Origin of the sequence: Methylobacterium sp. E-045, assembly GCF_022829685.1 — a bacterium.
GTDB lineage: Bacteria > Pseudomonadota > Alphaproteobacteria > Rhizobiales > Beijerinckiaceae > Methylobacterium.
In genome coordinates this window covers 1-394,713 of record NZ_JAKSYE010000085.1, presented here as the reverse complement: position 1 = coordinate 394,713, position 394,713 = coordinate 1, and the positions used below count along the sequence as shown (strand labels likewise).

At 68.1% G+C, this 394,713-nt stretch carries 361 protein-coding genes, 4 tRNA genes, 1 other RNA gene, 2 pseudogenes and 1 riboswitch; of the genes and pseudogenes, 199 read left to right on the top strand and 169 right to left on the bottom strand.

The annotated features are described in order from the left end of the window. Nucleotides 1-180: 180 nt before the first annotated feature. From MKK51_RS15425 to MKK51_RS15410, 4 genes are all read right to left on the bottom strand, one after another. A complete protein-coding gene (locus tag MKK51_RS15425; RefSeq protein WP_243978609.1) occupies nt 181-903 on the bottom strand; it encodes a DUF4142 domain-containing protein in 723 nt (240 codons plus the stop codon). Nucleotides 904-1,187: 284 nt separating this feature from the next. Beyond that, complete coding sequence (gene polA / locus MKK51_RS15420) at nt 1,188-4,241, bottom strand: DNA polymerase I (protein ID WP_243978607.1); 3,054 nt, start codon at nt 4,239-4,241, stop codon at nt 1,188-1,190. Nucleotides 4,242-4,284: 43 nt separating this feature from the next. Continuing rightward, the gene (locus tag MKK51_RS15415) at nt 4,285-4,644 is read right to left on the bottom strand and encodes a DUF86 domain-containing protein (protein ID WP_243978605.1); all 360 of its coding nucleotides are present in this window, start codon (nt 4,642-4,644) and stop codon (nt 4,285-4,287) included. After that, nucleotides 4,625-4,963 carry a nucleotidyltransferase family protein gene (locus tag MKK51_RS15410; protein WP_243978604.1) on the bottom strand — a complete coding sequence of 113 codons (339 nt, stop codon included), beginning with the start codon at nt 4,961-4,963 and terminating at the stop codon, nt 4,625-4,627. Before MKK51_RS15410 ends, MKK51_RS15415 begins: the two co-directional genes overlap by 20 nt. Nucleotides 4,964-5,066: 103 nt before the next feature. On the opposite strand from MKK51_RS15410, the gene MKK51_RS15405 reads away from it, so the two are divergent. After that, nucleotides 5,067-6,257 (top strand): PQQ-dependent sugar dehydrogenase, encoded by a 1,191-nt coding sequence (locus tag MKK51_RS15405; protein ID WP_243978601.1) that lies wholly within the window; start codon nt 5,067-5,069, stop codon nt 6,255-6,257. Between the two features lie 28 nt (nt 6,258-6,285). On the opposite strand, the gene MKK51_RS15400 is transcribed toward MKK51_RS15405, so the two are convergent. Further along, complete coding sequence (locus tag MKK51_RS15400) at nt 6,286-7,440, bottom strand: YihY/virulence factor BrkB family protein (protein WP_243978599.1); 1,155 nt, start codon at nt 7,438-7,440, stop codon at nt 6,286-6,288. A 277-nt stretch (nt 7,441-7,717) separates the two neighbouring features. Between MKK51_RS15400 and ybaL the strand changes: the two genes are divergently transcribed. Continuing rightward, entirely contained in the window at nt 7,718-9,538 is a 1,821-nt protein-coding gene (gene ybaL / locus MKK51_RS15395; protein ID WP_243978597.1) for a YbaL family putative K(+) efflux transporter, read from the top strand. Between the two features lie 289 nt (nt 9,539-9,827). Here the strand turns inward: ybaL and MKK51_RS15390 are convergent, their stop codons facing one another. Together MKK51_RS15390 and MKK51_RS15385 are read right to left on the bottom strand one after the other, a co-directional pair. After that, nucleotides 9,828-10,277 carry a helix-turn-helix transcriptional regulator gene (locus tag MKK51_RS15390; protein WP_243978596.1) on the bottom strand — a complete coding sequence of 150 codons (450 nt, stop codon included), beginning with the start codon at nt 10,275-10,277 and terminating at the stop codon, nt 9,828-9,830. 17 nt (nt 10,278-10,294) lie between these two features. Then, nucleotides 10,295-10,606: a hypothetical protein gene (locus MKK51_RS15385; RefSeq protein ID WP_243978594.1), complete on the bottom strand. Its 312-nt coding sequence runs from the start codon at nt 10,604-10,606 to the stop codon at nt 10,295-10,297. Nucleotides 10,607-10,961: 355 nt separating this feature from the next. Here MKK51_RS15385 and MKK51_RS15380 point away from each other — a divergent pair, with 355 nt between their 5' ends. Next, the gene (locus MKK51_RS15380; protein ID WP_243978592.1) at nt 10,962-13,172 is read left to right on the top strand and encodes a TonB-dependent receptor; all 2,211 of its coding nucleotides are present in this window, start codon (nt 10,962-10,964) and stop codon (nt 13,170-13,172) included. A 2-nt stretch (nt 13,173-13,174) separates the two neighbouring features. Further along, on the top strand, nt 13,175-14,350 hold the full coding sequence (locus MKK51_RS15375; RefSeq protein ID WP_243978591.1) for a PepSY-associated TM helix domain-containing protein: 1,176 nt from the start codon (nt 13,175-13,177) through the stop codon (nt 14,348-14,350). A gap of 227 nt (nt 14,351-14,577) precedes the next feature. Here MKK51_RS15375 and MKK51_RS15370 read toward each other — a convergent pair whose 3' ends face one another. The 3 genes from MKK51_RS15370 to MKK51_RS15360 all read right to left on the bottom strand — a co-directional run bounded on the left by MKK51_RS15370 (nt 14,578) and on the right by MKK51_RS15360 (nt 18,167). Beyond that, nucleotides 14,578-15,987 carry a UdgX family uracil-DNA binding protein gene (locus MKK51_RS15370; RefSeq protein WP_243978582.1) on the bottom strand — a complete coding sequence of 470 codons (1,410 nt, stop codon included), beginning with the start codon at nt 15,985-15,987 and terminating at the stop codon, nt 14,578-14,580. 176 nt (nt 15,988-16,163) lie between these two features. Continuing rightward, a complete protein-coding gene (locus tag MKK51_RS15365) occupies nt 16,164-17,378 on the bottom strand; it encodes a putative DNA modification/repair radical SAM protein (protein ID WP_243978580.1) in 1,215 nt (404 codons plus the stop codon). A 135-nt stretch (nt 17,379-17,513) separates the two neighbouring features. Continuing rightward, complete coding sequence (locus MKK51_RS15360) at nt 17,514-18,167, bottom strand: RecX family transcriptional regulator (protein WP_243978579.1); 654 nt, start codon at nt 18,165-18,167, stop codon at nt 17,514-17,516. A gap of 89 nt (nt 18,168-18,256) precedes the next feature. Between MKK51_RS15360 and MKK51_RS15355 the strand changes: the two genes are divergently transcribed. Together MKK51_RS15355 and MKK51_RS15350 are read left to right on the top strand one after the other, a co-directional pair. After that, nucleotides 18,257-19,687: a TAXI family TRAP transporter solute-binding subunit gene (locus tag MKK51_RS15355; protein ID WP_243978570.1), complete on the top strand. Its 1,431-nt coding sequence runs from the start codon at nt 18,257-18,259 to the stop codon at nt 19,685-19,687. Between the two features lie 382 nt (nt 19,688-20,069). Further along, nucleotides 20,070-22,316 carry a calcium-binding protein gene (locus tag MKK51_RS15350; RefSeq protein ID WP_243978562.1) on the top strand — a complete coding sequence of 749 codons (2,247 nt, stop codon included), beginning with the start codon at nt 20,070-20,072 and terminating at the stop codon, nt 22,314-22,316. A gap of 189 nt (nt 22,317-22,505) precedes the next feature. Here MKK51_RS15350 and MKK51_RS15345 read toward each other — a convergent pair whose 3' ends face one another. Genes MKK51_RS15345 through MKK51_RS15330 form a run of 4 tightly spaced genes read right to left on the bottom strand, consistent with a single transcriptional unit; the run spans nt 22,506 to nt 25,473 of the window. Then, nucleotides 22,506-22,724: a SlyX family protein gene (locus MKK51_RS15345; protein ID WP_243978561.1), complete on the bottom strand. Its 219-nt coding sequence runs from the start codon at nt 22,722-22,724 to the stop codon at nt 22,506-22,508. Between the two features lie 13 nt (nt 22,725-22,737). Beyond that, a complete protein-coding gene (locus MKK51_RS15340) occupies nt 22,738-23,487 on the bottom strand; it encodes a rhodanese-related sulfurtransferase (protein WP_243978559.1) in 750 nt (249 codons plus the stop codon). Nucleotides 23,488-23,515: 28 nt separating this feature from the next. Beyond that, a complete protein-coding gene (locus MKK51_RS15335) occupies nt 23,516-24,496 on the bottom strand; it encodes an AprI/Inh family metalloprotease inhibitor (RefSeq protein WP_243978557.1) in 981 nt (326 codons plus the stop codon). Next, a complete protein-coding gene (locus MKK51_RS15330) occupies nt 24,493-25,473 on the bottom strand; it encodes a 2-hydroxyacid dehydrogenase (RefSeq protein ID WP_243978555.1) in 981 nt (326 codons plus the stop codon). The genes MKK51_RS15335 and MKK51_RS15330 overlap by 4 nt, the downstream gene beginning before the upstream one ends. Nucleotides 25,474-25,743: 270 nt before the next feature. On the opposite strand from MKK51_RS15330, the gene leuC reads away from it, so the two are divergent. Further along, a complete protein-coding gene (gene leuC, locus MKK51_RS15325) occupies nt 25,744-27,159 on the top strand; it encodes a 3-isopropylmalate dehydratase large subunit (RefSeq protein ID WP_243978553.1) in 1,416 nt (471 codons plus the stop codon). A 104-nt stretch (nt 27,160-27,263) separates the two neighbouring features. After that, nucleotides 27,264-27,348: transfer RNA gene (locus tag MKK51_RS15320), tRNA-Leu, on the top strand. A gap of 322 nt (nt 27,349-27,670) precedes the next feature. On the opposite strand, the gene MKK51_RS15315 is transcribed toward MKK51_RS15320, so the two are convergent. Beyond that, on the bottom strand, nt 27,671-28,117 hold the full coding sequence (locus tag MKK51_RS15315) for a hypothetical protein (RefSeq protein ID WP_243978552.1): 447 nt from the start codon (nt 28,115-28,117) through the stop codon (nt 27,671-27,673). Nucleotides 28,118-28,180: 63 nt separating this feature from the next. Here MKK51_RS15315 and MKK51_RS15310 point away from each other — a divergent pair, with 63 nt between their 5' ends. The 3 genes from MKK51_RS15310 to MKK51_RS15300 all read left to right on the top strand — a co-directional run bounded on the left by MKK51_RS15310 (nt 28,181) and on the right by MKK51_RS15300 (nt 31,550). Beyond that, entirely contained in the window at nt 28,181-29,248 is a 1,068-nt protein-coding gene (locus tag MKK51_RS15310; protein WP_243978550.1) for a spore photoproduct lyase family protein, read from the top strand. Nucleotides 29,249-29,583: 335 nt separating this feature from the next. Further along, nucleotides 29,584-30,642: a zinc ribbon domain-containing protein gene (locus MKK51_RS15305; RefSeq protein ID WP_243978548.1), complete on the top strand. Its 1,059-nt coding sequence runs from the start codon at nt 29,584-29,586 to the stop codon at nt 30,640-30,642. Between the two features lie 350 nt (nt 30,643-30,992). Then, a complete protein-coding gene (locus tag MKK51_RS15300; RefSeq protein ID WP_243978546.1) occupies nt 30,993-31,550 on the top strand; it encodes a TetR/AcrR family transcriptional regulator in 558 nt (185 codons plus the stop codon). A gap of 12 nt (nt 31,551-31,562) precedes the next feature. Here the strand turns inward: MKK51_RS15300 and MKK51_RS15295 are convergent, their stop codons facing one another. Next, complete coding sequence (locus tag MKK51_RS15295) at nt 31,563-32,726, bottom strand: dimethylmenaquinone methyltransferase (RefSeq protein ID WP_243978544.1); 1,164 nt, start codon at nt 32,724-32,726, stop codon at nt 31,563-31,565. Nucleotides 32,727-32,830: 104 nt separating this feature from the next. Continuing rightward, entirely contained in the window at nt 32,831-33,961 is a 1,131-nt protein-coding gene (locus MKK51_RS15290; protein ID WP_243978542.1) for a mechanosensitive ion channel family protein, read from the bottom strand. Between the two features lie 437 nt (nt 33,962-34,398). Between MKK51_RS15290 and MKK51_RS15285 the strand changes: the two genes are divergently transcribed. After that, nucleotides 34,399-34,689: a NepR family anti-sigma factor gene (locus MKK51_RS15285; protein WP_243978540.1), complete on the top strand. Its 291-nt coding sequence runs from the start codon at nt 34,399-34,401 to the stop codon at nt 34,687-34,689. Then, the gene (locus MKK51_RS15280) at nt 34,689-35,264 is read left to right on the top strand and encodes a sigma-70 family RNA polymerase sigma factor (protein ID WP_243978666.1); all 576 of its coding nucleotides are present in this window, start codon (nt 34,689-34,691) and stop codon (nt 35,262-35,264) included. The genes MKK51_RS15285 and MKK51_RS15280 overlap by 1 nt, the downstream gene beginning before the upstream one ends. 56 nt (nt 35,265-35,320) lie before the next feature. Here MKK51_RS15280 and MKK51_RS15275 read toward each other — a convergent pair whose 3' ends face one another. The 3 genes from MKK51_RS15275 to argH all read right to left on the bottom strand — a co-directional run bounded on the left by MKK51_RS15275 (nt 35,321) and on the right by argH (nt 38,021). Then, nucleotides 35,321-35,986, bottom strand: coding sequence for an invasion associated locus b family protein (locus MKK51_RS15275; RefSeq protein WP_243978538.1), 666 nt, complete (start codon nt 35,984-35,986; stop codon nt 35,321-35,323). Nucleotides 35,987-36,183: 197 nt separating this feature from the next. Beyond that, nucleotides 36,184-36,525 carry a hypothetical protein gene (locus MKK51_RS15270; protein ID WP_243978536.1) on the bottom strand — a complete coding sequence of 114 codons (342 nt, stop codon included), beginning with the start codon at nt 36,523-36,525 and terminating at the stop codon, nt 36,184-36,186. A 98-nt stretch (nt 36,526-36,623) separates the two neighbouring features. Beyond that, nucleotides 36,624-38,021: an argininosuccinate lyase gene (argH, locus tag MKK51_RS15265; protein ID WP_243978534.1), complete on the bottom strand. Its 1,398-nt coding sequence runs from the start codon at nt 38,019-38,021 to the stop codon at nt 36,624-36,626. Nucleotides 38,022-38,075: 54 nt separating this feature from the next. On the opposite strand from argH, the gene tlpA reads away from it, so the two are divergent. From tlpA to MKK51_RS15250, 3 genes are all read left to right on the top strand, one after another. Then, nucleotides 38,076-38,717 carry a thiol:disulfide interchange protein TlpA gene (tlpA, locus tag MKK51_RS15260; RefSeq protein WP_243978664.1) on the top strand — a complete coding sequence of 214 codons (642 nt, stop codon included), beginning with the start codon at nt 38,076-38,078 and terminating at the stop codon, nt 38,715-38,717. A gap of 43 nt (nt 38,718-38,760) precedes the next feature. Continuing rightward, nucleotides 38,761-39,927, top strand: coding sequence for a YncE family protein (locus MKK51_RS15255; protein WP_243978532.1), 1,167 nt, complete (start codon nt 38,761-38,763; stop codon nt 39,925-39,927). Nucleotides 39,928-40,174: 247 nt separating this feature from the next. Beyond that, nucleotides 40,175-40,408 (top strand): hypothetical protein, encoded by a 234-nt coding sequence (locus tag MKK51_RS15250; protein WP_243978523.1) that lies wholly within the window; start codon nt 40,175-40,177, stop codon nt 40,406-40,408. A gap of 10 nt (nt 40,409-40,418) precedes the next feature. On the opposite strand, the gene murJ is transcribed toward MKK51_RS15250, so the two are convergent. Both murJ and MKK51_RS15240 read right to left on the bottom strand, forming a co-directional pair. Continuing rightward, the gene (gene murJ / locus MKK51_RS15245; RefSeq protein ID WP_243978522.1) at nt 40,419-41,948 is read right to left on the bottom strand and encodes a murein biosynthesis integral membrane protein MurJ; all 1,530 of its coding nucleotides are present in this window, start codon (nt 41,946-41,948) and stop codon (nt 40,419-40,421) included. Nucleotides 41,949-42,164: 216 nt separating this feature from the next. Next, the gene (locus MKK51_RS15240) at nt 42,165-42,764 is read right to left on the bottom strand and encodes a superoxide dismutase (RefSeq protein ID WP_027171048.1); all 600 of its coding nucleotides are present in this window, start codon (nt 42,762-42,764) and stop codon (nt 42,165-42,167) included. A gap of 239 nt (nt 42,765-43,003) precedes the next feature. Here MKK51_RS15240 and MKK51_RS15235 point away from each other — a divergent pair, with 239 nt between their 5' ends. Beyond that, nucleotides 43,004-43,960 carry a hypothetical protein gene (locus MKK51_RS15235; protein WP_243978520.1) on the top strand — a complete coding sequence of 319 codons (957 nt, stop codon included), beginning with the start codon at nt 43,004-43,006 and terminating at the stop codon, nt 43,958-43,960. 7 nt (nt 43,961-43,967) lie between these two features. On the opposite strand, the gene MKK51_RS15230 is transcribed toward MKK51_RS15235, so the two are convergent. The 7 genes from MKK51_RS15230 to MKK51_RS15200 form a co-directional block, all read right to left on the bottom strand. After that, on the bottom strand, nt 43,968-45,698 hold the full coding sequence (locus tag MKK51_RS15230; RefSeq protein ID WP_243978518.1) for an HWE histidine kinase domain-containing protein: 1,731 nt from the start codon (nt 45,696-45,698) through the stop codon (nt 43,968-43,970). Between the two features lie 181 nt (nt 45,699-45,879). Then, nucleotides 45,880-46,617 (bottom strand): tRNA (guanosine(46)-N7)-methyltransferase TrmB, encoded by a 738-nt coding sequence (gene trmB / locus MKK51_RS15225; RefSeq protein ID WP_243978517.1) that lies wholly within the window; start codon nt 46,615-46,617, stop codon nt 45,880-45,882. 3 nt (nt 46,618-46,620) lie between these two features. Then, entirely contained in the window at nt 46,621-47,799 is a 1,179-nt protein-coding gene (gene metK / locus MKK51_RS15220; protein ID WP_243978515.1) for a methionine adenosyltransferase, read from the bottom strand. Between the two features lie 139 nt (nt 47,800-47,938). After that, nucleotides 47,939-48,361 carry a helix-turn-helix domain-containing protein gene (locus MKK51_RS15215; protein WP_243978513.1) on the bottom strand — a complete coding sequence of 141 codons (423 nt, stop codon included), beginning with the start codon at nt 48,359-48,361 and terminating at the stop codon, nt 47,939-47,941. Nucleotides 48,362-48,951: 590 nt separating this feature from the next. After that, nucleotides 48,952-50,136 carry a GNAT family N-acetyltransferase gene (locus tag MKK51_RS15210; RefSeq protein WP_243978511.1) on the bottom strand — a complete coding sequence of 395 codons (1,185 nt, stop codon included), beginning with the start codon at nt 50,134-50,136 and terminating at the stop codon, nt 48,952-48,954. A gap of 121 nt (nt 50,137-50,257) precedes the next feature. Then, entirely contained in the window at nt 50,258-51,544 is a 1,287-nt protein-coding gene (locus tag MKK51_RS15205; protein WP_243978509.1) for a hypothetical protein, read from the bottom strand. Nucleotides 51,545-51,550: 6 nt separating this feature from the next. Then, nucleotides 51,551-52,702 (bottom strand): glycosyltransferase, encoded by a 1,152-nt coding sequence (locus MKK51_RS15200; RefSeq protein ID WP_243978508.1) that lies wholly within the window; start codon nt 52,700-52,702, stop codon nt 51,551-51,553. A 167-nt stretch (nt 52,703-52,869) separates the two neighbouring features. On the opposite strand from MKK51_RS15200, the gene MKK51_RS15195 reads away from it, so the two are divergent. Together MKK51_RS15195 and MKK51_RS15190 are read left to right on the top strand one after the other, a co-directional pair. Then, nucleotides 52,870-54,099 (top strand): DUF1972 domain-containing protein, encoded by a 1,230-nt coding sequence (locus MKK51_RS15195; RefSeq protein WP_243978506.1) that lies wholly within the window; start codon nt 52,870-52,872, stop codon nt 54,097-54,099. Further along, nucleotides 54,096-55,349 carry a glycoside hydrolase family 5 protein gene (locus MKK51_RS15190; RefSeq protein ID WP_409565690.1) on the top strand — a complete coding sequence of 418 codons (1,254 nt, stop codon included), beginning with the start codon at nt 54,096-54,098 and terminating at the stop codon, nt 55,347-55,349. The genes MKK51_RS15195 and MKK51_RS15190 overlap by 4 nt, the downstream gene beginning before the upstream one ends. Here the strand turns inward: MKK51_RS15190 and MKK51_RS15185 are convergent. Together MKK51_RS15185 and MKK51_RS15180 are read right to left on the bottom strand one after the other, a co-directional pair. Next, the gene (locus tag MKK51_RS15185; protein WP_243978504.1) at nt 55,309-56,544 is read right to left on the bottom strand and encodes a VpsF family polysaccharide biosynthesis protein; all 1,236 of its coding nucleotides are present in this window, start codon (nt 56,542-56,544) and stop codon (nt 55,309-55,311) included. The genes MKK51_RS15190 and MKK51_RS15185 overlap by 41 nt on opposite strands. A 76-nt stretch (nt 56,545-56,620) precedes the next feature. Beyond that, nucleotides 56,621-58,732 carry a GumC family protein gene (locus tag MKK51_RS15180; RefSeq protein ID WP_243978503.1) on the bottom strand — a complete coding sequence of 704 codons (2,112 nt, stop codon included), beginning with the start codon at nt 58,730-58,732 and terminating at the stop codon, nt 56,621-56,623. A 308-nt stretch (nt 58,733-59,040) separates the two neighbouring features. Between MKK51_RS15180 and MKK51_RS15175 the strand changes: the two genes are divergently transcribed. Continuing rightward, nucleotides 59,041-60,585, top strand: a complete 1,545-nt coding sequence (locus tag MKK51_RS15175; protein ID WP_243978501.1) for a formyl transferase — start codon at nt 59,041-59,043, stop codon at nt 60,583-60,585. Here MKK51_RS15175 and MKK51_RS15170 read toward each other — a convergent pair. From MKK51_RS15170 to MKK51_RS15160, 3 genes are all read right to left on the bottom strand, one after another. Beyond that, on the bottom strand, nt 60,560-61,747 hold the full coding sequence (locus MKK51_RS15170; protein WP_243978499.1) for an FAD-dependent oxidoreductase: 1,188 nt from the start codon (nt 61,745-61,747) through the stop codon (nt 60,560-60,562). The genes MKK51_RS15175 and MKK51_RS15170 overlap by 26 nt on opposite strands. Nucleotides 61,748-61,973: 226 nt before the next feature. Beyond that, entirely contained in the window at nt 61,974-63,359 is a 1,386-nt protein-coding gene (locus MKK51_RS15165) for a sensor histidine kinase (RefSeq protein ID WP_243978498.1), read from the bottom strand. Next, complete coding sequence (locus tag MKK51_RS15160) at nt 63,356-64,024, bottom strand: response regulator transcription factor (RefSeq protein ID WP_243978495.1); 669 nt, start codon at nt 64,022-64,024, stop codon at nt 63,356-63,358. Before MKK51_RS15160 ends, MKK51_RS15165 begins: the two co-directional genes overlap by 4 nt. Nucleotides 64,025-64,190: 166 nt before the next feature. Between MKK51_RS15160 and MKK51_RS15155 the strand changes: the two genes are divergently transcribed. The 10 genes from MKK51_RS15155 (at nt 64,191) to MKK51_RS15115 (ending at nt 73,084) form a co-directional block, all read left to right on the top strand. Beyond that, on the top strand, nt 64,191-64,847 hold the full coding sequence (locus MKK51_RS15155; RefSeq protein ID WP_243978493.1) for a DNA-binding protein: 657 nt from the start codon (nt 64,191-64,193) through the stop codon (nt 64,845-64,847). Nucleotides 64,848-64,920: 73 nt separating this feature from the next. After that, on the top strand, nt 64,921-65,343 hold the full coding sequence (locus MKK51_RS15150) for a hypothetical protein (RefSeq protein ID WP_243978492.1): 423 nt from the start codon (nt 64,921-64,923) through the stop codon (nt 65,341-65,343). Nucleotides 65,344-65,652: 309 nt separating this feature from the next. After that, entirely contained in the window at nt 65,653-66,975 is a 1,323-nt protein-coding gene (locus MKK51_RS15145; RefSeq protein WP_243978490.1) for an MFS transporter, read from the top strand. A 102-nt stretch (nt 66,976-67,077) separates the two neighbouring features. Then, entirely contained in the window at nt 67,078-68,205 is a 1,128-nt protein-coding gene (locus MKK51_RS15140) for a metallophosphoesterase (protein ID WP_243978488.1), read from the top strand. A 43-nt stretch (nt 68,206-68,248) separates the two neighbouring features. Continuing rightward, the gene (locus MKK51_RS15135; RefSeq protein ID WP_243978478.1) at nt 68,249-69,517 is read left to right on the top strand and encodes an arsenic transporter; all 1,269 of its coding nucleotides are present in this window, start codon (nt 68,249-68,251) and stop codon (nt 69,515-69,517) included. A gap of 46 nt (nt 69,518-69,563) precedes the next feature. Further along, nucleotides 69,564-70,010, top strand: a complete 447-nt coding sequence (locus MKK51_RS27565; RefSeq protein ID WP_409565689.1) for a DMT family transporter — start codon at nt 69,564-69,566, stop codon at nt 70,008-70,010. A gap of 35 nt (nt 70,011-70,045) precedes the next feature. Then, nucleotides 70,046-70,492, top strand: coding sequence for a DMT family transporter (locus MKK51_RS27560; protein ID WP_409565688.1), 447 nt, complete (start codon nt 70,046-70,048; stop codon nt 70,490-70,492). Between the two features lie 309 nt (nt 70,493-70,801). Continuing rightward, nucleotides 70,802-71,032, top strand: a complete 231-nt coding sequence (locus tag MKK51_RS15125) for a hypothetical protein (protein WP_027171025.1) — start codon at nt 70,802-70,804, stop codon at nt 71,030-71,032. A 29-nt stretch (nt 71,033-71,061) separates the two neighbouring features. Further along, the gene (locus MKK51_RS15120) at nt 71,062-71,316 is read left to right on the top strand and encodes a BrnA antitoxin family protein (protein WP_243978476.1); all 255 of its coding nucleotides are present in this window, start codon (nt 71,062-71,064) and stop codon (nt 71,314-71,316) included. Nucleotides 71,317-72,022: 706 nt separating this feature from the next. Then, entirely contained in the window at nt 72,023-73,084 is a 1,062-nt protein-coding gene (locus MKK51_RS15115) for an HD-GYP domain-containing protein (RefSeq protein WP_243978474.1), read from the top strand. Nucleotides 73,085-73,097: 13 nt separating this feature from the next. Here MKK51_RS15115 and fabI read toward each other — a convergent pair whose 3' ends face one another. The 4 genes from fabI to fabA form a co-directional block, all read right to left on the bottom strand. Further along, entirely contained in the window at nt 73,098-73,925 is an 828-nt protein-coding gene (gene fabI / locus MKK51_RS15110; RefSeq protein WP_243978472.1) for an enoyl-ACP reductase FabI, read from the bottom strand. Nucleotides 73,926-74,077: 152 nt separating this feature from the next. Beyond that, nucleotides 74,078-74,200, bottom strand: a complete 123-nt coding sequence (locus tag MKK51_RS27220) for a hypothetical protein (RefSeq protein WP_279601140.1) — start codon at nt 74,198-74,200, stop codon at nt 74,078-74,080. A 109-nt stretch (nt 74,201-74,309) separates the two neighbouring features. Next, entirely contained in the window at nt 74,310-75,536 is a 1,227-nt protein-coding gene (gene fabB, locus MKK51_RS15105) for a beta-ketoacyl-ACP synthase I (protein ID WP_243978470.1), read from the bottom strand. A 95-nt stretch (nt 75,537-75,631) separates the two neighbouring features. Then, entirely contained in the window at nt 75,632-76,189 is a 558-nt protein-coding gene (gene fabA / locus MKK51_RS15100; RefSeq protein WP_227437780.1) for a 3-hydroxyacyl-[acyl-carrier-protein] dehydratase FabA, read from the bottom strand. 340 nt (nt 76,190-76,529) lie between these two features. Here fabA and irr point away from each other — a divergent pair, with 340 nt between their 5' ends. Then, complete coding sequence (gene irr, locus MKK51_RS15095) at nt 76,530-77,036, top strand: Fur family transcriptional regulator Irr (protein ID WP_018045381.1); 507 nt, start codon at nt 76,530-76,532, stop codon at nt 77,034-77,036. A gap of 203 nt (nt 77,037-77,239) precedes the next feature. Here irr and MKK51_RS15090 read toward each other — a convergent pair whose 3' ends face one another. After that, entirely contained in the window at nt 77,240-77,815 is a 576-nt protein-coding gene (locus tag MKK51_RS15090; RefSeq protein WP_243978468.1) for an SH3 domain-containing protein, read from the bottom strand. A 251-nt stretch (nt 77,816-78,066) separates the two neighbouring features. Between MKK51_RS15090 and MKK51_RS15085 the strand changes: the two genes are divergently transcribed. From MKK51_RS15085 to MKK51_RS15075, 3 genes are all read left to right on the top strand, one after another. Further along, entirely contained in the window at nt 78,067-79,071 is a 1,005-nt protein-coding gene (locus tag MKK51_RS15085; RefSeq protein ID WP_243978458.1) for a 2-hydroxyacid dehydrogenase, read from the top strand. A gap of 185 nt (nt 79,072-79,256) precedes the next feature. Further along, the gene (locus MKK51_RS15080; protein WP_243978456.1) at nt 79,257-80,297 is read left to right on the top strand and encodes a sensor histidine kinase; all 1,041 of its coding nucleotides are present in this window, start codon (nt 79,257-79,259) and stop codon (nt 80,295-80,297) included. A gap of 102 nt (nt 80,298-80,399) precedes the next feature. Continuing rightward, nucleotides 80,400-80,822, top strand: a complete 423-nt coding sequence (locus MKK51_RS15075; protein ID WP_243978455.1) for a SufE family protein — start codon at nt 80,400-80,402, stop codon at nt 80,820-80,822. A gap of 14 nt (nt 80,823-80,836) precedes the next feature. On the opposite strand, the gene MKK51_RS15070 is transcribed toward MKK51_RS15075, so the two are convergent. Next, nucleotides 80,837-81,643: a DUF6456 domain-containing protein gene (locus tag MKK51_RS15070; protein ID WP_243978453.1), complete on the bottom strand. Its 807-nt coding sequence runs from the start codon at nt 81,641-81,643 to the stop codon at nt 80,837-80,839. A gap of 198 nt (nt 81,644-81,841) precedes the next feature. Beyond that, a complete protein-coding gene (locus MKK51_RS15065; RefSeq protein WP_243978452.1) occupies nt 81,842-82,276 on the bottom strand; it encodes a MucR family transcriptional regulator in 435 nt (144 codons plus the stop codon). Between the two features lie 508 nt (nt 82,277-82,784). Between MKK51_RS15065 and MKK51_RS15060 the strand changes: the two genes are divergently transcribed. After that, a complete protein-coding gene (locus MKK51_RS15060; protein ID WP_243978450.1) occupies nt 82,785-84,953 on the top strand; it encodes a S9 family peptidase in 2,169 nt (722 codons plus the stop codon). Between the two features lie 77 nt (nt 84,954-85,030). Further along, entirely contained in the window at nt 85,031-85,735 is a 705-nt protein-coding gene (locus MKK51_RS15055) for a DUF4163 domain-containing protein (protein ID WP_243978448.1), read from the top strand. Between the two features lie 28 nt (nt 85,736-85,763). On the opposite strand, the gene MKK51_RS27390 is transcribed toward MKK51_RS15055, so the two are convergent. Together MKK51_RS27390 and MKK51_RS15045 are read right to left on the bottom strand one after the other, a co-directional pair. After that, nucleotides 85,764-89,363: an AsmA family protein gene (locus MKK51_RS27390; RefSeq protein WP_243978447.1), complete on the bottom strand. Its 3,600-nt coding sequence runs from the start codon at nt 89,361-89,363 to the stop codon at nt 85,764-85,766. A 185-nt stretch (nt 89,364-89,548) separates the two neighbouring features. Continuing rightward, entirely contained in the window at nt 89,549-89,800 is a 252-nt protein-coding gene (locus tag MKK51_RS15045; RefSeq protein ID WP_243978445.1) for a hypothetical protein, read from the bottom strand. A 141-nt stretch (nt 89,801-89,941) separates the two neighbouring features. Between MKK51_RS15045 and MKK51_RS15040 the strand changes: the two genes are divergently transcribed. From MKK51_RS15040 to MKK51_RS15030, 3 genes are all read left to right on the top strand, one after another. Beyond that, the gene (locus MKK51_RS15040) at nt 89,942-92,347 is read left to right on the top strand and encodes an ATP-dependent helicase (protein WP_243978443.1); all 2,406 of its coding nucleotides are present in this window, start codon (nt 89,942-89,944) and stop codon (nt 92,345-92,347) included. A gap of 469 nt (nt 92,348-92,816) precedes the next feature. After that, on the top strand, nt 92,817-93,533 hold the full coding sequence (locus MKK51_RS15035) for a PhoH family protein (protein WP_243978441.1): 717 nt from the start codon (nt 92,817-92,819) through the stop codon (nt 93,531-93,533). Nucleotides 93,534-93,664: 131 nt separating this feature from the next. Next, nucleotides 93,665-93,910 (top strand): hypothetical protein, encoded by a 246-nt coding sequence (locus MKK51_RS15030; RefSeq protein ID WP_243978439.1) that lies wholly within the window; start codon nt 93,665-93,667, stop codon nt 93,908-93,910. Between the two features lie 226 nt (nt 93,911-94,136). On the opposite strand, the gene MKK51_RS15025 is transcribed toward MKK51_RS15030, so the two are convergent. Beyond that, complete coding sequence (locus MKK51_RS15025) at nt 94,137-95,687, bottom strand: murein L,D-transpeptidase family protein (protein WP_243978660.1); 1,551 nt, start codon at nt 95,685-95,687, stop codon at nt 94,137-94,139. 392 nt (nt 95,688-96,079) lie between these two features. Then, a complete protein-coding gene (locus MKK51_RS15020; RefSeq protein WP_243978438.1) occupies nt 96,080-97,042 on the bottom strand; it encodes an acetyl-CoA carboxylase carboxyltransferase subunit alpha in 963 nt (320 codons plus the stop codon). Between the two features lie 282 nt (nt 97,043-97,324). Here MKK51_RS15020 and MKK51_RS15015 point away from each other — a divergent pair, with 282 nt between their 5' ends. Genes MKK51_RS15015 through MKK51_RS15005 form a run of 3 tightly spaced genes read left to right on the top strand, consistent with a single transcriptional unit; the run spans nt 97,325 to nt 100,036 of the window. Then, complete coding sequence (locus MKK51_RS15015; RefSeq protein WP_243978436.1) at nt 97,325-98,443, top strand: patatin-like phospholipase family protein; 1,119 nt, start codon at nt 97,325-97,327, stop codon at nt 98,441-98,443. A gap of 37 nt (nt 98,444-98,480) precedes the next feature. Beyond that, complete coding sequence (locus MKK51_RS15010) at nt 98,481-99,224, top strand: acetoacetate decarboxylase (RefSeq protein ID WP_243978434.1); 744 nt, start codon at nt 98,481-98,483, stop codon at nt 99,222-99,224. A gap of 26 nt (nt 99,225-99,250) precedes the next feature. Then, nucleotides 99,251-100,036, top strand: a complete 786-nt coding sequence (locus MKK51_RS15005) for a 3-hydroxybutyrate dehydrogenase (protein ID WP_243978432.1) — start codon at nt 99,251-99,253, stop codon at nt 100,034-100,036. A gap of 69 nt (nt 100,037-100,105) precedes the next feature. Here the strand turns inward: MKK51_RS15005 and MKK51_RS15000 are convergent, their stop codons facing one another. From MKK51_RS15000 to meaB, 3 genes are all read right to left on the bottom strand, one after another. After that, on the bottom strand, nt 100,106-100,450 hold the full coding sequence (locus tag MKK51_RS15000) for a CsbD family protein (RefSeq protein WP_243978423.1): 345 nt from the start codon (nt 100,448-100,450) through the stop codon (nt 100,106-100,108). 128 nt (nt 100,451-100,578) lie between these two features. After that, a complete protein-coding gene (locus MKK51_RS14995; protein ID WP_243978421.1) occupies nt 100,579-101,211 on the bottom strand; it encodes a peptidase C15 in 633 nt (210 codons plus the stop codon). After that, nucleotides 101,208-102,212, bottom strand: a complete 1,005-nt coding sequence (meaB, locus tag MKK51_RS14990; protein ID WP_056254637.1) for a methylmalonyl Co-A mutase-associated GTPase MeaB — start codon at nt 102,210-102,212, stop codon at nt 101,208-101,210. Before meaB ends, MKK51_RS14995 begins: the two co-directional genes overlap by 4 nt. 204 nt (nt 102,213-102,416) lie before the next feature. On the opposite strand from meaB, the gene MKK51_RS14985 reads away from it, so the two are divergent. The 3 genes from MKK51_RS14985 (at nt 102,417) to MKK51_RS14975 (ending at nt 104,580) form a co-directional block, all read left to right on the top strand. Next, complete coding sequence (locus tag MKK51_RS14985; protein WP_243978419.1) at nt 102,417-103,469, top strand: alpha/beta hydrolase; 1,053 nt, start codon at nt 102,417-102,419, stop codon at nt 103,467-103,469. Between the two features lie 147 nt (nt 103,470-103,616). Further along, nucleotides 103,617-103,979, top strand: coding sequence for a hypothetical protein (locus MKK51_RS14980; protein WP_018045358.1), 363 nt, complete (start codon nt 103,617-103,619; stop codon nt 103,977-103,979). 226 nt (nt 103,980-104,205) lie between these two features. After that, entirely contained in the window at nt 104,206-104,580 is a 375-nt protein-coding gene (locus MKK51_RS14975; protein ID WP_243978417.1) for a VOC family protein, read from the top strand. Between the two features lie 5 nt (nt 104,581-104,585). Here MKK51_RS14975 and MKK51_RS14970 read toward each other — a convergent pair whose 3' ends face one another. Continuing rightward, entirely contained in the window at nt 104,586-106,124 is a 1,539-nt protein-coding gene (locus MKK51_RS14970) for a L,D-transpeptidase family protein (protein WP_243978416.1), read from the bottom strand. 144 nt (nt 106,125-106,268) lie between these two features. Between MKK51_RS14970 and MKK51_RS14965 the strand changes: the two genes are divergently transcribed. The 4 genes from MKK51_RS14965 to MKK51_RS14950 all read left to right on the top strand — a co-directional run bounded on the left by MKK51_RS14965 (nt 106,269) and on the right by MKK51_RS14950 (nt 109,779). Next, the gene (locus MKK51_RS14965; protein ID WP_243978414.1) at nt 106,269-107,120 is read left to right on the top strand and encodes an SDR family NAD(P)-dependent oxidoreductase; all 852 of its coding nucleotides are present in this window, start codon (nt 106,269-106,271) and stop codon (nt 107,118-107,120) included. A 29-nt stretch (nt 107,121-107,149) separates the two neighbouring features. Continuing rightward, on the top strand, nt 107,150-107,293 hold the full coding sequence (locus MKK51_RS14960) for a hypothetical protein (protein ID WP_243978406.1): 144 nt from the start codon (nt 107,150-107,152) through the stop codon (nt 107,291-107,293). Between the two features lie 188 nt (nt 107,294-107,481). Then, nucleotides 107,482-108,960: a glucose-6-phosphate dehydrogenase gene (gene zwf / locus MKK51_RS14955; protein ID WP_243978404.1), complete on the top strand. Its 1,479-nt coding sequence runs from the start codon at nt 107,482-107,484 to the stop codon at nt 108,958-108,960. A 144-nt stretch (nt 108,961-109,104) separates the two neighbouring features. Then, nucleotides 109,105-109,779, top strand: coding sequence for a GntR family transcriptional regulator (locus MKK51_RS14950; RefSeq protein ID WP_243978402.1), 675 nt, complete (start codon nt 109,105-109,107; stop codon nt 109,777-109,779). Between the two features lie 269 nt (nt 109,780-110,048). On the opposite strand, the pseudogene MKK51_RS14945 reads toward MKK51_RS14950, so the two are convergent. Further along, nucleotides 110,049-110,093 (bottom strand): annotated as a pseudogene (locus MKK51_RS14945) (hypothetical protein); the annotation flags it as partial. 134 nt (nt 110,094-110,227) lie between these two features. Beyond that, complete coding sequence (locus MKK51_RS14940) at nt 110,228-110,884, bottom strand: GntR family transcriptional regulator (protein WP_243978401.1); 657 nt, start codon at nt 110,882-110,884, stop codon at nt 110,228-110,230. A gap of 164 nt (nt 110,885-111,048) precedes the next feature. Between MKK51_RS14940 and dctP the strand changes: the two genes are divergently transcribed. Genes dctP through MKK51_RS14925 form a run of 3 tightly spaced genes read left to right on the top strand, consistent with a single transcriptional unit; the run spans nt 111,049 to nt 114,058 of the window. Next, nucleotides 111,049-112,068, top strand: a complete 1,020-nt coding sequence (dctP, locus tag MKK51_RS14935) for a TRAP transporter substrate-binding protein DctP (protein WP_243978399.1) — start codon at nt 111,049-111,051, stop codon at nt 112,066-112,068. Then, nucleotides 112,065-112,709 carry a TRAP transporter small permease gene (locus MKK51_RS14930; protein WP_243978392.1) on the top strand — a complete coding sequence of 215 codons (645 nt, stop codon included), beginning with the start codon at nt 112,065-112,067 and terminating at the stop codon, nt 112,707-112,709. Before dctP ends, MKK51_RS14930 begins: the two co-directional genes overlap by 4 nt. Next, complete coding sequence (locus MKK51_RS14925) at nt 112,706-114,058, top strand: TRAP transporter large permease (RefSeq protein WP_243978390.1); 1,353 nt, start codon at nt 112,706-112,708, stop codon at nt 114,056-114,058. The genes MKK51_RS14930 and MKK51_RS14925 overlap by 4 nt, the downstream gene beginning before the upstream one ends. 197 nt (nt 114,059-114,255) lie before the next feature. On the opposite strand, the gene MKK51_RS14920 is transcribed toward MKK51_RS14925, so the two are convergent. Further along, complete coding sequence (locus tag MKK51_RS14920; RefSeq protein WP_243978388.1) at nt 114,256-114,852, bottom strand: TIGR00730 family Rossman fold protein; 597 nt, start codon at nt 114,850-114,852, stop codon at nt 114,256-114,258. A 214-nt stretch (nt 114,853-115,066) separates the two neighbouring features. On the opposite strand from MKK51_RS14920, the gene MKK51_RS14915 reads away from it, so the two are divergent. The 10 genes from MKK51_RS14915 (at nt 115,067) to MKK51_RS14870 (ending at nt 128,898) form a co-directional block, all read left to right on the top strand. Further along, nucleotides 115,067-116,758 (top strand): LysM peptidoglycan-binding domain-containing protein, encoded by a 1,692-nt coding sequence (locus MKK51_RS14915; protein WP_243978381.1) that lies wholly within the window; start codon nt 115,067-115,069, stop codon nt 116,756-116,758. Between the two features lie 116 nt (nt 116,759-116,874). After that, on the top strand, nt 116,875-118,842 hold the full coding sequence (locus MKK51_RS14910; protein ID WP_243978380.1) for an ABCB family ABC transporter ATP-binding protein/permease: 1,968 nt from the start codon (nt 116,875-116,877) through the stop codon (nt 118,840-118,842). 209 nt (nt 118,843-119,051) lie between these two features. Further along, nucleotides 119,052-119,306 (top strand): acyl carrier protein, encoded by a 255-nt coding sequence (locus MKK51_RS14905; RefSeq protein WP_243978378.1) that lies wholly within the window; start codon nt 119,052-119,054, stop codon nt 119,304-119,306. Beyond that, a complete protein-coding gene (locus MKK51_RS14900) occupies nt 119,303-120,466 on the top strand; it encodes an acyl-CoA dehydrogenase family protein (protein ID WP_243978377.1) in 1,164 nt (387 codons plus the stop codon). The genes MKK51_RS14905 and MKK51_RS14900 overlap by 4 nt, the downstream gene beginning before the upstream one ends. Continuing rightward, on the top strand, nt 120,466-121,401 hold the full coding sequence (locus tag MKK51_RS14895; protein ID WP_243978658.1) for an amino acid--[acyl-carrier-protein] ligase: 936 nt from the start codon (nt 120,466-120,468) through the stop codon (nt 121,399-121,401). Before MKK51_RS14900 ends, MKK51_RS14895 begins: the two co-directional genes overlap by 1 nt. A gap of 5 nt (nt 121,402-121,406) precedes the next feature. Next, on the top strand, nt 121,407-122,372 hold the full coding sequence (locus MKK51_RS14890; RefSeq protein ID WP_243978375.1) for a DUF1839 family protein: 966 nt from the start codon (nt 121,407-121,409) through the stop codon (nt 122,370-122,372). 11 nt (nt 122,373-122,383) lie between these two features. Next, nucleotides 122,384-124,855 carry a glycoside hydrolase family 2 protein gene (locus tag MKK51_RS14885; protein WP_243978374.1) on the top strand — a complete coding sequence of 824 codons (2,472 nt, stop codon included), beginning with the start codon at nt 122,384-122,386 and terminating at the stop codon, nt 124,853-124,855. After that, nucleotides 124,845-126,587: an alpha/beta fold hydrolase gene (locus MKK51_RS14880; protein ID WP_243978372.1), complete on the top strand. Its 1,743-nt coding sequence runs from the start codon at nt 124,845-124,847 to the stop codon at nt 126,585-126,587. Before MKK51_RS14885 ends, MKK51_RS14880 begins: the two co-directional genes overlap by 11 nt. 61 nt (nt 126,588-126,648) lie before the next feature. Then, nucleotides 126,649-127,569, top strand: coding sequence for an ADP-ribosylglycohydrolase family protein (locus MKK51_RS14875; protein ID WP_243978370.1), 921 nt, complete (start codon nt 126,649-126,651; stop codon nt 127,567-127,569). A gap of 153 nt (nt 127,570-127,722) precedes the next feature. Continuing rightward, on the top strand, nt 127,723-128,898 hold the full coding sequence (locus MKK51_RS14870; protein WP_243978369.1) for an MFS transporter: 1,176 nt from the start codon (nt 127,723-127,725) through the stop codon (nt 128,896-128,898). Between the two features lie 43 nt (nt 128,899-128,941). Here the strand turns inward: MKK51_RS14870 and MKK51_RS14865 are convergent, their stop codons facing one another. The 4 genes from MKK51_RS14865 to MKK51_RS14850 form a co-directional block, all read right to left on the bottom strand. Further along, nucleotides 128,942-129,262 (bottom strand): hypothetical protein, encoded by a 321-nt coding sequence (locus MKK51_RS14865; protein ID WP_243978367.1) that lies wholly within the window; start codon nt 129,260-129,262, stop codon nt 128,942-128,944. A gap of 66 nt (nt 129,263-129,328) precedes the next feature. Further along, entirely contained in the window at nt 129,329-130,102 is a 774-nt protein-coding gene (locus MKK51_RS14860; RefSeq protein ID WP_243978366.1) for an ABC transporter ATP-binding protein, read from the bottom strand. Continuing rightward, nucleotides 130,099-131,127, bottom strand: a complete 1,029-nt coding sequence (locus MKK51_RS14855) for a FecCD family ABC transporter permease (protein ID WP_243978364.1) — start codon at nt 131,125-131,127, stop codon at nt 130,099-130,101. The genes MKK51_RS14860 and MKK51_RS14855 overlap by 4 nt, the downstream gene beginning before the upstream one ends. Next, a complete protein-coding gene (locus tag MKK51_RS14850) occupies nt 131,124-132,221 on the bottom strand; it encodes an iron ABC transporter substrate-binding protein (protein WP_409565687.1) in 1,098 nt (365 codons plus the stop codon). Before MKK51_RS14850 ends, MKK51_RS14855 begins: the two co-directional genes overlap by 4 nt. Before the next feature lie 262 nt (nt 132,222-132,483). Between MKK51_RS14850 and MKK51_RS14845 the strand changes: the two genes are divergently transcribed. Together MKK51_RS14845 and MKK51_RS14840 are read left to right on the top strand one after the other, a co-directional pair. Next, nucleotides 132,484-133,800, top strand: coding sequence for a UDP-glucose dehydrogenase family protein (locus tag MKK51_RS14845; protein WP_243978363.1), 1,317 nt, complete (start codon nt 132,484-132,486; stop codon nt 133,798-133,800). 133 nt (nt 133,801-133,933) lie between these two features. Continuing rightward, nucleotides 133,934-134,839 (top strand): hypothetical protein, encoded by a 906-nt coding sequence (locus tag MKK51_RS14840; protein ID WP_243978361.1) that lies wholly within the window; start codon nt 133,934-133,936, stop codon nt 134,837-134,839. Nucleotides 134,840-134,909: 70 nt separating this feature from the next. On the opposite strand, the gene MKK51_RS14835 is transcribed toward MKK51_RS14840, so the two are convergent. After that, a complete protein-coding gene (locus tag MKK51_RS14835; protein WP_056161468.1) occupies nt 134,910-136,886 on the bottom strand; it encodes an acyl CoA:acetate/3-ketoacid CoA transferase in 1,977 nt (658 codons plus the stop codon). 509 nt (nt 136,887-137,395) lie between these two features. On the opposite strand from MKK51_RS14835, the gene MKK51_RS14830 reads away from it, so the two are divergent. Further along, complete coding sequence (locus tag MKK51_RS14830) at nt 137,396-138,316, top strand: bestrophin family protein (RefSeq protein WP_243978360.1); 921 nt, start codon at nt 137,396-137,398, stop codon at nt 138,314-138,316. A 22-nt stretch (nt 138,317-138,338) separates the two neighbouring features. Here the strand turns inward: MKK51_RS14830 and MKK51_RS14825 are convergent, their stop codons facing one another. After that, nucleotides 138,339-139,484 (bottom strand): type II asparaginase, encoded by a 1,146-nt coding sequence (locus MKK51_RS14825; protein WP_243978358.1) that lies wholly within the window; start codon nt 139,482-139,484, stop codon nt 138,339-138,341. Nucleotides 139,485-139,862: 378 nt separating this feature from the next. Between MKK51_RS14825 and MKK51_RS14820 the strand changes: the two genes are divergently transcribed. From MKK51_RS14820 to MKK51_RS14805, 4 genes are all read left to right on the top strand, one after another. Continuing rightward, nucleotides 139,863-140,330 carry a MarR family winged helix-turn-helix transcriptional regulator gene (locus tag MKK51_RS14820; RefSeq protein WP_243978655.1) on the top strand — a complete coding sequence of 156 codons (468 nt, stop codon included), beginning with the start codon at nt 139,863-139,865 and terminating at the stop codon, nt 140,328-140,330. A 409-nt stretch (nt 140,331-140,739) separates the two neighbouring features. Then, nucleotides 140,740-141,228, top strand: coding sequence for an NUDIX hydrolase (locus MKK51_RS14815; protein ID WP_243978357.1), 489 nt, complete (start codon nt 140,740-140,742; stop codon nt 141,226-141,228). 59 nt (nt 141,229-141,287) lie between these two features. Beyond that, a tRNA-Thr gene (locus tag MKK51_RS14810) sits at nt 141,288-141,362 on the top strand. A gap of 261 nt (nt 141,363-141,623) precedes the next feature. Then, nucleotides 141,624-142,313, top strand: a complete 690-nt coding sequence (locus MKK51_RS14805) for a hypothetical protein (RefSeq protein ID WP_243978355.1) — start codon at nt 141,624-141,626, stop codon at nt 142,311-142,313. A 175-nt stretch (nt 142,314-142,488) separates the two neighbouring features. Here MKK51_RS14805 and argB read toward each other — a convergent pair whose 3' ends face one another. After that, nucleotides 142,489-143,400 carry an acetylglutamate kinase gene (gene argB, locus MKK51_RS14800; protein ID WP_018045323.1) on the bottom strand — a complete coding sequence of 304 codons (912 nt, stop codon included), beginning with the start codon at nt 143,398-143,400 and terminating at the stop codon, nt 142,489-142,491. A gap of 228 nt (nt 143,401-143,628) precedes the next feature. On the opposite strand from argB, the gene MKK51_RS14795 reads away from it, so the two are divergent. Together MKK51_RS14795 and MKK51_RS14790 are read left to right on the top strand one after the other, a co-directional pair. Further along, nucleotides 143,629-143,889 carry a hypothetical protein gene (locus MKK51_RS14795; protein WP_243978353.1) on the top strand — a complete coding sequence of 87 codons (261 nt, stop codon included), beginning with the start codon at nt 143,629-143,631 and terminating at the stop codon, nt 143,887-143,889. Between the two features lie 195 nt (nt 143,890-144,084). Beyond that, nucleotides 144,085-144,360, top strand: coding sequence for a hypothetical protein (locus MKK51_RS14790; protein ID WP_243978351.1), 276 nt, complete (start codon nt 144,085-144,087; stop codon nt 144,358-144,360). 31 nt (nt 144,361-144,391) lie between these two features. Here the strand turns inward: MKK51_RS14790 and MKK51_RS14785 are convergent, their stop codons facing one another. Beyond that, the gene (locus tag MKK51_RS14785) at nt 144,392-145,183 is read right to left on the bottom strand and encodes an MOSC domain-containing protein (protein WP_243978349.1); all 792 of its coding nucleotides are present in this window, start codon (nt 145,181-145,183) and stop codon (nt 144,392-144,394) included. Nucleotides 145,184-145,385: 202 nt separating this feature from the next. Here MKK51_RS14785 and clpB point away from each other — a divergent pair, with 202 nt between their 5' ends. Beyond that, nucleotides 145,386-148,016 (top strand): ATP-dependent chaperone ClpB, encoded by a 2,631-nt coding sequence (gene clpB / locus MKK51_RS14780; protein ID WP_243978340.1) that lies wholly within the window; start codon nt 145,386-145,388, stop codon nt 148,014-148,016. A gap of 98 nt (nt 148,017-148,114) precedes the next feature. Here the strand turns inward: clpB and MKK51_RS14775 are convergent, their stop codons facing one another. Next, on the bottom strand, nt 148,115-148,471 hold the full coding sequence (locus MKK51_RS14775) for a hypothetical protein (RefSeq protein ID WP_243978339.1): 357 nt from the start codon (nt 148,469-148,471) through the stop codon (nt 148,115-148,117). 188 nt (nt 148,472-148,659) lie between these two features. On the opposite strand from MKK51_RS14775, the gene MKK51_RS14770 reads away from it, so the two are divergent. Then, the gene (locus MKK51_RS14770; protein WP_243978337.1) at nt 148,660-150,141 is read left to right on the top strand and encodes a short-chain fatty acid transporter; all 1,482 of its coding nucleotides are present in this window, start codon (nt 148,660-148,662) and stop codon (nt 150,139-150,141) included. 1,187 nt (nt 150,142-151,328) lie between these two features. Here MKK51_RS14770 and MKK51_RS14765 read toward each other — a convergent pair. The 5 genes from MKK51_RS14765 to rpmH form a co-directional block, all read right to left on the bottom strand. Beyond that, nucleotides 151,329-151,742 carry a DUF423 domain-containing protein gene (locus tag MKK51_RS14765; protein ID WP_243978335.1) on the bottom strand — a complete coding sequence of 138 codons (414 nt, stop codon included), beginning with the start codon at nt 151,740-151,742 and terminating at the stop codon, nt 151,329-151,331. Next, the gene (yihA, locus tag MKK51_RS14760) at nt 151,739-152,389 is read right to left on the bottom strand and encodes a ribosome biogenesis GTP-binding protein YihA/YsxC (protein ID WP_243978333.1); all 651 of its coding nucleotides are present in this window, start codon (nt 152,387-152,389) and stop codon (nt 151,739-151,741) included. Before yihA ends, MKK51_RS14765 begins: the two co-directional genes overlap by 4 nt. 190 nt (nt 152,390-152,579) lie before the next feature. Continuing rightward, nucleotides 152,580-154,424 (bottom strand): membrane protein insertase YidC, encoded by a 1,845-nt coding sequence (yidC, locus tag MKK51_RS14755; protein ID WP_243978325.1) that lies wholly within the window; start codon nt 154,422-154,424, stop codon nt 152,580-152,582. After that, entirely contained in the window at nt 154,417-155,061 is a 645-nt protein-coding gene (gene rnpA / locus MKK51_RS14750) for a ribonuclease P protein component (RefSeq protein WP_243978316.1), read from the bottom strand. Before rnpA ends, yidC begins: the two co-directional genes overlap by 8 nt. Before the next feature lie 52 nt (nt 155,062-155,113). Next, a complete protein-coding gene (rpmH, locus tag MKK51_RS14745) occupies nt 155,114-155,248 on the bottom strand; it encodes a 50S ribosomal protein L34 (RefSeq protein WP_018045311.1) in 135 nt (44 codons plus the stop codon). A gap of 537 nt (nt 155,249-155,785) precedes the next feature. On the opposite strand from rpmH, the gene MKK51_RS14740 reads away from it, so the two are divergent. Beyond that, a complete protein-coding gene (locus tag MKK51_RS14740; RefSeq protein ID WP_243978315.1) occupies nt 155,786-156,313 on the top strand; it encodes a DUF1465 family protein in 528 nt (175 codons plus the stop codon). 136 nt (nt 156,314-156,449) lie between these two features. Here the strand turns inward: MKK51_RS14740 and rpmE are convergent, their stop codons facing one another. After that, complete coding sequence (rpmE, locus tag MKK51_RS14735) at nt 156,450-156,704, bottom strand: 50S ribosomal protein L31 (protein WP_018045309.1); 255 nt, start codon at nt 156,702-156,704, stop codon at nt 156,450-156,452. 170 nt (nt 156,705-156,874) lie between these two features. On the opposite strand from rpmE, the gene MKK51_RS14730 reads away from it, so the two are divergent. Both MKK51_RS14730 and dnaE read left to right on the top strand, forming a co-directional pair. Then, nucleotides 156,875-158,722 carry an ABC transporter transmembrane domain-containing protein gene (locus tag MKK51_RS14730; RefSeq protein ID WP_243978313.1) on the top strand — a complete coding sequence of 616 codons (1,848 nt, stop codon included), beginning with the start codon at nt 156,875-156,877 and terminating at the stop codon, nt 158,720-158,722. 108 nt (nt 158,723-158,830) lie between these two features. Continuing rightward, the gene (dnaE, locus tag MKK51_RS14725; protein WP_243978311.1) at nt 158,831-162,337 is read left to right on the top strand and encodes a DNA polymerase III subunit alpha; all 3,507 of its coding nucleotides are present in this window, start codon (nt 158,831-158,833) and stop codon (nt 162,335-162,337) included. A gap of 45 nt (nt 162,338-162,382) precedes the next feature. Here the strand turns inward: dnaE and MKK51_RS14720 are convergent, their stop codons facing one another. After that, nucleotides 162,383-162,772 carry a winged helix-turn-helix transcriptional regulator gene (locus tag MKK51_RS14720; protein ID WP_243978309.1) on the bottom strand — a complete coding sequence of 130 codons (390 nt, stop codon included), beginning with the start codon at nt 162,770-162,772 and terminating at the stop codon, nt 162,383-162,385. A 108-nt stretch (nt 162,773-162,880) separates the two neighbouring features. Here MKK51_RS14720 and MKK51_RS14715 point away from each other — a divergent pair, with 108 nt between their 5' ends. The 3 genes from MKK51_RS14715 (at nt 162,881) to MKK51_RS14705 (ending at nt 164,653) form a co-directional block, all read left to right on the top strand. Continuing rightward, on the top strand, nt 162,881-163,651 hold the full coding sequence (locus MKK51_RS14715; RefSeq protein WP_243978308.1) for an SDR family oxidoreductase: 771 nt from the start codon (nt 162,881-162,883) through the stop codon (nt 163,649-163,651). Nucleotides 163,652-163,844: 193 nt separating this feature from the next. Next, on the top strand, nt 163,845-164,204 hold the full coding sequence (locus MKK51_RS14710) for a hypothetical protein (RefSeq protein ID WP_243978306.1): 360 nt from the start codon (nt 163,845-163,847) through the stop codon (nt 164,202-164,204). A 5-nt stretch (nt 164,205-164,209) separates the two neighbouring features. Beyond that, a complete protein-coding gene (locus MKK51_RS14705; RefSeq protein WP_243978304.1) occupies nt 164,210-164,653 on the top strand; it encodes an MEKHLA domain-containing protein in 444 nt (147 codons plus the stop codon). A 155-nt stretch (nt 164,654-164,808) separates the two neighbouring features. On the opposite strand, the gene putA is transcribed toward MKK51_RS14705, so the two are convergent. The 3 genes from putA to MKK51_RS14690 all read right to left on the bottom strand — a co-directional run bounded on the left by putA (nt 164,809) and on the right by MKK51_RS14690 (nt 169,932). Continuing rightward, the gene (gene putA, locus MKK51_RS14700; protein ID WP_243978302.1) at nt 164,809-168,573 is read right to left on the bottom strand and encodes a bifunctional proline dehydrogenase/L-glutamate gamma-semialdehyde dehydrogenase PutA; all 3,765 of its coding nucleotides are present in this window, start codon (nt 168,571-168,573) and stop codon (nt 164,809-164,811) included. Between the two features lie 164 nt (nt 168,574-168,737). After that, nucleotides 168,738-169,436: a gamma-glutamylcyclotransferase gene (locus MKK51_RS14695; RefSeq protein ID WP_243978300.1), complete on the bottom strand. Its 699-nt coding sequence runs from the start codon at nt 169,434-169,436 to the stop codon at nt 168,738-168,740. Nucleotides 169,437-169,494: 58 nt separating this feature from the next. After that, the gene (locus tag MKK51_RS14690; protein ID WP_243978283.1) at nt 169,495-169,932 is read right to left on the bottom strand and encodes a hypothetical protein; all 438 of its coding nucleotides are present in this window, start codon (nt 169,930-169,932) and stop codon (nt 169,495-169,497) included. A 143-nt stretch (nt 169,933-170,075) separates the two neighbouring features. On the opposite strand from MKK51_RS14690, the gene recO reads away from it, so the two are divergent. Together recO and parC are read left to right on the top strand one after the other, a co-directional pair. After that, nucleotides 170,076-170,816: a DNA repair protein RecO gene (recO, locus tag MKK51_RS14685; RefSeq protein WP_243978281.1), complete on the top strand. Its 741-nt coding sequence runs from the start codon at nt 170,076-170,078 to the stop codon at nt 170,814-170,816. A 53-nt stretch (nt 170,817-170,869) separates the two neighbouring features. Continuing rightward, nucleotides 170,870-173,122, top strand: coding sequence for a DNA topoisomerase IV subunit A (gene parC / locus MKK51_RS14680; RefSeq protein ID WP_243978279.1), 2,253 nt, complete (start codon nt 170,870-170,872; stop codon nt 173,120-173,122). A 262-nt stretch (nt 173,123-173,384) separates the two neighbouring features. On the opposite strand, the gene infA is transcribed toward parC, so the two are convergent. Together infA and MKK51_RS14670 are read right to left on the bottom strand one after the other, a co-directional pair. Next, entirely contained in the window at nt 173,385-173,657 is a 273-nt protein-coding gene (gene infA / locus MKK51_RS14675; RefSeq protein ID WP_018045296.1) for a translation initiation factor IF-1, read from the bottom strand. A gap of 434 nt (nt 173,658-174,091) precedes the next feature. Continuing rightward, a complete protein-coding gene (locus tag MKK51_RS14670) occupies nt 174,092-175,237 on the bottom strand; it encodes a branched-chain amino acid ABC transporter substrate-binding protein (RefSeq protein ID WP_243978277.1) in 1,146 nt (381 codons plus the stop codon). A gap of 266 nt (nt 175,238-175,503) precedes the next feature. Here MKK51_RS14670 and MKK51_RS14665 point away from each other — a divergent pair, with 266 nt between their 5' ends. The 4 genes from MKK51_RS14665 to MKK51_RS14650 are packed head-to-tail and all read left to right on the top strand — an operon-like array spanning nt 175,504 to nt 178,176. Continuing rightward, complete coding sequence (locus MKK51_RS14665) at nt 175,504-175,827, top strand: XdhC family protein (RefSeq protein WP_243978276.1); 324 nt, start codon at nt 175,504-175,506, stop codon at nt 175,825-175,827. A gap of 9 nt (nt 175,828-175,836) precedes the next feature. Continuing rightward, entirely contained in the window at nt 175,837-176,553 is a 717-nt protein-coding gene (locus MKK51_RS14660; RefSeq protein WP_243978274.1) for an XdhC family protein, read from the top strand. Next, complete coding sequence (locus tag MKK51_RS14655) at nt 176,550-177,590, top strand: molybdopterin-binding protein (protein ID WP_243978273.1); 1,041 nt, start codon at nt 176,550-176,552, stop codon at nt 177,588-177,590. The genes MKK51_RS14660 and MKK51_RS14655 overlap by 4 nt, the downstream gene beginning before the upstream one ends. Further along, the gene (locus MKK51_RS14650; RefSeq protein ID WP_243978271.1) at nt 177,583-178,176 is read left to right on the top strand and encodes an NTP transferase domain-containing protein; all 594 of its coding nucleotides are present in this window, start codon (nt 177,583-177,585) and stop codon (nt 178,174-178,176) included. Before MKK51_RS14655 ends, MKK51_RS14650 begins: the two co-directional genes overlap by 8 nt. Here MKK51_RS14650 and MKK51_RS14645 read toward each other — a convergent pair whose 3' ends face one another. Both MKK51_RS14645 and MKK51_RS14640 read right to left on the bottom strand, forming a co-directional pair. Further along, nucleotides 178,177-178,338 (bottom strand): DUF2256 domain-containing protein, encoded by a 162-nt coding sequence (locus MKK51_RS14645; protein ID WP_243978269.1) that lies wholly within the window; start codon nt 178,336-178,338, stop codon nt 178,177-178,179. Nucleotides 178,339-178,350: 12 nt separating this feature from the next. Next, nucleotides 178,351-179,217 carry a formyltransferase family protein gene (locus MKK51_RS14640; RefSeq protein ID WP_243978268.1) on the bottom strand — a complete coding sequence of 289 codons (867 nt, stop codon included), beginning with the start codon at nt 179,215-179,217 and terminating at the stop codon, nt 178,351-178,353. Between the two features lie 113 nt (nt 179,218-179,330). Here MKK51_RS14640 and MKK51_RS14635 point away from each other — a divergent pair, with 113 nt between their 5' ends. Together MKK51_RS14635 and MKK51_RS14630 are read left to right on the top strand one after the other, a co-directional pair. Continuing rightward, the gene (locus MKK51_RS14635; protein WP_243978266.1) at nt 179,331-180,065 is read left to right on the top strand and encodes an SDR family NAD(P)-dependent oxidoreductase; all 735 of its coding nucleotides are present in this window, start codon (nt 179,331-179,333) and stop codon (nt 180,063-180,065) included. Beyond that, nucleotides 180,062-181,612: a cryptochrome/photolyase family protein gene (locus tag MKK51_RS14630; protein WP_243978264.1), complete on the top strand. Its 1,551-nt coding sequence runs from the start codon at nt 180,062-180,064 to the stop codon at nt 181,610-181,612. The genes MKK51_RS14635 and MKK51_RS14630 overlap by 4 nt, the downstream gene beginning before the upstream one ends. A gap of 3 nt (nt 181,613-181,615) precedes the next feature. Here the strand turns inward: MKK51_RS14630 and bcsS are convergent, their stop codons facing one another. After that, a complete protein-coding gene (gene bcsS, locus MKK51_RS14625; protein WP_243978262.1) occupies nt 181,616-182,311 on the bottom strand; it encodes a cellulose biosynthesis protein BcsS in 696 nt (231 codons plus the stop codon). Between the two features lie 394 nt (nt 182,312-182,705). Here bcsS and MKK51_RS14620 point away from each other — a divergent pair, with 394 nt between their 5' ends. Beyond that, nucleotides 182,706-183,308: an exopolysaccharide biosynthesis protein gene (locus MKK51_RS14620; protein WP_279601139.1), complete on the top strand. Its 603-nt coding sequence runs from the start codon at nt 182,706-182,708 to the stop codon at nt 183,306-183,308. A 4-nt stretch (nt 183,309-183,312) separates the two neighbouring features. Here MKK51_RS14620 and MKK51_RS14615 read toward each other — a convergent pair whose 3' ends face one another. From MKK51_RS14615 to MKK51_RS27205, 3 genes are read right to left on the bottom strand one after another with little or no spacing between them, the layout of a single operon-like run. Then, nucleotides 183,313-184,137: a metal ABC transporter permease gene (locus MKK51_RS14615; protein WP_243978646.1), complete on the bottom strand. Its 825-nt coding sequence runs from the start codon at nt 184,135-184,137 to the stop codon at nt 183,313-183,315. Between the two features lie 38 nt (nt 184,138-184,175). Beyond that, entirely contained in the window at nt 184,176-185,054 is an 879-nt protein-coding gene (locus tag MKK51_RS14610; RefSeq protein ID WP_243978259.1) for a metal ABC transporter ATP-binding protein, read from the bottom strand. 2 nt (nt 185,055-185,056) lie between these two features. Next, nucleotides 185,057-185,188 (bottom strand): hypothetical protein, encoded by a 132-nt coding sequence (locus MKK51_RS27205; RefSeq protein WP_279601138.1) that lies wholly within the window; start codon nt 185,186-185,188, stop codon nt 185,057-185,059. A 133-nt stretch (nt 185,189-185,321) separates the two neighbouring features. Here MKK51_RS27205 and MKK51_RS14605 point away from each other — a divergent pair, with 133 nt between their 5' ends. Further along, nucleotides 185,322-185,816: a Fur family transcriptional regulator gene (locus tag MKK51_RS14605; protein ID WP_243978257.1), complete on the top strand. Its 495-nt coding sequence runs from the start codon at nt 185,322-185,324 to the stop codon at nt 185,814-185,816. Between the two features lie 19 nt (nt 185,817-185,835). Here MKK51_RS14605 and MKK51_RS14600 read toward each other — a convergent pair whose 3' ends face one another. After that, nucleotides 185,836-187,341 carry an exopolysaccharide biosynthesis polyprenyl glycosylphosphotransferase gene (locus MKK51_RS14600; protein WP_243978254.1) on the bottom strand — a complete coding sequence of 502 codons (1,506 nt, stop codon included), beginning with the start codon at nt 187,339-187,341 and terminating at the stop codon, nt 185,836-185,838. 202 nt (nt 187,342-187,543) lie between these two features. On the opposite strand from MKK51_RS14600, the gene MKK51_RS14595 reads away from it, so the two are divergent. Further along, a complete protein-coding gene (locus tag MKK51_RS14595; RefSeq protein WP_243978235.1) occupies nt 187,544-189,481 on the top strand; it encodes a hypothetical protein in 1,938 nt (645 codons plus the stop codon). Nucleotides 189,482-189,582: 101 nt separating this feature from the next. Here MKK51_RS14595 and MKK51_RS14590 read toward each other — a convergent pair whose 3' ends face one another. Next, nucleotides 189,583-189,942 carry an antibiotic biosynthesis monooxygenase family protein gene (locus MKK51_RS14590; protein ID WP_243978233.1) on the bottom strand — a complete coding sequence of 120 codons (360 nt, stop codon included), beginning with the start codon at nt 189,940-189,942 and terminating at the stop codon, nt 189,583-189,585. A 463-nt stretch (nt 189,943-190,405) separates the two neighbouring features. Here MKK51_RS14590 and MKK51_RS14585 point away from each other — a divergent pair, with 463 nt between their 5' ends. After that, nucleotides 190,406-190,804, top strand: a complete 399-nt coding sequence (locus MKK51_RS14585) for a helix-turn-helix domain-containing protein (RefSeq protein ID WP_243978231.1) — start codon at nt 190,406-190,408, stop codon at nt 190,802-190,804. Between the two features lie 11 nt (nt 190,805-190,815). Here MKK51_RS14585 and MKK51_RS14580 read toward each other — a convergent pair whose 3' ends face one another. From MKK51_RS14580 to cbiE, 4 genes are read right to left on the bottom strand one after another with little or no spacing between them, the layout of a single operon-like run. Continuing rightward, nucleotides 190,816-192,144, bottom strand: coding sequence for a cobyrinate a,c-diamide synthase (locus tag MKK51_RS14580; protein ID WP_243978229.1), 1,329 nt, complete (start codon nt 192,142-192,144; stop codon nt 190,816-190,818). Beyond that, nucleotides 192,141-192,923: a precorrin-4 C(11)-methyltransferase gene (cobM, locus tag MKK51_RS14575; protein WP_243978226.1), complete on the bottom strand. Its 783-nt coding sequence runs from the start codon at nt 192,921-192,923 to the stop codon at nt 192,141-192,143. The genes MKK51_RS14580 and cobM overlap by 4 nt, the downstream gene beginning before the upstream one ends. After that, the gene (locus MKK51_RS14570; protein WP_243978224.1) at nt 192,920-193,354 is read right to left on the bottom strand and encodes a cobalamin biosynthesis protein; all 435 of its coding nucleotides are present in this window, start codon (nt 193,352-193,354) and stop codon (nt 192,920-192,922) included. Before MKK51_RS14570 ends, cobM begins: the two co-directional genes overlap by 4 nt. Before the next feature lie 56 nt (nt 193,355-193,410). After that, complete coding sequence (gene cbiE, locus MKK51_RS14565) at nt 193,411-194,625, bottom strand: precorrin-6y C5,15-methyltransferase (decarboxylating) subunit CbiE (RefSeq protein WP_243978222.1); 1,215 nt, start codon at nt 194,623-194,625, stop codon at nt 193,411-193,413. 47 nt (nt 194,626-194,672) lie between these two features. Between cbiE and MKK51_RS14560 the strand changes: the two genes are divergently transcribed. After that, nucleotides 194,673-195,410 (top strand): cobalt-precorrin-6A reductase, encoded by a 738-nt coding sequence (locus MKK51_RS14560; RefSeq protein WP_243978212.1) that lies wholly within the window; start codon nt 194,673-194,675, stop codon nt 195,408-195,410. Between the two features lie 170 nt (nt 195,411-195,580). Here the strand turns inward: MKK51_RS14560 and cobJ are convergent, their stop codons facing one another. From cobJ to MKK51_RS14510, 10 genes are read right to left on the bottom strand one after another with little or no spacing between them, the layout of a single operon-like run. Beyond that, a complete protein-coding gene (cobJ, locus tag MKK51_RS14555) occupies nt 195,581-196,336 on the bottom strand; it encodes a precorrin-3B C(17)-methyltransferase (RefSeq protein ID WP_243978202.1) in 756 nt (251 codons plus the stop codon). After that, nucleotides 196,333-197,124, bottom strand: coding sequence for a precorrin-2 C(20)-methyltransferase (locus tag MKK51_RS14550; protein WP_279601137.1), 792 nt, complete (start codon nt 197,122-197,124; stop codon nt 196,333-196,335). Before MKK51_RS14550 ends, cobJ begins: the two co-directional genes overlap by 4 nt. Continuing rightward, nucleotides 197,124-197,756: a precorrin-8X methylmutase gene (locus MKK51_RS14545; protein WP_227435308.1), complete on the bottom strand. Its 633-nt coding sequence runs from the start codon at nt 197,754-197,756 to the stop codon at nt 197,124-197,126. The genes MKK51_RS14550 and MKK51_RS14545 overlap by 1 nt, the downstream gene beginning before the upstream one ends. Continuing rightward, on the bottom strand, nt 197,753-199,114 hold the full coding sequence (locus tag MKK51_RS14540) for a hypothetical protein (RefSeq protein WP_243978201.1): 1,362 nt from the start codon (nt 199,112-199,114) through the stop codon (nt 197,753-197,755). Before MKK51_RS14540 ends, MKK51_RS14545 begins: the two co-directional genes overlap by 4 nt. Further along, nucleotides 199,111-202,494, bottom strand: coding sequence for a cobaltochelatase subunit CobN (gene cobN, locus MKK51_RS14535; protein WP_243978199.1), 3,384 nt, complete (start codon nt 202,492-202,494; stop codon nt 199,111-199,113). The genes MKK51_RS14540 and cobN overlap by 4 nt, the downstream gene beginning before the upstream one ends. A gap of 13 nt (nt 202,495-202,507) precedes the next feature. Continuing rightward, on the bottom strand, nt 202,508-203,449 hold the full coding sequence (locus tag MKK51_RS14530) for a DUF4349 domain-containing protein (RefSeq protein ID WP_243978197.1): 942 nt from the start codon (nt 203,447-203,449) through the stop codon (nt 202,508-202,510). Further along, nucleotides 203,446-204,480 (bottom strand): cobalamin biosynthesis protein CobW, encoded by a 1,035-nt coding sequence (gene cobW, locus MKK51_RS14525; protein WP_243978195.1) that lies wholly within the window; start codon nt 204,478-204,480, stop codon nt 203,446-203,448. Before cobW ends, MKK51_RS14530 begins: the two co-directional genes overlap by 4 nt. Then, complete coding sequence (locus MKK51_RS14520; RefSeq protein ID WP_243978193.1) at nt 204,477-204,899, bottom strand: DUF1636 family protein; 423 nt, start codon at nt 204,897-204,899, stop codon at nt 204,477-204,479. The genes cobW and MKK51_RS14520 overlap by 4 nt, the downstream gene beginning before the upstream one ends. After that, on the bottom strand, nt 204,892-205,671 hold the full coding sequence (locus MKK51_RS14515) for a CbtA family protein (protein ID WP_243978191.1): 780 nt from the start codon (nt 205,669-205,671) through the stop codon (nt 204,892-204,894). The genes MKK51_RS14520 and MKK51_RS14515 overlap by 8 nt, the downstream gene beginning before the upstream one ends. Nucleotides 205,672-205,702: 31 nt before the next feature. Beyond that, nucleotides 205,703-205,879, bottom strand: a complete 177-nt coding sequence (locus MKK51_RS14510) for a CbtB-domain containing protein (protein ID WP_243978182.1) — start codon at nt 205,877-205,879, stop codon at nt 205,703-205,705. Nucleotides 205,880-205,932: 53 nt separating this feature from the next. Beyond that, nucleotides 205,933-206,127, bottom strand: a riboswitch (cobalamin riboswitch). Nucleotides 206,128-206,212: 85 nt separating this feature from the next. Here MKK51_RS14510 and cobU point away from each other — a divergent pair. From cobU to MKK51_RS14485, 5 genes are all read left to right on the top strand, one after another. Beyond that, nucleotides 206,213-206,746 carry a bifunctional adenosylcobinamide kinase/adenosylcobinamide-phosphate guanylyltransferase gene (cobU, locus tag MKK51_RS14505; RefSeq protein WP_243978174.1) on the top strand — a complete coding sequence of 178 codons (534 nt, stop codon included), beginning with the start codon at nt 206,213-206,215 and terminating at the stop codon, nt 206,744-206,746. Continuing rightward, the gene (gene cobO / locus MKK51_RS14500) at nt 206,743-207,363 is read left to right on the top strand and encodes a cob(I)yrinic acid a,c-diamide adenosyltransferase (RefSeq protein ID WP_279601136.1); all 621 of its coding nucleotides are present in this window, start codon (nt 206,743-206,745) and stop codon (nt 207,361-207,363) included. Before cobU ends, cobO begins: the two co-directional genes overlap by 4 nt. Before the next feature lie 38 nt (nt 207,364-207,401). Continuing rightward, nucleotides 207,402-208,070: a hypothetical protein gene (locus MKK51_RS14495; protein ID WP_243978166.1), complete on the top strand. Its 669-nt coding sequence runs from the start codon at nt 207,402-207,404 to the stop codon at nt 208,068-208,070. Between the two features lie 58 nt (nt 208,071-208,128). Further along, on the top strand, nt 208,129-209,589 hold the full coding sequence (locus MKK51_RS14490) for a cobyric acid synthase (protein ID WP_243978164.1): 1,461 nt from the start codon (nt 208,129-208,131) through the stop codon (nt 209,587-209,589). Between the two features lie 67 nt (nt 209,590-209,656). Next, on the top strand, nt 209,657-211,000 hold the full coding sequence (locus MKK51_RS14485; protein ID WP_243978162.1) for an MFS transporter: 1,344 nt from the start codon (nt 209,657-209,659) through the stop codon (nt 210,998-211,000). A 4-nt stretch (nt 211,001-211,004) separates the two neighbouring features. Here the strand turns inward: MKK51_RS14485 and MKK51_RS14480 are convergent, their stop codons facing one another. Both MKK51_RS14480 and cbiB read right to left on the bottom strand, forming a co-directional pair. Further along, nucleotides 211,005-212,072, bottom strand: coding sequence for a DUF3616 domain-containing protein (locus tag MKK51_RS14480; RefSeq protein WP_243978160.1), 1,068 nt, complete (start codon nt 212,070-212,072; stop codon nt 211,005-211,007). 34 nt (nt 212,073-212,106) lie between these two features. Continuing rightward, a complete protein-coding gene (cbiB, locus tag MKK51_RS14475; protein ID WP_243978158.1) occupies nt 212,107-213,108 on the bottom strand; it encodes an adenosylcobinamide-phosphate synthase CbiB in 1,002 nt (333 codons plus the stop codon). Nucleotides 213,109-213,152: 44 nt separating this feature from the next. Between cbiB and cobD the strand changes: the two genes are divergently transcribed. Next, nucleotides 213,153-214,172, top strand: a complete 1,020-nt coding sequence (gene cobD / locus MKK51_RS14470; RefSeq protein WP_243978141.1) for a threonine-phosphate decarboxylase CobD — start codon at nt 213,153-213,155, stop codon at nt 214,170-214,172. On the opposite strand, the gene MKK51_RS14465 is transcribed toward cobD, so the two are convergent. Further along, nucleotides 214,173-215,360 (bottom strand): MFS transporter, encoded by a 1,188-nt coding sequence (locus MKK51_RS14465; protein ID WP_243978140.1) that lies wholly within the window; start codon nt 215,358-215,360, stop codon nt 214,173-214,175. It lies immediately after the preceding gene. Nucleotides 215,361-215,746: 386 nt separating this feature from the next. On the opposite strand from MKK51_RS14465, the gene MKK51_RS14460 reads away from it, so the two are divergent. From MKK51_RS14460 to MKK51_RS14420, 9 genes are all read left to right on the top strand, one after another. Beyond that, nucleotides 215,747-215,941, top strand: coding sequence for a hypothetical protein (locus MKK51_RS14460; RefSeq protein ID WP_243978138.1), 195 nt, complete (start codon nt 215,747-215,749; stop codon nt 215,939-215,941). A 223-nt stretch (nt 215,942-216,164) separates the two neighbouring features. Then, nucleotides 216,165-217,571, top strand: coding sequence for a malonyl-CoA decarboxylase (locus MKK51_RS14455; protein WP_243978137.1), 1,407 nt, complete (start codon nt 216,165-216,167; stop codon nt 217,569-217,571). Nucleotides 217,572-217,625: 54 nt separating this feature from the next. Next, entirely contained in the window at nt 217,626-219,146 is a 1,521-nt protein-coding gene (locus tag MKK51_RS14450; protein ID WP_243978135.1) for a malonate--CoA ligase, read from the top strand. Between the two features lie 87 nt (nt 219,147-219,233). Then, nucleotides 219,234-220,388: a YihY/virulence factor BrkB family protein gene (locus MKK51_RS14445; RefSeq protein ID WP_243978133.1), complete on the top strand. Its 1,155-nt coding sequence runs from the start codon at nt 219,234-219,236 to the stop codon at nt 220,386-220,388. Nucleotides 220,389-220,452: 64 nt separating this feature from the next. Then, entirely contained in the window at nt 220,453-220,860 is a 408-nt protein-coding gene (gene msrB / locus MKK51_RS14440) for a peptide-methionine (R)-S-oxide reductase MsrB (RefSeq protein ID WP_243978131.1), read from the top strand. Nucleotides 220,861-221,153: 293 nt separating this feature from the next. Next, entirely contained in the window at nt 221,154-222,035 is an 882-nt protein-coding gene (locus MKK51_RS14435; protein WP_243978129.1) for a hypothetical protein, read from the top strand. A gap of 229 nt (nt 222,036-222,264) precedes the next feature. After that, nucleotides 222,265-223,656, top strand: a complete 1,392-nt coding sequence (locus MKK51_RS14430; RefSeq protein ID WP_243978127.1) for a dicarboxylate/amino acid:cation symporter — start codon at nt 222,265-222,267, stop codon at nt 223,654-223,656. Nucleotides 223,657-223,665: 9 nt separating this feature from the next. Continuing rightward, on the top strand, nt 223,666-224,586 hold the full coding sequence (locus MKK51_RS14425; RefSeq protein WP_243978125.1) for an ROK family protein: 921 nt from the start codon (nt 223,666-223,668) through the stop codon (nt 224,584-224,586). A 69-nt stretch (nt 224,587-224,655) separates the two neighbouring features. Beyond that, a complete protein-coding gene (locus MKK51_RS14420) occupies nt 224,656-225,933 on the top strand; it encodes an aminotransferase (protein WP_243978123.1) in 1,278 nt (425 codons plus the stop codon). Nucleotides 225,934-226,217: 284 nt separating this feature from the next. Here MKK51_RS14420 and MKK51_RS14415 read toward each other — a convergent pair whose 3' ends face one another. Then, nucleotides 226,218-226,742, bottom strand: coding sequence for a GcrA family cell cycle regulator (locus MKK51_RS14415; protein ID WP_409565685.1), 525 nt, complete (start codon nt 226,740-226,742; stop codon nt 226,218-226,220). Nucleotides 226,743-227,124: 382 nt separating this feature from the next. Here MKK51_RS14415 and MKK51_RS14410 point away from each other — a divergent pair, with 382 nt between their 5' ends. From MKK51_RS14410 to MKK51_RS14395, 4 genes are all read left to right on the top strand, one after another. Continuing rightward, nucleotides 227,125-228,204: an ABC transporter ATP-binding protein gene (locus tag MKK51_RS14410; protein ID WP_243978121.1), complete on the top strand. Its 1,080-nt coding sequence runs from the start codon at nt 227,125-227,127 to the stop codon at nt 228,202-228,204. A 125-nt stretch (nt 228,205-228,329) separates the two neighbouring features. Further along, the gene (locus MKK51_RS14405) at nt 228,330-229,358 is read left to right on the top strand and encodes an extracellular solute-binding protein (RefSeq protein WP_243978119.1); all 1,029 of its coding nucleotides are present in this window, start codon (nt 228,330-228,332) and stop codon (nt 229,356-229,358) included. Between the two features lie 11 nt (nt 229,359-229,369). Next, nucleotides 229,370-231,091 carry an ABC transporter permease gene (locus MKK51_RS14400; protein WP_243978117.1) on the top strand — a complete coding sequence of 574 codons (1,722 nt, stop codon included), beginning with the start codon at nt 229,370-229,372 and terminating at the stop codon, nt 231,089-231,091. A 175-nt stretch (nt 231,092-231,266) separates the two neighbouring features. After that, nucleotides 231,267-231,341 (top strand) — tRNA-Val (locus tag MKK51_RS14395). Between the two features lie 6 nt (nt 231,342-231,347). On the opposite strand, the gene gph is transcribed toward MKK51_RS14395, so the two are convergent. Continuing rightward, nucleotides 231,348-232,037 carry a phosphoglycolate phosphatase gene (gph, locus tag MKK51_RS14390; RefSeq protein WP_243978115.1) on the bottom strand — a complete coding sequence of 230 codons (690 nt, stop codon included), beginning with the start codon at nt 232,035-232,037 and terminating at the stop codon, nt 231,348-231,350. Between the two features lie 303 nt (nt 232,038-232,340). Between gph and MKK51_RS14385 the strand changes: the two genes are divergently transcribed. From MKK51_RS14385 to MKK51_RS14370, 4 genes are all read left to right on the top strand, one after another. Then, nucleotides 232,341-232,895, top strand: a complete 555-nt coding sequence (locus MKK51_RS14385) for a hypothetical protein (protein WP_243978108.1) — start codon at nt 232,341-232,343, stop codon at nt 232,893-232,895. A gap of 148 nt (nt 232,896-233,043) precedes the next feature. Then, nucleotides 233,044-233,754 carry a ribose-5-phosphate isomerase RpiA gene (rpiA, locus tag MKK51_RS14380; protein ID WP_243978106.1) on the top strand — a complete coding sequence of 237 codons (711 nt, stop codon included), beginning with the start codon at nt 233,044-233,046 and terminating at the stop codon, nt 233,752-233,754. A 56-nt stretch (nt 233,755-233,810) separates the two neighbouring features. Continuing rightward, nucleotides 233,811-234,404, top strand: coding sequence for a DUF2059 domain-containing protein (locus MKK51_RS14375; protein ID WP_243978104.1), 594 nt, complete (start codon nt 233,811-233,813; stop codon nt 234,402-234,404). 21 nt (nt 234,405-234,425) lie between these two features. Next, nucleotides 234,426-235,700 carry an O-antigen ligase family protein gene (locus MKK51_RS14370; protein ID WP_243978102.1) on the top strand — a complete coding sequence of 425 codons (1,275 nt, stop codon included), beginning with the start codon at nt 234,426-234,428 and terminating at the stop codon, nt 235,698-235,700. Here MKK51_RS14370 and MKK51_RS14365 read toward each other — a convergent pair. Together MKK51_RS14365 and MKK51_RS14360 are read right to left on the bottom strand one after the other, a co-directional pair. Then, nucleotides 235,649-237,022 (bottom strand): PleD family two-component system response regulator, encoded by a 1,374-nt coding sequence (locus MKK51_RS14365; protein WP_243978100.1) that lies wholly within the window; start codon nt 237,020-237,022, stop codon nt 235,649-235,651. The two genes, MKK51_RS14370 and MKK51_RS14365, sit on opposite strands and share 52 nt — an antisense overlap. Before the next feature lie 57 nt (nt 237,023-237,079). Further along, nucleotides 237,080-237,457, bottom strand: coding sequence for a response regulator (locus MKK51_RS14360; RefSeq protein ID WP_018045229.1), 378 nt, complete (start codon nt 237,455-237,457; stop codon nt 237,080-237,082). 76 nt (nt 237,458-237,533) lie between these two features. Here MKK51_RS14360 and MKK51_RS14355 point away from each other — a divergent pair, with 76 nt between their 5' ends. Next, nucleotides 237,534-237,839 carry a DUF3572 domain-containing protein gene (locus MKK51_RS14355; RefSeq protein WP_243978098.1) on the top strand — a complete coding sequence of 102 codons (306 nt, stop codon included), beginning with the start codon at nt 237,534-237,536 and terminating at the stop codon, nt 237,837-237,839. 97 nt (nt 237,840-237,936) lie between these two features. Here MKK51_RS14355 and MKK51_RS14350 read toward each other — a convergent pair whose 3' ends face one another. Then, nucleotides 237,937-238,797 (bottom strand): cell envelope integrity EipB family protein, encoded by an 861-nt coding sequence (locus MKK51_RS14350; RefSeq protein WP_243978091.1) that lies wholly within the window; start codon nt 238,795-238,797, stop codon nt 237,937-237,939. Between the two features lie 141 nt (nt 238,798-238,938). Next, nucleotides 238,939-239,682 carry an alpha/beta fold hydrolase gene (locus tag MKK51_RS14345; protein WP_243978089.1) on the bottom strand — a complete coding sequence of 248 codons (744 nt, stop codon included), beginning with the start codon at nt 239,680-239,682 and terminating at the stop codon, nt 238,939-238,941. A 112-nt stretch (nt 239,683-239,794) separates the two neighbouring features. Here MKK51_RS14345 and MKK51_RS14340 point away from each other — a divergent pair, with 112 nt between their 5' ends. Genes MKK51_RS14340 through MKK51_RS14330 form a run of 3 tightly spaced genes read left to right on the top strand, consistent with a single transcriptional unit; the run spans nt 239,795 to nt 243,612 of the window. After that, entirely contained in the window at nt 239,795-240,988 is a 1,194-nt protein-coding gene (locus MKK51_RS14340; RefSeq protein ID WP_243978087.1) for an MFS transporter, read from the top strand. Nucleotides 240,989-241,014: 26 nt separating this feature from the next. Then, complete coding sequence (locus MKK51_RS14335) at nt 241,015-243,201, top strand: primosomal protein N' (RefSeq protein ID WP_243978085.1); 2,187 nt, start codon at nt 241,015-241,017, stop codon at nt 243,199-243,201. Between the two features lie 51 nt (nt 243,202-243,252). Then, complete coding sequence (locus MKK51_RS14330; RefSeq protein WP_027171991.1) at nt 243,253-243,612, top strand: STAS/SEC14 domain-containing protein; 360 nt, start codon at nt 243,253-243,255, stop codon at nt 243,610-243,612. Nucleotides 243,613-243,615: 3 nt separating this feature from the next. Here the strand turns inward: MKK51_RS14330 and MKK51_RS14325 are convergent, their stop codons facing one another. The 7 genes from MKK51_RS14325 to MKK51_RS14295 form a co-directional block, all read right to left on the bottom strand. Beyond that, on the bottom strand, nt 243,616-244,008 hold the full coding sequence (locus tag MKK51_RS14325; protein ID WP_243978083.1) for a hypothetical protein: 393 nt from the start codon (nt 244,006-244,008) through the stop codon (nt 243,616-243,618). Between the two features lie 299 nt (nt 244,009-244,307). Then, nucleotides 244,308-245,306: an asparaginase gene (locus MKK51_RS14320; RefSeq protein WP_313898814.1), complete on the bottom strand. Its 999-nt coding sequence runs from the start codon at nt 245,304-245,306 to the stop codon at nt 244,308-244,310. A 10-nt stretch (nt 245,307-245,316) separates the two neighbouring features. Next, complete coding sequence (locus MKK51_RS14315; RefSeq protein WP_027171994.1) at nt 245,317-245,520, bottom strand: Trm112 family protein; 204 nt, start codon at nt 245,518-245,520, stop codon at nt 245,317-245,319. A gap of 25 nt (nt 245,521-245,545) precedes the next feature. Next, complete coding sequence (locus MKK51_RS14310; RefSeq protein ID WP_243978081.1) at nt 245,546-246,214, bottom strand: LON peptidase substrate-binding domain-containing protein; 669 nt, start codon at nt 246,212-246,214, stop codon at nt 245,546-245,548. Nucleotides 246,215-246,242: 28 nt separating this feature from the next. After that, the gene (locus tag MKK51_RS14305) at nt 246,243-247,172 is read right to left on the bottom strand and encodes a thioredoxin family protein (RefSeq protein WP_243978079.1); all 930 of its coding nucleotides are present in this window, start codon (nt 247,170-247,172) and stop codon (nt 246,243-246,245) included. Nucleotides 247,173-247,348: 176 nt separating this feature from the next. Continuing rightward, nucleotides 247,349-247,825, bottom strand: coding sequence for a hypothetical protein (locus tag MKK51_RS14300; RefSeq protein WP_243978077.1), 477 nt, complete (start codon nt 247,823-247,825; stop codon nt 247,349-247,351). 59 nt (nt 247,826-247,884) lie between these two features. Beyond that, complete coding sequence (locus tag MKK51_RS14295; RefSeq protein ID WP_243978076.1) at nt 247,885-248,862, bottom strand: glutathione S-transferase family protein; 978 nt, start codon at nt 248,860-248,862, stop codon at nt 247,885-247,887. A gap of 105 nt (nt 248,863-248,967) precedes the next feature. On the opposite strand from MKK51_RS14295, the gene MKK51_RS14290 reads away from it, so the two are divergent. The 4 genes from MKK51_RS14290 to MKK51_RS14275 all read left to right on the top strand — a co-directional run bounded on the left by MKK51_RS14290 (nt 248,968) and on the right by MKK51_RS14275 (nt 251,661). Beyond that, nucleotides 248,968-249,504, top strand: a complete 537-nt coding sequence (locus tag MKK51_RS14290) for a 2'-5' RNA ligase family protein (protein WP_243978074.1) — start codon at nt 248,968-248,970, stop codon at nt 249,502-249,504. 35 nt (nt 249,505-249,539) lie between these two features. Beyond that, entirely contained in the window at nt 249,540-250,298 is a 759-nt protein-coding gene (locus MKK51_RS14285; protein WP_243978073.1) for a phosphatase PAP2 family protein, read from the top strand. A 119-nt stretch (nt 250,299-250,417) separates the two neighbouring features. Further along, the gene (locus MKK51_RS14280) at nt 250,418-250,990 is read left to right on the top strand and encodes an RNA pyrophosphohydrolase (protein WP_243978065.1); all 573 of its coding nucleotides are present in this window, start codon (nt 250,418-250,420) and stop codon (nt 250,988-250,990) included. Continuing rightward, nucleotides 250,987-251,661: a DUF2939 domain-containing protein gene (locus MKK51_RS14275; RefSeq protein WP_313898813.1), complete on the top strand. Its 675-nt coding sequence runs from the start codon at nt 250,987-250,989 to the stop codon at nt 251,659-251,661. The genes MKK51_RS14280 and MKK51_RS14275 overlap by 4 nt, the downstream gene beginning before the upstream one ends. Nucleotides 251,662-251,787: 126 nt before the next feature. Here the strand turns inward: MKK51_RS14275 and MKK51_RS14270 are convergent, their stop codons facing one another. The 3 genes from MKK51_RS14270 to MKK51_RS14260 form a co-directional block, all read right to left on the bottom strand. Then, complete coding sequence (locus tag MKK51_RS14270) at nt 251,788-252,867, bottom strand: ROK family protein (RefSeq protein WP_243978063.1); 1,080 nt, start codon at nt 252,865-252,867, stop codon at nt 251,788-251,790. A 151-nt stretch (nt 252,868-253,018) separates the two neighbouring features. After that, entirely contained in the window at nt 253,019-253,402 is a 384-nt protein-coding gene (locus MKK51_RS14265) for a photosystem reaction center subunit H (protein ID WP_243978062.1), read from the bottom strand. A gap of 40 nt (nt 253,403-253,442) precedes the next feature. After that, the gene (locus tag MKK51_RS14260; RefSeq protein ID WP_243978060.1) at nt 253,443-253,871 is read right to left on the bottom strand and encodes a response regulator; all 429 of its coding nucleotides are present in this window, start codon (nt 253,869-253,871) and stop codon (nt 253,443-253,445) included. A 209-nt stretch (nt 253,872-254,080) separates the two neighbouring features. On the opposite strand from MKK51_RS14260, the gene MKK51_RS14255 reads away from it, so the two are divergent. From MKK51_RS14255 to MKK51_RS14235, 5 genes are all read left to right on the top strand, one after another. Then, nucleotides 254,081-254,752, top strand: coding sequence for a YoaK family protein (locus MKK51_RS14255; RefSeq protein ID WP_243978058.1), 672 nt, complete (start codon nt 254,081-254,083; stop codon nt 254,750-254,752). 14 nt (nt 254,753-254,766) lie between these two features. After that, entirely contained in the window at nt 254,767-255,774 is a 1,008-nt protein-coding gene (locus MKK51_RS14250; protein ID WP_243978057.1) for a WD40 repeat domain-containing protein, read from the top strand. A gap of 7 nt (nt 255,775-255,781) precedes the next feature. Then, complete coding sequence (locus tag MKK51_RS14245; RefSeq protein ID WP_243978055.1) at nt 255,782-256,048, top strand: hypothetical protein; 267 nt, start codon at nt 255,782-255,784, stop codon at nt 256,046-256,048. Between the two features lie 150 nt (nt 256,049-256,198). Continuing rightward, a complete protein-coding gene (locus MKK51_RS14240; protein ID WP_243978053.1) occupies nt 256,199-256,717 on the top strand; it encodes a DUF2937 family protein in 519 nt (172 codons plus the stop codon). A gap of 126 nt (nt 256,718-256,843) precedes the next feature. Continuing rightward, nucleotides 256,844-258,115 (top strand): peptide ABC transporter permease, encoded by a 1,272-nt coding sequence (locus MKK51_RS14235; protein ID WP_243978052.1) that lies wholly within the window; start codon nt 256,844-256,846, stop codon nt 258,113-258,115. Nucleotides 258,116-258,117: 2 nt separating this feature from the next. Here MKK51_RS14235 and MKK51_RS14230 read toward each other — a convergent pair whose 3' ends face one another. Both MKK51_RS14230 and MKK51_RS14225 read right to left on the bottom strand, forming a co-directional pair. Further along, nucleotides 258,118-258,537 carry a metallopeptidase family protein gene (locus MKK51_RS14230; RefSeq protein WP_243978050.1) on the bottom strand — a complete coding sequence of 140 codons (420 nt, stop codon included), beginning with the start codon at nt 258,535-258,537 and terminating at the stop codon, nt 258,118-258,120. Beyond that, nucleotides 258,534-259,262 (bottom strand): pyrimidine 5'-nucleotidase, encoded by a 729-nt coding sequence (locus MKK51_RS14225; protein WP_243978636.1) that lies wholly within the window; start codon nt 259,260-259,262, stop codon nt 258,534-258,536. The genes MKK51_RS14230 and MKK51_RS14225 overlap by 4 nt, the downstream gene beginning before the upstream one ends. 300 nt (nt 259,263-259,562) lie before the next feature. On the opposite strand from MKK51_RS14225, the gene MKK51_RS14220 reads away from it, so the two are divergent. Further along, nucleotides 259,563-263,405 carry an EAL domain-containing protein gene (locus tag MKK51_RS14220; RefSeq protein WP_243978048.1) on the top strand — a complete coding sequence of 1,281 codons (3,843 nt, stop codon included), beginning with the start codon at nt 259,563-259,565 and terminating at the stop codon, nt 263,403-263,405. A gap of 20 nt (nt 263,406-263,425) precedes the next feature. Here the strand turns inward: MKK51_RS14220 and MKK51_RS14215 are convergent, their stop codons facing one another. Next, complete coding sequence (locus MKK51_RS14215) at nt 263,426-263,866, bottom strand: response regulator (RefSeq protein ID WP_243978046.1); 441 nt, start codon at nt 263,864-263,866, stop codon at nt 263,426-263,428. Continuing rightward, complete coding sequence (locus tag MKK51_RS14210; RefSeq protein ID WP_243978044.1) at nt 263,863-264,987, bottom strand: histidine kinase dimerization/phosphoacceptor domain -containing protein; 1,125 nt, start codon at nt 264,985-264,987, stop codon at nt 263,863-263,865. The genes MKK51_RS14215 and MKK51_RS14210 overlap by 4 nt, the downstream gene beginning before the upstream one ends. Before the next feature lie 412 nt (nt 264,988-265,399). On the opposite strand from MKK51_RS14210, the gene MKK51_RS14205 reads away from it, so the two are divergent. The 3 genes from MKK51_RS14205 (at nt 265,400) to MKK51_RS14195 (ending at nt 270,041) form a co-directional block, all read left to right on the top strand. Next, nucleotides 265,400-266,599 carry a patatin-like phospholipase family protein gene (locus tag MKK51_RS14205; protein ID WP_243978042.1) on the top strand — a complete coding sequence of 400 codons (1,200 nt, stop codon included), beginning with the start codon at nt 265,400-265,402 and terminating at the stop codon, nt 266,597-266,599. A gap of 136 nt (nt 266,600-266,735) precedes the next feature. Next, nucleotides 266,736-268,361: an ABC-F family ATP-binding cassette domain-containing protein gene (locus MKK51_RS14200; protein WP_243978040.1), complete on the top strand. Its 1,626-nt coding sequence runs from the start codon at nt 266,736-266,738 to the stop codon at nt 268,359-268,361. Nucleotides 268,362-268,730: 369 nt separating this feature from the next. After that, the gene (locus tag MKK51_RS14195; protein ID WP_243978038.1) at nt 268,731-270,041 is read left to right on the top strand and encodes a glutamate racemase; all 1,311 of its coding nucleotides are present in this window, start codon (nt 268,731-268,733) and stop codon (nt 270,039-270,041) included. Here the strand turns inward: MKK51_RS14195 and MKK51_RS14190 are convergent. Next, nucleotides 269,987-270,115, bottom strand: coding sequence for a hypothetical protein (locus MKK51_RS14190; RefSeq protein WP_056254243.1), 129 nt, complete (start codon nt 270,113-270,115; stop codon nt 269,987-269,989). The two genes, MKK51_RS14195 and MKK51_RS14190, sit on opposite strands and share 55 nt — an antisense overlap. A gap of 152 nt (nt 270,116-270,267) precedes the next feature. Between MKK51_RS14190 and MKK51_RS14185 the strand changes: the two genes are divergently transcribed. Beyond that, on the top strand, nt 270,268-271,515 hold the full coding sequence (locus tag MKK51_RS14185) for a NupC/NupG family nucleoside CNT transporter (RefSeq protein ID WP_243978030.1): 1,248 nt from the start codon (nt 270,268-270,270) through the stop codon (nt 271,513-271,515). A 10-nt stretch (nt 271,516-271,525) separates the two neighbouring features. On the opposite strand, the gene minE is transcribed toward MKK51_RS14185, so the two are convergent. The 4 genes from minE to minC (MKK51_RS14165) form a co-directional block, all read right to left on the bottom strand. Further along, nucleotides 271,526-271,831 carry a cell division topological specificity factor MinE gene (gene minE, locus MKK51_RS14180; RefSeq protein WP_027172018.1) on the bottom strand — a complete coding sequence of 102 codons (306 nt, stop codon included), beginning with the start codon at nt 271,829-271,831 and terminating at the stop codon, nt 271,526-271,528. Next, nucleotides 271,828-272,643: a septum site-determining protein MinD gene (minD, locus tag MKK51_RS14175; RefSeq protein ID WP_243978021.1), complete on the bottom strand. Its 816-nt coding sequence runs from the start codon at nt 272,641-272,643 to the stop codon at nt 271,828-271,830. Before minD ends, minE begins: the two co-directional genes overlap by 4 nt. 12 nt (nt 272,644-272,655) lie before the next feature. Continuing rightward, nucleotides 272,656-273,354, bottom strand: a complete 699-nt coding sequence (minC, locus tag MKK51_RS14170) for a septum site-determining protein MinC (protein WP_243978019.1) — start codon at nt 273,352-273,354, stop codon at nt 272,656-272,658. 121 nt (nt 273,355-273,475) lie between these two features. Beyond that, nucleotides 273,476-274,168 carry a septum site-determining protein MinC gene (gene minC / locus MKK51_RS14165; protein ID WP_313898812.1) on the bottom strand — a complete coding sequence of 231 codons (693 nt, stop codon included), beginning with the start codon at nt 274,166-274,168 and terminating at the stop codon, nt 273,476-273,478. A gap of 184 nt (nt 274,169-274,352) precedes the next feature. On the opposite strand from minC (MKK51_RS14165), the gene MKK51_RS14160 reads away from it, so the two are divergent. From MKK51_RS14160 to MKK51_RS14140, 5 genes are all read left to right on the top strand, one after another. Next, nucleotides 274,353-275,369: an ArsR/SmtB family transcription factor gene (locus tag MKK51_RS14160; protein ID WP_243978017.1), complete on the top strand. Its 1,017-nt coding sequence runs from the start codon at nt 274,353-274,355 to the stop codon at nt 275,367-275,369. A gap of 64 nt (nt 275,370-275,433) precedes the next feature. Further along, the gene (gene metF / locus MKK51_RS14155; protein WP_243978015.1) at nt 275,434-276,357 is read left to right on the top strand and encodes a methylenetetrahydrofolate reductase [NAD(P)H]; all 924 of its coding nucleotides are present in this window, start codon (nt 275,434-275,436) and stop codon (nt 276,355-276,357) included. Between the two features lie 33 nt (nt 276,358-276,390). Next, nucleotides 276,391-276,642: a hypothetical protein gene (locus MKK51_RS14150; RefSeq protein ID WP_243978013.1), complete on the top strand. Its 252-nt coding sequence runs from the start codon at nt 276,391-276,393 to the stop codon at nt 276,640-276,642. Nucleotides 276,643-276,921: 279 nt separating this feature from the next. Next, complete coding sequence (gene metH / locus MKK51_RS14145) at nt 276,922-280,674, top strand: methionine synthase (protein ID WP_243978011.1); 3,753 nt, start codon at nt 276,922-276,924, stop codon at nt 280,672-280,674. Between the two features lie 169 nt (nt 280,675-280,843). Continuing rightward, the gene (locus tag MKK51_RS14140; RefSeq protein ID WP_243978010.1) at nt 280,844-281,278 is read left to right on the top strand and encodes a hypothetical protein; all 435 of its coding nucleotides are present in this window, start codon (nt 280,844-280,846) and stop codon (nt 281,276-281,278) included. 18 nt (nt 281,279-281,296) lie between these two features. On the opposite strand, the gene MKK51_RS14135 is transcribed toward MKK51_RS14140, so the two are convergent. After that, entirely contained in the window at nt 281,297-281,518 is a 222-nt protein-coding gene (locus MKK51_RS14135; RefSeq protein ID WP_227435411.1) for a hypothetical protein, read from the bottom strand. A 257-nt stretch (nt 281,519-281,775) separates the two neighbouring features. Here MKK51_RS14135 and fae point away from each other — a divergent pair, with 257 nt between their 5' ends. After that, the gene (gene fae / locus MKK51_RS14130; RefSeq protein WP_243978008.1) at nt 281,776-282,315 is read left to right on the top strand and encodes a formaldehyde-activating enzyme; all 540 of its coding nucleotides are present in this window, start codon (nt 281,776-281,778) and stop codon (nt 282,313-282,315) included. A 59-nt stretch (nt 282,316-282,374) separates the two neighbouring features. Here fae and MKK51_RS14125 read toward each other — a convergent pair whose 3' ends face one another. The 3 genes from MKK51_RS14125 to pepN all read right to left on the bottom strand — a co-directional run bounded on the left by MKK51_RS14125 (nt 282,375) and on the right by pepN (nt 288,057). Continuing rightward, a complete protein-coding gene (locus tag MKK51_RS14125) occupies nt 282,375-282,821 on the bottom strand; it encodes a hypothetical protein (protein ID WP_243978006.1) in 447 nt (148 codons plus the stop codon). Further along, entirely contained in the window at nt 282,818-285,223 is a 2,406-nt protein-coding gene (locus MKK51_RS14120; RefSeq protein WP_243978005.1) for a PAS domain-containing sensor histidine kinase, read from the bottom strand. The genes MKK51_RS14125 and MKK51_RS14120 overlap by 4 nt, the downstream gene beginning before the upstream one ends. Nucleotides 285,224-285,414: 191 nt before the next feature. Beyond that, nucleotides 285,415-288,057 (bottom strand): aminopeptidase N, encoded by a 2,643-nt coding sequence (gene pepN / locus MKK51_RS14115; protein ID WP_243978632.1) that lies wholly within the window; start codon nt 288,055-288,057, stop codon nt 285,415-285,417. A 167-nt stretch (nt 288,058-288,224) separates the two neighbouring features. On the opposite strand from pepN, the gene MKK51_RS14110 reads away from it, so the two are divergent. After that, nucleotides 288,225-288,665 (top strand): VOC family protein, encoded by a 441-nt coding sequence (locus tag MKK51_RS14110; RefSeq protein WP_018045183.1) that lies wholly within the window; start codon nt 288,225-288,227, stop codon nt 288,663-288,665. 48 nt (nt 288,666-288,713) lie between these two features. Here MKK51_RS14110 and MKK51_RS14105 read toward each other — a convergent pair whose 3' ends face one another. Beyond that, the gene (locus MKK51_RS14105) at nt 288,714-289,055 is read right to left on the bottom strand and encodes a hypothetical protein (RefSeq protein WP_243978003.1); all 342 of its coding nucleotides are present in this window, start codon (nt 289,053-289,055) and stop codon (nt 288,714-288,716) included. Between the two features lie 10 nt (nt 289,056-289,065). Between MKK51_RS14105 and rnpB the strand changes: the two genes are divergently transcribed. From rnpB to MKK51_RS14050, 11 genes are all read left to right on the top strand, one after another. Beyond that, nucleotides 289,066-289,459: RNase P RNA component class A (rnpB, locus tag MKK51_RS14100), an RNA gene on the top strand. Between the two features lie 429 nt (nt 289,460-289,888). Next, entirely contained in the window at nt 289,889-290,956 is a 1,068-nt protein-coding gene (rsmH, locus tag MKK51_RS14095) for a 16S rRNA (cytosine(1402)-N(4))-methyltransferase RsmH (protein WP_243978001.1), read from the top strand. Continuing rightward, nucleotides 290,953-291,429, top strand: coding sequence for a hypothetical protein (locus MKK51_RS14090; protein ID WP_243977999.1), 477 nt, complete (start codon nt 290,953-290,955; stop codon nt 291,427-291,429). Before rsmH ends, MKK51_RS14090 begins: the two co-directional genes overlap by 4 nt. Nucleotides 291,430-291,433: 4 nt before the next feature. Beyond that, a complete protein-coding gene (locus tag MKK51_RS14085) occupies nt 291,434-293,266 on the top strand; it encodes a peptidoglycan D,D-transpeptidase FtsI family protein (RefSeq protein ID WP_243977997.1) in 1,833 nt (610 codons plus the stop codon). After that, complete coding sequence (locus MKK51_RS14080; RefSeq protein WP_243977996.1) at nt 293,263-294,732, top strand: UDP-N-acetylmuramoyl-L-alanyl-D-glutamate--2,6-diaminopimelate ligase; 1,470 nt, start codon at nt 293,263-293,265, stop codon at nt 294,730-294,732. Before MKK51_RS14085 ends, MKK51_RS14080 begins: the two co-directional genes overlap by 4 nt. A 97-nt stretch (nt 294,733-294,829) precedes the next feature. Next, the gene (locus tag MKK51_RS14075; RefSeq protein ID WP_243977994.1) at nt 294,830-296,293 is read left to right on the top strand and encodes a UDP-N-acetylmuramoylalanyl-D-glutamyl-2,6-diaminopimelate--D-alanyl-D-alanine ligase; all 1,464 of its coding nucleotides are present in this window, start codon (nt 294,830-294,832) and stop codon (nt 296,291-296,293) included. Nucleotides 296,294-296,423: 130 nt separating this feature from the next. Further along, nucleotides 296,424-297,506, top strand: coding sequence for a phospho-N-acetylmuramoyl-pentapeptide-transferase (gene mraY / locus MKK51_RS14070; protein WP_227435421.1), 1,083 nt, complete (start codon nt 296,424-296,426; stop codon nt 297,504-297,506). A gap of 262 nt (nt 297,507-297,768) precedes the next feature. Further along, nucleotides 297,769-299,127, top strand: coding sequence for a UDP-N-acetylmuramoyl-L-alanine--D-glutamate ligase (gene murD, locus MKK51_RS14065; RefSeq protein WP_243977992.1), 1,359 nt, complete (start codon nt 297,769-297,771; stop codon nt 299,125-299,127). A 106-nt stretch (nt 299,128-299,233) separates the two neighbouring features. Beyond that, nucleotides 299,234-300,331 (top strand): acyltransferase family protein, encoded by a 1,098-nt coding sequence (locus MKK51_RS14060; protein WP_243977990.1) that lies wholly within the window; start codon nt 299,234-299,236, stop codon nt 300,329-300,331. A gap of 263 nt (nt 300,332-300,594) precedes the next feature. Then, nucleotides 300,595-301,722 carry an O-antigen ligase family protein gene (locus MKK51_RS14055; RefSeq protein ID WP_243977988.1) on the top strand — a complete coding sequence of 376 codons (1,128 nt, stop codon included), beginning with the start codon at nt 300,595-300,597 and terminating at the stop codon, nt 301,720-301,722. Nucleotides 301,723-301,905: 183 nt separating this feature from the next. Next, nucleotides 301,906-305,550, top strand: a complete 3,645-nt coding sequence (locus MKK51_RS14050; protein ID WP_243977986.1) for a PAS domain S-box protein — start codon at nt 301,906-301,908, stop codon at nt 305,548-305,550. Between the two features lie 71 nt (nt 305,551-305,621). Here the strand turns inward: MKK51_RS14050 and MKK51_RS14045 are convergent, their stop codons facing one another. The 3 genes from MKK51_RS14045 to maiA form a co-directional block, all read right to left on the bottom strand. Continuing rightward, entirely contained in the window at nt 305,622-305,945 is a 324-nt protein-coding gene (locus tag MKK51_RS14045; RefSeq protein WP_243977984.1) for a hypothetical protein, read from the bottom strand. 55 nt (nt 305,946-306,000) lie between these two features. Continuing rightward, nucleotides 306,001-307,332: an NAD(P)/FAD-dependent oxidoreductase gene (locus tag MKK51_RS14040; protein ID WP_243977982.1), complete on the bottom strand. Its 1,332-nt coding sequence runs from the start codon at nt 307,330-307,332 to the stop codon at nt 306,001-306,003. Nucleotides 307,333-307,446: 114 nt separating this feature from the next. Further along, on the bottom strand, nt 307,447-308,091 hold the full coding sequence (gene maiA / locus MKK51_RS14035) for a maleylacetoacetate isomerase (protein WP_243977980.1): 645 nt from the start codon (nt 308,089-308,091) through the stop codon (nt 307,447-307,449). A gap of 394 nt (nt 308,092-308,485) precedes the next feature. Between maiA and MKK51_RS14030 the strand changes: the two genes are divergently transcribed. From MKK51_RS14030 to coaA, 6 genes are all read left to right on the top strand, one after another. After that, nucleotides 308,486-308,920: an energy transducer TonB gene (locus tag MKK51_RS14030; protein ID WP_243977971.1), complete on the top strand. Its 435-nt coding sequence runs from the start codon at nt 308,486-308,488 to the stop codon at nt 308,918-308,920. 234 nt (nt 308,921-309,154) lie between these two features. Further along, entirely contained in the window at nt 309,155-310,177 is a 1,023-nt protein-coding gene (dgcN, locus tag MKK51_RS14025) for an N-acetyltransferase DgcN (RefSeq protein ID WP_243977969.1), read from the top strand. Beyond that, a complete protein-coding gene (gene dgcA / locus MKK51_RS14020) occupies nt 310,174-311,163 on the top strand; it encodes an N-acetyl-D-Glu racemase DgcA (RefSeq protein WP_243977968.1) in 990 nt (329 codons plus the stop codon). Before dgcN ends, dgcA begins: the two co-directional genes overlap by 4 nt. 156 nt (nt 311,164-311,319) lie before the next feature. Beyond that, the gene (gene hisF, locus MKK51_RS14015; protein WP_243978630.1) at nt 311,320-312,096 is read left to right on the top strand and encodes an imidazole glycerol phosphate synthase subunit HisF; all 777 of its coding nucleotides are present in this window, start codon (nt 311,320-311,322) and stop codon (nt 312,094-312,096) included. Between the two features lie 101 nt (nt 312,097-312,197). After that, nucleotides 312,198-312,521: a phosphoribosyl-ATP diphosphatase gene (locus tag MKK51_RS14010; protein ID WP_243977959.1), complete on the top strand. Its 324-nt coding sequence runs from the start codon at nt 312,198-312,200 to the stop codon at nt 312,519-312,521. A gap of 26 nt (nt 312,522-312,547) precedes the next feature. After that, nucleotides 312,548-313,543, top strand: coding sequence for a type I pantothenate kinase (coaA, locus tag MKK51_RS14005; protein ID WP_409565693.1), 996 nt, complete (start codon nt 312,548-312,550; stop codon nt 313,541-313,543). Between the two features lie 15 nt (nt 313,544-313,558). Here coaA and thpR read toward each other — a convergent pair whose 3' ends face one another. Together thpR and MKK51_RS13995 are read right to left on the bottom strand one after the other, a co-directional pair. Beyond that, nucleotides 313,559-314,101, bottom strand: a complete 543-nt coding sequence (gene thpR / locus MKK51_RS14000) for an RNA 2',3'-cyclic phosphodiesterase (protein WP_243977957.1) — start codon at nt 314,099-314,101, stop codon at nt 313,559-313,561. 4 nt (nt 314,102-314,105) lie between these two features. Then, entirely contained in the window at nt 314,106-314,774 is a 669-nt protein-coding gene (locus MKK51_RS13995; RefSeq protein WP_409565684.1) for an arylesterase, read from the bottom strand. Nucleotides 314,775-314,873: 99 nt separating this feature from the next. On the opposite strand from MKK51_RS13995, the gene MKK51_RS13990 reads away from it, so the two are divergent. The 4 genes from MKK51_RS13990 (at nt 314,874) to MKK51_RS13975 (ending at nt 319,865) form a co-directional block, all read left to right on the top strand. Continuing rightward, on the top strand, nt 314,874-315,569 hold the full coding sequence (locus MKK51_RS13990; RefSeq protein ID WP_243978617.1) for an ABC transporter ATP-binding protein: 696 nt from the start codon (nt 314,874-314,876) through the stop codon (nt 315,567-315,569). 303 nt (nt 315,570-315,872) lie between these two features. Continuing rightward, nucleotides 315,873-318,449, top strand: coding sequence for an ABC transporter permease (locus MKK51_RS13985; protein WP_243977955.1), 2,577 nt, complete (start codon nt 315,873-315,875; stop codon nt 318,447-318,449). 300 nt (nt 318,450-318,749) lie between these two features. Then, complete coding sequence (locus MKK51_RS13980) at nt 318,750-319,517, top strand: Bax inhibitor-1/YccA family protein (protein WP_243977953.1); 768 nt, start codon at nt 318,750-318,752, stop codon at nt 319,515-319,517. Nucleotides 319,518-319,607: 90 nt separating this feature from the next. After that, nucleotides 319,608-319,865: a hypothetical protein gene (locus MKK51_RS13975; RefSeq protein ID WP_243977952.1), complete on the top strand. Its 258-nt coding sequence runs from the start codon at nt 319,608-319,610 to the stop codon at nt 319,863-319,865. A 9-nt stretch (nt 319,866-319,874) separates the two neighbouring features. On the opposite strand, the gene MKK51_RS13970 is transcribed toward MKK51_RS13975, so the two are convergent. Next, nucleotides 319,875-320,249: a DUF2794 domain-containing protein gene (locus MKK51_RS13970; RefSeq protein ID WP_243977950.1), complete on the bottom strand. Its 375-nt coding sequence runs from the start codon at nt 320,247-320,249 to the stop codon at nt 319,875-319,877. 464 nt (nt 320,250-320,713) lie between these two features. On the opposite strand from MKK51_RS13970, the gene bluB reads away from it, so the two are divergent. Continuing rightward, nucleotides 320,714-321,370: a 5,6-dimethylbenzimidazole synthase gene (gene bluB / locus MKK51_RS13965; protein ID WP_243977948.1), complete on the top strand. Its 657-nt coding sequence runs from the start codon at nt 320,714-320,716 to the stop codon at nt 321,368-321,370. A gap of 187 nt (nt 321,371-321,557) precedes the next feature. Further along, on the top strand, nt 321,558-322,073 hold the full coding sequence (locus MKK51_RS13960; RefSeq protein ID WP_243977946.1) for a L,D-transpeptidase: 516 nt from the start codon (nt 321,558-321,560) through the stop codon (nt 322,071-322,073). A gap of 8 nt (nt 322,074-322,081) precedes the next feature. On the opposite strand, the gene MKK51_RS13955 is transcribed toward MKK51_RS13960, so the two are convergent. After that, the gene (locus tag MKK51_RS13955; protein WP_243977944.1) at nt 322,082-322,300 is read right to left on the bottom strand and encodes a DUF1674 domain-containing protein; all 219 of its coding nucleotides are present in this window, start codon (nt 322,298-322,300) and stop codon (nt 322,082-322,084) included. 86 nt (nt 322,301-322,386) lie between these two features. On the opposite strand from MKK51_RS13955, the gene MKK51_RS13950 reads away from it, so the two are divergent. Both MKK51_RS13950 and MKK51_RS13945 read left to right on the top strand, forming a co-directional pair. Then, entirely contained in the window at nt 322,387-323,784 is a 1,398-nt protein-coding gene (locus MKK51_RS13950) for an RsmB/NOP family class I SAM-dependent RNA methyltransferase (RefSeq protein WP_243977943.1), read from the top strand. 8 nt (nt 323,785-323,792) lie between these two features. Continuing rightward, entirely contained in the window at nt 323,793-324,935 is a 1,143-nt protein-coding gene (locus MKK51_RS13945; protein WP_243977942.1) for a hypothetical protein, read from the top strand. Between the two features lie 9 nt (nt 324,936-324,944). On the opposite strand, the gene MKK51_RS13940 is transcribed toward MKK51_RS13945, so the two are convergent. Next, complete coding sequence (locus MKK51_RS13940; RefSeq protein ID WP_243977940.1) at nt 324,945-325,499, bottom strand: hypothetical protein; 555 nt, start codon at nt 325,497-325,499, stop codon at nt 324,945-324,947. A 386-nt stretch (nt 325,500-325,885) separates the two neighbouring features. On the opposite strand from MKK51_RS13940, the gene MKK51_RS13935 reads away from it, so the two are divergent. The 3 genes from MKK51_RS13935 (at nt 325,886) to MKK51_RS13925 (ending at nt 330,771) form a co-directional block, all read left to right on the top strand. After that, nucleotides 325,886-327,670, top strand: a complete 1,785-nt coding sequence (locus MKK51_RS13935) for a heparinase II/III family protein (RefSeq protein ID WP_243977938.1) — start codon at nt 325,886-325,888, stop codon at nt 327,668-327,670. 74 nt (nt 327,671-327,744) lie between these two features. Next, complete coding sequence (gene purH / locus MKK51_RS13930) at nt 327,745-329,343, top strand: bifunctional phosphoribosylaminoimidazolecarboxamide formyltransferase/IMP cyclohydrolase (protein ID WP_243977936.1); 1,599 nt, start codon at nt 327,745-327,747, stop codon at nt 329,341-329,343. 57 nt (nt 329,344-329,400) lie between these two features. Then, nucleotides 329,401-330,771 carry a DUF2252 domain-containing protein gene (locus MKK51_RS13925; protein ID WP_243977934.1) on the top strand — a complete coding sequence of 457 codons (1,371 nt, stop codon included), beginning with the start codon at nt 329,401-329,403 and terminating at the stop codon, nt 330,769-330,771. 144 nt (nt 330,772-330,915) lie between these two features. Here MKK51_RS13925 and MKK51_RS13920 read toward each other — a convergent pair whose 3' ends face one another. The 7 genes from MKK51_RS13920 to MKK51_RS13890 form a co-directional block, all read right to left on the bottom strand. Next, nucleotides 330,916-332,655: an MFS transporter gene (locus MKK51_RS13920; protein WP_243977932.1), complete on the bottom strand. Its 1,740-nt coding sequence runs from the start codon at nt 332,653-332,655 to the stop codon at nt 330,916-330,918. Nucleotides 332,656-333,038: 383 nt separating this feature from the next. Next, nucleotides 333,039-334,733: a cation acetate symporter gene (locus MKK51_RS13915; protein WP_243977930.1), complete on the bottom strand. Its 1,695-nt coding sequence runs from the start codon at nt 334,731-334,733 to the stop codon at nt 333,039-333,041. Further along, the gene (locus MKK51_RS13910; RefSeq protein ID WP_243977928.1) at nt 334,730-335,038 is read right to left on the bottom strand and encodes a DUF485 domain-containing protein; all 309 of its coding nucleotides are present in this window, start codon (nt 335,036-335,038) and stop codon (nt 334,730-334,732) included. Before MKK51_RS13910 ends, MKK51_RS13915 begins: the two co-directional genes overlap by 4 nt. Before the next feature lie 245 nt (nt 335,039-335,283). Further along, entirely contained in the window at nt 335,284-337,233 is a 1,950-nt protein-coding gene (acs, locus tag MKK51_RS13905) for an acetate--CoA ligase (RefSeq protein WP_243977926.1), read from the bottom strand. A 169-nt stretch (nt 337,234-337,402) separates the two neighbouring features. Continuing rightward, nucleotides 337,403-337,663: a hypothetical protein gene (locus MKK51_RS13900; protein WP_243977916.1), complete on the bottom strand. Its 261-nt coding sequence runs from the start codon at nt 337,661-337,663 to the stop codon at nt 337,403-337,405. Nucleotides 337,664-337,777: 114 nt separating this feature from the next. Then, nucleotides 337,778-339,091 (bottom strand): ABC transporter substrate-binding protein, encoded by a 1,314-nt coding sequence (locus MKK51_RS13895; RefSeq protein ID WP_243977914.1) that lies wholly within the window; start codon nt 339,089-339,091, stop codon nt 337,778-337,780. Between the two features lie 111 nt (nt 339,092-339,202). Then, nucleotides 339,203-342,127 (bottom strand): ATP-binding protein, encoded by a 2,925-nt coding sequence (locus MKK51_RS13890; protein WP_243977912.1) that lies wholly within the window; start codon nt 342,125-342,127, stop codon nt 339,203-339,205. A 202-nt stretch (nt 342,128-342,329) separates the two neighbouring features. Here MKK51_RS13890 and MKK51_RS13885 point away from each other — a divergent pair, with 202 nt between their 5' ends. The 4 genes from MKK51_RS13885 to MKK51_RS13870 all read left to right on the top strand — a co-directional run bounded on the left by MKK51_RS13885 (nt 342,330) and on the right by MKK51_RS13870 (nt 344,214). Next, nucleotides 342,330-342,818, top strand: coding sequence for a phasin (locus tag MKK51_RS13885; protein WP_243977911.1), 489 nt, complete (start codon nt 342,330-342,332; stop codon nt 342,816-342,818). Nucleotides 342,819-343,087: 269 nt separating this feature from the next. Then, complete coding sequence (locus tag MKK51_RS13880; RefSeq protein WP_243977909.1) at nt 343,088-343,348, top strand: DUF2798 domain-containing protein; 261 nt, start codon at nt 343,088-343,090, stop codon at nt 343,346-343,348. 224 nt (nt 343,349-343,572) lie between these two features. After that, nucleotides 343,573-343,740 carry a hypothetical protein gene (locus MKK51_RS13875; RefSeq protein WP_243977907.1) on the top strand — a complete coding sequence of 56 codons (168 nt, stop codon included), beginning with the start codon at nt 343,573-343,575 and terminating at the stop codon, nt 343,738-343,740. A 141-nt stretch (nt 343,741-343,881) separates the two neighbouring features. Then, a complete protein-coding gene (locus MKK51_RS13870) occupies nt 343,882-344,214 on the top strand; it encodes a hypothetical protein (RefSeq protein ID WP_243977905.1) in 333 nt (110 codons plus the stop codon). A 70-nt stretch (nt 344,215-344,284) separates the two neighbouring features. Here MKK51_RS13870 and MKK51_RS13865 read toward each other — a convergent pair whose 3' ends face one another. The 6 genes from MKK51_RS13865 to MKK51_RS13840 form a co-directional block, all read right to left on the bottom strand. Beyond that, a complete protein-coding gene (locus tag MKK51_RS13865; protein WP_243977903.1) occupies nt 344,285-344,938 on the bottom strand; it encodes a L,D-transpeptidase in 654 nt (217 codons plus the stop codon). Between the two features lie 110 nt (nt 344,939-345,048). Further along, nucleotides 345,049-345,855 carry a transglutaminase-like domain-containing protein gene (locus MKK51_RS13860; protein WP_243977901.1) on the bottom strand — a complete coding sequence of 269 codons (807 nt, stop codon included), beginning with the start codon at nt 345,853-345,855 and terminating at the stop codon, nt 345,049-345,051. 72 nt (nt 345,856-345,927) lie between these two features. Further along, nucleotides 345,928-346,848 (bottom strand): transglutaminase family protein, encoded by a 921-nt coding sequence (locus MKK51_RS13855; protein WP_243977899.1) that lies wholly within the window; start codon nt 346,846-346,848, stop codon nt 345,928-345,930. Between the two features lie 222 nt (nt 346,849-347,070). Continuing rightward, complete coding sequence (locus MKK51_RS13850) at nt 347,071-347,682, bottom strand: response regulator (protein ID WP_243978616.1); 612 nt, start codon at nt 347,680-347,682, stop codon at nt 347,071-347,073. Between the two features lie 205 nt (nt 347,683-347,887). Further along, a complete protein-coding gene (locus tag MKK51_RS13845) occupies nt 347,888-349,033 on the bottom strand; it encodes a transglycosylase SLT domain-containing protein (protein ID WP_243977897.1) in 1,146 nt (381 codons plus the stop codon). A 338-nt stretch (nt 349,034-349,371) separates the two neighbouring features. Next, nucleotides 349,372-349,448: transfer RNA gene (locus MKK51_RS13840), tRNA-His, on the bottom strand. A 234-nt stretch (nt 349,449-349,682) separates the two neighbouring features. On the opposite strand from MKK51_RS13840, the gene MKK51_RS13835 reads away from it, so the two are divergent. Then, nucleotides 349,683-351,515: a chloride channel protein gene (locus tag MKK51_RS13835; RefSeq protein WP_243977895.1), complete on the top strand. Its 1,833-nt coding sequence runs from the start codon at nt 349,683-349,685 to the stop codon at nt 351,513-351,515. 82 nt (nt 351,516-351,597) lie between these two features. On the opposite strand, the gene MKK51_RS13830 is transcribed toward MKK51_RS13835, so the two are convergent. Then, nucleotides 351,598-352,959: an MFS family transporter gene (locus MKK51_RS13830; protein WP_243977893.1), complete on the bottom strand. Its 1,362-nt coding sequence runs from the start codon at nt 352,957-352,959 to the stop codon at nt 351,598-351,600. 458 nt (nt 352,960-353,417) lie between these two features. On the opposite strand from MKK51_RS13830, the gene MKK51_RS13825 reads away from it, so the two are divergent. Both MKK51_RS13825 and MKK51_RS27385 read left to right on the top strand, forming a co-directional pair. After that, entirely contained in the window at nt 353,418-354,071 is a 654-nt protein-coding gene (locus tag MKK51_RS13825) for a hypothetical protein (protein WP_313898811.1), read from the top strand. Further along, on the top strand, nt 354,053-354,265 hold the full coding sequence (locus MKK51_RS27385; RefSeq protein ID WP_313898810.1) for a DUF1236 domain-containing protein: 213 nt from the start codon (nt 354,053-354,055) through the stop codon (nt 354,263-354,265). The genes MKK51_RS13825 and MKK51_RS27385 overlap by 19 nt, the downstream gene beginning before the upstream one ends. Before the next feature lie 116 nt (nt 354,266-354,381). Here MKK51_RS27385 and MKK51_RS13820 read toward each other — a convergent pair whose 3' ends face one another. Beyond that, the gene (locus MKK51_RS13820; RefSeq protein ID WP_243977889.1) at nt 354,382-354,684 is read right to left on the bottom strand and encodes a hypothetical protein; all 303 of its coding nucleotides are present in this window, start codon (nt 354,682-354,684) and stop codon (nt 354,382-354,384) included. A gap of 204 nt (nt 354,685-354,888) precedes the next feature. Between MKK51_RS13820 and MKK51_RS13815 the strand changes: the two genes are divergently transcribed. The 3 genes and pseudogenes from MKK51_RS13815 (at nt 354,889) to MKK51_RS27195 (ending at nt 355,908) form a co-directional block, all read left to right on the top strand. Next, nucleotides 354,889-355,167, top strand: coding sequence for a hypothetical protein (locus MKK51_RS13815; RefSeq protein WP_243977888.1), 279 nt, complete (start codon nt 354,889-354,891; stop codon nt 355,165-355,167). Nucleotides 355,168-355,188: 21 nt separating this feature from the next. Further along, nucleotides 355,189-355,467: pseudogene (locus tag MKK51_RS27200) on the top strand (hypothetical protein); the annotation flags it as partial. 45 nt (nt 355,468-355,512) lie between these two features. Continuing rightward, nucleotides 355,513-355,908 (top strand): AraC family transcriptional regulator, encoded by a 396-nt coding sequence (locus tag MKK51_RS27195; protein WP_313898815.1) that lies wholly within the window; start codon nt 355,513-355,515, stop codon nt 355,906-355,908. Between the two features lie 94 nt (nt 355,909-356,002). Here MKK51_RS27195 and hrcA read toward each other — a convergent pair whose 3' ends face one another. After that, complete coding sequence (gene hrcA, locus MKK51_RS13805) at nt 356,003-357,100, bottom strand: heat-inducible transcriptional repressor HrcA (protein ID WP_243977884.1); 1,098 nt, start codon at nt 357,098-357,100, stop codon at nt 356,003-356,005. Between the two features lie 212 nt (nt 357,101-357,312). On the opposite strand from hrcA, the gene MKK51_RS13800 reads away from it, so the two are divergent. Next, complete coding sequence (locus MKK51_RS13800) at nt 357,313-358,242, top strand: glutaminase (protein ID WP_243978614.1); 930 nt, start codon at nt 357,313-357,315, stop codon at nt 358,240-358,242. A 29-nt stretch (nt 358,243-358,271) separates the two neighbouring features. On the opposite strand, the gene MKK51_RS13795 is transcribed toward MKK51_RS13800, so the two are convergent. Then, nucleotides 358,272-358,976, bottom strand: coding sequence for a helix-turn-helix transcriptional regulator (locus tag MKK51_RS13795; protein WP_243977882.1), 705 nt, complete (start codon nt 358,974-358,976; stop codon nt 358,272-358,274). A gap of 75 nt (nt 358,977-359,051) precedes the next feature. On the opposite strand from MKK51_RS13795, the gene MKK51_RS13790 reads away from it, so the two are divergent. Then, complete coding sequence (locus MKK51_RS13790; protein ID WP_243977881.1) at nt 359,052-359,654, top strand: glutathione S-transferase family protein; 603 nt, start codon at nt 359,052-359,054, stop codon at nt 359,652-359,654. Nucleotides 359,655-359,842: 188 nt separating this feature from the next. Here the strand turns inward: MKK51_RS13790 and MKK51_RS13785 are convergent, their stop codons facing one another. After that, entirely contained in the window at nt 359,843-360,883 is a 1,041-nt protein-coding gene (locus MKK51_RS13785) for a glutamine synthetase beta-grasp domain-containing protein (RefSeq protein WP_243977879.1), read from the bottom strand. 501 nt (nt 360,884-361,384) lie between these two features. Here MKK51_RS13785 and MKK51_RS13780 point away from each other — a divergent pair. The 4 genes from MKK51_RS13780 (at nt 361,385) to hemW (ending at nt 364,467) form a co-directional block, all read left to right on the top strand. Next, entirely contained in the window at nt 361,385-361,705 is a 321-nt protein-coding gene (locus tag MKK51_RS13780) for a hypothetical protein (RefSeq protein ID WP_243977872.1), read from the top strand. A gap of 122 nt (nt 361,706-361,827) precedes the next feature. Next, nucleotides 361,828-362,541, top strand: coding sequence for a ribonuclease PH (gene rph, locus MKK51_RS13775; RefSeq protein WP_243977868.1), 714 nt, complete (start codon nt 361,828-361,830; stop codon nt 362,539-362,541). Then, on the top strand, nt 362,538-363,173 hold the full coding sequence (rdgB, locus tag MKK51_RS13770) for an RdgB/HAM1 family non-canonical purine NTP pyrophosphatase (RefSeq protein WP_243977866.1): 636 nt from the start codon (nt 362,538-362,540) through the stop codon (nt 363,171-363,173). Before rph ends, rdgB begins: the two co-directional genes overlap by 4 nt. Before the next feature lie 115 nt (nt 363,174-363,288). Beyond that, nucleotides 363,289-364,467, top strand: coding sequence for a radical SAM family heme chaperone HemW (gene hemW / locus MKK51_RS13765; protein WP_243977864.1), 1,179 nt, complete (start codon nt 363,289-363,291; stop codon nt 364,465-364,467). A 139-nt stretch (nt 364,468-364,606) separates the two neighbouring features. On the opposite strand, the gene MKK51_RS13760 is transcribed toward hemW, so the two are convergent. Continuing rightward, on the bottom strand, nt 364,607-365,656 hold the full coding sequence (locus MKK51_RS13760; RefSeq protein ID WP_409565683.1) for a penicillin-binding protein activator: 1,050 nt from the start codon (nt 365,654-365,656) through the stop codon (nt 364,607-364,609). A gap of 331 nt (nt 365,657-365,987) precedes the next feature. On the opposite strand from MKK51_RS13760, the gene rsmI reads away from it, so the two are divergent. Next, nucleotides 365,988-366,950 (top strand): 16S rRNA (cytidine(1402)-2'-O)-methyltransferase, encoded by a 963-nt coding sequence (gene rsmI, locus MKK51_RS13755; protein WP_243977862.1) that lies wholly within the window; start codon nt 365,988-365,990, stop codon nt 366,948-366,950. Then, complete coding sequence (locus MKK51_RS13750) at nt 366,937-367,326, top strand: YraN family protein (protein ID WP_243977861.1); 390 nt, start codon at nt 366,937-366,939, stop codon at nt 367,324-367,326. The genes rsmI and MKK51_RS13750 overlap by 14 nt, the downstream gene beginning before the upstream one ends. A gap of 39 nt (nt 367,327-367,365) precedes the next feature. Here MKK51_RS13750 and MKK51_RS13745 read toward each other — a convergent pair whose 3' ends face one another. Beyond that, a complete protein-coding gene (locus MKK51_RS13745; RefSeq protein ID WP_027172092.1) occupies nt 367,366-367,755 on the bottom strand; it encodes a response regulator in 390 nt (129 codons plus the stop codon). 229 nt (nt 367,756-367,984) lie between these two features. On the opposite strand from MKK51_RS13745, the gene MKK51_RS13740 reads away from it, so the two are divergent. The 6 genes from MKK51_RS13740 to MKK51_RS13715 all read left to right on the top strand — a co-directional run bounded on the left by MKK51_RS13740 (nt 367,985) and on the right by MKK51_RS13715 (nt 371,924). Next, nucleotides 367,985-368,911 (top strand): glycine betaine ABC transporter substrate-binding protein, encoded by a 927-nt coding sequence (locus MKK51_RS13740; RefSeq protein WP_313898809.1) that lies wholly within the window; start codon nt 367,985-367,987, stop codon nt 368,909-368,911. A gap of 23 nt (nt 368,912-368,934) precedes the next feature. Next, nucleotides 368,935-370,092, top strand: a complete 1,158-nt coding sequence (locus MKK51_RS13735; protein WP_409565692.1) for an ABC transporter permease subunit — start codon at nt 368,935-368,937, stop codon at nt 370,090-370,092. Further along, nucleotides 370,089-370,829 (top strand): ABC transporter permease subunit, encoded by a 741-nt coding sequence (locus MKK51_RS13730; protein ID WP_279601133.1) that lies wholly within the window; start codon nt 370,089-370,091, stop codon nt 370,827-370,829. Before MKK51_RS13735 ends, MKK51_RS13730 begins: the two co-directional genes overlap by 4 nt. A gap of 208 nt (nt 370,830-371,037) precedes the next feature. After that, entirely contained in the window at nt 371,038-371,334 is a 297-nt protein-coding gene (locus tag MKK51_RS13725; RefSeq protein ID WP_243977856.1) for a hypothetical protein, read from the top strand. A 105-nt stretch (nt 371,335-371,439) separates the two neighbouring features. After that, a complete protein-coding gene (locus MKK51_RS13720; RefSeq protein ID WP_243977854.1) occupies nt 371,440-371,688 on the top strand; it encodes a type II toxin-antitoxin system ParD family antitoxin in 249 nt (82 codons plus the stop codon). After that, on the top strand, nt 371,685-371,924 hold the full coding sequence (locus MKK51_RS13715) for a type II toxin-antitoxin system RelE/ParE family toxin (protein WP_243977852.1): 240 nt from the start codon (nt 371,685-371,687) through the stop codon (nt 371,922-371,924). The genes MKK51_RS13720 and MKK51_RS13715 overlap by 4 nt, the downstream gene beginning before the upstream one ends. A gap of 658 nt (nt 371,925-372,582) precedes the next feature. Here MKK51_RS13715 and MKK51_RS13710 read toward each other — a convergent pair. Beyond that, entirely contained in the window at nt 372,583-373,704 is a 1,122-nt protein-coding gene (locus MKK51_RS13710; protein WP_243977851.1) for an aldo/keto reductase, read from the bottom strand. A 96-nt stretch (nt 373,705-373,800) separates the two neighbouring features. Here MKK51_RS13710 and MKK51_RS13705 point away from each other — a divergent pair, with 96 nt between their 5' ends. Then, nucleotides 373,801-374,700, top strand: a complete 900-nt coding sequence (locus MKK51_RS13705) for a LysR family transcriptional regulator (RefSeq protein WP_243977849.1) — start codon at nt 373,801-373,803, stop codon at nt 374,698-374,700. A 52-nt stretch (nt 374,701-374,752) separates the two neighbouring features. Here MKK51_RS13705 and MKK51_RS13700 read toward each other — a convergent pair whose 3' ends face one another. From MKK51_RS13700 to MKK51_RS13675, 6 genes are all read right to left on the bottom strand, one after another. Continuing rightward, a complete protein-coding gene (locus MKK51_RS13700) occupies nt 374,753-376,027 on the bottom strand; it encodes a L,D-transpeptidase (RefSeq protein WP_243977847.1) in 1,275 nt (424 codons plus the stop codon). A 77-nt stretch (nt 376,028-376,104) separates the two neighbouring features. After that, the gene (locus MKK51_RS13695) at nt 376,105-377,010 is read right to left on the bottom strand and encodes an extensin family protein (RefSeq protein ID WP_243977839.1); all 906 of its coding nucleotides are present in this window, start codon (nt 377,008-377,010) and stop codon (nt 376,105-376,107) included. A 263-nt stretch (nt 377,011-377,273) separates the two neighbouring features. Next, nucleotides 377,274-377,465: a hypothetical protein gene (locus MKK51_RS13690; protein WP_243977837.1), complete on the bottom strand. Its 192-nt coding sequence runs from the start codon at nt 377,463-377,465 to the stop codon at nt 377,274-377,276. A gap of 123 nt (nt 377,466-377,588) precedes the next feature. Continuing rightward, nucleotides 377,589-378,995, bottom strand: a complete 1,407-nt coding sequence (locus MKK51_RS13685) for an ATP-binding protein (RefSeq protein WP_243977836.1) — start codon at nt 378,993-378,995, stop codon at nt 377,589-377,591. Nucleotides 378,996-379,007: 12 nt separating this feature from the next. After that, nucleotides 379,008-379,733: a response regulator gene (locus MKK51_RS13680; protein WP_027172104.1), complete on the bottom strand. Its 726-nt coding sequence runs from the start codon at nt 379,731-379,733 to the stop codon at nt 379,008-379,010. 1 nt (nt 379,734) lies between these two features. Beyond that, complete coding sequence (locus tag MKK51_RS13675) at nt 379,735-380,280, bottom strand: MarR family winged helix-turn-helix transcriptional regulator (protein WP_409565691.1); 546 nt, start codon at nt 380,278-380,280, stop codon at nt 379,735-379,737. 271 nt (nt 380,281-380,551) lie between these two features. Here MKK51_RS13675 and MKK51_RS13670 point away from each other — a divergent pair, with 271 nt between their 5' ends. Next, the gene (locus tag MKK51_RS13670) at nt 380,552-381,439 is read left to right on the top strand and encodes a branched-chain amino acid aminotransferase (RefSeq protein ID WP_243977834.1); all 888 of its coding nucleotides are present in this window, start codon (nt 380,552-380,554) and stop codon (nt 381,437-381,439) included. A 175-nt stretch (nt 381,440-381,614) separates the two neighbouring features. On the opposite strand, the gene katG is transcribed toward MKK51_RS13670, so the two are convergent. Next, on the bottom strand, nt 381,615-383,936 hold the full coding sequence (katG, locus tag MKK51_RS13665) for a catalase/peroxidase HPI (RefSeq protein ID WP_243977832.1): 2,322 nt from the start codon (nt 383,934-383,936) through the stop codon (nt 381,615-381,617). Nucleotides 383,937-384,273: 337 nt separating this feature from the next. On the opposite strand from katG, the gene MKK51_RS13660 reads away from it, so the two are divergent. Together MKK51_RS13660 and MKK51_RS13655 are read left to right on the top strand one after the other, a co-directional pair. Beyond that, entirely contained in the window at nt 384,274-384,519 is a 246-nt protein-coding gene (locus MKK51_RS13660) for a DUF3072 domain-containing protein (RefSeq protein ID WP_056140406.1), read from the top strand. A 133-nt stretch (nt 384,520-384,652) separates the two neighbouring features. Continuing rightward, entirely contained in the window at nt 384,653-384,886 is a 234-nt protein-coding gene (locus tag MKK51_RS13655; RefSeq protein ID WP_243977830.1) for a Flp family type IVb pilin, read from the top strand. Nucleotides 384,887-384,901: 15 nt separating this feature from the next. Here the strand turns inward: MKK51_RS13655 and MKK51_RS13650 are convergent, their stop codons facing one another. The 5 genes from MKK51_RS13650 to MKK51_RS13630 all read right to left on the bottom strand — a co-directional run bounded on the left by MKK51_RS13650 (nt 384,902) and on the right by MKK51_RS13630 (nt 390,188). Then, a complete protein-coding gene (locus MKK51_RS13650; RefSeq protein ID WP_243977828.1) occupies nt 384,902-385,750 on the bottom strand; it encodes a DUF937 domain-containing protein in 849 nt (282 codons plus the stop codon). 118 nt (nt 385,751-385,868) lie between these two features. After that, nucleotides 385,869-387,323, bottom strand: coding sequence for an MATE family efflux transporter (locus MKK51_RS13645; protein ID WP_243977827.1), 1,455 nt, complete (start codon nt 387,321-387,323; stop codon nt 385,869-385,871). Next, nucleotides 387,316-389,208, bottom strand: a complete 1,893-nt coding sequence (locus MKK51_RS13640; protein ID WP_243978610.1) for a monovalent cation:proton antiporter-2 (CPA2) family protein — start codon at nt 389,206-389,208, stop codon at nt 387,316-387,318. Before MKK51_RS13640 ends, MKK51_RS13645 begins: the two co-directional genes overlap by 8 nt. A gap of 155 nt (nt 389,209-389,363) precedes the next feature. Continuing rightward, nucleotides 389,364-389,654: a DUF1127 domain-containing protein gene (locus MKK51_RS13635; protein ID WP_243977825.1), complete on the bottom strand. Its 291-nt coding sequence runs from the start codon at nt 389,652-389,654 to the stop codon at nt 389,364-389,366. 243 nt (nt 389,655-389,897) lie between these two features. After that, the gene (locus tag MKK51_RS13630; protein ID WP_243977823.1) at nt 389,898-390,188 is read right to left on the bottom strand and encodes a DUF1127 domain-containing protein; all 291 of its coding nucleotides are present in this window, start codon (nt 390,186-390,188) and stop codon (nt 389,898-389,900) included. Between the two features lie 119 nt (nt 390,189-390,307). Here MKK51_RS13630 and MKK51_RS13625 point away from each other — a divergent pair, with 119 nt between their 5' ends. From MKK51_RS13625 to MKK51_RS13615, 3 genes are all read left to right on the top strand, one after another. Beyond that, entirely contained in the window at nt 390,308-391,705 is a 1,398-nt protein-coding gene (locus MKK51_RS13625; protein WP_243977821.1) for a PLP-dependent aminotransferase family protein, read from the top strand. A gap of 92 nt (nt 391,706-391,797) precedes the next feature. Continuing rightward, nucleotides 391,798-393,024, top strand: a complete 1,227-nt coding sequence (locus MKK51_RS13620; protein ID WP_243977819.1) for an acyl-CoA dehydrogenase family protein — start codon at nt 391,798-391,800, stop codon at nt 393,022-393,024. Nucleotides 393,025-393,462: 438 nt separating this feature from the next. Continuing rightward, nucleotides 393,463-394,713 (top strand): DUF4347 domain-containing protein (locus MKK51_RS13615; protein ID WP_243977817.1); only part of this gene is annotated, 1,251 nt, incomplete at its 3' end.

Sequence of the window (394,713 nt, the reverse complement as noted above, 5' to 3'; positions counted from 1 at the left end):
TCAAGGGCACCCGCACCGAGATCGCTCTCTCCGTCCTCGCCTACAACCTGCTCCGCACCATCAACCTCAAGGCCAAGGCCGCCTGATACCAAAAGAGGCCCCGGTCAAACCGGAGCCTCCAATCAGTTCCCACACAGCCTGCCATCGGGGCGGCCCTTTCCAGACTTATGGGGCGATGGCTCAACCGCCGATGCGGTTGGCGAGAACGGCCGAGTGGCCATGCTGGTTGGCGATGTAGGGGAGCGCCTGGTTGGCGAACTCGCGGCCCTGGGCGCTGTCGCCGTTGCGCGAGTAGGATTCGTAGAGGCCGAGGGTGCGGGCGTCGGAACGGGCCTGCTGCTGCACGAAGGTGCGGTCGAAATCGCGGCCGGTGGGGGCGTTCTTGAGGCGGTCGATGCGGGCCTGACCCTCGGGTCCGATGGCGACACGGCGACCGGGCTCACCGGGGGTGTTGTCGATGATGCCGACGCCGCCGAGCACGCCGCCGACGATCTTCGACGCGATGGTGGCCGAGATCGTCACCGGGGCGAGGACGACGCCGACCGGGTTGTCGAGGCGGGTGTCGAAGGGCTGGCTGTCGGAGACGACGGTGCCGCCGGCGGTCAGCGAGGTGCCTTCCGGCAGCAGCGCCTTGGTGGTGGCCTCACGCTCGACCAGCACGTTCTTGGCATAGTTGCGGACGTTCGGGTTGCGCGAACGCTCCAGGGCGATGCGGCTCGACTCGATGCTCACGGCATCCGAACGCAGGGCGGCGGCGCGGAAGGAGGAGGTGTCGCGGGCCTCGGGGGCGTTGGCATCGAACTGGGGGGCGACGCGGATGCCGAGGGGCTCCTGGGCCAGGGCCGGGGTCGTGATCGCCGCGACGGTGAAGCCGAGGGCGGCGAGAAGCTTGGTGTTGATCATGGCGGAGGTTGTCCTCACACGCCTTTGCGGCGTTTGGTTGAACGAACGTTTCGTCCGGCATGAACGCTTCATTAACGGGGCTGTTCCCGCGCGGGGCGCATGACTGCGGTGCAGCGCAGCATGCATCACCCGTTTGTGACTGAGGTATCGACAGCCCTCAAACCCGCTTCCCTCATCCTCATGCGCCGCAAGGCGGCTGCGAAGGACGTCTCCAGGGATCCCAGTGCTTGCTGGAGGGCTCCGCTTCGCTTCGCCGCCTCAGGATGAGGTGAGGGAAGACGACGTCAATGCGCCTCTTCCCAGTTCCCGGCCGCCTGTGCCTCCACCACCAGCGGCACGCGCAACGTCAGCGCCGGAGCAGGTGCCTCGACCATGACCCGGCGGATCACCGGCAGGGCCTTCTCGACTTCGTCCTCGGGGGTCTCGAACACCAGTTCGTCGTGGACCTGCAGCAGCATCGTCACGTTGAGTTTTTCCGCCCGCAGCGCCTCTTCCATCCGGGTCATGGCCCGGCGGATGATGTCGGCGGCCGAGCCCTGGATCGGGGCGTTGATGGCCTGGCGTTCCACCGAGGCGCGCTCGTTCGGGTTGTTCGAGCGGATCTGCGGATAGTGGCAGACGCGGCCGAACAGGGTGGTGACGTAGCCCATGTCGCGGCAGAGCTTCTTGGTGTCGTCGATATAGGCGCGGATGCCGGGGAAGCGCTCGAAATACTGCTTGATGAAGGCGCTGGCCTCCTCGCGACCGATGCCGAGGCGGTCGGCGAGACCGAAGGCCGAGATGCCGTAGATGATGCCGAAATTGATGGTCTTGGCGCGGCGGCGCAGGTCTGCGGTCATGTCCTTCAACGGCACGCCGAACATCGCGCTGGCGGTGGCCGCGTGGATGTCGACGCCGTCCTCGAAGGCCTGGCGCAGCTGCGGGATGTCGGCGATGTGGGCAAGAATGCGCAGTTCGATCTGGCTGTAATCGGCCGAGATGAGCTTTCTGCCCTCCGGCGCCACGAAGGCACGGCGGATGCGTCGGCCCTCCTCGGTGCGGATCGGGATGTTCTGCAGGTTCGGCTCCGAGGAGGAGAGCCGGCCGGTGGTGGTGGCGGCGAGCGAGAACGAAGTGTGGACCCGGTCGGTCTCCCGGTCGGCATGCTGCTGGAGCGAATCCGTGTAGGTGGATTTCAGCTTGGCGAGCTGGCGCCATTCTAGAATCTTCTTCGGCAGTTCGTGGCCGGCCTGGGCCAGTTCCTCCAGCAAAGTGGCGGGCGTGGCCCATTGGCCGGACGGGGTCTTCTTGGCACCGGGCAGGCCCATCTTGCCGAACAGGATGTCGCCGATCTGCTTCGGCGAGGAGACCTGGAAGCGCTCGCCGGCATCCTCCTGGATCTCTTCCTCGAGCCGCACCAGGATCTGCGAGAAATCGCCGGACAGCCGGCTCAGCATGTTGCGGTCGACGCGGATTCCCGCCGCCTCCATCCGGGCGATCACCGGGATGAGGGGGCGCTCCAGGGTCTCGTAGACCGTCACCCGGCGCTCGGCGACGAGGCGCGGCTTCATCATCCGCCACAGGCGCAAGGTGACGTCCGCATCCTCGGCGGCGTAGGCGGTGGCCTCGTCGAGGGGCACCTTGTCGAAGGTGATCTTGGCCTTGCCGGTGCCGGCCACGTCCGAGAAACTGATCGGCTGGTGGCCGAGATGGCGGCGGGCGAGCTCGTCCATGCCATGCCCGCCCTTGCCGGCATCGAGCACGTAGGAGATCAGCATCGTGTCGTCGAAGGGGGCGATCTCGATGGCGACGTTCTGGCGCCGGAACACCAGCCAGTCGTACTTGATGTTCTGGCCGATCTTTAGGACGCCCGGATTTTCCAGCAGCGGCTTGAGGAGGTTCAGAGCCGCGTCGATCCCGATCTGCCCGGGAACCGGCTGGAAGGCGCTCGTCGCGGCCTTGGCGTCGCCGAACAGGTCGCCCTCCGCCAGACCCTTGACGGGCTCCTGATGGGCGAGGGGGATATAGGCGGCCCGCCCCGGCGCCACCGCCAGCGACACGCCCACGAGCTTGGCGTTATTGGCATCGAGGGAATCAGTCTCGGTATCCACCGCGACAATGCCGGCCTCGCGCGCTTCGGCGATCCAGGCTTCCAGCTGTTCGAGGCTGGTGATCGTCTCGTAGCCCGTGGTGTCGATGGGGTTGGTCGCCTCCGCCGCGCGCAGGGCGACGAGGGAGGAGGGCGTCGCCTCGGCGGGGCCGCGCGGCTTCGGACCGCCCTCCGGCAGGCCTAGATCGGCGAAGGGGTCGACCTCGCCGCCTGCCGCCGCTCCCTCCAAGGGCGGCGCATCGGCCCCGTCCGAGCCCGGCAGCAGGGCGGGGTCGGGCTTCACCGTCTCCGGGTCCACATGCAGCATCGAGGCGATGCGGCGGGTGAGGGTGTTGAACTCCATCGCCTTGAGAAAGCCGACGAGCTTCGAAGGGTCGGGCTCCGGCAGGCGCAGGTCGTCGAGGGCCACGGGGAGCGGCACGTCCTCCACGAGGGCAACCAATCGGCGCGAGAGCTTGGCCTGATCGATGCTGGCGAGCAGGGTCTCGCGGCGCTTGGGCTGCTTGATCTCGCCCGCCCGCTCCAGCAGCGCGTCGAGGCTGCCGTATTCCTTGATCAGCGCGGCGGCGGTCTTGAGGCCGATGCCGGGCACGCCGGGCACGTTGTCGGATGTGTCGCCGATGAGCGCCAGGGCGTCGCCGATCTGGTTCGGCTGCAGGCCTTCCCATTTGGCGATGATGGCGTCGAGGTCGAGGTTGCGCTCGGGGCGGTGGCCGGGCTTGCCCTTCACGCCGGATTCGAAATCGTAGAACCGCACCAGCGGCCCCACGAGCTGCATCAGATCCTTGTCGGAGGAGACGATGATGACGCCGGCGCCCCGGCTTTCCGCCTGGCGCGAATAGGTGGCGATGAGGTCGTCGGCCTCGTAGCGCTCCAACTCGATGGGCTGCAGGCCGAAGGCGCGCACGGCCTCGCGCATCAGCGGCATCTGGCGCTTGAGGTCGTCCGGCGCATCGGGGCGGTGGCCCTTGTAGTCGGGGAAGAGCTCCTTGCGGAACGAGCCCTCTGACTTGTCGAAAACGATGGCCAGATGCGTCGGCTTGATCCCCGCCGCCCCGTCCTGAACGAACTGGGCGATCTTGGTGCAGAACAGCCGCACCGCCCCCGTGGGCAGGCCATCGGAAGGCCGGGTGTTGTACTTCTGGTCCTGGTTGATCGACTGGAAGTAGGCCCGGAAGATGAAGGACGACCCGTCCACCAGGATGATCTGATCGCCGGGGCCGACGGGGGCGGAAGCGCTGGTCGTCATCTGGCGGCAATGTCTCGCGAAGGATGCTTGAGGTCGCCCGCTCTCACGGGGTCGGTGGCCTGCTCAGTTCGGCGCGGCAGGCCTCGATGATCTCGGTCAACTGGTCGTGGACGGTCTTCCAGACGATGTCCAGCGCCAGCCGATGATAGGCGTGCCGATAGAAGTTGCCGGCATCGGCGATGTCGCGCCAGGGTATTCGGGGATGCCGCGCCTTGGTCTCCGCCCTAAGGCGCCTGCTGGCTTCGGAGATGATCTCCAGGCAGCGGACGACGGCATAGTTCGTCCTCTGGTCAGCTTCGAAGGCCGCGAAGGTCATTCCGGCGGTGAAGTCGAGAGCGGCCTCGGCATTCCCGATGATGTCCTCGCAAGCCTCGCGCTCGCGCTCAGAAGGCAGGGATGGCATCCCGTTCCACCCGCGCCCGGACACGCTCCTTCAAGGTTCTGCGGTTCGCCACATCGACCGCCACCGGAAACAGGTCGTCGATGAAGCGGCAGAGCCCCACATAGCCGTAGACGTCGAGGCCCATATCCTCGTCGAGGTCGATGACGATGTCGACATCGCTGCCGGGATGGGTATCGTCGCGCGCGACGGAGCCGAACAGAGCGGCGTGCCGGACGCCGCGCCGCTGCAACTCTCCTTCATGGGCGCGAAGAATGTCGATGGCCGTCCGAGAATCCATCTTGATATGGTAGCGCAAGAGCATGGCTTGCTGAAGTGGCATTGGAGCGGTCGTTCGCTGATACGGGTGGAAGCGTCGCACGCGGGAACAGCCGATTCCGGGGGCGCGTTTCGCCTCGTCCTCCACAGCTTCGGATTCCCGCCGCATGATCCAGATCCGCCGCCCGGCGCATCTCGCACTGACCCTCGCCCTGTCCGCCGCCCCTTTCCCGGTCCTCGCCCAGGCGCTGCAGAACCCCGGCAACGCGACGATCGAGGCGCATGTCGTCAAGGCTGCCCCCCTGGAGGCGACGCCGGAGCGGATCGCAGCCCTGAAGCTGCCTCCGGGGTTCACGATCGAGGCTTTCGCCCGCAATCTCGGTGCGCCCCGCGTCATCGTCGTGGCACCGGACGGCGCACTCTATGTCAGCGACCGCGATGCCGGCACGGTCACCCGGATCGATGCGGCCGACGCGGCCAAGAGGCAGGTCGTTCTTAAGAAGCCTGACGTGCACGGCCTCGCCATCCATGACGGCACCCTGTTCTACGTGACCGTGAAGGAGATCTTCTCCGCGCCCATGAAACCCGACGGCAGCCTCGGCCCCGAGACCCGGCTCGTATCCGACCTGCCCGATGCGGGCCAGCACCCGAACCGCACCATCGGCTTCGGGCCGGACGGCTGGCTCTATGCCAGCCTCGGCTCCACCTGCAACGAGTGCGAGGAGCGCAACCCCGAGAACGCCACCATGGTGCGGATGAAGCCGGACGGGTCGGCCCGCGAGATCGTCGCTTCGGGCCTGCGCAACACCATCGGTTTTGCCTGGGAGCCCCAGACCAAGGCCCTCTACGGCTGGGACGACGGTGTCGATTGGCTCGGCGACGACGAGACGCCGGAAGAGCTCAACCGGATCGAGAAGGGCAAGAAATACGGCTGGCCTTACATCTTCGGCGCCGGGATCAAGAACCTCTATCGCGAAGTCCCAAAGAGCTCCCTGGAGCAGTGGGACAAGGACAGTGAACGGCCGGTACTCACCTGGACAGCGCACGCCTCCTCGATGCAATTCGTCTTCTACGACGGCGCGCAGTTCCCCGCCGAGTACAAGGGCGATGCATTCGTCACCATGCACGGATCGTGGAACCGCAAGCCGCCGAGCGGCTACGAGGTCCTGCGCGTACATTTCGAGAAGGGCCGGCCGACGTCGATCACCCCGTTCGTCTCGGGCTTCCTGACCGAGGGCGGCCCGAGCGGCTGGTCGCGTTTCGCCCGGCCCTTCGGCCTGGCGGTAGCCGGGGACGGAAGCCTGTATCTCGGCGACGACCAGCACGGGATCATCTACCGGATCAGCCACAAAGGCTGATCCGGCCGAGGGGAGACGTGGGCGCCGCTCAGCGCGCGGCGCCCACCGTGTCGGCCATGCGGGCGTCGCGGGTGCCGAGGGGCTGTTCGCGTCCCACCGTGGTGTCGATCTCGGTCTGGTGCTCCATCTCTGCATTGATCTCGGCGCCGAGGAGAACGATCGTGGTCGAGATCCAAATCCAGGTCATGAAGCCGACGACGGCGCCGAGGGAGCCGTAGGTCTCGTTGTACTTGCCGAAATTGGAAACGTACCAGGAGAAGCCCAGCGAGCCCGCGAGCCACAGCACGCCGGCGATGGCGCTGCCCCAGGTCACCCAGCGCCAGCGCGGCGCGTCCCGGCTCGGGCCGTAGCGGTAGAGCAGGGCGAGACCGGCCAGCACCGCCAGCAGCAGAACCGGCCAGCGCAGGAGCGAGATGTACCAGGCCTCCGCGCTGAGCCCCACGACGTTGATCACCGCCGGCACCACGACGATGCCCACCAGCGCCAGGACGATGAAGAGCAGGGCGCCCGCGGTGAAGGCGAGCGAGCGCAGGTTGAGCCAGAAGAAGTTCCGGGTCTCGCGCTCCTCGTAGACTATGTTGAGCGCCTGGAAGACCGCCTTCATCCCGCCATTGGCGCTCCAGATCGACAGGCCGAGGCCGGTGAAGAAGGTGAGGCCCAGGGTCGTGTCACCCTTCTCCGCGATACGCTTCACCTGCTCGCCGATGATGTCGAGAGCACCGGACGGGATCACGCCCTGGAGCGTCCGGAGGTGGTCGTTGATGGTCGCGACATCCGCCACCAGCCCGTAGCAGGAGACTAGCGCCGCGATGGCCGGGAAGATCGCCAGGAGGACGTAGAAGGTCACTCCCGCCGCCACCGAGACAAGGTTGTTCTCGCCGACGTCGTTGAAGACCCGCAGCCCGATATCCTTCCAGCCTTTCGCCGGGATCTCCGAGGGCGTGGCGGCCTGGCGTCCGCGCTCGGGCTCGGCCCTGGCCACATACTTGGCCTCCCGCCCCTCATGCGACGGCGAGGGTTCGCTGGTTCGGGGAACGTCGGACGACGTCGCGCGTGCCTCGGCGCCGCGGCGCGGCAGGATCAGGATTCCGAGGAGGGCCGTGACGAGCCCCGCCGTCCAGAGGGCGGAGGCCCTCGGTTCCGGCCCGGCACCACCCGCCGGAGGCTGAAGAGGCTGGGGCATGGGATGTCATCCTGAGGGAAATTGCACAATGAATGCACTATGCACCCTGACAACAGTCCGGCGTCTCCGGAGTTTCATCAGGCCCGTCTGGAACCATCGTCGCCGCCCCTGCGAGGAAACGCTCCCACCGAGGCGCATTCGCGCGCGCGAGGTGCCCGCAGGCACGGACTTTCCACGATCGTTCCGTTAAGCTTATGGCCCGGTGCTTGCCCTTGGTCGTCGTTCCTTTGGCCGCCGTTCCCCCGACGTTTCGACTCCATGAGGACACGACCGCACCGTGCCGCACGCGACAGAGCTGATCGCCATCATTGCTTTGGGCCTCGTGCTGGCCTTCGCCTGCGGGATGCTCGCGCAGCGCCTGCGGCTGCCGCCGCTCGTGGGCTATCTGCTCGCCGGGGTGCTGGTGGGGCCGTACACGCCCGGCTTCGTCGGCAACAGCCAGCTCGCGAGCCAGCTCGCCGAGATCGGCGTGATCCTGCTGATGTTCGGCGTCGGCCTGCATTTCTCGATCAAGGACCTGATGGCGGTACGCACCATCGCCCTGCCTGGCGCCATCGTGCAGATCGTGGCCGCCACCGCCATGGGCGGTTTGCTGGCGCATCTGTGGGGCTGGGGCATCGGCGCCGGCCTCGTCTTCGGCCTCGCTTTGTCGGTGGCGAGTACCGTGGTGCTGCTGCGGGCGCTGGAGGAGCGTCGCCTCCTCGACAGCGACAAGGGCCGCATCGCGGTGGGCTGGCTCATCGTCGAGGATCTCGCCATGGTCCTCGCCCTGGTCCTGCTCCCCGCCCTCGCGCCCTCCCTCGGGGGAGTCGGCGACGGCGCGGCCCATCATGTGGGCGACGGCAACATCTGGCTCACCCTGGCGCTGACGCTGGCCAAGGTCGCGGTGTTCGCCCTGGTGATGCTGGTGGGCGGGCGCCGCGTGGTGCCCTGGCTCCTCGATCAGGCGGCGCGCACCGGCTCGCGCGAGCTCTTCACCCTGGCGGTGCTCGCGCTGGCGCTCGGCATTGCCTTCGGTTCGGCCGAACTCTTCGGGGTCTCCTTCGCGCTGGGCGCCTTCTTCGCCGGCATGGTGCTCGCCGAATCCGACCTCAGCCATCAGGCGGCGGCCGATTCCCTGCCGTTGCAGGATGCATTCGCGGTTCTGTTCTTCGTCTCCGTGGGAATGCTGTTCGATCCCGGCATCCTCCTGCGCGAGCCGCTCTCGGTGCTCGCCGTCCTCGGGATCATCCTCTTCGGCAAGTCCATCGCGGCGGTGGCGATCGTCCTGGCCTTCAAGCATCCCATCGGCACGGCCCTCACCATCGCGGCGAGTCTGGCGCAGATCGGCGAGTTCTCGTTCATCCTGGTCAGCCTCGGGCTCTCCCTGAAGCTGCTCCCCACCGAGGGGCGCGATCTCATCCTCGGCGGTGCCATCCTCTCCATCACCCTCAACCCGCTGTTCTTCGTCCTCGCAGAACGGGCGACGCGCTTCTTCGCCGAGCGACCGGATCTCGCCGCCCGGTTCGAGCGGCGCGGCGCGGCGGCGATGGCTGTCACCGAGGACGCTAAACCCCATCGCGGCCACGCCATCGTCATCGGCTACGGTCGTGTCGGAAGCACCATCGCCAAGGCCTTCGCCACCTGGGACATGCCCTACCTCGTGATCGACCGCGACCGCCGCCGCGTCCTCGACCTGCGCAAGGACGGCGTCGAGGCGGTGTTCGGAGACGCCACGGCGCCGGGCATCCTCGAAGCGGCCGATATCGGCCAGGCGACGCTCATCGTGATCGCATCGCCCGAACCGCACACGGCGCGGCGCCTCGTCGAACTCGCCCGCGAAGCCAATCCGGGCATCGACACCCTCGTGCGGACCCACAATGACGGTGAACGGCGCTATTTCGAGGAGCAGCGCGTCGGCCTCGTCCTCATGGCCGAGCGCGAACTCGCCTACGGGATGACGCTCTACGCCCTGCGCAGCCTCGGGCTGAAGGAAGGCGAGGCGCGCATCTTCGTGGACAGCACCCGCGTGGAAAGCCGCTCGGCCCCCGTGGAGGCCGAGATCGACCAGGGCGCGCCGGAACTGCGCCCGCACAAGACGGATGTGGCGGAAGAGTAGGGGCGTGCGCAGTCCCGAGAGGAGGGTGTCGATCCCGTCCTGTCAGACACATCCCGCGGGCCCGCGTCGTCTCAATCCCGTCCGAACCCTGGGATCGAACGCCGATAACGTCTGCTCCCCTCACGTGAGCTTGGGGGGCTCACCCCGCAGGCGTTTGCAGCCCGGTCCCGACAGGACCACGACCGGAACGGACTCTCGTCAGAACGACGGCAAACAGGGAGCACGGGGATAAGGCCGACACCCGGAAACCGGTTCGCCGCCGAGGTTCCGACGATCTCGCTGTGTCGGCCTATCCGTTTGCTTGCTGCCTCCTCCATGCGAGGGGCGCCATCGCCTTGTAGCGCTTGAAGGCGGCCGAGAACTGGCTCGGATCGTCGTAGCCGACGAGAGCCGCGATCGAGGCGACGGGAAGGGGCGAACGTGCGAGGAGTTCGGCCGCCCGATCGAGGCGACGGCGGGTGATGAAGGCGTAGGGCGGCACGCCGACCGAGGCTTGGAAGCAACGGCTGAAATAACGCTCGCTCAACCCGGCGATGCGGGCGAGATCGGCCACGCGCAGGTCGTCGCCGAGACTGGCGTCGATGAACGCCGCGACATCGGACATCTGCCGCGCCGTGAGCCCATGCGCGGAGACCGGTTCGGGACGAGACGCGGCATGGGCGAGCCGGTGCACCACGATGGCCAGGGCGTGATCGAAGAACGCCGTGGCGAAACCGTGAAGCCCGGCTTCTTCCCACATGGCGGTCAACGTGGCCGTCAGCAGGGCATCGTCGTGGTAGGTCGAAGCCAGGGCCTCGAGGTCCAGTCGCCCCCCGGCAGTTCGGCGGCGAGCCGCTTCAGGCGTCGCTCCGATATCCCGAGGGCGAGCAGGCTCATGCGCGGCCCGAACCCTTCGCCGCCGTCATAGGGGGCCCCCAGGCCGACGCGTCCGGGCACGAACAGGCCGTCGAGTTTCTGGGTTCGGCTGTTCCGAAGCAAGCGACCGCCGCCACTCGTACAGAGATGAATCCAGAGAGTGTCCGTATTCTCGTAGGCGCCCTCGAAATCCTCGTAATCCGCACGGGTCATGATCGTATCGAGAGCGAGATCGGCTCGGACGATCTCGTGACTGGCCTCGATAATCCGTGGAGGAGGGGCTGTTGTCATGCCTTCGCTGCAGTTGAACGATTGGCTTGTAAATGCACAACCGAAAGTGGATCATCGACCCGCGACGGACAATCGCCCTTCCGAGCCCAAGTTTATAATTATTCAAATGATACTGTGTAATCCCGCAACAGAGCTGGCGTATCTTCACTTTCTCATCTTGAATGGCAGACTAGGCGTATTTTTCGCAGGAATTCAATACCGCGTCCCGCCCGCCGGTGAGTAATCAAGGCGCCGCGCCGGCAGAGCACGATTGCCGGCGATGGTGCGAGAGGCGACGATGCGGGACGATTTCGAAACACTTTTCCGTTCGGTCTTGAGGGGGGCCGCGCTCGGGACGCTCATCACGGTCGGCATCGGTCGTTCGGCTGCCGCCCAGGACGCTCCGCGGAGCGTGACCCTCGATCAGTTGAGCGTCGATGCCGTCGCGTCCCGCATCCCCAACGGGATCATCGGCGCCTCGCCGCCGCCCTATGCCGGCGGTCAGGTGGCCAGCGGTACGCGGGTCGGAATCCTCGGCACCAGCAGCGACTTCGATACGCCCTTCAACATCACCGGCTATACCGACACCCTCGTCCGGGACCAGCAGGCCCAGAGCCTCATCGACGTCGCCACGAACGATCCGTCCGTCCGCGCGGTCACGTCCAGCACGGGGGCCGCCGGCAACCAGTTCTACATCCGCGGCTTTCCGGTCTATGCCAGCGATATCGCGTTCGACGGGCTCTACGGCGTGGTCGATAGCCGCCGGCCGGCGATCTACAACGTGGAGCGGGTCGAGATCCTCAAGGGGCCGAGCGCCCTCATCAACGGGATCGCCCCCATCGGCGGCATCGGCGGCAGCATCAACCTCATCCCCAAACGCGCCTATGACGAGCCGCTGACCCGGATCACGCCGTTCTTCATCTCGCAGGGCCAGTTCGGTACGGCCGTGGATATCGGCCGACGCTTCGGAGAGGCGAAGGAATGGGGCGTGCGTGTCAACGGCGTCTATCGCAACGGTGAATCCGCCATCGACCGCGAAAGGGTCGAAGTGGGATTCGGCTCGATCGGCCTCGATTATCGGGGTGACCGCGTCCGCCTCTCCGCCGATTTCGGCTATCAGGTCGACGATTACCGGCGGAACCGGTCGTTCCTCACGGCGGCGCCCGGCATAGAGATCCCGAGAGCGCCCAATCTGACCCTCAACCAGAACCAGCCCTACGAATTCCAGCGGACCGAGACTAGGTTCGGCACCTTCCGCGCCGAGTATGACCTCACCCCCGACACCACGCTCTATGCCGGTTTCGGCGGCCACTCTACCCAGGAAAGCGCGCTCGCCAGCTTCCAGACCCTGGTGACGTCGCTGGGTGACGTCGCCGGCCCGTTCGCCCGGCAGCAATACGTCACCGAATCCTATTCGGCCGAGGCCGGCCTGCGCACCCGGTTCCAGACGGGCCCCGTCGCGCACCGGGCCACCGTTTCCGCCGTCGGTTTCTGGAGCACGACGAATTATCCGAAGGCGGTCCAGTTCCTGCCCGGCGGCGCCTCGAACATCTACAGCCCGCTCTCCTTTGCGGCTCCGGCCTATACCGACATCGACATCGGGAATGCCCGTGGCTCCATGCAGACCAACCGCAGCGTCGCCGTTGCCGACACCCTGTCGTCCCTGGACGAGCGGGTGCTCCTCACCGTGGGGGGGCGCTTCCAGCAGATCGGGGTCAAGGGCTACGACTTCTCTCCCGGCAGCCCGAGCTTCGGCGATGCCACGTCGAGTTACGACAAGGTCGCCTGGACGCCCGCGGTCGGCCTCGTCGTCAAGCCGCTGGAGCATCTCTCGCTCTACGGCAACTACATCGAGGGCCTGCTCTCGACCGACGCGGCTCCCGTCACGGCGAGCAACCCGAACCAGGCGCTCCCGCCGACCATCGCCGACCAGAAGGAGATCGGCGTGAAGTACGATTTCGGCGTCGTCGGTGTCAGCGCCGCCCTGTTCGAGATCAACCGGCCCAACGCCTTCCAAGACCCCACCACGCGCAACTACGCCCTCAACGGCCTGCAGCGGAACCGGGGGGTCGAGTTCAGTCTGTTCGGCGAACTCGCGCCGGGTGCGCGCCTCATCGGGGGCATCGCCTTCACCGATGGGCGCCTGGTCCGTACCGAGGGGGGCGCCTTCGACGGCAGGGTCGCACCCGGTGTCCCCGGCACCACGATCAGCCTCTACGGCGAATACGACCTGCCGCCCTGGCTGCCGCGTGGTCTGACACTGACCGGACGGGTCATCCACACCGCGTCCCAATACTATGATCAGGACAATCTGCAGCGCATCCCGGATTGGACGCGGTTCGATGCCGGACTCCGCTACACGTTCCTCGGCACGTGGGGCAAACCCGTGACTTTGCGGGCCACGGTGGAGAACGTGTCGGGCGAGAATTACTGGGCGTCCACCGGAAACGGCTTCCTGACCCTCGGAGCACCCCGGACCTACCTCGTCTCGGCCCAGCTGGACTTCTGACGATGGCGACGGGACAAGACGCGCCCCGCCTGCGGGCCTTCAGGCTCTGGTCGTTCGTCCATACCTGGGCGAGCCTCGTCAGCATGGTCTTCATGCTGATGTTGTGTCTGACGGGCCTACCGCTGATCTTCCATCACGAGCTCAATGCTGTCCTCGGCTACGAGCCCGAGGTGCCGGCGATGCCGGCCGGGACGGCCCACGTGTCGTTGGACGAGGTTGTCGCCTCGGCCCGGGCCTTGAAACCCGGGCTCGTGGTTCAGTACCTCGTCTTCGACCACGACGAGCCGGAGGTCGCCTTCGTCAATCTCGCCCGGGACGTGCGCTCGCCGCCGTCGGACATGACGATCCTGTCCTTGGATCGGCGCGACGCCGCCCTTCTGCGGGAGCCAAAGCCGAACGAAGGTCCCGTCGGCTTCCTGCTGCAATTGCATGTCGACATGTTCCTCGGCCTCGGCGGCAAGCTCTTCCTCGGCGCGATGGGCTTCCTGTTCGTGATGGCGATCGTCTCCGGCCTCGTCCTCTACGGTCCGTTCATGCGAAAGCTCGACTTCGGAACTGTCCGCCGCACCCGGACGCGGCGGATCCAATGGCTCGACTGGCATAACCTCGTCGGCGTCGCGACCGTGTGCTGGGCGCTGATCGTCGGGGGGACTGGGGTGGTGAACACCTGGGCCGACCTCATGCTGAAGCTCTGGCAATTCGGCCAGCTCGCCGAGATGACGGCCCCCTATCGCGACGCTCCGCGCCCCGTCCGCCTCGCCTCCGTTGCCGAGGCGGTGGCGACGGCCAAAGCCGCGGCACCGAACATGAGCCCGCGCTTCGTCGCCTATCCCGGCACCGTGGTGAGCAGCAATAACCACTACGCCGTGTTCATGGCCGGCGACACACCGCTGACCTCGCGGCTGCTCAAGCCCGCCCTCATCGATGCCGAGACCGGCGAGCTCACCGACATGCGGGCGATGCCCTGGTACATCCAGGCCCTGCTGGTTTCGCAACCCCTGCATTTCGGCGATTACGGCGGCCTCCCTCTGAAGATCGTCTGGGCGCTCCTCGATCTCGCGACCATCGTCGTGCTCGGCAGCGGGCTCTATCTCTGGATCGCTCGCAGGCGATCGAAGACGACGAGCGTCCGGGTGAAGACCGGTGCAGGACTGTCTCGTGCGAGAGCCGCGGAATGAAGACGCGGCCGCTCGTCCGGTCCCGGATCTGGGCCATTCCCGCGATCCTCGCCGCGCTGACTCTACTGAGCCTGGTGATCGCCCTGGTCGTCGATGGAGTCTGGGACAGTCTGGCCAGCGCCGTATTGTCCGGAATCCTGATTTATATGACCTACGCAGGATGTCGTCCTCGGACGAAATAGCATCACGACGGGTGCGGTTAAGCCCGGGACGTCGGCGGCGTTCTGCTAGGCTCCCAACTCCCGCGCGAGGTCGCCCACCCGTTTCAGGTCGGCCACGAAGGTCGCATAGGCCTCGTCTTTGGCCTCGTCGGGCAGGCGCAGGAGATAGGAGGGGTGCACGGTGATGAAACCCTCATAGGCCTTGCCGAAGGAGGCGGGGCCACGGGCGCGGGTGATGGGGATTGCCTTGCCCGTTAGAGCGAGGACGGCGGTGGCGCCCAGGGCCACGACGAGTTTGGGTGCCACGAAATCCAGCTCCCGGTCGAGCCACCAGCGGTAATGGCTCACCTCGCCGGCGGTGGGCTTCTGGTGGATGCGGCGCTTGCCGCGCTCCTCGAACTTGAAATGCTTGACCGCATTGGTGAGGTAGGCATCCCCCCGCACGATCCCCGCCTCCGCCATGGCGCGCGAGAGCAGCTGTCCCGCCGGCCCCACGAACGGTCGCCCCTGCCGGTCCTCCTGGTCGCCCGGCTGCTCGCCGACGAAGGCGATGGCGGCGTGGGCGGGGCCTTCGCCGAGGACGGCCTGGGTCGCGCCCGGCACCAGAGGCTCCGAGCGCCGGATGATGGCGTTGAGCGCCTCCAGGGAGACGGGATCCTGATCTGACATCGCGGCGACGGCCTTGGCTGGGTTTCGCTTCGTCGGCATCTGCGGTTCCCTCTCGATCATGGCGTCGGTGCGGGCGGACGCGGCGCGGACGAGGCCGGGAATCGCTGCGGTCTCGGGCATGTTCCGCCAGTACTTTTTCGGCATCTCCGCCCGCATGGCGGCGAGGTTGGTGCGGGCGGGGTTGAAGGTGCTCTCGTAGTAATCGCGCCAGCCGGCCTCGAACCCATCCGCCTCGGGGGCATCCTCGCGGCGTCCCGGCGGGCCGAAAGTCAGGGTATCGCCGTCCCAATGCGCCGAGCCGTCCGGCGTCAGGATCGACCAGTGCAAGGATCGGAAGCGCGCGACGAAGAACGTGCTCGCCGCCTCAAGGATATGATGGTCCGGCTCGAACCAGGCGACGAAGCGCTCGACGCCGTCGGTCTCGGTCCTTCGGAAACGCAGGAAGGCGTGCATCTTGTGCAGGTCGCGGGCGATGGCCTTGCGCATCCGGTCGAGACGATGGACCAGCGGGTCGCTTCCCACCTCCATCAGCCCGCGCTCGCCGTGGGTGACGCGCCAGATCAGGGTGTAGAGCAGGGCATAGCGCTCGGGGTCGCGGTGCTGGACGACCGTGCGGACCAGGTCGGCCACCGCGCGGGGCAGGCTCAGCGGAACCTCTGGTCCGGCCTCGCCGCCGGTGTCGCGGGCGAACAGGCCGGGGGCCTCGCCGATCGACCAGGCCACTGTATCGGGAGGAACCGAGGCAGCGGCGAGGCGACGGACCGCTGCGCGAAAGCCGTCGAGGTCGGCGCCGTCGCGGAGAACCATTGTTTCAAATGATCCACCTGACCTTTCCCCCTCCGCGGGGGAGGGGGATCGCGGAGCGACCGGGACAGGGGATGGCTCCTTCGAATAGGCAACTCCCCTCTCCCGAGCCTCCCTGCCGCGAGGACCACCTTCACCCGCACAAGGGGGAGGGAAGAGCGGCAAGTCATCCGGCACCGTCAGAACAGGCTCAGTTGGCGAGCCGGCTCGACGAGCTTGGCGCGCAGATCCAACCGGTCGGTGCCAGTCGGGCCGGGATGATAATCGGCGGCGATCAGGAAGGGACGGGCGCGCTTGAGGCCGGAGGTGAGACGGGCAATGTCGTCGAGACGCAGCCGCGTGTAGCGGCGTGCCCTCACGATCTTGTCCACGGCGCGGGCGCCGAGGCCCGGCACCCGCAGCAGCATCTCCCGGTCGGCGGCGTTCACATCCACGGGGAAGCGGCCCCTGTGCTTCAGGGCCCAGGCGAGCTTCGGGTCGATGTCGAGGGAAAACATGCCGTCCTCGGCGGCATCCGCCACGTCGTCGGCGGAGAAGTCGTAGTACCGGATCAGCCAATCGGCCTGGTAGAGCCGGTGCTCGCGCTGGAGCGGCGGGGATTTGAGCGGCAGGATGGCGGAGCCGTCGGGGATCGGGCTGAAGGCGGAATAATAGACCCGTTTCAAGTTGAACGAGCCGTAGAGATGGGCGCTTTTGCGGATCAGCGCCTCGTCGGTGGTGGTGTCCGCACCGACGATGACCTGCGTCGATTGACCGGCGGGCGAGAAGCGGCGCTTCTCCGCCTTGGCCTCGGTGATCCGCGCGCCAATCTGCTTCATCGCGTTCTGGATGACCGGGCCGTTCTTCTCCGGTGCCAGACGGTGCAGGCTGGCATCGGTAGGGAGTTCGAGGTTGATCGAGAGCCGGTCGGCATAGAGCCCCGCCTCCTCCACCAGCCACGGACTCGCCTCCGGGATCGATTTCAGGTGGATGTAACCGCGAAAGCCGTGGTCGCGCCGTAGGGACTTCGCCACCCGCGTCAGCAGTTCCATCGTGTGGTCGGGTGACTTGATGATGCCCGAGGAGAGGAACAGTCCCTCGATATAGTTGCGCTTGTAGAACTCCACCGTGAGGGTCACGACCTCCTCGACGCTGAACTTGGCGCGCTGCACGTTGGAAGAGCGGCGATTGACGCAATAGGCGCAGTCGAACAGGCAATAATTCGTCAGCAGGATCTTCAAGAGCGAGATGCAGCGCCCGTCCGGCGTGTAGGCGTGGCAGATGCCGGCACCGGTGGTCGAGCCGAGCTCCCCCTTGCCCGCCACGCGTTTGGGCGCCCCCGACGAAGAGCAGGACGCATCGTATTTCGCGGCATCGGCCAGGATGCGGAGCTTCTTGGCGAGGGTCTCGTCCATGACAGGGACATGCGCGTCGTTCGTGTTTCGTTCAAGTTTTTGTCATGAACGGTCGGAAATGTCGCAGCGTGCTTCCGCCTCTCCCCGCGCGCGGGGAGAGGCGGAAGCACGGCTCGGCTTACGGAGATACGTTCATCACCCGACGAAGCCGTCCTCCGTGGTTACGTCCTCATCGACGATCGTCTTCGCCAGTCCATACGAGAACCCGGCCCGGGCCATGGAGGCGAGATCCTTGTCGCGGTGAGCGGCGCGGAGGTCGGGGCGCCGGAACGGGCCGAGGCGGCGGCGCTTGGCATAGGCGCGGGCCGCGTCCTCCTCGGCATTCGTGCCCTCTTCCTCGCTCCGGTCGCGCTCGGTCTGCAGGGTCTCGGCGATGAGCGTCCGGTCGACGCCCTTGCCGGCGAGCTTGGCCGAGAGGCTGCGGGCGGAGGCCCCCCGTCGACGCAGGGTCGCCGCCCGGGCGGCGGTGAACCGGGCATCGTCCACGAGGCCGGAGGAACGGGCACGCTCCACGATGGCGGCGATGGTCTCGGCGAAGGCGGCGGGGTCTTCGTCCCGGAGCCGGCACCGTTTGGCGACCCGGCGCTCCAGGGTCTGGCGCAGCATCGCCACGGAGGCGCTGTAGCGCTCCAGATACTGCAGGGCGACGCGCTCCAGATACGCGGCGGTGATCGGCGGCGTGGGCTTCGCCTCGCGGGGCGCGGTCTTTGCTTCACGGGATCCGGCTTCACGAGAACCGGTTTCGCGGGAGGATACACGCGGACCCGCCGCAACGTTTCGAGCGCTCATCGGTTCATCACGCTTCGGACAGTTTTCAGGATCATGAGGCGCATCGTCTCCACCTTGAACCGGTTACCTGTCTTACCCCGAGAGGACGCATGCATGTCATGCCGGCATTCCTCCTGAAGCGCGAGTGGCTCCTTGTCGCGCTCGGCCTCGGCTTCGCCGTCCTTGCGGCCGCCGTGGTCTACCTGTCGCGCCCGACGGTGCTCACCGTGGCGGTCGGTCCGCGCGACGGGGCCGAGGCGCAGTTGCTCGAGACCTATGCCCAGGCCCTCAAACGGGCGCGGGAAGACGTCCGCCTCAATGTCCGGACCTATGACGACGTGCGAGACAGCGCCGCCGCGCTCCAGGCCGGGAGCGCCGATCTCGCCGTGGTCCGGCCCGACGTGTTCCTCCCCGACAATGGCCTGACCCTGGCGCTCCTGCACGAGGAGACGCTGCTCATCGCCACGCCCGAGGCGAGCGAGATCGAAAGCTTCCCCGATCTCGCGAAAAAGCGTCTCGGCATCGTCGAGCGGCACGCGGCCGACCGGCCCTTCGTCACGAACCTCCTCGGCTTCTACGATTTCACCGCCGTGCCGGCACCGGAGCCCGGCCAAGCCCTCGCCGCCGGTCATATCGCCCTGGTGCCGCTCAAGCCCGGTGAGGTGACCGCCGCGCTGCAGGCCGGTACCGTGGACGCCGTGGCCGTCATCGCGGCACCGACCTCAAAGGCGGCGATCTCCACGGTCCGGGCGGTGGAGATGGCCTCCCACGAGAAGAAGATCACCATCGTCTCCGTGCCCGATGGCGACGCCATCGTGCAGCGGATGCCGGAACTGCAATCGGCGACGATTCCCGCCGGCACGTTCGGCGGTCGCCCGAAGCGCCCCGAAGAGGACGTGAAGACGGTGGGCGCCTCCTACCGTCTGATGGCGCGGGGCGGGGTGAGCCGCTACTCCGTGGCTTCCGTCACCCAGCACCTGTTCGAATGGCGTTCGAGACTCGCGCCGAGCGCGCCCATCGCCAACCTGATGAAGGCGCCGGATTTCGAGACGTCGGTGGCCGCCACCAGCGCCCGCCTGCCCAACCATCCGGGCGCGGTGGATTATTTCGAGCGCGAGCAGCAGACCCTGTTCGAGCGCTACGAGGATTACGTCTACCTCCTCGCCTTCTTCGGCGGCACGATCGGCTCTGGGATCGCCTGGCTCGGCCAGCGCCTCGCCCGCCAGCGCCGCGAGCGTGTGGACGTGGTCCTCGACCGGCTGCTCGACATCCTCAGGGACATCCGATCGGCCACCACCAGGGAGCAGCTCGACGGCCTCGTGCGCGAGACCGACGATCTCGTCACCGACGTCGTCCAGCACGCGCGCGAGCGCAACGTCGACACCCGCGCGATGAACGCCCTGATCCTGGCCATCGACGCCGTGCACGGCGCCATCGCCGATGCCCGCCGCTCCCTCGTCACCGACCCCGAGCCCGAGCGCCGTCCCTTGCGGACGCGGTCCGCGCGCCTCCTCGGGCTGGATCGGCCGGCAGCGGAATAGGCGCGGCGTCCCCAATCTTCTCGTCGAGCCGTTGCGCTCGGCGAGGCGCGATCACGGCTGCAAAGGAGCCGATGATCGGCGCTCCGGTGAAGACCTGCGGGTCGAGTTTATGGGGCGGAGCGTATTCGACCCAGAAAGAACGCCACAACGAGCATTTCAGATGAGGTTCGTGAGCAATTCACGTTTTAATCCATCGGAATCGCAGAAAAAATTCGATCTTCTGGCAAAAATGAACTGTCACTATTAACAAAAGATAATATCAATGATCAATGAATATTATCATCGGGTTTCGAAACCATCGTAGTTAACTATCCGTAACAGCCCGACCGCAAGCCTGCGAGCCGAACGTGCATCTCAGGCAGCGAGTAAGGGAGACGACGCAATGGCTACGATCAATGGCGATAACGGCGATAATTTCCTGACCGGCACCGAGGACGAAGACATCATCAACGGCCGCGGAGGCAACGATACGATCGACTCGGTCGATCGCCCCGCAAACATATTCGCTGGATCCATCGACCCCAGGCGCGATGTCGTCAACGCGGGGTCGGGGGACGACACCGTCACGGGTGGCAAGCTCGATCGGCTGATCGGCGGCGAGGGCAATGATGCCCTGTCGGTGAACTTCAATTTCAATGGCCCGGTCGTAGGCTCGGGAACCCCCATCACCCTGACGCTGAATGAGAACGGCACGGGCAGGGCGTCCGATGGCACCGTCATCAAAAGCTTCGAGGCGGTGAACTTCAACCTGTCCGACACCGGCGACAATGTCGTCGATACCGGCAACGTCCGTGCGCAACTGACGGGTGGAAACGGAAACGACACGCTCACCACTGGGTCGGCCGACGATGTCGTCTATGGCGGCGGCGGCGACAACGTTCTGTCGACGGGCGGCGGCAACGACACGATCGGCGGCGGCTCCGGGATCGATACCGTCTTCGGCGGCGACGGAGACGACACCTTTGGCGTCAACGTCGCCACCGATGGCAGCGACCAGGTGAATCTCGGCGACGGCAACGACACCGTCCGGTTCGATCGCTTCGACGGCGGTGCCGGCAACGTTCGCCTGACCTTCACGTCGGCCGAGGTCGGCAACGGCAACACCAACGATGCCGGCAGTCTGACGAACCAGGATGGCGGGCTCGCCGTCCGCGTACAGGCGGAGGATGCGGACGGAAACCTGACCGGCCCCATCTCCCGCTATGACGATGAGGGCATCACCTTCGTTGCCGGAACGCAGGGCATCACCTTCGACGTGCGCGACCTCGTCTCAGGCACCCAGCGCGGCAATACGTTCGAGGGCGTCGTGCTCGGGACCGATGGAGACGACGCGCTGACGTTCTTCCCGCCTTTCCGCGCGGGACAGGACTTCTACTACAACGCGGGTCAGGGCAACGACACGATCACCGCCGGAACCGGCAACGACTTCCTTGTCGGCGGTGCCGGTAACGACACCATGATCGGCGGCCTCGGCAACGACAGCTACATCGTCGATTCCCTCGGCGACACGGTGGTGGAAGGGGCCGACGAAGGCACCGACACCGTTCTATCCTCCATCACCTACACCCTGCCCGATACCGTCGAGAACCTCGTGCTCACCGGCACCGGCACCATCGACGGAACCGGCAACGCGCTGGACAACAGCATCACCGGCAACAATGCCGACAACCGCCTCGCTGGCAGAGAAGGAAATGATCTCCTCACCGGTGGCGGTGGAAACGATCTCCTCATTGGCGGCGCCGGCGACGACGTGATGACTGGTGGTACCGGCGACGACATGTACGTCGTCGGTGCAGCAGGTGATCAGGTCATCGAAGGCGCGAACGAAGGCAACGATACCGTCCGATCGGCGGTGGATTACGCTCTTGGCGCCAACGTCGAGAACGTCGTCCTTCTCGGATCCGATGGTACCAACGCCACTGGCAACGAAGGCGACAACAGCCTCGTCGGCAATAGCGGTGACAACCGTCTCGACGGTGGGGCCGGGTCTGACCGCCTTAACTCAGGCGATGGAGACGATGTTCTCGTTGGTGGAATCGGCGCGGACGTCATGCGTGGCGGAACCGGGAACGACACTTACGGGGTCGACGATGCAGGTGATCAGGCCATCGAACAGGCGGGCCAAGGCTTCGATACCGTTCGGTCCAGCGTCAGCTACACGATGGAAACCAACATCGAGAAACTGGTGCTCTACGGTTCGGACGATCTGACCGCAAACGGGAATGTCGGTCGCAATCAGATCTACGGCAATGCCGGCGACAACACGATCTATGGCGACGACGGCCGTGATCTCCTCTTCGGCCGCGACGGTGCCGATACCTTCGTGTTCAAGGCCGTCACCGACAGCGACGTCGCGGTGTCCGGACGCGACATCATCAAGGACTTCGACGTCGCCGAGGGCGATCGCATCGATCTCAGCGGGATCGATGCGAATCTCGGACAGGCCGGAGACCAGGGCTTCCAGTTCGTCGGGACGGACGCCTTCTCGGGCCAGGCGGGCGAACTGCGCACGAAGTTCGGTGGCGGCAACACCCTCGTACAGGGTGACACCGATGGAGATGGAGCGGCGGACTTCGCCGTTCTCCTCCAGGGCCATCAGCCCCTGGACAACGGATCGTTCGTGGTCTGATCCGCTCGCAATCCAAGGGGGGCTGCTGTCGAGGCAGCCCCTTTTCATGTCAGAACGCCGCTGTCCGGCACGGGTGCCACCCTTCCTCCCGACGTGGTCGCTCGGGGCGGGGGCCCTGCGACGGCGCCCCGTCGCGAGGACCGCAAGGCCGACCTCTCCCTCGTTACCCCGATCGGGGCGGGGCAGTGTTCAATAATGCGGCGGTGGCGGTTCCGGGGCGCCGGTGCCGGTCCGCGCGCCGGCCTCCTCGACCTGCTCCACGAGCTTGGCGAGGTGGCGCGTCAGGGCATCGATCTGGCGCCATTGCGCGGTGATCGTCGCGTTGAGGTCGTCGAGAACCACGTCCTGTTCGGTCAGCCGCATCTCCAGGGCATCGATGCGGGCAGACAGCGTGTGGTCGTCGGTCATCAATGGTCCCGCTTCATCGCAGTGTCTCGGGGGCGTGGTCCGGCCGTTCCACGAGGCCGGGTCCCAGCGCGATGCGGTGGTCGAAGACGAAGCAGTCGCCGCGCCAGCGGCTCTCCGCCTCTGGGATCGTCTCGATGTAGCGCAGAATGCCGCCCTCGAGATGGTGGACGGTACCGAACCCCTTGGCGCGCATATAGGCCCCGGCCTTCTCGCAGCGGATGCCGCCGGTGCAGAACATCGCCACCGCCGGATGCTCGGCGGGATCGAGGCCGTCGACATAGGCCCGGAAATCCGAGAACCGCGACAGGTGCGGGTCAGTGGCGCCCTCGAACGTGCCGAGATTGACCTCGAAGGCGTTGCGGGTGTCGAGGAGGAGCAGGCCCGGCGTATCGAGCAGCGCGTTCCACGCCTCCGGCGGCACGGGAATCCCCGCCTCGCCCGCATCGGTGGCGCCGTCGTCGAAGGTCACGATCTCCCGCTTTACACGCACCTTGAGGTGGCCGAACGGCGCTGCATCCGCACTGGAGAGCTTCACATCGAGATCTGTCAGGCGTCCGCCGAAGAGCGGGCCGTCGCGCATCTCCGACAGAAGCGTGGCCATGCCGGCCGCGCTGCCCGCGATGGTGCCGTTGATCCCCTCCCGCGCCAGGAGGAGCGTGCCGAGGATGCCGAGTGCGGCGCAGCGCTCCTCTAGCGCGTCGCGCAGGTCTGCGGCGTCCGGCAGGGGAACGAAACGGTAGAGGGCGGCGACGGTGTAGAGCATGGGCGGCAGGGTCTATCAGGCGTGATCGTCAGGGGGAACCGCTGGGTGCCGCTGCCTCGATCCGGCGCAGGACGAAGGTGGTGCCCACCTCCGGTTCGCGCCGCCAGTGGTTCTCCCCCGCCGGCACCAGCCCCACCACATGGCCGCGTCGGGCCACTAGGGTGAGCCGGCCGGGAGCTCCCAGCCACGCGGCCGGATCGAAGGTCGTCAGCCCGCTGTCGCGGCAGCCGTCGAGGACGCGGACCGGGGCTGTCCCGCTACCCTCCGGCGGCTTCAGTTCCAAGCGGCAGACGTCCTGCTCGCGGTAGCGGTCGAGGGCGTAGGTGCCGGGCGTTGGCCGCTCGCCGGTTCCCGTCGTGGCGGGACCGGTCGTTCCGGCGTTCTGCGCACCCGCGGCGGTGGAATCGTTCCGTTCGAGCTTGAACCCGGTCCCGCCATCCGGGGCCGGCGCGGGAGGGGGCGACATCGCCACGATCTGGAGGGGGACGAGGCTGTAGACCTCGCCCCCCTCGGTCCGGGCCATGAGGCTGCGCCGATCGTCCCGGGCCTTGAAGATCAGGACCGGACGGACGTTCTTGTCCACGAGGCGGACGACGCCGTCCACGAACAGCCAGGCGGCGACCTCGTTCAGGATCGGTAGGGCCCGGCGGCACCCGGCGGGAAACGACAGGCGCCGCCCGCTCTCGAAGCTTTGCGAGGCGAGGGTCATGACGCAGCGCCGCGTGCTGCCGTCCCGCGACAGGTCCCAGGTGCCGGGAACGCCCTCGATGGTCGGCGGCAGGGTTTCCACGAAGCCAGGGGGAGGGCTCGCAGCGGCGGGCGTCTCGGAGAGGCCGGAGGCGGCGGGGGGCTCCGCCGGCGGTGGGGCGGGCGTCGCCTGGGGAGCGCCCTGGGCCATCCCTTGAGTCTTCTCCTGGGTCACCGACTGGGCGTGGGCGGGACCGGCCGCGGCCGCCATCGTCAACAGACCGGCGAGAAGGCCGGCGCGGGAGCGTGCGGTACAGATCATCGGCCCGCTCCGGTGCCGCGCCCGTTCGTCGGCGTTTCCGGAACCGGCGTCAGTGGTCCCTTGCCGGAGAACCACGAGAGCAGGTTGTCGACCACGAGCCGGCCCATGGCCTCGCGGGTATGGACGGAGCCAGAGCCCACATGCGGCAGCAGGACGACCCTCTCCAGGTCGAGAAAGGCCGCCGGCACATGGGGCTCGGCGGCGAAGACATCGAGCCCCGCCCCATGGATCGTGCCGGATCGCAGGGCCTCGATCAGCGCCGGCTCGTCGACGAGGCTGCCGCGGGCGACGTTGACGACGATCCCGTCCGGGCCGAGGGCCTCGAGGATCTCGGCATTGACGATCCCGTTCGTCTCCGGGCCGCCGGGCGCCACGATCATCAGGACGTCCACCGCCCGCGCCATCTCCAGCAGGGTCGGATGGAAGGCGTAGGCCACGTCCTCCTGCCGGCGGCGGCCGTGATAGGAGAGGGTGACGCCGAAGCCTTCGAGGCGGTGCGCGATGGCCCGTCCGATCCGGCCGAGGCCGAGGATGCCCACATGCCGCCCGCGCAGGGTTGCGGTGAGGGGGTAGGTCCGTGTCGGCCAATGCCCGGCGCGCAGGTAGCGGTCCGCCTGCGAGATCTCGCGCACCGTCGCCAGGAGCAGCCCGAGGGCGAGGTCGGCCACCTCGTCGGAGAGCACGTCGGGCGTGTTGGTGACGACGATGCCCCGCTCCGCCGCGGCCGCGACGTCGATGGTGTCGTAGCCGACGCCGAAACTCGCCACGATCTCGAGCCGGGGCAATTTCTCGATGAGGGCGCGGTCTACGGGGGCCTGTGCCCCGGTGGCCATGGCGCGGATGCGCGGTCCGATCTCGCGATAGAACGCGTCGGGATCAGGGGCGGTGTCGGCGCGGTGGAGGGTGAAGGCGGCGGCCAGCGCCTCCATCACGCTCGGCTGCATCGGCTTCAGGAGCAGAAGGTCGGCAGGCTGCATGTCGCGCTCGTCATCCGTCACCGGAACCGGCCATGAAAGGAGTGGCCTGAGAGGATACGGCTGTAATCCGAGGTCCGGGTACGGTCCAGCCGTCGCGGAGGGCGCGCATCGGACAAGGTCGCCATGCGGCGCGTGGGCGGCAGTCATGACCCCGATGCGCCGCGTGCACCGGCCTACTTCCAAGCGGGCCTTTCGAACACTACTAAAGAGGGCGAGAGTCACAGGCCCGCCCGTGATCCCATCAACGTCGAAAACCGAAACAGCCACGCCATGACTGCCCCGCGCACCCTCTACGACAAGATCTGGGACGACCACGTTGTCGATGTCGAACCGGACGGCACCAGCCTCCTCTACATCGACCGCCACCTCGTCCACGAGGTGACGAGCCCGCAGGCCTTCGAGGGGCTGCGCGTGGCCGGGCGGCGCGTGCGCCACCCGGAGAAGACCCTGGCGGTGGTCGACCACAACGTCCAGACCTCGGACCGCCGCTTTGGCATCGAGGATCCGGAGAGCCGCCTCCAGCTGGAGACGCTGGCCGAGAACGTGCGCGACTTCGGCATCGAGTTCTACGATGCCCTCGACCGCCGCCAGGGCATCGTCCACGTGATCGGCCCGGAACAGGGCTTCACCCTCCCGGGCCAGACCATCGTCTGCGGGGACAGCCACACCTCGACCCACGGCGCCTTCGGGGCACTGGCGCACGGCATCGGCACTTCGGAGGTGGAGCACGTGCTCGCCACGCAGACGCTGCTGCAGCGCAAGGCCAAGAACATGCGCGTCACCGTGGACGGCACCCTGCCGCCCGGCGTCACCGCCAAGGACATCATCCTCGCCATAATCGGCGAGATCGGCACCGCCGGCGGCACCGGCTACGTCATCGAATATGCCGGCGAGGCGATCCGCGCCCTCTCGATGGAGGGACGCATGACGATCTGCAACATGTCCATCGAGGGGGGCGCCCGCGCCGGCATGGTGGCGCCCGACGCCATCACCTATGCCTACGTGAAGGACCGCCCCAAAGCCCCCAAGGGCGAGACGTTCGAGCGGGCCCGCGCCTACTGGGACAGCCTCGCCACCGACGAGGGCGCCTTCTTCGACCGCGAGGTCCGCCTCGACGCCGCGAGCCTGCCGCCCCTCGTGAGCTGGGGCACCAGCCCCGAGGACGTGGTCTCGATCTCCGGTCTCGTGCCCGACCCGGCCGCCATCGCCGACGAGAACAAGCGCCAGTCCAAGGCCAAGGCCCTCGACTATATGGGCCTCACGCCGGGCACGAAGATCACCGACATCACCCTCGACCGGGTCTTCATCGGCTCCTGCACCAACGGTCGCATCGAAGACCTGCGCGCGGTGGCCAAGATGGTGGAAGGCCGCAAGGTCCACCCGTCGGTCTCGGCCATGGTGGTGCCGGGCTCCGGCGTGGTGAAGGCGCAGGCGGAAGCGGAAGGCATCGACCGCATCCTCAAGGAGGCGGGGTTCGACTGGCGCGAGCCGGGCTGCTCCATGTGCCTCGGCATGAATGCCGACCGCTTGAGCCCCAACGAGCGCTGCGCCTCCACCTCCAACCGCAACTTCGAGGGCCGCCAGGGCCATCGCGGGCGCACGCACCTCGTCTCCCCGGCCATGGCTGCCGCCGCCGCCGTGGCCGGCCGCTTCGTCGATATCCGCGAGTGGCGCGGCGAGGCCTGAACGCCGAGCTTGGGCGGAATCCACGAAACGGGCCGGAATCGCGATTGACGCGGCCGGCCCGCCCGCTTAAACGAACCTCCGCGTCGGCACACATCTGCCGGCCGGCCCAGGTGGCGGAATTGGTAGACGCGCTGGTTTCAGGTACCAGTCTTGCAAGAGGTGAAGGTTCGAGTCCTTTCCTGGGCACCAAGCGACTTTAAGTCGTTGCTCCGTTGATAGTATTGTATTTTCTGGGTTAGACCGGGACGCTTAGCCGGGTCATACTCCCAAATAATCCTCACCATGAAACGGCACGCTAACCGAGCGAATTCCGGCCACATCCAGTTCAAGCTTTGCGGTCCGGCCGATGTATCTCGTCGGGCTTGTGGGCGCACTGTCACGGCCTGCGCTGCCAGCTTCCATCTCGTTGGGTTCCCTGAGGTCTCGCTGAGGCGCGGGATGATCCCTCATCGCGGATGACGCATCGGGGTCATGACATCGAGCCACGGCCTCGATCCCGTCAGATCCGACGTCAACGGTCCTCGCTCAGCGTTATCAAGGCGAAAATCTTCTGGTCGAGCGCGATCAGTCTGTCGATGACGGCATAGGATGCCGATCCATGATGCATCATGTCCTGCGCGAGAGCGTGCTTCTCTCGTTTCAGATCATCGATGAGCATGTCGAAACTGACCATGCCGGGAATACGCGGCAACCAAGGCAATGGTTTCACCTCCTGCGACGGGAGCCGAACGCAAGAGCCTTGAGCGCATGATTCGGCGTCGCCACAAAGGGCCAAACGATAACTTCCTGTTAACGACGTGTCCGCGGTGCCACGCTCCGGCTGTATTCCGCCGACCGTTATCTCGGTTGTCGGCCGCACACTTTTCCGGTTAGCCGCGCGCGCCGCGATCCGTGCGGGCTCTCCCTCGCCTCCGCCGAAGCGCGACGACGCTGTCCACCACCCCGGCCGGAACGCCATCCTCTCCGGCGCTCGCCGCCCTATCTATCGGCCGAGGTGCAACGGCGCGCCGCTGGACACCGCATGGCCCTATCCCGCGACATCCTGGATATCCGCACGATCTACCACGAGCCTGCCGTCGTGAATTTCGCGCGCGGGCTCGCGATCCTGGACCGCTTTCCTCACGCCGAGCGGATCGAGGTCCCATCGCACTGGAACATCCCGAACCTGCACGGCAACGAAGGTTCTGCGGAGGATTGGTTGCGGATCAAACGTTCGACACTGGTGCTCGGTGTGAAGAAGGGCCTGACGATGCGGCCGAATGGGCGCAGCGCCCATTTCATCGCACCCTCGACCTCGAATGGCTGCGCGATGGCCTGCGCTTACTGTTACGTCCCCCGGCGCAAGGGCTTCGCCAACCCGATCTCCCTCTTCGTGAACATCGAGCAGGTCTGCGCCGCGATCGCCCGCCATGCCGCGCGCCAGGGAGCGCTACCCGAGCCGGATACGGTGGATGCGGAGCATTGGGTGTACGATCTCGGCGAGAATGGCGACCTCTCCGTAGACGCGACCTTGTCGGACAACGTGCGCGACATGATCGGGCTGTTCCGCACCCTCCCCAACGCCAAGGCCTCCTTCGCCACGAAGGCCGTGAACCGGGAACTGCTCACCTATGATCCGCAGGGCAAGACCCGTATCCGATTCTCGCTGATGCCGGAGCGGATTGCGAAGGTCGTGGATGTGCGCACAGCCCCAATGCACGAGCGCATCGCCGCCATCGACGAGTTCGTGGCGGCCGGTTTCGAAGTCCACGTGAATTTCTCGCCGGTCATCCTCTACGAAGGTTGGGAGGCCGATTGGCGCGGCCTGTTCACCGCCATCGACGATGGCATCGGCCCGGCGGCCAAGGCACAGCTCAAGGCCGAGATCATCCTGCTCACGCACAATGCGGATCTCCACGCGGTCAACCTGAACTGGCATCCCCGCGCGGAGGACCTGCTCTGGCGGCCCGATATCCAGGAGGGCAAACGATCGCAGGGGGGCGGCGACAACCTGCGCTATCGAACCGGCTGGAAGGGGCGATGGATCGCGCGCCTCAAGGATCATCTCGCCGAGCTGATGCCCTATTGCCAAGTTCGCTACGCCTTCTGAAGCGGGGCTTCTCTCCGGCGCGGTTCCATCCCGCCGCGCCGCGCCGCGCCGCGACCGTCGGGAGGAGCTGATGCTCACCATCCACGCGATCGCGGCTCCAGCCCGATAGGGTGAAAATTCGAGCTTACCCCAGCACGTCCGATCGTTCGTTCTCCCGGCCTCCTCGTCGTGGACCGGCGTCCCCCGAGCCGGTGGGCGATCCGTGACCATTCCCCGCTCGGACCTGTTCCTGCGGATCGAAGGCGACTACACCCGGCGCCGTCACGCCGAACGGCGAACCAACCCCGACTTCGCCGAGTCGGGGGAGGGTCGGGGCATTCGACAGGGGTCATCGCATGCGTTCCAGTCGCAGATTGTCCGAACGCTGGCTGACGCTTGGGCTTTGGCTCATCGCCTTCCTCTTCGCCTGGTTCCTCATCGGCCTCGGCTCCCTCGTCGTCGGCGACCTGCCGCAGGTGGAGCACCGCCAGACCCTCGAGCAGTTCCTCGACGGGCCAACGGACGAGGGGGCGGCCGAGTCGCTGAAGCGGATCCGCCGGGAGCAGGACGACAACCGACGCCGGACGGAGCAGGAGCAACTTGCCCTCGATGCCGCGCGCTCGGCCTCGGAGGCGGCGCGCGAGACCTTCGCCAACTGGCTGAGGACCCGCGACGCGACGCAGCGAGTCGACCAAGATCCTGACCTGATCGCCCGCACGCAGGGGCTCGATGCCCTGAAGGGGGCCGAGCGGGCCATCGAGGAGCGGCTGGAAGGGTTGGCCAAGGCCCGGCTCGATCTCTCCGAGCAGGAGGAGCCGCTCACGCGGGCGGAGAGCGAACGGCGCATAGCGGCCCAGGTGAAGCTCGACGCCGCCGAGCGGGAGCAGGAGCTGCGCGTCTTCGGATATCGCCTCGCCCTGACGCTGCCCCTCCTGGCGCTCGCCGGCTGGCTGCTGCTCAAGCGGCGGCGGAGCCGCAACTGGCCCTTTGTCTGGGGCTTCGCCTTCGCGGCGACCTTCGCGTTCTTCGTGGAGCTCGTCCCCTACCTGCCGAGCTACGGCGGCTACGTACAATACGGTGTCGGCGTCCTCGTGACCCTCATCGCCGGCCGCGCCGCGATCGGTGCCCTGCAATCCTACAACGAGCGCCAGAAGCTCGCGGAAACGCGCTCGACCGAGGAACGCCGGGGCGAGATCGCCACGGACCAGGCGCTGGAGCGCCTTGCCAAGAAATCCTGTCCGGGCTGCGAGCGGCCCATCGCCCTCGACGATCCGAGCCTGAACTTCTGTCCTCATTGCGGCCTCGGCGCCTTCGAACGCTGCCCCGCCTGCTACCACCGCAAAAGCACCTTCGAGCGCTTCTGCCGGGCGTGCGGAACACCCTCGGCCCAAGAGGTGCGCCCGGTTGCCACCTGACGGCGGGGGGCGGGCCCGCGGCCCGACAGCCGGGGGCGGAAGCCCGCGGGCGCCGGCGCCCTCGCGCCCGCGGGACGGGCCGAGGCGCGGCGGCCAAGAATTCCCAACCGTTCGAAATCCCTCGCCGCGCGCATCAGCGCCTCTCAGGATACCGGCATCGACCTGGTCATGTTGCCGTTCGAGGCCAAGACGCGGCGCTTCGCCGAGCGGATCCTGCCCCGGCTGCGCCGAGCCGGCGGGACGGAGAGTGAGACCCGGCCCTCATCGCCCGTCCCAGGGGATGTCACCATGTCCCTTTTGCATGAGGGTGAGCATCTATATATCGGAATATCACGCAGGAGGATCTCACGGTGCCGAAGGTCTCACAGGTGCAGGCCAAGCTGAACCGGCAGCGGGTCGTCGAGGTCGCCGCCGCCCTGTTCCGCGAGCGCGGCCTGCACGGCGTCGGCGTCGCCGATATCATGGCCTCGGCGGGTCTGACGCATGGCGGCTTCTACGGCCAGTTCGCCAGCAAGGAGGCGCTGGCGGTCGAGGCTTTCGACCTGGCCGCCAACCAGAACTGGCGTCCCGATGATCTCGACGGATGGATGGCCGGTTACCTGACCCTCGGTCATGTTCGAAATCCGGGGGCCGGCTGTCCTCTGGCGGCCATGGTCAACGACGTGTCGCGCGAAGCGCCCGGTTCTCCGCTGCGGGCCCGGTTCCTCCACGGCGCCCGTGATCTGATCGAGCGCATGACCGGCCTGCTTCCCACGGCCCTGGCGAAGCGGCGGCGGCAGCGGGCCCTGGCGAGCCTGTCGCTCATGATCGGAGCCGTCGCCCTGGCCCGCGCCCTCGACGACGATGAGCTCAGCGAGGAGGTGCTGGCGGCGGCCCGGAACGTCCTCACTACGGGCAAGGTCGGCTGACGGGGCGCGGGTTCAGCCTTTCCAGGCCTTGAGCGCCGCGAAGGGGCTCGATGCCGGATCGGGCTGCGGCGGGTTGAGCACCGGCTCGACCTGGGCCACGGCATCGGCCAGGGAGAAGGGCGATCCGGCATTGAGCTTGCCACCGGCCGCATCCTTGTGGCCGCCGCCCCGGAACTTGCGGGCACCGTCCAGAGCCGTCTCGTTGTTCGAGCGGAACGACAGCGAACCCGTGCGTTGGACATTCACCACGCGGGTCGCCCTGCCCCCCTCCATCACGAGGTCGGACACGCGCTGGAACATGCCCGAATCGAGGCCGAAGGACAGCAGCGTGCCATCCGAGAGCCGTTGGAACAGGGCATCCGAGCGGGCGAGCGCCCGGGCGATCCGCATGCGGGTGGTGAGGGTCGGGTCGTCCTGGGGTTCGTCGGCCAGGAGCGCATCCACGAGGCGACGCCGGGTCGCGGCGATCTCGGCCTCCACGCGAGCCGGTGATGCGCCTTCGCGCAACAGTCCGGAGACCGCCCGCAGCAACGCGCTGATGAAGCGGTCATGCCAAGGGTGGCCCACGGGGATCAGGGTCGCGACGTTGTCCCAGAAGATCTCGTCCAGGGCGAGACCGCCCCGGAAAGTCGGGCGCTCCTTCTTCCACAGGTCGAGGGCATCGACGGCGGCCACCAGGGTCTCGAGTTCCTCGGTCGTCTCGCCCTCCACCTCCCGCGAGGCGTAAAGCCCCCGATGCTCGTAGGCGAGGCGGGTGGCGCAGCGGTCCTCGTCGATGAGCACGACCACGTTCGGGTCGGGGAGTTCGACCTTGGTGAGACCGGGCTTCTCCGGCACGGGCGCGAGGGCGAGGCCCTGCTCGCGCAGCTGGTCGAGGGACGAGGCATGGTGGTCGAGCACGATCAGCCGGTGCCGCGCGGCCTCGTCGCGACGCAGGTTCATGGCCGTGAATCGGGTGATGAAGGTGACGGCGACGGCCTCCAGCCCGAGATCCGTCATGATCAGGCATTCGGGCGCCTGGGCGCGGGAGAACCGCTTCAATTCCGCATCGACCACCGGGCCGACATCGGCATAGCGCGGGATATGGACGATCCGCGACACGTCGAGGAAGGCACCCACGATGGTCGACGCGCCGTAGCCGTCGAGATCGTGATGGGTCAGCTGGGTGACGGTCAAGGTTCGTCCTCGTGGCTCGGGTCGTCTCCCCGCCTTATGGGGCAGACAGACGGTCTCGGCGAGCCATACCGCCCGGGATCGCGCGATAATTCCCCGCCCGCGGGTTAGGCCGCGCGGCGCGGCCTTTCCGGATCCTGCCGCGTGAGCGGGGCGGCCTCGGCCTGCATCCATTCCGCCCGCTGGCGTGGCAACGCCCCCGGATGCTCCGTCTGCAGGAAGAAGATCATCTTCTCCCGGACCTCGCAGCGCAGGTCCCAGGCCTGCGGCGCGTTGCGGGCGCTCACCAGCATCCTGATCTCGATGACGCTCTCCTTGGCGTCCGACACCTGGAGATTGACCACGTTGCGGTCCCAGAGGCGCGACTGGGCCGCGATCTCGGAAAGTTTCGCCCGCATCGCCTCCACCGGCGCCCGGTGGTCGACATAGAGGAAGACGCTGCCGATGAGCGAGGCGCCCTCGCGGGTCCAGTTCTGGAACGGCTTCTGGATGAAGTAGGTCAGCGGCAGGACGAGGCGGCGCCAGTCCCAGAGCCGGATGACCACATAGGTGGAGTTGATCTCCTCGACCCAGCCCCACTCGTTCTCCACGATCACCGCATCCTCGATCCGGATCGGCTGCGTGATCGCGATCTGGATGCCCGCCACGAGGTTCGAGAGGACGGGCTGCATCGCCAGGCCCAGGATCAGCCCCGCCGCTCCGGCCGAGGCGAGCAGACTGACACCGTATTGCCGGACCGGCTCGAAGGTCATCAACGCGATGGAGATGGTCAGCAGCGCCACGAGCGTCACCCCGGCGCGCTCCAGGATTCGCATCTGGGTGAAATGCTTGCGCGCGAGGAGGTTGTCCTCCGCGTCGAGCTTGAACCGGCGCAGGTAGATCACCGTCGCGATGTGCAGTGCGGTGGCGCAGCACCAGCCGGCCAGCGCCACGAACGCCACGATGAGGATCTGGTTGAGGACGATCCGCACCTCCCACGAGAGGGGAGCCGCCGACGAGGCCGCCGTGACGGAGACGATCAGCAGCGCGAGGCGGCTCGGCCCATGGGTGCGCGAGACGAGGGAGCGCCAGAACAGGCTTCGTCCCGCCACGGCGCGCTGCATGGCGCGGAATGCCACTCCGTGAAGCGGCAGGACCACGGCGCAACACCCGGCGACGAGGGCGAGGGTCTGCGCCCACCAGGGCAGCCACGTGAGCCAGCGGATCGCATCGCCTGCAAGCGACTGGATTATCGGCATCGGACCTCCTGTATCAGCGAGGCCAATGATCCCGCGACGGGGGTGTTCCGCATCGCACGGGCAGCCTTGTGCGACGCACAAAGGTGGGATGTCGAAGGCATATTTGGCGCTATCCGTTCACACTTCCGCTCGGTTTTGAGAGACGCGATCCAAGCTCCCCCGGGGTACGGCCGAGGCACTCAAGCCCCGGCGGTCGGATACGCGTCCGCGCTGCGCGCGCGGCATCGTTTCCGTTCAGCCTCCGTCCAGATTTGTAAATGTAGTGTGGATCAACAGCCCAGCTTGTCCTGAACGGGCATGTTGATATCGCGTCTTTCGACACATCGATCCACGAAGGAGACGCTGCTTTTACAAGCTTAAAGATTTATGAATACATTTTTCAGAACGCGTTAAAGCGCTCGTCACTAGGACCGACACCGACATAACGGTGGAGAGCCATGACGATCGACGCCAGCGATATCCACGGCCCTTTCGAAGAGCTGGATGCGGGAAAACGGGATGCCGTTTCCCACGCCGCCGGCGGCGAAGCGTCGTCTCTCGAAGTGGGAGCCGTGGCCCGCTCCGCGGCGGGCGGCGGGCGAGCCGGCATGGACACGGAATCCCGGCGCCGGATCGGACGAAACCTCCGCATCCTCTACGGGGACGTGCTGAATCTGCCGCTGCCCGACCGGTTCGAGGTCCTCCTCGCCGAACTGTCGGCCAAGCCTGCTCCGCGGGAGACTTCATGATGACCAGCCTCCTCCATCCCATCGGAACGCCCGCCGGCGCCGATTCTGAGATGCGCGATCTCCTGCTCGGCGCGATCCCGGCCCTCAGAGCGTTCGCCTATTCGCTGACCTACGATCTCGATCGCAGCGACGACCTCGTGCAGGATACGCTGGTGCGGGCCTGGACCAAGGCGGACAGCTTCGCCCGCGGCACGAACCTGACGGCGTGGCTGTTCACCATCCTGCGCAACCTGTTCTATTCGGAGCAGCGCAAGCGCAAGCGCGAAGTCGAGGATGCCGACGGCGCCCATGCCGCGCGGCTGACCAGCCTGCCCGAGCAGGAGATCCGGGTGGAGATGCGCGAGTTCCAGGCCGCCCTCGACCTCCTGCCGCTGAGCCAACGCGAGGCCCTCGTCCTCGTGGGCGCGCAGAGCTTCACCTACGAGGAGGCCGCCGAGATCTGTGGCGTCGCCGTGGGGACGATGAAGAGCCGTGTCAGCCGCGCCCGTGGCCGGCTGATCGAGACCCTGGGCATGAACGGCACCGAAGATATCGGGGCCGACGCGCTCACGCGGGCGGCGCTGGGCGGCCCCTGACGCCGCCGTGCCGGCTTCACCTGAAGGCGGCCGCTCCGTATCGCGGAGCGGTGCCCTTATTTGCACTCCTCGCGAGCGCGCTTCATCGCGTCGCCGAATCCCGCCAAGGCGTATTCGTCGCTGGTGGACGTGCCGCGCATGGACACCGTCTTGACCTGGACCTTGGCGAGTTTGGCCATCTCGCCGACGAGGCGGGCCTCCTCGGACGGGTTCTGCAGCCAAGCATTCTCGTCCTTCACCACAAGGCCGTATTGCGAACTGCCGAGGCTCAGGGTCGGATCGGTCGCGGCGGTGGCGTTGGCCTTTGCCTGGCTGGCGGCCGGTTTGGGCGGGAAGCCGAACATCACCGCGACCTCGTTCTGGACGTTGTCACCCTTTCGGATGGTCACGAACAGGTAGGCGGTATCGCGCTTGAGGGTTTTCGGCGAACGGGTCTGCGGCTGGGCGATGGCGTAGCAGGTGCGTGACTTGCCCTGGCCGTTGGCGAAGACGTTCCAGTCCCCGAAGATCGCCACCGGAGTTGCCTGCTGCATGCCCGGTGCGCTCACCGCCTTCTTTCTCTCCCGCCCGCGTCCCCGGGATTTTGCCGGAGCCTCGGTCTCGGCGGCCGCCTCCTGTTGCGCCATGGCCGGTGAGGGGCCGGTGAGATGGGCCGGGCCGAGGGTCGACAGGACAGCTGCCGTGGCGCTGACGACGAGAAGGCGGCGAAGAGGATGCAGCATCGTGTTCAGGTTCTCGAATACGAAAGAAAGGCCGCCGGCAGCGCGCGGCGGACCTGCGTCGTCAGCGGCGGATCGGCGGCGCTTGTCGTCGTGTCGACACATGCTGCCAAATTGTCCGGAATTGCGGCGGGATAGCATCCCGTCGGGCCGGATCGCGCATCGGGTCCGCGCGCATGAGCCCCGCATGCCGGGCCGGTTCAGGCCGGGTGCGCCTCCGGTCCAAAGGTCGATCCGCCGAGGATGGCACCCATTGCCACCTCCACCTGAGGCGGCTCGGCGATCGCCACGCCGACCGTCGACAGATCGGCGATGGAGGCCGCCACATGCGGTGCGGTGGCCGTCGCTTCCATGACGTCGCGGACCGGAAGGGCGCGGGGCTTCGGGTCGTTGTAGGGCGTGTTGTAGCATTTGCGGATCGATGACCAGAACGCCGCCCGGTCGGCCTCCGGCAGACGGGCGAGAACGGAATCGATCAGGGTGGTGGCATCCGCCGCGAGGGCGGCGGTCTCTTCGGGGTTCATCCAACTCTCGACGGGCATCGACATCTCCGGCGTGCTTGGTCCGAGTTCTAGGCAAGATCACATAGCTCGGCCGTGAACGCATCCGCTCCGGCCAAGCTTTTTTGTCGCCCTGTGAATCACGCCGCTCCGGAGGGCGTGTCGAGCAGCGCCAGCCAGCGCGTGGCCTGCGTCCGGACGTTGTCCGGCGCGGTGCCGCCGTAGCTGGTGCGGCTGGACACCGAGTTCTCCACGCCGAGCACCGCATAGACCGCATCGGTGATCCTCGGCTCCGCCTCCTGCATGTCGGAGAGGGACAGTTCCTCAAGCCCAACGCCCCTGGCGGAAGCGGCGCCGACGAGGCGACCGGTGACGTGGTGCGCCTCGCGGAACGGCAGGCCGAGTTCCCGCACCAGCCAATCGGCGAGGTCGGTGGCGGTGGCGTAGCCGGAGCCGGCGGCGCGGGCGAGCACGTCGGCGTTGGGCTCCAGATCGCGCACCATGCCGGTCATGGCGGCGAGACACAGGGAGAGCGCCTGGAGCGCGTCGAACGTGCCCTCCTTGTCCTCCTGCATGTCCTTCGAATAGGCCAGCGGCAGGCCCTTCATCACGATGAGCAGGCCGGTGAGCGCGCCGATGACGCGGCCGGACTTGGCGCGCACGAGCTCGGCCGCGTCCGGGTTGCGCTTCTGCGGCATGATCGACGAGCCGGTGGTGTAGCCGTCCGACAGGCGCACGAAGTTGAACTGCGCCGAGGTCCAGACCACCAGTTCCTCGGCGAAGCGCGAGAGGTGCACGGCGCAGATCGAGGCGGCGGAGAGCGATTCCAGCGCGAAGTCGCGGTCGGCCACCGAGTCGAGGGAGTTGGCGGTGGGCCGGTCGAAGCCGAGGGCTGCGGCCGTGGCGTGACGGTCGATGGGGAAGGAGGTGCCGGCCAGGGCCGCGGCCCCGAGCGGACACTCGTTAAGCCGCGCACGGGCATCGCGGAACCGCCCGCGGTCGCGGGCCAGCATCTCCACATAGGCGAGGCAATGGTGGCCGAAGGTGACGGGCTGGGCCGATTGCAGATGGGTGAAGCCCGGCATCACCGTGGCGGCGTGCGCCAACGCCTTCTCGGCCAGGGCCCGCTGCAGGCCGGCGGCCTGCTCGTCGAGGCTGTCGAGGGTGTCGCGCACCCACAGCTTCATGTCGGTGGCGACCTGGTCGTTGCGTGACCGCGCGGTGTGCAGGCGCCCGGCGGTGGGGCCGACGATCTCGGTGAGCCGGCTCTCCACGGACATGTGGATGTCCTCGAGTTCGCGCTTGAACACGAAGCCGCCGCCCTCGATTTCCGCGCGCACGGCCTTGAGACCGTCCTCGATCGCCGCCACATCGGCGGGTGGCAGGATGCCCGCCTTGCCCAGCATCGCCACATGCGCCAGCGAGCCGCGGATGTCCTGGGGTGCGAGGCGCTTGTCGAATCCGATGGAGGCGTTGATCTCCTCCATGATCTCGGCGGGGCCGCTCGCGAAGCGCCCGCCCCACATCCGGTTGCTCATGTCGACACTGTTCCTCTCGGCCGCCCCATCCACCCGTCGGGCGACGCAACGATGATGCCCGGAGCCAAGGCGACCCTGGCTGCGGGAGCCGTCGTCGCCGTCCTGATCGCGGGCGGTCTCGCCGTATACGGGACGCGTCCGACCGGCGGCAACAGCGAGACGGTGGCCGAGCCGTGCCGTGGCGCCGTGGAGACGATCGCGCGCATCGCCCCCCATGCCCGCGGCGAGGTGGCGGCCATGGAGGTCTCGAAGATTCCGCGCGCCGCGCCGGACCTGATGTTCAAGGGGCCGGACGGCACCGACCGGACCCTCGCCCAGTTCCAGGGCCGCCTCGCGCTGGTGAACCTGTGGGCGACATGGTGCGCTCCCTGCAAGGCCGAGATGCCGGCCCTCGACCGGCTCGAGCAGGCGCTGGGAGGGACGGAGTTCACCGTCGCCGCGATCAATGTCGATACGCGCAATCTCGAGAAGCCGCCGCAATGGCTGAAGGAGAACGGCATCACGAACCTCGCCTATTACGCCGATCCCGGAGGCCGAGTGCTGCCGGCGATGCAGAAGGCGACGGGGTCGCTGGGCCTGCCCACGACCATGCTGGTGGACGCCAAGGGCTGTATCCTCGGCGTGATGAAGGGACCGGCGGATTGGGGCAGCGAGGAGGCCAAGCGGCTGATACGCAGGGCGCTCGGACGCGACTGATCTGACCGCTTCACGACGCGACCACCTACCGGGAGGAAGAACGATGCGCCTGTTCGTAGGTCTTCTGGCGGGGCTGCTCGGCGTCGCGCCCGCCTGTGCCGCCGACGCACCGCCCTATCTCCTCGTCGGGCTCGATGGAAAGACCTTCTTCCTGCCCGAGGGCGGCCGGAACGGCCCCAATGGCCGCGACGCTGTGGCCATCGTCGATGTGAGCGACGAGGGCCGCCCCCGCCTCGCCCATGTCCTGCCCCTCGACAATTCCGTCTACGGGCCGCCCACCAACCTGCAGATCACCCCGGACGGGCGGCTCGGATTGGTGGCGAGTTCCGTGCTCATGCGGCCGGAGGGCGAGGCCTGGTACGCGCAGGCCGACGACCGGCTCCACGTGATCGACCTCCTCGCCGACCCGCCGCGTCTGGTGGAGACGATCCGCGTCGGACGCCAGCCCTCGGGTCTCGCCATCGCGCGGAGTGGGGATGTCGCCCTTGTCGCCAACCGCGAGGGCCGCAGTGTCACTGTCCTGTCGATCGCGGGAACGAGCGTGCGCGCCGTGTCCACCGTGGATGTGGGCGACGAGGCGGCGGCGGTGGCCATCGCCCCGGACGGGCGCCGCGCCTACGTCGCCAAGAACAAGGCCGCCAAAATCGGTGTCCTCGCCCTCGACGGCGCCAAAGCCAGCTACGATCCGGCCCTCGACCTTCCCGTCGGGCCCGGCGTCTACGGTCTGGAGGTCACGCCAGACGGGCGTTTGGCGCTGACCGCCAATACCGGCCCCGAGCCCAGCGACGGCCACGCCGACAGCGTCAGCGTGATCCGGGCCGATGCGCCGCGCCCGGTGGTGACCGATCATCTCGGCATCGGCGACACGCCCGAGACCCTGGCGATCTCGCCCGATGGCCGGCATGCGGCGGTGGCCGTGGTGCGCGGATCGAGCGCCCCGGCGAGCGGACCCGGCTACACCCCGACCGGGGCGGTGGCGTTGCTCACCATCGATCCGTCGGGGCTCGTCCATCGCACGGGAGAGGCCGAGGCGGGAGCGGTGACGCAGGGCATCGCCTTCAGTCCCACGGGCTCGCATGTCTATATTGGCAACTACGTGGACCGCACCATCGGCGTCTACCGCATCGAGGGAGACGCGGTGCGCGATACGGGGTTTCGGCTGAGCCTGCCCGGCCAGCCGGCCTCCATGCGGGGGCGGGCGGGTCGGTGAGACCGCCGCAGCCGGAGAAGCGCACCCGATCGGAGCCGCTCCATCGGGCGAAGGAACGATCTTAATCCCCGCATCGCCGGCAATTTTATTCTGGAACTTCCGCGACTTAACGCCGGTTTCGGGTTTGAACGCCGGGACGGCCCGCAAGCCGGACTCACAGACCGTGCGGGCGCGTCGGCGACACGATGCGGAGAGGATGATGCAGCGACGATTTATGGGTTTGGCCCGACCGGGAGTCGGCAGTCGGGTGCTCGCCGCCATTCTGGGGTTGTCGTTCCTGATCGGCCTGCCCGAGGCGCGGGCCGCCGTCACCGGAACGGGGGGCGGACCCGAAACCACCGTCACGGCGCCCCATACCTCTACCACGGGCCAGACCGTTCCGCCGGGTGCGGCCGGCGCCCCCATCGTCGATCCCCATGAACGGACCGAGCGGCAGAAGCAGCTGGACCGTGTCCTGAACGGGATCTGCCAGGGCTGTTGATCCAAGAGGATCAGGCTCGGCGCAGGCGCAGGCCGAAGACCCGCAGGGTTCCCAGCAACAGAGCGGCGTAGACGAGGGCACCAACGACACCGAGCAGCCCGAGCACCACGATCTCGCGAAGATGCGGCAGGGCCGGTACCGACCGTTCCACGATCGGGAGGCCGTAGACCGCCGTGGCGGCGAGGGCGGCACAGGCGACGACCACGCCGATGACGGTGACGCCGAGGCCCCGGCTCGGCGCCGTCCAGCCCCGGCGCCACGCGAGCCCCACGAGGAGCGCGAGGTTCAGCCATTGGCCGATGGCGGTGGCGAGTGCCAGGCCGGTCACGCCGTAGGGGCCGGTGAGCACGATCTTGAGCGCGACATTGAGGGCGATGGAGGCCAGGGAGGCGATGAGCGGCGTCATTGTGTCCTGGCGTGCGTAGAAGCTCGCTACCGCGCTGCGCACCAGGACCACGGCGGGCAGGGCGAGACCGTAGGCGGCGAGCACCGAGGCGGCGCGGGCGGCATCCTCGGCGCCGAAGGCCCCACGCTGGAACAGGGCCGTCATCATCAGGCCCGGCAGGGTGAGGAAGGCGATGGTGAAGGGGGCCGACAGGGCGAGCGAGAAGCCCGCCGCCCGGTTCTGCGCCGCATGCGCCCCCGTCACATCGCCCTTGGCGATCCGCCGGCTCATCTCCGGGAGCAGCACCGTTCCGGCCGCGATGGCGATGACGCCGAAGGGCAACTGGTACAGCCGGTCGGCGTAGTAGAGGGCCGAGACCGCGCCGGTGGGCAGGAAGCTCGCGATGATCGTGTCGGCGAAGGAGGCGATCTGGAACCCGGCCGCGCCGATCACCGCCGGGCCGAGTACCGTGAAGAACCGCGTCATCGCCGGATCACGCAGGATCGGTGCCCCCAGCGCCGGCGCGATGTCCGCGCGCCGGCAGGCAAGCCAGACGAGACCGAATTGCAGCACGCCCGAGATCGAGACGCCCCAGGCGGCGGCATAGGCGGCGTTCGGGAAGAACCCCGCCAGCGCCAGGGCCACCAGCATCGACAGGTTCAGGAGAACGGGTGCTCCAGCCGCCACGGCGAAGCGGCGGTGGGCATTGAGGATGCCCGACAGCAGCGTCACCAGGGTGATGAAGAGGAGGTAGGGGAAGGTGATCCGCGTCAGCGCGACGGCGAGATCGAAGCGGAGGGGATCGTCCGAAAAACCGGGCGCCAGGGCGCGCACCACCCATGGCATCGCCGACCAGGCGACGATCAGCAGCACGATCTGCGTCAGCAGCAGCAGCGTGAAGACGCGGGTGGCGAAGCGTCGGGCCGCGCCCGCTTCTCCGGTTTCGGAGAGTCCCGCATAGGCCGGGACGAAGGCGGTGTTGAACGCCCCCTCGCCGAAGATGGCACGGAAATGGTTCGGCAGCCGGAAGGCGACGACGAAGGCATCGGCCACCGGCCCCGCCCCGAGCACGGCCGCCATCACCACGTCGCGGGCAAAGCCGGTCACGCGGGACACCAGCGTCCAGCCGCCGACGGAGAGGATGCTGCGGATCATGAATGCTCGGAAGGGTGACGCGAAAACCCTCCCCCCTCAGCGGGGGAGGGACTCGTGCACGCTGGAAATGGGATGGGAAATGGCCGGGCCGCCTCTGTCGGGGCCGGCATCGACCGGCTCGGCGTATCAAAAGCCGGTTTTCCCGGTAACCTCAAGGACCCGCACACAACAACGCCGCGGGCCTGAAGACCCGCGGCGCGACAAGGAAACGGGACGTTACTTGGATGCTTCGCCGTAGAGCTTCTCGACGTATTCCCAGTTCACCAGGTTCTCGATGAACGCCTTGAGGTAGTCGGGGCGGCGGTTGCGGTAGTCGATGTAGTAGGAGTGCTCCCATACGTCGACGCCGAGGATCGGCTTGGCGCCGTGCACCAGCGGGTTCTCGCCGTTGGGGGTCTTCAGGATCGCGAGCTTGCCGTCCTTGACCGCGAGCCAGGCCCAGCCCGAGCCGAACTGGCCGACGCCCGCCTGAATGAAGTCCGCCTTGAACTTGTCGAAGCCGCCGAGATCCTCGTCGATCTTTGCGGCCAGGGCCGCCGGGGCCGCGCCGCCGCCATTGGGCTTCATCCAGTTCCAGAAATGGAGGTGGTTGAAGTGCTGGCCGGCATTGTTGAACAGCGGCTGGTTGGTGCCGTAGGACGCCGTGACGATCTCCTCGACGGTCTTGCCTTCGAGACCCGTGCCTTCGAGCAGCTTGTTGCCGGTATCGACATAGGCCTTGTGGTGCTTGTCGTGGTGGAACTCGAGGGTCTCCTTCGACATGTAGGGGCCGAGCGCGTCGTAGGCGTAGGGCAGTTCGGGCAGGGTGAAGGTCATCGGCAGGTCTCCCGGGTCTGATGGTGCAGTGGGGGTGAGGCTCGCTCCGAAGGATGCGAGGGGCTCACCGTCTGCTCTCCAACGCGTTCGTACCTAAGTCGGTCCTCCGCCGAGGGCAACGGGCGCCCGGCTTCGAACGGCGCGCGGGGAATTCCCTGCGGATCGATTTTGCAAAACCAGGGCCGGGCCTTACTGTGCGCGCCGCACTTCTGTTGTGCAGGCGTTGTTTAGAGAGTTCCATGATCCTCGCGCTGTTCGCGCTCGCCGTCGTCATGATCGTCGGCGGCATCGCCTCCGTCGTCCAGGGCTTTCCCTATGTCAGGCTGGAAAGTGGATGGACGATGACCATCGCGGGCGCCGCGACGGCTTCGTCCGGCGCGCTCCTCCTCGGGCTGGCCGTGGTGGCCACCTACCTGAAGCGCCTGGAGCGAGCCGTGCTGGAGCAGGGGGGCGGGCTCGGCGTCGATCCCTCGGCGTTCGAGGCCGGCGGCCGGATCGAGCCGCCGGGGCTCGGCGCGACCGATGTCGCGGAGGAGCCGGTGTCCCCTGGACGGCACCGCCCGAGCGCGGTCGGGCTCGCCGAACCGAGGCTCGCATCGCCGCCGCTTTTCGCCGACGATCCCGCGCCCGCCTTGCCGATCGGCAATGACCCGGCATCGCCGCTCCTGCCGGATCTCCTGCCCGAACCGCCTCCTCCCACCGTCGCGGACGCCCGGCAGAACCCGATCCGTGCGGTCGAGCCGGATGCCGAGGCCGCGCCGGCGCGCCGGATCAAGCCGAACAAGCCGCCTCGGGCGGTCAAGCCGACGGCCATGGTCGATACGGTCATTCCGGCACCGGAGCCCGCGCCTATTCTTGCGGACGCGCCTCCCGCGCCCGCCGCGGTGCCCCCATCGCCGCCTCGCGAGGCGGATCCGGAGGAACCCCTTGGCCTGCGATCGACGGTCGTCGACGAGCCGGAGCCCGCTCCCGCCCCGGCACAGCCGGAGGAGGCCGATCCCGCCGCGAGCACAGCCAAGGGCGGTCTCGCCGTGGTGGGCAAATACGCGTCGGGTGGCAACACCTACGTGATGTACTCGAACGGCTCCATCGAGGCGGATACGCCGCGCGGCCAGTTCACCTTCGACTCCCTCGACGAGCTCAAGGCCTTCGTCGAGGCAGGCGGTGAAGAGGGTGCCGCCCGCGGAGCGGCGTGAAGCCCCGTCAGGCCAGCGGGTTCAGCCCTTCGGTCCGGGCGGGAAGCGGCGCCCTCATCGTCAGGCGAAACCCTTCGGGGGGATAGCTCGCCGCGATGTCGGCGCGGACCTGCGCCGTGAGCACCCGCTGCAGCAGGCGTGAGCCGAAGCCCTGGCGGGTGGGCGGCCGCACGCGTGGCCCGCCGAATTCCGACCAGTCGAGATGCAGGGTTTTGCCGGCCGCATCCTCGGTGACACTCCAGACGATGGCAACCCGGCCCTCCTGCGTCGAGAGCGCACCGTGTTTCGCCGCGTTGGTGGTGAGTTCGTGGATCGCCATGCCGATGGGGACCGCGACTTCGGAAGCGAGGTCCACAGGCGGCCCGTCAAGGACGATTCGCCTCGCCCCCGGCGCGTCCGACGCACCGTCGCCATAGGGCCTGAGCTCGTTCTCGAGGAGGTTGCGCAGGGACGCGGTCTGCCAGGCATCCTCGGTGAGGACCGAATGGGTATGGGCGAGCGACATGATCCGCCCGACGAAGGCTTCGTAGAAGCTCTCGATGCTCGAGGCCGTGCGGGCGGTCGAGCCGACGATGGCCTGGACGGTCGCCAGGGTGTTCTTCACCCGGTGGTGTAACTCGCGGATCAGAAGCGCCTGCCGCTCCTCGGCGATCCTGCGTTCGGTCACGTCGGCGACGACGCCGATGAGCCTGCGGGGGAGACGATCGGGGGCATCGCTCTCGAAACGCCCGGCCATGTCGATGATGCGCCACGCGCCGTCACCCGAACGCTGGATACGGCCGCTGGCCTGCAAGGTGGAATCATCGCGCAAGGCCATCGAGATCGCCCGGCGGAACGCGGGGCGGTCGTCGGGATGGAGAACGGTGCCGAGGAACTCGCGCTTGCCGAGGGCCCCTTCTTCGGAACGACGCCCGAAGATCGCGAACATGCGCTCGTTCTCCCAGACGGCTTGGTCGTCGAGCATATGCCATTCGAAGATGCCGAGTTCGGCGAGCGACGTGGCGATGCGCAGGCGCTCCTCGCTCTCGCGCAGGGCGTCGCGGGCCCCCAGGCGCGTCGTCACGTCCTGGAGCACGCCCACCACGATCCCAGGCCGGTCGCCCGTGGCGGCGATCGCCTGACCCCTCGCGCTGATCCTGACCGCGACGCTGTCGCCCGCACGGCGCAGGCGTGTCTCGATGGCGAAGGGGGCACGATCGCGGATCGCCGCGCGGATCGTCGTCTTCACCTTCTCCGCTTCGGGGGCATCCATCAGGTCGGACAGCTGCGTCCAGGTCAGTGACGTCCCGGGAGGGACGCCGAGGATATGGGCCGCCCGGCGCGACACCCTGAGGAGGCCGTCCGCGAGGTCGAGGCGCCACTCCCCGAGCCCGGCGGCGGTGAGGGCCGAGCGGTTCTCCTCCGAGCGGACGATCTCGTCGGTATCGACCCGCTCCACCACCAGGGTGCGGAGGGCCTCGGTATCGGATGAGGGCGATGTCCGGATGCGGACGTCGAGGCGGCTCCCGTTCGCGGTGATCCAGCTCCGGATGCCGGCGGAGAGCAGGTCGGGACCGTCTCCGAGGATCGTCACGGCCCGGCCCGTGAGGCTTCCCGCCTCGTATCCGAGGAGGGTTGTCAGGTGCGGGTTGGCGTCGAGGATGCGATCCGTGCCGCCATCGAGGATGACGAGACCGATTCCGGCCTCGTCGAAGCTCCGCCGATAGGGGTCGGCCTGGGGACGCGCATCCCCCGGCATTGGCGATCCTCGGTCAGATCCGCTGCCCACTCCGCAACCTCACTCGGCGGCGCCCCTGCCTTGCATGGGGCATCATCGCTCGCTCCGGTAGCCCCGGATGCTCATTGCCCCGGCATCTGAGGTCGAAACGCCCTGCGCCGCAAGGGCTTACGACGAAATAGCTGTGCCGGAGCGCACCCGCTCAGCCGTGTCGGCGGAACTCCAGGTAGGTCGGGCCACGGCCGGCCGCGATCGCCTTGGCCTCGTAACGGGTGCCCGGCCATTCCGGGAAGGGCCGCGTCCAATCGGCCGCCGCTTCGGCGGTCCAGCTGAGGGCGTCGCACCGGGCCGCCCGCACTAGGGTCCAGCCGGCATAATCGTCGATGTCGCTGGCAAAGCGGAAGACGCCGCCGGGCTTCAGGACCCGTGCGATCTCGGCAAGCGTCTCGTCCGAGACGAACCGCCGCTTGCGCTGGCGGCGCTTGGGCCAGGGATCGGGGTAGAGCAGGTAGACGCGGGCGAGGCTCGCATCGGGAATGGCGGCGAGGAGCTGCGTGGCGTCCTCGTCCCAGATCCGGACATTGCCCAGGTCGCCGTCATCCACGGCCCGCAGCAGCTTGACGACACCGTTGACGAAAGGCTCCGCGCCGACGATGCCGACCTGCGGATGACGGGTGGCCTGGGCGGCGAGATGCTCGCCGCCGCCGAACCCGATCTCCAGCCAGACCTCGTCCACCGGATGCGGGAAAAGTGTGGGCAGGTCGAGCCGTACCCCCTCCGCCGGCAGCGCGACGCGCAGGCGCGGCAACAGCTCGGCCAGCCGCTGTTCCTGGCCGGCCCGCAGGCGCTTGCCCTTGCGCCGGCCATAGAAGGCGCGGTCGGCACCCTCGATGGCCGTCCCGCCCTCGTCGGGCGGGAGTTCATCCCGCCCGTTTTCCACGGGTCAGGACAGGGCCGACTTGAGCTTGTCGGCGAGGTCGGTGCGCTCCCACGAGAAGCCGCCGTCATCCTCGGGCTTGCGGCCGAAATGGCCGTAGGCAGAGGTGCGGGCGTAGATCGGCTTGTTGAGGCCGAGGGCGAGGCGGATGCCGCGGGGCGAGAGATCGAGGGCGTCCATCAGCACGGTCTCGAGCTTCGCCTCGTCGACGGTGCCAGTACCGTGCAGGTCCACGTAGATCGAGAGCGGCTTGGCGACGCCGATGGCGTAGGCGAGCTGGATCGTGGCGCGGGTGGCGAGACCCGCGGCCACGACGTTCTTGGCGAGGTAGCGCGCGGCGTAAGCCGCGGAGCGGTCGACCTTGGTCGGATCCTTGCCCGAGAAGGCACCACCGCCGTGCGGTGCCGCGCCGCCATAGGTGTCGACGATGATCTTGCGGCCGGTCAGGCCGGCATCCCCGTCCGGGCCGCCGATGACGAACTTGCCGGTGGGGTTGACGTGCCAGACGGTCTCCTCGCCGACCCAGCCCTGGGGCAGAGCCGCCAGGATGTAAGGCTCGACGATGGCGCGCACGTCAGCGGAATCGAGGGTTTCGTCGATGTGCTGGGTGGAGAGCACGATCTGGGTCACGCCGACCGGGCGGCCGTTCTCGTAGCGGACGGTGACCTGGCTCTTGGCATCGGGCCCAAGCTTGGCGGCATCGCCCTGCTTGCCCTTGCGGGCGTCCGCCAGATCCTTGAGGATCTTGTGGGCATAGTAGATCGGCGCCGGCATCAGCTCGGGCGTCTCGTCCGAGGCATAGCCGAACATGATGCCCTGGTCGCCGGCACCCTCGTCCTTGTTGCCGGACGAATCCACGCCCTGCGCGATATCGGCGGACTGGGCATGGAGGTGGATGGCGATGTCGTTGTTCTTCCAGTGGAAGCCCGACTGCTCGTAGCCGATGTCCTTCACCGCTTCACGGGTGAGGTGCTCCAGGTGCTCGAAGGTCACGGAATCTGGGCCGCGTACCTCGCCCGCGATGACGATGCGGTTGGTCGTGGCCAGGGTCTCGACCCCGAGGCGGGCTTCCGGCATCGCGCCGATATAGGCATCGACGATGGTGTCCGAGATCCGGTCGCAGACCTTGTCCGGATGGCCTTCGGAGACCGACTCGCTGGTGAACAGGTAGTTGGAACGCGGCATCTGAGGCCCCCCGGTTTCGGGTTCGCCTCAGCAGCGTTCGACCCGGTCTTCGGAACGGAGAGCTTCTGGCACTCCCTCCCCAGGCGGTCAAGACGACAAACCGAACGTATCCGCTAAAACGAACGGATCATACTTTAGATCAACCGTTCAGTTTCTCGTCTAGCGCATGGATGGCGGCGGCGAACTCGCGGCGGCTGGCGTCGGAGAAATGCTCCGTCACGTGCTTGGCGACGACATCGACGAGACCGCTCCACGAGGCCTGTCCTCCGTCCTGGGTCACGAAAGCCTGCTGGGGCGACTCGCTCAGTCCACGGCGAGGGGCGTCGTCGCTCCGGTCCATGCCATCGAAGAAATAATCGATCGGCATACCGGTCATGCGGCTTAAAATCTCGAGATGGATCGCGCTGATGCGGTTGATGCCCTTCTCGTACTTCTGGAGTTGTGCCGCAGACATGCCGAAGCTCTGGGCGACACGTTTCTGGGTGAGGGCCGATTTCTTCCTTTGCTCGGCGATGCGCATGCCGACATGGACATCGCGTGCATCGGTCTTTTGCCCAGCCATGTCAGATCCCGCCCAGTCTCATGAACTCTAACCGCGCATCTTGCCCTTGGGCAGATCCTCGACGCTCATGGTTCTCCTGGACGCTGTTTCTTCCACGTTCCCCTGTTCAACCCAACCCGAAAAAGATGGCACCGCCGCACTATTCCACGCCCTTGCCCGGCATACGGGGAACGGGGAAGGGGCGGGAATGGGATATGGTGGCGTCCCCGGCAGGTCTCGAACCTGCGACCCCAGGTTTCATCCCACTTCGGCTTCCGCCGCCGCCCCGTGTCGGGGCGTTCGTGGTCTGGACTATCCCTTCGCCATGGATCGGTGGGGAATGACCCTTCGCGATCTTTAGGCGCCGCCCGTCTAGTCTCTACACCTTCCCCGGATGGCTCCGGGGCTTGGCTCGGGATCGGCCGGGCCAGCGAGCATGCGGGCCGTGGGCGTTCCCCGAATTTGAGCGGATCCGCCGCGTGGTTTCCCCTCGCGACGCCCAATTGAAGTTTAGGAAACCTGTGCTCTGTCCAGCTGAGCTACGGAGACTCACCACGTTCTCCCCTAGCACCATCGGGCGGGCAGGCCAACCGCCGCTTCGTGCGGCTCCTTCAGGCCACCTTGCGCCGGAGCCACCGGCGCGCCTTCTGCGCGCGGGCGAACCATTCCGGATGGCTGCGCAGCCAGATCTTGGAGGCCTCGGCTCCCGCGATCGCGTGCTTGACCAGATGGCCGCGTAGGGTCACGACCTCGTAGAGTTCGCTCAGGTCACGGGTCTGGACACCGAAATCGGACTTGTAGGGCATCACGCCGACGGTGAAATCGAAATAGCCGAGCCCCTCGGCGCGTGCCCATCGCAGGGCTTCGGCGACGATGTGCAGACCCGGCGAGGTGTTGCGCCACGCCTCGCCCGCCATGGTCAGCAGGATGCCATGGAAGGTCCCGCCATGGACGAGGCCGTAGGCGCAGGCGATCCATTCCCCGTCCACCGCCAATCCGAACAGACGGACCGGTCCGCCGGCGAGGCCCCGATGGGCGCCTTCACGGTAGAACGCCTCCACATCGGAGCGTGAGAGCAGGTTGAATCGGCCGATCTCGGCAAAGCGCGAGCGGCGCTGCTCGACCAGCGCATCGAAGATCCGGTCGACTTCGTCGGTGCTTCGCGCCTCCACGAAGGTGACGGTGCCCGCACGGTCCAGCCGGCGGCGCAGCTTGGCCATGTCCTTCAGGGTGCTGGGACGGCACAGGCGCGCGAGCAGCGTCTCGGCATCGCCCTCGATGGCGACGCCCGAGGCCTGCATGTCCATCCGACGGCATCCGGGCAGGGTGGCGAACGGGTTGGGGCGGCCGTTCACGTCGTCGGGGATCCGGCTGATCTGGATCAGGTCGGCCCGGGGGAGCACAGTCCGGATCGCGGTCCAGGCAAGGGCCATCTCGTCGGCGGAGAGGTCGATGCCGGGGGCGAGAATAGGTGCCGCGTAATCGCAGACCCCGAGATCGAGCCAGGTGATCGCCCGGTAGCCGCGATGGCGCAGGCGCGCCAGGGGCACCAGCATGACCGCACGCCCGTTGGCATCGATCACTTCGACGATCACCGGATCCGCCTTGGAGGCGGTGCCCAGGCGCTCGACGATGGCCGTCGCCCAGTCGAGGCGCTGATAGGCGGTGGCCGTGCCTTCGGATTCGAGCCGGCTCCAGAGGCGGGCGACCGTCGCCATCGTCGTGTGGAGGCGGGCCTCGTACCCGCCGACGGAGACGGGACGCGTCGAAGCGGGAAAGTCTTGGATCACGCTCATGGCTGGAATGTCCTGGGTCGGGATGTCCTGGCTATCGCGGCGCCGGGAGGCCTACGCGCGTGTGCGGCGGACATGTGGGGATCGGGGCCGCGGCGGTGCTCGTCGTCGCAGGAGGAACGGGTCATCGACCGGCCCCCGCCTCGGCATCGCGGCCGGGCCGCATCAGAGGCATGGCGGCGCGCCAGGGCTTCAGCATCCAGAGGCAACCTGCCAGCACAACCACTTCGGAGATCAGCACGCCGAAAAGCGACCAGGCCGGCTGGGCGATCAAGAGCAGGCCGATCACGGCGATGGCGCCGAATCCCACACTGACGCCCGCAATCACCGAGAGGGGACGGAAGTCCTGCATCGTCTCCAACAGAATACGCATCGGCGCGTGGATGAGCGAGACCGTGACGATGGCCCAGGCCGCCACCGCGATCAGCATCATCGGCGCCGCCGCGAACTGGCCGGCGAACAACCTGTGTTCGATGAGTTCGAGCGCCGAAAGGAGGATGGCGCCGTAGGCGATGCAGCCGAGTCCGAGCAGCCCGGAGCAGATGAGGGCGAAGCGGCGGGCGAGGGTGAAGTCGCCCCGGGCGAGGTGCCCCGCCACCTCGGGCTGGACCATGTTGATGAGGGCGGATGCCGACAGCCGCAGGGGCGAGAACAGCACGAAGGTGGCGGCCATCGGCGCATAGGCGGCCGGTCCCGCGATGGCGGCCACGAGAAGGCCCTGTCCCTGGCCCTGGACGTTGGCGGTGGTGACGTTGACGAGAGACCACGACAGGGTCGGGATCATGGCCCCGTAGCGGCGTCGCATCGAGCGGCCGAGGCTGAGCCGAATGGGTTCCCGCAGCAGGGCGAGCGAGGCGACGATGCCGAGGCCGTTGGCGCAAGCCAGGGCGAACAGCGTCTCGTCGAGGCCGGGGGCACCCTGAAAATGGATCATTGCCACGGTGAAGGCGGTGCCCGAGAGGGCGAAGACCACGTCGCCCAGCCCCGAGATCGCCGGCCGGTGCTTGGCGAAGAGCGCGAGGCGCAGGTAGCTGCGCAGCGACCAGAGGCCGACGAAGAGGCTGCCGGCCAGGGCGTTGATGTCCGAGGTCGCCATCAGCGCCGCGCAGACCCCGGCCGCGATCGTCGCGGAGAGGACGACCGCCACCGTACCGAAGGTCACGTCGAACCCGCGCGCCGCGCGTCGTCCGGCGCGAGGCGGAATGGTGATGGTGGCCGGCACGCCGGCGAGCGAGCGGATGTAGGTGAGCGCCAGCCCGCCCACGAGGAAGAGGATGGCGAAGCGCCCGTAATCATGCGGACTCAGGCTTCGCGCCAGGACGATGTTGATCCCGAAATGGAAAGCGCTCTGGGTGACTTCGCCCCCCAGCATGAGGATGAAGCGGCGGACGAGGCGGCTCAGACCGTTCATGGCGATTCAGCCCGCCACGACGGCGCTGGCATCGGCGCCGGCGCGATCGCCGATGCGGGCACGGACCATCGCCACCAGCCCCTCCGCGGCGGCGGCCTCTCCGAACAGAGCCGCGTAACGGGCGCGGGCTGCGGCCGGGAAGGCGTGCCAGGAGGCCGGATCGGTGACGATCCGCTGCAGGGCGGAGGCGAGGCTGCGGGCATCGTCGGGCGCGACGACCCAGCCGCTCGACCCGTCCTCGACCACTTCCGTCAGGCCGCCGATGCGCGAGACGACGGGGGGGCGGCCATAGGCCATGGCCTCGATCGCCACCCGGCCGAGGGATTCCGGCAGGCGCGACGGCACCGTCACCACGTCCGCCCAGCGATAAAGATCGGACGGGTCGTCGACGAAGGGGGACAGGCGGATGACGGAGCCCAGTCCGGCATCGGCGATCTGCCGGCCGAGCGCCTCTTCGCGCGCCGCATCCTCGAAGGCGCTGCCGACGATGCGCACGTCGAGCCGCGCGCGCACTTCCGGCGGCAGGGAGCGGATCGCCTCGACCAGGATCTCCTGGCCCTTGATGCGGCTGATCCGGCCCAGCATCAGCAGGCGCAGGGGGCGGGCGCCGTCATAAGTCGAGGGCGGTGGCGCCTCCGGACCGGCGATTCCATTGTAGACCACCCGCATGGCGACCTTGGAGGTCAGCGAGAAGGCCGTCGCCGTGGCACGGGAGTTGAACACGATGTCGGCTCCGCTCCAGCGGATCAGCCCGCGCAGCAGCCTCAGGGTGGCCCCCTGCGGAATCTCGTGGACATGGACGATGGCGCGGCCGGGACAGAGGCGGGAGGCGAGAAGATAATCCGCCACCACGGAGGTGTTGATGTAGACGAGGTCGCTCGCGCGCAGCCGCTTCCAGGCGCGCAGCATCGCCACCGGCAGCGTCAGCAGGCCGAGGGTCGCGAGGCGCGGCAGGTCGCGCCGCCGGAGAATCCAGAGCGGCTCGAACACGATCCGCGAGGCAACTCCGTCGAGGGCGCCGACGATCGGGCCGGTCCGGGGCAGGACCACGTCGATGACCGCGCCGGGATAGGCCGCGCGAAAGATCCGCACGCTTTCAACGAAGCTGCGGTCGGAACCGTAGAGTTCGTATCCCTGGTGGACGCAGGTGATGCGCATGCCGATTCGACCTCGATCCCGATCTCAACTGCCCCAAGATGACATGCCGTCCTATTTTCATTCGTTACCGAGCAAGAACCTCACCCGGTGTAATCACGGAGCATGGTTGCCTGGAGATGTTTCTCGTGTCCCGTCTCGGGACCATTGGGGGCTACAAGGAGACTCGGATGTCGTCGCACAAGCCCTCTCTGCTGATCCTGGGAACTCGCGGCATTCCCGCAGCCCATGGCGGGTTCGAGACCTTCGCCGAGAAGCTCGCGCTTTTCCTCGTGGCTCGCGGCTGGCATGTGGGGGTCTATTGCCAGGACGAGGTCGAGGCGGTGACGGAGCGTTTCCGCTCGACGACCTGGAAGGGCGTCGAGCTCATCCATGTGGCCGTGTCCACCAGCGGACCGCGGGCGACCCTGGATTTCGACTGGCACTGCGTGCGCGACGCGGCCAAGCGGGGCGGCGTCAGCCTCGTGCTCGGGTATAACGGGGCGATCTTCCTGCCGTATCTGCGTCTCGCCGGGGCGAAGATCATCACCAACATGGACGGCATCGAGTGGAAGCGGCCGAAATGGTCGATGGCGGTGCGGGCCTGGTTCTGGACCAACGAGTGGATTGCCGCCTGGGCGTCCCACCGCCTCGTGGCGGACCACCCGGCCATCGCCGATCACGTCGCCACGCGCCGTCCGAGATCCGCCATCGCCACCATTCCCTATGGCGGCGACCCGATCTCGGCGGCGTCGACCGCCCCCATCGAGGTCCTCGGTCTGAAGCCGGGGCGATACATGACCTCGATCGCCCGGATAGAGCCCGACAACAACATCCTCACCATGGTCGATGCCTTCTCGCGCAAGGTGCGGGGCATGCGGCTCGTGGTCCTCGGCACGCTCTCCGAGAGCAATCCCTACCACCGCGCGGTGAGGGAGGCGGCCAGCGACGAGGTCCTGTTCCCCGGCGCCATCTACGAGACGGAGACGATCCGATCCCTGCGCTTCCATGCGCGGGCCTACCTGCACGGCCATACGGTCGGGGGGACCAATCCCTCCCTGGTGGAGGCCCTGTGGGCCGGCAACCCGGTGATCGCCCACGACAATCCGTTCAACCGCGGTACGGCGGGCGAGGAGCAGTTCTACTTCGCCGACGCGGATGCCTGCGAGCGGCACATCGAAACCCTGATCGGGGACGATGGCGCCGCGAGGAAGGCGGGCGTCGCCTCGCTGGTCCGTGCCGCCGACCGCTTCGAATGGTCGGAGATCCTGAAGCAATACGAGACGGAGGCGATGGCGCTCGGGGGCTTTGCGGCACCGGCGGGCCAGGAGGCGAAGCACCCCGCCACCTCGTCCGGCCATGTCCCCACAGCCCGTGCCTCGATGGCGATCGGAGGACGGGGCGGGGACCGCCCTTCGTGAGGGCGCCTCCCACGCGCAGGGCGATCCTGGCGGCCGCGGCGCTGACGGCGGGATTTGTGCCGACCGCCGCCGCCCCTGCGCCCCTCCGCCTGACGCGCGGCGTCAACACCTGGCCCTGGTTCTCCCTGACGCGGGAGTTTCCGGCGCCGCGCACGGATTACGGGGCGCCGCCGTTCCAGGAGGGCCGGCCCGTCCCGACGGGCCGCGACCTCGCGCGCCTGCGCGCCGCCGGGTTCGACTTCCTGCGCCTGCCCGTCGATCCCGGACCGTTCGCCGCCGCCGGGCCGGAGGAGCGCGAGCGCCTCATGGCCGAGCTCAAGGCGGCGGTGGAGGCGGCGTTGCGCGCGGACCTCGCGGTCCTGGTCAACGTGCAGGCCAATGGCGCGACGCATCACTGGAACCCGCAGAATTTCTACGGCGAGCCCGGCGCGCCGCTGTTTCCCGCTTATCGGCGCTTCGTCTCCGACCTCGCCCGCCTGCTGGAGGGAATCGCCCCCGAACGGCTGGCGCTGGAGCCCGTTAACGAGCCGCCGCAAGGATGCGGCGCGGCATCGTGGCTCACGATCCAGGACGACCTCCTCGGCGAGGCCCGCCGGGTCGCCCCACGCCTGACCCTCGTGGCCTGCGGCGCCTGCGGCAGCATGATCACGGGGCTCACCGCCCTGGACCCCGCGCCGCTGGCCCGTTTCGCCCCGCTCCTGTTCACCTTCCACTACTACGAGCCCTACCTGTTCAGCCACCAGGGGGCGCCCTGGATGCGGGAGCCGGTCTACCGCGCCCTCAACGCGGTGCCCTGGCCGGCCTCCGCCGGCAGTCTCAAGACGACGCTCGCCGCCGTCAGGGCCAGGATGGCCGGCGACGCCGCCCTGTCGGCCGAGGCCAAGCGTGAGGCCTATGCCCTGACGGAGGCCAAGCTCGCCGAGTATTTCGCCGCCCAGCCGGACAAGCGCTACCTTGCCCGCCACCTCGCCATGGTGGGCGAATGGGGACGCCGCCACGGCATCGCGCCGCAGCGGATCGTGCTCGGGGAGTTCGGTGCCCTGCGCAGCGATGCGCGCTACGTGGCATCCCGTGCGGAAGACCGGGCGCGCTACGTCCGCGACGTGCGGGAGGCGGCCGAAGCCGAGGGATTCCCCTGGGCGTTCTGGAACCTGTTCGACGGGATGGGGCTGATGGACGATGCCACCCGGCGCTTCGATCCGGCCATCGTCACCGCCCTCGGTCTGCGCGTCCCGGCGGACGGTCGCTGACGGCGTGGAATAGGCCCAGGAGCAGGATGGCGAACTTGGCGAGCAGCGTGGTCTTGGCGCCGATCCCCTCGAACGTGTTCACCAGGATGACGAAGGCGATGACGGGCAGGAACGTGCCGGGGCGGCAATGGCGGACCAATTCGATGATGTAGAGCGTCACTGCCACGGTGAGCAGGACCGTCATGAAGATGCCCTGGTAGACGAGGGTCCGGACGATGGGGTTCTCGATGCCCCATTCGAGCCCGCTCACGCGCCGTAACGAATCGACCAGGCTCATATCCGGACCGACCAGCAACTCGCGGAAGGGGATGCTGGCGACGAGGTCGAGCATCTCCACGCGGGCATTGGCACTCCCGCCATCGGCCATGAATCGGCTGAGCAGCGCGTCGAAGAACCCGCCGGCCGCGAGACCGCCGATGCCGAGGGGCACGAGGGTGAACAGGAAGATCCCGGCCGCCGCCGCCAGAAGCGGGATCCGGCCCGCGCTCAGCACCTTGTGCAGGGCGAAGAGACCGTAGCCGCCGCCGAAGATCAGCGTCACCACCATGGCCGAGCGCCCGCCGAAGGCGACGAGGGCGGCGAGTTGCAGCCCGATCATCGCGAGGCGCTGGGGAACCGTCATGCGCCCGCCGCCGCCGATGAGGCCGAGGACGTAGCAGGCCGTGAGGGTGGCATTGCCGAGGGGGTGTCCCTGTAGCGCGGCCGAGCGCGTATCGGTGGCGAAGACCTCACCGTCGAGCCGGTAGGGAAAGAACAGGGTCTTCGTCGCGAATTCCGTCAGGCCCAGCAGGGCGTTGACGAGCATCACCGCATGCACCGTCAGTTCGAGGCGCCGCCAGGTCAGCGCGTCGCGGTCGGCGAGCAGGACGACGAAGAGCCCCGGCAGCAGGAACGTGTCCAGTGCCCCCGCCATGCCCGGGCCGCTGCGCAGGACGATGTGCAGGAACAGCCCGATGCTGCACGCGGCGAGCAGCATCCCCGCCGGCCGCACCTGCACGGCATGAACGAGATAGCCCGCCGGGTTGCCGGACCTGATGGCGGCCCACCCGAACAGGACGATGACCAGATAGGTCGAGGGATGGATCTTCTGCGGCGCCGCCCCCGTGAGCCCGTCGTAATTGATGCCGACATTCCACAGCATGCCGCCCGATACGCCGAGGACCAGCACGGTGAGGGCGATCAGGCCGAACGGCATCGGGCTTCGGGAAGCCGCTCCGGCCTCCTTCCGCCCTCGGGCCGGGGAATGGACGGCGCTCCTCATGGACCGGCCGTCACGCAGCCGCCGCGTAGCGATCGACGAAAAGACTGCCCGAGACCGGGCGGCCCAGCACTTCCGAGACATCCAGGATATCGAGGAGGTCGCGCTGGCGCGTGGCCCCGTTCTTCGCGACGATCAGGAGCCTGTCACTGGCGGCGGCGAGGGGCCCGATCCGCAGGTTGCCGGTAAGGACGCCGCCATCGATCAGGATGAGGTCGAAGCTCGATTTGGCGGCTGCGAGGAACTGCTCGATATTGGCGCGGCTCAGGGTCTCGCGCGAGGCCTTGGCGATATCGCCGATGCCGATCCGCGCGGCACCGCTCTCCGAATCCGCCTTGGCCGCCGCCGCCATGCCGGCCTCGCCGCGCAGGACCTCGATGAGGCCCGGACCGGAGGCGTCCTGGTCCGGCGGCGCTTCGAGGTCCGCCTCCACGAGGAGCACGCGTTCGCCGCGCGCCGTCGCCACCGCCGCGAGCAGGTGGATCGTCGAACGCCGGTCCGCGCCATCTGAGGCCGCCGAGGTGACGAGCACGCTCAGTGCCTGGCCCGGCGGATGGATCTGCCCGCGCACGCTGGACAGGCGGTCGAGGGTCAGGCTCGCGGCGACGCTGGCCGGACGCTCGCTTCCCGCCTTGAACTCCGGATAGGTGGCGACCACGGAGGTGTGCGACAGCCGCTCCATCTGGCGTCGGGACAGGACGGTGGGGTCGAGATACTCGCGTACGAAGGCGAGGCCGGCCCCGAGGCCGAGGCCGCTGACGAGGCCGCCGACGAACAGCAGGAGCCGCAGGGGCCAGCTCCGCTCGGCGGGCGGCCGGGCCCAGCTGATGACGCGGGCATTGGTGGTGTCGATGCCCGTCTGTTCCTGGATTTCGCGCGAGCGGCTGAGGAAGTTGCTGTAGACGGCCCGGCTGGTATCCACCTCACGGTCGAGTTCGCGCAGGCGGACCGAGGCTTCGCCGGTGACGATGGAGCCCCGCTTCAGCTCGTCGAGGTTCGAGGTCAGCGCCTTCTCGTTGGCGGCGGCGCGCTGATAATCCGTCTCCGCCGAGCGGGCGATGCGGGCCAGCTCCACCTCGGTGAGACGTTTCACGTCCTGCATCTGGGTTCGCACCGCCTCGATATAGGGGTGGCGGTTGCCGAGCTGGGTGCGCAGATCCGCTTCCTTGCTCGCGAGTTCCGCATATTGGGTCCGCAGCCGCTCGATCACCGCGGACTGGATCGCCTCCGGGGCCGAATCCGGTCCGAAGGCGGTGCCGCGCGCGTCCTTGATCTGCTGCAGCCGGGTGCGCGCCTCCGCCGTGCGGGCGCGGGCAGCCACGATCCGGTTGTTGCTCTCCGCCAGCTGCTGTTCGCTGATGAGCTGGCCGCTCGCCGTGATCAATCCGTTCTCGGCCTTGAACTTCTCGACCTTGTTCTCGGCGACGTTGACGCGCTTGCGCAGTTCGTCGAGGCGCGATGCCAACTCGGCCGAGGCCCGCGAGGCGGCGTCCGCGCGGGCGGAGGTCTGGTCCTTGAGGTAGGCGGCGGCGATGGCGTTGACGATCCGGGCCGCCTTGTCCGGGTTGCCCGCGGTGACGACGACATCCACCACGAAGACCTTGTCGGCCCGCTTTACCGCGAGCTTGCGCCGCAGAGCGCGGACGGCCCGGGCCTCGGCGGCGGCATCGGTGGCGGGGACGGCACCTTCGCCCTGGAGGGTGCGCAGGGTCCAGCTGAGGAAGCCGGTGCCGACGCCCCCGAAATCCGGGTCATCGAGCAAGCCGGCATCGTGGGCGGCTCGGGTCAGGACGGAATCCGATTCGATCACGCGTGCCTGGCTCTCGACCTGGATCACGCCGCCATCCGGCGCCATGGCGACGGGATTGACGTCGTTGGTGACGATCTGCTTGTCGCGCGGGTCGATGAGGATCTGGGCGGTGGCCGCGTAGAGCGGCGGTGCGAGGAACCCGTAGGCCACCGCAATGACGGTGAAAAGCGCGGCGGTTCCGAGCACCCAGGCCCGGCGCACGGTGAGGATGCGCCAGAGATCGCCGATCTCGGCGCTCTTGTCGGGCTCGGAGGAGGGCGGCCGGTCGATGCTGGATCGACCGATCCAATCCGCCGCCGCGATGTGTCTGTCCATCTGTGCCATCGGATGCTCGGGCCGTGGCCGGGATACAGCCCGTCCTTCGGATCTACAGGCATGATCCGACTTTACTGACGATTCACCAACACCCGGGGATTTCCGCGATCTCGGCCTCGTTCGTGCAAAGCATGGTTAGCAGGAGTTTAAAATATGCCCCTGTCTGGCATTCGGGGCCGGCAGCGGTGAAGGGTTTCTCAATCGTGATGCTGTAACCGGACAATGTGGTGGGGACGTCCCGCGTCGGACCGATCCCAACAGCCGGCGGCTTTCGGCCTCGGCTCTCGACTGTCCGGGGACCGACGACAATGCGCCTGCGACTGAGGCTGGATGGACGCGCCCCCCGCCGCTGGCATCTCCGTCTTCTGGAACGGCTCGCAGCGCTCCCCGGGCTCGAAGTGGAGGTCGACCGCTCGCCGGGGCCGGGCGGCCTGCCGGACAATGCCGGGCTGCTGTTCCGCCTCGAATCCCTGCTGAACCGCCTGTCCCTCGACGGTCTGTCCGCCCCCCTCCCGGTGAGTGCATTCGCCGCTTATCCCGAACCCACGGCGGCCGCCTCCTGCATTCTCGACCTCTGCGGCGATGCGGAGGGCGGCCCGGACCTGTCGGTCTGGCGCCTCGGCTTCGACGGCGTGGCGGGCGAAGGCGCCCTTCTGGCCGCGCTGCTCGCCGGCCGCTCCCCCGTGGCGTCCCTCTCCGCGAATGGCAGGATCATCGCTTCCGGGCGCTTCGGCGCCGAGGATCGCGGGACCATGCTCACCGCGTTCGAGGATGGGCTGATCCGCAGCATGACGCTCATCGTTGGCGCGCTGTCGGGCGCCCGGCCGCTTCTCCGGGACAGCGTCCTCGTGTCGCGCGAGGCGCCCCCACTCACCGTGAAGACGGTCGGCACCCGCGCCGCGAAGATGGCGGCGCGGCTCGTCGTCCGGCGACTCTACTACCTCTGCTATCGCGCGCCGCATTGGCGGGTCGGTTGGCGCCGGTTGGCCGGCCCCGATCTCATTGACCTGCGCGCGCATCCCTCGACCGGCTGGCGCGACCTGGCGGATGACGGTCTCCGCTTCTACGCCGATCCGTTCGGGATCGAGCACAAGGGGCGCACCATCCTCTTCGTCGAGGATTTCCCGCACGCGACGGGCAAGGCGCTGATCTCGGCTGTGGCCTTCGATGCGAACGGCCCGGTCGGAACGCCGGTCCCGGTGCTGGAGGAATCCCATCACCTGTCCTACCCGTTCGTATTCGAGCGCGAGGGGGCGTTCTGGATGATCCCGGAGAGCTGCGCCAACGACACCGTCGACCTCTACCGCGCGACCGCCTTTCCCGGGGGCTGGGTCAAGGAAGCGACGCTGCTGCGAGGCGTCACCGCCAGCGATCCGACCCTGCTGGAGCGGGACGGCCGCTGGTGGATGTTCGCTACGGTCCGCGATCAGGCCGCCGATGTGGGTGGAGGAACGGTGCTCGGCTCTTACCACGACAGCCTGCATCTCTGGTCGGCACCCGACTTCCGAGGTCCCTGGACGCCGCATGCCCACAATCCGGTGCTCATCGACATCGCCTCGGCGCGGCCGGCGGGACGCGTCGTGGAGCGGGACGGCGCCCTGATCCGTCCGGTCCAGGATTGCCGACTGGGCTACGGCGAAGCGCTGGCGCTGGCGCGGATCGACCGTCTCGACGACGAGGGCTACGTCCAGACCGTCGAAACGATCCTGCGCTCGGGCCCGCTCTTTCCCGGCACCCGCCTTCACACCCTCAACCGCACCTCGGCCTTCGAGTTCATCGACGGCTCGGCCCGCTCCCCGCGCTGGCGCGGGGGGACGATAGCCCGGCTCAGACGGTCTTGGTTTCCCCGATGACCGGACGGCGCGGCCTGGCGATCGTCGTCCGCAGCCTATGGAGGGCATGCAGGCCGTAGCGGCCGATACGGTTGCGCAGGCGCCGCAGGGTCCACATGGCGCCGCGTCCGACGGTGATCTCGCGGGCATAGAGGCTGGCCCGGAGGCATTGCTGGTCCGAGGCCTGCTTGATCGGGTCGGCGTAGAATTCGGCGATCTTGTCCTTGCCCATCCCCGGGGTCGCGAACCAGCGCGGCAGATGCTCGGAACAGAGCCGGTCGACGTCCGTGAGCACCTTGCCGATCCCGGTCCCGGGGATCGGGCAGGGGGTCAGGAAGGCGTCTCCCAGGAGGACGACCCCGTCGCGTTCCGCATCGGCCGCATGGACGATGTCGATGGGCCGCATCTCCACCGGCCCCGTCACGGTGAGGTCCGGGCAGAGGCGGGCGAGGCCGGGCATGGCCTGCCTCATGAGCGCCTCGGGGGATTTGCGGAACTCCTTCACCCACGGATCGGAGGGCGCGCGGTAGACGAAGAGGTTGACCCGCATGGTCGAGCCGATGGGAAAGAGCGTGACATAGGCCACCGCGCTCTCCGTGCTCTCCCCGTAATAGGTCAGGGATTCGAAGCCGAAGGACGAGGGCGGGGCCGCCATGTCGAAGCCGAAGCACAGGGAGTGCTTCTCGCTGACCATGGTCCTGCCGATGCCGACCTTGCGCCGAAGCACGTCACCGAGGCCGGTGGCCAGAAGCACCAGCCGCGCTGTGCGCACGCTGCCATCGGCGAGGGTAACCCGTTGCCGTTCCGGGCCGGTCTCGATCTCCGCCACGCGTCCGACCACCAGGGGCGAGGAGGCGGGCAGAGCTCCGCGCAGGTCGTTGATGAGGGGGGTGTAGTGAACGCCGTATTCGCGCACGGCATGGCGGGAGAACAGATGGCCGAAGCGCGAGATGCAGACCTCGTCTACGGGCGTCGTCACGGCCCTCGCCAATTCGCCGAATCCGAGCTTTTCGAACAGGTCCATCTGCGGCACGCCGAGTTTTTCAGCCCGGAAGTCGGGGGGATAGACCGCGTGAGTGTCGATGATCGCGGTGTCGTAACCGGCCTTGGCGAGAGCGATGGTCGCGGTGGTCCCGGCGAGGCCGGCTCCGATGACGATGACGTCGTGGTCGATCTCAGACATCCAGAACCTCCCGCCCGAACCGGAATGGGCCGCCTGTCCTCTGCCCTATGCTCCCACCGTGCCATCCTGGTACGGGGTGGGGCAAATGCGGAGCGGGACGACTCTTCACAGCAGGCCATATGCCACCCGCTCGCTCCCCTTCAAGGTGCGCAGCCCATCTTGAAGAAACCGTGTGGGTGGAACTGCCATTTTGAGAGAGGTCGGTAAGTCGAGCTCGGCAATTCAGTCAGACTGGCAAGTCGAGCTGAGCGCGAAGACCATGGAAGCTGCCGCGGTCGAGACGAAGCGAGCCGCCATAGAGTTCGGCCAGTTCCGTGGTGATCGACAGGCCGAACCCATGGCCGGGCACGGTCTCGTCCAGGCGTTTGCCGCGCCCCAGAACGTCGGCAGCCGCATCCGCGTCGAGGCCCGGCCCGTCATCCTCCACAGTGACGATGACGCCCCGTTCGGTGAGGGCGGCGGCGATCCGGACCCGCGCCCGGCACCAGCGGCAGGCATTGTCGATGAGGTTGCCGAGCATCTCGTCCACATCTTGTCCGTCGCAGGCCACCGCGATGCCGTCCGGCACCTCCACGGTGAAGGCGATGCCCTTTTCGGCATAGAGCCGCGCGAAGGTAGCGCGCAGATCCGCCACGGGTGCCTCCAGCGCTGTCCTCTCGCGGGTGGCCCCGCCCAGGGCCGCCGTGCGGGCGCGGCGCAGATGGTGGCGGATCTGCCCGTCCATGCCCGAGACGAGGGTCGTCAGCCGGCCGTCCGGGTCGCGCTCCCCGTCCCGGAGGGCCATGGTCAGGGTCGCCAGGGGGGTCTTCAACCCGTGGGCTAGGTTGGCCACATGGGTGCGTGCCCGTTCGAGATTCGCCGCGTTCTGAGCCAGGAGCGCGTTCACCTCGCGCACGAGGGGGCGGATTTCCGCCGGCTGCTTCTCCGGCACCTGTGCGCGCTTGCCCGCGCGAACCTCGGCGAGGTCCCGGCGCAGGCGTTCCAATGGTCTGAGGCCGAGGCGGACCTGTACGACGAGGCCGGCGAGGAGGCAGAGGCCGAGCACGGCGAGGATCAGCGCCAGGGTGAGACCCGCCTCGCGGACGGGCCCGCGCAGGGCCGCCATGGGCGCGGAAGCGACGATCGTCGCCGGGCCTGCCCCCGCCGCGTCCGGCAGGGCGAGGATGCGCAGGATCACCGGGTTGCCCCAGGGGTCGACGGCGTCGGCAGGATGGGGACGGTCGCGGTGTCGCCCCCCGCCATCCCCGCGGTCGTCTTCGGGAACGGCGAGGTCGCGGCCTTCCAGGGAGCCGGAGCGGAGGATCGCGTCGCCCTGCCGGACTTGCCAGGACCAGCCCGACCGGTCGCGGTCGAAGGGCGGCCCGTCGAGGTTGCGCCCGAGGGCGAGACGGCCGTCGCCGCTCCGCTCGAGGCTGGAGGCGATGGCGACGATCTGGCTGTCGAGGCGGCTGTCGATCTGCCCTCGCACGAAGCGGTGCAGGATGAAACCGATGGCGACCCCCGCCACCACGAGGGCCACCGTAACGAGGACGATGGCGGCGAGGATCAGGCGCCGCTGCAGGGAGCCGCGATGCGGATGAGCCGGTCCATGGGGAGGTCGCGGCGGGGTCATGGCACCTCCCCCGCCACGAGCTGGTAGCCGTGGCCGCGCACCCCCTCGATCCGGGCCGGGGCGATCTTCCGGCGGAGGCGGGTGATGATGACCTCCACGGAGTTGGAATCCACCTCCGCGTCGCCGTCATAGACCCGCTCGATCAGCTGGCCACGGGGCACCACCCCGTCCTTGCGCAGGATCAGGCAGGAGAGCACCCGCCATTCGAGCCCGGTCAGCTTCAGCGGCAGGCCATCCCGCTCGAACGTGCCGAGCCCGGCATCGTAGGTCAGAGGCCCGCAGACGATCCGGTTGGCCCCGTGCGCCGAGGCGCGGCGCACCAGGGCGCGCAGGCGGATCACGAGTTCCTCCACCCGGAACGGCTTGACGAGATAATCGTCCGCCCCCGCCTTGAAGCCCGCGACCTTGTCGCTCCAGCCATCCCGCGCGGTGAGGATCAGCACCGGCATGGTCCGCCCTGCGGCTCGCCAGGCCTGGAGCACCGAGACGCCGTCGCGCTTGGGCAGCCCGAGATCGAGGACCACGGCGTCGTAGGTCTCCGTCTCGCCGAGATGCTGGCCGTCCTCTCCGTTGACCGCGTGGTCGAGGGCGAAGTTCTCGGTGCGCAGGGCCTTGGCGATCTCGGCAGCGAGCGCCGCATCGTCCTCCACCAGAAGGAGCTTCATCGGAATCCGGATCCTTGGGGTCGGAACGGCGACATAGGGGAACCCTGGCGCCTACGCGCCGCGCTTTAACCGGGGCTGAACCGCGCGGTTCAGATCGGGTTGGAGGGGCGAGCCTAGAACGGCGTCAACCCGAGAGGGGATCCGCTTTTCCAAGGACATCCCCACCATGACGACCGAGAAGACCATCGACGGAACCGCCACCGAGATGCCGCGCCCCGCCGCCCCGCGCCGCTCGCGCCGCGGCTGGATCGTCGGAGCCATCGCCGCCCCGCTCGCCTTCGGCGCGGTTGGCCTCTCCTTGGCGCAGAATTCCGGCGTGACCCTCACCCCCGTCGCGCCGGTCACCATCGCACAGCTCGCTCCTTCCGCCGCCATCGCCGCCAAGGGCGACGTCGCCGAGATCTTCGGCAACAAGTTCGTCCTGCAGGACGGGTCCGGCCGCGCCCTTGTCGAAACCGGCAAGCAGGGCGAGGACGGTAAACTCGTCACCAAGGGCGAAGCCGTGACGGTGCAGGGCCGTTTCGAGAACGGCTTCCTCCACGCCACCCTCCTGACGAGGGCCGATGGACAGACCGTGGTCCTCGGCCCGCCGCGTGGCCCGAAGCCCGGCGGCCTCGACTGGGCGAAGGACAAGGTCGGCCTCGGCCCCGCCATCGATGCGCCGGCCCTGACCGCGAAGGTCGAGGCGGCCGGCTATTCCGACATCCGCGTCACCGGTCGCGGACCGCGCCATCTCGATATGGCGGTCAAGGGTCAGGACGGGATCGAGCGCCTGCTCCATGTCGGATTCGATGGCGACATCCGCGAGAAGCGCAGCTTCTGACGATGACGATTCCCTCCCTCGGACCTCCGGGGGAGGGGATGACCGACTTTCTCAATCATCGGGACCAACAACAATGCCAAACACCGTGACCGCGACTGGAATCGTCTGGGCCATCTTCGGCCATCGCTTCGCGCTGGAGGGGGACGGCACGAGGCGGCTCGCCGATCTCGGTCCGAAAGCCACGACGGAAGAGATGCCCACGGTCGGAGATACCGTCACCGTCGAGGGCGCGATCACGCCCTGCGAGATTAAGGTGTCCCGCCTCACCCTCGCCGACGGTACGGTCCGTACCCTCGCGCGACCGGACGAGAAGAACCGCAAGGGCGATCCGGATACGGCCCTGCGCCTCGTCCGGGATGCCGGCTACCGTGTCGAAGGACCGCCGCTACGCAAGCCGAGGCATTTCGAGATTCGCGGTATTCGAGACGGAGTTACCTTCGAGATCCATGTCCATGACGACGGTATCATTCGTAAGGAAAAACGGCTCGCGGCCTAAGCAGTTTCGCATCGGCAAGCCGACGCTTTATTTCGCATAGGCTTTGAAGTGGCACAGGTTCGCACCGCAGAACCGGGGGCCACTTCTGCGAAACCTGTTTCGACGCCTGATATTCCACATGCGCTATACACTGACAGTCTGGCTTGCCGCGCCTGTGCTTCGACGCTCACGTAGAATTTAATCCCTGGCAAGGAACCTTTATTTCGGGCAGGGGTTTGCCGCTCCGATCGACGCGAAGCTTTGGCTTCCAGAGCCAGTGACACGCGCCGATCGGTCCCATCCATGAAAAGCTTACCAAGGATCGATCGGATGACGAGCGTCACCGCCGCCGGCCAGGATCGGAGCCGTGCCCCGTCGCAGCGCACGCTGCGCGGGCTCGACGCCCTCAACTTCTTCCTCGCCGACGTCCGTGACGGTCTCGGTCCCTACCTCGCCATCTATCTCATCGCCGTGCGCGGTCCCGACCAGGGCTGGAACGAGGCGACGACGGGGTTGATCATGACGATCGCCGGCGTTGCCGGACTGATCGCGCAGACGCCGGCCGGGGCGCTGATCGACCGGACCAACCACAAGCGCGCCATCGTGATCGCCGGGGCGCTGGCCGTCACGGCGAGCTGCCTGCTCCTTCCCTTTGTGACCAATTTCTACCTCGTGGCCGCGACACAGTCTGTTGCCGGCATCGCCGGGGCGGTGTTCCCGCCGGCCCTCGCCGCGATCACCCTCGGCGTGGTGGGGCCGAAGATGTTCTCGAAGCGGATCGGCCGCAACGAGGGCTTCAACCATGCGGGCAACGCTGTCTCGGCGGCCATCGCCGGCTCGACGGCCTATTTCTTCGGGCCCATCGTGGTGTTCTGGCTGATGGCCGTCCTCGCGGTGCTGAGCGTCGGGGCCATGCTGATGGTGCCGGCCAAGGACATCGACGACGACCTCGCCCGCGGCCTCGATGAGAAGGCGGGGGAGGGCGGCGAGCAGGCGTCCGGGATCAAGGCCCTGCTGCAGAACCGCACCCTGATGCTGTTCGCCCTACTGGCCGCGATCTTCCACCTTTCCAATGCCGCGATGCTGACCTCGGTGGGCCAGCTGTTGACCAAGCTGTCCGGCAAGGAGAGCGCGACCTCCCTCATCTCCGTCTGCATCGTGGCCGCGCAGTTCGTCATGGTGCCGGTGGCGGTCTTCGTCGGCGCCAAGGCCGACGCGATCGGGCGCAAGCCGATCTTCCTCGTGGCCTTTGGCGTGCTTGCCATCCGGGGTGTGCTCTACACCTTCTCGGACAACCCGTTCTACCTCGTCGCCGTCCAGCTCCTCGACGGGATCGGCGCCGGCATCTACGGCGCGCTCTTCCCCATCGTCGTCGCCGACCTCACCCGAGGGACCGGACGGTTCAACGTCTCGCAGGGAGCCGTCGCCACGACGCAGGGCTTCGGCGCGTCGTTCTCGGCGACGCTGGCCGGTCTCATCATCGTGTCGGCGGGCTACTCGACGGCGTTCCTGGTCCTGGCTGGGATCGCGGCGATGGGATTTGTCCTCTACCTCGTGGCCATGCCGGAGACCTACGGGTTCGAGCCGCCGACCACGGCCTCGAAGCCACCGAGCGCCAATGGGCCGGAGCCCATGGCCCCCGCCATCGCCTGACGCAGCCTCCGTTCAGCACCCTGAAACTTCCCGGTTCCTTCCAACGCCCCGCCGGCACCAGGCGGGGCTGCGCTGGAGACACGCCATGACCTTTGCCAAGCCATGACAAATGCCACCAGCGGACGGGACGACATCCTCGCCTTCGCCCATATCGGTGACCTGCACCTTACCGAGGGGCATCTCGAGAACGCCCGCGATTTCCTCGCCATCGTCGCGCAGCTCGGCGCGGTGGAGGGGCTCGATTTCGCGTATCTGCCCGGCGACAACGCCGAGAACGGCTGGCCCGAGCAATATGACCTCGTCCGCCAGGGACTGGCCGGCCTCCCGCTTCCCGTCCATGTCGTCACGGGAGATCACGACATGGAGAGCGGCAGTCTCGACGCCTTCCATGCCGGCCTCGGCGCACGGCGGCTTCCCTACGCCACCGATATCTCCGGCATCCGTTGCCTCTTCCTCGACATGTGCGGGCCGGGAGGCGGCGGTCCGGATTTCCGCCTGGGCAACGCGCAGCTCGCTTGGCTCGAAGGCGAGATCCAGTCGGCCGAACGCGACGGCCTCGACTGCGCGCTGTTCATGCACAGCTACCCCGCCGACCTGAAGGGTGACGGCGAGGCCGAGCGTGTCGGGCAACTCGTCTCGCGGTCGCGGGTGCGCCTCGTGGAGATGGGCCACACCCATTACAACGAGCTCGCCAATGACGGTCGCACCATCTTCGCCGCCACCCGCTCCACCGGGCAGGTCGAGGAAGGGCCGGTCGGCTATGCCGTCGCCGCCATCGATGGCGGCGTTGTCAGCTGGCGCTTCAAGGAGCTGGCCGAACCCTGGCCCTTCGTCCTCGTCACCGCCCCCGCCGACCGGCGCCTCGCCCATGACGACGGCCACCGGGTGGGCGACAGGGTGGAAGTCCGCGCGCTCGTCCTCGGCGCCTCGCCCGTCACCGCCTGCGAGGTAAGCGTCGATGGCGGCCCGTGGCAAGCGATGACCCGCGCCGAGGGCGACCGGCGCTACCGGGCCTCGATCCCCTGGGACGCGTCGGCGCGCCGTCTCACCGTGCGGGCCTCGGATGCGGCCGGGGGCACGGGACGGGATGTCGTCGAGCCGGCCACCGACCGATTCCGCCTGCCGGTCTCGAAGGGGATCGGCAGCGACGCGGATTCCATCGGCGCCTGGCCCGAGAAGGGCCTCCTCGGTACCCAGCTCGGCCCCAACCGAAACGGCCGGCACTGGTAGCCGTCGCTCCGTTTTTCCGCCCCTGACAGGAACTCGCCCGCCCATGTTCGCACTCCCCGTGACACCGCATCTGGCGACCTGGATCATCGCCGGACTGGCGACCCTCGGGGTCATCACCCGGCCCTTCTCCTGGCCGGAAGCGGTCTGGGCCGTGCTCGGTGCCGCGGCGCTGCTGGTGCTGGGCCTGATCTCGCCGGAAGCAGCCTGGGACGGCGTGCGGAAGGGGACGGATGTCTATCTGTTCCTCGTCGGCATGATGCTGCTCGCCGAGATCGCCAGGAAGGAGGGCCTGTTCGACTGGCTCGCCGGCATCGCCGTACGTCAGGCCAAGGGGTCGGCAACGCGCCTGTTCCTGCTGGTCTATCTCGTCGGCACCGTGGTCACGGTGCTCCTCTCCAACGATGCGTGCGCCGTGGTGCTAACGCCGGCGGTCTACGCCGCGGCCAAGGCGGCGGAGGCCGAGCCGCTGCCCTACCTCTTCATCTGCGCCTTCATCGCCAACGCGGCGAGCTTCGTGCTGCCGATCTCGAACCCGGCCAACCTCGTCGTCTACGCCGCGCACATGCCGCCGCTCACCGAATGGCTCGCGCGGTTCGCGCTGCCGTCGGTCCTCGCCATCGTCGCCACCTACATCGTCCTGCGCCTGACCCAGAACTCCGTCCTGCGGCAGCAATTGCTCGCCAGGGACGTCGCGGCGACGCCGCTCTCGGGCACCGGCAAGGTCGCCGGTCTCGGCATCGTCGCCACCGCCGGGGCCCTCATCGCCGCCTCGGCCTACGATCTCGAACTCGGCCTGCCGACCTTCATCGCGGGTCTGGCCACCACGCTTCTCGTCCTCGCGATCAAGCGCGGCGGTGCCGTCGAGGTCGTCAAGGACGTGTCCTGGGGCGTACTGCCCCTCGTGGCCGGGCTGTTCGTGCTGGTGGAGGCCCTGGAGAAGACCGGCGTCCTGACCATGCTCGCCGATCACCTCAAGCGGGCGGCTTTGGCCTCGCCCGATGCTGCGGCCTGGGGTGGCGGGACCCTGGTGGCGGTGCTCTCCAACCTCGTGAACAACCTGCCGGCCGGTCTGATCGCGGGGGCGGCCGTGCAGCAGGCCGACGTCTCCGAGAAGGTCGCAGGGGCGATCCTCATCGGCATCGATCTCGGTCCCAACCTTTCGGTGACCGGATCCCTCGCGACCATCCTGTGGCTCACCGCCATCCGCCGCGAAGGCGAGGATGTCGGTTTCTGGCGCTTCCTCAAGCTCGGCCTGCTGGTGATGCCGCCGGCCCTGATCCTGGCCCTGGCCGGCCTGCTCCTCCTGCCCTGATCGCCCTTCCTTCCGAACCCAACCGCCATTCCGAGGACGACCCGACATGAACGCGGCCCTGCTCTATCCCTTCATCCTGGTCGCCGGCGCGCTCCAGGCGGCGGGTAATTCCATGAACGCGCGTCTGCGCGTGGCCTTCGTCAACCCGTGGCTGGCGGCCTCCGTCTCGTTCTCGCTCATCGTCTTCGTCTTCGTCACGCTGTTCGTGGTGATGCCGACGCCGCTGCCCAGCCTGGAACAGCTCGGCGGCATGCCGTGGTGGGCGCCATTGGGCGGGCTCGCCGGAGCGGTTGCAGTGTTCGGCGGCCTCGCCTTCGTCGACAAGGTCGGGGCCGGGCCGTTCAACGGGCTGCTCATCACCGCCAACATCCTGACGTCACTGGCCATCGATCATTTCGGTTGGCTCGGGATGCAGGCGAACTCGCAGGGGCTGCTGCACCTCCTCGGCGGCGGCCTGATGGTGGCCGGCATCGTCCTCATCGCCCGGTTCTGAGGCCGGCCACCCGCATCGATAGAGATTTCACGCCCATGACCGGTCCCCTCTTCTATCCCTTCATCCTCGTCGCCGGCGCCCTGCAGGCGATCGGCGTCACCATGAATGCGGCGCTGCGCGGCGCGCTTGTCAATCCGTGGCTCGCGGCGGCGATCTCGTTCCTGCCCATCGTCTTCGTCTTCGTCGCGATGCTGGCGATCCGTCCGGTCCCGCTTCCGACCCGCAGCGATCTGGCGGCGATGCCATGGTGGGCGCCATTGGGCGGCATCGCCGGGGCGGTGGCGGTGTTCGGCGGCCTCCTTTTCGTCGACAAGGTGGGGGCGGGCGCTTTCAACGGGATGCTCATCACCGCCAACCTGCTGACGTCGCTGGCCATCGATCATTTCGGCTGGCTCGGGATGCCGGAGCACCGCGCCGGCCGGGCACGGATCGCGGGTGCGGGGCTGATGGTGGCCGGAATCATCCTCATCGCGGCGTTTTGACGGGGACATCCACCGGGATCTGCGCAGTCAACCACCGCGAGTCCTTGCCAGGGTTCGCTTTTTGGTCCCCGGACGTGCTATGTCCCGGCGATCCCGCCCGAAGCCCGGTCCCGTGCGAAGGGTGTGTGGATCACCCTTCCCTGCCGCCGATCGCGGATTGTCACGTCCGCCGGCACCCGTCTCGATCGTCGACATCGCAACGCCGCGCGAGCGGGCACGAGCGGGTCATCCGGCCCTGCCGCCTCCGCCAGGGCGAAGGATGCGGTCGATGCGTGGGCGGTGGGGCGAGGGGAGCTAGGAAGGACGACGATGAGCGACGAAACCGACGCCAGGACCCGGTCCGAGGAGCGCGCCGAGCGCGCCGAGCGGATGGCCAAGGAAGGTGCGCAGGCGATGGCGGAGCATCTGCAATCGGTGAAGGAAATCGACGAGCGCACCGTGAAACTGCGCGCCCTTCGCCTCGCCAAGGAAGCCGCCGATGCCGCCGAGAAGGCTGCCGCTCCCGCGCCGGCCCCCAAACGCAAACGCTCCGCGAGCTGAGCCGACACGCCTTACCAGGAAACCGACCCATGGCATTCGATCGGACCCGTCGCGCCAGCGACCCCCGCCAGGCAGCGGAAGCTGCCTTCAAGGCCGCCACCACCAAGGCGCCTGACGCTCCCAAGCCCGCCGAACGCGCCCCCGCCGCGCCGCTCAGCCCGCCCGGCGCCCGCGAGATGGTGTCCCTGCGCCTCGACCGCGCCGTGCTGGAGCATTTCCAGAAGGACGGCCCCGGCTGGCAGGACCGGATCAACGCCGCCCTGAAGGGCCTTGCCGGAATCTGATCCGACATCCACGCCATGGAAGCAGACGCGCGACCAGCCAAGGCCACGCTGCGCGCGGGTGACGCGCATGTCCGGGATCCAGCGCATTGGTACGCCCGGTCCGGTGAGTGACCTCGCCCAGCGGCCCGCAGCCAGTCAGTCGCAGCACCTGCGCGACGGTGCCGGCGGGCACTGGCTCCTTGCCCAGCGGGTCGGGTCTTATCGTGCGGAAGGCCATGGATGCCCCCCTCGCCGCAGTGCCGCTGCCAGCGCCAGACCGCCGGTCGGCTCACACCGGCTTACCGTGCAGACACCTCCTGCACCGTCAGGCCCTTGCCCGACAGCAGCACGCTCCACGCGCGCAGGACATGCTTCAACGGATGGGCGCGGTCGGTCGTCCGCGACCGCCATCAGCGGCGCTTTGGCGGCTTCATCGAGGAGCACACAGACAGTCCGAGCCATCCACCCGGGCTCGCACATCCCCGTGTACCGGCGAATCTTCCGTTCGCGCCAAAAAACTCGCTCAGGCCGACCAGGCGGACCGTGAAGTCAGAGAACTGAGGCGCGATCCCGAGCCTCAATTTCCGTTTATGAGCCTTGTGTCCGGCCTGCCGGCGATGGACCTTGCATCCATCGCGGTCTGGCTTCATTGCGTCCCGTCTTCCGGATCGTCCGGCAGCCGCCGCGGCTTTCGATGGTCGGGAGAGACCGTGCCCTGATGCCTGCCATGCCCGCATCCGTAGAGACGGCTTCGGCCCTGATCGCCATCGTCTGCGCCTCCGCGCCCGTCCATCTCGTCTTGAACTTGCGAAGTCTCGATTGTGCCATCCGCTTGGTCACCGGGGCGAAGGCTGCCGCGAGCGACGAGCTGTTCCACCCGGCCGATCTCGTCATCGTGATGCACGATCCTGATAGCGGGATCGATGGTCCGAGCGTGATCCGGGACCTGCGCAGTCACGATGGACATACCCGCACGGCGGTCCTTTTCCTCGGTGCCTCTGCCGCCTTGCGGCGGCCGGCGGTCGAGGCCGGCGCCACCGACGTGATGACTGGTCCCATCGATCCGCTGGATCTGCAGATCCGGGTCTGCAACCTTCTCGAACTTGCCCTGGCGCGTCAGGTCCTCCACCGGCAATCGGTCGCGATGAGCCGCGACGTGGACCGGGCCGGCGCGGAGGCCGCCTCGCGAGAGCGGGAGATCATCCGCCGCCTGATGCTCGCAGCCGAATTCCGTGACGATCAGGCGGGGGATCACCTCACGCGGGTCGCCGGCTGCGCCATCGCCATCGCCGAAGGTCTCGGCCTGTCGGAGGGGGACGCGAACGACATTGCCCTTGCTTCGACGATGCACGACATCGGCAAGATCAGCATCCCCGACAGCATCCTGATGAAGCCGGGGCCGCTCAGCGACAGCGAGCGCGACGAGATGAAACACCACGCGATCCGCGGCTATCGCATGCTCTACGACAGCCCCTCTCACCTGCTGCAGCTCGCCTCCGACATCGCCCTGACCCATCACGAGCGCTGGGATGGCGGCGGCTATCCGCAGGGATTGAGCACCACGCAGATCCCCCTCGCGGGGCGCATCGTCGCCGTCGCCGACGTGTTCGATGCCCTCATCTCGGAGCGGGTCTACAAGAAGGCCTGGACCCCCGAGGCCGCGCGCCGGCATCTCGAAGAGCATGCCGGCACGCATTTCGACCCGGATTGCGTGGCCGCCTTCGTGGCCCGCTGGGACGACATCCTCGGGCTGGTGGAGAGCAACCCGCCCGAATCCGCCACCGTCTGAACCGCCAGGAGGATCAGGCGTCGGCGACGCCGGCCTCGTCCTGTGCCTGGAGCACGTCGGGCCGGGGCATCGAGATGATGTTGTAGCCGGAATCGACGAAATGGACTTCGCCGGTAACACCGCCGGAGAGGTCCGAGAGCAGATAGACCGCCGAACCGCCGACCTCTTCCAGGGTCACCGTGCGCCGCAGGGGGGCGTGGGCGCGCTGGTGATTGAACATCAGGCGCGCATCGGCGATGCCGGCGCCTGCCAGGGTCCGCATCGGACCGGCCGAGAGGGCGTTCACGCGGATGCCCTCCGGGCCGAGATCGCCGGCGAGATAGCGCACGGAGGCTTCGAGCGCCGCCTTGGCGACGCCCATGACGTTGTAGTTCGGCATGATCCGGGTCGAGCCGCCATAGGTGAGCGTCAGCATCGAACCACCGCGGCGCATGCGCTTGGCCGCACGCTGCGCGATCTCGGTGAAAGAGAAGCACGAGATGACCATGGTCCGCGAGAAGTTCTCACGGCTGGTCACGTCGACATAGCGCCCCTTGAGCTGCGCTTTGTCCGAAAAGCCGATGGCGTGGACGACGAAATCGATCCCGTCGGTGAAGCGCTCGTCGAGGGCAGCGAACAGAGCGTCCACGCTGGCGATGTCCTCCACGTCGCAGGGGATGACGATGTCGGACCCGAGGGAGGCGGCGAGCGGTTTGACGCGGCGGCCGAGGGCATCCCCCTGATATGTGAACGCGAGTTCCGCGCCATGCTCATGCAGGGACTTGGCGATACCCCAGGCGATGGAATGATCGTTGGCAACCCCCAGGATCAGGCCGCGCTTGCCTGCCATCAAACCCGTCATACGTGCCCTCACATCCATCGCGCCGAAATCTCAGACTATTCCGACTATCGCGAGGACGCTTAGCGCGTGCATCGACGGACTGTCCAATCCGGGCTCGAGTGGGAGGGCCAGCCGCCACCTCGGTGCGGCCATGCTTCAGGCGTGACGGGCGATCAGAAATAACCGCGTGTCTCGTCGAGAGCCGTATCGACGAGTGCCTGCTTGGCCCGGACGCAGGCCGTGGCCGCGACACCGAGACCGGCAAGGGTACCCAAGGAAATCAGGATCAGGACCATCTCGAACTTTCGGCTTCGCTCAGGAAACGCGACGTCGAATCCGCGGTTCCATGGACGAGGCCGGCGTCACGCCAGCATAGCCGAAGTCGATCCTGAGAAGCTTAGCCGTTCAGGCGTCGATATGCTTGAGGACGAGGGTGGAATTGGTTCCGCCGAAGCCGAAGGAATTCGACACGACGTGTCCGAGCTGGACGTTGTCGCGGCGCTGCCGGAGGATCGGCATGTCGGCGAAGGCCGGGTCGATCTCGTCGATATGCGCGCTCTCGCAGATGAAGCCGTTCTGCATCATCAGGAGGGAGTAGATCGCTTCATGCACGCCGGTCGCACCGAGGGAATGCCCCGTGAGCGACTTGGTGCCCGAAATCGGCGGGCACTCGTCGCCGCGCCCGAACACTTCGCGGATCGCCTCGATCTCCTTGAGGTCGCCTACCGGCGTCGCGGTGGCATGGGGGTTGATGTAGTCGATCCTGGCGCCTTTCAGCCCTTCCATCGCCTGCTTCATGCAACGCACGGCGCCTTCGCCGGACGGGGCCACCATGTCGTGGCCGTCCGAGGTGGCACCGTAGCCGGCGAGTTCGCCGTAAATCCGCGCGCCGCGCGCCTTGGCGTGCTCCAGTTCCTCGAGGACGAGGACGCCGGCACCGCCGGCGATGACGAACCCATCGCGGTTGACGTCATAGGCGCGGGAGGCGCGGGCGGGAGTGTCGTTGTAGCGCGAGGACATCGCCCCCATCGCATCGAACAGGACGGAGAGCGTCCAGTCCAGATCCTCGCAGCCTCCGGCGAAGATGATGTCCTGGCGTCCGCTCTGGATCACCTCGCCGGCATTGCCGATGCAATGGTTGGATGTCGCGCAGGCGGAGGAGATCGAATAGTTTACGCCCTTGATCTTGAAGAAGGTCGCCAGCGTTGCCGAGGCGGTGGAGCACATCGCCTTGGGGACGGCGAAGGGGCCGACGCGCTTGGGACCCTTATCGCGGGCGAGGTTGGCGGATTCGACGATCGCCTTCGTCGAGGGACCGCCGGACCCCATGATGATCCCGGTGCGGTCGTTGGAGACGTCTCCCGCTTCCAGGCCGGCATCGCGGATCGCCTGGTCCATGGCGATGTGGTTCCAGGCGGTCCCGCCGCCGTGGAAGCGCATGGCGCGCCGGTCGACGAGGCCCTCGGGGTCGACGCTCGGGCGTCCCTCGACCTGGCTGCGGAAACCGAGTTCGGCATAGGAGGCCGAGTGGCCGATGCCCGACTTGGCCTCGCGCAGGGAGGCAAGGACTTCCTGGGTGTTGTTGCCGATGGATGAGACGATGCCCATCCCGGTGATCACGACACGCCGCATGGAAACGCTCTTCTCTTTCGCCGCGGCGCCGTCGCACACGACGCGTGTCAGGTAGGATGATGCCGGGGCAATCTCAACCACCGGCGTAAGGAGGGCTAGCCTTGTGCCTGGAACAGGGCAACCCTCAGATCCTTGGCGTCATAGATCCTGGCACCGTCCGCTTCCAGCCAGCCGTCGGCGATGCCGAGGACCAGCTTGCCCTGGCGCACGCGCTTGATGTCGATGCCGTAGACGACCTTGCGCACGGTCGGCAGCACCTGATCGCTGAACTTCACCTCGCCGACGCCCAGAGCCCGGCCCCGACCCGGCGCGCCGAGCCAGCCGAGATGGAAGCCCACGAGTTGCCAGAGCGCGTCGAGGCCGAGGCAGCCGGGCATCACCGGATCGTTCTTGAAATGGCAGCCGAAGAACCAGAGGTCGGGTCGTACGTCGAATTCCGCCAGGACATGGCCCTTGCCGTAGGCGCCGCCCTCGGTCCCGATCGAGGTGATGCGGTCGAACATCAGCATCGGCGGTAGGGGAAGCTGCGCGTTGCCGGCACCGAACAGTTCGCCGCGGCCGCAGGCCAGCAACTCCTCATGGGAGTAGTGGGAGGCGCGGGGAGCGGTCTGGTCTGAACCGGCGGCGGCCGGCGATTCGGAATCGGAAGACATGATCGGTGTGTCGGTCCTTGGTGGAGGGCGCGTTCGAAACGCCGGACATCGCCCACGAACGTCGGAACGGTCGTGGCCATCGCGGGTCCACGACGTCGTCCGAGCTCGCGAGCGGCGCTTCGTTAACACACCGTCGGATCGGCACAAAACACCGCGTCTCGCGCCGAGCCGAATGACGCGATGCAGGGGGGCTGCACGGCACGTTAAATAGAATGACTTCAAACAAGCCGCATGTTCACAATGCCTAGCTACCCATCACCGACTTGGGTTGCGACGAGGGGGGAGGTTCGTATAGAGTTGTGTTGTATTCTGTTGGTTCCGTGAGATGTCAGTACCGCCGATGTCCAATCCGCTGCCGCTGCAGGCCATGCTGAACGCACGTGGCGCTTCCCTCGATATCGCTTCGGTCGCGGGGCGCCGGGGATGCCCCCTGTCCGACCTGCGCGACCGTCTGCGCCGCTCCGGTCTTCGCCCGACCCGCCAGCGTCTGTCGCTCGGCTGGCTGCTGTTCGGCCGTGGCGACCGCCATCTCACGGCGGAAATGCTCTATGACGAGGCCATGCGCGCCAAGGTGCCGGTCTCCCTGGCCACGGTCTATAATACCCTGCACCAGTTCACCGAGGCCGGGCTCCTGCGCCAGTTGGCCCTCGACGGGTCGAAAGCCTATTTCGACACCAACCCGAGCGAGCACCACCACTTCTTCCTCGAAGACGAGGGGCAGGTGCTAGATATGCCCGATTGCGGCATCACCGTCGACTCGCTTCCCGATGCCCCCGAGGGCATGGAAATCGCCGGCGTCGAGGTCATCGTCCGCCTGCGCCGTCGGCACGGTGCGCGCCAGTCCTGAGACGGGCTTTCGTTTCCCATGCCCTACGAAAAAGGCCCGGCTCTGCCGGGCCTTTTTCGTATGTCGCCGACCGGTGCGGCAGGTCTCATACCGGACGACGGTGAGGAGACCTCATCGTCGTCTCCCCCACACGACAGCGCGGCGGCGGGTGACCTCCGAACGCGCCGATCCCGGCCATCGGTCGGGGTCAGCGCCGCTCGGACTCAGTCGATCTTCTCGTTGGGATAGACGCCCCAGAGGCGGTCCTGGCGGATGTAGCCGTCCACGTCGCCGCCCTTCTGCGGCAGAGCGACGATGACCCGGCACCAGCTTCCGGTACAACTCTTCACGCTGCCGATGACGCCGGGCTGGAGCTTGGCCTCCACGGACGACCCTTCCTCCGCACGGGCATGGAGCGGGATCGCGGCGTCGCCGCCTCTCGCCGCCATGACGATGGAGGTGCGCCGGCCGGAGAGGAGAGAGTGCAGCACCCAGCCCTCGGTCCCTTCGGAATCGCGGATGCGCCGCCAAGTCTCGAACTCGGCGACGATCTCGATGGGCAGGCCTGCCCGCTGGAACACCCACAGCGTGCGGTGGTCCTTCGACGGCCCTTCGCGCAGATTCACACGATCGGTCTTGAGGCTCGCGTAGCGCGGCAGGGGAAGGCCCGTGGCCGGTCCGCGATTCGCGTCCGAGGCGCCTCCCGCCGCCGGGGCGGCCAGGACCGGGGAGAGCGGCGCCGTGAGCCAGGAGGCAACCGTCAGGCACGTGAAGAACAGAAGTCCAGGCAGGCGCGTCATCGGTCTTCCCAAAGGTTCGCGATCGTCATGGCGACGATCGCCGTCGTCGATCCTCGTCTAGCGCTCCCTCGCGCGCGGGGGCACGTTGTGTTCCGTGCCCTCTCTGGTAGAGAAGCCTTCGGAACCGGCAGCCGAGGCGTCGGGGCTATGGGACCTGTCTGGCCGATGCGTGGTTAATGCCGGGTCAAGCCTCGGCGCGAACCGCGCCTCACGGCAGCGGTCGGCCTGGCAGAAACGTTCGCGGAGGGTGCATGTCGTCGTTGAAGCGCAAGCCACTCGTTGTGGTCACGCGTCGCCTCCCCGAGGTGGTCGAGGCGCGCATGCGCGAACTGTTCGATATCCGCCTCAACTCCGACGATAAACCGATGGGCAGCGAGGCGCTGGCCGCCGCGTTGCGCGAGGCCGACGTGCTCGTTCCCACCGTTACCGACAAGATCGATTCCGGTCTCCTTGCCCAGGCCGGCCCGAACCTTCGCCTGATCGCGAATTTCGGCAATGGCGTCGACCACATCGACGTGGCCGGGGCGTTGGAGCGTGGCATCACCGTCACCAACACCCCCGGCGTCCTCACCGAGGACACCGCCGACATGACGATGGCGCTGATCCTCGCCGTGGCCCGCCGCGTGGCGGAAGGGGCGCGGATCATCCCCGACGACAATTGGGACGCGGGCTGGTCTCCCACCTGGATGCTCGGCCGCCGCATCACCGGCAAGCGCCTGGGCATCGTTGGCATGGGGCGGATCGGCCAGGCCCTGGCCCGCCGTGCCAAGGCGTTCGGCCTGCAGATCCATTATCACAACCGGCGCAGGGTGCCGGTGCAGATCGAGCGCGAGCTCGACGCGACCTATTGGGAATCCCTCGACCAGATGCTGGCGCGGGTGGACATCGTATCGGTGAACTGTCCGCACACGCCGGCGACCTATCACCTGCTCTCGGCCCGCCGCCTCAAGCTGCTCAAGCCCGAGGCGATCGTCGTGAACACCGCCCGCGGCGAGGTCATCGACGAGAACGCCCTCGCTCGCCTGATCGAGGCGGGCGAGATTTCGGCGGCCGGCCTCGACGTGTTCGAGCAGGAACCTGCCGTGAGTCCGCGTCTCGTCAAGCTCGCCCGGTCCGGCAAGGTCGTCCTCCTGCCGCATATGGGGTCGGCCACCCACGAGAGCCGGACGGATATGGGCGAGAAGGTCATCATCAACATCAAGACCTTCATGGACGGGCACCGTCCGCCGGACCGGATTCTGCCGAGCATGCTCTGAGGATCGTCAATCGGCCCGGCCGGCGGTCCGGCGCCGGGCATGGGGCCGGTTTGCACGGTGCTTGCAGGGCCCTTGATCTATGTGCACTGGCATACCGAGGCCGTAGGAACGGCGTCATGTCCGATACGTTGACCGGCGCCGACATGGATCATCGGTTGTCGCGTATCGGGTAGAGTGGGAGCAACATGGCCGCGGAGACACAGTCGACCGAGGCGAGCATCGGAGAGGCCGTACCGTGCGACGAGTTTCGTCGTTTCGCGGATTTCGTGCCCCTGATGATGTGGCGCTCCGATATCGAAGGGGCGGCGGTCCATCACAACGAGTGCTGGCTCGATTTCACCGGCCGACACCGGGACGAAGAGCTCGGCCACGGCTGGCGGCGGGGCCTGCATCCGGACGATTTCGACCGCCATGCCGCGCTGGTCGAAGAGGCCTTCGCCTCGCGCAGCCCCTATTCCATCGAGTTTCGCCTGCGCCGTCACGACGGCGCCTATCGCTGGCTCCTGAACAACGCCCGTCCCCTCACCGAGAACGGCACGTTTCAGGGCTATCTCGGATCGTGCTTCGACATCACCGACCGTAAGCGGGCCGAAGAGCATGCCGAGCACGCACTCGTGGAGAAGGAAGCCCTTCTCGCCGAGGTGTATCACCGGGTGCGCAACAACCTCCAGGTGATGGTGAGCCTGATTGGTCTCTACGGCCGCGCCGCGCCGCCGCCGTGCCGCGGGAGCTTCGAGGCGCTCGGCCAGCGCGTACGGGCCATCGCCCTGGTTCAGCAGCACCTGCACGAAGCGCCGCATATCGCTTCCATCGACCTGCGCGACTACCTTCACCGGCTCGCTTCCGGTCTCGGCCAGTTGCGGCGGGCGGGTCGTATCAGCGTGGCGGTGGGCGGCAGCGGCACGAGCCTCGTTGAGCCGCGTACCGCCAACGCCCTCGGCATGATCGTGGCCGAAGTCGTGGCCGAATGCCTCGATGCCACTGCCGATTCCGTCTCCTGCACGATCGCGATCACTATCGACGCCAAGGCCGGCGCCCCGGTGCGCCTCACCATCGTGTCCGGCGGCGATCAGCCGGGAGATCATGCCACGGACGTGCCCAATCTCGGTCCGAGGCTGGTGGCGGCCTATGCCGCCCAGGCCGAGATCGCCGTCCGCGGAACCGGCACGCAGGGCGACCCGATGGAACTGCAACTGCCCGAAGCCCTGGTGCATCCGTCGGAGTAGCGGGCCTTGGCGCTCGCCTGACGGAGAGCTCCTCCCTATATCGTGAGGGCGGGGCCGTGCCGCCGCTTCGCTCGACCGTCGACGAGAGTTCAGCCTGACACCATGCTTCCACCCATCGCAACGATCATCGACAATTTCGAAATCCTCGACGACGGGCCGGACCAGCTCGAGTATCTGATGGAACTGGGCCGTGCCCTGCCGCCGTTTCCGGACGAACTGCTCACCGAGCAGAACCGGGTCCATGGCTGCGAAAGCCAGGTCTGGGTCGATTCGAACGTCGATCATTCGCAGATTCCGCCCCGCCTGCATCTGCGAGGTACCAGCGATTCCTTCATCACCAAGGGGTTGATCGCCCTGGTGATGGCCCTGCACGACGGAAAGACGCCGGCGGAGATCGCGGAAGTCGACGTTTTCCAGGTCTTTAAGCAGATCGGCCTCGGTGCTCATCTGACCTCGAAGCGTTCCAACGGGGTCCGGGCTATGGCCGAACGCATCCATCGAGACGCCGCCCGTCTCGCGGCCTGAACAAGCTTCGTGCGTCAGGCCCCCTCGCGCCACAGGCGTAGACGTGACCGGCTCGGGCCCACCGCCTCCCGTTCCAGCCCGTAATGCTCCGCCAGCCGCGCCAGGGCGATGCGGATGACGACCTTGGCCGAGCGCGCCGGCCAGCGGCGCTCCGCCTCGATCGTCTCCAGGCCTTTCACGAAGCCGCACAGGTCGATCAGCAATCCTGACAGATCGCTCCCGACCGCTGTGAGGGCCGTGCGCACGCGCTGCCGGGCCGCCAGCATGGCATCCGACCCGGCCGAGGGGTCGCGGGGGCCACCGCCATCCACCTTGACCCCACTCCAGTCCGATCCCAGACGTGGCATCAGCGCCCCCATCGTCATGTCGCGGCGCAGCCGCTCGCCCGCCTCGAAACAGGCGGCGTCGATCAAGGGGGTTCCATCGCGGTCGCGGCGCCGTGCCATCCAGGCGAGGGGACTCTCGGAGGCGTCGCGGACCGGACGGCTCGCCTCGCCTCTGCCTTCGAGGTCGAGGTGCTGAGCGAGGTAGGGCGTGTCCCGCCCGGCTCGGTCCCGCCGCAACCTCGCCCGACCAGCGGCGCTGATGGTGAGCCGGGCGCGCCGTCCCGCCGCCTGCTCGGCGAGATCGCAGGAGAGGAGCGTCTGTCCGGCCTGTGTGCCATAGCGCCCGCTGCTCAGCGACACCCCATCGCCGCCGCTCCGCACGATGATCTCGCCTTCCGTCAGCGGATCGGGAAGCGCGTAGGCTCCCTCTTCGTCGAGGGCGATGAGGAGCCGAGCCGCATCACGGTCGAGTTCCGCCGGACCTCGCACCGACATGGAGCTCCGTCCAGTGCCGTGAATCGCCACATTTCGGAATTTGTTCATGATATGTTCCCTGACGCACACTTGCGACAACCGCCGCGGCAGCAGGGATATTAAAAGAAAATAGTCCTAAATCAAGTCGAAGTTGCCACGGTACCGAAAACGCGGGAGGGCCGGACGGCGAGACTTCGCGAGCGCCCGGCCCTGCTTCCCTTAAGCGGCCTCGTCGTAGGTTCCGTTGCGGGTCTGGCCGAGGCCGATGGCCTTTGCGAGGTCCGAACGCGCCTTGGCGTAGTTGGGGGCGACCATCGGATAGTCAGACGGGAGGCCCCACTTCGCGCGATACTGTTCCGGGCTCATGTCGTACTTCGCGCGCAGGTGGCGCTTTAGCGATTTGAACACGCGCCCGTCTTCGAGGCAGATGATGTGATCGGCTGTCACCGACTTCTTCACGGGAACGGCAGGCTGCTGCGGCGCGGATGCGACCTTGGCCTCGGCTTCGCCGTTCGCGACCTGCGTCAGCGAGGTGTGGACGCGGGTAATGAGCTGCGCGAGCTCGCCAACCGGCACGGGATTGTTGCTCACATAGGCCGAGACGATATCGACCGTCAGTTCCACGAAGTCGGCCGAATTCTCAATGTCGCTCATTGTCTAAACAGTTCCTTTTAGCACGAGGCCGGACACGGTCTGCTGAGTATGCAGGCGAGGGGCCAAGGGGAAGTTTGGCAATCCACGGCTGTAACTCTCGGCATCGCGGCTTCATCCAGTGGTGCTCTACGATGGTGGGCGAGGGTAATCGCCATGGTTCTCATTCTATGATATTCAAGTTGATCTCGCAAGACGGGCGGCAGTCATGCGGCTGTGCCGAATCAACGGTTGTGAACAATATTTCAATTTAACGTGAGTTCGCATCGTCGTACGGTAAGTCGATGAGCTGTCAACAGGGGCTGTCAGGGGATGGAAATCCAGTTGCACCCATGATGCAACATCACTTCGCGCACCGAGCGATCCGGCTCCGTGCGCAAAAGACTTTCGCTTCGACCTTGCCCATAGCCTCCGGCTGGGACACATGCAGGCATCGAAGGGGACCGGTAACCGGATCGGTCGCCGCTACGCTATTCAGCCGACGGTGGTTGGCAACCTTGCAGGTCTACCCATGGACGATCTTTTCCACCTGGAAAGCAAGCCGCCCGTCGCCGAGGTGCGTCCGCACACATTCACTGTGCACGGACGGGCAATTTCCGACAATTATTCTTGGTTGAAGGCCGAGAACTGGCGCGACGTGCTCAAGGACCCCACGGCGCTCCCGCCCGATATCCAGGCATATCTCGATGCCGAGAACGCGTATACGGAGGCGGCCCTCGGCGATCTTGGTTCTCTACGCAAGATCTTGGTCGCGGAAATGCGCGGTCGCATCCGCGAGGACGATAGCGGCGTGCCCGAGCCGGACGGTGCCTTCGCCTATTACACCCGTCATCGCGAGGGCGGGCAGCACCCCCTCGTCTGCCGGCGTCCGCGCACGGTCGTGGTCATCCCCGGTCAGGGGGCGGAGACGGCCGGGACGGGCGGTCCGGAAGAGGGCGAGGAGATCCTCCTCGACGGAGACGAGGAGGGCAAAGGGTTGCCCTTCTTCGAACTCGCCGCGGCGGTCCATGCGGACGACCATACCCGCCTCGCCTGGAGCGCGGATTCGAAGGGGTCCGAACTCCACACCATTCGCGTCCGCGACCTCGGCACGGGACAGGATCTCCCGGACCGCATCGAGGCCACCACCGGCGAGGTGGTCTGGTCCGCCGACGGGCTGTCGTTCCACTATGTGGCCGTTGACGAGAACCATCGTCCCGCCCGCGTCATGCATCACGTGGTGGGCACCGAGCAGGCCACCGATACGTTGCTCTACGAGGAGCGGGATTCCGGATTCTTCGTCCATATCGAGACGACTCAATCGCGCGATTACCTCGCCATCACGGCGAGCGACCACGAGACGTCCGAGGTTCATCTCCTTGACCGCAAGTCGCCGGATGCAACCCTGCTATGCGTTCAGCCGCGGGAGCCGCTGCTGATCTACTCCGTGGAGAATTGGGGAAATCACCTCTTCATCCTGACCAACGCGGATGGGGCCGAGGACTTCAAGATCGTCACCACCCGCATCGGCGCGTCGGGCCGCGCCCATTGGAACGACCTGATTCCGCACCGGCGCGGCGTGATGATCCGTCACCAGCACGTCATCGCCCAGCACCTTGTGCGCCTTGAGATCGAGAATGCGCGGCCCCGCATCGTCGTGCGAGACACACAGGGCAACGAGCATGTCGTGGCCTTCGCCGAGGAGGCCTATTCCCTCGGTCTCCAGCCGGGGCACGAGTTCGAGACGGCGGTGATCCGCTTCACCTATTCGTCGATGACCACGCCGGCCGAGACCTACGATTACGATTGCACGACCCGCGCGCGGCAGCTGCGCAAGCGCCAGACGATCCCGAGCGGGCACGATGCCTCCGCCTATGTGACGCGCCGGATCTTCGCCACGGCGCCGGATGGGGAGAGCGTGCCGATCTCGCTCCTCCACCGCCGCGACCTCGTCCTCGACGGCTCGGCCCCGCTGCTGCTCTATGGCTACGGGTCCTATGGCACGCTGATGCCGGCCGCGTTCCGCACCAACCTGCTGTCGCTGGTGGATCGCGGCTTCGTCTATGCCATCGCCCATGTGCGCGGCGGTACCGAGAAGGGCTGGCACTGGTACATGGACGGCAAGCGGGGCAAGAAGCCGAATACCTTTACGGACTTCGTCGCCTGCGGCCACGCTCTTGCGGAGGCCGGATACACCACGCCCGGCCGCATCGTCGCCCATGGCGGCTCGGCCGGCGGGATGCTGATGGGGGCGGTGGCCAACCTCGCGCCGGAGCTCTTCGCCGGGATCGTCGCCGACGTGCCTTTCGTCGACGTGCTCAACACCATGCTCGACGGCGACCTGCCGCTGACCCCGCCGGAATGGCCCGAATGGGGCAATCCGGGTGCGAGCGTCGAGGATTTCGAGACGATCCTGTCCTACTCGCCCTACGACAACGTCTCGGCGCAGAACTACCCGGCGATCCTTGCGCTGGGCGGCCTCACCGATCCGCGCGTGACCTATTGGGAGCCGGCGAAATGGGTGGCGCGCCTGCGCGCCACGATGACGGGCGGCGGCCCGATCCTGATGCGGATCAACATGGAAGCCGGCCATGGCGGGGCGGCCGGACGCTTCGACCGGCTGGAGGAAGTGGCCCTGATCTATGCCTTCGCCCTGCGGGCGGTGGGGCGGGCGGGGGTCGGCGATGGGGCGCAGCCGTGACGGCCTTCGCCCGAACCGCTGCAGTCGCCGCGTGTCTGCTGGCGACCCTTGCCCCGGGCGCGGCGGCGGACAGGGCGGTGTCCCTTGAGGTCCGTCCCGATCTCGCCAAGGATCTGTCGGCGATGCCGCGGATCGCCAACCCGGTCGACGACGCGGAGCGGCGCATCAACACCGCCGTCCATCGCCTGGACGGGGCCGTGCGCAAAGCCGCCGCCGAGTGTCTGGCCGAGGGAGGCAAACATGCCGATTACGGCCGGCATATCGAGGTGACCATGCGGGGGCCCCGCTTCCTCAGTTACACGATGACCGACAGTTCCTTCTGCGGCGGCGCGCATCCCAATACCGGGACCTCGGCGATCGTTTACGACCTCACCTCGGGCGCTCCCGTCGATTGGACCGCGCTGCTGCCACCCGCCCTCACCGGCAAGGTGGCGCTCCAGACCGAAATGGATGGTAGCAGGATGGTGTCCCTGTCCTCGAAGCGGCTCTTCGACCTCTACCTCAAGGCTTATCGCCCCAGGACCGGCCAGGCGAAGGTGGATGCCGAGGACGACGAGTGCCGCGAGGCGGTCTCGACTTCGATCGGCGACGGGCCGCCGGCGATGACCGTTTGGCTCGATGCGAAGGCGGGCGGCCTCGCGGTCCAGTTCGATCTCGCCCATGTCGTTCAGGCCTGCGCCGACGTGGTGATCGTTCCGGTGTCGACCCTCAAGGCCGAGGGTGCCAATCCGGTACTCACCGATGCGATCGCCGCCGCCCGAGCCTTGCGGCCGGCTCCCTGATCGTCCCCGGCCTCGAAACGGGCCGCAATCAGGGCTGGGGTGCGGGCGGCTCGACGGCCCGGCCCGGAACATCCAGGACCGGCAACCCGTCGGCGGCGCGGCGGGCGGCATCCTCCAGACTCGGCGCCAGGGCGCGGATGCGTGCCTGACGCGCGGCTTCCTCGGCGGCCGCCTTCTCCGCTGCAGCTTTCTCGGTCGCGGCTTTCTCCGCAGCGGCCTTCTCGGCCGCCGCCTTGATCGCGGCGGTGCGGGCCTTGTCCATCTCGATCCTGGCACGGCGCCGCTGGCGCTCCATCTGATCCGCCTCGAACAGCTCGATCTTGTCGAGTTCGCGCTGCAGGACCACGGCGGCGAGGCCGTTGGTCAGCGGGCCGGCATCGACGCTGCGCTCGGGTTTACCCAGCGGGCCGGAATAGCCGAGCTGCACCGACGGAACCCCTCCGGTCCAGCCCTTTGGGGCGCCGCTCCCGGTCAATGTCCCGCGGGCGTCGAACCGCCCGGTCGTCAGGTCGATGGCGAGGGTGCCGGACCAGCGTGGCCCGCCGAGATCGAAGGCGAGGGGGGCTGCGCGGAGCGACCCGCCGGTGAGGCTCGCCGGCGCCTTGACGGTCCCTTTCACCGCCATCGGCGCGGCGGCGAGTTCCTCGGCGACGAGGGCCTGAAGCCGTCCGTCCCGCAGCGGATCGTCTTCTGCCAGCGCTTTCGCCAGGGCGCGCTCGATCCCGCCCGGATCGCCGCCGGGCAGCACGAGGTCGGTGAGGGCGATGTCGCCGCTGCCGCCGAGATTGCTGGCCATGTTCGCCAGGCTCTGGCCCGAGGCGCCGAAGCGCAGGTTTGCACTGGCGCGGCCGGAGATCGGCCCCGGACCGACGAGATCGGCGATGGAGGCGTCGCTCAGGCTCCCGTCCCCGGTGATCGCTGCGGCTCCGCCCTGCCGGGACAGGGTGACGGTCCCCATGAGACGGCCCCCGGCGAGGCGGCCGCTGAAGTCCCGGATCGAGAGGACGCCGTTGTCGAGGCGTGCACCGAAGGCCGCGCCCTCGGCCGTGAAGCGACGGCCGAGATCGAGCGTGTCCACCCTCACGTCGAGGTCGATGGGGGGGCGCTCCGCCGGCGGAGGGCCGAACCGGGCGCCGTCGCCGGCCTCCTGCTTCTTCCCGTCAGGCGGAATCACCAGGGACGCGGCGAGCCAGGGCAGCGACAGCCGCCCCAGCGCCACGCTGCCGAAGATGTCGCCGGTGGGCGACCGGTTGACGTTGGCGAGGATCGTGGCTCCGGCGATCCGCCCGGCTACATCCGCATGGGCATCCCGTCCCGCCCGCGACAACCCGACTAGCAATTCCGCCGGCAGCGGCGAGGGCAGGGCGGAGGTACTGCCGGCGAGGAGAAGGAAGGGCGCGAGGTCGGGTGTCTTCACCCGGATCTCGCCGGCTTCCGGCGGGGCCTGGCCCGGACCGGGCACGACGGGCTTCACCGTCGAGAGGCTGAGGTCGGCGATGGTGCCGGAGATGTCGAGGCCGAGGGGCGGAGCCGCGCCATCGGCGCCGGCCCGCCCGCGTGTCCCGGCGATGCGCAGGGCGGCGGGCTTGCGCAGGGCGGCCATGTCCTCGCGCTCGAACCAGCGCCCGGCGAGCGGGGTCGTCAAGGCGAGGGAGAGGCTGTCGATACGGCCGTCCCGCGACAGCAGGTCGAGGTCGAGGCTGCCGCCCGCCGCGGTCCCGTCGGCGCTGGTGCGCAAGGTGTCGGCGTCCCCGGCCTCGCGCTCCAGGGTCACGGCGAGGTCGAGGGCGCCGGCACGGAGAAAGCCCGGGATCATCCGGGCTTCGGCGATCCAGGTCCGGTCGAGGAGGGCGACGAGGGGCGCGGCCACCGGTGCCCACATCCGGCCGGCGATGCGGCCGGACCCATCCGGGGCGATGCGGCCGGAGAGCTTGGCGTTGGCGCCGGCGACATCCGTGACGTCGAGGCTGCTGACATTGAGGCTCGCCCCGTCCGACTGGATGCTCGCGGCGATGGTCCCGTTGCCCGAACGGGCTCCGGCCGGCCCGTAGCGCACGTCCCGCGCCTGGATCGTCAGGCCGATATCGTGGTCGTGGAGGCCGGACAGGGCGTTGCCGAAGGAGGGCAGGGCGGCGATGTCGACGCCCTGCGCCGAGAGTTGCGCGTCGAAGCGGCCGCGCCCGCCCGGCTCCGCCTGGGTGTAGCGGGCGTTGCCGGTGATCCGCGCCTCTCCGAGGGAGAGGCGCAGGTTGCGCAGCGACAGCGACGGGCTCGCCGTCGACAGGTCGGCGGCTGCCTGGATCGGGCGCCCGTCCATCACCGCGACGGCCGGGCCGCCGAAGCCGAACTTGCGCAGGTAGCGCCCGAATCCGTCGGAGGCGGCGGCGTCGAGGGAGACATTGCCCGTGAAGCGGAGGGCCGGCTGTGTATCGACCTCGCCGGAGGCGGTGAGGGCGGCCGCGCCCGGTGCCGTCACCGAGAAGCGCCGGAGGGCGAGCCCTCTCGTCCGGTCGAACGTGCCGGACAGTCGCAGGTTCGTCCAATCGTCGAGGCCGAGGGCGACGCTCTCGATGCCGAGATCGAGATCGACCATCATCGGCAGCTCGGAGCCCGCCCGTGGCATCCCGCGCGCGAGGAGGGCCTGTCCTCCCGTGGAGAGCAGGAAGGAGTCGAGATCCAGGCGGCGGGTCTCCAGGGTCAGTGCCGCCCTCCAGGCACGCAGGTCGATCCGCCCGGTGCCGGCGAGGCGCATGGCCTGACCGCCGGGATCGATCTCGGCCTTCAAGTCGGAGAATCGCACGATGGGGCCGTGGGCTTTGAACGTCCCGCCCAGCGAGAACGGCAGGTAGGCGCCCGCCACCTGGACCGGCGGACCGACCACGACCCGTGCCGTCCCTTCCGCCTTCGGGATCATCGCGCGCAGGGCGTCGCCGTCGGCCTCCGGATCGCCCGGCACCGGGTCGAGGCGCAGGCGGGCATCGGCCTCGAAACGCGGATGGGTATCGCCGCCGCCCGAGATCTTCACCGCGACGCTGCCGTCCTCCGCCGGCTCGCCGGTGGCGACGCGGAAGGCGACCGCGCCGCTCATCCCCTCGATCCGCCAGGGCCCAAGGAGACGAGGTGCGGAAAGATGTACCGCGTCGGCCCGGACCTGATCGGTGCGGCCGCTCTGCGGCACGAGGGTCGTCAGGACGACCTGTCCGATCGTCAGATCCTCAATGGCGAGGTCCTGGGCGGCGAGGGTCCGGTAGAGGTCGGCGGGCAGGCGGATCGCGTCGTCGTCGCTGATCGGAAGCTTGATCTCGGCCCGGCCGATCCGCGTCTCGGTGAAGCGGATCTCTCCCGTCAGCAGCGGCGTCAGGCCGATCTCGGCCCGGACGGACTGGAGGTCGAGGGCCGGCTTGTCGGCCTGTCCGCCGATGCGGAGACGATCGACGCTCAAGTGCGGCGAGGGCAGGAGCCTGACGCCGATCCGGCCTTCGGTGCGTGCGTCGAGGCCGAGGGATCGCCCGATCGCCCGGTCCACCAGCGTACGGTAGCTCTCCCAGGCCACAAGGGGTGGGACCGCGAGGGCCGCGACGAGGATCAGGATGACGGCGCCCGCCAGCGCGGTCAGGATGTCTCGCACCGTCTTGGTTTCCGCCTCGCTCCGGCCCGGTTTCCGGGACTGCCATGGGGCGGGCACGTCGTCTCACCGGACGTGATGCCCGGTCGTGCCCCCACCCCATCCGGCATAGCACACCGATCCCGGCCGCGCGCCAGGGCCGAATCCCGCGGTCAACAGATGCCGTGCTTCACGTCCGGCCCGTTCGATCAGCGGCGGGGGGCGATGCCGGGGCCGACCGGGGCCGGACGGGTGACCTCGTTGCGCTGCATCTGCATGCGGATCTGATTGTTCTCGAACTGCTGCTGGTGCCGGACGCCGCGAATTTCGCTCTGCGTGGCCAGACGGTCGTTTGTCTCGTTCAGCGACCGCGTGCCGGGCGACTGGGCCATGGCCGGAGCCGAGGCGAGACCGGCGGCTAGGCCTGCGAGGGAGAGGACGGACAAAGAACGCGTGCGCATGGAGGACCCTTCTGTGATGACGGCCGGGATATGGTGAGACGACGCCCGAGATGAAACCGGAGTTCCGTTTCCGGGCGAGGCTGGATCGGCCCCGTCGTCCCGACCCTCGACGCCGTTCGCGTTTTGGTCCAGGGAGGCAGCATGAAACAGCATCCCGACGCAGCGGCGGCGTCCGTGCCGGCGCCGGCCTCCGGCGTGGCGGCCGAGGCCGCGCAGAGCTCCATCGCCGCCCGCGCCATGGCCTCCCTCAGGCCGCAGGGCTCACCCTATCTCGAAGGGCTGAACCCCGAGCAGCGCCGCGCCGTCGAGACGACGGAAGGGCCGGTCCTCGTCCTCGCGGGCGCGGGCACCGGCAAGACGCGGGTACTCACCACGCGAATCGCCCATCTTGTCTCGACGGGCAAGGCGCGGCCTTTCGACATCCTCTCGGTGACCTTCACCAACAAGGCCGCCCGTGAGATGAAGCACCGGATCGGTGCGCTCATCGGCCCGGCCGGCGAGGGGATGCCCTGGCTCGGCACGTTCCATTCCATCGGCACCAAGATCCTGCGCCGGCACGCCGAGATGGTGGGCCTGAAATCCGATTTCACGATCCTGGGGATGGACGACCAGCTTCGCCTGATGAAGCAGGTCATCGTCGACCAGAACATCGACGAGAAGCGCTGGCCGGCCCGCGCCCTGTCCTCGGCCATCGACGGGTGGAAGAACCGCGGTCTCCTGCCCGAACAGGTGCCTCCCGGTGAAGCGGGGGCCTTCGCCTTCGGCAAGGGCGGCGCCCTCTACACCGCCTATCAGGCCCGGCTGCTAACCCTGAACGCCGCCGATTTCGGCGATCTCCTGCTGCTCTGCCTGAAGCTGTGGCGCGAGAACCCGGACGTGCTGGCCAATTACCAGCAGCGTTTCCGCTACATCCTGGTGGACGAGTATCAGGACACCAACGTCGCCCAGTATCTCTGGCTGCGCCTGCTTGCGCAGGGCCACCGCAACGTCGCCTGCGTCGGCGACGACGACCAGTCGATCTACGGCTGGCGCGGCGCCGAGGTCGACAACATCCTGCGCTTCGAGCACGACTTTCCCGGCGCCACCGTAGTGCGCCTGGAGCGCAACTACCGCTCCACCGGCCATATCCTCGCCGCCGCCTCGGGGCTCATCGCGAGGAATGAGGGGCGCCTCGGCAAGACCCTGCGCACGGAGGACGTGGCCGGCGAGAAGGTGACGGTGTCCGGCGCCTGGGATTCGGAGGAAGAGGCGCGCCAGCTCGGCGAATCCATCGAGAGCCTGCAGGCCAAGCAGCATCCGCTCTCCGAGATCGCCGTGCTCGTGCGCATCTCGGCCCAGATGCGCGAGATCGAGGACCGGTTCGTCCAGCTCGGCCTGCCGTATCGCGTCATCGGCGGCCCGCGCTTCTACGAGCGCGCCGAGATCCGCGATGCCCTGGCCTATCTGCGCGTCACCATGAACCCCGCCGACGACCTCGCCTTCGAGCGCATCTTCAACACCCCGAAGCGCGGTCTGGGAGATGCCACCCTGCAGATCCTGCACGGTTATTCCCGTTCGCAGCGCGTACCGCTGCTCCAGGCGGCGCGCAGCCTGATCGAGACCGACGAGCTGAAGCCCCGCGCGCGTTCCGGTGTCCGCGCCCTGGTGGAGAGCTTTTCGCGATGGGCGCGGATGGTCGGTACTCAGCCCCATTCGGAGGTGGCCCAGACCGTCCTGGAGGAATCCGGCTACACCGAGATGTGGCAGAAGGACAAATCTGCCGACGCCGCCGGGCGCCTCGAGAACCTCAAAGAGTTCGTGCGCTCCATGGAGGAATTCCCCGACATGGCGGCCTTCCTCGAGCACGTCTCCCTGGTGATGGAGGCGAGCGAGCAGGAGGGGGCCGACCGCGTCTCCCTCATGACCCTGCACGCCGCCAAGGGGCTCGAGTTCGACACCGTGTTCCTGCCCGGCTGGGAGGACGGCCTGTTCCCGAACCAGAGGGCGCTCGACGAGAGCGGCCGGGCCGGGCTGGAGGAGGAGCGCCGCCTCGCCCATGTGGGCCTGACTCGAGCCCGCAAGCGCGCCAAACTGTCGTTTGCCGTCAACCGCCGCATCCACGGACTGTGGTCTTCGACGGTGCCGAGCCGCTTCATCGATGAATTGCCCGCCGACGCCGTCGACGTGGTCGACGCTCCCGCGCATTTCTCCGCCGGCGCCTCGCGCTTCGATCGCAACCCGGCGCCGTTCGGCTCATCCTATGGGACGCCGGGCTGGCAGCGGGCGCAGGCCAACACCGCGGGAAACCAGGGGTTCGGAGGCGGGGGCGGGCAAGGTTTCGGAAGGTCGTCCTCGCCCGGCCGGAGCAATGGCGGCCCGCGCCAGATCGAAGGCGAGCTCGTCGCGAAGTCGACGGGTGCGCCGTCTGCGTTTTCGGATGGTATGCGAGTCTTCCACACCAAGTTCGGCCCCGGGAGCGTGGCGGCCGTCGACGGCAACAAGCTGACGGTTGACTTCGATAAGGCCGGCCGCAAGATGGTTCTCGACAGCTTCATCCAGCCAGGGTGAAGCACCCCGCCGGACGCATGCGACACGTCGTGTGTTCCCGGCCGGTTTCGCCCCTCGCAAAGGGCCGTGGTCGAGATGGATGCTTCGTCGTTCCACCATCTCATCTGTCGAAAACTGAAACCCTCCCTCATCCGCGCGTTGCCGAAGCGGAATTCGGACACACGTCCAGGATTTCGTGCCGTCATGCCCCTGTCGCCACCGGAGCGGCATGGTGTGTGCGTGGGTGATTCGTGGCTTGCCGCACCGGGAGCCCGGCACCCATAGGCCAAGTCAAAAATAGGCCAAGTCACACATACGCCGAGTCGTCCACAGGTGGTGGAGCGAGACGTGGAACTGAAAGATCTGCCGCCGATTTAACTTGTTAACGATTATGAGGGATAGTTTAGCAAGTTTTATCGAGGGCAGGACGCGTAGGCAGGTCGAAGATCAGTTGAACCCTAGTTGGCAAGTCCAGTTGGAGTGTTGATCGATGAAAAGACGGCGCACACGACTTGAGCTGGTAGAAGACCGCCCGGTGCGGCTGCACCGCACCCGGTTCGACGACGAGCGTAATTTAGGCCCTATCCAACCTCTCACCGTCCGGCAGGCCGAATACCTGGATGCCCTTGCCGTCAGCAAACAGGTCATTGTCCTCGGACCGGCCGGCACCGGCAAGACCTACATCGCCGGAACCCGCGCCGCAGATCAACTCCGCCAGCGCCGCATCGCCAAGGTCATCATCACCCGTCCCAACGTGCCATCGGGTCGCTCGCTGGGCTTCTTTCCCGGCAGCCTGGAGGAAAAGATCGCGCCGTGGGTCGCGCCGCTGACCGAGACCATGAAGGAGCGGATGGGCGACGCCGCCTACGAGATCGCCATGAAGACCGGCGACATCGAGGTGGTCCCGTTCGAGGTGATGCGCGGACGCACCTTCAAGAACTGCCTCGTGATCCTCGACGAGGCGCAGAACACCACCACCGCCGAAATCAAGATGTTCCTGACCCGCATCGGAGATGATTGCCAGGTCATCATCAACGGAGACGTGTCCCAGACCGACCTGCGCGAGACGTCGGGCCTCCGGACCGTGATCCATCTCGTGAAAAGCCGCATGATGCAGGTCCCCATCGTCGAGTTCACCCTCGACGACATCGTTCGTTCGGGCATCTGCGCCGAATGGGTTCGGGCTTTCGAGGAAACGAAACTCTGACTCGAGTGTTATCAGCGGCGGGTCGAACCGGACCCGCCGCACGTTACGGCGTGCGGCAATCATCTCTCCAGCGCGAGCGGGGGAGATCAATCCGAGCGCCGCGCTCGGGTGAAAGAGAACGGAAACGCCCGATGAGAAAATTGATCTTCGCTCTCGCCATGGTCGGAAGCCTTGGAGCCGGCGCCCTCGCGACGAGCGCTTCGGCCGCTCCGGGCACCCCGATGGGCGTCACCTCCTCCGAGACCGTCACCCCCGTGCGGATGCACCGTGGCGAGCACCGGATGCATCACCGCATGCAGCGTCGTCACCACATGCGCATGCATCGGAACCACATGCGTCACCGGATGATGCATAACCGCCGCATGAACCGCATGTGATCGCAGCAGCGATCCGAACGACGAAAGGGCCCTCGCGGGCCCTTTTTTCTTGGTCCATCGCCTGGCTTGGTCCCGGATGGTCATCCGGGAGAGGGGCGCGGGCGTAAGGACCGGCAGGAGATTTCGACCCGCGCTTCCATTCCCCGGAGAAGTGGACCGTGAGCGGTACCCGATTCGGAGTCCGGCGAGTAAACGTCGCGAAGCGTCTATTCGGCCAAAGCAGAGCTCAAAGCTTCGGCGTCGCCTTCGCTGTGCCATCCTTCACCAAGCCGTCCTTCGCCGCGGCTTCCTTGGCGGGGACGGCCTTCACCGCTGGGGTCTTTCCGGCTTTCGCGGATTCGGCCGCGATCTTGGCCTTTTGTCCCACCGCGCCGGTCACCGTCGGCACCGCGATCGCATGGGCGGTATGGATGGCTTTGCCCGGCTTCGGTGCCGACTGGATCGTCTCCTGGGCAGCGGCTGCGGCCGGGATCGTTGCGGCGTCGGCTGACGGGGTCGCCGGGGTCGGCGAGGCCTTGCCGGTCAGGAGGCTGCCCAGGACCTTCGTGTAGGAGGGCGAATCCACGTCGGCATCAGCCACGAGCACGCGCGTCGGCGTCGCCGGCTTTAGCGGCTCGGGCGCCGCGTTCGTCTTGGTGACGACGCTGCCGGGCTTGGTCTTGTCGCCCCCTGCCTTGAGGGCTGCCGCGGCGGCCTTGGTCGGGATCGGAGCCTCGACGGCGGCCAGCAGGACCGGCCGTCCCTTGGCATCCACCTCGACCTCGCGCTCGCCGGCGGCCAGGCTCTCGGGCCGGCTCACCTCGCCGAGATGGTGGCGGGCATATTCCTTGGGGTCGTAGGGCGCCTCCGGCTCGTCGTTCTTCGTCAGGTTGGCGAAGGCCATCGTCGAGGCGGGTGCCTGCGGCCGGAAGACCGGATTTTGGCCGCCATCGTCATAGACGACTCTTGTCGCCGGTGTGCCCTTGGCGACGAGTTCGGCGATGTCGTGGTTGTCCTTCGCCCGCTTCTCGGCGACGAGCGTGTCCACCTTCGGCGAGCACGAGCCGGCGGCAACGTCCTGTCCGCCGAAGACGTAGCGCGTACCGCAGACGTTCACCCGCGGCTCTTCGCGCAGGGCCTCGAAGTAATCCGAGCCTTCCTTCAGGTTCTTCCAGAACGGCGCGTTGGGGTCGTTGCGATACTTGGCGAAGTTCGTCGCCGTCATCCGGAACGGATAGGACTGGAACTGGAAAGCGCGCTGCCCGCCGGCGAAGGAATCGCGCGCCAGGGCGTAGAGCTCACCCATGGACTCGTCGGTCATGGCGAAACAGCCCGACGACGAGCAGGTGCCGTGCACCATGATGTAGTTTCCGGTGCGCCCGTTGGCCCGGTCGTAGTTGTTCGGATAGCCGGTATCGAAGGAGAGATAATAGGACGAGTTCGGGTTCATCTGCCCCGGCGTCACCGTGTAGAACCCCTCGGGAGCCTGACGGTCGCCCTGTTTTGTCTTGGGGCCGAGCTGGCCCGACCAGCGGCAGATCGGGAAGGTCTTGAGGAGCGCATACTGGCCGTTCGTGCCGCGCTTCCACACCTCCATCTCCGCTTCCTTCTTATAGGCGCGGATCAGGATGGGGTCATTGGCGGCCATGCCCTTCTGGGCCATCAGCGCGAGGGTCTTGGCAGGAACCGGCGCAAGGGCGCGCAGCGGAACGCCACCGCCCATCGAGCCATCCTGGCAAGCGGTGAGGGAGAGAGCGAGCGCAACGACACCGGCAGCCGTAGCCAATCGTAGAGCCAGCGGGCGCAAAGCCATGGGGAACCCCGTCCTCATTCATGCGCTCGCGGGATCTCGCCCGTCGAACGCCACTCCCCAACCCAATAGCGTCATTAAACTTACCCGGTTGTTACCGCAAGAAGACGTAAATGGCCGGCGCGGCGAGATGTGGATTTCGGTGTCGTCCTCAGTATGGGCAACACATTGCCGCAAAGTGTCCGTCGGCCGTGACGTTCGCGGATGGAGGCCGGATGGCAATCGACTTGATTCCGCTGGTCTTTCCGCTCCCGGCACGGCGCGTGTGGAGGTATGGTGCTCGGAACGCCGAGCTCGGAAAGGCAGGCTGGGCGGGATTTAACAAAACCCTTACTGGTTCCTTCGTCCATATGCGCCAAAACGACGCACTAGGGAGCGGGCTACAGTTTGCGACCGATATCGAGGAACTTCGCCGCCCGGCGATCGCGGATTTCGTCGGGACTCAGGCCGTCGAACTCGGCGAGCGCCTTGGCCACGGCCTTGCCGGTGTTGGCGATCGCCGCGTCGCGGCCGCGATGGGCGCCGCCCGTGGCTTCCGGTATGATGGCGTCGATGATCCCGAGGCGCAGGAGATCCTGGGCCGTAATTTTCATGGCGGTGGCCGCATCCGCCGCCCGGCCCTGGTCGCGCCAGAGGATCGAGGCCGCGCCCTCGGGGGAGATGACGCCGTAGATCGCATGTTCGAGCATGAGGACGCGGTTGGCGGTGGCGAGCGCGATGGCGCCCCCCGAACCGCCTTCCCCGATGACCACGGCGACGTTGGGCACGCCGAGGCCGAGGCAGGTCTCGGTGGAGCGGGCGATGGCCTCGGCCTGGCCGCGTTCTTCTGCCTCGATGCCGGGAAAGGCACCGGCCGTATCGACGAAGGCGAGGACGGGAAGGCCGAAGCGGTCGGCCATCTCCATCAGCCGCACGGCCTTGCGGTAGCCTTCGGGTTTGGCCATTCCGAAATTGTGGCGCAGGCGGCTCTCGGTAGAGGAGCCCTTCTCCTGGCCGAGCACGCAGACGGCGCGGCCCTCGAAACGGCCGAAGCCGGCGACGATGGCCTGATCCTCACCGTAATGGCGGTCCCCGGCCAGGGGGGTGAACTCGGTGATCAGGCCGGCGCAATAGTCGATGAAGTGCGGGCGCTGCGGATGGCGTGCCACCTGCGTCTTCTGCCAGGGCGTCAGGGTGGCGTAGATGTCCGACAGGGCGGCGGCGGCCTTGCCTTCGAGACGGCCGACCTCCTCGCTGATGGAAACCGCCCCGTCGCGGGCCGCTAGGGTCCTCAGCTCCTCCAGCTTGGATTCGAGCTCGGCCACCGGCTTCTCGAAATCGAGATAGGAGCGCGTCACCGACATCGGTCAGAGATCCTTGTTCGTCGCCGTTCTGCACGCCGTGGGCCCGTGCCGGGCATGAAAGCGGCCGGAGGCGTCCGGGGCGGGCGGGAAAAGCCGCGGCTGGCCCGGCGGTGTTGGCGAAGGAACACCGCCTGTCAACCGTCCCGGCTTCCCGAGCCCGCCTTCGCAGTGCGGGACGATGGTCATCGGGGCGGCCTTGGGTCATGGTGCCGTCATCGTTCGACGTCCACCCTGCTCCACCGGTGAACGGCGTCGAGGGACGTCCCTGAGAGGTCCGCGCCCGTGACAGAGTTTTCCAGCGGCGAATCCCATGTCCTCGTGCTTCAGGGCGGCGGGGCCCTCGGTTCCTATCAGGCCGGCATCTACGAGACACTGGCCGCGGAGGCAATCGCGCCCGATTGGGTGGCGGGCATCTCCATCGGCGCCATCAATGCTGCCCTGATCGCCGGCAACCCGCCCGAGCGCCGCGTGGAGCGGTTGAAGGCGTTCTGGGAGCAGGTCTCGTCCGGCGTGATGGGTTCGCCGTGGTTTCCCGGAGAGCAGGCGCGGGCGGCCTTCAACGAGGCCAGCGCCAATTGGATCGCCACTGTGGGGGTGCCCGGCTTCTTCACGCCGCGCTTTCCTCCGGCCACCCTCTACCCGCCCGGCACGCCGGAAGCGCTGAGCTATTACGATACCGCCCCGCTGAAGGCGACGCTGGAGCGGCTCGTCGATTTCGACCTCGTCAACGAGGGCCGGACCCGGCTCAGCATCGGCGCGGTCAACGTGCGCACCGGCAACTTCGTCTATTTCGACAACCGCTGCGACCGCATCACGCCCGAGCACATCATGGCCTCGGGGGCGCTGCCGCCGGGCTTTCCGCCGGTGACCATCGACGGCGAGCAGTATTGGGACGGCGGCATCGTCTCGAACACGCCGCTGCAATACATCCTCGACGAGGAGCGCAGCCGCGACCTCGTCGTCTATCAGGTCGATCTCTTCGCCGCACGCGGGCCGATGCCCCGCACCCTCATCGAAGCGGCCGAGCGTGAGAAGGACATCCGCTTCTCGAGCCGCACCCGGCTCAATACCGACAAGAACCTCGAAGCCCGCAGGGCGAAAGCCGCCTTCCGGCGCCTCGCCGAGAAGCTGCCGCCGGAGCTGATGAGCGACGAGGACGTCACCTACCTGCGCCAGGTCACCCACGCCAACTTCACCACGGTGATGCAGCTGATCTACCGGCGGAAAGCCTATGAGGGGAACTCGAAGGATTACGAGTTTTCCCGCGCCACCATGCTCGAACACTGGGCGGCGGGTGCCGATGACCTGCGCCGCTCCCTGCGGGCGCCCGCGTGGCGGGATCGCGTGCAGGACGAGACCGGCGTCGCTGTGTTCGACCTGACGCGGGACGCCCGCGACTGACCCCGCACCGACCTTCTACCCGGGAGCCCAACACGCCATGACCCGCGACGAGATCCTGCACGTCCCCTCGATGCCAGCCTTCAGCCCGAGCTATCCGCGCGGGCCGTATCGCTTCCTCAGGCGCGAATACCTCATCATCACCTACGAGACGGATGCGGACGCCCTGCGCCGGGCGCTGCCCGAGCCCCTGGAGCCGCACCCCGAGAATCTCGTCTATTATGAATGGATGAAGATGCCGGATTCCTCCGGCTTCGGCGATTACGAGGAGAGCGGCTCGGGCGCCATCGCCTCCTATAACGGCGAGGCCTGCAACTTCTCGATCCAGATGTATCTCGACGACGAGCCGCCGATCACCGCCGGCCGCGAAATCTGGGGCTTCCCGAAGAAATGGGGCGTGCCGCGCCTCAAGGTCACGAAGGACACCCTCACCGGCACGCTCCATTACGACGAGGAGCGGGTGGCGATGGGCACCATGACCTACAAGCACACAAGCTTGGAGAACGAGCTCGACACCGTGAAGGCCGGCCTCGGCCGCCTCAACGTGAACCTCAAGCTTCTCCCAGACGTCACCGGCGCCCCGAAGGTGGCCCAGCTCGTGGGCTATCGCCTGGAGGACATCACCGTTCATGGCGCCTGGGACGGCGAGGCCCGCCTCGACCTGATCCCGCACGTGAATTGTCGTGTCGCCGACCTGCCGGTGAAGCGCATCGTCGGCGGGCGGCACATGATCGTGGACTTCACCTTGCCCTACGGGCAGGTGCTGCACGACTATCTCGCCTGAACGCGCCGACACGGACGGAGATTTCCATGAGCCTGACTTCCAAGACCGCCATCGTCACGGGGTCCACCAGCGGCATCGGCCTCGCCTATGCCCGCGCCTTCGCCAAGGAGGGCGCCAACGTCGTCATCAACGGCTTCGGCAAGCCGGAGGACATCGAGCGGGAGCGCAGCGGGATCGAGGCGGATTTCGGCGTGAAGGCGGCCTATTCCCCCGCCGACCTGACGAAGCCCGGCGAGATCGAGGGGCTGATCCGGCTGGGCGAGGAGACCTTCGGCTCCGTCGACGTCCTCGTGAACAACGCCGGCGTCCAGTACGTCTCGCCGATTGAGGATTTCCCGCCGGAGAAGTGGGAGCAGATCATCGCCCTCAACCTGTCCTCGGCCTTCTACACGATGCGCTACGCCATTCCCGGCATGAAGGCGCGCAAATGGGGCCGGATCATCAACACCGCCTCGGCGCATTCCCTTGTCGCCTCGCCGTTCAAGTCGGCCTACGTCTCGGCCAAGCACGGCATCGCCGGCCTCACCAAGACGGCGGCGCTGGAACTCGCCACCCACGGCATCACGGTGAACTGCATCTCGCCGGGCTATGTCTGGACGCCCCTGGTGGAGGCGCAGATCCCCGATACGATGAAGGCGCGGGGCATGACCAAGGAGCAGGTCATGAACGACGTGCTGCTGGCCGCCCAGCCCACCAAGGAATTCGTGACGGTGGAGCAGGTGGCGGCTTTGGCCGTGTTCCTGTGTTCCGACGGCGCCAGCCAGATCACCGGGGCCAACATTCCGATGGATGGCGGCTGGACGGCGCAGTAGCCGATACAGAAAGCCCTGCCTTGCCGGAGGGCGAGACAGGGCGATCGACAGGCGACGGGACGTGAAGGCTCAGCGGCGGCCGTGCAGCAGCAGGGCGAGGCCGTAGCCGACGGCGCCGGCGATCACGAGGGCGATGAGCGGGTTCTCCTCGACACGGCTCTCCACCGCGCGGGCGCCGTCGCGGACATAGGAGCCGCCGCGGTCATAGGCGTCGCCGGCATAATCCGAGACGTTGTCGGCGACGTCGCGCAGGGTGTCCTTGGCCTGGCCGTAGACTTCCTGAGCGCGCCCTTCGGCCTCGCGGTAGCGGCCTTCCGCCGAATTGCGCGACGATCCGACGGCATCGCCGATGGCGCTCTGTGCGCGGCCGCCGAGGTCCTTGGCCGCTCCGACGACTCGATCCGTATCAACCATTGGTCTGCTCCCTGAAAATCGAGGACGCGCGATCGGCGCTTCCAAGGCGGCGCCCGCATCCGATGGTCACAGAACGTGCGAAGTGGTCGAAGGGCACCATGGCGCGGCGTTTTTGTTGACGGCGCGGTTTACGCGGGGTTCCGGCGCCGGGCGGCCACGCGCATCAGGCGTCCCACGTGGGCCACCGCCCGCGGCAGCGTGGCGGAGGGATCGCGCCGTTTGAGAGCCGGCCCTGTCCTGGGCCGCCAGCCGGGCTTTGCCGGAGGGATGTGCAGAAACAGGACCGGGCAGTCTTCCGCCAGTGCGCGAAAGTAGCTGGCATTGCAGAGATAGCGCCCGGCATTCACGGACGGGATCGCGGCGATCCCGTGGTGCCGAAGGGCGACGAGGGCGCGGTACGCGATCGGCGCCCTGCGCAGCGCCGGCCCGTCCCGGTCGAGGCGGAGGGTCGCCGGCATCCGTCCCGATGCGTCCGGGAACAGCCGACTCGCCCGGTTGAGGGCGCGAGCCTCGACGCGGACGCGCTTCGCTCGGCCGGCGACGCCGATCATCAGCACGGCCGCCGGCCTCTCGGCGAGGGCCGGTTCCAGCAACTCGGGGATCGCCGCATATGCGGTGCGCAGGATCAGCGTGCGCACCGGAAACCCCGCGATGCCATGTCGGCCAAGATGTCCGACCTGCCGGGCGAGCGTTTCGCTCGGGTTGCGCGGCATGCCGGGAAAGGGGCCGAAACCGGTGACGAGGAGATGTCCCCGCGTCACAGCCCGATCAGCGTCGCGATGGCCTCCGCCCCGGCGGCGGGAGAGGATTCGCCCCGCGCCACGCCGGCCTCCGCCTCGGCCGTCTGCTTGCGCACCTCGGGCGAGCCGACGAGGCGCTGGTGCAGGCGCTCGTGGACGAGGGCCCACATCCACTTCACGTCCTGCGCCCGGCGTTTCTTGGCGATCTCGCCGGTGGCCGTGAGCTTGTTGCGGTGGTCGACCACCTTCTCCCACAGCGCGTCGAGGCGCTTGTTGTTCAGCCCGGAGATCGTGACGACGGGGGGCGTCCAGCTCGAACTCGGAGCGCTGAGGATATGGAGCGCGGCCCGGTATTCACCGGCCGCCGCATTGGCCCGGCGTTCGCCCTCGCCGTCGTCGGCCTTGTTGACCGCGATCATGTCGGCGAGTTCGAGGATGCCCTTCTTGATGCCCTGCAACTCGTCGCCGGCTCCGGGCAGCATCAGCACAAGGAAGAAATCGGTGAGGTCGGCCACCGCCGTCTCCGACTGGCCGACGCCCACCGTCTCCACCAGGATGACGTCGAATCCCGCGGCCTCGCAGAGGAGCATGGTCTCGCGGGTCTTGGCGGCCACGCCCCCAAGCGTTCCCGAGGAGGGGGAGGGGCGGATGAAGGCGTTGGGATCGAGCGCCAGCTGCGCCATCCGGGTCTTGTCGCCGAGGATCGAGCCGCCGGTGCGGCTGGAGGAGGGGTCCACCGCCAGCACGGCCACCTTGTGCCCGGCGGCGGTGAGGTTGGCGCCGAGATTGTCGATGGTGGTGGACTTGCCCACCCCCGGCACGCCGGTGATGCCGACTCGGATCGCGGTGCCGGTCTGCGGCAGCACCGCGTCGATGAGGTCGCGCGCCGCCGCCCGGTGATCGGCCCGTTTCGATTCGGCGAGGGTGATCGCCCGCGCCAGAGCCGCACGGTCGCCCGCGAGCAGCCGCTCGCGCAGGGAATCGAGATCGAGGGAAGGAGGAAGAGCCATGAGCCCCTTCATGCCGGGCCGGCCCGGTTTCGTCGAGGGGGCGCGTGTCGTTGCACCGGGGTCGCTGTACCCGCCGGGCCACGGACCGGGCTCTGCCCGCAATTCACATCGCCTCCCGCCACGCTCGCGCCCTGCCATGGTCACGATCGTCGCCGACAGGGTAGGACGAGAGAGCCGGGACCGAGCGCCGGGCCATCACGGGGCCGTCGACACGCCATGATTCGAAACCGCATACCGGGAGCGCCATCGCAGACCCGCCGCTCGCTGATCCGCGGCGCCGCCCTCCTGGGCGTCGCGGGCCTGACGCCGGGCCTCGCCGGCTGTGTCACCGACGGGCTCGTCACCGGGGGCACCGGTCCCGAGCGCCAATCGAACCTCGACGTCAGCCCGATCCTGCTGGTGGCGACCACGCGCAAGCCCGTGGGCAACCCGCCCAAGAGCCCGTATTTCAGCTCCGAGCGCGGTCGCGGCCTGAGCTTCGCCGAAGTGCGCCTCTCGGCCCCCGACCGCTCGCTCATCGGCAAGGTCTCCTCCGCGGTCGGCGGGGACTGGGCGGTGACGGCGGTGCCGCAGGTCGAGACCGGACCCGGCGCGGCCGCGGCCTTCACCCAGGCCGCCTTCGGGCGCGACGTGCTGATCTATGTCCACGGCTACCGCGAGAGCTTCGCTTCCGCAGCGGTCAGCGCGGCGATGCTCTCCGACGGCATCCGCTTCCGCGGCGCCTCGGCCCTGTTCACCTGGCCGTCCGCCGCCGCCACCTTCGATTACGGGTACGACCGCGAGAGCGCCCTGTGGTCGCGCGACGCGTTCGAGGATCTCCTCAAGGCGCTGGCGAGTTCGCCCTCCGGCGGACGCATCAACATCGTCGCCCATTCCATGGGGACGCTCCTGACCCTGGAGACCATCCGCATGCTGCGCGCCGAGGCCGGCGAGGCGGCGATGGCACGCATCGGCGCCATCGTGCTCGCTGCCCCCGACATCGACATCGACCTGTTCACCGGGGCGGTGGAGCGGATGGGGCCGGACGTGTCGAAGATCACCGTGATCTCTTCCACCAAGGATCGGGCGCTCGAACTTTCCGGCGCCATCGCCGGCGGTGTCGTGCGTGCGGGCGCCGCCGACCGCGAGCGTCTGGAGGCCCTCGGGGTCCGCGTCGCCGACGCCTCGGATTACGGCGGCGGCCTGATCAATCACGACCTGTTCCTGTCCAATCCGGAGGTCCAGGGTGTGGTCAAGCGCGCCATCGGCCGGGCGGCGGGCGGCGCCTGAGCGCGGCACCGCAAGAAGACTTGGCTTGCGGACGCGGCCTGAGGTCTTGGCCTCGGCCCCGTTCGCCCCTACACGGGCGGCTGTCGGGCTGACGATTCCCACGCCGACGCGGCCGCCTCCCGGCGCGCCCAGAATGAGGATTGTGCGATGTTCACACTCGATATCGATGGCGTGGCCATCGCGGTCATCAACGGGACCGAAGAGACGGCTCGCGACCTGTTCACCTGCGACGGCTTCAAGGAAGACATCCAGGCGATGAAGAGCGACGGCAAGGTGCTGTGGAACGGCACCTCCGAGCTCAAGATCCGCCCCGCCACCGAGGACGAGATCGAGATCTTCGAGGATGCCCTAGCCGAGGACGATTCAGAGGAGGACGCTCCGTTCGAGCCCGACATGCGCCACGCCAAGAGCGCCGAAGAGCCCGACGAGGACGAGGATGAAGACGGCGAGGACGACGCCGACATCGTGTTCCTCGTGGATATCGACGAGGATGCCGGCCTCGATTCGTAAGGCCTGATCCAGGAGGGGGCCTCCCTCTCAGGACCAACTGCCGCCGACTGCCTCGCCCGAACACGGGCGGGGCGCTGTATCGCGATTTGCCCCTGCCATCCGTTGACGTCGGCTCCCGTGAGATGTCCTTGATCCCGATGGGGCATGCGCCCGGACCGGGGCCAAGGTCTCGAACACGGCATGGACTCGATGCCGGCAAAGGGGCTCGGCACAGGGCGAGGACCGTATGACTTTCCGCTTCGAGCACCTCCATCTTCGCAGCCGGGACGCCGTGGCGGCCGCCGGTTTCTACGTGGAGACGTTCGGCGCCCGTGAGATCGCCCGCGAGGGTGCGCCATCCGTGACGCGCGTCGTCCTCGATCTGTCGGGGCTCACCCTCTTCATCGAGCACGCGCCCGATGCCGGTCCCGCCGCCAGGCCGCCGAACCGGGGCATCGAGCATATCGGCCTCGCCGTCGACGACATCGAGAGCACGGTGGCCGATCTGAAGCGGCGCGGTGTGGCCTTCGTCATCGACATCACCGACGTCCGTCCCGGGCTTCGCACCGCCTTCCTCGACGGACCGGACGGGGTCCGCATCGAGTTGCTGCAGCGCGGCTGATCCGGTCAGTTCGCGGCCGGTCGCGCCGCCTTCTGCGGGATCAGGCCGGGTGGCACCGGGGCGTTGCCCGGAGCCTTCGCCGGAGCGGCCGGCGCCGCCTTCTTCGGTGTGATGGAGCCCGTCATGACCGCGTCCCGCATCGGCACGGCCGGGGAATCGATGCCGTAGATGTCGTCGCGGAAATGGGCGCGGCCGTCGGGCGTCGCGTAGCCGGTGAGATAGACGAAGGTCACCGGGATCTGCTTGGGGAGCTTGATGTCGAGCCGCTCGTTGGTGGCGATGTTGGCCTCGATCTCCATCGGCCCCCAGGTCGAGCCGGGGCCATTGGGGCCGGGTGTGCCCTCGAGCAGCCAGCCCGCCAGTTCCTTTACCTGGGCCACCCGCACGCAGCCATGCGAGTGGAACCTGACCTCGCGGGCGAACAGCGATTTCGACGGCGTGTCGTGCATGTACACGGCCTGTTTGTTCGGCATGTCGATGCGGACCTGCCCCAGCGAATTGTCGAGGCCGGAATCCTGGCGCAGCGTGTAGGTCGCGGCCTTCTCGCCAGCCCAGTCGATCGTGGTCGGATCGACTTCCGTGCCGCCGGGACCGAGGATGCGGATGCGCTCGCGGGCGAGGTAGCCCGGGTCTTTCCGCATCTTGGGGATGATCTCCTTCTTGATGATGGAGACCGGCAGCGTCCAGGTCGGGTTGAGGTTCACGTCGGTGATGCGCGCCTCGATTCGCGGCGTCGCCTTGTCGGGTTTGCCGACCACGGCCACGTAGCGGCGCACCACGACGCCCCGCTCGACCGCCTCGACCGCGGCGGAGGGAATGTTCACCACCACGTAACGGTCGCCATAGGGAAAGTTCGAGCCGATCTGCCGTGCGGCGGACGCCGAGAGCTGGCGCTGGCGCGTGGCGGCCGGCACGTTGAGGGCGGTTACCGTCTGGCGGCCGACGAGGCCGGTCTCGGGCAGGCCGTGGCGAGCCTGAAACGCCTTGACCGCCGAGGCGAGGATGGGGTCGAGCACGTCGGAACTCGGCACGCCCGCCGGCAGATCGCCCGTGAGGACGAGGTGCTGGCGCAGGGCCGGAATGTTCGGGTCGCGGGCGCCCGGCTTGATGGTCAGGTCGGCGGGCAGGGTGCCCCAGCCGCCGGCATCGACGATGGCCTGGTAGCGCTCGGCCATGCGGAACGTGTCGAGGAAGGTCGAGGGGGCAAGCGTCGGGACCGGGTCGTCCGAGACCCGCGCCACGACGAGGGGGGGCAGTTCGCGGGATTTTCTCGGCGCCGCCGGTGCCGGCTCCGCGCCTTGTGCAAGAGGAGCGGATTGCGGGGCCGATTGCGGCGCGGCGTTCCCCGCCGCCGGTTCGGGCTTCGGGGCGGTGTCGGGTCTCGGGCCGGCCTCGGCCCTGGGAGCGGGCTTGGCGGCAGCCGGCACGGCCTCCGGTGAAGAAGGAGCCGGTTCGGCCCCAGCGCCGGTCAGGCACAGCATCAGCGCCAGCGGCGACAGGCCGGCACTCAGGATCGACGGGAACACGACGCAACGCGACGACACGGACAGCCCTCGTGAGCAGACAGGACCGGATCATGCGGGTGGGATGGTTACCAAGTTCCTCCCCCTCCATGCCGGGCGGCCCTGACAAAACGGGACACCCTGCCCTACCTCCCGGCCAACCCGAACCGTCGAAGAGGCCCTGCCATGATTCATCATCCCGCGATCCGGAAAGGCGGCACGGCCGTCGTGACGGGAGCCGCGAGCGGCATCGGCCTCGCCGCCGCCACGCGCTTTGCCGCCGAGGGCATGGCCGTCTGGCTCGCCGACCTGCCCGGCGACGCCCTCGACGCCGCCGGCGCCACTGTGGCGGCGGCGGCCCGAGGCGACGCGCCAGTTCGGGCCCTCCCCACGGATGTCGGCGACCGCGCGGCGATGGAAGCCCTGCGCGACGCCGTCTGCGCCGAGGGGGCGCCATCGGTCCTGATGCTCAATGCCGGGATCGAGTCCGGCGGACGCCTGTTCTCCGACGAGGCAACTTGGCGGCGCATCCTCGACACCAACCTGTGGGGCGTCGTGAACGGCATCCACGCCTTCGCGCCCGCGATGATCGACGCCGCCCGTCCCGGCGCCATCGTGGTCACGGGCTCGAAGCAGGGCATCACCACGCCGCCGGGCAACACGCCCTACAATGTCTCGAAGGCGGGGGTGAAGGCTGTGACGGAGGCCCTGGCCCACGACCTGCGCAACCGGGACGGCGCGTGCGTCACCGCTCACCTCCTCATTCCAGGCTTCGTCTATACGGGCCTCACCAAAGCGCGCGGTGTGGAAGAGAAGCCCGCGGGCGCCTGGACGCCGGAGGAGACCGTCGCCTTCATGCTGGAGCGGCTGGAGGCCGGCGACTTCTACATCCTCTGCCCGGACAACGAGACCACGCGGGCGCAGGACGAGCGCCGCATCGCCTGGGCGGCCGGCGACATCATCGAGAACCGTCCCGCCCTGTCGCGCTGGCACCCGGATTACGCGGTGGCATTCCGGGCGTTCGCTGCGGGGCGCTGACACGAGGGCTGTCTCACCAGGGGATGGCCATGCGTGAGATCCTGACGGCGACCACCTCGAATGCACTTCGATGGCAGCTTGCCGCGCTCGATGTCGAGGCGAAGCTCGTCCGCCAGGCCGAGGGGCGGAGCCACGCATGCGCGCCGCGCGACCTTCAGGGGCCTTGCCCCTGAACGCCCTACCCAAGGGACCGAGGTCCTTGGGGATCCCCGGATAAGCGCTCAAGGGGGCAGGCGCACGAGCGGCGCGGCGTGGCCGACCCGCCTTGGCGAGGTTCCTGCAGGGGTATAATCCCGACGGTGATGAATCGGTCGGCTCGGGTGCCGACGCCGTCGACCCTCAAGACTCCGGGAGCCGCCCTTTGGCCACCATCATCCCCGTCGCTTCCTTCGATTGCGTCGTGTTCGGCGCCACCGGCGACCTGACCACGCGCAAGCTGCTGCCGGCTCTGTATTACCGGTACAAGGACGGACAGATCCCCGGCACCAGCCGCATCATCGGCGCGTCCCGCTCCGAGATGAGCGTAGAGGCGTTCCGGGAGCGGGCGCGCGACGCCCTCAAGCGCTTCGTCCCGGCCCGCGATCTCGACGAGGACAAGCTCGCCGCCTTCCTCGACCATCTCGACTACGTGGCGGTGGACGGGGCGGGCGACGACGGCTGGGAGGATCTCGCCGCCAAACTCGCCGAGCGACCGGATCAGGTTCGGCCCTATTATCTCGCCACCTCGCCGGATCTCTACGGCTCGATCTGCCGCAACCTGTCCGCCCATGGTCTCATCGGCGAAAAGTCGCGGGTGGTGCTGGAAAAGCCCATCGGCAAGGATCTGAAATCGGCCCGCGCCATCAACGACGCCGTCGGCGAGGTCTTCCCCGAGGAGCAGATCTTCCGCATCGACCATTATCTCGGCAAGGAGACGGTGCAGAATCTGCTCGCCCTGCGCTTTGCCAACACCATCTTCGAGCGCCTGTGGACGGCGGACGTGATCGACCACGTCCAGATCACGGTGGGCGAGACGGTGGGCGTCGAGGGCCGGGCCGGCTATTACGACACGTCCGGCGCGCTCCGCGACATGGTGCAGAACCACCTGCTGCAGCTCCTCTGCCTGATGGCGATGGAGAGCCCGCTCACCCTCGACGCCAATTCCGTGCGCGACGAGAAGCTGAAAGTGCTGCGCGCCCTGAAGCCGATCACGCCGAACGACGTCCAGGCCGTCACCGTGCGCGGCCAGTACGCCGCCGGCGCCGTGGACGGCAAACCGGTGGAGGGCTACCGCGCCGATCTCGGCGGTGAGACGGCGAGCCGCACCGAGACCTTCGTCGCTCTCAAGCTCGAGGTGCAGTCGTGGCGCTGGGCTGGGGTGCCGTTCTACATCCGCACCGGTAAGCGCCTGCCCCAGAAGCTCTCGGAGATCGTGGTGCAGTTCCGCGCCTCTCCCTTCTCGATCTTCCCGGCCGAATCCTTCGGGCGCGAGCCCAACCGCCTCGTCATCCGGCTCCAGCCGGAGGAGGGGATCAAGCTCGAAGTGATGACCAAGGACCCCGGACCGGGCGGCATGCGCCTTCGACCGACCAACCTCGACATCTCCTTCGAGGAAACGTTCAAGCAGCGCTATCCCGATGCCTACGAGCGTCTGCTGATGGATGTGGTGCGCGGCAACGCGACCCTCTTCATGCGCCGCGACGAGGTGGAGGTGGCCTGGGCCTGGGCTGATTCGCTGCTCAAGGCCTGGGCGGACCGGCCCGAGCCGCCACGCTCCTATCCGGCCGGAAGCTGGGGCCCTACCGCCGCCATCGCCCTGATCGAGCGGGATGGACGGACCTGGCACGAGGAAATGCACTGATCCGCGGAGGGCGCGATCGCGGGGGTGAAGTTATTTGTACGACGCTTATCAAAACAACTAATAGGGTGCTCCCTCGACACGCCGATGCTCGACGCCTACACGTCTTGAGGGTATCGACCCTCTAACATCAAGACCTACGCCCCCATGGAAAAGCTCGACTCGGCGATCGGGATCAATCGTCGCTACCTCCATGACGAAGTCGTGGACCGGATGCGGGATCTGATTCAGTCGGGAGAGCTCGAACCGCGTGCGCGGGTCAACGAGAGCGAGCTCACCGAGCGGTTCGGCATCTCGCGCACGCCCCTGCGCGAGGCGATCAAGATCCTCGCCACGGAGGGGCTGCTGGAATTGCTGCCGAACCGGGGCGCACGGGTGGCCAGCCTGTCGCAGGCCGAGATCGAGGAGATGATCGAGGTCATCGCCGGACTCGAGGCGACGGCCGCCAATCTCGCGTGTCGCACGATCAGCGACGAGGAGATCGCCGCAATCGAGCGTGACCACCTCGCCATGGTGAAGGCCTGGAAGGATGGCGAGGAAGCCACGTATTTCCGGCTCAACCGCGCGATCCACGAGGCGATCATGGCGGCGAGCCGCAACTCGGTGCTGGGCACCGTCTATGCGAGCCTGTCCGGCCGCATCCAGCGTTCGCGCTATGCTGTCCACCAGACCACCGAGCAGTGGAGCCGAGCCGTTTCGGAACACGAGCGGATGATCGAGTTGCTCCACGCCCGCGACGGCGAGGCGCTGGCCACGCTCATGCGCGACCACATCCGCTCGAAGACGCCGGTCATCGCCGAGAATTTCGGCGCGGGGACGTGAAGGGTCGACCCGAAGACGGCACCCGGCCTTAGGACCCGGATTCTCGGTGAAGCGTCGACGGCCGTGTCCGCTGCAGGCCGTACGGATGGGTGCCAGGCATCGCCCCACTTCCGCGTCGAGATGCTCCGATTGCCGGGAGAGTCCGGAGGCGGAGGCCCGCACCTGCGATGCGGCGCGGCTTCGGTCTCCAGGGTACGTGTACGGACCGGATTGTCCCGGACCGTGTCCAGGGTCACGGCCATGGCGCCGATCTCGTCTTTCCGCCCCGTGCCGGGAATGGTGACGTCGGTATCGCCGGAGCCCGGCCGGCGCATGGCGGCCGTCACCCGCTCGATGGGACGCGACACCCCGGAGAACGCGAAGGCCATCATGAGAATGGCCTAGCGATGGTTAGGATTTGGCCCGGAAGCCTGTCTGCGATCTCCCCACGCTTGTCGCTTGGCCGATCTCACGCCGCGTCGCTGATGGAGCGCAGGCTGGCGACGAGGTCGGAAAATCTGTCCCCCTGGACGATGACGTGGGCGCGCAGGCGGTCCGACGCCGCGATCTCGTCGCCGGAGACGATGGCGGCGACGATGGCTTCGTGTTCGGCCAGGGATTGCCCCAGCCGGTGACGCGCCCTCAGCTGCATCCTCCGGAACGGGGTCAGGCGCCGGTGGAGAAGCCGCGCCTGCTCGCACAGGAAGTCGTTGCGGCAGGCGCGGTAGATCACCGTGTGGAAGGTGTAGTTCTCCTGATAGTAGGTCTCGGGATCCTCGTCGGCCGCCGCAGCCGCGCAGGCGGCGAGCGCCTGTTTCAGCGCTGTCTCGTCGGCCGGGATCAGCCGGCGGGCGGCGAGCCGACCGCATGACGCCTCGATCTCGGCCATCGTCTCGAACATCGCGATGAGCAGCTCCGGATCGGGGGCGCTGACGATGGCGCCCCGGCGCGGCTTGATCTCCACGAGGCCGGTCATGGCCAGTTGCAGCAGAGCCTCGCGGATCGGCGTTCGCGAGACACCGAATCGCTCCGCGAGTTCCGTCTCGTCGAGACGAGAGCCGATGGCCAGCCGACCATCCACGATCTCCGTCTCGATCGTCTGTCTGAGGCTGAGCGATCGGGTCATGGCGTTCCCGTCCCTGTGCGTTTTGAAATTCGTTGCCGTCCATTATTCAATATCGTTGACAAAATATACAAGACATAGTTCGTTGGTATATCGAAGAGGCGTTGCAGTATAAATGTTGCACCGCAAAACAGCGAGACCGCAAAGGTCCGCCCGGGAGAGACGCCATGACGTTGACACGCCGCGCCCTCGTCGCATCCGGCCTCGCCGCCCCCGCCATTTTATCGATGGGCCTGAAGGCCAAGGCAGCGACGACCCTGAAGATCTCGCATCAGTTCCCCGGCGGCACCATCGACGAGGGCGACTTTCGCGACCGCATGTGCCGCAAGTTCGCTGCTCTCCTGGCCGAGCGCTCGAAGGGGGAGCTGGAAGTGCAGGTCTATCCGGGCTCGTCGCTGATGAAGACGAACGCCCAGTTCGGTGCCATGCGGAAGGGCGCCCTCGATATGAGCCTCTACCCGAGCCCCTATGCTGGCGGCGAGGTGGCGGAAATGAACATCGGCCTGATGCCGGCCCTCGTGAGCTCCTACGAGCAGGCCGTCGCCTGGAAGAAGGCTCCGGTCGGCCGGAAGATCACCGAGATCCTCGATTCGAAGGGCATTCTCCTCGTCTCCTGGGTCTGGCAATCGGGCGGCGTCGCCAGCCGCGAGCGACCCCTCTACGCGCCCGCGGACGCCAAGGGCCTGAAGGTCCGCGGCGGATCCCGCGAGATGGACCTGATGATGAAGCAGGCCGGCGCGGCCACCCTGTCGATTCCCTCAAGCGAGTCCTACGCCGCGATGCAGACCGGCGCCTGCGATGCGGTCATCACCTCGTCCACCAGCCTGATCTCGTTCCGCCTGGAGGAATTGTCCAAATCACTGACGTCGGGGCGCGAGCGCTCCTACTGGTTCATGCTCGAGCCGATCATGATGTCGAAGATCGCGTTCGATCGCCTGCCGAAGGACCAGCAGGATCTCATCATGGCGATCGGCGCCGAACTCGAACCCTTCGGGCAGGCCGGCGCCAAGGCGGACGACACCAAGGTCGAGGAGATCTTCACCAAGGCCGGAGCGAAGGTTCAGAACCTCGACGAGAAGACCCTCGGCCAATGGCGCGACATTGCCCGTGAGACCGCCTGGAAGGACTTCGCCGGCAAGTCGGCGAGCTGCGCCGAACTCCTCAAGCTGGCGGAGCAGGTGTCGTGAGCCACGCCTTCGACGCGGCCTCGGCCGCTTCAGAGACCGCCACGATGGCGCCCGAGCCGCGGATCCCCGGGATCCTCGGGCATCTCGACCGGGGCATGAAGGCCATCAACCGGGTGATCATGCTGCTCGGCGGCATCGCCCTGGTCTGCGCCTGCCTCGTGCTCAGCTATAGCGTGCTCGTGCGCTACGCCCTGCACGAGCCGACCGACTGGCAGGACGAGATGGCGGTGTTCCTCATCGTGGGCGCCACGTTCTTCTCCGCTGCCGCCGTGCAGGCCAAGCGCGGGCACGTGGCGATCGAGGCCCTGAGCGGCCTGCTTTCGCCCCGCGTGAACCGGGCCCGCCTGCTGATGGCCGACATCATCAGCATCGTGTTCGTGACGTTCTTCGCCTGGAAGAGCTGGACCCTGCTGCACGAGGCCTGGATCGACGGCCAGGTCTCGCAATCCTCCTGGGGGCCGCCCCTGTGGATTCCCTACGCGCTCATGGCGGTGGGCATGACCTTCCTCGGCCTGCAGTTCCTGCTGCAGATCGTCGAGGCCCTGACCTACGGTCCGCGCGCTGCCGGCTGGGCCAATCCGAAGGTCGGCCTCGGCGCCGATCTCAACAAGACTCCTCTGAAGACGGGCAACCACCCATGAGCGTCGCGGCCATCGGCTTCCTCTATGCGGGCGCGACGCTCAGCGCGATGCTCGCCGGCATCCCCATCGCCTTCGCCCTGGGCTTCGTCGCCCTGGCCTTCATGTTCTTCTTCATGCCGGGCGCCTCCCTCGATACAGTGGCGCAGAACGTCTACGAGGAGATGGCCTCCATCACCCTGCTGTCGATCCCGCTCTTCATCCTGAAGGGCGCGGCCATCGGCCGGTCCAAGGCAGGCCAGGACCTCTACTCGGCCATGCATGCCTGGATGCACAGGATTCCGGGCGGCCTCGGCATCGCCAACGTCTTCGCCTGTGCGCTGTTCGCCGCCATGGCGGGATCCTCGCCCGCCACCTGCTCGGCCATCGGCTCGGCGGGCATTCCGGAGATGCGCAAGCGCGGCTACTCGCCGGGCTTTGCCGCCGGCATCATCGCGGCGGGCGGTACGTTGGGCATCCTGCTGCCGCCCTCGATCACCATGATCCTCTATGCGGTGGCCGCCGAGCAGTCGCTCGGGCGACTGTTCCTCGCCGGCATCGGGCCGGGGCTGCTGCTGGTCGGCCTGTTCGCCGCCTGGTCGGTCTACCGCTTCCGCTCGGAATATGCCGCCGCGAAGGACGCCTACGAGCGCCATGGCACCGCCTCGGCCATCCTTGCGGAAGACACCTACAGCATGCGTCAGCGCTTCTCGACGCTGCCCCGCGTGCTGCCCTTCGTGATCCTGCTCACCGGCGTGATGGTGGCGCTCTATGGCGGCTACGCCACGCCCTCCGAGACTGCGGGCCTCGGCGGCCTGCTGGCGCTTGGCCTCATCGCCGTCATCTACGGTGTCTGGCGACCCAGGGACGTGAACCCGATCCTTGCGGCGACCCTGCGGGAATCCACCATGCTGATGCTTATCATCGGCATGTCGCTCCTCTACGCCTACGTGATGAGCTACCTGCACATCTCGCAATCGGCGGCCGCCGCCATCGTGGCAATGCAGCTGTCGAAGTGGGTGCTGCTGGTGACGATCCTCGGCCTCGTGATCCTGCTCGGCTTCTTCCTGCCGCCGGTCTCGATCATCCTGATGACGGCGCCGATCATCCTGCCGCCCCTGAAGGCTGCCGGGTTCGACCTCGTCTGGTTCGGCGTGGTGATGACCATCACCATGGAGATGGGGCTCATCCACCCGCCGGTGGGCCTCAACATCTTCGTCATCAAGAACATCGCTCCCGACATCCCCTTGAAGGACATCATCTGGGGCACGTTGCCCTTCGTGATCCTGATGGCCGTCGCCATCCTGATCCTCTGCCTCGTTCCCGGCATCGCCATGTGGCTGCCGAACTGGCTGCTGCCCTCGACGCGGTGAGGGGAGAGGCACACAATCCCACCTCTCCCCGACCAGGGGGGAGGTGGAACCGCGATGACACGCTAGAGCATTTTCAAGCGAGGTGGATGCCGGCTCGCGTGAAGAAATTGCGACCACACAGCAGGTTAGAGCATTTTCCGTGATCCAGAGATTACGGAAAATGCTCTAAGGGGTGGCGCGGTGAGGACCTCGCGCCATCAGAGCCGCTCGGCCACAAAGGCCTCCGCCTCCGGCGAGGTCTCCGTCGATTCGGTGCGCAGGAGGTCGATGACCTCGGCGGAGTCCTTCGCCACGAGGTAGTTGAGTTCCAACCCCTCGCGGATGAAGCCCTGGTCGCGCATGTGCTCGAGGAGCGTCAGCAGCGGCGTCCAGAAATCCGAGATGGAGAGCAGCAGGATCGGCTTCTTGTGCTGGCCGAGCTGCGCCCAGGTGAGCTGCTCTACGAGTTCCTCCAGGGTGCCGATGCCGCCGGGCAAGGCGACGAAGGCATCGGACCGCTCGAACATCAGCCGCTTGCGGGTATGCATGTCGCCGACGACGATGGTCTCCTGAATGGCGTCCAGCATCCGCTCCCGCGATTTCAGGAAGTCGGGGATGATGCCGGTGACGTGGCCGCCGGCATCGAGCACCGCCTGCGCCACCGTGCCCATCAGCCCGACATTGCCGCCGCCATAGACGAGGCCGAGCCCGGCTTCCGCCAGGGCACGGCCAAGCGCCGCCGCGGCCTCGGCGAAGGCCGGATCGCCGCCGAAGCCCGAGCCGCAATAGACGCAGACGGTTTTCACCGGGGCCATGCCGAGGCTCCCCCGGTGAGGGGCAGGGAGGCGCCATCCCAGGGCCAAACTGCTGATGTCGTGAAAGATCCCGCCTGTTGGGGGGAAGCGCGATTTGGTGTTGAGGTCATGTCGGCTAGTATGTCGCCATCAATCGACGTTTTGTCGACAGCCAGAGTCGAAACCCGACGATGTTATCTGCCGCAAAGTCGAGGGTTTTGGGGGGTGGGGTGCCATGACGGCGCAGTGGCGGCGAGGCCTGATTCTCGCGGGTGGTGGCCTGCTGGCCGGGTTCGCCCTGGTCGTCGTGTTGTTCGGCGCAGGCGAAATGCTCAAGCGTGCACAGGGCGACAGGCAGCCCGTGGCCGCCGCGGCACTGCCCCAGCCGAAGGAGACCAGCACCCCCGAATCGCGGGCCGCGGAATCGCCCGCCGCTGCCGGCTCGCCGGTGACCCCGCCCGCGCGGCGCGAGGAGGGCGCTTCGACGACGCCGGGAAAGTCCTCGTCGGGAGGAAGGGGCGCCACCGGGCAGACGGGCAATCCGCCCGCCGCGCAGGATCAGGCGCAGGCTCCGACCTTCGACATCATCCGCGTCGAGCCGACGGGCGAGACCGTGATCGCCGGTCGCGGAACGCCCAATACCACGGTCGAGATGCTGCGCGACAACCACCCGATTGCCCGTGCGCTCATCGACCCGTCCGGCCAGTTTGCCATCGTCCCGCCTGCGCTCCCCGTCGGTAACAGCGAGATCACGCTGAGTTCCATCGGGCCTGACGGCCAGGGGCGGCAGGCGCGGGAGACCGTCATGGTGGTGGTCTCCGCCGACCGCACCACGAAGCCCCTCATCGCGCTGACGTCTCCCGACAAACCCACCGTCGTCCTGTCGCAGCCGGATCGTGCAGCGGATGCGGCTTCGGCCAAGGTGGCGGCGAACGCTCCGAAAGGCGCCGACCCGGCCTCGGCCGGCGCTGCGGGCCGGACCGCCGATCCCGTCAAGGACCGTGCCGGCAAAACCCTCGAGGGCAAATCCGAGAGTGCCAAGTTAGGCGCCGGCAGCTCCGAGGCGGCAAAGCCGGAGGGACTCGATGCGCGCAAGCCGGACACCGTGCCGGTCAAGGTCGTCAGCGTCGATGCGGAGGAGGGCGGGCGTCTCTTCGTGACCGGACAGGCACCGGCTGGCGCCACCGTCCGCCTCTACATCAACGACACTCTCATCGCCCCCGGGAGCGTCGGTACCGACGGGCGGGTCTCGTTCACGATCGGGCGCGGCGTCGCCCCAGGGGATTACCGGATCCGCATCGATCAGGTCGACCCCGTCTCGGGCAAGGTGAAGAACCGGTCCGAAGTCGGCTTCGCCATGCCGGTTGCGGCAAAGCCTGCTCTCGGCACCGGGCAGGAGGCGCCTTCCGGCGGCGTAGCGGCCCTGTCGACGCCGGCCCTCTCGGCCAAACCGTCGCCGAGCGCGGCGCTGGCGGGGAGGGTACATGCCAAGTCGGCCGTAGCCCAGACCGACGGGAGCCATCCAGCCGCTTCCGGGCGTCCGGTCCAGGGGGCGCCGCAGGATGCCTCCCCGAGCGCGCCTGCCTCTCCCATGACGGTGGGCCGGTCGCAGCCGGGGCCCACCACGGGCGAGGCCGGAGTGGCCGCGGCCAAGGTTCCGGCGGCCCAGGTTCCGGCGGCCCAGGTTCAGGCTGAGGCTCCGACCGAGTCCGTGTTCGTGCCGGAGATCAACACCGCCCGGATCACGCGCGGTGACAGCCTCTGGCAGATCAGCCGGCGCGTCTATGGAAAGGGCACCCGGTACACGGTGATCTTCGACGCCAACCAGCCGCAAATCCGCAATCCCGACCTGATCTATCCCGGCCAGATCTTCGTCGTTCCGTCAGAGAGCGCGTCCACCCTGCCAGAGGACAAGCGCCGCAGTTGAGGCGCGTCGGCCGGCGCCGCGCATCCTGCATCCCGGACCTGCGCCGCCGGGTGCCTGTCTGGAACGGTTCGAGGGACTATATCGGGGGCTGAATTGTTCACCCCGAGTCTGCCTGAATGAGCACCGATCCCACCCCCGTGGCGGGCGGCGGCACGACGCCGCCCGAACGCCCCGGCCTGTTCGCCACGTATCGGCGCCTGTGGCCCTATCTCTGGCCCCATACTCGGCCGGACCTGCAGCGGCGCGTCTTCCTCGCCTTCGGCCTCCTCCTCGTCGCGAAATTCGTGACGATGCTGACGCCCTTCACCTTCAAATGGGCGACGGACGCCCTCGTGGCGGCCGTGGGGGACAAGGACGGCCTCGGTGCCACGCTCCCCACGGGCCTGTTCGCCGCACCGATGCTGATGATCGGGCTCTACGGCCTGTCGCGCGTGATCATGGCCGTGCTGACCCAGGTACGCGACGGGCTCTTCGCCAAGGTGGCGATGCATGCGGTGCGCCGCCTCGCGCTCCAGACCTTCGAGCACATGCATCGGCTCTCCCTGCGCTTCCACCTCGAGCGCAAGACCGGCGGCCTCACCCGCGTACTGGAGCGCGGCCGCGGCGGCATCGAGGAACTCTCGCGCCTGATGGTGCTCACGCTGGTTCCCACCATCGTCGAGTTCCTCCTCGTCATCGGCGTCCTCGCCTATGAATTCGACTGGCTATACTCGTTCGTCGTCTTCGTCATGGTGTCGGCCTATCTCGCCTTTACCTGGAAGGCGACGCAGTGGCGCATCGAGATCCGCCGTCGGATGAACAATTCGGACACCGATGCCAACACCAAGGCGGTGGATTCGCTGCTCAACTTCGAGACGGTGAAGTATTTCGGCGCCGAGAGGCGCGAGGCGGAGCGTTACGATGGCTCCATGGCCAAATACGAGAAGGCCTCGACTCAGACCTACGTCTCGCTCGCCGTGCTCAATGCCGGTCAGGCTCTGATCTTTACCATCGGCATGACCGTCGTGATGTGGCTCGCGGCACGGGACATCATGGCCGGGCGCACGACGCTCGGTGGCTTCGTCCTCGTCAACACGATGCTGGTCCAGCTCTCCATGCCGCTCAACTTCATGGGCATGATCTACCGCGAGATCAAACAGGCGTTGATCGACATCGACGACATGTTCCAGATCCTGCACCGCAACCCCGAGATCGCCGACAGGCCGGGCGCGAAACCCCTCTCCGTCTCGGACGGCGTGGTCCGGTTCGAGGATGTCCGCTTCGCCTACGATCCGGCGCGGCCGATCCTGCGCGGCGTCAGCTTCGAGGTGCCGGCCGGGCGCACGATCGCCATCGTCGGCCCGTCGGGGGCGGGCAAGTCGACCCTTTCGCGGCTGCTGTTCCGGTTCTACGAGCCGCAATCAGGGCGCATCGTCATCGACGGCCAGGACATCGCCGGAGTCGAACAGGGGAGTCTCAGGGCCGCCATCGGCATGGTCCCTCAGGACACCGTGCTGTTCAACGACACGATCGGCTACAACATCCGCTATGGCCAATGGGATGCGAGCGACGGGGCGGTGCGTGAAGCGGCGCGCCTGGCGCAGATCGATCGCTTCGTCTCCGCCCTGCCGGAGGGCTACGACACACCCGTGGGCGAGCGCGGTCTGAAGCTCTCGGGCGGCGAGAAACAGCGCGTCGCCATCGCGCGCACGATCCTCAAGGGGCCGCCGATCCTGGTCCTCGACGAGGCCACCTCGGCGCTGGATTCCTTCACCGAGCGCGAGATCCAGGACGCCCTCGACAAGGTGAGCCGTGGCCGGACCACCCTCGTCATCGCCCACCGCCTGTCGACGGTGGTCAATGCCGACGAGATCATCGTCCTCGACCGGGGGGTGATCGTCGAGCGCGGCGACCATCAGACTTTGCTCGATCTCGGCGCCGTCTATGCCTCGCTCTGGAGCCGCCAGCGCGAGGCCGACGAGGCCCGCGAGATCCTCAAGCGGGCGGAGGAGAGGCGAGCCGACGAGGAGGTGTCGCTGTCCGTGGATCGTGCGGCTCCTCAATCGAGCAGGCCCGTCGTTCCGGAGCCGATGCCCGCCGAGTAGCGCGAACCCGGGGGGACTTGCCCCGCCGCATCATCGGGCGTCGTATCTCACGGTACGATGACTGTTTAGGATCGAAGGCGATGGACCGATCCATTTACCAATATTTTTCTTCGACTTGTGCCGCTCATTAACTACCTGGGCCGATTGGCCTTGACCGGCATGGTCGCTGCGATATTTTCGGGAAAATATTACGTAAAAGGCGCGGCAACATGGTGGTCCCCGACGATATCCGTGAAACGCTCAAGAGCGTTGCAGCCTTGTCCGAGACAACCGACAGTCTCGGTGAAGACGACAACCTCTTCGACAAAGGCTTGGACTCGTTCGGCTCGGTCCAGTTGATGCTGGCTCTCGAAGAGCGCTACAATATCGAGTTCCCCGACAACCTCCTCAATCGCCGCTCCTTCTCCACCATTCGCATCATCGTGGAGACGGTGAGCAAGCTGACCGTTTCGGCTGCGGCATGAACGCTGTCGCAGTCCGCGCCAAGCGGGTCGCTGCGGTCGCTGCCCTCCACGCCGACGATGTCGACCGTGAGGCCCGCTTCCCCGCCGAGGCCGTGGTGGCTCTCAAGACGGAACGCCTGCTCGGGATGCAGATCCCGCTGCAATTCGGCGGTGAGAGCGCCAGCCTGTCGCAGATCGCCGAGGTCTGTTTCACCCTGGCCCAGGCCTGTTCGGCGGCGGCGATGGTCTTCGCCATGCACCAGATCAAGGTCGCCAGCCTCGTGTCGCACGGCCTCGACAGCGGATGGCACTGTGGCCTAATGGAGAAGGTGACGCGCGAGCAGCTTCTCTTCGCCTCGGCCACCACCGAAGGCGGCATCGGTGGCGACCTGCGCAACAGCCTGTGCGCGGTGGAAACGGTGGGCGACGTGTTCCACTTCTCCAAGGATGCGACCGTCATCTCCTACGGCGCCCATGCCGATGTGATCCTCGCCACCGGCCGCCGGCATCCCGATGCGGCCTCGTCCGATCAGGTTCTCGTGGCTCTGTTGAAGGGGCAGATGTCCCTGGAGCGCACCAGCACCTGGGATACGCTGGGCATGCGCGGCACCTGCAGCGACGGGTTCAAGCTCGAGGCCCGTGACGTGCCGGTGGCGCAGATCCTGCCGAAACCCTTCGCCGAGATCGCGGCCCAATCCATGCTGGCCTCGTCGCACCTTCTCTGGAGCAGCGTCTGGTTCGGCATCGCCAGCCATGCCCTCGACCGGGCCAGGGCCTATGTTCAGGGCGAGGCCCGGCGTCGGCCGGGTCAGGTTCCCCCAGGAGCCCTGCGCCTGGCCGAGGCCGCCAACGAGCTGCAGGCCATGAAGGGCACCATCCTCGCCGCCCTCAGACGCTACGAAGCGGCGCAGGGCAATGCCGACGAACTCGGCTCGATCGGGTTCGCCGTCATGCTCAACAACGTCAAGACGACGATCTCCGACAAGGCGGTCGATATCGTCCAGCGCGCCCTGGGGATCGTCGGGCTCTCCGGCTACAAGAACGGCACGCCATTCAGCCTCGGCCGGCCCCTACGCGACGTGCTGTCGGCACCGCTGATGATCAACAACGACCGCATCCTCGCCAACACCGCCAATCTCCTGCTGGTGCAGAAGGGCGGGGCGCAGCTCCTGAGCGCATGATGGACCAGCTTCTCGCCCTCGAACCCACATCCGGGCCGCGCTCCCTGCTGGATCGCTTGTTCGACCAGGGGCTCCTCGTTCGCACCGGCGTGGATGGGCTCTACGGGCGCAGCGGCGACTTCGAGAGCGTGGTCGAGGCCGTGGACCGGATCGCGACACGGCTGGGCGCCGCCGACAGGGCGGAATCCCTGCGCTTTCCCCCCGGCATGAGCCGCCCCGCCTTCGAGCGCAGCGGCTACCTCAAGGGGTTTCCGAACCTCGCCGGCACCATCCACTGCTTCTGCGGCAACGATGCCGATCATGCCCGCCTGCTGGCCTGCATCGAGGCGGGCGCCGACTGGACCGGCGGCCAGGCCGCCAGCGAAATCGTGCTGACGCCCGCCGCCTGCTACCCGCTCTATCCTGTGGCCGCTGCGCGAGGCGCTCTGCCCGAACCCGGCCTGCTGTTCGACCTGCAATCCTACTGCTTCCGCCACGAGCCGTCGCTGGAACCGACGCGGATGCAGATGTTCCGCATGCGCGAATACGTGCGCATGGGCAGCCCCGATCAGGTTCTGGCCTTCCGCGAGCTCTGGCTGGAGCGCGGTACCGCGATGATGCGCGAACTCGGCCTGCCGATCGCGGTGGACCCGGCCAACGACCCGTTCTTCGGCCGCGCCGGCCGCATGCTCGCCAACAACCAGCGGGCGCAGGGGCTGAAATTCGAACTGAACGTGCCGGTCAACAGCGAGGACAAGCCCACCGCCTGCCTCAGCTTCAACTACCACCAGGACCATTTCGGCACGATCTGGGACATCCGGCAGGCCGACGGCGAGGTGGCGCACACCGCCTGCGTCGGGTTCGGGTTGGAGCGGATCACCCTGGCGCTGCTCCGACATCACGGGCTCGACATCAAAGCGTGGCCGGCCGCCGTGCGCGACCGGCTCTGGGGCTAGGGCCGGTGCCGGCCGCAGCCGCTCGCGAGGAAGCCTCGGGGATTCCGGCGCCTGCCTCCCATCCCCTGCACGGTTCCGATCGGGTCTGGCCGGAGACGAACTGTTACGTCGATCTCTGGATCGAGCTGCTGCACGGCCGGGGCCTCGTGCCGGAGGCGATGCTCGGCTTCACCCTGCGGCAGGATTTCGAGGGCGACCAGTTCACCTTTTTCAAGCCGCCCGCCGGGGATATCGAGCGGCTCTACGGCCTGTCGATCCAGGAACTCGCGATCTTCGAGAGCCTGGAGGCCCATGCCGTCGTCCAGGCGGCGCGCGGATGCCCGGTGTTGGTGGAAGTGGACGCGATCCACCTGCCCGACACGGCGGGGACCACCTATGGCCGCGAGCACGCCAAGACCACGATCGGGATCCTCGGCCTCGACACGGGCGAGCGCGAGCTCGACTATCTCCACAATGCCGGCCGCTTCCGACTTGGCGGAGCGGATTACGAGGGCATTTTCGGAGCCTCGACCCTGTTTCCCTATGCGGAGTTCGTGAAGGAGATCGGGCCGCCGCTTCCCGACGGCGACCTGCCGCGTGCCGCCCTCGACCTGCTGCGCCATCACCGGCGCTTCGCGCCGTGCGCCAATCCCGTCCTCGCCTTCCGGGACGCCCTGGCGGCGCGGGCGGAGGTGCTTGTGCAAAACCCCCTCAGCGTCTTCCACGGCTACGCCTTCAACACCACCCGCCAGCTCGGTGCCAATTTCGAGCTTCTCGGCAGTCATCTCGCCTGGCTCGCAAGTCATGGCGCGGCCGATCTGGCGGCCGGTGCCGAGGCGGCGCAGAGGCTCGCAGCGGAGGCCAAGGCCTTCCAGTTCCAGCTGGCGCGCGCCTTTGGCCGGCGCAGCGCCACGGGGCTGAGCCAACGCCTCGATGGGCCGGCGGGCACCTACGACGCGGTCTTCGCCGCCCTCGACCGCGCGCTGTCCTGAGGGGCATCGCGGTGGCACGTATCCTCGCCGTCGACGGCGTGCCGACCCTCCACGTCGAGGGACCGTGGCATTTGGCGGTGACGCCTCAGGGCGCCTGTGCGACACCCGACGACCTGCCGGGCGAGGGCTGGATTCCGGCCGACGTGCCCGGCACGGCGGCGGCTTCGTTGCGCGAGGCCGGGCTCTGGTCCGAGGCGGCGCCGACACCGCTCCACGACTCCGACATCTGGTATCGAGCCACCCTCTCCGGCACCGGCCGCGAGCGCCTGCGCTTCGAGGGGCTCGCGACCGTCGCCGAGATCTGGATCGACCGGGTACTTGCCGGGACCGGCCGCTCGATGTTCCTCGCCCGGGAGGTCGAGGCGGATCTGTCCGGCGAGACCGAGATCGCCCTCTGCTTCCGCTCGCTTTCGACCGAATTGGCGCGTCCGCACAAGCGGGGCCGCTGGCGACCGCTCCTGGCGACGCCGGGCTCCCTGCGCCATGCCCGCACCAGCCTGCTCGGCTTCATGCCGGGCTGGTGCCCGTCCATCGATAGCGTCGGCCCCTATCGGCCGGTGACGCGCAGAGCGCTTCGCGGCGACGCGGCGGATATCGCCTCCGCCGATCTGCGCACGGCCCTCGATGGCGGGACGGGACGGCTCACCGCGCGGATCGAACTCGACGCTGCGGCGGAGGGACCGGCATGTCTGATCTGCGACGGCCGCCGAACCACGTTGCAGCGGACCGCGCCGGACGTGTTCGAAGGCGAACTCCTGCTGCCGGGTATCGCTCCGTGGTGGCCCCATACCCATGGTGAGCCCAGACTCCACGCGGTGGGAGTTGTGGTCGCGGACAGGCACCTCGATCTCGGCCAGGTCGGCTTTCGCACCATCACCCTGACCCGCCCGTTCGAGGAGGGGCTGAGCCTCGCGATCAATGGCGTCCCGGTCTTCTGCCGTGGCGCCTGCTGGACGCCGCCCGACCTCGTTGGCCTGTCCGGCGACCGCGACAGCTATCGGCCCCTCCTCGAACTGGCGCGGGAGGCCGGCATGAACATGCTGCGCGTGCCGGGCATCACTCTCTATGAGGCGTCCGCCTTCCACGATCTTTGCGACGAACTCGGCATTCTGGTCTGGCAGGATCTCATGCTGGCCAATTTCGATTATCCGACCGACAATCCCGGATTTCAGTCCATGCTGGTCGAGGAGATCGCGCAGTTCCTCCACCGCACCCAGGCTTCGCCCTCGCTCTGCGTGCTGTCGGGCGGCAGCGAGGTCTGGCAGCAGGCGACGATGCTCGGCTTCCCGCGCGAAGTCTGGGCCGGGAGCTTCGTCGCCGAGGCGCTGCCCAACCTCGTCGCCGAGATCCGGCCCGATCTCGTCGTGGTGCCGAACTCGCCCTCGGGCGGCGATCTTCCCTTCTCCACCTCCGCCGGGGTGACCCACTATTACGGCGTCGGCGCCTATCGCCGGCCCTTCGACGACGCGCGCCGGGCCGAGGTCGGGTTCGCCTCCGAATGCCTCGCCTTCGCCAACGTGCCGGAGGCCGCCACCCTCGCCGAATGCGGCCTCACCGATCCGGCTTCGCCACGATGGGCGGCGGGCATCCCCCGCGACCGGGGGGCGGATTGGGATTTCGAAGGCGTGCGCGACCATTACGTGGGGCTGCTCTACGGTGTCGATCCGGCGCGCCTTCGCCGGGAGGATCCCGAGCGCTACCTCGCGCTCGGCCGCGCGGCGAGCGCCGCCTGCATGGAGGCTGTTTTCGCCGAATGGCGCCGGTCGCGCTCGCCCAATGCCGGCGGGCTCGTCTGGTTTTTTCGCGATCTCGCGCCGGGGCCAGGATGGGGCGTGGTCGACTGCCTCGGGCGTCCGAAATCCGTTTGGTACGCCCTCAAGCGCGCGTTCCGGCCGGTTCAGGTGACCCTGTCCGACGAGGGACTGAACGGGCTGCATGTCCATGTCCATAACGAGACGGCCCGGCGGCTCGACGCGACCCTCCGCCTCGCCTTCACTGATGCGGGCGGCCGCGTGGTCATCGGGGCCGAGCGGGTGATCGAGGTCGGTCCGCGAGACTCGGCGGCATGGTCGTCGGCCGAGCTCCTGGGGCGCTTCTTCGACGCGACCCATGCCTATCGGTTCGGTCCGCCGGCCCATAGCCTCGCCCATGCGAGCCTCACCGATACCGGCTCCGGTGCGGTGATCGCCGAGGCGTTCCACTATCCGCAGGGGCGGGATCCGGAGCCGCAGGACATCGGACTCTCGGCTGAACTCATGCGCGAGGGAACCGGGTGGGCGCTCCGCATCGCCACCGGGCGGCACGCCCTCGGCGTCCAAATCGAGACCAGTACCGGACGGCCATCGGACAATGGGTTCTCGCTGGCGCCCGGAGCGACGCGGATCGTGCCGCTCCTCGGAACCGCCGAGACGGGTGACGCGCCAGCGGGCCTTGTCGGCGCCCTCAACGGCATCGCAATCGCGAGGTTCGGTCGTGGCGATTGAGACCTCCCGCCCCGGCGGGTACGCCGCATCGACCCTGCCGCTGAGCCCCGTCGCCTTCGACGGCGTGTTCGGCTGGTTCAGCCCGGGGATCTCGCGCCGAGGTGTCGTCCTCTGCGGCACCCATGGCTACGAGCAGCTCTCGGCGCATCGCCCCTGGCGCGGCCTCGCCGGGGGGATCGCCGCCACGGGCTGCGCGACCCTGAGCATCGATTATCCCGGCACCGGCGATTCCGGCGACGCGGGCGCCGACAGTGTCGAGGGTTGGCTCCGGTCGGTGCGCCGGGCTATCCGCTACCTCCGGGAGGAAGCGGGGGTGGAAGAGATCGTCCTCGTCGGTCTGCGCCTCGGCGGCACCCTCGCGGCCCTCGCCGCCGAAGGCGAGCGGATCGATCGGCTCATCCTGCTGGCGCCCTTCGCGACCGGGCGCGCGTATCTTCGCGAGATGACGATGCAGGCGCGCACCATCGGGCGGATGCCGGACGGATCGCCGCTGCCGCAGGAGCCGGGCCAGCTCATTGTCGGCGGATTCCCTCTCGTCCCGGCCCTCACCGCCGAACTCGCGACTCTCGCGCTTCCCTCCGCGGAGCGCGCGCCCGCCCCCGACATCCTCCTCATCGGTGCAGAATCCGGCAGCCTCGGCCCGCGCTACACGGCCTTGGGCGCACGCGTGACGACGCGGCCTTTTCCGAGCCTCGCAGCGCTCGTGGCCAACCCGCTCTATGCCGAGGCACCGAAGGAGGCCTTCGCGGCGGCGATCGCCTTCGCCGCCGAAGGGGTGCGGCCCCGGCTTGGCTTGGCCGTCCACGGCCGCCCGCTCCCGCCCGATCCGATCCGGGGGGAGGGCTGGCGCGAGGAGCCCTCGCGGTTCGGCCCTTCATCTGCCGATCCCGGCCTGTTCGGCATCCTCTGCCGTCCCGGCGAGGTCGATGGCGCTCCGCCGATGGTGCTGTTCGTCAATGCGGGCACCAACGTGCATTCCGGCTGGGGCCGCCAGACCACCCGTCTCGCCCGTGAGCTCGCCCGCGATGGCGTCCTCTCCCTTCGCATGGACCTGCGCGGCATCGGCGACAGCCCGGATCGCGCGGACGGGACATCCCCGCTCTACACGCTCGCCGCGCTCGACGATGTCCGCGCCGCCCTCGACCATCTGCAGAGCGTCCGATCCGGGCCGATCGTCATCGTGGGCGCCTGCAGCGGCGCCTATCTCGCCTTCCAGGCCGTGTGCCGCGAGGAGAGGCTAAAGGGTGCGGTCCTGGTCAACCCCTATTGCTTCGACTGGAACCCCGCCGACGATGTCGACAGCGTCATCCGCAACGTGTTCCGGAATGCCTCGACCTATGCCGGTCTGCTGAAGCAGGGAGCCGCATGGCGACGCCTTGCGCGCGGGGAGATCCGCATCGGCGCCATCGCGCGGGCGATCAGCCGGGCCGCCATCGGGCGGGTGACGAGGCGGCTCGCCTTCCTGCTCCGGCCCCGCCCCGCCGGCGGAACGGTGGCGCAGCGTATCGCCGCCCTGCTCCGGCGCGGCGCCCATCTCGAACTCGTCTACAGCGAAGGCGATCGCGGCCTCGCCGCCCTGCACGAGGCGCTCGGCCGCTCCCCCGCGAGGATCGCCCGCTGCCTCGGCGGCCCGGTGACGATCGTCGAGGGAGCGGATCACGACCTCAGCCCGGTCGCTGCCCAGGCGCGGATGGCGGAGGCGCTGCGGCGACTGCTTGCGCGCGTGCACTGAAGCCCATATCGCCGCGCGCCTGCGCGCCGGGTATGAGTGCCGGAGCCGAAGGAGCCTCAGCGTGACCCTGCCCGATCCGACGCACTCCCCCGCTATCCGCGACCGCGCCCGTGGCGCTTTCCTCGGCCTTGCGATCGGCGACGCCCTCGGCACCACCCTGGAGTTCAGCCGCCGGGATACTCTCCCCCATCATACCGAGATGACCGGCGGCGGCCCGTTCGATCTCCAGCCCGGTCAATGGACCGACGATACCAGCATGGCTCTGGCGCTTGCCGAGAGCCTGCTTCAGGCAGGGCCTTTCGATCCCCACGACCTCGCCAGCCGTTTCGTCGCGTGGTGGCAGCAGGGCGCCTATTCCTGCACCGGCGCCTGTTTCGATATCGGCCTGACGACGCGGGACGCCCTGGCCCGGTTCGTCGAGACCGGCCGAGCCGAGTCCGGCTCCACCGATCCGGACACCGCCGGCAACGGCTCGCTGATGCGCCTCGCTCCTGTCGCCCTCGCCACCCTGCACGATCCCGGCGAGGCCGAACGGATCGCCGCGGCGCAGAGCCGGACCACGCACGGCGCGCAGGAGGCCGTCGAGGCCTGCGCCTATTTCATCCAGCTGCTCCGCCAAGCCATTCTCGGCGAGGCGGACATTCTGCGGCCACGCGCCGGGAGCGGCCCCGGCCGATCGGCCGTCGAGGCGATCGCCCGCGGCTCCTGGCGCGGCAAGACACGGGCCGGGATCCGGTCGTCCGGCTACGTCATCCACACGCTCGAGGCGGCCCTCTGGGCGGTCGGCAGCACCGAAACCTTCGAGGATGCACTGATCCTGGCCGTCAATCTGGGCGAGGACGCCGATACGGTCGGTGCCGTCACCGGCCAGCTCGCGGGCGCCCTCCATGGCGCTTCGGCGATTCCCGAACGCTGGCTTCGGCCCCTCGCCTGGCGCGATCGGATCGTCGATCTCGCCGATGCCCTGGTGGCGAAGGCCTGATCCCCGGCGCGGATCGGGGGTTGCCCGCTGCTTTCCCCGGGGCGCCGGGTGGACCAGCGCATCGCGCGTTGCCGTCGTGACCGGCTTATGAAAAACACCACTGCGGACGCTCGTGCGAGGGCCGACCGGATCGTCCCCGCTTCGAGGGTGTGAATGACCGCTGCGCCGACGGCCTTCTCGACCACGCGCCTGATCGTGATCCTGGCCGTGGCGGGCTTTGCCAGCACATTCGCCGGGCGCGCCATCGAGCCCCTCGTTGGCGTCCTCGCCCGCGACCTGCGCAGCGATCCGCATACGGTCGCCCTGCTGTCGACGGCCTTCGCGCTGCCCTATGCGCTGATCCAGCCGATCCTCGGGCCGGTGGGGGATTCCCTTGGCAAGGAGCGGGTCATCGCCGTCTGCCTCGGCATCCTCACCCTGGCGCTCGCCGGCTGCGCGCTCTCGGGGGATCTCACCGTGCTGTTCGGGCTGCGCATATTGGCGGGGGCGGCGGCGGGCGGCGTCATTCCCCTGGCCCTCGCCCTCATGGGCGACAGGATTCCGCTCGAGCGCCGTCAGGTCGCCATCGGCCGCTTCCTCGTCGCCGTCATCCTCGGGCAATTGTCCGGCTCGACCTTCGCCGGTCTGATCGAGGCCGATGTCGGTTGGAAGGGCGTCTTCGCCATCACGGCGGCCATCGCGGCGCTCGGCTGCGCGGCGGCGATCCTCGGCTTCGAATGGGCGGCCGGCGCGGCACCCAAGCGCTTCGCGCTCGGCGAGGCGGTGACGCGCTACCGCACCATCGTCGCCATTCCCCGTGCGCGGGTGCTGTTTGCCGCCGTGTTCATCGAGGCGATCGCGGTCTTCGGCATCTTCCCCCATCTCGCACCGCTCATCGAGGCGCGCGGGGAGGGCGGTCCCCGCGAAGCCGGACTTGCCCTGGCGGGCTTTGCCGCCGGGGGGCTTCTCTACTCGGCCTTCGTCGCCGTGCTCCTGCGTTTCCTCGGGATGCCGCGGATGCTGATCGGCGGAGGAGCGATCTGCGCCGGCGCCCTGCTCGTCATCGGCAGCGCGGCAAGCTGGCAGGTGGATGGTGCGGCCCTGGTGGCGTTGGGCCTCGGCTTCTACATGCTCCACAACACCTTTCAGGTGCAGGTGACCGAGGTGGCGCCGACGGCGCGCGCCTCCGCCGTCTCCCTCCACGCCTTCTCGTTCTTCTGCGGCCAGGCTTTGGGCGTCGCCATCCTCGGCGTCGCCCTCCAGGGCCTCGGCCAGTTCACCGCACTCGCCCTCTGCGCTCTGGTGATCCTGGGTGTCGGCACCGTCAGCGCGCGGTTGCTCTCGCGCTGACGGTCCGTCTTCCGATACCACGCCGGAATGGTCGGGTATCGGCTCACGTCGCTTCCAGCCCCGCATACCACTCGGCATAGGTCGTGTTCGCGACCATGCGGCGGTTCTGGTCGGGGGCTCCGTCCGTCCACCAGACGGGGCCGCGTTCGCCCAGCCCGTGCTTGGCGGCGTCGACCGCCGCGCGAGCTTGTTTCATGGCGGCCTCGTTTTCCCCGCGCTTGGCCTGCTTCACCGCGCGCCGGGCATCCATCAGCGCCTTGACGAGGTGCTCCCGCGCCTCGTCGCTCAGGTTCGGATCGGTGCGCCGCCACAGTCGTCCCCTGACGACGATGTAGCGGCCGTCGGGGGTCTCCAGCGCTGGCATCCTGTGTCAGTCCCATCCTTGACGCATGTCGGCACGGCAACGCGCGGGCGGGGCCGGCGTGCCGCCTCAGCGGGGCAGGATCGGCGTGCAGACGAAGCGCCCGCTGCCGGGCAGGAGCACGATAGCGACGTCGACGCCGTAGAGGAGGCGCAGGGTCTTCGGCGTGACCGCCTCCTCCGGCCTGCCCAGCGCCAGGAGACGGCCCTCATGCAGGAGCGCGACCGTATCGCAGAGGAAGGCGTGGTCGGGGTCGTGGGTCGAGAGCACGATGCCCATGCCCCGTTCCTTCAGACGCCGCACCTGGTCGAGGACGCGAGCCTGGTTGCCGAAATCGAGGCTCGCCGTCGGCTCGTCCATGACGAGGAAGCGCGGCTCCCCCGCCAGCGCCCGGGCAATGAGGACGAGCTGGCGCTCGCCTCCGCTGATCTCGGTGTAGCTCCGCTCGGAGAGATGCCGGATGCCCAGGGTGGCGAGGGCCTCGAGGGCGATCGCCTCGTCCGCCCTGCCGGGGGCGGCGAAGGCGCCGAGCCGGCTCGCCCGGCCCATCAGCACCACGTCCTGCACGCGGAAGGGGAAGAAGGCGGCATGGGCCTGGGGCACATAGGCGACGCTGCGCGCGAACCGCGCCCGCGACCACGTCGTCACATCCTCGCCGTCGAGGGTGATCCGCCCGGCCTTGGCCGGGAGCAGGCCGAGGAGGGTCTTGAACAGGGTGGTCTTGCCGCCGCCATTCGGCCCGAGCAGGCCCAGCACCTCCCCGGCGCTCACGCTGAAGCCGATGCCCGCGCCGACGGACTTGGCGCCGTAGCCGAAGGCGAGGTCGTGGACGGCCAGACTCACGCCCAGCCCCGCCTGGCGGTGGCCAGGAGCCAGAGGAAGAACGGCGCGCCAATGAGCGCGGTGAGGATGCCCAGCGGCACCTCGATCGGCGCCACGGTGCGGGCGACGAGATCCACCGCCAGGAGGTAGCCCGCCCCCATCAGGAGCGAGGCCGGCAGCAGGCGGCGGAAATCGGGCCCGACGATCAGCCGGGCTACATGCGGGATGATGAGGCCGATCCAGCCGATCACGCCGGTGACGGAGACGGCGGCGGCGGTCACCAGGGTGGCGGCGGCGATGAAGAGGGGGCGCAGCAGGCGCGTCTCGACGCCCAGCGCCCGCGCCTCCTCCTCGCCGAGACTCATCAGGTTCATCCGCCAGGCGAACAGGATGAGGGGCAGCAGGCCGAGCACCATCGCCGGGAGGATCGCCCCGACATCGCCGAGGGTGACGGAGGCGAGGCTGCCGAGGAGCCAGTAGGTGATGGCGGGCAGCTGGTTGTAGGGGTCGGCCAGCACCTTCAGCAGCGAGATCGCGGAGCCGAGCACCGCCCCGATGGCGACGCCGGCGAGCACGAGGGTCAGCACCGGATCGTGCCGCCGCACCGCGAGGCCCACCGCGTAGACCGCGCCGACGGCGAGCAATCCCCCCGCGAAGGCGAGGAGCTGGATCGCACCCACGGGGAGGGAGAGAAAGATGCCGAGCACTGCGCCGAGGCTCGCCCCCGCCGAGACCCCAAGAATGTCGGGCGAGACGAGGGGATTGCGGAACAGGCCCTGGTAGGTCGAGCCCGCCGCGGCGAGGGCCGCGCCGACGACGAGGCTCGCCGCCACCCGCGGCAGGCGCACCTGCAGCACCACGATCTGCGCGGTCGGATCGAGGGAGGACGTCGAGCCGACGAGCTTCGCCCAGAGGATGCGTGCCACGTCGACGACGGGCACGGCGTACTTGCCCGTCGCCAGGGAGACGAGGACGAGCAGCCCCAGCGCGAGGAGCGGAAGCCCTCCCCGCAGCGCGAGGCGGGCGGCGGTGGAGGAGGGTGTCACGGCCGGGCCGTCCCGGCATCCTTCAGCAGGGTGTCCAGCTGCGACGCGTCGAGGTCCACATGGTAGAAGCGCTTGTAGAAATCGCGCGCGATCGCATCGATCGGTTCCGGAAACAGGTCGGGATGGAGCAGGCCGGCGAGCCAGCGCAGGCCGAGCAGGCGGTTGATCCCCGGAGGCGAGTCGAACCAGCCGAAGGGCAGGCGCGGCGTTTGGTAGACCCGTCCGGCGCGCACGGCGCCGAGGGCGCTCCAGAGCGGATCGGTGGATATGCCCCGCCGGAAGGCGGGGTCGAGGGTGACGATGGCGTCGGGGTTCCAGGCCAGGACCTGTTCCGGAGACACCGTGGTGAGGCCGGCGGCGCCCCCGCCCTCGGCGACGTTACGGGCGCCGGCCCTGTCGAGGATCTCGGTCGTGATCGAGCCGGAGACCCCCGTTTCCAATCCGCGCGGCCCGCGGGCGTAATAGACGCGCGGCCGCCGGTCGGCGGGGAGCGAGGCGATCCGGCCCTTCACCTCGGCGATCATCCCCTCCGCATGGGCGGCGAGGTCCCCGGCCCGCTCCGGCGTGCCGATGAGTTCGCCGAGCTTGGCGTAGGTCTCGCCCGTCCGGTCGATGGCGCCGTCGAGGAGAATGTAGGGAATGCCCGTCTGCGCCTGCACCCGGTCGGCGAGGGAGACATAGGTTGGCGCCGTGCTGCCCACGTCGATGATGAGATCCGGCTTCAGGGTGAGCACGGCCTCCACATTGGCGGTGTTGCCCTTTCCGGTGAGGCGGCCATAGGCGGGCAGGCCGCGCGTCTCCGGCGTCAGGAACGCGGCCTCGTCGGGGGAGGGAGCCCGGACCCAGCCGATCATGGTCTCGGACGCCAGGGTGTAGAGCAGGACCGAGGCCGGCGGCCCGGCAGCGAGGACGCGCTTCGCGCGCTCGGGCACCTCCACCGTTCGCCCGGCCGCATCGACGAAGGGGCGGGCAAAAGCCGTCTCCCCCACGGCGGCGAGGCCCGCCAGGGTGATCGCGACCGCCACGAGCGCCTGCATGGCACGGGACGGGACGCGTTTCCGGGTGGCGGCCGGCGGGATGAGGCGAAGGATCATGGCCCGGATCGTATCACGGCGACGGGCGCGACGCTCCGTGACGCACACGCCCGAAATCGAGACCGCCGCCGCCTCTCGTTTGTCATCCGCAAGGGGCTGCTATACAGCCCCGGTCCACCGATCCGCCCGGCGGTGGTGGAGGCATCGGGGCCGGCCGACACGGCGATCCGCCATCGTCTTGATCCGTCATGGATCTGTCACCGCCGGCGGCGAGAGACGGTTGGTCGAGACGCCCCATCGAGGCGGCCGAGGAGAGAGCCTGATGAAGATCGCGATGATCGGCGCGGGGTATGTCGGCCTGGTCTCCGGTGCGTGCTTTGCCGATTTCGGCCACACGGTCTGTTGCGTCGACAACGATCCGGCCAAGATCGAAGCGCTCGAACAGGGACGTATCCCGATCTTCGAGCCGGGCCTCAATACCCTGGTCGCCGACAACGTCCGCCAGAACCGCCTGACCTTCGCCACCGACCTGAGGAGCGCGGTGGCCGCCGCCGATACGGTGTTCATCGCGGTGGGCACGCCATCCCGCCGGGGCGACGGCTTCGCCGATCTCTCCTACGTCTATGCGGCGGCCCGCGACATCGCCGCCGCGCTCACCGGCTACACCGTGGTGGTGACGAAATCGACGGTTCCCGTCGGCACCGGCGACGAGGTCGAGCGCATCATCCGCGAGGCCCGGCCCGACGCCGATTTCGCCGTGGTGTCGAACCCGGAATTCCTACGCGAAGGCGCGGCGATCGGCGATTTCAAGCGGCCGGACCGCATCGTCATCGGGGCCGACGACGCCCGCGCGGCGAGCGTCATGAACGAGGTCTACCGCCCGCTCTATCTCAATCAGGCGCCGATCCTCGTCACCGGCCGGCGCACGGCGGAGCTGACGAAATACGCCGCCAATGCGTTCCTCGCCACCAAGATCACCTTCATCAACGAGATCGCCGACCTCTGCGAGCAGGTCGGCGCCAACGTCCAGGAGGTCGCCCGCGGCATCGGCCTCGACAACCGCATCGGCTCGAAGTTCCTGCATGCGGGGCCGGGCTATGGCGGCTCGTGCTTCCCCAAGGATACCCTGGCGCTGGTGAAGACCGCACAGGATTGCGGCACGCCGATCCGGCTGGTGGAGGCGGTGGTCGCGGTCAACGACCAGCGCAAGCGGGCCATGGCGCGCAAGATCGTCTCCGCCTGCGGCGGCTCGGTGCGTGGCAAGACCATCGCGCTGCTGGGCCTCACCTTCAAGCCGAACACCGACGACATGCGCGACGCGCCGTCCCTGTCCATCGTCGCCGGCCTGCAGGATGCCGGCGCCCGCATCCGTGCCCATGACCCGGAGGGGATGGAGGGCGCCCGCGCGCTGATGCCGGACATCGCCTATGCCGACGACCCCTATACCTGCGCGGAAGGGGCCGACGCCCTCGTCATCGTCACCGAATGGAACGCCTTCCGCGCCCTCGACTGGGCGCTCCTTGCCGAGAGCATGGCGGCGCGGGTGGTGGTGGATCTGCGCAACGTCTACCGGGGCGAGGACGTGGTCCGCCACGGCTTCCACTATGTCGGTATCGGCGTGCCGACGCCGGAGCAGTAACGGCGCAGGTGCCAGGGGCTGGACAATGTTCGGTGCCGCCGCACCGATACAGCAGCCGGATCGAAGACAGGAGTTGCAACGTCCCCACACTCCGATTTCTGTCATGCCCGGAGCCGGATAAGCTTCCTCGCCCTTGGCGATTGGATTTAGGGCGATCCGTCCGTGTTTTCTATTTGAGGAAACGCAGGCTGCCCATTACAGTCCAGGCCTGCGATCGCCTTCGAGGCCCCTCGAACGGGCCGCAAGACGTCCTGTCGCAGGTTTCACGGGGGGGCATCAGACCATGGTTGCAGTAGTTGAATACGTCGCGTCGGATTCGCGGACGTTCGATCTCTACGAATTTTTCTACGAAGACCCGAAGGTCACGCTGACGTCACCAACCGGCTACAAAATCAGTTTCGGCGACAATCAGTATTCCATCGTCAAGGGCACTGGCTTTCTTTATAAATCGCCCGACTCTTTTCCCTATAGCGGCACCACAACCTACGCCGCGACCTACACCGACGGCAAGATTGCCGCGAAGCTCAGCGGCCTCAACATTACGACCGAGCAGGCCCGTGACTATATCGTCAGCGGCGATCCTGTGGCCGTGAACAAGGACATCTTCCGCGGCGCCGATTCCGTGGTGGGCTCCACGTTCAATGATTACATCGACGGCTTCGGCGGCAACGACACGATCACCGGCGGGCTCGGCCGTGACACGCTCAAGGGCGGGACCGGGGCCGACACCTTCGTCTTCAAGACCCTCGCCGACAGTACCGTCTCGAGCACGGGGCGCGACACCATCTTGGACTTCAAGCAGGACCAGCACGACAAGATCCACCTGAAGGCGATCGACGCGATCTCCGGTACGGCGACGAACGACGGCTTCCACTTCATCGGCGACGACGCTTTCGGCAAGCAGGCCGGCGAGTTGCGTGCCGTGGTCTCCGGCAGCAACACCATCGTCAGCGGCGATGTCGACGGAAACGGCAAGGCGGATTTCTCGATCCTGTTGAAGGGGATCGTCGCACTGCACGCCACGGATTTCGTGCTGTAGCGCTCGGGCTATCCCGGATTCAAGAACGCCGCGCCCGAATGAAGCGGGCGCGGCGTTCTGCCGAGATCGATCAGGCCGCCGCGTCGATGGCGGTGGACGCCCGGCGTACCTTCCGGTCCATGCCGTCGAGGAAGGCGTGGGCGTCCTCCTTGCGCTCGAAGACGTGCGGGGCGAGGCCGCGATTGTTGAGCGCCTCCTCCATCTTGAGGCGCAGGAAGGCGCTCGTCGCGTAGCGCGTGGTGGTGAGGTAGTAGTTCGCCGACAGGTATTGGATCATGCTCGCGTAATCGTCGTACAGGTTCTCGTTGATGCGGAACCCGTCATGGTTGACCACCGAGTTGACCCGCTGGCCGGCCTTCTTGCAGGCATCGACCAGGACCTTGCGCAGGTCGTCGATATCGCTCTTGATGCGGGCGTGCCAGCCTTCGAGGTTGAGGAAGAGGATGTTGCGCTCGGCGTCGTAGCTGACCCGTTCCGGCAGGTTGAGGTTGAGGAGGTCGGAGAGGAGCTCCATCGGCTCGTCGCGGAACAATCGGGCATCCATCTGCGCCGGGTGCTTGATGATCGGCGTGAAGCCCATATGGGGCAGGATATCGCGCTCGATATCGATGCCGGGTGCCACCTCGATGAGTTCGAGCCCTTCGTCGGTGAGCTGGAAGACGCACCGCTCGGTGACGTAGATCACCGGCTGCGAGCGCTTCTGTGCATAGGGGCCGCTGAAGGTGATCTGCTCTACCTGCGGCAGGAACTTCTGCGAGCGTCCCTCGGTGACGATCTTGAGCTTGCCGTCCTCGATCGTGGTCTCCAGGCCGCCCACCGTGAAGGTGCCGGCAAAGACCACGGAGCGCGCGTTCTGGCTGATATTGATGAAACCGCCGCAACCGTTGAGCTTGCCGCCGAACGCGCTGGTATTCACGTTTCCATGCTGGTCGCACTCGGCCATGCCGAGGCAGGTCATGTCGAGGCCGCCGCCATCGTAGAAATCGAACATCTGGTTCTGGTCGATGACGCAATCGGCATTCGTCGCCGCGCCGAAGCTCGACCCGGAGGCGAGCACGCCGCCCACCGCGCCGGCCTCCGTGGTGAGGGTGATGTAGGGCGTCACCTTCTCCTCGTTGGCCACGGCCGAGATGCCTTCAGGCGCGCCGACGCCGAGATTGACCACGCCGTTGGGCGGCAGTTCGAAGGCGGCGCGCCGGGCGATGATCTTGCGCGCGTCGAGCTTCATCTTCTTCATGCCGCTCACCGGCACGCGGATCTGGCCGGCGAGCGCCGCATCGTGCTGCACGCCGTAATTCATGCGGTGCATCTCGGGCTCGGCCAGGACCACGCAATCCACCAGGATGCCCGGAACGCGCACGTCCTTGGGCAGCAGGAAGCCGTCATCGACGATGCGCTCGACCTGCGCGATGACGATGCCGCCGTTGTTGCGCGCGGCCATGGCCTGGGCGAGACAATCCAGGGTCAGGGCCTCCTTCTCGAAGGAGATGTTGCCCGCCGGATCCGCCGAGGTGCCGCGGATGAAGGCGACGTCGATTTTGGTGGCGGTGTAGAACAGCCACTCCTCGCCATCGACCTCCACGAGCTTGACGATCTCGTCCGTCGTCACCTCGTTCACGCGGGCGCCGCCGTGGCGCGGATCGACATAGGTGTGCAGGCCGACTTTGGAGAACAGGCCGGGCTGGCCGGCGGCGCAGGCACGGTAGAGCTGCGAGATCACGCCCTGGGGCAGGTTGTAGCCGACGATCTTGTTGTCCTGGGCGGCCTTGGCCACCTTCGGCATACGCCCGAAATTGGCGGCGATGACGCGCTTCAAGAGGCCCTCGTGATGAAGCCGCCCGGTGCCGAGGCCTTTGCTGTCGCCGGCGCCGGCGGTCATGATCAGGGTGAGGCCGCGTGGGGCGCCCGTGTCGACGAAGCGCTTCTCCAGGGCGGCATGAAGCGCCTCCGGGATGCAGCTCTGCACGAACCCCGTGGTCGTGACGACGTCGTCATGCCGGATGAGGGCGATCGCCTCCTCGGCCGTGATCACCTTATTTTTCTTCATCGACCGGTCTATCCTCGGAGCGCCTCCCCCGTCCGGACCCTAACGCAAGTGATATCTTGCATAGTGTCCGGGGTGCGGAAGTCTTGTTTGGCGCACGCAGCGTAAAGATACGGTCCAGTTTTCGCAAGGGGCCGGTCTAGGTGTAATAGCACTGCGCATGTCTTGTTGCACTGCAGCAGATTTTTGGGTCGTCGCGCCGCGGTATCCGACCACTCCGGTGGTTTTTGAGGATTTTGCGCAATCGTTCGCTTCCGCTCAGGCCACATGAACACTTTTGCAGTGCGAGAACGTCGACAATATTCAACATTCTGAGTTCCACTGCTGCCGCCTGTCTTGCGTCGGTCCCCATCCCAGGTACTCCGTCTCCCTCGCGAGACCGGGCACGCCTCGCCACCGATCGATGGTGTTCACGCGAGGTTGCCTTGCCATCGAACGACCCGGTGACGCAGGCTCAACCGGCCGGTCCTTTCCGCGGCCGTCGACACCTTCAACGGAACCTTGAACCCTCCATGATCGTCCGTTCGCGTCCCAACCTGATGGCCGTGCTCTTCACGCTTCAGGGCTCGATCCTGCCGAGAGTGGCGCTGAAGGTGAGCTTCATCACCGCGGCCGCTTTCGGGGTCGTCGCGGTGGAACGGGCTTGGCCCCATCCCTTTCCGATGAGTGCCGGAATCGGCCCCTTCACCCTGGTCGGTTTGGCGCTCTCCATCTTCCTGAGCTTCCGCAACGGGGCCTGCTACGACCGCTGGTGGGAAGCGCGCAAAGCCTGGGGAACGCTGATCCTCGAAGCGAGGGCCTTCGCCCGGCTTCTGGGCGCGCTTCTGCCCGAGGAAAGGCACGGCGAACTGCGAAGCCGCGCGCTGAAGCGCGTCATGGCCTTCGCCCAGGCCCTTCGCGCGCAGATGCGGCGCGAGGACGAGATGGCAGCCGCCTCACCCTGGCTGGCCGAGACGGAGGCCGCGCCCCTTCGTGGCCGCCCCAGCGTGGCCGACGCCGTACTCGTGCACCTCACGGCCGATCTCGGCCGGACGCAACGGGCGGGTGCCCTCACCGACATTCAATTCGGCCTGCTGGAGCAGAAAATTGCGGCCCTCGGTCAGGTCCAGATCGTGTGCGAGCGTATCCAGGGTACCCCGCTGCCCTTCGCCTACACTCTGCTCCTGTACCGCACGGCCTGGATCTACTGTCTGCTCCTGCCCTTCGGGCTCGCGGGCACCCTGGGCTGGGTGACGCCGCTCGTGACGGCCCTCGTCGCCTATACCTTCTTCGGCCTCGATGCCCTGGGGGACGAGCTGGAGGATCCGTTCGGCACCGAGCCCAACGACCTTCCCCTCGATGCCCTCGTCCGCGTGGTGGAGGGGATCGTCCTCGACGCCCTGGGTGAGCCCGCGCCGCCGCCTCTCACGCCGGAGGGCTTCGTCCTGCGCTGAGGCGGCGGTCGGGGCGATCCGCTCAATACTCCCAGAAGATCCGCTGAAGCTCCTTGGTGTCCTGAGTCTTCGTCAGGGCTATGGCTGCGAGGATCTTGGCCTTTTGCGGGTTGAGATCGTGGGCGACGACCCAATCGTACTTGTCGTCGGGCTGTTCGGCATTGCGCAGGACGAAGCCGTCACCGACGCGGGAGGAGCGGATGATCTGTACGCCCTTGCCGCGGATGTCCTTCAGGGTGTCGACGAGGTAGCCGGCCACCGAGCCGTTGCCGGTGCCGGCATGGATGATCGCCTTCGCGCCGCCGGCCACGGCGGAGGTGTAGGGCTCGGGGTGCATGTTGCCCGAGCCATAGACGATGGCGACCTCCGGCAGGGCATCGATGGAGTCGATGTCGAACTCGGAGGTGGTGCCGTGGCGCTTCACCGGCGCACGGAACCAGTAGGTCTTGCCCTCCACCACCATGCCGAGGGGGCCCCACTGGCTGAAGAACGCGGACGGCTTGATGTTCACGCGCTTGGTGGTATCGCGCCCGGCCTGGATCTCGTCGTTCATGGTGAGGAGCACGCCCTTGCCGCGGGAATCCTTCGCGCCGGCCACCACCACGGCGTCGAGGAGGTTCAGGGCGCCGTCGGCCGAGATCGCGGTGGACGGGCGCATGGAGGCGACCATGACGATGGGCTTGTCGGTCTTCACCACGAGGTCGAGGAAATAGGCGGTCTCCTCCACCGTGTCGGTCCCGTGGGTGATGACCACGCCATCGACGTCGTCGCGCTTGACCAGGGCCGAGACCTGCTTGGCGAGCTGGATCCATTGCGCGTTGGTGAAGCTCTCCGAAGCGATCTGGAACGCCTGCTCGCCGCGCACCTCGGCGACCTGGGCGATGGCGGGTACGGCAGCGATGAGCTTGTCCACCGGCACCTTGGCCGCCTGGTAGGTGGCGCTGTTGGCGGCATCGGCGCCGGCGCCGGCGATGGTGCCGCCGGTGGCGACGATGACGACGCGGGGCTTGGCCGCCACCGCCGGCGCCGTGGCCTCACCCGGTTTGGCCGGAGCCGGGCCTTCAAGCGCCGAACCCGAGATCGGTGCGAGCGGCAGGCCGAGGCCGAAGGCCAGGGCGATGGCCATCGGAAGAGCGCGGGGGCGGGAGGCTGAGGGGGCGAGCTGCATCGTGGTATCCTGTCGCGGGCCTGATCCCCTCATTGTGGCCGCTCCCTCCGCCGAGGCACAGGCCAAAAAGGGGGCGGTCACAGGCTGTTCGCGTATCAATCCGCCCCGTTCGTCAGAGGGGCCGGCGGGCGCGGGCGGGTATCGACGCGAAACTCACGCGATCGTGCGGCATCCCGTCCCTGGCCGGCATGGGGCATGGACCCGGTCCTTGGTCCGGTAAATGCTTGCAATCGGAGCGAAATAACGAGACTTTCGGAGGGTGGGCACCCTTCGTTCGGCGCGCGTCCGATGTCCCGGGCGCGGAGCCGGGTGCGAGGAACCGATGTCGCCGCTCGTGCGTCGTGCCGGCCGGATCTGGGGATCGATCGCGTGGTGTATATGGTCGACGCTCCGGAGCAGCAGGTGAGTTCCACCACGGACCCGCTGCTGCTCGACAATCAGCTCTGCTACGCACTTTACGCCGCCGCTCACCGGATCACCCGGTCGTACCGCCCCATGCTGGAGCGGATGGGACTGACCTATCCGCAATATCTGGTTCTCCTCGTCCTGTGGGAGACCGATGGTGTGACGGTGTCGGATATCGGCCGCCGTCTGAGGCTCGATTCCGGCACGCTGACGCCGGTTCTGAAGCGGTTGGAGACGGCCGGTTTCCTGGTCCGCAACCGACGGCGCAGTGACGAGCGCGAGGTGGAGATCCAGTTGACCCAACAGGGGCGCGACCTTCGCGCCGAGGCCCGACTCGTGCGGGAATCCGTGATGTGCCAGCTCAACATGTCGGAGCCGGAGGTCCAGGCCATGCGCGCCGACCTCAATGCCCTGATCGAGAACCTCAGCGCCGCCGGCTGAACCCGTCCCTGCATGGCCGTACCGGGGATGACCCCGCCGATGCCGGTCGTGTTCGGGGTGTCACGCGCGCGTCGTAGGCACGGAGGGGCTCTGCGCCGGCGAGGTGCGACGCTGGTTTAGTTTGCCGGGTAAATTTCGCCTTGAGGGCGATCTTCATTTTCCGGTAAAGCCAATCCGTGTCCGACACGTCGAAGACCGTCTCGGCTGGTCTATCATTTCCATCCTCGCGTGCCCGTCCTCGCGTGACCGACAAGGGGCGTCCGATGATCTGCAGTTCGATGGTCCTCGTATCGATCGCACACGCGATGAAACCGCTCGTCTCGTTGCGGATGCCTAAGGGGCCCCGTCTCGAACCTCACTCTCGGCCTCGGCCCGTCGAACCCGGACGGCGGCGGGGCGTTCACCTGCCATGAGTTCAGTCCAGTTGGAGAGTGAGACGGAGCCTCGACGCCAGGTCGGTGCCCTGCCGTTCCGGCGCCTGCCGGATGGCGGGTTCAAGATCCTCCTGATCACGTCGCGCGAAAGCCGCCGGTGGGTGATCCCGAAGGGCTGGCCGATGAAGGGGCGCAAGCCCTTCGAGGCCGCTGCCCGGGAAGCCTATGAGGAGGCCGGTCTCCTGGGCGAGATCGGCAAGAGGCCGCTCGGATTCTACCTCTACGAGAAGCGCCTGAAGAGCCGCGACTTCGTCCTCTGCCAGGTCAAGGTGTTCCCCCTCGAGGTGCGCAAGCAGCTCAAGCACTGGCCGGAGCGGAACGAGCGCGAGGATCGCTGGTTCTCACCGTCCGACGCGGCGGAAGCGGTGGCCGAATCCGGTCTGGCCGGCATCATTCGAGCGGCCTGCAAGAGGGAGACCGGGCTGCTCGTTTCAAACGGATTGCTCAAAGGTGGCGAGAAGTGATTGCCAAGCCGCTTTTGATCCGCTAACTCCCCGCTCGTCCCGACACGTCGCGACGATCGGCTGCTGTAGCTCAGTGGTAGAGCACCTCATTGGTAATGAGGAGGTCGACAGTTCAATCCTGTCCAGCAGCACCATTTTCCCTGACCAGATCGTCGATTTATCTGATGGCGTCCCGGTGTCTGCGGGACATGTCCGTCGATCTGCTCGGACGAGGCTCGACATCCGGCAATCCTCCGCATTCTGAATGAACGGCATCGCAGTGAGGCGGATGTGGCGGCGGCGTCGCCTTGACCCTGTCGCGGCCGAGGCGATAGGGCTACGCCCCGTCGCGGAGGCAGACCTGCGAAGGCCCGCACGCTGGGCGCAGGAGACCTCGGCGGTGCCGGTTTTCCGACGTGGCGGCTCCGGACACGGAAGCGGCGGCGCGAACGGTCGAGGAAGCGATCTGCGGCACGGCGCCCCGGATCGATCGAGAGGGTTTCATCGTGAGCTTTGAGCCGGACCATAAGGCATTGGCGATTCCCGGCCCCGATGTTTCCGACGAGCGACCTTCGGCCGACTCGGAGTCCATCATCGCCGCCCTGGAGAAGGCGGCCATCGCAGCCTCCGAATCCCCGCCGTCCCGCAAGATGGTGGATATGGCCAAGCGTCTCGTCGTCGAACTGCGAACGGCCTGCCGGGGTAGACCGGATGCCAAGCCGATGATCCTCCGCGGCCGTGCCGCCTTCAAGCGGGTTCAGGATGCGTACCGGCCCGATGTGGCGGACGTGACCGAAGATGCGGTACCGACCGAGCGCCGCGCCGCAAAGGCCGAGGCGGCGCGTCGTCGCCTGGCCGAGCGCGAGGAGATGTTCGCCCAGAATGCCGAGCGCATGCGCAAGATCGTGGGGGCGCTGGAGGCCGCCTCGAAGACCGAGGATCCCGCCCGCTTCACGGTCCAGGCCGGTCTGTGCCACCAGATCTGGGACGAGATCGGTCCCGCGGGCCCGGGAGGGCCGGCTTTGATCAGGGCCTATCGCAAGGCGACGGCGGTGTTCTGGGCCAAGGCCGGCGTGCCGGCCCCCGGGCGGGCCGAAGAATCCTGACGTCTTCCGGTCCCGGCCGGTCCCGATGTGGCCGTGCCCCGGGAGGTGGACGATCCATCCCGGGGCTTGATGGCTCGAGCGCTCTCCGCCGAAGTGGATGCCGGTTCGGCGAAAAAGAGTGCGATAAAACAAAGATCTAGAGGTGTGCCCCGACCCAACGTGGTCGGGCGCAGCTCTAAGTCCTGCGGATCAGCGTGCCCGCGCCATGGTCGGTGAAGAGTTCCAGCAGCACCGCGTGGCTGACCTTGCCGTCGAGGATGACCACCGCCTCGACACCCTGCTCGAGCGCGTAGATGCAGGTCTCGATTTTCGGGATCATCCCGCCCGTGATGGTGCCGTCGGCGATGAGGCGGCGGCAATCCTCCAGGGTCAGGTCGGTGATCAGCTTCTTGTCCTTGTCCAGCACGCCCGGCACGTCGGTGAGGAGCAGCAGGCGCTTGGCCCGCAATGCACCGGCGATGGCTCCGGCGAAGGTGTCGGCATTGACGTTGTAGGTCTGCCCATCGGCGCCGAAGGCGACCGGGGCGAGAACCGGGATCAGCTCGGCCTTCAGCACCGCGTCGAGGACGCCGCGTTCAACGTGCTCTGGCTCGCCCACGAGGCCGAGATCGATCTCCTGTTCGGTCTGGCTCTCCGGGTCGAGCACGGTGCGCGTCGCCTTGCGGGCGCGGACCATGTTGCCGTCCTTGCCGCACAGGCCGATGGCGCGGCCGCCCTCGGCCGAGATCCAGCCGACGATCTGCTTGTTGATCGAGCCGGCGAGCACCATCTCGACCACCTCCACGGTGGCCTCGTCGGTGACGCGCAGGCCGCCGCGGAACTCGGATTCAATGCCGAGCCGGCCGAGCATGCGCCCGATCTGCGGGCCGCCGCCATGGACGACGATGGGTTTCAGGCCGGATTGCTCGAGGAGGACGATGTCCTCGGCGAAATCCTCCGCCGCCGCGCGGTCTCCCATGGCATGGCCGCCATACTTGATGACCACGATCTCCTGGTCGTAGCGCTGCATGTGCGGGAGCGCCTGGACCAGGACTTCAGCGCGCACATGCACGTTCGGGAGGGCGTCTTTTGCCAGAGATTCTTTCATCGTGAGGCACTGTCCTCGCTACGGCGCCGGATCGGTATGCGCGACGACGCGCTTCTAGCGCAGCGATGTCGCACTGCGAAGCGCCATAGCCGCCAAAGCTCGGAAAAATGGTCACGTCGTGAAGGACGAGTCAGTTGCGAGAGCGGCCGGATCGAGGGGGGCAAGCATAACCAAGCGTTAACCATGTCCTGTGATCCTTTGGGGGGATTGTACAGGATGCTTCCTCCGATGCTTGACGTGGATTCCACCGTCGCTCGTCCGACGCTTACCGGTCTTCAGGGACTCGCCGCGGCGCTCGCCCGAATCAGGAAGGACACCGCCTCTCCCGCAGAGGTCTGGCGCAGACTGACCGACAGCTACGTCGTCGATCTCGATGCCGTCGCCAGCATCCTGCCCCGCGCCGAGCCGGAGCCGGCCTGGCTCACGCCGAGCACCGGACACCGCCCGGCGTCCCGACTGCGAGTTGGAATTCCCTCCTTCGTCAGGTGAGTCAAAAAGACCGACCCCAGCCATGTGCGCCATGCGGGCCGGGGCAAGGTTCAGGCGGACGCCGGCTTGGCATCCGTCATGCTAGAGCAAGTCCAAAGAGAAACGACGGGGAACGCTCAGGCAACAATCACGCGGCCGCTCGACGCCTGAGCAACACCGCGGACCTTATTCGCCGAACCGAAAAAGGGGTCCGTCATGTCCGAATTGTTAGCCGTCGCCCTGGTTTGCTCCAGCATGATCGCGGCGCAGGATTGCTCCCGCATCACCGCCCTCGACGTCATCGTGTCGCCCGCACACACGCCGATGGAGTGCATGATCCACGGCCAGACCATGGCCGCCTCCACCTGGAGTGCCGACGGCGAGAAGCGCTACGTCAAGGTGACCTGCGAGCGGCGCCAAGCCGATTTTCGCGGCCTGCGCCGGGCGGGCTACGCTGCCGCCATCGTCCTCGTTCCGCGTCACGCGATCTGAGCGAGTCCGCCAGCGGGCATGCGACGGGGCCTCACGCCTCGACCCGGAGCGTTTCGCCCCGTTCGAGGCGGCCGCCATGGAGCACCTCCGCGTAGACCCCGCAATCGGTATGGCCGAGCCGCATGGAGAGCGTGCGGGGGATCGCGAGGTCACGGATGCCGGTCGCCGGATCGACATTCGTGGCCGCGCAGCGCTCCGTCCGCTTGGAGACCCGCAGCCGCACGCCGCCCCCCGTAGCAAGGACGCGCCCGACGAGGTCGAGTTCGGCGAAGGGAGCGAGGCCGCTGAGGTGAAGGTTCGCGCGGAAGCGCAACGGATCGACGGCCGCGCCCACCATGTCCTCGGTCGCTGCGACACTGGCGAGGTTGAGGAGCGAGACGAAGCCTCGCGCTGAATCGGTGAAGCGGAAACCGTCCGGTGCGTTGAGCAGCCTCGGCGGCCCGCGCAGGGCATCCGCGAATTCGGCCTGAAAGAACGCTTCCACCGCCGCGCGCCCCTCCGGGGTCGAGATATCGGCCTCGACGGCGATGCCGTCCCCCCTGCGGATCGTCAGCACCGATGTTTCCCCATCGTAGCGGGTGCCGAGCCGGGCCAGGGCCTCATTGCGCATGAGCATCAGGAACTTGATCTTGGGCTGATGCTTCGGCGCCGCCGGATCGAAGCCGGACGGTCCGTTCTCGATGGCGAACAGCCGGTCGCCCGGAAAATAACCGCCCGCTTCCAGTGTCGCGCCTTCCAGCCTCTCGGGGGAGAGCCCCTTCACGGGGTAGCGGTGGAGCGCTTCGAGGTGCAGCTCGGGGAGGCTCTTCGGGGTCGCGGTCATGCCGTCAGCCTCGCCCGAACTCATCGTCGCACGCAAGTCCGTGATCGGGGCTTGTGGTGCTCATTTGCAACACTACATCGTGAGCAATCGGCGACCATCGCGGTGCCGAGGCTTCCCGGACCATCCGGTCGGGGAGCGACGTCTCGACGGGGCCGTGCCGCTTGGCGGGCGGTGGATCGTCGGTACGGGGGAGAGGAAAGACATGAATTTCGAGATCTATACCGAACGCGCCCGCGGCTTCGTCCAGGCCGCGCAATCCCTGGCCCTTCGCGAAGGCCATCCGCAACTGCAGCCGGGTCACCTCCTGAAGGTGCTCCTCGACGACCCAGAGGGCCTCTGCGCCGGTCTCATCGACCGGGCGGGAGGACAGTCCCGCGTGGCCTTGGCTCAAGTCGAGCAATGGCTGGCCAAGCAGCCCAAAGTGTCCGGCAACTCGGCGCAGCCCCAGGCGACGCGCGAACTCGTGCGCCTGTTCGACACCGCCGAGAAGGCCGCCCAGAAGGCGGGCGATTCCTACGTCACCGTGGAGCGCCTGCTCCTCGCCCTCGCTGTCGAGAAGGACACCGAATCCGGCCGTGCCCTCGCCGCCGCCGGCGTGACGGCCGCGTCGCTGAACGCCGCCATCAACGCGCTCCGCAAGGGTCGCACCGCCGACAACGCGACGGCCGAGAACGCCTACGACGCCCTGAAGAAATATGCCCGCGACCTCACCGAGGCCGCCCGCGAGGGCAAGCTCGACCCGGTGATCGGCCGCGACGAGGAGATCCGCCGCACGATCCAGGTTCTGTCCCGGCGCACCAAGAACAACCCGGTGCTCATCGGCGAGCCGGGCGTGGGCAAGACCGCCATCGTCGAGGGCCTCGCCCTGCGCATCGTCGACGGCGACGTGCCCGAGAGCCTGAAGGACAAGAGCCTGCTCGCCCTCGACATGGGATCCCTCATCGCAGGAGCCAAATACCGCGGAGAATTCGAGGAGCGTCTGAAGGGGGTGTTGTCCGAGGTGACAGCGGCGGCCGGCGGCATCATCCTGTTCATCGACGAGATGCACACCCTCGTCGGCGCGGGCAAGGCGGACGGCGCCATGGACGCCTCGAACCTGCTCAAGCCCGCCCTGGCGCGTGGCGAACTGCACTGCGTCGGCGCGACCACGCTCGACGAGTACCGCAAGCACGTGGAGAAGGACGCGGCCCTGGCGCGGCGCTTCCAGCCCGTCTTCGTGTCCGAGCCCACCGTGGAGGATACGGTCTCGATCCTGCGCGGCATCAAGGAGAAGTACGAGCAGCACCACGGCGTGCGCATCCAGGACGCCGCCCTGGTGGCGGCCGCGACCCTGTCGAACCGGTACATCACCGACCGCTTCCTGCCGGACAAGGCGATCGACCTCATGGACGAGGCCGGATCCCGCCTTCGCATGCAGGTGGATTCGAAGCCGGAAGAGCTCGACAACATCGACCGTGAGGTTGTCCGCCTCAAGATCGAGGGCGAAGCGCTCAAGAAGGAGACCGATTCCGCCTCCCGCGACCGTCTCGTACGGCTGGAGAAGGAACTGGCCGATCTCGAAGAGCAATCGGCCGCGATCACGTCGCGTTGGAAGGCCGAGAAGGACAAGCTCGGCGCCGCTGCCGATCTCAAGAAGAAGCTCGATGAGGCGCGGACGGAACTCGCCAACGCCCAGCGCCAGGGCCAGTACCAGCGCGCAGGCGAGCTTGCCTACGGCGTGATCCCCGGCCTGGAGAAGCAGCTCGCCGAGATCGAGGCGGCGGCCGAATCCGCCGTCGCCCGTGACGGCATGGTGGAGGAGGCGGTGACGCCGGCCCATATCGCGGGCGTCGTCTCGCGCTGGACCGGCGTGCCCGTGGACAAGATGCTGGAGGGCGAGCGCGAGAAGCTCTTGGCCATGGAAGCGGAACTCGGGCGGCGTGTCGTCGGCCAGCGCGAAGCGGTGGAAGCGGTGGCCACCGCCGTGCGGCGCTCCCGCGCCGGTCTTCAGGATCCGAACCGGCCGATTGGCTCGTTCATGTTCCTCGGGCCGACGGGCGTCGGCAAGACCGAGCTGACGAAGGCGCTCGCCGGGTTCCTCTTCGACGACGACACCGCCCTCGTGCGGATCGACATGTCGGAATACATGGAGAAGCATTCGGTGGCCCGGCTCATCGGCGCGCCTCCGGGCTATGTCGGCTACGAGGAGGGCGGAGCGCTCACGGAAGCCGTGCGGCGGCGGCCGTATCAGGTCGTGCTGTTCGACGAGATCGAGAAGGCGCATCCGGACGTGTTCAACGTCCTGCTGCAGGTTCTCGACGACGGGCGGCTCACGGACGGACAGGGCCGGACGGTGGACTTCCGCAACACGCTCCTGATCATGACCTCGAACCTCGGGTCTGAATATCTCGTGGCGCAGACGGAAGGGCAGGAGACGGACGAGGTCCGCGACGAGGTGATGGGCGTGGTCCGCCATCACTTCCGGCCGGAATTCCTCAACCGGATCGACGAGATCATCCTGTTCCACCGTCTCCGGCGGTCGGAGATGGGGGCGATCGTCGATATCCAGCTCGAGCGGCTGCAGACCCTCCTCGACGAGCGCAAGATCGCCCTCGACGTGGAGCCCGAGGCCCGCGACTGGCTCGCCGACAAGGGCTACGACCCGGCCTACGGGGCGCGCCCCCTGAAGCGCGTGATCCAGAAGGCGGTGCAGGACCGGTTGGCCGAGCAGCTCCTCGCGGGGCGCATCCATGACGGCGAGGCCGTGCCGGTCCGGCTCGGCCCGTCCGGTCTGATGATCGGCGACGATCCCGGCGTGCCGGAGCGCCGTCCGGCAAGCGTCACGCTGAACTGACGCGCGTCCGTCTCACGGCCTCGGCGGGTTCGTCCCGCCGGGGCCGGCGATCGTCTGCGAAGAAACGACTGCCTTCGAGCCGCGGAGCGAGGCGCCGATCAGCGACCCGAGCCGCGTAGCGCCATCTTCACCCGCTGTTCGAGCAGGTTCCACCGCGCCGACAGCCCGCTCGCCACGCAGCCTCCGTAGGTCTGACCCACGAAGAAGCCCTGCGCAGCCTGGCTTCGGCAATCGAGCGCGGGTGGCACTGCCAGGACGATGAAGACGGCGCCGGCAATCGCCGCGAGACTGGCGAGGATGCCGAACAGCCAGGCTAGTGGCGAGACGTAAGCCTTCCTCCCACTGTCATCGCGGTCGGACCCCGGACCATCGGTGAAATCACGGGTCATCGCATCCGCATGGGGGCGGCGGTCGCGGATCATCTCCAGGGGGGATTTACTCGCCGGCTTCGTCACACGTCATCTTCCCGAAGGGTCGTCGATGCCATCTGAACGTGCAGAGTTGAAGGAAGATTGAAGGGGGCTCGTATTCGTCGCCTTTGCTTGGTGACAAGCCAAAATGCCGGGCTTGAGCGCGCCCCATGTTTGGGCAACATGCGGGGTATCGGCCTGGTGGACCAGGCCGCAGAGCGGCGGGATCTCAGATGTCGGCACCGAAACCAGACTCCCGCGAGCCGATACCGCTCAAGTCGGAGAACGGCCGTCCCGCACATGCGGGCGCCACCGACGGGACCCTGTCGCGGCTCGGCATCCGCTTCACCGTCTGGGCCGAGCGCTGGTTTCCCGACGCCTTCATCTTCGTCGCCATCGCGGTGGTGATCGTGGCGCTGGGTGCGCTGGCCAACGGCGCTCCCGCGATGACCGTGGCCAAGAGCTTCGGCGACGGGTTCTGGAGCCTGATCCCCTTCACCATGCAGATGGCCTTCGTCACCATCGGCGGCTACGTGGTGGCGACGGCGCCGCCGGTGCAGCGGCTGATCGACCGGCTCGCCCTTGTGCCGAAGACCGGGCGCGGCGCGGTGGGCTTCGTGGCGGCGGCGACGATGCTGTCGTCATTCCTGAGCTGGGGCCTCAGCCTGATCTTCGGCGGCCTCCTCGCCCGCGCTCTCGCCCGGCGCACCGAACTGCGCATGGATTACCGCGCCGCGGGGGCCGCCGCCTATCTCGGCCTCGGCGCCACCTGGGCCATGGGCCTCAGCTCATCCGCCGCGCAATTGCAGGCGAATCCCAAGAGCCTGCCGCCGAGCCTCCTGCCGATCACCGGCGTGATCCCGTTCAGCGAGACGATCTTCCTGTGGCAGTCGATGCTGATCGCCCTGATCCTCTTCGTGATCTCGATCATCATCGCCTATGTCTCCGCGCCCCAGCCCGCCACCGCCGTGACGGCCGACGATCTCGGCCTCGACGTCTCGCGCGACACGCCGGATCGGTCCCGGCCGCAGCAGCCCTCGGAATGGCTCGAACATTCGCCGATCCTGACCCTGCTCCTCGTCGTGATCGCCGGCGGCTGGCTTTACCAGGAGTTCGCACGTCAATCCTGGATCACCGCGATCTCCAACTTGAACACCTACAACCTGCTGTTCCTCAGCCTCGGATTGCTGCTGCATTGGCGGCCGAGGAACTTCCTCGCCTCCGTGGCCAAGGCGGTGCCGGCAACAGCCGGTGTGCTGATCCAGTTCCCGCTCTACGCGGCGATCAGCGCCATGCTCACCACCGCCAAGAACGCGGGAGGCACCTCGGTCTCGGACGTGATCACCCACGCTTTCGTGGCGCTGAACACCACGGGCAGCTTCCCGATCTCCATGGGCGTCTACTCGGCGGTGCTCGGCTTCTTCGTGCCCTCGGGGGGCGGCAAGTGGCTGCTGGAAGCGCCCTACGTCATGCAGGCGGCCAACGAGCTGCAGGTCCATCTCGGCTGGGCGGTGATGATCTACAACGCCGCCGAGGCGCTGCCGAACCTGATCAATCCGTTCTGGATGCTGCCCCTCCTCGGCATCCTCGGGTTGAAAGCCCGCGACATCGTGGGGTTCAGCTTCCTGCAGCTCATCATCCACCTGCCGGTCGTGCTGTTCCTGCTCTGGGCGCTGGCCTTCACGCTCACCTATCACCCGCCGGTGATGCCGTAGCGAAGTTCGTCGAGGACGGGTTTCAGGGGCGACCCTGCGGCGGGCGGCCATGACGATCACGCCGGCATCGGCGAGGCCACGGGCCTCGTCGGCGGCCGAGGCCACGAGCGAGAAGCTGACGGGCCGCAGCGGACCTCCGTCATGCCCGGTTTCGCCCTCGGACCAGAAGCTGACGGATACCGGCGTGAACGCATCCGCCACCCCGCTCGTCGTCAGGCCCTCGGCGCGGGCACGCGCATCGACGCGCTGCAGGAAGCCCTCGCTGCGCACGCCGAGATGTCTTGGCCAGGCGTCGGGCTCGGCCTGCCAGACCGTATGGATGAGGCAGTGTCGGCCGTTCCCATCCTGGCCCCAGGATGCGACGTAGCGCGGCGATAGCAACTCCACCGCCTTGTCGCGATCCGGTGCACGGCGCGGAATGGTGTCGATCGCCACGCGCGAAGCGGGCTGCGTCGCAAGCCCTCGGAACGGCGTGCGGCCATGGCGGATGTAGCCGAGGCAATCCTCGAAGATGATCCGCATGACCAGCGGCTCGTTCTCCTCGATCTGCATGGCGCGGACGGGAAAGGTCGCGAGGCAGGCGGCGACGAGAATCCCGGGTTTGAGCAAATGATTCTCCCTTCGGCACGTGGGGGGAGCGTACACCATCGTCCCGGCAGGCCGAGAGCCATCTGCCGGAAGGGCGGCCCGGGACCAGGGCGGCGGCGATGAGGGTGATCGGGATCTTAGGGGAGCGCGTCGTCCCCATCCGTTCGGATGCCCCGTCCCCGCGGCGGCGCACTCAATATGACCCACACCATCAGTTGCTGATCATGGGTCTTCGGGCTGGTGCACCGAGATTTGGCGTCCCTCTGACCGGCGATACGCCCTGCGGTGGGATGATTTCGTCCGTCCCCACGTCAGGCGAACACCTCACGGCGGAGGATGAGGTTTTCGCGGGACCGGTAACGATCGACTGACCGGCGGCGCGGGCCGCGATACCTTCGTGTTCGATCGCCTCACGGGCAAGGACGTCATCACCGACTTCAGCCCCGGATCAGGCTCGCCCGACGTCATCCGCCTGGAAAGGGATGTACTGGGCTCCTTCGCTGCCGTGGTCGATCACGCCGAGGACACAAGCGCCGGTGTCGTCATCCACGACGACACGGGCAGCGTCCGGCTCGCCGGTCTTACGTCCCGAAACCTGCTTAGGACCGGATGGCAGGGGTTTGCTGGTCGGGTGGTCCCTGTCGAGCCCCCGGCGGAACGACGGCCGCGAGCCCGGCCAGCAGCCACCCGGCCATCAGGACCATGCCGCCGGTCGGTGCGGCCATCGGGAAGAGCGGAATACCCCGCAGGGCGCGCAAGGACAGATCGCCGGAGAAGAGAGCGAGCCCGATCACCAGCGCGGCGGCGGCGATGCGCGTCGTGAGGCGGTGAGTGATCCCGGTGGCGGTGAGGGCCACGAGTGCGATGATGGCGGGGGCGTGGAACAGCAGGAACTGCGCCGCCGTCTTCAGGCTGTCGGCGCCCGGGATATGGGCCGCCGCCGCGCTCGCGGCGACGCCCAGCAGGCCGGCGAGAGCCCCGAGGGCGAGGAGGGCACGGTCGAGGCCCGTCATGCGCCGCGCTCGGACAGGAGGCGGGCGACGCTGGCCCGCAGTTCCGGCACGCCGCGATCGTCGCGGCTCGATGTGAGCAGGATCTCCGGGTAGGCCGCCGGTCGCTTGGCGATGGCGGACCGGATGCCGGCGATGCGCGCCTCGATCTCGGCCTTCTTCAGGGCATCGCCCTTGGTCAGGACGATCTGGTAGCTCACGGCGGCCTTGTCGAGCCCGTCGAGCACGTCGGTATCGATGCTCTTCAGTCCGTGGCGGGAATCGATCAGCATGAAGACGCGGGCGAGGTTGGCGCGGCCCTTGAGGTAATCGTGGATCAGGTCGGTCCAGGCCTCGACCTTAGTCTTCTCCACGGCGGCGTAGCCGTAGCCGGGCATGTCCACCAGGGTCAGGCGGCCGCCGATATCGAAGAAGTTGAGCTGCTGCGTCCGCCCCGGCGTGTGGGAGGTCCGCGCCAGGGTGTTGCGGCCCGTGAGCGCGTTGACGAGGCTCGACTTGCCGACATTGGAGCGGCCGGCGAAGGCGATCTCGACGCCTTTCATCGGCGGCAGGGCGGCGACGGTGGGGGCAGAGGACAGGAAGTCGGCCACCCCGGCAAACAGCAGGCGGCCGGATTCGAGGAGGGCCGCGTCGGCTTCGGGTTGGGACATGGTGCGGCTCCGGCGGCAGGCTCTGGTCGGGGCGTCCCACCTCATCACCTCGTCCTGAGGTGCCTTCGTGAAACGAAGGCCTCGAAGGAGGCCTCCGAGCCCTGTGCGGGGTCTGGAAACCTCCTTCGAGGCCGCTGTGCGGCACCTCAGGATGAGGGAATCGGCAGGAATTCGCCCGAGAACGGACGGCTCAGCTCTTGGCCGGCGCGTTCTTGCCGGCGGGCTTCTTCTTGAACATCCCGCCGAGGTTGTCCCACAACTCCACCTTCACGCCGTTGCGGCGCATGATGACGTATTGCTGGATCACCGAGAGGGTGTTGTTCCAGGCCCAGTAGATCACGAGGCCGGCCGGGAACGAGCCGAGCATGAAGGTGAACACGATGGGCATGAAGGTGAAGATCTGCGCCTGGACCGGGTCCGGCGGCGCGGGATTCATCTTCATCTGGATGAACATCGTGATGCCCATCACGATCGGCCAGATGCCGAGATGGATGAAGTCCGGTGCCGCGAAGGGCAGCAGGCCGAACAGGTTCAGGATATTGGTCGGATCGGGAGCGGCGAGATCCTGGATCCAGCCGAAGAACGGCGCGTGTCGCATCTCGATGGTGATGAACAGGACCTTGTAGAGCGCGAAGAAGACCGGGATCTGAATCAGGACCGGCCAGCAGCCAGCGACCGGGTTGATCTTCTCCTTCTTGTACAGCTCCATCATCGCCTGCTGCTGTTTCATCTTGTCGTCGCCGTAGCGCTCGCGGATCGAGGCCATCTCCGGCTGCACGGCCTTCATTTTGGCCATGGACTGGTACGACTTGTTGGCGATCGGCAGGAACAGCAGCTTGAGGCAGAAGGTCACCACCAGGATCGACACGCCGAAATTGCCGAACAGGTGGAAGAAGAAGTCCAGCGCCCGGAACATCGGCTTGGTGATGAAGTGGAACCAGCCCCAGTCGATCATCAGATCGAACTGCTTAATGCCGAGATCCTTCTGGTAGTTGTTGATCGTGTTGACTTCCTTGGCGCCGGCGAAGAGCTGCTGGGTCGCGGTCACGGTGGCCCCCGGCGCGACGTTGCGGCCGTCGCCGCGCACGCTGGCCTGGTAGACCTTGGTGGCGCCGTCGGTGCGCTCGGTGAAGCTGCCGGTATAGGGCGTGGCCTGGTCGGGGATGGTAGCCGCCGCCCAGTACTTGTCGGTGATGCCGACGAAGCCGCCGGTCACGTTCGCCCAGGCCTTGCCCTTGGTGGCGGCATTGCCGAGCACCGGCTCCTTGGCGACGTGGTCGTAGGTGTATTCCTGCAGGCCGTCGGCGCCGAGCACGCCGATCATGCCCTCGTGAAGGACATAATAGCCCTGCGTCGTCGGCTTGCCCCAGCGCGAGACGAGCCCATAGGGGTAGAGGGTGACGGCATTGGCGCCTTTGTTCTCGACCTCGTCGCGGACCGTGAACATGAACTTGTCGTCGACCGCGATGACGCGGCGGAACAGCAGACCGGCGCCGTTGTCGTATGACAGCGTCAGGGGCTTGGCCGGCGTCAGCACGGTCTCGTCGGCGGTCCACACCGTGTCACCGGTGGGAAGGGGGCCGGCATTCTGCCCGACCCAGCCGAACTCGGCATAGTACGGGTTGGCGCTGCCGGTGGGCGAGAGCAGCACAATGCGCGGACTCTTGTCGTCCACGGTCTCGTGGTAGCCCTTGAGCGAGACGTCGTCGACGCGACCGCCCTTTAGAGCGATCGAACCGGCGAGCGCCGGGGTGTCGATGGTGACGCGCGGCGAGCGGGCAAGCGCCGCCTCGCGGCTTTCCGCCGGCGTCTGCGCATTGGGCAGGGTGCCCGGCACGGGTGCCGACGGACCGCCTTCCGCCGGGCTCGCCGAGGGGGCGGCGGTGGGGTTGGCCGCCTGCTGCGCCGCCTTGCTCTGAAGTGCGGCCTGACGCTGCTCCTCCACGCGCGGGGCGGCGATGAAATAGTTCCAACCGAGCAGGACCGCCAGCGACAAGGCGATCGCGACGATCATGTTCGTCTTGTCATTACCCATCGAGAGATCCGTCGCGTGTGTTCGGAGGAGGGGAGGGAAGGCAAGCGTCGCCCGAGGCGGAGGGCATCGTCGCCGCCTCGTTTCGCGCGGGCGAATGCGCCGGCGTCAGGGCGGCTGATGCAAATGTGGAGGATGTGTTCCCGTCGGCGCCCGAGACGGGCTTGCCCGGATTTGGCTTGCCGGATCTGCGCCGTCCCCGCGAGGAAGGGCGTGATTCGCCACCCTTCGTACCGCCGGGCTTGACCACCGCGCCGACGGAGCGGCGCAGATCGGCGATCAGCGTCTCGAACGGGGCATGGAGGGCAGGGCGTCTCGCCACCAGGACGACGTCCGCCGATGCATCAGGAAGATCCACGGACGCCCGGGCCACCGCATCGCGCAGCCGCCGGCGAATCCGATTGCGCTCGGTGGCATGCCCGACACGCTTCGTGATCGTGAAGCCGATTCGCAGCCCTTCGATCGGCGCGATATCGGCGGCAGGTGCTCCGGACGCCGCGTCTCGCAGCCGTCCTTGGGCACTCATGAGCTCAGTATGAAACCGCCGCCCCCCCGCGGCAGCGAGGAAGTCCGGTCGCCGCTTGAGCCGTCCGATCGTCGACACTGCCGGTTCGATCCTGCGGCCTAGGGGCGAGGTCATGGTCTGAGCGAGGCTGGCCTCGGCGTTCCGTGCCGCCGAAGGCACGGATGCCTTAGGCCGAGAGCTTCTTGCGGCCGTGCGAGCGACGGGCTGCGATGACCTTGCGGCCGCCGGCCGTGGCCATGCGAGCACGGAAACCGTGGCGACGCTTACGCACGAGCTTGCTGGGCTGATAAGTTCTCTTCATGGCGCGATCTCCGATGGCCGAGGATCGATCCGGCTGGCTGCAGGAGCCCCACCGACATCTTCACTCGCCCTGAAATGTGTCTGCAAGCGCGAAGAGCGCCCACATGGGGCGCGGCGACGCGATGGCGCGGCTTATGACGGAGAGGGGGGGCGAAGTCAATTCTGGAGCGGGCAATTCCCTTCCCCCGCCGCCGCCCGAGCGCCGCGCGCGTTAGCCGAACATTAACCTTTTCAGCTTATGAAGAGATCATGTCCGGTTTTCCGGATGTGGGGCAGATTTCGATCTGCCGTTGTTTTGATGCCTCTGTCGACTTTCCAAAGCCGCCCCTCCGGGCGGCTTTTTTTTCGTCGCCACCGATGCGCGTGTCCGACACCGTGCGAGGCCGCCCGTCTGGCACCATGGCCGCCCGTTAACGTTAACTTCCGGTCAACGGCGCGGCGCGGCGCGTTCGGCGCTAGTGTTGCGCCTCTCGTCGCGAACGCAACGACCGTGTCCCAGGTCGGGACGAAACGGTCCGATAGCGACACAGGAGGCAGGATGAACGAGTTCGACGTCACCTTTCGCGACGAGCGCGACTGGGTCAGCTTCGGCGACACCTACGTGAACTCGGAAGCGTTCCGGGTGCTGTTCCGCGAGGGCATGACCATGGTCGAGGAGGCGGCCGCCTATCTCGATGGCGATGGACGCGAGGAATCCCGCCTTCTGTCGCGTGACAGTACCCTGTCTTATGCCAGCGAGAGCATGCGCCTGACCACGCGGCTGATGCAGATCGCCTCCTGGCTGCTCGTGCAGCGCGCCGTGTCGGAGGGCGAAATCACCCCCGCCCAGGCACTTCAGGAAAAGACCCGCGTCCGCCTCGCGACGCCGGAAGCCTTCCGCGCGGAGACCTTCGCGGCGCTCCCGGCCCGTCTCCAGGATCTCACCGTCCGCTCGCGCCGACTGCATGCCCGCATCCTGCATCTCGACGGACTCATCTCCGACGACCACCCGACCCCTGTGGTCCGCGAAAGCCCCGTCGCCGCCCAGCAGGGCCTGCTGCGCAGCGCCTTCGGCACGGCGCATTGAGGTCTGGCGCCTCGAAGCCCGGCAGGGGCTTCGAGGCCTCGAAACGCGAAAGGGCGGCGCTTCCTCAGCGCCGCCCTTTCGCGTTTCCAGAACCCGCCGCCGCGACCCAACGGTCACGGCGGTCAGGCCCGGGGGATCACTTCTTGCCGAAGGAGAGGGCGCCGAAGCGCGAGTTGAACCGCGAGACGCGGCCGCCGCGATCGAGCATCTTCTGCTCGCCACCGGTCCAGGCCGGGTGCGTATTCGGGTCGATGTCGAGGTTGAGGGTGTCGCCCTCCTTGCCGTAGGTCGACCGGGTCATGTAGTCGGACCCATCGGTCATCACGACCTTGATGAAGTGGTAGTCGGGATGCTCGGTTCCCTTGGCCTTGTCGGCCGCACTCTTTGCCATGACGAAATCCTTGAATAGCCACGCCGACCGGCCCGCCTGGCGGCCCGCGGCCTTAGATCACGCGCAATCGGATGAAGGCGGGCCTATACCCCACGTGCTTCCTCCGAACAAGCGTCCGGGCACGGGAGATCGCCCGGGCGCGTATTTTCTTGAGACGATGACGAGGCAAGATGGCTCGCGGGCGTAACAAAATTTCCGGCGGCGATGGCCGCGGCAAGGCACCCCTCGGGTCGCTGAAGCCGCTGATTCCCTTCGCGCTGGTCTATCGCGGCCGCATCCTCGCGGCGTTCCTGTCGCTGCTGGCGGCTTCCGGGGCGACCCTGGTGGTGCCCATCGCGCTCCGGCGGGTGATCGATCACGGCTTCTCGCCGGAGGGCCACAGCGTCATTGACGCCTACTTCATGGCGCTGATCGGCGTGGTGACGGTTCTCGCCCTGTCGAGTGCGGCCCGCTACTACACCGTGGTGACCCTCGGCGAGCGCGTGGTCGCGGATCTGCGCAGCGCGGTCTTCGCCCGCCTCACCATCCTCGACCCGGCCTTTTTCGACCGCTCGCAATCGGGCGAGATCGTCTCGCGGCTCACCGCCGACGCGACGCAGGTGAAGGCGGTCTTCGGCGTCTCGATCTCCATTCTCCTGCGCAATGCCTTTCTGTTCGTCGGTGCGGTGGCGATGATGGTCTTCACCAGTCCGAAGCTGTCGATCCTGGTGCTCGTGGCGATTCCCCTCATCGTGTTTCCGCTGATCCTGTCCGGGCGCGGCGTGCGGCGGCGGTCCCGCGCTGCGCAGGACCGACTCGCCGATGCCTCGGCCTATGCGGCCGAAGCCATCGGGGCGATTCGCACCATGCAGGCCTTCGGCATGGGACGCGCCACGGCCGAGCATTTCGGGCAGGCCTCCGAGAATGCCTACTCCGCCGCGCGCAATTCGGTGCAGGCCCGCGCCCTCCTCACCGGGGTGGCGATCTTCCTGATCTCGGCCAGCGTCGTCGGAGTGATGTGGTACGGCGCGCAAGGCGTGCTCGCCGGTACGATGACGGCCGGCCAGCTCTCGCAATTCGTGCTCTACGCGGTGTTCGGCGCCAGTGCGCTGGGCCAGCTCTCCGAGGTCTACGGCGAACTCGCGCAGGCCGCCGGCGCCGCCGAGCGCCTCGGCGAGATCCTGGCCGCCGAGCCCGCGATCCGCGCGCCCGCCGATCCGGTGCCGCTGCCTGTGCCGCCCCGCGGCGAGGTGGCGTTCGAGCAGGTGCGCCTCACCTATCCCACCCGGCTCGAGCACCCCTCCCTGGACGGGATCAGCTTCCAGGTGGCGCATGGCGAGCGCGTCGCCCTGGTCGGCCCCTCGGGTGCCGGCAAGACCACGGTGCTGCAGGCGCTTCTGCGCTTCTACGATCCGCAATCGGGGGTGGTCCGCGTCGACGGGGTCGACATCACCGCCGTCGATCCGGATTCCTTGCGCGAACGCATGTCCCTGGTCCCGCAGGACCCCACCGTGTTCTCCGGCTCGGTGATGGACAACATCCGCTACGGCCGGCCTCAGGCCAGCGAGGCCGAGATCCATCGCGCCGCCGAACTCGCCCATGCGGATGGATTCATCCGCGCCCTGCCGCAGGGCTACGCCACGCAGGTGGGCGAGCGGGGGGTGACCCTCTCCGGCGGTCAGCGCCAGCGCGTCGCCATTGCCCGCGCCATTCTCAAGGACGCGCCGATCCTGCTCCTCGACGAGGCGACCTCGGCCCTGGACGCCGAGAGCGAGCGCGCGGTGCAGACGGCGCTCGACACCCTCATGCGCGGGCGCACCACGCTGGTCATCGCCCACCGCCTGGCCACCATCCGCGCCGCCGACCGCATCCTCGTCCTCGACGGCGGCAGGATCGTCGAGACCGGAACGCATGAGAGCCTGCTGGCGCAGGGGGCGCTCTACGCGCAGCTCGCCGCGCTGCAATTCACCGATGCCCTCGACGAGACGGCGCGCGGCAAGGAGCCGAGGCCGAAGCGCCTCGCCCTGCCGGCGGAATAGGCGGCGGCAGGGGAGGGGGCGTTGCGCGAAAGGCCCTCTCCACAGGCAATTGCGCCGGACGTGTTATTGGTAATGGACCGTGAACCGCGACTCGGGATGGGTTGAGTCATGGCGCGCATCCTCAAAGATCCCGGTTTCGTCCACCTCCACGTCCACTCGTCCTTCTCGCTCCTCGAAGGAGCGCTGAAGGTCGCCGACATCGTCAAGGCCGCCGCTGCCGACCGGCAGCCGGCCCTGGCGCTTACCGACACCAACAACCTGTTCGGGGCGCTCGAATTTTCCGAGAAGGCCGCCGGTACGGGCATCCAGCCCATCGCCGGCATGCAGCTCTCGGTGGCCTTCGAGGCGCCGGACCCGATGGCGCGGCTGTCGCAGATCACCACCTCCAACGTCGTGGTTCTGGCCCAGAGCGAGGCCGGCTACGGCAACCTCCTGCGCCTGGCGAGCCGCGCCTATTTCGACGGCCCCCTGGGCGATGCGCCCCGGCTCACCGTCGACGCCCTGGCGGAGAACGCTGCCGGCCTCATCGCGCTCACCGGCGGCACCACCGGCCCCCTCGACACCGCCCTGCGCGGCGGACGTGTCGAACTCGCCGCCGCCCGCCTCGGCCAGCTGAAGAACGCGTTCGGCGAGGACCGGCTCTACGTGGAGATCCTGCGCCACGGCCTCGACGACGAGCGCATGGTGGAGCGTGAGCTGATCCGGCTCGCCGATTCCAACGGCCTCTCGATCGTCGCGACCAATGAGCCGTTCTTCGCCAAGCCTGACGATTACGACGCCCACGACGCGCTGCTGGCCATCGCCGAGGGGCGCCTCGTCTCGGACGAGCGCCGGCGCAAGCTGACCCCGCGCCACGGCTTCAAGACCCGGGCCGAGATGGCCAAGCTGTTCCACGACCTGCCCGACGCGCTCTCGGCCACCGTCGAGATTGCGATGCGCTGCGCCTATCGCGTGCGCACCCGCAAGCCGATCCTGCCGAATTTCGGCGTCGTCGCGGCCCTCGACGCGCTCCCCGTGGAGACGGTCTCTCCCGATGTCGCGGCGGAGATCGCCCTCGACGAGCCGTCCGAACTCCGCCGTCAGGCCGAGGCCGGCCTCGAACTGCGCCTGGCCCAGCACGGCCCCTGCGAGGGCATGACCAGCCAAGTCTATCGCGACCGTCTCGCCTTCGAGCTCGACGTCATCGTGAAGATGAAGTTCCCCGGCTACTTCCTGATCGTGTCGGACTTCATCAAATGGGCGAAGGACCACGACATCCCGGTGGGGCCGGGTCGTGGTTCGGGTGCCGGCTCCCTCGTCGCCTACGCCCTGCTCATCACCGATCTCGATCCGCTGCGGTTCGGCCTTCTGTTCGAGCGGTTCCTGAACCCTGAACGCGTCTCGATGCCGGATTTCGACATCGACTTCTGCGTCGACGGCCGCGAGCGCGTGATCCAGTACGTCCAGGAGCGCTATGGCCACGAGCAGGTGGCGCAGATCATCACCTTCGGTACGCTGCAGGCGCGCGGCGTGCTGCGCGACGTCGGCCGCGTCCTCGAGATGCCCTACGGGCAGGTCGACAAGCTGACGAAGCTGGTACCGCAGAACCCCGCCAACCCCGTCACCCTGGTCCAGGCCATCGAGGGCGAGCCGAAGCTCCAGGCGGCGATGGAGGAGGAACCCGTCGTCGCGCGCCTCATGCAGATCGCCAAGAAGCTCGAGGGCCTGCACCGCCACGCCTCGACCCACGCGGCGGGCGTCGTCATCGGCGACCGGCCCCTGGAACAACTCGTGCCGCTCTACCGCGACCCGAAGACCGGCATGCGGGTGACCCAGTTCAACATGAAATGGGTCGAGGCGGCGGGCCTCGTGAAGTTCGACTTCCTCGGCCTCAAGACCCTGACCATGCTGCGTTGCTGCACCGACCTCCTGGCGCAGCGCGGCATCATCGTCGATCTCGCCTCGCTGCCGCTGGACGATCCCAAGACCTATGCGCCGATGAAGCGCGGCGAGACGGTGGGCGTGTTCCAGGTGGAATCCGCCGGCATGCGCAAGGCGCTGGTGGAGATGCAGGCCGACCGGTTCGAGGACATCATCGCCCTGGTGGCGCTCTACCGCCCCGGCCCCATGGCGAACATCCCGGTCTATTGCGAGCGCAAGCTCGGCCGCGATGCCGGCAACGAGGCGAGCTGGTACCCGCACGAGAAACTGGAGCCGATCCTCAGGGAGACCTTCGGCATCATCGTCTACCAGGAGCAGGTGATGGAGGTGGCCAAGCTTCTGGCCGGCTACTCGCTGGGCGACGCCGACATGCTCCGCCGTGCCATGGGCAAGAAGATCAAGGCCGAGATGGACGCCCAGCGCGACCGGTTCGTGAAGGGCTCCGTCGCCGGTGGCCTCACCGAGGCGAAAGCCAACGAGATCTTCGACCTGCTCGCCAAGTTCGCCGATTACGGCTTCAACAAGTCGCACGCTGCCGCCTACGCCCTGCTGACCTACCAGACCGCCTATCTCAAGGCGAACTATCCGGTGGAGTTCCTGGCCGCCGCGATGCAGCTCGACATCGACGTCACCGACAAGCTCGCCGAGTTCCGCCAGGACGCCCAGCGCCTCGGCATTCCGGTGGACCCGCCCTCGATCAACACCTCGGGCGTCAATTTCGAGGTCCATGACGGCCGGATAGGCTACGCGCTCGCGGCGATCAAAGGCGTGGGGCGCGCCGCCGTGGAGGCGGTGGTGGAGGCGCGCGGCGAGACGCCGTTCAAGGACCTCGCCTGCCTCGCACGCCGGCTCAACCCGCGCCTCATCAACAAGCGCACCCTGGAGAATCTCGTCGCGGCCGGTGCCATGGACACGATCGAGCCGGATCGGGCCCGCGCCTCGGCCGCCATCGAACCGATGATGAAGATGGCGCAGGAAGGCGCTCCGTCCGTCGAGGGCATGACCGACATGTTCGGCGGCATCGCCGCTGCCGACGTCACGCTGCGTGTGCCGACCTACGAGGGGTGGCCGATGGCCGAGAAGCTGAAGAAGGAATACGAGGCCATCGGCTTCTTCCTGTCCGGCCATCCCCTCGACGAGTATGCCGGCCTGCTGGAGAAGCTCCGCGTCCAGAGCTGGGCCGAGTTCTGCCGCTCGGTCCGCGCCGGCACGTCCAGCGTCGGCAAGGTCGCCGCCTCCGTCCTCGACCGGTCGGAGCGCCGCACCAAGTCCGGCAACAAGCTCGGCATCGTCACCCTCTCCGACCAGACCGGACATTTCGAGGCGATCATCTTTCAGGAAGGCCTCGGACAGTACCGCGAGATCCTGGAGCCGGGCCGTCCCCTCGTGCTCCAGATCCAGGCCAATCTCGAAGGCGAGGACGTACGTGCGCGGATCGTCACCGCCGAGCCCCTCGACGAGGCGGTGGCCCGGTACCAGAAGGGCATGCGCGTCTACCTGCGGGACGAACGCCCCATCGGCAGCGTTCAGCAGCGCCTCCAGGTGAGCGGCGAGAGCGAGGTCTCGCTGATCCTCCTCCTCGACGGCGGCGACCGCGAGGTCGAGGTCAAGCTGCGCGGCAAGTACCAGGCGACGCCCCAGATCGCCGGGGCCCTGCGCGCCGTGCCGGGGGTGGTGCAGGTCGAGGTGAACTGAAGCCACCGGGCCTTCCGCATCGGGGGCGCGTGTCGGCCGAGAGGTTCAGCCTCTCGAGGCAAGGGGTCCGTCGAATGTCCCTCGTGCCTCCTCCACCGCCGCGAGGTTCTGCTCGGCCCAAATCCACACGCCGCAGAAGGCGGCACCGAGGCTCTGCCCGAGGGCCGTCAGCCGGTACTCGACCTTGGGCGGCACCACGGGATGGACGGTGCGGATCACCAATCCGTCCCGCTCCATGTGGCGGAGCGTCTGGGTCAGCATCTTCTGGCTGATCGTGCCGATGGATCGGCTGAGTTCGGTGAAGCGAAGCTCGCCCCTCTCCTCCAGGATTTCGAGGACCAGCATCGTCCATTTGTCGGCGACGCGGCCGATCAGGTCGTGGACCAGAGCCTCGACGCGCGGATCCACATCGGCGGGTGGGTGCGGGGCCGCCATGTGACGCTCTCCTTTTGGTAAGTACAAATCTGTTTGGTGCCTTCTACCCTTCGGAGAGTAAGCGCCGCATCTGTGCGGGACAACCACGAGGTCGAAGAGGGTAGTCCCATGAAGACGAGCGGAAACACCATTCTCATCACGGGCGGCGCATCGGGGATCGGCCGCGAACTGGCGGAGCGCCTCCAGGCCCGGGGCAATACGGTGATCATCGCCGGCCGCCGCCGCGACCGGCTCGACGCGGTGACGGACGCCAATCCCGGCATGGTCGGCTACGTGCTCGACGTGGAGGACACAGCAGGGATCGACGCCTTCGCGGCGACGGTGATCGCCGAGCATCCCGACCTGAACGTCCTCATCAACAACGCCGGGATCATGCTGTTCGAGGATCTCGGCCGGTCCCGCGATCTCGCGGATGCCGAGGCGATGGTCACCACCAACCTGCTGGGTCCGATCCGGCTCACCAACGCGCTGATCGACCATCTCGTGGCCCGTCCGGACGCGGCATTGATCAACGTGTCGTCGGGCCTCGCCTTCGTGCCGCTGGTCTCGACCCCGACCTATTCCGCGACGAAGGCGGCGATCCATTCCTACACGATCAGCCTTCGGGACGCCCTCAAGGGCAAGGTCGAGGTCATCGAACTCGTGCCGCCCGCCGTGCAGACCGAGCTCACGCCCGGCCAGTCGACGCGGGAGGGGTACCTCCCCCTCGGCGCGTTCATGGAGGAGGTGATGACGCTGCTGACGACGCAGCCGACGCCGCCGGAAATCCTGGTGGAACGCGTGGGATTCCTGCGCTTCGCCGAGGCCGAAAAGCGGTTCGACCGGACCTTCGCCACGGTGAACGATGTCGCCGGGAAGGCCCGCGCGGACCAGCACTGACGCTCCGCGGCGGATCACGCGAACCGGTCTTCCGTGCGCGAGAGGCGCGCCCGGAGGGCCGGCGGGAAACATCCACCGCGTAACCGCGTCTTAATAATACCTTCAGCATGATCGAGATCAGCCTGAACCAGGTGCTTGCTCGGCAGGACCCGGCATGACGCAAGCTGGCGTCGCTGTTCGGTGGCACGCTCCCATGACGAGAACTCTCTTGCGCCTCTCGGTCTTCGTCATCCTCGCGATCCTGGTCTTCGTGACGCTGTCGCCGATCGGGCTTCGGCCCGTCGTCGCGTCCGCGAATGTCGAGCGGATGAGCGCCTATGCCCTCTTCGGCTTCCTGCTGATCGTGGCCTATCCCAAGCGTTGGTATCTCGGGCTGATGGCCGGCATGGCGGTGGCCGGCATCCTCGAATTCGGTCAGGAGCTGTCGCCGACCCGGCATGCCCGCCTGTCCGATTTCCTCGTCAAGGCGGTCGCCGCCGCGTTCGGCAGTCTCGTCGCCACGCTCGTGCTGGCCGCCTATGCCCGGTTCGAGCGGCCCTCGGCCTCGCGCTGACACGGATGCCTGCCGTGGATGTCTCCAACGATCCGGCCTTTTACGCTCTCCTGACCGGGAGTTTCCGCCGTGCCGTCGGCCGGCCGCTGGTGCCGGAGCCGGGTCGCGACGCGGCCTGGCTCGATGCCGAGGCGCCTTTCGCGGTTCTCGCCCATGACGGAGGCGAGGATCCCCGCTTCATCTATGCGAACCTCACCGCCCTGCGCATCTTCGGCTACGAGAAGGCCGAGCTCATCGGATTGCCCTCCCGCTTCTCGGCCGAAGCTCCCGAACGAGCCGAGCGACAGCGCCTCCTCGACGCGGTCACCCGCGACGGGTTCGTCGCCAATTATGGCGGTATCCGCATCCGCAAGGACGGAACTCGCTTCCCGATCCGCGATGCCATCGTCTGGCAACTCGTGGACGAGGCCGGCCTGCTCCACGGGCAGGCCGCGACGTTTTCGGTTTGAGGGGGTTCGACGGACCTCGACGCGACGAAAGCACGACGATCCTGCTCATCCCCACGACCCTATCCTGAGGCGTTGCGAAGCAGCCGCGAAGGCGGGCACCGAAACCCGCTCCGCAAAGTGGACGTCTCCTTCGAGGCCTTCCGTACTCCGGCCCTTCAGGAGGAGGGGGTGGGTGGGATCGCGATACCATCGCCGTCCTCGCCGAGGGTCATGAGGGCGGCGTTGCCCCCCGCCGCGGCGGTGTTGGTGCTGACGCAGCGCTCGCGCAGGAGCCATTCCAGCGAGTAATCCTCGACGCCCTGCTCCAACGTATCCGGCGACACGGCGAGGACCGGTATGATGGTGCCGGGCAGCGCGGCGGCGTTCCCCGTCGCGGCGAGGATCGCATCCGCCTCGCCCTCCACCAGGATCGCTGCACAGCCCATGGTGTTCGCCTCGGCTGATAGGCGGATCTCGCGCCCCAGGGCTTCGGGAAGGATGTCGAGCGGAAGTCGCAGGGTGGCGGGCAGGTGAAGCCGGATCGTGTTGCCGGTGGCGAGGCACGCCGAGATCTGTGCGAACAGCCCGGTCTCGGTAGCCGGCAGGCACAGGACCGTGCCGCGCGGATGCAGGCTGTAGCGGTTGCTCTCGCCCACCGGGCCGGGCAGGGCGATGTCGAGGCCGAGGAGGCTCCGTTCGGCATAGACGTCGCAGCGCAACGCGTCCCTCTCCCTGTCGGCCGCCATCAGGGCGCCGCGCAGGGAAGCCAGAGCTTCGGGCATCGCGGCGGGGTGCCGGACGAGGCCGGTCTCCACGGGCGCCGAGGCCAGGAGGCGGCGGAGGTAGAGGGGGCCGCCGGCTTTCGGTCCGGTTCCCGACAGGCCCTCGCCGCCGAAGGGCTGCATGCCGACCACGGCGCCGATGAGGTTGCGGTTGACGTAGAGGTTGCCCGCACGGATCCGGTCCACGAGGCGCGAGACGGTGGCGTCGATCCGGCTGTGGACGCCGAAGGTCAGGCCATAGCCGGTCTCGTCGATGGCGGCGGCGAGTCCGTCGAGACCGTCGCGCTGGTAGCGCAGGATATGGAGGACCGGCCCGAACACCTCGCCGGAGAGGTCGTCCAGCCTGTCGATGGCGATGAGGGTCGGCGGGACGAAATGGCCCGCCGCGCAGGACGCGGGGAGCGGGAGCCGGTCGACGGCATGGCCGCGCTTCCGCATCCCCGCCACATGCGCCTCGATCCTCTGCCGGGCAGCCTCGCTGATGACCGGGCCGATATCGGTGGCGAGCCGGGCGGGATTGCCGATGGTGAGCTCGGCCATCGCCCCCTTCAGCATGGTGAGGATGCGCTCGGCGATCTCGTCCTGCAGGCAGAGCACGCGGAGCGCCGAGCAGCGCTGGCCAGCCGAATCGAAGGCCGACACCAGCACATCGGCCACCACCTGCTCCGGCAGGGCGGAAGAATCCACCACGAGGGCGTTCTGGCCGCCGGTTTCCGCCACGAACGGGATCGGTCGCCCCTGTGGGCCGAGGCGTCCGGCCAGTTCGGCCTGGATCCCCTTGGCGATGCCGGTCGAACCGGTGAACAGGATTCCGTCGATGCGCGGATCCGCCACGAGGCGGCCGCCGACCCGTCCGCCGCCCGGCAGGAGGCCGAGCACGCCCTCCGGAATCCCGGCCTCCCTCAGGATCCCCACCGCGAGCCCCGCCACCAGGGGCGTTTCGCCGGCGGGTTTGGCGAGGACGGCGTTGCCCGCCGCGAGGGCCGCCGCGACCTGTCCGATGAAGATGGCGAGGGGGAAGTTCCACGGGCTGATACAGGCGACCACGCCGAGGGGCGCATGGGTCGCGGCTTTGAGACCCGCCGCCTGCACCCCGTAATAACGCAAGAAATCCACCGCCTCGCGGATTTCGGCCGCGGCGTTGGCGAGGGACTTGCCCGCCTCCCGCACCAGCAGCCCGAGGAACGCGTCGCGCCGTGCCTCGATCAGATCGGCCGCGCCGGACAGGATCTCGGCCCGCCGCGACGGCGCCGTGGCCGCCCAGCCAGGAGCCGCCGAGCCCGCCCGCGCGATGGCGGCATCGACGCATCTTTCATCCGCCTCCACCACGTATCCGACGATATCGCCTCGGTCCGCCGGGTTGAGCACGGCCCGCTTGGTGCCTTCGGTCCCCTCCGACGGAACGGGTCCGCATAGGACGGGCGTCGCCGCGCCCTGCGACAGGGCATCGCCGAGGGAGGCGAGCACGTCCTCGTCGGCGAGATCGAGGCCGCGCGAATTGGGCCGGGTCCCGGCGAACAGGTCGCGCGGCAGGGGGATGCCCGGATGCCCCGATCCCGGCGGCATGACCCGGCGCGCCCGCTCCACCGGGTCGGCGACGAGGTCGTCCACCGGGACGGCGGGGTCGGCGATCCGGTTGACGAAGGAGGAATTCGCGCCGTTCTCCAGCAAGCGCCGCACGAGATAGGCGAGCAGGGTCTCGTGCGTGCCCACCGGGGCGTAGATCCGGCACGGACGGTCGATGACGGTGCCGCCCACCACCTCCTCGTAGAGCGTCTCGCCCATGCCGTGGAGGCACTGGAACTCGTAGTCGCCGGGCCGGAAGTCCGGCCCCGCCATGGCGACGATGTCGGCGAGCGTGCGGGCGTTGTGGGTGGCGAATTGCGGGAACACCGCGTCGCCGGCCATCAGCAGCCTGCGCGCGCAGGCGAGATACGACACGTCGGTATTCACCTTCCGGGTGAAGACCGGGAAACCGTCGAGGCCGTCGACCTGGGCGCGCTTGATCTCCGAATCCCAATACGCCCCCTTCACCAGGCGCACCATGAGACGGTGCCCGCTCCGCCGCGCCAGGTCGACGACCCAATCCACCACCGGGAGCGCGCGCTTCTGGTAGGCCTGGACGACGAAACCGAGCCCGTTCCAGCTGGCCAGACGCTCGTCCATCGCCAGCGTTTCGAGAAGATCGAGGGAGAGGTCGAGGCGGTCGGCCTCCTCGGCGTCGATGTTGAATCCGATGTCGTGCCGGCTCGCCGCGAGGGCGAGGTCCGCCAGTCGCGGCAGCAGTTCGCCCATCACCCGCTGGCGTTGGGCGCGGGCGTAACGCGGATGAAGGGCCGAGAGCTTGACCGAAATGCCCGGCCCGGCGAGCGGACCGCGGCCGCCCGATGCCGCGCCGATCGCCGCGATGGCACCGGCATAATCCTCGGCGTAACGGGCGGCATCCCCGGCATTCATCGCCGCCTCGCCGAGCATGTCGTAGGAGTAGGAGAAGCCCGACGCCTCCCTGCGCCGGCCGTTGCGCAGCGCCTCGGCGATGCTGCGGCCGGTGACGAACTGGCCGCCGAGCATCCGCATGGCAAGGTCGACGCCTTTTCGAATGGCGGGTTCCCCTGCGCGCCGCACCACGCGCGTCAGTGCCGCTGTGAGTCCGGACTCGTCCGGCGCCCCGACGACCCGCCCCGTCAGGACCAGGCCCCATGTCGCCGCGCCGGCGAAGAGGGAGGTGGGATGGCCGAGATGCGACCGCCAATCCCCATGCCCGATCTTGTCGCGGATCAAGGCATCCCGGCTCGCCGCGTCCGGAATGCGCAGAAGCGCTTCGGCGAGACACATCAGGGCGACACCCTCCGCGCTCGACAGGCTGAACTCGCGCATCAACTGCTCGACGGGCGCGCGCGAGGCCCTGGCGCGAAGGGTGGTGACGAGGTGCCTCGCCAGCTGCGTCGCGACCGCATTCTCAGCCGAGTTCCGGCGCGCGGCGGCCATCAGAGGGGCGAGGCACTCGGTTTCGGGGAGACGATGGGCGGACCGGATGGCGGCCCGAAGCGCTCCCCTCGGTGCCGAAGGCCCCGCGAATCCCGCGAAAGGCTCCCTCGGACCGGGGGTAAATTCGGGCGGGATCGGCGCTGCGGAGGGGAGGGAGGGTCCGTTGCTCATGGGTCGAGGCCCTCCCGCCGCTGCGCCGTGCGGCCGCCGGTGCCGGGCGGCGATCCTGCGGGGACGGAGGCTTCCGACGTCGCCCGCGCAAAGGCCTCGTTGCTCCCGGTGGTAGCGAGACTGTCGCTTGCCAAGCAAAAGCGATGCTGGACGTGGCGGTTCCGTCAGAGCGCTGCGTGGCGGGGGGGCGGCTCCAGCCGCGCGGCCACGAGGCGTTGCAGCCGCCAGAGATGGTCGTCGAGAATGCCGGCCTCGGCGCAGGCCTGCGCGGTGCGGTAGAGGTACTCCGCGCTGGGGCCGAGATGCCCCGCGCCCGTGGCGATCCGGTCGGCGATCTCCTCCTCGGTGAGGCGGCCGGTGTAGCGGTCGCTGGCGCGGTTGACGACGAAGGTCAGCGCGGTGACCGGGCCGGTGCTCGTCTCCACCGTGACCCAGCGACCCTCGTAACCGCTGCCGCGCATCTCGCGGCGCCAGACCGGCATCAGTGTCGCGGCCGGGTCGATGCCCTCCAGGCGGAACACGACGCCCCGGCAGATGCCGCCCCGGTCGAGGGCGAGCACGAGGCCCGGCCGGTCGCGGCTCCCGCGAAAGCGCCTCTGCAACAGGCAGAAGCGCCGGTGATAGCCCCTCACTGTCCCGATGCGCTGCTCGGCCACGGCGAATTCCGGCTGCCAGATCAGCGAGCCGTAGCCGAACACCCAGAGCCCGTCCCCCTGCCTCGGTCTGCCATGGAGCATCCGGTCGAGGCCGGGCGCGAGATCGAGATCGGTGAGGAGATGCAGGGCGCTCGCATCGTCGGCAACGGGGGTCGGATGGGCGCGGGCGATGAGATCGAGGGTGAGCGAGAGGGGGCGGTGCGGCATGGTCCGTATGGGAGCATCACCGGCCGGTCCGGGCAAGCCGTTCGAAGGATTGGCGTCCTCAGCCCTTCGCGTTCCCCATCGCCTCCAGCTCCTTGAACGGCTCCGTCCGGTGGCCCTCGCAGACTTCCTCGACATCTTCGAGGATACTGAGCCTACCGGCCTCCTCGCGGATGACGGCCTTGGCCTTCTCGCCCTTGAGGAAGCGGCGCCCCATCATCCGGGCGGACACGCAGTAGAGGGTGCGGCCGTCATCCTGGAACGGTCCGGCGATGCGGCTGTGCTCGAACCGGACCGGGATCACCGAGATCGACCCGAAGCCGCTCTGGCGCAGGGCGAGGGCGGCCACCCGCTCGCGCATGGTGAAGCTGGCGCCGGGCGCGGGCGCCGGATCGGGCCGCCCGCATCCGGTGAGCGCGAGGGCGGCGAGGCCCAGCCAGGCGCCAGTGGCGCGACGGGAGGTTGCGCGGTCCGTGCGGGCGCGCCGGGAGACGGGCATGGTGGTCGAATCTCGGACGAGGGGAACCTGAGTCATAGCGCCGAACACGCCCTGCGGGAATAGTTGGGTCGATGCAATCTATGTGCTCGCGTGGAACGATCGGCCCGTTTCCAACGCGTCCTCCGCGTTCTAAGGAAGTGGCCATGCAATGGACCGACGACGGCGTGGTGCTGGGGCTGCGCAGGCAGGGCGAGACCGGCGTCGTCCTCGAAGTGATGACCCTGGACCACGGCCGCCATCTCGGCCTCGTCCATGGCGGGCGCTCGCGGCGGATGCAGCCAGTGCTGCAGACCGGCAATCACGTCCGGCTTACATGGCGGGCGCGCCTCGACGAGAGCCTGGGCGCCTTCGCGGTGGAGCCCCTCGAATCCGCCGCCGCGCGGCTCATGGGCTCCGGCCTCGCCCTTTACGGCGTGACCCACATGGCCGCGCTCCTGCGCCTCCTGCCCGAGCGCGATCCCCACCCCGCCGTCTACGAGGCGGCCCGCATCCTCGTCGCCCATCTCGACGACCGGGTGATCGCACCGCTCCTGATGGTACGGTTCGAACTCGCGATCCTGTCCGAGCTCGGCTTCGGGCTCGATCTCAGCGCCTGCGCCGCCACGGGGGGCAACGATGCGCTGGTCTACGTCTCGCCGAGGACCGGGCGGGCCGTCAGCGCCTCGGCCGGGGAGCCCTTCCGGGACAGGCTGCTGGCGCTGCCGGGCTTCCTTCTCGACCGGGAGAGCGGCCGGACCGGCTTCATGCCCCCCGACGAGCGGGATGTAGCCAATGGGTTTACCTTGACGGGGTATTTCCTCGACCAGCACATCTGGGGGCCGCGCGCCATCGCCCCTCCGGCGGAGCGGGCGCGATTCGTTGCGTTGGGGACGCAGAGCGCCTAAGCCGCGTTCGTGTTATGTTCTGATTTGGGCCATGTCCGGCCCGGGAGTTCGTCATGGGCCAGCCCTTCGATCCGCCATCGGGATCCGACGGCATCGAGAGCGTCGAGCTGAAGTCGGCGCTGGAAGAGCGCTATCTCGCCTATGCGCTCTCCACCATCATGAACCGGGCCCTGCCCGACGCCCGCGACGGGCTCAAACCCGTCCATCGCCGCATCCTCTACGGCATGCGGCTGCTCCGGCTCGACCCGAACACCGCCTTCAAGAAATGCGCGAAGATCGTCGGCGACGTGATGGGTGATTTCCATCCCCATGGCGACCAGGCGATCTACGACGCCCTCGTGCGCCTCAGCCAGGACTTCGCCCAGCGCTATCCGTTGGTGGACGGGCAGGGCAATTTCGGCAACATCGACGGCGACGGCCCCGCCGCCTACCGCTACACCGAGGCGCGGCTGACGGAGGTCGCGCGCCTCCTGCTCGACGGGATCGACGAGGACACGGTCGATTTCCGGCCCTCCTACAATGGCGAGAAGGACGAGCCCATCGTCCTGCCGGCGGCCTTCCCGAACCTGCTCGCCAACGGATCCCAGGGCATCGCGGTGGGCATGGCCACCTCGATCCCGCCCCACAACGCCGCCGAACTCTGCGACGCGGCGCTCTATCTCATCGGCCATCGCGAGGCGACCTCGGCCCAGCTCCTCACCTTCGTGAAGGGGCCGGATTTCCCCACCGGAGGCATTCTCATCGACAGCGCCGAGTCGATCGCCGAGGCCTACCGCACCGGCCGCGGCAGCTTTCGCGTGAGGGCACGCTGGACGAAGGAGGATACGGGGCGCGGCACCTGGACCATCGTCGTCACCGAGATCCCCTACGGCATTCCCAAGGCCCGGCTCATCGAGAAGCTGGCGGAACTCCTGCAGGAGAAGAAGCTGCCGCTGCTGGCCGACGTGCGCGACGAATCGGCCGAGGACGTCCGCGTCGTACTGGAGCCGCGCTCGCGCAGCGTCGACCCGGTGATCCTGATGGAATCGGTGTTCCGGCTCACCGAGCTCGAAGCCCGCATCCCCCTCAATATGAACGTTCTGGTGGGCGGTCTCGTCCCGCGCGTGATCGGGTTGGCCGAGGCCCTGCGCGAATGGCTCGACCATCGCCGTGTCGTGCTCCAGCGCCGCTCGCGCCACCGCCTCGCGCAGATCGAGCGCCGCCTTGAAATCCTCTGCGGCCTGCTCATCGTCTATCTCGATCTCGACGAGGTGATCCGCATCATCCGCGAGGAAGACGAGCCGAAACCCTCCCTGATGAAGCGGTTCGAACTCACCGAAATCCAGGCCAACGCCATCCTCGATACCCGCCTGCGCTCCCTGCGCAAGCTGGAGGAGATGGAGCTGAAGCGCGAGCTCGACACGCTGACCAGGGAGAAGGACGGGCTGGAAGAGCTGCTCGGCTCCGAGAAGATGCAATGGTCGGACATTACCAAGCAGATCCGGGCGGTGAAGAAGGCTTTCGGTCCCGAGACGAAGCTCGGTGCCCGCCGCACCACCCTGGAGAACCCGCCCGATACCGCCGGGATCGACTTCACCTCCGCCATGGTGGAGCGCGAGCCGATCACCGTCATCGTCTCGGCCAAGGGCTGGATCCGCGCCCTCAAAGGGCATGTCGCCGATCTGTCGGGCGTGGCCTTCAAGGGCGACGACGCCCTCAAGATCTCCTTCCTCAGCGAGACCACCGCCAAGATCCTCGTGCTCGCTTCCAATGGCAAGGTGTTCACCCTCGAAGCGGCGAAGCTTCCGGGCGGGCGCGGCTTCGGCGACCCGATCCGGCTGATGGTGGATTTCGACGACGGCGCCGAGATCGTCGCCGCCCTGCCGTATCAGCCGGGCGGCAAGCTTCTGGTGGCGGGTTCGGACGGACGCGGCTTCCTCGCCCCCGCCGACGCGCTGGTGGCCAATACCCGAAAGGGCAAGGGCATCATGGGGCTCGACGAGCCGGCCCGGGCCATCTTGCTCGTGACCGCGAGCAGCGGTGACCATGTCGCGGTCTCCAGCGCCGACCGGCTGTTGCTGGTCTTCCCGCTCTCCGAACTGCCGGAACTGTCGCGCGGCAAGGGCGTGCGCCTCCAGCGCTGCCGCCAGAGCACGCTCACCGACGCCCATGTCTTCACCCTCGCCGAGGGTCTGCCCTGGCGCGACAGCGCCGGCCAGGAGCGGCTCGCCAACGCGGCCCTGCTGGAAAAGTGGATGGGCCACCGGGCCGAGGCCGGCACGCTGATGACCCGTAGCTTCCCGAAATTCGAGCGGTTCGGGAAGTAGACGCCCAACTCACCATCGCGGCTTGATCCGCGCTGGTGCTGCGACGATGTTGATGGGGTGGTCGCGTGAAGAAGGAGCCACCGGATGGCCGACGCCGCAAGCCCGCTGACGCCCGATCTCGAAGAGCAACCCGACCGCACTCACCGTGGCAGATCGCGCTGTCCGACATGGCTGCCGGAGCCGCGTTCTTCGGCGCTGGCGCTGCCTTCGTGAAGATCCTCAGTTCCTAGCGGACAGACACGATGTCCGTCAGCACTCTCGCTCAGCGGCGGCGGAACTGTCCGCGGATCGGCGGGCGCGGGCCGGAGGAGCGCTCGTCCTTGTGGCGGAACACGAGGCGGCCCTTCTCGAGATCGTAGGGGGACATCTCGACGGTGACGCGGTCGCCGGCCAGAGTCTTGATGCGGTTCTTCTTCATCTTGCCGGCCGTGTAGGCCACGATCTCGTGGCCCTGGTCGAGCTGCACGCGGTAGCGTGCGTCCGGCAGGATCTCGATCACGAGACCGTCGAACTGCATCAACTCTTCTTTCGCCATCCACACTCTCCAGCCGGAACGCCAGAACGGGGCATTCCGGGACACCAAAAACATAGCCGTTCGGCAAAACGCTGCGGGCGGCGGGTCCGATCCCATCGGATGCGCAACACCGGCGAGCGTCGGCATGACATAATGTTCGCGCGTCCCGTAAGCAAGCTTTTACCGCCGGGAACGCTATCCCGTCGATAGAAAATCACCTGCTGTCCTGATGCCCGAAAGTGTCGCCGGTGCCTCAACTGCCCGGTCCCGGCGGCTCATGCCGGACGACGATGAAGAGACCTCGTCGTCGTCCGCCCGCGCGACCGCGCGGCGGCGGGCGTGCGCCGAACGCACGGAGGACGACCATCGGTCGGGATCGGCACCGCTCGGTATCGAGTGCCCTCCGTGTCGCGTACGGTTCTCACGAGCCGGCGGCGATACGGGAGCCGCCCGTCTCAGGGCGTCACGGCGTTGCCGGCGTAATCGATGCGGCCGTCCGGCGTCTTCCTCCAGACCTGCAGCACGTAGCCGGGCGCCTTGGACTGCCCCTTGGCGTCGAACGCGATCTCGCCGATGGCGGTCCTGAGCGGTGCGCCGGCATGCAGGACGTCCGCGACCTTGCGGCCCTCGCTCGACTTCGCCTGCTCCACGGCCTGTCTGAGGATCTCCACCGCCGCATAGCCCTGCGCCGCGACCATGTCGGCCTCCGGCGTCCTCGGCCTGGCCGCCACGACCTTGGATTCGGGCAGCTTTCGCGGCTCCGGCAGGAGGGTCATCACCGTCCCCTCGGCGCCGGGGCCGGCCCCCGTGACGAAGTCCTTGTCCAGCAACCCGTCGCTGCCCACGAGGGGGATGGCGAGGCCCGCCTCGCGCAGGGAGCGGATGAGCTGTCCGGCTTCGGGCGCGAGGCCGCCGAAATAGATGACCTCGACCTGCGCACGTTTCAGGCGGGCGACGAGGGACGACAGGTCCTTGTCGCCGCGGTTGAGGCTCTCGAACGCCGTCTCCGCTTGCCCGTTCGCCTTGAGGATGCGGGCGACGTCGTCGACGAGGCCGCGCCCGAACGTGCTCTTGTCGTGAACGAAGCCGATCCGCCGCCCCCGGAAACGCCCGAGGAGATAGGCGGCCGCGATCGGCCCCTGCTCGGCGTCGCTGCCGCCGATACGGAAGACGTTCCAGGCCCCGCGCGTCGTCAAGGCGGGCCAGGCGATGCCGGGCGTCACCGCGACGATCCCCGCCTCCTCGTAGACCGGCAGGACCGACGCCGCCACGGTGGCGTTGAAGGGCCCGACAACGAGAGGAACCCGATCGGCGATGAACTTCCGCGCGACCGCGAGCCCCTGCTTGCCGTCGCCGGCATCGTCGGCCACCACGAGGGCGAGCTTGCGGCCCGATGAACCGGCCGCGCGGTTGAGATCCGCCACCGCCTGTTCGGCTCCCGCCCGGAGCCCCTGCCCGAACGTGGCATCCGGCCCAGTGAGAGGAAGCGAGAGGCCGATCCGGACCGGCGCCTGGGACGGGCTTTGAGCGACGGCGCCGGATGGGGCGACGGCCAGCGCGGCGAGGAGCGGTACGGCGACCGCGGGGAGGATACGTCTCATGTGCGAGGCCCGGATGGTCGGCGAGGAGCCGTTTCAGCCTTCATAGCGCGGTCCGACGGCCTTGGCGCGGCCGGAACGACGCGGGTCGTCGCCCCATACCGTGATCCCAGCGTGCCGCTTGGCACGCTTCGGGGACTGGGCAAGGCAGCCGGGAATGGCATGGGCCTCGCCAGCGCATTGCGCCGTGGGCACCGGAGCCTATCTCCCCGAGGCGGCGTTGCGTCAGTGCCGTCATGCCTGAATACGCGCAGCGCGCGGAGTGTCCCATGCTCTCCACCGAAACCGATATCCTGAACGCCGCCGAGGCGTGGCGCCGCGGCGGGCGTGGCGTGGCACTCGCCACCGTGGTCGAGACCTGGGGCTCCGCGCCCCGCCCGGTGGGTAGCCACCTCGTGGTCGACGAGGGCGGCAACTTCCTCGGTTCGGTCTCGGGGGGGTGCGTCGAGGGGGCCGTCATCACCGAGGCGCTGGACGCCATCGCCGACGGACGGCCACGGGTGATCGAGTTCGGCGTCGCCGACGAGACCGCCTGGCGGGTCGGCCTCTCCTGCGGCGGGCGCATCCGCGTCTTCGTCGAACGCATCGACTGAAGCGGCGCCATGAAGCTCGATTCCCTCCGGACCCTCAATGTCGAGCGTGCGGCGCGCCGCGCCGTGCTGCTCGTCACCGATCTCGATGACGGCAGCCAGCGCGTGGTCCGCGAAGCCGAGATTCACGCCGATCCCCTGGCCGATATCCTGGCGCGGCGCCTCGCCTCGGGGAGGAGCGGCCTCGTCGAGGCGGAGGGGCGGCAGTTCTTCCTCACCGTGCAGGTGCCGCCCGTGCGGCTCGTCCTGATCGGGGCGGTGCATATCAGTCAGGCGCTGTGTCCGATGGCGGCGGCGGTCGACCTGTCCGTGAGCGTCATCGACCCGCGGACGGCCTTCGCCACGCCCGAACGCTTTCCCGAAGTTCCCCTGGTGCCGCTGTGGCCCGACGAGGCCCTGGCCGGCCCCGTGCCGCCCCTCGACCGCTATTGCGCCGTCGCCGCCCTGACGCACGATCCGAAAATCGACGATCCCGCACTGATCGCGGCCTTGAAGGCCGACTGCTTCTATGTGGGCGCCCTCGGCTCGCGGAAGACCCATGCCGCGCGGGTCGAGCGCCTGTCCGAGGCCGGCCTCTCGCCTGAACGGATCGGGCGGATCGCAGCTCCGATCGGCCTCGATATCGGCGCCGTGAGCCCGGCCGAGATCGCCGTCGCCATCCTGGCGCAGATCGTCTCCACCCTGCGCGGCGGCGGTCCGCGCGCCGCCAAGGGCGGAGTTCCCGCGTGAAGTTCGGTTCGGTCGCGATCGCGCGGGCCGCGGGGCTCATCGCCGCCCATACCCTTCGGGCCGACGATGTGATCGTCCGCAAGGGGCGGCCGATCCGGGGCGAGGACGCGCGTCGTCTCGCCGAGGCCGGCCTCGACAGCGTGGTGGCGGTGACCCTGGAGACCGGTGATGTCGGCGAGGACGAGGCCGCCGCCCGTCTCGCCGGTCGTGTGGCGGGGGCGGGTCTCTCCACCGGTCCCGCCTTCACCGGCCGCTGCAACCTTCAGGCGGAGGTGGCGGGCCTTCTCATGGTCGACCGTTCCGTCATCGACGCGGTAAACGCCGTGGACGAGGCGATCACGCTCGCGACCCTGCCGCCTTTCCGCCCGGTGGTCCCCGGCGAGATGGTGGCAACGGTCAAGATCATTCCCTATGCCGTGTCCGGCGCCGGCCTCGACCGCGCCTGCGGGATCGCGACGCCGGCGCCCCTCACGGTCATGCCCTATCGCCGCTTCCGGGTCGGTGTCGTCTCCACCCTGCTGCCGGGGCTCAAGGAGGCCACCGTTGCCAAGACCCTGCGCAACCTCGAGCGCCGGCTCGGGCCGACCGGGGCGGAAATCGCCTCCGACCTTCGGGTGCCGCACGAGGCCGGTGCGGTGGCTAATGCCATCCGCGAGGCCGTCGACCGCGACGGATGCGATCTCGTCGTGGTGTTCGGCGCTTCCGCCATCGCCGACCGGCGCGACGTCATCCCCGCCGGCATCGAGGCGGCGGGCGGGGCGGTGGAGCATTTCGGCATGCCCGTCGATCCGGGCAACCTTCTGCTCGTCGGCCGTTTCAGCGAGGTCCCGGTCATCGGTGCGCCGGGCTGCGCGCGCTCGCCCGCCGAGAACGGGTTCGACTGGGTTCTCCACCGCCTCCTCGCCGGCCTCGTGGTGAGCCGCGCCGACATCGTCGGGCTCGGTGTCGGCGGTCTGCTCATGGAGATCGTGACCCGGCCCCAGCCCCGATCGGGCCAGGACAGCGCGCCTGGCGAGGGCGTGTCGGACGATGCCTGATCCCATCGGCATCGTCCTCCTCGCCGCCGGCCGTGGGACGCGTTTCGGCGAGGCCGCGAAGATGCTCGGGCTCCTCGATGGCAAGCCGCTCGTCCGCCACGCGGCCGAGTGCGCGGTCGCGGCGAATCTCGGGCCGGTGGCGGTGGTTCTCGGGGCGCATGGCGCTGCGGTCCGGCAGGCGCTCGCCGGCCTCGACCTGCGGATGGTCGACAATCCGGCCTATGCCGAGGGCATGTCCACCTCCCTGCGCTGCGGGCTCGACGCCTTGCCGGAGCCCACCGCAATCATCGTGATGCTCGGCGACATGCCGCGTATCCGCCCTGCCCACTTGGCCACCCTGGCCGCCTCTTTCGTGGCCGCCGACCCGGCGCCGGCCGCCATCGTGCCGGTCCATCGCGGCGCACGCGGAAACCCGGTCCTCCTGAATCGCGCGCTCCTCGCGCGCGATCTGACGTCGCTCGGCGGAGATCAGGGCGCCGGCCGTCTCCTCGCGGCGCGGACGGATGTCGTGGAACTCGAGATGGACGCGGCCGTCACTCTCGATATCGATACCCAGGCCGCCCTGATCGATGCCGCCCGCGCCTGATCAGGAGGCCTTGCCCGGCCGCTTCGCCTCGTTCCGGCACCGGTCGGAACAGTAGCGGACCTCGTCCCAGACCCGTTCCCATCTCTTGCGCCAGGCGAAGGGCTTGCCGCAGGCGGCGCAGACCTTGGTGGGCAGATCCGACTTCTTGCGCATGCGCGGCATGGGAGCCTCGTCCTATCGGCCAAGCTGCCCGGCATCCGCGACGGCGACCGGGCTCCAGCGGGTGATCTGGATGAAGCCGTCGCGGGCGGCGACGACCACGTGGCGGCGGTAGCGGTGCACGATCGTCCCCGGCGAGTGGCGGTGCGGCTCGCGCCAGCCTTCCGCCGCCGCGACGAAAACGCGGTTGTCGCCGAGGCGCGCGATGGTCTCGATGGTGCCGAAGGCTCGCATCCGCCGCAGGATCGCCTCCACATCGGAGCGGAAATCGAGGGTTCTGTCCGCATCCGTCACGCGGGGCCAATAGGAGCCCTCGCCCTGGGCCTGGGCCGCCCTCCAGCGCCCCGGCAGGTCGCGCGCGATCGGTCCCGAGGCCAGCCGCCGGGCGGCGATCTGGCATTTGGCGAGCAGGGTCTCGTGGGTCTCCTGCGGCGCCATGGCGAAGGTTTCCTGCGCGAGGATGTCGCCCGTATCGAATCCCTCCTCGGCCAGCACGTGCGCGGTCACGCCCCAGTCGGAGCGTGCGTCGGTGATCGCCTTGAACAGGGGGTAGGGGCCGCGTCCGACCGGCAGCGGCGAAGGGTGGAAGTTCAGGGCATAACCGGCCCGGTTGCGCCAGCCTCGGATGAGCCAGGGGTAACCCGCTACCACCAAGGCCCAGTCCGTCCCGTGGGCCTGCGCCAGGGCGTCGAGATCCGCGAGCTTGATCCGCGAGAGCTGCATCGGGATGCGGTGCCGGCGGCTCTGGGCCACGACGGTCTCGTTGTGGTCGTAGAGCCCGTCGCAGGGCCGGGTGAACAGCTTGATCGGCGTCCATCCGGATTCCACCAGCGCTTCGAACACGCCGCCGAGGAAATCGATGCCGGCGAAGGCAAACTTCATGAAGGTCCCCGGGCGTGGTGGCGAGGCGTGCGACTCTACGGATGGGCCCTCACAGGCTCCACGGCAGCATGATCCGCCTTACCTAACCGATCCGGCACGGAATGGGAGCGGTCATGAATCGGGTTGTGATCTACGGCGGAACCGGCGGCATCGGGATGGCCACGGCGCGGGCCCTGCGCAAGCGCGGGATCCCGCTGCATCTGGCGGCGCGCGATGCCGGCCGGCTCGAGGAGGCCGCCGCCGACCTCGGGGAAACCACCTTCACCGCAGGCGACGTCACGGATCCCGCCCATTTCGCGACGGTGACGCAGGAGGCTGGCGACACCTTGGCCGGGCTCGTCTATGCGGTCGGCACCATCAACCTGAAGCCGCTGGCGAAGCTGACCGCCGACGACGCGGTGACGGATTTCAAGCTCAACGCGCTTGGCGCTCTCCTGGCCCTCCAGGCCGCGGCGCCGGCGCTCAAGGCAGGGGCGGGCGAGGCAGGTGCAGGCGTCGTCCTGTTCTCCACCGTGGCGGTGGCGCAGGGGTTCGCGGCCCATGCCTCGGTCGCCATGGCCAAGGGTGCCGTGGAGGGGCTGGCCTTGTCCCTCGCTGCCGAACTCAGCCCTCAGATTCGGATCAACGTGGTCGCCCCCTCGCTGACGCGCACGCCGCTCGCCGCCGCCATCACCGGCAACGAGACGCTGGCCTCCGGAATCGCGTCCATGCACGCCCTGCAGCGGCTGGGCACGCCGGACGATATCGGTGCGCTCGCCGCCTTCCTCGTCTCGGCGGAAGCCGGCTGGATCACCGGGCAGATCATCGGTGCGGATGGTGGTCGCTCGACGCTACGGACCAAGGGGTGACGTCGCCGCGCATTCTCCGCTTCGTCCTCGGCGACCAGCTTCACCGGCGCGTCTCCTCCCTCACCGATCTCGACCCGCACTCCGACATCGTGCTCATGGTGGAGGTGCAGGAGGAGGCGACCTATGTCCGCCACCACAAGCAGAAGATCGCCTTTCTGCTCGCGGCCATGCGTCATTTCGCGGCCGATCTTGAGGCCGAGGGGGTCACCGTCGACTACGTCCGCCTCGACGCAGCCGGCAATACCGGCTCGTTCACCGGGGAACTCCGTCGGGCCGCCGCCCGACACCAGCCCGACAGGATCGTCGTCACCGAGCCCGGCGAGTGGCGCGTCTGGGCGATGATGCAGGGATGGCGCGACGACCTGCCTGTGCCCGTCGAGATCCGCGACGACAACCACTTCCTCTGTCCACGCGCGGATTTCGCCTGCTGGGCCGAGGGGCGGCACGCCTTACGGATGGAGACCTTCTACCGCGGCATGAGGAAGCGCACCGGTCTGCTGATGAAGGACGGCGAGCCGGTGGGCGGCCAGTGGAACTACGATCACGACAACCGCAAGAAGCTGCCGCGCGGGCACCGCTCCCCGGAACGCCCCGGCTTTGCGCACGATGCGATCACGTCCGAGGTCATCGCCCTCGTATCGAACCGCTTCGCCGACCATTTCGGGGATCTCGACGCATTCCGCTGGCCGGTGACCCGCACCGACGCCCTGAACGCCCTGAAGCATTTCCTGGACGAGTGCCTGCCGGGTTTCGGCGATTACCAGGACGCGATGAAGACGGGTGCACCCTTCCTCTACCATGCCCTCCTCTCCCCCGCGCTCAATGCGGGCCTGCTCACCGCGGAGGAGGTCTGCCGGGCGGCGGCCCGCGCCTATGACGAGGGGGCGGCCCCGCTCAACTGCGTCGAGGGTTTCATCCGCCAGATCCTCGGATGGCGCGAATACGTCCGGGGGCTCTATTGGGCCAGGATGCCGGCCTATGCCGAGACCAACGCCCTCGCCGCCACGCGCGACCTGCCGTGGTTCTACTGGTCTGGCGAGACGCGCATGAACTGCCTCGCGCAATGCGTCGCCGATACCCGCACCCATGCCTACGCCCATCACATCCAGCGGCTGATGGTGACGGGCAACTTCGCCCTGCTGGCCGGCCTCGAACCGGCGCAGGTGGAGGAATGGTATCTCGTCGTTTATGCCGATGCCTACGAATGGGTGGAACTGCCCAATGTCCATGGCATGGTCCTGTGGGCGGATGGCGGCGTGATGGGCTCGAAGCCGTATGCGGCCTCCGGTGCCTACATCAACCGGATGTCGGATTACTGCCGGGGCTGCGCCTATGATGTGGCGGCCAAGTCCGGCGAGGGCGCCTGTCCCTTCAACTACCTCTACTGGAACTTCCTCATCGAGAATGCGGAGCGCTTGGCCGGAAACCCAAGGCTGGCCATGCCTTACCGCACCCTCGACGGGCTGGGGTCAAAGCGGCGGGACGAGATCACGTCCGATGCCGCACGCTTTCTCGCCGGCCCGGAAATGCGCGCGACACCGCCGTGATTCTCACCAGGGTTGCCAGACACCGAGGGTGACGTAGGGGCTTCCCCCGCCGTCGGTCTCTGTCTGGTAGCCGAGGGATGCGCGGAAGCTCACGTCGCCGATACGAAAGTCGGTGGCGTGGACGCCGATCCCGAGCTTGGAATAGCCGGTCCCATCCACGTAGAGGGCAGCCTCCGGGCCGAGATAGGCACCGAACACGTCGTAACCCCAGGCAAGGCGGATCCAGGCGCTCTGGCGCGTGGAGCCGAGGATCGCGGTGGCGGTCAGGAGAGTTTTCTCAGTAGGCCGTGCCCACACTTCCCCGTGCAACCTGAGACCGTAGCGGACGGGCACGACCAGTGTGCCAAGGACGCTCTGCTCCACCTCGATGCTTGCTTCAGGCCCCGCAAAAGCGGCGACGACGCCCCATTCATCGAACCATTGGTATCCGGCGAGGACCGCTCCGAGGGCCGTCAGGCGGGTCTGGCTCGTGGAGATGCCCCGTATCGACGGGCCGCGCTCGACCCTCGCGCCGCCGCCGCCACTGGCCAGGATGGCGAAACCGTCCCGATCACGCCCGTCAAACGCGATCTTCGCGCCACCCGTGACGAAGGACGACGCTCCGGCATCGAGGCTGCCGAAGATCAATGCCGAGACGGAGCCCTCTTCCGCTCGCGCCGGGCCGAAGACGAGGCCAAAGCAGAGTGTGACACAGCACATAAGTGTCGGACGACCCGAAGGAAGTGATCCGATCGTCGATTTCGCCGGTCCTCCCACGTCCATTCATGCCCCGGCCTGCCGAAGAACGAGTGTACGGACTCATATGGGAAGTTGTACTGTCGAGTCGAGATGAGACTGTGGTTTGTGTGTAAAGACGGTCTGGTTGTATCGGTATAGGCCCGAAGTCTCGCCATGTACCGATATCGTGATACTTCAAGATGTAAGGGTCTAACCTGAAATGGGCGGTGGAGATGGCGCAGTGCCCGGCGTGGTCGAACGTTGTTCGCGACGGTGGACCCGCCATGCCGCATGGAGGTCCGCGCTGATTCGGTTGGCGTCGCGCGGTGACTAGGATAGAGCCCGCGGCAGGACCGTCGCCAAAGGCCGAGTTTTCTTGTCACCAGCTGCTCGAACGTCCGAAGTTCTCACGGTGCTCGCGGCACAGGAGACGGATCGCTTGACCATCGGCGACATCGTCGCGGTGCTCAAGGACCGTGCCTTCGCCCTGCTCATCGTCATCCTCGGCCTGCCGAACTGCCTGCCGATGCCGCCGCCGATACCGCTCGTCTGCGGCTTGCTGCTGTTGCTCGTCGCGGTCCAGATCACGGCGGGAATGTCGTCGCCGTGGCTGCCCCGCGCCCTCCTGCGCCGGTCCATCGCCCGCAGCGACGTGGAGCGGGCCGCCAAGCGCGCGGTGCCGCTGCTTCGCCGTCTGGAACGCTGGTCGCGTCCGCGCATGAGCCTGTTCGAGACCGGGATCGGCCTGCGGACGGTGGGGCTGATCCTCCTCACCCTGTCCCTGGCCCTCGTCGTGGCGGCGCCCCTGGTAGGACAGATCCCCCTCGGCCTCGCGATCTGCCTCGTCGGTCTCGGCCTCGTCGAGCGCGATGGTCTGCTCGTGGTCATGGGGCTCGGCGTCGGTGTCATCGGCGTGCTTCTGAACGCCGGCTTCATCTACGCCATCGTCTCGGGCCTCATGAGCCTGTTCAGAGTGTAGCCTCTCAGGCTTCGAGGTGGCGCGGCCTGAACAGGCGCCAGACGAGGCCGCCCCTCGGTCCGAACAGGAGCGAGACGACGTAGAGGCTTCCCGCCGCCAGCACGATCGCAGGCCCCGTGGGCAGGTCGGCGCGATACGAAGCGGTGAGTCCGGCAAAGCTCGACACCATTGCCACCACCATCGCCATGGGGATCAGTCCCGACAGATCTGCCGCCCAGAACCGCGCGGTGATCGCCGGCAGCAGCATCAGTCCCACCGCAAGCAGCGTCCCGAGGGCCTGGAAGCCTCCCACGAGGTTCATCACCACGAGGCCGAGGAAGGCGTAATGCACCGGCCCGCCGGCACGGCTCACCGTGCGCAGGAACAGCGGGTCGACACATTCCATCACGAGGGGGCGATAGAGCGCGGCGAGGGCGAACAGCGTCACCGTGGCGATTCCGCCGAGGAGCATCAGCGCCGGGTCGTCGAGGGCCAGCACCGTCCCGAACAGGATGTGCAGGAGATCGATCTGGGAGCCGCGCAGGGACACGAGCAGCACGCCGGCCGCCAGCGAGATCAGGTAGAAGGCGGCGAGACTCGCATCCTCCTTGATTGAGGTCGTGCGGGTGACGATGCCGGCGAGTAGCGCCACGAACAGTCCGGCGGCGAGCCCGCCGATGGTCATGGCCGGCAGCGACAGTCCGGCGACCAGGAAACCGATTGCGGCGCCGGGCAGGATCGCGTGGCTCATGGCGTCGCTCATCAGGCTCATGCGCCGGAGCATGAGGAAGACTCCCACCGGCGGGGCCGAGAGCGAGAGGGCGAAGCAGCCGGCCAGCGCCCGGCGCATGAAGCCGAACTCGATGAAGGGCCCGAACAGGAGATCGATCACGCGGCGTGTCCGTGGTCGTGACGATGGTCGTGGGTGTGACCATGGGCATGGTCATGACCGTGATCGTGCCGATCCCCTCCGTCGGAAGGGGGCGGTGCATGATGATGACCATCGCCGCGCCCGCAGATGGCGGCGTCCTCGTCCCAGGCCTCGGACAGGGCCTGGGCACGCGCGAGATTCTCCCGGGTCAGCACCGTCCCCGTGTCGCCCCAGGCCACCGGCTCGCGGGCCAGAAGCAGCGTCGTCGGGAAATGCGCCTTGACCTGATGCAGGTCGTGAAGGGCGGCGACGATGGTGCGGCCCTCCCCGTGCCAACCGCGGATCAGGGCGATCAGGTCGGCGGTGGTGCGTCCGTCGATCCCGGTGAACGGCTCGTCGAGGAGGATGATGCGGGCGTCCTGCACGATGAGGCGCGCGAACAGGGCGCGCTGGAACTGGCCGCCCGACAGGGTGCCGATCAGCCGGTCCTCGAAACCGAGGAGACCGACCGCGGAGAGAGCACGGACCAGCGTCCGGCGATCGGGGAGCGCGCTGCGCCAGAAGCCGAGGCGGCGCCAGCGGCCCATCGCCACGAGGTCGAGGACGCTCAGGGGAAAGCTGCGGTCGATCTCGCCGGCCTGGGGCAGGTAGGCGATGGTATCGGCGCCGCCGGGCCGGTCGATCCGGCCGTCGAGGCAACGGATCTCTCCGATGATCCCCTTCAGCAGCGTCGATTTGCCGGCGCCGTTGGGGCCGACGAGGGCCATGAGGGCTCCGGCGGGGATCGTCCCGTCGAGATGGTGAACGGCGGGATGTCGGTCGTAGCCGAGCGTCAATCCACGCAAGGCGATGGCGCCGGGCTGAACGGGGGCATCCCCGATGAGGGCATGTGTCATCGTTATCCCATGGCCCAGAGGATCGCCCCCCAGACCAGCCCGGACAGGATGGCGGCGATGATCAGCCGCGAGGCGGCGCCGGCCTGGAACAGGGAGCGACGGGGGGAGGGTTTGATCTGGGGAGGACGCGTCACAGCGGTTCGGGTACCAGGAAGGGGCGGATTTGTCCGAACGGGAGCGGCGAACTATCTCTGGTGCTGATACACTGTAACATCGCATCAGTTCAACGTGCCGGACCACATCGACCGGCGATCAGGGGAGGATGGCGTGCACGACCATAGTGCCGTCCACGATCACGGCGCCTGCTGTGGCAACGCCACGGATGCGCTCGCACGCGCGGAGCGTCTCTGCGCCGACCGCGATCTACAGTTCACGCGGCTGCGGCGGGACGTCCTCGAAGCGGTGGCAACCGAGTCCAAGCCGCTGGGCGCCTACGACATCGCGGAGCGGCTGAGCGGTCAGGGACGCCGGGTCGCCGCCGTCTCGGTCTACCGTGCCCTCGACTTCCTCACGGAGAACGGTCTCGTTCACCGCATTGCCAGCCGGAACGCGTTCGTTTCCTGCGGGCACCAGCATGGCGACGGAGTCGGCCTCGTCTTCCTGATCTGCCGTACATGCGGCAGCATCGACGAGACGACCTCGCCGGAGGTGGACGATCAGCTCGACAAAACCTTGGCGAAAGCCGGCTTCAAGCCGTCGAGCCGGATCCTCGAAGTGGAGGGTGAGTGCGGCGCCTGCCTCGGACACGAACCGAGCCCGTAGGCGAGTCGGTTCGCGAGGTTCAGCGCGCGTTGCGATAGGCCCGCCGCGAGGCGATGGTCTGGATCATGATCTGGAGGTCGAGCCAGACCGACCAGTTGTCGATGTAATGCAGGTCGTGGTTGACGCGCCGCTCCATGTCGAGATCGGTGAGGGTCTCGCCGCGCAGGCCGTTGACCTGAGCCCAGCCGGTGATGCCGGGCATCACGTTGTGGCGACGGGCATATTGCGCAATCCGCCGTTCGAAGCTGCGGTCATGGGCGAGGGCATGGGGCCGCGGACCCACCAGGGACATTTCCCCCAGAAGGACGTTGATGAGCTGGGGCAGCTCGTCGAGATTCGTCCGCCGCAGGATGGCGCCGATCCGGGTGATCCGCGAATCGTTGCGGGTCGCCTGCCGGAAGACGGCGTTCTGCTCGGTCTTCATGCTGCGGAACTTGAACACGCCGAAGGCCTGCTGGTTGAAGCCGTAGCGGCGCTGGCGGAAGAAGACCGGGCCCGGGCTGTCGAGCTTGATCAGCAGGGCAATGGACGCGAGGAGCGGCGCCAGCAGCACGAGCGCGATGGTGGACAGGACGACGTCGAGGCCGCGCTTCAGGGCGATTTCGCCAAAGGTGAGCGGCGGGCGGCCGATATTGATCCCCGACAACCGTCCCACCCGCGCGAGTTTGAGATCGGGAAAGCGGTCCATCACCGATCCGGGACGGAGGTGGAGTGCGGCCGGGACACGCAGGAACGCGTCGACGCAGCGCTCGATGTCGGCCGCATCCGTCCAGGGGACCAGGATGAAGACGTCGTCCGGCCGCAGGAATCGGACGACCGAGACCGCGAGGTCGAGGTCTTCCGACATCTGTGCCTGCCGCACCGACGCATCCTCCCGCGAATCCACGCGACGCAGGTAGCTGGTCCCGATGACCCGGAGATTCAGGGCCTGGGCATCGTTGTTGGCGTGGAAGCTGGCAATGTCCTCTTCGAAACCGACGAGGTGGATCCGACTGATCGATGGCGAGGCGGGGCTCGTCGTCCGCCGGACGAGGCCCAGAATGACGAGACGGGACAGGTACAGGGCCGGTAAGCCCGCGAGGAAGAAGCCGATCGCCACCGCGCGCGAGAAGTCGTTCGTGGTCTTGGTGGCGAAGCCGACGACGAGCACGATCCCCCATGCGGCGAGCCAGAGACTCGCCATGCGGCGGCGGTGAACGCCGCGGGTCAGCTGCGTCTCGATATTGTACTCCTCCCGGACGAGGTTGGTCAGGAGGACGAAGACGGCCACGAGGCCCGCCAGCTGGAAACTCCCGGTCATGCCCGTGGCGATCTGCTGGTCGAAGGCGAACTCGTAATAAATCGCCTCCACGAGGTAGGCGGTGACGATGATCGCAGCGAGGTCGGAGACGGCCAGAGCCGTGGACAGTCCGAAGCGGATCGCACCGCGCCACCGCCGCGGAAGGACGGCCGCCCAGGCGTCGCGTCGCGTGTCGCGCGCGGAGGGCAGGCTAGGGTAGATTTCGGGAAGACGTTGCTGGAACATCTGGGGCGCTGTGTACCGGAGTGAGACGTGGCCTGTGCCAGAATGGGACGTTGTCCCCCCTGGCCATCCTCATGCCTGTCCAAAGCGCAAACCTCGGACCCGCCGGTGCCGCCCAAATCTCTCCTCGATGCTGTCCGAAAGCTTGGCCGGCCACTATGGCGAAAGGCCTGGATTCGTTCCGTGACCTGCCGAGGGAGCTTTCATGCCGCGCGTGACGCTTTCAGGAACCCATCACCGGTACAACGCCGTTGCGGCCGTGGAAGACGGCGGCACATGGCGCATGGTCCTGCCATTTGCGGACGGATCGATCCGTGACGCGGCGCTCGTCGGCCCGGACCGCCTCGTCTGCCTGTCAGACGATGGAGAGATCTGTCTCATCGACTGGCGGCTCGACAGGGAGATCGCGCGGCAAGCGACCGGGACGGATCGCCTCCGTCGCATTTTCGTACCCGCCGATTGTGGATGGATCGTCCTGTACAACAACAAGCAGCCCCTCGACGATCAGCGTTATCTCCACCCCCTTCAGGTTCGACGTGCGACGGACCTCGCGATCATCGCTGAGGGAGACGGTCTGGAATGGACGGTTGGCCAGGACGGGGGGCGACTGGCGGGGGGCGGTGAGTTCTGTCCGCAACCCGGCGAGCCGACTGCCCTCACGATCCAGGGTGACCCGTTCCGGGATCCGTCCGGCCTATTGGCGTTCGTCGGGTTCGAATCCGGCCCGCCGGGATCGCGGTACGGTCTGTACCGGCTCGATCCTTCTGAGGGGACAGTGCGATGCGAGCCCATACCGGATGAGGCGAAGCCGTGGTGGTTCAGTCCGAGCGGCCGGTATGCCGTGACGCCCTCTTCCTCCGAGCCGATGGTCCATGACGGCTCCGTCGGCGCGCACTCGCCGCACCGGGACGCCGTCGCGGATGGACGGCGCCGTGTCGGACAGGCCCTCGAACTCTGGAGGACGACGCCCCTGGGCCTCGCTCGGACGATCGTGGCACGCATGACGCCCGAGCCCCCGCTGGTGATGCGGACTGTGGTTTGGGAGCCGAGCGAGACGGCGTTCTGGGTCCAGTATGGCCATTTCTGGGACAAGCGGGCCGAGTTTCAGCGGATCGGCCTGGACGGCTCGCTCTCGCCCGTCTTCGACTTCCAACGCTTCCACGGAACCAAGATTCTGGCGGATATCGCCGATGCGGCGCATGCCGAGCATGTGGAGATCCAGGCCTTTCCGGATGCCGTCCGCATCCAGCGAGACTGGTGCGCCAGCGACGTTCCGGTCCGATCGATCTCGCAGGACGAAGACGGGTTCCGGGCCTCGGTCTGGTCGGGCCCGAAAGAGGCCGCGGTCCGGCGCTTCATGGCGCGGTGGAACCGCCCCCACGTGGTGGTCGTCGAGGCGTTCTCACAGGCCGCTGTCGCCGAGGGTCTACGCCGTCTCACCCACGACATCCGCGAGCGATTGGCCGATCTGCTGCAGACCGACGTCCTGGAACTGTCCTTCGTGGTCGGCGGCCGGGCGATGACGGAAACGGCCTTCTTCGCACGCGTCTCCCGCGACCGTATCGCGGTCGTCCCGATGCTACGGGAACTCCTGACGACCTATCTCGACGTGCATCCGCGCGCCGTGGAAGCCAGGGGCTTGTATCGTCAGATCTGGGGACCGAAGGAAAGCCACGGCGCGCTCGCCGCGGCCATGCTGGCCCTGCTGCGCCTCGACCCGGACGCACACGACGTCTTTCGAGGCTATCTCGCCAGGCGGGATGGCGAGCATGAGACCTACACCACCAATGTGATGATGAAGACATACATCGCCGAGACCGGGTGGCGCGACCGAGCCATGATCGACTTCGGCGTCTATTTCGCGCTGATCCGGCACCGGGACGGTCTCATTAACTTGAATGGCGGTTTCCTAGAGGAATACGGCCTCCTCGATGCGGTCGAATCGATGATGAGCGCCGACGACTTCGCTGAGGCGATGCTGGGTGAACTCGACCGCTTCGTCGAGATCCCGGATATCGACTGCCGCTTTGGATGGAACGAACTGTATCTCGGCCTCAGGGCCGGCCTCCCCGACACGGCGTTCGGCCGGCGGGTGGTCGCTGCGCTCGCGGGGCGACGCGGCGACGTCATCGTGGCCGTTTGAGACTGCGCGAAACAGGGGACGGCCGGTATGCCGGCCTCGAAGCGTGGTGGCATCCCCGTCGGATGGTATGAACCGATGATGCCGCCGGATGGCGCGGGCGATCAGACCACCGCTTCGGAATGCCGCTCCGGCGACGAGTCGTCCTGTGTCTTGCTCAGGGTCTGAATCGGCTCAAAGCCCTCGAATTGCGGATGGCCGAGATAGAGTGGCTTCGTCGTCGGTGCGCGGCTATGCGCCTTGCGGAACTGCTCCGACCGGGTCCAGGCCTCGAACGCCGATTTGGAAGCCCAGACGGTATGCGACGCATACAGCACATGATCCTCGTAGGCCGGGCCGCGAAGCAGCTGAAATTCGACGAAGCCGTCCATCTCGCCGAGTTGACTGTCCCGCCCGAGCCAGACCTGTTCGAATTCTGTCGTTGCGTCAGGAACAACCTTGAAGCGATTCATAGCGATGAACATGGAGCACCTTCTTCGCAGGGCCGGGGGCGAGGGGCGGCCGGCCGTCCGCACGGCATTCTATGCCGCGACATACCGATTTGAAAATGATGGAAAACATATCATTATTCCGTATTGGAATGGAGCATTTACTGTCATAAATTGGGTGGAGATAAGCGCGATTCCGTTTCGTTATCGTCAGGCGGAATCGGGCTGTCCTTAGTTTGTGGCGGCAAGTTTACAGTCACTCTTGCCATCCTTGCCCGGTTTGTGGTCAAGCTGATTCCACCCACGTTGGATCCAGGGTTTCTCTCGTGATTCCTTGGCCGTTTCCAGAAATCCCTTCCCTCCACGGGCAGGCCGTCGAGACTGCGGCTTCACCGTCTTTTAACTTTCGAACGTACCAGATGCGGCATAATGATGATGACGCGTCGGTTGCGGAGATCAACACAACCGGCCACGACCGTATTGAGCACTGAAACGAGTGATGATGCCCAAGCAAACTACCGACGTCGACCGCCTGGTTGGGTTACGGATCACGGCCCTACGAAAGGCTCGTGGCCTCAGTCAGACTGCCCTCGGGACCGCCGTCGGAGTGACCTTCCAGCAAGTTCAGAAATACGAGAAGGGACAGAATCGGGTTGGCGCTGGCCGACTCCGTGAGATCTCCCGTCTCCTGGAAGTTCCGGTTTCGGCGTTCTTCGAGGAAGACGATGCGGGAGGGACACAATCCGAGGTGTTCGGCTTCCTGAGCGCGCATGGCGCGATCGAGTTGCTTCAGGCTTACGCTCTAATCGAAGACGACCAGCTTCGGCGTGACGTTCTCGCAATCGTACGGACCGCGGCGAAGATGGGAAAGCGCGCAGAAGCTTCCGCACCGGTCTGAACGGTTTTCAGTCATCCGATAAGGTGGAAGAAGCTTCCCGACACCCGGCCGCATCGGTGGCCGGCCATCCCCAGTGGAACGCCTTCCGCGTCCGTGACCATCGCGAGGGCGGCATTCTCGGCCGGAGACGGGGTCAACTCGCTGGCATAGTGGAACTCGTGCCCGACGAGGCGCGATCCGGCTCGCCCGAGGGGACCATCGCCGATGAGCCTTGCGACGCGGTAGCCGAGATGCAGGCGGCGTACCTTGTAGGAGGTCGCGACGGGGAGCAGGCCCGCCATTGCATGCGTGACGCCCGCCGCGTCTTCCAGCCCGAGTCCGAGAGTCATGTAGCCGCCGCACTCGCCATGGACGGGCTTGTGGTCGGCGAAGGTCCGGAGGCCGTTCAGGAACCGGTTGGCCGCCGCGAGTTTCCCGGCATGAAGCTCCGGATACCCGCCGGGCAGCCAGCAGGCGTCGCAGCTTTCCGGGGGCGCCTCGTCGGCGAGGGGAGAGAAGGCGACGAGTTCGGCGCCCGCTGCGCGCCAGCCCGCCTCCATATGCGGATAGAGAAACGAGAAGCCCTCATCCGAAGCGATGGCGATGCGCTGCCCCGGGGGAGGGGGCAGGACGGCATCCGATACGTCCGGCAGGCGGCCCGATGCGGCCGCGAGGATGGCGTCGAGGTCGAGGCCGGCTTCAGCGAGATCGGCGAGGCGGTCGAGTCTTGCGGCGAGATCGCCCGTCTCGCGAGCTTGGACCAAACCGAGATGACGCTCGGGTAAAGCGAGAGTCGCATCGCGCATGAGCACCCCGAGGACCGGAATGCCGATCCGCGCGAGGCCGGCCTCGACCAGACGCCGATGGCGGGCGCTGGCGACCTTGTTCAGGACGACGCCGGCGATGCGGATGCGCGGATCGTACCGCGCGCAGCCGAGTGCCACCGCAGCGGCCGATTGGGCGGCACCGGAGACATCCACGACGAGCAACACGGGCCAGCCGTAGCGCGCGGCGATGTCGGCATTGGCGCCGGTCCGGCCCTCGGTGGCGACAATGCCGTCGAACAAGCCCATGGAGCCCTCGGCGATCACGATGTCGGCATCGCGACCCGCCATCGCCGCCACCGAATCGAGCATGGCATCCGGCATGGCGAAACTGTCGAGGTTGACGCTGGGATAGCCCGTGGCAGCCTGATGAAAGGCCGGATCGATGTAATCCGGCCCGCATTTGGCGCCGCGCACGGCAAGGCCGCGCCGGGCGAGCGCCCGCATCAGCGCAAGCGTCACCGTGGTCTTGCCCGAACTCGACCGTGGAGCGGCGACGAGGAGGCCCGGCGGATGCGATGAGCGTGGCGTTGTCATGCCTCGGCTCCGGGGATCGGCCCACCCGTGGGACGGAAGCGCCGGTCGTAATCGGCGGAATAGAGCGCGCTTTCGCGGAACTCGCGGGCCGCGAGGGCCGGGCCGACGAGGATCAGTGCGGTGCGCTCGAGGCCGGCGGTGCGCACGGCCTCCGCGATGGTGGCGAGGGTACCGGTGATCACGCGCTCGTCCGGCCAAGTTGCGCGGAACACCACTGCGGCGGCGCAATCCGCCCCGTAGAACGGCACGAGCTCGGCCACCACGGTCTCGATGACGTGGATGGAGAGGTGCAGGGCCAGGGTCGCTCCGGTGGCGGCGAAGGCGGCGAGGGTCTCGTGCTCCGGCATGGCGCTGGCGCGGCCGGAGGTGCGGGTCAGGACCACCGACTGGGCGAGGCCCGGCACGGTGAGTTCGCGCCGGAGCAGGGCGGCGGCGGCGGCGAAGGCGGGCACGCCCGGCGTTACCGTGTAGGGAATGCCGATCCGGTCGAGCCGGCGGGTCTGTTCGGCCAGTGCGCTCCAGATCGAGAGGTCGCCCGAATGCAGCCGCGCCACGTCCTGCCCGGCCTCGTGCGCGGCGACGATCTCGGCCACGATCGCGTCGAGGTCGAGGGGCGCGGTATCGACGATGCGCGCATCGGCCGGGCACCAGGAGAGGATCTCGGGCGCCACCAGCGAGCCGGCATAGAGGCAGACCGGACAGCGCGCGATGAGATCGCGCCCGCGCACGGTGATGAGGTCGGCGGCCCCGGGGCCGGCGCCGATGAAATGAACGGTCATCCCGCCTGAGTGGCGAAATGCGCGGGAAGCGCAAGGGCGCATGTGACGGAACGGGAGGAGATCCGGGGGAGGAGCAGGGTCGCACCCTCGCCGGCGGCGGCCAGCGCCGCGGCCTCCGCCACCGAGCCCACCCCCCGGCTCGCCTCGATCCGCCCGGAGCGCGTTGGCACGCCGCAATCGACGGCGATCATCTCGGCGGGTGCCATTCCGATGGGGACGAGGCCGAACGCGGCGGCGGCCCCGACGATCGACGGCTCGGTCGCGCGGTCTTCGGCGGTGGCGATCGCGCCGAGCCGGTTCGGCGCATGACCGCTCTCGGCGAGCGCGCGGTGGACCAGGGCGACGATCTCGTCGGACGTGACCCCGTGCCGGAACCCGATCCCGGCAACGGGCGGCCGCGTGTCGGAACCGTCGCGATGCGGAGGCGCCATGTGCATTCCCTCGCCCTGCTTGCGGGGAGAGGGGAGGATAAGCCGCACCGCTGCCATTACGGCTTCGTCCAGACCCACTGCGTCACCGGCATTGCGGCGCGCCAGCCGTGGAGATGGCCGACCGGGTCTGCATGGGCGACCGACAGCCGTTTCAACTGTCCACCGAGACGGGCAAAGGCTCCGAGCAGAACCGCCTCGCCCTCCAGGGTGACGACGTTGGCGACCAGCCGGCCCCCCGGTCTCAGGGCGTCGATGGCGCGGTCGAGCACGCCGGTGGCCGAGACGCCGCCACCGATGAAGATTGCGTCGGGCGGTTCCAATCCGTCGAGGGCGGCGGGCGCCTCGCCTTCCACCACGCGCAGGTCGGGCACGCCGAGACGGGCAGCGTTGCGGGCGATCCGCGCCGCCCGCGCCGGGTTCGCCTCGATGGCAAGCGAACGCAGACTGGACCCGCGCAGCATCCACTCGATGGAGATGGAGCCGGCTCCCGCGCCGATGTCCCAGAGACGCTGGCCGGCGCGCGGCCGCAGGGCGGCGAGGGTCACGGCGCGGATATCGGCCTTGGTGAGCTGGCCGTCATTCTCGAACCAGGCATCGTCGAGGCCGGGGCTCAGGGAGACGACGCGCGCGTCCCCATCGGCGACGACCTCCACCGCCAGGGTGCTGAGCGGATCGATGCCGGTAAGGGCGAAGGCGTCGGCCCGTGCCTCGTGCCGCCCTTCGCGCGGGCCGCCCATGGCCTCCAGAACCACGAGGCGCGACGAGCCGAAACCGCGCTCCGTCAGCAAGGCGGCGACGGCCTCCGGCGTCGTCCCGTCCCATGTCAGGACGAGAAGGCGCGCGCCAGGCTGGAGATGCGGCACGATCCTCTCCAGGGCCCGACCGTGCAGGGTGAGGCAGGTGCTCTCGGCGAGCGGCCAGCCAAGGCGCGCCGCCGCGAGACTGAAGGCGGAGGGTTGCGGGAAGACCCGCATCTCCGAGGCCGGCAGCAGCCGCGCGATCTCGGCGCCGACGCCGTAATGGGATGGGTCGCCGGTGGCGAGGATGCAGGTCGACCGCCCACGCCGGGCGAGGAGGCCGGAATAGGCATCGGAGATCGGGCGCGGCCAGACCCGCGTCTCGGCCTTCAGCGGTGCGCCGAGGGCGAAATGGCGACTACCGCCATACACGACCTCCGCCGCGTCGAGCGCGGCGGCGGCGGCGGAGCTCAGGCCCGCGCGGCCGTCCTCGCCGATCCCGACGATGGTGAGCCAGGGGGCGGTGCTCGACATGGGCGCGGCGCTCATGGACAAGCCTGCCGGATAAGGAGACGGCGACGATGCGGGTATTGATCCTCGGCGGCACCAGCGAGGCGAGCACCCTGGTGAAGGGACTTGATCCGAGGATCGACGCCACCCTCTCGCTCGCCGGCCGCACCAGCGTACCGAAGCGCGAACCGGTCCCCACCCGCATCGGCGGCTTCGGCGGGCCCGAGGGCCTCGCCGCCTGGATCGCCGAGAATCGGATCGAGGTGGTGATCGATGCCACGCATCCGTTCGCGGCGCGGATCGGCCGCAACGCGGCGCTCGCCTGCGCGGGGACCGGTGTGGCGCTCCTCGCCATCCGCCGCCCGGCCTGGGAGCGGAGGCAGGGAGATCGCTGGACCGAGGTCGAGACCATGGCGGAGGCCGCCCTCGCCCTCGGCGAGACGCCCCGTCGGGTGTTCCTGACGATCGGCCGGCTTGAGGTCGGCGCCTTCGCGCATTCTCCGCAGCACGATTACGTGGTCCGCGCCATCGAGCCCATCGGCGATGCCCTGCCGGTGCCGCGCTTCACCGAGATCGCCGCGCGCGGCCCGTTCGACGAGGCCGCCGAGGCGGCCTTCCTCGCCGAGCGGCGAATCGAGATCCTGGTTACCAAGAATTCCGGCGGTCCCGCCACCTACGGCAAGATCGCCGCCGCCCGCGCCCTCGGTCTGCCGGTGGTGATCGTGCGCCCGCCCGATAAGCCCGACGTGGACAGTGTGCCGGATGCCGAGGGCGCGCTGGCGTGGCTGCAGGAGCGCCTTGACGGCTGAGCGGCCCTCGTCACGGATTTCCTTCCCTCCTCCGTGGGGGAAGGTGGCCCGCGAAGCGGTTCGGGAGAGGGGAGCGCCGGTTCCGGAGAGGTCGCCCCCTCTCCTGCCTGCTCCGCAGGCACCCTCCCCCGCAGGGGGGTGAGGGTTCGAGACGATCCGACCGTCCGCCCTCACGCCGGCACGCTGCGCGGTGTGTAGACGAAGGGCGTCGCATCACCGCGCGGGATCAGCCGGGTGCTCGACGCACAGATGATGACCATCGTTGCCATGTCGGCCTTGGTCTCACGTGCCTGCGCCAGGGTGAGCACGCGGATCGCTTCGTCCGGCCGCGTCACCGCGCGGGCGAAGATGACCGGCGTCTCGGGCGGGCGGTGCTCCGCCGCCAGACCGAGGGCCGCGCCGAGCTGCCAGGGTCGGGCCGAGGAGATCGGGTTGTACAGCGAGATCACGAAATCCGCTCGCAGGACGGCCTCCAGCCGGGCTGTGATGACCTCCCAGGGCTTCAAGTTGTCGGACAGGGACATCGCGCAGAAATCGCCCCCCAGCGGCGCGCCGAGGCGGGCGGCGGCCGCCAGCATCGCCGTGATACCGGGCTCGACGGTGATGGCGAGATGTCGCCATTCCGGCTCGCCGGTCTCCACCGCCTCGAAGATCGCCGCCGCCATGGCGAAGACCCCCGGATCGCCGCCGGACACCACGGCGACCCGTCGGCCGGAGGCGGCAAGCCGGAGGGCATGGCCGGCGCGATCGATCTCGACCCGGTTGTCGGTGGCGTGTTTCGTCAGCCCCGGACGGTCGGGAACGCGGGCGACGTAGGGAATGTAGCCGATGAGGTCCTGGGCCTGCGCCAGGGCCTCGCTCGCCGCCTGGGTGAGGAGACGCGGATCGCCCGGCCCGAGGCCGACGACCGTGACGGAGCCGGTCACGGGCGCCGTCCCTCTCCGGGCACCAGGACCATGGAGAAATAAGGGGCGTCGTCGTCCGGCTTGTCGGCCAGCGCGATCACCTTCTCGCCGGCCATCGTCCCGCGTTCGACATAGACGGCGCGGTCGAGAAGGCCGGTCTCGGCCAGGGCCTTGCGCACCTTCGGCAGGTGGCGGCCGAGCTTCATGATGACGGCGGCGTCGGTGATGCGCAGGCGCTCCACCAGGGCGTCATGGCCGAGTGTCGCCGGCAGGATGGTCAGTACGTCGTCGCCCCAGGTGATCGGGGTGCCGGCCCTGGTCCAGCAGCCGGACATGCCGGTGACGCCGGGCACCACTTCCACCGGGAAACGGTCCTTCAGGCGCCGCCACAGATGCATGAACGAGCCATAGAAGAACGGATCGCCCTCGGACAGGATCGCCACGTCGCGCCCGGCCCCGAGATGGTCGGCAATCCGCGTTGCCGCATCGTCGTAGAAGGAGGCCAGAGCGGAGACGTACTCGCCATGCTCGGGCGGAAGCTCGGTGGTGTAGGGGTAGACCAGCGGCATCTCGCGAACCGGGTCACGCATCACCGCGTCGGCGATGGTGCGGGAATTGCCCCGCCGGCCCTTCTTGCAGAAATGGACCAGCACCGGCGCCTCGGCGAGGACCTTCATGGCGCGGACGGTGAGATAATCCGGGTCGCCCGGCCCCATGCCGACGCCATAGAGCGTACCGGTGGTGACCGTGCGCGGGATCTCGCCGAAATCCGCCGGCTCTGCGGGGGGAAGCCGCTCGCTCGAATCCATCACTCGATCTCGTTGGCGAGGGCATTGATCGCGGATGCCGTCATGGCGCTGCCGCCACGCCGGCCGTGAACGACGATGAAGGGCACCCGGCCGTCGCGGGCGAGGGCCTCCTTCGATTCGGCGGCACCCACGAATCCCACCGGGATGCCGATGACCGCAGCCGGCGGGGCGACACCCTCATCCAACAGTTCGAGCAGACGGAACAGGGCGGTCGGCGCGTTGCCGACGGCGACGATGCTGCCGGGAAGATGCTCGCGCCACAGTTCCATGGCGGCGGCCGTGCGGGTGGTGCCCATTTCGGCGGCGAGGCCGGGCACGCGCGGATCGGTGAGGGTGCAGATCACCCTGTTGTCGGCAGGAAGACGCGAGCGAGTGACGCCGTCGGCGACCATGCGCACGTCGCACAGGATCGGCGCGCCGGCCTTCAGGGCGGCTTCGCCGCTGGCGGCGAAATCCTCGGAGGCCTCGACGTCCTTCGGCAGGTCGGTCATGCCGCAGGCATGGATCATCCGCACGACGACGCGTTCGGCGGTGCCGGAGAAGCGGGCGAGGTCGGCCTCGGCGCGGATCATGGCGAAGGAGCGGGCGTAGATCGCCTGTCCGTCGCGCAGATAGTCGAGGCGCGAACTCATGTGGGTGTCCTGAAAGCGTGGGCGAGAGTGTCGGGATAGGCCGGATCGGCCCTCCTTACCCGCTCCAGCGCCGCGTCGAAAGTGAGGAGCGTCGCCGGCAATGCATCGGGCCGGCCGCCGAGGACGACGCCATAGAGACCATCGCGCCCGACGAGGGTGAGCGACGCGGCGGCGGGATGGGCGCATCCCTTGGCGCATCCGGAGACATGGGCCGACATGCCCCGTGCCGCGAAGGCTTCGAAGGCGTCGGCCAGCCGCGCCGCGTCCACAAGCGTCGCCGTCGAGCCGGAGGCGCAGGCCGGCGCTCCCGGGCAGGCGGCAACGGCCCGCCTCGGATCGTGGGCTTCCGTCAGGAAGCCTGCCGCCGCGAGACTGGTTCGCACCGCCTCTGCCGCCGCCACGTCGGGGGCGACGAGGAGAAACCCCCGCGTGGGCGAGAGCCGTAGGGGCTCCCCGCCGAGGCACTCGGCCGCGTCGGCGAGGGATTCCAGGGCGTCCGCCGTGCAGCGGCCGAAGGGCGCGTCGACCAGGAGGGCGATGGACGTGTGGTCGCTCGGGCGTGGTGCGCCGCGGGGCTCTCCCTCTCGGAGAGGGGACCCGTGCTGCCTGCGCGTAGCGAGAAGACGTGAGTCGAGGGGAAGGAGGCCAGGGCGTGGGAGCGATGCGCCGGCCGGGGCTGTTGCGGGGCGCAGGCCCAGGCCGAGCACCAGCCCGCCCCTGTCCCCTGAGGATAGGTCCCGCATCCGGCGCTGCCCGCTCTCCGCGAGCCGGCGCAGGGCGGCGTCGAGGACAGTCCGCACGTCTTCGGCCGTGACGTGCCACCATGCCGCGTCGCCCGCCAGGTGCAACACCATGCCCTCCGCCGTGGCGACCACGTGACAATCGGGCTGCGCCGCGCCTAGGCAGGCGCCGGACTCCGCCGCCTCGACGGCGACCAGAGTCTTGGGCGGAAGCCATGGGATCGCCAGCCCGATCGCCTCGATTGCCCCGGCCAGGGATGGGATGTCGATGCGCGCCTCTTCGAGGCCGGCGAGCGGCGCGGTCAGGGTGAGCCGCTGCGGCCCGCCATCGCCACGCACGTCGCTGAGGGCTGCCCCGCTGAGGGCCTCCGCGAGGCCGCAGCGGGTCGCCTCGGTGACGCCCCTGACCTGCAGGTTCGCCCGGGCGGTGATGTCGATATGGCCGTTGCCGTGGCTGCGCGCGCCCTCCGCCACCGCCCGCGCCTGCGCAGGCGTGAGGATGCCGAGGGGCGGGTGCACGCGGGCGAGCAATCCATCGCCGGTCGGCATCGGCCGGGCCAGGCTCGGGCACCAGCCCCGGCGCGCGGGCTCCGGCGAGACGCGGCGCGGCGCGCTCATTCGGCGGCCTCCGGCATCAGCTCGTCGGCGGCCATGGCGTTGCGGCGGGTGGTCCAGAGGCCGCGCCGGCGCGCTTCGTCGAACCGTTCGAGGATGGCGCGGGCGGCATCGGGATTGGCCGCGCGCAAGGCATCGAACGTGTCGAGATCGGCGATCATCGCGCCGTAGAGACGGTCGAGATCGGCGTCGGAGATGGCGTTCGTGGCGGCGGCGAGGACGAAGACCGTGTCGATCCCCTGCGCCAGTTCCTGGACGCCGCGATAGCCATGGCGCAGCTGCGCCGCGATCCAGCGCGGGTTCGCGAGCTTGGCACGGATGAGGCGCGCCGCATCCTCGCGGGCGGTCCGCGCCTTGGGCTTCTCTGGGTCGGCGACGTCGAGGCTGTACAGCGCGGGCGCGCGGCCGCCGAGGGCGGCGGCGGCGGAGAACCCGCCCATGGCATCGGCCGCGGCGTCGCCGTCGAGGAGGTCGCGCTCGGCGACGTCGAAGGCGTGGACATAGGCGTCGGCCTGCGCGACGCGAGCGGCAAAGCCCGCATCGGCCCTGTCCTCGGTCCCGCCATAGGCATGCGAGGTGGCAACGAGATAGGCTTGGCCGAGATCGTCGCGGCTCTGCCAGGCTCCATCGAGGGCGAGTTCGCCGGCACCGGCGCCGTAGCGGCCGGGTGCCGCGCCGTAGACACGGTCGGGAGCCTCCCCCCGGCGTCGCGCGGCGGCGAGGGGATTCTCGTCGTCCTCCTCATCGCGCTCGGCGACGGCGGACGCCGCGCGGGCGAGGAGGGCGAGGGTCTCGGGAAAGGTGTCGCGGAACGCGCCCGAGACGCGCAGGGTAACGTCGATCCTCGGCCGGTCGAGGAGGGCGAGCGGCAGCACTTCGAATCCGGTGACACGAGTGGAGGCGTGGTCCCAGGTCGGGCGCACGCCCATGAGCGCGAGGGCATGGGCCACATCCTCGCCGCCGGTGCGCAGGGTCGGGGAGGCCCAGAGATCCATGACGATGCGGGCCGGATACTCGCCCTCGTCCTGCAGGTAGCGCCGCACCACCGCATCGGCGGCTTTCGCGCCGAGCAGGGTGGCGGCCCGCGTCGGCAGGCTGCGCGGATCCAGGGTGGTGAGGTTGCGCCCCGTGGGCATCACGTCGGTGCGGCCCCGCGAGGGCGAGCCGGCGGGGCCAGGGGGAACGAAGCGTCCGTCGAGGGCCGCAAGCAGCCCCTCGCGCTCGGCAGCCGCGCAGGCTTTCACAGGGTCCGGCGCATCGTCCGGTGCCGATCCGAACACATGGAGACCATCGCGGGTGGTCACCTCGCCGAGGTCGCACAGATGTGCGTCGAGGGCGGTGAGCGCGTCGGCCATGGGGGTGTCGGCGTCGATCCCGGCGCCGGAAAGCAGTCCGGCATCGGCCGCATCGTCGAGGATCGCGCGGGCGATGATCTCGGCCCGGCGGGGGTCGAGGACGCTGGCCGAGGAATACTCCTCCACGAGTTCGCGCAGCCGCGCGGCTTCCGGGGTCAAGCCGGCGCATTCGGTCTGGGGCGTCAGGTGGCCCAGCGCGATGCCGCCGAGCCGGCGCTTCACCGGGGCCGCCTCGCCGGGATCGTCGACGATGAACGGGTAGATCACGGGCAGATGCCCGATCGCCCGCGCCGGCCAGCAGTCCGGCGACAGGGCCACCGCCTTACCCGGCAGCCATTCGGTGGTGCCGTGGGTGCCGAGGTGGATCAGGGCGTCGAACCCCTCCCGCAATCCGAGATGGAAGGCGAGATAGGCGTGAGTCGGCGGCTCGTCGGGGTCGTGATACCCGGCCTTGCGGTCGGTCGCCCGGCCACGATCGGGCTGCAGGAAGACGGCGAGGCGCCCCCTCGTCCCATCACCGACCTCGGAACGAGGCCGTGGGGGGGAAGACGAGGCGGCCACGACCATCGCGAAGCGGAACGCCCCGTCGATGCAGACCGGGTCGGCCTCCGGCGCGCCCCAGCGTCGATGGAGCGTGTCGCGCTCGTCTGGCGACAGCGCCGCGAGCCAGCCGCGATAGGCCGCAAGCGGGACCACGAAGGTCGGCGCCTCCTTCGTCAGCGCGTGCATCAGAGCGTCCGGCTCGGGCAGCGAGCCCATTGAATAGCCGGCCTGCTGCAGCGTTTCCGCGATGGTTCCCGCGCTCGCCGGCGTGTCGAGTCCCACGGCGAAGCCGGCCCGGCCGCCTCGGGCGGGGTAGTCGGACAGGACCAGGGCGAGGCGGCGCATGGCGCGGGGCCGGTGTTTCAGCGCGATCCAGGCCGAGGCGCGGTCGGCAAGGGCCGCGATGCCGGCCGGGAAGGGCACGGCGCGACGCTCGCTGAACCCATCGAGCTCCGGTCCGTCCTCCTTGAACGAGATCGGAAAACCGGAAAGCCGTCCGTCGAATTCGGGCAACGCGACCTGCATGGCGAGATCGGCGGCATTCATGCCCCGTGCCGAGGCTTCCCATGCCTCCCGCGAAGCCCCGATCGTATAGGCCTGGAGGATGGGAGCGTCGGCTGCATCGAGGATGAAGCCGGCATCCTCGCGCGCCGAGAAGGCTGTCGCCGCGATGACGATGTCCGGGCTGCGCGCGGTGAGCGTCGCCCGCACGGCATCGAGGGCGGACGGGTCCTTGAGGCTCGCGAGTGCGAGGGTAACGGCTCCGATCCCGCGCTCGCCCAGGGCGGCGATGAGGTCGGCCACGGGGCGGGTGTCGCCGCCGAGCACGGCCGAGCGATAGACCAGGATGAGGGCGAGGGGGCGGTCCGGCCCGGCGGCGGCGAGGGCGATTTCGTGCGGAAGCGGTCCGCAGCCGGGGCACCAGGCAAAGCCGCGCGGCAGGGCGACCGGCGGCAGGGCTTCGACCGCATGCCCGATCTCGCGGGAGAGGCGCCGGATCATCCGGCGCAGGTTGTCGGATCCGCCGGCACGGCAATAGCCCTCCAGCGTCTCCGCCAGGTCGGGCGCCACCGTCGAGAAGGCGGTGAGTCGGGGATCGGGTTTGTCGCAGCCTGGAATCACGGCAAGCTTCACGCTGTTCGCGCGGGCCGCGGCGGCGGCGCGTTCGATGCCGTAGCGCCAATAATCGAGGCCGCCGAGACAGCGGATGACCACGAACTTCGAGCGCGCGATGACGCCGTCCACGTAGAGATCGACGGACATCGGATGGCGCAGTCGCGCCAGCTTGGCGAGGCGCAGCGTCGGGACGTCGCCTGCCGCCGGGTCCAGCGCCGCCGCTTCCCTCTCGGCCGCATGCGCGCCGGCCATACCGGAGAGGTCGGAATCGGTGAAGGACAGGAACACGATGTCGCCGGGCGCCTGGCCCAGATCGATGGCGGCCTCGCCTTCGTCGAGGGAGACCGTGTCGACGCGGATCAGATGCATGGGCGGCGTGCCGTCATGGCTGTGCCTTGAAGGGCGACCGCCCGGTTTCGGCGCTTCGGCCGCCGCGCCGGCGCCACAGCGCGCGAAGGAGGAGCAGGCCGACCAGCACCAGCGGAAGCCACGGCAGGCCGGCGACGACGAAGCGCAAGGCCGATCCGGCGCTCGTACCGAAGGTCTGGCCCGCCTGGTCCCATGCCTCCTCCACGGGGGCGAGGGGCCCGGCACGCGCTTCGTCGGAACGCAGGGCGACGGAGACGAGCTCCGTGTCGACGCGCTGGTTCAAGCCGCGCTGCTTGGCGTCGGCTTCCTCGATCTGGGATTGAACCTGCGCCAATTCCTGCGCGATGCGGATCAGATCCTCCACCCGAGGGTCCGGCCGTGCGGCGATCGCGTCGAGGCGGGTCCGATAGGCGGTGAGCTGGGCCAAGCGCCGGCCGCCGTCCTCGATGGCATCGGTGAGATCGTCGGCGCGCGTCGACTGGCTCCGGAGCACGACCTCGCCCGCCGCCTCGCCGGGGAGGGGAGCCGTGACGAAGGCCATGAAAGGCACGACGGAATCGTGAGGCAGCCGGACCTGGATCTGCGCCTGCGGGCGGCCCGAAGGCCTCTGGCCGTCGTCGATCGACGCGGCGACGAGGATGCACTTCAGGGCCGCCTCGTTCAGGCAGCGGTCGCGCGCGGCTTCGAAATGCGCGGTCACCCGCTGGGGCGGCAATCCGATGGTCAAGTCGTGGGTATAGGCGAGCTTCACGTCGCTCGTCTGAGCCAGCGGACGGGCGACCGGATTGAGGCGGGCCATCGCCCGCCTGTCAGAGGCTTGAAACTCCTGCTTGGGCGGGCGTGAATCCGAGCAGCCACCGAGCGCCGCGAGAGCCGCCAGGCCGGACGCGGCCACGAGGCGGCGGCACCCGCGCGCCGGGATCCGCCGGACCGTCCGGGCCGCCAACGCGCTCACCCCGCCAGGGCGGTCGCCACCGCCCCCTGGTCGAAGCCCTTGAGGCCGATCACCACGAGTCGGCCGTCGCGGTTCTCGCTCGCCCGCCAGGGGCGGTCGTAATGATGGGCGATCCGGGCGCCGACGCCCTGGACCACGAGGCGCATCGGCTTGCCGGTGACCTCGGCGAAGCCCTTGATCCGCAGGACGCCGCTGGTCTCGGCGGCGCGGGCGACGCGAGCGGCGAGATCCTCGGCGCTCGCCGCGGCCGGCACGGGGATCGCGACGGAGTCGAAATCGTCGTGATCGTGGTCCTCGCCCTCGCCGTGATGGGAAGGGCGGGCGTCGAGATCGTCCTCGGCGGCGGCGCCGAGGCCGAGGATCACGCGCGGGTCCAGGCGACCGTGCTCGGATTCGACCATCTTCACCGCGCGAGGCAACTGGCGCTCGACCTCGGCGCGGACCTTGGCCTTGCCGACTTCGTCGAGGAGGTCGGCCTTGTTCATCACGACGAGGTCGGCGCAGAGGAGTTGGTCCTCGAACACCTCTTCGAGCGGGTTGTCGTGGTCGACGCTGGCATCATCGGCGCGCTGGGCGGCGAGGGCCTCCGGATCGTCGGCGAAGAAGCCGGCCGCTACGGCGGGGCCGTCGATCACCGCGATCACCCCGTCCACCGTCACCCGCGATCGGATCGCCGGCCAATGGAAAGCCTGGACCAGAGGCTTGGGCAACGCGAGGCCCGAGGTCTCGATGAGGATGTGCTCGGGCGGGTCCGTCCGGTCGAGGAGCTTGTTGAGGGCGGGGACGAAATCGTCGGCCACGGTGCAGCAGATGCAGCCGTTGGCAAGCTCCACGATGTCCTCGTCCTGGCAGCCCTCGATGCCGCAGGCGGCGAGGAACGACCCGTCGAAGCCGATATCGCCGAACTCGTTGACGATGATGGCGAGCCGCCGGCCGCCGGCATTCTCCACGAGGTGGCGCACCAGGGTCGTCTTACCCGCACCGAGGAAGCCGGTGACGATGGTGCAGGGGATCTTCTCGACGATGCTCATTCGGCTGCATCCGAAATTCTGTCCGCGCTGGGCGGAGGAAATGGGGGAATGCGGGCGACGACGCCTTTGCGGAACGCTTCCGGCCGCGCCTTCCAGGGCACGAGACCGTCCGGGGTCTCCGCATACAGGCCGATGCCCGCGAGGATGGTCTTGGCGGACTCGATCGGGTCGAGGTCGCCGTAGACGTAGGTCCAGCGACCCTCCGACGCCACCGCGACGGTGCAGGGACGCTTGCAGACCGAGAGGCAGTCGACGCTCTCGACCGCGACGCCGGCGGTGCCGGCTTCCGCCACCGCATCGCGCAGCGCCGAGACCAGGCGGGCCCCGGCGCGGGGCTCGGAGGTGTCGCCGGCCAAGCGGCAGGTGGCGCATACGTAGAGTACGACCTGGTGAGCGGCCTGGATGTCCTCGTCAGGCATCGGACATCGCCGGGCTCTTGCGCCCGACGCTGTTCCAGGCCCAGCCGAAGGCGAGGCCGATCACCGCCCAGAACACGAAGGCGATGCCGAGCGAACGCGCCGCGAACTGCGCCGCATAGCCCGGCGGCAGGGCGGAGGCGGTGTGGCTCGTCTCCGGTGCCCCGGCAAGATGCGGTGCGACGAGGAGCACGATCCCTCCCGCGATGGCGATGGGGGAGCGGCGGATCGCGATGAGGTAGAGCCCCATGGCGGTGGCGGCCGCGGTCATGATCCACCAGAACTGGCGTTCGGCGAGCGGGGCCGCCTCCATGCCGGGCAATTCCGGCGGGAGACCCAGGGCCGGGGCGAGGGCGACCGCGAGGAAGCCCGCGATGGCGAAGCGCAGGCCCGTCTCCGGGTTAGGCTCCCTTCCGCAGGCGATGAGTACCGCGCCCAGCAGCAGGGCATAGCCGACGCCGCCGACGAGGGTGGCGAGGGCGGTGAAGACCATGCGCGGCAGGCCTGGGCCGGGTTGCCAGGCCGGAGCGACCTCGCCGCCTTCGACGCTGTCGCTCTTGCCTCCGTGGTCGTGGCTCGAATGGACGGGCACGATGAGGGAAGCCGGCGAGGCGCCGCGCGGCATCCACTGTGCCGCGGGTGCCGTGGCCTCGCCGCTCTCGTAACGCTCGGCCGCGATGATCAGCGGCGAGGTGAGGGCGAGCTGCAAGCCCGTGGCGACGACAGCCGCGAGGAAGCCGGCGACCAGGGCCGCCGACACGAGTCGGATAATCATGAGTCTTGGATCCTGCCTGAGCGCGAGGCGGTCAGTGGCAGGGGAAATTCTGGGCGTGCCGGAAGTCGTGAGCCGCGTTGTGCAGCGCCATTGCCGGGGCGAAGCCCACCATGAACACGAGGCCGAGGCCGAGGAAGGCGGCCATGAGCACGGCGCCGAGACGCTCGTTGCTGCGGGTGCCGGTGAGGACGAGCGTGTTGGTCGTCATGATATCAAGTCTCCAGCCGCCCCGCCGGCGGCGTTCGAGGATCGAGCGGGAGGACGATGTCCCCTTCGGAAGGCAGGTCTCCTGGCTCGCGGGTCGTCCGGTCCTGCCGCCTTCCCGGATTGCTCCAGTGGCCGATGGCAGGCCCGTCTCCGCTCACAGTTGCGGGGGCAGCCGCGGTTTCAGGTGCCAGCCCTCACCGCATTCCCTTTTCACCCCGTCGCCGGGGCACCGTCCGAACCTCGCTTCTACGCGCTCGCGGGAGCGCTGACAACGCGCTGCCGCAGCGTTTTACCGCCTTTGACGGGGCAGGGCGTTTTCGCGCTAAAGGGAGACATGCGGCAGCCTTCCCCACGCTTGACCCTGGTCCTCGGCGGCGCGCGCTCGGGCAAGAGCCTGCACGCGGAGCGCCTGATCGAATCCTGCCCGGCGCCCTGGCTCTACCTCGCTACAGCGCAGGCCTGGGACGACGAGATGCGCGAGCGCATCGCCCTCCACCGGACGCGCCGTTCGGCCGGATGGACCACGCGGGACGTCCCGATCGATCTCCCCGAGGCCGTCGCCGCCTCGGACGGGCCTGTCCTGGTCGATTGCCTCACCCTGTGGCTCACCAACCTGATCCTGTCCGAGGCCGATATCGAGGCCGCGACCGTCGCCCTGATCGAGGCCTGCGACCGTGTGCCGGGGCCGGTAGTGCTGGTGGGCAACGAGGTTGGGCTCGGTATCGTGCCGGACAACGCGCTCGCCCGCCGCTTCCGCGATTCGGCGGGTCGCCTGCACCAGCGCCTCGCCGCGCGGGCCGAGCATGTGGTCTTCATGGTGGCGGGACTGCCGATGATCGTGAAACCCCAATCCGGAGCAGCCGCATGAGCGACCCAGACATCAGCGATCCGGAGGCCGACCGGCACCGCGAGAAGATGGAGAGGCGCAAGGCCGTCCAGGACGCCGAGGTGGCGGGCAAGACGATCGAGAAGGGGCTTCTCATCGTCAATACCGGCCCCGGCAAGGGCAAGACCACGGCCGGTCTCGGCCTCGCCCTGCGGGCGCTCGGCCATGGCTGGCGGGTCGGCGTGGTCCAGTTCATCAAGGGCGCCTGGGACACGGGCGAGAAGCACGCGCTGAAGGCCTTCGGCGACCGGATCGAGTGGCATACGCTCGGCGAGGGCTTCACCTGGGAGACGCAGGACAAGGCCCGCGACATCGCCGCCGCCGAGCACGCCTGGGCCAAGGCCGAGGAACTGATGGCCGACCCGACCATCCGCCTCGTCCTCCTCGACGAGCTCAACATCGCCCTGCGCTACGATTACCTGCCCGTGGACGCCGTGGTGGCGGCCTTCCGCGCACGCCGGCCCGATCTCCACGTCATCGTCACCGGCCGCAACGCCAAGCCGGCCCTCATCGCGGCAGCCGACCTCGTCACGGAGATGGGCAGCGTGAAGCACCATTTCTCGGCCGGCGTGAAGGCGCAGGAGGGAATAGAGTTCTGATGCGGACTGCCCACTTTTCGTTCGGTCTTCTTGCCATAATGGCGACGGCAGCCTCCGCCCAACCCGTGACGTCCTGGCCGGACACCTATCTCGGCCGCGTCGAGGCGCTGGCGGTGATGGAGGGGCTGAACGCGCGGCTCCTGGCGAGCCGAAGCGCTACGGCGACGCTGGAGGGCTGGTGTTCCGAGCACGGCATGGCGGAGGTCCCGCGACTCACGGCGACGCTGCTGAGGGGGGTGGAGAAGCCAGCGTCCCAGGAGACACGCCAGCGGCTCCAAGCCGGGCCGGAGACGCCGCTGAAATATCGCCGGGTGCGGCTCGCCTGTGGCGACCACGTCCTCTCGGAAGCCGACAATTGGTACGTGCCCGAGCGGCTGACGCCGGAGATGAACCGCCTGCTCGAGACCACGGACACACCGTTCGGCAGGGCGGTCCAGGCGCTGGGCACCACCCGCCAGACCCTCGGGGCAGACCGTCTCTGGCAGCCCCTGCCGCCCGGTTGGGACCAGGCCCCTCCGGCCGCATCCGTTTGCGGCGATCTCGCGATTCCCGATCGCCTGTTCAGCCATCGCGCCGTCCTGTTCACGGCGGAGCGAGTGCCGTTCTCGGAGGTGGTGGAAACCTACGGCTCTGCCATCCTCGATTTTTATCGGGCTGCGCGGCCTGCCGACCCCGCCTGCGGCGCGGCCCCGCCGTCGCGGCCCTGACGCGACCGTGCTAGGGCTCGCCGATGTTCCATCGGCACACCCGGCGAGACCTGATCGCATGACCGCCCGTGCCATCATGATCCAGGGCACCGGCTCGGATGTCGGCAAGTCGCTGATCGTGGCCGGCCTGTGCCGCGCCTTCACGCGGCGCGGCTTCGCCGTGAGGCCGTTCAAGCCACAGAACATGTCGAACAACGCTGCCGTCACCGCCGATGGCGGCGAGATCGGCCGAGCCCAGGCGCTGCAGGCGCGGGCCTGCCGCGCGGCGCTTTCCATCCATATGAACCCGGTGCTGCTGAAGCCCCAGAGCGAGACCGGCTCGCAGGTGGTAGTCCAGGGCCGGATGGTCGGTACGGCGAAGGCCAGGGATTACCAGTCGTGGAAACCACGCCTCCTGGCATCCGTGCTGGAGAGTTTTTCGCACCTGAAGGCTCAGGCCGATCTTGTGATCGTGGAAGGCGCCGGCTCGGCTTCCGAGGTCAACCTGCGCCGGGGCGACATCGCCAATATGGGCTTCGCACGGGCCACCGACACGCCCGTGATCCTGCTCGGAGACATCGACCGGGGCGGCGTCATCGCCAGCCTCGTCGGCACCAGGGCTGTGATCGACGCCGCGGATGCGGCGATGATCGCCGGGTTCATCGTCAACCGCTTCCGGGGCGACCCGAGCCTGTTCGCTGACGGCATGGCCATCGTGACGCAGCATACCGGATGGCCGGCGCTCGGACTCGTGCCACATTTCCCCCTTGCCGCCCGATTGCCGGCCGAAGACATGCTCGGTCTTGCCGGCTCCGCTTCCTCCGCTCGAACGCGGATCCGGATCGCGGTGCCGGTCCTGCCGCGCATCGCCAATTTCGACGACCTCGACCCGTTGCGGGCGGAGCCGGAGGTGGAGGTCGTGCTGGTCCGGCCCGGCGAGGCGATTCCGGGCGACGCCGCCCTCGTCCTGTTGCCGGGCTCGAAGACCACGATCGACGATCTCGACGCCCTGCGCCGCGAGGGCTGGGACGTGGACATCCAGGCCCATATCCGTCGCGGCGGCCATGTGCTCGGCCTCTGCGGCGGCTATCAGATGCTCGGCCGCACCTTGAGCGATCCGCACGGGATCGAGGGCGAACCGCGCAGCGTGGCCGGGCTCGGCCTGCTCGACGTGGAGACGGTGATGACACCGCTGAAGCGGCTCGAAGCGGTAAGAGGCCGGACGCTCGCCGACGACCTGCCGTTCAACGGCTACGAGATGCATGTCGGCGACACGGCCGGTCCGGACACGGCGACGCCGCTACTCCGCTTCGCCGACGGTCGGGCGGATGGGGCGGTCTCGAGCGACGGGCGGGTCAGCGGCACTTACGTCCACGGCCTCTTCTCCGACGACCGGCAGCGGGCCGCCTGGCTCGCGCGCCTGGGTGCGGCCTCGGACGGCCATTCCTACGAGAGCGGTGTCGAGCGCGTCCTCGACGAACTGGCGCGACACATCGAGGCCCATGTCGATTGCGACCGCCTGCTGGCGCTGGCGCGATAGCGGTTTTGCGGCGTAGGCTCGGCCCGTCAGGCCCCCGTTCGAGGGGCGAGCCCCGAGGAAACCGTCGATGACGCCGCCGCCCCCGCAGGTCGATGCGCGCCTCGCGCACGAGACGGTCAGGACCGTGACCCTGCGGCTGATGCCGCTCCTCGGGCTGATGTACCTGATCGCCTATATCGACCGGCAGAACATCTCCTTCGCCAAGCTCCAGATGGTCGGCGACCTGTCCTTGAGCGAGACCGCCTATGGGCTCGGGGCGTCGTTGTTCTTCCTCGGCTATTTCCTGTTCGAGGTTCCCGCCAACGTCATCCTGGAGCGCGTCGGCGCGAAGCGCTGGTTCGCCCGGATCATGCTGACCTGGGGCGTGATCACGATCCTGCTCGGGTTCACCCAGAACACCGCGATGTTCTACATCCTGCGGTTCCTCCTCGGTGTGGCGGAAGCGGGGTTCTTCCCCGGCGTGCTGTTCGCCCTCACCCTGTGGTTCCCGCAATCGCACCGGGCTCGCATGATCGGCTGGTTCATGATCGCGAGCGCGCTGGCCAACGCGGTCGGCGCGGCCATCGGCGGTGCCCTCCTCGACCTCGACGGTCTCCTCGGCCTCAAGGGCTGGCAATGGGTCTTCGTGGCGACGGGCATTCCGGCGCTGATCCTCGCCGTCGTGGTCCTGCGCATCCTACCCGACGGGCCGGAACAGGCGCCGTGGCTGTCTCGCGAGGCGCGCGACTGGCTCGCCCGCACCCTCGCCTTCGAACGCGAGACCGGGGGGCAGGTGGAGCACGGCAACCCCTTCGCCGCGCTCCTCGACCGACGGGTCTGGATGCTGGCCTCGGTCTACATCGCCTTCCCGCTTGCGGCCTATGGTCTGAGCTATTGGCTTCCCACCGTGGTGCGCAGCTTCGAGGTGTCGAACACCGTCAACGGCTTCATCAACATCATCCCCTGGCTGATCACGGCCGTCGCCCTGTGGTGGGTGCCGCGCCGGGCGGCCCGCTCGGGTGATCAGGTCTGGCACGTGGTGGTGCCGGGCCTCGTCGCGGCTCTCGCCCTGGTGCTCAGCGTGGTGCTGCCGGGGGCGGTGCTCAAATTCGCCTGCCTCTGCGTGGCGGCAGCGGGGGTGTTCTCGGCCCAGCCGGTATTCTGGTCCCTGCCGGCCACCTTCCTGAAGGGGGCGAGCGCCGCCGCCGGCATCGCCGCCATCAACTCGGTGGGCAATCTCGGCGGCTTCATTTCGCAGAACGCCGTGCCCTTCATCCGCGACCGCACCGGCAGCGACCTCGTACCGATGTTCTTCCTCGCCGCCTGCCTCGCCTGCGGAGCGAGCCTGATGTTCGTGGTGCTGTCCGCCCTGCGCCGGGACGCGGCGCGCCGGAGCATTGCCGCACCCGCCACCGCGCCCCGCTCGGCCTGACCCGTCAGGGCAGCCTATATTCGAGCGGCCCGCCATCCTTGACGCTGTCGAACATGACGAGGATCCGCTTGTCGCCCAGAACCGCGACACCTTCCGCTTTCGCGCCCTTCTGCGCCCCGGTGAGACGTCCGATCGGCTCGAGTTTCGCGTTGACGGAGGCACCGGCCGCGAACAGGCTGTAGGGCACATCGGTCTGCCCCTGCGCCGGCCCGGTGAGGACGAGGAGACGCCCATCCGGCAGGATCGCAAGGTCACGGATGCCGGCACCAAGTCCGACGGAGAGGGGGATCACCTGTGGGGCCGCCTTGAGCGGCTCGTGACCCTGCGCGAACAAGGCTCCCACATCCGCCTCGACGACGAAGGTCTTGCCGTCATGGGACGGCGCGCGCAGCCCGGCGAACAGCCGCATCCCGTCGACGGCGACGCCCTCGATGTTCAGTCCGTTGGGCGTCGCGTCGCCGTCATCGGTCTGAAGATCCTGGGTGTAGTAGGCGCTGACGGTCTGTGCCAGTCCGAGGGCGTCACCGAGGCGGTACGTGGTCTCCACTGCTCCCGGTCCCACCGGTTCGCCGCTCGCATCGACCCGGATGCGCGCCAGCACGAAGGTGGAGAGCTTGAACTTCGCCTTGCCGCGCGAGCAGCCATGCGAGCCGACCACGTAGAAGTAGGGAGCGGCATAGGCGACGCCCTCGCCGTCGAGATCGTCGAACTTGCCCTCGCCGCCCGAGCAGCTGTTCTTCGAAGGCGGGGTGCCCAGCGTGTTCGGGTTCGGTCCCCCGCCGACGAGGTCGATGTCGGCGCCGGGCGTGATCGTGTGCCCGTCGATGGTGATGAACTGCGCGCCGGTATTCTCGTCGTTGACCACCAGACAGCGGCGCTTGCCCTCTCTCGGCGGCATGCAGGCGATGCCACTGATGTCCTTGGCGGCCTTGCCGTCTTTGCCGTTGAGGCCGGACGTCACCCTGTAGGGAGGATCGACGGGCACGAGGTCGTGCATTGCCCCTCCCGCCGCGAGGGCGGGCGCGGCGGCTCCGTGAAGGAGCAGGATCGCCAGAAGACCAGTCCGTATCATCGCAGCCCGCCTCTTAGAATGCCAGTATTCGAAATTATAGAAAAACAACCTTGAGTATAGAGGCGCCGAGCGCGACACATCCGAACAGAAGCGCGCAGGCGATGCGATACAGGACCAGCGCCCGCTCGACATCCTGGGCGCCCGCCTCGGCCCGGCCATCGCCCATCCAGGCATCGTCCACGATCTCGGCGCCGTACATGCGCGGCCCCGCCAGCCTCAGGCCGAGCGCGCCTGCCATCGCCGCCTCGGGCCAGCCGGCATTGGGTGAACGATGCCGGCCGGCGTCGCGCCGGACGGCGCGGAACGCGCCCGCCGCGGAAGCGCCGGGATGGAGGAGGCAAGCCGCTACGATCAACCCCGCCGAGAGCCGCGAGGCCGGAAGGTTGACGAGATCGTCGAGGCGCGCCGAAGCCCAGCCATAGGCTTCGTGCCGGGGCGTGCGGTGGCCGATCATGCTGTCGGCGGTGTTGATCGCCTTGTAGAGCGCGCCTCCCGGCAGGCCACCGATCCCGATCCAGAATGCCGGGGCGACGATGCCGTCGGAGAAGTTCTCGGACAGGCTCTCGATGGCGGCGCGGCAGATACCGGCCTCGTCGAGGCTCTCCGGGTTGCGCCCGACGATCATCGAGACCTCGCGTCTCCCGCCCGCCAGCCCCTCGGCACGCAGGCCCATAGCGACGCGGGCCACATGGTCGTGGAGGCTGCGCTGTGCCGGAAGGCTCGCGCAGGCGAGGCCGAGCAAGATCACGGCAGGCAGATGACCGGCCGCGGCGGCGAGCGCCGTCGCCGCCATCGATACCGCCCCGACGACCGACAGAACGCTGAGAAGGCCGACGATGCCGGCAGCGCGGCGCCTCGCCTCGCTGCCCGTATTGAGCGTCCGGTCGAGCCCGCCGATCACCCGGCCGATCCAGGTGACAGGATGGCCCACCGCCCTGTAGAGCCGGTCCGGATAGCCAGCCGCCGCCTCGATCGCGAGGGCGAGACCCAGCACCACGAGCGTATCCGGCGGATGGGCAAGGGCGGTCCAGGTCATCTGTTCGGGATTCGGTTTCGGTGCGGCAGGGTGATGGGAGCGCGATGAGCGGGACGGAGGAGGCGGGCGAGCGGAGTCGGACCATCGCCCATGGGGGCGATCTCGATGCCGCTCAGGTGCTGTTCCCGCATTCCGAGCAGCCCTGGATCGACCTTTCCACCGGGATCAATCCGGTCCCGTATCCTTGTCCGCCGATGGAAGCCAGCGCGTTCCGGCGGCTTCCCTCGCGTGCCGACCTCCACGCTCTGCTCGCAGCCGCCGCCCGCGCCTATGGCGTCGCCGATCCGGACCAGGTGGTGGCGGCTCCCGGCACGCAGATCCTCATCGAGACGCTCCCTCGTCTGAGGCCCCATTCGCGGGTGGCCGTCATCGGCCCGACCTATGCCGAGCACGAGGCGGCCTGGCTTCGGGGCGGCCATGCGGTGACGATGGTGGGCGATCCGGCACAGGCCGGGGAGGTGGACGTCGTCGTAGTGGTCAACCCGAACAATCCCGATGGCCGGACCTGGGAGGCCTCCGCGCTCCTCGACCTCGCGGGACGGCTCGCCCGGCGCGGAGGCTGGCTCGTCGTGGACGAGGCCTTCATCGACCTGGAATCGGTCGAATCCCTCGCGCCGCGCGTGGAGCGGGGTCTGATCGTGCTGCGTTCTTTCGGAAAGACCTATGGCCTCGCCGGAATCCGCCTCGGCTTCGCCCTCACCGAACCGGCGCTCGCCCGGCGGATCGCGCAGGCGCTGGGGCCTTGGGCGGTGCCGGGGCCGGCGCTCGCCCTTGGCCGCTCGGCCCTGGCCGATACGCCCTGGCTCCGTGAGGCGGCGCTTGCCCGCCACGCCGATGCGCTGCGCCTCGATCGGCTGCTGGCCTGCCGGGGAGGGCGCGTTGTCGGCGGCACCTGCCTGTTCCGCACGGCCGCGTTCGATGACGCGCCGGACCTGTTCCGCCGCCTCGGCGAGGCCGGGATCTATGTCCGCCGGTTCGAGGCCATCCCGCACTGGCTGCGCTTCGGCTTGCCGGCCGACAAGGGCGAATGGTGCCGCCTGTCCCGCGTCCTCAAACCCGTCTGATCAGGCGGACTTCGTCCGCGACCGGTCGAAGATCGCCACGAGGAGGCCCCCGCCCGAGAGCAGGGCGCCGACCGCACAGACGCCGGGCCACCCTGCCATCAGGAAAGCCTGCGAGCCGGCGAAGGCCCCGAGCGCCCCGAACACGAACATCACCGTGAACAGCACGGTGTTGACCCGGCCCCTGGCGCCGGGAACGAGGGCGTAGGCCCGGGTCTGGTTGGCGATGAGCGCGCCGTTGAGGCCGATATCGATGAGGAGGACGCCGATGGCCACCGCCACCAGCGAGACCTCGCCCCCGAGCCACAGCACGAGGAACGAGGCGAGGACGAGGGTGCCCCCCGTGACGACCACCGGCCGGGCGCCCTTCCGGTCGGTGTAGCGCCCCGAGAGGGGGGCGACGAAGGCGCCGCAGACCCCGATCACCCCGAACAGGCCGGCGCCGGCGGCGGTGAGATCAAAGGGCGGGGCCTCGACCAGAAGCGCCAGCGTCGCCCAGAACGCGTTGAAGCTCGCGAACAGCAGGCCCTGCGAAAGGCTGGCGTTGCGCAGGATCGGCTGCGTCTTCACGAGGTGCAGGATCGACAGCATCAGCGCGCGGTAGCGCAACGGCTTGGTCTGCCTCGTCTTCGGCAGGGTCGCGGCCGCCACGGCCGCGATGACCAGGGCCACGACAGAAGCGGCGAAGAACACCGCGCGCCAGCCGAAATGCGCGCCCACGAAGCCGCTCACCGTCCGGGCGAGGAGGATGCCGGCGAGCAGCCCCGTCATCACCTGCCCGACCATCCGGCCGCGGCTCTCGTCCGGCGCGAGTTCGGCGGCGAAGGGGACCGCCTGCTGTGCGGCCGAGGAGAGGAACCCGATGAGGAGGCAGGCGATCGTCAGGAAGGCGAGGCTCGGCGCCAGGGCTGCGCCGAGGAGCGCGACGCTCAGGCCGAGCAGTTGCCCCACGATGAGCGTCCGTCTCGGCCACGCATCTCCGAGGGGCACGAGGCCGAGAATGCCCAGGCCGTAGCCCACCAGACATGCGGTGGGAACGAGGAGCGCGGCGCGCTCGCCGAACTCGCTCACCAGAACCGCGAGGAGGGGCTGGTTATAATAGATGTTTGCGACGGCGCCGCCGGCGATCAGGGTCAGGCCGAAGCGCGCCCTGGCGGTGAAACCGTGGCCGGAACCGGTATCGGGTTGCATGGTCACGCTCGTACCGGAAGGGTGCCGCCCGTCGCGCCGAGCCGATGAAAAAGCAATGATCTGTTCCTCATCCGATGGGGCGGGTCCGTGGGCGGCGGAATGGACGCGCTTCCGGTTAGGGGCGGCGGCGTGCGGGAGCAACCCGCGGGCGCGCGAAATGGTCCCACGTCCGAGGGCGGGCCGTGTTCGGCCACAGCCTTCCATCGGATGCGGCGATCCCCATATACGAACCGTTATGGGATAAAGACTTGGCACGTCCTTGGCACGTCTCCGTGACGAAGTCCCACTTGGCAGGAGCCAAGTCGTTCTGCCACACTCTGGACTGTCGAGACGAGTCGGTCTTCAAGTCCCGGGGGCAACACCGCGTATCGACAACGGAGTTTGCAATGCCGAATTACCGAGTCAGCTTCGCCAAGCAAATTCTCGGCGTGCCGTTCACGGTTGGATGCGTCGAGATTTCACGGGCGCGTGACCCTGGCCGGGCTCAACGCGCGGCGGAACTTCGTTTCGCGCGCCAGCACGGTGTCGAGGACTGGCGCGAGCGGGCCGATCGTGTCGCCATCGAGGCCGCTCAAGGCTGATACATCAGGGTATCACTCCCGTCAGCGGATGCCGGACGTCGGGAAACACGGTTTCTATTCGTCGCCCCATTCACCTGTCCGGCATCGACTGCGGCATGGTCCCGCGGTCAAGGCCCTGGCCCTCGGTCGCACCGCGACATAGACTGCGACGCGCAGGCGTTGCGTTCCGCAGGATCGGCATCTCGCGGAACCTGCGGCAGGGTCAAGGAGCAGGCGGCGAGCCATGGCGGCGATCTCGTTTTTCGGCGACCTGCTTCAGACCATCAGCGACCGTGGTCGCGATCTCATCGGAATCGGCCGCGGCGACCTCGCCTCCAAAGCCAACGCCCAGGAACTCATCAAGCTCTGCGAGGATCTGATCTCCCGGCGCGGCGAGGCGTCGGGTGTAGCCCTCGCCCGCCTGATCCTGGAGCGCTACGCCAGCCTCGCGCGGGCCGAACGGCTCGTCTTCCTGCAGGGGATCGCCACCGTCTTCGGTGCCGATCACGAGGTGGTGGACGATGCCATCGCCGCCTACCGCCGGGATCCGACCCGCGCCGCCCTCGGCGTGCTGCACGAGGCGGCCGAGCCACGCAGTCAGGAGCTCATCCGCCGGCTCAACCTCGCCCGCAACGGCACCCTCGCTTTGGTGCGGATGCGGGAGGACCTCTTCGTCCTGCGCAAGGATCTACGCGGGAACGAGGCCGACCCCGACCTCATCGATGCCGTCGACAGCCTCGACAGCGATTTCGAACATCTGTTCGCGTCGTGGTTCAACCGGGGATTCCTGGTGCTGCGCCACATCGACTGGACCACCCCGGCCCATATCCTCGAGAAGATCATCCGCTACGAGGCGGTGCACGAGATCGCGGGCTGGGACGAACTGCGCCGACGCATCGAACCCACCGACCGGCGCTGCTTCGCCTTCTTCCATCCGGCCTTGCAGGACGAGCCGCTGATCTTCGTCGAGGTGGCGCTCACGGGCGGCATCGCGCCGGCCATCGCGCCGATCCTTGCGCATGGGCGCGAGCCCCTGCCCACCCGGGCCGCCACAACCGCGATTTTCTACTCGATCTCGAACTGCCAGAAGGGCCTTGCCGGCGTCACGTTCGGCAATTTCCTGATCAAGCAGGTGGTGGAGGATCTCGCCCGCGAGATCCCGAGCCTCAAGACCTTCGTCACGCTCTCGCCGGTGCCCGGCTTCTCCGCCTGGCTCGACCGTGAGCGCCGCTCCGATTCGCCCCAGGGGCTGACCCGTGACGATATCGAGGCTCTGCGGGCCATCGACGAGCCGGGCTGGCACGCCGACAAGGCCAAGTCCGATGCGGTGAAGAAAGCCATGATCCCGGCGGCGGCCGCCTATTTCCTGCGGGCCAAGAACGAGCGCGGCAAGCCCCTCGACCCCGTGGCCCGCTTCCATCTCGGCAACGGCGCGCGCCTGGAGCGACTGAATTTCCTGGGCGATGTCTCGCCCAAGGGGCTCGCCCAGTCGCGTGGGTTGATGGTCAATTACCTTTACGATCTCTCGGCCATCGAAAAGAATCACGAGACCTATGCCAATCTCGGCACCGTGGCGGCGTCGAGCACCGTGAGCCGCGAACTGAGGTCCAACCTGCCGCCGATTCGCGCCGTCGCCCTGGCAGAGGCTTGATTTCGGGGCGTCGTCCGGCCACGGCTGTCCGTTCGATCACGGTTGGACGACGTCATGCGTAACCATCTCTTCGACCTCATCCGGGCGAGCCTGCCTGCCGATCCCGCCGCCCGGACCTTCCTCGAGACCGGCGACGGCGCGCGGATCACCTATGCCGAGATGCTCGACCGCTCGGCCGCCTATGCCTCCGCCCTCACGGCCCTCGGGGTGAAGACGGGCGACCGCGTGGCCGTCCAGGTCGAGAAGAGCGCCGAGGTCGTGTTCCTCTATCTCGGCGCCGTTCGCGCCGGCGCCGTCTTCCTGCCGCTCAACACTGCCTACACGGCCCCCGAGATCGCGTATTTCCTATCGGATGCCGAGCCGACCCTGTTCGTCTGCGATCCCGCCCGGCACGCCGCGCTTGAGGCGGTCGCCGCCGAGGCGAAAGTGCCGGCTCTGCGCACCCTCGATGGGGCGGGGCGCGGCAGCATGGCGGAAGCGGCAGACGCAGCCTGCACCGACTTCGCCGATGTCGAGCGCGGCCCCGACGATCTCGCGGCGATCCTCTACACCTCCGGCACCACCGGGCGCTCCAAGGGCGCCATGCTCAGCCACGACAACCTCGCCTCCAACGCCCTGACGTTGGTGAAGGCCTGGCGTTTCACGGCCGACGACGTGCTGATCCACGCTTTGCCGGTGTTCCACACCCACGGGCTGTTCGTGGCCACCAACATCGTACTGCTCGCCGGCGCCACCGCGATCTTCCTGCCGAAATTCGACCCGAAGCAGGTGCTTCCGCTCCTGGCGCGGGCCACGGCGATGATGGGCGTGCCGACCTTCTATACCCGGCTTCTGAGGGAGCCCGGTCTGAACCCGGAGGCGGTGGCAGCGATCCGCCTGTTCGTCTCCGGCTCGGCGCCGCTCCTCGCTGAGACGCACCGGGAGTGGCAGGCCCGCACCGGCCACGCCATCCTCGAACGCTACGGCATGACCGAGACCAACATGAACACTTCGAACCCCTATGACGGCGAGCGCATCGCCGGCACGGTGGGCCTACCGCTTCCGGGCGTGTCGCTCAGGGTGGTCGATCCCGAGACCGGCCGGGCGCTGTCCGCCGATGCGGTGGGGATGATCGAGGTGAAGGGGCCGAACGTGTTCCAGGGCTATTGGCGCATGCCCGAGAAGACGGCGGCCGAGTTCAAGGCGGACGGCTTCTTCATCACCGGCGATCTCGGCAAGGTCGACGAGCGCGGCTACGTCCATATCGTCGGGCGCGGCAAGGACCTCATCATCACCGGCGGCTACAACGTCTACCCGAAGGAAGTGGAGAACGAGATCGACGTGCTGCCGGGCGTGATCGAATCCGCCGTGATCGGTCTCGCCCATCCCGATTTCGGCGAGGGCGTCACGGCCATCGTCGTCGCCCGCCCGGATGCGCCGGGGGAGCGGGAGATTCTGAGCATCCTCGAGGGGCGGCTCGCCCGATTCAAATGCCCCAAGCGCATCCTCTTCGCCGACGAGTTGCCGCGCAACGCCATGGGCAAGGTGCAGAAGAACCTCCTGCGCGAGGAACATGCCGGGCTCTATCGGGCCTGACGGCCGGGGCGACGGAACGCTTCGGCGGGACGGCGGTTTTCGTCATCGAACGGCCAAGCTCGCGCCGTCTCCCTTCCGGTTGCCGTCATGCCTTCGTCTCAGCGTCACCATCCCGAGCCCGGAGAATCGGGCTCTTCCCAGTCCCTGACCTGGACCCTTGCCATGGGGGCGGCCCTCCTCGCCCTGTCGCTGGCGCCCCGGTCGCGCCGCCGGCCGCAGGACGAAAGCGAACCCGCGCCGCGCCGCGACGAGGGCGCCCGCTCGCATAGCGGGCGCAGCGCCGAATGGGTGGCAGCGACGCAGGCCCATCGCGGCCGGACGGCGGGGAGCCCGACCGAGATCACCCGTGCCGGCTGGAAGGACATCGCCGTCCGCGTCTACCTGGAATTCAACAAGGACCGCGTGCTCGCGGTCGCCGCCGGGGTCACGTTCTTCACCCTGCTGTCGCTGTTCCCCGCCATCGCCGCCCTGGTCTCCTGCTACGGCCTCGTGGCCGATGTGGGCGCCATCAACGAGCACCTCTCCAGCATGCAGGGCGTGTTGCCCTCCAGCGCCATCGACATCATCGGCGAGCAGGTGAAGCGGATCGCCGCCAAGGATAACGGCACCCTGGGCCTGACCTTCTTCTCTAGCCTCGTCCTGTCGCTCTGGAGTGCCAATGCCGCCATGAAGGCGATGTTCGACGCCCTGAACGTGGTCTACGAGGAGGAGGAGAAGCGCTCCTTCGTGATGCTGAACCTGCGCTCCCTGACCTTCACCGTCGGGGCGCTCCTCTTCACCATCCTGGCGCTCACCAGCATCGTCGTGCTGCCGGTGATCTTCAACTTCTTCGGGTTCGGGCAGGGGGCAAGGCTCATCGCCCTCCTGCGCTGGCCGTTCCTGCTCGTCGTCCTCCTGGGCGGCCTCTCGCTGCTCTACCGCTACGGCCCGAGCCGCGAGCGGCCGCGCTGGCGCTGGGTCGGTACCGGAGGCGCCGTGGCGGGCCTGCTCTGGCTCGCCGCCTCCATCCTGTTCTCCTGGTACGTCGGCAGCTTCGGCAATTACAACGAGACCTACGGCTCGCTCGGTGCCGCCATCGGCTTCATGACCTGGATCTGGATCTCGACGACGATCGTGCTCCTCGGTGCCGAGATCAATGCCGAGATGGAGCATCAGACCGCACGCGACACCACGACCGGCCCGGAAAAGCCGATGGGCGAGCGTCAGGCGCGGATGGCCGACACGATCGGCGCGGCGGCGTGACAGGGTGCGGGACGGCCTCGGGAACCCTATTTCCTTGCAGATCCCGATGAACCGGAGGCCATCCATGAGCGAGATCCAGTCAAGCACCGTCCAGCGCAGCGAGGCCGAGTGGCGCGAGATCCTCACGCCGGACCAGTACCGGGTTCTGCGCGAGCACGGCACGGAGCGGGCGGGGACGAGCTGTCTCAACGCCGAGAAGCGTCCGGGCACGTTTCACTGCGCCGGCTGCGACGCGCCGCTGTTCGAGAACACCACGAAATTCGAATCCGGCACCGGCTGGCCGAGCTTCTTCGATCCCATCGACGGCGCGGTGGAGACGAAATCCGATCGGAGCCACTGGATGGTGAGAACTGAAGTGCATTGCGCCAGCTGCAAAGGTCATCTCGGCCATGTCTTCGATGATGGCCCGGCGCCGACGGGGCTGCGCTATTGCATGAACGGCATTTCACTGCGCTTCGAGCCAAATGTCTGAGCACATTGGTATGAAAGGATAAAAATTGGGGTCGGCCTTTCGAGGGCGGCCTTGATTTAGTCCTATTTTTTCTTAGTCGAGGGCGTGTCGTCTTCCGCTTTGCGCGCCATCGGCGGTGCGCGGTGGGAAAGTTTCCAAATTCGGACGGTCCGTGCCGGCCGGTTTCCACAGGCCGGGCGTTCCGTCGTAGCCGAAACAGGATATGGCTTCGAACGGCGCTCGACCTTGCGCCCATGGCGTGGCGCTCTCGAGGGACAGCCTGCCGTGATGAGCCGATCCGGGGGAGAGAGTACATGAGTGTCGTTCGTCGGTTCCTGGTCGCACCCTCACTCGTCCGCCTGATCCGGAAGGAACGGGGCGGCTCGAAGATCACCGAGGGCTATTTCGCTCCCCAGGCCGGACGTACGTCCTATGTGCGGGTCGACGGCCAGAACTGCCATCTCGTCCTCGTCACGACGGCTCCGGACGGAACGTCGAGCGAGGAGCGCACGGAGGTTCCCCGCGCCCATGGCGACGCGCTCCTCGATGTGTGCTCCGGCAAGGCGATCTATGATCGCGCGGTGCTCGCCCTCGGCAACGGCCGTGAGGCACTCGTTGACCGCTACGCGACACCGGGCGCCCTCGACCTGCTCAGCGTCCTGTTCGACGACCCCGCCCAGGCCGCAGCCTTCGTGCCTCCGGCCTGGTTCGGCGAGGACGTGTCCGAGAATCCTGCCTATGACCGCCATTCCGTGGCGATCCAGGGGGTACCGCAATCGGGTGAGGTTCCCCTGAACAACGCCGCCCTCGAAGCGATCCTCGATCTGCTCGAGCCGCGCTTCGGCTTCGGTCGCTTCAATGCCCCGCCGCCGAAGGCCACCGAGGACGAGGCGACCCTCCGGGCGAACCGCCGCGCCGCAACTCTGTCCGCCAAGGCCGCCGTGCCCGCTTCCGTCCCGGTGGAAGAGCCTACACCCCAGCCTGCCGTCGAAGAGCGCACTGAAGAGCCGGCGGCCGAGGAAGCGCCCGCCTCCGAGCCCCCGCTCCGCAGCGACGCCCGGATCGACGACGTGATCGAAAGCCTGTCCCAGGCTCTTGGAGCGTCCCAGCCGGCCCGCGCCAGCGGCCGCGACGACGATCCGGCCGCCGAGTTCGAGCGCTGGACCGTGCGTCCCCGCCGGACTCCCCAGACCTGAAGGAACAAAGCCGGAGATGGGCTTGGCTCATTTCCGGCAGGGTCAGTCCACGACAATCGCACACAGTAACGCGGTCTAGCCTTATCGCGTTACAGAAGCGGCCCATCCTCACGGTTTCGGCGGGAAACAAAGATTATCTCTCATGGCCTCGTTGAGGCGAGGGATTAAACTCGCTAGCGTCTCGCCAAGACAGACGAGCGTGCGCCCGAAGAGGCGCCTGTGAGGGAACATGGCTCAGACCACCGTCCATGCCGGAGGCAGCGCGCCGGCAGCACCGACACCTCACGAGCCTTGGTACAAGGTCCTCTACATCCAGGTGCTGATCGCCATCGCGCTCGGCATCCTGCTCGGATATCTGCACCCCGAATGGGGCAAGTCCGTCAAGTGGTTGGGCGACGCCTTCATTGCGCTGATCAAGATGATGATCGCACCGATCATCTTCTGTACCATCGTGCACGGTATAGCCTCGATCGGCGACCTGAAGAAGGTCGGTCGCGTCGGTCTGAAGGCGCTGGTCTATTTCGAGGTCGTCTCCACCATCGCATTGCTCATCGGTGTGCTTGTCGGTGAGGTTGTGAAGCCGGGTGCCGGTTTCAATGCCGATGTGAGCAAGCTCGACGGTAAATCGGTGGAGAAATACGCCAAGATCGCCGCCGACGATTCCGTCACCGGCCACATCATGGCGCTGATCCCGAAGAGCTTCTTCGACGCCTTCGCCACGGGCGACCTGCTTCAGGTCCTGCTGATCTCGATCCTCACCGGCGTCGTCGTGACCGGCATGGGCAAGCGCGGCGAAGCGATCACGCACGCGATCGACACGGCGGGCCAGATCTTCTTCCGCATCATCGGCCTCGTGGTGAAGCTTGCCCCCATCGGTGCCTTCGGCGCCATGGCCTTCACCATCGGCCAGTACGGCATCGGCAAGGTCATCGATCTCGCCTGGCTCGTCGGTACCTTCTACGTGACCGCCTTCCTGTTCGTGATCCTGGTTCTCGGCGCCATCGCCCGCGTGGCCGGTTTCTCGATCTTCAGGTTCCTGGCCTACATCAAGGACGAACTCCTCATCGTGCTCGGCACCTCCTCCTCCGAGACGGTGCTGCCGCACATGATGACGAAGATGCGCCGCCTCGGCGCCTCGGATTCCGTCGTAGGTCTCGTCATCCCCACGGGCTACTCGTTCAATCTCGATGGCACCAACATCTACATGACGCTGGCATCCCTGTTCCTGGCTCAGGCCGTGGGCGCGGACCTATCGTTCGGCCAGTACGCCACCATCATCCTCGTGGCGATGCTGACCTCGAAGGGGGCTTCCGGTGTCACGGGTGCCGGCTTCATCACCCTCGCCGCCACGCTCAGCGCCATCCCCAACAACCCGGTGCCGGTGGCCGCCATGACCCTGATCCTGGGTGTCGACAAGTTCATGTCGGAGTGCCGGGCGATCACCAACCTCATCGGCAACGGCGTCGCCACCGTGGTGGTCAGCCGCTGGGAGGGTGAACTCGATCAGGAGAAGCTGAACCAGGTCATGGCGCATCCCTTCTCCATCGGCACCGACATTTCGGACCATGCGCCGAACATGGACCAGGAGTCCGCTCCCCGTCCGGCCGTCGCCGCGCAGTAGAGCCGCGTCGTGGACCCGGCGCGGCTGCGCATCGGGATCGACCTCGGCGGCACCAAGATCGCCGGCATCGCCCTCGATGCCGGCGGAGCCGTGCGCGCAGAAGGGCGGATCCCGACCCCGCGGAACGATTACGCGGCCACCCTCGAGGCGATCGCGGCGCTCGTTCTGCGCCTGGAGCGCGATGCCGGCGGCGTCGGCAGCGTCGGCATCGGCATGCCGGGCGCGATCACGCCAGGCACCAGCCTCGTGAAAAACGCCAACTCGGTCTGGCTGAACGGCAGGCCCTTCGTCATCGATCTCGAGGCACGGCTCGGCCGCCCGGTCCGCGCCGAGAACGATGCCAATTGCCTCGCTGTTTCAGAGGCGGTGGACGGTGCGGGCGCCGGCGCAGGGGTCGTCTGGGCCATCATCCTCGGGACCGGCGTCGGCTCCGGCATCGCCATCGACGGGGTCGCCCTGTCGGGCGCCAACCGCATTGCCGGCGAATGGGGACACAACCCGCTTCCCGCACCTCGCGATGACGAACGGCCCGGTCCCGCCTGCTATTGCGGCCGGGATGGCTGTATCGAGACCTGGCTCTCCGGCCCCGGCCTCGCCGCAGACCATGCCCGGCGGACCGGGACGATCGCTCAGACCGGTGAATCCGTCATCGCCGCCGCGCGTACCGGCGATGCCGCCGCATGTGAAAGCATCGGCCGCTATCGGGAGCGTCTCGCGCGTGCAATGGCGGGCGTGATCAACATCCTCGACCCCGACGTGGTGGTCCTCGGCGGCGGATTGTCGACGGTGCCGGAGTTATCGGTCGATCTGGCAGGATCGATCCTTCCGCACGTCTTTTCCGGAGAATGCGGGACACCGATCCGGGTGAGCCGCCACGGCGACGCATCCGGCGTGCGGGGTGCAGCTTGGTTATGGGGCATCCCCGCCTGAACCTCTCCCCATCCTGCCCCGTTGCCGCTATGGACGGGGACAATCACACAACGACGTGAGCGTAATCCCATGACGAGTTTGGCTTCCCTCGATCCCGCCGCCCGCGACGCCCTTCATGCGAAGACGCGCGAGGCCTACGAGGCCTTCAAAAGCCGCGGTCTCAAGCTCGACATGACCCGCGGCAAGCCGGCGCCGGAGCAGCTCGACCTGTCGAGCGCGATGATGGCGCTGCCGGGCAACGGAGACCATTTCGCCGAGGCGGGTGACGATGCGCGCAACTATGGCGGCCTCCAGGGTCTGCCCGAGGCACGCGCCCTGTTCGCGCCGATGGTGCAGGCGCCGGCGGCCCAGATCGTCATCGGCGACAATTCGAGCCTTGCGCTGATGCACGATTGCATCGCCTGGGCTCTGCTGAAGGGCGTGCCCGGCTCGGTAAAGCCCTGGTCGAAGGAGGAGGAGCCGGTCTTCCTCTGTCCCGTCCCGGGCTACGACCGTCACTTCGCCATCTGCGAGGCCCTGGGCATCCGCATGCTACCCGTGCCCATGACCGGTCAGGGACCGGACATGGATGTCGTCGAGAAGCTGGCCGCGGATCCGGCCGTGAAGGGCACGTGGTGCGTGCCGAAATACGCCAACCCGAGCGGAGAAACCTATTCCGACGAGACCGTCCGGCGTCTCGCCGCCATGAAAACCGGCGCCCCGGATTTCCGGCTGTTCTGGGACAACGCCTATACCGTCCACCACCTCACCGCCACGCGCCACCCCCTCGCGGACATCCTCGCCCTCTGCGAGGAAGCCGGCCATCCCGACCGGCCTTTCATCTTCGCCTCGACCTCAAAGGTGACCCTGGCGGGAGCGGGCATCGCCGTGTTCGCCTCTTCGCCGGAGAACGTGCGCTGGTTCCTCGGCCGTTCCTTCTTCCGCACCATCGGGCCGGACAAGCTCAACCAGTTGCGCCACGTCCGCTTCCTGAAGGACATGGCCGGCATCGAGGCGCATATGGAGAAACAGCGCGCTCTCATTGCACCCAAATTCCAGGCCGTCCTCGACGCCCTGGAGGCCCGGCTCGGCGGAACCGGCGCGGCGACCTGGACGAAGCCCGAAGGCGGTTACTTCATCACCGTCGATACGGTGGATGGCGCGGCGCAGCGGACCGTGGCGCTGGCCAAGGAGGCCGGCATCGCCCTGACGCCAGCTGGTGCGACCTCCCCCTACGGACGCGACCCGCACGACCGCACATTGCGCCTCGCACCGACCTTCCCCTCGCTCTCGGACGTGAAGGCGGCGGCGGAGGGGATCGCGCTCTGCATCCTCCTCGCCGGACTCGAGACCCGATCGGCGGCCTGACCCGAGCCACCTTCCCGGTGCATCCCCTCGCCCCGCCAGGGCGGGGGGCTTTCCCTGAAAAGCGCGTCGTGGTGTCAGTCGATGGGGTCGAAAGCTTTCACGACCGCCCGATCTCTCTCGCTCGTCGCGGAGAGGGTGATGATGATCCTATCCTCCGCCACGCACTGCAGGACGGAGTCTACGCTCATCGGATCAAGTGGTGACGCGTGCTCGCCCGGCCTGCGACAGGGCGGGATCCGTCACCGCCCGAGGTGACCGTCGGCAAAGAGCCGTGTGCGATCGCCTCAGCGGAAACCGCCGACCCGGCGGTCGCGCTTGCGCTCGGCGGCGGGCTGATACGCGATCTCGGCGTGGTGGGTGCAATAGGGAAGACCGGTGATCGAACGGTCGCCGCAATAGTGGAACTCCGGCGAAGTCGGATCGCCGAGGGGCCAGCGACACATGGATTCGCGCAGATCCATGATGGTCACGCGCTTGGACACGGCCAGCGGCGTGCTCTGGGTGGCGACCACCGCATTGGTCTCGGGAAACAGCAGATTCGGCGCCGCGACGGGGTCGGCCGCGGCCGCCAGCTCCATGACGTTGTCGGTCTCGGCTTCGCGGATGGCGGGCTTCTTCCGGCCATTGCCGGGCGAATCCGCCGCCTTCACGCGGCCCGACAGACCCAGCCGGTGGACCTTGCCGATGACGGCGTTGCGGGTGACGCCACCGAGCTGCGCGGCGATCTGGCTCGCGCTCAGTCCCTCGTCCCAGAGACGCCGCAGCACGTCGACACGTTCGTCCGTCCAGCCCGCACCGGTATCCGTCATCGCCCCCTCCGACATCCGCTCGATTCCCCCGACCGACACTGGACGATCCCTGCGACACCGCGCATGGCCACTCCGCCCGCTGCCATACAGATGGTGGTCGCGCAGGGCACCCTTACGACGACGATAAGAACCGTACAGGACGCCTCGACACGGATGCAAGAGCGCCTGGGAGGAGGGGGGGACTTTCCACCGGCAAACCGTCGGGCCGGTTCGGATGCACCACGAAGGAGCCGGCACGGACGCGGTTCTGCGGTAAGCGCGACGGTGCGATCCTCGTCCGCTTCCCACCGCCCCTTCCACGGCCCCGTCCTCCCCTTGACCTGACGGAGGATCGGGCGAGAAGCGCGTGTTTCACCACGAGCCGAGAAGTGAGGAACAGGTCATGGCTGCGACCGATCCGACCGAGGGACGTTGCCCCGGCGAGGTGCCGCCGCGCCTCGAGACGCGTGGGCTCAGCGTCGATTTTGGCCACAAGCACGCCCTCGACGACGTCTCCCTCGCGGTTCGGGCGGGAGAAATCATCGCGCTTCTCGGTGATTCCGGTTGCGGCAAGAGCACCCTGTTGAGGGCGGTGGCAGGCCTCGAACAGCCGAGCGGCGGCCTCGTCCTTCTCGATGGACAGGCGATGAGTGCCCGGGTACCGCCGGAAGAGCGCGGCGTCGGCCTGATGTTTCAAGATTATGCCCTGTTCCCCCATCTCACCGTCATGCAGAACGTTCGCTTCGGTCTCCACCGGCTCCGCTCCGATGAGGCCGAGGCCGTCGCCAGGGCGCGACTGGAACAGGTCGGCCTCGCCGACCGGGCCGCGAGTTATCCCGGCTCGTTGTCGGGCGGTGAGAGCCAGCGCGTGGCGCTCGCCCGCGCCCTGGCGCCGGGGCCGCGCGTGATGCTTCTCGACGAGCCGTTTTCGAATCTCGACCGGCGCAATCGCGACCGGGTGCGGGCCGACACGGTCGAGGTCCTGCGCGCCACCGGGGCCACCGCGCTCCTGGTGACGCACGATCCGGAGGAGGCCTTGCTGGTGAGCGACCGCATCGTCCTGATGCGGGGCGGGCGCATCGTCCAGATCGGCACCGGCGCGGAATGCTATCGGCGCCCGCTTTCGCACTTCGCCGCGAATTTCTTCGGCGATCTCATTACCTTTCATTCCCGCTGCGCGAACGGCGCGGCAGCCACGCCGCTCGGGGCGGCTCCGGCGCCCGGGTTCGCGAACGGCGCGCCGGTCACCGCCTGCGTCAGGCCCGAGGCGATCGGCCTGTCGGGCCCCGAATCCGGGCATCCGGCGCGGGTGATCCGCCGCCGTTTCCTCGGCCCCGTGGCGGAGCTGACCCTGGCAGCGGAGGGACTTCCCGAACCGTTCCGCCTCACGGTCGCCGAAGAGACAGCCGCGGGGGAGGGCGATCGTGTCGGGCTAGTGCTGGCCAAAGGAGAGTGGTTGGTTTTTCCTGCCGGACTGGATTAACCGACCCTGTCTATCCGTGCTTGTCAGTATCCAGAAATACAGTTTTCAACGATAATAATCTGATGACATAGCTCTTGCTTTTCCCGTGAAGATGCGGCCCAGAACCCCTCGCGACGAGAAGAGGGATGGACGTCATGGTCGGTTGGGTCTCGAAATGTCTGGTCGGCGGTGCGACGACCTTTGCCTGGATCGCCGGAGCGACGGCCGCCGAGGTCAACATCTACACCACCCGCGAGCCCGGCCTGATCAAGCCCTTGCTCGATGCCTACACCGCCAAGAGCGGCGTCACCGTCAATACCGTCTTCGTCGAGAAGGGCCTCGCCGAGCGCGTGGCCTCCGAGGGCGAACGGTCGAAGGCGGACGTGCTGATGACCGTCGATATCGGCAATCTCATCGAGCTCGTCGATCGCGGCCTCGCCCAGGCGGTGCGTACGGAATCCCTGGAGGCCGCCGTTCCGGCACCCCTGCGCGATGCCGGCGGCTTCTGGTACGCCCTCTCCATGCGCGCCCGCGTCGCCTATGCCGACAAGGACCTCTCGGAGAAGGCCCTGACTTACGAGGATCTCGCCGACCCGAAATGGAAGGGCAAGCTCTGCCTGCGCGCGGGCCAGCACCCTTACAACACGGCGCTCATCGCCCATTACATCGTCAAGCATGGGCCGGAGAAGGCGAAGGCCTGGCTGACGGGGGTGAAGGCCAACCTCGCGCGCAAGCCGGCCGGCGGCGATCGCGACGTCGCCCGCGACATCCTGGCCGGAACCTGCGCCATCGGGCTCGGCAATTCGTACTATGTCGGGCTGATGCGCTCGGGCAAGGGAGGCCCGGACCAGCAGAAATGGGGCGACGGGATCAAGGTCGTGCTGCCGATATTCACCAGCGGCGGCACCCATGTGAACGTCTCCGGCGCCGTGGTCGCGAAGAGCGCACCGAACCGGGACGAAGCGGTCAAGCTTCTCGAATACCTCGTCTCCGACGAAGGCCAGGGCCTCTATGCGAAAGCCAATTTCGAGTATCCGGTGAAGGCGGGTGCGCCGATCGACCCCCAACTCACGGCGCTCGGCCCGCTGACCATCGATACCGTGCCCCTGGCCGAGATCGCCCGTAACCGCAAGGCGGCGAGCCTGCTGGTGGATACGGTGGGCTTCGACAACTGAAGCTCCGGCCGATGTCTGCCGTCGTCGAACTCGCCCGATCGCAGGCTGCGATCGGTTCCGATGCCGCTCCGAGGGCGGCGCAGCGCTTGCGCGCCTGGCCTGTCGCCTGGGCGGCGGGAGCCCTCGCCCTGGCGGCCCTGATCCTCAGCCCGGTGGCGTCCCTGGCGCTGACTGCGGCGGGCGGGTCGAGCGAGGTCTGGCCACATCTGCTGGAGCATGTCCTGCCCCAGGCGACGATCACCACGGCCCTGCTTCTGGGCGGTGTCGGCCTCGTCGTCGTCATGCTCGGGGTCGGCTCGGCCTGGCTCGTCTCGGCCTACGAGTTCCGCGGGCGCCGTCTCTTGGAAGTCGGGCTGCTGCTGCCACTGGCGGTGCCGACCTACATCGTCGCCTTCGCCTATCTCGATCTGCTTCACCCCATCGGCCCGATCCAGACCGCCCTGCGCGATGCTCTCGGCGTCGTGCGGCCGAAGGATCTGCTGCTGCCGGAGATCCGGTCCCTGCCGGGCTGCATCCTGCTCCTCGGCTTCGTGCTCTACCCGTATGTCTACCTGCCGACGCGGGCGCTGTTCCTGATGCAGGCGGGCACGCTCATCGAGGCGGCGCGCATCCTGGGGCGGTCGCCGACGGCGGTCTTCTTCCGTGTCGCCCTGCCGCTGGCGCGCCCCGCCATCGCCCTCGGCACCAGCCTCGCCCTGATGGAGACGCTCAACGACATCGGCGCCGCCGAATTTCTCGGCGTGCGCACGCTCACGGTGCAGGTCTATGCCACTTGGATCAACCGCTCCGACCTGCCCGGCGCGGCGCAGATCGCCCTGGTCATGCTGGCGATGGTGCTCCTGCTCCTGGCAACCGAGCGCTGGGGACGGCGCGGGCGCGGCTATGCCGGCACGGCCCGGCGCCAGCGCAGCATGGCCCGCCATCGCCTGTCCGCTGCTTCGGCCATGGCTGCCTTCTGTCTCGGCATCGTCCCCATCGCCATCGGCTTCCTGATCCCGGCGGCCTATCTCGTCCATTCCGCCATCGCCCGCATCACCAGGCTCGGATTTCCCCGGGGCGTCATCGCCGAGGCGGGCAACACCCTGCTCTATGCCGGCCTCGCCACCCTTCTCGCGGCTGCTTGCGGATTTCTCGTCGCCGCCGGTCCGCGGCTCGTCGCGCGACGTTTCGGGCAGGGACTAATCCGCATCGCCGCCCTCGGCTACGCGCTCCCCGGAGCGATCCTGGCGATTGGGCTCCTCGGTCCGCTGGCCCTCGCCGATGCCTCCCTGTCCCGCATCACTACGGCGCTCTTCGGCGTCGCCCCGGCGATCATCGGCGTCGGCGCGGGCGGCGCCCTCGTCATCGCCTATCTCGTGCGCTTCCTCGCGGTCGGCGTCGGGACCTGCGAGGCGGGCCTGGCGAAGGTGCCGGACTCCCTCGGGGAGGCGGGACGCATGCTCGGTCGGGGGGCCGCCGGCACGCTGATGCGGGTGCACCTGCCGATAACCTGGCCGGCTCTGCTCAGCGGCGCGCTCCTCGTCTTCGTCGACTGCGTCAAGGAACTGCCGGCAACCCTGCTCCTGCGCCCGCTCAACGTCGAGACCCTGGCGACCCATCTCTACGGGGAGGCCGTGCGCGGCACCTACGAGGACGGTGCGGTCGCCGCCCTGCTCATCGTCGTCGTCGGCCTGATCCCGGTGGCGCTGCTCCTGCGCCTCGGCTCGGCGGAGGGCGGTCCGAGGGGCGGTTAGTCTCCCGGGCCGTACCCTGTCGGACGAGGGGGGAGGACCGTCCGCCTCGTCGAAGACCGGGTCCGGTGGTGAGCCGCCGAAGCTCATCGGATGCCGCCCCGGCAAGTTGCCGAGGGGCGAGGCGACAGAGGCCCTTGACGGGCGCGTGGGCCTCGCCCTAGAAGGCCCTCGGTCCGGGTGCGTAGCTCAGCGGGAGAGCATTCGCTTCACACGCGAAGGGTCACAGGTTCGATCCCTGTCGCGCCCACCATTCCCCTCAGGCCACGGCGGAAGTCGGGACGAGGGCATCGACCGCCCCCACCAACTCGTCGAAATGCTGGATCACCCGCGTCGGGCCGAGCTGCTCTACCGGCAGGTCGGTATAGCCGAACGGCACCGCGATGACCGGAATCCCCGCCGCCTTCGCCGCATCGATGTCGGCGCGGGAATCGCCCACCATCACCGCACGCGTGACATCGCCCTTCGCCTGCTCGACGGTGAGGGTGATATGGGCCGGGTTGGGCTTGTAGACCGGAAACGTGTCGCGACCGCAGATGGCGGCGAAGCGGCCGGCGATGCCGAGTTCTTCGAGCAACTGCTTGGCATGGGCCTCGACCTTGTTGGTGCACACCGCCAAGAGGAAGCCGCGTGCGCTCAGCATGTTGAGGGCCGTCTCGACGCCGGGGAACAGGTAGGAATGCTCGCTCAGATGCCGGCCGTAATGGTCGAGGAAATCGACGAAGAGCGTCTGCAGGCGGGCGTCGTCGATGGGCTCGCCGGCGGCCTCGAAGCCGCGCTGGATCAGCGCCTTTGCTCCGGCGCCGATCATGTCGCGGGCCCGCTCGAGGGGAAGAGTCGGCAGTCCCTCGCGGGCGAGGATCGCGTTGAGGGTGCCGACGAGGTCGCCCGCGGTCTCGGCGAGGGTTCCGTCGAGGTCGAACACGACGATAGGCGGCAGGCTTGGCATGAGGACTCGCAAAATTGAGGGAATGGCGTGGGCTGATCCCGACTTGGATGACGGCATCACGGCGGGCCGGGCAGCGGAGGCCGGGTGCCGAGAAAAATCCGATGCGCGCGCAAAGGCTTATCGCACCAGTCGAGCTTTTCTCCGTGCCATGATGCTGTAGAATCCGGCCATGATGCGATCAAGGTCGCCGCGAGCGGGTCACGGTTGCGCCGCAAGGCCGCTATAGGGGAGCGGTCGCGAGATTCCCCCTGCACGATTTCCCCTGCAAGATTCCCCCGTCTGCATCAGGACATGAAGGCGACCATGCGTTCGACCCTGCCGACCGACCGTGCGTTCATATCCGCCGTTCCCGCCGCATCCGCCCGTCCGGGGGGATGGCACGGCAAGGCCACGGGATGCCGGGCCGGGATCGCGCTGGCCTTCCTCGCCTTGACGGCAGGAGGGGCCTCCGCTGCCTCCTTCGAATTCGTTCCCGCGCCGCAGATCGACCTCAACCGGGTCTACCGCGTCGACAAGGTCACGGGCGAAGTCACCTCCTGCCAGTACGGCCTGCGCGAGGGCGCGGTGGGCAGCGTCGGCCTCACCGTCTGCTACGGTTCCGGCGAGGGCGCCAGCGCCCAGGCTCCGTCCGAATACGGTCTCGTTGCGTCCCGCCACACCCGCGAGGCCGGGGTGTTCCGGGTGAACTACCGCACCGGCGAGATGAGCATCTGCTACGTCCAACTCCAGAAGGAGGCGGTGGTATGCACCGCCCAGGCGAACCCGGCCGCCAGCGGTCCCGAGGAAGCCGTGGCCACGGGGCAGGCGCCCGGCCGCGCGGGGCCGAGTGCCACGCCGCCCCAGAACACCCGCCCCTGAGGGCGATCGGTGCGGACGTTCGGCAACAGCCGCGTTGGACGGCGTTGCCAGCCGTGCTAGGGCCACCGGACTTTCAGCGGCCCAGCCCGTAGCCCGAGAGCCTGCCCATGCATCTCGCCCCCTCCCTCCCGATGAACGGGGCTTCCTCGTGAGCGGTCCCGACCTGCGTCGCGCCGCCGCCGCCCGTGCCCTCGATCTCGTCGAGGACGGGATGCGGCTCGGCATCGGGACCGGCAGCACCGCCAACGTGTTCGTGGAACTTCTCGGCGCGCGGGTGCGCGACGGACTCAAGGTGACGGGCGTTCCGACCTCGGAGGCGACGCGCATTGCCGCCGAGCGTGTCGGCATTCCCCTGGCCACTCTTGAAGATCTGCCCGAACTCGACCTGACCATCGACGGCGCCGACGAGATCGACGCACGGATGCGTCTGGTGAAGGGCGGCGGCGGCGCGCTCCTGCGCGAGAAAATCGTGGCCTTCGCCAGCCGCCGCATGGTGGTGATCGCCGACGCGGCGAAATCGGTGGCGACCCTCGGCGCGTTTCCGCTGCCGGTGGAGGTCAACCCGTTCGGCCTCGGCGCCACCCGCATCGCCGTCGGCCGGGCCATCGAGAGCGCCGGTTGCGCGGGCGATCTCATTCTCCGGTCCGGCCCTGGCGGCGCGCCCTTCGTGACCGATGGCGGCCACCTCATCCTCGACGCGCATCTGAAGGCCATCGCCGATCCGGAACGTCTGTCCGCCGCGCTCTGGGCGGTGCCCGGCGTGGTCGAGCACGGTCTGTTCCTCGGTCTCGCCACCGGCGCGATCCTGGCGGAGGCCCGTGACGGGCAGGCGCACGTCACCAGTATCGGCGCGATCTGACGCGCCTCCACCCTCCTTCGATGTCCTGATCGACACGCCTTTCCGGAGCGTTCGCCATGTCCCGCCGCCGCCTCTCCACCGTCCTGACCGGCTCCGTCCTCGCCGGAATTCTTTCGGTCTCGGCGCCGACCGCCGGCCAGGCCCAGGCGCAGAAGCCGGCCGCGCCGGGCAAGCCCGGCGCCAAGCCCGCCGCGCCAACTCCCTCCACGCCCGCGGCCCAGCAGCCGGCCTACACGCCGAACCATCTGGCCCTGGCGCGGGAGGTTACCCTCAGCTCCGGCATCGCCCGCTCGTTCGACTCGATTCTTCCGTCCTTCGGCCAGCAGATCAAGCAGGCGGCCATCACTCGCCCGGACCTGACCAAGGATCTCGATGAGGTTCTCACCTCCCTGGCGCCGGAGATGGAACTGCAGAAGCAGATGATGATCGAGACGGCGGCCAAGATCTATGCGAGCCGCCTGTCCGAAGCCGAGCTCACCGAGATCGTCGCCTTCTTCCATTCGGCGGCGGGCAAGCGCTACGTCGAGACCCAGCCGCAGGTGCTCGACGAGATCGTCCAGGCGATGCAGAACTGGACCCAAGGGGTGTCCGAATACATGATGGTCCGCGTGCGTGCCGAGATGGGCAAGCGCGGCCACGAACTTCAGTAGCCGCTCCACCCGACCTCTCCAATGTCAGGTCTCCCTCCTCGAGCGGAGACGGTCGCGCGCCTGCGCGTCGCCGGTGCCGTCACGCTCGCCGTCCTCCCCGTGGCTATGGCCCTCGCCAACCGGTCGAGCCCGACCGTCGTCGGCATCGCCGCTATGTTCTTCGTCGTCGCGGGGCTGATCGAGGATGCCCGCGGCACGATGCGGTTCGTCGTGAGGCCGCTTGTCACGCCGATCGGCCTCGCCGCCCTCGGATTTGTCGTCTGGTCGCTGGTGAGCATCGCCTGGAGCCCGGTGCAGGACCTATCCTGGCGCAACATCGAGGAATTCCTCCCGACGGTTGCGGGGGCCTATCTCCTCGCCCGCCTCGCGCCCGGCAATATGCCGGCCTTCACGCCCCGGCTCGCCGCCTGGTCCATCGCGCTTGCCGGCCTCTACATCGTCGTAGCCCTGGCCACCCATCTTCCCCTCCATCGGGCGATGGGCTCTCGGGTGGCGCTGTTCGTCTTCAACCGTCCCGCGCTGACGATCCTGCCCATCATGGGTCCTTTGGCCTATCTCCTTTACCGGCGCGGGCATGGGATCGCGGCGCTCCTCGTGCTCGTGGTCAGTACGGGGGCGATCCTGCGATCGATCAGCGGCGCCGCCGCCATGGGTCTCGCAGCCGGGGCCGTCATGTCCCTCGTCGCCGTCCTGACCCCGCGGCGGGTCGGACTCGCGATCGTGGGGGGCGTGCTGGCCCTCTCGCTCATCCTCGCGCCGGTGGAGGGGGATATCCTCCAGAAAGTCATGCCCGAGGCTGTTCACGACCGGCTGGTACAGAGCAGTTCGCGGGCGCGGGTCGCCATCGCCCGCAGCTTCGGCGCGGCCGTGGCCGTCGATCCCTGGAAAGGGGCCGGGTTCGGGACGTCGGCACGATTCATCGAGACGCCCGTCGCCGCACGGATCGAGCCGGGCCTGCGGCCGATGCTGGCGGTGGGCCATCCGCACAACATCTTCCTGCAGATCTGGGCCGAACTCGGTATCGTCGGCGCGATCCTGATCGGCGCTATCCTGATGATGATGGTGGGGCTCATCGGGCGCCTGCCGCGCGGGGAAGGCGTGGTCGCCCTCGGGCTCGTCGCCTCCTGCACGGCGGTGGCCTTCGTGGAGCACGGCGCCTGGCAGGGCTGGTGGATCGCGGCCGTCGGCGCAGCCATCGCCTGGACGCGCGAGGCCGCGATGGCCCCCGGCGCGCCTTGCCTTCTTCAGGCGGCTTCGGCCTCGACCCGGTTCCGGCCGGAGGATTTGGCGCGGTAGAGGGCGAGATCGGCACGCCTGAGCATGTCGGACGGTCCCTTGTCGTCGGTATGGCGGCACGCCACCCCGATGGACACGGTGACGTGAATCTCCCGTGTCTCCTGGTCGATCGGGAACGGGACGGCTTCGATGCGCTCCCGAATACGCTCCGCGATGACATGGGCCGCCTCCGGCTCAGAGTCGGGGAGGATGATGACAACCTCTTCGCCGCCATAGCGGGCGACGATGTCGACGACGCGGGTGTGAAGCCGGACGCGGCCGGCGAAGGCGCGGAGCACCTCGTCGCCCGCTTCGTGACCATAGGTGTCGTTGATCGACTTGAACCGGTCGATATCGAGCATCAGCATCGAGACGTTACGGTGGCGCAGGGCGGCGTCATCGAACAGCACGGCGAGATGGCCGTCGAGGTAGCGCCGGTTATGAAGCCCGGTGAGCCCGTCTGTGACCGCCATCTCCATCGAGGCCTGGACGGCGCCGCGCAGGGTGTCCGAGTAACGGCTGCGCCGCACCTGGGTGCGCACGCGGGCCACGAGTTCGTTCCGGTCCACCGGTCGCATGAGATAGTCGTGCACGCCGAATTCGAGTCCGCGGATCACCCGTGCCTTGTCGTTCTCCTCCGCGATCATCATCACCGGCATGGTGCGGGTACGGTCGAGGGACAGGACCTGGCTGCAGAGGCGCAGGCCGTCGAATCCCTGGAGGTCGAGGCTGACGAGAGTCAGTTCGAAATCCCCCTCGGTGGCGAGAATCATCGCGTCGTGCGGGTCCGCCACGACCGTGACCCGATGGTGCTGGTTCAAGGCCGCGGAAAGCCGCTCGGCCGAGTTCTTCCGGTCCTCCACCAGCAGGATCGACGCGTTCTGGCCGTCCCCGGCGGCGGCGAGGGCGAGGGGATCGCCGATCCCGAACTCCCGCGAGGCCCGCGCCCTGTCGCGCAGTTCATCGGTGACCGCCTTCAGCCGGACGAGGTTGCGCACCCGCGCGAACAGGGCGGTGTCGTCGATCGGCTTCGTCAGGAAGTCGTCGGCCCCTGCGTCGAGGCCCCGGAGCCGGTCCGACGGCTGATCGAGGGCCGTCACCATCACCACGGGGAGATGGGCGGTGGCTGGATTGCGCTTGAGCCGGCGGCACACCTCGAATCCGTCCATTCCGGGCATCATCACGTCGAGCAGGACGAGGTCGCACAGGCCCTTCTCGCAGATCGAGATGGCATCCGGCCCGTTCATGGCCGCCAGAACGTCGAAATACTCGAGGGACAGCTTTGTCTCGAGCAGCTTCACGTTCGGAAAGAGATCATCGACGATCAGGATGCGGGCCGACATCGTTCCTCGCGGATTCTGACGGGTTCGACGGATCGACCCTGTGGACGGTGGCCCTCATCAACGGGCTCCGTCGCCGAGGTAGAGGCGGACGGTGGCGAGAAACTTCGCCACGGAGATCGGTTTCGAGAGATACGCTTCGCAGCCGCCTTCGCGGATGCGTTCCTCGTCACCCTTCATGGCGAAGGCCGTGATGGCGATGACGGGGATATGCTTGAGGTCGTCGTCTTCCTTCAGCCATTTGGTGACTTCGAGGCCGGAGACCTCGGGAAGCTGGATGTCCATCAGGATCAGGTCGGGCCGGTGGGCGCGGGCGAGCTCGATCGCCTCGATCCCATTGGCGGTCTTGAGTGTCGCATAGCCGTGCCCTTCCAACAGATCGTTGAAGAGCTTCATGTTGAGTTCGTTGTCCTCGACGATGAGCACGGTCTTCGGCATGGCTCATTGTTCCCGGCAGGCTGGCGGCGCATTCTGGAAGGACCGGCGTCCCGCTTGATGAGAACCTAAGGGATACATGTTGACGAAACGCAAATCCGACCGTCCCGAAGACTCCGCCGAACTCCTCGCCATCTCGGTGCTCGGATGGCTCGCCGAGGACGGCGACAGACTCCTGCCCTTTATGGCCTCCTCCGGTTTGACACCCGACACAGTGCGGGAAAGCGCCACCGATCCGGCCTTCCTCGCGGCGGTCCTCGATCATCTCATGGGCGACGAGGCAGTGCTGATCGCCTGTGCGACGGCCCTCGACGTGAAGCCCGAACGGATCGCCGCCGCCTGGCGTCGGCTCGGTCCGCCCGATCCAGATGTCGAATTCGGATGAAAAGGAAGCGCCGGGGCGGTCAACGTGAGGGTGCGCCCCGCATCCTGCGAGGGTATTCAACCCGCCGTCCTTCACGGGTGCCGGACGGCGTGACGTGTCAGGGCTTGCACTCGGTCTCCGTCTTCGCCTCGACCTTGTGAAGCTCGAGGCGGCTGAGGTCGCCGGCGATGGTGAAGTCGCCGTAATTCAGACTGAGCCCGCCGCTGACACCATTCTCGTAGAGGAGGAAGGTGAGGACGTAGACGGGGGTGCGCTCGCCCTGTCCGGGGGTGAAATAGCTCAAGGTCACCGGCCAGCGCCGCATCGCCGCCATCTCGCCCTCCCGCAGGGGCTTGTCCCTGTCGGCGCCGCCATCCTTGGCCGTCTCTTCGGCCGTGATCGGTTTGCCGATCACGGCGAGCGTGTCGAAGATCTTGCGGCCGTCGTCCGACCCGTCGAACACCTTGGCCGACATCGTCGTCTCGCCGGCCTGTGCCGCTTCGATCATCCGGCGCATGTGGAGGGTCGGGAACAGCACGGGACCGGTCTCGGTGTATTGGTCGCGCTTGGGTTCCTTCAGCTTCACCTTCAGAGACTCGGGGCCGTTCTCTGCCGTTCCATCCACCGAGGTGGATCCGCTGCCGTTGAGCACGGTGTTGGTCTTGAAGCGGAAACTGTGGCCGTCCCCGCCCTCGAAGGTGGTGTTGCGCAGATCGGAGAGGCGCTTGCCGGTCTCGCCGCTATCGAGCTCCGTCACCTGCCGGGTCTGCATCGTGTAGCCCTTGCAGGCATCGCCGCTGAAATCGAGGACGATGCGTCCCCGCGCGCTCTCCACCGCCCGCGCGCCCCGACTTTCGGCCAGCGAGAGGTCGTACACCGCGCGGTGGCCGGCCAATCGCATCGGCGCGGCCTCGGCAAAGCCCGCGGAAGCGGCAAGGGCGCCGAATGCGATGGCGAGGGTGGAGCTTGGCAACCGCATGAGGTCTCCCGATGGACGCGCCAGTCGAAGCGAACGGCGTGCCGATGCGCCGTCACAGATAGGGGGCCTATGCCGGAGCGGCAACGGCAACCGCCGGCCTCCGGCCCTCTTTACGGTCCCGCCACAAGCGGTCGCGACGCCTCACCGGGCCGTTGCGGCACCCTGTGCCGACTCCTCGCCCGGTGTGTCTTGGAAGCGGCCGTGCCGGATGAAGCGCAGGGAGGCCGTGATCGCGGCGCGGTTCAGGAGAATCAGGTCGTGGGTGGTGTGAAGGGTGAGATGGTCGGTCATGCCGGAGACCCGCGTCCGCGCCACGCTCACGCGCCCGTCGTTGGGACGGGGCAGGATCAGGAAGGATTCGATCAGCCAGATCGAGCGGTCCGCCGCGATGACCCCCAAGGGAAAATCGACATCGCCGAGGAGCGCGGTGAGGGCCGGCGAGCGGTGGGTGGTGAGTTGCGCGCCCGCCGGCCCGAAGAACATCCGGTACGGCCTCATCCAATGGAGAAAGTCCGCGACTTCGCTGCCACCGTTTGGCGGTCCCAGCATCACCACGCGGCCGAGATTGGCGGGGCGATACCGGGTGATGATCCCCCGCGCCACGAGCCCGCCCATGGAATGGGTGACGAAATGCAGGCGGCGCAGCCCGGACGCGAACGCCGCTACCGCTGGCGCGGCGCCCTCGACGATCGTCTGCAGCGTGGCCTTTCGCCCGGGGTAGTCGAGGTTGAGGGTCTGGTACCCCTCGGCGCGAAATGCACGTTCCATCCGAGCGAGGGAGGCCGAGCGGCGCGCGATGCCGTGAAGCAGCACGATGCCCTCCGCACCGTCCGTCTTCCCCGCGTCCGCGCTCCCTGGGTGGAGGTCGAGTGGCAAAGCCGTCATCGGGTTGCTCCCCGCAGCGCATCGCCCGACATTCGCCGGGGCGGCGGTCGCAGGTAGTGCCGACGACCGCCACGAGGCAAGCGAGGAAACGCACGATGCCGGCCACACTCGCGTGAGCAACCGAACCGACGATCGTCGACGGCTGGCCGGCCATCTTACCCTGTTCGTCACGCTCTATGCCGGATACGGGGCGCTCTCGCCGTTCCTGCCGCTGTTCCTCGAACGGCGCGGGTTGCCCGCACACGAGATCGCCTGGCTCCTCGCCCTCGCGATCGTGGTGCGGATGGTGGCGGGACCGCTCGCCGGACGGATCGCCGACCGGCGGGGGATCGTCCGCCCGGTCCTGGCCGGCGCGGCCGCGCTCGCGGGGCTTGCCGCCTTCGGCCATCTCGCTGCTACGGGATTCGCCGACCTGCTCGTCGTCGGCCTCGCCTATGCCGTCCTCACCGCGCCCCTGGCGCCATTCAGTGACGCCCTCGCCCTGGCCGCCTCGCGGAACGGCGGACGCTTCGTATACGGCTGGGTGAGGGGCGACGGCTCGGCCGCTTTCATCCTCGCAACGAGCCTCGTCGGCTGGCTTGTACCGGGACTCGGGATCGAGGCCGCGATCCTTGTCGGGGGCAGCCTCTTCCTCGCTGCCGGTCTTGTGGCGAATGGACTTCCGGCGGACGGTGCACCGGAGGAGGCCGTGAGAACGGCGCCGCGGCGGGGCTTCTCGGACGTGCTGGCGAACCGGCGCTTCCGCCGCGTCGTCCTGGCGGCCTCCCTCGTCATGGGCGCGCATGCCATGCACGATGCCTTCGCGATGATCCTGTGGAGCCGGAATTCCATCCCGGCCGGGATTGCCGGGCTGCTGTGGTCGGAGGCGGTGGCGGCGGAGATCCTCGTCTTCCTCGTCGCCGGGCCGTGGATCCTGGCGCGACTGAATCCGGGCCGGGCCATCGGGCTGGCCGCCCTCGCCGGGGCATTGCGGTGGGGGATCGGTGCCGAGACCGTGGCGCTCCCGGCGCTGATCGTGAGCCAGTGCCTGCATGGGCTCACCTTCGCGCTCCTCCACCTCGCCTGCCTGAAGGAGATCGGCCGCTGCGTGCCGCCGGATCTCACCGCCACCGCGCTGACCCTCTACGGTCCCCTCGGCCTCGGCCTGTCTTCGGCCCTGTTCACCCTCGCCTCGGGCCCGCTCTTCGCCGCTTACGGGGCGTCGGCGTTCTGGGTCATGAGTTGCGTCAGCCTCGCCGCCTTGCCGATGGCGATCGGTCTGGCGCGCGGCGATCGTTCGCGATCCGGCGAGAGAGTACGTACATAGAACATGGTTCCCAAGCAGAAGAGCCCATGCCCAGCGTCGCCGACATCCTGATCCCCCTCGCGCTCGACAACGCCTACAGCTACGCCGTGCCCGCCGGGGTGATCCTGGCGCCCGGCGACGTGGTGCAGGTACCGCTCGGGCCGCGCGAGACTGTGGGGGTGGTCTGGCAGGTATCGGAGAGCCCCGGCGGCTCGAACCTGAGGCCGATCACCGGCCGGATCGAGGCGCCCCCTCTCTCGGAGCCGTTGCGCGAACTCGTCGACTGGCTCGCCCGCTACACCCTGGCCCCGAAGGGCTCGGCTTTGGCCATGGCCCTGCGCCTGCCCGACGAGGCGGCCCGCGGCGAGACGTCCCGCATCGGCGTGCGGGAAACGGGCAAGCCCCCCGCCCGTCCGACGCCGGCACGGATGAAGGTCCTCGCCGTGGCCGGGGATGGGGCGATGCGCGGCAAGAGCGCGCTCGCCAGGGAGGCCGGCGTCTCGCTCAGCGTGGTCGATGGCCTGATCGATGACGGCGCTCTGGAGGCGGTGGCACTGGCGCCGGAGCCGGTGGCGCTGCCGCCCGACCCGGACCACGAGCGCGTGCCTCTGTCGGAGGCACAAGACCAGGCCGCCCGCGACCTCATCGGCCTCGCCTATCCCGTCTTCGAGGATGGGGCCGGGGGGAAAGCGCCGACGATCCTCCTCGAAGGCGTCACCGGCTCGGGAAAGACGGAGGTCTATTTCGAGGCCGTGGCCGAAGCCGTCCGGCGCGGGCACCAGGCGCTCATCCTGATGCCGGAGATCGCGCTCACGGCGCAGTTTCTCGACCGGTTCGCCGAGCGCTTCGGCGTCCGCCCGGCGACCTGGCATTCGGGTATCGGATCGAGGCGGCGCGAGCGCCTGCGCGCCGGGGTGGCGGCGGGCGAAGTCGCGGTGGTGGTCGGCGCCCGCTCGGCGCTGTTCCTGCCGTTCAGCGATCTCGGCCTCGTCGTCGTCGACGAGGAACACGAGGCCGCCTACAAGCAGGAGGATGGGGTCCATTACCACGCGCGCGACATGGCGGTGGTGCGCGGCCGTCTCGAGAATTGCCCGGTGGTCCTCGCCTCGGCGACCCCGTCCATCGAGACCAAGGTCAATGCCGAGAAGGGGCGCTACGCCCATATCGTGCTGCCCGAGCGGTTCGGCGGACGGCGGCTGCCGGACATCCACGCCATCGACATGCGCCTCGACAAGCCGGAGAAGGGCCGCTTCCTCGCCCCGCTCCTGGTCAACGCCGTGCGCGCCACCATCGAGGCCGGCGATCAGGCGCTGCTGTTCCTCAACCGTCGTGGCTATGCGCCGCTGACCCTGTGCCGGGCCTGCGGCCACCGCTACCAGTGCCGCAACTGCTCGACCTGGCTGGTGGAGCATCGCTTCCGCCGGGCGCTGGTCTGCCACCAATGCGGCTATGCCGAGCGCCGGCCCGACGCCTGCACTGAATGCGGCACCTTCAACAACCTCACCCCCTGCGGGCCGGGGGTGGAGCGCATCGCCGAGGAAGTGACGGAGCTGTTTCCCGACAAGCGCGTGATCGTGCTCTCCTCCGACTTTCCCGGCGGGGCCGAGCGTCTGCGGGCCGAACTGCAGAGTGTCGCCGACGGGGAATGCGACATCGTCATCGGCACCCAGCTCGTCGCCAAGGGCCACAACTTCCCGCATCTGACCCTGGTCGGCGTGCTCGACGCCGATATCGGCCTGACCTCCGGCGATCCCCGCGCCGCCGAACGCACCTTCCAGCTCCTCCAGCAGGTGACGGGCCGTGCCGGGCGCGGCGACAAGCCGGGCCGGGCCCTGGTCCAGACCTACCAGCCCGATCATCCGGTGATCGCAGCCCTGCTCTCCGGCGATGCAACCCGGTTCTACGAGGAGGAAATCGCCTCGCGAGAGGCCGCCGGCCTGCCCCCGTTCGGGCGGCTCGCCGCCCTCATCGTCTCGGCCAACGAGCGCGAGGTGGCGGAGGCGCATGGGCAGGCCCTGGCGCGCGCCGCCGAACCGCCGCAGGGCGTCATGGTGCTGGGGCCGGCCGAGGCACCCCTCGCGCTGATCCGTGGGCGCTACCGGTTCAGGCTGCTTGTGAAGACCGAGCGGGCCGTCGATCTCCAGGCCTACCTGCGCGATTGGCTTGGGCGCGGTCCGAAGGTTCGCGGCAACGTGAAGGTCGCCATCGACGTGGACCCTCAGAGTTTCCTATAAGTCTGGCTCGACGTTCGCTTGGGTAGCGTTCGACCCGACCAGGAGTGCTGCATGCTGACCTACACCAAGACACCGGACTCGAACGTCGCCGAGATCGTCGTCGACGGCCAGATCACCGATCAGGATATGAACACCGTCATCACCGCCATGCAGGCCGATCTCGACAAGGGCGGCAAGCTCAAGCTGCTGGAGGACGTGCGCGAGTTCAAGGGCATGGAGCCGGCCGCGTTCTTCAAGGACGTTCGCTTCGGCCTCGCCATGATGAAGGGCGTCAGTCACGTTGCCCTGGTCACGGATGCGTCCTGGCTGCGGATGGTTGCCGACACGTTCGGCAAGGTCTCGCCGGCCCAGATCAAGACCTTCGACCGCGCCCATATCGACGAGGCCCGGAGCTGGCTCGCCGCGGCTTGAAAACTAGTACGCCTGGGCGGTGCGCGTCGCCTGACGCCGCGCCGTCCAGCGGCCCGAGCACAGGGACGACACCTTCCAGGTGCCGCTGCCGGAATTCGACAGGAGGCGGCCCGAGACCGCACCCGTGGCGGTGCCGTTTGATACACTAAGGCCCAGGGTGCCGTCCGCGCCCACTCGGCCCGTGAGGCTTGCGCTCGGCCCGGAGGCGAGGCGGACCTGCCCCTCCTGCACCGAGACCGAGTAGCTGTAGCGGCTGTCGCAGACCATGCCGCTCTCGGTCACGAGGTCCACCGACCACGCCCCGTTGAATGTGCCGGCGTCGCGCGCGGCAGCCGGCAGCATGACGGCCGAGGACAGGCTGGCTCCGAGAAGAAGCAGAGCGGCGGAGTTGGACATGCATCATCCTTCGGTAAAAACGCCCGGTTCGATCCGGCCCATGACGGCCCGACTTTATCCCGAGAAGACGTTCAATGAAGAGTGATCACAGGATACATGTCGAGGCGGCAGGATTGTGACGAGAGCCAAATTCGAAGATCAGGATAATAAACGAGCGGATCTGAACCTGTGATGACTGGCAGGGGTGAGGCGGTTAAACTTGGCTGTTGCCGGGAAGTGGATAATCTGCGCACGGCGCTACGCTCGCGCTTCGGCGCAAAGGCCGGAACGTCAGCCGTCGCATCGTTCCGCGCGTCTTCTCAGCGGTCGTAGAACGCCTGCAACGCCGCGCGCTCGCGGGTGATCGGCAGGGCGAGCAGCGCCAGAACCCGTGCCTTGTCCGGCGACAGATCGTCGGCGAAGACCGCCCCGGCCTCGCGCAGAGTCTGGCCGCCGCCCTTGAAGCCGTAGACGGGCAGCGCGCGGCCATCGGCCAGCTGGCTCGCCACGATCACCACCACGCCCTGCGCGGCGACCTCGACCACCGCATCGTGGAGGGCATCGTTGACGTTGCCGAAGCCGTAGGCAGCGAGCACCACGGCGTCGGCACCGCTCTCCACGGCGTGGCGAAGTTGGGAGCCGTCGGCACCGGCCACCATCGGCACCACGTCGATACGGGGCAATGCCTCCGGAAGCGGCAAAGTCTGGCGCCGCAGGGATTTCCGCGAGAAGACCACGCGGTCCTCGTCCACGGTGCCGAGGAACCCAATGGTGCCGGAATTGAAGGTCTCGACGTTGTTGGTATGGGTCTTCCGCACTTCACGGGCGGCGTTGATGTTGTGGTTGAGGGTCACCGTCACGCCCATGTCGCGGGCCCCCGGTGCCAGGATCTGCCGCACGGCGTTGAGCAGGTTGCGGCCGCCGTCGCCGTCCGGATCGGAGGCGTTGCGCTGCGCACCGATCACCACCACCGGCTTGTCGCCGATGAGGGTCAGGTCGAGAAAGTAAGCGGTCTGGTCGAGGGTGTCGGTGCCGTGGAGGACCACCGAGCCGGCGATGTCGTCCCGCGTCAGCAGGCCCTCCACCGTGCGGGTCAGGGCGGGCCAGAGGGCCGGACCCATATAGGCGCTCGGCAGGTTGGCGAACTCCACCACCTCGATGGTCGCGAGCCCGGCGAGGCCCGGCACCGCCGCCACCAGGTCGGCCCCCGACAAAGCCGGAACGGGGGCGCCGGTCTCGGGGTCGTTCTTCATGGCGATGGTGCCGCCCGTGGCGACGATGGCCACGCGCGGCAGGGCGGTGTTCTTGGATCGGGTCACGAATGCCGGCTCAGTCGAGGGGCCGCGCCTCTTCGGGCAGCATGATCGGAATACCGTCCCGGATCGGGTAGGCGAGCTTGGCCGAACGGCTGACGAGTTCCTGGCGCACGGAATCGTATTCCAGAGTCTGCTTGGTCAGGGGACAGACCAGGAGCTCGAGGAGCTTCGGGTCGACCCGCGTGGCTTCCACGGCGGTGGGGATCTCGTCGGTCATCGTACTCTGTCCTTGCGTCGCGGATTCACTGCAGGGTCGGCTCGGACCCCGATCCGCGCACCAACTCCATCTCAGTCACCGCAATCAAGACCTCGGCGCGGGTCTTGAGGTCGGCCGCCTCCAGCATCGCCTGTTTTTCGCGCGAGCCGAACGGGCTCATCATGCAGAGGGCGTTGACTAGGGCCTCGTTCGGCGCCTCGTCGATGCCGGCCCAATCGACCTTGAGGTCGTTCACTTCGACGAAGTCCTTCAGCGCCTTCAGGACGCCCTCGCGATCCACCGCCTCCTCGCCGGCTCGCGGCTCGAAGTCGCTGAGGAAGTCGCCATAGGAGACCTGGCAGCGCCGGTAACGGGTGGTGGTGGCAAGCTCGCTCTCCACACGGAACCGACTGATCCCAGTGAGCGATATGAGGTAGCGCCCGTCGCCGGTCTCGGCGAACTGTGTGATCCGGCCGATGCAGCCGACCCGGAAGAGCTTGGGCGTCATCGGCGACGATCCGCTCTCCACGTCGGGCTGAATCATGCCGATGACGCGGTCGGTCCGCAGGGCATCATCCACCATGGCGAGGTAGCGCGGCTCGAAAATGTTGAGGGGCATCTGCCCACGGGGCAGGAGCAGCGCGCCGGGCAGGGGGAAGACGGGGATGACGCCGGGGCAGTCGCCCGGTCCCTTGTAGCCCGCATGGGTGCTCATCGCGTCTCTCCGCCCCGGCGTTGATGCGTCATGCGAAGACCAGCGTCGACAGTCGCCGCCGGCCCCGGATCGAAGCCTTGTCCATGAGGCCCCAGGCCTCGAAAAACGTGAGAAGCTGCTTGCGGGCTGCCCCGTCGTTCCAGGTCTTGTCCCGCCGCTCAATCTCGATCAGCTCATCCACCGCCTCGTCGCGCTTGCCGAGACCGTTGAGACCGAGGGCGAAGTCGAACCGGGCTTGAAAATCGGCAGGATCGGCGGCAATGCGCTTCTGGAACACGCCGAGATCGCCGAGGGACGCCGCCTGCTCCGCGAGCTCCACCGCCGCGCGGATTCCAGCCAGGGCCGGGTCGCCGGTCTTTTCGGGGGGCGCCATGTCCAGGATCTGGCGGGCATTGGCGACCTCGCCGGAATCGAGCTGGATCTTGGCAAGAGCGGCCAAGGCCACGAGGTTTCCGGGCTCTTCGCTGAGCACTGCGGCATAGAGTTCGGAGGCTCCGGCGAGATCACCTTCGCCGAGAGCCACCTCCGCCTCGATCATCATCGCCTCCACCGGCGTCGGGCCGGCGGGACCGGCGAGCCGGGCGATGAATTCCTTGATCTCGCTTTCCGGCAGGGCGCCGACGAACCCGTCCACGGGACGGCCCTTGTCGATGGCAATGACGGCGGGAATGGATTGCAGTCCGAGTTGCTGGCTGATCTGCGACCAGATCGCCGGATTCTCGTCGATGTTCACTTTGGCGAGGATGACGGCGCCCTTCGCGGCGGTCACAGCCTTCTCCAGCAGGGGAGTCAGCTGCTTGCAGGGGCCGCACCACGTCGCCCAGAAATCCACCAGCACCGGCTGTTGCAGGGAGGCGGTGATGACCTCGTCGCGGAACGTCGCGGTGGTGACGTCCTTGATGAGATTCGCGGGACCGCCAGCGGGACTCACCCCGGGGGTGGAAACGTCGTTCAGCATGCCGTCCTCAACTCTCGCACTCGGATCGACGGCACGGGTGCCGCCGGTGGCCGATCAGATTCGTCGTTGCCCTAGATGGGCGCCCCGGCTCAACCGGACCAGAGCGGTACTCGGGCTATTCGCACCATCCCGGCATGCACGCATCGGCTTCTCGGCCGTCGCACTGAAGCACCGCCTCAGGGTTTTGGCGCGCCGGGGGGCGCCTTCGCGTCCGTGACGAAGCGGGCTTCGTAGCGTCCCTTGGCGGAGGTCGCCTCGCAGGTGATCGCCGTCTTGCCCTCCTGCGGATTGCTGAAGCTGCAGGATCCGACGGCCGCGAGCGGTCCGCGAACCACGCCCTCGTCGGTCTTCTCGCCGGGAACGACGAGATTGATCGGCTGGAGCGCGTCGGTTTCCTCCGTCCGCTCCTGCTGGGCCCCGCTGCCGCTGAAGCTAAGGGAGCGGCCGTCCCAGGCGGAGAAGTCGAAACTCGTCCGGTTGCGGGCCACGGTGTTCATCATCGTGTCCTTGCAATTCTGGGTAATGTCCAATCCCGCCACGATCAGCTTTTCGCAGGTGCCTTCGAGCTTGATCGCGGTTTGGGCGCCCGCAGGACTCCCCGCGGCGACGAGTAGGGCGAGGACGGGCAGGACGGTGGTGAATCGTGTCTTCATGGCGCTGATGTATGTCCGTCGTCGCGTCTGTCGAGGGCAATGTCGCGAAGGTCGCGGCGTTATGGTCCGAAGCGTAATGCCCTGTCGTTGGGCGCGTCGAGATCGAGCTCGGGACCTTTGGGCACGATCCCCGTCGGATTCACGGTCGGATGGCTTCCATAATAGTGCTGCTTGATGTGACTGAGGTTCACCGTGGCGGCGATGCCGGGCAAGGCATAGAGGTCGCGCAGGTAATGCGACAGGTTCGGATAGTCGGCGATCCGGCGCAGGTTGCACTTGAAGTGCCCGACATAGACCGGATCGAACCGCACCAGGGTGGTGAACAGGCGGATGTCGGCCTCTGTCAGCGCCACGCCGCACAGGTACCGGCCCCTGCCCAGCCGCTCGTCGAGGGAATCGAGTTCGGCGAACAGGGCGTCGAAGGCTTCCTCGTACGCGTCCTGCGTCGTCGCGAAGCCGGCCTTGTAGACCCCGTTGTTGACGGCATCGTAGACGCGCGTGTTCACCGCATCGATCTCGCCGCGCAAGGCTTCCGGACAGAGGTCGGGGCCGGTGCCGCCGAACGCGTCGTTCAGCATGCGAATGATCTCGGACGATTCGTTCGAGACGATGGTCCGGCGCTGCTTGTCCCATAGGACGGGGACGGTGACGCGGCCGGTGAAGTCCGGCACCGCCTTGAGATAGACCTCGTAGAGGCGGTTCGTGCCGTTCACCGAGTCGGGCGTGGCGCCCGGTGAATCGCCGAAGATCCAGCCTTCCGATCCCATATGCGGATCGACCACCGAGACCGTGATCGCCTCCTCCAGCCCCTTCAGGGCACGCACGATGAGGGTGCGATGCGCCCAGGGGCAGGAGAGCGAGACGTAGAGGTGATAGCGGCCGGCCTGCCCCGGAAATCCGCCCTCGCCGGACGGGCCGGGACCGCCGTCGGCGGTGACCCAGTTGCGGAACTTGGCGTCCGTTCGCTTGAAGCGACCGCCGGTCTCCTTGGTGTCGTACCAGGCATCCTGCCAGGCGCCGTCGACCAGCAATCCCATCTTTCGTCTCCCGGCAGTCTCTCCGATAGCGAGATGAGCCATGAACGGCCTGTCGGAAAGAGCAAAATGGCGGGAACAGGTCTGCTTCCGTACGGTTTGCCGGCGATGAGCACTTTGCCCGATGCACCCACGGCCGATCCTCTGATCCTCACCCTGGAGATGGACCCGGAGACCTTCGCGCATTTCGATGGGCTGAGACGGCGGCATTTCCCACAAAAGCTCAACGTCATTCCGGCCCACGCCACCCTGTTCCACCATCTGCCGGGCCTGGAAGAGGAGGGCATCGCCGCGACCCTCTCCGAACTCACGGCGGAGCGGGAGCCGGCGGAGGTCGCCGTCACCGACCTTCGCTTCATGGGGCGCGGCGTCGCCTTCGCCCTCGCCTCCGACGCCCTGTCCCGGCTTCGCGACGAGATCGCCCGGCGCTATGCGGAGGCCCTGACGGCGCAGGACCGGCAGGGATGGCGGCCTCACGTCACCGTTCAGAACAAGGTCGCGCCGGATGTCGCCCGCACCCTGCATCACACGCTGGAGCGCGATTTCGAGCCGTTCCGATTCACCTCACCGGGGCTGATCCTCTGGCGCTACCTCGGTGGCCCGTGGCAACAGCGGGGACGCTTCGCCTTCGGGCGGCATCGATGAGCGAGGGACGACGAACCAATGACGAAGACCGCAGCATGAAGGCGCCGCCCCCAACCTATCTCCAGCATCCGCTGTTCAGCCAGGCCACGGCCCTGTGGCTGCGTCTGCGCCTCAACGAGGTCGGCCCCCTCGTGGCTTTGTTGAGCGTGAGCTTCCTCGGCTACGCCTTCTTCTTCCTCGCCGACGAGGTGGGGGAAGGGTCTACCGAGGCGCTCGACCGCAAGATCCTGCTCGCCCTGCGCAACCCCACCGACCTGTCGGACCCGATCGGGCCTCGCTGGCTCGAGGAGACGATGCGCGACATCACGGGCCTCGGCAGCGTCTTCACCATCACCTTCGTCACCTTGAGCGCCGTCGCCTACCTTGCGCTCACCCGGCGGCATCGCATCGCCGCCTTCGTGTTGGGCGCCATCGGCGGGGGATTGCTAATCTCGACGGTGCTGAAGATGTTCTACCACCGGCCGCGGCCGGATCTCGTCCCCCACGGCATGGACGTGTTCACCGCGAGCTTCCCCAGCGGGCACGCGATGATGTCGGCCATCGCCTACCTGACCCTGGCGACGCTGCTGGCCCGCGTGGATCAGAATCGTTCGGTGAAGGTTTTGATCCTCCTGCTCGGAGTTGGAACGACGCTCCTCGTGGGGGCGAGCCGGATCTATCTCGGCGTACATTGGCCGAGCGACGTGCTGGCCGGCTGGTGCATCGGCGCGGCCTGGGCCTCCCTGTGCTGGTTCGTGGCGCTGATCCTTCAGCGCAGGGGCGAGGTCGAGTCCCCCGATCCTCCGCCGGGCTGAGTCGGCACCGGGGTTTTGCCGGCGAAGGAGGCCGGTCGGCGGCGCAAAAGGGGGCACATCGATGCGATTGCCTCATGAACTGCCCCTCGCCGCATTGCGGGCCATCGCCGCCCTGACCTATGGTCCCGCCGATGAAGCTCACTGGTCCCGAACCCGACCTGCCGTATCGGCCCTGCGTCGGAATCATGTTGATTGCCCCCCGGGGGCACGTCTTCATCGGTCGTCGCCGTCAGGAGGCCGGGCCGGAGCACGTGAAGGGCGACCGCGCCTGGCAAATGCCGCAGGGCGGGATCGATGAGGGCGAGGCTCCTCTCGCGGCGGCTCTGCGTGAACTGCACGAGGAGACCAACGTCTCGGCCGGCTCGGTCGTGCTCCTCGGGGAGACGCCCGGCTGGCTCGCCTACGACCTGCCGCCCGCCGTGCTGAAACAGGCCTGGAAGGGTCGCTATCGCGGACAGACTCAAAAGTGGTTCGCCTTCGGTCTCGTCGGGGACGAGGCTGAGATCGACGTGCTTTCACCCGGAGGCGGACTGCACAAATCCGAGTTCGATTCCTGGTGTTGGGAGCCCATGGACGGGTTGGCCGACCTCATCGTGCCGTTCAAGCGGCCGGTCTACGAGGCCGTGATCGCGCAGTTCGCGGGCTTGGCCGCGTGGAGTGAGCAGGCGCAGAGGGCTACCTCGTCGCAATGATGCGATTGTGGTGGATCCCGATTTCCCTGTTTCTGACGTGGTTCGTCTTTACGCTGACCCCGTTCTGGATGCTCTATGACCTCGCTTCTGCGGTGCAGGCGAGGGACGTCGGCTACGTCGAGCGACACGTCAACTTCCGCATCCTGCGCCAATCCATGATCCGGCAGATCTCGACCGCCGCCTCTCAGCCGAGAGGTGAGCCTGGTGCCGAGGTCGAACTCTCGCGGGATCGGCAGAGGCTGATCGAAGCCGCTGCTGCCCTGGCCGAACCCTTGACCGAATCCCTGGTTACGGCACAGTCGGTCATCGATCTCCTCGATGACGGCATTCCGCAATCCTTGGATATCGGCCCCCTCAGCGGCGATGGCACCGGTTCGGACTCCGAGCGCAAGATTGGTGTCCCTGCCGGATTGAGGATCGACACGATCTCCCGGCTGATCCCGTACTACCTCTCCTCGGAGATGCGGGGATTTCGCACCATCGTCATCGCCGTGCCTCCCGAAGCGTCCCGGTCGCAGCGGTTCCGCCTTCGCCTCCGCCTGCGGGGATGGTCGTGGCGGCTGGTGGAGATCGAGCTGCCGAACGACCTGCGCAACCGTATCGCCAGCAAGGTCGCCCGGGCGCACAGCCGTCCAGAACAGGAAGCCGCACCGACGCCCGCCCTGCGCTGAGCGGTCTTGCGCCGGACGACGCGCGACGCCTGAAGGCCGGAGGAAGCGAAAGCATCAGGCTCGCCGGTTCTCGGGCGATGCGCCAAGCCGTGGACACCGCGCATTGAGGGCCGCGCGGTGCGCTCATCAATGCATATTGTCGGGGAGCCGGCGGTTGGTGAAGCGGGCATTGCCGAGGCCGGTGCCGATGGTGAGCACGCCCCACCGCGCGACGCCCTTCATGTCCGACATGGCCGAGAGGCCCTGCACCACGGCGTCGTTGTGCATCAGCACCACGGTGTCGTGATCCCCAATGGTGGGTATGGCCTCCACGAGCCGTTCTGCGAGGTTGAAGCGGCTGCTCTCCCAATTGCCGGGCAGGTTCTGGCCGCCGCGTTCGATGGTCCCGTCGGCGGCGATGACGCCGGGGCAGCCGATGCCGATGAAGGGCGCGAGTTTCAGGCGCGAGCGTTCCGCTCGCGAGATCAGGTCGTTCAGCATCGCGATCAGGCGGTCGACCGCCTCGTCGCGGCTCGGGGCCGGATCCTCGTCGCGGTGGCGCCATAGCTCCGAACGCCAGATCTCGGCGCGCGAGAGGTCAGAGGCCTTCTTCAGGTTCGTGGTGACGACCCCCGCCCGGATGTTGCTGCCCCCGATATCGACGGCGAGAAGGCTTTCGTAGCCGGAGAAGATCCAGGAGGGTGCGAGGTGGACGGCTCCGATCAAACCGGCCTCGTCCGGATGATGGCGGATGGGTTCGAGGTTCAGGGCGAGCCCGCCAGCACGGAGGATCACGCTGGCCCGGTCGATGGCGAGCCGTCCGGCGAGGCTGTCGCTGAAACCGCCGCCGACGACGATGCTCTGCGTATCACGCCACCCCTTCTGGCGCAGGAAGCGCCGCACGACGGTCGCGAGTTCCTGGGCGAATTCCTCGATCGCGCCGAAGACCACGCCGGCGGCGAGTGGGGGGCCGTCGATCAGGAGATCGTCGAGGCGTCGCTTGCTGAAATCGTGGCTCGCCTTCGCGCCCAGGGGATCGGGGCCGAGCTTGCGCAGCTTTTCGCGCCAATCCTCCACGAGATCGCGGAAGGCTTTCTTCGATACGCGGTCGCCGACGAAGCCCTCGCCATTCTTCAGTTCGATGTTGTAATCGTCGAGGATGACCGAGGGCAGGTCGCTCGGCGCGTGGGAGAGGCTCGATCCGCGCGTTGCCGTATCCGTGCCCATGCTCGATCGATCCTTTCAGACTGAGGGAAATTGCGGCCGTCGTGGTCCGGCCGCACTGACCCGCCGAGAGGATTCGGCATGGCCAGCGGTGCAAGCGTCCTTGTCGTGCGAGTGTTCCCTCGACGACGCGTTCCACATCTCGCGGGGTGGGTTACTTCGACTTGGCGGGAACGGCGTCGCCGGGGGACGCCTTCGGCTGGCGGGCCTCCATCAGGTCCTCCGCCTTCTCCTCGTCGGTGTCGCCGCTCTGCTCGATCGCCTTCTCGGGATTGGTGGCCAGTGCTTTGATGATCGCGACGAGGCGATCGCATTCGCCCTCGTACTTGTACGTCTCCAGGATGATCGCGGCGTCGCGCAGGGTGCGCAGGTCGCGCACCGCTTGCTTGTTGGCGGTCTCGCGAAGCTCGGACTTGCCGGCGATCGCCTCTTCGAGCTTCGCGCCCTTCACGTCGCACGCAGCCCTGGCGTTTCCTGTCGTGTAGGCGCTGAGCGTCGTGGCGAAGAGGACGAGAGCGGTGGCGAGCAGGGTGCGCATGGGGGAAGGGGCTCCGGAAGGGATGGGGGCGCGGTTGCGCTCAGGCGTAGTGGGAGAAACGGCGGAGGAGGCCGTTGGCGAGGGCGGTGATCTGGCTCGGGCGGTAGGGCTTCGGCACGAAGATTGATTCCGTCACCGCATCCGCCTGCGAGAGACTCCCGCGTCCGCCCGACGTGTAGATCACCGGGAGGTTCGGACGCAGGCGCCGCGCCTGGCGGGCGAGGGAAAGGCCATTGGTATTGCGGGCCAAATCGATATCGGTGAAGAGCAGGTCGACGCGTTCCCGCGCCAGGATATCCTCGGCCTCCTCGGCGTCGGCGGCGCTGAGGACGCGGTAGCCTTCGTCGATGAGGGCTTCGACGGCCAGTTCGCACACCATGGCTTCATCCTCCACCACCAGGACGGTTTCGGATCCGCGGACGGAGCCGAAGTTCGGCAGCGCAAAGGCAGCGTAAGCGACAGGGATCATGACGCAACTCCAACTCACCCGGCCTGGAATGACCATCCCGACGCCGGATCGTCACACCAACGGGGCTTACGGCTTCGATGTTCGATCCTGTTCATTCGAATTGCGCGGACTTGGTAAGCAATGCCTTAACCCTACCGGGCCGGTACCGGTCGTCCCGGGACGAACCACAGCGTCGAGGCATCGCGCGTTGCCATGAGCCGGTCCCTGTCATGAGCCGCAACTGGCATCTCGGCTTCGGCCTCATCCTCACGGCCCTCGCGGGCTACGTGGACGCTCTCGGGTTCATCCGGCTCGGCGGCCTGTACACCTCGTTCATGAGCGGCAACACGACCCAGCTCGCCGTGGCGCTAGGGCACCACACGCCGCTTCTGGCGATCCTGCCGGGCCTCCTGATCGCGGCCTTCATGCTCGGCGCCCTGTGCGGCGGCGGCCTTTCGGCCCTCACCCCGGCCCGGTGGAGCACTCCGGTGCTCCTCGGCTTCGAGACCGTCCTGATATCCGGCGCCTATCTCACGGCGGTGGAAGATCCGAGCCCCGGCCACGCCTCGCTGCTTCTCGCCCTTGCCATGGGCGCGCAGAACGCCGCTCTCGCCCATGTCCAGGGGTTCCGGGCCGGCACCACCTTCGTGACGGGAGCCCTGTTCAGCACCGGCCAGAAGCTCGCTTCGGCCCTGGCGGGGCGCGGACCCCGCTTCGGCTGGGTGGGCGATGGCGTCGTCTGGCTCGCGCTGCTGTGCGGTTCCCTGCTTGGGGCGGTCGCCTATGGCCGCTTCGCGTTGTATGCCCTCGCCATTCCCGCCGGCATCGCCGGTTGTCTCACCTTGGTCGCGACGGTCATGACGGTGCTGAAATCGGCGCCGGATGCCGCCTCTGCGTCCTGAGAGGTTCCTAGCCGATGAGCGCCAGCGCTCCCTCACTCGTCGATCACGTCGTTCCACTGGAGGCCGGTGCGCATGTCTCCGGGGCCGTCTGGCTGAAGGACGTCCTGGCCCTGGCACTGGGCGACGGTGCCGTGATGCTGGTCGGTCCCCATGCGACCCGGCGCGTGGAGGCTCACCCGGATGCCGGCATCCTGGTGGCGTCGGGCGACGGGCGGCGGATCGTGACGGGCGGCGACGACGGACGCATCGTGGCCGTCGCGGCCGACGGCGACATGACCGAGGTGGCCGCCGCCAAGGGTGGAGCCTGGATCGATGCCCTGGCCCTCCATTCCGATGGTGCCATCGCCTATGCCGCCGGCCGCAACGTCGTCGCCCGCGATGCCAAGGGCCGGGAGAAAATCTTCGCGGCGCCGTCCACGGCGCGGGGGCTTGCCTTCGCGCCCAAGGGCTACCGCCTCGCCGTGGCGCATTACAATGGCGCCACCCTCTGGTACCCGAATCTCGAGACCGCCCCCGATTTCGTCGAGTGGAAGGGCTCGCATCTCGACGTGACCTGGTCGCCGGACGGCCGCTTCGTCGTGACGACGATGCAGGAGAATTCCCTCCACGGCTGGCGCCTGCAGCCCGACCGCGGCCACATGCGGATGTCGGGCTATCCCGGCAAGGTCCGCTCGGTGAGCTGGTCGGGGGACGGCAACTGGCTCGCCACCAGCGGCGCGGAAGCCGCCATCATCTGGCCGTTCGATTCGAAGGAAGGCCCCACCGGCAAGGCGCCGCGCGAATGCGGCATCCGCCCGGCCCGCGTCACGCGGGTGGCGTTCCACCCCAAGGCCCTGGTCCTCGCCATCGGCTACGAGGACGGCTGCATCCTGCTCGTGCGCTTCGCCGATGCCTCGGAACTGCTGGTCCGGCCCGCCACCAAGAGCGGAGCGATCTCGGCCCTGGCCTGGGACGGGCGCGGCGGCCGGCTCGCCTTCGGCTGTGCCGGCGGCATGGCCGGCATCCTGACCCTGCCGGGTTGAGGCGGCGATGGCTCTTTTCGGCCTCGGACGCCGGCGCGAACCGGCCGACGACAGCGCCCGACGCCGGGTCGACGAGTGGATCCGCGCCCTCGTCGCGCCCGAGACCGTGGTGAAGGTCAACGAGATCCTGTGCCCGGACCCCTCCTGTCCTGGCCTGGAGACGGTCATCCTCGTCATGAGGCCGGGGCGGAAGACGCAGGCCGCGAAGGTGGCCAAACCCTTGGCCGAGGTGACGCGGGCGGAGGTGCAAGCCGCTTTGGCGGACCTCCCCTGACCGTTCGGGAACCGCCACGAGGCCGCCCTTCCGTGCGCCATCGGACCGTTCTTGAACCGCCATGGAGCGGCCCCTTCCTGCGCAATCCGGCCGCTCGGGAACCGCCACGCGGCTCGGCCTTTTGTCTGACGACGTGTTGAGGGGTGAAACGTGCTGCGTGTGATCCGGACCCTCGGTCTCGCCCTCGGCCTCCTCGGCGGCATCGTCGCCGCGCAGGGGCCCGAATTCGCGCAGCAATATACGCAGCGGCTCGGAGGCACCCTCGACGAGTTGCGGCGCTCCATCGCCGCCCTCGACGCGGACGCCGCCGCGAGCGGGACCAATCGTCAGGGGGCCGTCGACCGCCTGCGCGGCAACGGCGACGCCCTTGTGGCGCGACGCGGCGAAGCGGCCCGCGCCGATATCGAGCGCTTGCAGCGTCTCGACGCGCAGAAGCAGGCTCTCGCCGAGGCGGGCGGTCCGATGGGCCGTTTCGCGGCGCTGCTGCGCGATCCCGACATGGCGCTGGCCCGCGCGACCTACCAGGATTACGTGCCCGCGGTTCCGGCGAGCGCCGACGGGATCATCGCCGGATTTCTCGGGTTCCTGGCCACCTGGGCCGGCTGGCGCGTGCTGACGGATGTCGGCCGGCGGCTGGTTCCGGGCCGGCGACAACCGAAGACCGCCTGAATGCACGCGGCGGAGGAAGCACGGGTGTTGCACGACATCTACAGCGCGCACCGGCTCCCTGCACTACGACTCGACCGGTAGCGCACGGGCGACCTCGTGGCGCCGTCGAACGGCTGCAATCGCACCATGGCCCGCGCGCCCACCTCTCGACCCTCCATCGATCCGGCCCTCGACGCGGCGGCCCTGCTCCGGCGGGTGGGCTTCTTCGGCCTGTTCGTCCTGCTTCCCGTGGCCGCGCAGGTGGCCCGTCGCGCCACCGTGATCCTGGCCCCCATCGCCATCGCGCTGATCGTCATCGCCAGCGCCATCGACGGCAAGCAGCGGCCGCTCCGGGTGACGGCCGGCCGTATGCTGACGTCCACGGCGTTCCTGGCGGGGGGGCTCGTCGTCCTCTGGTCGGCCCTGTCCCTGGTCTGGACGCCGTTCCTCGGACCGGCGACGGAGCGCCTGCTGAACCTCACGGCCACCATCCTGATGACCCTGGCCGCCTATCTCGCCCTGCCGGACCGGATGCGTTCGGCCAACCTCTACCTGCTGCCGCTGGGCGTCATCGCCGCGTCCATCGTCTCCATCGTGTTCGGGCTGTTCGGCGACACGCTCCTGCGCAACATGCCCGAAGACCAGAGTTCGGTGGATCGCGGCTTGACGGTCCTCGCCCTGCTGGTCTGGCCCTCCGTGGCGTGGCTGCGCTCGCGCGGGCGTGACCTGGAGGCCCTCGGCACGGCGATCCTCGTGGCGCTGGCCCTCTCGATCTCGTCCAACGTGACCCAGATCCTGGCGCTGGCCGTCGGCGCGGTGGCCTTCGCCCTCACGACCTATCGCCCCCTCGTGGGCGTGCGCGCGGTGGCCCTGGTCTGCGGCGGCCTGCTGGTGAGCGCGCCGTTCCTGCCGTTCATCGCCCGGCCCATCGGCATCGTCGCCTTCGGTCCGACGGCGCCCGGCGTCCTCACCGTCAAGGCGTGGCAGAAGGTGGTGACCACCGAGCCGGTCCGGCTCGTGACCGGACACGGGTTCGAGACCGCCTCGCGCGGCCGGTTCGTGAACCTGCTGCCGAGCAACGCCCCGACCACGATGCTGTTCGAACTCTGGTACGAACTCGGTATCGTCGGCGCCTTCGCCGCCGCCTTCGCCCTCCACGCGGCGATCCGGCATAGCGGCCGCTCGGCCACCGCCGCCACGCCCGGCGCGATCGCACCCGGAGCGATGGCGGCCTTCGCCAGCGCCTTCACCATCGCCTGTATCGGCGTCGGCCTGACGGTGATCTGGTGGGTGACGACGCTGACCATCACGGTGCTCGTCTTCATCGCCGTGGAGCGCGGGCAGTTCCGCACCCGTCGCCCGAAGGCCAGCCTCCTCAGGCCGCGGGCCGCGAGCCCCCGCCCCGCCAACGACGACTGACGTCAGTCGTCCGCCGCCGCCTCGATGGCGGCCATGTCGTCGTCGGACAGGCCCATATGGTGGCCGATCTCGTGGACGAGGACATGGGTGACGAGATGGCCGAGGGTCTCCTCATGCTCCGCCCAGTAATCGAGCAGCGGCCTGCGGTAGAGCCAGACCCGGTTGTGCAGCTGCCCGGTCACCGCCTCGCCGCCCTGCGCGAGGCCGATGCCCCGGAACAGTCCGAGCAGGTCGAACTCGCTCTCGCAGTCCATCTCGCGGAGCGTGTCGTCGTCGGGAAAATCCTCCACGTGGACGGTCACGCCCTCGCACAGGGCGAGGAATTCCGGCGGCAGGCGGGCGAGGGCGTCGCGCGCCAGAATCTCCACGTCGTCGAGGGACGGCGCCTGGAGATCGGACCAGTTCCGGACGGGGGCTTTCATCCGAGGACGGGCAGGACCCGCTCGCAGAGGAACGCGGCGAGATCGTTGGTGATGTGGTCGATGTGCGGCTCCTTCACCGCTTCCTGCTCGAAAGCCTCGCGGAACGGATCGATGGTGCGGGGCACGACCAGAACCGTCGCCATCCCGATCTCGTGGGGCACGACGAGGTTGCGGGCGATGTCCTCGAACAGGGCCGAGCGGTGGGGGTCGACGCGGTGCCGGTCGAGGAAGCGCTCGTAGGTGGAGCGTTCGGGCTTGGGGACGAAGTCGGCGGCGGCGATGTCGAACACGTCCTCGAAATGGTCGAGGATGCCGAGCTTGGCGGCGACCTTCTCCGCATGGCGCCGGGAGCCGTTGGTGAGGATCAGCTTGCGGCCGGGCAACTGCTCGATGGCGTCGCCCAGAGCCGCGTCGAGGCGGATCGTCGAATGGTCGATGTCGTGGGCGAAATCGAGGAAGTGGTAGGGGTCGACGTTCTCCTCCACCATCAGCGCCTTCAGGGTGGTGCCGTAGCGATGGTAGAAATGCTTCTGCAGCGCCCGCGCTGAGATCCCGTCAAGCCCGTAGAGCTGCATGACATAGAGGGTGATTCGCTCGTCGACCTGCGGCCAGACGAGGGCGTCGCTGGGGTAGAGCGTGTTGTCGAGATCGAACACCCAGGTGTCGACCCTCGAGAAGCCACGGGAGCCCGAGCTGGAGAGATGGCTTTCGCCGGGAAGGAACAAGGCGGCTGAACGGGGTTCGAGGCGGCGGGAACGGTGCATCACCGGATGTGATCGCCCAGGGTTACGATGAAATTGCGCCCTGCGAAAGGAAGCTCGGCCGTGCGACCCCTCCCGGCGACGAAACGGCGGGCTCGGGTTCCGTTCCGCATCGGCCGGATGATGGCGGCGGTTCGAGGGAAGAGGTAGGACTCTCGCAAGGTTGATCCGTGTAGCGTGAACCGCGAAGCGTCCGTCACACAGCGTCGAACGACGCTATCGGCAGGGCGGATAGCGTCGGGCTACTTTCCTGGATGGTGCGACGTGCAAGATCGAGGACACGATCGAGGCGACGAAGAGCTGAAGATTGCCGTCGGGTCAGGTTCGACGCCATCGAGCGATGGTGATCCGGAGCTCCATCTCGATGCCGTATGCCGCACCGCCTCAGCCCTGTTCCGCGTTCCCATCGTCCTCGTCCCCCTCGCCGAGGGCGACGATCCCGCACGGAAGGCGGGATCGGGCGCCGGGGGAGCGACATCGGGCCGGCACGATGCGTTCGTCGCACACACCATCGCGGGCGACTCCGACGGGCCGGTGGTGATTCGCGATCTCCTCGCCGATCCGAGATATGCCGACCATCCCCTGGTGACGGGTGCGCTCCGCGCCCGGTTCTACGCGGGTGTGCCCCTCGCGTTCCGTCCCGGAACCAGGATCGGCATGCTGTGCCTGATCGACATTGTCCCGCGACCCGATTTCACGGACGAACACCTGGTCCAGCTCGAGGATCTCGCCCTCATCGTCACCGGGCACCTGCGCCTCCACGAAGCCAATGCCGAGCGCGAGGCGGAACTGCGCGAGCGCCTGCGCGTCGCGACCGTCCTCGCCCGCCGCGAAGCCCACCTCGAAGCGGCCTTGGCGTCTCAGCGCATGGCCGAGGAGATCGCGGGTTTCGGACATTGGCGCATCGACGTCGCCGCAGCCTGCGTCGAATGGTCGGCGGGGATGGCGCGGATCCATGGCCGCGCGCCCGCGGATCCCGCGCGCCTTCCCCTCGACGAGCATCTGGCCTTCTACCATCCCCAGGACCGGGAGCGTGTCCGCTGGCATCTCGACGACGTCGCGACGGGGTCGGGGGCGTTCGCGCGCGACGATTACCAGCATCGCTCGCGCATCATCCGCCCCGACGGGGATTGCCGGGTGGTCGCCGAGCGCGGGATCGTCGAGCGTGATCCGGCCGGGGTCATCCGGGCCATCTCCGGAATCTGCCTCGACGTCACCGAACTGGCGCGTTCAGACCAGCACCTGCGCGAGACGACGGACCTCCTGCGCGTCACCCTGGAGAGCATCGACGAGGGCCTCGTCATGGTCGATCCGGACGACCGGGTCAGGGTCCATAACGAGCGCCTGACCCTGCTCCTCGACCTGCCCCAGGGAATGCTCCACGACGGTGTCCCCTTCGACGACCTCCGCCGCCACATCGCCGAACGGGACGGCTCGCTGCCGGCCACCCTGGACAGGCGGACCCGTGACGCGAAACGCGATCATGGCGAGGCGGGCGCCAGCGGCGAGCACCTGCAGCGGGACGGGACCCTCCTCGAACTCTGCGGCGTGCCCCTGGCCGACGGCAGTACCGTCTATACCTTCGCCGATATTACCGCCCGGCAGAAGGCCGAGCGCTCCCTTCGCGAGAGCGAGGCGTCCTACCGCCTGCTCGCGGATTTTCTTCCTCAGATGGTCTGGATCACGAACGCCCGCGGCGACACCACCTTCCGCAACCGTCATTGCGGGCGCTATTACGAATGGCCCCCCGTCTCCGTCACGGAGCGGCTCGACTCCTATCATCCGGACGATCGCAGCCGCGTCCTCGGCGATGTCCGCGACCGCCACGAGGCGTGGCAGGATTACGACTTCGAGATCCGTATCCGCCGCGCCGATGGCGTCTACCGCTGGCACAAGGTGAGCAAGCGCCCGATCCGCCTCCTCGACGGAGAGCCCGGATGGCTCGCGACGGCCTTGGATATCGACGACATCATCACCGCCAGGATCGCGCTGGAGCGCACCGGCGACCTGCTGCGCCTCGCCCAGGATGCGGCGGAGGCGGGGGTCTGGGAGTGGGACCTGGTCACCGGCCGGATCTGGCAGTCCCAGGAAAGCGCACGGATGCAGGGATTGCCCCTCGACGAGGCGGATCCGGCCGCCGGCCTCCTGATGACCATGGCGGAGTGGGAGCGCAACGTTCCGGCCGAGGACCTGGTGGGGGTGCGGGCGGAAGCGAACCGGGCCATCGCCACGCGCACCAACCACAAGGTGGAATTTCGCGTCCTGCACCCGTCCACCGGGGAATGTCGCTGGTTCCAGGGGTTCGGCCGCGCCGTCCTCGATCCACGGACGGGCGAGGTCTGCCGCTTCGTCGGCATGAACCTCGACATCACCGCCCGGAAGGAGAGCGAAGAGGCGGTCAGGGCGAGCGATGCACGCCTGCGTGTGAGCGAGGAGCGGCTGGCCCTGGCCCTCGACAGTGGACGGGACGGCTTGTGGGATGCCGACTTCCGGACCGGCGAGGTCTTGTTCTCCGACCGGGCCCAGAACATGCTCGGCTACGTGCCCGGCGAGTTCGGCACATCCTTCGCGTATGTCAGTTCCCTGATCCACCCGGACGACCTGGACGGTTGCCGGCAGGCCGCGATCGCACATTTCGAGGGGCGTCGGCCGGCTTTCGAGATCGAGATCCGGCTCCGCACCAAGGCGGAGGGCTACATCTGGCTCCACTCCCGCGGCAAGGTCGTCACGCGCGCCCCCGACGGCACCCCGATCCGCTTCGTCGGAACCTATATCGACATCACGGCCCGAAAGGAGGCCGACCAGCGGATCGCCCATCTCGCCTGCCACGATGCCCTCACCGGGCTGCCCAACCGGTCGGTCTTCCACGACCGCCTGGAACAGGCCCTCGGCTCCGTGCGGAACGGCGGCGGCGCGATGGCTCTGCTCTGCCTCGATCTCGACCGGTTCAAGGCGGTCAACGATACGTTCGGGCACTTGGCGGGCGACACCCTGTTGACGATCGTCGCCGAACGCCTGCGCGCGGTCCTGAGGCCGTGCGATGTCGTCTCCCGCCTCGGCGGCGACGAGTTCGGCATCATCCTCGTCGATCTCGGCCGGGTCGACGAGGCGGTCGAGGTCGCCCGCAGGGTGATCGACGCCATCGCACAGCCGGTCAAGCTGGACGGATACCTGGCCAATATCGGGATCAGCATCGGCATCGCCCATGCCCCGGCGGACGGGCTCGAGGCCGACCCCCTCCTGAGGCATGCCGATCTCGCTCTCTATCGGGCGAAGGCCGCCGGCCGGAACACCGTCCGGGTCTACGAAGCCAGCATGGACGCGGCGATCGAAGCGCGGATCCAGCTTGGATTCGAGCTGCGCGAGGCCATCCAGCGCGGTGACCTGACCCTGCATTACCAGCCCGTGGTCGACCTCGCGACCAACACCGTGAGCGGCGTCGAGGCGCTGATGCGCTGGCCCCATCCCAGCCGCGGGATGATCCCGCCCTCGACCGTCGTGGAGATCGCCGAGGAAACCGGCCTGATCGTCGAACTCGGGCATTGGGCTCTGCAGGAAGCCTGCCGCGAGGCCGCGTCCTGGACGCATTCCGCCCGGATCGCGGTGAATGTGTCGGCGATGCAGTTTCGCGAGCCGGGCCTCGAGGAATCCGTGATCGAGGCCCTGTCGGAGTCCGGCCTCGCGGCGGACAGGCTGGAGCTGGAGATCACCGAGAGCGTCCTCATCCAGGATACCGAGGCGGTGATCGCCTGCCTGCACCGCCTGCGCTACCTCGGCGTCCGCATCGCCCTCGACGATTTCGGGACGGGCTACTCCTCCTTGAGCTACCTGCGGCAGTTTCCCTTCGACAAGATCAAGATCGACCGCTCCTTCATCCGCGAGATCGCCGACGCCGACACCGCCGCCATCGTGCGTGCCATCGTCGGGCTCGGGGAGAGACGCGGAACGACCATCACGGCGGAGGGCGTGGAGACCCGGGCGCAGCTCGACCTCGTGCGGGCGGAAGGATGCAACGAGGTCCAGGGCTTCTTCTTCAGCAAGCCGGTGCCGGCGCGGGACCTGTCCGGCGTCGTCGCCCGGTTGTCGCGCGCCGAGAGGGCGGCCTGACGCGACGGGAGGGCCCGGATTCAGCCGCCGAGACTGTCGAGATAGCCGGGGGCGAGCCGCAGGCCGAAGGGCAGGTTCGAGACGGGCGGCGGCGTCCGGATGCATTCCTCGAGGTAGACCATCGTGTTGCCGATGATGGCCTCGGAGAAGGGCTTGGCGATCACCGCCACCGCGCCGGCGAAGTCGTCGTGGAAGCCGCTGGCATTCGCCGTGAGGAAGACCAGCATCATCGCGGGCTCGTCCGCCAGATCCTTCGCCACGTCGAGGCCCGAGGAGCCGCCCTTCAGCTGCAGGTCGATGAGGACGATGTCCGGCCGGGTCCTTCGGGCCACCGCGACGGCGTCCCTCGCGGACACGGCCGTGCCCACGACCTCGTGCCCCGCCTCTTCGATCAGGATCTCGAGCTGCATCACGATCAGGGCTTCGTCTTCGACGACGACGATCCGGAGAGGTTCGTTCACGTTTGCTCCCTGTGGCCCGTCTCACCCTGGGGCAGGCGAATCTCGATCCGCGTCCCGGGATTGGCCGGGTGCCAGGCGATATCGGCACTGAGCTGGCGCACGAGACTCTCGACCAGGCGCTTGCCGAAGGTCCGGCCGCCGGCGGCGACGGCCGGGGGCATGCCGATCCCGTCATCGGCGATGGTGATGCGGATCTCCCCGCCCTCGGGCCTGACCGAGACCGAGAGCCGGCCGCCCGCGTCACGGGGGAAGGCGTGCTTGAGGGCGTTGGTGAGCAACTCGTTCATCACCAGGGCTACCGGGGGCGCCTGTTCGACGGCGACCTCCACGGGGACGAGGTCGACATCGAGTTCGATCCCCTGCCGCCCGGAGCCGCGCACCAGATCGACGGCGAGTTCCTGCGCGAAGGCGGCGACATCGAAACGCCGGACGTCGTTGGACTGGTAGAGGCGCTTATGCACCGTGCCGAGGGCCTCGACGCGGGTGAGCATGGATTTGAGCGACGCCTTGGCATCGGGGTCGGTGACGGTCCGCGTCTGCAGGGTGAGGAGCGAGGCGATCATCTGGAGGTTGTTCTTCACCCGGTGGTCCACCTCGTGGACCAGCATGGTCTTGGCCGCCAGCGCCTCGGTGAGTTCCCGCGTACGCTTGGCCACCTCACGCTCGAAATGCAGCTTTTCGTTGCGCGTCTGCAGGAGCGCGTCGATCCGATCCGTCACGTCGAGCTGGGACGCGAAGAAATACACGGTCTCGCCCTCGTTGCTGCTCACGGGGCTGACATAGAGGGCGTTCCAGAACTGGCTCCCGTCCTTGCGGTAGTTGAGGATGTCGACGGCCACGTCGCGCTTGGCCGAAATCGCCTCGCGGATCTGGCGCACCGCCTCGGGACTGGTCTCCTCGCCCTGGAGCAGGCGACAGTTCCGGCCCATGACCTCGGCGCGGCTGTAGCCGGTCATCCTGAGGAAGGCGTCGTTGACGAAGACGATGGGATTGTCCGCCTGCCGCGGATCGGTGATCAGCATGGCCATGCGCGTCGCGCGGATGGCCGCCGCGAAAGGATCGCCCCTTCCGTGCTCGGCCCCCAATCGGTCGGTGAGGTGCCAGGCGTCGTCCGCTTCCATACTGCCTTCCCGTGTTGCCCGGCGCGTCCCGCGGCCCGGGCGGATATCGTCGCCCACGACGAAGAAGCTCCGCCGTCGCGAGACATCGCGCTGCCTCGTCATGACGCCGGGTCATGCCCTGCGATCGTCGAGAGTCGATGTCGTTTTATGGTAATATCAACGACGTAGGGGGGTTCATCCATTCGACAAGCTTTGGTGTGCCGCAGCGTTCCAGACGCTCGATGGTGATGGCGCGGAACGTGTGTCGGAGCACGGTCTGAAAACCGTTGCTGATCCATCACGCGAGATGCCGATCGGCCTCGCCTGGACCGGCGATGATTGCCGGTCATGGCCCGGAACGGTAGAATGGCCAAGCTCGTTATCGGTGAGCTTGACTGTGCCGGTTGCCGGTCGAACGCCAGGATATCCCGTCATGTCGACATCTCGCCGGTTCGGATGGGTCAAGGGCGCGGCCGCCCTCGTCGTGGCCGCGCAACTGGCCGCCTGCGGCTCGATCCCGCGTGTGGCCTACACCGCCGACCAGGCCTCGGCGGCGGTCCCCGCCGGCATGGATCTCAGCGTTCGCGCCTATGCGGACGCGTCGGAGAGCACCTTCACCGAAATGGTGGCGCGGCCGGAACGCTCGAAGCGCGCCTTCGCCTATCTCGCCCTGTCGGGCGGCGGCGGTGACGGAGCCTACGGCGCCGGCATTCTTAACGGCTGGTCGGAATCCGGGAAGCGTCCCGAATTCGCCCTGGTCTCGGGGGTGAGCACCGGCGCCCTGATCGCGCCCTTCGCCTTCCTCGGCTCGGCTTACGATTCCACCCTCACCGACATCTACACCAGCGGCGTCGCCTCGACCCTGGTGCAATCGCCGAGCGTGACGAACATCGTGTTCGGATCGGGCCTGTTCGGGGACGGACGTCTCCGCGACCTCGTGCGTCGTTACGTGACGCCGGATCTCCTCGCCGCCATCGCCGAGCAGCACGCCAAGGGCCGTCGCCTCCTCGTGGTGACCACGAACCTCGATTCCCAGCGCGCGGTCATCTGGAACATGGGCGCCATCGCCGCCAATGGCGGACCCAACGCCGTGGCGCTGTTCACGGACGTGCTGACGGCCTCCGCCAGCATCCCCGCCGTGTTCCCGCCCCAGCTTCTGGACGTACAGGCCGAAGGCAGGGCCTTCCAGGAGATGCATGTGGACGGCTCGGTGGTGACGCCGGTCTTCACCCTGCCGCAGTCGTTCCTGCTGCGGGACGGTCGCCTGCGCACGGCGGACAAGACCGACATCTACGTCATCATCAACGGGCGGCTGGAGCCGGAATTCGACGTGGCGCAGAACAACACGCTGTCCATCGTCGAACGCTCGTTCACCACCGCGAGCCGGGCGCGCAGCCGCGCGACTTTGGCCGCCACCTATGCCTTCACCCGCGGCAACGGCATGGGCTTCAACCTGACCTATATCGACGAATCCGCGCCGAACACCACGACGGCGAAAGGCTTCGACACCGGCTACATGCGCCAGCTCTACGAGAGCGGGCGGGAGACCGGCCGGGCCGGGAACTTCTGGCGCAAGAACGTGCCCACGGCTCCCCTGGTGAAGGCGATCGCCGCCGGCGTCGAACGGAACTGACGGGCCGGCACCATCCCCCGGTGGGGTGGTGCCCTGCGCCGTCCGCCCTCGCGCTCGTTGCTGCACTGCGATAGGAGTGGCCCCATCCCCGTGTGGCCACCGGCCCCGCATCTCCCTTGCGTATGGCCGCTGACCCATGATCCAGATCGAAGACCTCACCTTCAGCGCCTGGGGCCGGCGCTTCTTCGATCGCGCCAGCGTCGCTGTGCCTCCCGGCTCGAAGGTCGGCCTCGTGGGGCGCAACGGCGTCGGCAAATCGACCCTGTTCAAGATCATCCTCGGCGAGTTCCAGCCCGATAGCGGCGCCATCCTGCTGCCGAAGACCGCCCGCGTCGCCTCGGTGGACCAGGAGCACCCGGCGACGCCGGTGAGCCTGATCGACACGATCCTCGCCGCCGATCTCGAACGCGAGGCCCTCAACCTCGAACTCGAGACCGCCGAGCCCGAGCGCATGGGCGAGATCTACGGCAGGTTGATCGAGATCGACGCCGACCGCGCCCCGGCGCGGGCGGGCGAGATCCTGGCCGGCCTCGGCTTCTCGGTGGAGGACCTGACGCGGCCGATGTCGGAATTCTCCGGCGGCTGGCGCATGCGCGTGGCGCTCGCCGCCGCGCTCTTCGCCGAGCCGGACATGCTGCTCCTCGACGAGCCCACCAACTACCTCGATCTCGAAGGCGCGCTCTGGCTCGAGGCGCGGCTGAAGCGCTATCCGCACTCGGCGCTGATCATCAGCCACGACCGCGAGCTCCTGAACAACTCGGTGGACGCGATCCTTCACGTCGCCAACGGGAAGCTCGAACTCTATACGGGCGGCTACGACGATTTCGAGAAGCGCAGGGCCGAGAAGGCCCGCCTCCAGGCCTCCACCAAGATGAAGCAGGACGCCGAGCGCGCCCATCTCCAGAGCTTCGTCGACCGGTTCAAGGCGTCGGCCTCGAAGGCGGCCCAGGCCCAGTCGCGCATGAAGCGCCTCGCCAAGATGGAGCCCATCGCCACCACCATCGAGGAGCACGTGGCTCCGTTCCACCTGCCGTCGCCCAAGCGTCCCCTGGCGCCGCCGCTCATGCACCTCACCGACGCCACCATCGGCTACGGCGACGACGAGCCGGTGCTGCGCGACCTCAACCTGACCCTGGACGTGGACGACCGGATCGGATTGCTCGGCGTGAATGGTGCCGGAAAGTCCACCTTCGCCAAGATGGCGGCCGGCGCGCTGCAACTGCGCGACGGGCGCATGGTCCGCGAGGGCAGGGTGCAGGTCGGATGGTTCCACCAGCACCAGATCGAGGCCCTCGACCCGAAGGACACCCCGCTCGCCATCATCCGCCGCGAGCGGCCGGACGACAGCGAGTCGGCGCGGCGGGCCAAGCTCGCGAGCTTCGGTCTGGCCTTCGACAAGCAGGAGACGACGGTGGACGCCCTTTCGGGCGGGGAACGGGCAAGACTCCTGCTCAACCTCGTGGCGATGCAGGCGCCCCACCTGCTCATCCTCGACGAGCCGACGAACCACCTCGACATCGACAGCCGCCGGGCCTTGCTCGATGCGCTCAACGATTACGCCGGCGCCGTCATCCTCATCACCCACGACCGTTCGCTGATGGAACTCGTGGCCGACCGGCTCTGGCTCGCCGCCGACAGGACCGTGAAGCCCTTCGCCGGCGACATGGACGACTACGCCCGCTTCGTCCTCGACCGTTCGAAGACGGGAAAGACCGCGCCGGGCCAGGGTCGGGAGAAGAAGAACAAGCGCAAGGCGGCGTGAGGTGAGAGGGTTCGCGCTGGGAAAAAGCCCGGCGCGAATCGTCTTCTCGCCCGAACGAACCTGAGGTCACTCTTCTCCGCCCATGCCTATGGATGGTCGGACTCTGGCGGATGGACCCCATGCCCCCTCCCGGCCCCTTGCTGACCCTCGGCAGGTCCGCTTCCAGGCTGTTGAGGCAGAGGCCGACGACCGGGTTCGGGGGGGCGGCCTGTCCGCTTCCGAATGGACGCGCTTCGAAGCGCGCGGAGCCTCGCCACCCGCCCGCGACCTATGGTGACCGTGAGACGGCTGCGCTAAAGCGAGGCTGTTCCGCTTGTCCTGACCGTCCACCTCACCGACAGGCGTCGAGCAGCCTACGGAGCATGCCTCATGCGCTATTCCGCCGATCGTCAGCCGTTGCCCGAGCTGACCCGTCCCATCGCCGTCTTCGATGCCGGGATCGGCAGCTACGCCGCCGTCGCCGCCATTCGACGTCTCCTGCCGGATCAGGACATCCTCTACTTCGCCGACCGCGCCAGCTTCCCCTACGGCGGCAAAGGCCATTCCGAACTCCTCACGATCATGCGGCGCACCCTCCACTACCTGCAGGGTTTCGACCCGGCCGCCATCCTCATCGCCTCGAACGCTCCCTCGATCACCGTCCTCGACGAGCTCGGGGGCATCGTCCCCGCCCCGGTGTTCGGCGTTCGCCCGCCCATCGGGGAGGCCCTCGCTTCCGCCGGGTCACGGGCGGTCGCCGTCCTCGGAGTTCGGTCGATGGTCGAGAGCCCGGAGATGCGCGCCTACGCCGACGCGCAGGCCGGAGACCGGAGGGCGCAAGTACGGCTCGTGGATGCCTCGCCACTCGTGGATCTGGTGGAGAGCGGCGCGTTCCTGTTCGAGCCCGACCGGACGCAGGCCAAGGTCGACGCCTTCCTGGACGCGCTGGACCGGCAGCATCCCGGCCTCGCGGCCATGACGTTGTCGAGCACGCATCTGCCGTGGCTGCGCGCGTTCATCGAGCGAGCGCGGCCGGACCGGACGCTGTTCGACCCCCTCCACGATGCCGTCATGGCGATCGTTCCGCACGCGGTTCCCGGCGGCGGTGATGTCCTGGCCCTGGTGACGGAGGACGAGCGTTACAGCGCCGCCGATTTCCGCGCGATGCTCGACCGCCTGAAGGTTTCCCTGCCGCTCCATACCGTCCGGCCGTTGCGCCATCGCGACAGGCGAAGGAGGCATGACGGCCGTCGGGAGGCTCTGGCGACCTTCCCCGCGGCCGACACGGGTCGGATGCGGAGCGTCCGCTTGCGGCCGAAGGGGTTAGAATCCGCGCACGAGCCGGCGCAGACGTTCGGGGCGGGTACCCAAGCGACAGATGTCCACCGCCGCATCGACGCATCCGCTCATGCCTGCAGAGGGCATCCGTCGCCCCGCAAGGGGAAGAGGGCAGGACGGCACGGCCCGCGAGATGTAGGACTGTCGTGGCTCCCCATCCGGGGAGAGAACGGAGCCGACAGGGAGTTGGGCGATTCCGGAAGTGGATTCGTCGGACGAGCCCGTCTCACCGTCGACTGCCGCCGCGCCGACGCCGGGGCCGTCGCTTCCCTCTCCCCGCGTGCGGGGAGAGGAGATGTTCGCCGAGCCTACTTCCGCAGGATCTTCGTCACGAGGCGGCCGATCGGGTTGCTCGAGTCGTAGTTGCGGTCGTCGCGGACGACGGGGCGGTTCTCGTTGCCGAGGATCTTGGTGACGAGGCGTCCGATGAGGCTCATGGCTGTATCCCTTCAAACCGGTTATGCGCCGCATTACGGCGCAGCTTGACGGTCAACACGCCGGACGTCCTCCCGTTCCGGATGAGCCCCGACATGATGCGCGCCTGCCCCGGCATCGACCTTGCTCCAGGCCTCGGACAAGGCGGAGCCCGATGATCGACAGACTGTTCCATGCGGGTGCGAGCCTCGCGCTGCTTCTCGCCGTCGCGATCCTGTTCTCCACCGACCGCCGGGCGATCCGGCCCCGCGTCGTGATCGCGGCCCTCGCCCTCCAGGTGGCGATCGGGGCGGTCGTCCTGTTCGTACCGCTCGGGCGGCAGGCCCTCGATGGGGCCGCCACCCTCGTGCAGACGGTGCTCGGCTACGGCGACCGCGGCGTCCTGTTCCTGTTCGGCGGCCTCGTGGAGCCGCGCATGTTCGAGCTGTTCGGCGGCAGCGGCTTCATCCTGGCCCTGCGGGTGCTGCCGCAGATCCTCTACGTCTCCGCGCTCATCGCCATCCTGTATCATCTCAAGGTGATGCAGACCCTCGCCCGCATCCTCGGGGCCGGCCTGCAGCGGGTGCTCGGCACCTCGCCCATCGAGACCTTCTCGGCGGTCATCACCATCGTCATCGGCCAGAGCGAGATCGCCGTGGCCCTGCGTCCGTTCCTCGCCCTGCTGACCGGGGCCGAACTCTTCGCCGTGATGTCGAGCGGGGCCGCCTCCACCGCCGGCTCGATCCTGGCCGGCTACGCGGCTTTGGGCGTGCCGATGGAATACCTGCTCGCGGCCGGCGTCATGGCGATCCCCGGCGGGCTCCTCTACGCCAAGATCCTGATGCCCACGACGGAGCCGACGCGGGTGACGACGATGCGGGTGGAATTCGCAGAGACGCGGGCGGTGAACCTGATCGAGGCGGCGGCCGACGGCACCCAGAAAGGGCTCGTCATCGCGGTCTCGGTGGGGGCCATGCTGATCGCCTTCACCGGGCTCATCGCGCTGCTCAACGGCATCGCCGGATGGGGCGGCGGGCTCGTCGGCTATCCGGCCCTCAGCATCGAGGGCGTGCTCGGCCTCGTCTTCGCGCCCCTGGCCTGGCTCATGGGCGTGCCCTGGGGCGAGGCCGGCCTCGTCGGTGGCGCCATCGGGCAGAAGATCGCGTTCAACGAGTTCCTGGCCTATGCCCAGCTCTCGCCGGTGCTGAAAGCGGGCGCCCTCGACGCGCGGACCACCGCCATCGTCTGCTTCGCCCTGTGCGGCTTTGCCAATCTCGCCTCCATCGCGATCCAGCTCGCGAGCCTGGCGAGCCTCGTCCCCGAGAGGCGGTCCGAGATCGCGCGCTACGGAATGCGCGCGATCCTGGCCGGTACGCTGTCGAACCTGACGAGTGCGACCATCGCCGGGCTGTTCATCGGCTGACGGGACGCGGTCACGCGGCCGCGCGCTTGGCCTTGGACGCCTTGGCGGATGCCGGGGCGGCCTTGGCCGGTGCCGTCACCGGGAGTTCGATGTCGACGCCGAGCGTCGACATGTCCTGCCCCCGTTCCAGGCGGATCTGGACCTTGTCCCGCTCCACCGTGACGTGCTTGGCGATGACGGCGAGGATCTCCTCCCGCAGGATCATCACCAGATCGGAGCCGCCGGCCCCGGCCCGCTCATGGGCCAGGATCAGTTGGAGACGGTCGCGCGCCGTCGGGGCCGAGGCGCGCTTGTTGAAGAGGTTCCGCAGGCTCATGCCGCCCTCCGGGTGAACAGCTTGTTGAGGAGGGATTTCTTGTCCGAGGGCACGGTCATCGGCACCGAATCGCCCTTCAGGCGGCGGACGGCGTCGATATAGGCCCGGGCCGGGGCGCTGAGCGGGTTGTTCATCGTCACCGGGCAGCCGACATTGGACGCGCGGAGCACTTCCAGGCTCTCGGGGATGATGGCCAGCAGCGGGATCGAGAGGATCTCGAGCACGTCGTCGACCTTGAGCATGTCGCCGCGGTCGGCGCGGGCGGGGTCGTAGCGGGTGAGGATGAGGTGTTTCTCCATCACCTCGCCGCGCTCGGCCTTGAGCGTCTTCGAATCGAGAAGGCCGATGATCCTGTCGGAATCGCGCACCGAGGAGACTTCCGGGTTCGTGACGACCACCGCGAGATCGGCGTGGCGCATGGCGAGCGTCGCTCCGCGCTCGATGCCGGCGGGGGAATCGCAGATCACCCAGTCGAACTTCTCGCGCAGCTCTTCCATCACCTTGGCGACGCCCTCGTCGGTGAGGGCATCCTTGTCGCGGGTCTGCGAGGCGGGCAGCAGCGACAGGTTCTCGAGCCGCTTGTCGCGGATCAGCGCCTGGTTGAGCTTGGCGTCGCCGTTGACCACGTTGATGAGGTCGTAGACCACGCGGCGCTCGGCGCCCATCACGAGGTCGAGGTTGCGCAGGCCGACGTCGAAATCGACGACGGCGACGCTCTGTCCGGCCTGCGCGAGTGCCGCGCCGAGAGCCGCCGTGGTCGTCGTCTTGCCGACGCCGCCCTTGCCAGATGTAACGACCAGAACCTTGGCCATGCGTGTTTCTCCTTAATCCAAGGTTGCCATTTTGATGGAGCCGCTATCGAGCCAGATCTGCACGGGTTTCCCGCGCAGGGTCGTGCCCATGTCCTCGGCCGTGCGGACGAGGCGATCGATCCCGAGCAGTTCGGGCTCGAACTTGCGGCAGTAGATGCGGGCGCGGGGGTTGCGGGCGGCACCGGCGATGGCCCGGCCGCGAAGCGCCCCGTAGACGTGGATCGAGCCGCCGGCGAGGATCTCGGCGCCGGAAGCCACCGAACCCATGACGGTGACGTCACCGGTGGGATGGGTGATCGACTGGCCGGAACGGACCGAGCCCTCGATCATGAGAGACGTGGTCTCCGGCTCAGCATCCTTCGGCACCTCGATGCCGAGGGTGGGCCGTCCATCCACCAGGAGCGGGGGCAGGGCGAGGCCGTCGAGCATCGTCGTTCCGGCCAGGGTCGCCGCCGCGCCCTCGATGCCGAGGATGCGGATGCGGCGGGCGCCCAGATCGGCCAGGACCTTGCCGAGCACGTCCGGGTCCGACCCGAGCGCCGCGATGTCGAGGATGAGGGGGCGTCCGTCGAGCAGGGTCGGCGAACGCTTCAGCGAGGCATCCAGATCGGCGAACCAATCGGGAAGCGGAGCCTCCGGGGCCAGGACGAGTGCCTTGAAGGCGCGGCCTCGAAGCTGGACGGATCGGCGGGATGGAGGGGCGTGTGTCACGGGCTCTCGCGATTCCTTACCGAACCATTGACGTCCCTTATGGTTACCGGTTGGTTAACGCGCCGGTTTTCTGTGATCCTATGAGCCGATAATCCTACAATCCCGGGTTCCTGTGACGGCGCTAATCCAGGGCGGCGACCTTGATCGCATCGCCCTCCAGGCGGATCTGGACCGCCTGACCGCGATGGGCCGGCCCGAGATCGTCGGCCGTGCGGTAGAGGCCGTCGATGGCGAGCAGTTCGGGCTCGAACTTGCGGCAGGTGATGCGGGCATCGGGATTGCCGGAGGCACCGGCGATGGCCCGCCCGCGCAGCGCCCCGTAGATGTGGATCGAGCCGCCGGCGATCACTTCCGCCCCGGAGGCCACCGATCCCATGATGGTGATGTCGCCGTCGAGATGCAGGATCGTCTGGCCCGAGCGGACCGGCTGGTCGAGGATCAGCGAGCGGGGCGCGCGCGGCGGCTCGGCGGGGGCCGGTGCGTCGGGCGTCGCCACCTCGTCCACGGGCCGTCCTCCGGCCGGGGCGGGGGGCAGACCTTCCCCGAGGCTCCCGGATTTCGCCCCTTCGATCCCCATCACGGTGACGTCCCGCGCCTTGAGGTCGCTTACCAGGGCAGTGAGGTCCTCCCGGTCGAGGCCGAGGCCGGACACGTCCAGGATGACCGGACGGCCGACGAAGAAGGCCGGGGATCGGCGGGCCAGGGCGTCGAGATCCTCGAGCCAGTCATGCACCGGTGCCGAGGGGGCCAGCACGAGGGCCATGAACGAGCGGCCGCGGAAACGGATCGGGGGGCGGGAATTCGGCTGGGTCACGCGGTGGCGTTTCTGTTGTTCCGGGATCGAAGGACGGCGTCGGGGCGACCATATCGGCAGAATCGGTCGAACGCTCCCCTCGCGGTATCGTCGCCCACGCCTGTTTCCGCCTTTCTGTCGCCGATCCCTCGCCGACGACCCTTTCCCCTTGCCATGCGGACGGATCGGACATAAACATATCTTTATGTCTCAAGAGAGCGCCGAGGCGAAGACCGCCCTTCCTTTTGCCGATGCCCTCGGCGTGCTGCGCGCCACCGCGGAGGAAACGCGGCTGCGCATCCTCGCGCTGCTCATGCAGGGCGAGCTCTCGGTCTCCGACCTCACCGACATCCTCGGCCAGTCGCAGCCGCGGATCTCGCGCCATCTCAAGCTCCTCGTGGAGGCCGGTCTGGTGGAGCGGCACCGGGAGGGGGCCTGGGCGTTCTTCCGCCTCATCGAGGCGAGGGCCGGTCTCGTGGAGCCCTTGGTTGGCAGCCTCGACCGGTCGAGCCCGCCCCTGTCCGAGGACCGCGCCCGTCTCGACGGCGTGCGGGCCCAGCGGGCGGATGCGGCACAGACTTTCTTCGCGCGCCTCGCCCCGAAATGGGATCAGCTCCGCTCGCTCCACGTGCCGGAGGCGATGGTGGAAGCGGCGGTGATCGACACGCTCGGGCCCCGCCCCGTGAGGAACCTCATCGATCTCGGCACCGGCACGGGACGGATGCTCGGCCTGCTCGCCCCGCGCGCCGGCCGCGCCACGGGCCTCGACTCGAACCACGCCATGCTCTCCGTCGCCCGCGCCAATCTCGAACGGGCCGGCCTGTCCGGGGTCGACCTGCGCCAGGGCGACATCCACGCCCCGCCCTTCGGCCGGGGCGGCTTCGACCTCGTCGTGGTGCATCAGGTGCTGCATTACCTCGACGATCCGGCCCGTGCCCTGCGCGAGGCCGCGCGGCTCGTGGCGCCGGGCGGCCGTCTCCTCGTGGTGGATTTCGCCCCCCACGATCTCGAATTCCTGCGCGAGGACCAGGCCCACCGTCGCCTGGGCTTCGCCGCCGAGCAGGTGACGGGCTGGCTCGCCGATGCCGGCCTCGGCACGGTCTCCACCCGGCATCTCTCCCCCGGCGACGAGAGCGGCGACCAGCTCACCGTCACCCTCTGGCTCGCCGCCGCCGCGGCCGAGCCGGCCCTCGATTCGGAGGTGGAGCGCGCGGTGGCCTGACCGGCCGTCGCCTCTCCGCCTCGACCCCTTCACGTCTGAACCGACCGATCTTGAGGACGACCCTATGCCCACCGCCTCCCATCACCGCGCCAGCCGCGACGGCTACCGCCCGATCCAGGTCTCCATCGAGTTCTTCCCGCCGAAGACCGACGAGATGGAGAAGGTCCTGTGGTCGTCCATCGAGCGGCTCGCCCCGCTCCAGCCGAAATTCGTCTCGGTGACCTACGGCGCCGGCGGTTCCACCCGCGAGCGCACCCACAACACCGTGGCGCGGATGATCAAGGAGACGAGCCTCAAGCCCGCCGCCCACCTCACCTGCGTGGACGCGACCCGCGAGGAGATCGACGAGGTCGTGCAATCCTACTGGGATGCCGGGGTACGCCACATCGTGGCCCTGCGCGGCGACCCGCAGGACGGCGTCGGCACCGCCTACCGCCCGCATCCCGGCGGCTATGCCCGCACCAGCGATCTCGTGGCCGGCATCAAGCGGATCGGCGACTTCAAGGTCTCGGTCTCGGCCTATCCCGAGAAGCATCCCGAGGCCGCGTCGCTGGATGCCGATATCGACGCGCTGAAGGCCAAGGTCGATGCGGGCGCCGACCAGGCGATCACGCAGTTCTTCTTCGAGAACGACGTCTATCTGCGCTACGTCGACAAGGTCCGCGCGACCGGGATCGACATCCCGATCATCCCCGGCATCCTGCCGGTGCAGAACTTCAAGCAATCGGCCAATTTCGCCCGTCGCACCGGCGCCTCGGTGCCGTATTGGCTGGCCGCCCGGTTCGAGGGGCTGGACAACGACGTCGACACCCGCCGCCTGATCGCCGCCGCCGTCGCGGCCGAGCAGGTGCTCGACCTCGTGGACGAAGGCGTCAACGACTTCCATTTCTACTCGATGAACCGCTCCGATCTCGTCTATGCGATCTGCCACCTGCTCGGACTTCGCGCGCAGGCGCCGAAGGTGGAAGCCGCGAAGGCGGCTGCATAGATCAGAACAGCGTCGACGACGAGGAATCCTGCGATGGCCGAGCCGCAAGACATGATCGTTCCGCTTCTCCAAGAGATGAGAGTGGAGATGAAGCAGGGTTTCTCCGAGATCCGATCCAAGTTCGATGCGGTGGATGCCCGCTTCGATCGCCTGGAGAAGCGCTTCGACAACATACGCGAGGCCGTGAACGGTGAATCCGTCTTCGGTCGCTATGCCGCCGCCGAGGTCGAGGAACGTCTCGAGGCCATCGAGAAGCGCCTCGCCTCGCTGGAGACGGGCATCTAAGCAGGTTTAGCAAAAGTGGTCACCGGTTTTGCGTTCCAAAACCTGCGACACGTCTAAGACCTAAGCGAGGTGAAGCGTTGGCTTGCCAATGCGAACCTGCTTAGTCGCCCCCGCCTCTCTCGCCCCGAGCCTCATCCTGAGGTGCCCGCGCAAGCGGGCCTCGAAGGAGGGCTTCAGAGATCACCGCACGACCTGGAGGCCTCCTTCGAGGCCTTCGCTACGCTCCGGCACCTCAGGATGAGGTGAATTGGCGGGACCTCGCGTCTCCAAGGATACGACATGACCGACCTGCGCCCCGTCGACGGACAAGAGATCGAAGCGGCCCTGCGCCAGCGCGCGGAGGAGAAAATCCTCGTCCTCGACGGGGCGATGGGCACCGTGATCCAGCGCCTCGGCTACGGCGAGGCGGATTTTCGCGGGTCGCGGTTTCTCGACCACGGCCACGATCAGAAGGGCAACAACGACCTCCTGATCCTGACGCAAGCAGACGCGATCCGGCAGATCCATCTCGACTATTTCCTCGCCGGCGCCGACGTCTGCGAGACCAATACCTTCTCGGGGACCACCATCGCCCAGGCCGATTACGGCATGGAATCCATCGTCCATGAGCTGAACGCACAAGGCGCGCGTCTCGCCCGCGAGGCCGCCGCCCTGGCCGAACAGCAGGATGGCCGCCGCCGCTTCGTCGCCGGCGCCATCGGCCCGACGAACCGTACCCTGTCGATCTCGCCCGACGTGAACAATCCGGGCTACCGGGCCGTGACCTTCGATCAGGTGAAGACCGCCTACGAGGAGCAGGTGCGCGGCCTGATCGAGGGCGGTGCCGAGCTCATCCTCATCGAGACGATCTTCGACACGCTCAACGCCAAGGCGGCGGTGGCCGCGGCCTGGGCGGTGTTCGAGGAGACCGGCACCACCCTGCCGATCATGATCTCGGGCACGATCACGGATCTCTCCGGCCGGACCCTGTCGGGCCAGACCCCGGAGGCGTTCTGGAACGCGCTCCGGCATTCCAGCCCGCTCACCATCGGCCTCAACTGTGCGCTGGGCGCCAAGGAGATGCGCGGGCACATCTCCGAACTCTCGCGCATCGCCGACACCCTGGTCTGCGCCTATCCGAATGCGGGCCTTCCCAACGAGTTCGGCCTCTACGACGAGAGCCCGGAGGCCATGGGCCGGCTGGTGGGCGAGTTCGCCACCTCCGGTCTCGTCAACATGGTCGGCGGCTGCTGCGGCACCACGCCGGACCACATCCGCGCCATCGCTCAAGCCGTGGAAGGCGTGAAGCCCCGCGCGATTCCGCAAGTGCCCCGCCTCATGCGCCTGTCGGGCCTCGAGCCGTTCACGCTGACGAAGGAGATTCCCTTCGTGAATGTCGGTGAGCGCACCAACGTCACCGGCTCGGCGAAATTCAGGAAGCTCGTCACCGCCGGCGACTACGCGGCGGCCCTCGACGTCGCCCGCGATCAGGTGGCGGCGGGCGCCAGCATCATCGACGTGAACATGGACGAGGGCCTGCTCGATTCCGAGAAGGCGATGGTGGAGTTCCTCAACCTCGTCGCCGCCGAGCCGGACATCGCCCGCGTGCCGGTGATGATCGATTCCTCGAAATTCCACGTCATCGAGGCCGGCCTGAAATGCGTCCAGGGCAAGGCCATCGTGAACTCGATCTCCATGAAGGAGGGCGTCGAGAAGTTCATCCACGACGCCAAGGTGTGCCGCTCCTACGGCGCGGCGATCGTCGTCATGGCGTTCGACGAGCAGGGCCAGGCCGACACGCTGGAGCGCAAGGTCGAGATCTGCACCAAGGCCTACAGGGTCCTCACCGAAGAGGTCGGCTTCCCCCCGGAAGACATCATCTTCGACCCCAACGTCTTTGCCGTGGCCACCGGCATCGAGGAGCATAACGGCTACGGCGTCGCCTTCATCGAGGCGACACGGATCATCCGCGAGACCCTGCCGCACGCGCATATCTCGGGCGGCATCTCGAACCTCTCCTTCGCCTTCCGCGGCAACGAGCCCGTGCGCGAGGCCATGCACGCGGTGTTCCTGTACCACGCCATCCAGGTGGGCATGGACATGGGCATCGTGAACGCGGGCCAGCTCGCCATCTACGACGAGTTGCCGGCGGAGCTGCGCGAGCTGTGCGAGGACGTGGTCCTCAACCGCCGCGACGATTCCACCGACCGCCTGCTCGAGGCCGCCGCGCGCTTCAAGTCCGGCGGCGGGGTCCAGGCCAAGACCGCCGACCTGTCCTGGCGCGAGGCTCCGGTGGAGAAGCGCATCGAGCACGCCCTGGTCAACGGCATCACCGAGTACATCCTCGCCGATACCGAGGAGGCCCGCCTCGGCGTCGAACGCCCGCTCCACGTCATCGAAGGCCCGCTGATGGCCGGCATGAACGTGGTCGGCGACCTGTTCGGCTCCGGCAAGATGTTCCTGCCGCAGGTGGTGAAGTCCGCCCGCGTGATGAAGCAGGCGGTGGCCTATCTCGAACCCTTCATGGAGGCGGAGAAGCTCGCCAATGGCGGCGACGGCAAGCGCCAGGCCGCCGGCAAGATCCTGATGGCGACGGTGAAGGGCGACGTCCACGACATCGGCAAGAACATCGTCGGCGTCGTGCTGGCCTGCAACAATTACGAGATCATCGATCTCGGCGTGATGGTGCCGGCGGCCAAGATCCTCGATACGGCCCGGCGCGAGAACGTCGACATCGTCGGCCTGTCCGGCCTCATCACCCCGTCGCTCGACGAGATGGTGCATGTGGCCGCCGAGATGGAGCGCGAGGGCTTCTCGGTGCCGCTCCTCATCGGCGGCGCCACCACGAGCCGCGTCCACACGGCCGTGAAGATCCACCCGTCCTATGCCCGCGGCCAGACCGTCTACGTCACCGACGCGAGCCGCGCCGTCGGCGTGGTGTCGAGCCTGCTTTCCAAGGAGACGCGGGATTCGACCATCGAGACGATCCGGGCTGAGTACAGGAAGGTCGCCGACGCGCATGCGCGTTCGGAGCTCGACAAGCAGCGGCTGCCGCTGGCCAAAGCCCGCGCCAACCCGTTCCGGATCGACTGGACCGGCTACGCACCGACGAAGCCCACCTTCACCGGAGCCCGCGTCTTCGCCTCCTACGAGGTGGCGGATCTCGTCCCCTATATCGACTGGACGCCGTTCCTGCAGACCTACGAGTTCAAGGGCCGCTACCCGGCGATCTTCGAGGACCCGAACCAGGGACCGGCGGCGAAGGCCCTGTTCGACGACGCGCAGGAGATGCTGAAGCAGATCGTCGACGAGCGCTGGTTCAACCCGAAGGCGATCATCGGCTTCTGGCCGGCGAATTCGGTGGGCGACGACATCGCCCTCTATACCGGCGAGAGCCGCCAGGACGTGCTCGCCACCTTCCACGGCCTGCGCCAGCAGCTGTCGAAGCGGGATGGACGCGCCAATACCTGCCTCTCCGACTTCGTGGCACCGAAGGAGTCGGGCATCGGCGATTACGTCGGCGGCTTCGTGGTCACGGCGGGGCTGGAGGAAGTGCGCATCGCCGAGCGCTTCGAGCGGGCCAACGACGATTACCGCTCGATCCTGGTCAAGGCGCTCGCCGACCGCATCGCCGAGGCGCTCGCCGAGCGCATGCACGAGCGCGTGCGCAAGGAGTTCTGGGGCTACGCCGCCGACGAGGCGTTCGCGCCGGACGATCTCGTGCGCGAAGAGTATGCCGGCATCCGCCCGGCCCCCGGCTACCCGTCCCAGCCCGACCACACCGAGAAGGTGACGCTGTTCGACCTGTTGAAGGCCGAGCCGCGCATCGGGGTGAAGCTCACCGAGAGCTACGCCATGTGGCCGGGCTCGTCGGTGTCGGGCCTCTACATCGCCCATCCGGAGGCGCATTATTTCGGCGTCGCCAAGGTGGAGCGCGATCAGGTGGAGGATTATGCCCTGCGCAAGGGCATGGACCTGCGGGACGTCGAGCGCTGGCTCGGGCCCATCCTCAACTACGACCCGGCCCGCTACCTCGCGGTGGCCGCGGAATGAGACTCGGCCTCGATGAGCCCGACCGTCGGGTCGGGTTCATCGAGATGGGGTGTCAGGCGCGTGATTCGGTGGAATGGAGCGCAGGTGTGTCCCGGCGAGGCTTGACCGCCGGACCGCCCGCGCTTCAATGCGGACCCTTGATCGATGGCTTGAGCGGAGCGCGACCACGTTGAACCGGACCACCGGAATCCTGGCCGTCGCGGCCACGCTCGCCCTCGGGGTCTCGGGCTGCACCGGTTTCTCCTACCTGTCGAAGAACTATGCCTCCGTGGGCGTCCAGGTGGTGACCATCGGCTGCAAGGATCCCTATTCCGTCTACGACCAGCGCCGCGTGAGCAAGATGCTCGTCGTCTCCGATGGGTTGCGGGAGATCGCGGGCTGCGGCATCGACGAGCGCTACGACGGGCAGGGCGGCCCGGCGGAGACCCGTGCCAAGCGGTTGCGCGAGGCGGCGCGGGCCTTCCTCGACGAGACGGCCCGCGAGAATTGCAAGATCACCGGGGAGTCGGTCTTCTCCGACCTGCAGACCGAGTTCTCCTACATCTGCAAGCCGACGCCGGAGGAGCGCGGCCTCAAGGTGCCGAGGCTTCCCAGTCGCGGATAAGCCATCCGGTTTGACGCGTCAGTCGCCACTGGGCGAGGACGGACGCGGGAAGGTGCGTTCAGCGGCATCGCCCGAGGCCGCGAGCAGGGCGCGGGCGAGATCGCGCGCCTCCCGCCGGTCGAGGGCGAGAATGGCCGTGAACGGCGTCCCGGACAGGTCCGCGAGGCCCAGTTCGAGCCGCACACCGTCCGGCAATGCGGCGACGGCGAGACTCCAGTCCCGTTCCTGCTGCCCGTTCATGCGCCCCACTCCCGTTCGGCTCGCGGCATCGGCCCGACGATGGGCTGCGATCCATCGGACGATGCCGATGGCGCGATGCCGGAAACCGCGCATGGAATGACCGATTGCGGCCTGCGAGGCCAGAGGGGAAGCGCGGGCCGCGAAACTCTCTCGGACGCGAACGATTGACGGGCGGCGGCGGAACGGTGTTTGTCCGCCCGCGAAACGGCCGGATCGCCGGCCGGGCCACCCTCGCCCAGGAATAAGGAAACCCCGACATGTCCGAGATCTGGTTCCGCACCGGAGAGGCCACCGTTCTCGCCGCCGACGGCCAGTACACCGACGCGATGCCGGAGGTGCTGATCGGCTCCACCCGCGGTCCGGTGGGCCAGGCCTTCGCCGGCATGATGGGCCAGGTCCAGGGCCACACCCGCATGTTCGTGGTGCGCGACCTGAACCAGCTCGTGCGCCCGTCCACGATGATGACCACCAAGGTCACGATCCACACGGCCGAGTACGCGGAACTCCTCGGCGGCGTGGTCCAGGCGGCGACGGGCGACGCCATCGTCGATTGCGTGATCGAGGGCATCCTGCCGAAGGACGGCCTCGACGAGCTGTGCATGATCATCATGATCTGGCTCGACGAGCGCTGCGGCAGCCACGAGGCCCTCGACCGCAAGGATCTCTACCGCACCAACTACGAGGCGACGAAGCTCGCCATCGCCCGCGCCATGAAGGGCGAGCCGACCATCGACGAGCTGATCGCCAACCGTAAGACGGTCAAGCACTACGCCCTTGAGGACCTCGTCGAGTACTGAGGGACCGGACCCCCTCCGGGGATGGGGGGATGCGCCGGCATCCCTCCTTCCGCCGACCGTCAGCCCGGCGGGATGCGGCCCACCGAGCACAGGGTTCGGATCGAGCCCGACGGGTCGGTGTAGCAACTTGCCGACCATCCGTTCTGCTGGATGAACGACTTGCGGTGCTCGCGCAGGGACGTCTCGTAGGCCTTGCCGATGGCGCTCTGGACCGCGCCGGCCGTCTCGCCGGTCGCCGCGGCACCGGCGATCGCCAGATCCTGGAAATAGACCGCCGAGGGCGTCGGAGCGCCCGAGGCCGCCTGGACGATGGGCTCGGCCCTGCAGGTCAGGTCGATCTTCGTGCCGTTCGGGATCTTGAGGTCGATGCTCGGTCCCTGCCGCCTGCCGACCTTCGCGCCGATCTCCGAGGCGATCCTCGCCGCCAGCCCGTCGCACTCGTCGGCATGGGCCGCGACCGCCATGCAGAGGATGACGGTCGTCGCGAGAAAACGGGGCCGCGTCATGCTGAAACGGCCGCCGGATTCCGCATCTGAATCCCCCCGGTTCCGGCCCCGCCGCGGGGCCGCGCGCCCGACGCCTCGCGCAGGGAGTCCACCGTCTCGTCGGAACTGGCGGCGACGAGATCGCGCCGCCGTTCCGCCGTCGGTATCGGCATCCGCACCATGATGATGGTGCCGAGGCCTTCCTCCGAGCGGATGCGCAGCGAACCGCCATGCAGTTCCGCCATGGAGCGGGCGATGGCGAGCCCCAGCCCGGACCCCTTATGCGTACGGGTGAGATTCGTCTCCACCTGCTGGAAGGGCGAGCCGAGGCGGCGCAGGGCGGCCTTCGGAATGCCGATCCCGTTGTCCTCGATGAAGATGTTGACCTGATCGCCGGAGGGGCGCGCCTTGACGACGATGCGCCCGTCGCCTCCGGGGGTGAATTTCACCGCGTTCTGGATGAGGTTCAGGAGGATCTGGTGCAGGGCGCGTCCGTCGGCCAGCAGGGTCAGGTCGGCGGCGACGTCGACGTGGATGGTCAGTGACTTCGCCCTGGCCGCCTCCGCCACCAGCTTCAGCGCACCCTGGACCGCACCGTCGAGGGGCACTTCCCGCAGGGCGAGGCGGACGCGGTGCGATTCGATGCGCGACATGTTGAGGATGTCGTCGATGACCGAGAGCAGGTAGTCGCCGCTGGAGCGGATATCGCGGCAGTATTCCGTGTAGCGCGGGGAGCCGAGCGTCCCGTAGACCCCGCTCTCCATCAATTCGGCAAAGCCCATGATGGCGTTGAGCGGCGTGCGCAGCTCGTGGCTCATGGTGGCGAGGAACTCGGACTTTGCCTGGTTGGCGGTCTCGGCCTGGGCCTTCTGGTCGAGGTAGCGCTCGGCGAGGTCCGCGAGCTGCTGGGTCTGCAGTTCCAGCGTCCGGCGCGAACGCTTGAGGTCCTTGACCGTCTCGATCAGCTCCCGCTCGGAGGCGACGAGCTGCTCCTGCTGGCGTTTGAGGTTGGTGATGTCGGTGCCCACCGAGACGTAGCCGCCGTCCTTGGTCCGCCGCTCGCTGATCTGGAGCCAGCGGCCATCGGTGAGTTCCGCCTCGAAGGTGCGGGCGGTCGCCGAGGAGGCCTCTATCTCGCGGAGTTCGCGGCGCACCGGCGGCAGGACGCCCCGGCCCATGATCTCGTGGTAGCGCTTGCCCGGGATCGCGTCGTCCGGGCTCAGGGCATGGAGATGGCGGAACTTCGAATTGCACAGGACGAGGCGGTTGCTCGTGTCCCACAGGACGAACGCTTCCGAGATCGCCTCCACCGCGTCGCGCAGGCGCATGTCGGCGGTGGCGTTGGATTCGGCGAGCTGGCGTTGCTCGGTGACGTCGAGGGCGATGCCGACGAGGTGACGGCCGCCATCGACCTGATCGGGGACGATCTCGGCGCGGGTACGCAGCCAGATCCAGCCGCCATTGGCACTGCGCATGCGGAACTCGTGATCGACGGTGGACTGGCTCGCGGCCAGCTGGCGGGCCAGGGCGTAGAGGTCGCCGTCGTCGGGATGGACCAGGGCGTTCACGTCCCCGAAGGACAGGAACTCCCGCTCCCGGCGGTAGCCGAGCAGGGCGTACATCGAATCCGACCAGTAGATCCGTCCGCGCGGGATATCCCAGTCCCACAATCCGCAGCGGCCGCGGCCGAGGGCCGTGTCGAGGCGCTGCTTGATCTGCTCGCAGAGCCTGTCCACGGCGTAGGCGCGCTGGGTCTGGAGCGCGTAGGCGATTCCGATCCCGAGGATGACGAGGGCGGCGGCACCGTAGAGGACCACCTGATGCCGCATCCGCGTGGCCCAGGCGTCGAGGACCGGAGCGATGGGCTGGATCACGGCGATCTGGCCGCGGCCCGCGGGAAGCGTCCGCAGGGCCGCGTAGGCCTGCTCGCCATTGGCCAGGGTCAGGGCCATCACGCCGGCGCGCTCGCCCAGCGTGCTGAGCGCCTGCATTTCCCCCAGGCGGTCCGTGAGGGTTCCGCTCAGATCCGTCGGGGCCGGATGAGCCCCGAGAATGGTCTCGGACGCCGAGGTCACCAGGATCTGGCGTCCGGCCGGCATCAGGGAGACGGGAAGGAGCGACTCCAGGCGCGACCGGATCGCGGGGGAGGTCGCCTCCACATCCGCCAGGGCGCCGGTGACGAGGCGCGTGAAGGTCTCGATGTCGGTGACCGTCTCGCGCAGGATCTCGCTGCGCTCGCCGCGCAGCTGGAGGGCCGCGCCAGCCGCCAGGCAGACGAGAAACGTGGCCAGAAAGGCGGGCACCGCGTAGCGGAGCCAGATCTCGGCACGGACGAATCGGGTATGGGCCGCGGTCTGAGGGCGGTGAATACCGAGAATCGTATCCGCACGTGCGGAGAGGGAAGCGGAATCCGCCTCCAGCATGACAAGTCCCCGTAGCTGTGGATGAGTCGTTCCTCGGCGTGGGGTGAGTCACGCTTCGAATCGTATCCAATTCAGCATTTCCACAGCCAACTTGTCCACGAAATTCTTGGCGGCGTCCTTGACTCTCGGTTCAGTGTGTCATTCGGATTCTGAGAATCGATAGTTCGAATTTGATCATATTTTAGAAAGCGTTAACCATCCGTGAGGGTCCGGCCGAGGATATCGGCCACGTCGCGCGATAGCCCCGCGGCGGAGGCGAATTCGCCAAGCGTGGCCGTGGCTTGAGTCCGGCGTCCGGATTCCAGCATTTTCCACGATCCGAACGCGGTCAGAAGCCGCGCGGCGAGCTGTGGATTGACCCCGTCGATGGTCCGGATCGCCTCCGCCATCAATCGGAAGCCCGCTCCGTCGGGTCGGGCGAACTGGGTCGGGTTCGCCATGGCGAAGGTTCCGAGAAGGGCCCGCACCCGGTTCGGGTTGGTGATGGCGAAAGCCGGATGGCGCTGAAGCGCGGCGACGCGGGCAATCGTGCCGTCCTCGGGAATCATCGCCTGAATGGCGAACCACTTGTCGAGGACCAGCGGCTCGTCGGCGTAACGGGCGCCGAAGGCCTGGAGCGCCGCCTCCCTCGCGTCCCCCGGTATCGCGGCCAGGGTCGAGAGGGCCGCCAACCGGTCGGTCATGTTGGTGGCCTCGGCGAACCGGGCGGCGGCGAGTTCGCCGCCTCGAACTTCGTCCGCCGCGGCGATGAGGTCGAGGGCGGCATGGCGCAGGGCCCGGCGCCCGGCCGAGGCCGCGTCGGGACTAAAGGCCAAGTCCGTCGCGTCGGTCATGGCGGTGTGGAGGGAGTCCAGTCGTCCTCCGAGACCCCGCCCGATCTGGCGCCGCAAGGCCCGCCGGGCGCGGTGGATCGCATCGGGGTCGATGTCGCGGCCGAGTTCGTTGGCGACGTCGCCTTCGCTCGGCAGACCGAGGACGAGGGCGGCGAAGGCCGGATCGCTCAGGGCTTCGGCGTCGAGGAAGGTGGAAAGAGCCTCGATGAAGGCCCGCGCGTCCGGTCCCGCATCGTCCGCCGGCGGGGCATCGGCCCTCGTCCGTTCGACGATCAGGCGCATGGCGACGCTCTGGGCCGCCTGCCAGCGGTTGAACGCATCGGAGTCGCGGGCGAGCAGCCGCAGGCGGTCCGCATCGCTCGATGCCATCTCGATCCGGACCGGGGCGGAAAAGCCCCGGAACAGGGACGGCACCGGCCTCTCATCGACCCCGGAGAACATGATCTCGTCCGAGGTCCGGTCTAGGACGAAGACGCCCTCACTGACACGCTGGCAGGACGCGGCGATGGGGCCGCCCTCGCCGACGAGGCCGAGGGCGATGGGGATGACGAGGGGCGGGCTGTCCTCGGCGCCCGCCAGGCGCTGGCGAAAGCGCAGGCGATAGGTCCGGGCTCCGGCGTCGTACTCCCCCTCGACGCCGACCACCGGGGTTCCCGGCCGCTCGTACCACCGCGCGAAATCCGACAGGTCGCGCCCGGTCTCCGCGGCGAAGGCGGCGAGGAAATCCTCCACCGTGGCGGCTCGGCCGTCATTGTCGGCAAAGTAGCGGTCCATCCCGGCGCGGAAGGCGGCGGCGCCGACGAGGCTGCGCAGCATCCGCACGATCTCCGCGCCCTTCTCGTAGACGGTGGCCGTGTAGAAGTTGTTGATCTCGGCATAGGCCCGGGGCCGGACCGGATGGGCCAGGGGCCCGGCATCCTCCGGGAACTGGCGGGCCCGCAGCGTCCTGACCTCGCCGATGCGATGGACCGCACGCGAGCGCATGTCGGACGAGAATTCCTGGTCGCGGAAGACCGTAAGGCCCTCCTTCAGGCAGAGCTGGAACCAGTCGCGGCAGGTGACGCGGTTGCCCGACCAATTGTGGAAATACTCGTGGGCGATGATCCGCTCGATCGCCGCGTAATCGGCATCGGTGGCGGTGTCGGGCGAGGCGAGGACGTATTTGTCGTTGAAGATGTTGAGGCCCTTGTTCTCCATGGCGCCCATGTTGAAGTCGGACACGGCCACGACGTTGAACAGGTCGAGGTCGTAGGCGCGGCCGAACGCCTCCTCGTCCCACGCCATCGAGCGGGCGATGGCGTCGAGGGCATAGGCGGCCCGGTCCGCCTTGCCAGGCTCCACGTAGACGGCGAGGGAAACGGGACGGCCCTCCATCGTGGTGAACTCAGCGGACACCCGGTCCAGGCGGCCGCCGACGAGGGCGAAGAGATAGGCGGGCTTCGGGTGCGGGTCGTGCCAGATCGCATAATGGCCGCCCGGGCCGGCGGGTCCGGCCTGCGTCAGGTTGCCGTTGCCGAGAAGGACCGGCGCTTCGTCGACATCGGCCTCGATCCGGGTCGTATAGACCGACATCACGTCGGGCCGGTCCAGGAAGTAGGTGATCCGGCGGAAGCCGTCGGCCTCGCACTGGGTGCAGTAGACGCCGCCCGACTGGTAAAGGCCCATGAGCTTGGTGTTGGCGGTCGGGTCGACCCGCGTCTCGATCGTCAGCGAGAAGGCCCTTTGCGGCGGCTCATGCACCGTGAGGGCGGATGCGGTGGCGGAATAGGCCGCCGGATCGAGGATGGTGCCGTCGAGGGACAGCCTCGTCAGCGCGAGATCGTCGCCGTCCAGCACCAGCGGCGCGTTCGGGCGTCCGTCCGGGTTCGGGCGCAGGGCCAGGGTCGCGACGATCCTGGTTTCGCGGGGATGGAGCCGAACGTCGAGTGCCACCGTGTCGATGAGGTAATCGCTCGGCCGGTAATCCTCGAGACGGATCAGGGTCGGGGTTTCGGTGCGCATGCGGTCGATCCTGATCGGGAGCGAGGCTAGGAACGGCTCCGCGTCGTCGGCCTCCTCGGCTTCCACCCTGGGGGCGTGAAGGGAGGCGGCCGCGTCGGAGGCCCGGTGGCGTTGACGCTTGGCATAGCCGGGCCACATAGGCGGCATCAACCGGAGACAATCAGCCCATGGAATACCTGCACACGATGGTCCGCGTGGCCGATCTCGACAAGGCGCTCGCCTTCTACGTGGACACGTTCGGCCTGCGCGAGACCCGTCGCGTGGAGAACGAGAAGGGTCGCTTCACCCTCGTCTTCCTCGCGGCCCCCGGCGATTACGACACGGCCCTGGAGACGAAGGCGCCCCAGGTGGAACTCACCTACAACTGGGATCCGGAGACCTATTCCGGCGGGCGCAATTTCGGCCACCTCGCCTATCAGGTGGACGACATCTACGCCTTCTGCGCCCGGCTGCAGGACAAGGGCGTGACCATCAACCGGCCGCCGCGCGACGGCTACATGGCCTTCGTGAAGTCGCCGGACGGGATCTCCATCGAGATCCTGCAGAAAGGTGAGGCCAAGGCGCCGCAGGAGCCGTGGGCCTCCATGGAGAATACCGGCTCCTGGTAGGACCGCGACCGCGCGGGGCGCGTCATCGCGCGCCCCGCTCGTGGCGCTTCAACGCTCTGCGCCGCCCGTTTCGCTGGCCGGCGTGATGCCGAGTTCCGCAAGCTTGGCCGCGACGGCTTCGATCGGCCGCTTGAGTTTCAGGCTGATGATGGAGACCGGCACGCGCTCCCGTGCCAGCGTCCGGAGTTCGGACACGTTTTCGAGCGTCCAGGCCGAATCGCTCGTTGCCATGGTCACCTCCTTACGTTGACGGGCCGCCGCGAAGGGTGCGGCCGCCGTCTCAGGAGCTAGGGCCGCGCGGATCGTCGAGCAAGCCAACGAACAAAATCCCGCCATGGCGCCCGGATGGGCATCCGGCTCCTTGACCTCGGGCGCGATGGCGGCGCACATCCGCGCCGGATCAGTCGGCCGGGCGGCCGCTCCGGTGCGAACCGGGGAGGAAAGTCCGGGCTCCATGGAGAGACGGTGCCGGATAACGTCCGGCGGGGGCGACCCCAGGGACAGTGCCACAGAGAGCAGACCGCCCTGCTTCATGCGGGGTAAGGGTGAAAGGGTGCGGTAAGAGCGCACCGCGGACGCGGCAACGCGGACGGCACGGCAAACCCCACCGGGAGCAAAACCGAATAGGGGCGACACGCTCGGTCCGACAGGACGGGGCAGGCCCTCTCTCCAGGCTCGTCGCCCGGGTTGGTTGCTCGAGGCGTTCGGTAACGATCGTCCCAGAGGAATGGCCGCCACGTCCGGGAGTTCGCTCCCGGGCCCTACAGAACCCGGCTTAAAGGCCGGCTGATCCTCTTCCCGTAGGTGCCGGGACGACGCCCGTCGCACCTCCCCACACACATCGAATACGCTGCAGAAAACCGACGAAACTTACCGTCGGTTAACCTTGCTGAGGTCTGATCGGTCCCGACGGTGCCCAGGCGGGTCCGCGCGTTGACGGTGCTCAGAGGCTCATGTTACCCGGAATCACTTCGTCGGCGGCGATTTTGGGAACGGCGGACGCACAGGGCGCTCGTCTGGGACGACGTGCGGGCCGCCTCCGCGACGTCTCGTCTTCCTTTGCCGTTCCGTCTCTTCCGGCCGCCTCGGAGCGGTCGATGCCCGCCGCAGGGACGCATGCGTCACATCCATTCCTCCGTCGCCGTCCGGCGTCCTCGACCCGTTCCGCGTCGGCGCGTTTCAGTCCGGCCCGTCCCGCGCACCGCCATCGGCCGGCGCGCGTCATGACGGTCCTCGATGACGACCTTCCCGTCGGCCCGAAGGCGGCCCCCCCTCACATTCCCGTGCTGCTCACGGAGGTCGTGGCCTCCCTCGGGCTGACTGGCGCGTCCCTGGCCGTGGACGGCACCTTCGGAGCGGGCGGCTACACCCGTGCGATGCTGCAGGCCGATCCGGGCCTTCGCGTGCTCGCCGTCGATCGCGATCCCAATGCCATCGCCGGCGGCGCCGGCCTCGTGGCCGCCTTCGAAGGGCGCCTGACCCTGGTGCCGGGCCGCTTCGGCACGCTCGATGCCCTCGTCCGGGACCAGGGCATCGAGACGGCCGACGCCGTCGTCCTCGATATCGGCGTCTCCTCGATGCAGATCGACCAGGCCGACCGCGGCTTCTCGTTCCGCAACGACGGCCCCCTCGACATGCGCATGGAGCGCGCCGGCCAGAGCGCCGCCGATCTCGTCAACGGCGCCGAGGAGGCGACGCTGGCCGACATCATCTATCACTACGGCGAGGAGCGCCGCTCGCGGGCGGTGGCCCGCGCCATCATCGAGGCGCGGCGGAAGGGCCGGATCGAGACCACGGCGGCGCTGGCCGAGATCGTGTCGAGCGTGGTCTGGGCGGATCCTGCCAGCGGCATCCATCCGGCGACGCGGACCTTCCAGGGCCTGCGCATCGCCGTGAACGACGAACTCGGCGAACTCGTCCAGGCGCTCCATGCCGCAGAGCGGATCCTCCGGCCCGGCGGGCGACTCGCGGTGGTCACCTTCCATTCGCTGGAAGACCGCATCGTCAAGCAGTTCTTCTCCGCGCGCAGCGGCCGGGCGGCCCAGTCCTCCCGCCACCTGCCGAGCGCCGATGCGCCGATCCCGCGCAGCTTCACCATGGTGACCAAGGGGCCGGTGACGGCCTCCGACTCCGAGGTCCACGCCAATCCGCGCTCGCGCTCGGCCAAGCTCAGGGCCGCCGAGCGCACCATGGCGCCCGTGGCGCCGCCGCTGGCCGCCATCGAGGCGCTGGCGGCCCTTCCCGCCCAGCGCGGTCACCTCGTCTCGAAGAGCGGTGGAGTGCGTCGGTGATCCGTCTGCTGAACGTCCTCGCCATCCTCGGCCTGATCGGCTCGGCGATCTACGCCTACTCGATCAAGTACGACACGCTGTATCAGGCCGGTCAGGTCTCGAAGGCGAAGAGCCAGCTCCACAAGGAGCGTCAGGCCATCGCGGTGCTGCGGGCCGAGTGGCAGCTCCTGACCCGTCCCGACCGTCTGCAGGCCGCCGTCGAGCGCCATCTCGCCCTCGAGCCCATCGGCGTGACCCATCTCGGACGCCTCGCCGACCTGCCGATGCGCCCCGATCGCGGCGACGAGATCGGCCGCCTGCTGGCCGCCACCGCGACGCCCAAGGAAAAGTCGGCGGTGAAGGCCGCCGACGAGCCGAGGACGACCGGTTCGATCACCACGCGCACGACGACCACCAAGCCGACGACCACCGCGTCGGCGACCAAGACGACCACCGTCCAAACCACCAGAACGCCCAATACGGTTTCGAGGTAGTCCCGTGTCAGACGAGACCGTTCACGATCACGCCCTCCACACCGCCGACGAGGCCGGGGAGGACCACCCCCAGGAGAGCGCTCCGCAGCCGGCGGCAGCCGCACGTCGGACCTGGACCGCGATGGGCGTGGTACGGGCGATGTTCCATCTGGCCATCGAGCGGTCCTACGCTCGCGTCGGCCTCGTCGGTCTCGGCTTCGCCCTGGTGTTCCTCACCATCGCCGGCCGGCTCGTGGCGATGGCGGCTTTTCCCCAGGCCGATAACGGCGACAACCGCGTCGCCGCCGCCGCGACCACCGCGATCCGGCCCGACATCGTCGACCGCAACGGCGAGATCCTCGCCACCGACATCCGCACGGTCTCGGTCTTCGCCGAGCCGAAGAACATCTACGACAAGGACGAGGCGGTGGAACTCCTCACCGCCGTCCTGCCCGAACTCAACGCCACGGACCTGCGCGCCAAGCTCTCGACGAAGAAGGGATTCGTCTGGGTCAAGCGCGAGATCACCCCGAAGCAGCAGCTCGAAGTGCATCGCCTCGGCATTCCGGGCGTCGGCTTCCTGCCCGACCACAAGCGCGTCTACCCCAACGGCACGGCGGCGGCCCATATCCTGGGCGTGACCAACCTCGACAATATCGGCATCGCCGGCATCGAGAAGTACATCGACAATACCGGCCTGAAGGACCTCAACAGCCTCGGCTTCGTCGCCAAGGCCACCGATCTCCGGCCGGTCCAGCTCTCCATCGACCTGCGGGCGCAATTCGCGCTTCGCGACGAACTCGCCTGGGGCGTCGACCACTTCAAGGCCAAGGCCGCGGCCGGCATGATCCTCGACGTGACCACCGGCGAGGTGATCGCGCTCGCCTCTCTGCCGGATTTCGACCCCAACAACCCGGCCGAGGCGAACAATCCCGACCGGATCAACCGGATGAATGTCGGCGTCTACGAGATGGGCTCGACCTTCAAGGCGATGACGCTGGCCATGGCCCTCGATTCCGGCAAGTACAACGTCAATTCCACCTTCGACACCCGCGGCGGCGTCCTCACCTGGGGGCGGCAGAAGATCCACGAATATCACGGCACCAACCGCACCATCACCATGCCGGAGGTGTTCACCCACTCCTCCAACATCGGCTCGGCCAAGATGGCGCTCGGCATCGGCGTGCCCGGCCACAAGGCCTTCCTGAAGAAGATGGGCCTCACCGACCGGATGCGGACGGAGCTGCCCGAGAGCGCGGAGCCCATCGTTCCCTCGCGCTGGACCGAGATCAACACCATCACCATCGCCTTCGGTCACGGTCTCGCGGTGGCACCGCTCCAGGCGGCGGCGGCGGTGGGCGCCATCACCAATGGCGGCAACCTCATCGTGCCGACCTTCCTCAAGACCACCGAGGCCGAGGCGCTGAAGAAGGCGACCCGCGTACTCAAACCTGAGACCAGCGAGGCGATGCGCTTCATCATGCGCCTCAACGCGGTGGAGGGCTCGGCCAAGAAGGCCTCGATCCCGCTCTACTATGTCGGCGGCAAGACCGGCACGGCCGAGAAGGTCATCCACGGCCGCTACGTGAAGAACCGTCTGTTCACGACCTTCATGGCCGCCGCGCCCATGAACAACCCGAAATACCTGTTCGTCACCATCATGGACGAGCCGCAGGGCCTTCCGGAATCCGGCGGCTACGCCACCGCCGCCTGGAACTCGGGCGTCGTCACCGGCCGGGTGATCGAGCGCGTCGCCCCGATCATCGGCCTGCCGCCGCAATTCGAGCCGCCGGTGAAGCCGTTCCCCCTGATGGTGAAGCTCGGCGCGTATCACGCGACGATGCTCGACGGACGATGAGCGGCATGACCCTCGGCGGATTGTTTCCCGAGGCCGACCTCGGGGCGGCGTCGGGACACACGGTGCGCGGCCTTACCGCCGACAGCCGCCGGGTCGTCCCCGGCGGCGTCTTCGTGGCGGTGCCGGGAACGAAGGTCGACGGAAAGACCTTCGCGGCGAAGGCCTTCGCGGATGGCGCCGTGGCCATCCTGGGGGAGGGCGACCGGCCGGCCGACCTGCCGGCCGAGGCCCTCTGGATCGCCGTTCCCGACGTGCGCCGGGCCCTGGCCCTGGCCGCCGCGCGCTTCTCGGGCCGCCAGCCCCCGACCGTGATCGCGGTCACCGGAACCAGCGGCAAGAGTTCGGTGGCCGATTTCGTCCGCCAGATCCTGTCGCGTCTGGGCTTCGCCTCTGCGAGCCTCGGCACGGTGGGCATCGTCACCGATCGCGGCGCCCAATACGGTTCGCTGACCACACCCGACCCGGTCTCGCTGCACGAGACCCTGGCGCGGCTGGCGGATGACGGGATCACCCATCTCGCCATGGAGGCCTCGTCCCACGGGATCGAACAGCGCCGCCTCGACGGCGTGACGCTCGCCGTCGCCGGCTTCACCAATCTCGGCCGCGACCACCTGGACTACCACGCGACCATCGAGGAGTATCTTCAGGCCAAGCTGCGGCTGTTCACGACGCTCCTGCCGGATGGCCGGCCCGCGATCGTCAATGCCGACGGCCCCTATGCCGACCGGGTCATCGAGGCCGCTCGCGCTGCCGGGCACGATGTCCTGACGACCGGTATGAAGGGCGATGCCATCCGTCTCGTCGACGCGCGGACCGAGGGCTTCGCCCAGGCCCTGACGATCCGGCTCGACGATGCGCCAGAAACCCATCGGGTCGACCTGCCCCTCGTCGGCGCCTTCCAGGTGGAGAACGCGCTCCTCGCGGCCGGCCTCGTCGGCGCCGCCATCGGCCGCGACCGCATGGGTGCCATTCTCGCCACCCTCGAACACCTTACCGGCGTACCCGGACGCATGGAGCGGATCGGCGAGGTCAACGGCGCCCTCTGCCTCGTGGATTACGCCCACAAGCCGGAGGCGCTGGCGAGCGTGCTCGACGCGCTGCGCCCCTTCGCCTCCGGCCGCCTGACCTGCGTCTTCGGTTGCGGCGGCGACCGCGATTCCGGCAAGCGCCCGCTCATGGGCGCCATCGCCGCCGATAAGGCGGACGTGGTCATCGTCACCGACGACAACCCGCGCAGCGAGGACCCGGCCTCGATCCGCGCCGCCATCCTCGCCGCCGCTCCCGGCGCCGTCGAGATCGGCGATCGCGCGGAGGCGATCCGCACCGCCATGCGCGGGCTCGGACCCGGCGACGTTCTGGTGGTGGCCGGCAAGGGTCATGAAACCGGCCAGATCGTGGGCGCACAGGTACTGCCGTTCTCGGATCACGAGGTGATCCGGGCCGCGATCGCGGAGGTGGGGGCGTGAGTTCGACTCAGGGTGAAACGCTGTCTTCAGCGCGTCTTTCCCTCCCCCGCAACGGGGAAGGGCGCACCCGCGGCCGCTCCATGCAGGAATCCGCCCGATGACGACACCCCTCTGGACCCCCGAGGCCCTGGAAGCCGCCACCGGCGGCCGGTTGCTCGGCAACGCGAAGCCGATCACCGGCGCCTCCATCGACACGCGGACGCTGCAGCCGGGCGACCTGTTCTTCGCCATTCGCGGCGATGTCCGGGACGGTCACGACTTCGTTCGCGATGCCCTGTCGCGCGGTGCCGGAGCGGCCGTGGTCGCCGCCGACCGGGCCGGGGAATTCGCCGGGGCGGGCGGCGTCCTCGCCGTCTGGGGCGCGGGCGAGGATCCGATCCTCGACGCCATGCGGGCCCTCGGCGCGGCCTCCCGCCGGCGCAGCCATGCCGGCATCGTCGCCGTCACCGGCTCCGTCGGCAAGACCGGCACGAAGGAGGCCCTGCTCCACGTCCTCTCCGCGCAGGGGCGGACCCATGCGTCCATCGCCTCCTACAACAACCACTGGGGCGTGCCGCTGACCCTGGCGCGGATGCCCGCCGACAGCGATTACGGCGTGTTCGAGATCGGCATGAACCACGCGCGCGAGATCGTGCCGCTGACGGCCATGGTCCGTCCGGACATCGCGCTGATCACCACGGTCGAACCGGTGCATATCGAGCATTTCGCCTCGCTCTCGGCCATCGCCGACGCCAAGGGCGAGATCTTTTCCGGGCTGAGCGCAGGCGGGACCGCGATCATCAACCGCGACAACCCGAATTTTTCGCGCCTGCTCGCCCATGCCCATGCCTCGAAGGCGGGCCGCGTCGTCACGTTCGGCGAGCACGAGGAGGCGGATGTCCGCGCCCTTCGCATCGTCATGCGGCCCGACCTCTCCGTGGTGGACGCCTCGGTGATGGGGATCCCCGTCACCTACCAGCTCGGAACGCCCGGCCGGCACACGGCGATGAACTCCCTCGGCGTCATGGCGGTGGTCCACGCGCTCGGCGCCGACCTGGCGCGAGCCGCCCTGTCCCTGGCCGCGTTAAAGCCCCCCGCCGGGCGCGGCGAGCGCACGGCGCTGAAGCTCCGGGACGGCGAGGCGTTTCTGGTGGACGAGAGCTACAACGCCAACCCGGCCTCGGTGCGCGCGGCCCTGGCCACCCTGTCGGGCATCGAGACGGGATCGCGCGGGCGCCGCATCGCGGTCCTCGGCGACATGCTGGAACTCGGGGCGGCGGCGGAAGAGCACCACCGCGCCCTCGCCTCGGCCGTGGACGAGGCCGGGATCGATCTCGTCTTCACCGCCGGCCCGATGATGCGCCACCTGTTCGAGGCGCTGCCGGTGAGCCGGCGCGGCGTCTCGGCCGGAATGTCGTCGGATCTCGTCGATCCCCTCCTCGGTGCCCTTCGCGCCGGAGACGCCGTGATGGTCAAGGGCTCGAACAGCATCCGCATGGGCCGCATTGTCGAAGCCCTCAAAGCCCGCTACGCGGGCGCCGTGGACCGCGCCGAGTCGGCGCAGGCCGCGATCCGCCAATAGACCTCCGTGTCAGTCCCGGCCTCATGCCGGGAGAGCCCGCGAGCCGGGCGACACGGCGGGGACGGAAAGGCGCGCGGCCTCCTCCAACCCCGGATCGTCCATCGTCAGACAAACCGCGACCGGGTGCTGGATGCTGTATCTCCTGTCGGACCTGAGTGGCACGCTCTCGCCCCTCAACGTCTTTCGCTACATCACCTTCCGCACCGGCGGCGCGCTGTTCACGGCGGGCCTGTTCGTGTTCTGGTTCGGGCCGCTCATCATTTCCCTGCTGCGCCTGCGCCAGGGCAAGGGCCAGCCGATCCGCGAGGACGGGCCGCAGACCCATCTGACCAAGCGCGGCACGCCGACCATGGGCGGGCTGATGATCCTGGCCGGCGCCATCGTGGCGATCCTGCTCTGGGCCAATCCGCGCAATCATTTCGTCTGGGTGACCCTCGCGGTGACCCTCGGCTTCGGCGCCATCGGCTTCTACGACGACTACCTCAAGGTGACGAAGCAGTCGCATAAGGGCTTCTCGGGCAAGTTTCGGCTGCTGCTCGAAGCGTCCATCGCCATCTCGGCCTGCACCCTGATCTCGTATTATTCGGCGCCCGCGCTCCAGAACCAGCTCGCCTTCCCGGTCTTCAAGGACGCGCTCCTGAACCTCGGCTGGTTCTACGTCCTGTTCGCCGGCTTCGTCATCGTCGGCGCCGGCAATGCGGTGAACATCACCGACGGTCTCGACGGCCTTGCCATCGTGCCGGTCATGATCGCCTGCGGCACGTTCGGCGTCATCGCCTACCTCGTCGGCAACGTCTTCACCGCCGGCTACCTTCAGGTGAACTACGTCCGCGACACGGGCGAACTCGCCGTCGTCTGCGGGGCCGTGATCGGCGCCGGGCTCGGCTTCCTGTGGTTCAACGCGCCGCCGGCCCAGATCTTCATGGGCGACACCGGCTCCCTGGCGCTCGGCGGCCTCCTCGGCACCGTGGCCGTCGCCACCAAGCACGAGATCGTGCTGGCCATCGTCGGCGGCCTGTTCGTGCTGGAGATTATGTCGGTGATCATCCAGGTCGCCTCGTTCAAGCTCACCGGAAAGCGCGTCTTCCGCATGGCGCCGATCCACCACCATTTCGAGCAGAAGGGTTGGAAGGAGCCGCAGGTCGTGATCCGGTTCTGGATCATCGCCGTGATCCTGGCCCTCGCCGGCCTCGCGACGCTGAAGCTGCGCTAAGCAGGTTTCGCGGAAGTGGCCCCCGGTTCCGCGATCAAAACCTGCGACAGAGCAAAGAGCTGAGCAGGGTGAAGCGTTGGCTTGCCAACGCGAACCTGCTTAGAGCGGTCCTCTCCGCCGAACCGGCATCCGTCTCGGTGGAGAGCGCTCCAGGCATGGTATGATGATTTTTCGCGATCGCCCGGTTGCCCACCGATCCACCTCCGGATGACGAGGGGGAGGGCGGCAGACGGGCCGTGCAGATGTCGAGTTCGAGACGCGCATGACCCCCGCCACTACCTTCGCCGGCCGCACGGTCGCCCTGTTCGGTCTCGGCGGCTCCGGCCTCGCTACGGCGCTCTCGCTCCAGGCCGGCGGCGCCCGGGTCGTTGCCTGCGACGACAACCCCACCAGCATGGCCCGGGCGCAGGAACAGGGCATTCCTACCACGGACCTGCGCGGTGCCGACTGGTCGGGCTTCTCCGCCCTGGTCCTGGCGCCCGGCGTGCCGTTGACCCACCCCGTGCCGCATTGGACCGTCGATCTCGCCAGGGCGGCCGGGATCGAGATCATCGGCGACGTGGAACTGTTCTGCCGCGAGCGGGCGCAGATCGCCCCCGATGCACCCTTCGTCGCCATCACCGGCACCAACGGCAAGTCCACCACCACGGCGCTGATCGCCCATATCCTGAGGCAAGCCGGCCTCGACGTGCAGATGGGCGGGAATATCGGCACGGCGATCCTGTCGCTGGAGCCGCCGGCTCCGGGGCGCCATCACGTCATCGAACTGTCCTCGTTCCAGATCGACCTGACGCCGTCCCTGAACCCGAGCGTCGGCGTGCTCCTCAACATCACGCCGGACCATCTCGACCGACACGGGACGATGGAGAACTACGCGGCGATCAAGGAACGCTTGATTCAGGGCTCTGCCCTTGCGGTGATCGGCATCGACGACGCGCCGAGCCGCGCCATCGCCAACCGGCATCGGGGACCCCTCGTGCGCATCGGTGTCGCGCAACGGGACGTGGATGGGCTGATCGTTCGCGACGGAACCGTCACCGGGCGTTCCGGGCAAGCCATCGCCGACGTGTCCGGCATCGGCTCCCTGCGCGGTGCCCATAATTGGCAGAACGCCGCCGTCGCCATTGCCGTCGTCCAAGCGCTCGGCGTGACCGATGACGAGATCGCTGCCGGATTGAAGAGCTTCCCCGGCCTGCCACACCGGATGGAGGAGGTCGGCCGGCGCGGCCGTGTGCTGTTCGTCAACGATTCCAAGGCGACCAACGCGGACTCCACCGAGAAGGCCCTCACCGCCTTCCGCGACGTCCATTGGATCCTCGGCGGCAAGCCCAAGGAGGGCGGCATCGACCTGCTGGCGCCGCTGTTCGACCGCGTCGCCCATGCCTACCTGATCGGCGCGGCGAGCGACGCGTTCGCCGCGACGCTGGAGGGGAGGGTGCCCTTCACGCACTGCGGCACCCTGGATGTGGCCACGAAGCAGGCGGCCGAGTCCGCTGCGAGATCAGAGGCGCCGGAACCGGTGGTGCTGCTCTCGCCGGCGTGCGCCTCCTACGACCAGTTCAGGAGCTTCGAGGACAGAGGCGACCAGTTCCGGACGCTCGTGCGGGGCCTGATCGGATAATCCAACCGCGGACCCCGTTTTCCGCGACCGGCTTTATTGGGATTTAACCGCCCCGGACCAACCATCCGCCGCGATCGGCATCATGCCGCTGGCGAGGCTATGCCCCGTGAAACAGATCGTTTCCGTTCAGATTTTGCGCGGGCTGGCGGCCCTCATGGTGGTTTTCGGCCATGCCCAGCATCACACCCTCATGCAGACGTTGAAGCTCGGCGGTTCGTTCGAGCGAAACCACCTGCTGCCGTGGGGCGCCGGTGTCGACATCTTCTTCGTCATCTCCGGTTTCATCATGGTCTACGCGTCCGAAAACCTGTTCGGACGCAAGGGCGCGTCGGCCGAGTTCCTGGCCCGGAGGGTGGCGCGGATCGTTCCGCTCTATTGGATGTTCACGGCGCTTTATATCCTGTTTCTCGTGGTCGGCCTCGCGGGCACGACCAAGGAATTTCCCGGCTGGCCGAACATCGTCGCATCCTTTGTCTTCTGGCCTGCTTATGCCACGGGGCATGCGGTTCCCATGCCCGTCCTCGAACTGGGATGGACGCTGAATTACGAGATGTTTTTCTATGTCATCTTCGCGGTCTTCATCGGCTTGCGACGCAGTCGGACGGTGATCGCTGTCGCGGCCCTGCTCGGTGGACTCGTTCTTATGGGATTCGTCCTGCAGCCGAGTGCCGCGGCCACGTTCTTCTGGACCCGCCCGATCGTTCTCGAATTCGTCTTCGGGATGGGGATCGCTCTGCTCCTCCGCCATGGTGTGGTTTTATCGGGACTGATCCGGGGAGCCTTTCTCGTCGGCGGGGTCGCCATCCTGATCGCCGACCCGATCGACTCGTCGCATCAGGCCATCGACTGGACGACGCCCAACGACGCCTGGCGCGTCTTCGGCTGGGGACTCCCCGCAGCTTTGATCGTCTGCGCCGCCGTCCTCGGCCGTCAGGGGCAGCCATCCCGTCTCTCCAAACTGGGGGTCCATCTGGGCGACGCATCGTATGCGCTCTATCTCAGCCATCCTTTCGTGATCGTCGGCATCCGAAAAGCTATGCAAGGGGCAGGCTTCGATGAAGCGACAGGGGCTTGGCCGATGCTCGCCTTCACGGTCGTATCCTGCTGCTTCTTTGCCGTGTTCGTGCACCGGTTCGTGGAACGGCCGGTGACCCGCTTCATCCAGCGCATCCTGGTACGCCCCCCGCCTCTCAGGACAGCGTGACGCTTGGGCGACGGTCCTCTGCATGCGAGAGAGGCAACGCCGCCCGCTTAAGCCTTCGCTGACCGGACTTGCCTCATGCTGAGGCCGGGCGCGTATCCTGAGGCGGGTGGACGGGTGGAATGGCGGCAGGCGGGAGATGGAGTGCAGAAAAGGTTGGCGTCGCTCTGACGTCGGCTGATCCTCGCCGTGCCTCGTCGGGTCCGCTCCATACCCTCGGTTACGCGCTGCTGGCGCTGGTCATCTTCTTCACGTGCTTCACCTTCATGAAGCCGTCGCCCTATGATTTTCTGGCCTTGCCGACGATCGCGTTGTGGTTCCTGCTGGGGATCAGGTTCTACCGTGCGACGATCCTCATCGTCGCACTTCTGCTGCTCTATCTGTCGGCCATCGTCATCGCGCTGATACCCTATCTCGACGAGACCAATTCGGTCGAGTGGACCTATCAGGCCGTCTATCTCGGGTTGACCGGGATTTTCTTCGTGATGTTCTTCTCGGACGAGACGTCCGACAGGGTCGGTTTCGTCCTCAAGGCTTACCTCGCGGGAGCCCTCTTCGCGGCGATCTGCGGCATCTTCAGCTATTTCGACGTGCTCGGCGAAGACGTGCTGTTCAAGATGGACGGACGCGCCTCGGGCGTGTTCCAGGACCCCAACCTGCTCGGATCCTTCCTGATCCTGTCGGTGCTGTATCTCATCCGCAGGATGCTGGTGGGTGAGACGCGGCGGGTCTTCCTGTCCGCGGCAGCACTGCTCGTCCTGCTGGCCTGTGTCTTCCTCTCGTTCTCGCGCGGATCCTGGGGGGCGTGCCTCCTCGGCATCTGCCTGACGATCGGCCTCACATGGGCAACCTCTCCGTCGCGGGCCGTTCGGCTGCGCATCGCCCGATTGTCGGCCCTCACCGTGCTCGTCGGTGCGCTCCTGATCGGCGGCCTTCTGTCGATGGACGGTGTCTCCGAGCGGTTCACCGATCGGGCGCAGGTCACGAAGGATTATGACGAAGGCGAGACCGGACGGTTCGGCAATCAGCGCCGCGGCATCCCGATGCTCATCGATCGCCCCCTCGGTTTCGGGCCGCTGAGATGGCGCGTGGTCTTCGATCTGGAGCCGCACAATTCTTATATCGGCGGGTTTGCGAATGGGGGATGGCTCGGAGGTTTCGCGTTCCTCTCCATCGTCCTGACATCCATCTTCGTCGGGTTTCGCCTGTGCCTCAAACCGTCGCCCTATCAGGGGCTCGCCCAGATCGTGTTTCCGGCCCTCCTGATGTTCTTCCTCCAGGCATTTCAAATCGATATCGAGAAGTGGCGTCACGTTTACATGATGCTCGGGATGCTATGGGGGCTCGAAGCCGCACGTGTTCGCTGGTTGTTTCAACAGCGATCGACCACCTGAAGTCTTACGTTGGGGCTATCGCCGTTGCAGCGAAGTCTCGCTGGCGGAAGAATGATACTGTGCGCCGTTGAGAATGAGGCGGCGGCGGGCGAAATTTTCATTCGAGACATAGAACGTTATCTATGCGACCGGCACAGGTGATGCTCCGAAAGGTTGCCACTGCCGTTCAACGGGGCCCGATCCTTGATCACGCCGTCTCATGAAGCCGAGCGCGTCGCCGCGCTTCACGGCCTCGGTATCCTCGATACGCCCCCCGAAGACCATTTCGAGGCCGTGTCACGCACGGCCAGGCGCCTCTTCGGGGTCGAGAAGGCGTACGTCGCCCTCATCGATTCCGATCGGCAGTGGATCAAGTCGGACTGTGATCTCGCCGGGAAGGAGATGCCCCGCCTCCAGTCGTTTTGCCATCACACCATCGCCGGTGGCGACATGCTCGTGGTGCCGGATGCGCGCCTCGATCCGCGTTTCGCCCGGAACCCGCTGGTGACCGGCCCGGACCCCGTCGTGTTCTATGCCGGCGTACCGCTCTGCCTCGAATCGGGTTTCCGCGTCGGTTCGTTCTGTCTCATGACCAGCACGCCACGCGCGTTCAGCGCGGAGGATGCCGCGGCTCTCCACGACCTCGCGGCCATCGTCACGGCCCATCTTCGCCTGGCCGATGTCCATGTCAGGCTGATTCGCGAGGCCGAGGAACGCGCGGCCCATCAGGCGACGATCGCCGATCAGCAGGAAGAGTTGCAGCAGCGCCGGAACGCGCTTGCCAGCGCGCATCACTTGCTCGCCATGGCGGAGGAGGTCGCCGGGATCGGCCATTGGCGCGTTCGGCTCGCCGATGGCCAGACCTTCTGGTCCACCGGCATCTACGTGATCGCCGGACTCGATCCCGCGACCTTCGTACCGACCTTCGAGGGGGCCATCGATCGGCATCACCCCGACGACCGCGCGTTGATCCGGTCCAGCATCTCCGATGCGCTGGAGCACAGGGACGCTTTCGCCTTCGAAGCGAGGATGGTTCGTCCGAATGGCGAGATCCGGACGATGGTCGTTCGCGGCATCTGCGAGCTCGACGTGGCGGGCCTGGCCGTCGGACTGGTCGGTACCGCCATCGACGTCACGGATGCCCGCAATTCCGACGCCGCCCTGCGGGAGCGGACGAGCCAGTTTCGCCGTCTCGTGGACGCGGTGAGCGATTGCGCCTTCGTCACCCTCGACAGGACCGGCCACGTCGCCAACTGGAACAGCGGAGCCGAGCGTATCACCGGCTATTCCGCAAAGGATGTCATCGGCCGCCACGTCTCGCGCTTCTACACCACGGAGGGGCTCGAAGCCGGGGCGCCGCGCATCGCGCTCGCCACCGCCGCCTATGAGGGGCGGCTCAAGTTCGAGTGCTGGCGGGTCCGCCGCGACGGCTCGCAATTCTTCGCCAGCGTCGCCATCGACGCCATCCGCGACGAAGGGGGGGCCGTGGTCGGCTATGCCGAGATCACCCGCGACATCACCGAGCGCCGCGCCGCCGAACTGGAGCTTCAGCGCAGCGAGGATCGCTACCGCACCCTCGCGGAGGCGCTGCCCGCCCTGATCTGGACGACGCGGCCGCCGGATGGGACGGCGACCTACGTCAATCCCGCCTTCACCCATTTCTACGGCGATATCGGTCCCGAGCGGACGGAGCGCACGGCGCGCAACCATCCCGACGATGCCGAACGGATGGAGCTCGCCTGGCAGCGTGCGCATGCCCACGGACGGACGTTCACGGTGGAAGGGCGCCTGCGCCGCCATGACGGCGTCTACCGCTGGCACAAGATCGTGATGATCCCGATCGCGACCCATGACGACCGGGCGCCCGATGACGCCGAATGGCTCGGCACCGCCCTCGACATCGACGACATCATCACCGCCCGCCAGCGGCTGGAGGAAACGACCGATCTGCTGCGCATCGCCCAGGAAGCGGCCGATGCGGGCACCTGGGACCTCGAACTCTGGACGGATACCATCACCCTCAGCCCGAAAGCCGTCGGCCTGTTCGGTCTCCCCGGCGAGGGCGCTCAGGCCATGCCCGCCCGGGACTGGATCCCGCTGGTCCATCCCGATGACAGGCAGGCGGTCCGCGAAGAAGCGGCCCACGCGATCCGAAACCGGATCAACTACGTGGCCGAGTATCGCATTTCGGTGGACTCGGAGGAGCGCTGGATCTCGACCTGCGGACGCGTGCTCTACGACGCGGCCGGCGCGCCCCATCGCATGGTCGGCCTGCATTTCGACATCACCGAGCGCAAGACGGTGGAGGCCGCGTTGCAGGCGGCGACAGCCAGGGCCGAGGCCGCCAATGCTGCAAAAAGCGAGTTCCTGGCCGCCATGAGCCACGAGATTCGCACGCCGCTCAACAGCATCCTCGGTTATGCCGACCTCCTGCTGGAGGAACCGAGCCGGACGCCTGACGACCGGCACCGCCTCGAATTGATCCGTGGGGCGGGCGCCGCGCTCCTCACCATCGTGAACGACGTTCTCGACTTCTCGAAGATCGAGGCGGGGCAGTTCACCCTGGAATTGCTGCCGTTTCCGTTGAGTGACCTCATCGAGAACACGGTGGAAATCGTGCGCGGCAGTGCGCTGAAGAGCCCCGTGACCATCCTCTCGCGGCTCGACCCCGCGCTGCCGCCCTGGGCCCTGGGGGATGCGAACCGACTCCGGCAGGTCCTGCTCAATCTCCTCAACAACGCGGTGAAGTTCACCCCGTCCGGTTCCGTCGTCCTCAATGTCAGTCAATGCGGCGAGGAGGCGGCCGGCCCCGTCCTGCGTTTCGAGGTGGTGGATACGGGGATCGGCATCTCGGAAGAGCAGCAGGTCCATCTGTTCCAGCGCTTCAGCCAGGTCGATTCCTCCATCAGCCGCCGGTTCGGCGGCACCGGTCTCGGCCTCGCCATCTGCCGCCGCCTCCTCTCGATGATGGATGGGGAGATCGGGGTGACGAGCCGTCCCGGCGAAGGATCGACCTTCTGGTTCACCCTCACCCTGCCGCGGGCCGAGGCAGCGAGCGGCCCCATTGAGGCCGGGGCGGCGCCCGAGAGGATGGCCGTGGCGCCGAGGCCGGTGCGGATCCTCGTCGCCGAAGACGTGCCAGTGAACCAGGCGCTGGCTCGGGCGGTACTCGAACTCGCCGGTCACAGTGTCGAAGTCGTGGGCAACGGCGAGGAGGCGGTGGCCGCGATCCGGGCCAATGCGGGCGGACCGCTTGCCTTCGACCTCGTGCTCATGGACGTCCAGATGCCCGGCATGGACGGGCTCGCCGCCACGCGCCTGATCCGCGCCCTGCCTGCCCCCGCCTGCGCGGTGCCGATCATCGCCATGACCGCCAACGTCCTGCCCGAGAAGATCGCCTCGTTGACGGCCGCCGGCATGGACGATCATGTCGGCAAGCCGTTCAAGCGCGATGCGCTCTATGCGGCCATCGCCCGTTGGAGCGGCCCTTCGGCGACCGTCCACGCGCCGACCATCCTCGATCGCGAGATCTACGATTCCCTGGTGGACATGGTGGGGCCGGACCGGGCGACGGTCCTGCTGTCGATGCTCGCCGATGAACTCGTCGACCGGTTCGGACCGTCGCCGAAGGCCGTCGATCTGTCGGGCGTCGAACCGGTGGATCTGGCCTATGACGCGCACGTCATGGTGTCGGCCGCCGGTCTGCTCGGCTTCGTCGGCCTGTCGGATCTCTGCCGCGAGATCGAAACCGCCTGCCGCAGCGGGGGCGATCTCGCGCCGTTGGTCCAGCGCCTCGCCGTCATCCGTGACGGCACCCTCGGAACGATCAGGATGCTGCAAGCCGCCTGACCGGTCCGGAAGGGCTCAGATCACATCTCGACGAGCCCTGAGCCATAGGTCAGGGTCGGCGAGGTCCGGTATCACTCCGCCTCGGGCGTCGGATCGTCTTCCGGTTCGGGCTCCGCCGTCCAGGCCGTGGCGAAGGCGGCGAGCTGCATCGCGTCCTTGAAGGCCATCACCGACACGCTGCGCTCCGTGGGCATCCCGCCCGGATAGGGCGCGATGAGGACGGTCTCCTGGGACAGGCGCGCGCCGGGGGTCTTCTCGGCGATCCAGGCCTCCGCCTCGGCGCAGAGACGTGCCGGCTCGGAGGGATCTCTGGCGCGCGAGTCCGAGCGCAGCACGAGGACGTAGGGGCCGAGCGTCGGATTGCGCTGCTGCAGGCCCTGGATGATATCGATCATGATCGCGTCTCGTCACGTTCCTGCCGGGGGCCCGGCCCCCGGCGAATCCGGTCGTTCAATGGAGCTTCACCCGCGGCTCCGTGCGGCGCGTCAGAGCGCGGGCCGTGGCGTCGAGGGCGGTCTTGATCGTGCCGTGCAGGGCGCGCTCGTGCATCTTGTAGAGCGACCAGTACATCATCCGCGCGAACAGCCCGGCGATGAACATGTTCTTTCCCTGGATGAAGCCCATCAGGTTGCCCACGGTGGAGTATTCCCCGAGGGACACCAGAGAGCCGAAATCGCGGTACTTGAAGGGCTTCAGGGGCTCGCCGGCCATCTTGACCGGGATCTGCTTGATCAGGTGGCTCGCCTGCTGGTGCGCCGCCTGCGCACGCGGCGGGATCGGCGTGTCCGAGCCCTGCTCCACGAGATAGGCGCAATCGCCCATGGCGAAGATGTCGGGATCGCGCGTGGTCTGGAGCGTGGGCGTGACCACGAGCTGATTGTTGCGCGTCGTCTCCAGGCCACCGATCTCCTGCAGGAACGGCGGCGCCTTCACGCCGGCCGCCCAGACCACGAGTTCGGAGGGGATGAACCCGCCGTCGGCGAGCTGGACGCCGTCGGCGCGGACTTCCGTAACCCGTGCCTGGGTGCGGACCTCGACCCCGATCTTGTTCAGCAGGGCCATCACCTCCGCCGAGAGACGCTCGGGCACGGCCGGCAGGATCCGGCTCGCCGCCTCCACGAGGGTGATCTTCAGGTCCTTGGCCGGGTCGATCTTGTCGAGGCCGGTGGAGGCCACGTCGCGGGTGGTGCGATGAAGCTCCGCCGCGAGTTCGGTGCCGGTGGCGCCCGCCCCGATCACCGTCACGTGGAGCTGGCCGGGGCGTACCGGCCCGACCTGGGTATGCGCGCGCAGCATGCCGTTAACGAGGCGCTGGTGGAACCGCACCGCCTGGTCCGGCGTGTCGAGGGCGATGGCGTTCTCCTTCACCCCCGGCGTGCCGAAATCGTTGGTGGTGGAGCCCACCGCCAGGACCAGCGTATCGTAGGGGATCGAGCGGACGGGCGTGACTTCGCGGCCCTCGGAATCGTGGCTCGCGGCGAGCTGGATCGTGCGCTCGGTCCGGTCGAGCCCCGTCATCGAGCCGATGCGATAGCGGAAATGATGCTGATGCGCGTGGTGGAGATAGTCCACGGCGTGGTGGCCGACATCGAGGCTGCCCGCGGCGACCTCGTGCAGCAGCGGCTTCCAGATATGGGTCCGTGCCCTGTCCACGAGGGTGACGTGCGCCTTGCCCTTCCGGCCCAGCGTGTCGCCGAGCTTGGTGGCGAGCTGAAGCCCAGCCGCGCCTCCACCGACGACCACGATGCGGTGAAGGTTGTCCACGGTTTCGCCCGGTACCATGCGTCCCTCGTCCCTTGAGCTTGAGCGGCGGGCCGTCCGCCTTTTTGTCCGCTCGGGTCTTATAGGCAAAATGGTTTCAACGGCAGCCTCGCTCGCGCAGCCCGGCCGATATTCTCACGCGGGCGCACCGGGCTGGCGCAGGGGATGCGCTTTGATGAACGCCTCCTGTGACAGGCAATTTTCGGCGATCCGCTTCACAGTGGGATAGGGCGCGGTCTCGACGCCGAAGATGCCGGTGCCGACCCAGAGGCTCACGAGACAGAGATCGGCATGGCTGATCGCGTCCCCCTGCGCGTAGCGGCCGGTGCCCGGCTCGTGGGCGAGGCGGGTCTCCAGCGTCTTGAGCCCGGTCTCGAACCAGTGCCGCACGAACCCCATCATGCCGTCCTTCGGGATGTCGTAGGCCGACATCAGGTAGGTGCGCACCCGTGGGACATAGAGCGGATGGGTGTCGCAGGCGACGACCTGCGCCAGGGAGCGGGCGCGCGCCCGGGCTTTCGGATCGCTCGGCAGCAGGGCCGGCTCGGGATGGATGTCTTCGAGATAGTCGAGGATCGCCAGGGATTGGGTCAGGGGAGGGCCGTCGCCGTCGAAGAAGGCCGGCACGGCGCCCTGCGGGTTGATGGCCAGATACTCGGGCTTGTGCTGGTCGCCGGCATCGAGGTCGATGAAGGTCTCCTCGCAGGGGAGGCCCTTGAGGTTGAGGGCGATGCGCACCCGGAAAGCGGCGGCTGAGCGCCAGTTGCCGTACATCTTCATGGCCGTCTCCTCCTCGCCAGTTCCCGGCGCGGACCACACCCGACAACGGCCCGCACCGCAAGTGCCGATTCCGTTAGATCGATCGTGCGGGTCCGACATGCCGGATCGGTTCGTTCCATCCCCTGTCTGACGGCAGATGGGTCTGAAATGGTTTCTGTCCGGGAAATGATTTTTGTCCTATTGACGGCGTCGCCAGGTCTTTGAAGATATGCCCTATGCGCGACGAACGAAGCTGAATCGATCAAGGCGGTCGGGGCAGGTTCCTCGCGCCTCATCGAGCGCGGTGACGGTGCCATGGAGCGAGAGCGCTCTTCGCCGAAGTGGATGCCGGTTCGGCGAAAAAGAGCGCAGCTCTCGATGACGGGTCGTCCTCTTTCTGCATCGCAAAGGTGGAATGATCGATGATGCCAAGAGGGGGATGCCTGTGATGGCAGTGTCGAGCGTCGTCACACGGACCATGGTCGTGGTTTGTCTTGCCGTGTCGATTGTCTCGGGGACGACGTCCGCGCAAGCACAACGGTTCGATGAAAACATGTTTTCCGGACCGATGCGTGAATATCAAATTCAATTGGCAAAAGTACTGATCGTGCGAGGGCGAAACATCGGCTACAGATCGCCGTTTGGCGGTGTGCCGGTCGTTTCCTTCGTCATCGATCAATCTGGCATCATCGAGCAGTCACGCCTCAAGCAGACATGGGGTTCTCCCTATATCGACTCGTTGGCGATGGAGTTGGTTCGTGCAGGGACGCGTTATCCACCCTTCCCGGCTCATAGTCCCGTGTCGAAAATGGAGATTACGGTCCCCTTGAGGTTCCTCGCCAGGCCATGACGACCCGATCGCTGACGACGTTCCATGAGTTGAAGGCGTCCCGATGATCCTTGCCGCCGTGTCGTTGGTGTTCCGAACTCCCAAATAGGCGTCCGGCGGTTGCACGGGACGGATCCCGTCCTCGCTCGCGACGGCTACGGCCCCTGGCCGTGATCGTGCATTTGGCAGCGAGGCTGCCTTCGCGCATAGACGGAGCGAACCGGCCACCACCTCAGTCCGACGGGTGAATGCGAGATGCAGATCGAAACGCCCTACCTGATGTTCCTCGGCGACGTACCCGATACGCTCGCGGCGAAAACGGCCTACGGCATCGCCGACTGGCGGCCGGACTGGTGCGTCGGCCAGTTGCGCCTGCCCGGCTGTGCCGCCGATCTCGGCATCCCGGACCTCACCCTCGACGAGGCCGTGGCCAAGGGGTGCAGGACCATGGTCATCGGCGTCGCCAATGCCGGCGGCGTGCTCCCGGAGCATTGGGTGTCGGAGGTCGTGGCCGCCCTGAACGCGGGGCTCGACATCGCCAGCGGCCTTCACGTGCGGCTCGGCTCGCTGCCGGAGATCGCCGAGGCGGCCGAGAAGAACGGCCGCCAGCTTCACGACGTGCGCCACACCACCGAGACCTTCGACACCGGCAAGGGCATCCGGCGGTCCGGACGCCGGCTGCTCAGCGTCGGCACCGATTGCTCCGTGGGGAAGAAATACACCGTCCTCGCCCTGGAGCGCGGCATGCGCGAGCGCGGCCTCGATGCGGATTTCCGAGCCACCGGCCAGACCGGCGTGTTCATCTCCGGGCGGGGCGTCGCCATCGATGCGGTGGTGGCCGACTTCATCTCCGGGGCCGTGGAATGGATCGCCCCCGCGGCGGACCCGGACCATTGGGACCTGATCGAGGGACAGGGCTCGCTCTATCACCCGTCCTTCGCCGGCGTCAGCCTCGGCCTGCTCCACGGTGCCCAGGCCGATGCCTTCGTCGTCTGTCACGAGCCGAGCCGCAGCACGATGCGAGGCGTGAAGCATCCGCTGCCCTCGATCCAGCAGGTGATCGACCTCACGATCCAGCTCGGCAGCCTCACCAATCCCGGCATCTGCCTGGTGGGGATCGCCGTGAACACGCAGAAACTCGGTGAGGACGAAGCCCGTACCCTGCTCCAGGACCTGACCAAGGAACACGGCCTGCCGGCGACTGATCCGGTCCGCTTCGGCGTCGACGGGATCATCGACCGCCTGCTGGCCGAGTTCCCCGCCGGGAGCGCTGCATGACCCGCCGCCTCACCGTCGCGGTGGAGCGCTTCCCCATCGCCGGGGCCTTCACCATCGCGCGGGGCAGCCGCACGGAGGCGGTGGTGGTGCTCGCCACCATCGCCGACGATGCCGACGGCCATCTGGGGCGGGGCGAATGCGTGCCCTATCCCCGCTACGGGGAATCCCCCGAGAGCGTCTGCGCCTTGATCCTCGAACAGGCCGACGCCCTTGCGGCGGGGGCCACCCGCACCGATCTGCTGACGCTGATGAAACCGGGGGCCGCGCGCAACGCCGTCGACTGCGCCCTGCTCGATCTAGAGGCCAAGCAGCGCGGTCGCCCGGCCTGGGACATCGCGGGGTTGAGCCCACCGCAGGTCGCCACCACCGCCTATACCCTGAGCCTCGGTACGCCGGAGAGCATGGAGGAGGCGGCACGCGGCGCGGCGCACCGGCCCCTGCTCAAGGTCAAGCTCGGCGGAGAGGGCGATCCCGAGCGCATCGCCGCCGTGCGGCGCGGCGCGCCGGAATCGCGCCTGATCGTCGATGCCAACGAGGCATGGCGCGCGGAGACCATCGAGGCGAACCTGGCCGCCTGCGTGGCCGCGGGGGTCGGCCTCATCGAGCAGCCGCTCCCGGCCGGCGAGGACGGGTTGCTCGCCCGCATCGCCCGGCCGATCCCGATCTGCGCCGACGAGAGCCTGCACGACCGGGCCGGCCTCGACGCGCTCTCCGACCGCTACGACGCCATCAACATCAAGCTCGACAAGGCCGGCGGCCTCACCGAGGCGGTGATGCTGGCGCACGAGGCCAGGGCGCGGGGCCTGTCGCTGATGATCGGCTGCATGGTCGGCACGTCGCTGGCCATGGCGCCCGCCATGCTGCTCGCCCACCATGCCGATTACGTCGACCTCGACGGCCCCCTGCTGCTGGCGCGGGACCGCGAGCCGGCCCTGCGCTTCGACGGCAGTCTGATCCATCCGCCGACGCCGGATCTGTGGGGATAGGGCGCGCGCTCTCCTCGCCCGGCTCGGGTTTCAAATTCCGGCGAACGACCCTGCAAAATGGTGCCGATCTCCGTCGCCGAGTTGACGGAATGGTGCAGCGACGGGCATGGCCCGATGCGTGCGACCCGGTTCGGCCGCAAGCGTGACAGGTCCACCATGTTGAAGACCCGCATCATCCCCTGCCTCGACGTGAAGGACGGGCGCGTCGTCAAGGGCGTCCAGTTCCTCGAACTGCGCGATGCCGGCGATCCGGTGGAGGCGGCCAAGGCCTACGATGCGGCCGGCGCCGACGAACTCTGCTTCCTCGACATCACCGCGAGCCACGAGGCCCGCGGCACCCTCCTCGACGTGGTGAGCCGCACGGCCGAGGCGTGCTTCATGCCGCTCACCGTGGGCGGCGGCGTGCGCACGGTGGAGGATATCCGCACCCTGCTGCTGGCCGGGGCCGACAAGGTCTCGATCAACACGGCGGCGGTGAACGACCCGTCCTTCGTGGAGCGCGGCGCCCTCAAGTTCGGCAGCCAATGCATCGTCGTCGCCATCGACGCCAAGCGGACCTCCGCCCCGGGCGAGCCGGACGAATGGCAGATCTTCACCCATGGCGGGCGCAAGCCCACCGGCCTCGACGCCATCGACTTTGCCCGGACCGTGGCGGCGCGCGGCGCCGGCGAACTCCTCGTCACCTCCATGGACCGGGACGGGATGCGCTCGGGCTACGACATCGGCCTGACGCGGGCGATCGCGGACGCGGTCTCGGTGCCGGTCATCGCCTCGGGTGGCGTGGGCGGCCTCGACGACCTCGTGGCGGGGGTGCGCGACGGTGGTGCGAGCGCGGTGCTGGCCGCCTCGATCTTCCATTTCGGCCAGCACACCGTCGCCGAGGCCAAGGCGCATATGGCCAAGGCCGGCTTGCGCATGCGGCTCGACCCGTGACGGGTCGCCGCGTCGAGGCCCGGCCCTTGCCCAATCCCTTCCCGTGCCGCAGGCTCCTCGCCGTAGCGTGCATCGTCCGGCCTGCCGAGAGCTAGGATCGCATGACCGATTTCACCCTGAGCGACCTGGACGCCCTGATCGCCGACCGCGCCGCCGCGCCGCCGGACCAGTCCTACACGGCCAAGCTCCTGGCCGGCGGGCCGGCCAAGCCCGCCAAGAAGCTCGGCGAGGAAGCGGTCGAGGCCGCCATCGCCGCCGTGCAGGGCGACCATGACGGGCTCGTGAGCGAGGCGGCGGACGTGCTCTACCACCTCCTCGTGCTGCTGCGCGCCGGCGGCGTCGGCCTGCCGGAGGTGATGGCGGAACTGCAGCGTCGCACCGCCCAGAGCGGCATCGCCGAGAAAGCGGCCCGGAGGCCCGCGTGACCGTCGAGCCGTCACGGCCCATCGCCATCGCGTCCGAGCGTGATCCCGCCCTCGGCCAGGATCCGGTGACGGGGATCGGCCCCGAGCGCCTGTCGCCCTACCGCCTGTTTTCCCGTGAGGAATGGGCGCAGTTGCGCGCCGATACCCCCCTGACGCTGACGGGGGACGACGTCACCCGCCTGCAATCACTCAATGATCCCATCTCCATCGAGGAGGTGGTGGCGATCTATCTCCCGTTGTCGCGGCTGCTCTCCCTCTACGTCGCGGCGACACAGGGACTGTTCAAGGCGACCCAGCGCTTCCTGCTGGCCGAGCGCGAGGCCAAGGTCCCCTACATCATCGGGGTCGCCGGCTCGGTGGCGGTGGGCAAATCCACCACCGCCCGCGTCCTCAAGGCGCTTCTCGCCCGCTGGCCCAACACGCCGAAGGTCGACCTCATCACCACCGACGGGTTCCTGCTGCCCAATGCCGAGCTGAAGCGCATGGGCGCGATGGAGCGCAAGGGCTTTCCCGAGAGCTACGACACCGCCGCCCTCCTGCGCTTCCTCACCGACATCAAGGCCGGCAAGAAGCGCGTGGCGGCGCCGCTCTATTCCCACCTCGTCTACGACGTGGTGGCGGGCGAGGAGCGGGTGGTGGAATCCCCCGACATCCTCATCGTCGAGGGGCTCAACGTCCTCCAGCCGGCGCGCCTTCCGCGCGACGGCACCGCGATCCCCTTCGTCTCCGACTTCTTCGATTTCTCGATCTATCTCGACGGGCACGAGGACGACCTGCACCGCTGGTACGTCAACCGCTTCCTGCGCCTGCGCCAGACCGCCTTCCGCGATCCGCTCTCGTATTTCCGCAAATACGCCGAGGTGACGGAGGCCGAGGCCCTCGAGATCGCCGACAACCTCTGGACCACGATCAACCTGCCGAACCTGCGCGACAACATCCTGCCGACGCGCCAGCGCGCGAGCCTGATCCTGGCCAAGGGCGCGAGCCACCGGATCGAGAGCGTGGCGCTGCGGCGGTTGTGAGCCGGCGCGTATCCCTCACTCCAGCGGATACGCCGCTTCCACCACATAGGGCCCGCCGCCGCGCGACTCCCGCGCCGAGAACAAGGCCACCCGCGTCGCGGTGAACGTGAGCGTCGGAAATAGGCCCATCTCCGCGAGATAGTCGGCCACGTCCGGGGCGCCGGTGTCGCGTTTGGCGAGACGGGCCAGGGTCAGGTGCGGCGTGAACCTGCGTCGCTCCGGTTCGGCGCCGGCGGCGCGGGCGATGCGCTCGTGCTCCTCCTGCAGGTCGACGAGATCGAGGCCGGCATTGACGCTCGCGATGATCGCGCGGGGCCTGTCTCCGCCGAATGCGTCGAGGCCGGTCAGCGTCACGTCGAGCGGCGGGCGCGGGCGGGCTTCGACGAGGCCGGCATGGAACGCCTCGGCCACCTCATCGCCCACGTCGCCGAGGAACCGCAGGGTGACGTGGAGGTCGCCCCGCTCGATCCAGCGCGCGCCGCGCAGGCCGCATTGATACCGCGACAGCGCCTCGGCGATGTCGTCGGGACATTCCAGGGCGGTGAACAGGCGTGGCATCGGTCTACTTCTGCGCCGTGCCGAGCCGGTCGAGGAAGGTCTCCACCGTGGGCAGGATGCCGGCGACGATGGTCTCGACGCCCTTCACGTTGGGGTGGAGCCCGTCCTCGAGGTTGAAGCGCCGGTCGTTGAGGATGCCCTCCAGGAAGAACGGATAGAGGACGAGGCCGTATTGTCGGGCGAGATCGGGATAGATCGCGTCGAACCGCGCGACGTAGTCCGGCCCGAGATTGGTCGAGGCTTTCATCCCGGCGAGCAGGACGGGAATGTTGCGGGCCTTGAGCCGGGAGACGATGGTGTCGAGGGCCTGCCGCGTCACGGCGGGGTCGGTGCCGCGCAGCATGTCGTTGGCGCCGAGTTCGAGGATGACCCCGTCGGTCCCGTCGGGGACCGACCAGTCGAGCCGGTCGAGGCCGCCGGTGCTGGTGTCGCCGGAGACGCCGGCATTGGCGATGGTGACCTCGCGGCCCCTGGCCTTCAGTTCGCGTTCCAGTACGGACGGGAAGGCCGCCGCCGAGGGCAGGCGGTACCCCGCGGTCAGGCTGTCACCGAAGGCCACGAGATTGAGGGGACGCGCGGCCGCGTGGCCGATGCCCGTGCCCAATGCGGCAAAGAGCGCCATCAGCAGCGTCGCCCGGCGGGAATGGTGGCGTTCAGGAGCGGGACGAACCATATCGACCCCGTCGCGTGACGTATGACACAGACCCATTCCCGCACAGCCTCGACCTATGGTGTTCATGACGATGGTTCCACACAGATCGGTCCTGCGGTGATGCCCGGCAAGGTGGACGCTCCCGCGATCGCCCTGTCGCGGATCGATCTCAGCCTCGGCCGGGGGGCGGCGCGGGTCCATGTCCTGCGCGGCATCTCCCTCGACGTAGCCCGCGGCGAGGCGGTCGGCCTCGTCGGCCCCTCCGGCTCGGGCAAGTCGACCCTGCTGATGGTGATGGCGGGCCTGGAGCGGCCGGAATCCGGAGCGATCTACGTGGAGGGCACCGATCTCGGTGCGCTCGACGAGGATGCCCTGGCGCGGTTTCGCGGCCGGCGCATCGGCATCGTGTTCCAGGCCTTTCACCTCGTGCCGACGATGACGGCCCTGGAGAACGTCGCGCTGCCCCTCGAACTCGCCGACAAGCCGGGGGCGCACGAACGGGCGCGGGCGGAGCTGGAGGCCGTAGGCCTCGGACACCGGCTGCACCATTACCCGGCTCAGCTCTCCGGCGGCGAGCAGCAGCGCGTGGCCATCGCCCGTGCCATCGCGCCGGACCCGGCGATCCTGGTCGCCGACGAACCCACCGGCAACCTCGACGAGGCGACGGGCCGGCAGATCGTGGATCTTCTCTTCGCCCTCAAGCGCGACCGCGGCGCGACCCTCGTCCTCGTCACACACGATCCCGGCCTCGCCCGGCTCTGCGACCGCACCGTGCGCCTGCGCTCGGGACAGGTGGACGAGGCGGTGGCGGCGTGACTCAGCAGCATCACCCGCGCCGATCGACCCTCCCCCCTTTGCGGATCGCGGGGTCCGCGTCTGTCCCCGAAGGCCGCTCTCGCGAACTATCACGCGTGGTCGCGGGTCGCGACGGGCTCCCTCTCCTGGAAGGAGAGGGTTGGGGTGAGGTGTGGTCCATCTCCGGAGAGGTCACACACCTCACCCTGTCCCTCTCCTTCCAGGAGAGGGGACCCGTGTTACCCGCGAGATGTGCGAAGGTCGTCGTTTTTGCGGGGGAGGGCATTGGCGCGCACCCCCAAATCTCGCTTTAGGGCCTGACCCATGCACGGCACCCTGCCACGGTCGGCTCCGCCCCCCCACCCCAGCCGCGTCCCGCTCACCCTGCGCCTCGCCTTCCGCGAGCTGCGGGCCGGGCTTGCCGGTTTCGCCGTGTTCCTCGCCTGTATCGCGCTGGGCGTCGCGGCCATCGCCGGGGTCGCCTCGATCTCGCGCTCGCTCACGGATGGTCTCGGCCGGGAGGGCAAGCGCATCCTCGGCGGCGACCTCACCTACAGCCTGATCAACCGCGAGGCGACGGTGGACGAGCGGGCCGCCCTCGATGCGCAGGGCAGGGTCTCCGTGGTCACGACCCTGCGGGCCATGGCTCTGGCCGGCGACAAGGGCGCGGCCCTGGTGGAACTCAAGGCGGTGGACGAGGCCTTTCCCGCCGCCGGGGACCTCGTCACCGATCCGGCCGCGCCGCTCTCCAATCTGCTGGCGGAGACGGATGGGGTGTTCGGCGCCGTCGCCGATCCGGTCCTGCTCACGCGTCTCGACCTGAAGATCGGCGACCGGATCGAGATCGCCGGCAAGCCGGTGGCGATCCGCGCCACCCTGGTCTCCGAGCCGGACAAGATCGCCAACGGCATCGGCTTCGGCCCGCGCCTGCTGGTCTCCGCCGCGACGCTGCAGGCGACGGGGCTGATCCGGCCGGGCAGCCTCAACCGGTGGAGCTATCGCATCCAGGCGCCGGAGGCCGACGACGCCGAGCTGGAGCGGCGGATCGCGGCCGTCGCCAGGGCGGCGCCGGAGGCGGGCTGGGAGATGCGATCGCGCTCCAATGCCGATCCGCGTTTCGCCAAGAGCGTCGAGCGCTTCACGCAGTTCCTCACCCTGGTCGGCCTCACGGCGCTCATCGTCGGCGGGGTCGGCGTCGCCAACGCCGTCAATGCCTTCGTGGCGAGGAAGCGCGGGTCCATCGCCACCCTGAAGAGCGTCGGCGCGCCGGGGGGACAGGTGGTCGCCCTGTACCTCACGCAGGTGATGCTCATCGCCGGGCTCGGCACCGTGATCGGCCTCGTCGTCGGAGCGGACCTGCCCTTCCTCCTCGATGCGCTGTTCCACGATGCGCTGCCGCTGCCGCTGAACCCGACCCTGGCGCCGGGGGAACTGCTGCTCGCCGCCGCCTATGGCCTCCTCACGGCGCTCGCCTTCGCCATCATTCCCCTAGGCCACGCCCACGACGTGCCGGTCTCCGGCCTATTCCGGGACGTGATCGATCCCGACACCCGCAAGACGCGGCTGCGCTACCGGCTCGTCCTCGTCGCGGCGCTCGCCGCCCTGGTGGCGCTGGCGCTCGCCACCGCCTTCGACCGCAGGGTGGCGCTGATGTTCATCGTGGCGGCCGGCCTTGCCTTCGGGCTTCTGCGCCTCGTCGCCCTCGGCCTCATGGCCGTGGCGCGGCGTCTGCCCCGGCCGCGCTCGGCGGCACCCCGCTTGGCCCTGGCCAACCTCCACCGCCCCGGTGCGCTCACCCCCGCCATCGTCCTGTCGCTTGGTCTCGGCGTGACCCTGCTGGTGACGCTGAGCCTGATCGACGCCAATGTCCGTCGGACGCTGACGAGTTCGCTGCCGGCCCGAGCGCCGAACCTGTTCTTCCTCGATATTCCGGCGGCGGAGGCCGACGGGTTCCATGCGGAACTCGGCAGGCTCGCGCCCGGGGCCAAGATCGAGCGCGTGCCGATGATGCGGGGACGCATCGTCGCCATCAACGGCACCCCCGCCGCCGCCATCAAGCCGCCGGAGGATGCCGCCTGGGTGCTCGATGGGGATCGCGGCATCACCTATTCGGACGACCTTCCGGAGGGCTCCAGCCTCGTCTCCGGGGCGTGGTGGAGCGCCGAGGAGGGCGCAAAGCCGCTGGTGTCCTTCGATGCGGAACTCGGGCGGGCGCTGAATCTCGGGGTCGGCGGCACCGTCACGGTCAATGTCCTGGGGCGGAATCTGACGGCCAGGGTCGCGAACCTGCGCAAGGTCGAATGGCGCAACCTCGGCATCAATTTCGTCATGGTCTTTTCACCCGGGACCTTCCGGGGCGCGCCGCATTCCGACCTCGCCACCCTGACCCTGGCGGGCGGGCCGGATGCCAGGACCGAGGCCGTGATTCTGCGCGACGTCGCCCGCGCCTTCCCGTCGGTGACCAGCGTGCGGGTGAAGGACGCCCTCGACACGGTCAACGACATCGTCGGCAAGCTGGTCCTGGCGATTCGCGGCGCCAGCGGCGTCGCCGTGGTGGCGAGCCTGTTCGTGCTCGCCGGCGCCATCGCGGCGGGGCACCGCGCCAGGCTGTACGATGCCGTGGTGCTGAAGGTGCTCGGCGCCACGCGCGGGCGCCTGCTCCTGGCCTATACGCTGGAATACGGTGCGCTCGGCATCGCCACCGCCCTGTTCGGGCTTCTTGCCGGCACGCTCGCGGGCTGGGCCATCGTCACCCGCGTGATGAAGCTCGACTTCGCCCTCGACCTCTCCGGTGCGCTCGTCGCATCCACCCTCGCGGTGGTCTTCGCGATCGTCCTCGGACTGGCCGGGACGTGGCGCATTCTCGGTCAGAAACCGGCTCCCTACCTGCGCCAGTTCTGAGGCCGAAAGGTCGTCCGCCTCTTCGTCGAAGGAGAAAACGACGCCGACATCATGGTTTATGACATGTCACGATAGCTCTGCTGCGGCGCGCGGATGATGAACGAGATTTAATCCGCGCCCATTCAAATAAAGATCGAGGTCAGAAGCCGTGATTCCTGGGCCACAAAGCTCGGCCGCCCCCTTGTGCGGAGCGGCATGACGGAACATATTTCGGCTCAAGGCGCGGTCGCGCGCCAGAGGTCCTGTGCGTGAGCCTCGGTTCCAAATCACACGCTGAGAGAGCTTCCAAGGGAATCTCCCATGGCATTCGATAACAGTCCCTTCCGCTACGGCGCCCAGCCCCAGGGCTATGCCGGCTCCCAGGTCGAGATCGACCAGGGGCTGCGCAGCTTCATGCTCGGCGTCTACAACAACATGGTCGTCGGCCTCGGGATCTCCGGTCTCGTGGCCCTCGGCCTGAACATGGCCGCCACCGCGCAGACGGCTACGGGCAAGCTCGCGCTGACCCCGTTCGGCCAGATGCTCTACACCAGCCCGCTCAAGTGGGTCCTGATGCTGGCGCCCCTCGCGTTCATCTTCATCTTCACGATGCGGATGGATAAGATGTCCGCCTCCTCGGCACGCATGACCTTCTTCGCCTTCGCGGCGGTGATGGGCGCGTCGATGTCGACCCTGCTGCTCGTCTTCACGGGCGCCAGCGTGGTCCGGGTCTTCTTCATCACGGCGGCCACGTTCGGCGGTCTCAGCCTCTACGGCTACACCACCAAGCGCAGCCTCTCGGGGATGGGTTCGTTCCTGATCATGGGCGTGATCGGCCTCTTCATCGCCTCGATCGTGAACATCTTCCTGGCCTCGAGCGCGCTTCAGTTCGCCATCTCGGTGCTCGGCGTCCTGATCTTCGCGGGCCTCACCGCCTACGACACGCAGAAGCTCAAGGAGATGTTCCTCTACAGCGGTGCCGATGCCGAGGGTGCTGCCAAGCTATCGGTGAACGGCGCTCTGACCCTCTACCTGGACTTCATCAACATGTTCCAGTTCCTGCTCCAGCTTCTCGGCGACCGCCGCTAAGCGAGCCGTCGGAACGCGGATCGGAGGCCTCGGCGGAAACGCCGGGGCCTTTTTTCGTGTCCGTCACGGCGGTCATGCGAGGATGTGGCGGTGGGTAAACCGCTGGTGCCGAAGATCGGGCGGGGGTCGGGGCGGAAGGCGACGCCTCCGAGCGATGTGCCGACCTACGCCATCGTCGGTGTCAGCGCCGCTGCCGCGCTCGGCACCGGCGCATGGGCCGGCCTCGGCGCCGCCATCATCGCCGGCCTCGTCATGCTGTTCCTGCTCGGCACCCTGTATTCCGTTGGCGCACGGCGATGGGGTTGGCCTCCGATCCGTTGGGAGGCGGTCCCGTTCTTCATCCCGTGACGGGGGCGATCACACCACGCGAAGGGGCTTTTCCAGCGCCGCCAGGACACGGGCGAGGTCGTGCCCTCGCTTGAGCACGATGCCGGCGGCGGAAATCACCGAGAAGGCGCCCTGCCGGCGGGCGAGCTTGGGGTCCTTCTCGACCCGGAACAAGGCGGTCTCGGACGAGCGGCGGTAGATCGAGAACACCGCCTTGTCGCGGCGGAAATCGAGGGCGTAGTCACGCCACTCGCCGGCCGAGACCATGCGTCCGTAGAGGTTGAACAGGGTCCTGAGCTCGGAACGGTCGAAGGCGACCTGGGGCACCACCGGAGCCGTCGGGAACGGCACGACGCGGCCGGTGGAATCCTGCGATCGCGGCTCGGCTCCGGTCCTCTCGTCCATTCTCGCTCCTCGGTTCCGGCGCCCCGACGGGCGCCGCAAAGGAGGAATGATGGGCCTCCCACTCCGAGCCTGCAAGCCCGGCCGATCGCCGAGTGCGCGCCGGCACCAGCCATGGACGGGCAACACAACGTCACGATTTCGCCCCGTTATCGCCCCTCCTCGGCCTCGATAGAAGATGATACCTGTGGCCGAACCTCGTCGGTTCCGTGCTCGGTCGGGCGGCCGATATCCATGCTCCCCAGCTTTCGGGAGCCTGCCGATGTCACGGGAACGACACTCCAGAGGTTTCGAGACCCAAGGACTTCAGGCCGCCTCTCCGGAGTGCGGCCTTTTTTTCTGCCATGACGGCGCGCTCTGGTCTAAAAATCCTTTTTGATGGCTCCGGCCGCCCTTCGCATTCTCCCAACGGACAGGGTCCGGCGGCTGACAGGGGCGAGCGGCCGAGGCGGCCTCGTCGGCAAGGGATGGCAGTGGTCGGGCAGCAGGTCTTGGTGACGTTCGATACCGGCTTTCGCGAGACGCTCGGCGAGCTGTTCGCCTGGCGTCGGGACGTGCGCCGCTTCCGGAGCGATCCCGTCGAGGAGGCGGTGTTCCAGCGTTGCCTCGACCTGGCCATGCTGAGCCCGTCCGTGGGCAACAGCCAGCCCTGGCGTTTCGTCCGTGTCGCCGACCCTGTCCGGCGCGGGGCCGTGACCGCGAGTTTCGAGCGCTGCAACCACTCGGCGGCCGAGACCTATGACTACGAGCGCCGTGAGGCCTACGCGCGTCTGAAGCTCGCGGGCCTGCGCGAGGCACCCGTCCATCTCGCGATCTTCTGCGATGAAGATACGAAAAGCGGATTCGGCCTCGGCCGCGCCACCATGCCGGAAATGCTGCGCTACTCGGTGGTCACGGCGGTGCACACCTTCTGGCTCGCCGCGCGGGCGCACGGCCTCGGCGTCGGCTGGGTGTCGATCATCGAGCCCGATCGCGTCACGGCGCACCTCGACGTTCCCGCCTCCTGGCGCCTCGTCGCCTATCTGTGCGTCGGCTATCCGGTGGAGGAGCACGACGATCCCGAACTCGTCCGGCATGGCTGGCAGGAGCGCGACGAGCGGGCCTCCATCCTGCTGGAGCGGTGATCGCTTCGCGACTTTACCAGAGCTTACCCGGACCGCTCGCCTTTGGCGCGAGCGAGAGGGCGCCGCTTAACCGCGCTCCGTCATTCCGGTGCGTATCCGGCCCATGACCCCCACCGGTAACCGGAACGGCAATCTCGAGAGCGGCTTATCGTGAAGCTCACGGTCACGCTTTCGAGGATGACGCCAAATGTTCGCGCGGAATGGGTTCACTGCTTATCTGGCCGGAACAGTCTTGAGTATGGGGTTTGCCGCGACACCGGCCGCGGCCCGAGAACTCGTGGCCTTCGACCAGGCCGTCATGCCCGGCACGGTCGTGATCCGCACCTCGGAGCGCCGGCTCTACCTCGTGAACGGCGACGGCACGGCGATCCGCTATCCCGTGGCGGTGGGCAAGCCCGGTAAGCAATGGACCGGCGCCACCAAGATCGACGGCAAGTATGTCGAGCCGGCCTGGTCGCCGCCGCGGGAGGTGAAGCGCGACAACCCGCGCCTGCCCGACGTGATCGCCGGCGGCTCGCCGCATAACCCGATGGGTGCGGCGGCCATGACCCTCGCCGGCGGCGAATACGCCATCCACGGCACCAACCGGCCGAACTCGGTGGGCACCTACGCGTCCTACGGCTGCATCCGCATGTACAACCAGGACGTGGTCGATCTCTACGGCCGCGTCTCGGTGGGCACGCAGGTCTACGTCACGCGCTGAGCCCGCGCTCAGAAGTCGACGGCGATGCCTTTGACCTCCCAATCGTCGTAGCGGACGGGCTCCAGGCCGCCACGGCCCTGGCGCTCGCGGGCGGCGGAGATCTCCGCGGCCTTCGCGTCGATGGACGCGCGCCGGTCGGCGGCTTCGGCCAAAGCCCGCGCGGCGGCGGGTGTCAGTGCGGGGCGGGGCGGGATCTCGGCGTTTTCCGCGTCGTCGGGCGTCGTCATGGCTTGCATCTCGGTGGACCGGATGGGAGGGCATCCGTTGGGATTGGCTCCGGGTGACCGGGCCTCGGACACGGAAAGTGGCATTCATGGCGACACGCCGCAACGCGGACGGGCCGACGACGACGATCGACCGCACGGTTCCGGGCCTCGCCGCCCGGCAGGTGGCCCATGCCGCCGTGGCCGATCTCCTCGTCCAGGGCCGCGCCTTCGCCCTCGAGGATGCCCTGGCCAAGGCGGGGCTCGACGCCGGTCTGGACGCCGCCGACGCATCGCTGGCGCGGGCCATCGCCACCGCCACCTTCCGCCGCCTCGGTTTCCTGCGGCGGATGCTGGCCGCCCGGATGACCCAGGGCCTGCCGCCGGACCAGCCACGGCTGGTGGCCCTCCTCGTCACCGGCGCCGCCCAGATCCTCGATCTCAACGTGCCGGATCATGCCGCCGTCGATCTCTCGGTCCGCCTCGCCAAGGGCGATCCCTACCTGCAGCACACGCCCGGCCTCGTGAACGCCATCCTGCGCCGGGTCATCCGCGAGCGGGACGCCATCGCGGCCGAGGCGTCCGATCCCCTGGGGCAGAACACCCCGGACTGGCTCGCCGCCCGCTGGAGCGCTGCCTATGGACCCGACACGGCCCGGGCCATCGCCTCGGCCCATCTCTCCGGCGCCGCCCTCGACATCACGCCGCGCGGTTCCGTGGCGGAATGGGCCGAGCGCCTCGGCGGCGTCGCCCTGCCCACCGGCAGCATCCGCCTGCACGAGGTCCGCTCGGCGGTCTCGGACCTGCCCGGCTATGGCGAGGGCGCGTGGTGGGTGCAGGACGCCGCCGCCGCCATCCCGGCGCGCCTGCTCGCGGTCGGGCCGGGGCAGCGCGTCGCCGATCTCTGCGCTGCACCGGGTGGAAAGACCGCCCAGCTCGCCGCCGCGGGGGCGGAGGTGGTGGCCGTGGACCGCTCGGCCCCGCGCCTCGAACGGCTGGCCGAGAACCTCGCCCGCCTCGGACTGACGGCGGAGATCCGTGTCGGCGACGCAACCCAGCTGCCCGAGACCGACGCCGATGCGTTCGACGCCGTGCTCCTCGACGCACCCTGTTCGGCCACCGGCACCATCCGCCGCCATCCCGATGTCGCCTGGACCAAGGCCGGCGGGGATGTCGGTCGCCTCGGCGGGTTGCAGCGCCGCCTGCTCGACCGTGCCGCCACCCTGGTGAAGCCGGGGGGCCGTCTCGTCTACTGCACCTGCTCGCTGGAGCCCGAGGAAGGCGAGGGGCAGATCGCCGCCTTCCTCGCCCGCAATCCGGCTTTCGAACGGCTTCCGATCCGCTCGGAGGAGGTCGGCGGTCTCGGCGAGCTCATCAACGGCGACGGCGATCTACGGACGCTGCCCTCGCACCTGTCCGGCGAGACGACGGGCGGCGAAGGGGACTTGCCGGTGGTTCGTGGCGGGATCGACGGGTTCTTCGCGAGCCGTCTCATACGGAAGGCTTGAGGCGCGCGGTGCTGGCTTTGCGCCATGCCGTCACCGCCCTGATCGCGGCCGTGTCGCTTGTCGGTCAGGCCGGGGCCGACGGGATCGACCGCCGTATCCTGCCGGTCGCGCCGGCCTATGCCCGCAACCACGCCTGCGCCCCGGTATCGGTGACGGTCCCGTTCGAGATCCATACCGGCACCCGCGACGTGGGGATCTCGCCCTCGCCCAGGGACCTGCCCCTGAACCAGGGCGAGAGCGCCATCTGCTTCGCCTACGCCACAGCGGACATGATCTCCCACCGGATCGGCCGATCGGTCTCGCCCCTCGACGTGGCGACGAAGTTCTACTTCGCCGATCCCGCGAAGCTGGAGGCGATCGCGAACCCGCATCTGAAACGCCATCTCCAGGCGCATCCCGCCTACCGGGCCGACATCGCCTGGAGCCGCAACGCGGCGGAGGTGACCAAGGACGGAAATCCGACCCTGGAACCGTATTTCGACAAGATCGAGGGTGGCGAGGAGGATATTGCGGCGCTCCTCTACAATATCGGCGGGTATTGCGAGGATCGCGACCTGCCGTCCAACGACGGCTATGGCTACGTAATGCCGACCTTGCGCGCGCTGCGCTACCGGACGAGGCTCCACCCGACGCGGCAGAGTTTCCGCGCCGTGGCCGCGACCGCGACCCATCTGCGCGGGCGCCGGGCCGATCCGTTCAACGCGGCCTGGATCGCCCATGTGGACGCGGTCTGCCGCCGGACGCCGCTGCCGGTACCGCTCCTGCCGGTCTCCTACCGCGTGGCGGCAAGCCAGGCCGACTTCGCCGACATGCTGGAATCCGGCCGCCATCCGAGCAAGCCGAAACTCAACCGCATCCTCGCCATGGTCGACTACGCCCTGGACCATGGACGCGTACCGACAGTGGGCTACAGCTGGTATCTGCTGGAGGACCGCGACCCGAAGGATCCCGACCTCTTCGCCGATCACGCGAGTCCGGTCATCGGCCGCCGCAAAGCCGGAAGCGTCTGCCAGTACCGTATCCAGGACAATACCGGCGAATATTGCGGCCGCATGCGCGACGGCATTCGCGAACGCTGCGACAACGGCCGTATCTGGGTCACCGAGAGCGAATTGCGCCGGACTTTGTACAGCGTGACCTATCTGCGGTAGGCGTGCCGCTTACGGTGTGATCACCCGCATGGAGACGGTCTGGACCTGTGCCTCACCGTTCGCAATGCTGGCGGGTGCGGACTTCTTCAACCGCGCCATGAACTTGCGCACCTCGTCGGGCGGCAGCGCACCGACCGGAGCGATCATCATGGACAGGAGCGCCTTGGTCTTGCGATCGACCGAGGCGGAGCGGCTTACCGGCTCGAAATCCCGGATTGTGTGGGTCTTCTCCTCGTTGCCGGTGAAGACACGGGCGCCGTCCTTCAGCACGACGATGTCGCCGGGGCGCAGGGTCGGATCCTTGAGGAGGGCGGCCATCGGTCCGGAGGAGAGCGGGATCGGCGTCTGGCGGTCGCCGATCTGGAGCTGCAGCGGCTCGCTTTTCGGCAGGGCGGCGTAACGGATCTTCGGGCGCGGGCGGCTCGCCTCGCGGCGGATCGTCAGGGATCTCTGCTGCATCTCGAGCGCAGGAGCGGGTTGCTGCGTTTCCACCGTGGGGCGGGCCGGAGAGAACAGCGCCTCGAACAGGCCGCCGAGACCGCGGTCCTGAGCGTTCTGGGCCATCGCCGCGCCAGACGTGCACAATAACGCCGCCGCGGACATCAAGAGCCCGGCGCGCTTGAAGACAGGGATGACAGTCACAGGCACACTGCCATTGCTGGAGGCTGAAGGAACGACACTCGCTCTACGCTGTGTATAACCTGTGCAGCAAGCAACCGTTCCGGCCGAGTTCGCCAAAAAATACAGTTCGTTGGGCTCTCGCCACACCCGTCCGTTTCTCCTCGCGCCGGAGCGCTCAGGAGGGGACATCCCGACCGGAGGGGAGCCTGAGGCGGTGCGACGAGTATCGGCATCCTTAATTGTTGGTTAATAGGCACGGCTTAGCTTCCCGGTGGGACGACATCCGGCACGATGGCCATCCGGGTCGCGGTGCTGGAGGAAAGGCGTGCGTGGGTTGGGGGGCTGATCGTTGGCGTTTCTATCGGCTCATCGGGCGTGAGATCGCGCGCTCGGCGCGGGGCGTCTCCGCGCGCTTGACCGCGAGCCCGGACCTGCTGGCGCGCGCCCGTGTCAGCGCCCTGGTGATCGCCCCGCACGATCTGCGCACGAGCGATGCCACCTTCGCCGACGATATCTATGCGGGCCTGTTCGTCTTCGCGGGGCGCTCTCTTTCGGTGAGCGGCCGGTCGCCCTTCGATTACGCCCCGCCCTCGCCGGAATGGGCGGATGCGTTCTACGGCTTCGGCTGGCTGCGCCATCTGCGCGCCGCCGACACGGCGCTCGCCAGAGCCAATGCCCGCGCTTTCGTGGCGGACTTCATCGCCGGCCGTGGCGACGAGGCCCTGGCCGCGCCCGTGCCGGTTGCCGCACGGCGGCTGATCTCCTTCCTGTGTCAGTCGCCCCTCGTTCTCGAAGGCGCGGACCACGCCTTCTATCAGGCCTTCCTCAAGGCGGTGGGGCGCGGCGCGCGAGACCTCGAACGCTCCCTGCGCCGGGGCCTGCCGCCGCAACCGCGGCTCTTGGCGGTGGTGGCCCTGTGCTATGCCGGCCTGTGCTGCGACGGCATCCAGCCGATCCTGCGCCGGGCCACCCGCATCCTGTCGCGGGAGCTCGACCGGCAGATCATGGCGGATGGCGGCCATCGCAGCCGAGACCCGCGCTTTGCCATGGAGCTCCTCCTCGATCTCCTGCCCCTGCGCCAGAGCTTCCTCAGCCGCAGCCTCGATCCGCCGGAGGCTCTGCTCCATGCCATCGACCGGATGCTGCCGCTGCTGCGACTCCTGCGGCACGGCGATGCGTCCCTGAGCCACTTCAATGGCATGGGCGCCACGGCGGCAGACCACCTCGCCACCCTGCTGGTCTATGACGGCGCCCTGGCGCAGCCGATGATGCATGCGCCGAATTCCGGCTACGAGCGGTTGGAGAGCGGCCGCGTCGTGGTGGTCGCCGATGTGGGGGCGCCGCCGCCGCTGCCGTACTCGACGAATGCCGGGGCCGGCTGCCTCTCCTTCGAGATGTCGAGCGGCCCCCAGCGGGTGGTGATCAATTGCGGCCTGCCGGCGAGCGGCCCGGAACTGCGTCGCCTCGCCCGCAGCACCGCCGCCCATTCCACCGCGACGGTCGGGGATTCCTCATCCTGCCGGTTCCTCGGCGCCAGCGAGGGGGTGGGCAGCCGTTTCGCTTCCGATTGGCTCATCAAGCGGATCGGCCCCGTGCTGGTGCGCGGCCCGCGCGCGGTCAAGTCCGAGCGGACGACCGAGGGCGGCGCCCTGATCCTCGCCGGCCGCCATGACGGCTATGCCGCCGAGTTCGGGATCGTCCACGAGCGCCGCTGGTGCCTCCTCCCCGACGGGGCCGGGCTCGAAGGCGAGGACGCCTTCGTACCCGTCGCCCACAAGGGCAACCGCATCCGGCTGCGTCCGCCGGAGGCGGCGATCCGCTTCCACCTGCATCCCGCCGTCGCGGCCAATGCGGCCGAGGGCGGAGGGGTCGACCTGGCCTCGCCGCTGGGAGAGGTCTGGCGGTTCGAGGCCGACGGCGCGGCCATTGCCCTGGAAGAGAGCGTGTATTTCGCGGGTCTTACGGGAGCGCGGCGTACCGACCAGATCGTTCTCTACGTCACGGCCGGGGAAGGCACCCGGGTGCGATGGCGCTTCCTGCACCTGGCACAGGCGCCGGGGCGGAACGAACCCGGTAGGCTCGAGGCTCCCGTGGCCGATGAGGCGGCGCGGTAGCCGATAGGGCGCCATCTGTGGTACCCGCCGCGTTTCAGGGGCAGAATCTGCCCTGTGCCGGACGGTTCTCGACAATGTCGCATGATCAGGCGCGGGTTGCGCGCGCACTCCTTTCCGTCTCCGACAAGACGGGCCTCGTGGATTTCGCCCGCGCGCTGTCCGAGCGCGGCGTCGCCCTGGTCTCCACCGGCGGCACGCACCGGGCCTTGAGCGAGGCGGGACTGCCTGTCACGGAAGTCGCCGAGATCACCGGCTTTCCCGAGATGATGGACGGGCGGGTGAAGACCCTGCACCCGGCGGTGCATGGCGGTCTCCTCGCGGTGCGCGACGATCCCGAGCATCAGGCGGCGTTGGCTGCCCACGGCATCGGCGCCATCGACCTCCTCGTGGTCAACCTCTATCCGTTCGAGGCGACGATCGCGAAACCCTGCGCCTATGACGACGCGGTGGAGAACATCGATGTCGGCGGCCCGGCGATGATCCGCGCGGCGGCCAAGAACCATGCCGACGTGGCGGTGGTGGTGGATGTGGCCGATTACGGCGCGATCCTCTCGGAGCTCGAGGCCGGCAACGGCACCCTCGGCGCGGCGACCCGCAGGCGGCTGGCGCAGAAGGCCTTCGCCCGCACCGCCTCCTACGATTCCGCCATCGCCTCGTGGCTCGCCGACCATGTGGAGACGGACGAGGCCCCCGCCTTCCGCGCCTTCGGCGGCACCCTCGCCCAGTCCTTGCGCTACGGCGAGAACCCGCATCAATCGGCGGCCTTCTACCGGACGCCCGGCCTCGTTCGGCCCGGTGTGGCGAGCGCCCGCCAGCTCCAGGGCAAGGAGCTGTCCTTCAACAACCTCAACGACACCGACGCGGCCTACGAATGCGTCGCGGAGTTCGATCCGGCCCGCGCCGCCGCGGTGGCGATCATCAAGCACGCCAACCCCTGCGGCGTCGCCGAAGGTACGTCCTTGGCGGAAGCCTACGAGCGGGCGCTCGCCTGCGACCCGACCTCGGCCTTCGGCGGCATCGTCGCCCTCAACCGCACCCTGGATGCCGAATCGGCCGCACGAATCGTCGAGATCTTCACCGAGGTGATCATCGCGCCGGACGCCACCGAGGAGGCGATCGCCCTCGTGGCGGCCAAGAAGAACCTGCGTCTCCTCCTCGCGGGCGGTCTTCCCGACCCGCGCGCGAAGGGCTTTGCCATGCGCAACCTCGCCGGCGGCATCCTGGTCCAGGACCGCGACGCGGCCGTGGTCGACGACATGACGCTGACCGTCGTGACGAAGCGCGAGCCCTCGGCGCAGGAATATGCCGACCTGCGCTTCGCCTACCGCGTTGCCAAGCACGTGAAGTCGAATGCCATCGTCTACGCCAGGAACGGCGCCACGGTGGGCATCGGCGCCGGGCAGATGTCGCGGGTGGATTCCTCGCGCATCGCGGCCTGGAAGGCGGCGGAGGGTGCCAAGCGCATCGGCGCGGCGGAGAGTCTCGCCAAGGGCTCGGTGGTGGCCTCGGACGCGTTCTTCCCCTTCGCGGACGGCCTGATCGCGGCGGCGGAGGCCGGCGCCACGGCGGTGATTCAGCCCGGCGGCTCGATGCGGGATGCCGACGTGATCAAGGCCGCCGACGAGGCCGGCCTCGCTATGGTGTTTACAGGACATCGCCACTTCCGGCACTGATGCCGCGCGGTGCGCGGCAAACGGCCTGCGCGCATCGCCCTGTCGAGGCTATCTTCCATGACCAACACCCACCTCTCCTCCAATCGCGCGGAGCGCCGGGCGGCCGGCAAGCGCCTGCGCGATGCGGTCCCCCGGGAATCCCACGCCGACTGGTATCCGGCCGAAGACCGCGATCCGCTGGCGGTCCTGCGGGCGAACGATGCCGGCCGGCTGCTCGAGCTGATCCCCCTGCGCCACGAGCGGATGCGGGCCAGTCCCTTCGCCTTCCTGCGCGGGGCCGCCGCCGTGATGGCCTCCGACCTCGCCGGCGTTCCGGTTCCGGGCATTCCGGTCCAGGCCTGCGGCGATTGCCACATCGGCAATTTCGGCGTGTATCGCAGCGCCGAGGGCCAGACCCTGTTCGACATCAACGATTTCGACGAGACGCTCTGGAACGTCGATTTCACCATCGACGTGAAGCGCCTCGCCGCCAGCGTCGCCGTCGCCGCTTTCGCACAGGGCGAGGACAAGGCGTATCGCGCGGCTCGCGCCAGCGTCTGTGCCTATCGCGAGCACATGCGCGAATTGTCGTATCTCTCGCCGCTGGCCATCTGGCACAGCCGCATCGACCTCGACGAAGAGATCGGCCGCCTCGGCGACGGAGACCTGTGCCGGCGCCTCGTTGCCGATGCCGCCGCCGAGACCTCGGACGGCCTCAGCCATGGCGACGCCCCGGATCTCGACCCAGCCTCCGTCCATGCGGACCCGGCCCTGCGGCGCATCGCCGACAAGGCTCCGACGATCTTCCACGAAGGGCCGAACGGGCTGACCGAGGCGGTGCAGGAAGCGGCCGCGGCGCTGCTCGCTTATCCGCAGAGCCTCCAGGCCGACCGCAACCTGCTGGCCCTGCGCTACATGCAGCGGGACGTCGCCTTCAAGGTGGTCGGCATCGGCTCGGTGGGCACCGTCTGCGCCGTGGGGCTCTACACGGATGCGGATGGGGCGCCGCTCTTCCTGCAGATCAAGGAGGCCCGGCCGTCGGTCCTGGGTCAGCTCGCCCTGAGCCCGTTCTTCCTCGCCTCCGAGGGCCAGCGCGTGATCGACGGCCAGCGCATCATGCAGGCCGCGAGCGACATGTTCCTCGGCACCGCCCATTCCGAGGTGAGCGGACGCTCCTATTACGTACGCCAGCTGAAGAACAAGAAGCTCTCGGCCGTCGGCGAGATCCTCGCCGAAAGCGGCCCCAAGGCCTATGCACGGCTCTGTGGCACCACGCTCGCCCGCGCCCACGCCCGGTCCGGGGATGCGGCGATGATCGCCGGCTATCTCGGCAAGGGCGACGCCTTCGACGAGGCGGTGGCGGAGTTCGCCATGCGCTATGCGTGGCAGACGATGGCCGATCATCACGCCCTGCAGGCGGCCCATGCGGATACCGCCGAGCCCGCATGAGGGTGGCGGATTCCGCGACGCACCGATGAAACGAGAAAGGGCCCCGGAGCGATCCGGGGCCCTTTTCCATGGCGTCACGTCGACGATGTCACGTCGGGCGCCGGACCGTGGCCGAGGGCCCGGTCCGACGCAGAGCGCCGTGGGCTATCGCGCCGGGCGGTCATCCCAGGTGAAGATATCCCTGTCCTTGGTCTCGGGGATGAACAGGGCACCGATGACCGCCGTCGCGAGGGCGATGACGATCGGGTACCAGAGGCCGAAATAGATGTCGCCGGTCTGGGCCACCATGGCGAAGGCCGTGGCCGGCAGCAGGCCGCCGAACCAGCCGTTGCCGATATGGTAGGGCAGCGACATCGAGGTGTAGCGGATACGCGTCGGGAAAAGTTCGACGAGGGCCGCCGCGATCGGGCCGTAGACCATCGTCACGTAGAGGACGAGGATCGTCAGGATCCCGATGATCGTCAGCTTCTGGACCGAGAAGATGTCGATCATCTTGGCGAAGTTCGACAGGCCGTCCTTCGGTTCGATGGCGATCTTCACGATGCTCGGGTTGGTGGCGGTCGGGTAGCCGGAGGCCGTGAGCGCCGCGCCGACCTCCTTGGCGAAGGCCGGATCGGCGGCGGCGAACTCCTTGCCGGCGACGGTGACGGTGGCCTTGGTGCCGGGAGCGGCCGGCTCGGTGGTGTAGTTCACCGCGGACCGGGCGAGCAGTGCCTTGGCGATGTCGCAGGAATTGGTGAACTTGGCCGTTCCCACCGGATTGAACTGGAACGAGCAATCCGCCGGATCGGCCTTCACCACCACCTGTGTGTTCTGCTGGGCCGCGTGCAGGGCCGGGTTGGCGGCCGCGGTCAGCGCCTTGAACAGCGGGAAGAAGGTCAGTGCCGCGATCACGCAACCGCCGAGGATGATCGGCTTGCGGCCGATCTTGTCGGAGAGCGCGCCGAAGAACAGGAACCCGCCGGTGCCGAGGATGAGCGACCAGGCGATGAGCACGTTGGCGGTGAACTGATCGACCTTCAGGATCGTCTGCAGGAAGAACAGCGCGTAGAACTGGCCGGTGTACCAGACCACGGCCTGGCCGGCGGTGAGGCCGAGGAGCGCGAGGAGCGCCCATTTGGCGTTGCGCCACTGGCCGAACGCCTCGGAGAGCGGCGCCTTCGAGCCGGTGCCCTCTTCCTTCATCTTCTTGAAGGCCGGGCTTTCCTGCATCTGCAGACGGATCCAGACCGAGACGCCGAGCAGCACAATCGAGACCAGGAACGGAATGCGCCAGCCCCAGGCGGCGAAGGGCGTGATCGTCCCAGCCGAACCGTCGGCGAGGGTGGTGGCGACGGGGGCATAGTTCGCATTGACGTAGATCTGGGTGAACAGGATCACCATCAGCGACAGCAGGAGACCGAGGGTCGCCGTGGTCTGGATGAAGGCGGTGTAGAAGCCGCGACGCCCGGGGGGAGCGTGCTCGGCCACGTAGACCGCCGCGCCGCCGTATTCACCGCCCAGCGCGAGGCCCTGGAGCATGCGCAATGCCAGCAGCGCCACGGGAGCGACCCAGCCGACGCCGTACTCGTTCATCGTGGCGTAGGACGGCAAGAGACCGACCACGAAGGTCGAGATGCCCATGATCAGGATGGTCACGAGGAACGTATACTTGCGGCCCACCAGGTCGCCGAGGCGTCCGAACACCAGCGCGCCGAAGGGGCGGACCAGGAAGCCAGCGGCGAAGGCCATCAGGGCGAAGATGTTGCGCGTGGCTTCCGGGTAGGCCGAGAAGAACTGCGCGCCGATGATCGCAGCGAGCGATCCGTAGAGATAAAAATCATACCACTCGAACACGGTGCCGAGCGAGGAGGCCAGGATGACCTTCTTCTCGCCGGCACTCATTGGCCGGGCGGCATCCTTTGGTAATGGGACCGCTGACGTTGCAGACATGGGAGTTCCTCCGGATTTTTTACTTCCAGGCTTTTGCAGGCCTGGCTTTCATCACTCCAAAGACCGGGCTTCTGCGTCGGCGTTCGCAGTCGGCCAAGTCCTGTTGAGCTTTCGTCTTGCGGCTCACGAAAACGAGAGCAAACGACGCTACCTCACGCCATGATTTCGCCCAAGAGTGAAAACGAGGCAGAGGGGCGCGATACTCACGTTTTTGTGTGCGGGTGTCACTTTCCCGCCCGCAGCTGGCTCTGCCGCGGCACCCGGTACTTCAAACGAAGAAGGGCGCGGCTCCCGCCGCGCCCTCTCTAGGTCTCGAAGATCGGCTTCCGAGCCGTTCAGTGTGCGTGGGCGCCGGACGCTCCGATCCCGGTCTCGGACCGGATAAACTGCGCATCGAACAGGGCGCGCTCGCGCTTGGCCCGCGCCGTGTTGTCGAGCTTCGACACGACGTAGATCGTGAGAAAGGCGAGCGGCATCGAGAACAGGGCCGGGTTGTCGTAGGGGAAGATCGCCACCGGATTGCCAAAGGTCGTCACCCACACCGCCTTCGACAGGATGACCATGCCCACCGCCGCGAAGAGGCCGACGAAACCGCCGATGAGGGCACCCCAGGTGGTCGTTCCCCTCCACAGGATCGACATGGTGAGGATCGGGAAGTTGCAGCTCGCCGCCACCGAGAAGGCGAGGCCGACCATGAAGGCGACGTTCTGGTTCTCGAAGACGTAGCCGAGGTAGATCGCGACGATGCCGATGACGACCGCCGAGATCTTCGAGAGCCGGACCTCGGAAGCCTCGTTGGTGCGTCCGCGGGCGATGACGCTGGCGTAGAGGTCGTGGCTCACCGCCGAGGCGCCGGCGAGGGTCAGGCCCGCCACCACCGCGAGAATGGTGGCGAAGGCCACCGCCGAGATGAAGCCGAGGAAGTACGGTCCGCCCACGGCGTTGGCGAGGTTCACCGCGACCATGTTGGTGCCGCCGATCATGCCCTTGAGCTTGTCGAAGGCGCCGGCCGGATCGAGCTTGAAATAGGCCGGGTCGGACATCAGCAGGGCGATGCCGCCGAAGCCGATGATGAAGGTGAGGATGTAGAAGTAGCCGATCAGGCCGGTGGCGTAGAACACCGACTTGCGGGCGGCTTGGGCGTCGGAGACCGTGAAAAACCGCATCAGGATGTGCGGCAGGCCGGCGGTGCCGAACATCAGGCCGACGCCGAGGGAGATCGCCTCGATCGGGTTCGAGACGAGGCCGCCCGGCGCCATGATGGTGTCGCCCTTCGGATGCGTGGCGACGGCGGCCGAGAACAGGGCCTCGGGGTTGAAGCCGTACTTGTAGAGGACCGCGCCGGCCATGAAGGTGGCGCCGCCCAGCAGCAGGCAGGCCTTGATGACCTGGACCCAGGTCGTCGCCTTCATGCCGCCGAAAGCCACGTAGACGATCATCAGCACGCCGACGATGACCACCGCGTAGAGGTATTCGAGCCCGAACAGGAGCTGGATCAGCTTTCCCGCGCCGACCATCTGGGCGATCAGGTAGAACGCCACCACGACGAGGGTGCCCACCGCCGAGATGATGCGGATCGAGGTCTGGTCGAGGCGGAAGCTCGCCACGTCGGCGAAGGTGAACTTGCCGAGGTTGCGCAGGCGTTCGGCGATGAGGAACAGCACGATCGGCCAGCCCACGAGGAAGCCGGTGGAATAAATCAGCCCGTCGAAGCCCGAAGTGTAGACGAGGCCCGAAATGCCGAGGAACGAGGCAGCCGACATGTAGTCGCCGGCGATGGCCAGCGAGTTGGTTCCGGCCGAGATGCCGCCGCCAGCGGCGTAGAAGTCGGAGGCCGACTTGGTGCCCTTGGCGGCCTTGTAGGTGATGCCGAGGGTGAAGAGCACGAAGAAGGCGAACATGCCGATGGCCGGCCAGTTCGTCTGGGCTTTCGTCACCGCGCCGATATCCGGGCCGGCCGCGTAGGCGGCACCTGCGAGAATCACCGCGAGGGTGGTGCCGAGGGCGATGGGGTGGGCGGAGCGGATCATCGGCCGAGGTCCCGCTTGAGCGCGGCGGTCAGATCGTCGAAGCGGCCGTTGGCGCGCTGGACGTAGATGCCGGTGAGGATGAAGGCGAAGATAATCACGGCGACGCCGAGGATGAGGCCCAGGGAGGTGGTGGCGCTCCCGATCTTCAGGGCGAGGAGGGACTTGTCGAAGGCGATGAGGCCGATGAAGCCGAAATAGACCAGCAGCATCAGGATGGTCAGCGTCCAGCCGAAGCGGGTGCGTTCGTGCACGAGCTCCTTGAACCGCGGGTTCTGCGCAATCCGCGCAGTCTCGATATCGGACATGGCGTTACTTTCCCTGAAGCGAAGACCCTTCTGAGCGGGGTCTCGGTCTCGACGAATACTGTAGCGATGGGGGGCGAGCGCGCTCGATGCTGCCGATCTTGTCTCGTGTCACGAGGCGCGTCGGCGCAAGCGTCGCATGGTCACGATATCGTCAGGTCGAGCGGACGCGACGGCTCGGGACCCGGCCGGGACGCGACCGGCGCATCTCCTTCGAGATGCGCCGCTTCGTTGCGGGAGTTCGGCGATCAGGACGCGCGGTTCTGGCGGTTCTCGATCAGGTCGTCGACCACGGCCGGCTCGGCGAGGGTCGAGGTGTCGCCCAGGGACGAAAACTCATCCTCGGCGATCTTGCGCAGGATGCGGCGCATGATCTTGCCGGAGCGGGTCTTGGGCAGGCCGGGGGCGAACTGGATCAGGTCCGGCGAGGCGATGGGGCCGATATCCTTGCGGACCCAGGCCACCAGCTCCTTGCGCAGCTCGTCCGAGCCGTCCTCGCCCTCCATCAGGGTGACATAGGCGTAAATGCCCTGTCCCTTCATGGAATGCGGGTAGCCGACGACGGCCGCTTCCGACACCTTCGGATGGGCGACGAGGGAGGATTCGACCTCCGCCGTGCCCATGCGATGGCCCGAGACGTTGATGACGTCGTCGACGCGTCCGGTGATCCAGTAATAGCCGTCCGCGTCCCGGCGGCAGCCGTCGCCGGTGAAGTAGAGGTTCGGATAGGTGGAGAAGTAGGTCTGCTCGAACCGCTCATGGTCGCCATAGACCGTGCGCATCTGGCCCGGCCAGGAATCCTTGATGCAGAGGTTGCCCTCGCAGGGACCGTCGAGGGACTTGCCCTCGGCATCGACGATCAGCGGTTGCACGCCGAAGAACGGGCGCGTGGCCGAGCCGGGCTTCAGCTTGGTGGCGCCGGGAAGCGGGGTGATGAGGATGCCGCCGGTCTCGGTCTGCCACCAGGTATCGACGATGGGGCAGCGGCTGTCGCCGACCACGCGGTAGTACCAGTCCCAGGCTTCCGGGTTGATCGGCTCGCCCACCGAGCCGAGAACGCGCAAGCTTGCCCGCGAGGTCTTCTTCACCGGACCCTCGCCGCCGCCCATGAGCGATCGGATCGCCGTGGGGGCGGTGTAGAAGATGTTGACCTTGTGCTTGTCCACCACGTCCCAGAAACGCGATGTCGACGGGTAGGTCGGAATGCCCTCGAACATCAGGGTCGTGGCGCCGTTGGCGAGCGGCCCGTAGACGATGTAGCTGTGGCCGGTGACCCAGCCGACATCGGCGGTACACCAGTAGACCTCGCCCTCGCGGTAATCGAAGACGTATTCGTGTGTCATCGAGGCATAGACGAGGTAGCCGCCGGTGGTGTGGACCACGCCCTTGGGCTGGCCGGTGGAGCCGGAGGTGTAGAGGATGAAGAGCGGGTGCTCCGCCTCCACCGCCTCGGCGGGGCAATCGTCGGTGACCTGGGCGGCGGCCTCGTCGTAATAGACGTCGCGGCCGGGCTCCATCGGAACGGCGCTGCCGGTGCGGCGCACGACTACGACGTGATCCACCGCATCCTTGCCGAGACGGGCGATGGCGGCGTCGACATTGGCCTTCAGCGCGACCTTGCGGCCGCCGCGCAGACCCTCGTCCGCGGTGATGACGAGCTTGGAGGCGCAACCCTCGATGCGGCCGGCCAGCGAATCCGGCGAGAAGCCGCCGAAGACGATGGAATGGATCGCTCCGAGCCGGGCGCAGGCCAGCATGGCATAAGCGGCTTCCGGGATCATCGGCAGGTAGAGGGTGACGCGGTCACCCTTGCCGACGCCGCGGTTACGCAAGACGTTCGCCATCCGGCAGACTTCCGAATGAAGCTGGCGGTAGGTGATGTGCTTGGAGTCGTTCGGGTCGTCGCCTTCCCAGATGATCGCGACCTGATCGCCGCGGGTGGCGAGGTGGCGGTCGATGCAATTGGTGGAGACGTTGGTCTTGCCGTCCTCGAACCATTTGATCGAGACGTTGCCCGGAGCGAAGCTCGTGTTCTTCACGGTGGAGTACGGCGTCGACCAGTCGATCCGCTTGCCGTGTTCGCCCCAGAACGCAGCCGGATCGTCGACCGAGGCCTTATACATCGCCTGATACCCGGCATCGTCCACATGCGCGCCGTCGATCCAGGCCGCGCGGACGTCGACCACCTTCTCGTCCATGACGTTTTCCCTGCTGGTGCCCGATCGTATCGCGAAAACCGCGCAGCCGGGACTTCCACCTTGTTCTTATGCGCAGGAACAGATTTACCGCAAGCGCGAAGGGGCGTGATCCAACAGCGCCAGCACCCCCCATTTGGGGGAATACTCCTTCACATCACCGGCCTGCGCGTCAGTTGCAGCCGATACAGATGCCCTTGATCCCCGAACCTTCAGACTTGCGCCGCTTGCCGTCGTCGTCACGCTTGATCGGTGTGTCGGGTGCCGCCGCGGCTCCCGGCGGCTTGGTGACGCCGGTGGGAGCGATGTTGCGGAAGGAGCCGGCCGAGTCGAGGTTCTGTCCGCTGGTCGAGGTGCCGGACGTCTGGGCCAGGACGCCGCCCGCTCCGGTCATGAAAAGGCCGGCTGCCAGAAGTCTCAGGGTTGTCCGCATCGCGCTTCTCCATGTTTCGCGGAAGAACGGATGGGGTGCGCCGGGGTTGCTTACCCCCGCAAAGCGATGCGGGAAAAGACCCGGCCGGGGCGCGGAAAGCGAGCCAGCCTCGTGTCAGGGAGGCGACCCGCAGGGCTCGGTGCGGGCCGGCAGCGTCGGGTTGACTGTCCGGAACTCGGCCACCACCGCATCGAGGCGGGCGTCCACGAGATCGTTCATCTGCAATACCCCCTCGGCCGCCCGCAGCCATTTGGCGCCGTCCCACACCTGCACGAAGCCGGACGGCCGGCCGCCGTGATCGCGGCAGGTGAAGGTGACGGAATGGGCAAAGCCCGCCAGTCCGAGCCCTTTCCAGCGGCTGTCGTCGATCGAGAGGCCCTCGAAGGCGAGGCGCACGTCCTCGCCGCGCAATGGCGCGCCGCGCCGGGCTCTCCCGGCCTCCGCGATGGCTTCGGCGGCGAGCACGGCGTTGTAGACGCCCCGGTTGTAGTGGGTCTCGCCCGACCCGTCCTTCGGCGTCGAGGACAATCCGCGATCGGCCACGAAGGTGTCGATGGCATCGAAGGCGGGGAAAGCATCGCCGAAGGCATGGCGGCTCACCTCCTTGAAGCCGCGGCTCGCCGACCCGGTGCGGCGGATGCCGTCCTGATCGGGCCAGCGCAGGGCGATCATCCGGTCGGGCGGGAAGCCGACTTTCAGGGCTTCATCGACAGACGCGCCGCTCCGCGTGCCCTGGCCCAGGAGGATGACATGGTCAGGGCGCTCGGCGGCGATCCGTGTCCACAGGGCGGCCTTGCCGGCCTCGGTCTCGTCATCGGCGAAGAGCGGTGTCGAGAACCCGTAGCGGGCGGCGAGTTCCCCCAGGATGGCGAGGGCGGACGGGTCGGCACCCGCATGGCTGTAGACGAGGCCGATGGAGAGGCCCTGCAGTTCGGACAGGCCGCCGAGGCGGTTGGCGAGATACCGGATCGCGATGGTGATGCCGCCGAGCACGGTGGCGGAGGGGTTGAACACCCATGGCAGCAGGTCGCCGCGCGTTCCGGCCGGGAAGCCGTCGGCCAGGGACAGGATCGGGATCCGGTCACGTGCGGCCGGTTCCAGCAGGTCGTAGGTGATGCCCCGGTCCGGGGTCGTGATCAGGACCGTTCCGGCCGCCCGCGCGGCGGCGTAGCAGGCGCGGGCGCGCTCCACCTCCGAGGCGACCTCGCATTCCTCCACCTGCAGCGGTACGCCGCCGATCCCGCCATCGCGCTGGTTCAGCATCTCCAGGTAATCGTGAACGCCATTGGCCACCCGCGCGCCGATGGCGCCGCCGGGGCCCGTGCGGTTGGTGAGGAGGCTTATCCGGACGGGCTCGGCGGCTCCCGCCGGCAGGCAGGAGGCCAGGATCAGGGCCGTCACGGCCATCGAAGGCAGGCGACTCGTCATGGAGCGTGCATCGGGCCCGGTTCTCCGCAGGCCGCGCGTCGCAGGCGCGACGCAGGCGGCCGATGATGGCAGATGCCCGCCCGTGAGACGAGCCCGCGCCCGCCTCGACGGTCAGGCCGTCCTGACCGCTGCCTGGGGCGGGAACAGCATTTCCACCAGGGTGCCCTCGTCCTTCCGGCTCTCGATGCGGAAGCTGCCGTGATTGGCCTCCACCAGGGCCTTCGTGAGCGGCAGGCCGAGGCCGGTGCCGGTGCTCCGCCCATCCGCCCGCCCCTTGGGCGAAGCCGCCACGGGGATCTGCCGGAACGGTTCGAGGGCGGTCTCCACCTCGTCGGGGCTCATCCCGATTCCGGTGTCGCGCACCCGGAGCGCGATCTCGCCCCGATCCGCCAGAGTGGTGGAGACGATCACCTGCCCGCCGGCCTCGGTGAAGGCGATGGCGTTGGCGATGATGTTGAGGGCGGCCTGCCGCAACGAGCGCTCGTCGGCGACCAGGGGAGGCAGGTCGTGCGAGAAGCTCGTGCGCAGGACGATCCGGTCGCGCATCGCCTGCGGCTGCAGCATCGCCACGCAATGGGTGACGACGTCGTTAAGGGGAACCTCTTCGAAGGACAGGTCGAGGCGCCCGGCCTCGATCTTGGCGAGGTCGAGGAGGTCGTTGACGAGGCTGAGGACGTGGCTGCCGGAGGCGTGGATATCGCCGAGATAGTCGCGGTAGCGTTCATGGCCGATGGGGCCGAACGGCTCGGCCAGCATCATGTCGGCAAAGCCGAGGATGCCGTTCATCGGCGTGCGGATCTCGTGGCTGATCCGGGCGAGGAAATCGGATTTGCGCGCGCTGGCATATTCCGCCGCACGCCGGGCGTTCGACGACTCGGCTTCGACGCTCCTGGTGGCGCGCACGTCCCGGACGGTCATGACCATGCGGCCATCGTCCCGCCCGGCGAGCGGCACCACACGGATCAGCATCGGCAGCAAGCCGGCGGCCGCCCGGGCGATGACGTCGGCGGTCGGTTGCGCCAGAGGCGCCTGTGCCGGGCCGGCAATGCCATGGACGCTGGCGAGGACGGCCACGGCGCTCTCCGGTGCGAACAGGCTGAGAATGCCGGCACCGACGACCTCGCGCGGGTCGAGACCGAACGTTGTCGCCGCGCTGCGGTTGAGCCCGATGATCCGGGCATTCCGGTCGAGGGTGACGACGCCGTCTTCCAGGCTGTCGAGCACGGCCTGCGCATCGGCGGCGCGGGCTCCGGCGAAGGCGTCGGCGATCTGCAGCGCCGCACGCTCGCGGGCCGGCTCCCCCGCCACCGCATCGCGGACGAGGAGCAGCTGAGCCGGCGCGCCGCACCAGTCGAGTTCGGACGCCTGTATGTCGACGCTCAGGCGGTCGCCGGTCCTGGTGGTGAGGAGGGCGGGCGCGCCATCCGCCGATCGCTCGTGCGGCACGAGCCCTCCGAACAGCCTGTCGAGGCCACCCGACGCGGCGAGCTCGTCCAGATCGGCGAACCCGGCCATGGTCAGCAGGCGGCCGTTCGCGAACAGCACGCTATCGTCGCGATAGACCATCACGCCGCCGGGCAACCGTTCGAGCGTCACCATCACGGTGGCGTTCGGGCTTTCCGCTCCCGGTTCGGCATTGCGCGCCATGGCGGTGGGGAACGGGGTCACCGATCCGCTGGCCGGACGCTCGTCCCCCGTCGTGACCGGCTGATCGGACTCGGAATCGCCGGCAAAGCGTGCACCCAGGGCGCGGGCGATCTCGCGGAACGCCGCATGCTCGTGGCTGGACAGGTGAGGGTCCTGGAGCGTCGGCCAATTGCCCTGAGCGTCGGACGAAGGCTCGCTGGCGAATTCGGCCTGTACCGGCGGTGCGTCGGCGTTCGAAGCGACCGGCGGCGGGGCAGGGGGGACAGCCGGGTCCGAAACCGCGCTCGCCTCGTCGGCCATGAGACCGGTCGAGGGTTGGGCGACGGGCGGGAGCACCACCGTCTCGGTTGCCGGCACCTTCGAGGAAACGGGTGACCCGGAGGTCCCGGGCGGCGCGGCGACGGGGACCGTCGCCTCGGCGAGGTCGGCGGTGGCGCCCATATCGCCTTCCGCCTTCGATATCGGTTGGTCGCTCGGAGACTGGTTGGGGGGCGCTTCCGCACCGTCCTCGCCAGCCACGCCATCCTGTGCCGAGGGTGAAACCGAGGGGCGGACCATGGCGAAGCCGTTGAATCCGACGAACTCATCTCCGGAGCGTCGGGTCGGCGTACCGGAAATGTCGAGATCCATGGCATCCGGCGCCCCGTCCGCCTGCAGGGTGACGGAGATCGCCCGAAAGGTGCGGCGCTGGGCGAGGGCAAGCAGTAGGCCCTCCGCATCGAGCAGCGTCCGGGTCTGGGACATGGCGGTCCACGTCCGGCCCAGCATCGCCGGTTTGACCGACGCGGCGGCCGTCCCGGAAATGTCGGTGAGCCTGTCGTCGGCATCGCTGCGCCATGTGAGGCGTCCGGCCTGCACCGGCGGGGCGGTCTGGGGCGAAGCCGCGCCTTCCGCGGCCGGAGAATGCTCCGCGACCGTCGTCGCCTCATCGGCCTGAAGGGGGGCGGCCTTCACGATGCCCGTCTGCGGCAATGCGCGATGGTTCGGCAAGCGGTCCAGAAGCGCCACGATGAGGAGGTTGCGCCCCGACCTGTCCTTCGTCCGCAACACGAGACACGTCGTGGCCGCTCCGAGACGGCGCGTTTCGAACCGGAGCTTCATCAGCGTCGGCCGGTCCAACGGCAGGCTGCGCGGGCGAACTTGGTCGTTCAGACGAATCGCATCGACGACCCGTCCCGATGATCTGTCGGTGCCGATCGCCTGGAAGAGGCGGTCCGCCGCCGTCGAGGCCAGCAGAATCCGCTCGGCCGTCCCGTTCAGAACGAGCCAAGCCGCGTCCGGGGCGCTCAGGCGAAGCCCGAACCGCGAATCACCATTCCACTGTCTGACGAGATCGCCGAGGTCCGGTTCGGGGCCGGACGTCGGTTCTTCAGCCCCCTTGTCGAACATCCGTACCCGTTTCGCCTGGCATGTGAGTGATTCGCGTCCTTTTTTACCCGCAACGCGCAGCCGATATAGACACCAAGCGCTGCCGGTGCGCGTTTACCTTTCGTCATCCTTAATGCCCCGCACGAGGGTGGCATAGGGCGGGCGATGTGTTATTGTGCAGCGCACAACGAACGATCAACAAGCAAGTTCAGAGGAGACGGACATGAGCAACACCCCGAACTATGAAGTGCCTGCTGAGATGCGCGACTTTGCCGAAAAGAGCGTCGATCAGGCCCGCAAGGCCTTCGATTCCTTCATCGGTGCGGCCCGTCGCACCGCCGACACGGTCCACGGCTCGGCCGACACGGCTCGGACGAGTGCGCATGACGTCTCCGCCCGCGGCTTCGAATTCGCCGAGCAGAACGTGAATGCCGCCTTCGACCTCGCCCAGAAGCTGGTTCGCTCGCGCGACCTGCAGGAGGCCATGCAGCATCAGGCCGAGTTCGTCCGCAGCCAGTTCGCTGCGATCCAGGCCCAGGCCAAGGAGTTCGGGGGCCTGGCGCAGAGCGCCATGCAGCAGGGCGCCGAGAAGGCCAAGGCCGCTCTGCAAGAGACCGCCGAGAACACCCGCAAGGCGATGGAACAGGGCACCGAAGCCGCCCGCAAGGCCGGTGCCGATGCCGAGCAGGCTATTCGCAACGCCAATTCCTGATCGTGTCATGACGGGACGGACCTGATCCGTCCGACGAAAGAGGCCCGCCCCGCCCGCACGGTGAGGCGGGCCTCGCTGTTTTCCTGAAGATGGACTCGGCCCCTCGTTTCGAGATGGGGCTATTGACGGCGCCGATAGTCTTTCCTAGTCAAGTATCGCCGTGCCGAGCGTGTGCCGTAAGCGTCTGACGTCAAGCAACGCATTTTTCCGATCCGTCATCCGGTCGGTATCAGTGCTGCCCCGGATTGCGGTCAAGACGTCGGGTTATCATGAACTCCATGCAATCGTTCCGCCTCCGCGGATGCCTTCCGCCGCGCAGTCAGTGGCTCCTCATGCCCCTGCTGCTTTCGGTGCTGATGACGCTCATCGTCTCGGCGATCGCCACCTTCAAGACCCTCGGGCCCGACGGGGCTTTCCTGGCGCATTGGCCGCCAGCCTGGGCCTTGTCCTGGGTGGTCGCGTTCCCGACGCTTCTCGTGGTCCCGCCCCTGGTCCGCCGGATCGTCGCGTTCCTGGTCAGGCCTGCCTGACGCGTGCCCTCCCGCCAACGACTCCCGACATAGGTCGTCCGAAGCAACGATCCGAGTATAGGCAGTAGGGGTGGAGGCAGGTTCGCAGACGAGCCGTCTCGACATAAGAAGCTCTCGCATCGCCCCGGCACCATGTCGGGGACGGTGCGGGAGTCTTGCTCGCGAGCCTCACGTCACCGAAGCTCGGGATGGCCGGACATCGGAGATCGGGAGGAGGGGGATCGATGACCATCAAGCCGGGAGATTACGTCGGGTCGGACGACAACGAGGCGACCATGACCGTCGTCGAGATCGTGGGCGACAAGGCCCTGTGCCGCTGGTTCGTGGATGGCGACGTTGACGGTGACGAGCAGGAGGCATGGCTGCCGATCGCCTCACTCACGATTCTTTGAAACGGGCGCTCTCGCCCATGCCGTCGTCCCGAATGCGGCTCGGGCGATCGACGTGCGACGCAGCGCTTGCACCGCGAGGGCCGGTCTCATAACCCTGGCGCCCCGCCCGGATTTCGGGCTCGTCGAAGAGGGCGATCCTCCATGCGACCTGGTTTTTCGCGCTCCGCCCAGCGTTTCGGCCTGTTGGCCCTCGCTCTGGCCGGTGTGCTCTCCGCTGGCGCCGCCAGCGCGCAGTACGATGACGAAGGCTATTACAGGCCGCCGCCGCGCCGCGACTACTACGACGATCGCGGACCCCCGCCCCGCCGGGCCGTGGGCCTGAACTGCGATGCGGTCCAGTCGGGAATCACCGGCCCGCAGCCCTATTCCTGTCCCCTGCCGGGGCCGCGTCCGCTCGGCGCGCGCTGCTTCTGCGACATGCCGATCGCGTCTTTCAGCTCGCCTCAGACGGCGGTGGGGCGCGTCGTCCCGTAAGGGGCAACCGATACGAACGACGCCGCGCCATCCTGCGATGACGCGGCGTCGTTTCGACCCTGCGAGCCGTTCAGTTCAGGACGACGACCTTGGCGCCGACCTTCACGCGCTCGTAGAGATCGGTGACGTCGTCGTTGGTCATCCGGATGCAGCCGGAGGAGACGGCCTGACCGATCGTGTCGGGCTCGTTGGAACCGTGGATCCGGTACTCCGTGTTGCCGATATACATGGCACGGGCACCGAGCGGGTTCTCCACACCGCCGGCCATGTAGCGCGGCAGGTCGGGGCGACGGGCGATCATCGCGGCCGGGGGAGTCCAGGACGGCCACTCGCGCTTAGCGGTGACTGTCTTGGTGCCGGACCAAGTGAACCCCGGGCGGCCGACGCCGACGCCATAGCGGATGGCCTCGCCGTTCGGCAGGACAAAGTAGAGGCGCCGCTCGGCGGTCGAGACGACGATGGTCCCCGGCTTGTACGAGCCGTTGAAGCTCACGATCTCGCGCGGGATCGGCGCGACCTGGGCCTGAGGAGCGGCCTGCGCGCCCTGGCCGACGGTGCCCTGATAGCCATAGGGGTCGTAAGAGGGCTGAGAATACTCGGTCTCGGGGTAGTAATCGTCACCGCCCGTTCCGAACGGATCGTAGGAGGAGGCGGCGAGAACGGGGGTGGAAGCGAGGATGCAGGCACCCATCATGCCTGCAAGAGCGGTCGCCAATGTCTTCATGATCGGATGCCTTGGCTGTACGGTAACCTTTGCTATACAAGCGTAGGCATAGGCCAGCGGTTCCACCCCCCGACGCAGATTTCACGTCTAGTTAATGTGAGCTTCCAAAATCAGTACACCTCATCGGTATGCACGTCGAAGCGGGCGAGGTGCGAGTATCCGAAATTGGTGGTGATGGCGACGTCGGTGGCGTCGCGACCGCGCGCCATGACGATGCGGCCGATGCGCGGCGTGTTGTGGCGAGCGTCGAACGTGTACCAGCGTCCATCGAGATAGACCTCGAACCAGGCCGAGAAATCCATCGGGTCCGGGACGGGCGGGATGCCGATATCGCCGAGATAGCCGGTGCAGTAGCGCGCGGGAATGTTCATGCAGCGGCAGAAGGCGACGGCGAGATGCGCGAAGTCGCGGCATACACCCTGCCGCTGCATGAAGCCGTCCCACGCGGTGCGTGTGGCGTCGGCGAGCATGTAGTCGAAGCGGATGCGGTCATGGACGTAGTCGCAGATGGCCTGGACCCGTGACCAGCCCGGCATCGTCCCGCCGAACAGCGACCAGGCCGTCTCGGAGAGCTTGTCGGTGTCGCAGTAGCGGCTGCCGAGGAGGTAGACCAGCACGTCGCTCGGCAGGTTCTGCACGTCGATCTGCTGCGCGTGAGGCGCGTATTCGTCCGGCATTCCCGTGTCATAGACAGTGAAATCAGCCGAGATGTCGAGACGTCCCACCGGCGTGACGATGCGGGTGCAGATGTTGTCGTAGACGTCCCGGTATTCCTGGAAGGGGATGGGCGGATTGAAGTTGATGACGTGCGGAGTCATCACATCGGGCATGCGTGACGGGTGCACGCTCAGCTCGAGGATCATGGGCGTCGGCTGAACCGATTCGAAGGCGATGTCGAACCCAGTTCTGATCTTCATCGTAATGGCCCCGTGTCTGCAAAAGGCTGGTTTGAACCCGGTCGCCGTCCGACGACAGGAGCGTGATCGTCTTCAACGCACGAGGATCGGATCGGGTGTGCGCTGCTCGATGGAACTCGGTTCGACTTCGTCGACCTCGACGCTCACGGACATGCCGAGATCGTCCGCCGGAAACCCGAAGAAGGATCCGTGCAGCGGCACCGCCTGTCGCGGGTCGCGCGCGACGGCGACGCGGATGAGGTCGCGGTTGCCGACGATGCCGTTGGTGGGGTCGAACTCGATCCAGCCCGCGCCCGGCAGATAGACCTGGACCCAGGCATGGGTCGAGCCGCCCCCCACATGGCGGTTGCGGTCCCCGCGCGGGTTGTAAAGGTAACCGGAGACGAAGCGCGCAGCCATTCCGAGGGCACGCACGGCCTCGATCATCAGAACCGCGAAATCGCGGCAGCTTCCGCGCTTGAGGCGCAGGGTGGTGACGGGATCCTGAACGCCTTTTTCCGAGCGGGCGAGATAGGCGAAATTGCGCCGGACGTGGCGCGTCATCTCGGCCAGCAACTCCTGCGTGCCGACGCGGCCGGCGGGCGGCACGAAGCTGCGCGCCCAGGCATCCACCTCGTTCTTCGGGTCGCGATGCTCACGCTCGATGGAACGGCTGAGATCGGGAATGTCGTCGGCCCCGTACCCGAAGGGGTAGAAGGCCGCATGCAGCGCGATGGGGAATTCCGGCGCCAGTTCGGGCGTGTGGTCGAGGGTGATCGAGCAGTCGAAGACGAGGGACGAGGCCCGTCCCTGGAAGGTGGCCACCGCGACGCAATTGCCGAACACGTCGTGAAGCCAGCGCAGGGACGCGGGCTCGGGCGTGATCTTCAAGGTCGCTGCGAGCAGGCGCTGGTCGTAGCTGTCGCGGGGCCGGAACATGATTCGGTGTTCGCCCAACCCGACGGGCTGGCGGTAGCGGTACGTGGTGATGTGTCGGACGGACAGTATCGGCACGTTCACGGGCTCCGCGGCACCGGTCGGTACCACTCTCTTGGAACGATGCAATGCAAGAGGTGCGCCCAACGCAAGGGCGGACCCGGAATCCACGCCACCCCTGCACAGCATTGTCCCGCATATCGTCGCCAGGGCAATGGTCCGCCGGCCTGTTCGACGGCGATGGACGTCGATGAAGGCGCGTGCCGCCCCGGGCGATGAACCCGGTGCGGGGGGCGAGGTTCAGGGCACGGCCGGTGGAGGATTGCTGGTGGCGTGCTCCGCCTCCACCAGGACGTCCTGAGGCCGCCACGGTTTGGGGATGAACACCACCCGTTCCGGAAGCGCGTCCGGTCGCGGGGCGCGGCGGCCGGAGGTGACGACCATCCGCGCCGTAGGCCACAGCATGGCCACGGCCCGTGCCAATTGCAGGCCGTCCATGACCCCGGAGAGCTGGATATCGGCAAAGACGAGGGCGACATCGCCGCCCCGGTCCCGCATCACCGCGAGCGCCTCTTCCGCGGAGGCGCAGCCGATCGTCTCGAGCTCGGTCTCATCGAGGAGGGCAACGGCCAGACCCTGCGTCGACGCATCGTCCTCCACCACCAGAGCGAGGCGACCGGACTTGCGAACCGGCACGGGGACGACGGGATCCGGCCCGGTCACCGCTTCCGTCGAAGGGACTTGGCGAACGAGGGCCGCCAGATTCTCGGGAATACCCTCGGCGATCAGGTCGTCGTAGAAGGACGCGAGCGCTTCTCCGATCTGATCCAGGGCGAGGCTGGGCGCAAGCGTATCGTGACCGGCACGCCTGGCGGGGGCGGCCTTGAACGGCGTGGGAGACCGATCCTTCAAAGGGTCTTTTGGATCGAGCACGTCATTCCTCCGACTTTCGTAATCCGCCTCCGCACCGAGTTGTGCGACCGCAAGATCAACGTCGGGAACTCGGCGTCAGTTGCCCGGCGGGGCAACAAGAGGGCTGGCATGAGGCAAAAGCGGTCGGGCGGCCGGTGATCCGTGCCGCCGGTGGCGACCGTCACGCGGGAACGGGCTCCCGCGCCTACTCGACCGACGCGTCGGCATAGGCCATCACGCCCGAGAGCGAGCGGACGTCGCGGTAGCGGGCACCGCGGGTGCTCATCATCGTCTCGAACTTTTCGTGGACCTGCGCCACCGACAGGCTCGCGGCCTTGCGGCGACCGCGCTGGGCCGCGAAGAAAATGGTGCGGTTGGCGCGTGCCGGGCCCGGCAGCATCTGGGCCGCGGCGGATTTCGGCTTGTCGACCACGCTGGCGAGAAACTCCTCGGCATCGTCCGGCCCGAGGAAGTGGGCAAGGTAGACCTCGCCGAGGGTGAGCTCGCGGCCGATGCGAAGGGCGATGCGCGCGGCGTCGCGCTTGAGCATTTCACCCGCCATCAGGGCGGCGAGGTAAGGGTCGCGCCGCAATTCGAGGATGCGGGTCCGCTCGGCGGCATCGGCCACGCTCGGCTTGCCGTTGTCGCCGGAGACCACGAGGGCCGCCTCCTGCGTCAGCCCGTATTTCGGTCCGAAATCGCGCACGACGCCGAGCCATGTCCGCTCGATGAACTGGAACAGGCCGGTCGCCGAGGAGGTCTTGGCCTGGACTTCGGTGATGAAGCTCGACTCCTTGTCGGCCACTGCCATCAGCAGGACAGGGTCGGTCTGGACGGCCTGGGCCGCTCGGACGATCTTCTGCACGAGGTGGCGCCGGATCTTCATCGGACCGAATTCGAGGACGTCGTTCGGGTCGCCGACGGCGCTCTCGGTGAGCAGATAATCGTAGGAGACCCGGTCGACCGCATTCGAGCCGATCTCGGTATCGAGGTCGTGCACGGCGGCGAAGGCTGAGGACGCCGTGAGCACGGTCGGCGCCGCATCGAGGACCGCCGGGACCGCGGAGTGAATTCTGGGCTTGGGCATCGACAGCTCGGTCATTGCCTGAGCCGATTGCACCACGGCGCCGAAGCCGCTCGTGCCGGTGCCATTGAGGACGACGGCGCTGAGGCCGCCCGCGACCAGCATCATCGCGATGACGGAGCGCGTGAGTGCGGGACGGCTGCCATGGTCGTGGCCGACACGATTCTTGAGGGTCAGGGCATCGGAAGATGTCGCGACGTCACCGCCAGCGCCGAAGCGGCGCGAGGGAGGGGAAATCCGTGATGATCCGACCTTCTGAACCCGCATCTGATCGACTCGTCTCCGTGTGGTGGCGCACATCGGCATTTACGAGGACAGTTGTGGCGACAAAACGGCTAGGCTTGTGCTCATCCCGTGGCGTCGATGGCTACTTTGAGGCAGCTTGGCCATAGATGGCGGCGCCGGCCCGGCCGGCCCTCAGCCAAACCGAAGGGGGCCGCCCCCATCGTACGCTGGCGGTACTGCTCAGTCCGGTGCTTCATGAGGTGGATTGCGCGCGGGCAGTCGGCCCAAGTCCCGACTGCGAAGGCTGCGCTCCGGCTCCGTATGCCGAGCCCGCGAACGCTACCGTTCCGGGCGTTGTCACGAACGCCCTGGGGGTCGAATGGTACCACTGCCCCGGCTCGAACGGGGGACCTCTTGATCCACAATCAAGCGCTCTAACCAACTGAGCTACAGCGGCACTCGGGCTGCGATGTATCCTGAGGCCGCGGGCATTTCAAGCGCCAGCGGCGCAGGGAATGCAGAATGGGGAAAACTCATGGGTCCGTGGGGCGACCGCGTACCGGAATCCGGTCGACGCCTCCGGCCTTCAACCCGTAAGGTGCCGGGTGTTTCCCGCCCCGTTCGTCTCAATCCTTCCCAGCGGTCGATGAAGCCAAGAAACGCGCCGCGCCGTGGATTTCCCGCCGGCCAGATGCTGGTTCACGTACCCGGCCGATTGCGCGCCCTGGTCCGCGGCAGCGAGTTCGGCCTCGTGATCCTGGCCGCCTGCGTCGGCACCATCGCCGGGGTCGCGGTCTCGGCCATGAGCCTTGCGACGCAGGGCTTGCGTGAGATCCTCTATCGTCTGCCGCACGGCACGCGCCTCAGCGCATCGACGGATGTGGCTCCGATCCTCATCCTGATCGGCCCGGCCGTCGGCGGTCTCATCCTCGGCTTGATCGCTCTGGGCCTCGCCCGCCGCCGGGGTGGCCCGCAACGGCCCATCGTCGATCCGATCGAGGCCAATGCCCTCCATGGCGGGCGGCTCTCGCTGAAGGGGTCGGCCGCCGTGGCGGCGCAGAACGTCATCTCGAACGGCAGCGGTGCCTCGGTCGGTCTCGAGGCCGGCTATACCCAGATCTGCGCCGGACTCGCCTCCCGGCTCGGCCTCGCCTTCGAGATGCGGCGCTCCGATCTGCGGACCCTGGTGGGCTGCGGGTCGGCCGCCGCCATCGCCGCGGCCTTCGGCGCGCCGCTCACGGGGGCGTTTTATGCGTTCGAACTCATCATCGGCACCTATTCCATTGCCACCCTGACACCTGTCGTGGTGGCGGCCCTGTGCGGTAGCCTCGTGGCCAAGGCGCTGGTGACGCAAAGCCCCCTCGTCACCGCCGACGGGTTCGATGCCCTGACGACCCGGGCGATCATGGGGATCGACACCCTGCCGAGCCTCGTCCTCGGTCTCGCCTGCGCGGGGCTCGGCATCCTGATCATGCGCGGCGTCACCCTGGTGGAGCAGGGGGTGCGGGCGACCCGTCTGCCGTCCTTCCTGGCCCCCGCCGTCGGCGGTCTCTGCGTCGGTGCCCTGGCCCTGGCGATCTCACCGCAGATCCTCTCCGGCGGGCATGGCGCGCTCCATCTCCACCTCGATGCCGACATGCCCGCCATGGGGCTCGGTGCCCTGGCACTACTGTTCGTGGCGAAGGCTTCGGCCTCGGCGATCTCCATCGGTTCGGGCTTTCGCGGCGGCCTGTTCTTCGCCTCCCTCTTCCTCGGCGCCCTGGCGGGAAAGCTCTTCGCCGCGTTGATGGCGGAGGCGATCCCCGGCCTGTCCGGCCTCCACGGAGTGTCGGGCCTGGAGAGCCTCGCGGTGTTCGGCCTCACGCCGCTCGCCTATGCGGTGATCGGCATGAGCGCGCTGGCGGTGGCGGTCATCGGCGGTCCGCTGACGATGACCTTCCTCGCCCTCGAACTCACCGGCAGCTTTCCCATAACCGGCCTCGTCCTCGTCGCCGTGATCGCGTCGTCGATGACCGTGCGGAAGACCTTCGGCTACTCCTTCGCCACCTGGCGCTTTCACCTTCGCGGCGAGAGCATCCGCAGCGCGCACGATATCGGCTGGATCCGATCGCTCACCGTGGGGGCGCTCATGCGCCGCGAGGTGGAGACCATGCCGGTGGACACGCCACTGTGCGACTTCCTGAGAGCCCATCCGCTTGGCTCGCCCTCGCGTGTGGTGCTGGTCGACGGTGACGGGCGCTATGCCGGGATCGTGCTGGTGCCCGAGGCCCATGCCCTTGCCACCGTCGATGGCGAGGCGCCGCTCGCCGAGGCCATGCGCTATGCCGACGTGTTCCTCACCGCCGGCATGAACGCCAAGCAGGCGGCAACCGCCTTCGATGGTGCCGAGAGCGAGGCGCTGGTGGTGGTGGACGATCCGGTCTCACGCCGCGTGGTCGGCCTGCTCACCGAGAGCCACACGCTCAAGCGCTACAGTGAAGAGCTTGACCGGCAGAGGCGGGCGATCGTGGGTGATGCCGGATGACCGGTGGACCCTGCGCGGGTCTCGGGGGCGCAGGTCCGCCGTGTCCCCATCCGCCTGGTCGAGGGCGGATGGGCGGGTCGCCTCAGGCCGGGATGAGGCGGCGTGATTTGCGCATCAGCGCCTCCTCCACGGTGCCGTCTCCGTCGAGATAGCCGTGGCGCTTGGGGTTCGGCATGATCAGCGAGCCGACGAAGGCGATGCCGAGCATGGCCGTGACGTACCAGAAGAAGCTGCTCTCGAAGCCGATCTGCTTCAGATACAGGGCCACCATCTCCGCCGTGCCGCCGAAGAGGGAATTCGCGACAGCGTAGGAGAGGCCGACGCCCAGCGCACGGACCTGGGTAGGGAACAGCTCGGCTTTCACGATGCCGCTGATGCCGGTGTAGAAGCTGATCACCGTGAGGCCGATCATGATCAGGCCGAACGAGAGATAGGGGTTGGTGGTGGCGCCGATGGCCGTCATCAGCGGCACCACCATCAGGGTGCCGAGGCCGCTATAGAGCAGCATGTTGGTCTTGCGGCCGATCCGGTCCGACAGCCAGCCAAAGAAGGGCTGGATCACCATGTAGACGAGGAGCGCCGCCGTGGAGATCTGCGAGGCGGTGACCTTGTCGATATGCGCCGTGTTGAAGAGATACTTCGGCATGTAGGTGGTGAAGGTGTAGAAGCTCAGCGAGCCGCCGGCCGTGTAGGCCAGCACTACGCAGAACGCGCGCCAGTGCTTGAACAGGGCGGCGAAGGTGCCCGATTCCTTGTTCGCCATGTCCTCCTTGGTGGCGGTCTCGGCGAGCGACGAGCGCAGGAACAGGGCGACCACGGCGGCGAAGGCCCCGATGACGAAGGGGATGCGCCAGCCCCAGGCGGTGAGCTGCTGGGCCGTGAGGAAGCTCTGCAGGATGATCAGCACCAGCGAGGCGAGGAGCTGGCCTCCGATCAGGGTGACGTACTGGAACGAGGCGAAGAAGCCGCGCTGGCCCTTCAGGGCGACCTCGCTCATGTAGGTGGCGCTGGTGCCGTACTCGCCGCCCACGGACAGGCCCTGGATCATGCGGGCGAGGAGCAACAGGGCGGGAGCCCAATGTCCGACGCTGGCATAGGTCGGCAGCACGGCGATCATCAACGATCCGCCGCACATCATCAGGACCGAGATCATCATCGAGGTCTTGCGGCCGAGCCGGTCGGCGATGCGGCCGAACAGCCAGCCGCCGATGGGGCGCATGAAGAACCCCACCGCGAACACGGCGGCGGATTTCAGGAGCTGGCTGGTATCGTCGCCCTCGGGAAAGAACACGGGCGCGAAGTACAGCGCGAAGAAGGCATAGCAGTAGAAGTCGAACCACTCGACGAGATTGCCCGACGAGGAGCCGACGATAGCGAAGATGCGGCGACGGCGGTCCGCCGGATCGTCGGGCCGCGAAGGATCGATCGCGATAGCGTCGGACATATGGACTCCCAGGCGTTTTCCGGGACCTTCGCGGAGGTCTCTTGGGCGGCGACGTTAAGCACCGGACCGAGAATCACAAGAGCGCGATCACAGCTTTCCGCCGCCGTGCATGAACACCGTGCGGGAAATGTTAGCCCGGATCTTCGGCCGGTTGCCGGGAATCTCCTGGTTTTCCTGCGATGCGGCGCAACGCCACTAATAAGTGAAAACCCCTAACTGCGAAGCTTGAACATACAGTGGGACGCCGTTTTCACTGATGAGAAAAGCATAGTCGAAAATTTCGGAACGGTTTTGCCAGCCTTTCCGTTTCGGCTTCACATCGGCGCCATACGGCGTCCGAGTTCGATGCAGGGATGGACTTAGCGACATGAGCAAGCTCTTGCGAAGCACTATGACGGCCGCCGTACTGGTCGTCGGAGCGGCGACGGCCTTCGCCCAGGGCGGTCCCGGAGCCGGGGGTGGCGGTGGTGCAGGTGGCGGCGCTGCGGGTGGTGGCGCGGCTGGCGCCGGAGCAGGCGCTGGCGGAGCGGGCGGTGGCGCCGGAGGCGGCGTGCGCGGCGGTGCTGGCGGCGGTGCAGGTGGCATGGAGCGCGGCGGCGGTGCTGGAGCCGAGCGCGGCGGAGCGGGCGGTGGAATGGATCGCGGCGGTGCTGGAGCCGAGCGTGGTGGCCCCCCGGGCGAGCGTGGCGGTGCAGCCGGTATGGGTCGTGGCGGCGACGATGTCGGGGGCGCCCGCGGCGACCGTCCGGATGCAGGCGGCAAGGCTGACCGAGACGGTAAGGCTGACCGAGACGGCAAGGCGGATCGCGGTGATCGCATGGACCGCGACGGTAAGGGTGATCGCGACGGCAAGGCGGATCGTGGCGATCGCATGGACCGCGACGGCAAGGGTGATCGTGACGACAAGGGCGCCCGCGGAGACAAGATGGATCGCGGCGACAAGTCGGACCGTAGCGACCGCATGGACCGCGACAGGGGCGAGCGCGGAGACCGAGCCGGTCGCGGTGATCGTGGCGGCCGCGGGGATCGCGGTGCGGTGCGCGGCGCCTATGGGCGACTCGGCGCTCCCCAGCGCACGGAATTTCGCCAGAGCGTGCTTCGCCGTGGTGTGACCCGGCTCGCGGCGGGCGCCTTCGCCCTGAGCGTCGGTACGGCGATCGCCCGCAGCTACACTCTCTACGACCTGCCGCCGGACATCGTGCGGATCGCGCCGGAATACGAGGATTACCGTTACGTCCTCGTCGACGACGACATCGTCATCGTCGATCCCGACACCTACGAGATCGTGGACGTCATCCGAGGCTGAACGGCGGCAGCCTTGGCTTCAACGGAAGATCATGGAGAGGGGGCGCGGCCGAGAGGCTCGGCGCCCCTTTTCTTCGATCCGGACAGCGGCTGGAGCCGCGCCCCGGGACGGTTCGGTTACCGGGCCTTGTCGATCTCCTTGTTCAGTTCCTGGCTGGCCACCTCGACCGCCTGCCGCGTCTGGTCGCGAAGGTAGGTTTTGGTCTCGGCCGGGATCACTGCCCAGGCGGTCGCGGCGAGGAAGGCGAGGGCCGCGAGGCCGTAGGCGAACCCCTGCATGATGCCGAGCCATCCCAGCAGCAGCGGGATGAGGCTGATCACGATCGCGGCGCTCATCGACCCGGCTAAGTAATAAACTGAGACGGCGCAAATCAAAGCCAGGCAGATCGGTTTGACGAACGCGACCGCGATCCGCTCCATAGCGTACTTCCTTATTATTTTAACGTAACAATTGCGTTGATGAGCGATGTGCCAATGCGTCGTTCATGATCATCGCGTCGTCCGCCGAGATGAAACGCCGGACCATCGTCCGTCAACGGTGCCGTGAACGTTCCGGACAGGGCGTCTTGTTTTTCCGATGATTTGGGACGCAATGTCCGTTAGGCTCGGACGGGAACGTGTAGCGTGACGACATCTGCAACCGTCCGGCACTCGATCCGGCTGGCCGACGGGGACGCCGCCTATCGCGTGGCCGCCTGGCGGGAAGCCATGGCGACCTCAGGCGAGATCCAGCTGACACCGGAGGAGGCCGAGCGCTTCGTCAGCGAATCGGCCTTGCGCCGCCTCGGTCCGGTGCTGGTCGGACGGATGAGCGCCAGCGACTTCCGCCTCGTGCGCACGAAGGCGTTCGCCGCGCGCAGCCGCCTCGACCACGTGTTCATCAACGTGTTCGAGGCCGGCTAAGGCTACGGCACCTGCGGCCGGCGGCCGATGACCTTCGAGGTCGGCTCGCTCTGCGTGACCAAGCTGTCCAGCCCGGCCGAGTACCGCCTCGAGGGCATCACCTGGACCGTCATCGTCGTCCCGCGACGCCGCCTCGAGGCGGCGATGGGCCCCGTCGCCCGTTTGGACGGCCGGGTCTTCGCACCGGACTCCCCGCAGGCCCTCATCCTGGGCGCCCATATCCGCGCGCTCATCGACCTGCCCGAGACCCTGGCGCCCGACGGCGCCGCGCTGGCGGGCCGGACCTGCCTCGATCTCCTCGCCTCCTGCCTCGGCGGGGCGTGGCCCCGCTCGGAGAGCGATGCCGTGGCGGAGGCTGAGACCGCCAAGGCGATCCGGCGCCACATCGAGGCGCATCTGGCCGATCCGGATCTGGGGCCGGGCACGATCTGTGCCGATTTCGGCCTCTCGCGCTCGCGGCTCTACCGCCTCTTGAGCGCCACCGGCGACGTCGCCGCGACCATCCGCAGCCTGCGGCTGGCACGGGCCCACCGGGCGATCGCCTCCCGGCGGATGGACGACCGGCCGGTGGGCGAAATCGCGGCGGCGTTCGGCTTCCAGCAGGAGCGCAGCTTCCGCCGGGCCTTCCAGCAGGCCTTCGGCTATTCCCCCGCCGACCTGCGCGCCCGGGTGCGCGCGGGCGCTGCGGTCCCACTGCCGGAATCCGGGGCCGTCATCGACGACTGGTTCAACGGGCTGTAGCGGTCGTGGGGCGGGCTCCGCCCGAGCGCATCGACGCTGCGATGGCTCCCCCCACACTCCTCGCCGGCGCAGCGGGCGTCCGGGACGGGATGCCTCAGCGCCCGCCGCGGTCCAGCATCCGCGAGACCACCCTTGCCGTGTAATCCACCATCGGAACGATCCGCGCATAGTTGAGCCGGGTCGGACCGATGACGCCGACGACGCCGACGATCTTCTGCGAACCGTCCCGGAATGGCGCCGCGATCATCGAGGAGCCCGAGAGCGAGAACAGCTTGTTCTCCGAGCCGATGAAGATGCGGACGCCTTCGCCGCCCTCGGCGCGGGAGAGGAGATCGATCACGTCCTTCTGCGTCTCGAGATCGTTGAACAGCAGGCGGATCCGTTCGAGATCTTCCACCGCCCGCAGGTCGTCGAGCAGGTTCGCCTGGCCGCGTACGATGAGCTGGCGCGCTTCCGAAGGCCCCACCGTGGTGGCGAGGCCGGCATCGACCAGCCGCTCGGTGATGACGTCGAGTTCGCGCTTCATCGCCTCGCGGCCAGACTCGATCTCCGCTCTCAGGCCTCCGAGGGTTCGCCCCTGCAGGCGGGCGTTGAGGTAGTTCGAGGCCTCCTGCAGGGCGCCCGCCGGCAGGCCGGGCGGCAGGTCGAGGAGGCGGTTCTCCACCGAGCCGTCGTCGGAGACGAGGACGACGAGGGCACGGGCGGGATCGAGCCGCACGAACTCGATGTGCTTGAGATGGACGTTGGTCTTGGTCGTGACGACCACGCCCGCCCCGCGCGACATGCCGGACAGCATCGACGAGGCTTCGGCGAGGGCGCTCTCGAAAGTGTGGCCCGAGGCGGCGGCGCGCATCTGCGCCTCGATCCGCTCCTGCTCCTCGCGGCCGACATCGCCGATCTCCAGCATGGCGTCGACGAAGAAACGCAGGCCGAGTTCCGTCGGCAGGCGCCCGGCCGAGGTGTGAGGTGCGAAGATGAGCCCGGAATGCTCCAGATCCGCCATGACGTTGCGGATCGAGGCCGGGGACAGGGCCATCGGCAGGATCCGCGCGAGGTTGCGCGATCCCACCGGTTCGCCCGTCGTGAGGTAACTCTCGACGATCTGCCGGAAGATCTCGCGTGTCCGCTCGTTCAGCGCCGAGAGAGCCTGAAGTTGCTGCGAGGAGGAATAGGGATGCGCGCGTTCGGTCACTGGGTGTTTCCTGACCGCCGATTGTGTCCGGCTCGGAGCCCGGGCACAACCTTTACCGGTGAGGCATAGCCGCCCTGTCGTCTGCCAATCCGCCGGTGGCCCGAACGGAACGGCCTTTGCGTTGCGTCGCCGCCCTGGCGAGCCGTCTCGCCGGGCCGGCGGGTTTGGCTGACGGACCCGCCGCTCCCGTCCGTCCGGAGGACAACGCCGCCGTGCCCGACCTCGATACCGTCGTCAAAGAGATCGCCGAAGAGATGGCGGACAGGCCGGACCGCGGAGAGGTCGCCACGTACATCCCGGAACTCGCCCGAGTCGATCCGAAAGCGTTCGGTCTCGTCGTCATCGACGCGGACGGCCATGTGGCGGCGGGAGGCGACAGCGACACGCCGTTCTCAATCCAGAGCATCTCGAAGGTCTTCACCCTCACCCTGGCGCTCGGCATGGCCGGCGACCGGCTCTGGCGCCGGGTGGGACGCGAGCCTTCGGGCAGCCCGTTCAACTCCATCGTCCAGTTGGAACGGGAGCGCGGCATTCCACGCAATCCCTTCATCAACGCCGGGGCCATCGCGGTCACCGACGTGATCCTGTCGGGCCATCAGCCCAGGGAAGCCCTGGGTGAGATCCTGCGTTTCATGCAGTTCCTGGCACAGGACTCGACCATCATCATCGACGAGGCGGTCGCGGCCTCGGAGCTGCGCACCGGATACCGCAACATCGCGCTCGCCAACTACATGAAATCCTTCGGGGTTCTCGACAATCCGGTGGATTTCACGCTCGGCGTCTATTTTCACCACTGCGCCATCGCCATGTCGTGCCGGCAACTCGCCGACGCGACCCGTTTCCTGGCCTATTCCGGGCGGAACCCGCTGACCGGTTATTCCGTGGTCTCGGCTGAAAGAGCGCGGCGTATCAATGCGGTGATGCTCACCTGCGGTCATTACGACGGCTCGGGCGAATTCGCGTATCGGGTCGGCCTGCCGGGCAAGAGCGGAGTCGGCGGCGGGATCATCGCCGTGGCACCGGAAAAGGCCTCGATCGCTGTCTGGTCACCGGGACTCGACGCATCCGGCAATTCCCATCTCGGCCGGATCGCCCTGGAACAGCTCACCAGGCGCCTCGGCTGGTCGATCTTCGGCGCCTGATCTCCGTCGTGCGGGCGCCGTCGCGGTGCTCAGTCCTTCGGCGCGTCCGCGGCCGTCCTCTTGAGCACGGTGAGGTAGTCCCGCAGGAGCCCGACGCGTTTCGGCCGGAAACTCGCGCCCGCAAGTTCGGCCGCGGCGATCCGATCCACCCGGAACATCCGGTGTGCCTCGCGCAGGCAGCACCAGGCGAGGACCACCAGCTTGCTGTCGAGATAGACGATCGCGAGGGGCCAGATCGTCCGTTCCGTGATCCGTGCGTCGCCGTCCGCGTAGCGGATCGTCACCGCTTCCTCGCGCCAGCACCCTTCGCGGATCACCGCCGTAGCAGGGGAGGGGGCGAAGCGCTCCTCGGACCGGCGGACCTGGGAGACAGCATGGAGCAGGTGCTGTTGGCCCGTATCGGGAAGGGTCGCCGCCACCTTGGCGAGTACGGCGACGGCGGCTTTCGCCAGCGCCGGATCACCCATGTGCCGGACTTCGGACAAGCCGAGTACCAGCGCTTCGATCTCGATGCGATCGAAGATCTGCGGCGGCAAAGCCCCATCCTCGATCAGACGATAGCCGTAGCCGCGCTCACCCTCGATATGGGCGCCGGCTGCGCGAAGGCTGTCGATGTCGCGGTAGAGCGACCGGGGGGACACGCCCGTCTCCTCCGCCAGCCGGGCCGCCGTCACCGGCGCGGGCAGCACGCGCAGGGCCTGGAGCAACCGGAAGAGACGGTCCGTGCGAGCCATCGTCCAACTGACGCAGAGTGGCAGTAGCCCTCATTTATAAGCATCGGTGTCGACCTCGCCAACAGGAGTGCCCCGATGCTGACCCTCTTTCATTCGCCCAAAAGCCGTTCGACCCGCATCATCGCGCTGCTGCATGAGCTCGGCGCCCTCGACGACGTGTCCGTAGAGATCGTCGCCATCGCGCGCCGGGACGGTTCCGGTCGGCGTGATCCCGCCAACCCCCATCCCGAGGGAAAGGTGCCCTTCCTTGTCCATGATGGCGTCACGACCTGGGAGAGCAGCGCGATCATGCTCTACCTCGCCGACCTCTTCCCGAAGGCGGGGTTGAGTATCCCGCCGGAGCATCCGCAGCGGGGAGCCTATCTCAGCTGGTTCGCGTGGTATTCGGGTGTGGTCGAGCCGGTCATGCTGTTGGAGGCGATCGGGCTCGCGCATCCCGCCCTCGCATCGACCTTTCGCAGCGGCACGGAGATGCGGCAGCGCCTCGCGGCCGGGCTCGCCGAGGGGCCCTACCTCTTCGGCGAGCGCTTCACGGCGGCGGACCTGCTCCTCCACTCGCCCTATGCCTGGTTCGGCAAGGCGGGCGATCCCGTCATCGACGCATGGGTCGAGCGCTGCATGGCCCGTCCCGGGGCGGCATTCGCCACCGAATTCGATACCGCACACGCGCTGACATGAGCGGTTTCAGCAAGGCACCCCATCCCAGGACGGGGGCGGCGAAGCGGGCCGCGATCCGAAGCCTCTTCGGCAATCAGCGCAGCATCCATATGAGGCAAAATGCCTAAAAAGGCATCACCAGGCTCATGAAATGGTCAAGCATAACGAAAACCGCCACGGCGCCGAGGAGCGCCGTGGCGGATGTCGTGTTAGGCTGCTGCCTTCGCCTCCTCGGAGGTCGGCACCGAGGAGACGGTCTTCAGGATCTGCGAGGCGATCTGGTAGGGGTCCCCCTGGCTGTTGGGACGGCGGTCTTCCAGATAGCCCTTGTACTCGTTGTTGACGAAGCTATGCGGCACGCGGATCGAGGCGCCGCGATCGGCGACACCGTAGCTGAACTGGTCGATCGCCGCAGTCTCGTGCTTGCCGGTCAGACGCATGTGGTTGTCCGGGCCGTAGACGGCGATGTGGTCGTCCAGGTTCTCCTTGAACGCCGCCATGAGCGCCTCGAAATAGGCTTTGCCGCCGACCGTGCGGAGGTGCTCCGTCGAGAAGTTGGCGTGCATGCCCGAGCCGTTCCAATCGGTGGCACCGAGCGGCTTGCAATGGTACTCGATGTCGATCTCGTACTTCTCGCACAGGCGCTGCAGGATGTAGCGGGCGACCCACATCTCGTCGGCGGCCTTCTTGGAGCCCTTGCCGAAGATCTGGAACTCCCACTGGCCCTTCGCCACCTCGGCGTTGATGCCCTCGTGGTTGATGCCGGCGTCGAGGCACAGGTCGAGGTGTTCCTCGACGATCTTGCGGGCAATGGACCCGACTTCCTTGTAGCCGACGCCGCAATAGTAAGGGCCCTGGGGGGCCGGGTATCCGCTGGCGGGGAAGCCGAGGGGACGGCCATCCTTGTAGAAGAAGTATTCCTGCTCGAAACCGAACCAGGCGCCGTCATCGTCGAGGATCGTGGCGCGCTTGTTGGAGGCATGCGGCGTCACGCCGTCCGGCATCATCACTTCGCACATCACCAGCACGCCGTTCTTGCGCGTGCTGTCGGGGAAGTGGCGCACGGGCTTGAGCATACAGTCGGAGCTCCCGCCTTCGGCCTGCATGGTCGAGCTGCCGTCGAAGCCCCAAAGCGGAAGCTGCTCGAGGGTCGGGAAGCCGTCGAATTCCTTGATCTGGGTCTTGCCACGCAGGTTCGGCACCGGCGTGTATCCGTCGAGCCATAGATACTCGAGCTTATATTTCGTCATTTCGAGCCTCTCGTCCCTCAAGCGATCCGACGGCCGGGTTTCCCCCATCACATCGTTCGCAGCCGTTCGTAGCCGGAATCGCCGTTAGCATAATGTGTGCCACCTATGGTTCCGTAAGCGTGACGGCACCGACGTAACCTCCTGCCGCGCGAGGCCGGGAGGCTTCACCACCGGCCGTGGCGACCCTGACCCCTGACGACGCGCCTGCCCGCAAAATAGGCATCTCTGTAGGAGACCTTCCCCGACGCAAAACCGGGGTGGCATATGCTCACTGACCGATCACCGTCCGCGCGTTGCCCGCGACTTGGGGAACGATGGCGCAGCGTCATCATCGATCTGAGACCGCCGACCGATCCGCGCTCGGGTCCCATGCTTAATCCCGAAACAAAAAATATAAATTCGGTGCAGGGCATGCGGCCTTTCCAGGAGAACACGCGTTCCATCGCATCCGCACCAAATCGGGCGGCGATACGAACAACTCACGGAACGGAGTCCGTCCTGATGAAGAACCCAACCCTGTCCGCCATGGCGAAGACCCTCGCCATCGTGGTCGCCCTGGTAGGCGCGATGGTCCTCGGTACGCCGCGCGGTGCTCAGGCTGCACCGATGGCGGTGTCCACGGAGGTCGCCGGCTCTGTCAACGCGGCCGCCACGCAGGTCCAGTACGGCGGCGGTCACTGGCGCCATCACGGCCGGCACCATCGCCGTCACTTCGGTCACCACCGCGGTCGCCACTTCGGCCATCACTTCGGCCGGCGCTTCGGCCATCATCATCATCACCGCCGTTTCGGTCACCATCATCGCCGCCACTACCGCTACTGAGGCGTGAGTTCGGGGCGCGTCCCGTGGGCGCGCCCCTCCCTTCCGGGCCGCGCTTGCCGGTCGACCAGCCGGGGCCTAAGAGCCCGGACGATCAATCCGGAACTCGACCAAGGAGAGTGCCCATGCGGCCCTCGAAGCGCGCGAACGACGAACTGCGCAACGTCACCCTGGAGCGCGCCGTCGCCCGCTATGCCGAGGGTTCCTGCCTCGTCACCTTCGGCCAGACGAAAGTGCTCTGCACCGCCTCCCTCGAAGAACGCGGCCCGCCATGGCTACGCGGTTCAGGCAAAGGCTGGGTCACCGCCGAGTATTCCATGCTCCCCCGCGCAACTCATGAGCGCACCCGACGCGAGGTGAATTCCGGCAAGCCATCCGGGCGGACTCAGGAGATCCAGCGCCTGATCGGCCGGTCGCTCCGCGCCGTGACCAACCTTCCCGCCATCGGCGAGCGACAGATCACCGTGGATTGCGATGTGATTCAGGCGGATGGTGGCACCCGCACCGCCGCGATTACCGGCGCCTGGATCGCCCTGCACGATTGTTTCACCTGGATGCGTGGGCGCTCCATCATCTCGGTGGATCCCCTGCGCGAGCATGTCGCCGCGATTTCCTGCGGCATCTACAAGGGTACCCCGGTACTCGACCTCGAATACGCGGAGGATTCGGCCGCCGAGACCGATGCGAATTTCGTCATGACCGGGTCCGGCGGACTCGTGGAGGTGCAGGGCACCGCCGAGGGCAAGCCCTTCTCCGAGGCCGAACTCCTCGAATTGCTGCGGCTGGCCCGTGGCGGCATCGAGCAACTCGTTGCCCTTCAGAAGCAGGCGATCGCATGAGCGAGCCGCGGATTCTTACAGGGCGGGTCGTCATCGCCACCCATAATGCCGGCAAGCTCGTGGAGATGCGCGAGCTCCTGGCACCGTTCGGTGTCGAGGCCGTCTCAGCCGGCGAACTCGGTCTGCCCGAGCCCGACGAGACCGGGACGATGTTCTCCGAGAACGCTGCGATCAAGGCCATCGCCGCGGCGCAGGCCTCGGAATTGCCGGCCTTCGCCGACGATTCCGGACTCTGCGTCAACGCCCTCGACGGCGCACCCGGCCTGTTCTCCGCCCGCTGGGCAGGACCGAACAAGGATTTCCCCGGAGCCATGGCCCGTATTGCGGCCGAGCTCGACAAGCGCGGTGCCACCACGCGCCGGGCTCACTTCGTCTCCGCTCTCGTCATCGCTTGGCCGGATGGCCATACCGAGACATTCGAGGGCCGCGTCTTCGGCGATCTTGTGGAACCGCGCGGCTCGCAGGGCTTCGGCTACGACCCGATGTTCCTCCCCGATGGCTACGACCGCACTTTTGGCGAGATCTCCTCGGAGGAGAAGCACGGCGTCCACTGGCAGAGTGGCAACGCCCTATCGCACCGGGCGCGAGCGTTCGTGCTGCTGGCGCAGAGCTGCCTGCGGCGGCCCGGCTGAACGGGCGAGCGAGCTTCTTCAACCCTCACTTCGGCGGCATCCCGGGGGGGCGGCGGTGCCCGTGGTTTGTCTCGGCACCATTGCCAAAATCCCCAACCGCGCGCACATCCGCCCGATGACCGATCGTTCAGGCCCGGACCACCCGACCCGTGATGCCGGGTTCGGTGTCTATGTCCATTGGCCCTTCTGCGCCTCGAAGTGCCCCTATTGCGACTTCAACAGCCATGTCCGTCACGCGCCGGTGGACGAGGTTCGCTTTCTCGCGGCGTTCCGGGCCGAAATCGCCCATGTGGCGGCGCGAATTCCCGGCCGGACCGTGTCGAGCATCTTCCTGGGCGGCGGCACCCCGTCGCTGATGCAGCCGGACACCGTCGCTGGATTGCTCGAGGCCATCGACGATGCCTGGGGCACGGCGCCCGATATCGAGGTGACGCTGGAAGCCAACCCCACCAGTGTCGAGGCCGGCCGTTTTCGCGGTTATCGGGCCGCCGGGGTGAATCGTGTTTCCCTCGGAGTCCAAGCCATGGACGATGCCTCCCTCAAAGCCCTCGGACGGCTCCATACGGCCGCCGAGGCGATGGCGGCGGTCGAGACGGCGGCCGCGCATTTCGAGCGCTATTCCTTCGATCTCATCTATGCCCGGCCGAACCAGAGCGCGTCCGCCTGGCGTGCCGAACTGAAAGAGGCCATTGCCCGCGCGGCCGAGCACCTGTCGCTCTACCAGCTGACCATCGAGCCGGGGACGCCGTTCTTCGGCCTCCACGCCGCCGGCAAGCTCGTTCCACCCGACAACGACATGGCGCGAGCGCTCTACGACGTGACGCAAGAGGTCTGCGACGCGGCCGGGCTCTCCTCCTACGAGATCTCCAACCATTCCCGTCCCGGCGCGCAATCGCGCCATAACCTCCTGTACTGGCGTTATGGCGAGTATGCCGGCATCGGTCCCGGCGCGCATGGCCGGTTGGTCGCCGGCGAAGGGCGGATCGGCACCGTCACCGAACGGGCCCCGGAGGCATGGCTCGCCCGGGTCGAGCGTGACGGCCACGGCATCGTCGAGACAGAAACCCTCTCGGCCGCCGACCAAGGCGACGAATTCCTGATGATGGGCCTGCGTCTGAGGGAGGGCATCGACCCGGCCCGCTACGCGATCCTGAAGGGCCGCCCCCTCGATCCGGTTCGTGTCGAGGCCCTGATCGGCGACGGGCTCCTCGTCCGCCTGGAGGGAGGCCGCATTGCCGCGACCCCGCGCGGCGCGCCGGTTCTGAACGCGGTGGTGGCGGAACTCGCTGCCTGAAGCGCGACCGAGTTCCGTCACGGATGAGCGATCGCAGAGGCGGTCATAGACCGACCTCTCCCATGTCTTGGGGCTCATCGCCGGCCTTGGTTGCCCTCGGCACGGCATCCATCGGGCACATCTGACCGGTGAAGCCGCGTCAGGTACCGGAGGGGCCGAGCGTGCGCGGGGCCGGACTGACGATGGTCGGTGCGCCGCTGCGGATCTCGTAGATGGCCAACGCCCTGTCGCTTAACCCCTCTGGCCGGAAGCGGAATGTGCCGTCGATCCCCGAGAAGCCTGCCTGCGTCGTCAGTGTCACATCGGCAAAGCGCTGCGATCCGTATTGTCGCGTCAGCGCCGCCATGAGCGAGACGGCATCGTAGGCCAGCGTCGCCACGCGTGGCGGCACCGAACCGAAACGCGCCTGATAGCGCTGCGTGAAACCGTTGAACCCATTGGCATCCGCTGCTGCGAACCAGCCGCCCTGCAGGGCGGGCAGCGCATAGTTGCGCGGGTCGTTCCACACCGCCGTGCCGATGGGTTTGACCCGGCCGGGAGAGAATCCCGCCTTGGTGAGGGCGGGTGCAACGACGGACAGGCCCTCTGGACCCTCCGGCAGGAACAGGGCGTCGGCCTGGGCACCGGGACCATGGATGAGTCCGGCGAGGCGGGCGATGGCAGGGGCCGGTGCGCCGGGCGCGTAGCGCTCGATCCCCACCAGCCGGGCACCTTTCCGCGCGACTGCCTCGCGGAACTGTGCCTCCACGGCATTCCCGTAGCTGCTCTCGGGGATCAGCGCGGCGAAGGAGCGGCGCCCTGCCGCCACCGCCTCATCGACCACCCGATCCACCTCGGTCTGCGGCAGGAAACTGAGAAGATAGACGCTGCGCGCCGCAACGCTCGCATCGGTGGAAAATGCGATGATCGGCTTGCCGGCCCCGCGCGTGACCCCCGCCGCCGCCTGGACATTGGCCGCGAAGAGAGGGCCGAGGACCAGTTCGGCGCCCTCTGCCAGGGCGGCCTGGGTCGCCTCGCGTGCGCCCTCCGGCGAGCCGCGATCGTCCTTCACCAGGATCTGAAGGTCGGGCTTCTGGAAATCCTCGACGGCGAGTTCCGCCGCGTTGCGCAGAGCCGCGCCGACGGCGGAACCGGGACCGGACAGGGGCAGGATGAGGGCGATCTTCACCGAACCGGAGCCGATCGTCATCGCGCCCGGTGATGTCGTTTGCGGATCGCCCGCGACGGCGATGCCCGGGCTGGGTGCGGCTTTCGTGGCACGGGGACCGCCATCGGGACCGCCGATGCAGCCGCCAAGCCCCCCGGCGAGCAGCAGAATCGCCGCCGCCCTCGTCCAAACGGGCGTTGCCGAACCGTGGCCCCTTGCAAGGCTTTTCCCCATTGCACGGTACTCCCCGTCGCCAATCCGTGTCCCACGCCCGCTGCGCGCACGGTGAAAGCCTGGACGACAAAAGTAAATGTCACGACACCCCCGGTGCGGGCATTCCTCCGGCCGGTGTCCCCGTGGCAATGTCCGCACCATGACCCAGAGAATCGACAACCGGACGCGCCGCTCCAGGGCGGTCCATGATCCGGCCAAGCCCGTCTCCACCTTCACCGCCTTCGGCCTCGCGGCGGAGGCGGAACCGCTCGACCCCGGCCTGCACGTGGTGGCGACCCCGATCGGCAACCTCAAGGACGTGTCGTTCCGTGCGCTCGCCACTCTGGCGGCGGCCGATACCGTGCTGGCCGAAGACACCCGCGTCACCCGCACGCTGTTGATGCATTACGGCATCACGACACCGCTGGTCGCCTATCACGAGCATTCGAACGCGGCGGTCCGCGAGCGGATGATCGCACGGATGCAGAACGGCGAAGCGCTGGCGCTGGTCTCGGATGCGGGAACGCCATTGGTCTCGGATCCCGGCTTCAAGCTCGTCCAGGCGGCGATCGAGGCCGGCATCGCGGTGACGCCGATCCCCGGACCCTCTGCGGTGATGACCGCCATCGTCGCAGCGGGCCTGCCGACCGACCGCTTTTTCTTCGAAGGTTTCTTGCCGCAGAAATCAGGCGCTCGGCGCAATCGCCTTGCAGCGCTGGGGCAGATTCCTGGCACGCTGGTCCTGTTCGAATCGCCCCATCGCCTGCCCGAGATGCTGGTGGATGCCGCCGCGATCCTGGGAGGGAGTCGCCCCGCTGCGGTCGCCCGCGAACTCACCAAGCTCTACGAGACGATCCGGCGCGGCACCCTCGCGACCCTGGCCGAGACCTTCACGGAGGAGGGGGCGCCCAAGGGCGAGGTGGTGGTCGTGATCGGGACCAATCCGGACGAACCGCCGGAGGAGGAGGTCGAGGCCGGTCTCGATGCGGCGATCGAGGCGGCGCTGTCCCGCCACTCGATCAAGGATGCCGCCGCCCTCGTGGCCGATGCCACCGGCCAGCCCCGTCGCGTGGTCTATGCCCGCGCCCTCGTCCTCGCCCGGCGTACCGATGCGGACGTCTAAGCTCGTCGACGGGAAACAGCGGCGCGCCGCCTACCTACGCGGTCATTCGGGCGAGACCCTCGCCCTCCTCGCCATGATGATGAAGGGGTATCGTCCGCTGGCCCGGCGCTTCAGCGCGAGCGGCGGCGAAATCGACCTGATCCTGCGCCGGGGCGACACGATTGCTTTCGTGGAAGTGAAGGCGCGGGCGACTCTCGACGTGGCCCGGACCGCCATCGATGCAAAGAAGCGCGCCCGTTTTTCACGCGCGGTGCGCGCCTGGATGGGGCGCAATCCGCGCTATGGCACCCTGACGTTGCGCGCGGATGCGGTGTTCGTGGCGCCGCGCGCCTGGCCACGCCATTTGCCCGATGCCTTCGCGATCGAAGGACTGTGAGCCGGCGTGACGGGCATTCTGCCCGCCGGAGAGGGCCGTCTACTTCCTCGCGGCCGCGAGAGCCGCGATCAGCGTGCGCTTGAGATCGGCCTGGCTGAACGGCTTCTGGACCACCGGACGGTCTCGGAACGGCTCGCGGATGCCCGCGCCGCCATATCCCGTCGAGAACACGATGGGCAGGTCGCGCTCCGTGATCGCCTCGGCCACCGGATAGATGGGCTCACCCGCGACGTTCACGTCGAGGATGGCGACCTCGAAGGTCTCGGTCCGCGCCATCTCCAGAGCCGTCGCTAGACGGGCCGCAGGCCCGACGACGGTGCACCCGAAATCGAGGAGCATGTCTTCGAGCAGCATCGAAATGGCTGCTTCGTCCTCCACCACCAGAACCCTGGCGCCGTCGAGGAGAGTGTCGTTCTGTTCAGCACTCACGCTGGGGATTCTTCCCTTCGATTCGTTCCTGCCCGGAACGGTTCCGTCATCCGTCGCCTTACCGGCTTGCCATCCGTCAGGGTGGCGTGAATGACGTTTGGCTCCTGCGGCAACGGTCGAGCCGTCGCCCGTTCCGCTTGGCGTGTCAAGGCGCAGGAAGTGGCCGCAGCGGTTCAGGATCGGGTTAATGTTATCGGACGATACATTTTCGCGCAGATCACCGGGGCCTGTGGCACCCGGAGCAACGAACCGGCGCGGCGCGTTGGCGCTGCTCGTTACCTGGGCTGTCGCGGCGGGCACGCCCGCGCGGGCGGAGCGCCCCCTCGTCGTGGCCTCGAAGAGCGACACCGAAGGTGCGCTGACGGGGGCGATGATCGCCCTGGCGCTGGAGCATCTCGGTATCCCGGTGGTCCGCAAACTCGGCCTCGGTCCCACCCTGATCGTCCGGGACGCCCTCCTTTCCGGAGAGGTCGACATCTACCCGGAATACACCGGCAACGGGGCGTTCTTCACCGGCACCGAGACCGATCCCGCCTGGAAGATCCCGCAGGACGCCTACGAGACCATCCGGCGCAAGGATGCCGAACGGGGATTGGTCTGGCTCGCCAGGGCGCCCGCCAACAACACCTGGCTCATCGCCCTCAACGGGGATTTCGCACGGGCGCGGCATCTGGCAACGATGGCGGATTTCGCCGGGGTCGCCAATGACGGCCTCATCCTGCTCGCGGCCTCCACCGAGTTCGTGGAGAGCCCGGCGGCTCTGCCGTCCTTCGAGGCGGCCTACGGCTTCAACCTGCCCCTCGACCGCATCATCAGCCTGCCCGGTGGCGATACGGCGGTGACGGCCCGGGCGGCGGCGCAGGGGATCAGCGGGGTTAATGCGGGCATGGTCTATGGTACCGACGGGGCGCTTTCCGCCCTCGACCTCATGGTCATGAGCGATCCCAAGGCGGCCCAGATCGTCTACGAGGTCGCTCCGGTCATCCGCGCCGCTGCGCTGGAGCGCTATCCGGCGATCGGACCGGCCCTGGCGCGGATCTTCGCCGGCCTCGATGCACCGACCCTGCGCGGCCTCAACGGCCGGATCACCGTGGAGGGCGAGGTCGCGGATCGGGTCGCACGGCGCTACCTCAACGAGCGCGGGCTGATCGGGTGAGAGCGCCATCGCTGCCCGCTTCCATGCGCCATGCGACGGGCCATCGAGCGCCATGGGCCGGGCTTTTCGCGGCCGGCCTTCTCGTCGCGTCCCTCCATGGGATGGCGCTCCTCGAGGTCGCGGCCAACCGCCTCCTGCCCGGCGATCCGATCAGGGCCTCCGCATTCCACGACCGGTCGATCGGCCTCGTCTCGCTCCTCGCGCTGGCCGGCCTCGCCGTCGGCGCGGCGCTGCCCCGGCGCGCGGGCGGTCTTCTCGCCCTCTGCCTCTTCCTGTCGGCCTGGGCCGTCCTCCTGCTCGGCCTCGGCGCGGAGGCGGCCCGGATCGGGGCGACCATGCCGCCGGCGGCGAGGGCCAGCCTCGGCTCCGGCTTCTGGATCGCTTCGTCCTGCCTCCTGGCGCTGGCCGGAGGCAGCATCGCGCGGGTCCGACGCCGGGGGCTCGGAGTGCTCGCCATCCTCGCCGCCGCCGGGGTCCTGGTCGCGGCATTGCGCGGCGGCGGGTTGGACGGGCTGTCCCTCGCGGTGGAATATGCCGGGCGGCGGGAGGCGGTGCACGAGGCCATCGCCGAGCACCTGCTCCTGGCGGGCGGGGCGCTCGCCCTCGCCATCCCGGCGGCCGTCCTTCTGTCCCTCTGGCGCTCGGGACAGGGGCTCGTCGGGCTCCTCGTCAGCGGCGTGCAGGTGATCCCCGCCGTCGCCCTGCTGGGCGCCCTCGTCGCCCTCGTCGGCGGGGTGCTGCGCGCCGTGCCGGCCCTACGCGATCTCGGCCTCTCGGCCCTCGGGCCGTGGCCCGCGCTTCTCGGCATCGCCGCCTACCTGCTGCTGCCCCTTTGGCGCGGCATCGGCACGGCCCTGCGCGCCGCCGATCCCGCCGCCATCGACGCCGCCGAGGCGATGGGCCTGACGAAGGCCCAGATCCTGGCCCGAGTGAAGCTGCCCCTCGGCGCGCCCATGCTGGTGGGGGCCTTGCGGGTGGCGGCGGTCCAGAGCCTCGGCCTCGCGACGCTGGGCGCCCTGATCGGCGCGGGCGGCCTCGGACGGATCGTCTTCGACGGCATGGCCCAATTCGCCCCCGACCTGATCCTGCTGGGCGCTATCCCCATCATCCTCCTGTCGCTGGCGGCGGAAGGCTCGCTCAGCGCCGTCGAGGCGTCCTGCCGCGCGCGGTGGCACGCATGAGGCCCGGCCTGCGCAGCGCCACCGCCACCGGCCTCGTCGGGGCGGCCCTCGCCGCCATGAGCCATCCGGCCGTGGCGACAGCAATCGTCGCCGGCCTCGGGGAAGCGCCGCGACGGGGCTTGAGCGCGGAGCGCCTGCTGGCTCTGGCAACGCATCACCTCGCCCTCGCCGGGACCGGGCTCGCCCTGGTGGCATTGCTCGGCCTCGGCCTCGGCATCCTCGCCACCCGCGCCGGCGCGGCGTCCCTGCGCGGCGGCATCGACGGTATCGCGGCCGCCGCGCAGGCGGTGCCCCCGGTGGTGATGGTGGCCCTGGCCCTGCCCATCCTCGGCTTCGGCGGACCGCCGACCCTGCTGGCGCTGGTCGCCTACGGCATCATGCCGGTCCTGCGCGGCACGGTGGGCGCACTGGAATCGGTCTCGCCCGAGGCGCGCGAGGCGGCGCAGGCCATGGGGTTCACCCGCCTCCAGATCCTGCTGCGGGTGGAACTGCCCCTGGCGATGCCGGGCCTCGTCGATGCCCTGCGGACGGCCCTCGTCCTCGCCATCGCCACCACGGCGGTGGGCGCCCTGGCGGGAGCCTCGACCCTCGGCACGCCCATCGTCGCCGGCTTGCAGAACCAGAACGTCCTGCCGATGCTGCAGGGCGCCCTGGCCACCGCCGCCCTGGCCTTTCTCTGCGACGCGGCCATGCTGGCCCTGGCCGGCCTCGCCCCGGCGGACCTGGCGCGGCGCTGAGCGGGCTTCGCGGCGGTGATGACCGCTTCTGTGCTATGGACTCGGCGACGGGCCGGCCTCCGTGCGAGTCGTTCGTCCAAAGCATGAACCTCATCCTTCGAGGCTCGCGCCGCGTTTCGGCACCTCGGGATGACGTGGTCTGCCGGGATGATCGGCGCGAACACGCGGCGCGGTCATGTCCGGGACCGTTCGAAAGTCGCGACACGGCATGACAGATCTGACGGCGCGGGACATCGCGGCATTGCGGAGCGAGTGGATCGGTGGAGGTCGGCTGGCCGTCGGGGACGATTCGTCTCCGTCGGACCATGATTCCATCTACCGGTGGGTCTTGACCTTCATCGACGGCGGCGCCGACGACCCCGATTACGGTGTCGTCCTCGGCCTCGTTTATCATAGCCTGAACTTCGACATCCCGTTCAGCGCGACGAAGTCCGCGCGTGACGACCTGATGCATATGGCGCGGACGAAACTCGAAGATATGCATGGGCACAGACATCCGACCTAGATGTTTGGTCCCGGGATTTGGTGGAGTGGATCGGACCCGTTCGTCCGGGCAAAAGATTTTGATAAACTTTGCCATGTTCTGGCATCCTCATCCCAGGAGGCCGCTATGGCGACGGTGAACGTATCCCTCCCCGATCCGATGAAGGATTGGGTCGAGGCCCAGGCCCGGACGGGTCGCTACAGCAATGCCAGCGATGACGTGCGCGACCTCATCCGCCGCGATCAGGAGCGCTATGCCAAGCTTGCCGAGTTGCAGGCGCTGGTGACCGAAGGCATCGAGAGCGGCATCAGCACGCGCAGCAAGGATGATATCAGGCGGCTGTCAAAGGAGACGGCGATGACGCGCAAAGCGTGACCTACCGGACCACCGAAGCTGCGGACCGCGATATCACGGACCTTTATGCCGATGGCGAGGCGCAGTTCGGCATCCGGCAGGCCGAGCGCTGTCAAAACCGCCTCTTCGACCTCTTCGATCTGATCGCGGATGACCCCGCCTTGCGCGCGAGCGGCGTGAGTTCACGCCGCCGCTCCGCATTCATGCCTCCGACGCGCACCTCATCCTTGACACGCTCGAGGATGCGGGCGTGCTGATCGTCCGCGTTCTGCCGGGCCGCGCGGATCGGGAGTGCTGGCTCGGCTGACGCCCTCCGTTGTTGTCATGCGAGGTTCGCTGGCCTTGGTCTCAGGATTTCGTGAGATATACCGCCAGCGACTGTCGTAAAAGTCCTGTCCTCAGCATGGTCGTATGGGGACGACATTGCCTGTGCCGTGTAATCGCGCAGGAGAGTCGGGCGGCACTGTCCTGTGCCATCGATGGCTGGTCTCGACAAAGAGGTTTATGGACCTATCTCGACGGCCTGGAAATCTCCGACGAGCAGGCGTCTGAACGGTTGCGCATTGTCCGGGACGTCATGCACATGTGGGTCGAGATGGATTTACCCGCCGATAGTGATGGGTAATTTGTCGAAAGCATCAAACCCCAGGATCAAACATCCAGCAGTCGGGATGTGGGACGTCCTCGTTGTCTGCGGCAACGCGAGCCTGCTCGGCGTGGACACCTCTTTAGCCGGACGGAGTGAACAGCTGCCGAGGGCGCATCGATTGTTGGCACAAGCGCGCCGGAGCGCTGCCTCGACGGCGGTGCGCGCCAGGGTGCGGCGCAGGTTCCCGTCCTGCCGTGACCGCCCGAAGGAGAGGGCGCGGCGGAGCGGGGCACCCAGCAAACCGCGACGGGCGGACGTCAGCGCCGTCAGGACGTTTCTGTCCAAGCTTGGACCGGCGCGCCTCCGAACACGACGTGTTGCCGCAACGGCGGCTGCGCCAGGGCGTAGATCAGTCGCGGCTCCGCAGGCGTGCTGGCCGCGTCGAGGGCGGCACGGTGCTGGGGTGCCAGGACGAGGCCGAGGGATGCCACATTGTCGGCGACCTGCGCCGCGCGGCTGACGCCCATCAGGGTCGACGCGACGCCCGGTTTGCCCACGACCCAAGCGAGCGCGACACGCGCCGGCGATTGCCCGATGGCGTCGGCCACGCGGCGGACGGCCTCCACGATATCCCAGTTTCGCGGCGTGAACAGGCGGTCGCCGAACGGGTTCGCGCCGTCGAGGCGCTTGTCGCCGTCCGGCCGCGCCTCACCGGCCTGCGCCGCGTCTTTCGGCAGGCCACCCGCGCGTGGGCCGGCGGCCTCCACGGTGGCGCGGTCGTACTTGCCCGTGAGCAGCCCGTAGGCGAGAGGCGACCAAGGCACCATGCCCATGCCGAATTCGGCCGCGAGCGGGATGTGCTCGTCCTCAACCTCCCGGTTCACGAGCGAGTAGAAATACTGCAGCGCGATCGGACCCGGCAGACCGCGCGAAGCGGCGAGGGTCGCGAGCTTGGCGGCATACCAGGCCGGTGTGTTCGACAGACCCCAGTAGCGGACCTTGCCGGCACGAACGAGGCCGACCATCGTTTCGAGCAGTTCCTCTGCCGGCGTGATCCCGTCCCAGACGTGCAGCCAGTACAGGTCGATGTAGTCCGTTCCCAGGCGGCGCAGCGATCCGTCGATCGCCGCGTGGACGTGCTTGGCGCCACAGCCACCGGCATGCGGTCCATTCCCGGTGGCGAAACCCGATTTGGTGGCGAGGACGAGCCGGTCGCGCAGGCCGCGTTCGGCGACGAAACGACCGACCATCGTCTCGCTGGCGCCACTCGCGTAGACGTCGGCCGTGTCAATGAAGTTGCCGCCCCGTTCGACATAGGCATCGAACACCGCGCGGCTGCCGGCCTCGTCGAGTCCCCAGCGCGCCGTGCCGAACGTCATGGTGCCCAACGCCAGGGGGCTCACCGCGAGTCCCGAGCGGCCCAGCGTCCGATAATGCGTCAAATCCATTGTTGAGCCTCGCTAATGATCCGGCGGAGGGTAGCGAGACAGCCGCCGACGCATTACCCGTTACGGGCGGCAAGGGTCTGTGAACGGGATGCAGCAATGCGGCGTGGCGCACTCGACGATCTCGCGGCGTTCGCGGCGGTGGCGCGCACCCGCAGCTTCACACGGGCCGCAGCCGAACTCGGCCTGTCGCCGTCGGCCCTCAGCCATGCGATGCGCGGCCTGGAGACCCGTCTCGGTGTGCGCCTGCTCGCGCGCACGACGCGCAGCGTCGCCCCGACGCCGGCCGGTGAGCGATTGTTGCGCTCGCTGGGTCCGGCGCTGGAAGAGGTCGAGCGAGGTCTCGCGGCGTTGGCCGATTGGCGCAACGCGCCGTCCGGCACCCTCCGGTTGACGACGTTCGCCTACGCCGCCCGCACCATCCTCGAGCCGACCCTGCCCCGGTTCCTGCTCGAACACCCGGCGGTCTCGGTCGAGGTGGTGATCGACGATCGCCTCACCGACATCGTCACGGGTGGCTTCGATGCCGGCATCCGCTTCGGCGACACGGTGGAGCAGGACATGGTGGCGGTCCGCGTCGGACCGGACCTGCGCACGGTCGTCGTCGGCACGCCGGCCTATTTCGCCCACCATCCTCGGCCGGTGGCCCCAGGCGACTTGGAGGCCCATAACTGCGTGAACTACCGCCTGATCGGCGGCGGCGGCCTCCTGCCCTGGGAGTTCACCGACACGGACAAGGGGCCCGAGATACGGGTGCGCGCGGGCGGACAGCTCATCGTCAATGACGGCCTCCTCGCAGCTGCGGCCGTGCGCGCGGGTGCGGGGCTCGGCTACATGCTGGAGGACGAGGTCGCGGCCGAACTCGCGGCCGGGACGTTGGTACAAGTGCTCGACCCGTGGTGCCCGCCCTTCGCGGGCTGCCACCTCTACTATCCCAACAGGCAGGTCACGCCGGCGCTCCGCGCCCTGATCGACGCCTTGCGATGGGTGGCACCGTGACCCCAGTGGATCGACGGCGGCCCCATCGATCGATCCCGCGTCGCGGCACGTCTCACTCGTCCTTGAACGTGACCTTGGCGCCGCGCGCGATGCGGGTGGCGAGGTCGCGGGCGTCCCAGTTGGTGAGGCGGATGCAGCCGTGCGATTCGGTCTTGCCGACCTTCTCCGGCTCGGGCGTGCCGTGGATGCCGTAGGAGGGGATCGACAGGTCGATCCAGACGAGGCCGACCGGATTGTTCGGGCCCGGGCGGATGGAGAAGGTCTTCTTCGTCTTCACGCCCTTGAAGGCGTATTTCGGGTTGTAGGTATAGACCGGCGCGAAGGCGACGCCCTTCACCTTGGCCTCGCCGGACGGGGCCGGCTTCTCCTCGCTGCCGATGGAGGCGGGATAATAGGCCCGCAGGGCGCCGTCCTCGCCGAAGCCGCGGACATTGCGCGTGACCTTGTCGACCTCGACCCGCGCGATGTCCTTCTTCGGCGCGTCCGCCTCATCCTCCGGCGCGGCCTTCGCCTCGGATGAGCCGTCCGCCTTCTCACCGGCTTTGTCGTCGGACTTGCCGCTGGATTTGCCGCTGGATTTGCCTTCGGCCTTATCGTTGGACTTGCCCTCGGATTTGTTCTTCGGCTTGGCCTCGGCCTTCGCCGGCTTGCCGGTTTCCAGGGGCGGGACCGCCGCCACGACGAGGCCGGTGCCGGCCTTGTCGAGGGCGGCGTCCGGGTTCAGGGCCGTGAGGAGGTCGCGTGACATGTGAAACCGCTCGGCCAGCATTTCGCGCGGATTGGTGTAGTTCATCGCCTCCAGATCGGCCTGCTCCTCCATCTTGGCGGGGATCTTCTCCGCGAAGGGTCCCGCCGCGTCGGCATCGGTGACCGTGTAGGACACCACCACCGGGTCGGCGCTCGAGGCGGCGAGTTTGTCGAACAGGGCTTGGTTTAAGCTCAGACTCGCGGGCAGCCCCTGCGCCACGGCGAAGGCCGACAGGGCGTTGCGCATGTTCTCGCCGTCGCGGCCGTCGATGGCGCCGGGGGAGAAATGCGCCCGGTCGAGGAGCACCTGGACCTTCACCAGCAGCGGCTGCGGACGCTTGTCCTTCGTGCCTTGGCTCTTTCCGGCCTTCTTGCCGCCCGTCTTACCCCCGCTCTCCGGCGTCTCCTGCGCCGTGAAGGTCGCGCCGTTGATCGCCTCGACGGTCAGGGCCTCGGCGGATGCAACCTTGTCCGGCTCCGGAGCGGTGTTCCCTGCCGGCTTCGCCTCGGCCGCCCCCGGTGTCGCCAGGCAGACAAGGGCCATGAGCGCGACGGCGCTCGGCAGGGGCAGGTGGGGCATCGGGGACTCAACTTTCGCCGGGGGATCGACAGGTGCGCTCCGTAAAGCCGGGTGGGGCCTCGGGCGTTCCACGCCTCCTATTGGCAGAGACGATGTCCCGCATTCCTCTCGCGCTCGTCGAGATGGAGGTGGTTGCCATGGGCCGCATCCGACCCCGGCCCGAGCACCGTGCGGAAGAAGCCGCAGGCCTTGGCCCGGATCGCGGCCTGGAACGTCGCCTCCGGCGCGTCGTCGAGGCCGGCGCCGACCTTGATCGGTCCACGTCCGTCGAAACCGTAGCCCATGATGTCGACGCCGTTGGCGAAGCTGTGCTCGCTGAGCTTGGCCTCGGGATCGTGGTTCTGGCCGCGGCACTCGTAGGACGTGCCGATGGACAGGCTCCGGAGGGGCGCCTTCAGGATGCGCTCGGAGGCTTCCTGTACCTCCGTCGCCAGGCGGGCCAGGGCCTCGGCCGCGGTGCAGACGAGGGTCGCCGGCGGGGTGAGCGCCACGTCGCCGGAGAGGCGGGTGAGTTTCAGCGGCTTCTCCGCGCCGCATTGCCCGTTCGCGATCGGCGGCAGCGCCTCGAACGTCGCACCCAGGCGCTCCAGGCGCTTGCGGCAGGCGGTGTCGTCGAGGGGGGCGACCGTCAGGGTGAGGGCGGGTGTCGATGCCGGCGGCGTCGAGAGATCGGTCGGGCGCGGAGGCGGCGGCGGCATCTCGGGGGCCGGACCCGTCTCCGGCGCGGCCGGGGGAGGGGGTGTCAGCTCGGCCGGGCGGCCGGGCGGGGTCGGAGCGTCCGGGAGCGGCGGAACCGTCGCGGGCGTCGGCGCGGGTTCGGGCTTCAACTCGGTGGGACGGACCGGGGGCTCGGGCATCGCCGGGGTCGGATGGGCCGAGCGGTCCTCGGCGGACAGGGCCGGAAGGGACAGCGCGACGACGCTCGCCGCGAGGCAGAGCCCGAGGAATCGTCTCAGTGCCTGCCGGCTGATGCGGCCGCCCATGTGCGCGCCGTGCTCACTCTCCTGGAAGGAGAGGGCTGGGGTGAGGTGTGATCCATCTCCGAAAAGGTCACACACCTCACCCCGTCCCTCTCCTTCCAGGAGAGGGGACCCGAGCGGCCCGCGAGATGTGCCGAGATCGTAGATCTGTCGGACGGGCATGGGAATGCAAGCGAGGGCGGCCTTCATGTCGTCCTCGATCCCGTCATCACCGTGGCGTCACCGGGAAACCGGCCCCGCCGCGGGGCCGGTCCGGAGGCGCGGTTTCAGCCTTCCGAGCGGGCGGCGAGCCGGCTCGCGCCGTAGGACAGGATCCCGGCGATGGCGAACAGGGCGACGAAGGTCTTCACGGTGGCGGTGATCAGCGCCGGCTCGATGCCGGTATCGGTGTAGAGCAGGAGGCCGATGGCGGAGATCGGGATGAGCAGGACGATCAGGACGGGACCCAGCGGGTTCATGGCGTACTCGCGTGTATCGGGGACCGGGGTTCGGCCCTTCTCTCTAAAGCGGCACCGGTCATAGCATTGCTGTGCGCGCGAGGGGACACCCCGGACGCAACAAAATTCACAGGCTCCCGGCCGTCATGCCGGGATGCGCACGGTGGCGCGCAATCCCCCGAGGGGACTGTCGTGCAGGGCGACGTCGCCGCCATGGGCGCGGGCGATGTCGCGGGCGATGGCGAGGCCGAGGCCCGATCCGCCGGCATCCTGGCGCGCATCGTCCAGGCGGACGAAGGGCTTGAACACCTCCTCGCGGCTCTCGGAGGGGATGCCGGGGCCGTCATCGTCGATGGAGACGAGGAAGGACCGCGCCTCCGTGCGGCCGCGGATCGCCACCGTCTCGCCGTAGCGGGCGGCGTTGGCGGCAAGGTTGAACAGGCATCGCCGGAACGCGTCCGGCCGCAGCGTCACCATGGCGCGGCCGTCGAACTCCACCTCGGCCACGTGGGCGCCCAAGCGTTCCACGTCGGTGCGCAGGTCCTCCAGCATCGCCCGCATGTCGGTGGGCACGGCGACCTCGCCGGAATCACCCCGCGCGAAGGCGAGGTAGGCCTCCAGCATCCGGCTCATCTCGTCGACGTCGCGCTGGAGGTCTTCCACCTCGCTGGTCTGCTCCACCAGGGCGAGGGACAGCTTGAACCGGGTGATGATGGTGCGCAGGTCGTGGCTCACGCCGTTGAGCATGGTCGTGCGCTGTTCCATCGCCCGCTCGATGCGCCGCTTCATCTCGATGAAGGCGTGGCCGGCCTGGCGCACCTCGCGGGCGCCGCGGGGCCGGAACTCGATCTCGCGCCCCTTGCCGAAGCTCTCCGCCACGGCGGCCAGCCGGAGGATCGGCTTGATCTGGTTGCGCAGGAACAGGATCGCCACGCCCAGCAGGACCAGGGACGAGCCGCTCATCCAGAGCAGGAAGATGTGCGAGTTCGAGGCATAGGCCATGCTCCGCCGCGCGGTCACCCGCATCACCCCGTCCGGGATCTCGACGCGGATCTCGATGAGGCTGGAGCGGCCCACCGTGTCGATCCAGAAGGGCCGGCCGACCTGCTTGGCGAGCTCCTCGGAAAGGGTTTCGTCGAGGATCGAGAAGAACGGGCGCGGCCCCGGCAGGGGGAGCTTCGCCCCCTTCAGGATGTCGAGGTCGAGGTTCAGCCGCGTGCCGGCGATGCGGGTGAGGGTGTCGGCGTCCTTGTCCTGGGGGTAGCTCTCGTAGACGTCGATCATGGCCGCCACGTCGGCGGTGACGGCCGCCGACAGGCGGCGGGTCACAAGCTGCCAGTGCCGCTCCATGAAGGTGTAGGCGATCACCGATTGCAGCAGCACCACCGGCGCAATGATGATGATCAGCGAACGGGCGTAGAGCCCCTTCGGCAGGGCGTTGCCGATGGCGCGGGCCACCGTCTTCCATATCCGGCGCGGATGCGGCCTCGCGCGCCAGGCGGCGGCGGTTTGGGTTCTGATCCGCGACAGGTTCAGGCCGGCGAGGGCCATGGCGGGTCCCGTCTAATCGATCGCGAGGCGGTAGCCGATGCCGCGGACCGTCTGGAGGAAGAGGGGATTGCCCGGATCGACCTCGGTCTTGCGGCGCAGGCGGTTGATCTGCACGTCGATGGTGCGTTCCGCCGCGAGCCCGCCATTCCCGGCCAGCACGTCGCGGTCGACGTTGCCGCCCTTGGCCTCCGCCAGGATCGTGAGGATCTCGCGCTCGCGGTCGGTGATGCGGATGGTCTCCTCGTCCCGGCGCAATTCGCCCCGGTCGATGCGGTAGGAGAACGGCCCGAACGTCACGGTGGCGATGGTGCGGTCGGAGGGCGGCACACCGTCCGGGCGGCGCTTGATGATGTTGTTGAGGCGCAGGATCAGTTCGCGCGGCTCGAAAGGCTTGGGCAGGTAATCGTCGGCCCCGATCTCGAGCCCCATCACCCGGTCGTTGGGATTGGAGCGGGCGGTGAGCATCAGGATCGGCACCCGCGAGGTCTCCCGCACCTGCCGTGCGTAATCGAACCCGTTCTCCCCCGGCATCATCACGTCGAGGACGAGGGCGTCGAAGACGAAGCTCTGTGCCCGCTGCCGGGCCTCCTCGACATTGCCGGCCGACGTGACCCGGAACCCTTGCTCGTAGAGATAGCGCGACAGCAGCTCGCGCACCCGCCGGTCGTCGTCCACCACGAGGATGTGGGGGGCGTGGTCGGGAAGCTCGGCGCGGATTCGCGGCTCCGGCGACGCCATGTCAGCGACGGCTCCGGGCGCGCCGCGCCATCAGGCTGCGGACCGCCGCGCGCTCCTCCGGTTCGATCATCGCCATGAGAAACCCCTGTGCTGCGGCAAATCCGTGTTCGTCCCGGGCGCCCTTCGGTTCGTCCGCCACCGGATCGGCGATGGCGCGGGCCACCCGCCGCACCTGGACCCGCGTCAGCTCCGCCGTGAGCGTCGCGCCCGTCTCCGAACAATAGAGCAGTCGCTGGCGGCGGTCGCTCCGGCCGGTCTTCTGCACGATATGGCCCTGTTCGATCAAATCCTTGAGAACCCGGTTCAGACTCTGCTTCGTGATCCGCAGGATGTCGAGGAGTTCGGCGATCGTCAGGCCGGGGTAGTGATAGACGAAATGGAGCACCCTGTGGTGCGCCCGCCCGAAGCCGTATTCCGCCAGCATCCGGTCCGGGTCGCCGACGAAGTCGCGGTAGGCGAAGAACAGCAGTTCGACGAGATCGTTCGTCACGCCCTCCGGAGCGAGACCTGAATCCGCCGGCCCGTCATCCTCCCCGGACATGGACATGGGGGCCGGGCCCGTTGCCAGGGTCGATGGGCGCGTCACGTCCGGCACTATCCTCGATATACGTCAGTGATGTTGACATATCTCAGGGGCGTTGATACCCGTCAAGCCTTCCCGAGGCCGGCTCGCCGCGAACGGCCGTCTTGCTGACGACCGTCTTGCGGACCTCCGGCCTCGCGGATACTGCGCCGGGCATTGCCCGGCCATCGCGCCAACCCGATCGACCGACCCCGCAGGTGCCACGATGCGCGCCTGCGGATTCAAGGAATTCGTCATGTCCGTGATCCCGTTCGACGAGCGTGAGGGCACCATCTGGTTCGATGGCGTGCTGGTGCCGTGGCGCGAGGCCAAGATTCACGTTCTCAGCCACGGCCTGCATTACGGCTCGGCGGTGTTCGAGGGCGAGCGCGCCTATGGCGGACGGATCTTCAAGAGCCACGAGCATGCCGAGCGCCTGCTCCGCTCGGCGCAGTACCTCGATTTCACGATCCCCTACGGCGTCGCCGAGATCGAGGCGGCCAAGGAACTCGTGCTCAAGACCAGCGGCCTCACCGACGCCTACCTGCGTCCCGTGGCCTGGCGCGGTTCGGAGATGATGGGCGTCTCGGCGCAGAACAACACCATCCACCTCGCCGTCGCCGCCTGGGAATGGCCGAGCTACTTCGATCCCGAGACCAAGATGAAGGGTATCCGCCTCGACATGGCCGATTATCGCCGGCCCGATCCGCGGACGATCCCCTCCGCCTCGAAGGCGGCCGGCCTCTACATGATCTGCACGATCTCGAAGCACCGCGCCGAGAACAAGGGCTATGCCGATGCCCTCATGCTCGATTGGGAGGATTACGTCGCCGAATGCACCGGCGCGAACATCTTCTTCATCGAGGACGGCGTGGTCCACACCCCGCTGGCCGACCGCTTCCTCAACGGCATCACCCGCCAGACCGTCATTGACCTCGCCCGTCGGCGCGGCTTCGAGGTGATCGAGCGGCGGATCAGGCCCGAGGAGATGGAGGGCTTCTCGGAGTGCTTCATCACCGGGTCGGCCGCGGAAGTCACGCCGGTCTCCGAGATCGGCCCCTACCGCTTCACGCCGGCCGCCATGACGAAGACGCTCATGGAGGATTACACCGCCGAGGTTCAGCCGAAAGCGGTGGCGGCCTAGACCGGCCCGTCCTCGTCCCGATTGCACCCACCGGGTGGCAAAGGGGCAAAATGCGTCGACATCGCCCGGTCGAGCCTCGCATCGGAGCCCGTCCCCGGTGACGGGGCGGGGCCTTCCATCGCACGACCCCCGTCCCACCGGACGGTGGGACGGGGGCGTCTACGGCCGTCGTCGCTCAGGCCGCCATGGGCCTGTGACGCCGATGGCCCTTCACGTCGTAGCGGTCGAGCATCATCACCTTGTCCCAGACCCGCACGAAATCCGCCACGAACCGGCCCTGGCCATCGCTGCCGGCATAGGCATCGGCGATGTTGCGCAGCTGCGCGTTCGATCCGAAGACGAGATCGTTGCGCGTGGCCTCGAACTTCGCCTGTCCGGTTTCGCGGTCCTTGAGGGCGAAGGACGTTCCATCCGCATCGATCTTCTCCCAGACCAGATCCGTGTCGGTCAGGGTGCGGAAGAAGTCCGTGGTCAGCACGCCCACCCGGTCGGTGAAGATGCCCCGGTTCGAGCCGTCGTGGTTGGCGTTGAGCGCCCGCAGGCCGCCGGTCAGCACCACCCATTCCGGTGCGGTCAGCGTCAGCAGGTTGGCCTTGTCGAGGAACAGTTCCTCCGGCGACAGGCTCCGCGTCATTGCCCCGTACCCGTCATCGACGTAGTTGCGGAAACCGTCGACGACGGGTTTCAGCCACTGGAACATCTCGATGTCGGTCAGCTCCTGCGTGGTATCGACCCGGCCGGGCGTGAACGGCACCTGCGTTTCGACCCCGGCATCCCTGGCGGCCTTCTCCACGGCGGTACAGCCGGCGAGCACGATGAGGTCGGCCAGCGAGACCTGCTTGCCGTCCGTGCGGCCCCGATTGAACTCCGCCATGACCCCACGGAGCGCGTCGATCACGGGCGCGGCCCGGCGGTTGACGGCCCAGTCCTTCTGCGGGGCGAGGGCGAGCCGGCCGCCATTGGCGCCGCCGCGCTTGTCGCTGTCGCGATAGGTCGAGGCCGCCGAGAAGGCCGTGAAGACCAGATCCGAGACCGAGAAGCCCGTGGCCAGGATCGCCTGCTTGAGGGGGGCGATGTCGGCCTCGCCCACCGGGGCGTAGTCGGCATCGGGGATCGGATCCTGCCACAGCAGGCCGTCCTCGATTCTCACCTCCGGGCCGAGGTAGCGGTGCTTGGGCCCCATGTCGCGGTGGGTGAGCTTGTACCACGCCTTGGAGAAGGCCTGCGTGAAGGCGTCGAAATCGTTGAGGAACTTCTCGCAGACCTTGCGGTACTCCGGATCGACCTTCAGGGCGATGTCGGACGTCATCATCATCAGCGGATGCGACTGCCCCGGGACGTGTGCGTCGGGCGTCCGGGGCGCGCTCGGGTCCTTCGGCGTCCATTGCAGGGCACCAGCAGGGCTCTTGGTCTGCTCCCACTCGAACTTGAAGAGGTTCTCCAGGTAGGCGTTGTCCCACTGCGTCGGGTTGGGGGTCCAGCTGCCCTCGATGCCGTTCGTCATCGTGTCCTTGCCAGCGCCGGTGCCGTTCGGGTTGTGCCAGCCGAGCCCCATCGCCTCCATCGGTGCCATCTCCGGCGGCGGCCCGATCTCCTTGGCGGGGGTCATGCCGTGGCTCTTGCCGAAGGCGTGGCCGCCGGCGATGAGCGCCACCGTCTCCTCGTCGTTCATGGCCATGCGGGTGAACGTCACGCGGATGTCGTTGGCCGAGCCCTGCGGGTCGCCGTTCGCGTAAGGCCCCTCGGGGTTCACGTAGATCAGCGCCTGGTGGGAAGCGGCGAGGGGGTTCTCCAGGTCGTAATCGGCGTCGCCGTTCCTGCCGCGCCAGCGCTTGTCGCGGTTGACCATGTCGTCGAAGCTCGACACCGAGCCCATCTCGACGACCTCCGGACCCCAGTAGGTGGCGTTGTCCGCCTCCCAGGCGTCGAGGCGCCCGCCCGCGAATCCGTAGGTCGGCAGGCCCATGATCTCCAGGGCGCAATTGCCGGTGAGCACCATCAGGTCGGCCCAGGAGAGGGCGTTGCCGTATTTGTGCTTGATCGGCTGCAGAAGGCGGCGCGACTTGTCGGTGTTGCCGTTGTCCCACCAGCTCGAGATCGGCGCGAAGCGCTGCATTCCGGTACCGGCGCCGCCCCGCCCATCCGCGATGCGGTAGGTGCCGGCCGAGTGCCAGGCCATGCGGATAATCTGCGGGCCGTAATTGCCGTAATCGGACGGCCACCACGCCACCGACGAGGTGAGGAACTGCTTGATGTCGCTCTTGAGCGCGTCGAGGTCGATGGTCTCGAAGGCTTTGGCGTAGTCGAAATCCGGCCCGAGCGGATCGGCCGCGAGGCCGTTCTGATGAAGCAGCTCGACCCTCAGGCGGTGCGGGTACCAGTTCTCCAGGGCCGGGCGGCTGCCGAGGGCTCCGCCGATGCGGTCCCCCCCGAACGGGCATCGGCCCTGCATCGGGTACGAGTCGGTATTCGTCTTGTCGATCGTCATGTCGTTCATCAGCATGTCCCTGCGCGCAGTAACGGCGTCACTGGATGGATCGGACCGCCGGCTTGTCGCCGGCGGCGGCGTGAGGCGTGCGACTTTTTGAGAGACGGCAACGCTCGCTCGATCCGACACCGTGAGCGAAATCTGGCGCGCATCTCGAAAATCAAGGTGCCGTCGCCGTCCAGGCAGGCCCGGCCGCCGCCGTGGCGCCCTGAGACACGCCGCCTCACAACTGCGCGAGCCGACGATGCGGTCGCGCCCCGTCGCCCCGGGGACAGGCGCGACGGGGCCGGAACTCATTGGCGAGGCCCTCGTTGTGAAGAGAACAATTCATGAACGAGGTTGCGCGATGACGAAGAAGCAGGCGACGGACGAGAACGAGAACCCGAAGACGGCCGGCGGCGACGCCTCGAACCGGATCAAGGATCCGAGCGAGTGGACAACGGGTGACGAGCCGATGACCGGCGCGCAGGCCTCCTACCTCAAGACCCTGTCGGAAGAAGCGAAGTCGCCGGACTCGTTCGAGCCCGATCTCGACAAGGCCGAGGCGTCGAAACGGATCGATGCCCTGCGCAAGGAAGCCGGACGGGGCTGATCCCCGTCGCCAGCGGTGTTGGCCGTCGGCGGGACCGTAAAGCGGGCGTTTTATGCAAAGCACTTAAACGGTCGGCAACGATTTCCGGCGCAGGATGATCTGTGCCGGATTCGTCGAGGATCGCCCCGCTTCCATGACGAATGTCGAGACAGCCGAAACGACCATGCGGAACCGGCCCGGGCGTCGGGTCTGTCTCTCGCACATCGCGGCCCGGTTCGGCCGGGATACGCGCGGGACGACCGCGATCGAATACACGTTGATCACCGGCCTGGTCTTCCTGGCGATCGTCACGGCCCTGCATCTCTATGCCGACCGGGTCGGCGCCATGTACCAATATATCGGCAACGCCATCGCCCGGAGCGGCTGAGGGATCGCGCTGGCCTCAGCGCCGCGTCGGACCGGGCTTGCCCGTGGGCTTCGCCTTCGACGGGTCCATCGCCGTCATCCCGTCGCGCCACAGGCTGTCGAACAGGCTCTGCATCGTCCTGGCGTTCTCCTGCTGAGCCTCCAGTCCGGACTGGAACATCTGCTGCAGCAGGTCGAACGGGTTCAGCGCCGAGCCCTGCGCCGCTTCCGTGGGATCGGGCCTCGAGGCCGAGGCCGGCTTCGCACCGAAGGCCGTCCTCCCAGTCGCGGATGGGCTGGGCTCCGGGAAGAAGCGTGCCGGCGGCAGGCTGCTCTGGGAAGACTTGGTGCGCGCGGACGTGACGTCCTTCGGCGCCTGCAGCATCGAGCCGCCCGCCGCCATGAACGTGTTCATCATCTCCGTCCAGTAGGGATGGGTCGGGATGCCGAAGGGTGAGGGCGGCGGGGCCGCCGGGGCCGTAGTCGCCGGAGCCGGGTTCATCATGACGTGGACGATCCCCGCCACCACCATCCCGGCCATGACCGGCAGCATCTGCCGCAGGGCGGGTGTCGCGACGCCGCTCGCCGCCGCGGCCTGTTGCAGCACGGCCTGCCCGAGATGCTGCGAGCCGAAGAGCTGGCGCATCATGGCATCCATCTGCGGCTTGGCCTGCGCGGAGGGGGCCGCGGTCGGATCCATGAAGCCGAACATCTGGGTGAAGCCGGTGGGATCGGCGGCGGCGTTGCGCTGGAGGCCGAGGGTCAGGGCCGGCATCAGGGCTTCCATGGCCCGGCGGGTCTGGTCCGGCGACAGGCCGAATTGCTGGCCGAAACCGTTGGCCCCCATGCCACCCTGCGCCTGCATGAGATCGAACAGGTTGAACATGGCGGCGGCCTCATGATCCCATCGCGGCCAGGCCGAAAAGCCCCGGCCTGCTGTCGAGGGGCGAACTCTGTCGCATCCCAGCCGGACTTACCAGCCCGCGACCATGCCCGTCCCGGCACTAAACCAGTGCGTTCGGCCTCTCCGGCGCCGGAATATCGCCCCCGGAGGCGTCCGCATCGGCCTCCGATGCCATTTTCGGCGCGACACCGGCCCGTTTCTCCAACTGCGCCACCGTCCGGAAGGCGAGGGCGATCCCGATCGCACCGAAGGCGACCGAGCCGAAGCCGACTCCGGCGATGATGCCCTCCGGGCCGTAGAGATGGGCTCCGAGGAGGGCCGGGGGCACGGTCCCGATCGTGGCCCGGCCCCAGTTGAGGAAGGTCGACAGGAAGGGAAAGCCGAGGTTGTTGAACGAGGCGTTGGCGAGGAACAGCAGCCCGGTGAAGAACCACACGCCCCCGCTCACGAGGCAGAAGAAGACGAAGAGGTCGGCGGCGGTGCCGGTCAGTTCGAACAGGCTGGTCAACGGTCCGCGAAGGACGATCAGGGCGATCCAGACCACCGCCACATAGGTCGCCGTCACCAGCGCCCCGTCCCGCAGCACCCCGCGCATGCGGTCGAACCGCCTCGCCCCCCAGTTCTGGCCGAGAATGGGACCGATGGAGCCGGACATGGCGAAGAGCCCGCCGAAGGCCACCGGGGACAGCCGGTCGATCACCACGTTTCCGGCCACCGCCACGGCGCCGAACTTGGCGAGCGCATGGGCGATGAAGGCGCTCGCCACCGAGGGGGCGAGGTTGGTGAGCACGGCGGGCAGGGCGATCCTGAATACGATGGGCGCGTCCGCGATCACGTCCGCCCATGTGGGGACGGCCAGCATCCGGTGCTGGCGCACGCCCCACAGGCCGATGAGGGCGAAGGTCGCGCGCGCGACGCAGGTGGTGATCGCCGCCCCGTCGATCCCCAAACCCGCTGTGAAGATGAGGAGGGGATCGAGACCGGCGGTGACGATGGCGCCGCCGAGCGTCACATACATAGCTTGCCGCGCTGCGCCGACGGCGCGCAGCAGGCCGGAGAACATCATGCCCGGCCCCATGAGCAGGTTCGAGGGCAGGGCGATCCAGAGGAAGCGCTCGGCCACGGGAAGCGTCGCGGCGTCGGCGCCGATCCAGGACAGGATGAACGGCAGCAACGGCAGCATCGCGAGGACGAGGATGCCCGACACGACGATGCCGTGGATCGACGCGGAGGTGGCCAGACGCCGCGCGCCCGCCTCGTCGCCCGCGCCGATCGCCCGCGAGACCAGGGCGCCGGCGGCGATCATCAGGCCGATATTGATGGCGATGGCGAAGAACTGGACGATGGTGGCAAAGCCCACCGCCGCCGTGAGCGTCGGGTCGCCGAGCTTCGAGACGTAGATCAGCGAGAGCAGGTCGACCACGAAGATCGCCATCAGGCCGATGGAGCCCGTGCCGGTCATCACCACCACGTGCCGCAGGATCGATCCCGTGACGAACCGTCCGGCCTCCTGTCGCACGACGGGATTTCCCGCCGCCTTGCGGGTGTCAGGCATCCGACGGGGTGTCCTGGGGTTGCAGCGTGCGGGTGGCCGCCTCGCGCCGCTCCATGCCGATGATGTCCCGCGTCTCGGTGCTCAGGGCTCGCGAGGGACGCTTGGGCACGGTGAGCGGCTCCGGCTTGATCTCGGGACTGCCGCCCACGTAGCGCGATTCCTCCGGCAATGCCCCCGCCTGCTGAAGGACGAGGCGGGCGACGTCGCGTTTGCGCACGTCCTGGGCCGTGGCGGCGGCGGCCTCCGCCGGGATGCCGAGCCCTTCCAGGGTGGCGCGGCCGAAGGCGATGGCCGATTCCACCGTCTCGCGCAGCTGGTAATCCACGTCCCGGTTCATCAGTTCCACCGAATGCATGCGGTCGTAGGCGCGGACATAGGTGCGCACCGCCGTGAATTCCTCGTGGACGATGTCGACGATCTTCAGGGCGGCCTGCGGGTCGTCGACGCAGATGCAGAGGAGCTCCGCGCGGCCCACCCCGGCGGCGCGCAGCACGTCGAGGCGGGTGCCGTCGCCGTAATAGATGCGGAAGCCGAAGCGCGAGGCGCTGCGGATCTGCTCCACGTCCTTGTCGATCACCGTGACGCTGATCCCCTCGGCGAGGAGAACCTGGGTCAGGATCTGCCCGAAGCGGCCGAAGCCGACCACGAGGACGCGGGCCTCGGTGCTCTCGATCTGGTCGGGCACCTGCACGGCCGCCTCCGGCCGGCGGCGGGACAGGTAGCCGTCGAGGGCCTTGGCGGCGACGGGGCCGACCAGCATGGTGAGGGCGGCCAGCGCCACCGCGAAGCGGGTGGAGGGCTGGTCGATCAGGCCGAGTTCGGCCCCCGCCGGCAGCAGCACGAAGGCGAATTCGCCGGCCGGCGCGAGGATCGCCGCTCCGCGGACCGCATCGAGCCAGGGCGAGCCGAACAGGCGGAACAGGCCGGCCACCAGCCCGACCTTGATGAGGATGGCCGCCGCCGTCGCCCCGAACAGGGCGGGCCATGCGCTTTTCAACAGGCCGCCGTCGATGGACATGCCCACGCTCATGAAAAACAGGCCGAGGAGCATGCCGCGGAACGGCTCGATATCGGCCTCGAGCTGGTGGCGGAAGTTCGATTCGGCCAGCAGGACGCCGGCGAGGAAGGCGCCCATGGGCATCGACAGGCCGACATGCTCCATGAGCATCGCGGTGCCGAGCACCACGAGGAGGGCCGCCGCCGTCATCACCTCGCGCGCGCCGCTGGCCGCGAGCAGGCTGAAGAACGGATTGAGGCCGTAGCGGCCCACCAGCACCACGGCGAGGAGGGCCGCGCCTACGGTTCCCGTGGATGTCAGCGCATGCCCGAGCCACGCATCGTCGCCGGAACCGCCGGTGGAGGCGAGGAGCGGCATCAGGGCGAGGATCGCCACCACGGAAATGTCTTGGAATAGGAGCACCGCGAAGGCGCGGCCGCCATAGGGCGTGCCGAGGTCCCCGCGCTCCTCGAGAAGCTGCAGCGCCACCGCCGTGGCCGACAGAGCCAGCGCGACGCCGATGACGAGGCTCGCGGCCGGGGAGAGCCCGAACAGGGCGCCCGCGCCGGCCAGCACAATGGTGCACAGCAGCAGCTGTGCCGCACCGAGCCCGAAAATGTCGCGCCGCATCGAGATCAGCCGGGAAATCTCGAGTTCGAGGCCGACGATGAAGAGAAGGAGGACGACGCCGAGCTCCGCGACGCTCGCGGCGGTCTCCGGCTCGGCGATGAGCGAGAAGCCGAAGGGGCCGATGACGACGCCCGCGACGAGGTATCCAAGCACCGCGCTCTGCCCGATGAGGCGGAAGATCGGCACGCCGATGACCGCCGCCGACAGGAAGGTCAGCACCGGCGGCAGGAAGCTCACATGGGTGGAGGCGCTCGCCATGTCGATCCGGTCTGTGAGGAGTGGTGTCGCCCGCGGCCGGTGCCGCAGGCGCATCGCCTTGTCGTCCTCTTAGACCAGGGGCACCGCCCCCGCCACGTCTGCATGGGGCGGTGGGGCGGTGTCGGATCCATCACCGGTGCGGAGCGGCACGCGGTTCAGGCGAAGCGGCGCGTCACCTGACGGACGGCGCGATGGGCGAGCAGCACCTTCGTGGCGTCCGAGGGCGAGGGGGCGTCGTAGGCGTCGAGGACGTCCCAGCGGGTCAGGCCGATATCGTTCAGTTCCCGCTCGGAGAGCGAGCCGAGCTCCACGAGGCCGCGCTCGTCGACGTCGTTGCGCGAAACCAGGGACATGGCCTTGGTGAGGAGGCGGCCGACGACGCGGGTGGCCCGTCCGACCTGTTCGGCTGCTGCGTCGCCCGGGGTCCAGTTGAGGGTGCTGTTCATGATCCTAGTATCCAAGTGCTCGACGCGTGTTCACGACGAGGAAGGTGATGGGGGTGATGTGCGCCCCCTCCGCCGTGATTGACGTGCGTTCGAACACTTAGCCTCAATAGACTTGCGGTGCCTGCAGGTCTGGTAGAACCGGACCACGGATAAACCTCAATCACCGCCCGAATGACCGGTTTGGCGGCATGGCGAATTCGAAGTCATGCTCAATAATGCATGGTCCGCCATCTTGATCAGATCTTAACGACCCGGTGGGCGGCGTGCCTCCCGTCTCTCGGCCCGGCGGCTCAGCAGGAACTGGGAGGCATCCGTCTCCCCGGCGCCCGCATCCGCCACGTCCTGCCGGATCAGGCCGATATCCTTTAGCTCGCGATCCGACATCGCCGAGAGCTTGCGCAGGACGCGTCGATTGATGGCCTGGCGAGACAAGCCGGCGGCGGCGTTGGCCAGGAGCCGGCGCGCGAACCGTACGAGGCGCCCGGCGAAATCGCCGGCATGGGCGGCGGAGTGCTGCTTCAGGAGCGTGGTCATCGGTCGTCCTCGTCTCGTCCGTCGTGATCGTTCGGTCGTGATGCGCCCGGAGACCCTGGCGGAGACAGGGACAGTCCAGTACGCTTTGCCTGAATTGTCCGGACGGTGGAGCAGTACAGATGGCGGGATCGGCGCGGACCACGCTCACCCTTGTGGACACGGTCTCGTCCGCGATCACGGAGCGGATCGCCGGGCGCCAGCTCATGCCCGGCGCGCGGCTGCCCTCCGTGCGGGCCTTTGCCGAATCCATGGGCGTGTCAAAATCCACCGTGGTGGAGGCCTACGAGCGCCTCGGCGCGGAAGGCGCCATCGTCGCGCGGAGGGGCTCGGGCTTCTACGTGGCGGGCAAGACCCGCCCGCTCTGCCTCAAGGAGATCGGGCCGCAGCTCGACCGGGCCGTGGACCCGCTCTGGATCACCCGGCAATCGATGCAAGCCGGGCCGGACCTGCTGAAGCCCGGTTCCGGCTGGCTGCCCTCGTCATGGATGCCCGAGGAGGCGATCCGGCGCGCCCTGCGCCACATCGCCCGCGACCCGGACTCGAACCTGATCTGCTACGACAAGCCCCTCGGCTTTCCGCCGCTGCGCAGCCAGATCGCCCGGCGGCTCGCCGACAAGGGGGTCGAGGCGCAGGCCGACCAGATCGTCCTGACGGATTCGGCGACGCAGGCCGTCGACCTGCTGTGCCGCTTTCTCCTGGACCCCGGCGACGCCGTGCTGGTCGATGACCCGTGCTACTTCAACTACCACGCGCTGCTGCGGGGAAACCGGGCGAAGGTGGTGGGCGTGCCCTTCACACCCTCCGGGCCGGACGTGGCGCAACTCGAGACGCTGATCGTCGAGCACCGGCCCCGCTTCTACCTCACCAATTCCGCACTCCATAACCCCACCGGCGCCACCCTGGCCCCGGCCGTGGCCCACCGCGTCCTCAAGCTCGCCGAGGCGCACGACATGCTGATCGTCGAGGACGACATCTTCGGCGATCTCGAAGCCGATCCGGCCCCGCGCCTGGCGGGGTTCGACGGGCTCGACCGGGTGATCGCGGTGGGGAGCTTCTCCAAGACCCTCTCGGCCTCGATCCGCTGCGGCTACATCGCCCTGCGCCCCGACTGGGTGGAGGGGCTGATCGACCTGAAGCTCGCTCTGAGCCTGGGCAACGGACATCTCTCGGCGACGCTGATGCACCGCCTCATCACGGACGGGGCCTATCGCCGCCACCTCGCCGAGATCCGCGAAAAGCTCGCCCGCGCCATGGGCGAGACGGCGCGCCGTCTCGAGCGTTGCGGCCTGACGCTATGGACCGAGCCGCGCGGGGGGGTGTTCCTGTGGGCGCGCCTGCCGGACGGGCTCGATTCCGCCGACATCGCGCGCCACGCCCTCGCCAGGGACGTGGTGCTGGCCCCCGGCGCCGCCTTCAGCGCCGGGACGGGCGGCCGCGAGTTCCTGCGCTTCAACGTGGCCCATTGCGCCGATCCGCGGACGTTTTCTGTGTTGGAAGACGCCATGGCGGCCGCCTGAATTCAGCCTCGCCCGACCTGCCCGGAACCCACCGCCCGGACCGAGGCTTTGAAGAGATACGGCAAAGCTCGAAGAAGATGTCGGGAGGACCCATGTCGAAGTCGGAGTTGAAGCAGCCGCGTCCGCCCGAACTGTTCTCGCCCTGGCGCAGCGAGGCGCGCGCCCGGCTCCAGCGGGAGGCCCGCAACTTCGCCCGCGACGTGGTGCTGCCGCTGGCCGACGAACTCGACCGGCAGAAGGCCGAGATGCCGCGCTCCCTCATCGACGCCATGGCGAAGAAGGGCTGGTTCGGCATCACCATCCCGGCCGAGCAGGGCGGGCTCGGTCTCGGCGTGTTCGAATATTGCCTCGTCTCGGAAGAGTTGGCCCGCGCCTGGCTCTCCGTCGGCAGCATCCTGGCGCGGGGCCAGGGCCTCGGCACCCAGACCCTCGACGACGAGCGCCGGCGCGCGCTGCTGCGGAAATCCGCCCGCGGCGAGTGGATCGGCGGCATCGCCCTGTCCGAGCCCACCGCCGGCTCCGACCTCGCCGGCGTCCAGACCCGCGCCGTGCGCGACGGGGACGAATGGGTGCTCACCGGGACCAAGCGCTGGGCCGGATTCGCCCTCGCCGCCGACTTCATCGAGGTCCTGGCCCGTACCCGCGAGCCGGAGCCGGGGGAGCCGCGCTCGGCCGGGCTGGAACCCTTCCTCGTGGTCAAGAAGCCCGGCACGTTCCCAGAGGGCATGACGGGCCATGTCATCGACAAGATCGGCTATCACGGCTTCCTCACCTTCGAGCTCGAACTCGACGGCGTGCGCGTGCCCGAGGGCGACCGCCTCACCGGCCTCTATGGCGATGGCGGCGCGGATGCGGATTCCGGCGGCTTCGCCTCGGTGCAGCGCGGCCTCAACATCGCCCGCGTCCACACCGCCGCCCGCGCCGTCGGCGTCGCCCGCGCGGCGGTGGAGGATTGCCAGCTCTACCTGCAGGAGCGCGAGCAGTTCGGCCACCCGATCGGCGAGTTCCAGGCCCTGCGCTTCGCACTGGCCGACATGTCGGCGGAGGTCGATCAGGCCCGTGCCTACTGGCAGCAGGTGGCGCACCTCCTCGACGAGGGCGAGGCGGCCGAGAGCGAATCCGCCAAGGTGAAGCTGCTGGCCACCGAGATGGCGGTGCGGGTCACCAACCAGGCGATGCAGCTCCACGGCGGTAACGGCTACACCACCGAGCGGCGGGTGGAACGCTACTGGCGCGACGCGCGGCTCACCACGATCTTCGAGGGAACCAGCGAGATCCAGCGGCGAATCATCAGCGACCGGATGCTGGGGCGGGTGTGAGGGGGAGAGCGGCAGAGTTACTTGCGGCTCGGCCTCCATCGCGTTGAAGACGTCCGGCCCCGATACCGCGATCTTCTAAGCCTGGATATCGTCCGGCGATTTCATTTGCGGCCAGAAATTTTTACGCGAGGCGATTTTTATCAAGTGTCATCATCAGACGCGTCAGTGTCTCCTGGAGATAATCGCTCCGATGCAATCGTTGAACTGCCAGGTTGCCTCGTGTGTGGCAGTGCGGCGCGAAACAACGAGTCAACCACACTGATCGTTGCAAAATTCGACACCGACAGATACTGTTTTTTTTAGCACTATCATCCAAGGCTCATCGCGCTTCGTTCCGGCTCATCCCAACCGCGAAGGCGATCGCGTACCGATGTGGGGGTCGGTCCGCGGCGCCAGGCGGTTATTCGAGACGGAACTGCCTCTAGGATATCTTTCAGCATGGCTCTCGCGTCGTCGGGCACCCTCGATCCGCGCCTCGCACCAGCCTCGGACGTCGTCTTCATCGATGCGCGGGTGTCCGACCTCGACACGCTGTGGGCCGGCCTTGTGCCGGGCGCGGTCCCGTACCTGCTCGATCCCGCCCGCGATGGCCTCGCACAGATGGCCGAAACCCTGGCTGCAACGGGAGCCGCGGGCCTGCGCACGATCTCGGTGGTCGCCCACGGCGCGCCGGGTCGCCTCGCCATCGGGCCGGAGGGCCTCGGCGCGGACGACCTGCCGAGCCGAGGCGAATCCCTCGCCGCCCTCGCCGCCGCGCTGGCGCCGGACGGTCGCTTGCAACTCTACGCCTGCGATCTCGCTCGCGGCGCCTTGGGTCGCCGCTTCCTGGCCGTCCTCGCGGCGGAATTGCCGGGGACCGGGGTGTCGGCGGCGTCCCATCCAATCGGCGCGGTGCAGCATGGCGGCTCCTGGTCCCTCGACACGCAAGTGGGACCGGCCGCCGAGCCGCCTCCGTTCACGGCGGCTGCGCGCATGGCCTATGCGGGCATCCTCACCGCCGCCTTCGGCACGCCCGGCGACGGCATCGTCACCACGCGGGTCGGTCAGTCCTCCGACAGCGGCTACAGCGTCACGGTGCAAGCTGACGGCCGGATCCTCGTGGCCGGCTACAGCTACAACGACGCGGATCAAGACTTCGCGCTGGTGCGCTACAACGGCGACGGCTCCCTCGATACCGGCTTCGGCGGCGGCGACGGCATCGTCACCACGCGGGTCGGCCCGTCCTCTGATGTCGGCTACAGCGTCACGGTGCAGGCGGACGGCCGGATCCTCGTCGCCGGATACAGCCACAACGGCTCGAATTACGACTTCGCGCTGGTGCGCTACAACGCCGACGGTACCCTCGACACCGGCTTCGGCGGCGGCGACGGCATCGTCACCACGCCGGTCGGCCCGTCCTCCGACTTCGGCTACAGCGTCACGGTGCAGGCGGACGGCCGGATCCTCGTGGCCGGCTACAGCTACAACGGCTCGACTGGCGACTTCGCCCTGCTGCGCTACAACGCCGACGGCTGCATCGACACCGGCTTCGGCGGCGGCGACGGCATCGTCACCACGCCGGTCGGCCCGTTCTCTTATTACGGTCGCAGCGGCACGGTGCAGGCGGACGGCCGGAGCCCCGGTGACCGTCGTAGTGCCAACGAGTCTAAGTCACGCTGCTCCTCGGTGGCGCACTACGCTCACTGGTCA

What these genes read in the sequence shown, in the direction of transcription:
- MKK51_RS15425 (WP_243978609.1), bottom strand. Translation starts at nt 903, where the DNA reads ATGATCAACACCAAGCTTCTCGCCGCCCTCGGCTTCACCGTCGCGGCG.
- polA (WP_243978607.1), bottom strand. Translation starts at nt 4,241, where the DNA reads ATGACGACCAGCGCTTCCGCCCCCGTCGGCCCCGGCGATCAGATCATC.
- MKK51_RS15415 (WP_243978605.1), bottom strand. Translation starts at nt 4,644, where the DNA reads ATGCCATCCCTGCCTTCTGAGCGCGAGCGCGAGGCTTGCGAGGACATC.
- MKK51_RS15410 (WP_243978604.1), bottom strand. Translation starts at nt 4,963, where the DNA reads ATGCCACTTCAGCAAGCCATGCTCTTGCGCTACCATATCAAGATGGAT.
- MKK51_RS15405 (WP_243978601.1), top strand. Translation starts at nt 5,067, where the DNA reads ATGATCCAGATCCGCCGCCCGGCGCATCTCGCACTGACCCTCGCCCTG.
- MKK51_RS15400 (WP_243978599.1), bottom strand. Translation starts at nt 7,440, where the DNA reads ATGCCCCAGCCTCTTCAGCCTCCGGCGGGTGGTGCCGGGCCGGAACCG.
- MKK51_RS15390 (WP_243978596.1), bottom strand. Translation starts at nt 10,277, where the DNA reads ATGTGGGAAGAAGCCGGGCTTCACGGTTTCGCCACGGCGTTCTTCGAT.
- MKK51_RS15385 (WP_243978594.1), bottom strand. Translation starts at nt 10,606, where the DNA reads ATGACCCGTGCGGATTACGAGGATTTCGAGGGCGCCTACGAGAATACG.
- MKK51_RS15380 (WP_243978592.1), top strand. Translation starts at nt 10,962, where the DNA reads ATGCGGGACGATTTCGAAACACTTTTCCGTTCGGTCTTGAGGGGGGCC.
- MKK51_RS15375 (WP_243978591.1), top strand. Translation starts at nt 13,175, where the DNA reads ATGGCGACGGGACAAGACGCGCCCCGCCTGCGGGCCTTCAGGCTCTGG.
- MKK51_RS15370 (WP_243978582.1), bottom strand. Translation starts at nt 15,987, where the DNA reads ATGGTTCTCCGCGACGGCGCCGACCTCGACGGCTTTCGCGCAGCGGTC.
- MKK51_RS15365 (WP_243978580.1), bottom strand. Translation starts at nt 17,378, where the DNA reads ATGGACGAGACCCTCGCCAAGAAGCTCCGCATCCTGGCCGATGCCGCG.
- MKK51_RS15360 (WP_243978579.1), bottom strand. Translation starts at nt 18,167, where the DNA reads ATGAGCGCTCGAAACGTTGCGGCGGGTCCGCGTGTATCCTCCCGCGAA.
- MKK51_RS15355 (WP_243978570.1), top strand. Translation starts at nt 18,257, where the DNA reads ATGCATGTCATGCCGGCATTCCTCCTGAAGCGCGAGTGGCTCCTTGTC.
- MKK51_RS15350 (WP_243978562.1), top strand. Translation starts at nt 20,070, where the DNA reads ATGGCTACGATCAATGGCGATAACGGCGATAATTTCCTGACCGGCACC.
- MKK51_RS15345 (WP_243978561.1), bottom strand. Translation starts at nt 22,724, where the DNA reads ATGACCGACGACCACACGCTGTCTGCCCGCATCGATGCCCTGGAGATG.
- MKK51_RS15340 (WP_243978559.1), bottom strand. Translation starts at nt 23,487, where the DNA reads ATGCTCTACACCGTCGCCGCCCTCTACCGTTTCGTTCCCCTGCCGGAC.
- MKK51_RS15335 (WP_243978557.1), bottom strand. Translation starts at nt 24,496, where the DNA reads ATGATCTGTACCGCACGCTCCCGCGCCGGCCTTCTCGCCGGTCTGTTG.
- MKK51_RS15330 (WP_243978555.1), bottom strand. Translation starts at nt 25,473, where the DNA reads ATGCAGCCTGCCGACCTTCTGCTCCTGAAGCCGATGCAGCCGAGCGTG.
- leuC (WP_243978553.1), top strand. Translation starts at nt 25,744, where the DNA reads ATGACTGCCCCGCGCACCCTCTACGACAAGATCTGGGACGACCACGTT.
- MKK51_RS15315 (WP_243978552.1), bottom strand. Translation starts at nt 28,117, where the DNA reads ATGGCGTTCCGGCCGGGGTGGTGGACAGCGTCGTCGCGCTTCGGCGGA.
- MKK51_RS15310 (WP_243978550.1), top strand. Translation starts at nt 28,181, where the DNA reads ATGGCCCTATCCCGCGACATCCTGGATATCCGCACGATCTACCACGAG.
- MKK51_RS15305 (WP_243978548.1), top strand. Translation starts at nt 29,584, where the DNA reads ATGCGTTCCAGTCGCAGATTGTCCGAACGCTGGCTGACGCTTGGGCTT.
- MKK51_RS15290 (WP_243978542.1), bottom strand. Translation starts at nt 33,961, where the DNA reads ATGCCGATAATCCAGTCGCTTGCAGGCGATGCGATCCGCTGGCTCACG.
- MKK51_RS15285 (WP_243978540.1), top strand. Translation starts at nt 34,399, where the DNA reads ATGACGATCGACGCCAGCGATATCCACGGCCCTTTCGAAGAGCTGGAT.
- MKK51_RS15280 (WP_243978666.1), top strand. Translation starts at nt 34,689, where the DNA reads ATGACCAGCCTCCTCCATCCCATCGGAACGCCCGCCGGCGCCGATTCT.
- MKK51_RS15275 (WP_243978538.1), bottom strand. Translation starts at nt 35,986, where the DNA reads ATGCTGCATCCTCTTCGCCGCCTTCTCGTCGTCAGCGCCACGGCAGCT.
- MKK51_RS15270 (WP_243978536.1), bottom strand. Translation starts at nt 36,525, where the DNA reads ATGCCCGTCGAGAGTTGGATGAACCCCGAAGAGACCGCCGCCCTCGCG.
- argH (WP_243978534.1), bottom strand. Translation starts at nt 38,021, where the DNA reads ATGAGCAACCGGATGTGGGGCGGGCGCTTCGCGAGCGGCCCCGCCGAG.
- tlpA (WP_243978664.1), top strand. Translation starts at nt 38,076, where the DNA reads ATGCCCGGAGCCAAGGCGACCCTGGCTGCGGGAGCCGTCGTCGCCGTC.
- MKK51_RS15255 (WP_243978532.1), top strand. Translation starts at nt 38,761, where the DNA reads ATGCGCCTGTTCGTAGGTCTTCTGGCGGGGCTGCTCGGCGTCGCGCCC.
- murJ (WP_243978522.1), bottom strand. Translation starts at nt 41,948, where the DNA reads ATGATCCGCAGCATCCTCTCCGTCGGCGGCTGGACGCTGGTGTCCCGC.
- MKK51_RS15240 (WP_027171048.1), bottom strand. Translation starts at nt 42,764, where the DNA reads ATGACCTTCACCCTGCCCGAACTGCCCTACGCCTACGACGCGCTCGGC.
- MKK51_RS15235 (WP_243978520.1), top strand. Translation starts at nt 43,004, where the DNA reads ATGATCCTCGCGCTGTTCGCGCTCGCCGTCGTCATGATCGTCGGCGGC.
- MKK51_RS15230 (WP_243978518.1), bottom strand. Translation starts at nt 45,698, where the DNA reads ATGCCGGGGGATGCGCGTCCCCAGGCCGACCCCTATCGGCGGAGCTTC.
- metK (WP_243978515.1), bottom strand. Translation starts at nt 47,799, where the DNA reads ATGCCGCGTTCCAACTACCTGTTCACCAGCGAGTCGGTCTCCGAAGGC.
- MKK51_RS15215 (WP_243978513.1), bottom strand. Translation starts at nt 48,361, where the DNA reads ATGGCTGGGCAAAAGACCGATGCACGCGATGTCCATGTCGGCATGCGC.
- MKK51_RS15210 (WP_243978511.1), bottom strand. Translation starts at nt 50,136, where the DNA reads ATGAGCGTGATCCAAGACTTTCCCGCTTCGACGCGTCCCGTCTCCGTC.
- MKK51_RS15205 (WP_243978509.1), bottom strand. Translation starts at nt 51,544, where the DNA reads ATGAACGGTCTGAGCCGCCTCGTCCGCCGCTTCATCCTCATGCTGGGG.
- MKK51_RS15200 (WP_243978508.1), bottom strand. Translation starts at nt 52,702, where the DNA reads ATGCGCATCACCTGCGTCCACCAGGGATACGAACTCTACGGTTCCGAC.
- MKK51_RS15195 (WP_243978506.1), top strand. Translation starts at nt 52,870, where the DNA reads ATGTCGTCGCACAAGCCCTCTCTGCTGATCCTGGGAACTCGCGGCATT.
- MKK51_RS15185 (WP_243978504.1), bottom strand. Translation starts at nt 56,544, where the DNA reads ATGCCGTTCGGCCTGATCGCCCTCACCGTGCTGGTCCTCGGCGTATCG.
- MKK51_RS15180 (WP_243978503.1), bottom strand. Translation starts at nt 58,732, where the DNA reads ATGGACAGACACATCGCGGCGGCGGATTGGATCGGTCGATCCAGCATC.
- MKK51_RS15175 (WP_243978501.1), top strand. Translation starts at nt 59,041, where the DNA reads ATGCGCCTGCGACTGAGGCTGGATGGACGCGCCCCCCGCCGCTGGCAT.
- MKK51_RS15170 (WP_243978499.1), bottom strand. Translation starts at nt 61,747, where the DNA reads ATGTCTGAGATCGACCACGACGTCATCGTCATCGGAGCCGGCCTCGCC.
- MKK51_RS15165 (WP_243978498.1), bottom strand. Translation starts at nt 63,359, where the DNA reads ATGACCCCGCCGCGACCTCCCCATGGACCGGCTCATCCGCATCGCGGC.
- MKK51_RS15160 (WP_243978495.1), bottom strand. Translation starts at nt 64,024, where the DNA reads ATGAAGCTCCTTCTGGTGGAGGACGATGCGGCGCTCGCTGCCGAGATC.
- MKK51_RS15155 (WP_243978493.1), top strand. Translation starts at nt 64,191, where the DNA reads ATGACGACCGAGAAGACCATCGACGGAACCGCCACCGAGATGCCGCGC.
- MKK51_RS15150 (WP_243978492.1), top strand. Translation starts at nt 64,921, where the DNA reads ATGCCAAACACCGTGACCGCGACTGGAATCGTCTGGGCCATCTTCGGC.
- MKK51_RS15145 (WP_243978490.1), top strand. Translation starts at nt 65,653, where the DNA reads ATGACGAGCGTCACCGCCGCCGGCCAGGATCGGAGCCGTGCCCCGTCG.
- MKK51_RS15140 (WP_243978488.1), top strand. Translation starts at nt 67,078, where the DNA reads ATGACAAATGCCACCAGCGGACGGGACGACATCCTCGCCTTCGCCCAT.
- MKK51_RS15135 (WP_243978478.1), top strand. Translation starts at nt 68,249, where the DNA reads ATGTTCGCACTCCCCGTGACACCGCATCTGGCGACCTGGATCATCGCC.
- MKK51_RS27565 (WP_409565689.1), top strand. Translation starts at nt 69,564, where the DNA reads ATGAACGCGGCCCTGCTCTATCCCTTCATCCTGGTCGCCGGCGCGCTC.
- MKK51_RS27560 (WP_409565688.1), top strand. Translation starts at nt 70,046, where the DNA reads ATGACCGGTCCCCTCTTCTATCCCTTCATCCTCGTCGCCGGCGCCCTG.
- MKK51_RS15125 (WP_027171025.1), top strand. Translation starts at nt 70,802, where the DNA reads ATGAGCGACGAAACCGACGCCAGGACCCGGTCCGAGGAGCGCGCCGAG.
- MKK51_RS15120 (WP_243978476.1), top strand. Translation starts at nt 71,062, where the DNA reads ATGGCATTCGATCGGACCCGTCGCGCCAGCGACCCCCGCCAGGCAGCG.
- MKK51_RS15115 (WP_243978474.1), top strand. Translation starts at nt 72,023, where the DNA reads ATGCCCGCATCCGTAGAGACGGCTTCGGCCCTGATCGCCATCGTCTGC.
- fabI (WP_243978472.1), bottom strand. Translation starts at nt 73,925, where the DNA reads ATGACGGGTTTGATGGCAGGCAAGCGCGGCCTGATCCTGGGGGTTGCC.
- MKK51_RS27220 (WP_279601140.1), bottom strand. Translation starts at nt 74,200, where the DNA reads ATGGTCCTGATCCTGATTTCCTTGGGTACCCTTGCCGGTCTCGGTGTC.
- fabB (WP_243978470.1), bottom strand. Translation starts at nt 75,536, where the DNA reads ATGCGGCGTGTCGTGATCACCGGGATGGGCATCGTCTCATCCATCGGC.
- fabA (WP_227437780.1), bottom strand. Translation starts at nt 76,189, where the DNA reads ATGTCTTCCGATTCCGAATCGCCGGCCGCCGCCGGTTCAGACCAGACC.
- irr (WP_018045381.1), top strand. Translation starts at nt 76,530, where the DNA reads ATGTCCAATCCGCTGCCGCTGCAGGCCATGCTGAACGCACGTGGCGCT.
- MKK51_RS15090 (WP_243978468.1), bottom strand. Translation starts at nt 77,815, where the DNA reads ATGACGCGCCTGCCTGGACTTCTGTTCTTCACGTGCCTGACGGTTGCC.
- MKK51_RS15085 (WP_243978458.1), top strand. Translation starts at nt 78,067, where the DNA reads ATGTCGTCGTTGAAGCGCAAGCCACTCGTTGTGGTCACGCGTCGCCTC.
- MKK51_RS15080 (WP_243978456.1), top strand. Translation starts at nt 79,257, where the DNA reads ATGGCCGCGGAGACACAGTCGACCGAGGCGAGCATCGGAGAGGCCGTA.
- MKK51_RS15075 (WP_243978455.1), top strand. Translation starts at nt 80,400, where the DNA reads ATGCTTCCACCCATCGCAACGATCATCGACAATTTCGAAATCCTCGAC.
- MKK51_RS15070 (WP_243978453.1), bottom strand. Translation starts at nt 81,643, where the DNA reads ATGTCGGTGCGAGGTCCGGCGGAACTCGACCGTGATGCGGCTCGGCTC.
- MKK51_RS15065 (WP_243978452.1), bottom strand. Translation starts at nt 82,276, where the DNA reads ATGAGCGACATTGAGAATTCGGCCGACTTCGTGGAACTGACGGTCGAT.
- MKK51_RS15060 (WP_243978450.1), top strand. Translation starts at nt 82,785, where the DNA reads ATGGACGATCTTTTCCACCTGGAAAGCAAGCCGCCCGTCGCCGAGGTG.
- MKK51_RS15045 (WP_243978445.1), bottom strand. Translation starts at nt 89,800, where the DNA reads ATGCGCACGCGTTCTTTGTCCGTCCTCTCCCTCGCAGGCCTAGCCGCC.
- MKK51_RS15040 (WP_243978443.1), top strand. Translation starts at nt 89,942, where the DNA reads ATGAAACAGCATCCCGACGCAGCGGCGGCGTCCGTGCCGGCGCCGGCC.
- MKK51_RS15035 (WP_243978441.1), top strand. Translation starts at nt 92,817, where the DNA reads ATGAAAAGACGGCGCACACGACTTGAGCTGGTAGAAGACCGCCCGGTG.
- MKK51_RS15030 (WP_243978439.1), top strand. Translation starts at nt 93,665, where the DNA reads ATGAGAAAATTGATCTTCGCTCTCGCCATGGTCGGAAGCCTTGGAGCC.
- MKK51_RS15020 (WP_243978438.1), bottom strand. Translation starts at nt 97,042, where the DNA reads ATGTCGGTGACGCGCTCCTATCTCGATTTCGAGAAGCCGGTGGCCGAG.
- MKK51_RS15010 (WP_243978434.1), top strand. Translation starts at nt 98,481, where the DNA reads ATGACCCGCGACGAGATCCTGCACGTCCCCTCGATGCCAGCCTTCAGC.
- MKK51_RS15005 (WP_243978432.1), top strand. Translation starts at nt 99,251, where the DNA reads ATGAGCCTGACTTCCAAGACCGCCATCGTCACGGGGTCCACCAGCGGC.
- MKK51_RS15000 (WP_243978423.1), bottom strand. Translation starts at nt 100,450, where the DNA reads ATGGTTGATACGGATCGAGTCGTCGGAGCGGCCAAGGACCTCGGCGGC.
- meaB (WP_056254637.1), bottom strand. Translation starts at nt 102,212, where the DNA reads ATGAAGGGGCTCATGGCTCTTCCTCCTTCCCTCGATCTCGATTCCCTG.
- MKK51_RS14985 (WP_243978419.1), top strand. Translation starts at nt 102,417, where the DNA reads ATGATTCGAAACCGCATACCGGGAGCGCCATCGCAGACCCGCCGCTCG.
- MKK51_RS14980 (WP_018045358.1), top strand. Translation starts at nt 103,617, where the DNA reads ATGTTCACACTCGATATCGATGGCGTGGCCATCGCGGTCATCAACGGG.
- MKK51_RS14975 (WP_243978417.1), top strand. Translation starts at nt 104,206, where the DNA reads ATGACTTTCCGCTTCGAGCACCTCCATCTTCGCAGCCGGGACGCCGTG.
- MKK51_RS14965 (WP_243978414.1), top strand. Translation starts at nt 106,269, where the DNA reads ATGATTCATCATCCCGCGATCCGGAAAGGCGGCACGGCCGTCGTGACG.
- MKK51_RS14960 (WP_243978406.1), top strand. Translation starts at nt 107,150, where the DNA reads ATGCGTGAGATCCTGACGGCGACCACCTCGAATGCACTTCGATGGCAG.
- MKK51_RS14950 (WP_243978402.1), top strand. Translation starts at nt 109,105, where the DNA reads ATGGAAAAGCTCGACTCGGCGATCGGGATCAATCGTCGCTACCTCCAT.
- MKK51_RS14940 (WP_243978401.1), bottom strand. Translation starts at nt 110,884, where the DNA reads ATGACCCGATCGCTCAGCCTCAGACAGACGATCGAGACGGAGATCGTG.
- dctP (WP_243978399.1), top strand. Translation starts at nt 111,049, where the DNA reads ATGACGTTGACACGCCGCGCCCTCGTCGCATCCGGCCTCGCCGCCCCC.
- MKK51_RS14925 (WP_243978390.1), top strand. Translation starts at nt 112,706, where the DNA reads ATGAGCGTCGCGGCCATCGGCTTCCTCTATGCGGGCGCGACGCTCAGC.
- MKK51_RS14920 (WP_243978388.1), bottom strand. Translation starts at nt 114,852, where the DNA reads ATGGCCCCGGTGAAAACCGTCTGCGTCTATTGCGGCTCGGGCTTCGGC.
- MKK51_RS14915 (WP_243978381.1), top strand. Translation starts at nt 115,067, where the DNA reads ATGACGGCGCAGTGGCGGCGAGGCCTGATTCTCGCGGGTGGTGGCCTG.
- MKK51_RS14910 (WP_243978380.1), top strand. Translation starts at nt 116,875, where the DNA reads ATGAGCACCGATCCCACCCCCGTGGCGGGCGGCGGCACGACGCCGCCC.
- MKK51_RS14905 (WP_243978378.1), top strand. Translation starts at nt 119,052, where the DNA reads ATGGTGGTCCCCGACGATATCCGTGAAACGCTCAAGAGCGTTGCAGCC.
- MKK51_RS14900 (WP_243978377.1), top strand. Translation starts at nt 119,303, where the DNA reads ATGAACGCTGTCGCAGTCCGCGCCAAGCGGGTCGCTGCGGTCGCTGCC.
- MKK51_RS14895 (WP_243978658.1), top strand. Translation starts at nt 120,466, where the DNA reads ATGGACCAGCTTCTCGCCCTCGAACCCACATCCGGGCCGCGCTCCCTG.
- MKK51_RS14870 (WP_243978369.1), top strand. Translation starts at nt 127,723, where the DNA reads ATGACCGCTGCGCCGACGGCCTTCTCGACCACGCGCCTGATCGTGATC.
- MKK51_RS14865 (WP_243978367.1), bottom strand. Translation starts at nt 129,262, where the DNA reads ATGCCAGCGCTGGAGACCCCCGACGGCCGCTACATCGTCGTCAGGGGA.
- MKK51_RS14850 (WP_409565687.1), bottom strand. Translation starts at nt 132,221, where the DNA reads ATGATCCTTCGCCTCATCCCGCCGGCCGCCACCCGGAAACGCGTCCCG.
- MKK51_RS14845 (WP_243978363.1), top strand. Translation starts at nt 132,484, where the DNA reads ATGAAGATCGCGATGATCGGCGCGGGGTATGTCGGCCTGGTCTCCGGT.
- MKK51_RS14835 (WP_056161468.1), bottom strand. Translation starts at nt 136,886, where the DNA reads ATGAAGAAAAATAAGGTGATCACGGCCGAGGAGGCGATCGCCCTCATC.
- MKK51_RS14830 (WP_243978360.1), top strand. Translation starts at nt 137,396, where the DNA reads ATGATCGTCCGTTCGCGTCCCAACCTGATGGCCGTGCTCTTCACGCTT.
- MKK51_RS14825 (WP_243978358.1), bottom strand. Translation starts at nt 139,484, where the DNA reads ATGCAGCTCGCCCCCTCAGCCTCCCGCCCCCGCGCTCTTCCGATGGCC.
- MKK51_RS14820 (WP_243978655.1), top strand. Translation starts at nt 139,863, where the DNA reads ATGGTCGACGCTCCGGAGCAGCAGGTGAGTTCCACCACGGACCCGCTG.
- MKK51_RS14815 (WP_243978357.1), top strand. Translation starts at nt 140,740, where the DNA reads ATGAGTTCAGTCCAGTTGGAGAGTGAGACGGAGCCTCGACGCCAGGTC.
- argB (WP_018045323.1), bottom strand. Translation starts at nt 143,400, where the DNA reads ATGAAAGAATCTCTGGCAAAAGACGCCCTCCCGAACGTGCATGTGCGC.
- MKK51_RS14795 (WP_243978353.1), top strand. Translation starts at nt 143,629, where the DNA reads ATGCTTGACGTGGATTCCACCGTCGCTCGTCCGACGCTTACCGGTCTT.
- MKK51_RS14790 (WP_243978351.1), top strand. Translation starts at nt 144,085, where the DNA reads ATGTCCGAATTGTTAGCCGTCGCCCTGGTTTGCTCCAGCATGATCGCG.
- MKK51_RS14785 (WP_243978349.1), bottom strand. Translation starts at nt 145,183, where the DNA reads ATGACCGCGACCCCGAAGAGCCTCCCCGAGCTGCACCTCGAAGCGCTC.
- clpB (WP_243978340.1), top strand. Translation starts at nt 145,386, where the DNA reads ATGAATTTCGAGATCTATACCGAACGCGCCCGCGGCTTCGTCCAGGCC.
- MKK51_RS14770 (WP_243978337.1), top strand. Translation starts at nt 148,660, where the DNA reads ATGTCGGCACCGAAACCAGACTCCCGCGAGCCGATACCGCTCAAGTCG.
- MKK51_RS14765 (WP_243978335.1), bottom strand. Translation starts at nt 151,742, where the DNA reads ATGACGGGCCTCGACCGTGCCCTCCTCGCCCTCGGGGCTCTCGCCGGC.
- yihA (WP_243978333.1), bottom strand. Translation starts at nt 152,389, where the DNA reads ATGTCCCAACCCGAAGCCGACGCGGCCCTCCTCGAATCCGGCCGCCTG.
- yidC (WP_243978325.1), bottom strand. Translation starts at nt 154,424, where the DNA reads ATGGGTAATGACAAGACGAACATGATCGTCGCGATCGCCTTGTCGCTG.
- rnpA (WP_243978316.1), bottom strand. Translation starts at nt 155,061, where the DNA reads ATGACCTCGCCCCTAGGCCGCAGGATCGAACCGGCAGTGTCGACGATC.
- rpmH (WP_018045311.1), bottom strand. Translation starts at nt 155,248, where the DNA reads ATGAAGAGAACTTATCAGCCCAGCAAGCTCGTGCGTAAGCGTCGCCAC.
- MKK51_RS14740 (WP_243978315.1), top strand. Translation starts at nt 155,786, where the DNA reads ATGAACGAGTTCGACGTCACCTTTCGCGACGAGCGCGACTGGGTCAGC.
- rpmE (WP_018045309.1), bottom strand. Translation starts at nt 156,704, where the DNA reads ATGGCAAAGAGTGCGGCCGACAAGGCCAAGGGAACCGAGCATCCCGAC.
- MKK51_RS14730 (WP_243978313.1), top strand. Translation starts at nt 156,875, where the DNA reads ATGGCTCGCGGGCGTAACAAAATTTCCGGCGGCGATGGCCGCGGCAAG.
- dnaE (WP_243978311.1), top strand. Translation starts at nt 158,831, where the DNA reads ATGGCGCGCATCCTCAAAGATCCCGGTTTCGTCCACCTCCACGTCCAC.
- MKK51_RS14720 (WP_243978309.1), bottom strand. Translation starts at nt 162,772, where the DNA reads ATGGCGGCCCCGCACCCACCCGCCGATGTGGATCCGCGCGTCGAGGCT.
- MKK51_RS14715 (WP_243978308.1), top strand. Translation starts at nt 162,881, where the DNA reads ATGAAGACGAGCGGAAACACCATTCTCATCACGGGCGGCGCATCGGGG.
- MKK51_RS14710 (WP_243978306.1), top strand. Translation starts at nt 163,845, where the DNA reads ATGACGAGAACTCTCTTGCGCCTCTCGGTCTTCGTCATCCTCGCGATC.
- MKK51_RS14705 (WP_243978304.1), top strand. Translation starts at nt 164,210, where the DNA reads ATGCCTGCCGTGGATGTCTCCAACGATCCGGCCTTTTACGCTCTCCTG.
- putA (WP_243978302.1), bottom strand. Translation starts at nt 168,573, where the DNA reads ATGAGCAACGGACCCTCCCTCCCCTCCGCAGCGCCGATCCCGCCCGAA.
- MKK51_RS14695 (WP_243978300.1), bottom strand. Translation starts at nt 169,436, where the DNA reads ATGCCGCACCGCCCCCTCTCGCTCACCCTCGATCTCATCGCCCGCGCC.
- MKK51_RS14690 (WP_243978283.1), bottom strand. Translation starts at nt 169,932, where the DNA reads ATGCCCGTCTCCCGGCGCGCCCGCACGGACCGCGCAACCTCCCGTCGC.
- recO (WP_243978281.1), top strand. Translation starts at nt 170,076, where the DNA reads ATGCAATGGACCGACGACGGCGTGGTGCTGGGGCTGCGCAGGCAGGGC.
- parC (WP_243978279.1), top strand. Translation starts at nt 170,870, where the DNA reads ATGGGCCAGCCCTTCGATCCGCCATCGGGATCCGACGGCATCGAGAGC.
- infA (WP_018045296.1), bottom strand. Translation starts at nt 173,657, where the DNA reads ATGGCGAAAGAAGAGTTGATGCAGTTCGACGGTCTCGTGATCGAGATC.
- MKK51_RS14670 (WP_243978277.1), bottom strand. Translation starts at nt 175,237, where the DNA reads ATGAGACGTATCCTCCCCGCGGTCGCCGTACCGCTCCTCGCCGCGCTG.
- MKK51_RS14665 (WP_243978276.1), top strand. Translation starts at nt 175,504, where the DNA reads ATGCTCTCCACCGAAACCGATATCCTGAACGCCGCCGAGGCGTGGCGC.
- MKK51_RS14660 (WP_243978274.1), top strand. Translation starts at nt 175,837, where the DNA reads ATGAAGCTCGATTCCCTCCGGACCCTCAATGTCGAGCGTGCGGCGCGC.
- MKK51_RS14650 (WP_243978271.1), top strand. Translation starts at nt 177,583, where the DNA reads ATGCCTGATCCCATCGGCATCGTCCTCCTCGCCGCCGGCCGTGGGACG.
- MKK51_RS14645 (WP_243978269.1), bottom strand. Translation starts at nt 178,338, where the DNA reads ATGCCGCGCATGCGCAAGAAGTCGGATCTGCCCACCAAGGTCTGCGCC.
- MKK51_RS14640 (WP_243978268.1), bottom strand. Translation starts at nt 179,217, where the DNA reads ATGAAGTTTGCCTTCGCCGGCATCGATTTCCTCGGCGGCGTGTTCGAA.
- MKK51_RS14635 (WP_243978266.1), top strand. Translation starts at nt 179,331, where the DNA reads ATGAATCGGGTTGTGATCTACGGCGGAACCGGCGGCATCGGGATGGCC.
- bcsS (WP_243978262.1), bottom strand. Translation starts at nt 182,311, where the DNA reads ATGTGCTGTGTCACACTCTGCTTTGGCCTCGTCTTCGGCCCGGCGCGA.
- MKK51_RS14615 (WP_243978646.1), bottom strand. Translation starts at nt 184,137, where the DNA reads ATGCGCCGGGCGCTGGCCGGCTGCTTCGCCCTCTCGCTCTCGGCCCCG.
- MKK51_RS14610 (WP_243978259.1), bottom strand. Translation starts at nt 185,054, where the DNA reads ATGACACATGCCCTCATCGGGGATGCCCCCGTTCAGCCCGGCGCCATC.
- MKK51_RS14600 (WP_243978254.1), bottom strand. Translation starts at nt 187,341, where the DNA reads ATGTTCCAGCAACGTCTTCCCGAAATCTACCCTAGCCTGCCCTCCGCG.
- MKK51_RS14595 (WP_243978235.1), top strand. Translation starts at nt 187,544, where the DNA reads ATGCCGCGCGTGACGCTTTCAGGAACCCATCACCGGTACAACGCCGTT.
- MKK51_RS14590 (WP_243978233.1), bottom strand. Translation starts at nt 189,942, where the DNA reads ATGTTCATCGCTATGAATCGCTTCAAGGTTGTTCCTGACGCAACGACA.
- MKK51_RS14585 (WP_243978231.1), top strand. Translation starts at nt 190,406, where the DNA reads ATGATGCCCAAGCAAACTACCGACGTCGACCGCCTGGTTGGGTTACGG.
- MKK51_RS14580 (WP_243978229.1), bottom strand. Translation starts at nt 192,144, where the DNA reads ATGACAACGCCACGCTCATCGCATCCGCCGGGCCTCCTCGTCGCCGCT.
- cobM (WP_243978226.1), bottom strand. Translation starts at nt 192,923, where the DNA reads ATGACCGTTCATTTCATCGGCGCCGGCCCCGGGGCCGCCGACCTCATC.
- MKK51_RS14570 (WP_243978224.1), bottom strand. Translation starts at nt 193,354, where the DNA reads ATGGCGCCTCCGCATCGCGACGGTTCCGACACGCGGCCGCCCGTTGCC.
- cbiE (WP_243978222.1), bottom strand. Translation starts at nt 194,625, where the DNA reads ATGTCGAGCACCGCCCCCTGGCTCACCATCGTCGGGATCGGCGAGGAC.
- MKK51_RS14560 (WP_243978212.1), top strand. Translation starts at nt 194,673, where the DNA reads ATGCGGGTATTGATCCTCGGCGGCACCAGCGAGGCGAGCACCCTGGTG.
- MKK51_RS14550 (WP_279601137.1), bottom strand. Translation starts at nt 197,124, where the DNA reads ATGGATTCGAGCGAGCGGCTTCCCCCCGCAGAGCCGGCGGATTTCGGC.
- MKK51_RS14545 (WP_227435308.1), bottom strand. Translation starts at nt 197,756, where the DNA reads ATGAGTTCGCGCCTCGACTATCTGCGCGACGGACAGGCGATCTACGCC.
- MKK51_RS14540 (WP_243978201.1), bottom strand. Translation starts at nt 199,114, where the DNA reads ATGAGCGCGCCGCGCCGCGTCTCGCCGGAGCCCGCGCGCCGGGGCTGG.
- cobN (WP_243978199.1), bottom strand. Translation starts at nt 202,494, where the DNA reads ATGCATCTGATCCGCGTCGACACGGTCTCCCTCGACGAAGGCGAGGCC.
- cobW (WP_243978195.1), bottom strand. Translation starts at nt 204,480, where the DNA reads ATGAGCATCGTCGAGAAGATCCCCTGCACCATCGTCACCGGCTTCCTC.
- MKK51_RS14520 (WP_243978193.1), bottom strand. Translation starts at nt 204,899, where the DNA reads ATGCCTGACGAGGACATCCAGGCCGCTCACCAGGTCGTACTCTACGTA.
- MKK51_RS14515 (WP_243978191.1), bottom strand. Translation starts at nt 205,671, where the DNA reads ATGATTATCCGACTCGTGTCGGCGGCCCTGGTCGCCGGCTTCCTCGCG.
- MKK51_RS14510 (WP_243978182.1), bottom strand. Translation starts at nt 205,879, where the DNA reads ATGACGACCAACACGCTCGTCCTCACCGGCACCCGCAGCAACGAGCGT.
- cobU (WP_243978174.1), top strand. Translation starts at nt 206,213, where the DNA reads ATGCGGCAGCCTTCCCCACGCTTGACCCTGGTCCTCGGCGGCGCGCGC.
- cobO (WP_279601136.1), top strand. Translation starts at nt 206,743, where the DNA reads ATGAGCGACCCAGACATCAGCGATCCGGAGGCCGACCGGCACCGCGAG.
- MKK51_RS14495 (WP_243978166.1), top strand. Translation starts at nt 207,402, where the DNA reads ATGGCGACGGCAGCCTCCGCCCAACCCGTGACGTCCTGGCCGGACACC.
- MKK51_RS14490 (WP_243978164.1), top strand. Translation starts at nt 208,129, where the DNA reads ATGACCGCCCGTGCCATCATGATCCAGGGCACCGGCTCGGATGTCGGC.
- MKK51_RS14485 (WP_243978162.1), top strand. Translation starts at nt 209,657, where the DNA reads ATGACGCCGCCGCCCCCGCAGGTCGATGCGCGCCTCGCGCACGAGACG.
- MKK51_RS14480 (WP_243978160.1), bottom strand. Translation starts at nt 212,072, where the DNA reads ATGATACGGACTGGTCTTCTGGCGATCCTGCTCCTTCACGGAGCCGCC.
- cbiB (WP_243978158.1), bottom strand. Translation starts at nt 213,108, where the DNA reads ATGACCTGGACCGCCCTTGCCCATCCGCCGGATACGCTCGTGGTGCTG.
- cobD (WP_243978141.1), top strand. Translation starts at nt 213,153, where the DNA reads ATGAGCGGGACGGAGGAGGCGGGCGAGCGGAGTCGGACCATCGCCCAT.
- MKK51_RS14465 (WP_243978140.1), bottom strand. Translation starts at nt 215,360, where the DNA reads ATGCAACCCGATACCGGTTCCGGCCACGGTTTCACCGCCAGGGCGCGC.
- MKK51_RS14460 (WP_243978138.1), top strand. Translation starts at nt 215,747, where the DNA reads ATGCCGAATTACCGAGTCAGCTTCGCCAAGCAAATTCTCGGCGTGCCG.
- MKK51_RS14455 (WP_243978137.1), top strand. Translation starts at nt 216,165, where the DNA reads ATGGCGGCGATCTCGTTTTTCGGCGACCTGCTTCAGACCATCAGCGAC.
- MKK51_RS14450 (WP_243978135.1), top strand. Translation starts at nt 217,626, where the DNA reads ATGCGTAACCATCTCTTCGACCTCATCCGGGCGAGCCTGCCTGCCGAT.
- MKK51_RS14445 (WP_243978133.1), top strand. Translation starts at nt 219,234, where the DNA reads ATGCCTTCGTCTCAGCGTCACCATCCCGAGCCCGGAGAATCGGGCTCT.
- msrB (WP_243978131.1), top strand. Translation starts at nt 220,453, where the DNA reads ATGAGCGAGATCCAGTCAAGCACCGTCCAGCGCAGCGAGGCCGAGTGG.
- MKK51_RS14435 (WP_243978129.1), top strand. Translation starts at nt 221,154, where the DNA reads ATGAGTGTCGTTCGTCGGTTCCTGGTCGCACCCTCACTCGTCCGCCTG.
- MKK51_RS14430 (WP_243978127.1), top strand. Translation starts at nt 222,265, where the DNA reads ATGGCTCAGACCACCGTCCATGCCGGAGGCAGCGCGCCGGCAGCACCG.
- MKK51_RS14420 (WP_243978123.1), top strand. Translation starts at nt 224,656, where the DNA reads ATGACGAGTTTGGCTTCCCTCGATCCCGCCGCCCGCGACGCCCTTCAT.
- MKK51_RS14415 (WP_409565685.1), bottom strand. Translation starts at nt 226,742, where the DNA reads ATGACGGATACCGGTGCGGGCTGGACGGACGAACGTGTCGACGTGCTG.
- MKK51_RS14410 (WP_243978121.1), top strand. Translation starts at nt 227,125, where the DNA reads ATGGCTGCGACCGATCCGACCGAGGGACGTTGCCCCGGCGAGGTGCCG.
- MKK51_RS14405 (WP_243978119.1), top strand. Translation starts at nt 228,330, where the DNA reads ATGGACGTCATGGTCGGTTGGGTCTCGAAATGTCTGGTCGGCGGTGCG.
- MKK51_RS14400 (WP_243978117.1), top strand. Translation starts at nt 229,370, where the DNA reads ATGTCTGCCGTCGTCGAACTCGCCCGATCGCAGGCTGCGATCGGTTCC.
- gph (WP_243978115.1), bottom strand. Translation starts at nt 232,037, where the DNA reads ATGCCAAGCCTGCCGCCTATCGTCGTGTTCGACCTCGACGGAACCCTC.
- MKK51_RS14385 (WP_243978108.1), top strand. Translation starts at nt 232,341, where the DNA reads ATGCGTTCGACCCTGCCGACCGACCGTGCGTTCATATCCGCCGTTCCC.
- MKK51_RS14375 (WP_243978104.1), top strand. Translation starts at nt 233,811, where the DNA reads ATGTCCCGCCGCCGCCTCTCCACCGTCCTGACCGGCTCCGTCCTCGCC.
- MKK51_RS14370 (WP_243978102.1), top strand. Translation starts at nt 234,426, where the DNA reads ATGTCAGGTCTCCCTCCTCGAGCGGAGACGGTCGCGCGCCTGCGCGTC.
- MKK51_RS14365 (WP_243978100.1), bottom strand. Translation starts at nt 237,022, where the DNA reads ATGTCGGCCCGCATCCTGATCGTCGATGATCTCTTTCCGAACGTGAAG.
- MKK51_RS14360 (WP_018045229.1), bottom strand. Translation starts at nt 237,457, where the DNA reads ATGCCGAAGACCGTGCTCATCGTCGAGGACAACGAACTCAACATGAAG.
- MKK51_RS14355 (WP_243978098.1), top strand. Translation starts at nt 237,534, where the DNA reads ATGTTGACGAAACGCAAATCCGACCGTCCCGAAGACTCCGCCGAACTC.
- MKK51_RS14350 (WP_243978091.1), bottom strand. Translation starts at nt 238,797, where the DNA reads ATGCGGTTGCCAAGCTCCACCCTCGCCATCGCATTCGGCGCCCTTGCC.
- MKK51_RS14345 (WP_243978089.1), bottom strand. Translation starts at nt 239,682, where the DNA reads ATGACGGCTTTGCCACTCGACCTCCACCCAGGGAGCGCGGACGCGGGG.
- MKK51_RS14335 (WP_243978085.1), top strand. Translation starts at nt 241,015, where the DNA reads ATGCCCAGCGTCGCCGACATCCTGATCCCCCTCGCGCTCGACAACGCC.
- MKK51_RS14330 (WP_027171991.1), top strand. Translation starts at nt 243,253, where the DNA reads ATGCTGACCTACACCAAGACACCGGACTCGAACGTCGCCGAGATCGTC.
- MKK51_RS14325 (WP_243978083.1), bottom strand. Translation starts at nt 244,008, where the DNA reads ATGTCCAACTCCGCCGCTCTGCTTCTTCTCGGAGCCAGCCTGTCCTCG.
- MKK51_RS14315 (WP_027171994.1), bottom strand. Translation starts at nt 245,520, where the DNA reads ATGACCGACGAGATCCCCACCGCCGTGGAAGCCACGCGGGTCGACCCG.
- MKK51_RS14310 (WP_243978081.1), bottom strand. Translation starts at nt 246,214, where the DNA reads ATGAGCACCCATGCGGGCTACAAGGGACCGGGCGACTGCCCCGGCGTC.
- MKK51_RS14305 (WP_243978079.1), bottom strand. Translation starts at nt 247,172, where the DNA reads ATGCTGAACGACGTTTCCACCCCCGGGGTGAGTCCCGCTGGCGGTCCC.
- MKK51_RS14300 (WP_243978077.1), bottom strand. Translation starts at nt 247,825, where the DNA reads ATGAAGACACGATTCACCACCGTCCTGCCCGTCCTCGCCCTACTCGTC.
- MKK51_RS14295 (WP_243978076.1), bottom strand. Translation starts at nt 248,862, where the DNA reads ATGGGATTGCTGGTCGACGGCGCCTGGCAGGATGCCTGGTACGACACC.
- MKK51_RS14290 (WP_243978074.1), top strand. Translation starts at nt 248,968, where the DNA reads ATGAGCACTTTGCCCGATGCACCCACGGCCGATCCTCTGATCCTCACC.
- MKK51_RS14285 (WP_243978073.1), top strand. Translation starts at nt 249,540, where the DNA reads ATGAAGGCGCCGCCCCCAACCTATCTCCAGCATCCGCTGTTCAGCCAG.
- MKK51_RS14280 (WP_243978065.1), top strand. Translation starts at nt 250,418, where the DNA reads ATGGTCCCGCCGATGAAGCTCACTGGTCCCGAACCCGACCTGCCGTAT.
- MKK51_RS14275 (WP_313898813.1), top strand. Translation starts at nt 250,987, where the DNA reads ATGATGCGATTGTGGTGGATCCCGATTTCCCTGTTTCTGACGTGGTTC.
- MKK51_RS14270 (WP_243978063.1), bottom strand. Translation starts at nt 252,867, where the DNA reads ATGGGCACGGATACGGCAACGCGCGGATCGAGCCTCTCCCACGCGCCG.
- MKK51_RS14265 (WP_243978062.1), bottom strand. Translation starts at nt 253,402, where the DNA reads ATGCGCACCCTGCTCGCCACCGCTCTCGTCCTCTTCGCCACGACGCTC.
- MKK51_RS14260 (WP_243978060.1), bottom strand. Translation starts at nt 253,871, where the DNA reads ATGATCCCTGTCGCTTACGCTGCCTTTGCGCTGCCGAACTTCGGCTCC.
- MKK51_RS14255 (WP_243978058.1), top strand. Translation starts at nt 254,081, where the DNA reads ATGAGCCGCAACTGGCATCTCGGCTTCGGCCTCATCCTCACGGCCCTC.
- MKK51_RS14250 (WP_243978057.1), top strand. Translation starts at nt 254,767, where the DNA reads ATGAGCGCCAGCGCTCCCTCACTCGTCGATCACGTCGTTCCACTGGAG.
- MKK51_RS14245 (WP_243978055.1), top strand. Translation starts at nt 255,782, where the DNA reads ATGGCTCTTTTCGGCCTCGGACGCCGGCGCGAACCGGCCGACGACAGC.
- MKK51_RS14235 (WP_243978052.1), top strand. Translation starts at nt 256,844, where the DNA reads ATGGCCCGCGCGCCCACCTCTCGACCCTCCATCGATCCGGCCCTCGAC.
- MKK51_RS14230 (WP_243978050.1), bottom strand. Translation starts at nt 258,537, where the DNA reads ATGAAAGCCCCCGTCCGGAACTGGTCCGATCTCCAGGCGCCGTCCCTC.
- MKK51_RS14210 (WP_243978044.1), bottom strand. Translation starts at nt 264,987, where the DNA reads ATGGAAGCGGACGACGCCTGGCACCTCACCGACCGATTGGGGGCCGAG.
- MKK51_RS14205 (WP_243978042.1), top strand. Translation starts at nt 265,400, where the DNA reads ATGTCGACATCTCGCCGGTTCGGATGGGTCAAGGGCGCGGCCGCCCTC.
- MKK51_RS14200 (WP_243978040.1), top strand. Translation starts at nt 266,736, where the DNA reads ATGATCCAGATCGAAGACCTCACCTTCAGCGCCTGGGGCCGGCGCTTC.
- MKK51_RS14195 (WP_243978038.1), top strand. Translation starts at nt 268,731, where the DNA reads ATGCGCTATTCCGCCGATCGTCAGCCGTTGCCCGAGCTGACCCGTCCC.
- MKK51_RS14190 (WP_056254243.1), bottom strand. Translation starts at nt 270,115, where the DNA reads ATGAGCCTCATCGGACGCCTCGTCACCAAGATCCTCGGCAACGAGAAC.
- MKK51_RS14185 (WP_243978030.1), top strand. Translation starts at nt 270,268, where the DNA reads ATGATCGACAGACTGTTCCATGCGGGTGCGAGCCTCGCGCTGCTTCTC.
- minE (WP_027172018.1), bottom strand. Translation starts at nt 271,831, where the DNA reads ATGAGCCTGCGGAACCTCTTCAACAAGCGCGCCTCGGCCCCGACGGCG.
- minD (WP_243978021.1), bottom strand. Translation starts at nt 272,643, where the DNA reads ATGGCCAAGGTTCTGGTCGTTACATCTGGCAAGGGCGGCGTCGGCAAG.
- MKK51_RS14160 (WP_243978017.1), top strand. Translation starts at nt 274,353, where the DNA reads ATGTCTCAAGAGAGCGCCGAGGCGAAGACCGCCCTTCCTTTTGCCGAT.
- metF (WP_243978015.1), top strand. Translation starts at nt 275,434, where the DNA reads ATGCCCACCGCCTCCCATCACCGCGCCAGCCGCGACGGCTACCGCCCG.
- MKK51_RS14150 (WP_243978013.1), top strand. Translation starts at nt 276,391, where the DNA reads ATGGCCGAGCCGCAAGACATGATCGTTCCGCTTCTCCAAGAGATGAGA.
- metH (WP_243978011.1), top strand. Translation starts at nt 276,922, where the DNA reads ATGACCGACCTGCGCCCCGTCGACGGACAAGAGATCGAAGCGGCCCTG.
- MKK51_RS14135 (WP_227435411.1), bottom strand. Translation starts at nt 281,518, where the DNA reads ATGAACGGGCAGCAGGAACGGGACTGGAGTCTCGCCGTCGCCGCATTG.
- fae (WP_243978008.1), top strand. Translation starts at nt 281,776, where the DNA reads ATGTCCGAGATCTGGTTCCGCACCGGAGAGGCCACCGTTCTCGCCGCC.
- MKK51_RS14125 (WP_243978006.1), bottom strand. Translation starts at nt 282,821, where the DNA reads ATGACGCGGCCCCGTTTTCTCGCGACGACCGTCATCCTCTGCATGGCG.
- MKK51_RS14120 (WP_243978005.1), bottom strand. Translation starts at nt 285,223, where the DNA reads ATGCTGGAGGCGGATTCCGCTTCCCTCTCCGCACGTGCGGATACGATT.
- pepN (WP_243978632.1), bottom strand. Translation starts at nt 288,057, where the DNA reads ATGCGCACCGAAACCCCGACCCTGATCCGTCTCGAGGATTACCGGCCG.
- MKK51_RS14110 (WP_018045183.1), top strand. Translation starts at nt 288,225, where the DNA reads ATGGAATACCTGCACACGATGGTCCGCGTGGCCGATCTCGACAAGGCG.
- MKK51_RS14105 (WP_243978003.1), bottom strand. Translation starts at nt 289,055, where the DNA reads ATGTGCGCCGCCATCGCGCCCGAGGTCAAGGAGCCGGATGCCCATCCG.
- rsmH (WP_243978001.1), top strand. Translation starts at nt 289,889, where the DNA reads ATGACGGTCCTCGATGACGACCTTCCCGTCGGCCCGAAGGCGGCCCCC.
- MKK51_RS14080 (WP_243977996.1), top strand. Translation starts at nt 293,263, where the DNA reads ATGAGCGGCATGACCCTCGGCGGATTGTTTCCCGAGGCCGACCTCGGG.
- MKK51_RS14075 (WP_243977994.1), top strand. Translation starts at nt 294,830, where the DNA reads ATGACGACACCCCTCTGGACCCCCGAGGCCCTGGAAGCCGCCACCGGC.
- mraY (WP_227435421.1), top strand. Translation starts at nt 296,424, where the DNA reads ATGCTGTATCTCCTGTCGGACCTGAGTGGCACGCTCTCGCCCCTCAAC.
- murD (WP_243977992.1), top strand. Translation starts at nt 297,769, where the DNA reads ATGACCCCCGCCACTACCTTCGCCGGCCGCACGGTCGCCCTGTTCGGT.
- MKK51_RS14055 (WP_243977988.1), top strand. Translation starts at nt 300,595, where the DNA reads ATGAAGCCGTCGCCCTATGATTTTCTGGCCTTGCCGACGATCGCGTTG.
- MKK51_RS14045 (WP_243977984.1), bottom strand. Translation starts at nt 305,945, where the DNA reads ATGATCGATATCATCCAGGGCCTGCAGCAGCGCAATCCGACGCTCGGC.
- MKK51_RS14040 (WP_243977982.1), bottom strand. Translation starts at nt 307,332, where the DNA reads ATGGTACCGGGCGAAACCGTGGACAACCTTCACCGCATCGTGGTCGTC.
- maiA (WP_243977980.1), bottom strand. Translation starts at nt 308,091, where the DNA reads ATGAAGATGTACGGCAACTGGCGCTCAGCCGCCGCTTTCCGGGTGCGC.
- MKK51_RS14030 (WP_243977971.1), top strand. Translation starts at nt 308,486, where the DNA reads ATGATCGATGATGCCAAGAGGGGGATGCCTGTGATGGCAGTGTCGAGC.
- dgcN (WP_243977969.1), top strand. Translation starts at nt 309,155, where the DNA reads ATGCAGATCGAAACGCCCTACCTGATGTTCCTCGGCGACGTACCCGAT.
- dgcA (WP_243977968.1), top strand. Translation starts at nt 310,174, where the DNA reads ATGACCCGCCGCCTCACCGTCGCGGTGGAGCGCTTCCCCATCGCCGGG.
- hisF (WP_243978630.1), top strand. Translation starts at nt 311,320, where the DNA reads ATGTTGAAGACCCGCATCATCCCCTGCCTCGACGTGAAGGACGGGCGC.
- MKK51_RS14010 (WP_243977959.1), top strand. Translation starts at nt 312,198, where the DNA reads ATGACCGATTTCACCCTGAGCGACCTGGACGCCCTGATCGCCGACCGC.
- thpR (WP_243977957.1), bottom strand. Translation starts at nt 314,101, where the DNA reads ATGCCACGCCTGTTCACCGCCCTGGAATGTCCCGACGACATCGCCGAG.
- MKK51_RS13995 (WP_409565684.1), bottom strand. Translation starts at nt 314,774, where the DNA reads ATGGTTCGTCCCGCTCCTGAACGCCACCATTCCCGCCGGGCGACGCTG.
- MKK51_RS13990 (WP_243978617.1), top strand. Translation starts at nt 314,874, where the DNA reads ATGCCCGGCAAGGTGGACGCTCCCGCGATCGCCCTGTCGCGGATCGAT.
- MKK51_RS13985 (WP_243977955.1), top strand. Translation starts at nt 315,873, where the DNA reads ATGCACGGCACCCTGCCACGGTCGGCTCCGCCCCCCCACCCCAGCCGC.
- MKK51_RS13980 (WP_243977953.1), top strand. Translation starts at nt 318,750, where the DNA reads ATGGCATTCGATAACAGTCCCTTCCGCTACGGCGCCCAGCCCCAGGGC.
- MKK51_RS13970 (WP_243977950.1), bottom strand. Translation starts at nt 320,249, where the DNA reads ATGGACGAGAGGACCGGAGCCGAGCCGCGATCGCAGGATTCCACCGGC.
- bluB (WP_243977948.1), top strand. Translation starts at nt 320,714, where the DNA reads ATGGCAGTGGTCGGGCAGCAGGTCTTGGTGACGTTCGATACCGGCTTT.
- MKK51_RS13960 (WP_243977946.1), top strand. Translation starts at nt 321,558, where the DNA reads ATGTTCGCGCGGAATGGGTTCACTGCTTATCTGGCCGGAACAGTCTTG.
- MKK51_RS13955 (WP_243977944.1), bottom strand. Translation starts at nt 322,300, where the DNA reads ATGACGACGCCCGACGACGCGGAAAACGCCGAGATCCCGCCCCGCCCC.
- MKK51_RS13950 (WP_243977943.1), top strand. Translation starts at nt 322,387, where the DNA reads ATGGCGACACGCCGCAACGCGGACGGGCCGACGACGACGATCGACCGC.
- MKK51_RS13940 (WP_243977940.1), bottom strand. Translation starts at nt 325,499, where the DNA reads ATGGCCCAGAACGCTCAGGACCGCGGTCTCGGCGGCCTGTTCGAGGCG.
- purH (WP_243977936.1), top strand. Translation starts at nt 327,745, where the DNA reads ATGTCGCATGATCAGGCGCGGGTTGCGCGCGCACTCCTTTCCGTCTCC.
- MKK51_RS13925 (WP_243977934.1), top strand. Translation starts at nt 329,401, where the DNA reads ATGACCAACACCCACCTCTCCTCCAATCGCGCGGAGCGCCGGGCGGCC.
- MKK51_RS13920 (WP_243977932.1), bottom strand. Translation starts at nt 332,655, where the DNA reads ATGAGTGCCGGCGAGAAGAAGGTCATCCTGGCCTCCTCGCTCGGCACC.
- MKK51_RS13915 (WP_243977930.1), bottom strand. Translation starts at nt 334,733, where the DNA reads ATGATCCGCTCCGCCCACCCCATCGCCCTCGGCACCACCCTCGCGGTG.
- MKK51_RS13910 (WP_243977928.1), bottom strand. Translation starts at nt 335,038, where the DNA reads ATGTCCGATATCGAGACTGCGCGGATTGCGCAGAACCCGCGGTTCAAG.
- acs (WP_243977926.1), bottom strand. Translation starts at nt 337,233, where the DNA reads ATGGACGAGAAGGTGGTCGACGTCCGCGCGGCCTGGATCGACGGCGCG.
- MKK51_RS13900 (WP_243977916.1), bottom strand. Translation starts at nt 337,663, where the DNA reads ATGCGGACAACCCTGAGACTTCTGGCAGCCGGCCTTTTCATGACCGGA.
- MKK51_RS13895 (WP_243977914.1), bottom strand. Translation starts at nt 339,091, where the DNA reads ATGACGAGTCGCCTGCCTTCGATGGCCGTGACGGCCCTGATCCTGGCC.
- MKK51_RS13890 (WP_243977912.1), bottom strand. Translation starts at nt 342,127, where the DNA reads ATGTTCGACAAGGGGGCTGAAGAACCGACGTCCGGCCCCGAACCGGAC.
- MKK51_RS13885 (WP_243977911.1), top strand. Translation starts at nt 342,330, where the DNA reads ATGAGCAACACCCCGAACTATGAAGTGCCTGCTGAGATGCGCGACTTT.
- MKK51_RS13880 (WP_243977909.1), top strand. Translation starts at nt 343,088, where the DNA reads ATGAACTCCATGCAATCGTTCCGCCTCCGCGGATGCCTTCCGCCGCGC.
- MKK51_RS13875 (WP_243977907.1), top strand. Translation starts at nt 343,573, where the DNA reads ATGACCATCAAGCCGGGAGATTACGTCGGGTCGGACGACAACGAGGCG.
- MKK51_RS13870 (WP_243977905.1), top strand. Translation starts at nt 343,882, where the DNA reads ATGCGACCTGGTTTTTCGCGCTCCGCCCAGCGTTTCGGCCTGTTGGCC.
- MKK51_RS13865 (WP_243977903.1), bottom strand. Translation starts at nt 344,938, where the DNA reads ATGAAGACATTGGCGACCGCTCTTGCAGGCATGATGGGTGCCTGCATC.
- MKK51_RS13860 (WP_243977901.1), bottom strand. Translation starts at nt 345,855, where the DNA reads ATGAAGATCAGAACTGGGTTCGACATCGCCTTCGAATCGGTTCAGCCG.
- MKK51_RS13845 (WP_243977897.1), bottom strand. Translation starts at nt 349,033, where the DNA reads ATGCGGGTTCAGAAGGTCGGATCATCACGGATTTCCCCTCCCTCGCGC.
- MKK51_RS13835 (WP_243977895.1), top strand. Translation starts at nt 349,683, where the DNA reads ATGCTGGTTCACGTACCCGGCCGATTGCGCGCCCTGGTCCGCGGCAGC.
- MKK51_RS13830 (WP_243977893.1), bottom strand. Translation starts at nt 352,959, where the DNA reads ATGTCCGACGCTATCGCGATCGATCCTTCGCGGCCCGACGATCCGGCG.
- MKK51_RS13820 (WP_243977889.1), bottom strand. Translation starts at nt 354,684, where the DNA reads ATGGAGCGGATCGCGGTCGCGTTCGTCAAACCGATCTGCCTGGCTTTG.
- MKK51_RS13795 (WP_243977882.1), bottom strand. Translation starts at nt 358,976, where the DNA reads ATGGCTCGCACGGACCGTCTCTTCCGGTTGCTCCAGGCCCTGCGCGTG.
- MKK51_RS13790 (WP_243977881.1), top strand. Translation starts at nt 359,052, where the DNA reads ATGCTGACCCTCTTTCATTCGCCCAAAAGCCGTTCGACCCGCATCATC.
- MKK51_RS13785 (WP_243977879.1), bottom strand. Translation starts at nt 360,883, where the DNA reads ATGACGAAATATAAGCTCGAGTATCTATGGCTCGACGGATACACGCCG.
- MKK51_RS13780 (WP_243977872.1), top strand. Translation starts at nt 361,385, where the DNA reads ATGAAGAACCCAACCCTGTCCGCCATGGCGAAGACCCTCGCCATCGTG.
- rph (WP_243977868.1), top strand. Translation starts at nt 361,828, where the DNA reads ATGCGGCCCTCGAAGCGCGCGAACGACGAACTGCGCAACGTCACCCTG.
- rdgB (WP_243977866.1), top strand. Translation starts at nt 362,538, where the DNA reads ATGAGCGAGCCGCGGATTCTTACAGGGCGGGTCGTCATCGCCACCCAT.
- hemW (WP_243977864.1), top strand. Translation starts at nt 363,289, where the DNA reads ATGACCGATCGTTCAGGCCCGGACCACCCGACCCGTGATGCCGGGTTC.
- MKK51_RS13760 (WP_409565683.1), bottom strand. Translation starts at nt 365,656, where the DNA reads ATGACGATCGGCTCCGGTTCGGTGAAGATCGCCCTCATCCTGCCCCTG.
- rsmI (WP_243977862.1), top strand. Translation starts at nt 365,988, where the DNA reads ATGACCCAGAGAATCGACAACCGGACGCGCCGCTCCAGGGCGGTCCAT.
- MKK51_RS13750 (WP_243977861.1), top strand. Translation starts at nt 366,937, where the DNA reads ATGCGGACGTCTAAGCTCGTCGACGGGAAACAGCGGCGCGCCGCCTAC.
- MKK51_RS13735 (WP_409565692.1), top strand. Translation starts at nt 368,935, where the DNA reads ATGCGCCATGCGACGGGCCATCGAGCGCCATGGGCCGGGCTTTTCGCG.
- MKK51_RS13730 (WP_279601133.1), top strand. Translation starts at nt 370,089, where the DNA reads ATGAGGCCCGGCCTGCGCAGCGCCACCGCCACCGGCCTCGTCGGGGCG.
- MKK51_RS13725 (WP_243977856.1), top strand. Translation starts at nt 371,038, where the DNA reads ATGACAGATCTGACGGCGCGGGACATCGCGGCATTGCGGAGCGAGTGG.
- MKK51_RS13720 (WP_243977854.1), top strand. Translation starts at nt 371,440, where the DNA reads ATGGCGACGGTGAACGTATCCCTCCCCGATCCGATGAAGGATTGGGTC.
- MKK51_RS13710 (WP_243977851.1), bottom strand. Translation starts at nt 373,704, where the DNA reads ATGGATTTGACGCATTATCGGACGCTGGGCCGCTCGGGACTCGCGGTG.
- MKK51_RS13705 (WP_243977849.1), top strand. Translation starts at nt 373,801, where the DNA reads ATGCGGCGTGGCGCACTCGACGATCTCGCGGCGTTCGCGGCGGTGGCG.
- MKK51_RS13700 (WP_243977847.1), bottom strand. Translation starts at nt 376,027, where the DNA reads ATGCCCCACCTGCCCCTGCCGAGCGCCGTCGCGCTCATGGCCCTTGTC.
- MKK51_RS13695 (WP_243977839.1), bottom strand. Translation starts at nt 377,010, where the DNA reads ATGGGCGGCCGCATCAGCCGGCAGGCACTGAGACGATTCCTCGGGCTC.
- MKK51_RS13690 (WP_243977837.1), bottom strand. Translation starts at nt 377,465, where the DNA reads ATGAACCCGCTGGGTCCCGTCCTGATCGTCCTGCTCATCCCGATCTCC.
- MKK51_RS13685 (WP_243977836.1), bottom strand. Translation starts at nt 378,995, where the DNA reads ATGGCCCTCGCCGGCCTGAACCTGTCGCGGATCAGAACCCAAACCGCC.
- MKK51_RS13680 (WP_027172104.1), bottom strand. Translation starts at nt 379,733, where the DNA reads ATGGCGTCGCCGGAGCCGCGAATCCGCGCCGAGCTTCCCGACCACGCC.
- MKK51_RS13675 (WP_409565691.1), bottom strand. Translation starts at nt 380,280, where the DNA reads ATGTCCATGTCCGGGGAGGATGACGGGCCGGCGGATTCAGGTCTCGCT.
- MKK51_RS13670 (WP_243977834.1), top strand. Translation starts at nt 380,552, where the DNA reads ATGTCCGTGATCCCGTTCGACGAGCGTGAGGGCACCATCTGGTTCGAT.
- katG (WP_243977832.1), bottom strand. Translation starts at nt 383,936, where the DNA reads ATGAACGACATGACGATCGACAAGACGAATACCGACTCGTACCCGATG.
- MKK51_RS13660 (WP_056140406.1), top strand. Translation starts at nt 384,274, where the DNA reads ATGACGAAGAAGCAGGCGACGGACGAGAACGAGAACCCGAAGACGGCC.
- MKK51_RS13655 (WP_243977830.1), top strand. Translation starts at nt 384,653, where the DNA reads ATGACGAATGTCGAGACAGCCGAAACGACCATGCGGAACCGGCCCGGG.
- MKK51_RS13650 (WP_243977828.1), bottom strand. Translation starts at nt 385,750, where the DNA reads ATGTTCAACCTGTTCGATCTCATGCAGGCGCAGGGTGGCATGGGGGCC.
- MKK51_RS13645 (WP_243977827.1), bottom strand. Translation starts at nt 387,323, where the DNA reads ATGCCTGACACCCGCAAGGCGGCGGGAAATCCCGTCGTGCGACAGGAG.
- MKK51_RS13640 (WP_243978610.1), bottom strand. Translation starts at nt 389,208, where the DNA reads ATGGCGAGCGCCTCCACCCATGTGAGCTTCCTGCCGCCGGTGCTGACC.
- MKK51_RS13635 (WP_243977825.1), bottom strand. Translation starts at nt 389,654, where the DNA reads ATGAACAGCACCCTCAACTGGACCCCGGGCGACGCAGCAGCCGAACAG.
- MKK51_RS13630 (WP_243977823.1), bottom strand. Translation starts at nt 390,188, where the DNA reads ATGACCACGCTCCTGAAGCAGCACTCCGCCGCCCATGCCGGCGATTTC.
- MKK51_RS13625 (WP_243977821.1), top strand. Translation starts at nt 390,308, where the DNA reads ATGGCGGGATCGGCGCGGACCACGCTCACCCTTGTGGACACGGTCTCG.
- MKK51_RS13620 (WP_243977819.1), top strand. Translation starts at nt 391,798, where the DNA reads ATGTCGAAGTCGGAGTTGAAGCAGCCGCGTCCGCCCGAACTGTTCTCG.